This is a genomic window from Hymenobacter swuensis DY53 (genome assembly GCF_000576555.1).
GTDB classification, from domain to species: domain Bacteria; phylum Bacteroidota; class Bacteroidia; order Cytophagales; family Hymenobacteraceae; genus Hymenobacter; species Hymenobacter swuensis.
On record NZ_CP007145.1, the window covers coordinates 1,431,597 to 1,892,969 of the forward strand.

The 461,373-nt window shown below is 60.0% G+C and carries 370 protein-coding genes, 4 tRNA genes, 2 other RNA genes, 1 pseudogene and 2 riboswitches (2 of these 379 running past the window's edge); of the genes and pseudogenes, 205 read left to right on the top strand and 172 right to left on the bottom strand.

Features of this window, described 5'->3' with window-relative positions; genetic code table 11:
• From HSW_RS07635 to HSW_RS07705, 15 genes are all read left to right on the top strand, one after another.
• Positions 1-666, top strand: the 3' portion of a protein-coding gene (locus HSW_RS07635) for a hypothetical protein (RefSeq protein WP_044001452.1). It extends 138 nt beyond the left edge of the window; the window shows 666 of its 804 coding nt (coding positions 139-804); its start codon lies beyond the left edge, outside the window; it ends in the stop codon at positions 664-666.
• Positions 667-902: 236 nt separating this feature from the next.
• A complete protein-coding gene (locus tag HSW_RS07640; protein ID WP_197031964.1) occupies positions 903-1,385 on the top strand; it encodes a DUF2306 domain-containing protein in 483 nt (160 codons plus the stop codon).
• Between the two features lie 41 nt (positions 1,386-1,426).
• Positions 1,427-3,352, top strand: coding sequence for a RecQ family ATP-dependent DNA helicase (locus tag HSW_RS07645; protein ID WP_044001453.1), 1,926 nt, complete (start codon positions 1,427-1,429; stop codon positions 3,350-3,352).
• A 194-nt stretch (positions 3,353-3,546) separates the two neighbouring features.
• Positions 3,547-4,383: a glutamate racemase gene (murI, locus tag HSW_RS07650; protein WP_044001454.1), complete on the top strand. Its 837-nt coding sequence runs from the start codon at positions 3,547-3,549 to the stop codon at positions 4,381-4,383.
• Between the two features lie 44 nt (positions 4,384-4,427).
• Positions 4,428-5,117, top strand: coding sequence for a hypothetical protein (locus HSW_RS07655; RefSeq protein WP_052346226.1), 690 nt, complete (start codon positions 4,428-4,430; stop codon positions 5,115-5,117).
• A 72-nt stretch (positions 5,118-5,189) separates the two neighbouring features.
• Positions 5,190-6,380: a glutathionylspermidine synthase family protein gene (locus HSW_RS07660; protein ID WP_052346227.1), complete on the top strand. Its 1,191-nt coding sequence runs from the start codon at positions 5,190-5,192 to the stop codon at positions 6,378-6,380.
• A 293-nt stretch (positions 6,381-6,673) separates the two neighbouring features.
• Positions 6,674-7,303: a CsgE family curli-type amyloid fiber assembly protein gene (locus HSW_RS07665; protein WP_044001455.1), complete on the top strand. Its 630-nt coding sequence runs from the start codon at positions 6,674-6,676 to the stop codon at positions 7,301-7,303.
• Between the two features lie 44 nt (positions 7,304-7,347).
• Positions 7,348-7,770 carry a curli production assembly/transport component CsgF gene (locus HSW_RS07670; protein ID WP_044001456.1) on the top strand — a complete coding sequence of 141 codons (423 nt, stop codon included), beginning with the start codon at positions 7,348-7,350 and terminating at the stop codon, positions 7,768-7,770.
• 126 nt (positions 7,771-7,896) lie between these two features.
• Positions 7,897-9,222 (top strand): CsgG/HfaB family protein, encoded by a 1,326-nt coding sequence (locus HSW_RS07675; RefSeq protein WP_231501367.1) that lies wholly within the window; start codon positions 7,897-7,899, stop codon positions 9,220-9,222.
• Positions 9,223-9,459: 237 nt separating this feature from the next.
• A complete protein-coding gene (locus tag HSW_RS07680) occupies positions 9,460-10,332 on the top strand; it encodes a hypothetical protein (RefSeq protein WP_044001458.1) in 873 nt (290 codons plus the stop codon).
• 89 nt (positions 10,333-10,421) lie between these two features.
• A complete protein-coding gene (locus HSW_RS07685) occupies positions 10,422-11,003 on the top strand; it encodes a hypothetical protein (RefSeq protein WP_044001459.1) in 582 nt (193 codons plus the stop codon).
• Between the two features lie 18 nt (positions 11,004-11,021).
• Positions 11,022-11,543, top strand: a complete 522-nt coding sequence (csgH, locus tag HSW_RS07690; protein ID WP_155832876.1) for a curli-like amyloid fiber formation chaperone CsgH — start codon at positions 11,022-11,024, stop codon at positions 11,541-11,543.
• A 47-nt stretch (positions 11,544-11,590) separates the two neighbouring features.
• On the top strand, positions 11,591-13,117 hold the full coding sequence (locus HSW_RS07695) for a carboxypeptidase-like regulatory domain-containing protein (protein ID WP_044001461.1): 1,527 nt from the start codon (positions 11,591-11,593) through the stop codon (positions 13,115-13,117).
• Positions 13,118-13,658: 541 nt separating this feature from the next.
• A complete protein-coding gene (locus HSW_RS22645) occupies positions 13,659-17,000 on the top strand; it encodes a T9SS type A sorting domain-containing protein (protein WP_052346228.1) in 3,342 nt (1,113 codons plus the stop codon).
• 168 nt (positions 17,001-17,168) lie between these two features.
• Positions 17,169-21,485 (top strand): choice-of-anchor D domain-containing protein, encoded by a 4,317-nt coding sequence (locus HSW_RS07705; protein WP_071883081.1) that lies wholly within the window; start codon positions 17,169-17,171, stop codon positions 21,483-21,485.
• A gap of 81 nt (positions 21,486-21,566) precedes the next feature.
• Here the strand turns inward: HSW_RS07705 and HSW_RS07710 are convergent, their stop codons facing one another.
• From HSW_RS07710 to HSW_RS07725, 4 genes are all read right to left on the bottom strand, one after another.
• On the bottom strand, positions 21,567-21,893 hold the full coding sequence (locus HSW_RS07710) for a HesB/IscA family protein (RefSeq protein WP_044001463.1): 327 nt from the start codon (positions 21,891-21,893) through the stop codon (positions 21,567-21,569).
• Positions 21,894-21,985: 92 nt separating this feature from the next.
• Positions 21,986-22,396, bottom strand: coding sequence for a hypothetical protein (locus HSW_RS07715; RefSeq protein WP_044001464.1), 411 nt, complete (start codon positions 22,394-22,396; stop codon positions 21,986-21,988).
• Positions 22,397-22,506: 110 nt separating this feature from the next.
• Positions 22,507-22,923 (bottom strand): Fe-S cluster assembly scaffold IscU, encoded by a 417-nt coding sequence (gene iscU / locus HSW_RS07720; RefSeq protein WP_044001465.1) that lies wholly within the window; start codon positions 22,921-22,923, stop codon positions 22,507-22,509.
• Positions 22,924-23,027: 104 nt separating this feature from the next.
• Positions 23,028-24,242: an IscS subfamily cysteine desulfurase gene (locus tag HSW_RS07725; protein WP_044001466.1), complete on the bottom strand. Its 1,215-nt coding sequence runs from the start codon at positions 24,240-24,242 to the stop codon at positions 23,028-23,030.
• 158 nt (positions 24,243-24,400) lie between these two features.
• On the opposite strand from HSW_RS07725, the gene mce reads away from it, so the two are divergent.
• The 4 genes from mce (at position 24,401) to HSW_RS07745 (ending at position 27,289) form a co-directional block, all read left to right on the top strand.
• Positions 24,401-24,802: a methylmalonyl-CoA epimerase gene (gene mce / locus HSW_RS07730; protein ID WP_044001467.1), complete on the top strand. Its 402-nt coding sequence runs from the start codon at positions 24,401-24,403 to the stop codon at positions 24,800-24,802.
• A 6-nt stretch (positions 24,803-24,808) separates the two neighbouring features.
• Entirely contained in the window at positions 24,809-25,390 is a 582-nt protein-coding gene (locus HSW_RS07735; RefSeq protein WP_052346229.1) for an L-threonylcarbamoyladenylate synthase, read from the top strand.
• Between the two features lie 79 nt (positions 25,391-25,469).
• Complete coding sequence (locus HSW_RS07740) at positions 25,470-25,751, top strand: hypothetical protein (protein ID WP_044001468.1); 282 nt, start codon at positions 25,470-25,472, stop codon at positions 25,749-25,751.
• 119 nt (positions 25,752-25,870) lie between these two features.
• Positions 25,871-27,289, top strand: coding sequence for a CCA tRNA nucleotidyltransferase (locus HSW_RS07745; protein ID WP_044001469.1), 1,419 nt, complete (start codon positions 25,871-25,873; stop codon positions 27,287-27,289).
• 379 nt (positions 27,290-27,668) lie between these two features.
• Here the strand turns inward: HSW_RS07745 and HSW_RS07750 are convergent, their stop codons facing one another.
• Positions 27,669-30,290 carry a PspC domain-containing protein gene (locus HSW_RS07750; protein ID WP_044001470.1) on the bottom strand — a complete coding sequence of 874 codons (2,622 nt, stop codon included), beginning with the start codon at positions 30,288-30,290 and terminating at the stop codon, positions 27,669-27,671.
• A 44-nt stretch (positions 30,291-30,334) separates the two neighbouring features.
• Positions 30,335-30,742, bottom strand: a complete 408-nt coding sequence (locus HSW_RS07755) for a PadR family transcriptional regulator (RefSeq protein ID WP_044001471.1) — start codon at positions 30,740-30,742, stop codon at positions 30,335-30,337.
• Between the two features lie 281 nt (positions 30,743-31,023).
• Here HSW_RS07755 and HSW_RS07760 point away from each other — a divergent pair, with 281 nt between their 5' ends.
• A complete protein-coding gene (locus tag HSW_RS07760; protein ID WP_044001472.1) occupies positions 31,024-32,121 on the top strand; it encodes a putative type IX sorting system protein PorV2 in 1,098 nt (365 codons plus the stop codon).
• A 60-nt stretch (positions 32,122-32,181) separates the two neighbouring features.
• The gene (gene porU2, locus HSW_RS07765; RefSeq protein ID WP_044001473.1) at positions 32,182-36,762 is read left to right on the top strand and encodes a putative type IX secretion system sortase PorU2; all 4,581 of its coding nucleotides are present in this window, start codon (positions 32,182-32,184) and stop codon (positions 36,760-36,762) included.
• A 94-nt stretch (positions 36,763-36,856) separates the two neighbouring features.
• Here the strand turns inward: porU2 and HSW_RS07770 are convergent, their stop codons facing one another.
• The 3 genes from HSW_RS07770 to HSW_RS07780 all read right to left on the bottom strand — a co-directional run bounded on the left by HSW_RS07770 (position 36,857) and on the right by HSW_RS07780 (position 39,711).
• Positions 36,857-37,342: a dihydrofolate reductase gene (locus HSW_RS07770; RefSeq protein WP_044001474.1), complete on the bottom strand. Its 486-nt coding sequence runs from the start codon at positions 37,340-37,342 to the stop codon at positions 36,857-36,859.
• A 152-nt stretch (positions 37,343-37,494) separates the two neighbouring features.
• On the bottom strand, positions 37,495-38,439 hold the full coding sequence (fmt, locus tag HSW_RS07775; protein ID WP_044001475.1) for a methionyl-tRNA formyltransferase: 945 nt from the start codon (positions 38,437-38,439) through the stop codon (positions 37,495-37,497).
• A gap of 21 nt (positions 38,440-38,460) precedes the next feature.
• Complete coding sequence (locus tag HSW_RS07780) at positions 38,461-39,711, bottom strand: exo-beta-N-acetylmuramidase NamZ family protein (protein ID WP_044001476.1); 1,251 nt, start codon at positions 39,709-39,711, stop codon at positions 38,461-38,463.
• Positions 39,712-39,828: 117 nt separating this feature from the next.
• Between HSW_RS07780 and HSW_RS07785 the strand changes: the two genes are divergently transcribed.
• On the top strand, positions 39,829-40,977 hold the full coding sequence (locus HSW_RS07785; protein WP_231501368.1) for an ABC transporter permease: 1,149 nt from the start codon (positions 39,829-39,831) through the stop codon (positions 40,975-40,977).
• Between the two features lie 112 nt (positions 40,978-41,089).
• Here HSW_RS07785 and HSW_RS07790 read toward each other — a convergent pair whose 3' ends face one another.
• Entirely contained in the window at positions 41,090-41,776 is a 687-nt protein-coding gene (locus tag HSW_RS07790) for a peptidoglycan DD-metalloendopeptidase family protein (RefSeq protein WP_044001478.1), read from the bottom strand.
• 213 nt (positions 41,777-41,989) lie between these two features.
• On the opposite strand from HSW_RS07790, the gene HSW_RS07795 reads away from it, so the two are divergent.
• From HSW_RS07795 to HSW_RS07840, 10 genes are all read left to right on the top strand, one after another.
• A complete protein-coding gene (locus tag HSW_RS07795; protein ID WP_044001479.1) occupies positions 41,990-43,099 on the top strand; it encodes a ferredoxin--NADP reductase in 1,110 nt (369 codons plus the stop codon).
• A 267-nt stretch (positions 43,100-43,366) separates the two neighbouring features.
• On the top strand, positions 43,367-45,106 hold the full coding sequence (locus HSW_RS07800) for a M3 family oligoendopeptidase (RefSeq protein WP_052346230.1): 1,740 nt from the start codon (positions 43,367-43,369) through the stop codon (positions 45,104-45,106).
• Between the two features lie 355 nt (positions 45,107-45,461).
• Positions 45,462-45,537: transfer RNA gene (locus HSW_RS07805), tRNA-Lys, on the top strand.
• A gap of 180 nt (positions 45,538-45,717) precedes the next feature.
• Positions 45,718-46,536, top strand: a complete 819-nt coding sequence (locus tag HSW_RS07810) for an SDR family oxidoreductase (RefSeq protein ID WP_044001480.1) — start codon at positions 45,718-45,720, stop codon at positions 46,534-46,536.
• A 122-nt stretch (positions 46,537-46,658) separates the two neighbouring features.
• Positions 46,659-49,304 (top strand): MGH1-like glycoside hydrolase domain-containing protein, encoded by a 2,646-nt coding sequence (locus tag HSW_RS07815; protein ID WP_044001481.1) that lies wholly within the window; start codon positions 46,659-46,661, stop codon positions 49,302-49,304.
• Positions 49,305-49,380: 76 nt separating this feature from the next.
• Entirely contained in the window at positions 49,381-50,001 is a 621-nt protein-coding gene (locus HSW_RS07820) for a cyclase family protein (RefSeq protein WP_044001482.1), read from the top strand.
• Positions 49,929-51,074, top strand: coding sequence for an NADP(+)-dependent, decarboxylating phosphogluconate dehydrogenase (locus HSW_RS07825; protein WP_262489409.1), 1,146 nt, complete (start codon positions 49,929-49,931; stop codon positions 51,072-51,074). Before HSW_RS07820 ends, HSW_RS07825 begins: the two co-directional genes overlap by 73 nt.
• Positions 51,075-51,307: 233 nt before the next feature.
• Positions 51,308-52,021: a PD-(D/E)XK nuclease-like domain-containing protein gene (locus HSW_RS22650; protein ID WP_052346232.1), complete on the top strand. Its 714-nt coding sequence runs from the start codon at positions 51,308-51,310 to the stop codon at positions 52,019-52,021.
• Positions 52,022-52,450: 429 nt separating this feature from the next.
• Entirely contained in the window at positions 52,451-53,500 is a 1,050-nt protein-coding gene (asnA, locus tag HSW_RS07835) for an aspartate--ammonia ligase (RefSeq protein WP_316931415.1), read from the top strand.
• Positions 53,501-53,782: 282 nt separating this feature from the next.
• Complete coding sequence (locus tag HSW_RS07840) at positions 53,783-53,971, top strand: hypothetical protein (RefSeq protein WP_044001484.1); 189 nt, start codon at positions 53,783-53,785, stop codon at positions 53,969-53,971.
• 267 nt (positions 53,972-54,238) lie between these two features.
• Here HSW_RS07840 and HSW_RS07845 read toward each other — a convergent pair whose 3' ends face one another.
• Positions 54,239-55,534, bottom strand: coding sequence for a flavin monoamine oxidase family protein (locus HSW_RS07845; RefSeq protein WP_044001485.1), 1,296 nt, complete (start codon positions 55,532-55,534; stop codon positions 54,239-54,241).
• Between the two features lie 172 nt (positions 55,535-55,706).
• Here HSW_RS07845 and HSW_RS07850 point away from each other — a divergent pair, with 172 nt between their 5' ends.
• On the top strand, positions 55,707-56,057 hold the full coding sequence (locus tag HSW_RS07850; RefSeq protein WP_044001486.1) for a DUF3140 domain-containing protein: 351 nt from the start codon (positions 55,707-55,709) through the stop codon (positions 56,055-56,057).
• A gap of 7 nt (positions 56,058-56,064) precedes the next feature.
• Here the strand turns inward: HSW_RS07850 and HSW_RS07855 are convergent, their stop codons facing one another.
• The gene (locus HSW_RS07855) at positions 56,065-57,078 is read right to left on the bottom strand and encodes an SMP-30/gluconolactonase/LRE family protein (RefSeq protein WP_044001487.1); all 1,014 of its coding nucleotides are present in this window, start codon (positions 57,076-57,078) and stop codon (positions 56,065-56,067) included.
• Positions 57,079-57,220: 142 nt separating this feature from the next.
• Between HSW_RS07855 and HSW_RS07860 the strand changes: the two genes are divergently transcribed.
• The 5 genes from HSW_RS07860 (at position 57,221) to HSW_RS07880 (ending at position 62,573) form a co-directional block, all read left to right on the top strand.
• A complete protein-coding gene (locus HSW_RS07860; RefSeq protein ID WP_044001488.1) occupies positions 57,221-58,312 on the top strand; it encodes an SMP-30/gluconolactonase/LRE family protein in 1,092 nt (363 codons plus the stop codon).
• 108 nt (positions 58,313-58,420) lie between these two features.
• On the top strand, positions 58,421-60,220 hold the full coding sequence (locus tag HSW_RS07865) for a M61 family metallopeptidase (RefSeq protein ID WP_081768320.1): 1,800 nt from the start codon (positions 58,421-58,423) through the stop codon (positions 60,218-60,220).
• A gap of 229 nt (positions 60,221-60,449) precedes the next feature.
• The gene (locus HSW_RS07870; RefSeq protein ID WP_044001489.1) at positions 60,450-60,911 is read left to right on the top strand and encodes a hypothetical protein; all 462 of its coding nucleotides are present in this window, start codon (positions 60,450-60,452) and stop codon (positions 60,909-60,911) included.
• Positions 60,912-60,929: 18 nt separating this feature from the next.
• Entirely contained in the window at positions 60,930-61,337 is a 408-nt protein-coding gene (locus tag HSW_RS07875) for a helix-turn-helix domain-containing protein (RefSeq protein ID WP_044001490.1), read from the top strand.
• A gap of 474 nt (positions 61,338-61,811) precedes the next feature.
• Complete coding sequence (locus HSW_RS07880) at positions 61,812-62,573, top strand: SDR family NAD(P)-dependent oxidoreductase (protein ID WP_044001491.1); 762 nt, start codon at positions 61,812-61,814, stop codon at positions 62,571-62,573.
• A gap of 94 nt (positions 62,574-62,667) precedes the next feature.
• On the opposite strand, the gene HSW_RS07885 is transcribed toward HSW_RS07880, so the two are convergent.
• The 4 genes from HSW_RS07885 to HSW_RS24945 form a co-directional block, all read right to left on the bottom strand.
• Positions 62,668-63,138, bottom strand: a complete 471-nt coding sequence (locus tag HSW_RS07885) for a hypothetical protein (RefSeq protein WP_044001492.1) — start codon at positions 63,136-63,138, stop codon at positions 62,668-62,670.
• A 145-nt stretch (positions 63,139-63,283) separates the two neighbouring features.
• Positions 63,284-63,745, bottom strand: a complete 462-nt coding sequence (locus HSW_RS07890; protein WP_044001493.1) for a hypothetical protein — start codon at positions 63,743-63,745, stop codon at positions 63,284-63,286.
• A 95-nt stretch (positions 63,746-63,840) separates the two neighbouring features.
• Complete coding sequence (locus HSW_RS07895) at positions 63,841-64,419, bottom strand: 2'-5' RNA ligase family protein (RefSeq protein WP_052346234.1); 579 nt, start codon at positions 64,417-64,419, stop codon at positions 63,841-63,843.
• A 27-nt stretch (positions 64,420-64,446) separates the two neighbouring features.
• Positions 64,447-64,581, bottom strand: coding sequence for a hypothetical protein (locus HSW_RS24945; RefSeq protein ID WP_262489410.1), 135 nt, complete (start codon positions 64,579-64,581; stop codon positions 64,447-64,449).
• Positions 64,582-64,733: 152 nt separating this feature from the next.
• Between HSW_RS24945 and HSW_RS07900 the strand changes: the two genes are divergently transcribed.
• Positions 64,734-66,884 (top strand): hypothetical protein, encoded by a 2,151-nt coding sequence (locus tag HSW_RS07900; protein WP_155832877.1) that lies wholly within the window; start codon positions 64,734-64,736, stop codon positions 66,882-66,884.
• Between the two features lie 68 nt (positions 66,885-66,952).
• Here HSW_RS07900 and HSW_RS07905 read toward each other — a convergent pair whose 3' ends face one another.
• Both HSW_RS07905 and HSW_RS07910 read right to left on the bottom strand, forming a co-directional pair.
• Positions 66,953-67,960, bottom strand: coding sequence for an SMP-30/gluconolactonase/LRE family protein (locus HSW_RS07905; RefSeq protein WP_197031965.1), 1,008 nt, complete (start codon positions 67,958-67,960; stop codon positions 66,953-66,955).
• Between the two features lie 64 nt (positions 67,961-68,024).
• The gene (locus HSW_RS07910) at positions 68,025-68,444 is read right to left on the bottom strand and encodes a hypothetical protein (RefSeq protein WP_044001495.1); all 420 of its coding nucleotides are present in this window, start codon (positions 68,442-68,444) and stop codon (positions 68,025-68,027) included.
• A 238-nt stretch (positions 68,445-68,682) separates the two neighbouring features.
• On the opposite strand from HSW_RS07910, the gene HSW_RS07915 reads away from it, so the two are divergent.
• The 4 genes from HSW_RS07915 to HSW_RS24525 all read left to right on the top strand — a co-directional run bounded on the left by HSW_RS07915 (position 68,683) and on the right by HSW_RS24525 (position 76,853).
• Complete coding sequence (locus tag HSW_RS07915) at positions 68,683-70,314, top strand: amidase (RefSeq protein WP_044004304.1); 1,632 nt, start codon at positions 68,683-68,685, stop codon at positions 70,312-70,314.
• Positions 70,315-70,794: 480 nt separating this feature from the next.
• Positions 70,795-73,230, top strand: a complete 2,436-nt coding sequence (locus HSW_RS22655; RefSeq protein ID WP_052346236.1) for a carbohydrate-binding protein — start codon at positions 70,795-70,797, stop codon at positions 73,228-73,230.
• A 59-nt stretch (positions 73,231-73,289) separates the two neighbouring features.
• Complete coding sequence (locus tag HSW_RS07930) at positions 73,290-74,825, top strand: glycosyl hydrolase (RefSeq protein ID WP_071883082.1); 1,536 nt, start codon at positions 73,290-73,292, stop codon at positions 74,823-74,825.
• A 42-nt stretch (positions 74,826-74,867) separates the two neighbouring features.
• Positions 74,868-76,853: a carbohydrate-binding protein gene (locus HSW_RS24525; RefSeq protein ID WP_052346237.1), complete on the top strand. Its 1,986-nt coding sequence runs from the start codon at positions 74,868-74,870 to the stop codon at positions 76,851-76,853.
• Positions 76,854-76,946: 93 nt separating this feature from the next.
• On the opposite strand, the gene HSW_RS07940 is transcribed toward HSW_RS24525, so the two are convergent.
• Entirely contained in the window at positions 76,947-77,489 is a 543-nt protein-coding gene (locus HSW_RS07940; RefSeq protein ID WP_044001496.1) for a hypothetical protein, read from the bottom strand.
• Positions 77,490-77,664: 175 nt separating this feature from the next.
• Entirely contained in the window at positions 77,665-78,228 is a 564-nt protein-coding gene (locus tag HSW_RS07945) for a hypothetical protein (protein WP_044001497.1), read from the bottom strand.
• 122 nt (positions 78,229-78,350) lie between these two features.
• On the opposite strand from HSW_RS07945, the gene HSW_RS07950 reads away from it, so the two are divergent.
• Both HSW_RS07950 and katG read left to right on the top strand, forming a co-directional pair.
• The gene (locus HSW_RS07950; RefSeq protein ID WP_044001498.1) at positions 78,351-80,261 is read left to right on the top strand and encodes an ABC-F family ATP-binding cassette domain-containing protein; all 1,911 of its coding nucleotides are present in this window, start codon (positions 78,351-78,353) and stop codon (positions 80,259-80,261) included.
• Positions 80,262-80,704: 443 nt separating this feature from the next.
• Positions 80,705-82,915, top strand: a complete 2,211-nt coding sequence (gene katG / locus HSW_RS07955; RefSeq protein WP_044004310.1) for a catalase/peroxidase HPI — start codon at positions 80,705-80,707, stop codon at positions 82,913-82,915.
• 112 nt (positions 82,916-83,027) lie between these two features.
• On the opposite strand, the gene HSW_RS24185 is transcribed toward katG, so the two are convergent.
• A complete protein-coding gene (locus tag HSW_RS24185) occupies positions 83,028-83,621 on the bottom strand; it encodes a hypothetical protein (RefSeq protein WP_197031966.1) in 594 nt (197 codons plus the stop codon).
• Between the two features lie 323 nt (positions 83,622-83,944).
• On the opposite strand from HSW_RS24185, the gene HSW_RS07960 reads away from it, so the two are divergent.
• The 3 genes from HSW_RS07960 (at position 83,945) to HSW_RS07970 (ending at position 88,224) form a co-directional block, all read left to right on the top strand.
• On the top strand, positions 83,945-85,285 hold the full coding sequence (locus HSW_RS07960; protein WP_081768323.1) for a type IX secretion system plug protein: 1,341 nt from the start codon (positions 83,945-83,947) through the stop codon (positions 85,283-85,285).
• A gap of 68 nt (positions 85,286-85,353) precedes the next feature.
• Positions 85,354-86,643, top strand: coding sequence for a cation:proton antiporter (locus HSW_RS07965; protein ID WP_044001499.1), 1,290 nt, complete (start codon positions 85,354-85,356; stop codon positions 86,641-86,643).
• A 114-nt stretch (positions 86,644-86,757) separates the two neighbouring features.
• A complete protein-coding gene (locus tag HSW_RS07970; RefSeq protein WP_044001500.1) occupies positions 86,758-88,224 on the top strand; it encodes a M48 family metalloprotease in 1,467 nt (488 codons plus the stop codon).
• Between the two features lie 29 nt (positions 88,225-88,253).
• Here HSW_RS07970 and HSW_RS07975 read toward each other — a convergent pair whose 3' ends face one another.
• The 5 genes from HSW_RS07975 to HSW_RS07995 form a co-directional block, all read right to left on the bottom strand.
• Positions 88,254-88,775, bottom strand: coding sequence for a hypothetical protein (locus tag HSW_RS07975; RefSeq protein ID WP_044001501.1), 522 nt, complete (start codon positions 88,773-88,775; stop codon positions 88,254-88,256).
• 87 nt (positions 88,776-88,862) lie between these two features.
• Positions 88,863-89,072: a zinc ribbon domain-containing protein YjdM gene (locus HSW_RS07980; RefSeq protein WP_044001502.1), complete on the bottom strand. Its 210-nt coding sequence runs from the start codon at positions 89,070-89,072 to the stop codon at positions 88,863-88,865.
• 133 nt (positions 89,073-89,205) lie between these two features.
• Complete coding sequence (gene ychF, locus HSW_RS07985; RefSeq protein WP_044001503.1) at positions 89,206-90,303, bottom strand: redox-regulated ATPase YchF; 1,098 nt, start codon at positions 90,301-90,303, stop codon at positions 89,206-89,208.
• Between the two features lie 347 nt (positions 90,304-90,650).
• The gene (locus HSW_RS07990; RefSeq protein WP_044001504.1) at positions 90,651-91,883 is read right to left on the bottom strand and encodes an isocitrate dehydrogenase (NADP(+)); all 1,233 of its coding nucleotides are present in this window, start codon (positions 91,881-91,883) and stop codon (positions 90,651-90,653) included.
• 296 nt (positions 91,884-92,179) lie between these two features.
• On the bottom strand, positions 92,180-92,527 hold the full coding sequence (locus HSW_RS07995) for a DUF3276 family protein (protein ID WP_052346239.1): 348 nt from the start codon (positions 92,525-92,527) through the stop codon (positions 92,180-92,182).
• A gap of 341 nt (positions 92,528-92,868) precedes the next feature.
• Between HSW_RS07995 and HSW_RS08000 the strand changes: the two genes are divergently transcribed.
• The 4 genes from HSW_RS08000 to HSW_RS08020 all read left to right on the top strand — a co-directional run bounded on the left by HSW_RS08000 (position 92,869) and on the right by HSW_RS08020 (position 95,285).
• Positions 92,869-93,792, top strand: a complete 924-nt coding sequence (locus HSW_RS08000; protein ID WP_044001505.1) for a DUF58 domain-containing protein — start codon at positions 92,869-92,871, stop codon at positions 93,790-93,792.
• A gap of 169 nt (positions 93,793-93,961) precedes the next feature.
• The gene (locus HSW_RS08005) at positions 93,962-94,219 is read left to right on the top strand and encodes a hypothetical protein (protein WP_044001506.1); all 258 of its coding nucleotides are present in this window, start codon (positions 93,962-93,964) and stop codon (positions 94,217-94,219) included.
• A gap of 11 nt (positions 94,220-94,230) precedes the next feature.
• Positions 94,231-94,416 carry a hypothetical protein gene (locus HSW_RS08010; protein ID WP_044001507.1) on the top strand — a complete coding sequence of 62 codons (186 nt, stop codon included), beginning with the start codon at positions 94,231-94,233 and terminating at the stop codon, positions 94,414-94,416.
• Positions 94,417-94,928: 512 nt separating this feature from the next.
• Complete coding sequence (locus tag HSW_RS08020; RefSeq protein WP_044001509.1) at positions 94,929-95,285, top strand: hypothetical protein; 357 nt, start codon at positions 94,929-94,931, stop codon at positions 95,283-95,285.
• Between the two features lie 13 nt (positions 95,286-95,298).
• On the opposite strand, the gene HSW_RS08025 is transcribed toward HSW_RS08020, so the two are convergent.
• Positions 95,299-96,144, bottom strand: a complete 846-nt coding sequence (locus HSW_RS08025) for a universal stress protein (protein ID WP_044001510.1) — start codon at positions 96,142-96,144, stop codon at positions 95,299-95,301.
• Positions 96,145-96,436: 292 nt separating this feature from the next.
• On the opposite strand from HSW_RS08025, the gene HSW_RS08030 reads away from it, so the two are divergent.
• Both HSW_RS08030 and HSW_RS08035 read left to right on the top strand, forming a co-directional pair.
• Positions 96,437-98,170 (top strand): alkaline phosphatase D family protein, encoded by a 1,734-nt coding sequence (locus HSW_RS08030; RefSeq protein ID WP_044001511.1) that lies wholly within the window; start codon positions 96,437-96,439, stop codon positions 98,168-98,170.
• 242 nt (positions 98,171-98,412) lie between these two features.
• Positions 98,413-100,020 (top strand): protein adenylyltransferase SelO, encoded by a 1,608-nt coding sequence (locus HSW_RS08035; RefSeq protein WP_044001512.1) that lies wholly within the window; start codon positions 98,413-98,415, stop codon positions 100,018-100,020.
• Between the two features lie 110 nt (positions 100,021-100,130).
• Here the strand turns inward: HSW_RS08035 and HSW_RS08040 are convergent, their stop codons facing one another.
• Positions 100,131-100,523, bottom strand: coding sequence for a SpoIIAA family protein (locus HSW_RS08040; protein WP_044001513.1), 393 nt, complete (start codon positions 100,521-100,523; stop codon positions 100,131-100,133).
• Between the two features lie 87 nt (positions 100,524-100,610).
• Here HSW_RS08040 and msrB point away from each other — a divergent pair, with 87 nt between their 5' ends.
• The 4 genes from msrB to HSW_RS08060 all read left to right on the top strand — a co-directional run bounded on the left by msrB (position 100,611) and on the right by HSW_RS08060 (position 106,063).
• A complete protein-coding gene (gene msrB, locus HSW_RS08045) occupies positions 100,611-101,066 on the top strand; it encodes a peptide-methionine (R)-S-oxide reductase MsrB (RefSeq protein WP_044001514.1) in 456 nt (151 codons plus the stop codon).
• Between the two features lie 52 nt (positions 101,067-101,118).
• The gene (locus HSW_RS08050) at positions 101,119-102,597 is read left to right on the top strand and encodes an NCS1 family nucleobase:cation symporter-1 (RefSeq protein ID WP_052346241.1); all 1,479 of its coding nucleotides are present in this window, start codon (positions 101,119-101,121) and stop codon (positions 102,595-102,597) included.
• Between the two features lie 61 nt (positions 102,598-102,658).
• A complete protein-coding gene (locus HSW_RS08055) occupies positions 102,659-103,399 on the top strand; it encodes a hypothetical protein (RefSeq protein ID WP_044001515.1) in 741 nt (246 codons plus the stop codon).
• A 129-nt stretch (positions 103,400-103,528) separates the two neighbouring features.
• Positions 103,529-106,063 carry an excinuclease ABC subunit UvrA gene (locus tag HSW_RS08060; RefSeq protein WP_044001516.1) on the top strand — a complete coding sequence of 845 codons (2,535 nt, stop codon included), beginning with the start codon at positions 103,529-103,531 and terminating at the stop codon, positions 106,061-106,063.
• Between the two features lie 87 nt (positions 106,064-106,150).
• Here HSW_RS08060 and HSW_RS08065 read toward each other — a convergent pair whose 3' ends face one another.
• Complete coding sequence (locus HSW_RS08065; protein ID WP_044001517.1) at positions 106,151-107,686, bottom strand: SulP family inorganic anion transporter; 1,536 nt, start codon at positions 107,684-107,686, stop codon at positions 106,151-106,153.
• Between the two features lie 382 nt (positions 107,687-108,068).
• On the opposite strand from HSW_RS08065, the gene HSW_RS08070 reads away from it, so the two are divergent.
• The 3 genes from HSW_RS08070 to HSW_RS08080 are packed head-to-tail and all read left to right on the top strand — an operon-like array spanning position 108,069 to position 109,028.
• Positions 108,069-108,335: a hypothetical protein gene (locus HSW_RS08070; protein WP_044001518.1), complete on the top strand. Its 267-nt coding sequence runs from the start codon at positions 108,069-108,071 to the stop codon at positions 108,333-108,335.
• A gap of 35 nt (positions 108,336-108,370) precedes the next feature.
• A complete protein-coding gene (locus HSW_RS08075; RefSeq protein WP_044001519.1) occupies positions 108,371-108,712 on the top strand; it encodes a hypothetical protein in 342 nt (113 codons plus the stop codon).
• A 40-nt stretch (positions 108,713-108,752) separates the two neighbouring features.
• Entirely contained in the window at positions 108,753-109,028 is a 276-nt protein-coding gene (locus tag HSW_RS08080; protein ID WP_044001520.1) for a hypothetical protein, read from the top strand.
• Between the two features lie 85 nt (positions 109,029-109,113).
• Here the strand turns inward: HSW_RS08080 and HSW_RS22665 are convergent, their stop codons facing one another.
• The 5 genes from HSW_RS22665 to HSW_RS08100 all read right to left on the bottom strand — a co-directional run bounded on the left by HSW_RS22665 (position 109,114) and on the right by HSW_RS08100 (position 115,830).
• Entirely contained in the window at positions 109,114-111,663 is a 2,550-nt protein-coding gene (locus HSW_RS22665; RefSeq protein ID WP_052346242.1) for an alpha-amylase family glycosyl hydrolase, read from the bottom strand.
• Between the two features lie 359 nt (positions 111,664-112,022).
• Positions 112,023-112,856 carry a formyltetrahydrofolate deformylase gene (gene purU, locus HSW_RS08090; protein WP_044001521.1) on the bottom strand — a complete coding sequence of 278 codons (834 nt, stop codon included), beginning with the start codon at positions 112,854-112,856 and terminating at the stop codon, positions 112,023-112,025.
• 192 nt (positions 112,857-113,048) lie between these two features.
• A complete protein-coding gene (locus tag HSW_RS24530) occupies positions 113,049-113,339 on the bottom strand; it encodes a DinB family protein (RefSeq protein ID WP_197031967.1) in 291 nt (96 codons plus the stop codon).
• A gap of 39 nt (positions 113,340-113,378) precedes the next feature.
• On the bottom strand, positions 113,379-113,528 hold the full coding sequence (locus HSW_RS24535) for a hypothetical protein (protein WP_197031968.1): 150 nt from the start codon (positions 113,526-113,528) through the stop codon (positions 113,379-113,381).
• A gap of 76 nt (positions 113,529-113,604) precedes the next feature.
• Entirely contained in the window at positions 113,605-115,830 is a 2,226-nt protein-coding gene (locus HSW_RS08100; RefSeq protein ID WP_081768324.1) for a T9SS type B sorting domain-containing protein, read from the bottom strand.
• A 143-nt stretch (positions 115,831-115,973) separates the two neighbouring features.
• Between HSW_RS08100 and HSW_RS08105 the strand changes: the two genes are divergently transcribed.
• From HSW_RS08105 to phbB, 4 genes are all read left to right on the top strand, one after another.
• A complete protein-coding gene (locus tag HSW_RS08105; RefSeq protein WP_044004317.1) occupies positions 115,974-116,510 on the top strand; it encodes a YfiT family bacillithiol transferase in 537 nt (178 codons plus the stop codon).
• 115 nt (positions 116,511-116,625) lie between these two features.
• Positions 116,626-116,799 carry a chryseobasin-related MNIO class RiPP peptide gene (locus tag HSW_RS24190; protein WP_155832880.1) on the top strand — a complete coding sequence of 58 codons (174 nt, stop codon included), beginning with the start codon at positions 116,626-116,628 and terminating at the stop codon, positions 116,797-116,799.
• A 157-nt stretch (positions 116,800-116,956) separates the two neighbouring features.
• Positions 116,957-118,117, top strand: a complete 1,161-nt coding sequence (locus HSW_RS08110) for a multinuclear nonheme iron-dependent oxidase (RefSeq protein WP_052346243.1) — start codon at positions 116,957-116,959, stop codon at positions 118,115-118,117.
• A 359-nt stretch (positions 118,118-118,476) separates the two neighbouring features.
• Positions 118,477-119,223 (top strand): acetoacetyl-CoA reductase, encoded by a 747-nt coding sequence (gene phbB, locus HSW_RS08115; protein ID WP_044001523.1) that lies wholly within the window; start codon positions 118,477-118,479, stop codon positions 119,221-119,223.
• Positions 119,224-119,344: 121 nt separating this feature from the next.
• Here the strand turns inward: phbB and HSW_RS08120 are convergent.
• Positions 119,345-120,223 (bottom strand): annotated as a pseudogene (locus HSW_RS08120) (SDR family oxidoreductase).
• An 873-nt stretch (positions 120,224-121,096) separates the two neighbouring features.
• Between HSW_RS08120 and HSW_RS08125 the strand changes: the two are divergent.
• Entirely contained in the window at positions 121,097-121,306 is a 210-nt protein-coding gene (locus tag HSW_RS08125) for a hypothetical protein (RefSeq protein WP_044001524.1), read from the top strand.
• 298 nt (positions 121,307-121,604) lie between these two features.
• Here HSW_RS08125 and HSW_RS25180 read toward each other — a convergent pair whose 3' ends face one another.
• The 3 genes from HSW_RS25180 to HSW_RS08140 form a co-directional block, all read right to left on the bottom strand.
• The gene (locus HSW_RS25180; RefSeq protein ID WP_044001525.1) at positions 121,605-121,979 is read right to left on the bottom strand and encodes a DUF3592 domain-containing protein; all 375 of its coding nucleotides are present in this window, start codon (positions 121,977-121,979) and stop codon (positions 121,605-121,607) included.
• A gap of 19 nt (positions 121,980-121,998) precedes the next feature.
• Complete coding sequence (locus tag HSW_RS08135; RefSeq protein WP_044001526.1) at positions 121,999-122,427, bottom strand: DUF3592 domain-containing protein; 429 nt, start codon at positions 122,425-122,427, stop codon at positions 121,999-122,001.
• Between the two features lie 114 nt (positions 122,428-122,541).
• Complete coding sequence (locus HSW_RS08140) at positions 122,542-123,078, bottom strand: pyridoxamine 5'-phosphate oxidase family protein (RefSeq protein WP_044001527.1); 537 nt, start codon at positions 123,076-123,078, stop codon at positions 122,542-122,544.
• Positions 123,079-123,276: 198 nt separating this feature from the next.
• On the opposite strand from HSW_RS08140, the gene HSW_RS08145 reads away from it, so the two are divergent.
• The gene (locus tag HSW_RS08145) at positions 123,277-124,413 is read left to right on the top strand and encodes a PAS domain-containing sensor histidine kinase (RefSeq protein ID WP_044001528.1); all 1,137 of its coding nucleotides are present in this window, start codon (positions 123,277-123,279) and stop codon (positions 124,411-124,413) included.
• Between the two features lie 56 nt (positions 124,414-124,469).
• On the opposite strand, the gene HSW_RS08150 is transcribed toward HSW_RS08145, so the two are convergent.
• From HSW_RS08150 to HSW_RS08195, 9 genes are all read right to left on the bottom strand, one after another.
• On the bottom strand, positions 124,470-124,874 hold the full coding sequence (locus HSW_RS08150) for a DUF3592 domain-containing protein (RefSeq protein ID WP_044001529.1): 405 nt from the start codon (positions 124,872-124,874) through the stop codon (positions 124,470-124,472).
• 607 nt (positions 124,875-125,481) lie between these two features.
• Complete coding sequence (locus HSW_RS08160) at positions 125,482-125,901, bottom strand: DUF3592 domain-containing protein (protein ID WP_044001531.1); 420 nt, start codon at positions 125,899-125,901, stop codon at positions 125,482-125,484.
• Between the two features lie 8 nt (positions 125,902-125,909).
• Positions 125,910-130,946 carry a DNA repair ATPase gene (locus HSW_RS08165; RefSeq protein WP_044001532.1) on the bottom strand — a complete coding sequence of 1,679 codons (5,037 nt, stop codon included), beginning with the start codon at positions 130,944-130,946 and terminating at the stop codon, positions 125,910-125,912.
• Between the two features lie 44 nt (positions 130,947-130,990).
• Positions 130,991-131,365 (bottom strand): DUF3592 domain-containing protein, encoded by a 375-nt coding sequence (locus HSW_RS08170; RefSeq protein ID WP_155832881.1) that lies wholly within the window; start codon positions 131,363-131,365, stop codon positions 130,991-130,993.
• Between the two features lie 170 nt (positions 131,366-131,535).
• A complete protein-coding gene (locus tag HSW_RS08175) occupies positions 131,536-133,704 on the bottom strand; it encodes a hypothetical protein (protein WP_044001534.1) in 2,169 nt (722 codons plus the stop codon).
• A gap of 224 nt (positions 133,705-133,928) precedes the next feature.
• Positions 133,929-134,588: an OB-fold-containig protein gene (locus HSW_RS08180; protein WP_044001535.1), complete on the bottom strand. Its 660-nt coding sequence runs from the start codon at positions 134,586-134,588 to the stop codon at positions 133,929-133,931.
• A gap of 38 nt (positions 134,589-134,626) precedes the next feature.
• Positions 134,627-134,830, bottom strand: coding sequence for a hypothetical protein (locus HSW_RS08185; RefSeq protein ID WP_044001536.1), 204 nt, complete (start codon positions 134,828-134,830; stop codon positions 134,627-134,629).
• A gap of 55 nt (positions 134,831-134,885) precedes the next feature.
• Complete coding sequence (locus tag HSW_RS08190; RefSeq protein WP_044001537.1) at positions 134,886-135,590, bottom strand: PspA/IM30 family protein; 705 nt, start codon at positions 135,588-135,590, stop codon at positions 134,886-134,888.
• A 132-nt stretch (positions 135,591-135,722) separates the two neighbouring features.
• Positions 135,723-136,136, bottom strand: coding sequence for a type III secretion system chaperone family protein (locus HSW_RS08195; protein ID WP_044001538.1), 414 nt, complete (start codon positions 136,134-136,136; stop codon positions 135,723-135,725).
• Positions 136,137-136,348: 212 nt separating this feature from the next.
• On the opposite strand from HSW_RS08195, the gene HSW_RS22670 reads away from it, so the two are divergent.
• From HSW_RS22670 to HSW_RS08220, 5 genes are all read left to right on the top strand, one after another.
• A complete protein-coding gene (locus HSW_RS22670) occupies positions 136,349-137,134 on the top strand; it encodes an XRE family transcriptional regulator (protein ID WP_052346244.1) in 786 nt (261 codons plus the stop codon).
• Positions 137,135-137,941: 807 nt separating this feature from the next.
• On the top strand, positions 137,942-139,705 hold the full coding sequence (hutU, locus tag HSW_RS08205) for a urocanate hydratase (protein WP_197031970.1): 1,764 nt from the start codon (positions 137,942-137,944) through the stop codon (positions 139,703-139,705).
• 42 nt (positions 139,706-139,747) lie between these two features.
• The gene (locus HSW_RS08210; protein WP_071883083.1) at positions 139,748-140,941 is read left to right on the top strand and encodes a DUF1624 domain-containing protein; all 1,194 of its coding nucleotides are present in this window, start codon (positions 139,748-139,750) and stop codon (positions 140,939-140,941) included.
• 68 nt (positions 140,942-141,009) lie between these two features.
• Positions 141,010-141,828 (top strand): NADPH-dependent F420 reductase, encoded by an 819-nt coding sequence (locus HSW_RS08215; RefSeq protein ID WP_081768578.1) that lies wholly within the window; start codon positions 141,010-141,012, stop codon positions 141,826-141,828.
• Positions 141,829-142,064: 236 nt separating this feature from the next.
• Entirely contained in the window at positions 142,065-142,499 is a 435-nt protein-coding gene (locus tag HSW_RS08220; protein ID WP_155832882.1) for a hypothetical protein, read from the top strand.
• A 383-nt stretch (positions 142,500-142,882) separates the two neighbouring features.
• Here the strand turns inward: HSW_RS08220 and HSW_RS08225 are convergent, their stop codons facing one another.
• The 3 genes from HSW_RS08225 to HSW_RS08235 form a co-directional block, all read right to left on the bottom strand.
• Positions 142,883-143,896 (bottom strand): glycoside hydrolase family 43 protein, encoded by a 1,014-nt coding sequence (locus HSW_RS08225; RefSeq protein WP_044004324.1) that lies wholly within the window; start codon positions 143,894-143,896, stop codon positions 142,883-142,885.
• 148 nt (positions 143,897-144,044) lie between these two features.
• Entirely contained in the window at positions 144,045-144,989 is a 945-nt protein-coding gene (locus HSW_RS08230; protein WP_081768579.1) for an NmrA family NAD(P)-binding protein, read from the bottom strand.
• A gap of 240 nt (positions 144,990-145,229) precedes the next feature.
• On the bottom strand, positions 145,230-146,459 hold the full coding sequence (locus tag HSW_RS08235; RefSeq protein ID WP_052346245.1) for a glycosyltransferase family 4 protein: 1,230 nt from the start codon (positions 146,457-146,459) through the stop codon (positions 145,230-145,232).
• 915 nt (positions 146,460-147,374) lie between these two features.
• Here HSW_RS08235 and HSW_RS08240 point away from each other — a divergent pair.
• Together HSW_RS08240 and ctlX are read left to right on the top strand one after the other, a co-directional pair.
• Entirely contained in the window at positions 147,375-147,566 is a 192-nt protein-coding gene (locus tag HSW_RS08240) for a cold-shock protein (protein WP_019949498.1), read from the top strand.
• Positions 147,567-147,754: 188 nt separating this feature from the next.
• Positions 147,755-148,720, top strand: coding sequence for a citrulline utilization hydrolase CtlX (ctlX, locus tag HSW_RS08245; RefSeq protein WP_231501369.1), 966 nt, complete (start codon positions 147,755-147,757; stop codon positions 148,718-148,720).
• Positions 148,721-148,804: 84 nt separating this feature from the next.
• Here the strand turns inward: ctlX and HSW_RS08250 are convergent, their stop codons facing one another.
• The 3 genes from HSW_RS08250 to HSW_RS08260 all read right to left on the bottom strand — a co-directional run bounded on the left by HSW_RS08250 (position 148,805) and on the right by HSW_RS08260 (position 154,374).
• Positions 148,805-150,325, bottom strand: coding sequence for a malate:quinone oxidoreductase (locus HSW_RS08250; RefSeq protein ID WP_044001542.1), 1,521 nt, complete (start codon positions 150,323-150,325; stop codon positions 148,805-148,807).
• Positions 150,326-150,477: 152 nt separating this feature from the next.
• Positions 150,478-151,035: a GNAT family N-acetyltransferase gene (locus HSW_RS08255; protein WP_197031971.1), complete on the bottom strand. Its 558-nt coding sequence runs from the start codon at positions 151,033-151,035 to the stop codon at positions 150,478-150,480.
• Positions 151,036-151,353: 318 nt separating this feature from the next.
• Positions 151,354-154,374, bottom strand: coding sequence for an SBBP repeat-containing protein (locus HSW_RS08260; protein ID WP_081768326.1), 3,021 nt, complete (start codon positions 154,372-154,374; stop codon positions 151,354-151,356).
• A 277-nt stretch (positions 154,375-154,651) separates the two neighbouring features.
• Between HSW_RS08260 and HSW_RS08265 the strand changes: the two genes are divergently transcribed.
• The 10 genes from HSW_RS08265 (at position 154,652) to HSW_RS08310 (ending at position 167,086) form a co-directional block, all read left to right on the top strand.
• Positions 154,652-157,540, top strand: a complete 2,889-nt coding sequence (locus HSW_RS08265; protein WP_052346246.1) for a hybrid sensor histidine kinase/response regulator transcription factor — start codon at positions 154,652-154,654, stop codon at positions 157,538-157,540.
• A 203-nt stretch (positions 157,541-157,743) separates the two neighbouring features.
• Positions 157,744-158,628, top strand: coding sequence for a sugar phosphate isomerase/epimerase family protein (locus tag HSW_RS08270; RefSeq protein WP_044001545.1), 885 nt, complete (start codon positions 157,744-157,746; stop codon positions 158,626-158,628).
• Between the two features lie 42 nt (positions 158,629-158,670).
• Complete coding sequence (locus tag HSW_RS08275) at positions 158,671-160,347, top strand: GMC oxidoreductase (protein ID WP_044001546.1); 1,677 nt, start codon at positions 158,671-158,673, stop codon at positions 160,345-160,347.
• Positions 160,348-160,359: 12 nt separating this feature from the next.
• Complete coding sequence (locus HSW_RS08280) at positions 160,360-160,974, top strand: gluconate 2-dehydrogenase subunit 3 family protein (protein ID WP_231501370.1); 615 nt, start codon at positions 160,360-160,362, stop codon at positions 160,972-160,974.
• 210 nt (positions 160,975-161,184) lie between these two features.
• A complete protein-coding gene (locus HSW_RS08285) occupies positions 161,185-162,336 on the top strand; it encodes a Gfo/Idh/MocA family protein (protein WP_197031972.1) in 1,152 nt (383 codons plus the stop codon).
• 6 nt (positions 162,337-162,342) lie between these two features.
• A complete protein-coding gene (locus HSW_RS08290) occupies positions 162,343-163,395 on the top strand; it encodes a sugar phosphate isomerase/epimerase family protein (protein ID WP_044001548.1) in 1,053 nt (350 codons plus the stop codon).
• Positions 163,396-163,414: 19 nt separating this feature from the next.
• Positions 163,415-163,885 carry a c-type cytochrome gene (locus HSW_RS08295; RefSeq protein WP_081768327.1) on the top strand — a complete coding sequence of 157 codons (471 nt, stop codon included), beginning with the start codon at positions 163,415-163,417 and terminating at the stop codon, positions 163,883-163,885.
• Between the two features lie 153 nt (positions 163,886-164,038).
• Entirely contained in the window at positions 164,039-165,295 is a 1,257-nt protein-coding gene (locus HSW_RS08300; protein ID WP_052346247.1) for a nucleoside permease, read from the top strand.
• 3 nt (positions 165,296-165,298) lie between these two features.
• On the top strand, positions 165,299-166,189 hold the full coding sequence (locus HSW_RS08305; RefSeq protein ID WP_044001549.1) for a hydroxypyruvate isomerase family protein: 891 nt from the start codon (positions 165,299-165,301) through the stop codon (positions 166,187-166,189).
• A 126-nt stretch (positions 166,190-166,315) separates the two neighbouring features.
• Entirely contained in the window at positions 166,316-167,086 is a 771-nt protein-coding gene (locus HSW_RS08310; RefSeq protein WP_044001550.1) for a 3-keto-disaccharide hydrolase, read from the top strand.
• Between the two features lie 82 nt (positions 167,087-167,168).
• On the opposite strand, the gene HSW_RS08315 is transcribed toward HSW_RS08310, so the two are convergent.
• On the bottom strand, positions 167,169-168,272 hold the full coding sequence (locus HSW_RS08315) for a mechanosensitive ion channel family protein (RefSeq protein ID WP_044004337.1): 1,104 nt from the start codon (positions 168,270-168,272) through the stop codon (positions 167,169-167,171).
• A 153-nt stretch (positions 168,273-168,425) separates the two neighbouring features.
• Between HSW_RS08315 and HSW_RS24730 the strand changes: the two genes are divergently transcribed.
• Both HSW_RS24730 and HSW_RS08320 read left to right on the top strand, forming a co-directional pair.
• Complete coding sequence (locus HSW_RS24730; RefSeq protein WP_231501371.1) at positions 168,426-168,671, top strand: hypothetical protein; 246 nt, start codon at positions 168,426-168,428, stop codon at positions 168,669-168,671.
• The gene (locus tag HSW_RS08320) at positions 168,631-169,233 is read left to right on the top strand and encodes a class I SAM-dependent methyltransferase (protein ID WP_231501372.1); all 603 of its coding nucleotides are present in this window, start codon (positions 168,631-168,633) and stop codon (positions 169,231-169,233) included. The genes HSW_RS24730 and HSW_RS08320 overlap by 41 nt, the downstream gene beginning before the upstream one ends.
• 11 nt (positions 169,234-169,244) lie before the next feature.
• On the opposite strand, the gene pncA is transcribed toward HSW_RS08320, so the two are convergent.
• On the bottom strand, positions 169,245-169,850 hold the full coding sequence (gene pncA / locus HSW_RS08325; RefSeq protein WP_044001551.1) for a bifunctional nicotinamidase/pyrazinamidase: 606 nt from the start codon (positions 169,848-169,850) through the stop codon (positions 169,245-169,247).
• A gap of 140 nt (positions 169,851-169,990) precedes the next feature.
• Between pncA and HSW_RS08330 the strand changes: the two genes are divergently transcribed.
• Both HSW_RS08330 and HSW_RS08335 read left to right on the top strand, forming a co-directional pair.
• Complete coding sequence (locus HSW_RS08330; protein WP_052346248.1) at positions 169,991-170,419, top strand: BLUF domain-containing protein; 429 nt, start codon at positions 169,991-169,993, stop codon at positions 170,417-170,419.
• Between the two features lie 96 nt (positions 170,420-170,515).
• Complete coding sequence (locus HSW_RS08335) at positions 170,516-171,442, top strand: hypothetical protein (RefSeq protein ID WP_155832883.1); 927 nt, start codon at positions 170,516-170,518, stop codon at positions 171,440-171,442.
• Positions 171,443-171,445: 3 nt separating this feature from the next.
• Here the strand turns inward: HSW_RS08335 and HSW_RS08340 are convergent, their stop codons facing one another.
• Both HSW_RS08340 and HSW_RS22675 read right to left on the bottom strand, forming a co-directional pair.
• Positions 171,446-171,973 carry a 2'-5' RNA ligase family protein gene (locus HSW_RS08340; protein ID WP_044001553.1) on the bottom strand — a complete coding sequence of 176 codons (528 nt, stop codon included), beginning with the start codon at positions 171,971-171,973 and terminating at the stop codon, positions 171,446-171,448.
• Positions 171,974-172,048: 75 nt separating this feature from the next.
• Positions 172,049-173,623, bottom strand: coding sequence for a T9SS type A sorting domain-containing protein (locus tag HSW_RS22675; RefSeq protein WP_052346249.1), 1,575 nt, complete (start codon positions 173,621-173,623; stop codon positions 172,049-172,051).
• 257 nt (positions 173,624-173,880) lie between these two features.
• Here HSW_RS22675 and hutI point away from each other — a divergent pair, with 257 nt between their 5' ends.
• Positions 173,881-175,140, top strand: coding sequence for an imidazolonepropionase (gene hutI, locus HSW_RS08350; RefSeq protein WP_044001554.1), 1,260 nt, complete (start codon positions 173,881-173,883; stop codon positions 175,138-175,140).
• Between the two features lie 73 nt (positions 175,141-175,213).
• Here hutI and HSW_RS08355 read toward each other — a convergent pair whose 3' ends face one another.
• The 3 genes from HSW_RS08355 to HSW_RS08365 are packed head-to-tail and all read right to left on the bottom strand — an operon-like array spanning position 175,214 to position 178,322.
• Positions 175,214-176,194, bottom strand: coding sequence for a hypothetical protein (locus tag HSW_RS08355; RefSeq protein WP_044001555.1), 981 nt, complete (start codon positions 176,192-176,194; stop codon positions 175,214-175,216).
• Between the two features lie 42 nt (positions 176,195-176,236).
• Positions 176,237-177,775 (bottom strand): outer membrane beta-barrel protein, encoded by a 1,539-nt coding sequence (locus HSW_RS08360; RefSeq protein WP_044001556.1) that lies wholly within the window; start codon positions 177,773-177,775, stop codon positions 176,237-176,239.
• The gene (locus HSW_RS08365) at positions 177,768-178,322 is read right to left on the bottom strand and encodes an RNA polymerase sigma factor (protein ID WP_044001557.1); all 555 of its coding nucleotides are present in this window, start codon (positions 178,320-178,322) and stop codon (positions 177,768-177,770) included. Before HSW_RS08365 ends, HSW_RS08360 begins: the two co-directional genes overlap by 8 nt.
• Positions 178,323-178,538: 216 nt before the next feature.
• On the opposite strand from HSW_RS08365, the gene HSW_RS08370 reads away from it, so the two are divergent.
• The 8 genes from HSW_RS08370 (at position 178,539) to HSW_RS08405 (ending at position 189,061) form a co-directional block, all read left to right on the top strand.
• Positions 178,539-179,336 (top strand): PhzF family phenazine biosynthesis protein, encoded by a 798-nt coding sequence (locus tag HSW_RS08370; protein ID WP_044001558.1) that lies wholly within the window; start codon positions 178,539-178,541, stop codon positions 179,334-179,336.
• Entirely contained in the window at positions 179,336-179,728 is a 393-nt protein-coding gene (locus HSW_RS08375; protein ID WP_052346250.1) for a DoxX-like family protein, read from the top strand. The genes HSW_RS08370 and HSW_RS08375 overlap by 1 nt, the downstream gene beginning before the upstream one ends.
• A 10-nt stretch (positions 179,729-179,738) precedes the next feature.
• On the top strand, positions 179,739-180,476 hold the full coding sequence (locus HSW_RS08380; protein ID WP_044001559.1) for a DUF2071 domain-containing protein: 738 nt from the start codon (positions 179,739-179,741) through the stop codon (positions 180,474-180,476).
• Between the two features lie 29 nt (positions 180,477-180,505).
• The gene (locus HSW_RS08385; RefSeq protein ID WP_231501374.1) at positions 180,506-181,240 is read left to right on the top strand and encodes a class I SAM-dependent methyltransferase; all 735 of its coding nucleotides are present in this window, start codon (positions 180,506-180,508) and stop codon (positions 181,238-181,240) included.
• The gene (locus HSW_RS08390; RefSeq protein WP_044001561.1) at positions 181,224-181,619 is read left to right on the top strand and encodes a hypothetical protein; all 396 of its coding nucleotides are present in this window, start codon (positions 181,224-181,226) and stop codon (positions 181,617-181,619) included. The genes HSW_RS08385 and HSW_RS08390 overlap by 17 nt, the downstream gene beginning before the upstream one ends.
• A 131-nt stretch (positions 181,620-181,750) precedes the next feature.
• Entirely contained in the window at positions 181,751-182,821 is a 1,071-nt protein-coding gene (locus HSW_RS08395) for a tetratricopeptide repeat protein (protein WP_044001562.1), read from the top strand.
• Between the two features lie 252 nt (positions 182,822-183,073).
• Positions 183,074-187,933, top strand: a complete 4,860-nt coding sequence (locus tag HSW_RS08400) for a T9SS type B sorting domain-containing protein (protein ID WP_081768328.1) — start codon at positions 183,074-183,076, stop codon at positions 187,931-187,933.
• Between the two features lie 159 nt (positions 187,934-188,092).
• Positions 188,093-189,061, top strand: coding sequence for a PorP/SprF family type IX secretion system membrane protein (locus tag HSW_RS08405; RefSeq protein WP_044001564.1), 969 nt, complete (start codon positions 188,093-188,095; stop codon positions 189,059-189,061).
• Positions 189,062-189,064: 3 nt separating this feature from the next.
• On the opposite strand, the gene HSW_RS08410 is transcribed toward HSW_RS08405, so the two are convergent.
• From HSW_RS08410 to ruvC, 3 genes are read right to left on the bottom strand one after another with little or no spacing between them, the layout of a single operon-like run.
• The gene (locus HSW_RS08410) at positions 189,065-189,280 is read right to left on the bottom strand and encodes a KTSC domain-containing protein (protein ID WP_044001565.1); all 216 of its coding nucleotides are present in this window, start codon (positions 189,278-189,280) and stop codon (positions 189,065-189,067) included.
• Positions 189,281-189,329: 49 nt separating this feature from the next.
• Positions 189,330-190,067 (bottom strand): hypothetical protein, encoded by a 738-nt coding sequence (locus HSW_RS24195; protein WP_155832884.1) that lies wholly within the window; start codon positions 190,065-190,067, stop codon positions 189,330-189,332.
• A gap of 33 nt (positions 190,068-190,100) precedes the next feature.
• A complete protein-coding gene (gene ruvC / locus HSW_RS08415; RefSeq protein ID WP_044001566.1) occupies positions 190,101-190,739 on the bottom strand; it encodes a crossover junction endodeoxyribonuclease RuvC in 639 nt (212 codons plus the stop codon).
• Between the two features lie 166 nt (positions 190,740-190,905).
• Here ruvC and HSW_RS08420 point away from each other — a divergent pair, with 166 nt between their 5' ends.
• The 6 genes from HSW_RS08420 (at position 190,906) to HSW_RS08445 (ending at position 196,662) form a co-directional block, all read left to right on the top strand.
• Positions 190,906-191,952 (top strand): lysylphosphatidylglycerol synthase transmembrane domain-containing protein, encoded by a 1,047-nt coding sequence (locus HSW_RS08420; RefSeq protein ID WP_231501375.1) that lies wholly within the window; start codon positions 190,906-190,908, stop codon positions 191,950-191,952.
• A gap of 110 nt (positions 191,953-192,062) precedes the next feature.
• Positions 192,063-193,130 (top strand): glycosyltransferase, encoded by a 1,068-nt coding sequence (locus tag HSW_RS08425; protein ID WP_197031974.1) that lies wholly within the window; start codon positions 192,063-192,065, stop codon positions 193,128-193,130.
• An 82-nt stretch (positions 193,131-193,212) separates the two neighbouring features.
• Positions 193,213-193,791: a c-type cytochrome gene (locus HSW_RS22680; protein ID WP_052346252.1), complete on the top strand. Its 579-nt coding sequence runs from the start codon at positions 193,213-193,215 to the stop codon at positions 193,789-193,791.
• Positions 193,792-193,894: 103 nt separating this feature from the next.
• A complete protein-coding gene (locus HSW_RS08435; RefSeq protein WP_044001567.1) occupies positions 193,895-194,152 on the top strand; it encodes a helix-turn-helix domain-containing protein in 258 nt (85 codons plus the stop codon).
• A complete protein-coding gene (locus HSW_RS08440) occupies positions 194,152-195,327 on the top strand; it encodes an ABC transporter permease (protein WP_052346253.1) in 1,176 nt (391 codons plus the stop codon). The genes HSW_RS08435 and HSW_RS08440 overlap by 1 nt, the downstream gene beginning before the upstream one ends.
• A gap of 102 nt (positions 195,328-195,429) precedes the next feature.
• The gene (locus HSW_RS08445; RefSeq protein ID WP_044001568.1) at positions 195,430-196,662 is read left to right on the top strand and encodes a PP2C family protein-serine/threonine phosphatase; all 1,233 of its coding nucleotides are present in this window, start codon (positions 195,430-195,432) and stop codon (positions 196,660-196,662) included.
• Between the two features lie 75 nt (positions 196,663-196,737).
• Here the strand turns inward: HSW_RS08445 and HSW_RS08450 are convergent, their stop codons facing one another.
• Together HSW_RS08450 and HSW_RS08455 are read right to left on the bottom strand one after the other, a co-directional pair.
• Positions 196,738-198,192 (bottom strand): O-antigen ligase family protein, encoded by a 1,455-nt coding sequence (locus HSW_RS08450; RefSeq protein WP_155832885.1) that lies wholly within the window; start codon positions 198,190-198,192, stop codon positions 196,738-196,740.
• Positions 198,189-199,274, bottom strand: coding sequence for a GumC domain-containing protein (locus tag HSW_RS08455; protein WP_044001570.1), 1,086 nt, complete (start codon positions 199,272-199,274; stop codon positions 198,189-198,191). Before HSW_RS08455 ends, HSW_RS08450 begins: the two co-directional genes overlap by 4 nt.
• A 236-nt stretch (positions 199,275-199,510) precedes the next feature.
• On the opposite strand from HSW_RS08455, the gene HSW_RS08460 reads away from it, so the two are divergent.
• The 9 genes from HSW_RS08460 to HSW_RS08500 all read left to right on the top strand — a co-directional run bounded on the left by HSW_RS08460 (position 199,511) and on the right by HSW_RS08500 (position 209,882).
• Positions 199,511-200,908 (top strand): oligosaccharide flippase family protein, encoded by a 1,398-nt coding sequence (locus HSW_RS08460; RefSeq protein WP_155832886.1) that lies wholly within the window; start codon positions 199,511-199,513, stop codon positions 200,906-200,908.
• A gap of 128 nt (positions 200,909-201,036) precedes the next feature.
• On the top strand, positions 201,037-202,173 hold the full coding sequence (locus HSW_RS08465; protein ID WP_044001572.1) for a glycosyltransferase family 4 protein: 1,137 nt from the start codon (positions 201,037-201,039) through the stop codon (positions 202,171-202,173).
• Between the two features lie 116 nt (positions 202,174-202,289).
• Complete coding sequence (locus HSW_RS08470; RefSeq protein WP_044004349.1) at positions 202,290-202,919, top strand: polysaccharide deacetylase family protein; 630 nt, start codon at positions 202,290-202,292, stop codon at positions 202,917-202,919.
• 56 nt (positions 202,920-202,975) lie between these two features.
• Positions 202,976-204,073, top strand: a complete 1,098-nt coding sequence (locus HSW_RS08475; protein WP_052346255.1) for a glycosyltransferase — start codon at positions 202,976-202,978, stop codon at positions 204,071-204,073.
• A gap of 297 nt (positions 204,074-204,370) precedes the next feature.
• Positions 204,371-206,650, top strand: a complete 2,280-nt coding sequence (locus HSW_RS08480; protein ID WP_081768331.1) for a glycoside hydrolase family 3 C-terminal domain-containing protein — start codon at positions 204,371-204,373, stop codon at positions 206,648-206,650.
• Between the two features lie 297 nt (positions 206,651-206,947).
• Entirely contained in the window at positions 206,948-207,730 is a 783-nt protein-coding gene (locus tag HSW_RS08485; protein ID WP_044001573.1) for a TatD family hydrolase, read from the top strand.
• 87 nt (positions 207,731-207,817) lie between these two features.
• On the top strand, positions 207,818-208,867 hold the full coding sequence (locus HSW_RS08490) for an asparaginase (protein ID WP_044001575.1): 1,050 nt from the start codon (positions 207,818-207,820) through the stop codon (positions 208,865-208,867).
• 80 nt (positions 208,868-208,947) lie between these two features.
• Positions 208,948-209,035, top strand: a tRNA-Ser gene (locus tag HSW_RS08495).
• Positions 209,036-209,177: 142 nt separating this feature from the next.
• Positions 209,178-209,882: a RibD family protein gene (locus HSW_RS08500; protein ID WP_044001576.1), complete on the top strand. Its 705-nt coding sequence runs from the start codon at positions 209,178-209,180 to the stop codon at positions 209,880-209,882.
• Positions 209,883-209,971: 89 nt separating this feature from the next.
• Here HSW_RS08500 and HSW_RS08505 read toward each other — a convergent pair whose 3' ends face one another.
• The 12 genes from HSW_RS08505 to HSW_RS08560 form a co-directional block, all read right to left on the bottom strand.
• Entirely contained in the window at positions 209,972-210,733 is a 762-nt protein-coding gene (locus HSW_RS08505) for an enoyl-CoA hydratase/isomerase family protein (protein ID WP_044001577.1), read from the bottom strand.
• 65 nt (positions 210,734-210,798) lie between these two features.
• The gene (paaZ, locus tag HSW_RS08510; protein ID WP_044004353.1) at positions 210,799-212,850 is read right to left on the bottom strand and encodes a phenylacetic acid degradation bifunctional protein PaaZ; all 2,052 of its coding nucleotides are present in this window, start codon (positions 212,848-212,850) and stop codon (positions 210,799-210,801) included.
• A 174-nt stretch (positions 212,851-213,024) separates the two neighbouring features.
• A complete protein-coding gene (gene pcaF / locus HSW_RS08515; protein ID WP_044001578.1) occupies positions 213,025-214,230 on the bottom strand; it encodes a 3-oxoadipyl-CoA thiolase in 1,206 nt (401 codons plus the stop codon).
• Positions 214,231-214,295: 65 nt separating this feature from the next.
• The gene (gene paaI, locus HSW_RS08520; protein WP_044001579.1) at positions 214,296-214,736 is read right to left on the bottom strand and encodes a hydroxyphenylacetyl-CoA thioesterase PaaI; all 441 of its coding nucleotides are present in this window, start codon (positions 214,734-214,736) and stop codon (positions 214,296-214,298) included.
• Positions 214,714-215,895, bottom strand: a complete 1,182-nt coding sequence (locus HSW_RS08525; RefSeq protein WP_231501376.1) for a 3-hydroxyacyl-CoA dehydrogenase NAD-binding domain-containing protein — start codon at positions 215,893-215,895, stop codon at positions 214,714-214,716. The genes paaI and HSW_RS08525 overlap by 23 nt, the downstream gene beginning before the upstream one ends.
• Positions 215,896-216,008: 113 nt before the next feature.
• Entirely contained in the window at positions 216,009-216,794 is a 786-nt protein-coding gene (locus HSW_RS08530) for an enoyl-CoA hydratase-related protein (protein ID WP_044001580.1), read from the bottom strand.
• A 75-nt stretch (positions 216,795-216,869) separates the two neighbouring features.
• Complete coding sequence (gene paaD / locus HSW_RS08535) at positions 216,870-217,385, bottom strand: 1,2-phenylacetyl-CoA epoxidase subunit PaaD (RefSeq protein WP_197031976.1); 516 nt, start codon at positions 217,383-217,385, stop codon at positions 216,870-216,872.
• Positions 217,386-217,507: 122 nt separating this feature from the next.
• Positions 217,508-218,311, bottom strand: a complete 804-nt coding sequence (gene paaC, locus HSW_RS08540; protein ID WP_197031977.1) for a 1,2-phenylacetyl-CoA epoxidase subunit PaaC — start codon at positions 218,309-218,311, stop codon at positions 217,508-217,510.
• The gene (paaB, locus tag HSW_RS08545) at positions 218,311-218,601 is read right to left on the bottom strand and encodes a 1,2-phenylacetyl-CoA epoxidase subunit PaaB (protein ID WP_394332387.1); all 291 of its coding nucleotides are present in this window, start codon (positions 218,599-218,601) and stop codon (positions 218,311-218,313) included. Before paaB ends, paaC begins: the two co-directional genes overlap by 1 nt.
• 150 nt (positions 218,602-218,751) lie before the next feature.
• Positions 218,752-219,708 carry a 1,2-phenylacetyl-CoA epoxidase subunit PaaA gene (gene paaA / locus HSW_RS08550; protein ID WP_044001582.1) on the bottom strand — a complete coding sequence of 319 codons (957 nt, stop codon included), beginning with the start codon at positions 219,706-219,708 and terminating at the stop codon, positions 218,752-218,754.
• Between the two features lie 223 nt (positions 219,709-219,931).
• Positions 219,932-221,011, bottom strand: coding sequence for a 1,2-phenylacetyl-CoA epoxidase subunit PaaE (gene paaE, locus HSW_RS08555; RefSeq protein WP_044001583.1), 1,080 nt, complete (start codon positions 221,009-221,011; stop codon positions 219,932-219,934).
• Between the two features lie 2 nt (positions 221,012-221,013).
• Positions 221,014-221,598 (bottom strand): TetR/AcrR family transcriptional regulator, encoded by a 585-nt coding sequence (locus HSW_RS08560; protein ID WP_044001584.1) that lies wholly within the window; start codon positions 221,596-221,598, stop codon positions 221,014-221,016.
• A 459-nt stretch (positions 221,599-222,057) separates the two neighbouring features.
• Here HSW_RS08560 and HSW_RS08565 point away from each other — a divergent pair, with 459 nt between their 5' ends.
• The 3 genes from HSW_RS08565 (at position 222,058) to HSW_RS08575 (ending at position 226,257) form a co-directional block, all read left to right on the top strand.
• Positions 222,058-222,690 (top strand): (2Fe-2S)-binding protein, encoded by a 633-nt coding sequence (locus tag HSW_RS08565; protein ID WP_052346259.1) that lies wholly within the window; start codon positions 222,058-222,060, stop codon positions 222,688-222,690.
• Between the two features lie 105 nt (positions 222,691-222,795).
• Complete coding sequence (locus HSW_RS08570) at positions 222,796-223,779, top strand: FAD binding domain-containing protein (RefSeq protein ID WP_044001586.1); 984 nt, start codon at positions 222,796-222,798, stop codon at positions 223,777-223,779.
• Positions 223,780-223,914: 135 nt separating this feature from the next.
• Positions 223,915-226,257: a xanthine dehydrogenase family protein molybdopterin-binding subunit gene (locus tag HSW_RS08575; RefSeq protein ID WP_052346260.1), complete on the top strand. Its 2,343-nt coding sequence runs from the start codon at positions 223,915-223,917 to the stop codon at positions 226,255-226,257.
• Positions 226,258-226,390: 133 nt separating this feature from the next.
• Here the strand turns inward: HSW_RS08575 and HSW_RS08580 are convergent, their stop codons facing one another.
• Together HSW_RS08580 and HSW_RS08585 are read right to left on the bottom strand one after the other, a co-directional pair.
• Positions 226,391-227,272 carry an SDR family oxidoreductase gene (locus tag HSW_RS08580; protein ID WP_044001587.1) on the bottom strand — a complete coding sequence of 294 codons (882 nt, stop codon included), beginning with the start codon at positions 227,270-227,272 and terminating at the stop codon, positions 226,391-226,393.
• A 109-nt stretch (positions 227,273-227,381) separates the two neighbouring features.
• On the bottom strand, positions 227,382-228,311 hold the full coding sequence (locus tag HSW_RS08585; RefSeq protein ID WP_044001588.1) for a helix-turn-helix domain-containing protein: 930 nt from the start codon (positions 228,309-228,311) through the stop codon (positions 227,382-227,384).
• A gap of 292 nt (positions 228,312-228,603) precedes the next feature.
• On the opposite strand from HSW_RS08585, the gene HSW_RS08590 reads away from it, so the two are divergent.
• The 5 genes from HSW_RS08590 (at position 228,604) to HSW_RS08610 (ending at position 234,094) form a co-directional block, all read left to right on the top strand.
• A complete protein-coding gene (locus HSW_RS08590) occupies positions 228,604-229,800 on the top strand; it encodes an XdhC family protein (protein WP_052346261.1) in 1,197 nt (398 codons plus the stop codon).
• Between the two features lie 7 nt (positions 229,801-229,807).
• Complete coding sequence (locus tag HSW_RS08595; protein WP_052346262.1) at positions 229,808-230,398, top strand: nucleotidyltransferase family protein; 591 nt, start codon at positions 229,808-229,810, stop codon at positions 230,396-230,398.
• A gap of 135 nt (positions 230,399-230,533) precedes the next feature.
• Positions 230,534-231,940 carry an MFS transporter gene (locus HSW_RS08600; RefSeq protein ID WP_052346263.1) on the top strand — a complete coding sequence of 469 codons (1,407 nt, stop codon included), beginning with the start codon at positions 230,534-230,536 and terminating at the stop codon, positions 231,938-231,940.
• A gap of 111 nt (positions 231,941-232,051) precedes the next feature.
• Positions 232,052-232,573 (top strand): DinB family protein, encoded by a 522-nt coding sequence (locus HSW_RS08605; RefSeq protein ID WP_044001590.1) that lies wholly within the window; start codon positions 232,052-232,054, stop codon positions 232,571-232,573.
• Between the two features lie 78 nt (positions 232,574-232,651).
• Complete coding sequence (locus tag HSW_RS08610) at positions 232,652-234,094, top strand: T9SS type A sorting domain-containing protein (RefSeq protein WP_044001591.1); 1,443 nt, start codon at positions 232,652-232,654, stop codon at positions 234,092-234,094.
• A gap of 83 nt (positions 234,095-234,177) precedes the next feature.
• On the opposite strand, the gene HSW_RS08615 is transcribed toward HSW_RS08610, so the two are convergent.
• From HSW_RS08615 to HSW_RS08625, 3 genes are all read right to left on the bottom strand, one after another.
• Entirely contained in the window at positions 234,178-235,839 is a 1,662-nt protein-coding gene (locus HSW_RS08615; protein WP_052346264.1) for an amidohydrolase, read from the bottom strand.
• Between the two features lie 59 nt (positions 235,840-235,898).
• The gene (locus HSW_RS08620; RefSeq protein ID WP_044001594.1) at positions 235,899-236,354 is read right to left on the bottom strand and encodes a hypothetical protein; all 456 of its coding nucleotides are present in this window, start codon (positions 236,352-236,354) and stop codon (positions 235,899-235,901) included.
• A 147-nt stretch (positions 236,355-236,501) separates the two neighbouring features.
• Complete coding sequence (locus HSW_RS08625) at positions 236,502-237,275, bottom strand: AMP nucleosidase (protein ID WP_044001595.1); 774 nt, start codon at positions 237,273-237,275, stop codon at positions 236,502-236,504.
• 245 nt (positions 237,276-237,520) lie between these two features.
• On the opposite strand from HSW_RS08625, the gene HSW_RS08630 reads away from it, so the two are divergent.
• The 3 genes from HSW_RS08630 to HSW_RS08640 all read left to right on the top strand — a co-directional run bounded on the left by HSW_RS08630 (position 237,521) and on the right by HSW_RS08640 (position 240,345).
• On the top strand, positions 237,521-237,922 hold the full coding sequence (locus HSW_RS08630) for a type I restriction enzyme HsdR N-terminal domain-containing protein (RefSeq protein WP_231501377.1): 402 nt from the start codon (positions 237,521-237,523) through the stop codon (positions 237,920-237,922).
• A 142-nt stretch (positions 237,923-238,064) separates the two neighbouring features.
• The gene (locus HSW_RS08635) at positions 238,065-239,906 is read left to right on the top strand and encodes a PAS domain-containing sensor histidine kinase (RefSeq protein ID WP_044001597.1); all 1,842 of its coding nucleotides are present in this window, start codon (positions 238,065-238,067) and stop codon (positions 239,904-239,906) included.
• 22 nt (positions 239,907-239,928) lie between these two features.
• Positions 239,929-240,345, top strand: coding sequence for a response regulator (locus HSW_RS08640; protein ID WP_052346265.1), 417 nt, complete (start codon positions 239,929-239,931; stop codon positions 240,343-240,345).
• Here HSW_RS08640 and HSW_RS08645 read toward each other — a convergent pair.
• From HSW_RS08645 to HSW_RS08660, 4 genes are all read right to left on the bottom strand, one after another.
• Positions 240,342-242,240 (bottom strand): LTA synthase family protein, encoded by a 1,899-nt coding sequence (locus HSW_RS08645; protein ID WP_071883086.1) that lies wholly within the window; start codon positions 242,238-242,240, stop codon positions 240,342-240,344. The two genes, HSW_RS08640 and HSW_RS08645, sit on opposite strands and share 4 nt — an antisense overlap.
• Before the next feature lie 82 nt (positions 242,241-242,322).
• Positions 242,323-242,922: an SMI1/KNR4 family protein gene (locus tag HSW_RS08650; protein WP_155832887.1), complete on the bottom strand. Its 600-nt coding sequence runs from the start codon at positions 242,920-242,922 to the stop codon at positions 242,323-242,325.
• A 166-nt stretch (positions 242,923-243,088) separates the two neighbouring features.
• On the bottom strand, positions 243,089-244,216 hold the full coding sequence (gene ald / locus HSW_RS08655) for an alanine dehydrogenase (protein WP_044001599.1): 1,128 nt from the start codon (positions 244,214-244,216) through the stop codon (positions 243,089-243,091).
• Positions 244,217-244,464: 248 nt separating this feature from the next.
• Entirely contained in the window at positions 244,465-245,238 is a 774-nt protein-coding gene (locus tag HSW_RS08660) for a DUF1573 domain-containing protein (RefSeq protein ID WP_044001600.1), read from the bottom strand.
• 264 nt (positions 245,239-245,502) lie between these two features.
• On the opposite strand from HSW_RS08660, the gene HSW_RS08665 reads away from it, so the two are divergent.
• Positions 245,503-247,926 (top strand): alpha-ketoacid dehydrogenase subunit alpha/beta, encoded by a 2,424-nt coding sequence (locus tag HSW_RS08665; RefSeq protein WP_044001601.1) that lies wholly within the window; start codon positions 245,503-245,505, stop codon positions 247,924-247,926.
• 96 nt (positions 247,927-248,022) lie between these two features.
• Here HSW_RS08665 and HSW_RS08670 read toward each other — a convergent pair whose 3' ends face one another.
• A complete protein-coding gene (locus HSW_RS08670) occupies positions 248,023-248,583 on the bottom strand; it encodes a hypothetical protein (RefSeq protein ID WP_044001602.1) in 561 nt (186 codons plus the stop codon).
• A gap of 117 nt (positions 248,584-248,700) precedes the next feature.
• On the opposite strand from HSW_RS08670, the gene HSW_RS08675 reads away from it, so the two are divergent.
• Positions 248,701-249,702 carry an acyl-CoA synthetase family protein gene (locus tag HSW_RS08675; protein ID WP_044001603.1) on the top strand — a complete coding sequence of 334 codons (1,002 nt, stop codon included), beginning with the start codon at positions 248,701-248,703 and terminating at the stop codon, positions 249,700-249,702.
• A gap of 6 nt (positions 249,703-249,708) precedes the next feature.
• Here HSW_RS08675 and HSW_RS08680 read toward each other — a convergent pair whose 3' ends face one another.
• The 8 genes from HSW_RS08680 to HSW_RS08710 all read right to left on the bottom strand — a co-directional run bounded on the left by HSW_RS08680 (position 249,709) and on the right by HSW_RS08710 (position 259,938).
• Positions 249,709-250,212 (bottom strand): DUF421 domain-containing protein, encoded by a 504-nt coding sequence (locus HSW_RS08680; protein WP_052346267.1) that lies wholly within the window; start codon positions 250,210-250,212, stop codon positions 249,709-249,711.
• A 69-nt stretch (positions 250,213-250,281) separates the two neighbouring features.
• Positions 250,282-251,460, bottom strand: a complete 1,179-nt coding sequence (locus HSW_RS08685) for a sigma-54-dependent transcriptional regulator (RefSeq protein WP_044001604.1) — start codon at positions 251,458-251,460, stop codon at positions 250,282-250,284.
• Between the two features lie 275 nt (positions 251,461-251,735).
• Entirely contained in the window at positions 251,736-254,372 is a 2,637-nt protein-coding gene (locus tag HSW_RS08690) for a cellulase family glycosylhydrolase (RefSeq protein ID WP_052346268.1), read from the bottom strand.
• Positions 254,373-254,455: 83 nt separating this feature from the next.
• Positions 254,456-254,903: RNase P RNA component class A (rnpB, locus tag HSW_RS23450), an RNA gene on the bottom strand.
• Between the two features lie 49 nt (positions 254,904-254,952).
• A complete protein-coding gene (locus tag HSW_RS08695; protein ID WP_155832888.1) occupies positions 254,953-255,351 on the bottom strand; it encodes a hypothetical protein in 399 nt (132 codons plus the stop codon).
• A 15-nt stretch (positions 255,352-255,366) separates the two neighbouring features.
• Positions 255,367-257,229 carry a M1 family metallopeptidase gene (locus HSW_RS08700; protein WP_044001606.1) on the bottom strand — a complete coding sequence of 621 codons (1,863 nt, stop codon included), beginning with the start codon at positions 257,227-257,229 and terminating at the stop codon, positions 255,367-255,369.
• 593 nt (positions 257,230-257,822) lie between these two features.
• On the bottom strand, positions 257,823-258,938 hold the full coding sequence (locus HSW_RS08705; protein WP_044001607.1) for a Smr/MutS family protein: 1,116 nt from the start codon (positions 258,936-258,938) through the stop codon (positions 257,823-257,825).
• Between the two features lie 100 nt (positions 258,939-259,038).
• Complete coding sequence (locus HSW_RS08710; RefSeq protein ID WP_231501378.1) at positions 259,039-259,938, bottom strand: DUF2279 domain-containing protein; 900 nt, start codon at positions 259,936-259,938, stop codon at positions 259,039-259,041.
• 252 nt (positions 259,939-260,190) lie between these two features.
• Between HSW_RS08710 and HSW_RS08715 the strand changes: the two genes are divergently transcribed.
• Positions 260,191-263,016 carry a DUF4961 domain-containing protein gene (locus HSW_RS08715; protein WP_044001608.1) on the top strand — a complete coding sequence of 942 codons (2,826 nt, stop codon included), beginning with the start codon at positions 260,191-260,193 and terminating at the stop codon, positions 263,014-263,016.
• A gap of 91 nt (positions 263,017-263,107) precedes the next feature.
• On the opposite strand, the gene HSW_RS08720 is transcribed toward HSW_RS08715, so the two are convergent.
• On the bottom strand, positions 263,108-263,956 hold the full coding sequence (locus HSW_RS08720) for an N-acetylglucosamine kinase (protein ID WP_044001609.1): 849 nt from the start codon (positions 263,954-263,956) through the stop codon (positions 263,108-263,110).
• Between the two features lie 257 nt (positions 263,957-264,213).
• Here HSW_RS08720 and HSW_RS08725 point away from each other — a divergent pair, with 257 nt between their 5' ends.
• A complete protein-coding gene (locus tag HSW_RS08725) occupies positions 264,214-265,350 on the top strand; it encodes a T9SS type A sorting domain-containing protein (RefSeq protein ID WP_155832889.1) in 1,137 nt (378 codons plus the stop codon).
• A 286-nt stretch (positions 265,351-265,636) separates the two neighbouring features.
• On the opposite strand, the gene HSW_RS23455 is transcribed toward HSW_RS08725, so the two are convergent.
• The 3 genes from HSW_RS23455 to HSW_RS08735 all read right to left on the bottom strand — a co-directional run bounded on the left by HSW_RS23455 (position 265,637) and on the right by HSW_RS08735 (position 271,236).
• Positions 265,637-266,440, bottom strand: a complete 804-nt coding sequence (locus HSW_RS23455; RefSeq protein ID WP_071883087.1) for a SusE domain-containing protein — start codon at positions 266,438-266,440, stop codon at positions 265,637-265,639.
• Between the two features lie 111 nt (positions 266,441-266,551).
• Positions 266,552-268,168 carry a RagB/SusD family nutrient uptake outer membrane protein gene (locus tag HSW_RS08730; protein ID WP_052346270.1) on the bottom strand — a complete coding sequence of 539 codons (1,617 nt, stop codon included), beginning with the start codon at positions 268,166-268,168 and terminating at the stop codon, positions 266,552-266,554.
• A 20-nt stretch (positions 268,169-268,188) separates the two neighbouring features.
• Positions 268,189-271,236: a SusC/RagA family TonB-linked outer membrane protein gene (locus tag HSW_RS08735; RefSeq protein ID WP_044001611.1), complete on the bottom strand. Its 3,048-nt coding sequence runs from the start codon at positions 271,234-271,236 to the stop codon at positions 268,189-268,191.
• A gap of 972 nt (positions 271,237-272,208) precedes the next feature.
• Between HSW_RS08735 and HSW_RS08740 the strand changes: the two genes are divergently transcribed.
• From HSW_RS08740 to phhA, 15 genes are all read left to right on the top strand, one after another.
• Positions 272,209-273,606 (top strand): alpha/beta hydrolase-fold protein, encoded by a 1,398-nt coding sequence (locus tag HSW_RS08740; RefSeq protein WP_052346271.1) that lies wholly within the window; start codon positions 272,209-272,211, stop codon positions 273,604-273,606.
• A 335-nt stretch (positions 273,607-273,941) separates the two neighbouring features.
• Complete coding sequence (locus tag HSW_RS08745; protein WP_044001612.1) at positions 273,942-275,357, top strand: anthranilate synthase component I family protein; 1,416 nt, start codon at positions 273,942-273,944, stop codon at positions 275,355-275,357.
• A gap of 132 nt (positions 275,358-275,489) precedes the next feature.
• The gene (locus HSW_RS08750; RefSeq protein WP_044001613.1) at positions 275,490-276,056 is read left to right on the top strand and encodes an anthranilate synthase component II; all 567 of its coding nucleotides are present in this window, start codon (positions 275,490-275,492) and stop codon (positions 276,054-276,056) included.
• A gap of 164 nt (positions 276,057-276,220) precedes the next feature.
• Entirely contained in the window at positions 276,221-277,213 is a 993-nt protein-coding gene (trpD, locus tag HSW_RS08755; protein ID WP_044001614.1) for an anthranilate phosphoribosyltransferase, read from the top strand.
• A 173-nt stretch (positions 277,214-277,386) separates the two neighbouring features.
• Positions 277,387-278,199: an indole-3-glycerol phosphate synthase TrpC gene (trpC, locus tag HSW_RS08760; protein WP_044001615.1), complete on the top strand. Its 813-nt coding sequence runs from the start codon at positions 277,387-277,389 to the stop codon at positions 278,197-278,199.
• A gap of 161 nt (positions 278,200-278,360) precedes the next feature.
• Positions 278,361-279,011 carry a phosphoribosylanthranilate isomerase gene (locus tag HSW_RS08765; protein WP_044001616.1) on the top strand — a complete coding sequence of 217 codons (651 nt, stop codon included), beginning with the start codon at positions 278,361-278,363 and terminating at the stop codon, positions 279,009-279,011.
• A 50-nt stretch (positions 279,012-279,061) separates the two neighbouring features.
• A complete protein-coding gene (locus tag HSW_RS08770) occupies positions 279,062-279,970 on the top strand; it encodes an ABC transporter substrate-binding protein (RefSeq protein ID WP_044001617.1) in 909 nt (302 codons plus the stop codon).
• Positions 279,971-280,054: 84 nt separating this feature from the next.
• Positions 280,055-281,251, top strand: coding sequence for a tryptophan synthase subunit beta (trpB, locus tag HSW_RS08775; RefSeq protein ID WP_044001618.1), 1,197 nt, complete (start codon positions 280,055-280,057; stop codon positions 281,249-281,251).
• 133 nt (positions 281,252-281,384) lie between these two features.
• Positions 281,385-282,167, top strand: coding sequence for a tryptophan synthase subunit alpha (gene trpA / locus HSW_RS08780; RefSeq protein ID WP_044001619.1), 783 nt, complete (start codon positions 281,385-281,387; stop codon positions 282,165-282,167).
• A 203-nt stretch (positions 282,168-282,370) separates the two neighbouring features.
• A complete protein-coding gene (gene aroF / locus HSW_RS08785; protein WP_044001621.1) occupies positions 282,371-283,384 on the top strand; it encodes a 3-deoxy-7-phosphoheptulonate synthase in 1,014 nt (337 codons plus the stop codon).
• Between the two features lie 194 nt (positions 283,385-283,578).
• Positions 283,579-284,940: a helix-turn-helix domain-containing protein gene (locus HSW_RS08790; RefSeq protein ID WP_044001622.1), complete on the top strand. Its 1,362-nt coding sequence runs from the start codon at positions 283,579-283,581 to the stop codon at positions 284,938-284,940.
• Positions 284,941-285,207: 267 nt separating this feature from the next.
• Positions 285,208-285,594 carry a hypothetical protein gene (locus HSW_RS08795; RefSeq protein ID WP_044001623.1) on the top strand — a complete coding sequence of 129 codons (387 nt, stop codon included), beginning with the start codon at positions 285,208-285,210 and terminating at the stop codon, positions 285,592-285,594.
• Between the two features lie 30 nt (positions 285,595-285,624).
• Entirely contained in the window at positions 285,625-286,158 is a 534-nt protein-coding gene (locus tag HSW_RS08800) for a hypothetical protein (protein ID WP_044001625.1), read from the top strand.
• Between the two features lie 368 nt (positions 286,159-286,526).
• A complete protein-coding gene (locus HSW_RS08805; protein ID WP_044001626.1) occupies positions 286,527-287,261 on the top strand; it encodes a phenylalanine 4-monooxygenase in 735 nt (244 codons plus the stop codon).
• 321 nt (positions 287,262-287,582) lie between these two features.
• Positions 287,583-288,341 (top strand): phenylalanine 4-monooxygenase, encoded by a 759-nt coding sequence (phhA, locus tag HSW_RS08810; protein WP_052346272.1) that lies wholly within the window; start codon positions 287,583-287,585, stop codon positions 288,339-288,341.
• Between the two features lie 191 nt (positions 288,342-288,532).
• Here the strand turns inward: phhA and HSW_RS08815 are convergent, their stop codons facing one another.
• From HSW_RS08815 to HSW_RS08840, 6 genes are all read right to left on the bottom strand, one after another.
• A complete protein-coding gene (locus HSW_RS08815; protein WP_044001627.1) occupies positions 288,533-289,018 on the bottom strand; it encodes an Mpo1 family 2-hydroxy fatty acid dioxygenase in 486 nt (161 codons plus the stop codon).
• Positions 289,019-289,335: 317 nt separating this feature from the next.
• Positions 289,336-290,199: a dienelactone hydrolase family protein gene (locus HSW_RS08820; RefSeq protein ID WP_044001628.1), complete on the bottom strand. Its 864-nt coding sequence runs from the start codon at positions 290,197-290,199 to the stop codon at positions 289,336-289,338.
• Between the two features lie 120 nt (positions 290,200-290,319).
• Positions 290,320-291,636 carry an ABC1 kinase family protein gene (locus HSW_RS08825; protein WP_044001629.1) on the bottom strand — a complete coding sequence of 439 codons (1,317 nt, stop codon included), beginning with the start codon at positions 291,634-291,636 and terminating at the stop codon, positions 290,320-290,322.
• 139 nt (positions 291,637-291,775) lie between these two features.
• On the bottom strand, positions 291,776-292,444 hold the full coding sequence (locus HSW_RS08830; protein WP_052346273.1) for a TetR family transcriptional regulator C-terminal domain-containing protein: 669 nt from the start codon (positions 292,442-292,444) through the stop codon (positions 291,776-291,778).
• A gap of 57 nt (positions 292,445-292,501) precedes the next feature.
• Positions 292,502-293,809 carry a cryptochrome/photolyase family protein gene (locus tag HSW_RS08835; protein ID WP_044001631.1) on the bottom strand — a complete coding sequence of 436 codons (1,308 nt, stop codon included), beginning with the start codon at positions 293,807-293,809 and terminating at the stop codon, positions 292,502-292,504.
• A 113-nt stretch (positions 293,810-293,922) separates the two neighbouring features.
• Positions 293,923-294,636, bottom strand: a complete 714-nt coding sequence (locus tag HSW_RS08840) for an SDR family NAD(P)-dependent oxidoreductase (protein WP_044001632.1) — start codon at positions 294,634-294,636, stop codon at positions 293,923-293,925.
• A 161-nt stretch (positions 294,637-294,797) separates the two neighbouring features.
• Between HSW_RS08840 and rhuM the strand changes: the two genes are divergently transcribed.
• The 3 genes from rhuM (at position 294,798) to HSW_RS22685 (ending at position 300,333) form a co-directional block, all read left to right on the top strand.
• A complete protein-coding gene (gene rhuM / locus HSW_RS08845; RefSeq protein ID WP_044001633.1) occupies positions 294,798-295,850 on the top strand; it encodes a virulence protein RhuM/Fic/DOC family protein in 1,053 nt (350 codons plus the stop codon).
• A gap of 247 nt (positions 295,851-296,097) precedes the next feature.
• Positions 296,098-299,547: a pyruvate carboxylase gene (locus tag HSW_RS08850; protein ID WP_044001634.1), complete on the top strand. Its 3,450-nt coding sequence runs from the start codon at positions 296,098-296,100 to the stop codon at positions 299,545-299,547.
• A gap of 54 nt (positions 299,548-299,601) precedes the next feature.
• Entirely contained in the window at positions 299,602-300,333 is a 732-nt protein-coding gene (locus HSW_RS22685; RefSeq protein ID WP_052346274.1) for a hypothetical protein, read from the top strand.
• A 76-nt stretch (positions 300,334-300,409) separates the two neighbouring features.
• On the opposite strand, the gene HSW_RS08860 is transcribed toward HSW_RS22685, so the two are convergent.
• A complete protein-coding gene (locus tag HSW_RS08860) occupies positions 300,410-300,853 on the bottom strand; it encodes an META domain-containing protein (protein ID WP_044001635.1) in 444 nt (147 codons plus the stop codon).
• A gap of 99 nt (positions 300,854-300,952) precedes the next feature.
• Here HSW_RS08860 and HSW_RS08865 point away from each other — a divergent pair, with 99 nt between their 5' ends.
• The 7 genes from HSW_RS08865 to HSW_RS08900 all read left to right on the top strand — a co-directional run bounded on the left by HSW_RS08865 (position 300,953) and on the right by HSW_RS08900 (position 316,971).
• Positions 300,953-302,293 carry a M20/M25/M40 family metallo-hydrolase gene (locus HSW_RS08865; protein WP_044001636.1) on the top strand — a complete coding sequence of 447 codons (1,341 nt, stop codon included), beginning with the start codon at positions 300,953-300,955 and terminating at the stop codon, positions 302,291-302,293.
• Between the two features lie 558 nt (positions 302,294-302,851).
• Positions 302,852-305,395, top strand: a complete 2,544-nt coding sequence (locus HSW_RS08875; RefSeq protein ID WP_044001639.1) for a type IA DNA topoisomerase — start codon at positions 302,852-302,854, stop codon at positions 305,393-305,395.
• A gap of 495 nt (positions 305,396-305,890) precedes the next feature.
• Complete coding sequence (locus HSW_RS08880; protein WP_044001640.1) at positions 305,891-308,857, top strand: SusC/RagA family TonB-linked outer membrane protein; 2,967 nt, start codon at positions 305,891-305,893, stop codon at positions 308,855-308,857.
• Positions 308,858-308,890: 33 nt separating this feature from the next.
• A complete protein-coding gene (locus HSW_RS08885; protein WP_044004379.1) occupies positions 308,891-310,546 on the top strand; it encodes a RagB/SusD family nutrient uptake outer membrane protein in 1,656 nt (551 codons plus the stop codon).
• A 61-nt stretch (positions 310,547-310,607) separates the two neighbouring features.
• A complete protein-coding gene (locus tag HSW_RS08890; protein ID WP_044001641.1) occupies positions 310,608-312,944 on the top strand; it encodes a glycosyl hydrolase family 28 protein in 2,337 nt (778 codons plus the stop codon).
• A 183-nt stretch (positions 312,945-313,127) separates the two neighbouring features.
• A complete protein-coding gene (locus HSW_RS08895; protein ID WP_044001643.1) occupies positions 313,128-315,056 on the top strand; it encodes a glycoside hydrolase family 88/105 protein in 1,929 nt (642 codons plus the stop codon).
• A gap of 292 nt (positions 315,057-315,348) precedes the next feature.
• Entirely contained in the window at positions 315,349-316,971 is a 1,623-nt protein-coding gene (locus tag HSW_RS08900; protein WP_044001644.1) for a glycoside hydrolase family 43 protein, read from the top strand.
• Positions 316,972-317,204: 233 nt separating this feature from the next.
• Here the strand turns inward: HSW_RS08900 and HSW_RS08905 are convergent, their stop codons facing one another.
• Positions 317,205-318,233 (bottom strand): LacI family DNA-binding transcriptional regulator, encoded by a 1,029-nt coding sequence (locus tag HSW_RS08905; protein ID WP_044001645.1) that lies wholly within the window; start codon positions 318,231-318,233, stop codon positions 317,205-317,207.
• Between the two features lie 317 nt (positions 318,234-318,550).
• Between HSW_RS08905 and kduD the strand changes: the two genes are divergently transcribed.
• The 15 genes from kduD to HSW_RS08985 all read left to right on the top strand — a co-directional run bounded on the left by kduD (position 318,551) and on the right by HSW_RS08985 (position 340,028).
• Complete coding sequence (gene kduD / locus HSW_RS08910) at positions 318,551-319,321, top strand: 2-dehydro-3-deoxy-D-gluconate 5-dehydrogenase KduD (protein ID WP_044001646.1); 771 nt, start codon at positions 318,551-318,553, stop codon at positions 319,319-319,321.
• A gap of 133 nt (positions 319,322-319,454) precedes the next feature.
• Positions 319,455-320,285 carry a 5-dehydro-4-deoxy-D-glucuronate isomerase gene (gene kduI / locus HSW_RS08915; RefSeq protein ID WP_044001647.1) on the top strand — a complete coding sequence of 277 codons (831 nt, stop codon included), beginning with the start codon at positions 319,455-319,457 and terminating at the stop codon, positions 320,283-320,285.
• Positions 320,286-320,339: 54 nt separating this feature from the next.
• A complete protein-coding gene (locus HSW_RS08920) occupies positions 320,340-323,591 on the top strand; it encodes a SusC/RagA family TonB-linked outer membrane protein (RefSeq protein WP_044001648.1) in 3,252 nt (1,083 codons plus the stop codon).
• A 28-nt stretch (positions 323,592-323,619) separates the two neighbouring features.
• Positions 323,620-325,461, top strand: coding sequence for a RagB/SusD family nutrient uptake outer membrane protein (locus tag HSW_RS08925; protein ID WP_044001649.1), 1,842 nt, complete (start codon positions 323,620-323,622; stop codon positions 325,459-325,461).
• A 174-nt stretch (positions 325,462-325,635) separates the two neighbouring features.
• Positions 325,636-325,944, top strand: coding sequence for a cupin domain-containing protein (locus tag HSW_RS08930; RefSeq protein ID WP_044001650.1), 309 nt, complete (start codon positions 325,636-325,638; stop codon positions 325,942-325,944).
• A 25-nt stretch (positions 325,945-325,969) separates the two neighbouring features.
• A complete protein-coding gene (gene pelA, locus HSW_RS24735) occupies positions 325,970-328,138 on the top strand; it encodes a pectate lyase (protein ID WP_231501379.1) in 2,169 nt (722 codons plus the stop codon).
• Between the two features lie 10 nt (positions 328,139-328,148).
• A complete protein-coding gene (locus tag HSW_RS08945) occupies positions 328,149-329,672 on the top strand; it encodes a tagaturonate reductase (RefSeq protein WP_044001651.1) in 1,524 nt (507 codons plus the stop codon).
• Positions 329,673-329,827: 155 nt separating this feature from the next.
• Complete coding sequence (locus HSW_RS08950; protein WP_044001652.1) at positions 329,828-331,483, top strand: UxaA family hydrolase; 1,656 nt, start codon at positions 329,828-329,830, stop codon at positions 331,481-331,483.
• A gap of 222 nt (positions 331,484-331,705) precedes the next feature.
• Entirely contained in the window at positions 331,706-333,136 is a 1,431-nt protein-coding gene (uxaC, locus tag HSW_RS08955; RefSeq protein WP_044001653.1) for a glucuronate isomerase, read from the top strand.
• A 168-nt stretch (positions 333,137-333,304) separates the two neighbouring features.
• Positions 333,305-334,315, top strand: coding sequence for a sugar kinase (locus HSW_RS08960; RefSeq protein WP_044001654.1), 1,011 nt, complete (start codon positions 333,305-333,307; stop codon positions 334,313-334,315).
• Positions 334,316-334,486: 171 nt separating this feature from the next.
• A complete protein-coding gene (locus HSW_RS08965; RefSeq protein ID WP_044001655.1) occupies positions 334,487-335,146 on the top strand; it encodes a beta/alpha barrel domain-containing protein in 660 nt (219 codons plus the stop codon).
• A gap of 190 nt (positions 335,147-335,336) precedes the next feature.
• Entirely contained in the window at positions 335,337-336,695 is a 1,359-nt protein-coding gene (locus tag HSW_RS08970) for an MFS transporter (RefSeq protein WP_052346801.1), read from the top strand.
• A 21-nt stretch (positions 336,696-336,716) separates the two neighbouring features.
• Entirely contained in the window at positions 336,717-337,193 is a 477-nt protein-coding gene (locus tag HSW_RS08975; RefSeq protein ID WP_044001656.1) for a nuclear transport factor 2 family protein, read from the top strand.
• A 150-nt stretch (positions 337,194-337,343) separates the two neighbouring features.
• Positions 337,344-338,363, top strand: coding sequence for a class 1 fructose-bisphosphatase (gene fbp / locus HSW_RS08980; protein ID WP_044001657.1), 1,020 nt, complete (start codon positions 337,344-337,346; stop codon positions 338,361-338,363).
• A 123-nt stretch (positions 338,364-338,486) separates the two neighbouring features.
• Positions 338,487-340,028, top strand: coding sequence for an aldehyde dehydrogenase family protein (locus tag HSW_RS08985; RefSeq protein ID WP_044001658.1), 1,542 nt, complete (start codon positions 338,487-338,489; stop codon positions 340,026-340,028).
• 114 nt (positions 340,029-340,142) lie between these two features.
• Here HSW_RS08985 and HSW_RS08990 read toward each other — a convergent pair whose 3' ends face one another.
• From HSW_RS08990 to HSW_RS22690, 3 genes are all read right to left on the bottom strand, one after another.
• A complete protein-coding gene (locus HSW_RS08990) occupies positions 340,143-342,008 on the bottom strand; it encodes a prolipoprotein diacylglyceryl transferase family protein (RefSeq protein WP_044001659.1) in 1,866 nt (621 codons plus the stop codon).
• A gap of 429 nt (positions 342,009-342,437) precedes the next feature.
• A complete protein-coding gene (locus HSW_RS08995) occupies positions 342,438-343,952 on the bottom strand; it encodes an SDR family oxidoreductase (RefSeq protein WP_052346275.1) in 1,515 nt (504 codons plus the stop codon).
• A gap of 202 nt (positions 343,953-344,154) precedes the next feature.
• Entirely contained in the window at positions 344,155-344,754 is a 600-nt protein-coding gene (locus HSW_RS22690; RefSeq protein ID WP_052346276.1) for a sce7726 family protein, read from the bottom strand.
• Positions 344,755-345,097: 343 nt separating this feature from the next.
• Between HSW_RS22690 and HSW_RS09010 the strand changes: the two genes are divergently transcribed.
• The 5 genes from HSW_RS09010 to HSW_RS22700 all read left to right on the top strand — a co-directional run bounded on the left by HSW_RS09010 (position 345,098) and on the right by HSW_RS22700 (position 354,539).
• On the top strand, positions 345,098-346,750 hold the full coding sequence (locus HSW_RS09010; protein ID WP_044001661.1) for an ArnT family glycosyltransferase: 1,653 nt from the start codon (positions 345,098-345,100) through the stop codon (positions 346,748-346,750).
• Positions 346,751-346,881: 131 nt separating this feature from the next.
• A complete protein-coding gene (locus HSW_RS09015; RefSeq protein WP_197031978.1) occupies positions 346,882-348,690 on the top strand; it encodes a 7TM-DISM domain-containing protein in 1,809 nt (602 codons plus the stop codon).
• Positions 348,691-349,407: 717 nt separating this feature from the next.
• Positions 349,408-351,159: a tail fiber domain-containing protein gene (locus HSW_RS22695; protein ID WP_052346277.1), complete on the top strand. Its 1,752-nt coding sequence runs from the start codon at positions 349,408-349,410 to the stop codon at positions 351,157-351,159.
• Positions 351,160-351,386: 227 nt separating this feature from the next.
• Positions 351,387-353,051 carry a tail fiber domain-containing protein gene (locus HSW_RS09025; protein WP_044001663.1) on the top strand — a complete coding sequence of 555 codons (1,665 nt, stop codon included), beginning with the start codon at positions 351,387-351,389 and terminating at the stop codon, positions 353,049-353,051.
• Between the two features lie 45 nt (positions 353,052-353,096).
• Positions 353,097-354,539 carry a T9SS type A sorting domain-containing protein gene (locus tag HSW_RS22700; RefSeq protein WP_155832890.1) on the top strand — a complete coding sequence of 481 codons (1,443 nt, stop codon included), beginning with the start codon at positions 353,097-353,099 and terminating at the stop codon, positions 354,537-354,539.
• Positions 354,540-354,884: 345 nt separating this feature from the next.
• Here the strand turns inward: HSW_RS22700 and lysA are convergent, their stop codons facing one another.
• The 17 genes from lysA to yiaA all read right to left on the bottom strand — a co-directional run bounded on the left by lysA (position 354,885) and on the right by yiaA (position 370,538).
• Positions 354,885-356,027: a diaminopimelate decarboxylase gene (gene lysA / locus HSW_RS09035; RefSeq protein ID WP_044001664.1), complete on the bottom strand. Its 1,143-nt coding sequence runs from the start codon at positions 356,025-356,027 to the stop codon at positions 354,885-354,887.
• 16 nt (positions 356,028-356,043) lie between these two features.
• Entirely contained in the window at positions 356,044-357,369 is a 1,326-nt protein-coding gene (locus HSW_RS09040) for an aspartate kinase (RefSeq protein WP_044001665.1), read from the bottom strand.
• 148 nt (positions 357,370-357,517) lie between these two features.
• Positions 357,518-357,676 carry a hypothetical protein gene (locus HSW_RS24200; protein WP_155832891.1) on the bottom strand — a complete coding sequence of 53 codons (159 nt, stop codon included), beginning with the start codon at positions 357,674-357,676 and terminating at the stop codon, positions 357,518-357,520.
• A 109-nt stretch (positions 357,677-357,785) separates the two neighbouring features.
• Positions 357,786-358,295, bottom strand: coding sequence for a hypothetical protein (locus HSW_RS09045; RefSeq protein WP_155832892.1), 510 nt, complete (start codon positions 358,293-358,295; stop codon positions 357,786-357,788).
• Between the two features lie 149 nt (positions 358,296-358,444).
• The gene (locus HSW_RS09050) at positions 358,445-359,164 is read right to left on the bottom strand and encodes a slipin family protein (RefSeq protein ID WP_197031979.1); all 720 of its coding nucleotides are present in this window, start codon (positions 359,162-359,164) and stop codon (positions 358,445-358,447) included.
• Positions 359,165-359,416: 252 nt separating this feature from the next.
• Positions 359,417-360,427: a M20/M25/M40 family metallo-hydrolase gene (locus tag HSW_RS09055; RefSeq protein ID WP_316931417.1), complete on the bottom strand. Its 1,011-nt coding sequence runs from the start codon at positions 360,425-360,427 to the stop codon at positions 359,417-359,419.
• Between the two features lie 63 nt (positions 360,428-360,490).
• On the bottom strand, positions 360,491-360,775 hold the full coding sequence (locus HSW_RS25075) for a YdgH/BhsA/McbA family protein (protein ID WP_316931418.1): 285 nt from the start codon (positions 360,773-360,775) through the stop codon (positions 360,491-360,493).
• Between the two features lie 172 nt (positions 360,776-360,947).
• Positions 360,948-362,201, bottom strand: a complete 1,254-nt coding sequence (locus tag HSW_RS09060; RefSeq protein ID WP_052346279.1) for a beta-ketoacyl synthase N-terminal-like domain-containing protein — start codon at positions 362,199-362,201, stop codon at positions 360,948-360,950.
• Positions 362,194-363,525 (bottom strand): adenosylmethionine--8-amino-7-oxononanoate transaminase, encoded by a 1,332-nt coding sequence (gene bioA, locus HSW_RS09065; protein WP_052346280.1) that lies wholly within the window; start codon positions 363,523-363,525, stop codon positions 362,194-362,196. Before bioA ends, HSW_RS09060 begins: the two co-directional genes overlap by 8 nt.
• A gap of 229 nt (positions 363,526-363,754) precedes the next feature.
• Positions 363,755-364,375, bottom strand: a complete 621-nt coding sequence (bioD, locus tag HSW_RS09070) for a dethiobiotin synthase (protein ID WP_044001668.1) — start codon at positions 364,373-364,375, stop codon at positions 363,755-363,757.
• Between the two features lie 578 nt (positions 364,376-364,953).
• Positions 364,954-365,742, bottom strand: a complete 789-nt coding sequence (locus tag HSW_RS09080; protein WP_044001670.1) for a class I SAM-dependent methyltransferase — start codon at positions 365,740-365,742, stop codon at positions 364,954-364,956.
• A gap of 316 nt (positions 365,743-366,058) precedes the next feature.
• Complete coding sequence (locus tag HSW_RS09085) at positions 366,059-367,198, bottom strand: aminotransferase class I/II-fold pyridoxal phosphate-dependent enzyme (protein WP_044001671.1); 1,140 nt, start codon at positions 367,196-367,198, stop codon at positions 366,059-366,061.
• A 149-nt stretch (positions 367,199-367,347) separates the two neighbouring features.
• Positions 367,348-367,611 carry a hypothetical protein gene (locus tag HSW_RS09090; RefSeq protein ID WP_044001672.1) on the bottom strand — a complete coding sequence of 88 codons (264 nt, stop codon included), beginning with the start codon at positions 367,609-367,611 and terminating at the stop codon, positions 367,348-367,350.
• Positions 367,612-367,655: 44 nt separating this feature from the next.
• A complete protein-coding gene (bioB, locus tag HSW_RS09095) occupies positions 367,656-368,663 on the bottom strand; it encodes a biotin synthase BioB (RefSeq protein WP_044001674.1) in 1,008 nt (335 codons plus the stop codon).
• Between the two features lie 119 nt (positions 368,664-368,782).
• Complete coding sequence (locus HSW_RS09100; RefSeq protein ID WP_044001675.1) at positions 368,783-369,520, bottom strand: hypothetical protein; 738 nt, start codon at positions 369,518-369,520, stop codon at positions 368,783-368,785.
• 2 nt (positions 369,521-369,522) lie between these two features.
• Positions 369,523-370,068 (bottom strand): sugar O-acetyltransferase, encoded by a 546-nt coding sequence (locus HSW_RS09105; protein ID WP_044001676.1) that lies wholly within the window; start codon positions 370,066-370,068, stop codon positions 369,523-369,525.
• A gap of 47 nt (positions 370,069-370,115) precedes the next feature.
• Positions 370,116-370,538, bottom strand: coding sequence for an inner membrane protein YiaA (gene yiaA / locus HSW_RS09110; RefSeq protein WP_044001677.1), 423 nt, complete (start codon positions 370,536-370,538; stop codon positions 370,116-370,118).
• Between the two features lie 241 nt (positions 370,539-370,779).
• On the opposite strand from yiaA, the gene HSW_RS24205 reads away from it, so the two are divergent.
• On the top strand, positions 370,780-370,941 hold the full coding sequence (locus tag HSW_RS24205) for a hypothetical protein (RefSeq protein ID WP_155832893.1): 162 nt from the start codon (positions 370,780-370,782) through the stop codon (positions 370,939-370,941).
• On the opposite strand, the gene rluF is transcribed toward HSW_RS24205, so the two are convergent.
• The 5 genes from rluF to HSW_RS09135 form a co-directional block, all read right to left on the bottom strand.
• Positions 370,938-372,062, bottom strand: a complete 1,125-nt coding sequence (gene rluF, locus HSW_RS09115; protein WP_044001679.1) for a 23S rRNA pseudouridine(2604) synthase RluF — start codon at positions 372,060-372,062, stop codon at positions 370,938-370,940. The genes HSW_RS24205 and rluF overlap by 4 nt on opposite strands.
• A 141-nt stretch (positions 372,063-372,203) precedes the next feature.
• A complete protein-coding gene (locus HSW_RS09120; protein WP_044001680.1) occupies positions 372,204-372,542 on the bottom strand; it encodes a hypothetical protein in 339 nt (112 codons plus the stop codon).
• Positions 372,539-373,186 carry a hypothetical protein gene (locus HSW_RS09125; protein WP_155832894.1) on the bottom strand — a complete coding sequence of 216 codons (648 nt, stop codon included), beginning with the start codon at positions 373,184-373,186 and terminating at the stop codon, positions 372,539-372,541. The genes HSW_RS09120 and HSW_RS09125 overlap by 4 nt, the downstream gene beginning before the upstream one ends.
• A 7-nt stretch (positions 373,187-373,193) precedes the next feature.
• Entirely contained in the window at positions 373,194-374,258 is a 1,065-nt protein-coding gene (locus tag HSW_RS09130) for a proline iminopeptidase-family hydrolase (protein ID WP_044001684.1), read from the bottom strand.
• A 57-nt stretch (positions 374,259-374,315) separates the two neighbouring features.
• Complete coding sequence (locus HSW_RS09135) at positions 374,316-374,885, bottom strand: DinB family protein (RefSeq protein WP_044001686.1); 570 nt, start codon at positions 374,883-374,885, stop codon at positions 374,316-374,318.
• 216 nt (positions 374,886-375,101) lie between these two features.
• Here HSW_RS09135 and HSW_RS09140 point away from each other — a divergent pair, with 216 nt between their 5' ends.
• Positions 375,102-375,974 (top strand): methyltransferase domain-containing protein, encoded by an 873-nt coding sequence (locus HSW_RS09140; RefSeq protein WP_044001687.1) that lies wholly within the window; start codon positions 375,102-375,104, stop codon positions 375,972-375,974.
• Between the two features lie 28 nt (positions 375,975-376,002).
• Here the strand turns inward: HSW_RS09140 and HSW_RS22705 are convergent, their stop codons facing one another.
• Complete coding sequence (locus HSW_RS22705; protein ID WP_155832895.1) at positions 376,003-377,247, bottom strand: ABC transporter ATP-binding protein; 1,245 nt, start codon at positions 377,245-377,247, stop codon at positions 376,003-376,005.
• A 38-nt stretch (positions 377,248-377,285) separates the two neighbouring features.
• Positions 377,286-378,116: an ABC transporter permease gene (locus tag HSW_RS09150; protein WP_044001688.1), complete on the bottom strand. Its 831-nt coding sequence runs from the start codon at positions 378,114-378,116 to the stop codon at positions 377,286-377,288.
• Positions 378,117-378,289: 173 nt separating this feature from the next.
• Here HSW_RS09150 and HSW_RS09155 point away from each other — a divergent pair, with 173 nt between their 5' ends.
• Positions 378,290-379,243 (top strand): UbiA family prenyltransferase, encoded by a 954-nt coding sequence (locus tag HSW_RS09155; RefSeq protein WP_044001690.1) that lies wholly within the window; start codon positions 378,290-378,292, stop codon positions 379,241-379,243.
• A gap of 146 nt (positions 379,244-379,389) precedes the next feature.
• Here HSW_RS09155 and HSW_RS09160 read toward each other — a convergent pair whose 3' ends face one another.
• The 3 genes from HSW_RS09160 to HSW_RS09170 form a co-directional block, all read right to left on the bottom strand.
• The gene (locus tag HSW_RS09160) at positions 379,390-380,124 is read right to left on the bottom strand and encodes a YebC/PmpR family DNA-binding transcriptional regulator (RefSeq protein ID WP_044001692.1); all 735 of its coding nucleotides are present in this window, start codon (positions 380,122-380,124) and stop codon (positions 379,390-379,392) included.
• Between the two features lie 111 nt (positions 380,125-380,235).
• Positions 380,236-380,682, bottom strand: coding sequence for a hypothetical protein (locus HSW_RS09165; RefSeq protein WP_197031980.1), 447 nt, complete (start codon positions 380,680-380,682; stop codon positions 380,236-380,238).
• A gap of 219 nt (positions 380,683-380,901) precedes the next feature.
• A complete protein-coding gene (locus HSW_RS09170) occupies positions 380,902-381,327 on the bottom strand; it encodes a SpoIIAA family protein (RefSeq protein WP_044001694.1) in 426 nt (141 codons plus the stop codon).
• A gap of 151 nt (positions 381,328-381,478) precedes the next feature.
• On the opposite strand from HSW_RS09170, the gene HSW_RS09175 reads away from it, so the two are divergent.
• Both HSW_RS09175 and HSW_RS09180 read left to right on the top strand, forming a co-directional pair.
• On the top strand, positions 381,479-382,390 hold the full coding sequence (locus tag HSW_RS09175) for an arginase family protein (protein ID WP_044001695.1): 912 nt from the start codon (positions 381,479-381,481) through the stop codon (positions 382,388-382,390).
• 29 nt (positions 382,391-382,419) lie between these two features.
• Positions 382,420-383,304 carry a DUF4097 family beta strand repeat-containing protein gene (locus HSW_RS09180; protein ID WP_044001697.1) on the top strand — a complete coding sequence of 295 codons (885 nt, stop codon included), beginning with the start codon at positions 382,420-382,422 and terminating at the stop codon, positions 383,302-383,304.
• A gap of 177 nt (positions 383,305-383,481) precedes the next feature.
• On the opposite strand, the gene HSW_RS09185 is transcribed toward HSW_RS09180, so the two are convergent.
• Positions 383,482-384,471 (bottom strand): MBL fold metallo-hydrolase, encoded by a 990-nt coding sequence (locus tag HSW_RS09185; RefSeq protein ID WP_052346282.1) that lies wholly within the window; start codon positions 384,469-384,471, stop codon positions 383,482-383,484.
• 195 nt (positions 384,472-384,666) lie between these two features.
• On the opposite strand from HSW_RS09185, the gene HSW_RS09190 reads away from it, so the two are divergent.
• Positions 384,667-385,173, top strand: a complete 507-nt coding sequence (locus HSW_RS09190; RefSeq protein ID WP_044001698.1) for a cupin domain-containing protein — start codon at positions 384,667-384,669, stop codon at positions 385,171-385,173.
• Positions 385,174-385,285: 112 nt separating this feature from the next.
• Here HSW_RS09190 and HSW_RS09195 read toward each other — a convergent pair whose 3' ends face one another.
• Positions 385,286-387,016: a hypothetical protein gene (locus HSW_RS09195; RefSeq protein ID WP_052346283.1), complete on the bottom strand. Its 1,731-nt coding sequence runs from the start codon at positions 387,014-387,016 to the stop codon at positions 385,286-385,288.
• 417 nt (positions 387,017-387,433) lie between these two features.
• Between HSW_RS09195 and HSW_RS09205 the strand changes: the two genes are divergently transcribed.
• Positions 387,434-388,312, top strand: coding sequence for an alpha/beta hydrolase (locus HSW_RS09205; RefSeq protein ID WP_044001701.1), 879 nt, complete (start codon positions 387,434-387,436; stop codon positions 388,310-388,312).
• 149 nt (positions 388,313-388,461) lie between these two features.
• Positions 388,462-388,830 (top strand): DoxX family protein, encoded by a 369-nt coding sequence (locus HSW_RS09210; protein ID WP_044001702.1) that lies wholly within the window; start codon positions 388,462-388,464, stop codon positions 388,828-388,830.
• A gap of 36 nt (positions 388,831-388,866) precedes the next feature.
• On the opposite strand, the gene HSW_RS09215 is transcribed toward HSW_RS09210, so the two are convergent.
• Entirely contained in the window at positions 388,867-389,886 is a 1,020-nt protein-coding gene (locus HSW_RS09215; RefSeq protein WP_044001703.1) for a J domain-containing protein, read from the bottom strand.
• A 219-nt stretch (positions 389,887-390,105) separates the two neighbouring features.
• On the opposite strand from HSW_RS09215, the gene HSW_RS09220 reads away from it, so the two are divergent.
• Genes HSW_RS09220 through HSW_RS09230 form a run of 3 tightly spaced genes read left to right on the top strand, consistent with a single transcriptional unit; the run spans position 390,106 to position 394,743 of the window.
• Complete coding sequence (locus HSW_RS09220) at positions 390,106-391,392, top strand: hypothetical protein (protein ID WP_044001704.1); 1,287 nt, start codon at positions 390,106-390,108, stop codon at positions 391,390-391,392.
• Positions 391,389-393,839: a hypothetical protein gene (locus HSW_RS09225; protein WP_155832896.1), complete on the top strand. Its 2,451-nt coding sequence runs from the start codon at positions 391,389-391,391 to the stop codon at positions 393,837-393,839. The genes HSW_RS09220 and HSW_RS09225 overlap by 4 nt, the downstream gene beginning before the upstream one ends.
• Before the next feature lie 4 nt (positions 393,840-393,843).
• On the top strand, positions 393,844-394,743 hold the full coding sequence (locus HSW_RS09230; protein ID WP_044001706.1) for a hypothetical protein: 900 nt from the start codon (positions 393,844-393,846) through the stop codon (positions 394,741-394,743).
• 157 nt (positions 394,744-394,900) lie between these two features.
• Here the strand turns inward: HSW_RS09230 and HSW_RS09235 are convergent, their stop codons facing one another.
• Complete coding sequence (locus tag HSW_RS09235) at positions 394,901-395,803, bottom strand: histone deacetylase family protein (RefSeq protein WP_044001707.1); 903 nt, start codon at positions 395,801-395,803, stop codon at positions 394,901-394,903.
• Between the two features lie 249 nt (positions 395,804-396,052).
• Between HSW_RS09235 and HSW_RS09240 the strand changes: the two genes are divergently transcribed.
• The 4 genes from HSW_RS09240 (at position 396,053) to HSW_RS09255 (ending at position 401,910) form a co-directional block, all read left to right on the top strand.
• Positions 396,053-397,060: a Kelch repeat-containing protein gene (locus tag HSW_RS09240; RefSeq protein WP_044001708.1), complete on the top strand. Its 1,008-nt coding sequence runs from the start codon at positions 396,053-396,055 to the stop codon at positions 397,058-397,060.
• 52 nt (positions 397,061-397,112) lie between these two features.
• Entirely contained in the window at positions 397,113-398,381 is a 1,269-nt protein-coding gene (locus HSW_RS09245) for a DUF4270 family protein (RefSeq protein ID WP_044001709.1), read from the top strand.
• A gap of 100 nt (positions 398,382-398,481) precedes the next feature.
• A complete protein-coding gene (locus HSW_RS22710) occupies positions 398,482-401,472 on the top strand; it encodes a PAS domain-containing protein (RefSeq protein ID WP_052346284.1) in 2,991 nt (996 codons plus the stop codon).
• A gap of 27 nt (positions 401,473-401,499) precedes the next feature.
• The gene (locus HSW_RS09255; protein ID WP_044001710.1) at positions 401,500-401,910 is read left to right on the top strand and encodes a response regulator; all 411 of its coding nucleotides are present in this window, start codon (positions 401,500-401,502) and stop codon (positions 401,908-401,910) included.
• Positions 401,911-401,987: 77 nt separating this feature from the next.
• Here HSW_RS09255 and HSW_RS09260 read toward each other — a convergent pair whose 3' ends face one another.
• The 3 genes from HSW_RS09260 to HSW_RS22720 form a co-directional block, all read right to left on the bottom strand.
• Entirely contained in the window at positions 401,988-402,719 is a 732-nt protein-coding gene (locus HSW_RS09260; RefSeq protein WP_044001711.1) for a LytR/AlgR family response regulator transcription factor, read from the bottom strand.
• Entirely contained in the window at positions 402,694-403,764 is a 1,071-nt protein-coding gene (locus tag HSW_RS22715; RefSeq protein WP_197031981.1) for a sensor histidine kinase, read from the bottom strand. The genes HSW_RS09260 and HSW_RS22715 overlap by 26 nt, the downstream gene beginning before the upstream one ends.
• A 105-nt stretch (positions 403,765-403,869) precedes the next feature.
• Positions 403,870-404,322: a hypothetical protein gene (locus tag HSW_RS22720; RefSeq protein ID WP_052346286.1), complete on the bottom strand. Its 453-nt coding sequence runs from the start codon at positions 404,320-404,322 to the stop codon at positions 403,870-403,872.
• Between the two features lie 1,162 nt (positions 404,323-405,484).
• Between HSW_RS22720 and HSW_RS09275 the strand changes: the two genes are divergently transcribed.
• The 3 genes from HSW_RS09275 to HSW_RS09280 all read left to right on the top strand — a co-directional run bounded on the left by HSW_RS09275 (position 405,485) and on the right by HSW_RS09280 (position 409,656).
• Positions 405,485-407,041 (top strand): TROVE domain-containing protein, encoded by a 1,557-nt coding sequence (locus HSW_RS09275; protein ID WP_044001712.1) that lies wholly within the window; start codon positions 405,485-405,487, stop codon positions 407,039-407,041.
• 997 nt (positions 407,042-408,038) lie between these two features.
• Positions 408,039-408,108: transfer RNA gene (locus HSW_RS24210), tRNA-Ser, on the top strand.
• A gap of 144 nt (positions 408,109-408,252) precedes the next feature.
• On the top strand, positions 408,253-409,656 hold the full coding sequence (locus HSW_RS09280; protein ID WP_044001713.1) for an RtcB family protein: 1,404 nt from the start codon (positions 408,253-408,255) through the stop codon (positions 409,654-409,656).
• A gap of 85 nt (positions 409,657-409,741) precedes the next feature.
• On the opposite strand, the gene HSW_RS24215 is transcribed toward HSW_RS09280, so the two are convergent.
• The 5 genes from HSW_RS24215 to HSW_RS09300 all read right to left on the bottom strand — a co-directional run bounded on the left by HSW_RS24215 (position 409,742) and on the right by HSW_RS09300 (position 416,366).
• Positions 409,742-409,909 carry a hypothetical protein gene (locus HSW_RS24215; RefSeq protein WP_155832897.1) on the bottom strand — a complete coding sequence of 56 codons (168 nt, stop codon included), beginning with the start codon at positions 409,907-409,909 and terminating at the stop codon, positions 409,742-409,744.
• Positions 409,910-410,209: 300 nt separating this feature from the next.
• On the bottom strand, positions 410,210-410,419 hold the full coding sequence (locus HSW_RS09285) for a PID-CTERM protein-sorting domain-containing protein (RefSeq protein WP_044001714.1): 210 nt from the start codon (positions 410,417-410,419) through the stop codon (positions 410,210-410,212).
• 79 nt (positions 410,420-410,498) lie between these two features.
• Positions 410,499-414,833 (bottom strand): DUF4394 domain-containing protein, encoded by a 4,335-nt coding sequence (locus HSW_RS22725; RefSeq protein ID WP_052346287.1) that lies wholly within the window; start codon positions 414,831-414,833, stop codon positions 410,499-410,501.
• A 222-nt stretch (positions 414,834-415,055) separates the two neighbouring features.
• Positions 415,056-415,616 carry an MOSC domain-containing protein gene (locus HSW_RS09295; protein WP_044001715.1) on the bottom strand — a complete coding sequence of 187 codons (561 nt, stop codon included), beginning with the start codon at positions 415,614-415,616 and terminating at the stop codon, positions 415,056-415,058.
• A 45-nt stretch (positions 415,617-415,661) separates the two neighbouring features.
• Positions 415,662-416,366 (bottom strand): VIT1/CCC1 transporter family protein, encoded by a 705-nt coding sequence (locus tag HSW_RS09300; protein ID WP_044001716.1) that lies wholly within the window; start codon positions 416,364-416,366, stop codon positions 415,662-415,664.
• A gap of 115 nt (positions 416,367-416,481) precedes the next feature.
• On the opposite strand from HSW_RS09300, the gene HSW_RS09305 reads away from it, so the two are divergent.
• Positions 416,482-417,147, top strand: a complete 666-nt coding sequence (locus tag HSW_RS09305; protein WP_081768337.1) for a Dps family protein — start codon at positions 416,482-416,484, stop codon at positions 417,145-417,147.
• 66 nt (positions 417,148-417,213) lie between these two features.
• Here HSW_RS09305 and HSW_RS09310 read toward each other — a convergent pair whose 3' ends face one another.
• A complete protein-coding gene (locus HSW_RS09310; protein WP_044001717.1) occupies positions 417,214-417,678 on the bottom strand; it encodes a low affinity iron permease family protein in 465 nt (154 codons plus the stop codon).
• 258 nt (positions 417,679-417,936) lie between these two features.
• Here HSW_RS09310 and HSW_RS09315 point away from each other — a divergent pair.
• Together HSW_RS09315 and HSW_RS22730 are read left to right on the top strand one after the other, a co-directional pair.
• A tRNA-Leu gene (locus HSW_RS09315) sits at positions 417,937-418,018 on the top strand.
• A gap of 153 nt (positions 418,019-418,171) precedes the next feature.
• Positions 418,172-419,947 (top strand): DUF4153 domain-containing protein, encoded by a 1,776-nt coding sequence (locus HSW_RS22730; RefSeq protein WP_052346288.1) that lies wholly within the window; start codon positions 418,172-418,174, stop codon positions 419,945-419,947.
• 161 nt (positions 419,948-420,108) lie between these two features.
• On the opposite strand, the gene guaA is transcribed toward HSW_RS22730, so the two are convergent.
• Complete coding sequence (guaA, locus tag HSW_RS09325) at positions 420,109-421,641, bottom strand: glutamine-hydrolyzing GMP synthase (RefSeq protein ID WP_044001718.1); 1,533 nt, start codon at positions 421,639-421,641, stop codon at positions 420,109-420,111.
• Between the two features lie 329 nt (positions 421,642-421,970).
• Here guaA and HSW_RS09330 point away from each other — a divergent pair, with 329 nt between their 5' ends.
• From HSW_RS09330 to HSW_RS09350, 6 genes are all read left to right on the top strand, one after another.
• Positions 421,971-422,444: a carboxypeptidase-like regulatory domain-containing protein gene (locus tag HSW_RS09330; RefSeq protein WP_197031982.1), complete on the top strand. Its 474-nt coding sequence runs from the start codon at positions 421,971-421,973 to the stop codon at positions 422,442-422,444.
• A 126-nt stretch (positions 422,445-422,570) separates the two neighbouring features.
• An RNA gene (gene ffs, locus HSW_RS23465) (signal recognition particle sRNA small type) lies at positions 422,571-422,667 on the top strand.
• Positions 422,668-422,891: 224 nt separating this feature from the next.
• Positions 422,892-423,548, top strand: coding sequence for a fructose-6-phosphate aldolase (gene fsa, locus HSW_RS09335; RefSeq protein ID WP_044001720.1), 657 nt, complete (start codon positions 422,892-422,894; stop codon positions 423,546-423,548).
• A 95-nt stretch (positions 423,549-423,643) separates the two neighbouring features.
• The gene (locus HSW_RS09340; protein ID WP_044001721.1) at positions 423,644-423,847 is read left to right on the top strand and encodes a hypothetical protein; all 204 of its coding nucleotides are present in this window, start codon (positions 423,644-423,646) and stop codon (positions 423,845-423,847) included.
• Positions 423,848-423,909: 62 nt separating this feature from the next.
• Positions 423,910-424,599, top strand: a complete 690-nt coding sequence (locus HSW_RS09345) for a cell division ATP-binding protein FtsE (protein ID WP_044001722.1) — start codon at positions 423,910-423,912, stop codon at positions 424,597-424,599.
• Positions 424,600-424,734: 135 nt separating this feature from the next.
• Entirely contained in the window at positions 424,735-425,625 is an 891-nt protein-coding gene (locus tag HSW_RS09350; protein WP_044001723.1) for a glycosyltransferase family 2 protein, read from the top strand.
• A gap of 64 nt (positions 425,626-425,689) precedes the next feature.
• On the opposite strand, the gene HSW_RS09355 is transcribed toward HSW_RS09350, so the two are convergent.
• Positions 425,690-426,568, bottom strand: coding sequence for a DUF6565 domain-containing protein (locus HSW_RS09355; protein ID WP_044001724.1), 879 nt, complete (start codon positions 426,566-426,568; stop codon positions 425,690-425,692).
• A gap of 148 nt (positions 426,569-426,716) precedes the next feature.
• On the opposite strand from HSW_RS09355, the gene HSW_RS09360 reads away from it, so the two are divergent.
• Positions 426,717-427,892, top strand: a complete 1,176-nt coding sequence (locus HSW_RS09360; RefSeq protein ID WP_044001725.1) for a DegT/DnrJ/EryC1/StrS family aminotransferase — start codon at positions 426,717-426,719, stop codon at positions 427,890-427,892.
• A gap of 89 nt (positions 427,893-427,981) precedes the next feature.
• On the top strand, positions 427,982-428,791 hold the full coding sequence (locus tag HSW_RS09365; protein WP_044001726.1) for a M48 family metalloprotease: 810 nt from the start codon (positions 427,982-427,984) through the stop codon (positions 428,789-428,791).
• Positions 428,792-428,887: 96 nt separating this feature from the next.
• On the opposite strand, the gene HSW_RS09370 is transcribed toward HSW_RS09365, so the two are convergent.
• A complete protein-coding gene (locus HSW_RS09370) occupies positions 428,888-429,604 on the bottom strand; it encodes a M48 family metallopeptidase (protein WP_044001727.1) in 717 nt (238 codons plus the stop codon).
• A gap of 219 nt (positions 429,605-429,823) precedes the next feature.
• Here HSW_RS09370 and HSW_RS09375 point away from each other — a divergent pair, with 219 nt between their 5' ends.
• On the top strand, positions 429,824-430,891 hold the full coding sequence (locus HSW_RS09375) for a Gfo/Idh/MocA family protein (RefSeq protein WP_052346802.1): 1,068 nt from the start codon (positions 429,824-429,826) through the stop codon (positions 430,889-430,891).
• Positions 430,892-431,414: 523 nt separating this feature from the next.
• Positions 431,415-432,155, top strand: a complete 741-nt coding sequence (locus HSW_RS09380) for an EcsC family protein (protein ID WP_044001728.1) — start codon at positions 431,415-431,417, stop codon at positions 432,153-432,155.
• A 148-nt stretch (positions 432,156-432,303) separates the two neighbouring features.
• On the opposite strand, the gene HSW_RS09385 is transcribed toward HSW_RS09380, so the two are convergent.
• A complete protein-coding gene (locus HSW_RS09385; protein ID WP_044001729.1) occupies positions 432,304-432,771 on the bottom strand; it encodes a guided entry of tail-anchored proteins factor 1 in 468 nt (155 codons plus the stop codon).
• 305 nt (positions 432,772-433,076) lie between these two features.
• A riboswitch (SAM riboswitch) is annotated at positions 433,077-433,169 on the top strand.
• 301 nt (positions 433,170-433,470) lie between these two features.
• Here HSW_RS09385 and HSW_RS09390 point away from each other — a divergent pair.
• Complete coding sequence (locus HSW_RS09390; RefSeq protein WP_044001730.1) at positions 433,471-434,928, top strand: amino acid permease; 1,458 nt, start codon at positions 433,471-433,473, stop codon at positions 434,926-434,928.
• A gap of 83 nt (positions 434,929-435,011) precedes the next feature.
• Here the strand turns inward: HSW_RS09390 and HSW_RS25080 are convergent, their stop codons facing one another.
• The 18 genes from HSW_RS25080 to pseC all read right to left on the bottom strand — a co-directional run bounded on the left by HSW_RS25080 (position 435,012) and on the right by pseC (position 459,843).
• Positions 435,012-436,523: a TSUP family transporter gene (locus tag HSW_RS25080; protein WP_052346289.1), complete on the bottom strand. Its 1,512-nt coding sequence runs from the start codon at positions 436,521-436,523 to the stop codon at positions 435,012-435,014.
• Positions 436,524-436,724: 201 nt separating this feature from the next.
• Positions 436,725-438,440 carry an NADPH-dependent assimilatory sulfite reductase hemoprotein subunit gene (locus HSW_RS09400; protein ID WP_044001731.1) on the bottom strand — a complete coding sequence of 572 codons (1,716 nt, stop codon included), beginning with the start codon at positions 438,438-438,440 and terminating at the stop codon, positions 436,725-436,727.
• A gap of 5 nt (positions 438,441-438,445) precedes the next feature.
• Positions 438,446-439,186, bottom strand: a complete 741-nt coding sequence (locus tag HSW_RS09405) for a DUF2490 domain-containing protein (RefSeq protein WP_197031983.1) — start codon at positions 439,184-439,186, stop codon at positions 438,446-438,448.
• Positions 439,187-439,218: 32 nt separating this feature from the next.
• A complete protein-coding gene (locus HSW_RS09410) occupies positions 439,219-442,122 on the bottom strand; it encodes a TonB-dependent receptor (protein ID WP_081768341.1) in 2,904 nt (967 codons plus the stop codon).
• Positions 442,123-442,411: 289 nt separating this feature from the next.
• Positions 442,412-444,259: an assimilatory sulfite reductase (NADPH) flavoprotein subunit gene (locus HSW_RS09420; protein WP_052346290.1), complete on the bottom strand. Its 1,848-nt coding sequence runs from the start codon at positions 444,257-444,259 to the stop codon at positions 442,412-442,414.
• 209 nt (positions 444,260-444,468) lie between these two features.
• Entirely contained in the window at positions 444,469-445,272 is an 804-nt protein-coding gene (gene cobA, locus HSW_RS09425) for a uroporphyrinogen-III C-methyltransferase (protein ID WP_231501380.1), read from the bottom strand.
• Positions 445,273-445,449: 177 nt separating this feature from the next.
• Positions 445,450-446,739: a sulfate adenylyltransferase subunit 1 gene (locus HSW_RS09430; protein ID WP_052346291.1), complete on the bottom strand. Its 1,290-nt coding sequence runs from the start codon at positions 446,737-446,739 to the stop codon at positions 445,450-445,452.
• Between the two features lie 96 nt (positions 446,740-446,835).
• Positions 446,836-447,744, bottom strand: coding sequence for a sulfate adenylyltransferase subunit CysD (gene cysD, locus HSW_RS09435; RefSeq protein ID WP_044001734.1), 909 nt, complete (start codon positions 447,742-447,744; stop codon positions 446,836-446,838).
• A gap of 192 nt (positions 447,745-447,936) precedes the next feature.
• The gene (locus tag HSW_RS09440; protein ID WP_081768342.1) at positions 447,937-448,716 is read right to left on the bottom strand and encodes a phosphoadenylyl-sulfate reductase; all 780 of its coding nucleotides are present in this window, start codon (positions 448,714-448,716) and stop codon (positions 447,937-447,939) included.
• Positions 448,717-449,030: 314 nt separating this feature from the next.
• A riboswitch (SAM riboswitch) is annotated at positions 449,031-449,122 on the bottom strand.
• Between the two features lie 181 nt (positions 449,123-449,303).
• Positions 449,304-450,782: a lipopolysaccharide biosynthesis protein gene (locus tag HSW_RS09445; RefSeq protein WP_052346292.1), complete on the bottom strand. Its 1,479-nt coding sequence runs from the start codon at positions 450,780-450,782 to the stop codon at positions 449,304-449,306.
• A gap of 171 nt (positions 450,783-450,953) precedes the next feature.
• Positions 450,954-452,330 carry a DUF7033 domain-containing protein gene (locus HSW_RS09450; protein ID WP_044001735.1) on the bottom strand — a complete coding sequence of 459 codons (1,377 nt, stop codon included), beginning with the start codon at positions 452,328-452,330 and terminating at the stop codon, positions 450,954-450,956.
• Between the two features lie 52 nt (positions 452,331-452,382).
• On the bottom strand, positions 452,383-453,681 hold the full coding sequence (locus HSW_RS09455; protein ID WP_044001736.1) for a glycosyltransferase family protein: 1,299 nt from the start codon (positions 453,679-453,681) through the stop codon (positions 452,383-452,385).
• Between the two features lie 15 nt (positions 453,682-453,696).
• Positions 453,697-454,401 carry a PIG-L deacetylase family protein gene (locus tag HSW_RS09460; RefSeq protein WP_044001737.1) on the bottom strand — a complete coding sequence of 235 codons (705 nt, stop codon included), beginning with the start codon at positions 454,399-454,401 and terminating at the stop codon, positions 453,697-453,699.
• Positions 454,388-455,335 carry a hypothetical protein gene (locus HSW_RS22735; protein ID WP_052346293.1) on the bottom strand — a complete coding sequence of 316 codons (948 nt, stop codon included), beginning with the start codon at positions 455,333-455,335 and terminating at the stop codon, positions 454,388-454,390. The genes HSW_RS09460 and HSW_RS22735 overlap by 14 nt, the downstream gene beginning before the upstream one ends.
• Positions 455,336-455,365: 30 nt before the next feature.
• Entirely contained in the window at positions 455,366-456,415 is a 1,050-nt protein-coding gene (pseI, locus tag HSW_RS09470; RefSeq protein ID WP_044001738.1) for a pseudaminic acid synthase, read from the bottom strand.
• Positions 456,416-456,431: 16 nt separating this feature from the next.
• Positions 456,432-457,940: a UDP-2,4-diacetamido-2,4,6-trideoxy-beta-L-altropyranose hydrolase gene (gene pseG / locus HSW_RS09475; protein ID WP_081768343.1), complete on the bottom strand. Its 1,509-nt coding sequence runs from the start codon at positions 457,938-457,940 to the stop codon at positions 456,432-456,434.
• Positions 457,912-458,637, bottom strand: a complete 726-nt coding sequence (locus HSW_RS09480) for a cytidylyltransferase domain-containing protein (protein WP_044001740.1) — start codon at positions 458,635-458,637, stop codon at positions 457,912-457,914. Before HSW_RS09480 ends, pseG begins: the two co-directional genes overlap by 29 nt.
• Positions 458,638-458,691: 54 nt before the next feature.
• Positions 458,692-459,843, bottom strand: coding sequence for a UDP-4-amino-4,6-dideoxy-N-acetyl-beta-L-altrosamine transaminase (pseC, locus tag HSW_RS09485; RefSeq protein WP_044001741.1), 1,152 nt, complete (start codon positions 459,841-459,843; stop codon positions 458,692-458,694).
• Between the two features lie 146 nt (positions 459,844-459,989).
• On the opposite strand from pseC, the gene HSW_RS23790 reads away from it, so the two are divergent.
• A protein-coding gene (locus HSW_RS23790) for a T9SS type A sorting domain-containing protein (protein WP_081768344.1) crosses the window boundary here: on the top strand, positions 459,990-461,373 show its 5' portion. It continues 71 nt past the right edge of the window; 1,384 of the gene's 1,455 nt are visible here — the first part of the coding sequence; the start codon lies at positions 459,990-459,992; its stop codon lies beyond the right edge, outside the window.

Below are 461,373 nucleotides of genomic sequence, written 5' to 3' on the forward strand. Positions count from 1 at the left end.
ACGGTGCAGGGCAAGGAGTTTGTGAACGTGGAGGGCTGGCAGTACGCCGGCTCCCGCTTGGGCATCGTGCCCATCGTGGACCACGTCATCAACGTTTCGAACGAGCAGGAAATTAAGTACCAGGCCAAAGTGACGCTGTTTGACATGCGCAGCGGCCACACGGTAGGGGCGGGCTTCGCCATCTGCTCGAATAAGGAGCAGGGCAAGAAGTTCTACCAGGAGTTTGCCATCATGAGCATGGCCCAGACGCGAGCCATTGGTAAAGCTTACCGCAATATTCTGGCTTGGATTATCCGCGCCGCCGGCTACGAGCCCACGCCGGCCGAGGAAATGGACTACGGCGGCAATACGCCCACCGTGGCCCAACCCGCCATGACGGCCGTACCCACGACCACGCCTGCCCCGGTAGCTGCCGCCGCCCCGGCCTCCATGAAAGCCGTGCCTGCCGAAGCCCCTGCCCCGGAAGTGTCGGCCCCGGCCTACGCCACGGCCTCGCAGAAGGAGGAAATCATCCGGCTGCTGAACCATCCGGTTATCTCGCGCCCCGAGAAAACCAAGATGCTGCTCAACATCAACCGCTTGGATGAGGAGCGCGCCACCCAGGCCATTGCCAAGCTCAAGAAGGCCATCGACGACCGGGAAAACGGTCAGGCCGCTGCCGCTTAGCAGTCAGCTTACTGTTAACTGCAAAAGCCCGTTGCCGCATGGTAACGGGCTTTTTATATGCAGCCGAATCGGGGAGTGAAGGTGGCTCAAGGGCCACTTGGTCATCCGACTGCTGGCCGCTTTGGCGGCTGTTTCTGCTGTTTCGGGCTGAGCAAATGACGCTTGAGAAACCGGTAGTTGCAGCGAAGCCGTGTAGCGCGGACTTTAGCCGCCGAACTGTTTTCTGCATGGCTGCTATGTTTCACTCCACTATTGGTCTTATTCATTTGCTGAGCGCCCTGCTGGCTATGGCAGCCGGGGCCGTTGTGCTGCTCAACCGTAAAGGCGGCCTGCTGCACAAGCGGATTGGGTATCTGTACACGCTGCTGATGCTGGTGGTGAATGCCACGGCGTTCTTCATTTTCCGGGTTACGGGCAATTTTGGCGCGTTCCATTGGCTGGCACTGGTGAGCCTGACGGCACTGCTGGGCGGAATGGGGCCGGTGCTGGCCCGCAAGCGCATCAGCAGCTGGATTTACTGGCATTACTACTTCATGAGCTGGTCGGTGGTGGGGCTATACGCGGCATTCTGGGCCGAAACTCTTACCCGGCTGCTGCCCATGAGCCGGTTCTGGCCGGCCGTGGTGGTTGCTACGGCCGCTACCATGCTGGTCGGTTCCTTCCTGATCCGGCGTAATGCGGCGCATCTGCTGCCGGCCCGGCCCGCAGAATCGGCCTGAAATCGTAGTGCCGACGCGGGGTGGTCCGCTACCTTTGTAGTATGCCTGACCACGCTACCGACGACCTGCTGCACGTACTCCGCCAGACCTGGGGCCATGCGCAGTTTCGGCCGTTGCAGGAAGATATTATCCGCTCGGTGCTGGCCGGGCAGGATACGCTGGCGCTGCTGCCCACCGGCGGGGGTAAGAGCATCTGCTTCCAGGTGCCGGCGCTGGCCCGGCCGGGGCTGTGCCTGGTGGTGTCGCCGCTGATTGCCTTGATGAAGGACCAAGTGGAAAACCTGCGCAAGCGCGGCATCAAGGCCGAGGCGGTGTACGCCGGCATGAGCCACCAGGAAATCGACCAGACGCTGGACAACTGCGTGTACGGCCCGGTGAAGTTCCTGTACGTGTCGCCCGAGCGGCTGCTGACGGATATGTTCCGGGCCCGCGTCGGGAAGATGAAGGTGAGTTTGCTGGCCATTGACGAGGCGCACTGCCTTTCGCAGTGGGGTTACGATTTCCGCCCTCCTTACCTCCGGATTCAGGAGCTGCGGGAACTGCTGCCCGGCGTGCCGTGCATGGCCCTCACGGCCACCGCCACCGAGCAGGTGCGCCAGGATATTGTGGAGAAGCTGCATTTCGGGGCCTCGCACCGGGTGTTTCAGCAAAGCTTCGCCCGGCCCAACCTGTCGTACTCGGTGCTGAGTACCGAGGACAAGTTGCGACGGCTGCTGGAAGTAGTGCGCGGGGTGGGGAAGGACAAAACCAGCATTGTGTACGCCCGCACCCGCCGCCAGACCGAGGATACGGCCGCCTACCTGCAACAGCAGGGCGTGGCCGCCGCGCCCTACCACGCCGGCCTGCCGGCCGAGCAGCGCACCCGCACCCAGCAGGACTGGATGCAGAACCGCACGCGCTGCATCGTGGCCACCAACGCCTTCGGTATGGGCATCGACAAGCCCGATGTGCGGCTGGTGGTGCACTTGGAGGCCCCCGATAACCTGGAAGCCTACTACCAGGAGGCTGGCCGCGCCGGCCGCGACGAGAAGTACGCCTTTGCCGTGCTGTTGCAGGGCCCCAACGACGCTGATGAGCTGCGCCGCCGCACCCAGCAGAGCTTCCCGCCCCTCGATACCGTGCGCCGGGTATACCAGGCCCTGGCCAACTTCTCGCGCACGGCCGTGGGTGGCGGCGAGCTGGTGGCCTTCGACTTCGATTTGCAGCAGTTTGCCGAAACCTACCGCATCCGGGCCCTCGACGCGCACAATAGCCTGCGCACGCTGGAGCGGGAGGGGTTTGTGCAGGTGAACGAGGCCGTGAACAATCCCGCCCGGGTGCATATCCCCATCGACCACACCGACCTGTACTGTTTCCAGGTTGCCAATGCCCAACACGATAAGCTCATCAAAAGTCTGCTGCGCTTTCACGGGGGCGAACTGTTCAGTGGATTCCAGCGGATTTCGGAGAACAGTCTGGCCCAGCACCTGCGCCTGAGCGCCGTGGAGCTGCGCAAGATGCTGGTGTTTCTGCACCGCTCGGGCATTATCCAGTTCCAGCCCCGCCACGAGTCGCCCCAAGCCCTGTTCACCACCCCGCGCTACGATGCCGACAAGCTACCCCTCGACCAGAAGCACCTGCTCCAGTCGCGCGACTTGGCCCTGCACAAAACCGACGCGGTAATCCGATACGCCGCTGGCAGCCGCTGCCGGCAACAACTGCTGCTGGAGTACTTCGGGGAGCTGGACGCGCCGGCCTGCGGCGTCTGCGACGTGTGCCTGGCCCGCAAGAAGGCCCAGCAGGCGGCCGCCCCGACCCCGGAACTGCGGGCGCAGCTGCTGGCGCTGGTGCAGGCCACCCCCCAGACGCCCCGGCAGGTGCTGGCCCACTTCACGTCCGCCCAGGCCACCCCGGTAACGGAGCTGCTGCGGGAGTTGGTGGAACTGGGCGAACTGCGCTACGCACCCGACGGCCGGCTGGTAGGGTAGGAGTCCGGTTGGTGGAGAGAACCGTCCGGATTTTGGAGTTGCATTAGGTGTCCGTAGCACACTGCGAGACCCTGCGTATTCCTCCGCGAAACACTGCGGGAAATAAAACCGGCTGAAATTCTCTAGGGCTTCGCTCAGCGCGACGGACGCCCAACGGTGCACCAAGCCGCCGGAGCTTGTACCTTCGGGCCGTCATGGCTCCAACTTCTTCTGCATCCGACCCGGCTACCCGGCCCATTGGCGTTTTCGATAGTGGCATTGGCGGCCTCACCGTGGCCCGCGCCGTGAGCCGCGTGCTACCCCACGAGCGGCTGGTGTACTTCGGCGACACGGCCCACCTACCCTACGGCGACAAAAGCACGGCCGCCATTCAGGCCTACAGCGTCAAAATCTGCGACCTGCTGCTCAAGCAGCAGTGCAAGGTGATACTCATTGCCTGCAACTCGGCCTCGGCGGCGGCCTACGAGCTGGTGCGCGAGTACGTGGGCTCCAAAGCCCGGGTGCTCAACGTCATTGACCCCATTGTGGCTCATGTAGGGCAGCAGTACGCGGGCCGTACAGTGGGCCTCATCGGTACCAAGCAGACGGTGAACAGCAACGTGTACCGCAAGAAAATCGACGACCTCGACGCCGGGGTGGAGCTGCGCAGCCTTGCCACCCCGCTGCTGGCCCCCATGATTGAGGAAGGCTTCTTCGACAACAGCATCTCCGGCAACGTAATCGAAACCTACCTGAGCAATCCGGTGTTGGACGATATTGAGGCCCTGGTGCTGGCCTGCACCCATTACCCTCTCATCAAGCGGCAGATTGCCGAGTTCTACCAGGGCCGCACCGAGGTGTTGGACGCCTCCGATGTGGTAGCCCACCACGTGCGCCAGTATCTGGCCGGTCAGCAGCTGCTGGCTCCGGAAACGGCTACCCCACCCCGGCACCACTTCTACGTGTCCGACTTCACCCGCTCCTTTGAGGAAAGTACCCGTATTTTCTTTGAGCAGGAAGTGCATCTGGAGCACTACCCGTTGTGGGAGTAACCGTTATATTCAGCCGCAATATCCGCCCTTCACTTTCCTTTCCGATGGCTAAATCCTACTACCGCCTGGGCGACTGGCGTCGCAACGTCCTCCTGATAACTGCCGCTGCCAGCCTCGGGCTGGGTCTGCCAGCCTGCTCGGATAACTCGCGTTCCTCGGAATCCTCAGACGGGGAATGGTCGGCAGATGATTCCTATTCCGAAGGTGTCATCACCGAAATGACCGAGGTAAAGCCGGATGACTGGAAAATTACGGCAGAACGGCCCGCCGGGAAGGAAGAAGTAGCCGCTATTCTGCACCATTTGGATGGCCGGGTGGATACGTTACAGGGCCAGGCTTTACAACGCCAAATGCAGGATTATTCGCGCCAGTATCCGGAAAACCGCGTCCGGAGTACCGGTATGATGGATGTGCTGATGTGGAGCGGTATCGGGTACATGGCCGGCCGTTTCCTGACGCCGCAGCCCGGCTATTATGCTAACCCCGGCTTGATGCAGCAAAATATGGGCTGGCGCAACCGGGTGGAGAACGAACGGCGGCGCGGCTCCAGCTTCTTCGGCCGGGGCTTTACCGGCAACCGGCAGTCCCCGGCATCCACCGGCATCCGGCCTAGTCCCACCGTCACGCGCAGCACCGGCTACGGCCGCAGCAGTATCCGTAGCAGTGCGCCCGGTTCCGGCCGTAGCTCGGGTTTCGGGAGCCGAGGATATGGCGGCCGGGGCTTCGGGGGGTAAGCACAGCGTATTGAGGTGCTCCGACGGACCTTTTTGCCATAGCATAGATACCCGGTTATCCTTACTAACTATATGAAGCAGACGCCAACAATTGAGCTGGTGCCTTTAGCCGGTAATGTAGAACCCGCAATTCGGGAGCTGGGCTGGGACTGGGCCGTGGAAGATGCCTGCGAAAACTACGTGGCCCGGGAAGCGGTGCGCTTGCCCGAAGCCACCGCCGACGAGTTGCTGGAAGCCGCCGACACGCTGTATGAGTTACTCCTACAAAGTATTCCGGACCCCATTCCCGATACGCTGCTGCAGGAGCTAGCCATTCCGGAGCTGTTGTGGGAGGCGGTGCGCCACTCCTGGAACGATGACCGGCACTGGCACCTTTACGGCCGCTTTGATCTGGCCTCTACTCCCGAAGGCCCCAAACTGATTGAGTTTAATGCCGATACCGCCACCAGCATCCCCGAAACGGCCGTAATTCAGTGGGCCAGCCTGATGGCCGCTGGTCTGGCCGACGATGACCGGCAGGCTAATGGCTTGTTTGAAGGCGTGCAGGCGCAGTTTGCCAAGTGGCGGGACATGAACTCTGACTTGGAACCCTGCCTCCTGCTCATCCATCTGCCCGACAGCTCAGAAGATGCCACCAACTGCGCCGTATTGGCTGAAGCCGCCCGTGAAGCGGGGTTTCAGCAGGTTCACGTCTGCTCCGCTGATGCCATGCAGGTGGCACTGGCGGGTGACGAGCGGGGCGTGTGGGCGCAAACCGGCCCTGAGCAGTGGCAGCGTTTCAGCTTCCTGTGTAAGCTGGTGCCCTGGGAATTGTTGGCTGAGGAAGAACCCGACCTCACCCGCGACCTGACGGAGTTGCTTCGCAGCCGTGACCTGATTATTGCTAACCCGGCTTATACGCTGCTGTTCCAGAGCAAAGTTATTCTGGCTTGGCTCTGGCAGTGCTTTCCGCACCATCCGCTGCTGCTGGAAGCCAGTCTGGGAGAACTGCCGGGGCATCAGGTGCGCAAACCCGTGCTGGGTCGCGAGGGGCAGGACGTGACTGAACTGGGAGCCGGTTCACCCGTTGCCCCCGCAGCAGCAGGGGACTACGCCGGGCAACGCATGGTATACCAACGCTTTGCCGAATTGCCCACCGATGTCCGGCAGCGGCAGTACCAGGCGGGAGTGTTCTGGGCAGGCTCGTCCTGCGCTATTGGTTTTCGGCGCGAGCAGGGCATCATCACCAACCTGTCGGAATTTGTGCCTCATCTCTTAGCGTAAGGCCAACTGTAGCCAGAAAGTCGGACCCCGTATCTGCGTTAGTCAGATGCGGGGTCCGACTTTCGTTTTCTCTGTCAGTTACTCCTGCACCATTTTGAGTGCTTTTTATGAGTATTGTCTAGTTAAAGCGTATTTAGTTTCAATTTTTTCTGATTATTACTTGTATTATTTTTCTAAATATTTACATTTATACCGCTAAACTGTTCGCCTCTTTCGGAGTCAGTCTACTTCCTACTCTTTCTTCTTTGTTCACTACCTGCCGTTTTTCGGTGGGCTATCCTGCTATTGCCCCTATGCAACCCTCCCGAAAACCCGTTTCGAGTACCAAGCCGGAAATCATTGTACTGTGGTGGCGGCCCTGGATGTGGGGCCTGAGTTGCCTGCTGCTGTGTCTGCTCTGTAGCCAGCCGGGTTTTGCCCAGGCGGAGCGCAAACGTCCGGCGCGCGCCGACGCGGCCCCTAAGGCTACAGATCAGGCTCCGGTGAGAGAGTCGGAAAACGGCGGCATTCCGGCCCGGAAGCTCGAAGAAGCCCTGCAACTGCTTCTGCGGGCCGATTCTCTGCAGTCGGTGCGGCGCAAGGCCGTAACGACCACCGAAATTGCCAGCTTGGTGCTCGACCAGACCATTACGAAGCCTGGCCACGATTTCTACGACCTGTTCTACAACACCTGGGAAGCACCCGCCGGCATTGAGGAATTTACCATCACCATTGGCGAAAAGCCTGGCCGGGCCAACAGTACCCTGGTTACCCTGCGCGTGAATGAAGAGGATTTGCTGGAAATGCCGCTGCAGCCCAACCCGGAGCTGATTGAGGAGGCTGTGGCAGATGCTACCGCCATTGCCGCCGATTACCTCCAGCAACAGCGTAACCTTAGCCGCCAGCTCGAAAAAGAGGATCTGGGTGGCTCGGGCATCTACTGACTTCTTCCCACCTCAATTTCCTCCCACCTCTTTTCCCGCTATATATGAAATACTTCTTCCTTCTCTTCCTGGGTCTGCTGCTCGGAGCTGGCCGGGCACACGCCCAGGATTTCGTGTACGAGCCCAAAAACCCCTCGTTCGGAGGGGGCAATACCTTCAATTACTCCTGGCTGCTCAGCTCAGCCCAGTCGCAGAACAAGATTGAGGACCCCAGCGCCAGCCGCAACAACCAGAATACCGACCCTCTTTCGGAATTTCAGAACAACCTCAACCGGCAGATTCTGAGTTTGCTGACTACCCGTTTCGTGAATTCTCAGTTTGGCAATGGCGGTGAGATTCGGGAGGGCTCCTATAATATAGGAAGCTACCAGATTCAGGTAACCCCGTCCGGCTCAGGCGTGAGTATTCTCATTACCGACACTACCACGGGTGGGCAGACGACCGTCACGATACCCAACACTCCCTGATGGTAGCCCGCACCCTCGGTTCCTGTATCTCTCCCGCCCAACCTGTTCCCACCCATGTTTATCCGTCGATCCGTGCTTGGCGCGTGCGCATTGCTCACCGGCTGTGCCCCTTATTTCCATCAGCCTATGCGTACGGAAAGTGCCCGTTTGGGCGCGGAGGTCGTCCGCCTGTCGGATCTGCAGCGTCTGCCGGTAGCCAAAGAGCCGGTAGTGGCGGCTGTGTACAAATTCCGCGACCAGACGGGCCAGTACAAGCCCACCGCCAACGGTTCCAGTTTTTCCACGGCCATTTCGCAGGGCACCACTACCATTCTGATGCGGGCCCTGGAAGAGTCACGCTGGTTTAAGCCAATTGAGCGCGAAAACCTGGGCAACCTGCTCAACGAGCGGAAAATCATTCGCTCTACCCGTGCCGAATACGGGGAGCAAACTGGCCAGAAGCAGCCGATGCTGCCGCCACTACTGTTTGCGGGTATCATCCTGGAAGGCGGCGTTATTTCCTACGATGCCAACATGCTGACCGGTGGGGCCGGGGTGCGGTACTTCGGTATGGGTGCCTCCGGGCAGTACCGGCAGGATCGGGTGACGGTGTATCTGCGGGCCATCAGTACCAGTTCCGGGCAGGTCCTAAAAACGGTGTACACCTCCAAAACCATTTTGTCGCAGCAGGTAGATGCCAGTCTGTTCCAGTTCGTGAGCTTCAAGCGGCTGCTGGAAACCGAAACCGGCTTTACGTATAACGAGCCTTCGGAAATGGCCTTGAAAGAAGCCATTGAGAAGGCCGTGGAAGCTCTAGTGCTGGAAGGTGTACAAAGCGGCCTCTGGGAAACCCGCGACCCGGCTGAGCGCAACGGGCCTCAGGTGCAGGCGTATCTGCGCGAAAAAGAGGATAACCGCCACATAGATGCTGTGGGCCGGCCGTTGCGGGAGCGGCGCGCTGCCTTGGGAGTAAGCGTGCTGGGCGGTGCAGAAAAGTACGCCGGCGACTTCAGCGGGGCAGAGTGGCGGCCCGGCGCCGATATTCGTTTTTCCTATGAAAAGGCTGCCGGGAGCCGCTGGGCAGGTTTTGTTGGCATAGGCCGTTCAGAGTTAGCCGCCGGGCGTAGCTTCAGTCAGCAATACAGCTACGCGGAGCTGGGCGCTCAGTGGCGGCTATTCCCATTAGAACGGTTCACGCCTTACCTGACGGCCGGTGCCGGCATTACCACCCGGGAAACCAGCGTCCAGCGGGCTAATCTGTATCCACACGCAGTGGGCGCAGTGGGAGGCGAATACCTGCTGACTGACCGGTTGGGACTGAGTGTGCAGCTTAGCCAGCGGTGGTATTTCTCCGACAAGGTTGACCGCTTCGACCAAGGGAAATACAACGACTATTACTGGTCGGGGAGGGTAGGAGTTACCTGTTACCTAGGTAAGCGGAGCAGCAAGCCGACCAGTGTAACAGACCGTTGAACCGGAGAAACTGCGGCTGCCGATACAGCCAGCTAGTGGTAACCCCCTGTTTATCAGATATAGAAAGGCTTTAGTGTGGATTATTATACTTTGCAAATAAAAAATTTGACAAAAATAATTTCACAGCTATTGACATGTAATGATTCTAACATATATTTGTACTGTTCCTCCGGAGGGAACTTCTTCATTCCCCATTATTCCCCCAAAATCCTTCTCTAACCCATCATTTCATTCCCCATGAAAAAGCTCTCTTTCCTTGTAGGTGCGCTGCTGCTTGCCGGTGCTGCTAATGCCCAGATTTCTTCCCGTGCCCAGGGTGACAACGCCTCTTCCGTAATGCAGTCGGGCGGTAATAGCAACCAGGCTACCGTAACGCAGCGCGGTGCTGACAACGATGCTGATATTGAGCAGGTTGGTAGCCGCAACAGAGCCACGCAAACCCAGCTGGAAACCTTCTCGGGTGGTGCCGCCGACGGAGTGGCCTCGCGTAACTCGGCCCGGGCCGAGCAGCGCGGCAACGATAACACTTCTACCCAGAGCACCAATGGTGATGATAACAGCGCCACGGCGTTCCAGCGCGGCAACCGCAATACGGCCACGCAAACCCAGAAAAACGAGCAGATTGCTCCCGCCTGGTTCAATGATGCCCGCATCCGGCAGATAGGGGACGACAACACGGCTACGCAACTGCAGAACGGTGACGGTAACCTGGCTGTTTCGGAACAGAGCGGCAACCGCAACATGTCGGATCAGAAGCAGAAGTCGGTGGCCGTTGCTGGCAGCCGGGCCTATACGTATCAGACCGGTGACGATAACAAAGCCTATCAGACCCAGGATGGGGTAGGCCATACAGCTACTATCACGCAGGATGGCAACAAAAACACGGCTGTCCAAACCCAGGATATGGGTGTCAGCAACACCGCGCTGATTGACCAGGATACCAACGAAAACTGGGCCCGTCAGTCGCAGCATGGCAGTGGCAACTCCGCCGAAACCTATCAGGGCCAGAGCGGCTACGGTGGAACTGGGGCGCAGGCAGGCCGCCAGTGGAGCGACATTTCGCAAACGGGTAACCTGAACTCAGTTGTTGTTCGTCAGGACCACCCATAGTTTTTCTCCCCGCAGGCACGGAGCGCTACTTGTTGAGTGGCGCTCCGTACTCGTTTATACAGTAGGCCTCCTCAACGAGCACAACTGATATGAAAAAACTTCTGAACAGTGCAGCACTGCTGGTAGCACTTTTGCTGTTACTGCAGCCTGCCCGGGCACAACAGGCCTCCGATGACGATGAACTAGGTGGGGCCAGTGCCCTCGTACGGCGTGTAGGCAGCCTAGATGAAGTCCGGCAACTGCTGGCTACCCCCGGTACTCGCAACCAGGCAATGCTGGTGCAACAAGGTAACGCCAACCGGCTCACCGTCGACCAGCAGGCCCTCACCGGCTCCGCCAGCAATCTGGTCCAACTTGAGCAGATAGGCGACTACAACCTCCTGAACGTCCAGCAGCAGGGTAGTGGCCTGGAGCAGCGAGTTGTGCAGCAGGGAAACGGCAACGAAGTAGCCAGCCGTATGCGAGGCTCTGAGGTAGAGTCGGTTATCAGCCAGTCGGGCAATGCCAACAGGGTGCAGCAGGACCTGAATGTAAACCAGCGCACGTACGTAATTGAGCAGACCGGGGGCCGCAACGAGCTGATTCAGCGCGAAAATAGCCAGGGTACCCCGGTTGGCTACGAAGTACGGATGACAGGCAACATGCGCGTGGTAATTGAGCACGGACCTTAGAGCAATAGAACTATTCTTTTGAAGCAGGGAAAAGAGAAGCCACACAAGGTAATGTGTGGCTTCTCTTTTTTTTGTGCTTATTTTCATATATTATTTTGTTTTAATTATATAAATTGTTTCCTTTCTGCAATTATTCAAACCTCTCATCTTATGTGTTCATTCATCTTGACTTCTTGGTTCTTCATCTTTGCAGGCAGCATGCAGATGCCTCTTGGCAATGGGTGGGCCGGCAGCGAATACCAAGCTAAGCTTGAGGCCCGGCAGCAGAACGGGCAGTTGCTTATTCTTGCTCACGGTGTCAATAATGGCAATATGGAAGCCCAACTCCGGTACGAAATGCAAGCCGAGCGGACCGGAGCAGCAGGCACCTCACGCAACACCCAAAGCGGCCGTTGCCGGCTTGGAGCGGGCCGGGATGTAGTTGTCTCGCAACTGACTTTTTCAGTTTCCCCTGCCGATGCTTACACCATCAGCCTGCGCCTGCTTGATACGCAGGGCAACGAAGTAGCTGCGGACTCTCTACAGTATACCGGCCAATAGTACTTTTTCCTGCTCCTCCCAATTCCACCCTCTCTCTCTCTGGTTTTATGCTGCTCTCTGTTGCCCGCTCCCGGGCTATCTGGCTGTGGTTGATGCTGTGCTGCGTGCTATTCGTTTCTTGCGAAGAAAATACGGTTGATCCTACCCGATATGGGCGGCTGGAAGGCCAGGTATTGGATGCCCGCACGAATCTGCCGTTGGCTAATGCGTCCGTAGCCACCACTCCTGCTACCAGTTCCTACGTTACGGATGCGCAGGGTCGCTTCTCCATTGATCAGGCCCCAGAAGGCAAGCTGGCAGTCACGGTAAAGCGTGCTGACTACCGGCAGGAGGTACTGAACGTAACTATTGCGGAAGCGCAGACGGTTACTGTTGCGGTGCTGCTGGAAAAATCCAGCGCGGTAACCGCACCGGCGGCCCCCAATCGGCCAACCCCCACCGATAAAGCCATCAACCAGCCAACAACGGTACAACTGGCGTGGCATCCGGTGAACCCGGTGCGCGGCGACACACTACGCTACGACGTTATTCTGTATGAAAGTAACTCCACTGACCGCCGGCAGATACTGACTAACTCGAAAGACTCTACAGCTACGGTATCGGGGCTGAAATACAACACCACGTATTATTGGCAGGTAACGGTGCGCAACACCTCAGGTGGCACTGCCCGGGCCGATATCTGGAGCTTCCAGACTAGAGTGCAACCCGATAACCGGTTCCTGTTTGCCCGGACGGAAAACGGCAATACCGACGTGTACTCTTCTGATGAAACCGGAGCTAATTTGCTCCGGCTCACCACTTCGGCCTTCATCGAAACCGCCCCCCAGCTGAGTCCTAATCGTGACAGGGTAGCATTTACCTCCAATGCAACGGGGCAATTCCAGATTTACACCATGAACCGAGACGGCTCGGATATACGGCAAGTGACATTACAGCCGATAGATGGCTATTTCAACCAGGGTGTCGGCTACCGCTGGTCGCCGGATGGAGCCCAACTGATTTACAGCAGCTACAACAAGCTTTACCGCATCAACCGCGACGGGACCGGCCTGACCCTGCTGGCCACTGCACCGGCTGACCGGCATTTCCGGGAGTGCGACTGGACTGCCTTAGGCAATAAGATTGTAGTGCAGACAGTAGGCGTAAGTATTTATGATGCGGAAATTTACCTGCTCAATGCCGATGGCAGCAACCTGGCTCAGCTTGTTGGTAACCTGCCGGGGCGGCTGGACTCGCCTTCCTTCAGCATAGATGGTCGTCGGCTGATGTACACGCGCGACTTGGATGGCTTCGATAACGGAACTGGCCGCCAACTGAATGCACACGTATTTACCCAAAACCTGGATGGTACCGGCCTAGTGGATGTCTCGTCTGGGCCGGGCGGTACCGCCGGTGGCGGTAAGCCGATAGGATACAACGACGTGGTACCGCGCTACGCTCCGGACGGATCCAAAATCATCTTCGTGCAGGTAAATAATGTTACTCAGTCGGTTCCCGACATCTATATCATGGAATTAGACGGCCGCAGCCGAGTCCGGCTATTTCAGAACGCGACATTGCCGGACTGGAAATAATCTCATTCTACGTTTGCGCACGGACCCGGCCCCATTTTGCTTGATGCGAAATGGGGCCGGGTCCGTTAGGACTTTGTTACCGAGTGAGATATATAAAACGTTAAATATTAAACAATAAAAAAATAGGAATATGGTAAGACCTCAGCTTGGTGCCACTGTAGGATTCAGCCACAGCTAGCGGATAATTCAGGACTTAATAAATTAAGAACGAAGAAGTATCAAGTTTGTAGAGTATTTTTGCGTGGATAATAACGCCGCAAAATCAGATGTAGTAAACCATGAATAATTTGAATATATATAGAATGGAATTTTTTGATAATATGTTGTTTGCTGATAAGTGGTATTTTTGGCACGAATTGTGAAAATGGTGCGTTCCGGTAAAAGATAATGCAGTATTATATTTGAATAATGCATGCAGGTATTGAAAATATCCTCATCCATTGCTGATCCTTTTGCGTAAACTCCGCTGATCAACGTCTGAGCACAAAGTCAACTTCGGTCCATTTTTCTTCTTCTGAAACTTTCTTCTTTTTGCATAATTATGAAAAAATCTTACTTGAGTACGGTACCCTTAATCAGCCGACCTTGGCTTTGGGTAGTGCTACTGATGGGCTTGTTCGCTCCGCTTGTTATGCAGGCCCAGAGCATGAGCTATCAGGAAACTTTTAACGGTTTGCAGGCACGTGAAGCCATTTCCTCGGCACAGACAGCCGGAGAGTTTGACGAAGACCAGCTGGTGTATAGCGGTACTGCTATTGCTTCGCCGGGTGCCAATCCTAACAACAACAACCCCAGCAACTACACTGGGGCCAGTGGTGGACGTAGCATTGTGTTTGCAGAACCTAACCCCTCAACGCAGGGAGTACAGGTAACCCCAAACACTGACTACACCCTGATTATTGATGGGTTGAACACGACAACTGCCGGCACGGGTGCTAACCCACGCTTGGAGTTTGGTTTGTTTCGCAGTGCTGGTTCGCAGACGGCTGCTACCAATGAGTTCATTGCTGAGTATAGCTTGGATGGTGGAGCCAACTACACCAACATCGGTTTTACCCGTCCCGCTGCTAGCGGAAGCTGGGAATTCGTAGCTGTAAACACTACTATTCCGGCTGCCACCAACGTACGTGTTCGTTTCACGCGGGTAGGCAATGCTAGCACCCGTCAGTACCGTCTGGACGACTTCAGGCTACGTGCGTTGGCTCCTGCGCTGTTCATTTCACCAGCCAGCCTGATCTTCCCTAACACTACGGTTGGTACTCAGTCGGCTGCTCAGCAGGTCACTGTCACGGGTACCGACCTGACTAACGCCGTAATCGTAACAGCTCCGAGTGGTTTCTTGGTGCGCACAGGCTCCGATGCTTATGCTTCCACGGTTACTTTGACACAGGATGTAAATGGCGGTGTCAACCAACAGGTTGATGTGGTGTTCGTACCTACTGTAACCGGTTCGTACTTCTCACAGATATCGGCTGCTAGCACAGGCGCTACCACTGTTACCACCAATGTGGCAGGTAATGCTACTGCGCCGCCGCCATCTTTGACGGTAAGCCCGATTGCGCTGCCGGACTTCGGCTCGGTGCAGGTAGGTCAGGTTTCTGCTGCCCAGACGTTCAACGTACAAGGTTCCAACCTGACGAACAACGTAGTGGTTACTCCTCCAGCCGGTTTCCAGATTCGTCTACCTAACGGTACGTTCAGTTCTGCTGCCATTACCTTGGTACCTTCTGCCGGTTCCGTGAATCAGAACGTTGAAGTTCGTTTCCAGCCTACTGTTGACGGTAACTACAATGCCCAGGTTACAGTGACTTCAACCGGCGCTCCAGCTTCGGGGGTAGGGGTCAGCGGCACCGCCACTCCGGCTCCTACGGGTCCTTTCATCGTAGCCAATCCTACAGCTATTGACTTCGGAACCGTTTCAGCCAGTGGTTCAGCCCAAACGCTGACCTTCTCGATCAATGCAGGCAATCTGACGGCTCCTCTGGTGCTGACCGGCTCGAATAACAACATCGTATTCCGTGATGCTACTGCTGGCGGTAGCTTTGTGAACGGTCCGATTACCATCAACCCGGCCGCCGATGGCTCAGTTTCAATCCGCAACATTGAGGTACAACTGACTGGTCCAATTGCTTCGGGTCCGTTCAGCGGCAGCATCACTGCCTCGAGCACTGGCGCTACCAGCGTAGTAGTAAGCATTACCGCAAACAGCACGGGTAATAACTCAGTTATTAACGCTTCCGGTAACCTGAGCCTGTTCTCGACGGTGCCTGGTGTTGCTTCTTCGGTACAGTCCTATACGCTGTCGGGTTCAAACCTGCTCCAGGACATTACGGTAGCTGCCCCCCAGTATTTCCAAGTGTCTCTCGATGCTACGTTTGCTGGCGTGACTACCACCGGTAACACGATTGTAGTTCCTCGCAACTCTGGCTCAGACGTAACAGCTACCACGGTATATGTTCGTTTCCTGCCGCCTTCTGCTCTAAGCTCTTCTTCGCTGATTCTGAACTCCAGCAGCCCCGCAGTTTCGCAGGGTATTCCAGTGGCCGGTACCAGTGAGCCGACTATCCAGATTGCGAATGGATTCCAGGAAGTTCGCAACGTAGTTATCAACACTACTTCTGCATCGCAGGCATTGACCATCAATGCACAGCGCGTACTCCAGCCTGTTACGATTTCAAAAAATCTGTCGTCTAACCCGCTGAACCCCGGCAATGTGGCGCAGTTTGAATTGTCGCTGGACAACGTGACGTTCACAAACTCTGTGACGCTAACGCCGAATACTACTACGTACAGCATCAACCAGCCCATTTATGTGCGCTACAAGCCTACGTACTTAGGTTCGGCTCAGTCGACGCTGCAATTCCAGAGCAATGACTTCGCTAACAAATCAGTACAGGCCTTCGGTGCCAACGACCTGTTGTCGGCTCGTTCGATTGACGTAGAGCCTACTCTGCGTAGCACTGCTACGGTAACCCGGAACAATACTACTGCTACGGTAACCTTCAATCTGCCCGCTAACTACGCTGCATTAGGCTATGGTGAAGGTCGACTGATTGTAGCCAGCACTAACTCGGAACTACCAGCTACCAGTCAGCCTGCAGATGGTAACTCGTACCAGACCGGCAACCAGACCTATGGCCAAGGCCCGCAGATTGCTCCAGGTTTCTTCGCGGTGTATTCCGGTTCAAACCAGACAGTAGTAGTAGATGGCCTTGATTTGGCAACAACCTATTATTTCTACACTTTCGAATACAATAACATTGATAACAACTTCAATGTGAGCGTAATCGGGGCTGAGAACTATCTGTCGCCGCCGGTGCCAAACACCATTCCCGGTATCATTGCTCCTTCGCCGCTGCCCGTTACGCTGGTGTCTTTCTCGGCCAAAGTGAAAGGTAACCAAGTTGCGCTGAACTGGGTAACTGCTTCGGAACTGAACAACAAAGGGTTTGAGGTACAGCGTAGCCGTGACGGCCGTTCGTTTGAAACTATCCTGACCCGTGAGGGTAAAGGCACCACGAGCGCCACTACTACTTATAATGAGGTTGATAAGAAGCCACTTAACGGCCTTTCTTACTACCGCCTGAAGCAGGTAGATCTGGACGGCTCGTCGAGCTTCAGCTCGCTAGTGACCGTTAACTACCTGAACTCGGGCGAGGTGACGATGTACCCGAACCCTGTGCAGGATCAGCTCACGATTGACGTAGCTGGTTCGGCTGAAGGTGTAACTGCTGTTATTACCGATATGACTGGCCGCCTCATCAGCACCCGTAAGCTGGGCGCTGATAGCAAGCTGGACATGACGAATCTGCAGGCCGGTACTTACTTAGTAACGGTTGGTGAGGGTGACGCAAAAGTGACCCGTCGTATTGTGAAGAAGTAAGGCAGCTACTGTCAGAAACTTTTCAAAAAAAGGCCTTCCCATTTGGGAAGGCCTTTTTTTGTTTTTAGTCTTAACCATTTCATAATACTTTATAATATGACAACAGAAAGTATAAATTGTACTTTTGTAATTGCTTGAAAAAAGGCGCTCACTGTTTCCTAACGGCCTATGTTGCACTTACGTACTCGCTCATTCTTCTTTCAGGGAGGCCAGATTACATTACATATACTGACAGCACTGCTGTTACTGATCTGTCCGTCCTTAGTTAAAGGTCAGGTTGTCATCAGCCAGATTTATGGGAGCGGCAATGCGGGTGGAGCTACTTACCGCAACGACTTCATAGAGTTGTTTAATCGGGGTACAACTCAGGTTACTATGACCAACTGGTCAGTGCAGTATGCGTCTAGCAGTGGGATATTCACTGGGAAAACCACTATAAGCGGAACCATAGGGGCCGGCAAATACTACTTAGTGCAAATGTCTGGTGGCACAACAAATGGCGTTGCGTTACCTGCTCCTGATGCTATGGGTGGTATTGATATGAGTGGTTCTGCGGGGAAAGTCGCGCTGGCCAATACTACTGCCACTGTCACCTTCAATGCTCCTAGCAACTTTTCCGGCAACGTGGTGGACTTTGTGGGCTACGGTAGTGCCGCCAATGCCTACGAGGGCAATGGTCGGGCTCCTGCCCCAAGTACTACCACCAGTGTAACACGCCTCAGTGGCGGCTGCACGGATAGCAACAACAACAATACTGACTTCGAGCCGGTGGCCGTTGCACCCCGCAACTCGGCTACGGCGGCGGCCTTATGTAGCACGGCCCCGATTATTACCGGTTTCACGCCACAGACGGGGACGGTCGGAACAGTGGTAACCATCAGTGGTACTAATCTGGCGACTATTACAGGCGTCACCTTTGCCGGTATTAGTGCCACTAACGTTTCGGCTACTGCCAGCAGCGTAACCGCTACTGTGGCGGCCGGAACGCCCATTGGTGCGGCGGCAGTGGTGCTGAGCGACGGAACCACCGCGTACAGCGCTACAAGTACTTTCGACGTAACGGCTCCTACTCCAACGCCGGCCATTACAGGCTTTACGCCCGACCGTGGCCCAGTCGGTACGGTGGTTACTATCAGCGGAACAGATCTTACCGGGGCTACTGTTGTACGCTTCAATGGGACAGCGGCTAGTAGTTACACCGTTACGAATGCTACCACCATAACGGTAACGGTTCCAACTGGGGCGACAACCGGCTCTATTACGGTCACTATGGCCGGCGGTACAGCCACCTCCGGCACCAGCTTCAGCGTAGAAAATGCGGTGCCAACGCTTACCGGCCTTGATCCGGGTACACAGGTTGCAGGTGCAGCTAGCTTTACGCTAACGGCCACCGGGACTAATTTTCTGCCTTCCTCCGTTCTGGACTTTAATGGTTCGGCCCTTAGTACTACCTACCTTTCTGATACGCAGCTAAGCGCCACGGTACCGGCAACTGCCATTGCAATGGCCGGATCCTATCCGGTGACGGTTATTTCCCCGGCACCCGGGGGCGGTACGTCTGGGGCAGTAGCGTTTATCGTTTCGGTGCCGTTTGCGGGGCTAGTGGAGCCGTTTGAGCAGGGTAGCAAAAGTTCGTACGCTACCGGAAACGTGACATTTGCCTCGGGTTTCTGGGAACTGAACAACGCCTTGGTAGGCACTTCCGCCAACGATGCTAAAAACGGTACTAAATCGGTACGGATTCAGAGTACCGGCTTGCTGACGATGCTGTTCGACAAAGCTGGCGGCGCGGCTGATATAACGCTTAAAGCAGCCAACTACGCCGGTGACACGGGTGGTACTTTTGTAGTAGAAGTATCGGTTGACCAAGGCGGCACCTGGAGTCAGGCGGGTAACACCGTCAACCTAACTTCCACTGCACTGGCTACGTTCAGCTTTACCGTCAATACCGCAGGTAATGTGCGGCTGCGCGTGCGTAAAATCGGGGGTAGCCGCATCAACATCGATGATGTGACTATTGCGGATTACGTACCCACTAACGGCCCGGAAATAGATCTGGTGCAGAATGCCAGTTCAATTCCCTCTAATGGAACCTATGATTTTGGCTTCGTAACTGTAGACAATACTGCCTCCAGCACGTTCACCATCCGCAATCTGGGTACTTCTGATCTGACGCTGGGTAACCCGGCCGTGCAACTCACCGGCTCTGCCAATTTCACGCTGACGGCGCAACCAACTGCCACGGTTCTGGGCAGCGGTAGCAGCACAACCTTTACTGTCACGTTCGCGCCCACTGCTACCACTCCGCAAACCGCCACGCTGCGCATTGCCAGCGACGATGCCGACGAAAGCCCGTATATCCTGAATCTCACTGGGGCCGTGCCGCCTACTTATACCTGGAACGGTACCGGTACCAACTGGGCCGCCGCCGGTAGCTGGACGCCCAGTCGCTCCACCCCAAGTAGCAGCGACGTGGTAGTGTTTGATGGAGCTATTACGCCAACTGCCACTGTAACAGCTGATTTTAGTTCAGTACAAACTATCGGGCAATTACTTATTCGTAATGCGGCCACCGTACTTTTCAACAACACTGGCAACCGGACGCTCACTATCAGCAACGGCAGTGCTACGGGTTCCGACCTGACGGTTACAGCCGGTTCCAGCCTGACGGTCATGAACCCCGGGAGTACCGAAACCGGCCTCACGCTGCAGCTGGGCACTGGTGCCACTGCCGCTATTACCGGAGCGGTAGCATTCGAAGCCGCAAGCTCCAACACCGGAGCCCACCGGTTACTGGGGAATGGGACCAACAGCATTGAGTTTCTGAGTGGTGGTTCGTTCAGGAGCGGGTTGAACGTGGCCGGAAACCCATTTGGAGCCCTAACAGCCTATACCGGCAGCGTAATTTTTCGCAACGGCTCCCGGCTGGAGCAGGCCGGTGGTCTGCAGCCTTTCGCCGTTACCGCGCCGGGTTCGGTTATTACGCTGGAGCCTACCAGCCGATACGTGTATAGTATCCCGGATAATAACTCGGTGCCGCCACTCAGTAGTCGTACGTTTGGCCACCTGGAGTTCAACGTGGGTACTGGCGTAAACACCTCCTCCGGGGCGAACGGTACGCTTACCATCTTAGGCAACCTGACGGTAACCAGCGGCAATGTGGGTCTGAATCTGGACAATACTATTTTCATTGGCGGCAACATTCAGGTTGATGCCGGTAGCACGCTTTCCTTTGCTCCGGATGCCGGAGGAATTGAAACAGTGGCCTTGAATGGACTGGCCCCACAAACCATAAGTGGTGCGGGCACGCTTACTTTCGGAAGTACTTCGCGCCTGCAGCTGGATAATGCCGCCGGCGTAGCGCTGGCTCGGCCGCTCACCCTCACGCGGCTACAGCTGAGTGCCGGCACGCTCACTACCACTGCCAGTAATCTGCTGACCTTAACCGCTAATGCCGTGTTGAGTGGCGGGAGCAGCAGCAGCTACATAGTCGGTCCGCTGGCTCGCCAGACTGGCGTAGTAACGACAACTCCTACCGATGTTGTGTTTCCCATCGGCAAGGGCGGACATTACCGGCCCATCAGTCTGCGCATAAATACCCAGGCTACCGCCGCCACGTATGTAACCGATCTGCAGAACACCTCCGCCCGTTCCACACCGGTGCAGGCACCACTCTCCCGCGTGTCCGGCATCCGGTTCGTAACCATTACGCCGACGGTGTCCCCCGCTGGTTTCAGCGGTACCGTTACCCTGAACTTTGATACCGATGACCAAGTAACGGACCCGGCAGCAGCGTCCCTGGTCGTAGCCAAACGTGGTAACGGCGGGGCGTGGGAATCCATTGGGCGCTTGGCCAGTTCAGGCGGAGGAACGACTGGACCCTTTGTGGCCGGTTCGCTCACATCCGACGTTTTTACCTCATTTAGCGACTTCGCCCTAGCCAGCACTGACCCCAGCTACGCCCTCAACCCGTTGCCTGTAGAGCTGGTAGCCTTCACGGCGCGCCGCCAGGAAGACCAAGTGCGCCTAGCGTGGCAAACGGCCGCCGAGCATAATAGCCACTACTTCGAGGTACAGCGCAGCACCGATGCCCGAAGTTTTCAGAAGATGACCACCATAAAAGCCAAAGGCACCGCCGCCAGCTATGAGGCATACGATCCGCAGCCCATTCGCCAAAGCGTGGCGTACTACCGGTTGCGCCAAGTGGATAGGGATGGAAAAGAAGCTTTTTCAGCGGTGCAGGTAATCAATGACCAACTGCAACTCAACGTGTATCCCAACCCAGCCCACGCCGAGTTGCGGGTGGAATTGCCGGTTGCAGAAGTAGCCCGTTACCGGATCCTAAACTCTACCGGAAACACGGTGGCTACCGGTAGCTTGAGCGGGGCCGCTACGCTACTTATAGCCGGCCTGCCGATTGGGTTGTACCAGTTGGAAGTGACTACCGCCGTCAGCCGTACCACGCACCGTTTTGTGAAACAGTAAGTAGCAAGGTGTCAACAAAAAGAGCCCGTTTCCAACTGGAAACGGGCTCTTTTTTTTGGGAGCGAATCAGATGAACTACCGCTACACCGAAAAACTTTCGCCGCAGCCGCAGGTGCGGGACGCATTGGGATTATCAAAGTAGAAGCCTTTCCCGTTAAGGCCATCCGAGAAATCCAGCTCCGTACCGGCCAGATACAGGAAGCTCTTCATATCGACTACCACCCGCACACCTTTGTCTTCAAACTCCTGGTCCATTGGTTTTACTTCGTTGTCGAAGTCAAGCTTATAGCTCAGGCCCGAGCAGCCACCGCCAGCCACCGAGGCCCGCAGACGGTACGTAGCATCCAGCTCTGCGTCGTGCATGAGCTTTTCAACTTTCTCTTTGGCTTTATCAGAAACGGTAATCATGAGGCAGCAAGCTAATTTCGGCGGCCCGGCAGGCCGATGAAGGATATTTCAGAAGCAGAACATCAAAGATACGCTGCTTGTTCAGAAACATTCTAAGAACTTGGGTTCAATACCACGCTGAATACGGTAATCGTGCTCAGGTCACGGCCGTAGTACAGCTTATCCAGCGCCTCGTACACGTTGTGGGCCCGGAAATAGGAAGTCTGCAACTCCCGGTCGCCGCGCGTGCGCCACTGGATAGTATAGGAACTTTCCTCGTCGCGGTAGTGCTGCACGTAAGTCAGCATCTTGCGCAGTACTTCCAATTTATCGTACCCGGTTTCGTAGCGAAACAGGAAGCTCTGGTGGTGGCGCGGATTTACCGTTATCAGGTCAAGCCGCGTGAGGCCGTCCAGTTGCCGGAACTCAAACAGCAGGTTACCCGGCCCCAGGGCCAGATAGTCTTCAATCTGCCGCTGAATCCGGGCACTCTCAACATGTATATCGGTAGGGGAGAGGTCCATGTTTGGAGGAGCTAAGGAGTCAGATGTATAAAAAAGAGCTAGAAGATAAAATGACCAACCACAAGGGAAGGCACACTTTATCTTCTAGCTCCTTTCTTCTGGCTCCTTGACTAGTGGTGCGACTTGGCCATTTCCAGCTCCGGCAGACCGTTTTTCACGCGGTAGTCGTTGATGGCGGATTTGATGGCGTCCTCGGCCAGTACCGAGCAGTGGATTTTTACGGGCGGCAGGGCCAGTTCCTCCACAATCTCCATGTTGTCGATGGCCAACGCCTCGTCAACCGTTTTACCCTTCAGCCACTCCGTCGCCAGCGACGAGGAAGCAATGGCCGAACCGCAACCAAACGTCTTGAATTTGGCGTCGGTGATGGTGTTGGTCGTCTCGTCTACCTCAATCTGCAGACGCATTACGTCTCCGCACTCAGGCGCGCCTACCAAGCCGGTACCTACGTTCTTTTTGCTTTTGTCCAGCGTACCTACGTTGCGAGGATTGCTGTAATGGTCGATTACTTTATCTGAGTAAGCCATGGCTTTTGATGAATTTAAATGTCAGATTTTAGAACTCAGAACCTAGAATAAGAACCAAAAGAACCAGTGCGAAGCCCTTGGCCCTTAGTTCTAAGCGCTAAAAATTAATGCTCAGCCCACTCGATAGAGTTCAAGTCGATACCTTCTTTGAACATCTCCCACAGGGGCGACATTTCCCGCAGCTTCGTGACGGCCTCTTTTACGTGGTTGATGGCGTAATCGATCTGCTCGTCAGTGGTGAAGCGGCTCAGGCCGAAACGCAGGGAGCTGTGGGCGAGGTCGTCGCTCAGGCCCAGTGCTTTGAGTACGTAAGATGGCTCCAAAGAGGCAGAAGTACAAGCCGAGCCGGACGAAACGGCAAGGTCTTTCACGCCCATCATCAGGCCTTCGCCTTCTACGTACTTAAAGCTGATGTTGGCCACATGCGGCAGGCGGTGCTCGCGCGAACCGTTAACGTAGCTTTCCTCCAGTGTCAGGAGCTCTCTTTCCAGCCGGTCGCGCATGGCGCTCAGGCGGGCCGTATCGGCGGCCATTTCCAGCTTGGCCAGCTCGCAGGCTTTACCCAGGCCCACAATACCGGGAACGTTGAGGGTACCGGAGCGCATGCCCCGCTCGTGGCCGCCACCATCCATCTGGGCGGTAACTTTCACGCGTGGGTTTTTGCGACGTACATACAAGGCACCAACACCTTTGGGACCATACATTTTGTGGGCGGTGAAGGCCATTAGATCGATGCCATCGGCAATGACGTCCACCGGAATTTTGCCGACTGCCTGGGTACCGTCCGTCATGAACAGCGCGCCGTGCTTGTGGGCAATGGCGGCAATTTCACGGATGGGCTGGATGGTGCCGGTTTCGTTGTTGCCGTACATGATGGCCACCAGAATGGTTTCCGGGGTCATGGCGGCTTCCAGCTCGCTTAGGCTAATAAGGCCTTCAGAATCTACGGGCAAATAGGTGACCCGGCCCCCGAGCTTCTCAATGTGCTTGCAGGTGTCAAGCACAGCTTTGTGCTCGGTGGTCGTCGTGATGATGTGGTTACCCTTCTGGGCGTACATCTCAAACACACCTTTGATGGCGAGATTGTCGGATTCCGTGGCTCCCGAGGTAAAGATAATTTCCTTGGGGTCGCAGTTAATCAGGCTCGAAATCTGCTCCCGGGCATAATCCACGCCTTCTTCGGCGGCCCAGCCAAAGGGGTGGTTGCGCGAGGCGGCATTGCCGAACACCTCGGTCAGATACGGCATCATAGCCTCCAGAACCCGGGGGTCGAGCGGCGTGGTTGCGTTGTTGTCGAGGTAAATAGGTAGCTTGAGCATGGCTCGGTCGTCAGTCAGGTTTCAGCGGAGAATCATTCGCAGGTAGAACACAAAAAACCGCGTACGGGTTTTACTTTCTTCCCACATTTGCAACTACAAAAGTAGAACAAATACAAAGAAGCCGCGCTATGGCCTGGCTTCCCTTTTTCGATCAGCGTATGCTCACCAATCTTGAACACCTGGGGCTTGCCGTAAAAGACCTGGAAGCGGCCACCGCGCTTTACACCACGCTGCTCGGGCAGGAGCCCTATAAGCGGGAGCATGTGGCCTCCGAGGCCGTGGATACGGTGTTTTTTCAGGTGGGCGGCTCCAAAATTGAGCTGCTGGCCGGCACGTCGCCCAATAGCGCCATCACCAAGTACTTGGATAAAAAGCCCGAAGGCATTCACCACATAGCTTTCGAGGTGGACGATATCCGGGCGGAAATGGCGCGGCTGCGGGCGGCCGGGTTCACCATCCTCAACGACGAGCCCAAGCGCGGAGCCGATAACAAGCTGGTGTGCTTTATTCATCCAAAATCCGCTAATGGCGTATTGGTGGAGCTTTGCCAGTCGATTTAACTTGCTATGAACCTCCGATTTTTACGAGACGAAGCCGACGCGGCCGTGGACGTGCTGTTGTTGCAGCAGGTCATATTATACCCGACCGATACGGTGTGGGGCCTGGGCTGCGACGCTGAATCGTCGAAGGCCGTGGACCAGATCTATAAGCTCAAGCAGCGGCCCGCCGATAAGGCCTGCATTGTGCTGGTGGCTGATGAGCAGATGTTTGCCCGCTACGCTGAGGTGGTACCGCCTAACTTGCCCGAACTGCTGGCGGCCCAGACGCGGCCCACCACCTACGTGGTGCCCGGCAGCCGGCTGCTGGCTCCTAACCTACTGGCTCCCGATGGTACGGTGGGACTGCGCGTGGTGCAGCAGGATGAATTCTGCCGGTTAGTGCTACGCCGGCTGGGCCACGGGCTGGTATCGACTTCGGCTAACCGTAGCGGCGAGCCAACCCCGGCCATCTTCAGCGAAGTAGATCCGAAGCTGGTGCGCGAGGTGGAGTACGTGGTGAACTGGCGACAGGATGATGAAACCCGCTCCCAGCCTTCCCGGGTGGTGCGGGTGCTGGCCGATGGCGGGCTGGAGGTGCTACGGGATTAACCGGCAACCGGGCGGGTTACTTTTCCCGTTTGCTGGTATCAAGCCTGAATTCACTTCACTTTCTAAATCATCGTTTGCTATGAAATTCTCCTTCAAATCTCTGCTCGTGCTAGCCGCTTTCGCTCCTTTCGCTTTGGCTTCGTGCTCGGAGAAAACCCAGGAAAACGCAGAAGCTACCGCCGAAAGCGCCGCCAACGATGCCGCTGCTACTACTGAAGCCGCCGGCGACGCCGTTGAAAATGCTACCGATAAGGCGGCGTCCGAAGTAAAAGAAGAAACTGTCCCCACCGCCGGCGACACGGCCGTTGTGCGCAACCAGCCTGCCAACGGCGTGGTGGAGGAAACGCCGGTAAAGAAGTAGTTTTGCTTCGTGGCTAGTCCGCTAAAAGCTCCTTCGGCCCGCGCCGGAGGAGCTTTTTTTACTGTCCAACCCGCCTTGCTCTGCCTGTGCCGTAGGCCGGCACCTGCTACCTTTGCCTCATGAAACAGCCCCAACTGCCTGATTTGCCCTTGTTCCGTACCATTGCTGATGCCGCCGGCGCGCTGGGCTACCCAGCCTACGTGATTGGGGGCTTCGTGCGTGACTTGGTACTGGAACGGGGCAGCAAAGACGTGGACGTGGTGTGTGTGGGGGACGGTATTGCGCTGGCCCAGGAGGTTGGGCGCCGCCTGCCTGGCCGGCCCCGCGTGACGGTGTTCAAGAACTTCGGGACGGCCATGCTGCCCACGCCCGAAATCGAAGTGGAATTTGTAGGAGCTCGCAAGGAAAGCTACCGCGCCGAAAGTCGCAAGCCCGAGGTGGAAGCCGGTACCTTGGAAGACGACCTGGCCCGCCGCGACTTCACCATCAATGCCCTGGGCCTGAGTTTGAACCCAGAGAACTTCGGGGAACTGGTGGACCGCTACGACGGCATGGGCGACCTGCAGCGCAAGCTCATCCGCACGCCGCTCGACCCCGACATTACCTTTTCCGACGACCCATTGCGCATGCTGCGGGCCATCCGGTTTGCCACTCAGCTTAACTTCGATATCGAACCCGATACGTTTGACGCGCTGGCCCGCAACAAGGAGCGCATCAAGATCATCTCGCAGGAGCGGATTACCACCGAGCTGAACAAGATTATTATGGCTCCGAAGCCGAGCTACGGCTTCAAGCTGCTGTTTAGCTGCGGGCTGCTACAGCTCATCTTCCCGAAGATGGCGCAGTTGCAGGGCGTGGAAAAAGTGGGTCAGCACGCGCACAAGGATAACTTTTACCACACGCTGCAGGTGCTCGATAATGTGGTGGCGGCTGGTGGCGACCTGTGGCTGCGCTGGGCCGCCATCCTGCACGACATTGCCAAACCCGCCACCAAACGCTACGACAAGCGCGTGGGCTGGACCTTCCACGGCCACGAGGACAAGGGTGCGCGCTGGGTGCCCGGCATCTTTACCGACCTGAAGTTGCCGTTGGGCGAGGAAATGCGTCAGGTGCAAAAGCTGGTGCGGCTGCATTTGCGGCCCATTGCGCTGGTCAAGGAAATCGTGACGGACTCGGCCGTGCGCCGCCTGCTGTTTGAGGCCGGCGACGACGTGGACCGCCTGATGCTGTTGTGCCGGGCCGATATTACCAGCAAGGACCACCAGCGCGTGGCTCGCTACCTGCGCAATTTTGATGTGGTGGAGGAGAAGTTGAAAGAGGTGGAGGAAAAAGACCACCTGCGCAACTTTAAGCCCGTCATCACCGGCGAAATTATCATGGAAACCTTTGGGCTGCGGCCCAGCCGGGAGGTGGGCGAGTTGAAGGAGGCGCTACTGGAAGCCATCCTGGAAGGCAAAGTGCGCAACGAGTACGACGAGGCCTTTGCACTGTTGCTAGAACTGGGAAAGCAGAAAGGGCTGAGCGCCGTACCGAAGTAGCCTGACCAATATTCATTAAAAAAAGCCGCCGCCTTCCGGAATAATCCAGAAGGCGGCGGCTTTTTAGCGCAGAGCAAGCCTAAGCAATGAAGGCAGCTCCGGCCGTCCTGTTGCAGCAGGAGGGTAGGCCGGGGCTGCCTTCGGGTCTCACCTTTTCACTCACAAATGGACCCAGTATGGTTGATGCTTGCTCTGCGCGTTAAGTAGTCAGATGCTGAGACGACCACAGTGGTTGCCTGGGCAAGAACTGTTCCAGTAATATTCAGCATCTGACATGTAGAACGAACGAACGGTTAAAGGGTTACGCCGCTGCCTATGGTAAGGCGTTGAGTAGCAGTTGGTGCCGGAAAGAGGGAATATAGGTCCTGGGTTGACTGCATTACTCCACGGAGCGGACGGCCGCCGCGCCTACTGCCTCGCGGCGTACCTGGCTGGGTTTTCCGCTGTACTCAATCACGCTGGCCCCGATAGCCTCGGCCTTCAGCTCCTCCGTCACCCGGATGCGCACCTTGGTGGCGCCCACGGCTTCAATATCGGCGCGGCGGGCGGTGAAGTCGGCGGCGGCTACGTCGCAGGCACCGGCCCCTTCGATGGTGAGTTGCTCGGCTCCGCCTTGCAGAGCTACCTGGCAGCCGCCGGCCAGCTCCAACTGCAGCTTCTGCAAGTTGGCTTTCAACTTGAGCTGACTGCCGCCGGCCTGCGTTATGCTCAGGTCGCCGGAGTTGAAGCCGCTGACCTCGGCGTGGGTGCCGCCCACCAGTTCCAGGTTGTTGAGTTCCGGCGTTTCGATGATGAGCAGCACATCTTCATGGTCGCCGCTGCGGGAGTCGAACAGGTCGCGGTTGCGGGGACTAATGGTCAGCTCCTTGCCGTCGCGGGTTACTTTCAGGTCACGCAGGGCGCGGCCGTCGCCGGCGGCGCGCACGGTGTAGGTGCTGCCCTGCCGGATGATGACCCGGTAGCCGCCCACAATGCTCACCTGATCGAAGTCGGTTTCATCGAAGGTCTGACGCTCGGAGCCGTAGGAGTTTTCATCCGTATTAATGGGCTCTACGCTTTCGAAGCTCAGTTTCAGGTCAGAGTCGTCGCGGCCTTCTTCGTAGTCGGCGCTGTTCTCGTCGTCGTTGTCGGTATCCCGGCCGCGCAGGTCGCCTTCCGCGCAGCTGATGCACTCCACTTTGTTGCCCGTCATGCGGAACACGCCGTTTTCGGGGTGGTAGGGAGCCTGGCCATTCATGTAGTCGTCGTCGTTGAGCCAGTTGGCAAACGTCTCCGTCATGCGGAAGGTACGACCCCGGGGCATGAGCAGGCGCAAACGCATTTCCTGGTCGCGGTACCGGGCGCTGGGCTGGTAGGTGAAGTGGTCATCTACGCTCAGCGTCGAGTCGTTGAGGATGCGCAGGTTGTGGCTGGTGGAAGTAGCGGCCGTGCGGCGGGCCAGCGAGTCGGTAGCACCTTTGGCCGAGATGATGCGCTCCAGCCGCGGGGCCTGGGCACTGTCGATGCCCACGATGTCGAGGTCCACCCATTTATCGTTATTGAGCTGGCGGCGCTCCAGTACCAGGCGGGGGCTGGTCAGGCCGCCCAGCGTGGTGGTTTGAGTAATTTCCTCTTCCCGCTGAAACTCGCGCCCTACCCGCACGCCGGCCACCGAGCTGCCCACGATACCCAGCAGCCACAAACCCAGCAGCGTGAGGGAAGCCGTCCGGCTCAGGATGGTGCGGCGCAGCAGCAGACCCACACCCATCAGCAGCAAGGCCAGGGCTGGAATAGCAGTGAGCAGGAAGAACGACAGCACTGCCCAGGACGAAATGTCATTGAAGAGCAGGAAAGGCTGCAACGGGCCAAATTCCAGGTTATCCGACGAGGCAATCAGGCCCAGGCCTACCCCCAGCGCAATGAGGATGGAAAGCAGAAACCCAAATCCAGTCAGGGTCAAAATCCCACCCGCTACCACCCGGATCAGCGAACCGATGCCATTGATGAGGGGGCGCACGTTGCTGAACGAGTCCTCCAGAAACGTGCCTACGGGACGGTTATTCACCGGTCCGGCCTCGGAGCCGGCGGCGTAGGGGTTGTTGCGCAGGTTCTCATCCAGGGCCGAGAGCGTGACGGCATCGCCGCGCATGCGGAGCTTGTCGGAGGCGGTTTTCGCCTCCGGCAAGAGAATCCACAGGATAACGTAGAGCCAGAAGCCCAGGCTGCCGGCAATGAGCAGCAGCAGGAAGGCAATGCGCACTACCACCACATCTACCCGCAGGTACGCCGCCAGGCCGGCCGAAACGCCTCCGACTTTACCATTGTCGGTGTCGCGGTAGAGCTTCTTGAACGCCGGGTCGGTATCGGGGTCGGTCGTGTCGTAGCGTTTGGGCAGCACCACCCACAGGATGATGTAGGCCAGGACCGTGATGCCCGCTACCCGCTCGCCAAAGTTGTTCAACGGCGTATTATCGAACACCGCAGGTATGGCTAGCAACAATACCAGCAAGCCTATCCGAATCCAGAGGGGGTTGGTGTTGAAATACTGCGCCAGACCAGCCGCTACTCCGGCTACCTTGCGGTGGGCCATGTCGCGGTACATCTGCTTGGGCGCGGCTTCCGTGGTATCGGCATCGGCAGCTTCGGGGCCGGACTTAGCGCGGCGCCCCGCGCCGTAAGTGCTGCTGGCATAGGTGCCCTGGGCCGAGCCATTGGCCACGGCTTCGGCCAGCAGTTCCTCTTCGTCCTCGGCTTCATCGGCCGACTGGAAGTCGCGCACCCGGCCCATTTTGGCGGTCATGGCTTCCACATCCTCCAGCGTGATGACCTGCTTGAGGCCGGAGAGGCGGGCGGCGAAGAGCTCGGCAATGCGGCTCTCGATGTCGGCCACAATTTCCTCGTGGCCGCGGTAGCCGCTGAAGTGGGCTTTCACTTCCGCCAGGTAGCGGCTAAGCACTTCGTAGCCATCTTCCTCAATGTGGAAGATCATGCCCTGAAGGTTGATGCTGATGTTCTTTTTCATCTCAGTGCTGCAACTAGTCAAGAATAACTGGTAGGGGGCGGTGCTTACAGCAGCGCGTCAGGGGGAGAGGGCGCATCCGGCGGGGCTACCGTGAGCGGGGCCGGCGTGGCGGCGGCCGGGGCGTGGGGTTTCTGGCGGATGATGCGGATGGAGTCCTGGACTTCTTCCCAGGTCAGGCGCAGCTGGTGCAGAAACTCCAGACCGTCGGGGGTGAGGGTGTAGTACTTGCGGGGCGGGCCGGAGGTGGATTCCTTCCAGGTGTAGTCCAGCAGGCCCGCGTTCTTGAGGCGCGTCAGCAGCGGGTAGAGCGTGCCTTCCACCACAATCATGCGGGCGGAGGTGAGCTCTTCGAGCATATCAGACGCATACACCTCCCCGCGGGCAATGATTTCCAGAATGCAGAACTCCAGGATGCCCTTCCGCATCTGCACTTGGGTGTTCTCGACTTTCATGGGCTGAGGCAGATATCGGTGAAGAATGAGACAAATATAACGGAAGGTACTATGCAACGCAAGGTACTAGTAGAATTTATTTTCAGGAAGTTGAATATTTGTCTGCCTGATGCGGCGGAAGGAAAAATGCACCGACCTGGAAAATGACAGAAAACCTACTTTTCACCGCTCAGAATGCGGTTTGGCCGAGAACTTGAAACCGGCCCGCACTATTAATGAGTATCTTGCGTTGCTGCCGCGCTGCTTCTTCTTTTTCGAGATACTATCTGGCTTTACTTTCTATGCCTCACTTTTCCCGTACTACCGCCCTGTTGCTGGGGGCTGGTCTGACTTTACTGGCGGCAGTGCCCGCACTGGCTCAGGACAAAACGCCCAAGTACAGCAATGAATTTCTCAACATTGGGGTAGGGGGCCGGGCTCTCGGCATGGGAAAAGTGCAGGCCAGTCTGGCCGATGACGCCACGGCCGGCTACTGGAACCCCGCCGGCCTCGTGAATCAGAAAACTAAGTACGACGGCGTGCTCATGCACTCCGAACTGTTCTCGGGCATCGTGAAAAACGACTACGCCAGCTTCGGCATGAAGCTGGATGACAAGAGCGCACTGGGGGTGAGCTTTTTCCGGTTGGGGGTGGATGACATTGCGGACACCCGCAACCTGGTAAACGAGTACGGCTACATTGATTACAATAACATCCGCTACTTCTCGGTGGCTGATTACGCCGCGTTGCTGTCCTACGCTCGCCAGATTGGCAATATCGAGGGCCTGCAGGTGGGAGCCAGCGCCAAAGTCATCTACCGCAACATCGGCTCCTTTGCCAACGCCTGGGGCTTCGGGGTGGATGCTGGCGTGCAGTACCAGCGCAACGACTGGCGGCTGGGGCTAATGGCCCGCGACATCACCACCACCTACAATGCCTGGACGGTGAACCCCGAGGAGTTCGAAGGCTCGGCCAACGCGCTAGATGAGTTGCCCAAGAGCAGCACCGAAATCACGCTGCCCACCTTCGTGCTGGGGGCCAGCCGCCTGTTCAAGCTGCCCGGCGAGTTCACCGCGCTGCCCGCCCTGGACCTGGAAATTACCACCGACGGCCAGCGCAATACCTTGGTTTCCACGAGTGCCGTGAGCCTGGACCCGCGGGCCGGTCTGGAAATCGGCTACAAGCAGCTGGTGTACCTGCGCGGCGGCGTGGGCAATCTGCAGCAAGTGCAGGCTTTCACGGGTAAAGAGGAGTGGAAAGTGCAGCCCAGCCTGGGCGTGGGCCTAGCCTTGAGCGGCCTGCGGCTAGATATGGCTCTTTCTCGCCTGGCCGTGGAAAAACTGGGCCAACGCTCCCAGCCCACTTCCATCATTGTATCCCTCGGCTACGGTATTAAATAAGTGGCCCTTCCCGGTTATCCGCGCAGGCACTCAAACAGACGTTTACTTCATCATTCTTATATGAAACAGGCTTACCAGAAGCTATGGTTACTGGCACTGCTGCTCCTGACGCTGTGGGCTCCGGCCGCGCAGGCGCAGTCGGGCCCCTACGGCAATGAGTGGATTGTGCCGGGGCAGCAGTACTACAAGATTAAAGTAGCCCGCGACGGCCTGTACCGGCTGAACTACCAGTACCTGCAACAGGCTGGCATCAGCGGCGTGAACCCGCAGCGGCTGCAACTGTGGCGACGGGGTAAGGAAGTCGCTATCCACGTGGGCGGCAACACCACCGCGCTGGACAACAGTACGTTCATCGAGTTCTTCGGCCAGCGGAACGATGCGGCTCTGGACCGTGCCCTCTACAAGAACGCGGCTGACCAGACTCACACGCTTTACAGTCTCTACACCGATACGGCGAGCTACTTTCTCACTTGGTCAGCCACGACCAATGGTAGGCGCATGGAGCAGCCAGCCCCAGTTGCGGGCAGTGCGATACACACACATTGGCTGAAGCCGGCGCTAACGGTGTACCGCAATGCCTACAGTGATGTAGATAAGCAGGTATATAGCTACTCACCGTGGCTGGATGCAGGTGAAGGCTTCCTGAGCCGTCCGGTAGGCAGCGGTAGCGACCCATTTGGCGGTGTACCGGTGACCCAAACATTTTCCAGCCCAACTACCCGGGAAGTAGCTACGCAGGGAAACTTAATGGTAGAGATGGTGCTAGTGGGCACTACTCGCTTCAATCATGCCGGAACTATATACGTAGTGGGGGCCGCTGGTGAGAGGCAACTCGGTACCTACCAACTCACGGCATATAACAAAGTGGTGCTGCGCTACCCTCTGCAGCGCACTGATATTGCTGCCAACGGCCGCGTGCAGATCCGCCTGCTGGCCGATGTATCAAATAGCACCACCAATACCCCAACGCACGTACGCGTAGGCTACATTCGAGTAACGTATCCTCAAATAGCCCAATGGACCGCTGGCCAGGATTCTGTTTCCCTGCGTAACGATTCAACCCTGACCGGGCCGGCGTACTACCAACTCAGTGGCGCGCCCACTTCCGTTATGGGTTATGATGTAACCGATCCGTACAACGTGCAGCGAATTGTTGGCACGGCCGGAACGCAACGTAGTTATGTGTTTCCCGCTGCCAACAACCGCACCCGTTCCTTGATGCTTGCTGATGCCGCCCAGTTACCCGAACCTGCCCAACCACTCAAGCGTGTGCAGTTTCGGGCAATATCAGCGGCAGCTCATAACTTCATTATTATTACCAGCCGCGTGCTGATGAAGCCTGCCGGTACCGGTACTGGAGCCGTGACAGATGCAGTACGTGCGTATGCTACTTACCGGGCCTCCACCATAGGTGGCGGTTGGGATACGCTGGTAGTTACCTCCGAGCAGCTTTACGACCAGTTTTATTACGGCGACAAATCAGTTTTGGCTCTCCGACAGTTTTCCCTATGGATGCTCAACGGCAGTACCCGGCCCAAGTCGTTACTATTGTTAGGGAAAGGTTTAGGGGCCGGTGAGTACGACTGTGGCGCTTATCACCGGCAAGTGCCAGACCAATATGGCAGCTGCCGGCCCGGTAATCCGGCCGTGGTGCGCAACTTGGTACCCATCAATGCCCGTGGGCTGTCTGATAACCTGTTAACGGCAGATTGGCAGAACAATCAATACACTGCACGCATGACTACCGGACGCATCTCTGCGCAAAATGCCCAGGATGTCCTGAATTACCTCAATAAGTTGCGCGAGCATGAAGCGTTGAGCTATGAGCCATGGCGGCGTAACGTAATTCAATTGAATGGTCCGAGGGAACCCTACCAAATTCCTTTGTTTGACAGCTTCCTCGCAACGTATGCGACTTTCATGCGCAAGCCGCCATTCGCGGCAAATATTGTTAAGACGTATCGGCGGGCTGATTACCCGGGCACTATTCCGGGCGAAACGGCTCCACTGAACTTGGCTCAGGATTTCAATAATGGGGTGAGTTTGGTTTCGTACTTCGGACACGGCGACGCGACGCGACTGGCATGGAATATTGCTAATATTAATGACGCCGCGAATGGATTCGCTAATAAGGGCAAGTATCCTGTGTGGTACGTGAGCGGCTGCTCAGCCGGTAATTCGTTTCGCGGTATCCGCTCGTTCGGCGGGGATGATTATCTGTTAGCTGCTGATAAAGGCATTATTGGCTTCTTATGCGAATCGGACTTGGGGCTAGAAACCGATTTGCACCTTATGCACACCGAAATGGTGAAGCTCCTGTTCTCCGATAATACTTGGTATGGGCGGCCAATTGCGGAGGTGCAGCAAGAGGTTTCTCGCCGGTTGCAGCCCGCCGCCAATTCTACTGGCCAAGACAATTTGATCAGTATGCTGATGAACACCATCTGGCAGGGCGACCCGGCCCTGAAGCTGTTCTCGCCCTTGCAGCCCGATTTCCAGACGTCCGATGCGCGCCTTCAGATTTCGCTTCCAGCGCCAGCCACGGCCAATGCCAGCTTTGAGTTGAAGCTGGGCGTGAGCAACCCGGGCCGGATTACAACCGGGCTGCTGACCATCCGCGTGACGCGTACGGTGGGCAGTGGAACGCCGGTGGTCGTCAATTTCAGGGTGCCCCAGGCCCGGCAGGATACCACCTACACGCTGGCCCTCACCAACCCGGCCACCGGCAGCGTAGCGGGCCAGAATACTTTCCAGGTTGATCTTGACCCTGATAATCTCATTGCGGAATCGGACGAAACCAACAACCGCGCAACGCTCAACTACACCTTCCTGACCGGCGGCGTCACTACGCTCAGCCCACCGGAGTTTGCCATTGTGGGTAACCGGGCCGTGCGGCTGGTGGCCCAGAGCAACGTGCCCACCATCACGGCCCGCGACTACGACTTGGAACTGGACACGGTGCAGACCTTCACCAGTGCTCTGGTGCAGCGCACGAAAGTAAATGCCATCATGGTGCCGGAATGGCAGCCTACGCTGCCCACACTGGCTGGGCAGGACAGCGTGGTGTGGTACTGGCGGGTACGCCTGAATGCGCCGCAGGGTGATGAAAGCGCCAACTGGGCCACCAGCTCCTTCCGCGTTATCAATGGGCGCACGCAGGGCGGCTGGTCACAGAGCCACCCCGGCCAGTTCCGCCGCGACGAGCGGGCCGGCGTGGAAGTAGCCGTGCCCGGCGGGCAGTGGACCTTTAACGGCGCTACCCAGGAAGCTACCATTACGTCTAACCGCATCGGGCCGGCGCGGCAGTGGGAAACGCTTTACCATACCATCCGCACCAGTGCCACCGGCGACTACACGCTCCGGCTGCTGGGTACCGATACGCTGGGCGCTACCACTGTGCTCAACGCCAATGTAACGGACCGTGCGTTTGCACTCAGCGGCGTATCGGCCAAGCTGTACCCATATCTGCAGTTGCAGGCAGTGTTGCGTGAATCTACGGCGGGCGTAACGCCACAGTTGGAGCAATGGCTGGTAACCTACCAGGGCGTGCCGGAAGGCGTGGTACGGCCCTCGGCCACTCCGCTTACGGCGGCGGCCCTCACCCAGCAGGCCCAGCGCACGGGCACCCTCACTATTCCGGTAACTTTCCAGAACGTGGCTGATTACACTTTCACGGCTCCGCTGGTGGGCTACGTGGTGGTGCGCTCCAGCAATGCTGGTGCCCCGCGTGAACGGTACTATCCGCTGGCTGGCGCAGCCCTTACTGCCCATTCCCAGCGCGAATACTCCGTGAGGCTAGACGTGCGCGGCCTGTTTGGGACGCTTTCGGGCCAAGTGGTACTGAATCCGCGCCGCCAGCCTGAACAGCATTACTTCAACAACGAGCTGACGCTGCCGCCCTTCGAGGTAACCAACAACGATACGCCACCGGTGCTGGATGTGGCCTTTGACGGCCGCCACCTGCTCAACGGCGAAATTGTGTCGCCTCAGCCTATTATCAGCATTCAATTGCGCGATATTGACAAGCTACGGCCCATCCGTGACCGGTCAAACTTCATTGTGGTGCTGACGCCTAAGAAAACCGGCGTGCCCATGACGGTGGATATGAACTCATCGGGCATCGTGTTCGTAGCCGACTCGGCGCAGGGTACGGCGCGGCTGGAGTATCAGCCGGGTAAAACCAAGGGCCTAGAGGCCGGGGTGTACACACTGGAAGTGCAGGGCCGCGACGGCTCAGGCAACCTGGCCGGCACCGAGCCCTACCGCATCACGTTTGAGGTCATTACCGAATCGACCATCACCAATGTCTTCCCGTACCCGAACCCGGTGACCAGCAAAACGAAATTCGTGTTTACGCTCACTGGCTCCACGCTGCCGCGCAACATGAAAATTCAGATTGTGAGCCTCACCGGCCGGGTGGTAAAGGAAATCATGATGGCCGACCTGGGGCCGCTGCGCATCGGCAATAACATCACGGAGTACGCCTGGGACGGCACCGATGACTACGGCGACCGGCTGGCCAACGGCACTTACCTCTACCGCGTGGTGCTCGATGACCCCAGCGGCGAGTTCAAGCAGCGCGCCACCGGCGGCGACCGGGCCTTCAAAAAGGATTGGGGCAAGTTGGTGTTACTACGGTAGCAAAAGCAGGTACATGCCGTAAAAAGAGTCGATCCGATATAGCACCAAATGGGCTATGTCGGATCGACTCTTTTTACGGCATGTACTTTGGTGTTCACCTACGCCGGAGCGTGACGAAGCTGAAGGCATAGGCGTGCTTGTCGTCGGGCTCATGCCGTTCCCTTGTTTCCTCGCGCCATTCGCTGGCGGTGAGGTTAGGGAAAGTTACGTCACCTTCAAAAGCATGGTGTACCTCTGTCAGATACACTACATCAGCGGCAGGCAGGGCCTGACGGTAAATTTCCCCACCCCCAATTACGAATACCTGCTCATCGGTGGTGCGGGCCAGCTCCAGTGCCTGAGGTACTGAAGCGGCCATTTCGCAGCCCTCAGCCTGCCAGGTGGCTTGGCGGGTTATGACGATGTTGCGGCGGTTGGGCAGCGGCCGGCCGATACTCTCGTAAGTCTTTCGGCCCATAATGATGGGGTGATCCTGGGTGAGCTGCTTAAAGTGCTTCAGATCCAGCGGCAGGTGCCAAAGCAGGCGGTTTTCGCCCCCGATAACGCCGTTATCGGCCACGGCTACAACGAGTGCGGTCATGTGGTGAAATGGTGAAGTGGTGAGTTTGCGTTCAGCAACGAACGATTTATTCCTGTCATCCTGAGCAGCGCGAAGGACCTTAGCACGTCTGCACAAATCTGCCGTTTGTCGTTCAAACGCAACAGGGTCCTTCGCACAGCTCACGACGACAGTCAGGCCAATGCCTTCACATCAAAGCCGCGCAGGAAATCGGTTACGGGCATGCGCTTTTTGCCTTCCAACTGCACGTCGAGCAGGTCGAGTAGGCCGTTGGCGGTTTGCACGCGCAGATAAGTGCGGCCGTCGGTGAGCCAACGGCCAACGCCGCCTTGGTCGGGGCCGCTGGCTTCCTCATCGTCGAGGGGCTGCGCTTTGAATACTTTGAGCGTGCGGCCGTCGGGTAGTTGAGTGAAGGCCGTGGGGATGGGGGAGAGGCCCCGCACCCGGTTGGCCAGCGCCGGCGCCGATTCTGTGAAATCGAGGCGGCCGGTTTCCTTGCTGAGCTTGGGCGCGGGCCGCAGTTCCAGCAGATTCTGTTGCGGAATGCTGGGGGACGCCCCGGCCGCAATGGCCTGCACCGAGCGCAGGGCCAGCGCCGCGCCGGCTGCTTTCAGCTTCTCGTACAACGTGCCGAAATCATCCTCCGGGGCAATATCCACGGCATCCTGGTAAATCAGGTTACCGGTATCTATTTCGTGCTGCAAAAAGAAGCTGGTCACGCCCGTTTGGGTGTCGCCGTGGATGAGGGACCAGTTGATGGGAGCCGCCCCGCGGTACTGCGGCAGCAGGGAGGCGTGGATGTTGATGGAGCCCAGCGGCGGCATATTCCATACCGCCTCGGGCAGCATCCGGAAAGCTACCACCACTTGCAAATCAGCCGCGTAGCCTTTCAGCTCGGCCTGGAAAGCGGGGTCCTTCAGATTGGTAGGCTGCAGCACCGGCAGGCTGTGGGCCTCAGCGGCCTGCTTCACGGCCGAGCCTTGCAGCTGCCTGCCCCGGCCCGCGGGCTTATCCGGGGCGGTAAGGACGGCCACCACCCGGCACCCGTTCCAGCCCAGCAAAGCTTCCAGCGTTGGCACCGCAAACTCCGGGGTGCCCATGAAGATGATGTTCAGCATGTCGTTCTTGAGTTGGTAGCCCTATTGAAAATCCGGATACAGCAAATACTTCTTGCGTATGGCTTTGTACGCCGTCAGCCCTGGCTCCCACCCGGCCCGGATTTCGGCTTCCGACTTGCCGGCTATGATTTGCTGGCGCACGATGGCGTTGCCCATCAGCCGGTCGAAGCCCCGGTCGGAGAGGAAGAATTTCTCCTTGTTGGTGCTTTGCTGGTAGTAGTCCAGCAGGTAGCGCAGGGTAAAGCCAATATCGCCCGCCTGGCGCAGGTCTTGGCCGTAGCAAAGCTTGCCATTCTGGGGCGGGGAAGTGGAGCCGGGGTTGGGGCTGGGCGTGAAGCGGTAGGGGCGGGTGCTGGGCTGGGTGGGCGCGCCAATCACCTCAAACGGTAGGGCCGTACCCCGGCCCACGCTTACGTCGGTGCCCTCGAACAGACACAGGGCCGGATATAGCGCCACCGAGTGGGCCGTGGGCAGGTTGGGGGAGGGACGCTCGGGCAAATCGTATCGGGTGCTGTGGGTGTAGCCGGCCACCGGAATAACTGTGAGCTGGCATTGCTTGCCCCCGGCCAGCCACTTTTCGCCGTTGATCATGCGGGCCAGCTCGCCCACCGTGAGGCCGTGCACCACCGGAATGGGGTGCATGCCTACGAAGGTTTTGAAGGCCGGCTCCAGCACCGGCCCGTCCACGTACCAGCCGTTGGGGTTGGGTCTATCGAGTATGATGACCTGCTTGCCCTGCTCGGCGGCAGCCTCCATCACGTAGTGCATGGTGCTGATGAAAGTGTAGAAGCGCGCCCCCACGTCCTGAATGTCGAACACCAGCACATCAATATCCCGCAGCATTTCAGGCGTCGGTTTTTTGGTAGCGCCGTATAAGCTCAGCGCGGGCAGGCCGCTTCGGGCGTCTTTGCCATCCTTGATGGTGGCTCCGTCGGCCGCTTCGCCCCGAAAACCGTGTTCCGGCCCAAAAATTACCTTAACTCCTACGCCTTTGGCCAACAGTGTATCCACCAGAAACGAGCGGCCCACGCGGGCCGTCTGGTTTACTACTACGCCCACGCGCTTGTCTTTGAGCAGGGGCAGGTACTTGTCAAATTGTTCGGCCCCGGTGCGTAGCGGCTCGGCGGCGGGTAGTAGCACCTGCGGGGGCGAGGCTACCGTCTGGCTGAGCGTGGTATCGGGCACAGTGGCCGTGGTTTGCTGCGGCGGGCGGGCGCAATCGGAGAGCAGGACCGAGAGGCTCAACAGGCCTGAAGAAAGGAATGAAGACATAGGCGGGCGGGGGAACTGGAAAACTACCGGGATTCATCTAGCTTTACGCCAGTGAACGTCTCGCAGTACATATCTAATAAGATTGACGGAGCCGATGCAGGTTCATTTACCTCGTCGGTGACAAAGATAGCCATCATCAGCATTGCCATGGGTTTGGCGGTGATGGTGGTGTCGTTTGCCATTCTGGAGGGGTTCCGCAATGAAATCCAGAACAAGATCTTCTCCTTCGGCTCGCACCTGCAGATCAGCAAGTACGATACCAATAACTCGCTGGAGGTAGAACCCATTGGCGGCCCCCGGCTGGTGCAGGACCTGCGCGGCAATCCGCAGGTGAAGTCGATGCAGCCATTTGCCCGCAAAACGGCCATCATCAAAACCAAGGAAGAAGTGCTGGGCGTGGTACTGAAGGGCATTGATGAAAAAGCAGGCCAGTCGCCGATGCGCCAGAACCTGGTGGCCGGTAAGTTCATTACCTTCTCCGATACGGCTGCCAGCAACGACATCCTGCTCTCGCGCAAGGTGGCCGATAAGCTACGCCTCAAGCCCGGCGACAAAGCCCTGTTCTACTTTATTCAGACGCCTCCCCGGGTGCGGCAGTTTACCGTCAGCGGTATCTACCAGACCGGCCTCGATGAGTTCGATGAAGCCTACGTCATCGGCGACATTGGCCAGATCCGCCAGCTCAACGCCTGGCCCGATTCGCTGGTGGGCGGCATGGAAGTCACGCTCAGAGACTTCAACCGCCTAGACCCCGTAGCCGACAACCTGTATGAAAACCTGCGCTACGACCTCAAGCTGGATAAAATCACGGACCAGTACGCCCAGCTGTTCGACTGGCTGCAGCTGCTGAACCGCAACGTGGTGATTTTCCTGATCCTGATCATCTTCGTGGCCACGTTTAATATGGTGGCCACCATCTTCATCATGATTCTGGAGCGCACCAACATGATTGGAGTACTCAAGGCCATTGGGGCCACCGATAACCAGATCCGGAGCATGTTCTTCTTCCGGGGGCTGAGCCTCACGGTGCGAGGTATGTTCTACGGCAACCTCATCGGGCTGGGATTCTGCGCCATCCAGTACTTTTTTCACCCCATTCCCCTCGACCCCGAGAACTACTACATGGACCGGGTGCCGATTCACTGGGATCCTACGATCATCATCGTCCTGAACGCGGCCACGTTCCTTACCTCCCTGCTGGCCGTCCTGATTCCGACCTACCTGATTTCGCGGATCAAGCCCGTAGTGGCCATCAAGTTCGATTAACTCAAACGACTGTAGCCCGCAGAGGGGGGAGTGTTTAGCGCAGAAGGCGCAGAGTCGTTCAACAACTCTGCGCCTTCTGCGCTAAACACTCCCCCCTCTGCGGGCTAAAACGCTACAGCCACTGGCTCTGCAGAATCAGATTTGGGTCGGGGCATAGGGCGGCCCACTTCTCACGCTCTGCTACCAGTCCCACGCCGGGGAAGTCGCCGGAGCGGCCTTCCAGGTCGGCTATGACCTGGAAATGCAGGTGGGGCGGCCAGTCGCCGTTTTCGGGGGCGGGCCCTACTTCCGTGAAGGTGTCACCTTTGCTAATGGTCATGCCGGGGCGTAGCAGCAGGGTTTCGCGGCGGCTGAGGTGGCCGTAGAGGGTGTAAAAAGTGGTGGATTCGAGCTGATGCTGGAGGATGATGGTGGGGCCATAGTCGCCGAAGTTAGCATTGTCCTGCACGCTGTGCACCAAGGCGTCCAACGGGGCCAGCACGGGCGTACCGGCGCGCAGCCACACATCCACGCCTAAATGCAACGAGCGGGCGGGCACGGCCGGGTCGCCGAACAGGCCGGGACTGCGGCGGTAAATCACCCGGTTTTCCAGGTAGCCACCCACCCCGATGTGTGCGTTTTGGGCTTCCAGCAGCCGGGCTACCAGCTCTTCAAATGCGGGCGTATCGCGTAAATCGGCTTGTTGCAGCAGCGGGTTAGCAGCGGTGAAATCAAGGCGGGCCACGTCGGGAGCGTTCAGGTCAACGGGCAGCACGGGGCCAAATTCGTGCTGATGGCGTTCAAGCAGGTCGGCAAGCATGATGGATGGTCGGAGGTGGAGGATTCGTGTAAAAAGGGGCCGGATAAGGTCGGAGCCGAAACAGAACGGACTGCCTGTTGCTTACAGGACCGTGCAGTTTCGCTCAGTCCCAAAAATCTATACGCGGGGCAAGCTACTGCCTACGCCACATTATCCCGTATTTTTGCGGCCTGATTTGCTTTCTGACATTCCTCCCGGATATTTTCCCGCCCTATGAGTAGCCCCTACCTGACGCTGAACGTGGTTGAGCTGACCCAGGAAACGCCTGACGCCGTTACCATTCACTTCGAACGGCCAGACCGCCAGCCGGTAGCCAGCCAGCCCGGCCAGTTCCTGACCCTGATTCTGCCCTGCGGCCCCGGCGGCAAAAAGGAGCGCCGCGCCTACTCGCTCAGCAGCACCCCCTCGGAGGCTCCGCGCCTGGCTGTCACGGTAAAGCGCGTTTCCGGTGGTCTGGTCAGCAACTATCTGCTGGATACCGTGCGCGTGGGCCAGCAGCTGGAAGTAATGGCCCCGCTGGGCAATTTTACGCTCACGCCCCAGCCAAGCGCGGCCCGCTCCCTGGTGCTGGTGGGTGCCGGTTCGGGTATTACGCCGCTGATGAGCATGCTTAAGGCCGTGCTGCGCGACGAACCCCGGAGCTACGTGCTGCTGGTGTACGGTAACCGCAACGAGGACTCTGTGATTTTTGCCCGCCAGCTACAACAGCTGGAGCAGCAGTACGCCGGCCGCTTCCAGGTAGAGCACGTTTTCAGCCAGCCCGTGCGGCCTTCCGCCGAGCACAAGCACACCGGCCGCCTCAACCGCACCACGCTGCTGCGTATTCTGGAGCAGCGCCACCAGTTTCCGGCCCCGCAGGCCGAGTACTTCCTCTGCGGACCCGATGGCATGATGGTGGAAGCCCAGTCTGCCTTGGAACTGCTGGGCGTGCCGGCCAGCCGCATCCGCCGCGAGAGTTTCGTGGCTGCCGCTGAATCGGCCGAAGCGGCCGCCGCCCAGCCTAACGGCCATGGCGATGTGTCGGCCGCCGACGATGAGGGGCAGTCCGTTACGCGCACCGTGACCATTCAGTATGAGGGCTCGGAGTATCAGTTTGCCGTAGAGCCCAGCCAGACCATCCTGGAAGCTGCCCTTGACCAGGATATTGATCTGCCCTATAGCTGCCAGGCTGGCCTGTGCACGGCCTGCCGGGGCAAGTGTCTGTCCGGCAAAGTCCACTTGGATGAAAGCGAAGGACTATCTGATTCCGAAATGAAGCAGGGCTACGTGCTGACTTGCGTGGGCCATCCGCTCACCAATGACGTGGTGATTGAAATTGGTTAGGCTGGCGGACATAGTTATCTGACATTTTACTTAGCTGCCTGAGAAAAAAGGTCACCGGAATAGTAGGTTCCGGTGGCCTTTCTGCTTTTTGCACTGGCAAATCTGCTCCGGACTCTGCCAACAAAGAAAATTGCGGCGGCTGGCACGGTTCTGGTCGGCCGTCAGGCAAATGGTGCATAACTTCTGCTTTCAGCCTAACCTGATGGGGGTGTTTGCGGTACTATTCTTTCAGGCCACCCGCTGGCTATTTCCTCCTTTGATCTACTCATGACCAACTCTGCTCCCACGGCCGACCTGGCGACTGATACGCTGCGTCCGCCCCGACATTTTCTGCCCGAATCCTTCACTGTGACTGATTGGGCTGCCATTGAGCCGTACTTTCAGGAGCTGCGGGACCGGTCCATCCACTCGGCCAATGAGCTGGAGCAGTGGCTGCTCAACCGCTCAGAGTTGGAATCGGTACTGAGTGAGGACTTGGCCTGGCGTTACATCCGCATGACCTGCGACACGCAGGACCAGGGGCGGAGCGAGGCTTTTCAGTATTTCGTGAGCGAAATAGAACCCAACGTAGCTCCGTACGACCACGCCCTCAACGAAAAGATGATGGCCTCGGAGTTTCTCCCCGGCCTCGATCCGGCCCGTTACCGCATATTTATTCGTTCGGTGAAGCAGGCGCTGGATATCTACCGGGCCGAGAACATTCCGCTGAAAACCGAAATCAGCACCCAGCAGCAGCAATACGCCGCCATTGCCGGGGCTATGACGGTGACGCTGGATGGCGAGGAAATAACGTTGCCCCGCGCCGCCGACCGCCTCAAAAGTCCCGACCGCGCGGTGCGGGAAGAGGCTTGGCGGGCCATCCAGGCGCGGCGTCTGCAGGATGCCAAACCGCTGGATGAGCTGTTCACCAGCCTCATTGGCCTGCGCCACCAAGTGGCCGTAAATGCCGGCTTCGCCAATTTCCGCGACTATATGTTCGCGGCCTTGGGCCGGTTCGATTATACGCCTCAGGATACGCTGGAATTTCACCGCGCCATCCGCGAAACCGTGGTGCCCCTCATCGATGACCTCGATTTGGAGCGTCGTCAGGATCTGGAGTTAGCCGAGCTGCGTCCCTGGGACCTGGATGTGGACCCCTCCGGCCAGCCGCCGTTGCGACCCTTCGAAACGGGGGAGGAGCTGCTGGAGAAAACCGTCACGGTATTCGACCGCCTAGACCCCTTTCTGGGGCAGTGCCTGCGCACCATGCGCCAGATGGGCAACCTCGACCTGGAAAGCCGAAAGGGAAAAGCCCCCGGCGGCTATAACTACCCGCTCGATGAAACCGGCGTGCCGTTCATCTTTATGAATGCCACTAGCTCCCTGCGCGACGTGGTGACGATGTTGCACGAAGGCGGCCACGCGGTGCATAGCTTCCTTACGCGCCGTCTGCCGCTCAGTGCCGATAAGCATCCGCCCTCCGAAGTAGCCGAACTGGCTTCCATGAGCATGGAGCTGATCAGCATGGACCATTGGGACGTGTTTTTTACGGACAGTGAGGAGCTGCGCCGCGCCAAAAAGACTCACTTAGAGAGCGTGCTGGAAACCTTCCCGTGGGTAGCTACTATCGACAAGTTTCAGCACTGGATCTACGAAAACCCACAGCACACCGAGCAGGAGCGCCACCAGCACTGGACGCAGCTGTTCGATGAGTTCAACCAGCGTACCGTAAGCTGGCAGAGTCTGGAGCAGGTAAAGCCCTACCTCTGGCAGAAGCAACTGCATCTCTACGAAGTGCCGTTTTACTACATCGAATATGCTATGGCGCAGTTGGGTGCTATTGCTGTGTGGCGCAACTTCCGCCAGAACCCGCAGGTGGCCTTGGCCGGCTACCAACGCGCCCTGGCCCTGGGTTATACCGCCCCCATTGGCGATATTTACGCCGCCGCTGGCATCCGCTTCGATTTTAGTACGGAGTATCTGCGCACCCTCGCCGATTTTGTGCGCGACGAAATGGCGAAGCTCTGAATGGGCTGAGTTATGTGAGAAAAGCAAAAAACGGCCAGCCGGATATACTCCCGCTGGCCGTTTCTAGTATAGCACAAGCATAAATACCTACGAATCACCTGAAGGGAAACACGGGAATAGGGCAGTTGGTAGTCGTATGATCTGAAACACTGACCATGGGTTGCATCAGCCTAAAAAAATACCTGTGCCAAATGAAACCGGTGAAAGGTAGTAGAAATGAAAAATATTGTATTTGGTAATCAGGGTATTATGCATGGCATGTCGAATAAATGAGTGCTGGCATTGCACAGGTGAAATGTGATGTCTACTTTTGCACTCCCTTCTAAAAAGCAATTGGCTCAACGAAGTGGGAACTGATTCTGTAGCTCAGCTGGTAGAGCAATACACTTTTAATGTATGGGTCCTGGGTTCGAATCCCAGCGGGATCACCAAAAGCCTTGTCGGATACGACAGGGCTTTTTTCGTTTTAGAGTTTCCGCGGGTGTCGGCAAGATGGCAATAAGTAAATTATTTATCAGGTAAGTTATTGATAATCAGTTCTTCATTATAAATTCATGTAACTAAAGCCGACGCTTGGGAGTCTAGTAGGGAAACCTTTCATCCTGAGCTATATGGCAACTCCCGCAATTCCGCAACGACTGACAAACCAAATTGCCCTGGTAACGGGCGGCAGCTCCGGTATCGGGGCAGGCGTGGCGCTGGCCTTAGCTGCGGAAGGTGCCACCGTTTTTGTGAACTACTCGCATAGTGCCGACGGCGCGGCAGCAGTAGTAAAGGAAATTGAGCAGGCGGGCGGCAAGGCGTTTGCTGTGCAAGCCGATGTCAGCAAAGAGCAGCAGGTACTGGCCATGTTCGAGCAGATCCGGAAGCAGTGCGGCACGTTGCACATTCTGGTGAATAACTCCGGTATTCAGGACGATGCCCCGTTTCTGGAGATGACGCTGGAACAGTGGGAAAATGTGATGGGAGTGAACCTGACGGGGCAGTTTCTGTGTGCCCGGGAAGCTGCCCGCGAGTTTGTGCGCCGGGGCCCGCAGCCGGAAATCTCGCGGGCGACGGGCAAGATTATCTGCATGAGCTCGGTGCATGAGGTGATTCCGTGGGCGGGCCACGTCAACTACGCTGTAAGCAAAGGCGGGATTATGCAGCTTATGAAGAGTATGGCGCAGGAGCTGGCTCCGCAACGCATCCGCGTGAACAGCATCGGACCGGGAGCCATTGCCACGCCCATCAACCGAGAGGCGCGCGACACGCCGGAAGAAGAGAAAAGCCTGCTTACTCTCATTCCCTACGGCCGGATCGGGGAGCCCGCCGATATTGGCAAAGTGGCCGTATGGTTGGCTTCCGACGAGTCAGACTACGTGACGGGAACCACCCTGTTCGCCGATGGCGGCATGACGCTGTACCCGGGCTTCGCCGATAACGGTTGAGGCGTCAGTTATGGGTTGCCGATTACTGGTTGTGAGTTCCCGGCAGAACAGCTCCAATGTGCAACCCCTGACAGGCAACTGGTAACCCCCAACTCATACACGCAATTGGTAACTGAGCAAGGATGACGGAAGAACAGCAGCGGCAGCAGGAAGCCCGGGACGGACAAGCCGCATGGCACCGGTTCGGGCCATATGTGTCGGAACGGCAGTGGGGAACGGTGCGGGAAGACTACTCCGCCGACGAACAGCCCTGGACGTACACCACCCACGATATGGCCCGCAGCTATGCGTATCGGTGGGGGGAAGAGGCCATTGGGGGCATCTGCGACGAGAAGCAGTTCCTGTGTCTGGCTCCTGCGTTCTGGAACGGGCAGGATGCCATTCTTAAGGAGCGGCTGTTCGGGCTGAGCGGACCGGAAGGCAACCACGGCGAAGACGTGAAGGAGCACTATTACTACCTCGATAACACTCCTACGCACAGCTACATGCGGATGCTGTACAAGTATCCGCAGCACGCGTTTCCGTACGACTGGCTGGTACAGGAAAACGCCCGCCGGGGCCGCCAGAAACCGGAGTTTGAGCTGGCGGATACCTGCATTTTCAAGGAGGACCGGTATTTCGATATCTTTCTGGAGTACGCCAAAGCGGGTCCTGAAGACCTGTTGCTGCAGATTACGGTACATAACCGGGGCGCGCAGGAAGCACCGCTGCATGTGTTGCCGCAGCTCTGGTTTCGCAACACCTGGGCCTGGGGATACGCTGCTTATCGGCCTCAGCTGGATGGTACCAACGCGGGGGCCGTACACCTGGACCATAGCAGCCTGCCGCCGCTGGCCCTGTACTACGACCAGCCCGATAAGCAGCCGGCCACTCTGCTATTCTGCGACAACGAAACCAATGCCCAACGGCTGTACGGAGCCCCCAACGCGGCAGATTTCTCCAAAGATGGTATCAACGACTACCTGCTACACGGACACCAGGAGGCGGTAAACCCGGCGCAGCAGGGCACCAAAGTAGCGGTGCATTACCAGTTGAGCATACCGGCCGGCGAAAGCCGCACGGTGCGGGTGCGGTTGGCGGCTCCGGGCCTGCAGGAGCCGTTTGCGGAGTTTACTGCTATTCTTGGTCAGCGTAAAGCGGAAGCCGATGCGTATTATCTGGCGCTGCAAACCGGCATCGACAACCCCGATGCCCGCAACGTGCAGCGGCAGGCCCTGGCCGGCATGCTCTGGAGCAAGCAGTTTTATTACTACGATGTGGCGGAGTGGCTGAAGGGTGACCCTGCTTTTCCTAAGCCTCCCGCTAACCGTCGGCAGGGCCGCAACCATACCTGGCCTCACCTTAATAACGCCGACATTATTTCCATGCCCGATAAGTGGGAGTATCCGTGGTATGCGGCCTGGGATTTGGCCTTCCATTGCATTCCGCTGGCCATGGTGGATGTCGATTTTGCCAAGAACCAGCTCCGGCTGTTGTGCCAAGATTGGTACATGCACCCCAATGGCCAGCTGCCGGCCTACGAGTGGAAGCTGGAAGACGTGAACCCGCCGGTGCATGCCTGGGCCACCTGGCGGGTATACAAGATGGATCAGAAGCAGCGCGGACAGCGCGACACGGCTTTTCTGGAAAGCATGTTTCACCGGTTGCTACTCAACTTTACGTGGTGGGTGAACCGCAAAGACCGGCACAACCACAACGTATTTGAGGGCGGCTTTCTGGGCTTGGATAACATCGGCGTGTTCGATAGGAGTGCCCCGCTACCTACCGGCGGCTATATGGAGCAGGCCGACGGCACCGCCTGGATGGCCATGTTTGCCCTCAATATGATGCGCATTGCCTTGGAACTGGCCCGCACCAACCCAGTGTATCAGGACATGGCCAGCAAGTTCTTCGAGCATTTCCTCTACATCGCCCACGCCATGGGCAACATGGCCGATCAGCAGATTGACATGTGGGATGACGAAGACGGGTTCTACTACGATGTGCTGAATACGCCCGAAAACGGCCGGTTTCCGTTGCGCCTTCGCTCCATGGTGGGTCTGATTCCGCTGTTTGCCGTGGAGGTGCTGGACACCGATGCCCTGCAGGATATGCCGCGCTTCGTGCGCCGGCTCAACTGGTTTCTGGACAACCGGCCCGAGTTGGCGGCCCTGGTGAGCCGCTGGCAGGAGCCGGGCAAGGGTCAGCGGCATTTGCTGAGCCTACTGCGCGGCCACCGCATGAAGCTGCTGCTGCGCCGGATGCTGGACGAGGCTGAATTCCTCTCGGAACATGGCGTACGGGCGTTGTCGCGCTACCACCTGGAGCATCCGTTCGTGTTTCAGCGAGATGGTGGGCTGAATGCCGTCGTCAGCTATGAGCCGGCGGAATCGGGCACTTCCCTGTTTGGCGGCAACAGCAACTGGCGCGGCCCCGTCTGGATGCCGATGAACTTCCTGCTCATTGAGTCGCTGCAACGGTTCTATCACTACTACGGCCCCGAGTTCAAGGTGGAATACCCGACCGGGACAGGCCGCTACTGCACATTGCAGGAAATTGCTCAGGCCCTTACCGAGCGGCTTACCGGCCTGTTTCTGCGCAACGCGGAAGGGCAGCGGCCCTGCTTCGGTCAGGATAAGCAGCAGCAGAACGATCCCCACTTCCGGGATTACCTGTTGTTTCACGAGTACTTCCATGGAGATACCGGGGCGGGCCTCGGGGCCAGTCATCAGACCGGTTGGACGGGGCTCATTGCCAAGCTGCTGCATCCTCGGCCTCTGGAAGAATAAACGGGCAATGGCCTCTGAGTAATAGTGTCATCTACTACTCAGAAGCCATTGCCCAACCACCCAAAACCAACCTCCTATGTCCTGGCTTGATCTTACGACTACCATCTCCGACGGCATGGCCTACTGGCCCGATAATGCGCCGGTTCACATCAAAAAGACGCTGAGTATTGCCGCCGGCGACGCTGCCAACGTAACGGAAATGAGCCTGAGCGTTCATACGGCCACCCACGTAGATGCGCCGCTGCACTTCCTGGCCGATGGCGACGACATTACCCGTCTCGATCTGCAGACGCTGATAGGGCCGGCACTGGTGGTGGAAATTCAGCATGAGCAGTTTATCACCAAAGCCGAAATCGAGCACTTGCAACTGGAGTCCGGCAGCCGCGTCCTGTTCAAAACCCGCAACTCCCGCCGTGAGTGGGCCACCCAGCCCTTCGACCCCGATTTCGTGCGAGTACGGGCCGATGCCGCCACCTGGCTGCGCGACCGGGGCGTGGTGTGTGTGGGCGTCGATTACCTTTCTGTGGGGCCGGCCGACACCCACCATATTCTACTGGAAGCAGGCATTAGTATTATCGAAGGCCTGGCCCTGCAACAGCTGGAACCGGGTGAATACGACATGATTTGCCTGCCCCTGAAAATTGCCGGGGCCGATGGGGCTCCCGCCCGCGTCATTGCCCGAAAACTGCCGGCCTAAGGCTGAAGTTATCTTTCCGTTCTATCCTGCCCAATCCCACCCGCTCAATCTTACATCGTACAATTTCCCTCAACAACATGAGCAAAACGCAAATTGGAGTTATTGGTCTGGGCAAAATGGGAGCCGGTCTGGCCCGCCAGGCCGCTGAGAAAGGATACCCGGTGATGGGCCTCGATATTCATCCGCGCCCGGACCTGGAAACGGAAAATCTGCACGTAGTGGCCAGTATTGAAGAGTTGGTGAAGCAGCTGCAGCGGCCGCGCAAGGTGTTTCTTTACATTCCGGCCGGGGCTGCCGTGGATGGGCTCATTGCACAGCTGCAGCCGCATCTGGAAGAAGGCGACATTATTGTGGATGGCGGCAACTCGTACTGGGGTGACTCCATTCGGCGGGCGGCGCGCTTGCGGGAGCAGGGCCTGTACTTCATTGACTGCGGTACCAGTGGCGGCCCTGGCGGGGCCCGTACCGGCGCCTGCTATATGGTGGGCGGCGAGGATGCGGCGGTCGGTCAGCTCAAAGATTTTTTCGTGGAAACCTCCGTGCCCGATGGTTTTTTGCACACCGGCCCCGCCGGCACCGGCCACTACGTAAAGCTGGTGCACAACGGCATCGAGTTCGGGATGCTGCAGGCTATTGGCGAGGGAATGGGTCTGCTCACACACTTCCGCGAAAAGCTGGATATCAGTGCCATTCTGGGCCTGTGGAACAATGGCTCGGTGGTGCGCAGCTGGCTGGTGGAGTTGATGAAGAAGATGTATGACGAAGAAGGTGGCTTCAACGTGCCCAGCTACATTGAGGACACTGGCGAGGTAAACTGGCTGGTGGCCGATGCCCTGCACATGGAAGTGCCCATTCCGGTCATCACGCAGTCGGTTATGCAACTGTTCACTTCCCGCGACAAAGAGCCTACCTGGGCGAAATCCATTGCCATGATGCGTCACGGGTTCGGCGGCCACCCCTACGGCGAGGACAAGGGCCTGCAGCGCGAACGGCAATACGGCCGCGTGGGCGAGTACGAAATGCCGCCGGAAACCGGCGAACGGGCCAACCAGGAGCCCGGCAGCCATCAATAGACAGCCATAGCGTATAATTTGCCACGAAGCGCCAGCTCCGCGTACAAGCAAAGCCAGCAACCACAACCGTATCTATGGCAAGGGCGCGGGGGAATTCGCTGGGCCGGTATGCGGAGCCGACGCAGTGCATGGCCCGCTGCCCGGGTTTTCAAAAAAAAGCCGTATACTCCCTTACGAAAACGACTTGCCCTTTCTTTCCGGAGCCTTTTTCAGGGCTCCGTTGTTCTTTTTACGTGACTGAAGCAACTACTACCCCTGCCCGCCCCGACCTGCTGCGCATCCCCTACGATGATTACCGCGCCCTGCCGGCTATTGCCAATTCCGATTTGTCGCGCCTGCGTGATGCTCTGAATGGCCGGCCCCCCCGGCCCCATACTAGTGTTGGCGGAGCCCTCGGGCTCGGCACGGCCTTCCATACGGCGCTGCTGGAGCCCGACCTGTACCAGCCCGGAGAGCCGGGGATTAATGACACGCTGGTGTGGTGGATGGTGGAAGGCGTGAAGCTGAACCCGGAAGTAAATGCCCTGCTGGAAAACGGTATTCCGGAGCCCAGCTGCATTTTCACCGAACCCGTGACCAACACACTCTGCAAGCTCCGCGCCGACTTGGTGGTAAACCAGCCCGGCCAGCCCTACACCGTGGTAGACTTCAAGACTACCATGGCCCGTGACCATAACCACTTTGTGGAGCAGTGTTCTGGCTATGATTACGACCGGCAGGCCGCCTTCTACGCCGACGCCCTGCAGGCTGACCGGTTTTTGCTGGTAGGCGTGCAGAAAGTGGAGCCGTTCAAGGTGTTTGTGTACGAGGTACCGCCGCTGCTGCGTAATGAAGGCCGCGCCAAATACCTGCGGCTGCTCCATCTGCTGCAGCCGGAGGCACCGGTGCCGCTTTCGGTAGTACAGGCCGTGCGCGAGGTGCGGGCCGCCCTGACGGGAGAGGAGTAAACGTTTTCCTTCGAACAGCCGTATAGACTGCACAAGGCAACAAAATTGCGCAATTACTGCTCCGGTAATTAATTACTGTATGAAAAATAAATGCCATTGATTTTGGTTGTTTAAATTTCATCTGCTATACTTGCAGTACATCTGACGAAAAACTGACTTCGACCATGCGTCATTTCCGCAATAATCTCCAGAATAATAACTCGAATAATAATCTTATTCGGGCCTGGAAGGCTATTGCTCCTTTGGAGAAACGGTAAATCAATAACTGATTGCCTTTTAAAGCCTTCCACATTCGGAAGGCTTTTTTTTGTGCCTGCGGTACCGGTTTAGCTTTCGATGCCACCGGATGAGTAGCCTAATTCCTATGCGCAGATAATTTTCGAATTTTTGAAAAACTCCCATCGGGGAGCAGGAAACCCGTGTGCCTTTTTGAAAATAAAAACCTTTCTGAAAACCATAAAAAACAATCACATGACCGCGCAGGAATTATTAAAAACGGAAGTAGCTATTGGCTTTGTAAAGGATGTTTTCGCCCGCGAATTAAGCGCGCAGCTGCACCTCAGCAAAGTGTCGTCGCCAATTGCGGTACTGGATGGCACTGGCATCAACGACGACCTGAACGGTGTTGAGCGGCCCGTTGGGTTTCCCATCAAAGCCCTGGATGAGCGCCGGGCAGTGGTGGTGCACTCCCTAGCCAAATGGAAACGGGTGCGTCTGCAGGAGTTGGGCATTGAGGCCGGTAAAGGTTTACTGACCGATATGCGCGCGCTGCGTCCGGATGAGGAGTATTCACCCATTCATTCCATTTACGTGGATCAGTGGGATTGGGAAAAGCACATCACCCCCAAACAGCGTACGTCGGAGTTTCTGAAGGCCACCGTGGAGCGGATTTATGAGGCATTGAAAACGACAGAAACCCGCGTAACGGCCGAGTACCCGGAAATTACGCCCGTGCTGCCCGGCAAAATCACCTTCCTGCACGCCGAGGATCTGCTGAAGCAATATCCCGCGCTTACCCCCAAGGAGCGGGAACACGAGGCCGTGAAGCAGTACGGTGCCGTATTCCTGATGGGTATTGGGGGTGAGCTAAGCCACGGTGAGCCCCACGACGGCCGCGCCCCCGACTACGACGACTGGAGCACCGAAACGGAAAGCGGCTACTATGGCCTCAACGGCGATATTCTGCTGTGGCATCCGGTACTGCAAACTGCGTTTGAGGTATCATCAATGGGTATTCGGGTGGATAAGCACGCGCTGGTGCGCCAGCTGGCCCTGCGCGGCTGCGAAGACCGGCAGGAACTGTCGTTCCACGCACGGCTGCTGAAGGATGAACTGCCCCAGAGCATCGGTGGGGGTATTGGACAGAGCCGGGTATGCATGTTTATGCTGCGCAAAGGCCACATTGGTGAAGTGCAGGTAAGCATCTGGTCGGATTCGGTGCGTGCCGAGCTGGCTGAGGCCGGGATAGGGCTGCTGTAGGCACGGCCGAAATTGCTGCCTTCGGCAGCAGGGCGGGGAAGCAGGTTTGGCGGCCGTAGCTTCTCCGCCCTTTTTTGTGACCGGTTTGCATTTCGGAAGGATGATTAGCGGGAACTAGCGGAAGAAATCAGGGGATTGGTAGAATAAACAGCGGCTTGCGGAGTATCTGACCAGATTCGGCACCGGGCTTGCAAGATGGTTTGGCAAGCGCTTGAATTTGCAAAAAGCCCAATCCTGATTCGGAAACGGCTATTTTCTTCCACCTTCTTTCTTCAACAGACCATGAAAACTTCCCTGCTTTCAATTGCCAGTGCCTTTGTTCTTCTGTTCAGTGCCAGCAACCTGGCTACGGCCGCTCCGGTAGCTGGCAAGGCGATAGTAGCGTTGCACGATGATGATGAACGTCGCAACGACCACAACGACGGATACGATAAGGACCGTCGCCTCTCCAATGCTGAAAAAGCTCGCTAGAAGCCCTACGCCGCAAAAACGACCGGCGCGACGATGACCGGCGCGACAACAGCCGTCGGGACAATGACCGCCAAGACTACCGGAATGATCGGAGTACCAACTATGGTTACGACAAAAACCACCGGGTAACGGCTGCTGAAAAAGCCCGCTGGGAAGCCCAGCACCGCAACGACCGGCACTAATTCTAAGCCATGATTTAACACTCAACGGCCCCTTTCTGCCAGCAGAAAGGGGCCGTTGAGTGTTACTGTGAAGTAGCTGCTAAGCTTACGCTAGGCGTGCAGCAGCCTCGGCTCCGCTGACGAGGGCTGCTTCTACGGTACCGATATACGGGCCGTCGTACACGCCTTCCCCGGCAATAAACAGGGTGTCGGCCACACTGGTAGCCAGGGCCGCGCGGGCCTCCGCCGCTCCAATGGTAGAGTAGGCATAAGCACCCAGGGCCAGCGGATCGGCTGCCCAGTTGACGATGTGGTGGGCCCGCAGGTGCTGACGCAGGAAGTCGGGGGTGGTGCGCAGCAGATAGGCCAACGAGGTGAGAGCTTCCGCTAATAGGTTGTCAGCGGTAAGATGGCGGCGCTGAGAGGCCGCCGGGCCGGCCAGCCAGCCGGTGAGCAAGGGCCGGGAGCTGGGGTACTGACTCCACCAGGTAGGTACGGCGGCATCGGAGAACAGAAAACCAAGGTCAGGGAGCGGTTGCGTAGGGCCATGAAGCGCGGATTCCCACAGCGGCTCATCGAACTCAAGCAGGAATTTAATGACGGCTCCAAAGCCCAGTTCCTGCGCCGCCGCCCGGTGAGTAGGTAGCTCGGGTTGTAGCAGCAGGTGGCCCGGTTGCCCGCTTTTAGCCTGCCAGATGCCCAGTGGTACCGCAATAAGCAGCTGTGGGGCCTGAAACCGGCGCCCATCCGTACACTGCACCGTAACCTGTCCGGGCTGCCACACAATGCGTTCAGCCTGCGTAGCCAGCAGTAATTGGCCACCAGCGGCTTGCAGGTCGCGCACCAGTCCGGCTATCAGCCCAGCGTACCCGCCCACGGGCCGGGGCGAATCTTCGGCCCCGGTGCCGCTCCACTCGTCGCGGAGGGCGAAGGCGCTGGCCCGATGGGCGTCGGCAGCATCATAGCCCTCAGCAAAGCGAATGACCTGCTCGCGTAGTATCTGGTGGTCGTTGCCGGGGAAATACTGCGCCAGAAACTCCGTAAGCGGCATATCGTGCGGCAGACTGTGAAGCTTTGACAGCAGCAGGGGCATGTCATCCAGAAACGACTCGGCGGGGCGGGCCTGACCATCAGTTACCTCGTAGGTGGTACCGGCGGTAGCAAGCCAGGTGATGCCGTATTCCTGAAGGAGCTGTCGGGTCAGCGGCACGTCGCCGTGCAGAAACTCGGCCCCGGCTTCGGTGGGCGCAGAAAAACCGGCTTCCGCAGCAAGCGTGTGAATGCGGCCGCCAGGGCGGGAACGGGCCTCCAGCACCGTGACGCGCCGGCCGGCCCGGGCCAGGTTGCGGGCCGCCAGAAGGCCGGCCGCGCCGGCCCCCAGAATCAGAATATCGGAAATCATAGTGGACAAAGCTACGCACCCGCGCAGCATGAGAGTAGCCGCCAGAGTTGGGCAAACTGTAGTAACAGGATTTGGGGAAATACAGCTCGGCTGACAACGGCTCGGCAACTGGTTTCGTTGAAAAAACGCTTTATCAAGCACCAAATTCATCCATTACCCTTGCATTCTGACTATGGCAACCAAAGCAAACGACCCATCAGCCGACATCTACGCCGACTTCAAAAAAGAGGTAAATATGACGGCTGCCGAGCTGGAGAAATGGCTGAAAACCGAGGAATCGAAATCCGTGGGACAGGATAGCGGTGACGGAACCAGCATCGGCCACCACTCGGGCGAGAAGATCATCCGGATCTTGCACAAGAAAAAGGCCGACCTCACGGCCGGTGACGAAGCCCATATGCACAAGGTGCACAGCTACATCAGCCGCCACCTAGCCCAGGGTCCGCACGATAAAAAAGACGTGGAAACCTCACATTGGCGCTATTCGCTGATGAACTGGGGCCACGACCCGCTGAAAAAGTAGTTGCCACTCAGCGTCCGCCGGTAGTGCCCTGCACTAGGGTTTTGACGCGGCATACGAAGGAGCCCGCCGTGAAATACAGGGTACTGCCGTCGTCGCCCCAGGCACAGTTGGAAATGACTTCGCCCACCTCAATAGTGCCCAGATGCTGACCCTGTGGCGAAATGACGACCAAGCCCCCGTGCCCGGTGGCCCACACGTTGCCGGCGCGGTCCAGTTTCAGGCCATCGGGTACTTCTTTGGGCTGGCGGGGCAGCGGCTGCATGTCGAAAAACACCCGGCCGGCTCCCAACTTGCCGTTACCGCGCACCGGGTACATCATCAACACAGGCCGTAGCGAATCGGACTGCGAAACGAACAGGTTGCGGCCGTCGGCGGTCAGGGCCAGGCCGTTGGGCAGGGTCAGGTCGGTTATTTCGTGGGTGACGGTGCCCTTGGCGCTACGGCGGTACACATAGCTGCCGGGCTGCTCACGCAGGGTGCTCTGGGCTTGCTGGGGCAGGCCGTAGGGTGGGTCGGTGAAGTAGATTGAACCGTTGGGGTGGGCTACCACATCGTTCGGGCTGTTGTAGCGGCGACCCTCAAAGGCATCGGTGAGGGTGCGTTTGCCACCGGGCTGTCCTAGCGGCAACACGGCCACGCGCCGGTCGCCGTGCTCGGCCAGCAGCAGGTTGCCCTGCACGTCCAGCGCGAGGCCGTTGGTGCCGGGCTCTTTGCCGTAGGGCATACGGCCGGTGTAGCCGCTGCCGGCCAGAAACGTACTCTTGCCCTGCGCAGCCGACCACCGATAAATGATGCGGGTGGGCGCGTCGGAAAACAGCAGCATGGTACTGTCGGGTACCCACACTGGGCCTTCCGAGTGGCTCAGGCCCGAGGCCACAATTTCGATGGGCGTACCGGGAGCTATGAGCCGGTCGAAGGCGGGTGTCTGGGCCACTACGCGGCCGATGGTCGTGAAGCGCGGGGCTTGCGCCGATGCCAGCAAAGGCAGCAGGAAAGCGGCAGCGAGAAAGGAAAAACGCATAAGCAGGGCGGAGGATAAAAGTCGGGGCCTGCGTTGCTGTACCGGCAGTTACGCCCTGGGGTTGTGGCGGCGGTTGCCAACTTCCGTTGCGAGGCCGCGTAGGAACGGGCTCCCGTCTGCCGCCAAACCCGCGCTGTTCGCCATGAAACCAATCCGAGTACTGTTGCTTACTGCCAACCTGCTTATGCTTGCTTCCGCCGCTTCCGCTCAATCCGTTCAGCCGCTTGCCACCCTGGAACCGGTGGCCGAGTTTGGCCGCCACCAGCCCATTGGGGTGACCGTGTCGCAGCAGAACCGCATTTTCGTGACCTTCCCCAAGAAGCAGAAAGACTATGATTTCGGGCTGGCGGAGCTGGTGAACGGGCAGCGGCGGCCCTTCCCCGATGCCACCTGGAACCAGTGGGACTCAACGAAAGCTGCCAGCCGCTGGGTGAATGTGCAGGCCTTGTTCGTGGACCGCAACGACCACCTCTGGGTGCTCGACCCCGCCAACCCCGACGACGAAGCCCCCCTGAAAGAAGGCGTGAAGCTGGTGCACCTCAACCTAGCCACCAACAAGGTAGAGCGCATTTACCGGTTCGAGGATTTGCCCCGGGAACGGTCGGGCCTCAACGACGTGCGCGTAGATACCGAGCAGCAGGTGGCGTATCTGTCGGACCCCAAGCTGGCCGCGCTGGTGGTGCTGGATTTGCGCACCGGCCGTAGCCGTCTGGTGCTGCAGGGCCATAAGTCGGTGCTGGCCGCCCCGGGCTTCGTGCTGCGGATTGATGGCAAGGAAGTGAAGGACAAGAACGGCAAGGCGTTCAGCAGCAACGTGAATGGCATTGCCCTGACCCACGACTTTCGCTACCTCTACTACCGCGCAATCAACCAGACCAAGCTCTACCGCATTACCACCGAGGCCCTGCGCGACGCCAGCCTCAGCCCGGCCCAGGTGGCCGCGCAGGTGGAGGAACTAGGGGAGGTGGGCATCTCGCACGGCATACTGGCCGATGCCGCCGGCAACGTGTACCTCACCGACTCGCCGGGCCACGCCGTGCGCCGCGTGACGCCGGCCGGCCGTCTGGAAACCGTAGTGCGCGATGCGCGTCTACTCTGGCCCGATTCGTTTGGCCTCGGCCCCGACGGCTACCTCTACCTCACCGCCGCCCAGATTGAGCGCACGCCCAAGTGGAACAACGGCCAGGACCGGGTGGAATACCCGTTCCGCCTGTTCCGAATGAAGCTGCCGTAACCGCTTCCCGATTTTGGGTAATCTTTGCGGCTCGCGCGGCCCGGCTCCAACGCAACGGTTGGGGCTGGGCCGCGTCTGTTAGCCCTCTTTTCATCCCATCTTCCCTGCATGAACCCGATTTTCCGTTCGGCTACCCTGGCCGCTTTGCTGGGCCTGGCCGCGCCGGCCCTGGCCAAAGGCCCTAAGGAGCTGACCTACACTGTGAGCATGGACCCTGCCACCAACAGCAATGCCTTTCAGGTAAAACTGGAGCTGCCCAAGCTCAAAAAGGACCAAGCCATCTACCAGTTTGCGGCCACCGCGCCCGGCACCTACCAGGTGATGGATATGGGCCGCTTTGTGAGCAACTTCCAAGCCTTCGACGAAAAAGGCAAGCCGCTGGAAGTAAAGCAGCTCAACACCAATCAGTACCAGCTCAGCCAGCCCGACAAAACGCGCGAAATCCGCTACACCATTGCCGAAACCTGGGACACCCCGGTGAAGGAGCACAACATCTACCGCATGTGCGGCTCCTCGCTGGAAATCGACCACGCCCTGCTCAACGGCCAGACGCTGCTGGGCTACCCTCAGGGTATGCAGGCCGCCCCGCTGCGCCTGAAGCTGCAATACCCCAGTGGCTGGAAGGCCGGCTCGGTGCTGCAGGCCGATAAGGACGGCTACTACCACTTGCAGGACTACGACCACGCCGTGGATTCGCCCATTCTGCTGGGTCGCCTCACCGAAGCCAACACCAAGCTGGGTAACGCCGACGTGGCGCTCTACTGCTACTCGGCCACCGATAAGGTGCAGGCCGAGCCACTGCTGGGCTACATGCAGAAGATGCTGACCGCCGCCCAGAGCTTCTTCGGGGGCCAGCTGCCGGTGCAGCGCTACGCCTTCCTCTACCACTTCGCCGACCGCTCGGCCGGGGCCTGGGAACATTCCTACAGCTCCGAGTACGTGCTGCCCGAGCAACCCCTCACGCCCGAGTCGGCGCAGGGCGTGGTAGATATTGCGGCCCACGAGTTCTTCCACGTGATGACGCCGCTCAACATTCATTCCGAGGTGATTGAGCAGTTCAACTTCGTGCAGCCCACCGGCTCCGAGCACTTGTGGCTCTACGAAGGCACCACCGAGTGGGCCTCGCACATGATGCAGCTACGCGGCGGCCTGGTGCCCCTGGACGACTACCTGAGCACCCTGCACGACAAAGTGCAGTATGACCGGACCCGCACCGATACTACCTACAGCCTAAGCCGCCTGGGCCTGAATTCCTTCTCCGACGAAGGCCAGCGCCAGTACGGCAACATCTACCAGCGCGGGGCCCTCACGGCTGGTCTGCTTGATTTGCGCCTGCTGGAGCTGAGTGGCGGCAAGCGCGGCCTCCGCGACGTGCTGCTGCAGCTGGCCAAGCAGTACGGCCCCAACAAGCCCTTCAGCGAAAAAACCTTCTTCGAAGACTTCACCAAGCTGACGTACCCTGAAATCGGCGACTTCTTTAAGCGCTACGTGCAGAATGCCGAGCCGCTGCCTTTGGCCGAATACTACGCTAAAGTGGGCGTAAACTATCAGCCTATTGTGCATACCGGTAAGCAAGTAGCCACGGTGGGCGCTATTGGGCTGGCTCCGCGCGAAGCCAATGTGTACTTCACCCGCGTAACCGGTCCGGTGGCTGCCGCCGGCGTGCAGGTAGGCGACCAGCTGGTGGCCGTGGATGGCGTGCGCAACGACTTTACGGGCCTGCGCCGGGCCGGTAGCCGCGCCCCCGGGTCCGAGCTGCCGCTCACCATCAGCCGCAGCGGCCAGGAGCAAACCGTACGCGTGAAGCTGGGCAGTACCGAAGAAGTGAAGCGCTACGTGTTCACCCAGAATCCTACTGCCACCGCCGCCCAGCTGGCCCTGCGGGAAGCATGGCTGAAGAACCTGTAACTGGCAGATAGAAGAATATAAAAAGGCTTCCGGACAGTACGTTTGGAGGCCTTTTTGCGTAAAAACGAGAAGGGTAGCCTGTGCTGTGTGTGGCGCTATTCCTTCTGCAGTTAATCTAAAACCGTCATTTCGGGCTTATTAAGAAACCTCGCATGCTGACATGGTACTGGTATCACCGTTACTTTGTGGGATATAGTATACACCGTTCCCCAAACTGCTAAACTGCCGCATGAAGATCCGGGAGTTCTTGTTCGGAAAGCTTGTCTATGTGCAGGACAAAGTAGTTGGTCAGCTGCAGTGGATAGCTACTGACCGCAAAAGTGCCGGCTATTTTAAAGGAGCCTGCACATTCGGGCCCACCGGGCATACACTCGATATAAGCTTCGATGCGCCACGCACTGGCCCCACAGCGGCACAAAAGGTTTTTTATCATGCTATTGAGACACATTACCCTCAACTGGCCGACCTCGCCCAGGTGCTTATTGTGGCTGAATTTCGCAACTGGGAACCCGGCTTCACGGTGCATGATTTTCAGGCCGAATTCTGGCCGGTTGGGTTGCATATTCCATTACTGACAGAAAACCAGCCAGTAGGATGGGAGCTTTTCTTTGAAACGCACCACGACCCGAACCATACGGTTACCGTCCTCTGGCGCAATTTCGACCCGTACTTTGTTCGGATAGACGGCTAACCTACCTCTCCTCAACCTATGCCAACCACTGCCATCCCCAAGAAGATCCTGGCCCGCCAGTACGAAATAACTGCCGACTTCACCCGGCTGGTACATGCCCACGTTGATGATCTGGTGGCCGGGCGGGCCACGGAGGCACTGGAAATCCGGGATTTTGCTGGCCAGCTGTGCATTCATCCTACCCACCTCAGCAACACGCTCAAGCTCACGACCGGCGAAGCGCCCTGCGCTATTTATGAGCGCAAACTGGTGGCGGAATCCAAAGCACTGCTGCTCGACCCGCGCCTGTCAGTGGCGGAAGTGGCCGCCCGGTTGACCTACGACCCGTCTAACTTCACCAAGTTCTTCAAGCATTTCGTGGGCACCACACCCCGGCAGTACCGCGAGGAACTGTGGGCCGTGCAACGGGAGTCCAGCGCGGCGTGATCTGCTTATCCTGTTCAAGAGGTTTTAGGATGCTTATCAGTTTGATGCATGAAGAAATTGCTGGGTTCCCTTCTGTTTGCACTGCTGGTTTTGCTGGTTTACTAGCTGGTTTCTACGTTGTTCGGCCGGGGGGATTATGTGTACGAACGACTTCCTCAGGTCAAAGTCGGGATGAATCAATCAGAAGTAATTGCGCTGTTAGGCAAGCCGGATACAGCATATGTCTGGCCTGGTGAGCCAGCTGCGCAAGTGCTGGAATATGCTATGGGCTTTGGCGCGCCAGATGCTGCCCGTGTCTTTCTAGAGCATGATACGGTAACTGGCGTGACGTATAACCAATGAGCCAACGCCTACTGCCTGACGGTATGATAAGATGTAAAAACGGAAACTGTCACCAGTTAAACTGAACTACTCACCAGAGCGCGGCGGCTCCCGAGCCCGACCTTTGCCGTATCACTTAACCCAAGAACGCGCATGAGCACCAGCAAAATAGCCCTCGTAACCGGCGGTAGCCGTGGCCTCGGTAAGAACATGGCCCTGAGCCTAGCCGGCAAAGGCATTGATGTCATTCTGACCTATCACAGCAAAAAAGACGAAGCTGATGCCGTAGTAGCCGAAATTGAGGCGCAGGGCCGTAAAGCTGCCGCCCTGCAGCTCGACGCTTCCGACACTACGTCCTTCGACGGTTTCTTTGATCAGGTGAAGGCCGCGCTACAGGCCACCTTCAGCACCGATACGTTCGATTTCCTCATCAACAACGCGGGTACGGCCCTATATGCCATGTTCGCCGATACCACGGAGGCGCAGTTTGATGAGATGGTTAATGTCCACCTAAAAGGGCCGTTTTTCCTCACCCAGAAGGCCCTGCCGCTGCTCAATGACAGTGGGCGGATCATCAATATCTCGTCGGGACTGGCACGGTTTTCCAATCCCGGGTCTTCGGCCTATGCCAGCATGAAGGGCGCTATTGAAGTGCTGACCCGCTACCAGGCCAAGGAGTTGGGTACCCGCGGTATTGCCGTAAATACGGTAGCCCCCGGGGCCATTGAAACCGACTTCGGCGGTGGCATGGTGCGCGACAACAAGCAGATCAACGACCACCTGGCCGGGGCCACGGCCCTTGGTCGGGTGGGGCTGCCCGATGATATCGGTCCGGTGGTGGCTTTCCTCTGCACTGAGGACGCTAAATGGGTGAATGCGCAACGCCTGGAAGCTTCCGGCGGCATGTTCATCTAACCAAACGCCGGCAACGCGCCAAGCGGCGAAACGCACAGTGGCCCGTATCCAGCCTCCCCGGCCGGGTACGGGCCACTGTCGTTAGGGTAGTCGGTTAGAAGATCTGTACGTTGAAATGCACGCCGCCGTACTCGCCCATGCGCGTATCAATGGGGTAGGCCCCGCGCTTGATTTTGATGGCGTGTGCACCCAGCGCATCGGTTTCGGGCTGGGCCACGAAGAACTCCTCCGTGGGCCGGATGGTTAGCACTTTCACTTCCGGGTCGAAGGGCGTGAGGAACTGCACATCAAGGCGCTGCTGCCGTAGCGTGAGACGCACGCGCGGCGTGCGCAGGGAGGGGCCGCCGGTGCGCTCCGTCATGTCGGGCGTGGAGGCGACGCCACAGGCTCCCTGGCCCCACAGACATTGCTCATACTGAGCATAACCCCGCATGTAGGAGTCGGTGGAGGTGGTGCGGGCCACGGTGCTGTTGGCTGCCGACGTTTGGCTAATTGTCTGGCTGGGGGTGATTTCCTGTTCGCAGCCGCAAAGCAGGAGCAGGCTGAGAGGAAGAAGTTTGGTCACGTGTGTAGAATGGTTAGGTGGGAAAAGAACGGGGGCAAGATAGAAATTTGCCGTAGAGCGTATCACGGAATAACAAAAAAAGACCAACCGGCTGGTTGGTCTTTTCAGGAGTGTTAATTTCGTTTAAAACGTGTTTCTGGGTACTTTAAACGTGAAAAAGCGGGCGGGCTGGATTCCAGATACCCCAGGGTATCATAAGAAGAACAAGCAGTAGTGCAATTAAAAACCAGGTAAATGCCTTCCTGTGCTTCAGCACGGGGTCGGTGGATTTTTTGGATAAGGTCCGGCCTACCTGAGCGGCTATTACCGCCAGCAACATACCCACTAGGTGCTCCACGGCGAAGAACCGGCTGGTAGGGTCCTTCATTACGGCACTGCCCGCCGTTTCAAAAGCCTTAACGCCCACCGGGCTGATGAAATACAGAATAATCCCCAGCAGCAGCTGCAGGTGCATGGAGCCTACAAAGGCTGCGCCCATGCCGTTATCGGCCCCCACGTAGGGCTTACGCCCCTGCCATCCAGAGAAAGCGCGGAAAATGGCAATCAGGCCAAAAATGAGAACGAGCCAGCGCGTCCAGGAGTGGAGGAGAAGTACAGGTTGGTACATGAACAGAAAAGGTCAGAAGGTGAAGTGGAGGCGGTAAAGGTCGGGGCTAGCGGCGAAATTGCTACAGCTTGGAGCATAAATTCTGGCTTCCGACTCTATTTAGAGGCTTCAAAAAGAGAAGGAGCCGGCTCGTGCTTATGGCCTTCGAATGAAAAAATCTTCTCCGGCACAAACTGCTCGCCCTCTTCCCGCAGAATAGCCAGATTAGTGACGGCCAGCTTTAAGTTAAATGTCTGATGGTTAAGGTATTGCATTACGGGGCCCAGCAGCTCGGGCGTGGTATCATGCAAAGCCAGGGAAATATGGGGCAGCCAGCAGTCGGGGCCGCTGAATTTATCGGTGCGCAGGCACAGCGGCGCCGTGGCCCGCAGCACCCGCCGGTGCAGATGGTTGAGCGCATCGGAGCGCAGTACTGGGATATAGATGACCGGATTGGGCCCCGGGAAAACACCCAGGCCGGTAGTATGGGCCACGAATGGCTGCGTATGGCGGGCCACGTCGCGCAGTACCTGCTTCAGGGCGGAGAGCTTACGGACGCCGGCCAGCTGGTAGGTGATGTGCGGATCGGGGGTGGCCTGCACGTCATCAAGCCCGAATTCCGACTCCAGGCTCTTAATCAGGCGGTTGATCCGATCCGCGTTCTGGGCGTTCAACAGGGAGGTTATAGCAAGCATCGGTCTTTTAACTGGAAGCACGTACGATTAGTTGGCTGGCTGGCGAATCCGGCCACCGGAAAGCTGGGCCTGGGCTACTACCGATAGCACATTACCGCTTCGGCGTATGGGCCGGAGTTGCGCCGGTAGCAGCGACGTAAGGTCGTCGGGAACCGAGAGCATACAAAGTGGGACAGCAGGAAAACAGGTGGTAGCTCGGTAAAGCGAAGGTAAGATTTCCAGGCTGATTAGGCCGTTGGCTGGATGCAACCAGACTAGGACAAAAGATGTACATACCGCTAATAGTCCCTGACTGCCCTTCCGCAAGTCCTGCCGTGCCTACCCAACCTGTCTTACCTTCCGTTGCTGTTCCTGCTTCTCGCCGCCGTTGGGGCCATTGGCTGCTGGTAGTGGTAGGGTTATTGGCCGTAGGAATATGGGCCGGACTCACGTTCTGGCTCGACCCCTGGTTGCGCCGCGCGCTGCAGGAGAAAGTACAGACCGCCAGCCATGGCCGCTACCAGTTGCGCATCGGTGAGCTGCACACCAGCCTCTGGCACCGCCGCGCCGAACTGCGCGCCCTGCACCTGCGCACCGTCGGGCGTACGGCTGATTCGGCGCGGCTGCCGCAGGTGGAAGCTACGTTGGGTACGCTACAAATAGCGGGCGTTGGCCTATGGCAGCTGCTCCGGCGCAGCGAAGTTCCGCTGGATAGTGTGACGCTTAATGCTGTGACCGTGCAGCTGAGTGGCTGGCCCCAAAGCGCGTCCGCGTTGCCCCTGCACCGGCAGTTGCCAATAGAAGGGCTGCTGATTGGCAAAGTAGTCGTGCGGCACGCCCAGGGTTTGTACGGTGCGGCAAATACACCTGCCGTACGAATAGGGGATGCGACTTTGTTACTCTGGGATGTGCGATTCAGTGCGGCCGGCGCGGCCGATTCCAGCCGTATCGGGTACGCGGCGGCCGTGGCAGTGGAGGTCCGCAACCTGATGGCCCAGGTGCCCGGCCACCAGCTGCGCCTGCGCCGCCTGATGGCAGCCTCCGGGTCGCGGCGGCTGGAAGCCGATTCCATGACCATTCATCCGTTGCAAAGCATCACCTCCCGGCGAAGCCGCAATGTGCGGGTGAGTCTGGCCTTGCCTCGGCTGGTACTGACCGGGGTAGATGCCGCAGGCCTTACGCGCCGGCAGTTTCAGGCCGATTCGTTGTGGGTTGCCTCCCCCCGGATGGCCCTGACGCTGCCCGCCCGCAAACCACCCGCGCTGCACGAAGCACTGGCCCCGTATCTGCGCCAGTGCCAGTTGAAAACTTTAGTAGTTACCAATGGGCAGGTGCGAATAGCCGGTACAGAGCTGGCCCCGGCCGTGGCCGATGTGCATATCACCGGTTCCCGGGTGCAGGTGTTGCCGTATGCTGGCCGGCCGGTGGGCATGTACTACGCGCAGGCCTGGCGGGTACAAACCGGCCGCGCCACGGCCACGCTCAACGCGCCGTACTACCACCTGGCTTGGCAGCGGCTGCGTGCCGATACACGAGCGGGCCGGCTACAGCTGACGAACATAGCGTTAATGCCCACGATGTCGGTGGTGGAGCTGGCGCAGAGCAAGGGCCATCAGGCGGCCCACGTAACGGCTCGTATCTCTGAGCTGGCACTTACCGGGCTCGATTTCCCGGCGGCCCTGAACCAGGCGCAGCTGCGGGCTGCTACTCTTACAGTGCGTGCTCCCCGCGTCACTACCCGGAGCGACGGGCGCTTTCCGATCAATCCGGCCATTTCCCGCGTGACGCCCGAGGCTCTGGGGCGGGTGCCGTTCCGCTTTGCTCTGCAGCTGCTACAGGTCAGGCAGGCCACTATCACCATGCTGTACCGGTCCCCACGCAGCCCACAGCCCGGCTCCCTACAGATAACCCGGTTTGCGGGTACGCTGCGCAACCTCAGCAACGACCCGCGCCGCATGAATGCCACGCACCCTCTTACCGGGGAGGCCAGCGGCCGGCTCCAGAATCAGTGCCTGGCCCGCCTGACGCTGCGGGCAAATCTGCTGGACCCGGCCGGGCGGCATACCGTTACGGGTGTGTTCGGGGCAGCTCCTTTAGCCATCCTCAACGCCATGACGGTGCCAACCCGGGGCCTGGGTTTCAAGAGCGGCCAGATAAACAGGATTCGCTTTCAGATGGAGCTAAGCCAAGCTGCCGCCGAGGGGACCATGTGGGGGCACTACACCGACCTGAAACTGCAGCTGCTTAACCGCCAGAACAAGCCGGGGTTGCTGCACCGCGCCGGGACTTCCCTGGTCAACGGCATTTTTATTCGGGACAACAACCCCCGACGGCCCGGGCAGCCGCTGCAGTCGGGGCGGATGAGTTCGGGTCGGGAGCGGCGTTTTTCGGTGTTTTCGCTGTGGCGGCAGGGGCTGGTGAGCGGCTTGCTGAACAGTGCCGGAGTACCCTCGGGGCTGGCCAAAAAACTCAGTGAAGGAGAATAGCCCGTTACGCTGCCGGGGCAAAAGCCGGGGGAGCATAACGGGCTATCAGGCAATGATGTGAGCAGGCTCTAGAACTTCACCCGGGCAATGGTGAATACCGATACGGGCGGGTTCTGGCTGGCCTGCAAAGCGTTGAGGTTGGAGTACAGCACGTAGCTGTCGGCACCCTCACGGCGGGCCAGGGTAGTAGGGTACTGCGGCGGCGTGCTGAACGTACCCGATACCGTCGCCGTGGCCCAGGCATCGGCCGAGGTGAGTCGGTACACTTTAGCCTGGGCGTTGGTTACCACCTGCAGCGTATTGTTATCCTGCAGCAGCAGGCCATCGGCACCCATCAGATTTTGGGCACTGGCTACCTTGGTGAAAGCCGTGGGGTTGGTCAGCGGGACCTTGAACAGCACGCCTTCGTTGGATTTAGCCACCAGCAGGTACCCATCCGGATGGTACACAATACCATTGAGGCCAAAAGCTCCGGCCGGCGCGGCCAACTGCGCATTTTCCAGAAAAATGGTAGCCACACCCTGCACATCCACTTTGTAGATGATAGGAGAAAAACTGTCGGTGACGTACGCGTTGCCCTGGGCATCCACGGCAATATCATTGGCAAAATGGTTCTGCCCGGGGCGCAGGGCCCCCAAGTCGGTGTAGCTGAGGCGCTGGCCGTTGGCCCGGTTGAAGCTGGCCAGACCGGCTAGCTTGCGCTGGGTAGCGGTAGAAGTACGCGCCGTGTTATAGCCCGGGTCAGACACGGCCACCAGCAGCCGGTTACGGCCCTCATCCAGACGCATCCCGATGGTGGAAATCAGCACGGCATCGTCGGCAAACTGCGTATAGGTGCCGTCGTCCTTCACCTGCCCGATGGCCCCGCGCGTTTGGGAACTCACGAAAAAGCGGTTGTCGGTGGCATCGTACTGCACGCCTTCGGGGTAGAGGCCCGCCTGCGTAAAAGCCACCGCGTCGGGCACGCCGGGGGAGGTGGTTTCATCGTCGTCATCGGAACAGGCAGGTGCCAGTAGGGCCGTAAGCAACAAGGCGGCCAGGGTGCGGACCGGAAAAACAGGAAGAGAAACAGGCATAACGCGGAATTGGATGTTGGTACATCCGTGCTTACGGCGTGCGTACGGCTTCGCCCGTGTAGAATTATGCCGACATAGGCGGCCCCGACACCTGTTGCTGCCGGAGCCAGTAGTAAGCCGTAGCCAGATCATCAAAGGATGCCACCGTGGGGTTGGCCAGGTACTGCACAATGGCTTCCGAGGCCCGGCGCTGCGGAAAAGTGGGAGCGTATACCCAGGCCATGTAGTGCAGGCCCGCGGTATGCATCGTCCGCAGCCAGCTAATACCCCATTCCGTTACCTGAAAAGATGGGTGCGTGATGTTGGTATTGTCGTTCAGGATTTTGGCGACGGGCCGCTGGCGTATCACCTCCAAAATCAGCAGGCAGCCCTGCCGCGTCGAGTCTTGGTTATGTACGCCCTGCCAGTTCACGTATAGCCACTGGTTGTCGTGGTCGTAGCTGATGGTTAGTTGTGGTAGTTCCAGAATAAGTTCGAGTTGCATAGAGGCAGGTAGAGCAGCAAGGGTGGGATACGGTAGTAGAACAAGCGGATAGCAGCTGGAAAAACGATAATCCGGCAGACCTTGTTGCCTGAAATACGGCCAGCTGCAACAAGTTTGGGGCTGATTATGTGTAGGAACACGAAATAATGCGCTAGGGGGAATAAATACGCGGCCTGTCTCCGATTAGATGTGTTTCCCTGCTACCTTGGAAAACCAAACCTGCCTCTTCCTGCACCGTATGAACCGCCGAATTTTCCTGCGTAACGGCTCCCTCGCCGGCCTCGCTCTCTCCACCGTTTCCCTTGCCGCCTGTTCCTCTGGCTCCGATAAGCCTGCCACGCCTGCTACTGATGCTGCTGCCAGTCCCGTCGCCGGTTTCGAGTTGCACGAAGCCACCGTGGCCGATTTGCAGGAGAAGATGAAAAGCGGTCAGCTTACGGCCCGCCGCATCACGGAACTGTACTTAGAGCGCATTAAACAGCTCGACAAAGCCGGCCCGAAACTCCATGCCGTGCTGGAAACCAACCCTGACGCCCTCAAGCTTGCCGATCAGCTGGATGAGGAGCGCAAAAGCGGCAAGCTGCGTGGCCCGCTGCACGGGATTCCGGTGCTCATCAAGGACAACATCAACACCGCCGATCAGCAGCAGACTACCGCCGGCTCCCTGGCCCTGGCCGGCCACAAGGCGCAACAGGATGCCTTTATTATCAAAAAGCTACGCGAAGCCGGGGCTATTGTGCTGGGCAAAACCAACCTGAGCGAATGGGCCAACTTCCGCTCCACGCGCAGCACCAGCGGCTGGAGCAGCCGGGGCGGTCAGACCAAAAACCCGTACATCCTCGACCGCACGCCCAGTGGTTCCAGCTCCGGCTCGGGCGTGGCGGCGGCGGCTAACTTCTGCGCTTTGGCCATCGGCACCGAAACAGATGGTTCCATTGTGTCGCCGGCCTCCTGCTGCGGGCTGGTGGGCTTCAAGCCGACGGTGGGCCTGTGGAGCCGCGCGGGCATCATCCCTATTTCCGCCACCCAGGACACGGCCGGCCCCATGACCCGCACCGTCCGCGACGCGGCTATTCTGCTGGGGGCGTTGGCCGGTGAGGACGCCGATGATGCCGTGACCAAGGAAAGCACCGGCAAAATTCAGTCCGATTACACGAAATTTCTGACGCCGAACGGCCTCAAAGGCAAACGCCTCGGGGTGGAGAAAGGCCACCTGAAAGGCTCCTCCGATGCCATTGCCCTGCTGCAAGCAGCCTTGGAAGTGCTGAAGGCCCAGGGTGCGACCATTGTGGAGGTAGAGGTGGAAAAGCAAACTGACCCGTTGGGGGAGGCTGAGTACGACGTGCTGCTCTACGAGTTCAAGGACGGCGTGAACAAGTACCTGGCCACGGCCGGCGCGGGCGTGAAAACCCTCTCGGATGTCATCCGCTTCAACACCGAAAACAAGCCCAAAGCCATGCCCTTCTTCCAGCAGGAAATTCTGGAAGCCTCCGAGAAGCTGGACGGCCTCAGCAGCCCCAAGTACCAGGCAGCGCTACGCAAGTCGCACCAGGGAGCCCGCGCTGCTCTAGATGGCGTGCTGCGCGAAAACAAGCTCGACGGCATCGTGGCCATTACCAACGCTCCCGCCCGTTGCATCGACCTGATTAACGGCGACGGAGGCGGCGGCCCGGGGTTTTCGTCGCCGGCGGCTATGGCGGGTTATCCGCACATTACGGTGCCCATGGGCCAGGCGCACGGCTTGCCGGTAGGCCTCTCCTTCGTGGGCGGCGCGTACCAGGAAGGCCCCTTGCTGACGTTGGCTTATGCGTACGAGCAGGCCTCGAAAAAGCGGGTTGCTCCGGAATTCAAGGCTCCGTTTGTGGGGTAGACGCACCCCGACAGCTGTAAGCGCAATACTCCGGGCCGGCGGCGCCTCGGGGCGGTAGTCCGACTACTGCCCCGAGGCGCCGCCGGCTGTGTTGGGTAGACTAACAAGGCGACGGAAAGAGCAGGTTTTTACTTGTTTTTTAAGTGTGCGGTATCAGCATCATGCTACTTGCTCAGGTGGGAGAAAGGAAGGAGAAGGGCGTTTCCCCGGGTGTGTCGTAGGTGTTTCGCTCACCGTAGCAGACAGGAAGGCCAGGAGTATCGGCCTTGGAAGTTTCGCTGGAAGCTGGCTTATTTGAGCCGTATATCCCTGACGTAAAGCTGCCTGTGGTAGCCTGTTTAGGGTTGTTTCTCCGCATTGATGCAGGATATAGCTGGCCCGATGGTACCTGCTTCCTGTTACCGCTGTCGGCCGGGCAGGCAGGCAGGCAGTTCTGACCCGCTCTTTCGAACACCCTACCACCACAACCTTTCTACACCCATGAAAAAACTCTATTCCTACGGGGTAGGTGCGGCCCTGCTGTTGGGCGGGCTGCCCACCCAGGCTCAGAACCGGCCCGCCGGCCCGGCGTATTCTCTTGGTACCACCCAGGCCCTGGTGCAGCAGCTCGAAACCCAGGTTGCCGCCGATGCCGCCCGCCGCCAGAGCCCCACGGTGGGATTGCAAGTATCGGCCACCAAAACCTTTACCGGCAAAGTCAACTTCCGTCAGAACCTCAGCAAAACCGGGGAATACGTGGTGGGGGAAATCCAGGATGTACCCAATTCCTCCTTCTTTCTGCGGATTGAAGGCGCAACCGTGGAAGGCAATATCCTGCTGAAAAACACGAAGCAGGCCTACCGATATTCGGCTGATAAGGAGGGCAGGGTGATAGTGCAGGAGGTGGATATCGACAAGGTTATCTGCATTGACTACAACAAGCCCGTGGGCTACCGTGACCCAGTGCCCACGCCCGCTACGGCCAACCGGGCGGCAGTAGTTTCGCTGCAGAGCTACCCCGGTGCCCGGGGCTGCATCATGCTCGACTTTGATGGGTATTACGTGCCGGCCGGTGGCCGCTGGAACAACGGCAACCCCATTAACGCGGCCGGCTCCGGCATGAGCGACGCCGCCATTCAGGAGTTCTGGGAGGTAGTCAGTGAAGATTACCGGCCCTTCAGCATGAACGTCACGACCGACGAGAATGTGTTTAATTCCTACCCCAAGAACATGCGCATGCGGTGCGTGGTAACGCCCACCAACACGGCCGCCCCGGGCGCAGGCGGCGTGGCCTACATCGGGGCCTTCAGCCAGAATACCGACGAGCCGTGCTGGGTGTTTGTGCTGGCGGGCAAATCGGGCGGCGACGCGGCTTCCCACGAGGTGGGCCACACCATGGGCCTGGGCCATGACGGCCGTAACAACCCCGCCGAAGGCTACTATACCGGCCAGGATAATTCGGGCCCCTGGGCCCCCATTATGGGTGCTGGCTATTACAAGCCGGTGGCGCAGTGGAGCCGGGGCGAGTACAACCGGGCCAACAACCAGCAAGACGACCTGGCAATTCTGGCCAGCACTACCTGGAACGTAGGCTACCGCAACGACGACCACAGCAACGGCCTGGCCGGGGCCACGGCGCTGGCCCGTAGCGGCAACAGTCTGTCCGGCTCGGGCATCATTGAGCGGACCGTCGACCAGGATTATTTCTCCTTTTCCACCAGCGGCGGCGCGGTTAGCCTGAACCTGAGCACGGTAGGCCGGCACGGCAACCTGGATATCGTGGGCCGCCTATTCAACAGCAGCGGCGGCCTAGTGGGCACCTACGATACCCAGGGCAGTCTTAGCACCACGCTTAGTGCCAACCTGGGCGCGGGCACGTACTATCTCCAGATTGACGGTACCAGCTTCGGCAACCCCGCTACCGATGGCTATTCCGATTACGCCTCGCTGGGCACGTTCAGCATCTCGGGTACGGCTCCGGCCGCTGTCAGTGGCGTGGCTACCGTCTTCAAGGACTGCAACTACACCGGCACGGCGGTTAGCCTGGCCGTGGGCGACTACAACCTGGCCGCTATGCAGGCCCGGGGTATTCTCAATGACGATATTTCGTCCCTGACCGTAACCGGCGGCTACCAAGTGGTACTGTACGAAAACGACAATTTCACTGGTACGTCGCTCACCATTACGGGGGGCAATACCTGTCTGGTTGGCAACGCGCTGGGTACGGGTAACTGGAACGACAAAGCCACCTCGCTACGGGTGCAGCCGGCCAGCAGCGCATTCAGTATAACCTTGCAGGCCGAAGCTGCCAGCGTAAACAACGGCATGATGGTAGAAGCTTGCTCGGAAGGCGGCCAGAACGTGGGCTACGTGGACGCGGGCGACTATTTGGTGTGGAACGGCATCAATTTCCCCACCTCGGGCACCTATACCATCGAGTACCGCGTAGCCAGTCCTTCGGGCGGCACTATTTCGGCAGACCTGAACGCGGGCGGTATTCAGTTCGGTAACTCAGCCATTCCCGGCACCGGCGGCTGGCAAACATGGACCACCGTGGCCAAAACTGTGACTATCAACGCCGGAACCTACAATTTCGGCATCTACGCGCAAACCGGCGGCTGGAACCTCAACTGGGTGCGAATTACCAAGGCAGGCGTGGCTCGCACGGCATCCGTAGCCACCTCCGGCACCAGCCTGGGTGATGCGGCCGAGGTGCTGGAACTCTACCCGAATCCGGTAACCGACCGGCTGCTGCTGCGTGCGGCGCAGGACCTGACTGGCAGTCAGTACCAGATTCTGGACAGCTGGGGCCGGCCGGTTCTTAGTGGGACCGGGGGTACAGGTAGCATCGATGTATCGGGCCTGAAACCGGGAATGTACGTGCTGCGGCTGCTTTCCGCCGATAAAGAGCCGGTGACGCGCCGCTTCCAGAAATAGGTGTCATCAACTTCAGCGGGTAAGGTCAGGCGGCCTTACCCGCTGTTTTTTATCAACCCATGAAACCGAACAGCGGCTTTCAGCGCGGTAGCAGGCAACTGGTGGGCGGAATGCTGCTGGTCCTGCTGATAGGGGCCGGCCCGGCCGCCGCCCAAACCAAAAGTCCGAAGCGGGGCCTGGCCTATGGCTACCACTCCGCCGCCGATATGCAGGTGCTGGCTCCCGGCATCAGTTGGTGGTACAACTGGGCCTCCCAGCCCGACGCCGGTGTGGCCGGCGTGTACCCCGGCCTGGGCGTAGAGTACGTGCCGATGCAGTGGGGACGCAACCTGGGCAGCGGCACCGTAACGGCCAATCAGCTGGCAGCTACTATTCCCAACAGCTCCCGCTACCTGCTGGGCTTCAATGAGCCGAATTTCCTGAGTCAGGCCAACCTCACGCCCTCCCAGGCGGCGGCCCTGTGGCCGGTACTGGAGGAGGTGGCCCGCCGCAAAAACCTGGCTCTGGTGTCGCCGGCCGTGAACTACTGCGGCAGCTGCGTTTCAGAAAACGGGGTGACGTACTATTCGCCCACGCAGTACCTGGATGCCTTTTTTGCCGCCTGCCCCAGCTGCCGCGTCGATTATATTGCGGTGCATACCTACGTGTGCGAGGAGCGGTGGCTGCGGGAGAAGATTGCCGAGCTGAAGCGGTATAACAAGCCCATCTGGCTGACGGAGTTTGCCTGCGGCGACCTGCCCGCCAGTCAGATTACGCTGCCCGCGCAGCAGAAGTATCTGCTGGATGCCGTGAATTACCTGGAGAAGGAGCCAGCCATCTTCCGCTACGCCTGGTTTTCGGGCCGCAACAACGAAATTCCCAATATCAATCTACTGGGTAATTCCGGCCAGCTGACCGCTTTGGGCCAACAGTACGTGAGCCTGCCGGCAGGGTGGGAGCCGGGCCGCATCCGGCCCGTGAGCATAACGGCTTCCTCCCAGGAAAGTACTTCCACCAACGCGGCCAACGCCACCGATGAAAATATTAACACCCGCTGGGGTAGCACGTTTGCCGATCCGCAGTACCTGACCCTGGACTTCGGCAGCCTGCAGCAGATCAGCCGCGTGCAGTTCAGCTGGGAAGCCGCCTACGCCAAAGACTACCAGTTGCAAACCTCCCCGGACGGCCTTACCTGGACGACTATCCAGACGGTACTGAACGGCGACGGGGGCGTGGATAACCTGACCGGCCTGAACGCCCGGGGCCGTTATCTGCGCCTCTACGGCACCCGCCGCGCCACTGCCTACGGGTATTCGCTCTGGGAAATTGAAGTATTCGGGGGCTCCGTAAACGCGCCTTTGGCTACGCGCGGCCGGCAGAACGCGGAAGCCCTGCACCTCTACCCAAACCCCGCCGATACGGAGCTGCACCTGGTTCTGCCCGGAAACACCCGCCTCCGCCGCCTGACGGTGACGGATGCCCTGGGCCGCCTTGTCCTGACAAGCACTGCCCCCGGTGATGCCCTGAATATTGCCGCACTGCCCGCCGGCCTCTACGTGCTGCGTGCCACTACCACCGACCACCGGCAGCTCACGCAGCGTTTCATGAAGCGCTGATTTTGGTACCTCGTCCTCTTTCAACCACCACATCCTACCCGTATGAAAACAACTACTTTTCTTAAGCAAGCCCTGGCGGCGCTGGTGCTGCTGCTGGCTTCGGTGCCGGTATTTGCCCAGTTCCGGGTTATCGGCTATGTGCCTTCCTGGGCCGGTGATGTGAGCTCCGTGCAATATGGTAAGCTCACGCACATCAACTACGCCTTCCTGCTGCCAACCGCTACCGGCGGCCTGCAGCCCATCGAAAACCCCGCGAAGCTGCAAAACCTGGTGGCTACGGCCCACGCCAACGGCGTGAAGGTGCTCATTTCGGTGGGCGGCTGGAACAATGGGGATGACAGCGCCTTCGAAACTATCGGGGCCAATGCTAGCTACCGTAATGCCTTCGTGACCAATCTGGTGAACTTCGCCAATCAATATAACCTCGATGGGGTAGACATCGACTGGGAATACCCGGATGCCGGGGCCTTGGCCAATAATTACGCGGTCCTCATGCAGCAGCTTGCCACCGAAATGCACAACCGCGGCAAGCTGCTCACGGCGGCCGTGGTAGCTACTGGCGGCGCGGGAGTGCTCAACAGCGTGTTCGGCTACGTGGATTTCCTGAACCTGATGGCCTACGACGCCAACAACTTCGACCACTCCACCTACGACTACGCGGTGCAGTCTATCAACTATTGGAAGGGCCGGGGTCTGGCAACCAGCAAAACCGTATTGGGCGTACCCTTTTACGGCCGGCCCAGCTGGGAATCCTACGCCCAACTGCTAACACGGGGGGCCAGTCCCAACGCCGATGTGTTCAACGGCGTGGGTTACAACGGTATTCCCACCATCAAGAGCAAAACCAACCTCGCCTTCGATCAGGCCAGTGGTATTATGATCTGGGAACTGTCGCAGGATGCCATTGGGGCCAATTCCCTGCTCACGGCCATTAACCAGGTGGTGGTGCAGCGTGGCGGCAACACAGCGCCTGCCCAAGCTATTCCGGGTAAGCTGGAGGCCGAAGGCTTCACCGCTCAGCAAGGCACCGACAAGGAGCCCACCACTGACACCGGCGGGGGCCAGAATGTAGACTACTTCGAAACCGGCGACTGGCTCGACTACACCGTGAACGTAGCTTCGGCCGGCACCTACGCGGTAGGCTTCCGGGTAGCCTCGGCCAACGGTGGAGCCACGCTGCAGCTGCGCAACGGCAACGGTGCAGTGCTGGGGAGCATTAACGTGGGCAATACCGGCGGCTGGCAGAGCTGGCAGACCATCAGCACCACCGTAACGCTGCCGGTGGGCCGGCAGGTGCTGCGCCTGTACGCCTCGGCCTCCACCGGCTGCAACGTCAACTGGCTCAATTTCACCGGGGCTACTTCCTCGTTCAGCACCACTTTCCAGGCCGAAAGCTACAGCTCCATGAACGGCGTACAGGTAGAAAGTTGCTCCGATGCCGGCGGCGGCCAGAACGTGGGCTATATCGACGCTGGCGACTGGCTGGCCTACAGCAACCTTACCATCCCGACCACCGGCAGCTACCTCATTGAGTACCGCGTGGCCAGCCTTGGTGGGGGAACCGTATCATCGGACCTGAATGCAGGCTCTGTTCAACTGGGTAGCACGGTTATTCCGGCCACCGGCGGCTGGCAGAGCTGGACCACGGTTTCGCGCACCGTTACGCTCAATGCCGGTACTTACAGCTTTGGGGTGTATGCCCAAACCGGCGGCTGGAACCTCAACTGGGTGCGCATCAGTAAAGCCGGCGTGGCCCGCGTCAGTAGTGCGGCCGAGCCCACGCCGACTGCGCTGAACACAACGCCAATCAGCTTGTTCCCCAACCCGGCAACTGACCGCATAACCGTGCAAGGAACGGAGCTGCTTGGTAGCTCTTACCAGGTGCTGGACGCTTACGGCAAGGTAAAAAGCAGCGGTATTGTCAGCAGCAAACAAGTAGATCTGTCGGGACTGCCAAGCGGTGTATATACACTGCGGATTGTGACGCCCCAGCACCAGAAAATAACACGTCAGCTTATCAAGCAGTAACGTTACCGCCAGACGGAAAAATAAACAGCCCCCCCAAAAGCTCAATCTGGCTTTCAGGGGCGCTGTTTATTGGCACAGAAAAACCGCCAGGCTTTACGGGACGAATTGCTCTGTGAGGCGCACCACCTCGCCCTGCCGGGTTTCCACCACAAACGGCGCGTAGGTGAGCGAGGCTGGCGGCGAGGCCAGTACCTGGGCCGGAGCCAGCGGCCGTTGGGCCAGGCCGTTGCCGCCGTTCTGCCAGAACCGGAACGTAGCTCCGGCCTGCAGCGGCAGGGTACGCTCTTTCTTGTTCTCGTTAACGATATAGTAGTCGTTGGGCACAGAGTAGATGGTGTCACCATTCTGCACCTCCACCATGGCGTCGCCACGTCGCTGGGCGGCGGCCACGGCGTCGGGGCCCTTCAGAAACTGCACATAGTCCACTACGGCGTAATACCGGCCTTTCTGCTCGTAGAAACGCCGCACATAGGCGTGGCCCCGGCCCGTGTTGCCCACTTTCTCAGTGGTCGACTGCTCGCCTTCCAGCTCGGCCGGCACTACGTCGCGGGATTCGGCCACGTCGGTTTCCTGTTCCGCAGAGCGGCAAGCGGCAACAGTCAAAAGCAAAGCAATGGGGAGCAAGCGGCGGTTCATGCGGCAGGAGTAGGGGAGAAGTTCAGCCTGCAAGATACAGGGTGAACCGGCCGTTACCAGCTATGCGGCGAGTTCTGCACGCCCGGCCTGGTTCCGGTCGTCACGTTGCCGGAGCGGCAGATGGGGCAGAGTGGGGTGAGAGAAGGAGCTATGTTACCTGGAACGAAACGTCAGGCTACCGGCCTGCTTCGAGCTTATACCACCGAAGCTGAGCCACCGTGTCACGGAAGCTTATTCGACTGTACTTTTTTATGCCCTCCAATCGGGTGACGTACGTGATTTTGTAGTCCTTTCCGACTTGTTCCAGCTTCGTGATACCAATGCTGGTATCGGTGATAGTGCTGTCCTTAAACGCGCGGATCTCAGTGAAAAAATCGACGTTTTCGTTTCTGTACAGACCAATAAAATCAATGTTTTTCCGGGGGTTGATGACGACCGCACTGGCCACAAACGTTGTGGCCTCATCACCGAACGGATACGTTTTCTCTTTGAATGTATAGACGCGTTTGATATCTCCGTCCACATAGCTGGATAGGATAGATTCTAGTTGTTGAGTGATATCACGGGGTAAATAGTCACTAACTGAATCCAATGGGCTGGCTAATGTATCGACGGCTTCACCAGACGTATACAATTCCCTGCTTGCGGGTAATCGAATAGCAGTTCTTTTGTACTTGCTGACCTCAGATTCGCAACTGCAAAATAGATACACGCTTAGGGCGAGTAGAATATACTTCATAGAAGGGCCTCGTGAATTAAGTGAGGTAATGAGGTAGTAAGTAGCGGGAAGGAGGTGAATGTAGAGTGCCGACCTCTGTGGGTAAACCCGTACCTTTGCGGCTTCAAGCCCCGCAAAGTAGGATGATTTCCATTACCGACCTCGACTTCCATTTCGGCTCCCGTACCCTCTACGACAAGGCCAGCCTCCACATCAAACCCAAGGATAAGATTGGCCTGATCGGGCTGAACGGCCGGGGCAAATCCACGCTGCTGCGCATTCTGGTAGGCGAATACAAGCCCGACGGCGGCAGTATCTCGATGAGCAAGGACGTGAGCCTAGGCTTCCTCAACCAGGATTTGCTGAGCTACGACTCCCACGAATCCATCCTGATTGTGGCCATGCAGGCCTTTGGTGAGGCGCTGGATATCCAGAAGAAGATTGACGAGGTGCTGCTGGAATTCGAAACCAACTACACCGACGATTTGGTGGAGAAGCTGGCCGATCTGCAGGAACGCTTCGAGGCGCTGGGCGGCTACACCATGCAGGCCCGCACCGAAGAGATTCTGGAGGGTCTGGGCTTTACCACCGAGGAGCTGCAGCGGCCCCTGAAGCTGTTTTCGGGCGGCTGGCGCATGCGCGTGATGCTGGCCAAAATCCTACTCCAGCAGCCTTCTCTGCTGCTACTCGATGAACCGACCAACCACCTGGACTTACCGAGTATCAAGTGGATTGAGAACTATCTGGCCGGCTACGAAGGCGCCGTTATCATCGTGAGCCACGACCGGGAATTCCTGGACCGTACCACCAACACCACCGTGGAAGTGACGGGCGGCAAGCTGGTACCCTACGCCGGCAACTACTCGTTCTACCTCGAAGAAAAAGAAGAGCGCAATGCCATTCAGAAGGGTGCGTTCGAGAACCAGCAGGCCCAGATCAAGCAGGCCGAGCGGTTTATTGAGCGGTTCAAGGCCAAGGCCAGCAAAGCCAAGCAGGCCCAGAGCCGCGTGAAAGCCCTGGATAAGTTGGAGCGCATTGAGGACGTGGCCGCCGACGACGCCAAGGTGAACATCAAGTTTAACTTCACCGTGACGCCCGGCCGCCATATCCTGCGTATGGAGCACGTAGGCAAGAAATACGGCGAGAAAATCATCTTCCGCGACACACACGTGCACATCGAGCGGGGCGACAAAATTGCCCTCATCGGGGCCAACGGCAAGGGCAAATCTACGCTGATGCGTCTGGTGGCCGGCTCCGAGGCGCCTACCAACGGCAACCACCAGCTGGGTCACAACGTCATCATGTCGTTCTACGCCCAGCACCAGCTGGAAAGCCTGCGCATCGAAAACGAGATTCTGCAGGAAATGGTGGAGGCCGGCTCGCGGCGCTCCGAGATGGAGCTTCGCTCTGTTTTGGGTTCGTTCCTGTTCACCGGCGACGAGGTGTACAAGAAAATTAAGGTGCTTTCGGGCGGCGAAAAAAGCCGCGTGGCCTTGGCCAAAACCCTGATTTCGGAAGCTAACTTTCTGCTGCTCGACGAACCGACCAACCACCTGGATATGCAGTCGGTGAACATCCTGATTCAGGCGCTCGACCAGTATCAGGGCACCTATATCGTGATTAGTCACGACCGGTTCTTCGTGGAGAACGTGGCCAACAAGATCTGGTACATTGAGGATTACCAGCTGAAGGAATACCCCGGCACCTACGCCGAGTATGAGCAATGGCAGGAGGACCGGGAAAAGGCCGCCAAGAAGGCCGGTCTGCCCTCGCCTTCGGCTCCCAAGCCGCTGCCCAAGGAAGAAAAGAAAGTGGAAGCCGCGCCCGCCAAAACGCCCTCACCCGACCAGAAAAAAGCCCTCAAAGAGCTGGCCGAGGTAGAAAAGAAGATTGACGAGCGGGAAAAGGAGCTGGCCCAATACGAGGCCCAGCTGGCCGACCCCCAGATTTACCAGAACGCCGCCCAGCTGAAGGATGCCACCCTCAAGTTCGAGCAGGTGAAGAAAGAGCTGGCCCAGCTCAACGACCGTTGGGAAATGCTGGCTGAAATGTAGCCTGCTGACTTTACCAGTTGAAACGCCCCGCCGGAAGCTACGAGCTTCCAGCGGGGCGTTTCGCGTTTTTCGGTCCCCGGTCCGGCGGCTGTTGAAGCTGTCGGGCCGTTCGTCGCGTGCTGACACCTGATCTACGACGGAACAGCATCAGCTGGCTTCAACCGGTCCGACAGCTTGCAGCTGCCGGGCCGGGCCCGCTACCAACTATATTTTGTCTTTCTAGATAAGAATGATTCTTATCTGGGTGTCGTTTGCTACTTTTGAGCTCGACAACAAACAGCCCTGGTTGGGGCTTGTAATGGAGTCGTATCAGTTGCCGTCAGCGTACGGAAAACTGGTCAGCAAGCGTCTTACTCAGCGTTACGTTCAAAACCATCCCAAACAACCTTATGGCGCACGAACAAAAGGGGCATGCCCCCGAAAACAACACCACAGAATACTTCATGAACGACACCTCCATAGCCAAGTGCCCGGTTATGGGAGGACAGTTGAAGCAGACGGCCGGTAGTGGCACCCGCAACCGCGACTGGTGGCCCAACCAGCTACGGCTCAATATTCTGCGGCAGCACTCCACGCTGTCGAACCCGATGGATCCGGGTTTCAACTACGTGGAGGAATTTAAGAAGCTCGACCTGAACGCGGTAAAGCAGGACCTGTTCGAGCTGATGACCACTTCCCAGGACTGGTGGCCCGCCGACTACGGCCATTATGGCCCGTTCTTTATCCGGATGGCCTGGCACAGTGCTGGTACCTACCGCATTGCCGATGGTCGCGGCGGTGCTGGTTCGGGCATGCAGCGCTTCGCTCCGCTCAACAGCTGGCCCGATAACGCCAACCTCGACAAGGCCCGCCTGTTGCTGTGGCCCGTGAAGCAGAAGTACGGCCGCCAGATTTCCTGGGCCGATTTGATGATTCTGGCCGGTAACTGCGCCTTGGAGTCAATGGGCCTGAAGCCGTTCGGCTACTCGGGTGGCCGCGCCGACGTGTGGGAGCCGCTGGACGAAATCTACTGGGGCTCCGAGAAGGAGTGGCTCGGCGGCGACCTGCGCTACACCGGCGACCGGCAGCTGGAAAAGCCGCTGGCCGCCGTGCAGATGGGCCTCATCTACGTGAACCCAGAAGGTCCTAACGGCAACCCCGACCCCATGGCCTCGGCCCGCGACATTCGCGAAACGTTCGGCCGCATGGCTATGAACGACGAGGAAACCGTAGCCCTGATTGCCGGCGGCCACACCTTCGGCAAAACCCATGGTGCCGCCGACCCCGCCAAGTATATCAAACACGAGCCCGCCGCCGCTGGCATTGCTGAGCAAAGCCTGGGCTGGCAGAACTCCTACGGCACCGGCAACGGCGCCGACACCATCACCAGCGGCCTGGAAGGCGCCTGGACTTCCACGCCTGCTCAGTGGGGCCATGACTACTTCAAGTTCCTGTTCGAGTTTGAGTGGGAGCTGACCAAGAGCCCCGCCGGGGCGCATCAGTGGAAGCCCAAGAACAACGCCGGCGAAGGCCTGATTCCGGACGCCCACGACCCCGAGAAGAAGCACGCGCCGTTCATGCTCACGACCGACCTCGCCCTGCGCGTGGACCCGATTTACGAGAAAATTTCCCGCCGTTTCCTCGAAAACCCTGAAGAGTTTGCCGACGCCTTCAGCCGTGCCTGGTTCAAGCTCACGCACCGCGACATGGGCCCGATTTCCCGCTACGTAGGCCCCGAGGTGCCCGCCGAGGAGCTGATCTGGCAGGACCCGGTGCCCGCCGCCACATATGCGCAGATTGACGAGGCCGACGTGTCTGCGTTGAAAGAAAAGCTGCTGAATTCGGGCCTGACGGTGGGCCAGCTGGTGCGCACGGCTTGGGCTTCGGCCTCCACGTTCCGTGGCTCCGACAAGCGCGGCGGTGCCAACGGGGCCCGCATCCGGTTGGTACCTCAGAAATACTGGACCGCCAACAACCCCGCCGAGCTGGACAAAGTGCTGGATCAAATGATAGCCATTCAGCAGGAGTTCAACGCGGCCCAGACGGGCGGCAAGCAGGTTTCCCTGGCCGACCTCATTATACTGGGCGGCAGCGCCGGCATCGAGCAGGCGGCCCGCGCGGCCGGCCACGAGGTACAGGTGCCCTTCAGCCCTGGCCGCACCGATGCTTCGCAGGAGCAAACCGACGTGCAATCCTTCGAGGCCCTGGAGCCTAGCGCCGATGGTTTCCGCAACTACTTGGCTACCTACCACGAGGCCGTGGCCGAAGCCATGTTCATCGACCGCGCCCAGTTGCTGACCCTGACGGCTCCCGAAATGACGGTGCTGGTGGGTGGTCTGCGCGTGCTCGACGCCAACTACGACGGTTCGCAGCACGGCGTGTTCACCAACCGTCCCGGCCAGCTCACCAACGACTATTTCGTGAACCTGCTGGACATGGGCACTACTTGGAAAGCTACTTCGGAAGCCGATGAGCTCTTCGAGGGCCGTGACCGGAAGACCCGGGAAGTGAAGTGGACCGGCACCCGCGTGGACCTGATCTTTGGCTCGAACTCGGAGCTGCGCGCCATTGCCGAAGTATACGGCACCAACGACGCCCAGCCCAAGTTCCTGCGCGACTTCGTGGCCGCCTGGACCAAGGTGATGAACCTGGACCGCTTCGACTTGCACCGCTAACCGAAGCCCTCGGTTACCCAGCCGAATAGTAAACCGCCCCGCTCGTAGCTGCATGCTATGGGCGGGGCTTGGTGCTTTGATAAAACGGGGAGCAGCCCAGTAAAGGTGCTACTTAAAACGTCTGGATTTTAGTTAATTTCAAAGTGCCTTCGCGTCTGCCTTGCCAATAACGCTCGTACATAATCAATCCTTCATCCGCGTTCCAATACGACTTGTCACCGTTTTCGTACCGCATGATATAGGTTTTAAACGTGCCTTTGGGTACGGTCACCGTGGTGTCTATATTGATTATATGGTTTTTTGTTAATGGTTTTCTGCTACACCCATATTCTATAATTTCTTGATGTAGCTGGGGTTCATTGGGGGTATATAGAAATTCGAAGGGTGTATTGTTATTAATGATCCCCCATCCGCAATTTTCTACGGATTGGCCGTATAACCCGCCTTTTTTGACAACAATATTGGATGAAAGTAAATTAAAATATAAATATCCAGGCTCGTTAGGCGTTGAGCTTAAGATTTGCTCTTCAAATCGTTCATTAATAGAAAGCCGGCGTGAATCTTTAATAACGTTCGTTGGGGTATGATAATCGTAATACAATTTGTTGCCTTTTTTTGCCCAACTAAATTTTGTCTTTTTATTCTCGTCTTTTGAACAGGAAGATAGTGACACAAACGCAAGAAAATAATACAAAGAAATTTTCATTCCATTAAAATTTAAAGTTGGTACACTTGTGTGAGGGTGAGAATAGATGTAGTGTCAATGTATATATTTCGGTTGAGAATCTTCTTGTATAGTGTTGAAAAGAGCACAAGAGACTTATTGTGGCACCTATAGTCGATTTTGGAACAGTGTCCTGATCCGAAATTCACTATAAGACCGCAGTGAATAGCGGGGAGCAGCATACCGTCTGTGTCGGTTACGCTGCTTGTTTTCCAACGGCGTATGTACTACCGAAAGTATACTTGTACCCACGCTTCTCGTTCAAGTACGCAGCCAAGCCAACGCTTCGCGCTACATTCGCCCTTATGCCTCGTTTCTCTCCGCTTCTGCTGTTGCTGGCTACGGCCTGCGTGCCACTGGGTACGCCCATCACCGACCCCAACGCCACCCGCCCGCCCGCCACGCCCGGCCAGCGCCCCACCGAGTACTACGCCGACAAAACGCTGCGCTACGAGGACGCCATCTACGACCCCAACGTGCAGACGGTGCAGTGCTACGTGCCTACCGGCCAAGCCAATGAGGTGTTCAGCCCGCCCGTTATTTCTCTGAACCAGGGCCAGTCGCCGGTGCTGGAGTTTGATATGCTGGGCGGGCAGGGGCAGCGCCTCACGGCTAAACTCATTCACTGCGACCTGAACTGGCAGCCCTCGGTGCTTACCGATATGCAGTTTCTGAGCGAAATCAACGAGCAGAATATCACCAACTATCGGGCCTCCATTGGTACCAAGGTGCCCTATTATCACTACCAGGTACAGATGCCCCGGGTGAAGCTCTCGGGCAACTACCTGTGGGTGGTGCAGGGAGCGGGCGGTATGCCGCTGCTCAGCCGGCGGGTGCTGGTGTACGAGGAAGGCGCGGTGCAGATTGCCCTGAAACAGGGTATTCCGGTGGCCGGGCAGGAGCGCTACACCTTGCAGCAGGTAGATTTCGGCATCCGCTATAATCTGAACGTGGTGAACCCGGCCCAGGAAATAAAGGTGGTGCTGCGCCAGAACTTCCGCTGGGACAACGCCAAGTACAACCTGCGCCCCACCTTCGTACGCGACGCCGACCGGCAGCTGGATTACCAGTATTTCAACTTCGAAAACGCCTTCCCCGCCCTGAGCGAATTCCGCTTTTTCGACCTGCGTACGTTCCGCTCCTTGGGTATTGGGGTGGCGAAGCTGGACGCCGAGGCTTCACCGCGTACGGCCCTGCTGCAGCCCGAAACAACCCGTAACGGCCAGCGCTACACCCAGTACGACGACATCAACGGTCAGCGTGTAATCGAGAGCCGCGAATACGGTAACGGCGACACCAACGGCGAGTACCTCGATGTGACGTTTCAACTCCGCAGCGAGCAGACAGCTCCTGGCCCCGTGTATGTGCTGGGCGCCCTCACCGACTGGCAGCTCAAAGACGAGTTCAAGCTCACCTACGACGCCGCCAGCCAGCTATACACCGGCCATACGCTGCTTAAGCAAGGCTACTACAATTACATCTATGCCACCCAGACGGCCCAGGGCCCCAGCAGCGTGGCCTGGGAAGGGAGCTACCAGGAAACCGAAAATCAGTATGACCTGCTGGTGTATTACCGGCCGCCCGGCACCCGCACCGATTTGCTGATCGGGTACCAGCAGCTCCGGGTGAATAGCCGGCAGCCCTAGCGCCCGATGTCGGCGGTTGGGAGCGGGGCTGCGTACATACGGGTTCTGTCTGCCTCCAACTGCTTTCTATGTCGCACTATAACCTGATTCTAGTGGTGCTGGGCGTGGCCATCCTGGCCGTCGCCTGGCTGCCATCTCTGCTGAAGAAGTTTCCGCTGTCTTACCCCATTTTGTTTGTGGGGCTGGGGATGCTGGTGTTCTGGCTGCCCCTGGGCTTGCCCAACCCCGACCCGAACGAGCACTCCACCTTCACCATGCACCTCACTGAAATCTGCGTGACGGTGGCCCTCACGGGTACGGGGCTCAAAATTGACCGCAAGTTTTCCCTCTGGCGCTGGCGGGCTCCGTTGCAGCTGGTGATGGTGCTGATGGGTATTACCATTGCCGTGTTTACAGTGGTGGCCTGGAAACTGGGTGGGCTGCTGCCGGCGTCGGCCCTACTGCTGGCCGCCACGCTGGCTCCCACCGACCCCGTGCTGGCCGGCGACGTGCAGGTGGGCAACCCCGGTGAGGGCCGCGAAGATAACGTGCGCTTCGCCCTGACCGGCGAGGCCGGCCTCAACGACGGGCTGGCTTTCCCCTTCGTGCATCTGGCCCTGGTGGTGCTGGCAGCCTCTTCGCTGCACCTGGGGCAGGAGCTGCTGCACTGGGCCTGGATGGATGTGCTGTACCGCACCGGCATGGGCGTGCTGGCTGGCTGGTTGGCTGGTCGGGTGCTGTCGTTTCTGATTTTCGACTTGCCTCGTCGTGTTCAAATCAACCCCGAGGCCTACGGGTTCGTGGCGTTGGCCGTCACGCTTACGGCGTATGGCGTTACGGAGCTGCTGCACGGCTACGGCTTTCTGGCTGTCTTTGTGGCGGCCGTCACACTGCGGGCCCACGAGCGGAGCCACGAGTACCATACCGAAATGCACGAATTCACCGACCAGCTGGAACGCCTGCTCATCGTGGTGATTCTGCTGCTGTTTGGGGGCGCCATTGTACGCGGGCTGCTGGCCCCGCTTACTTGGACCGGCGCGGCCTTGGGCTTATTCCTGCTCCTTATTCTGCGGCCGATGGGTGGGATTCTCACCCTGGGCCGCAGCCGCGTAACGTGGCCCGAGCGACTGGTTATTTCCTTTTTCGGCATCCGGGGCATCGGCTCCTTTTTCTACCTGGCCTTTGCCTTGCACGAAGCAAAATTCGCCGATGGCCGGGCGCTGTGGGCCATTACCGGCTTCACGGTGCTCACCTCCATCATTCTGCACGGCACGTTGGCCACGCCCGTTATGGACTGGCTTGATAGGCGGCACGGCCGGCCCACGGCTGGGGAGTTGGAGGAACAGCAGCACCAGGAAGCAGCCCCGCCGGCTAGCTAAAGCGGCACGGAATTGGTCTGGTCCAGGCTGCCTCTGTAACCTTCCGGCCGTTGAGCTTCGTTGCAGGCGTATCTTACGCTTACTCTCCCGTTCCCACGCTCATTCTCTTTGCTCATGCCTACTCCCTCTTCTTTCCTGTACGCTGGTGCGGCGCTGGCCTTGCTGCCGGCCGTTGGTGCACGTTTTCTGACTTCCGCCCCGGCCCCGCAGCCGGCGGCTACCACAGCAGCCGTTTCCCGCCCCGTGCAGGGTGCCCAGCCCGACCCCCAGGTAATTGCCCAGTTCGGCCTGCTTGGTAATGCCAAGCTCCAGACCTATATCGACCAAAAGGGTATGCAGATGGGCCGTGTTTCCGACCGCCCGGCTGATGTGAAAGGCTTCACGGTGGTCGATTCGCCCATTATCAACGCCTTTGCCACGCCCGATGGCCATGTGTATTTCACCCGTGGGATTCTGGCTTACTTCAACAATGAGGCCCAGTTCAGCGGGGTGCTCGGCCACGAAATTGGGCACATCACGGCCCGACACGGCCAGAAGCAGCAGACGCGCTCCACCATCGCCAACGGGGCCCTGATTCTGGGCTCCATCCTGTCGAAGCGGGTGGCCTCGCTGGCCCAGCCGGCCTCACAGGTGGTGGGGTTGGGTTTGCTGAAATACGGCCGCGACGACGAAACCGAATCCGACCAGCTAGGGGTGAAGTACTCCAGCAAAATCGGCTACGACCCGGCTTCTATGGCCGATTTCTTCCTGACTCTTTCGCGCACCGAGCAAAGTAGCGGCGCGGCTACGGTGCCCACGTTCCTGTCGTCGCACCCCAACTCCGCCGACCGCTACACCAACGTAAAAAAGCTGGCCGCCCAGGCCGAGCAGCAGGCCGGCCGTCAGCTGGCCGTGAACCGCGACCAATACCTGCGCCTGATTGAGGGCCTGCCTTATGGCGACAACCCGCGTGAAGGCTACGTGGAAAATAGCGTGTTCTATCACCCCGATCTTAAATTCCAGTTTCCGGTGCCGCAGGGCTGGAAGTCGCAGAACTCGCCGAGCCAGTTCCAGATGGCCGAGCCCAACGGCAAGGCCGTACAGATTCTGCTGCCCGCCGGCAACAAAGGCCTCGATGAAACCGCCCAGGCTTTGGCCGAGCAGTTGAAGCTCCAGAACGCCCAGGCCCAGAAAACCACCGTCAACAACTTCCCCGCCATTGTTATCCAGGGCGACCAGGTAGGGCAGGACCAGCAAACCGGCCAGCAGGGCATCACGGCCAGCACCCTCACCTACCTCATCCAGGACGGTCAGACGATTTACGCCTTGGTAGGCCTCTGCGGCCCCGGCACCCTCGGCACCTACGGCAGCACCTTCCAGCGCACCGCCCAAGGTTTCAAGCGCCTCACCGACGCCAGCAAAATCAACCGCCAGCCCGAGCGCATCCGCATCAAAACCGCCAAAGCCGGCCAGACGCTGGCCTCGGCCCTCGCCGCCAACGGCATTTCCAGCAAGCGCTACGAGGAAATGGCCATCCTCAACGGCATGAAAACCACTGATAAATTAACGGCCGGGATGCTGTTTAAAGTGGTGGGGAAGTAAGCTATAGCTCGTTAAGCCTCTTGCAAAAGCTAGACTTCAAGTTTTTTGAGGTCTAGCTTTTTTATGTATTGCTGAATGCTTGTCGAAGTTGAAAGAACCCAAACATCGTCTCCTGATGGATCTTTGGGGATGAAATCGAATTCTAAGTAACAGTTCGCTATTGCAACCTTCATCCCTTCAAAATGAAGTAGCAACAGGTGAGGTCGAGTATCAGGAAATCCGAATACATCAAAGCCAATAAGTTGCTTGCCTGAAAGATGCTGCCAAAAGTTATTGTTGGCAATGAACCTTTCACTGGTCACACAGAAGGTGTCTGCTGAGGCACTTAAAGTATAGCTGGGCCATCCCTTAACTCTATTCCATCCAACAAAAACAGACTGCTCATCCTCAAACACAAGCTCTACTTGCTGTGCGATGATATCAATGCCCTGCTCATTCGTTGTGAGATCTTCTATTCCAACAACATCGTGGTAAAAGCAAGCGGCTAGTCTCTGCGAGACAACATTGTTTAGAGGTTGAAAAATGTGCTCGATGAGTAATTGACGGCTCATTTCTTCCCGATGATGAACATAAAAACGCCCCAGCCGACTCGTTCGGCTGGGGCGCTTAAGTTACTGGCTGCCGCTGAAGAAACGGCGTTAGGCCTTCTTCAGGAACTCGGTTTTGAGCACCATTGTGCTGCCGCCGGCCCGGCCTTCAATTTCGGCGGGCGAGTTGGTGAGGCGGATGTTCTTGACTACCGTGCCGCGCTTGAGCGTGAGCGATGAGCCTTTCACTTTCAGATCCTTGATGAGCGTAACCGCGTCGCCTTCCGCGAGCAGGTTACCGTTGCTGTCTTTTACGTCCATGAGGTTGGGGAGGGGAGAGGTAGAACGTCATGCTGAGCTTGCCAAAGCATCTCTACCGCTGGCTAACTCAATCGTGAGAACGAAGCAGTAGAGATGCTTCGGCAAGCTCAGCATGACGGGCAGGTATGTTCAATTACACGTTGAAGCGGAAATGCATGATGTCGCCATCCTGCACCACATACTCCTTACCTTCCACGGCCATCTTGCCTGCTTCCTTGATTTTCACTTCAGTTTTGTACTCCTGGTAGTCGGCCAGCTTGATAACCTCGGCCCGGATGAAGCCTTTCTCGAAGTCGGAGTGGATGACGCCGGCAGCGGCGGGGGCTTTGTCGCCGCGGTGCACCGTCCAGGCGCGTACTTCCTGCACGCCGGCCGTGAAGTAGGTAATCAGGTTGAGCAGGGTGTAGGAAGCGCGGATCAGGCGGTTCAAACCCGACTCGGTGAGGCCGTACTCGCCCAGGAACATCTCCTTTTCCTCGGGGTCTTCCATCTCCGCAATCTGCGACTCGATGGCGGCCGATACCAGCACCACTTCGGCGCCTTCCTGGGCCACGTGAGCCTGCAAAGCCGCCGTGTGGGCGTTGCCGCTGATGGCGCTGGCCTCATCCACGTTGGCCACATAAATCACGGGCTTGATGGTGAGCAGCTGCAGATCGGCCACGGCCTCCAGCTCCTCGGCCGAAACCGTGAGGGCGCGGGCGTTCTGGCCGGCTTCCAAAGCGTCCTTGAAGCGCTGCAGCGCGGCCACTTCCTTCTTGGCCTGCGCGTCGCCGTTCTTGGCCGAGCGCTCCGACTTGGCCAGCTTCTTATCGATGCTCTCCAGGTCCTTGATCTGCAGCTCGGTGTCGATAACGTCCTTATCGAATACGGGGTCGACGCCGCCGGCTACGTGCACGATGTTGGGGTCGTCGAAGCAGCGGATAACGTGGATGATGGCGTCCACCTCGCGGATGTTGGCCAAGAACTTGTTGCCGAGTCCTTCGCCCTTGCTGGCACCCTTCACGAGGCCGGCAATGTCCACGAACTCAATGATGGTGGGCAGCACGCGCTTGGGGTTCACCAGCTTTTCCAGAATCTGCAGCCGCTCATCGGGCACGGTAATCACGCCCACGTTCGGCTCGATGGTGCAGAACGGATAGTTGGCCGACTCGGCCTTGGCGTTGGAAAGGGCGTTGAAAAGCGTGGATTTGCCGACGTTCGGCAGGCCGACGATACCGCAGCGGAGACCCATATGGTGGAGTTGTGAAGTTGTAAAATGGCGAGTTGGCGTTCTGGACGCGCACTTCGTGGCGCAAAGGTACGGGGCTTTTTCGGGGAAAGCACCCCCGGGTTACCGGTGTGGCCCGGAAACGGCTCGCGCGTTGAACTCCGCGCCTCTCGTGCGGCGTTCAGCCTATATGTGTGAACATCATAAGCCCGCCCAAAAACTACAGCGTCTGGGTTTCTACCTGGCCGCCGGTGTGCTGGTGCTGCTCAGCCAGTACTACAGCCTGTAAGTCGCCCGAAAAACCGTTCTGAAGTCCATAGAAAAAGCCCATCCGGCAACCGGATAGGCTTTTCTAACGGTAAAATGCTGACTTATTTAGCCAGTTTGGCTTTCAGATTCTCGTCCAGAGCGGCCAGGAACTCCTCGGTGTAGAGGTAGTCCTTGCCGTGCTCCACTTTGTTGCCGTGGATGCAGACGGCCAAGTCCTTGGTCATCTTGCCGCTTTCCACGGTTTCGATGCACACCTGCTCCAGCGCGTGGCAGAAGTCGATCAGCTCCTGGTTGTTATCCAGCTTGCCGCGGAACTCCAGGCCGCGCGTCCAGGCGAAGATGCTGGCAATGGGGTTGGTAGAGGTGGGCTTGCCTTTCTGATGGTCGCGGTAGTGGCGCGTCACGGTGCCGTGGGCCGCTTCCGCTTCCATGGTGCCGCCGTCGGGCGTAACCAGCACGGAGGTCATCAGGCCGAGCGAGCCGAAGCCCTGGGCTACGGTGTCGCTCTGCACGTCGCCGTCGTAGTTTTTGCAGGCCCACACGAAGTTGCCGTTCCACTTCAGCGCCGAGGCCACCATATCGTCAATCAGCCGGTGCTCGTAAGTGATGCCGGCTTCCTTGAACTTGGCCAGATAATCAGCTTCGTAAATCTCCTGGAAGATGTCCTTGAAGCGGCCATCATACTTCTTCAGGATGGTGTTCTTGGTGCTCAAATACAGCGGCCAGCCCTTGCTCAGGGCCTGGTTGAAGCAGGCGTGGGCAAAGCCCCGGATGCTTTCGTCGGTGTTGTACATGGCCAACGCTACGCCGTCGCCTTTGAAGTTGTACACCTCAAACGATTGTGCTTCACCACCGTCCTCGGGCTGGAAGGTCACGGTCAGCTTGCCTTTGCCTTTGGTCACGAAGTCGGTGGCGCGGTACTGGTCGCCAAAGGCGTGGCGGCCGATGCAGATCGGGGCCGTCCAGTTAGGCACGAGGCGGGGCACGTTGCTCATCACAATCGGCTCGCGGAATACGGTGCCGTCCAAGATGTTGCGGATGGTGCCGTTCGGCGACTTCCACATCTGCTTCAGGCCAAACTCCTGCACGCGCTCCTCGTCTGGGGTGATGGTGGCGCACTTGATGCCCACGCCGTACTGCTTGATGGCGTTGGCCGCGTCGATGGTTACCTGGTCGTTGGTCTGGTCGCGGTACTCAATGCCCAGGTCGTAGTACTTGATATCGAGCTCCAGGTAGGGCGTAATCAGCTTATCCTTGATAAACTTCCAGATGATGCGCGTCATTTCGTCGCCATCCAATTCTACTACCGGGTTGGCTACTTTGATTTTCGTCATTGTTGCGTGCTTAAGTGGGCTGTGTGGGTTACGACTTGCGAAGGAAGGCATCGGCGGGCATCCGGCCAACTAAAACCGGAAAAGTGTACGGCTACCCTCCGCGCAAGACGGCAAAGCTACATGGTGTCAGTTAAACCCGACGGGTGCTTTGAACAGGCGCGCCGGGGAATAGTTCGGGCCACCCGCAACGCACGACGGCGCGCCAGGGCCGAAGCCGGGCGCGCCGTGCGGTGGGAAGCGGACAAAAGCTGAAGAAGTAAAAGGTGTTTCGCTAGACTTCCGAAAAAAGGAGTGACTTAATAATTATCGTCGGTGCGGTTGGGGTTGAAACCTCCTTCGCGTTCCTCGTAGGCGGGGCGGGGACGGTCCAGTTCGGCCACTTCCTCGGCCGTCAGCAACTCCTCGCGCACGTAGTCCACGGCATCCTGCAAGGCATCCACAAACTTGAGGAAGTCCTCTTTGTAGAGGAAAATCTTGTGTTTCTCGTAAGAGAACGTATCATCGTCGCGCAGGCGGCGTTTGCTCTCCGTGATGGTCAGATAATAATCCTGTCCGCGGGTGGCTTTCACGTCAAAGAAATACGTGCGCTTGCCGGCCTTAATGCGTTGGGAATAAATTTCTTCCTGGTCGTGACGGTCTTCCACTGGCCTTCTGAGTAAAGTTTTGCTATTCCAAGATGATTGAAGTTCAGCGCAACATACGTTGTTTCCAGTAGATATAAAAATTTTAAGGGTCGTATTTTCCTATTCCGGGATAAATACTGGCAAAACGCTATGTAAACGGCTGTATATCCTCAAATGCCATAATTGGCAGGTAATGAAACGGCTGGTATAAAAGAAAGATTATATATTCTGGATAATGGATGGAAAGCGGACTGCAATGGTCGGAGCTGCTGCCCGTTTTGCGTCGTAGCTACGGAGTAACCCCGTCTGTCCTTCATGCCCCAATCCTGTCGTATCTTGCTCCTCCCGCATCTGTTTTTGCTATGGCCCAACCGCTCGATCTTGCCGCCGTTCGTTCTTTCTCCAACTTGGAGTTTCTGGCCCGCCAGTTGGTGGAAGGCTTCATTACGGGCCTGCACCAGTCGCCCTACCACGGGTTTTCGGTGGAGTTTTCTGAGCACCGCCTCTACAACCCCGGCGAAAGCACCCGCCACCTCGACTGGAAGGTATTTGCCCGCACCGATAAGCTGTTTGTGAAGCGCTACGAGGAAGAAACCAACCTGCGCTGCCACCTGCTGCTCGACGTGAGCCCCAGCATGTACTACCCGGCCCCGGGCCACGATAAGCTGCGGTTTTCGGTGCTGTGCGCAGCGGCCCTCACCACCCTACTGCAAAAGCAGCGCGACGCCGTGGGTCTGGTTACCTTCGCCAATGAGGTGGAACTGCAGACGCCGGTGCGCTCCACCAGCACTCACCGCCACACCCTACTGCTCACCTTGCAACAGCTGCTGGAGCGGGCCTCCGCACCCGGCCGAGCCCATACCAACGTAGCCGGCGTCATCCACACCATTGCCCAGCAAATCCCGAAACGCTCGTTGGTAGTGCTGTTTTCCGACATGCTGGGTCGTGCCCCCGAGGAACAGACCGAAACCCTGGCCGCGCTGCAGCACCTGCGCCACCAGCACCATGAAGTGCTGCTGTTTCATGTGATGGACCGCGCCACCGAGGCCGATTTCAACTTTCAGGACCGGCCCTACCTGTTCGAGGACCTGGAAACCGGCCAGACCATCAAGCTGCAGCCCAACCAAGTGCGCGAGCAGTACCAGGCAACCATGCGGCAGTATGAGCAGGAATTGGCTTTGCGCTGTGGCCAGTACAAAATTGACTTCGTGCCGGTGGATATCCGGAAGCCGTTCGATAAAGTGTTGCACGCCTACCTGATAAAACGCGGCAAGGTGCGCGGCTAAGCCGCTGCACACCTGCCGTGTAGAGACGCAATATTTTGCGTCTCGTCGTTGCTGATGTTGTTTCATTGAACGGCCCGGCACCAGTCGTTCACCGATGAGACGTAAGATGTTGCGTCTCTACACCTTGTTGGTACTTATACCCAGGTCCGAAAGCCTGATTTTCTGAACGATGACGCTTTGGTTTTGCCGCGTGTGCGGCTTGGATTACGACGAGTCGCCCTGGGGTCCTGATGGCCGGCAGCCGGATTTCAGCAGTTGCGGCTGTTGTGGCGTTACCTTTGGCTTCGACGACGCGACGCCCGCTGCGGCCCGGCAGTTCCGGTCGCAGTGGCTGGCCGCCGGGGCCGCCTGGTTTTACCCGCGCCAGCGGCCAGTTGGCTGGGAGCCCGCCCCGCAACTAGCCCAACTCGACCCGCTTTACCGCTAACCTCTGCCCGAATGGATTTTTCCGACCTGCTGTTTTTGTTGATTATGGTCTGCCCGTTGTCGGCGCTGATGACGGTGTACATTGCCCACATGTACGGCCGGCGGTTTTGGCCGTGGCTGCTGTTCGGGTTCTGCGTGCCGCTGGTGTCCACATTCGTGGCTATTGCGCTGGGTATTCGGGATGCGCGCCGTAAGTAAGCGGAAGAGGCGTCTGATAGGTAACAGGCCGCCAATGGTTTTGCCGGTGATGCTGGTCAGGGCCGGATGCAGGCTCAACAGGTCGGACAGTCTTTGGGTTTGCTGCCGAACCAGATGTGTCCGCTGCTGCTGAGGCTGCTGTACAGGGGCTGATAAATTATAATACAGCAATTTTCATCGACCGGTTCAGGCTATTGACGTGGATGGCCAGCCGGTCGGCAAACTCCTGGGTATTTTCAGCAGCGGCTCATGATACTTCCTAACCGTGGGAAACTGAATTTCCAGCAGGCCCATGAACAGGTTGGTGAAGCGCTGTGCTGCGTTGGTGGCCACGGCGTAAAAAGGGCTGGCCCTGTGGGAAGCGTCGCTGAAGAACTTGTAACCGCCGGGCGTAGCCGACAGTCGCACCGCCTCCCTCGTTGCCCCCGTAGCAGTGGGGGAGGCGTGCTCATAGGCAAAAGTGGGTATGTTTGCCGACTCGTTAGCCGCTATCCACCTGTATTTTTATGCGTATGTGCATCTTCACGCTCGATGCAATCCAACGTATTCAGGGTTTTCAGTTTCTCACCGACTCCTCAGGCTACGTGCCGCTGCCCGCCCGGCAGCTGCTGCGTTTTGCGCAGGGCCGCTGGAAGCCCTACGAGCTACCCCAGGCCCAGAGCTTCGGGCAGGTGGCCTTCGTGGCGGGCACCGGGAAAGGCTGCCTGCTGACCGAAACCGGCCAAGTGCTGGCTACTACCAACAACGGTACCACTTGGCAACCAACAATGCTGCGGGATATCTGCCGGCTGAAGCCCTGGCAACGGGCCATAACGCTCCAGCAGAGAGCCAATCAGCTCCTCGTCTTGCCGGATAATACGCCCCGGTAAAACCGGTCCTGGTTCAGGCATGCACCGTCATGACGGGCTGGGGGGCGTGCAGGGCCACGGCTTCGGAGGTGCTGCTTTGGAAAAGGTGACTCAGCGTGGAGCGGCCGTGGGTGAGCATCACTACTAAATCGGCGTGGGCCAGCTCGGCGAAGCGCGGAATACCGGTGCTCACGCGGGGCGCGTCGAACACCTCTGCCTCGTAGTGAGTGAGCTGGTGGCGTCGGGCAAAATCCTCAATGTCGTGCAGGGCTGCCCCGTGCCGGTCGGCGGAGGGCACCACGTCCAGCAGGTGCAACGTGGCTTCCGGGAACAGCGCCTGTAACTGTTTCAGGCCGGGTACGGCGCGGTCGGCTTCGGCAGTGAAGTCAGAGGCGAAAACCAAGTGCTGCACCTGAAAATCGGGGGCCGGCTGCTTGATGGTGAGTACCGGGCAGGGAGCTGCCCGCATTACCCGCTCGGTGTGCGAATCCAGGAAAAACCGCGTCCAGGAAGTGTGCTCATGCACGCCCATCACTACCAGCTCGATGTGGTGCTCCCGGATTATTTCCAGCACAGCGGGCTCAAACTCGGCCGTAACTACTAGGTCGCGCACCGGCACGTCAGGCATCACGCTGCGGGCCTCCGCCATCCACTCGTGCATGCGGCGCTTAGTGGCCTGCAGCAGCTTGAGCATGTACACATTGTTGAGGCCGTCGCCAGCCATCATACCGCCGGAAGTGGCAATGCCGGCGGCCGGCGGCGCGTCCACTACATGTAGCAGCGTAACGTGGCCACCACTGCGGTGGGCCAACTGTAAAGCCGCCTCAAAAGCGTAGTGTGCTTCCGGGGAAAAATCGGTGGGAACAAGCAGGTTTTTCATGGTGACGGAAGTAAGAGTCGGGCCCTTGGCGGCTTGGTGGACTTAGGACCTGATAGTGGGCGTAAGCGCAGATAAGATATATAAATTAACAGGATAATACAAGGTGAGATGAATCGAAAAAACAGGGGCGCCGCAAAGCAATGCGTTGATAGATTGAGGGTTTGCGTAATGATTTAATAAAGAAGACCACCAAGCCAGTAGGTGGCGTAGCGTCGAGATTCAATAATGTCGGGGTAACGCTTGACTAACACTGCGCGGATAGCTTGCGAGGCCTTTCAATCAGCCTCTCGTTATGTCAAAATCCGCTACCCGCTCTGGCCTTAATCGCCGCGATTTTCTTAAGAATACGGCCTTGCTCTCGAGCGGCCTGGCCTTGCTACCCGGCATGTTGACCAGCTGCGACGATGACGACGAGGCCCTGCAATATACCGGTGACTTTGGCTTCCGAGAGGGTGTGGCCAGCTTCGACCCCAGCCAGAGCAGCATCCTGCTATGGACCCGCTATACGCCCGCCACCAATGAGCCCGCCTCGGCGGATATTCGGTGGGAGCTGGCCGAGGAAGCTGGTTTCGGTACGCTCAAAGCCAGTGGTACGTTAACCGCTACCGCCGCCACCGACTACACCATCTGGACCGAAGCTACCGGCCTGGCCAGTTACAAGACCTACTACTACCGCTTCCGCAACGAGCGAACCGGTGCTACCTCAGTAGTAGGCGAAACCCGCACGCTGCCCGCCGCCGGCCAGACCACCCGCGCCCGGCTGGCGGTGGTATCGTGTGCCAACTACCAGGCTGGGCTGTTCAACGTGTACGGGGCCGTAGCGGAGTCGCAGGCCGATGCGGTAGTGCATCTGGGCGACTACATCTACGAATACGGGGCCGGCGGCTACGGCACCAACTCCAACACGGCCAGTCTGAACCGCTCTCATTTGCCGGCCGGTGAAATCCTGACCCTCGACGACTACCGCACCCGCTACCGCCAGTACCGCAGCGACAAGCAGCTGCAGCTGGCGCACCAGCGCAAAGCCTTCATCTGCGTATGGGACGACCATGAGCTGGCAAACGACGCCTACCTCACTGGGGCCGAAAACCACCAGCCCACCGAAGGCAGCTTCGAGAGCCGCAAGCAGGCTGCCATTCAGGCCTGGCACGAATACCTGCCCGCCCGTGTAACCGACAAAACCCGTATCTACCGGCGCTTCGAGTTCGGGAGTCTGGTTAACTTGCTCATGCTGGATACGCGGCTGGTCGGGCGCGATAAGCAGCTCAGCTTCAGTGACTACATCGGGAGTGCCGGCGCGTTCAATACGCAGGCATTTGGGGCGGCCTGGCTCAACCCCGGCCGGAGCCTGCTGGGGGCCGAACAGCGCAGTTGGCTCACGGGGCAACTAGCCGGCAACTCGGCGCGCTGGCAGGTGCTGGGCTCCCAGGTGCTGATGGGGAAAATGTATATTCCGGCCGAGCTGCTGACGCTGGTAGCCCAGCTGGCCGCCGGCCCCACGCCGGCCCTGCTGGCCCAGTACAGCACAATAGCCGGGCAGCTGGCTGTCATTAAAACTCGCATTCTGGCCGGCGACCCCACGGTAACGGCCACCGAGCGGGCCCGCGTGGAAACGGTGCTGCCCTACAACCTCGATGCCTGGGACGGCTACCCCGTGGAGCGGGAGGCTGTGCTGGCCGCCGCTGGCGGCAAAGGGCTCATTTCGCTGGCCGGCGACACGCACAATGCCTGGCACAGCGACCTGATGGTGAACAGTGGCCGCAAAGTAGGCGCTGAATTTGCCACGTCCTCGGTTTCCTCCCCGGGGTTTGAGGCACTGCTGGCCGGCAGCGCGGCGGCTATTCAGGGGTTCGAGCAATCAAATCAGCTGCTCATTAATGATTTGCAGTACCTGGATGCTTCCCGGCGGGGTTTCCTGGAGGTAGAATTCACCAGCAGCCAGGCCACCGCGCAGTGGAAGTACGTGGCCACGCTCACCACCGAGAGTACCGCTACCACCCTGGGCCGCACCGCTACGGAAGTATAGGGGTCGGGTGGGGCATGAGTATCGACTAACGCAGCTAATGCGTCCTTCGGATTTCGTTTCTGAGGGACGCATTGTTTTGAGCAGAGATTCGGTAGCCATAACAGACGAACCCAAAAAGGCCGGAAATTGGTTGAGAAGAAGCTGACTGCCCAGGTGGGCATCAGTACCGTACTTTGTGCCGGTATTCAGTTCGGGCAATTCAGCCTGGGCATTAGTGCCTTTCTTCTCTTCGATTTTCCTGCATGGCCTCCGCTCCTCAACCCCTCGACCACGCTACGTTTACCAACTCGTTTGTCACGGAACTGCTCGGCGACCCTTCCCGCGAGAACGTGCCGCGTCAGGTACCGGGCTACCACTACTCGCCGGTACAGCCCACCGCCGTGGCCGATCCGCACCTGCTGGCTTGGTCTGAGGACCTGGCCGCTACGTTGGGCCTCCCGCGCCCGCCGGAGCGGGGACCGGCCGTGGAGCTGCTGGCCGGCAACCGCGTGGCCCCTACCATGCAGCCCTACGCCGCCCGCTACGGCGGCCACCAGTTCGGTAACTGGGCCGGTCAGCTCGGCGACGGGCGGGCTATTTCTTTGGGCGAAATGCGGGCCGTGGATGGCTCGCGTTGGGAGCTGCAGCTGAAAGGAGCCGGCCCCACGCCGTACTCCCGCCGCGCCGATGGGCGGGCCGTGTTGCGCTCCTCCATCCGGGAGTTTCTGTGCTCTGAGGCTATGCACCACCTGGGCGTACCCACCACCCGAGCCCTGAGTCTGGCAGGCACCGGCGACGAGGTAGTGCGCGACATGTTCTACAACGGCAACGCCCGTCCCGAGCCGGGGGCCGTGGTGTGCCGCGTGGCGCCGTCGTTCGTGCGGTTTGGCAACTTCCAGATTCTGCTGGCCCATCAGGAACTGGATAACCTGCGCCAGCTGGCCGATTATGTGCTTCGCCACCACTTTCCGGAGCTGGGCGAGCCGTCGGAGGCGGTGTACACGCAGTGGTTTGCCGAAATCTGTCGGCGCACGGCCGTGATGGTGGCGCACTGGATGACGGTGGGCTTCGTGCACGGGGTGATGAATACCGACAACATGAGCATTCTGGGGCTGACCATCGACTACGGCCCCTACGGCTGGCTGGAGCCCTACGAGCCGGGCTGGACGCCCAACACTACCGACTTCAGCACCTACCGGTACGCTTTCGGGCAGCAGCCTCGGGTGGCGCTCTGGAACCTGATGCAGCTGGCCCAGGCCCTCTCGCCGCTGGTAACGGACGCCACCGCCGCCCTGCGCCCCGCCCTCGACCTCTACGCCGCCACCTTCAACCAGACGCGCCAGGCTATGCTCCTGCGTAAGCTCGGCCTCACGCCCCATCCCGATGGTCAGCCCGATTATGCCCTGACCGAGGCCCTGCACGCCGCCCTGGAAACTTCGGAAGCCGACATGACGCTGTTTTTCCGGCGGTTGTCGCACCTGGTGCCGGCGCTGCTGGCGGAGCCCGAAGGGAATGCGGCGGCTTTTCAGTCGCTCATTGAAGAAGTCAGCTATAACCCGCAGGGTGCCGTGCACACGCCGTTGCTGGAATGGCTGGAGCGCTACATGCAGCGGCTGCGGCAGGAAACAGCGGAGCCGGAAGCCATCCGGGCGGGTATGCTAGCGGCTAACCCCAAGTATGTGCTGCGTAACTACTTGGCCCAGCAGGCCATTGAAGCCGCCGAGGCCGGCGACCTGACCGACCTGGAACGCTTGTATCACGTCCTGAAAACGCCTTTCGACGAGCACCCGGCCTACGAGGACTTAGCCGCTAAACGCCCCGAGTGGGCCCGCGAAAAACCGGGCAGTGCCACGCTTTCGTGTAGCTCGTGATGAGTTGCCAGTTGTCGGTCGTGAGTTGCCGGTTGTTAATGGACGAGCTTCTGCTAACTGCTAACTGCTAATAACTAATAACGGGCAACTGACAACCGGCAACTCACAACTCATACCTGCCGCAGCAGCCAAGCGTAGGCGGCGGCTACATCATCGAAGAGTAACACGGTGGGCTGCGTGACGAACCACATGGCCATTTCCATGGACTTGCGGGCTGGCCAGTGGGCAGGGCACACCCATGCCACGCTGCGCATGCCCTGCTGTGCCAGGAGGCGGTAATATTCGGTGCCCACCCAACGCGCCCCTTTTTCCCATTCGCTGGAAACCTGGCTGTTGTCGTTCAGCATTTTGTAGCAGGGCCGCTGCCGCAGATACTCCAGCACCAGCTCCCCACCCGTTCGAGCTGATTCTGCGTCGTGCTGGCCTTTCCACTCCACGTACAGCCACTGATGATCGGGGTCGTAGGAGATGGAAAGGGGAGGCGTATCGTACAGGTACTCCATATCCAAGAACGGCAAAAAGGAATAGTCGGCACCGCTGCTGCCAGCTACCGGAAGATAGGGTATTCAACGCAACAACTACGCAGAAAAATGCTCCGCTGGATCGACATTCTCACGTTTGCCCGCTACGGCAACCCCGAGCCGCCGCAGCGACTGGAGCGGCCGGATGCCGAATGGCAGCAGCAGCTGACGCCGGCGCAATATCAGGTAATGCGCCGAAAAGCCACCGAGCCGCCTTACCGCAACGCCTACTGCCGTAGCTATGAGCCTGGCCGCTACCACTGCGTCGGCTGCGGTAGCCTGCTGTTCGACGCTGCCACCAAGTACCACGCCATATCCGGCTGGCCAAGCTTCACGCAGCCCGCCGCCCGCAACGCCATCCGCTACCACTTCGACGACAGCCACCACATGCAGCGCATGGAAGCCATGTGCAACTGCTGCGCGGCGCACCTCGGCCACGTTTTTCCGGACGGCCCGGCCCCGGCCGGCTTGCGCTACTGTATGAACTCGGTGAGCATGGAGCGGCGCGCTACGGGCTCATTGTGAAATGCTTGGGTAATCTGCTTTCTTTAGGAAGAACCTAACCGGCCTTCCTGCCATGACCCAGACTACCACCGTGGCCGATGCGCCCGTAAGCGCCGGCCTGACCAGTGCCGACCTGGCTCCCGTACCCGCCGCCGCCCGCACCTGGACGACGGCCAACTACGCGGCCCTCTGGATCAGCATGAGCCTGTGCATTCCTACCTACATGCTGGCCAGTTCGCTCATCGGGGGCGGCATGAATTGGTGGCAGGCACTGCTGACTATCTTTCTGGGGAATACGGTGGTGCTGGTGCCCATGCTGCTCAACGGCCATGCCGGGGCGAAGTATGGTATTCCGTTTCCGGTGTTTGCGCGGGCCAGTTTTGGGGTGCGCGGGGCCAACGTGCCGGCCTTGCTGCGCGCCATCATTGCCTGCGGATGGTTTGGGATTCAGACCTGGATTGGGGGCTATGCGTTGTACCAGATGGCGGTGCTGTGGGTGCCTGCCCTGGGGCAGTTGCCGCCGGTATTCCCGCCGAGTTGGGGGCTGGCCACCGGGCCGGCGCTGGTGTTCGTGCTGTTCTGGGCCCTGAATATGTACGTGGTGTACCTGGGCGTAGATAGTATCAAGAAGCTGCTGGTGTTCAAAGCGTTTTTTCTGCCGGTGGCGGCGGGGGCGCTGCTGTGGTGGGCCATTGCGGCCGGTAATGGGCTGGGGCCCATTCTGAGCCAGCCGGCCAAATTTGCCTCGTCGGCGGAGTTCTGGGCCTATTTCTTCCCGGCCCTGACGGGGATGGTGGGTTTCTGGGCCACGCTCTCCTTAAACATTCCCGATTTCACTCGCTACGCCGTGAGCCAGCGGGCTCAGGTGCTGGGGCAGGCGTTGGCGCTGCCCTCGTCCATGACGCTGTTCTCGTTTGTGGGTGTAGTCGTCACGTCGGCGACGCTGGTCATTTACGGGCAGACCATCTGGGACCCGGTGGTGCTGGCTGCCAAGTTTGAAAGCCGGGTGCTGGTGAGCGTGGCCATGCTGGCCGTGGCCTTGAGCACCCTGGCTACCAACATTGCCGCTAACATCGTCAGCCCCGCCAACGACTTCGCCAACCTGAATCCGCAGCGCATCAGCTTCAAAACCGGCGGCTACATCACCGGCGTTATCGGCCTGCTTATCTTCCCTTGGAAGCTTATTGCCGACCCCTCAGGCTACATTTTCACTTGGCTGGTGGGCTACTCGGCGCTGCTGGGCCCCATCGGCGGTATCATGATAGCCGACTACTACCTGCTCCGCCACCAGCAGCTAGATGTTCCTGACCTCTACCGCTATGAGGGTCGCTACACCTACCAGAACGGCGTGAACCGCCGGGCCGTGCTGGCCCTGTTCGTCGGGATTCTGCCCAACGTGCCCGGCTTTCTGCAGGCCGTGGGCGCGGTGCCGGCCGGCCTAGTGTGGTCCTGGCTGGCGGGCCTGTATAGCTACGCCTGGTTCGTGGGATTCTTCCTCTCGGCCGGCCTGTACGTGCTGCTAATGCGGCGGCCGATGCGGGTAGTAGAGTAGCAACTAGAGGTAGTATAACCGTATTTTGCGTGGCCCTATACTCTTCACTTGTAGATCTTAGATGAGCAATCTGCTTTCGGTATTTCCACGCATTGTCCTGTTGGCTGCCGTAGTGTTCAGCCTACCGCATACCTTGGCCAGAGCAGCCGGCAGAACAAATTCCGAAAAGCCAACGGTCAATACCAGTGCACTGGCCGAGTTGCGGCAAGCAGTAGGCGCGGTAGCAACCGTAGCACCGGCGAAAGGCGCGGCGGCGTTTCAGCAAGCGTCTTTCAGGAAAAGACCATTACCTGAAGTCTCTTTCGGGAGTAGTGGTGTTACTGTAGTCTGGCCAAATAAGCGGCGTGTTGTATTTCATAATGTCCACCCACACACAGTAGATGACGAGTCCAAGGTGATAACTCATCGTTACGGGGGCACGGAGCCTCTCACAGGTCTGTTATGGATTACCAAAGACCGATACGAGCATACGGAGCAGTTACTCACCAGTCAGGCTAATGAGAAGGTAACTGAAGTGGCGAATGAGCCGCAGATAAACCGCAGTGGCACGCTACTATTCGCCAAGCAGAATGACTGTTTCGTTGTATCCGAAGACTGCCACCCGGGCTTCCAGTTGTGGCGCATCACCAAGGGCACGTTAAAGCTTCTCAAAGATGTCCAGTTACAAAACTGCTTTGTGGTGAGCGGGGGCTGGATTTCGGCCACTACCGTGCGGATAGAAACAGCCAGTTTGCAGGACATGATGAGTGGAAAGAGAGTAGCGGATATGAAACGGCAGTTTTTCGATGTGACCGTGCGGTAAGGATAAAATAGTGGCTGCATAAGTCTTGGCAGGTAAGCTCACTACGGGGAGGCAAGACCTGGCTGCTGTAGTTGGTGGGATACTTTTCGGCCGCTGCCGTATACAGAGCCGCTAACCTGCTCTGCTGCTATGCCCGATTCCCCTCAACCAACAACCAACTTCAACGGCTTCGTGCGGGTGCGCGGGGCGCGGGAACACAACCTCAAAAACGTGGACGTGGACATTCCGCGCGATGCGCTGGTGGTGTTTACGGGCGTCTCGGGCTCGGGCAAAAGCAGCCTAGCCTTTGGTACCTTATACGCCGAGGCCCAGCGCCGCTACCTGGAATCGGTGTCGCCATACGCGCGGCGGCTGTTTCATCAGATGTCGGTGCCGCAGGTGCAGTCCATTGAGGGGCTGCCGCCAGCCGTAGCCCTGCAGCAGCAGCGCGGCACACCCACCACGCGCTCCTCGGTGGGCTCGGTCACTACGCTTTCCAACCTAGTGCGCATGCTCTATTCCCGGGCCGGCGACTACCCGGCGGGGCAGGGCATCGTCTACGCCGAAGCCTTTTCCTCGAACACCCCGGAGGGCGCCTGCCCCACCTGCCACGGCCTGGGCCGCGTGTACGAGGTAACCGAGCAGAGCATGGTGCCCGACCCCTCGCTCACCATCCGGGAGCGGGCCATTGCTGCTTGGCCCCAGGCCTGGGGTGGACAGAACCAGCGCGACATCCTCGTAACCCTGGGCTATAACGTAGATATTCCGTGGCAGGACCTGCCCCAGCAGCAGCGCGACTGGATTCTGTTCACCGAGGAGCAGCCCGTGGTGCCGGTCTACCCCGGCTACTCGCCCGAGCAAACCCAGCGGGCCGTGAAGCGCCGGGAGCCACCGAACTACATGGGTACCTTCAGCAGCGCCCGCCGACACGTGCTGCACACCTTCGCCACCACCCAGAGCCCACTCATGAAGAAGCGGGCGTTGCAGTATATGCTCAGCCAAGCTTGTCCCACCTGCCACGGCAAGCGGCTGCGGCCCGAGTCGCTGAGCGTAACGTTTGCCGGACTGGATATTGCCGATTTTTCGGCGTTGCCGCTCAAGCGCGTGGAAGCCCTCATCCGGCCCTTTGCTGAGGGCAAGGCCCGGCCCCAGGCCCACGACCAGGACCACCCCGAGCAGGCCGAAGTAGCCCGCCGCATCACGCAGGATCTGTGCGCCCGCCTCATGGTGCTGCTCGATCTGGGCCTGGGCTACCTGTCTTTGGAGCGGAGCACGCCCACGTTGTCGCCGGGGGAATTGCAGCGGCTACGGCTGGCCACGCAGCTCTACTCCAATCTGTTTGGGGTGGTGTATGTGCTCGATGAGCCCTCCGCCGGCCTGCACCCCTCGGATACCCAGGCGTTGCTGAAAGCGTTGGCCGGACTGCGGCAGGCCGGCAACTCGCTGTTTGTGGTGGAGCACAACCTCGACGTTATCCGGCAGGCTGATTGGCTGGTGGATGTGGGGCCAGCCGCCGGGGAGCTGGGCGGCGAAATCCTCTACAGCGGCCCACCGTCCGGCCTGGAGGCGGTGGATGCCTCGCACACCCGTCGCTTCCTGTACCCGGTGCACGGGGCGGCCCAGGCCCGCACCGTGCGGGAACCAGCCGGCTGGTTGCGACTGGAAGGCGTGCATCGTAACAACCTCAACGGCCTGTATGCGCAGTTTCCATTAGGCGTGCTCACTACCGTCACGGGCGTGTCGGGCTCCGGCAAATCCAGCTTGGTAAGTCAGGTACTGGTGGAGCTGGTGGCTGCGCAGTTAGGACAAGCAGTAGAAGCGGAGGAGGAAGCCGAAACCGACCCGCTGGAACGCGCCGCTACGACCGAAACCGGCGGGCAAATCGTATCAGGGCTGGAAACCATCAAGCGGCTGGTGCGCGTGGACCAGAAACCTATCGGCCGCACACCGCGCTCCAATATGGCTACCTATACCGGCCTGTTCGACCATGTGCGCAAGCTGTTTGCCGCTACCCCCGAGGCCCGCAAGCGCCGCTACGATGCCGGCCGGTTTAGCTTCAACGTAGCCAAGGGCCGCTGCGAAAACTGCCAGGGTGAGGGGTTTGTGATGGTGGAGCTGCTGTTTCTGCCCAGCGTGTACGCACCCTGTTCGGTGTGCCACGGTACCCGCTACAACGCCAAAACCCTCGAAATTCAGTACCAGGGGAAGAATGTTGCCGAGGTGCTGCACCTGACGGTGGATGTGGCCTGGGAGTTTTTCCGGGACGAGGCCCCCGTACACCGGGCCCTCACGGTGCTGCGCGAAGTGGGCCTGGGCTATTTGCGCCTCGGTCAGCCGGCCACCGAGCTGAGCGGGGGCGAGGCCCAGCGCATCAAGCTAGCCACCGAGTTGCAGCGCACCGGCCGCGGCAACTCCCTCTACGTGCTCGACGAGCCCACCACCGGCCTGCACCCCGCCGACGTGGAGCGTCTGCTAGTGCAGCTCCAACGCCTCACCGACGCGGGCAACACGGTTATCGTGGTAGAGCACGATATGCGCGTGGTAGCCGCCTCCGACTGGGTGCTGGACATGGGCCCCGGGGCTGGCGACGAAGGCGGCCAGGTAGTAGCCCAGGGCCCGCCCGCCACGGTAGCCACCGCCAAAAACAGCAAAACCGCCTCATTTCTGAAGCGGTTTATGCAGTAGCGCGAACTTTGCAGTCCGCGCCTCCGCGCCGTTTGTGTGGTTAGAGCGGCGCGGGACGCGAACCGCAAAGTTCGCGCCTCTGCCGCTTTACTCGGCCGTTACCACGCGGTAGTCGGGGTCTTCCTGAATGTTGACTTCGATGAGGGCGCCGGCATTGCGAAGCAGCTGACGGCAGTCGGGACTGAGGTGGCGCAGGTGCAGGGTTTTGCCCAGGCGGTGGTAGCGTTCTGTGAGCTTGTGCAGCGCATCAATGCCCGACATATCGGCCACCCGGCTTTCGCGGAAGTCGATGACCACCTGAGCGGGGTCCTGCTGCACGTCGAACTTATCGGTGAAAGCCTGGGCTGAGCCGAAAAAGAGCGGGCCGTAGATTTCGTAGTGGCGGGTACCGGCAGCGTCGGTGTGCTTACGGGCCCGGATGCGCTTGGCGTTTTCCCAGGCAAATACCAGCGCCGAAATCACCACGCCCAGCAGTACGGCCAGCGCCAGGTTCTGTGACACGGCCGTGACCAGCGTCACGAGCAGCATCACCAGCACGTCGGCACGGGGCATGCGGCGCAGGATGCGCAGGCTGGCCCACTCGAAGGTGCCAATCACCACCATAAACATCACGCCCACCAGCGCGGCCAGCGGCAGCTGCTCGATGAGGGAGGAGCCCGCCACCACGAACAGCGCCAACGCCAACGCCGCCACCACGCCCGACAGCCGCCCGCGCCCCCGGGATTCCAGATTCACCATCGTCTGTCCGATCATGGCGCAGCCGCCCATGCCGCCGGTTAGGCCCGAAGCCACGTTGGCCAAGCCCTGGGCCACGCAGTCCTGGTTGCCGTGGCCGCGTGTGTCGGTCATTTCGTCCACCACGGTCAGCGTCAGCAGACTTTCAGTGAGGCCCACCAGCGCCATAATAACAGAGTAGGGCAGCACCAGCGCCAGCGTAGCCCAGTTCAGCGGCACCTGCGGCCAGTGCAGCGTGGGCAGCCCGCCCTTGATGGAGGCAATATCGCCTACCGACTTGGTGTCAAGGCCACCTCCAATCACCAGCGCTGACACTGCAATAATGGCTACTAAAGAGGCCGGCACGGCCTTCGTGAGCTTGGGCAGCAGGTACACGATGGCCATGGTGAGGGCCACCAGCCCCAGCATCAGTAGGAGCTGGGTGCCTTGCAGCCATTGCTCCTCGCCGCCCGCGCCGGGGACTTTAAACTGTTCCAGCTGGGCCATGAAGATGATGACGGCCAGCCCATTCACGAAGCCGTACACCACCGGCTGCGGCACCAGCCGGATAAATTTGCCGAAGCGCAGCAGCCCCACGGCAATCTGGATAACGCCCATCAGGGCCACGGCCAGGAACAGGTATTCCACGCCGTGCTGGGCCACCAGGGCCACAATAACGACAGCCACCGAGCCGGCCGCGCCCGATATCATGCCCGGCCGGCCGCCGAAGACGCTCGTGAGCAGGCAGATGACGAAGGCCGAGCCGATGCCCACCAGCGGGCTGATGTGGGCCAGCAACGCAAAGGCCACTACCTCCGGCACCAGGGCCAGCGCGGTAGTCAGGCCGGCGAGAATTTCGTTTTTAACGTTGATTTTATATTGAGCCAGATACGGCAGAACCTGAAACATAAACAGCTGAGAAGTGACGGGGTTGGGCAAAACAAAAGCCGCCCACTTCCGGGCAGGAAGCGGCGGCGCAGGGTAAGCAGGCCAGTCCTCAGGGTGGGGTGAGCTTGAAAATACGGTAGAGAGTAAGACACATAAGCAGGCACAAAGGTATGGCCGACCCCGACCCCGGTCCAAAAAAATGGTGCGGTATTGCCCGACCGTGCCCTATGCCACCGCCGCGCCAGGATAATAAAGCGTACCTTGGAGGAAAGGCTCCGCCCCGACGGCCGCCCCCCATCTTCCCCGAAGCGGCAATGTGCCGCCCGACTGCCTGGCTTCCGGCCGCCGCAGTGTCTTCGGCCCCGCTTTTCGGTGGGCCTCTCCCTTTTACGGGCTACCTCTCATGCCGTCTTTTTATCAGCCTTCCGCCGAGCTGCTGCAGGCGTTTGGCTTTACGCGGTTCAGCTCCCCGGCGGGCCAGACGCGCTACAGCCGCCCCAGTGAGTGCGGTCAGGAAACCGTGGTGCTCTATCCCGATGAGGAACTGGCCTTGCTGGAAGCCGTGAACGGGCAGCTGCTCTACTGCTTTCAGGGCCGGGTAGCCTCAGAGGCTGAGTTCCGGGTGCTGCTGCGGCAGGTGAACTGGCCGGCCGAGGTGCAGTCGGCCTAAAACATTCTGCTTCCCGTTTTCTTACCCTATCACTGATGACCGATTCTTACCTGCGGAGCCTGGGCTTTGCCGACACCGATGATTCCCGCAGTGCCGCCCGTCCCGCTTTCGGGCAGGCGTGGCGCTACCTCCACGAAGCCCCGGCTCAGGATGGGGCCCGCCTGTTCATTGAGCACCCGCTGGGCATTGCCGGCTGCCGGCTCAGTATGCTCCCGGCCCCGCTGGCTGCCTCCGATATAGCCGCCACCGTGGGTTTGCACGACCGGCCCGCGCTGGAAGCGGCCATTACGGCGTTTTATGCGGCGCACGGTGGCCAAGCCGCCGTGCCTGCTGCCGCTGTGCCGCACACGTTTCTGCCGTATCGGCGGCAGCGGTAGGCTTACGCGTCCCCGAAACTTTTTGTATCAATACTTCTTCATGGATACCGATTTACAACTCAGCCTGGCGAACAACGCCAAGGAATGGCTAGCCCTTTCCCTCTCCATTTCCTCCGCCGAGAAAGTGGCCTTTACTAAAGTCCACGACGGCTTTTTTACCACCTACGGGGCTACGTTCATGGCCCACGTCTACCGCATGACGTTCGAGCACGCTTTGCAAAGCATGCCGGAACAGGAGCGCAGCCGCCTGCTTATCACTTTCCGTGAGGAAATGGATAAAGCTATTGACGACCACTACCTCTCCGGGGGAAAATAACCTAGCTGAACGTACAAGAGGCCCTGAATGTCAACATAGTCGGCATTCAGGGCCTCTTGTGCGTTTAGGCGGGCAGCACCGTGCGCTAGTGGGCTACTACCAGCCGCTGCACCGATACAGCCGCGCCACTCTGGATGCGCAGTAGATAGGTGCCATTGGCCCAAGTGCCGGTATCGAGGGTATGGCGGCGGCCGGTGAGGGAAATAGTACGCAATAATTGCCCCTGCACACTATACACCAGCAGTTGGGCAGGAACGGCCGTGGGGAGTTCCAGCGTTACCTGCTGCGTGGCCGGATTTGGGTACAGGTTCGTGGTGAAGGCGGCGCGGCTGGCGGTAGCCGTAATCTGGGTGGGCGAAAGGTGCAGCAGCCACGACTGATTAGGGCCCAGCGTCGTCAGAGACGAGGACCAGTTCGTGAAGCCGCCCTGCGCGTCCAGCGTGACGGTGCCAGCGGCTTGGCCCGTCAGCAATTCGGTCACCCGGTACACGCCGGCCGGTAGCGTAGACAAGGCCAGGGAAAGCGCCGGATTAGCTGAGCTGCCCATATTGGCCACCGTCAGTACGGCCTGCTGCTGATGCACGCGGGCATAGCTGAGCACGCTGTTTGTTGGGGAAGTGAGCGGCAGCAGATAACCTTTGCGCAGGGCCTCGTGGGTGTTGCGTAGCCGGATGAGCTGCTTATAGTGGTTGAGCAGGGAGTTCGGGTCAGCCTGCTGGGTGGCTACGTTGAACTGGGCGTAATTGCCGTTGAGGCCGCGCCAGGGCGAGCCGGTGGTGAAGCCCGCCTGGGTGCCGGCCGTCCATTGCATGGGCTTGCGCTTGTCTTCATCCACGCCGGCCCCGAGCATTCCCACTTCCTCCCCATAGTACAGAAACGGTACGCCAGGCATGGTAAGATAGAGGGCCGCCGCCTGCTTCATGCGGGCCAGATTACCGCCCAGCTGGTCCAGTACACGGTTCTGGTCGTGGTTGGTGAGGAAGGTGGCGTACTGCAGCTTGGGGTAAGAGCGGTCCACCACGCCCAGCTGGGTACGCAGGGCGGCCGGGTTGCCGGCATTCAGGCTGCTGATAATGGCAGCGGCTAGGTCAAACTCAAAGCAGGCGTCGAGGCGCTGGTTAAGGACGTAGGGTACTACGGCTGGCGTATTCGACCAGGCTTCGCCCACGGTGAAAGCGGCGGGGTTCACGGCCCGCACCGAATCATGAAATTCCTCCAGGATGCCCAGCGTTTCGGGGGTATTTTCGATGGTGTTGCCGTTTTCCACTAGGTACTTCACGGCGTCGAGGCGGTAGCCATCCACGCCCTTGCGCAGCCAGAACCGCGAGGCATCCCACATGGCCGCTTTCAGCTGTGGATTACGCCAGTTCAGGTCGGGCATGCCGCTCCAGAACACGCCGTAGTAGTAATTGCCGTTGCGCGGGTGCCATACCGTACCGTTGCCCGGCCCCGTTCCCGGCACCGTCGCCGACCAGCGGAACCAGTCGCGGTAGGTGTTGGTGGGGCTGCTGGCCGCCTGCTGAAACCAGGGGTGCTGCTCCGAGGCGTGGTTGAGTACCAAGTCAATAATTACTTTAAGGCCCCGGGCGTGAGCAGCGGCCAGAAATGCCTCGAATTCCGCCATCGTGCCGTAGTCAGACTCAGTGGCTTTGTAGTCGGTTACGTCGTAGCCGTGGTAGCTCGGCGAAGCCATCATGGGCATCAGCCAGAGGCCGGTAACGCCCAGGTCGGTGGTGGTGGCGGGGTTGCCGTCGTTGAGGTAATCGAGCTTCTGGGTGAGACCCGCGAAGTCGCCCTTGCCGTCGCCGTTGCTGTCGTAGAAGCTGCGCACGAACACTTCGTAGAATACCGCGTCGTTCCACCAGTGGGTGGTGTAGTCAGTGAGCGTAGGCGTACATGTCTGGCAGGTGCCGAAGCACACGGCGGGCATGGGGTTGGTGGCCGCCATGGCCTCGAACACGCGGGTGAGGGTGCCGCTGGCATCGGGTGTACCGCAGGCGGCGGGTACGTTTTCCGCGTCGGCTGGGGTGCTGCCGTTCACGAAGCGGTACTGAAACCGGATGGGCGCGGGCAGGGCAATCTGCACCTCATAAATTCCGTCGCCGTTGTCGTCGGTGAGGGGCAGGGCGTTGGCGTCACCTTCCGGGCCATAGCCGGCCAGCGGCTGAAAGTTGCCGATAACGTGCATCCCGGCCCGCGACACGGTCTGGCCGCGCATGTTCACCGCAAACCGCACCTGCGTATTGCAGCCGCCAAGCAGCAGAGTGGGGAGCCGTACGGCACTACCGCCCACCACCACTTCCCGGTTCACATTGCCGCTTCCGTCGGTGACGCCGCAGGTTGCGGGAGGCAGTTCGGCCCCGCCCCAGGCGTTGCCGTTCACGAACTTGTAGAGGTAGGTGCCGGCCGGCACGTTCACCGTCACCTCGTACACCCGGTCGTTATCGGGGTCGGTGAGCAGGGTGGTGGAGGGGTTCCAGTCGGCCGGAAAACCGGCGGCGGCCTGGAAGTTGCCGGCTACGTGCAGTCCGGTGGCGGCCACCGTTTGCTGCCGCATATCCACCCGAAAAGTAAGCGGCACGGCCCAGGTGCTGAAGCTGCTGAGCAGCAGGACAAGAAGTACAAGGTGTTTCATCGGCAGAAGCGGCGAGGATCAGCAAAAAGAGCCTTAAAGTTACGGCTATTTCAGGCTGTTTCGGCCGGCGGCGGGGCTGCTCGACTGAAAAGAAATGCCATTGTAAGTGAGAGCGGTAGAACGTTGTTCCGGGCGAGAATATTCGACCGTCATTCCGAGCGGAGTCGAGGAATCTCGCTCGTTAGCAATCTAATTACTATTGCAACGTCAGCATGCGAGATTCCTCGGCTTCGCTCGGAATGACGTTCTGGGGTGTGGTTACCACGCCAACGTCAGCACGCGAGATTCCTCGGCTGCGCTCGGAATGACGTGCTGCTTACAATGACGTGTGGCTCCTGTCAGAACTGCCCTACTGGCTGCTACTCGAAGACGATGGTGCGGTTGCGGTGGACGGCTACCTGCTCGCGGAAGACTAGGGTGAGGGCACGGGCCAGGGTTAGCTTTTCCACGTCGCGGCCGGCCTGGGCCATGTCGCGGGCACTCTGGGTGTGGTCGGTGGGGATGACGCTCTGGGCGATGATGGGACCCTGGTCGAGCTGATCGGTGACGAAGTGGGCGGTGGCCCCGATGCTTTTCACGCCGCGCTCATAGGCTTGGGCGTAGGGGCTGGCCCCGATAAAGGCCGGCAGAAAGCTGTGGTGAATGTTGATGAGTCGCTCGGGAAAGTGCGCCACGAACTCCGAGGACAGAATGCGCATGTAGCGGGCCAGCACTACAAACTCGGGCTGGTAGTACTCAATCTGGGTGAGCAGGGCGGCTTCGTGGGCTTCGCGGGAAAGACCCTCGGCGCTGAGGTGGTGGTAGGGCACGCCCAGCTTCTCGGTGATGGCGCGCAGGGTATCGTGGTTGCTGACGACGGCCAGGATTTCGGCGTGGAGCTGGCCGAAGAAGTGGCGCACCAGCAACTCGGAGAGGCAGTGGTGCTCTTTGGTGGCCAGCAGTACAATGCGGCGGGGCTGGTCGTTGCGCAGGCGCACGCGGGCGGTGGGAGGCAGGGCGGCGCGCAGCTCTTGCAGCAGCGTTTTCGGCTCGCAGGGGCCGTCGAACTCGGTGCGCATGAAGAAGTGCTGGTCGTGGCGGTCCACGAACTCGCCGTTGCGTAGCACGTTAAGGCCGTAGCGGTAGAGCACCTCCGTAACGCGGTACACCAAGCCCGGCTCGTCGGGGCAGTCAATCAGCAAAAAATGAATCATACGCAGCGCGGAAAAAAATACAGGCTGCAAGGATAGGCATTGCCCGCCAGACTCCCCTTTCCGTCCGCCAACATCTGCCGGATTCCGCGGTGGCCCTGCTGCCTCGGCCGCGCCGGCTACAGGCGCGGTAAGCTCCGAAACTTTCCGCCCGGGGTGGGCGGCCCCAATCCGGAGTGCTTTGCGATGAAGCACCTACTCCCAAGCTCCCAGCAGCTGGCGCACGAGTACAATCTGGCCCACGTGGTAGGCATTGTGGTCGGCAATAACCAGGGCTTCGCGCAGCAGGCTCTGGCCGGTGCCGTGCGGGAAGGGCGCAAACAGGTCGGGGGCGCGGTGCAGATGCGCCAGAAACCGGGTGCGGTCATCGGCTAGGGCCTGCAGGGTAGCGTGCCACTGCGCCGCGCTAGCCGGTGGGGTGGGGGCGAGCCAGTAGCCGCTCGGAAACTCGGGCGAGACGTGGGCCGGGTTCAGGCAGAACTGCACAATGTCCCACTGGGCGATGCGCAGGTGCTCAGCCAGCTGTCAGATGGTGTGCGGCAGCCCCGGCACGGGCGCGTTGATGAGGGCGGGTATGAGGTCCTGGCAGGCCTCCTCCAGCGAAACGTGGGCGTCGCCTTTGCCGAGCAAAAATTCCAGCTCATCGAGTAGCTGCGGATGGGTAGTGGCGTTCATGGGGCAGGCAGGAGGGGAAATACTGACGCATCATGCGTGATAAATAACGGCTGCAGATGGCGTACAGACCCTGATGCTACCGCGTTACCTGGAGCCAGCCCTTATAAGTGAGGCCAGTGGTAGTTTGCCGTAAGGTATAGTAGTACGCCCCCGGAGCTGCGCCCGGGCCCCAATTATTTCGATAAGCGCTGGAAGCATAAACCCGTTGTCCCCAGCGGGAATAGATAGCCAATTCCCAGTCATTGCCGGTTAGCCCTTGAATGACGAACTGCTCATTGACCCGGTCGCCGTTGGGAGTGATAATGTTGGGAATAGTCAGGCATGGAGCCACGCTCACCCGGCGGCGCATACTCACCGACTCGCAAAGGGTGGTGATCTGCACGGAATAGTCGCCGGGTTCTTTTACGAGCAGGGTGGAGGCCGTTGAACCATCGAACCAGCGGTAGGTAGCCCCGGCAACAGGTGGGGCCTGCAACAGCAGCGTTTGGCTCTGGCAGATGGTCGTGTCGGGCCCCAATGTGAAAGCCGGTAGGAGTAGTGCGGCGCGCACCGTTTGGGTAGTGGTGGCGGTGCATCCTCCGCTATAGGTAGCCGTAACAGAGTAAGTGCCCGACTGGGTAACCGTCAGGGTGCTGGTGGTGGCGCCCGTGCTCCAGCGGTACGCCACCGCCGCCGCATCCTGGGCCTGCAGGGTCAGGGGCAAACCGCCGCACAGGACCGAGTCGCCGGTGATGCGCAGGGCTGGCGCGAAGGGCAGCACCTGGCGTTGGGCGGTAGCCGTTTTTCCGCCGGGGAAGCTAACTGTGACGGAGTACGTGCCGGGCTGCGACACGAGAAGGGTAGGAGTGGTAGCGCCCGTGCTCCATTGATAGGTGAGCGGGGAGGTAATTGATTTCACAAGTGGCGTCAGGGTTACCTGCTGGCCGGCGCATACAGCGGCCACGGCCGGCAGGCTGACTTCGGGTGGGGCCACTCCCAGCTTGAGCACCCATATGTTGGGGAACCCGAGCCTGCGGTTGGGCTGCGTTTTATCCCCGGAAACATCCGAAGTTGAACTGCCCCCCAGTGCGTAGCCCCCGTCCGAAGTGGGAAAAGCATCCTTGAGGACCTCTAACCCGGAGCCGCCGAAACGCTGGTCCCAGAGCGGCTGGCCTGCTGCGTTAATCTTCACCAGCCAGAAGTCGGCCTGCCCCAGGGAATGCTGGCTCTTCTCCCCCGAAACGCCCGATTCGGAGTACCCGCCGACCAGGTACCCGCCGTCGGGGTCCGGGTAGAGGGACGTCAGGTCGTCTTTGCCCGCCCCCCCGAGCGTTCGTTCCCACTGCAGGGTGCCCAGCGCATCGAGCTTCACCAGCCAATAATCGCCCTGGCCGCGCTGGCCCTGAGACTTAGTGCCCGAGGCGCCGGAGTAGGAGATGCCCCCCAACACATAACCGCCATCGGGCGTAGCGCACAGGGCATGCAGCAAGTCGTCATCCGATCCGCCCACCGACAGCTCCCATTGAGGTTGGCCCGCAGCGCTTAACTTGATGACCCAAAAATCCAAGTTGCCGGTGGGGGAAGTATTCGCTATCCTCCCGCCGAGCAAGTAGCCGCTATCGGTAGTGGGGAGGAGGGCCACCAGCCCTCCCGTTTTAATCCCGGGCAGCGTTCGATCCCACACTTTCTGACCACTGGCGTCAAGTTTCACCAACCAGGGCCCTCCAACAGGGGCCGACTTATCGCCCGAAACCGGGGAGGAAGAATCACCCCCCACCAGATAACCGCCATCAGATGTCTGAGTGATGGTCGTCAGGTAATCATTACTGCTGCCGCCCAGCGTTTTTTCCCACTGCGTACGGCCCTGGGCATCGAGCTTCACCACCCAGTAGTCAATTCCGCCCCGGCTGGGCTGGGTCTTGTCGCCGGAAGCGCCCGACCGTGACCAGCCCCCGACGATGTAGCCGCCGTCGGCGGTCTGGGTAATATCGATTACGTATTCATCACTGCTGCCGCCCAGTACCCGGTCCCATTGCTTGCTGCCCTGGGCATCGAGCTTGATAACCCAGTAATCGATAACGCCGTGGTGGGGCTGGCTAACGTCGGGGCTGGGCGTGGGGTCAACCTGGCCGCCCAGAATGTAGCCTCCATCCGCGGTTGGCCGCATGCGGTTGAGGGTATTCATGCCGGCGTTGCCAAGGGTGCGGTCCCACTGCCGCGGCAGCACCTGTGCCCTGGCCTGCGGGGCCCGCCAGCAGCTGTAGATGAGCAGTAAAAAAACCGTGCAGACCAGCACGCGAAGGGGATGTAAGGGTAAAGGCATAGCAATAAAAATGAGCTTTCCGGCCGCTGGAAAAGGGAGGGCTGGCACTGGCGTCTTCCCGTGTGGGCCTGACTTTGCCGCAAGTAAGTTAAACGAGGGGTATGTTGACGGTAAACCAGTTCAAGCCTATTCAGTTGACTGCTATGGAAACTCCCCTCATCGACCGGCAATACCCCATCGGCAAGCCCGAACTGCCCACCCAACCCCTCACACCTGCCGAGCGGGCCGACTACATAGAGCAGCTAGCAGCCCTGCCGGCCCAGCTCACGGCCGCCGCCCGGCAGGCCGGGGGCGCGGGCCTAGAACAATCTTACCGTCCCGGGGGCTGGAGCGGCCGGCAGGTGATTCATCACGTGGCCGATGTGCACCTGAACTTCTACCTGCGCTACCGCCTAGCCCTCACCGAGGACAACCCCACCATCCGGGCCTTCGACATGAACGCCTGGGCCGCCCTGCCCGACAATGATGCGGTGCCCGTCACGGTGTCGTTGGCGCTGCTGGAGGCGCTGCACTCGCGCTGGGTTACGCTGCTCTGGCACCTGACCGAAACCGAGTGGCAGCGCACCTTCTACCACCCGCTCTACGACCGCACTTACACCCTCGATCAGGCCCTGGTGCAGTACAGCTGGCACGGCCGCCACCACCTGGCCCACCTCGGGCTACTGGGTGAGGAAGGTTAGTAACACTAAGTAAGGCCGATGAATCGTTTTGCCCAGTGCATGCAACCGTAGACGTTCTACTTGGCTCTACCATTGGATAAACTTAAATTTCTCGTTCACCATTATTTCACGCACTATGAAAATTCCGCAAGCGGTACTTGGCGCCGTGTTGGTTGGCTTGGCCGTGCAAACGACGGGCTGTAGCTCCAAAAACGATCCGAAGCCAAAGCAAACGAGCGAGCAGGAAGCCAAAAAAAGTGGCGAGGCCTCGAAAGAACCCATTAACTGCCCGGCCTGCGGCCTGGGGTAAGATGCCCCGCGCTTCGGCCGGTAGCGCCGCACGGCGTGGCTGGTTGTACCGGAAATGCCGTGCGGTTGACCGGCTGTTCAGGTCGTCCGGCGCAGCAGGTCGCCGCCTGCCGGGCCGGACGACCTTTTTAGTTTTACTCTGAATTATGCCTTAAGCTATGCCTACGCCGACTTTCCCGCTCCCGGTAGAGCATCCTCCGGTGCTTGCCACCTTGGCCTGCAACCTCGACGCGGATATTCTGGCGGCGGCCTTTCCGCTACTGGAAGCCGGGCGGGTGGCGGCCCTTGAATGGTCTTTCGACACCCTGTTTGCGGTTGAGCAGGTGCCCGAGTGGTTCATGGCCCTGCTCAGGAGCTACAGCACCCAGGGCCGGCTGATTGGCCACGGCGTGTACTTCTCCCTGTTATCGGGGCGGTGGACGGCGGAGCAGCAGCAGTGGCTGGAGCAGCTCCGGCAGCTATCCGCGCAGGTGGCCTTCGACCACGTGACGGAGCATTTTGGCTTTTTTACGGGGGAGAACTTTCACTCCGGGGCCCCGCTGCCCATTCCGTACACCAGTTCCACTCTCCGCCTCGGCCAGGACCGGCTCCGGCGAGTACAGGCCGCCTGCGGCTGCCCGGTAGGCCTGGAAAATCTGGCCTTCGCCTACTCGCTGGCGGAAGTGCAGCGGCACGGGGAGTTCCTGGCAAAGCTGGTGGCGCCGGTCAATGGCTTTCTGATTCTGGATCTGCACAACGTGTACTGTCAGTTGCACAATTTCTCCCTGTCGACTGAGAGTTTACTCAGCGCATTTCCGCTGGAGCTGGTGCGGGAAATTCATATATCGGGGGGCAGCTGGCAGCCGTCGGGGCAGGTGCCCGGCCGGCAGATCCGGCGGGATACCCACGATGAGGCCGTGCCGGAAGAGGTGTTTCAGCTGCTGGAATACGCCCTGCCGCTTTGCCCCAACCTGAAGTTTGTGGTGCTGGAGCAGCTGGGCAACGCCCTGCACACCGAAGCCAGCCGCACCCGGTTCCGGGCCGATTTTAGCCGCATGGAAACCTTGGTGCAGCAGCGCCCCCAACGGCCGCAGAACCCGATCTACCAGTCGTTTCTGCCCGGGCCGGCCGGGCCCCTGACAGCGGCCGCGGCAGAAGACGAACAGCTGCATACGCAACAGCGTCACCTCGCGCACATTCTGGAAACGGCTACTTCCTTTGCCGAGGCCCGGCACCAGCTCCGTGCTTCCCCGCTGGCCCACACCGCCTGGAAAATTGAGGACTGGGAACCCCACATGCTGGAAACGGCTATCAGCATCGCCCAGAAATGGAAGCAGTAACCGGGGCCGGATGAATACATAACCCGGGCGTTGCCTCTTACACTCCAGCCGGAACAACCAAGACCGGCGGCGCCATGGACGCCCGCTTACAGATAGTCTGCTTGGGGAAATGCAATGGAAAACGAGTAAACATCCTGGTATTTATTCTGACCGTCAATATGTTATGATGATATTGGTGTTTCCACCGTACCCTGCGGGGTGAGCCGGTAGTTGGGCTTATTTTAGTCTTTCGCATGAAAGTTGCGGTATCCCTTCGTTCTTTTGAGTCGGGGATTTGCCGGTTTCTGGCCGTGGTAGTTACGTACTGCCGACGGAAACCGGAAAATCGACCTGAGAACTGAACTGATCCAACAGACAGCATGAAGCAGAACAACGAGCGTATTGCATTAATTACAGGGAGCACCGGGGGTATTGGCACGGCTTTGTGCCGCAAGCTCAGTGAAGACGGCTACCGGGTGGTGGGCAACTTCCGCAACGAGGAAAAATCGGTGCAGCTGCAGCAGGAGCTAGACAAAACCGGCCACCATATTGAGCTGGTACACGGCGACGTGAGCGACTTCGACTCGGTGGGTGCGATGGTGCAGCACATCGAGACGAACATCGGCCCCATTGATATTCTGATCAACAACGCGGGCATCACGCGCGACACGTCGTTCGTGAAGATGACCAAGGGGCAGTGGGACGAGGTGCTGAACACCAACCTCAACAGCGTGTTCAACTGCACCCGCCACGTGATTCAGGGCATGGTGGAGCGCCGCTTCGGCCGCATCATCAACATTTCGTCCATCAACGCCCAGAAGGGCCAGTACGGCCAGACGAACTACTCCACCGCCAAGGCCGGCATGCACGGCTTCACGAAGTCGCTGGCACTGGAAGTGGCTAAGTATGGCATTACGGTTAACACGATTTCGCCCGGCTACATTGAAACCGAAATGGTGATGGCCGTGCCGGAAAACATTCGGGAGAAGATTATTGCCCAGATTCCGGTAGGCCGCCTGGGTGGCCCCACGGAAATTGCCGAAGCCGTATCGTTCCTGATTTCGGCGAAAAGCGGCTTTATCACCGGCTCCAACTTCGCCATCAACGGCGGTCAGCACATGGCGTAACCGGCCCTTGTAGGTACATAATTTCTTCGCGTATTTACTACACGCAAAAAGGCCCTTGATAATATATCAAGGGCCTTTTTGCGTGTTGGCGTCGGACTGGGAACTGCCGGCACGGGGCGGGTTAGCTGGTTTTGGGCATGCCGCCGGTTACTTCCAGCAGGCTGCCGGTGGAGTAGCTGCCATCCTGGGAAGCGAAGTAGACGTAGGACGGGGCCAGCTCCTCGGGCTGGCCGGGGCGGCCAAGCATGGTGGCGTCGCCGAACTGCTGGAGGTCTTCCTTGAGCATGGTGCCGGGAATGAGAGGCGTCCAGATGGGGCCGGGCAGGACGGCGTTTACCCGGATTTTCTTTTCGCCGAGGTAGGCGGCTAGGCTCTTGGTGAAGGTGTGAATAGCGCCCTTGGTGCTGGCGTAGTCAATCTGGTGGGGGTGGCCCACTAGGCCCACAATGCTACCGGTGTTGATGATGGCGTCGCCTTCCTTGAGGAACGGAATGGCGGCCTGGGCCATGAAGATGTAGCCCTTGATGTTGGTATCGAAGGTTTAGTGAATGTTTTCCTCGGGGATGGTTTCGAAGTGTTCGTAGCCCATCTGGTAGGCGGCATTGTTGACGAGAATGTTGAAGCCACCCAGTTCGTGGTAGGTCTGGCGGACGGCCTCGCGGCAGGCGGTGGCCGAGCGGACATCGCACTGAATGGCCAGAAACTTGCGGCCCTGGGCCTCCACGGCGCGGCCCACCACGGCGGCGTCCTCTGCGTTGGTGTGGTAGATGACGGCTACATCTGCACCTTCCATAGCGAAGGCCAGGGCCACGGCGCGGCCGATGCCAGAGTCGCCGCCGGTGATGAGGGCGACTTTGCCCCGGAGCTTGCCGGCGGGGCGGTAGTTCGACATATCCCAATCGGGCTTGACGTCCATGCTTTCCTCGGAGGTCGGGTAGCCGATGGGCTTGGGGTTGATTTCGCTGTTGGTGGGGCGCGGTTCGTTGTGTTCGGTATTCATCGGGAAAGAAATAGCGGGGTTGAGGGATATGGACAGCTATGGGATACGGGCGCTACCGGCGCGAGTTCAGGCGAAGCCGTACCGCGGGCCAATTCGGGTGGCGGGGGCTTCCCTGTCGGATTGAGTAGGACTGCGGCGGCGGATGTGGTTCCGGCTTGCCGCGGCGCGGCCAGGAAGGTGCTGCCTTTACTGCGGGTAGCTGACAACTGGCAAGCGGTAGGTGCTGTCCGGCAGGCAGTAGCTGATAACTGACAGGCAGTAGGTGCTATCTGGCGGGTGGTAGATGCCAGCTGGTAGCTGACAACTGACGAGCAGTAGGTGCTGTCTGGCGGCTGGTAGGTGATGACTGACCGGCGGTAGGAGCTAGCTGGCAGGTGGTAGCTGGCAAGTGGTAGGTGCTGCCTGATGAATGCGGGTTGTTGACGAGAGGCCCCACCTGGAACGTCCTACTGAGCTTGTCGAAGCATCTCGCGTGCTGACGTTGGATTAGTAATCAGAAGTCAGCACGCGAGATGCTTCGACAAGCTCAGTAGGACGTTCTTTCGCTGTTTTTTTTTCGAATGCGGCTGGCCATACCGCCGGGGGAGGCGGTAGCTGTCAGCTGGCGAGCGGGGGGAAGTGGGGAGATAGTAAAAAAAAGTGGTGGCAGTGGAAGTATAGGTATTTTGGTATATGAAAAAATAGTAGTTTTTGCCGCTGGCTCTGACCGGCCGAAAATCCTTTATTAATCACTCTTACGCGTATTTATGACTACCAAACAACAAAATCAGGTGACGATGTATGGGGCGGTGCTGCGCTTCTTGGCGGAGGCGGGCGCGCCGCTGGTGGCGATTAATTAAAATTGCACAGGGCCGCGACGAGCTGGCGGCACTGGTGGCCCGCATTGAGGCGGTGGCGGCGGCCCAGGACCACTACACGGCGTCGACCCTCACGGCGCTGCCGGAAGCGGGGCCGGGGCTGGCGGTGAAAAACAAGGCGGAGGTGCATCTGCCGGATTACAGCAAGCTGGGGCCGGCCGATGCGCCCTACCTGCTGGTGGTGCAGAAGCAGCTGGATGGTGAAGGGCGCTGGGTGGTGCGGTAGGCGACCTCCCCCCCCGGCCCCCTCTCCCGTGGAGAGGGGGAGCCTGACGATTATTGGGCATGAGAAAGGCCCCGGCGCGGTTGCGGCGGGGCCTTTTGTATATTGAAATAGTATAGGTTTGCTGCTGAGGCAGCAGTGGAGGTATAACTTCCACATTATGGCTGTATCATAACCTACTCCCCGCTTCAATGCCTCCCGAATTCCGCTCAATCCCCCGGCAATGTTCTCCGGCTTTTCCAGCATCTGTAGGAGCTAGGTGGGGCTGGAGTGGCGGAGGTGGTTGGGGTGTGGGAGGACGTTATCCGCCTTTGAAAAGGATGCTGCTCATCAGAAAGACCGCACCCATACCCATAAATAGCCAAGGCAAAAACTTGTGCTCTGTGGTGTCAAGCACAACTTCCTGCGGATTGTCAGGATTGTAGTATAGCCCAACAGAAGCTCCGTTTAGGTGACGCCGCCTTGACGGACTGGCGGAGGGCTTTGCGGTTATGGGTTGTTGATCCTGAGTGTGAAACTGGATGATAGGGCCGTCGTCGTGGCCCACAATCGTGCCCAGGACAAATTGGCCCGTGCGCACAAGTCGCTGCCGTTGTCGCCAAAGCCACAAACCCCATAAAAACAGGCTGGCACCAGCGAGAAGGGGAAGTATAGTCTCCATTATAAGCGCTGGCATGGTGGGTTATTGATAGACTCTATTCAGGCTGCCGAGTACGCCGATCGGGTTTGCCTTTCGGGTTGGCGCGCCGCTCCTGGCCTTTCTTAAGCCGATAAGGGCCCTTCGCTACTTCGGTTTCTGACTTGACCAGGGCGTCAAGGCCCGAAACGATTACGAATTGATCTAGTGCCGCTGGCAGGTAGCAAACCTCGACTTGCTGGCCCTTTCTAAACTCAGAGATGTGCGTCTTATCTGAAGCAGTGAGCGTCAGGAGTTGCCCCGAACTCGTCCTGAAGCGAACCACCGGAAAACGGTGAAACAGATCAAAAAACTCCAGGTCTACTATTTCGCCTGGAACCCGCTTGCCACGCCTGAGAATATGTAGGCGGCTGTGTGAATTTTTATATAGGGCAAACGCCATTCCCACAACAATGACTGCGAATAGCAGGAAGAAGAGCTTATCCATTGGGAAATGCAGGAGCTGGGCAGGGCCGGAGTGGCGGATGTGGCTGGGGTAGGGTTGTTTGATTGGCTGTTAGCGGGCGGCGCACTGGTTGCGTGCCCACGCCGCTGGCTTGGTTCAGATGCCGGTGGGCTTGCCGTCGAGGCTGCGGGTGTTGCGGGTGTGCCAGTACTGCGCCACCTGCTCGGGGCCGCGCTTTTCCATGCTGTCGTTTAGCTCGTCGCGCTCGGCGCGAAAGTCGAGGAAGGGGACGGCCATGCCGCAGGAGGTTTGCACCAGGTCGACGTCGACGACCAGAATCTGGCGGGCACCGGGGAGGGGCGGGAACAGCGGGAGCAGGGTGGTCCACTCGGCGTCGCGGGGGTGGTAGGTGGTGGCGGTACCGTAGAGGCGGAGGATGTTGGGGCGGCCCTCGAAGGCGCACCACATGAGCGTGATGCGGTTGAGGGCCAGCAGGTGGGCGGCGGTTTCGTTGCCGCTGCCGGTCAGGTTGAGCCAGGCCACGCGGTTGGCGTCGAGTACGCGCAGGGTATCCTGGCCCTTGGGGGAGATGTTGACGCGCCCATCGGCGGCGGCGGTGCCCACGAAGAACACGTGCTGCTGCTCGATAAAGACCTGAATGTCGGCGCTGATGGCGGGGTAGTGCTTGCCCATGCGGAAGAGGAGTTGGCGGGGCGGCAAGGTAGGGCGATTGGGGGCCAGTGGCAAGGGTGGGGCCGGTAATGGGGGGGGCAGCGTTGGGAGTAAACTGCTCAATTGGGCCAGTAAGGCGCATCCGGCCGTTGGGTTCAGTTGTTTATGGTCGGTTGCCGTTCTACCAGATAATAGTTGTGTTTTCCTATATCCTGTGTCATGCTTGATTTTTCCGCCCTTTTCATGGCCCGGGTGCAGGCCAGCACCCAGGTGCAGTTCGTCTACGACATAGCCGCCGGGCAGGTGGTTTTCGTGAATGCGGCCTACGGGCCGGTACTGCTGGGCACCTGTGCCGGCGTCAACGCCGAACTCCCCGCTTTGCTGGCCCGCATTCACCCCGACGACCAGGCCTACCTGGCCGAGCACTGGGCGCGGTGGATGCGGGGGGAGCAGCTAGGTGAAATCGAGGTCCGGTTGCAGCGCGTGGGCGAGTTGGCGCAGTGGTTTGCGGCCATTCCCTACTACCATGTGGGCGAAGCCGGTGGCCCGCTACTGGTTTGCACCCTGCACGATATCAGTGCGGCCAAGCACCACCAAGCTAATTCGGACTTATTCAACAGCCGTAAGAACGTGACGCTGGAGGTGCTTTCGCACGACGCGAGCGGGGCCTTTATCATGGTGGAACAGCTGGCGCAATACCTGCGCGACGAGCTGCCGGAGGCGGTCCGGCCCCAGGTCGCTCAGATGCTTGATATGCTGGAGAACACCAGCCGGGAGAGTGTAAAGATGATTCGCGACCTGATCAACATTGAATTCACGGCGGCTGTGGCCACCAACCTGAAGATGGATCGGGTGGACCTGGGCGACATCATGCGCGGCCCGTTGGCGCAGCTGCAACTCGGCTACAAGCTGCTGGGGCACCATTTCACGTACTCGCTGCCGGCGGAGGCGGTGTACGTGAACCTGGACGTGAGCAAGTTCACGCAGGTGGTTATCAACCTGGTGAGCAACGCCATGAAGTTCACCCGCGACGAAGGCCACGTGTGGGTGACCGTGACGGGGCTGCCGGACCGGGCGCGGGTGCAGGTAGCCGACGACGGTATCGGGATTCCGGCGGCCATGCTGCCGCACGTGTTCGAGCGGTTTACCAGGGCCCGGCGGCTGGGCCTGCGGGGCGAGGAAACCATCGGCCTGGGCCTTTCGCTCTGCAAAACCATCGTGGAGTGGCACGACGGCACGCTGTCGGTGAGCAGCGTGGAGGGCAAAGGCAGCGTGTTTACCGTGGACATTCCGCTGGCTGAAGGGGCGCTGAGCCGCCTACCCGACGAATTGGTAGACGCCGTTGTGTTTCAGTAGGCGCTACGCTGTTGCGCGGGTTGGTAGGCAGTCCGCTGATGCGGGTATAGAGGGCGCTAGCTCATATACGCCAGCACGCTGATCAGCACCGTAGCTGCCCCCAGCAGTATGCCCGTAAACAGCCAGTCTTCATTGGAATCCCAGTGGGCCGGAAGCAGAAATTGCTGCGGATCGGCGGCGAGGTAACGGACGGTGAACTGTTGGCCTACCTGCCAGTCAGTGAATGTAGCGCGGGTATACTGTAGCGCGATGGGGGCTCCGGTGGATGGCTGGAACTGGATAATAGGGTCGTAGCTGCAGTGGTTTACATCATTGGAATATTCAGGGTCATAGATGGGAATCAGGGCAACTACTGTTCCCTGAGTTGTTTCGCCGTGCTGCTGGATCAGGCGCTGCTCATGGTAGCGGCCCAAAAAATAGTAGAAGAGGTACGCTCCGAAGGCGCATCCCAGTGCCAGCATTATTTCGGATTCACCAATAGGTAGATTGGACAACATCAGTGCGCTGTGCTTCGCCAAGCATAATAGCGTGAATTGGTGGTGTGTTTCTGCGTCAGCGCCACTTAGGTCTGCCTGGGGCAGTGCGACGTTCTTGGCCTTTCGCAAGCCGGTAGGGGCTGCTTGGTACTTCAGTTTTTGAGTTGACCAAGACGTCAAGACCCGAGATGATTATGAACTGATCAGGTGCCGCTGGCAGGTAGCACACCTCGACCTGCTGGCCTTTCCTGCACTCAGTGATGTGCTTTCTGTCTGAAGCAGTGAGCATCAGAAGCTGTCCTGTACTTGTCCTGAAGCGAACCACCGGAAAACGGTGAAACAGGTCAAAAAACTCCAGGTCTACTATTTCTCCTGGAACCCGCTTTCCATACCTGAGAATATGTAAGCGGCTGTGTGAATTTTTATCGGAGCGGTACAGGGCAAACGCTATTCCTACAACAAACGCTGCGAATAGCAGGAAGAAGAAGGTGTTCATTGGGAAATGCGGGAGCTGATGAGGCTGAAGTGGAAGCAGTTGATCCTGTTTCAGCGCCTCTAGGATGCTGAGATTTTAACTCAGATGCTAACCACATTAAAATTGCCAAACCAACCATGCGGAGTAACTTATAAATCCCAGGCCAATGAGCATGAACACGGTAGGTCCCAGGATACTAGCAGATGAACTAATAATAAATTCTTCTGGATCAGTGGGGTTGTATATAACGTCTACGATGTCGCCTTCACGGTAGCGACTTTGAAAACCGTCAGTCAAATTGGTGTAACTCTTGGAAATCCAGCGCTTATCAGCAGTGACAAAACGTATTGAATGCTGATAAAGTCCTTGGTCGCCAAAAACCTTCAGCCAGGAATCATCGATGACGCTAGTGACAGTGCCGGTGGTCATTTGGCCCTCTCGGGCTAATCGTTGGTGTTTGTGGCGTAAGGTATTGCCTGATAGAAGGCAAGCGGCACCCATAGCAAGCCACAGGAATATTTGAAGTTCTGAACCCATACCGAAAACTACTCCCGCTTTAGCGCCTCCCGAATCCCGCTCAATCCGCCGGCTATGTTTTCCAGTTTCTCCAGCATCTGCAGGAGCTGGGCGGGGCCGGAGTGGCGGAGGTTGTCGAGGTAGGTTTGCTTGATTTGTTGCCAGCGGGCGGTTTGTTCGGGGGTGAGCCAGCCGAGTAGTTCGCGCAGCTTGAGCAAGTTGGCTTCGGTGGCGCTGGTCAGGGTCTGTGCCTCGCTTTCATAGTGGGCGGCCAGCAGGTCGGTGATTTCCTGGTCGTTCATCACGGGGCGGACTTTCTCGGCCAGCTTGTTCATGTTGCGGTAGGAGCCTTGCAGCTTGAACGGCGGCTCGGTGCGGTAGGCGTCGGCCTGGGCAGCGCTGGCAATGTAGGCGGCATTTACCTTGGCCACCACATCGCGCAGGCGCAGCAGCTGGCCGAGCACGGCCACGTACTCGTTGAGCTCCTCGGGCGAGTGGTTGCCCTCGAAGCTGAGGCCGTCCTGCTGCCCGGTTTCGGCGAGGCGGATGAGGGCGGGCACGTCCTGGGGGCTTTGGGTGGCGAGGCGGGCCAGGGCCGTGTTGCTGGTGAGGGCATTTTCGAGGTAGGAGAGGCGGAATGCCTCTTCGGAGCCCGCCGTGAGGATGTCGCCGAGGTTGTAGATGTCGGCGCGGTTGGCCAGCATGTCGGGCAGCTGGAATACGTCGCCACTTTCGGTATAAGGGTTGCCGGCCATCACCACGGCCACTTTGCGGCCCCGGAAGTCGTAGGTGCGGGGGCGGCCCTGGTACACGCCCTCAATCTTGCGCTGGGCGTCGCAGAGCGAGATAAACTTCTGCAGAAACTCGGGGTTGCAGTGCTGAATGTCGTCGACGTAGATCATCACGTTGTCGCCCATCTCGAAGGCTAGGTTCAGCTTCTCCAGCTCCTGCCGGGCCCCGGCGTTGGGGGCCTGGGCGGGGTCCACGCTCGTCACGGCGTGGCCGATGGCCGGGCCGTTGATTTTCATGAAGATGAGACCCAGGCGGTTGGCCACGTACTCCATGAGGGTGGTTTTGCCGTAACCGGGCGGCGAAATCAGCAGGAGCAGCCCCATCAGGTCGGTGCGCTTACCCTCGCCGGCCGTCCCGATCTGCTTGGCCAGGTTGGCCCCGATGAGCGGCAGGTACACCTGGTCGATGAGGCGGTTGCGCACGAAGGACGTGAGCACACGGGGCCGGAAGTCTTCCAGGCGCATATCCTCGGCGGCCCGGGCCAGCAGCTGCTTCTTCGTCTCCTGAAACTGCTCGTACTGGGCCACAGTGGCGCGGTCGTAGTGCAGCAGGCGGCGGCGGAACTCGGGGAAGTTGAGGTGGTAGTTGTTAGTTGTTAGTTGTCCGTTGTTAGTGGAAACGATGCGCGGGTGGGTGCCCTGGAAGCCGTCGAGGTTTTCAGTGGTGGGCGTGTGGACGACGCGGGCGGGGTCGAAGGTTTGGGTGAGCAGCAGGACGGCTACCTCACCCCCCGACCCCGCATCTGCTTTATGCGCAGAGTCCTTAGGGATAGGGGGAGCCTGACGATTATCATTTGACGTAGTTTGTTGTGATACGCCAGCGCCGTTTTCTGACGCGAGGCTTCCCCTATCCCGGAGGGGAGGGGGCTGGGGGGTGGGGTTCGCCGCCTGCACCCACTGGCGCACCAGCTGGAACTGCGCTACGGGCTGGTCCTGGAGCTGGTCGATGGACTGCTGGAAGAGGTCGGTGGCGTGGCGCTCCTGCAGCTGCTTCTGGAACTGCTGGTGCAGGTCGGCGGCTTCCTGGGAGATGATGAAGGAACCGGTGTGGGTCAGCTCGTGGAACAGGTAGTCGCCGGCTTCCTGCACCTGGGCGGGGGTGAACAGGCCGGTTTGCGTGGCGAAGGTTTCGATGGCGGTTTGCAGCTCGGCTTTGAGGGCGTCGAACTCCTGCGAATCGGGGAAGACCTGGAGCAGCACGCCGATGCCCTGCAGCTGCCGCTCCCAGTGGGCGCGCTGGTCGGGGTCAGCGAAGCGCAGCCAGTAGAGGGCGGCGGCGGCGCGGGTGTCGGCGGGGTAGCGGAGCAGGTCGGCGGTACGGGTGAGGCGCACCAGGGCCGTGAGCAGCAGGGCGGCGTCGTGGTCGTGCACGCCTTTGAGGTAGCCTTCCTGGTAGCGCGCGGCCATGAACTGCTGCACGTAGCTCAGCAGCTCGGCGGCGCTCAGGTGGCCCAGCTCGGGCACCGACAGCACGGCGGGGTGGCCGGCCTCGGGGTTGGCGGGGGCGGGGTGCTGGGCCGCCTGCAGAATGCGCCAGGCCAGGAATTCGGCCCGGTACACATCCTGGTTTTCCGACACCACGGTTTGCTCCCACACGGGCCGGGAGGCCAGCAGGGCCGGGTCGGTTATCTTCTGGAAGAAGTTGGTGCCGGTGAGGTGGTAGTGCAGGTCGCCGTCGCGCAGCACTACGGTCAGCTCCAGGGGCTGGGTGTTCACCGTGAAGGCGTGGGTGCCGAAGCGCAGGGTCTGGCCGCCGTCGGCGAACAGGTCGGCCCGGTCGCGGAGCTGGCGCACGGCGTTTTCGCGCAGGGTTTTCAGGCGGCTCTGCACGTCGTCGGCCTTCACCGAGTCGCCGAGGCTGAGCAGGTCCTGGGCGGTCTGGCGCACCTTTTCCACCATCACGTCGGCGGCAAAGTACCCGTTGATGTCGGCCACCGATTCCAGCCGGCTTACGCGGCTTTGCACCGCCTTCAGTAGCCGCTCGGCGCTTTGCAGCAGGGCCGAGGCGCGCTGGTTGCGGGCGGCCACCAGGGCGGTTTTCTTCGACTCGAAGGCCTCCACCACCTGCTCGCGGCGGGTGGTGAGCTGCTCAATGAACTGGTCGAAGTCGGGAAACTTGCCCTCCAGCTCTTCGAGTTGCACCATGAGCTTGGTGAGGTACTCGTCGCACTTGGCGGGCGTGTCGGCCAGGTCGAGGTAGTTGGTGAGGGCCTGCTCCAGCAGCTTGAGCTGAGCGGTAAACTCGGCCTGGGCCTCGGTGCCGGCCAGCGCCTGCCGCCGCCGCTTCAGGGCCGCCCGAATCTGGTTGAAGCGGGCGTACACCGTCGAGATGTTGTCGATGATGGCCGTGGTCTGGGTGGGGTCGGGGATGGGCAGGTTGCTGACCACCTCAATCAGCAGCTCCAGCTCCTGGGCTACGGCGGCGGTTTCCTGCTCGCGCTGGTCGGCTTCGATGGTTTTCTGGACCTGCTCTACGCCGTCGGCAATGGCCTGCACGCGCTGGGAATAGGGCAGGAGGGCATCGGGCCGGAGCAGGAAGTCCACGGTTTGCAGCGCAACTTCCTTGCTCAGGCTTTCGAGGTCCTGGGCGTGCTTTTCCACGGCCGGTAGCTCTACGTAGCGCAACTCCTTCAGCGAAATTACCTCGCCACGCACCCCGCGCAACTCGCCCAGCAGCTGCACAAACTCCGTGACGGTATCGGGCGCCGAGCGGCGGATGCGGCCGGTCAGCTCGTCGGCTTTCTGAAACACGACGGCCGTTTGCTGGGCCGTGTTTTTGCGGATGCTTTGCACCTTCTCAAACTCCTCCACGGCCGCCGTGGCCGTCTGGCGGATTTCGGCCAGGGGCTCGGCCAACGCCTGGGCCGCCGGCTCGCGCAGCCAGTGGTAGGCGTCGGTGAGGGCGGTGGTCTGGCGGATCAGGTCGAGGTAGAGGCCGGCGTAGCTGTCGTCCTTGCCGGCGAGGGTCAGCACTTCCTGCACCTCGCTCATGGCCCGCACGATTTCCTTGTTGCCCAGCTTGTAGAGGTAGGAATCGGAGGTGACGGGCAGCTGGAAATCGGGGGCGGTGTAGGGCGTCTGCCAGATCTGCACGGCGTGGTGCTTCTTGGGCTCGTCGTCGGCCCGGAAGTAGCACAGCTCGCCGTTCTCAAACAAAGCGTAGCCGTGGCACACGATGGGGTTGTCCACGCGCTGGGCAATGCGGTTGTAGCTCAGCAGCAGGTAGGTGCCGTGGTCCTTGTTGAAGAACACGTACAGAAAATCCTCCCCGTTCGGCGACACCACGCGCTTCTCAAACAGCATCTCGCGCAGGCCGTTGTCGAATAGCTTGTTGTCGCCGGTTTGCAGGTAGAAGCCGTGGGGGAAGATCAGGCCCTGGCCATCGGGCAGCAGCACGCAGGCATCGGCCAGGGCATCGAGGCGCTGGGCGGTTTTGAGCTTGTGGTTGAAGATGAAGTAACGATACGTCTGCTCCTGGTAGGGCCGGATCTTGAGCAGAATCAGGTTGCCGACCACCGCAAAGTAGATTTCCGAGTCGTCGAGGGTCTGATCCTTATCATCGACCGGCTCGCTCAGAATGCCGTGGCCGGTGCTGGTGTTGTCCTCGATTTTGATGGTCAGGTCGCCGCCCACGGTTTCCACGAACACCTTGTCCTCGATGCTGATGTGGGGATGCTTGCCGCCGCGCTGCATGTCGCGGGTGGCGCGCTTCCACTGGAACTCGTGCTGGGGCGGGAAGGTGTACTCGTGGTCGGAGCGGTTGTCGAGGTAGGTCAGTGTATCACCTTGCACCAGCCACTTAAACGTCTTCACATCCGACGCACTCTTACCCACCCGAAACACCATGAACAGGTGCACGCCAATGACGGCGAACTTCACGAACTGGGTGTTTTTGTAGTAGCGGTAGAGGTTGCGGAACTCCTCCAGAAACTGCGGGTGCTGCAGCAGCTCCAGCCCCAGCGGCCGGAAATCGTGCCCGGCGTACTCGTACACCCCAAACACGTCGGCCAGATCTGGCTCTGCCTTCAGCCCCAGCACCACATTATAGCCGAAGATGAACCGCTGGCCCACCGGCACCATGTCCCAGGCCACGCAGTTATTTTCGGTGCTGATGCGGCCGGTGCCCAACAGGCGCGTATCCACGGCCCCGAACACCTGCTTGCGCTCCGTGTTGAGCTGGTCGAGGCGCTGGCGCAGGTCGGTGCTGCTCTTGAGCAGGCGGTTGCGCAGGATTTCGTAGGTGCCGGTTTCGAGTTGGGTAGCTTGAGCTTCCATAGGAGGGCAAGGCACAGACCCTTGCAGGGAGAAAAAACGGCTAATTAGTATCGTGACGACCGTAACCGGGCCTTCAGGATAGCATTGGCTGGATCTGATTTAGCGTAGATGACGGCGGTAGTGTCGCCTTTGGCGTGGGTGCGCAAAAAGTTTCTGGACACCCGCGTCCGAAGGAAATGCTCCACGCCGCCCACGGTATACCGCACGGATATGCGCCGGCCCTTGTACCTTCTGACTCGGGTAATAATGCCCGTGGCGTACCCCGGATTTTTCAGAATCAACGCCCGCTTTTCGGCCCTATCCGCTTTAACGAAGTAGATAAGGCCGGCAAAAAGGGCAATGCAGAAAGCCAGGCCAAGGATGATGCCCACGGTTTGCCGGCGGGTCATTTGGGGAGTGGTAGAATCGGGAGCTTGCATGAGCAGGTAGCCAGCGTTAGAATCTAGTCGCCTCACCCCAACCCCTCTCCGAAAAAGGAGAGGGGCTCTAGTTGTAGATTTTAGAGGTAGAGACGAGCCAGTACTAGCCTTTAAAGGGTAGAAGCCAGTTTCCCCTCTCCGAAAAGGAGAGGGGTTGAGGTGGAACGCTCTTACTTTAGCTCCAGCATCCGCGCCGGCTTATCTCCGATGCCCAGCGCCACAGCCGTGCCGGCCAGCTGCGTGATGGTGGCACGGGTGGCGTCGTCGCCGGCCTGGTTCATCATCTTCAGCAGCAGGGCCGAGACGCTCAGGTTCTTCATGTCCTCTGAGCTTAGGCCGAACTGGTCCACGAAGCGGCGCAGGTTGGCTTTGAAGTCGCCGCTGCCGTCGGGGCTGAAGAAGGCGTCCTTCACGGTGCCCAGCACTTCGGAGTTATGCACCGTGCGGTCAATCATCTTGCCCTTGGTGATGGAGCCGATGATCTGGTCGAAGAACATCGTTTCGCCGCCCACGATGTCGATTTTGGCGGCTTTGAGGGCCTCGCCGATAACGCCGGCCTGCGAGGCGGCAATGTCCTTCTGGATGTTGATCTGAGCCAGCTCCACCGACTTGTCCTTGTCGAGGCGCAGCTTGAATTCCTCGTGGTCTTTGCCCACGCCGTCGAGCTTCTTCATGGCGTCGGCCTTGGCTTCGATGCCCTTGGCTTCCACCGCGAATTTCTGCTCCGATACGGCCGCTTCGGCCAGCCCCTTCTTCTGGTCGGCGTCGGCGCGGAACTGGATGATGTCGGCATCGGCCTGGCCTTTCTCGCGGTTTACTTTGGCGGCTACCAGGCCCAGCTTCTCGTCGGCTTCGGCCTGAGCGCCGGCTTTGGCCTGGATGGCCTGGGCCTCGGCGGCGGCGGTGAGCTGGAGCACGGCGGCCTCGGTTTCGCCTTCCTTCTGGCGGGCGGTGGCTTTGGCCTGCATCACCTGGGCTTCGGCCAGGCCTACGGCCGTGGCCTTGCTGGCTTCGGCTTCGGCCAGCGTGCGGATGGCCTGGCCCTTGAACTCGGCGGCGGCCTTCTCGGCTTCGGCATCAATGAGGGCCTGCTTGGCGCGGAACTCGGCGGCCTGGCGCTCCATGTCGGCGTTGCCCACCAGCGTGACTGTCGCGGCTTCGGCCTGCTGCTTGGCGGCCGTCAGGGCCACCAGCTTTTCGCGCTCGGCCAGGGCCTGGGCGCGGGTGTCCTTGATTTTTTCTTCTTCCTGCACCGTGGCCTTTTCCACCGTGATTCGCTCCCGGATAATGGTCTGGATGTTCTTTTTCTCTTCTTCCAGGGCCTTCTCCTTTTCAATCTGGGCGAGGGCCACAATCCGCTCCCGCTCGTTTATTTCCAGGGCTTTGGCCTGGGCTACGCGCTCCGTTTCCACGGCGTCGGTGCGCTGCTTGTTGCGCTCGGCCACCAGCACCTGCCGGTCGCGGTTCTGCTCGGCAATGCCCACTTCTTCCTCGGTGGCGATGCGTGCCTTCTCCGATTTCAGGGTTTCTTCCTGCTGCACCTTGGCCGCCTCGGCGTTTTCGCGGGCCTTGATGTTGGCAATTTCCCGCTTCTGCTTTTCCTGGTTTTCAATCAGCTGCTTTTCCAGCTGCAGAATGGTTTCCTGGGCCTCTACGTCCTGCTTCTTGATGGTTTTCTGCTGCTCGCGCTGGATGGAGTTGGCCTGGATTTTCTGCTCCGAGGTCAGGGCAATAATCTTCTTGATACCCTCGGCGTCGAGAATGTTGTCCTGATTCAGGGCCGTGAGCGGGGTTTGCTCCAGGTAGTCGATGGCGCAGTCGTCGAGCACGTAGCCGTTGAGGTCGGTGCCGATGATGCGCAGGATTTCCTGCTTGAACTGCTCGCGGGAGTTGTACAGCTCAATGAAATCGAAGTGCTTGCCCACGGTTTTGAGGGCTTCCGAGAACTTGGCGTCGAAGAGGTTTTCCAGCGCGGCCGGGTCGGAGGCGCGGTGCGCGCCGATGCTCTGGGCCACGTTCAGCACGTCGTCGTGGGTTTTGTTGACGCGCACGAAGAAGTTCACCTTCACGTCGGCCCGCAGGTTGTCTTTGCACACCAGCCCCTCGGAGCCGGCCCGCTGGATGATGATGGTTTTGAGCTTGATGTCCATCACCTCCAGCTTGTGCAGCACCGGCACAATAAAGATGCCGCTGAACGATACCTTGGTTTCGCCCATGCCCGTGCGTACCAGGGCCTCGCCCTGCACAGCCTTTTTATACATGCGGGCCACAATGGCAATAAAGCCCAGAATAAGAACGGCGACGATGACCAGCACCGCAAGAGAGAGTTGTTCCAGCATGGAAGTAAGGAGTAGGAGTAGAGGCAAATCGGGAGAAAAAAAGAGAAAAATATGGGTAGCTGCCGCGCAGGAGCAGGATGTTAAGAGCCTGTATTGACCGATGTAGAGACGCGACACTTCGCGTCTCGTCGTTGCTGACGTTGGCTAATGGCGTAGTTTCGGGCCGTTCAATGACGAGACGCGAAGTGTCGCGTCTCTACACCGGATACCGCCCTGAGCAGCGTTCAGGGCGCGTCATAGGGCTCCACAAGGTAGCAGCGGCGGGCGGCATCGTAATCGATTATCAGGGCCGTGTCGCCTTTTTTTAGCTCGCTGGCGGCTGAGGCGGCCCGCACGTTGAGCACCAGCGGCGCGCCGGCACGCTGCGGCACGCTGGCCTGGCCCAGTTGCTCCTGGCTGGCGGGCAGCAGCAACGTGCAGACTTTGCCCAGCGGCTGCGCGCCGCTGTCGTGGTTGTGCTCCATGGCCGCAAACAGCCGCACAAACGGCGTGGTCAGCACCTTGCCTACCAGCAGGCTACCCAGCAGCAGCGGCATCAGCAGTGCCAGCCCCAGCAGCCCCGACGTGTTGCCCAGGTAGTAATTCAGCAGGATGCTGCCCACCCACCACGGCAGCGCCACCAGGCTCACGAACACCATCAGCGGCACCCGGCCCAGGTTGAAAAACGCCAGCGCGTGGTTCAGCCAGCTCACGCCCGCATGGGCCGTATCGGGCGCGGCGTGGCCATCGGTGCCCAGGTGCCCGGCGTGGTCGGTATCCACGTCGATGGTTTTGAAGTCGAGCACCCCCAGCAGCACCGTCAGCCAGTAGAGCAGCACAAACACCAGCAGGCCAGTCGGCAGCAGGTTGGGCGGCGAAACAGCAGCGTGTAGAAGTTCGGTCATAGAGCAGGGAACCGCCGGATACTAAGAATGAAATGTGGTTAGGCCGTCGGCAGCTGGCGGCGTAGCTCCTCGTTTTCGGCTTGCAGACGCTTGGCGTAGCCAACGTAGGTGGTCAGGCTAATCATGAGGCCAAAAACCATCAGCGTCCGGCCATTGCCGAAGTCAGTGAAGTGAAATATCTGAAAAGCCACGCCGGCCAAGAGCATCAAGACGCCCAGCACCCGCTGGGTTTTTTCTTTCATGTTCAAAGAAGTGCAGTAAGTATAACAGAGAGCTAGAAATGGGAGGAAGGGCCGTTTACCCCAGCCCCAGCTTCGCCTTCAGGGCCTGCAAATCGGCCGAGGCCTGTCCGCTGCTGTCTTTGCCCAGCGCCTTATCGATTTCCTGGTCAATGGACTTGCTTTCCTGCGCAATCTGCCCGTACGATTCGGCCAGGGCTTCCTCGGTGGCCACCTTGTCCTTCATGCGCTCCAGTAGCGCCACCGTGCCTGACGAATCCAGCTGGGCCAGCTGCTGGTTGATGGTTTTGGTGGCCGTGCTCACCGTCACGCGGGCTTTCAGCGTTTTCAACTCGTTGTCCCACTGCGAGATGGTGCTTTTGAGCTGCTGCACGTTCTGGTCGAGCTGCTGGGCCGAGGCCTCGAACTTCTGCTGCTCCTGGGTGGCGCGGGCGGCCTGGGCTTCGTGCTGGGTTTTCTTGAGCAGGGCTTCCGTGGCGAGGCGGTCGGCTTCGGGGGCCTCCAGCTCCTGGCGGTGAGCCTTTTGCAGCAGCAGCACGGCCTTGTTTTCGTAGTCGAGGGCGCGGCTGCGCTCCGTCTCAGCATCGTTGCGGCTGCGAATGACCAGGGCCTTCACCTCCGCCAGTGCATGCAGGGCCTTATCAAGGTCTTCGCGCAGATCGCGCAAACCCTGCTCGGTCAGCTTGATCGGGTCCTCGAACTGATTGACTGCCGAATGCGCTTCGGCCTGCCCAATTTTGAAGATGCGGTTGAAGAGGTTCATGGCTATTGGAAGTTTGGGGTGTTGAGGAAGTTTGGCTCGTCATGCTGAGCGAAGCTGAAGCATCTCTACCGCTTCGTCTGATTACTACTGCAACGAAGCGGTAGAGATGCTTCGACAGGCTCAGCATGACGGTCAGGCGTCCTCAGAACCCGATTTTGAAAACGCAATCAACTCGTCGCTGAACTCGCTGAGCAGCAAGCCCAGCGAGTTGAAAACGGCCTCCAGCTCGGGCCGGTCGAGGTGCTCCAGCTGCAGCGTGTCGCGGAAGATGACCTTGCGGCCCGTTTCGTCCAGCACAAAGGCCCCGTGAATGATGTCGCGGTTTTTCTGTAGCAGCCGCTGGTAGATGTCGCAACTGGGGGTGGGCAGCTCCAGCAGGTACTGCTCCAGAATCAGCAGCGGCTCGCCGCAGCCCAGCACCAAGTGCTCGATGCCCAGCTCCGGCTTGCTCACCACCAGCAGGTTGTTGGTCTCATCCTGGTGCTGAATGTCGAAGTCAAGCTCCAGTAGGTAGTTCTGAATCTTATAGAAGTAAGAGTTGGCCATAGAGTAAGCGGTAGGGGAAGTAGAAAACCGGCCAGAAGGTAAGCAGTATCGAGAAGCAGTTTGCCGCGTGGTGCAGGATGACTGCTATTCTAATGGCTCAAAAAAATAGCGGACTGAAAAACGGTCATCGGGAATATGTGCTAGCTTTACGATGCAAGTGTACTCAAAGTTTGAGATAAGCTCAAACTTTGAGCGAAAATAATTTCCGCCGCATGTCGTACGTAGGGAAGAACATCCGCAAGATAAGAACTGTCAAGAAGCTGAGTCAGGCCGCTTTTGCCGAGCTGTTTGGCCTGGCCCGGCCCAGCGTGGGGGCTTACGAAGAGGGTCGATCTGAGCCAAAAATGGAGACGCTGATCCAGATTGCTCATCATTTTGGCTTGTCCGTAGATCTGCTACTTACGAAAGAGCTAACCGTAAACGAGCTTTACCATTTCGATATTTTCCGGCAGGAAGCGACCCCCGAAGCACCCGCCACGCCAGTTGCTGCCACGGCCGACCGGCTGGCCCGACTCACGCCCTTCGTGCCCGCCGACCGCCTGCTTGAGTACATTGTGCAGCACCACAACACCGCCTTCATCGACGCGCTGCCGCCGCTCACGTTTCCGCACCAGCTGGGGCCGGCCACCCGGGCCTTTGAGATTGTTGGGGCCGAAATGCAGCACCAGCAGCAGGGCCTGCGCCATCAGGACGTGGTGCTGTGCTGCCGCGTAGATAAGGCCACAGCCACCCTGCGGCCGGGCCGCATTTATGCTTTCGTTACGCAAAACAGCTTGCTGGTGCGCCGCCTATCCGAGCGCCTGCCCGCTAACGTGCTCCGGCTCCGTGCCGACAATCCCGACTACGGCGCCCAAGAATTCTCGCTTGATCAGGCACTGGAAATCTGGGAAGTGAAGGCCGTGTTTACCACTCATCTGCGTCCGCCGTCCCGCATCGAGGACCGGGTGACGCGGCTGGAGCGGCAGGTGGAGGAGCTACTGGCGCGTCTGGACGGGTAGGCGGCGTTTGGGCAATAAGCCAATGGGCCTTCCGGTCATTTCTCGCTTCGGAGAGCTGGTCAGGAAGAAAACCAGTCGCTCAGCCAAGCGAATAAATCGGCGAGCAGACCATCCAGCAGGAGGTCGCCCAGCCAGCGCAGCCCGTCTTTCAGATACTGGAACAACTCAGCCATATCAGGTGATAGAAATATACCCCGGCAATATGCAAAGAAAATCGCCTATCAGACAAGTGCATAACCCGGTTCCTATACAGCTTATTCCGTTCCCTTCACTATCAAAACCTGTGGGTAACTGCTAAAAACCACTATCAATAAACTAATAGCCTGCTCCCTGTTACCAAACAAAAACGCGAAGCCAGGCTTCGCGTCGCGGAGAAAATAGGAAGGTAAATAACCGGGCCCATAGGCCAGGCAGCGGTTAGCCGTTGAAAGGCGTCACGCTGCGTAAAAGGGCCGAAATAGCATCGGAAAGGGGAGCGGGCTGGGGCTGCGGACGGTTGGCGGCTCCTAAGATCAGCAACACGAAAAGAACCAGAAAGCGCAAGAGAGTGGAAAAACGCTGCATAGAGTAAGGGTCAGGTAATCAGAAAGCTACCTCCTTGCCCGGAGGTGTTGCCGACTCATACGACAAAACTACGGCGAGGTATATTAATCCCAGGTTATTATTAGACGAACCAGGCTTCTTTGCCCGTCAGCCAGTGAATCTGGGACGAAGAGCCGGCAAAAAAGCTGCTCTATTTCCGGCTGTGGCTTCCGGCCGGCCGGCAAAAGCAATAACTTCCAGCTCCCAACTCCCACCCAATCCACTATGCCCCATTCCGCCCTCGATACGCCCGAGCTGAACCTGGAAGCCACCAGCCAATCGGCCGCGCCGGCCGCGTCCGCCACCCGGCCCATGTACTACGAGTACAAGCCCGCAGAAACCGTGCGCGCCCAGCACGGCATCACACTGCGCTGCAAAACCTGGGAAGCCGAAGCGGCCCTGCGGATGCTGGAAAACAACCTCGACCCGGCCGTGAGCCTCGTGTACGACGAGCTGATTGTGTACGGCGGGGCCGGCCGCGCCGCCCGCAACTGGAAAGAGTATCAGACCATTGTGCGCACCCTCAAAAACCTGGAGCCCGACGAAACCATGCTGGTGCAGAGCGGCAAGGCGGTGGGCGTGCTGCGTACCTGGGCCCACGCTCCGCGCGTACTCATTGCCAACTCCAACCTCGTGCCCGCCTGGAGTACCCAGGAGTATTTCGATGAGCTGGACCGGCTGGGGCTGATGATGTACGGGCAGATGACGGCCGGCTCTTGGATTTACATTGCCACCCAGGGCATTTTGCAGGGCACCTACGAAACCTTCGCCGCCGTGGCCGACAAGCACTTTGCAGGCACACTGGCTGGAACCGTTACCGTCACGGCCGGGCTGGGCGGCATGAGCGGCGCGCAGCCGCTGGCCGTGACCATGAACGACGGCGTGTGCCTGGTCATCGAGCCGATTGACGAGCGGGTGAAGCAGAAGGTGCGGGAAGGTTACCTCGACGAGCAGGCCCGCGACCTGCCGCACGCCCTAGCCCTGTGCGAGCAGTACAAAGCCGCCCGCACCGGCTGGAGCATCGGCCTCACCGGCAACGCCGCCACCGTGCTGCCCCAGCTGCTGACCCAGGGCTACAAAGTGGACATCGTAACGGACCAGACCTCAGCCCACGACCTGCTCGACTACATTCCTGAAGGCGACATTGACGCCGTGTTGCAGCTGCGCAAGGATGACCCCGCCGAGTTCCGGCGGCAGGCGCTGCAGTCCATCATGAAGCACTGCCAAGCCATTATTGACATGCAAACGGCCGGCGCGGTGGCCCTCGACTACGGCAACAACCTGCGCGGCCAGGCTGAGAAAGGCGGCCTCAAGGTACGCGACGACAACGGTCAGTTTCTCTACCCCGGCTTCGTGCCCGGCTACATCCGGCCGCTGTTCTGCGAGGGCAAAGGCCCTTTTCGCTGGGCCGCCCTCAGCGGCGACCCCCAGGATATTCTGCGCATCGACCGTGCTTTGCTGGAAACCTTCCCCGATAATAAGATGCTGGCCCGCTGGATTGAGAAGGCCCAGGCCAAGGTGCCGTTCATCGGCTTGCCGGCCCGGGTGTGCTGGCTGGGTTACGGCGAGCGGGAGAAGTTCGGCTTGGTCATCAACGACTTGGTGGCGCGGGGCGAAGTATCGGCCCCTATCGTCATCGGCCGCGACCACCTCGACTGCGGCTCTGTGGCCTCGCCCAACCGCGAAACCGAAGGCATGCTCGACGGCTCCGACGCCGTAGCCGACTGGCCCCTGCTCAACGCCCTGGCCAACTGCGCCAGCGGCGCCGACTGGGTGTCGCTGCACAACGGCGGCGGCGTGGGCATCGGCAACTCCACCCACTCCGGCATGGTGATAGTGGCCACCGGCACCCCCGAAAAAGCCGAGCGCCTGAGCCGCGTGCTCACCACCGACCCCGGCATGGGCGTCTTCCGCCACGCCGACGCCGGCTATGAGTTGGCCCGGCAGGTGGCTGAGGAGCGTGGGGTGCAGATTCCGGGGTGGGAGTAGCGTGTTTTCTGCAGGTAACGTTTCACGTTTCATCAACGCCGTATGTATCCATCACCTGAAACACCAGCAGTTCCTGCCCTCGGTGGCGTAGTTCCCATGCGGGTGCAGGCCATTGATGTCGTGCGTGGTTTGGTGATGGTTGTGATGGCCCTCGACCATGTTCGGGACTTCTGGAGTCCCACTGCATTCAGGCCCAAAGACTTGTCGCAAACGAGTGAACTGCTGTTTTTCACGCGTTGGATTACCCACTTCTGCGCTCCGACATTTGTGTTCCTTTCAGGCGTGAGTATCTGGCTGCAGCAGCAAAAGCTCAAAAGCCAGAGTGCTACCAGTCGGTTTTTGCTTAAGCGGGGGCTGTGGCTGGTACTGATGGAGGTGGGAGTTATTTCCTTTCTGCTGCAGTGGAGCTACAGCATGATTCTGTTACAAGTAATATGGGTTATTGGGTGCGGAATGGTACTGTTAGCGGCTCTGCTCTGGTTACCTCGCCTAGCCCTGATGCTGCTGGCAGCATTCATTCTGGTAGGCCATAATGCGTTGCCATCCGTTCAGCCTATAACTGCTGCTACTACTGGGTGGGCCTTGCTGCATAACGGCCCCTTTCTGCTGTCGGTCGGGCTACTACCGCCATTGTTGGTTGCGTATTCCGTTGGTCCCTGGTTGGGCGTAATGCTGGCTGGTTACCTGCTAGGGCCTTGGTTTGTGCGGCCGATGTCTGAGAGGAAGAAACTGCTACGTATGACTGGCGCAGGCATGCTGGCGGTCTTCTTCAGCCTGCGCTTTACAAACTGGTACGGCGACCCAACACCCTGGAGCGTGCAGCCCAAAGGAGGGCTATATACTGCCCTGTCTTTTCTGAATGTAAGCAAGTATCCGCCCTCTTTGCTGTTCGTATGCCTGACACTGGGGGTATCCCTGTTACTTTTGAGTCGATTGGAAGCGGTAGATAACCGCTTAACTCGCTGGCTGCGTACCTTTGGGCAGGTACCATTTTTTTACTTCCTGCTACACTTACTTGTAATCAGCGCAGGAGCCTGCCTCTGGACTCACTGGGCATTTGGGCAAGCCATTAATTTGGCATTTGCGAATCCCACAGCCTGGCCGAAGAATTATGAACCCAGCTTGTTGCGCGCCTATGTTGTGTGGGCCGTGGTAGTGCTGGCCCTGTACTGGCCCTGCAGTTGGTACCGCCGCTTCAAGCAAAGGAATAGCTACTGGTGGTTGGCATATTTGTAGAGAAGTGCAACTAGTAAACAGTTTCCTAACGCCGCCCGAACCTCGCTCGGGCGGCGTTGTTCGTTCTGATGAGTCCAGGAAAAAGCAAAACGCCCGTCTCCTTTGTTTACCTCCCTGCGGCCGCACCTAACGGCCATTCAAACCAAACCACACGAACTATGAACATCGGAATCATTGGCGCCGGCCACATTGGCAGCGCCCTGGCCGTGCGGCTCACCAGCCTCGGCCATAACGTATATATCGCCAACTCCCGCGGCCCCGAGACGCTCAAGGACGTGGCGCAGAAAACCGGCGCTACGCCCGTTACGGCCGAGGAAGCGGCCCGCCACGGCAGCGACATCATCGTGGTAACCATCCCGCTGAAAAATATTCCCGACCTGCCCAAAGACCTGTTCGCCAGCGTGCCGGCCGAGGTACCCGTCATCGACACCAGCAACTACTACCCCCACCTGCGCGACGGCCAGATTGCGGAGCTAGAAACCGGCTCGCTGACCGAAAGTGAATGGGTGCAGCAGCACCTGGGCCGCCCCGTGGTGAAGGTGTTCAACAACATCTACGCCGACCACCTGCAAAACAAGGGGCAAGCTGCCGGCACGCCCGGCCGCATTTCGTTGCCCGTTGCCGGCGACGATGCCGCCGCCAAGCAGAAGGTAATGGCCCTAGTTGACGAGCTGGGCTTCGACGCCGTGGACGACGGCACTCTGCACCAATCGTGGCGCCAGCAGCCCGGCACCCCATCCTACGGTGCCGACCTGCCCGCCGACAAGCTGCGCGAGCATTTCGAGAGCCTCGGCACCGAGCGCACCGAGGCCCAGCACGCCGAGTACCTGGCCAACCATGCCAAGACGGAGCAGGCCATGGAAGCTCAGGGCATCAAGTTGAAGTAGCAGAAGACCGGATAAACAACTGAAAAGGCTTTTACGGTTATCTGAAAATTATAAAAGATGCCGTTGTATTATCAACGGCAAACCACTACTGCGCCGTCCCGGGAAACTGGGGCGGCGTTGTTTGTTTACACTCATTCACTCCCAAAGTGCCAGCGGCAAACTGCTTCTGCCGTAGCCGTAGCGCGTCAGCTGCAGGCCGTTTCAACCCTGTCCCAAGTCCCCGCGTATTCCTGCGTATGCATCCTGTCGTGCCTTGGCTCCCGCTACTGTTCCTGCCCGTCTTCGGGGCCTTCTGGTGTTTGGTGGTGTTCATGATTTCCCGGATGGGTTGGAGTCGTTTGGCCGGTGCGTACGCCGTGGCCGACGTACCCGCCACGGTAAACCGGCAGTTGCTGAGCTACCTGCGCATCGGGCCGGTGAAATACAATAATGCCGTGCGGGCCGGCATTACTCCGCAGGGCGTATGGCTGACTACCTGGAAAATCTTTTACATTGGGCACCCGCCACTGTTCATTCCCTGGGCGGCTTTTGGGCCCGTGCAGGTTGAAACCTTTCTCTGGGCTACTACTTACGCTAGCCACATTGACTGTCAAGGAGAATCGGTCAGCTTCCGGTTCACCAGCAAGCAGCTGCTGGAGGCTTTGCCCGCTTCAATACGAGGAGCGGAATGATTGCCACCCCCAAAAGTGCTTCTTAGCAGGCAGGGGCGCTGGCAATGACTCCCATGCGGGAGGCTTCGCTCGGGCGCCGGGCGCAACATGCTTGGTAGAGGAGTTGACAGATAGGTTGGCTGCTATCCCTTCGTAAGCAAGCTGCCGATCAGGAAATAGTCGACCGGTGTACAAGAGGAGCAGGCAATAGGGGAACATTGGCCCGCTCATGCTCGATAAGAATACAACACTGGAGTATGTCCGCCGCCTTTACCCGGTTTCAGCCAAATAGAATGATGAACCCTCTGTCAGTCGCCCGGGAGAGGCAACGGATGCTGCGTTGCTATTGCTGTTCCGGAAAGGCCGCCTGCAGACGGTGGATTTCTGAATTCCGTGCTGATGGGCTAAAAGCCCTGTTTTGCTACACCTTCCTTGGTAATCTTCACCGGCAGGATGCGGCCCTGCGTATCGAAATACATCCGGTCGATGCAGGTGATGCGGTGGTTTTGGTCGGTTTCGGTAAGAGGCCGGCGGTGATACACGATGTACCACGTATCCTTACCCGGCCCCTGCACCACTGAGTGGTGCCCGGCCCCGGTGGCTACGGCCGGATCCTGCTGCAGAATCCTGCCTGCCCGCTGCCAGGGTCCCAGCGGCGAATCGGCTACGGCGTAGGCCACCGAGTAGTCAGGCCCCGTCCAACCACCTTCCGACCACATGAAGTAGTATTTGCCGTCGCGCCGAAACATAAATGGCCCTTCCACATAGTTCTGTGGCGTAATTTCTCTGAACGTGCTGCCGTCGGGGAAAGGCAGAAAGCCGGTGAAATCGGGCTTGAGGCGCGCAATGTTGCAGTGCGACCAGCCGCCGTACAGCATATAGTACTGCCCATCCGTGTCCTGAAACACAAACTGGTCGATGGGTTGGGCACCGTTGTGAATGTTGCCGATGAGCGGCTTGCCCAGATAGTCTTTGAACGGGCCTTGCGGCCGGTCGGCCACAGCCACCCCGATGCCGCCCGTTTCGCCTTCGTGCACATCGTTGGCCCCGAAGAACAGGAAGTATTTGCCACCGTTCCGGATTACTGACGGTGCCCACATAGCGCGCCGGGCCCATGTAACGCGGGCAGTATCTATAATGCGCGGATGCTTGGTCCAGTGCACCAGATCGGGCGACGAAAAGGCATCCAGAAATACCTGCTCATCAAACGGCGCGGAGTAGGTAGGGTACACCCAGTACGTTTTACCGAAAACAACGGCCTCGGGGTCGGCGTACCAGCCGGGAAAAATGGGGTTGCCGGACCAAGTGGTCGTGGTGACGGTTTTCGGCTTGGCGGAGGCCGGTTTGGTGGTTTGGGCCAGCGCGGTTTGAGTGAGCAACAGGCTAGGCAGCGTAAGCAAGAGCAGGCGTCTCTTCATGACGGCATACATACGGAGAAAATTCCAAGCCTGCTACTCAGTATGCAATGGAACAGCAGCAGAACCGCACCCCTGCGTATCCTGGTGTCCAGCGGCTGGAGCCGCACAATTTGAACAACGCCAGCAACGCCAGGACGCGCACGGGGCTTTACCTCGCCAGTAGCTCTCGTACCTGCGTGTAGCGGATATCCGGATAGCGGGCATTATCCAGCGTTGGCAGCTTGGCCTGGCCGCTAAGCATATTGTGCAGGTACTGCATCCCCTGCCAGGGCGGAAATACCTCGTCGTTGGCCGGCATCAGAGTGCGTGTCACCTTAATCATGCTTTGCAGTACTCCCAGACTTCCCACCCGAAATAGCTTAAACGGGTGCCCTGCGGCCGCGCTGGCCGCTGCCTGCAGCCCCCGAATAGTAGCCACTTCGCCGGCCACGCGCAAAAAGCGTGGCGTGGTAGGGTCAAGAGCGGCCGCCGCCGTGAAATTAGCGGTGTCCACCATGGTAGTAAAGTCCAGCGGCTGGTCGGCATCACCCCAGTATACTACCCGGCGTGGTCCTGGTAGTACTACTGGCGCCTGGCCTTTCAGCAAGTCCATAAACATGCCGTTGAGAATAGATGTGGCCTGAATAGGGGCCTTTTCGAGCCGGCGCTGAAACTCCCGGCGTAAATCGAAGTTCCGGTTAGAACCCTCGGGAAGCGTGGTAAAATCGGCTGAGAAGTCAGAAGGAATGAATCGCGGGGCACCCGCTGCCACGGCCGCATCGAGCAGGCGTGTCTGCGTGTCCACAATACTATCGCGCAGCCCCGAAAGGGCTGATACCACGCAGGCCGCGCCGGTGCAGGCGCGGGTAAGGTCGGCTACGCTGTTGAAGTTCGTCTCCACTACTTCTACTCCCTGCAGCCGCAACGATTCCGCCTCGGCTTTGCGGCTGGATTCCGGCCGAACCAGGGCCCGAACGGTGGCACCTCGCCGGCGCAGATGATGGGCAATCAGCAAGCCCAGACCACCAGTGGCACCCGCCAGCACAATGGGAGCGGCAGTAGAAGTGAGGGTAGAAGCCGAGGGCAACACTTGTTCAGGAACGGTAGGCAGCATGGTAATCGGGTTAGTCGTAATATCCATACGTCTACCCGGCCCGCCAGTTCAAATAAAACGGTTGCTGCACGGGCTTTGGCAGGCCGTCAGGCCCGTTATGCTGAGCGAAGCGCAATCGAAGCCTCTCTACCGCTTCATCTGCACGATTGAATTAGGCAGAGGTAGAGAGCCAGACAAAGCATAACATGCCTGTGTCTGGCTCAATCGGTTTTTCAGCTTTCCGCACCGTCTGCTCGACCGCTAAAAATTCTGGTTACCTGCAAGCTGATGGGTACGGGACCAGCGGGGCGCGAAGGAGGCAGTAGCGGGCATAAACCGACTTTCCAATACACGCTTCACGCTGTAGCCCCAGGCGTCCCAGTTCAGGCGCTGCTCAAAGAGTTGGCGCGAGGAAGCACACAGCCGGGCGTACTGCGCCGGATCTTCGAAGACGGGTTTGATGGCGGCAGCAAACTCCCGGCCTCGGGCCGCCAGACTGAGCCGGTAACCGTTCACGCCCTCCTCCACAAATTCAGCTATGCCACCGGTATCAGTCGTGAAGGAAGGCAGCCCGAAGGCGCTGGCCTCGCAGAAGACAATGGCGGCACACTCCGCCCGGGTTGGCAGTAGGAAAAAATCAGCGGCCAGATACAGGCCATCCAACTGCTCCCGCTGATGCGGGTCATTCTTATCCAGAAACGGAACAACCGTCAGATTCTCATGCTCGAAACCAGTTGGTGGCACACAGCCGCAAATGGTCAGGTGGGCGTCAATGCCTAGCTGGCGCAGTTCCAGCAACGTTTCAAAGGCTATTTCGCCGCCCTTGCGCCCCCATTCTACCCCCACAAAAAGCAGATGGCAAGTGGAAGTGCGCTTAGGCTGCAACACGGTGTCGCGGGGCAATACCTGCGCCATATTGGCTCCAAAAGGCTGCACCAGCACGTTGCGCCGAGCTGCCCCGAAGTCCTGCACGGCCGACTGCGCCGCCCAACGCGAGGAAAACAGCAATAAGCTAGCCTTCTTGATGGCCCGCTGCTCAATGTACGTCAGCTCACGCTTGGACACAGGCAGCAGGTTGGAGAGGCCTGCGTAGTAGTCAATCAACTGCGAGATGGTAGAGTCGCCGCAGTATACAATCGGAATATTGGTGCGCAGATAGGCTAGCTCAGTGTACGCAGCCGGCGCAAAAATCACATCGAAGCGGCGGCCCCGGAGTCGGGCCCCGAAAATGAGCCCATAGATTCTGGAGACCAGCAAGCTGACGCTATAATGGTAGCGCTTGCCGCCCGTCAGCCACCCAATAACCTTATTCAGCCGGTTGCCCAGCGCAAACAGGTAGCGGAGCGAAACCGGCCCCAGGTATTCTACATCGCCCACATGCTTTTCCAGGGTCTGGCCCAGCATGTAGTGCAGCCCCGACCAAGAGCGTCGGTCGTGCGGGTCGTTGGCAGTAAGAAAGGCAATGCGCAGGCGTCGGGGTTGTGGCGTCATACAACAGGAGCAGTAAAGAGGTAAACTAAAAGCGTTGGTGGGAGCCGGAAACTGATTTTCTCAGGTGAAAACCTAACCCAATTGCCACACCAGACCGCCCTGGCAATTGCCGGACGCGGCCGCACTAAAGCGTACTGCACTACCCAAATGCTTATTCCCAACAACAGAACCCGGTTATCCGGGCCTGCTGCCGTAACGTAAGCACGCAGGGTTACTTTGTTCTTGCGTAGAGCTTTTTATCCATTCCACTTCTGGGGTTTCTGATGTCTTGCTCTCGCTATTGCAAGCACACCCAATGGTTCTTCCTCGTCTACTGCCTGCCACGCGTTTTGGGGTGACGCGGGTGAGCAAATCCTGGCGTATGTGGGACTACGCGCACAGCTATTTCCGGGGGCAATTTACAGGCTGCCGCGAAAAAACAAGCGTTTTTGGCCCGTTGGTGCCATCAGACCGTTGCTACGCCTGAGCTTGGCAACGGTCTGATGGCAAGTTGAGTTGTTGTTCTCACACTATAGCACATAGCGGATAAAACCACGATAAACGTTGCAAAACCCCCGAAACGCACAAGTATCCTACCTGATGTGGTGTTGTCCTAAAATGGGAAATTTAGGAGTGTGGACGACGAGAAAAAGAAAAAAATATTTTTTGTTATAGCCTCAAAAGGCCAGATTTTTAGTTGGGTGAGCAGTCAGAAATTAGGCTACATCTGTTTCTATATCCTTGCCAATGGAATGCCTATACATGGAAGTATACCGGGTTAATCAGAAGCGTTACGGGTCAGAGTCGAAAATAAAGCCTACCTTTACATCGTTAAAGGCAAATCGTCTCGTTTCACTATCTTAATTCAGCTTATTGAATTAATTATAGGATTCCGCTGCAGCTTGCTTCATCATCCATCACCTCCTTTTAAGCATCATGCAGACGGGAACCGTAAAATTTTTCAATGAAACCAAAGGGTTTGGTTTCATCAACAACGCCGAAACCGGCGAAGACATCTTCGTACACGTAACCGGCCTCATTGACGAAATTCGCGACAATGACAAGGTAGAATTCGAAGTGGAGCAGGGCCGTAAGGGCCTGAACGCTGTAAAAGTGCGTCGCGCTTAGTCCAGCCCGCTTTGTAGCTAGAAAGAGGCTTCTCCGAAGGGAGAAGCCTCTTTTTTTGTGTCAATGTGCCAACGGCTCAAGCCTTGGGGGTGGGGCAGTACTGCTGCCAGCCGGGCAGTCGTGCCGGTTCGGATAAAGGCAAATGCGCTGTGAGTGATTGGAAAAGCTGAGGTTCCGGGTGTTTATTTGTGCACCCAACTTCTCCCACCCAACTCCACATGCAAGCCACTACTTCCGTTTTCATGGTGCGGCCTACGCGGTTCACCTTCAATGCCGAAACGGCTCATTCCAACCATTTTCAGGGATTTGTGGCCGGCCTCGATGATAGTGCTATTCAGGCGCGTGCTTTTGAGGAGTTTGACGCTATGGTAGCCCGGCTGCGGGCCCACGGCGTGCAGGTACTGGTGTTTGAGGATACTGCGGAGCCCCACACACCCGACGCGGTGTTTCCTAACAACTGGGGTACTTTTCACCCCGATGGCCGCGCTTTACTTTACCCAATGTGCGCCCTGAACCGCCGCGCCGAACGACGTCCCGATATTCTGGAGGCGCTGGGACAACAGTTTACACTGCGGGAAATAGTGGATTTGTCGGGCCATGAGCAGCAGGGGCGGTTTCTGGAAGGAACCGGCAGCATTATTTTCGACCACCTCCACCATGTGGCGTATGCCTGTCTCTCGGCGCGTACGGAGCAGGCGTTGTTTGCGGAAGTTTGCATTCGTCTTGGGTATCGGCCCGTAGCTTTTCACGCTTACGATGCGCTACGGCAGGAAATCTACCATACCAACGTGATGATGTGCGTAGGGACAGAGTTTGCGGTGATTTGCCTGGAAAGTATTACAGATGCGGCCGAGCGAACCGCAGTGGTAGCCTCACTCACGGGCACGGGCCACGAAATCATTGCCATCAGCTTGGAGCAGGTGGCCTGCTTCGCCGGGAATATGCTGGAGCTGCGCTCAGCGGCTGGAACGCCGCTGTTGGCCATGTCGCAGAGTGCGCATAATGCTCTGACGCCCGCGCAACGCCACGCCCTCAGCCAGTACGCCGAGCTATTGCCGTTAGCTATTCCAACCATTGAAACCATTGGCGGCGGCAGTGCCCGCTGTATGCTGGCAGAAGTATTTCTACCGGCCGCTGAGAAGGCAGGAATATAGACAACGGATTCGATCCTGTAAAATGGCCACGTTGAACCGAGTTCAGCGTGGCCCTTATGCCATTACCCGGCTGGTACCTGATGGCTACTGTTGCGCGGGGGTATTTTCGTTTAGCCCCAAAACGGCACTAGTGTGGGCGCGGAGCTGCGCTACCAATTGTGGCTCATCGTTCAGGTTTTTGCCGAAAGAAGGAATCATTTCGCGCATTTTGGCCTGCCAGGCCGGCGTGCGGGCACTTTCGGCAAAACACCGCTGCACCAGTCCCACCATAATGCTCACGGCCGTGGAAGCCCCCGGCGAAGCGCCCAGCAGGGCTGCAATGGAACCATCGGCGGCGGCTACCACCTCGGTGCCGAATTCCAGCACACCGCCTTCCTTCGCGTCCTTCTTGATAACCTGCACGCGCTGGCCAGCCGTTTCCAGCTGCCAGTCTTCGCCCCGCGCTTCGGGCAGGTATTCGCGCAGGGCCGCCAGCCGGTCTTCCGGCGACTGTCTGACTTGGTTGATCAGGTACTTGGTGAGGGGCATATTCTTGAGGCCCGCAATAATCATGGGCCGCATATTGCTGAGCTTCACCGACAGTGGCAAATCAAGGTAAGAGCCCTGCTTGAGAAACTTGGTGCTGAAGCCGGCGTACGGGCCAAAAAGCAATTCCTGTTTCCCATTGATGACGCGGGTATCCAAGTGTGGTACCGACATAGGAGGGGAGCCCACGGATGCCTTGCCGTACACTTTGGTATGGTGACGGGCAATGACTTCGGGGTTGATACACTTGAGCCATTGGCCGCTCACGGGGAAGCCACCGAACCCCTGACCTTCCGGAATTTCCGATTTGATGAGCAGCGGCAGTGAGCCGCCTCCGGCCCCAATGAACACAAACGGTGCCCGGATTTTTACTTTTTCGCTGGTGGTCAGGTCGCGGGCTTTTACACGCCAGCTCCCGTCTTCCCGGCGTTTGAGGCCTTCCACATCATGGTGGAAGTAAAACGAAACGCCAGGCTTTTCCTGCAACAGCGTGAACATGCCCCGGGTGAGGGAGCCGAAGTTAACATCGGTGCCCAAGTCCATGCGGGTGGCGGCTACGGGCTGCTGCGGTTCGCGGCCGTCCATGACCAGCGGCATCCAGCGGGCCATTTCGGCGCGGTCCTGGCTAAACTGCATGCCGGCAAACAGGGGGGACTGCACGAGGGCCGCGTGGCGCTTGCGCAGGAACTCCACGTTCTTATCGCCCCACACAAAGCTCAGGTGCGGAATGTGGTTGATGAAGCGTGTTACGCCCGTGACCTGGTACTTCTCCACTAGATAGGCCCAGAACTGCTTCGACTGTTCAAACTGCTCGGCAATTTTGATGGCCTTGCTGATGTCGATGCTGCCGTCGGGTTGTTCAGGCGTATAGTTCAGCTCACAAAAGGCTGAGTGGCCAGTGCCAGCGTTGTTCCAGGCATCGGAGCTTTCGGCAGCAGCCACGTCGAGCCGCTCAAAAACGGCTATGGTAAGGTCGGGTTGCAACTCCTTGAGCATCAGGCCCAGGGTTGCACTCATGATTCCAGCTCCAATCAGCACCACATCGGCGGTGAGAGGAGCAGTGCTGTCGGTCGTGCTCATGCGTAGTTCGGAATAGGACTTACGAAGTACGGCAGAAAGCGGAAAAGGTGGCCTGGGGTTTTAAAGAAATCTATGGCAGCGGCCCAGAAGCCGTGAAAACCAACCGATCTGGTTTCTAACTGCGGTGCTTCACCGGCCGGTTTCAGCAGTGTTCAGCCCTGCGGGTGCAGCGTGCGCCACTCGTGGTCCAGCATGCTCATCTCAATCAGGCTCCAGTATTCCCCTTCGTAGCGCAGAATATCACGCGAGCAGCCTTCCTGCTGCATGCCCGCCCGGGTGTAGGCCCGGATGGCCGCCTCGTTGAAATCGTACACGCCCAGATCAATGCGGTGCAGCTTGAGCTGCTCGAAACCGAAGCGCAGGGCTTCCGTCAGCATCCGGCGGGCCAAGCCCCGGCCGCGCTGTTCCGGTGCAATGAATACCCGGCTGATGCGGGCCGCACTGTTTTTCTGGCTGAGGCTGCCCAGGGAAATATGGCCGACAACGGTTTCGGTGGTCGTATCCACTGCTTTGAAAATGAACACATCAGACTCACCCAGCTGGTTGGTGTCCTGCAGATACCACTCCAGCTTATCGGGAGTGAGGGGGAAGTTGAACATCGGCCCCGACCAGTTCATGAGCAGGTGGGGCGAGTCGATCCAGGCAATAAGTTGGGAGAAGTCAGCAGGGGTGAAATAGTCCAGACGGATCATGCGGGCAACAACGGGCAAACCGGCCGGAAATCACGCAATAGGCAGATTTCGGGTGGCCTCAGAACTAGCGAAGATACGCACCGTTCAGCTGGTAAACAGCAGCAGGCACTACTTAATTGAAGGTGAGGATAGAGGGAGGTTGCCTGGCGGCCAGACAAGGAAGAACAGGGCTGGTTCGGAGAGAGCGAGGCAGTACGGACGGGCTGTAACGAGCGGATGCCCCTTGCCCTGTTCGCGGTAAGGAAGCGGAAGCGTCATGCGGGCAAAGTCAGGAACAGCACATCAACCAGCCGAAACCCTGGTTGATGTGCTGCTCTGAAGCCACTGGCAGAGCACTTACTGCCGCACGACTTTCAGTACCTGTTGCCGGTCGCCTTGGCGAATAGTGAGCAGGTATACACCCGACGGCCAACTGGCAGCATCAGGTAGAGCTAGCTGCTGACCGGCCTGAGCCCGCACTTGCTTGCGCAGGCGCACCCGCCCCAGTACGTCGTGCGCCGTAACCTCTATCGGGCCACTCCAGGGCAGCTGTAGCGTTAGCAAGGAAGTGTACGGATTCGGGTAGGCCTGCACCGGCGCGGCATCTGAGGCCGGCTGTGCGGTCTTCAGCACGTTACCACCAATCTGCAATAGCACACCAGTAGTGTAAGGCCCATTAGGTAAGATGATAGTACCGAAGGCAACGTTCTGTCCGCGGAAGTTGCCACTGGCGCGCACCGTGCCGCTAGCATCCACTGCAAGGTCTATGGGGTCGTTACGGTCCTGGCTGCTGGCGCTTAGGGCCCAGCGCCACTGGCCGCCGGAACTTAGTTTCGCCACGTACACATCCAGGGCGCGGTTACCCGCTGAAGGGCTGGTACCAACCAGCGTTGTGCTGCCAAACATAGCCGCCGCCGACTGGAGGTTTCCTAGTACATATACATCACCTCTGGAGTCCACCGCTAAGCGGCTACCGTAGTCAGTGCCTACGCAGGTAGGACTGACGGCCCATTGCCACTGGCCGTTGGCGTCTGCTTTGGCCACAAATGTGTCTGGCGTACCGAAGAAATTGGGTGGGTCGCCGCTGTAGCTTAGCGTGGTATTTCCAAACGTCATGGCGGAGGCAAATTGTCCTGTCAGATATACTGAGCCCGCCGCATCCACCACAATATCGTGCGTGAACTCATTAGAGGCACCACCGGCCGTATTGGCCCAAAGCCATTGTCCGTTGGCTGTCAGCTTGGCCATGAAGATGTCTCGCCCGCTCGTGGCAGTAAGCGTCGTGGGGCCGAAAGCCACGCTACGGAGATAATTGCCTGTTAGGTACGAGTTGCCGCTGGCGTCGGTAGCAATAGCCGTGCTGGATGCGCCAGGCCCCGCAATGGCCCACTGCCACTGCCCATTTGCTCCGAGCTTGGCCACGTACAATTCCTGAGCAGCACTTGGTGTAAGCGTGGTGGTGCCAAATGTGCTGCTATTTTGCAGGGTGCCGGTCAGATACACGTTGCCCTGTGCATCCAGACTGTGGTCCGTAGAAAAATTTCCGGCGGTGCCAATGGCCCACTGCCACTGACCATCGGCGCTAAGCTTGGCCACAAAGCTGCCAATACGACTACTACCGGTCGGGGTAGCCAGCGTAGTGCTGCCCAGCACCAAAGAAGCGCGGTAAACGCCACTGATCAGTACGTTGCCGGCAGCGTCTAAGCTGATGGTTTGCACGGTATTGTTACGGGAATCTAGGCCGGTGATAGGAACAGCCCATTGCCACTGGCCGCTGGTACTCCGCTTGGCTACATACCCGGCGGTGGTGGGACTGGTCAGCACTTGGTTACCCAACTGTATCCGGCCCTTGAAGTAGCCGAGTACGTACGCATTGCCCGCTGCGTCCCAGGTGCTTGAACCCAATACTTGGTCGCCGCCGCCCGCTTCCCGCACGGCCCACTGCCACTGCCCGCCGCTGATTTTGGCCACGAACAGGTCGGCGTAGGAACTGGAGTTGTTCTGCAATATTTGGGTAGAAGGTAGCTGGATGGTGCCCAGCGTAATATCGTCCTCAGCCTGGCCCGTAGTGTAGGCGTTACCGGCGGCATCAACAGCCACGCCTTCAACGATACCGGCTCTACTGGCAACCGCGCTGGCCCATAACCACTGGCCGCTGGCATCAAGCTTGGCTACAAACCCGTCGGTCGCCTGGGTACTCGTGTTGCTGAGCTGGCTGCTGCCAAAGGCGGCCGGCCGGCTCTTGAACCCACCGGTCACGTACACGCTGCCCGTACCATCAATGGCAATGCTCCGGCCTTGCTCTGTATCACTGCCCCCGGCCCGGGTGGCCCAGAGCCACTGGCCGCCTGTATTCAGCTTTGCTACGTAGATATCATGATGGCCGGCGCTGGTAAGTGTGGTGCTGCCCAGGGTGATAACGGAGGTGAAGGGAGCCATAATACACACATTGCCGGCTGCATCCGCCGCTATGGCATGGCCATAGTTGGCAAACTGGCTATCGTTGACGGTCATGCTGGCTACCTTCTCAACCCATTGCCACTGTCCGCTTGGGTTCAGCTTGGCCACAAACCCGCCGGTGGTGTTGCTAGACGTGTTGATGGTACCAAAAGTGATGCTGCCGGAGTGGGCGTAGCCGATAATGTAGGCATTGCCCGCCGCATCCGTTGCAATGCCGTTGGCATAGTCGTCGGCCGGGCCGCCGCCCTGCACGGCCCACAGCCACTGGCCACTCGGACTGAGCTTGGCCACGAAGGCATTGACGCCGCCGCTAGTGAAAAGCGCAATGCTGCCAAACGCCGCGCCCCCGAATGTGCCCGCTATCAGGACGTTGCCTGCCGCATCCAGGGCTAGGCCACTGCTATGGTCGGTTACTGGCCCCGCAGCACTGGTGGCCCACAGCCACTGGCCGCTGGCACTGAGCTTTGCCACGTAAGGGTCCGTGGCGCCACCGTTCGTGAGGGTACTGGAACCGAAAACGGCACTACTCCCGCTGAAATCACCCGTCAGGTACACGTTTCCGGTGGCATCCAGGGCCAGCCCGGTGTTGCTGTCGTCCGCGGCCGAACCGCCTGCGGCGGCCCACTGCCACTGGCCTGCACTATTGAGCTTGGCCACGAAGATATCGGTCTGGCCAGTGCTGGTAAGCGTGGTGTTACCCAGCGTGATAGTGCCCCTGAAAGTCCCCGAGACATACACGTTGCCCGCCGCATCTACGGCTGTGCGCGCCCCGCTGGCCACCCCGTTCACGGTTCTGACGTCCAGGGGGGCCACCTGGTTCCAGGACTGGGCTAGGGCTGAAAAGCTGCTCGTAACTAGGCCGCACAACAGCAGCCATAGCCGCAACACGCGGTACATGGTAGGTAGTGGATGGGTCATAGAGAGAAAGTTGGCTCCACTGCTGGGAATGTGGTTCTATGAGAATTGGTAGGAATATTTTGTTAATCAGTAGTCAAGGTAAGCAAAGCCTACTATACTAATATAGTAAGCCGTAACCACTGCTCTTTTGGTGCCGAAACCGAAGCAGTGAAATGGCTACTGTCAGCCCCTTCTTCCCGGTATCGTTAGCGCACAGCCGGCCTATCGTCCCGTTCGGCCATTAGCTGCCGGAATGGCCTCGGGCAGCCAATGGCCGAACGGCGGTAATTGAAGCGGGATGTGTAACTTAGCCACCACCACTTCCCGCCTGCTGCACTTGTCTCGCTTCTCTTTTTCGCGGCTGTGGCTGCTGCTGCTGGCCGCCCTGCTGGGGGCGGCGCTGGCCGCCTGTACATCCGCTACGCCTCCCCGCCCCATCTACCGCATTGGCTTTTCGCAGAGCGTGAGCTCCGGCGACTGGCGGCAGGCCATGCTGGCGGGCATGGAGCGGGAGCTGGCGTTCCACCCGGAAATTCAGTTTCTGATGCGCGATGCGCAAAGCAGCAGCCAGCGCCAGCAGCAGCAGATCCATGACTTGCTGCAGGCCGGGGCCGATGTGCTGATTGTGGCCCCCAACGAGGAACAGGCGTTGTCGCCGGCCATTGAGGAAGCCTATCGGCGCGGCGTGCCCGTGATACTGCTGGACCGCCACACAACCTCTCCGCACTATGCGGCCTACGTAGGCGGCGACAATACCGGGGTAGGGGCCGCCGCCGCGCGCTACGCGGCTCAGCTGCTCCTACAGCGCGGCCAAGTAGTGGAAATTACCGGCTCGTCTTCTTCCGTTACCAAAGAGCGGCACAATGGGTTTGTGCAGACGTTGCGGGCATACCCGCAGATGCGCGTGGTGGGCGCAGTAGCCGGCGACTGGGGTACCACCGCGCTACAGCCGGCTCTCACAGAGCTGCTCCGGAAGTATCCGGAAACCCGGCTGATTTTCGCCCATAGCGACCTGATGGCCCAGGGTGCCTACGAGGTATGCCAGAAGCTGGGCCGGAAGGATATCCGTATTATCGGGGTAGATGGGCTGGCGGGGGCGGACAACGGGCTGGAAATGGTGCAGCAGGGTAGGAGCACGGCTTCCCTGTTCTACTCGCCGGGTGGGGAGGAAGCCATCCGCGTGGCCCTCCGGATTCTGCACCACCAAGCCTACGAGCGGGAGAACATTCTGGGCACCATCGTCATCGACTCCACCAACGCCCTGACGCTGCAGCAGCAGGCCGCTAAGCTCACCAGCCAGCAGGAAGGTATTGAGCAACAGCAAATCCTGCTGCGCACCTTGCAGGCCACGTACGCCAGTCAGCGCACGGTGTTGTATGGGTTGGTGATTTCGCTGCTGGCGGCGGTAGTGCTGGGAGCCAGCGCCTGGCGGGCGGCCCGCAACAACCGCCGCATCAACCAGGAGCTAGCCCGGCAAAACGAAGCCAATAACGCCATCAACCAGGAGTTGGTGCGGCAGAATGAGGCTAACGACGTCATCAACCGCCAGCTCAGCACTCAGAACGAGGAAATCAGAGCCCAGCGCAACCAGATTGCGGAGCTGGCTGAGCAGGCCCGCCGCGAAACCGAGGCCAAGCTGCGCTTCTTCACCAACTTCTCCCACGAGCTGCGCACCCCGCTCACCCTCATTATGGGCCCGGTGGAGGAGATGCTAACCGGCCGCAGTAGCGCAGCCCTGCAGCCTACCCAGCGCCACGACCTGGGCCTGATTCGGCGCAATACCCAGCGCCTGCTCCAGTTGGTCAATCAGTTGCTGGATTTCCGCAAGATTGAGGTGGGTAAGATGGCCGTGCAGGCGCACGAGGAAGACGTGGTAGCCTTTGTGCGGGAGCTGGTGGAAACATTTGAGCCAGCCGCCCGGGTGCAGCAGGTGGCCCTGACGTTCGTGCCGACGGAGCCGGTATTACCGGCCTGGTTTGACCGCAACGTGCTGGATAAAGTATTCTTCAATCTGCTCAGCAACGCGCTCAAATATACTCCGCGCGGCGGGCATATTACGGTGCGCGTGCAGCCCACCGATGACGGCCGCAGCCTGCAGGTGCAGGTAACTGATACCGGCCGTGGCATCCGCCCCCAGGACAGTCCGCACATTTTCGAGTGGTTTTACCAGGGCGAGCAGCCGACTACGGGCAAAGGCTCGGGCATGGGGCTGGCCCTGGCGCAGGGGCTGGTACGGCTGCATCAGGGGCAGCTCACGGTGAGCAGTCAGTTGGGCCAGGGCAGCACCTTCACCGTGACCCTGCCCCGGGAGCTGCCGGCGGAACTGCGGAGCCTCGACTCGGCCGAGCCCCTGGATTTCTCCATGGATGAGCCGCTGGCCTTGCCAAGTGCTGAGGCCGAAGTGCCGGCTGCCGAAGCGGAGGCGTTGGTGCTGGTTATCGAGGACAATGCCGACGTGAATGAGTTTGTGGCCCGCAAGCTGCGCCCCCATTTTCGGGTGCAGTCGGCCGCCGATGGCAAGGCGGGGCTACAGCTGGCCACCGACCTGATTCCGGACCTAATCGTGTGCGACGTGATGATGCCCGGCCTGAGCGGGCTGGAAGTGGTGGCCCGGCTCCGCGCCGACTGGCGTACCTCGCACATTCCCGTCATTCTGCTCACCGCCCGCAATGCCCCCGAGCAGCAGCTTGAAGGCGTGCAGGCTGGGGCTGACGTGTACCTAACCAAGCCCTTCAACCCGGCCTTCCTCCTGGAGAGCGTCCGGACGCTGCTGGCCAACCGCGCCCGGCAGCGGGAGCACCTTAGCCGGGAGCTCACTGCCACCCTGGAAACGCCCACCCCCCCCAATCCCGACCAGGAATTTGTTCAGGCCCTCACGGCCCAGGTAGAGGCCGACCTCACCCGCACCGACCTTACGGTGGAAGAGCTGGCCCACACTTTGGGTTTCTCGCGCATGCAGCTCTACCGCAAGGTGAAAGCCGTGCTCGGCACCAGCATCACCGATTTCATCCAGAGCGTGCGGCTGCAGAAGGCCTGCGAGTTGCTGCAGAGCGAAACTATGAGCGTGACGGCCGTGGCCTATGAGGTAGGATATGCCTCGCACTCTTACTTCTCCAACAGCTTCAAGGCGCGCTATGGCCTAGCTCCCTCCGAGTTCCGGGCCCGCCATCAGGCCGGAGTCAGTTGAAGTAATTGTTCACTCACCTCTTGAAATGCGAGTAAAAAGTTAAGGGCATTCAGTTGTTTATGTTGTGTAAATATCTGTATGACAACAATTTGAATATTTATTTCATATTGAACACAACCTGCACGATTTGAGCATAAGCGGGGAAGCTGGACACTGAATCTTTACGGAGTCATCCCATCCACCTTCCCACCTTTACTGCTCCTATGACCTCCCGTCGTGCCTTTGTGAAGTCCGCCGCCCTGCTTTCGGCAGGCGTACTGGCGGCCCCAGCCTTGTTGGCAAAATCACCCTCCACTATTGGGTTGCAGTTGTATACCCTGCGCGACGCCATGCAGCAGGACCCGGCCGGCACGCTGGTGCGGCTGGCCAAACTCGGCTATAACTCCGTGGAAGGTGCCACTTACACTGGCAACCAGAAATTCTACGGCATGGAGCCCGCCGCTTTTGCCAAGGTGTTGAAGCAGAACGGCCTCATCATGCCCAGCAGCCACTACCTGTTGGGCGAGCAGGAGAACAACGGGCAGGCCACCCAGGGCACCATCCTGCACGGCTGGGACAAGGCCGTGGACGATGCGGCGCAGGTAGGCATCAAGTACATGGTGTGCGCTTGGCTAACCGAGTCGGAGCGGGGTGACCTGGACCACTACAAGCTGCTGGCCGAGCGCCTGAACAAGGCCGGGGAGCGGTGCAAAAAGGCGGGCATTCAGATGGCCTACCACAACCACGACTTCGAGTTTGCGGCCCAGAACGGGAAGCTGCCCTACGATGTGCTGCTAAAGGAAACCGATAAAAACCTGGTGCAGATGGAGCTGGACCTGTACTGGGCCACCAAAGCCGGCCACGACCCGGTGGAGCTGTTCAAAAAGAACCCCGGCCGCTTCCCGCTCTGGCACGTGAAGGACATGGACAAAACGCCCCAGCGCAACTTCACGGAGGTGGGCAACGGCAGCATCGACTTCAAGCGCATTTTTGCCCAGGCCAAAGTGGCGGGCATGAAGTACTTCTTCGTGGAGCAGGACCAGACCCCCGGCTCGCCCTTCGACAGCATTCAGCAAAGCATTACCCACATCAAGCGCAACCTGGTTTAGCCGGCTGCGAACCTGCCTTCCCACACTTCCCACCCATTTCTTATGGAAAAGAACACCTATGACGCCATCGTCATCGGGTCCGGCATTTCGGGCGGCATGGCTGCCAAAGAGCTGACCGAAAAAGGCCTGAAAACCATCATGCTGGAGCGGGGCCGCAACGTAGAGCACATCAAAGACTACGTGAATGCCAACAAAAATCCGTGGGAATTTGCCCACCGGGGCGGCCGCACCGAGCAGATGATCAAGGACTACCCGGTGCTGAGCCGGGACTATACCCTCAACGAGAGCAACCTGGATTTCTGGGTGAAGGAAAAGGAAAGCCCCTATGTGGAGGTAAAGCCCTTCGATTGGTTCCGGGGCTACCAGGTGGGCGGCCGCTCCCTGATGTGGGGCCGCCAGAGCTACCGCTGGAGTGAGTATGATTTCGAGGCCAACGCCAAGGACGGCATTGCCGTGGACTGGCCCATCCGCTACAAAGACCTGGCACCCTGGTACAGCCGCGTCGAGAAGTTTGCGGGCATCAGCGGCAACCGGGACGGCCTGCCGCAGCTGCCGGACGGCGACTTTATGCCACCCATGGAAATGAACTGCGTGGAGAAGGACGTGGCCGCCCGCATCCGCAAAAACTTCAAGGACCGCCATATGGTGATTGGGCGCACGGCCAACATCACCAAACCCCACAACAACCGCGTAAACTGCCAGTACCGCAACAAATGCTGGCTGGGCTGCCCGTTCGGGGCCTATTACAGCACGCAGTCGGCCTCCCTGCCGGCCGCCGTGGCCACCGGAAACCTCACGCTACGGCCGTTTTCCATCGTCACCAAAATCCTCTACGACAAGGACACCAAGCGGGCCAAAGGCGTGGAAGTGCTGGACGCGGAAACCAACCAGACCTACGAGTACTTCGCCAAAATCATCTTCCTGAACGCCTCCACGCTGAACTCGGCCTGGGTGTTGATGAACTCAGCCACCGATGTGTGGCCCGAGGGCCTGGGCAGCAGCAGCGGGGAACTGGGCCACAACCTGATGGACCATCACTTCCGGGCGGGGGCCCACGGGGAGATGCCCGGCTACGAAGACAAATACACCTACGGCCGCCGCGCCAATGGCATTTACGTGCCGCGCTACCGCAACCTGTTCGGCGACAAACGCGACTACATCCGGGGCTTCGGCTACCAGGGCGGAGCCGGCCGGGAAGGCTGGGGCCGCGACGTGGCGGAACTCAGCATTGGCGGCGACTTCAAGGACGCGCTTACCGAGCCCGGCAACTGGACAATGGGCCTCACGGGCTTCGGCGAAACCCTGCCCTACCACGACAACCGCGCCTTCCTCGACAAAACCAAGAAGGACAAGTGGGGCCTGCCGGTACTGGCCATCGACGCCACTATTCGGGACAACGAGCAGAAAATGCGCATCGATATGATGCAGGACGCCCAGGAAATGCTGGAAAAAGCGGGCCTCAAGAACGTGAGCACCTACAACGGCGGCTACAACCTGGGCGGCGGCATCCACGAAATGGGAACCGCCCGCATGGGCCGCGACCCAAAAACCTCCGTGCTCAACCAGCACAACCAGGTGTGGGATGCCCCCAACGTGTACGTAACCGACGGAGCTTGTATGACCTCCGCGGCCTGCCAGAACCCCTCGCTCACGTACATGGCTCTCACGGCCCGCGCCGTGGATCATGCCGTGAGCGAACTGAAAAAACAGAACGTTTAATCCCCTTTGACGATGATGAACCGACGTGATGCCCTGGCCCGCGTAGCTCTGCTGATGGGCGGAGCCGTTATCGGGGGCGACTATTTTCTGAGCAGCTGCTCTTCCCCCAGCGAGGAAAAAACTAAAACGAAAGCCCCCACGGCCGCCGCGCCCAAAGAGCTGCCGGCCGTGCTAAACGCCGAGCAGGTGGCGTATCTGAACGAAGTAGGCGAAACCATTCTGCCAACCACCAAATCACCGGGAGCCAAAGCCGCCGACGTGGGGGGCTTTATGGCCGTGATGGTGCGCGACTGTTACAAGCCCGCCGACCAGCAGATTTTCAAGCAGGGCCTGACGAAGCTGGAAGCCACCGCCAACCAGCAGTATAAAAAAGGGTTTCTGGCCCTGGATGCCACCCAGCGCACCAACCTCCTCACGTCCCTGGATGCGGAACAGAAAAACTACGCCAAAACCAAAACCCCGGAAGCACCTAACCACTACTTCCGTATGATCAAGGAACTGACGTTGCTGGGGTATTTTACCTCCGAAGTAGGTGCCACCAAAGCCCTGCGCTATCTGCCCGTTCCTGGCAAGTATGACGGTTGTGTGCCCTACAAAAAAGGCGACCGGGCCTGGGCTACTACTTGAGTTGTCAACTCCGTTAACCGTCAGGCTTCATCTGGCCTCCACTTGTCGTAGCATCTCTACTGTTTCGTTGAATTTGCGCAGACGAAACAGTAGAGATGCTACGACAAGTGGAGGCCAGATGAAGCCTGACAGCTACCACTACAACGTCAGCACAGGAGCTTCATCGGCAAGCTCGGAATGACGTTCTTTTAAAAATAAACCAGCAACCGAATGAAACTACGATTGGGCATGATTGGCGGAGGCCAAGGCGCGTTTATCGGGGCGGTGCACCGCATGGCGGCCGCCCTGGATGGCCTGTATGAGCTGACCGCCGGTGCCTTCAGCAGCAACCCCGACACGTCCAAAGCCACCGGGCAGGAACTGGGTCTGGCTCCTGATCGGGTGTATGGCTCATACCAGGAATTACTGGCGCAGGAAGCCCAACGTCCGGCTGATGAGCGGGTGCAGGTCATCAGCATCGTGACGCCCAATCACCTCCACTTCGCACCGGCCAAGCTGGCATTGGAAAGCGGGTTTGATGTGGTGCTGGACAAGCCGATGACGTTTTCATTGGCGGAAGCCAAGGAGCTGCAAGCTGTAGTAGCAGCCACCGGCTGCAAGCTCTGCCTTACGCACACGTACACCGGCTACCCCATGCTCAAGGAAGCCCGGCAGTTGGTGGCCTCCGGAAAGCTGGGTGCCATTCGGAAGGTGTATGTGGAGTATCCGCAGGGCTGGCTAAGCGCCTTCGAGGAAGGCGGCGACAACAAGCAGGCTGCCTGGCGCACCGACCCCGCCCGCAGCGGCTTGGCTGGCGCCATGGGCGACATCGGTACTCACGCCTTCAACCTCCTGGAGTACGTAAGCGGCCTGCAGACCACCCAGCTCTGCGCTGATATCAATACCGTAGTGCCCGGCCGCCAGCTCGATGATGACGGAGCCGTGCTGCTGCGGCTTAGCGGCGGTGCCAGCGGCGTGCTGGTAGCTACGCAGGTGGCAGCCGGCGAGGAAAATAATGTGCGCCTGCGCATTTACGGGGAGAAAGGCGGCCTTGACTGGCAGCAGGCCGATGCCAACACGCTGCTGGTAAAGTGGCTGGACCGGCCCACCGAAATCCGGCGGACTGGCGCGAGTTACCTCAGCGCCGCTGCCCGCCACAATAGTCGCATTCCGGCCGGTCACCCCGAGGGCTACCTTGAAGCCTTTGCCAACCTCTACCGCAACTTCGCCCTGACATTGCTGGCCGAGCAAACCGGCCAAGCCGCTCCGCCCGAAGCCCAGGACTACCCCGGCATTGAGGACGGGGTGCGGGGTATGGCTTTTATCGAAAACGTCATTGCCTCGGGCCGCTCCGCGCAGAAGTGGACCGAGTTTACTGTGTAGCCGCTCATGAAAACCATAAAAGGACCCGGCATCTTCCTCGCCCAGTTTATTGGCGACCAGGCCCCCTTCAACAGCCTCGCCAGCATCTGCGAATGGGCGGCGGGCCTGGGCTATAAAGGCGTGCAGCTCCCGACTTTGGACAGCCGCTTCATTGATCTGAAGCTGGCCGCCGAAAGCCAGACTTATGCCGACGAGCTGCGCGGCACAGTGCAGGCCGCCGGTCTGGAAATCACCGAGCTTTCTACCCACTTGCAGGGCCAGCTGGTAGCTGTAAACCCCGTGTATGACCAGCTGTTTGACGGCTTCGCGCCCGAGGCGGTGCGCGGCAACCCCGCCGCCCGGCAGCAGTGGGCGGTGCAGCAGCTGGAGTATGCGGCCCAGGCTTCGCAGCGGCTCGGGCTGACGGCCCACGCCACGTTCAGTGGGGCGCTGCTGTGGCCCTATGTATACCCCTGGCCCCAGCGCCCGGCCGGCCTCGTGGAAACCGGCTTTGACGAGTTGGCGCGGCGGTGGCGGCCCATTTTGGATGTGTTTGACGAGTGCGGCGTGGATGTGTGCTACGAAATTCACCCCGGCGAGGACCTGCACGATGGGGTGAGCTACGAGCAGTTTCTGGCCAAAGTAAACCACCATCCGCGCGCCTGCCTGCTCTACGACCCCTCTCACTTTGTGCTGCAGTGCCTGGATTACCTGGCGTACATCGACATTTACCACGAGCGGATTCGGGCCTTCCACGTCAAGGACGCGGAGTTCAATCCCACCGGCCGTCAGGGCGTGTACGGGGGGTACCAGAACTGGGTAGACCGCGCCGGCCGCTTCCGCTCTTTGGGCGATGGGCAGGTGGATTTCAAAGCCATTTTCAGCAAACTCACCCAATACGACTACCCTGGCTGGGCTGTGCTGGAGTGGGAATGCGCCCTCAAGCACCCCGAAGATGGAGCCCGTGAAGGCGCCGATTTTATCCAGAACCAGATCATCCGCGTTACCGACAAAGCCTTCGACGATTTCGCCTCTTCCGGCATCGACGCGGCTCGCAACAATACCCTGCTCGGCCTCTAAACCATTCCGAACTTCCTCTATGAAAAACGCCCTTCTGCTCCTGACCCTGTGCGCCAGCCTGGCCGCCTGCGGCTCCGAATCCGACAAGTCCGCCGCCAAGGAATCCTACACCCTGGCCGATGAAGCCGCGCCGGCCCAGGACAGCACCACCGGTGCCAACATCAGCGCCGTGGCCCGCCAACCCCAGGTAGATACCAACGCCACCAAAATCGGGACGGCCCCCACGGGCGGCGCGGTGGCCAGCGGAGCCAAGCTGATGCAGGCATCCGACTGCGCCAGCTGCCACCGGGAAGGCGAAAAGCTACTAGGACCCGGCTACAAAGAAATTGCCGCCAAATACCCCGCCACCGCCTCCAACGTGAGCATGCTGGCCAAGAAAATCATAACGGGCGGCAGCGGCAACTGGGGTACCGTACCCATGACGCCCCACCCCGGCCTCTCCCAGAAAGACGCGGAGGAAATGACCCGCTATATTCTGAGTCTGAGGTAAGAACTGCATCTGCACGAATCCTGCACATCATGCTTCGACAAGCTCGGCATGACGGTTGGTTTGGCAATGTCAGCACGCGAGATTCCTCGGCTTCGCTCGGAATGACGTTCTACTTAACACGACCCTACTCCCAAAAACCATTCCCACCTGCTCATGACTTCTACAATCCGGGTAAAACTGTCCCTCATGATGTTCCTGGAGTTCTTTATCTGGGGCGCGTGGTTTGTCACGCTGGGTACGTATCTGCTGCGCAACCTGGGGGCCTCGGGCACGCAGGTGGGCGTGGCGTTCCTCACGCAGTCCATCGGGGCCATTGTGGCGCCGTTTATCGTAGGGCTCATTGCCGACCGGTTTTTCTCTGCCCAAAAGATTCTGGGCGTGCTGCACCTGGCGGGCGCAGTGCTGTTGTGGCGGGCCAGTCAGGCCCCGGATTTCAGCAGCTTTTACCCCAGCATCCTCACTTACATGATTCTGTACATGCCCACGCTGGCGCTGGTGAACTCCATTGCTTTTCGGCAGATGCAGAACCCGCAGAAGGAGTTTGCGCCTATCCGGGTGCTGGGCACGCTGGGCTGGATTGTGGCCGGCCTGACCATCGGCTGGCTGAACTGGGAGCAGACCAACAGCCTGCAATCCACCTTCCTGATGGCGGCCGGGGCCTCGGCCCTGCTGGGCGTGTTCAGCTTCATGCTACCGGCCACGCCACCAGTGAAGAAGGGGCAGTCCAGCTCACTGGGCAGCTTGCTGGGGCTCGATGCTATTGGCATGCTGAAAAACCGCTCCTACCTCACGTTTTTCCTGGCCTCCATTGCCATCTGCATTCCGCTGGCCTTCTATTACGGCTTCACCAATCCGTTTCTCAACGAAGTAGGCATGAAGGCGGCAGCTGGCGTGCAAAGCCTGGGTCAGGTATCGGAACTGCTGTTTATGCTGGCTATTCCTTTGTTTTTCAGTAAGCTGGGCGTGAAGAAGATGCTGGCCATTGGCATGGCGGCCTGGGTGTTGCGCTACGTGTGCTTTGCGTATGGCAACGGGGAAGGCGGTTACTGGCTGCTGATTGCGGGCATCGTGCTGCACGGTATCTGCTATGATTTCTTCTTCGTGACAGGCCAGATTTACACCGATAACTTGGCCGGCGAGCAGTTCAAAAGCTCCGCCCAGGGCTTCATCACGCTGGCTACTTACGGCGTGGGCATGCTGATTGGTACCCTGCTTTCGGGCCGCATCTTCGACAGCTACCAGCTTACGGCCGGCGCCCACGACTGGCGCATGATCTGGCTGATTCCGGCCGGTATTGCCGCCGCCGTGCTGGTGCTGTTCCTGCTGCTGTTTAAGGAGCGCAACGCCGCCGCCGCTTCCACCGAAACGGCTGGCGCTGATGCAGCTCCGCGCTTAGCCGAAGCGCACTAACCGATGGCTGCTATCTGGAACCGTCGCGCGGCCCTGAAAGGCTTGCTTACGGGTACTGCCGCCGTGGGCACTATAGGTTTGGCCGGAGCTGGCGCGCCCAACGAAAAACGCACCGCTATGCCTGCTGCCCTAAAAGAAACTATCCGCCAATCAGTATGCCGCTGGTGCTTCGCCGATTTGCCCCTGGAGCAGCTTTGCGCCGCCGCCAAGGATATGGGCATCCGGGGTATTGACTTGGTCGGACCCCAGGACTGGCCCACGCTGAAGAAATACGGCTTAGACTCACCCATGTGCAACGGCGCGGAAATCAACCTCACCGACGGCTTCAACGACCCGCAGTTTCATGCCCGCCTGCAAAAGCAGTACGCCGCTATGATTCCGCAGGTGGCAAAAGCTGGCTACCGTAACCTGATCTGTTTCAGCGGCAGCCGCCGGGGTAAATCGGATGAGCAGGGCTGGGCGAACTGCGTAACGGGTCTGAAGCCGCTGCTGAAGCTGGCCGAGCAGCACAACGTGGTGCTGGTGATGGAGCTGCTCAACAGCAAAATCGACCACAAAGACTACCAGTGCGACCGGACGGCCTGGGGCGTGGAGCTAGCCAAACGGCTGGGCTCCGAGCACTTCAAGCTGCTCTACGACATCTACCACATGCAAATCAACGAGGGCGACGTCATCCGGACCCTCACCGAGTATCACCCTTATATTGCTCACTACCACACCGCCGGCGTGCCCGGCCGCCACGAGCTCAATGACGCGCAGGAGCTGAACTATCCGGCCATTATGCGGGCCATCCGGGCCACCGGCTTCAAAGGCTACGTGGCCCAGGAATTTATCCCCCAACAGTCCGATAAGCTCGCCTCCCTCCGCCAGGCCGTCCAGCTCTGCGACGTTTGAACGATGTAGAGGCCACCGTCATGCTGACGCTGTAGTGCTAAATTGATTACTGCTGCACGCGACATGCTTCCTGTCGTCAGCATGACGTTCAAAAGAGCCCTTTTCCAACTCCTGTCCTCACTTCCGATGAAACTCCCACTCCTGACGGCCGCACTGTTCAGTTTTTCAATGGCTGCCCACGCCCAGCAAACCGGCAAACCCGAGGATACCGAAGTATGGAAGCCCGTACCGAAAATCGTGCGCGGTAAGCTGAAAACCACCCCGCCGCCTAGCGGTGCCATTGTGCTGTTCGATGGGAAGAACCTGAATGAGTGGGTATCGGCGGATGACCGTACCCAGCCGGCCCAGTGGACGGTAGCCGACGGCCTGCTGACGGTGGACAAGCCGAAGGGTAACATCGAAACCAAACGCACCTTCATCAATTACCGCCTGCACCTGGAGTGGCGCGTACCCGCCGACATCATTGGTCAGGGCCAGGTACGTGGCAACAGCGGCGTGTTCCTGGCTTCCTTGGGCAAAGGCGACTTAGGCTACGAACTGCAGATCCTCGACCCCTACCAGAATCCGACCTATGTAAACGGCATGGCCGGGAGCATTTACAAGCAGCGCATCCCACTGGCCAACCCTGGCCGCCAGCCCGGCGAGTGGCAGTCATATGATGTAGTGTGGATAGCGCCCACCTTTAAGCCCGACGGCTCGGTGCTGACGCCCGCCCGCGTGACGGTGCAGTTCAACGGCGTGACGGTGCAGAAAAACGTAGCCCTGGCCGGCCCCACGCGCTACATTGGCCCGCCGCAATACGAGGCCCACGGTGCCGCACCCATTAAGCTTCAGTCCCACGGCGACCCAAGCGCGCCCATCAGCTTCCGCAACATCTGGGTGCAGGAGCTGAAGTAGGAGCGGGCCAGATGGTATCCTTTCGTTGGCCGAGGTCTTTGCTGCAGTAGTCTGGTGCCGCTGGTTGCTAGGTTAGGAGGCTTTACTCCATACCGTCGGGCAGGGGCGTGAAAGGTCGGTCGGTGGGCTCAGATAAGGAGCGGGTTTTGGGCAGGCTTTCAGGGTGCTGTTCCTGAATAAAGCGCACCAGCTGTTCACGTACCTCACAGCGCAAATCGAAGGCCCGACTGGAGTTGCTGGCACTCACCAGGCAGCGCAGCTCCAAGGTGCGTTCCTTCGAGTCCGTGACCTGCAACACGCACACTCGCTGGTCCCAGAGCGGGTTGGCGGCTACCACGCGTTTCAACTCAGTCCGCACCGCTTCTACCGGAATAGTGTAGTCGGTGTAGAGAAACACGGTACCCAGTAGCTGAGAAGTGCTACGGGTCCAGTTCTGGAAGGGCTTTTCGATGAAGTAGTTGAGGGGCAGTACCAGCCGCCGCTCATCCCAGATGCGCAGCACCACATACGTAAAGGTTATTTCTTCCACCCGGCCCCATTCGCCCTCCACCACCAGCACATCGTCCAACCGGATAGGTTGGGTGAAGGCAATCTGAAAGCCGGCCAGCAGGTTGCTGATGGACCGTTGGGCCGCGAAGCCCACAATCACCGAGGCAATACCCGCCGAAGTCAGCAACCCCGTCCCAATTTTGCGCACCGTGGCAAAGCTCATCAGCACCAGGGCCACGGCCACAAACACAATCAACGATACCACCAGCTTCTTCACAAACTGCAGCTGTGTGAACAGCTTGCGCACCCGCAGGTTGTCGCCGTCCGTGAGTTGATAATGCCGCTGTACTAGGTCCTGCACCACATCCACGGCCTTCACCAGGCACCAGGCGAAGGTGGTAAGCAGCGCCGTTTCTACCAGCCGCCGCGCAACCTCCAGGGGGCGGTCATCGAGCAGGGTGAGTGGCAGGGTGAACGACACTACTAGCACCGGCAGAAACCAAGCGGCGGGCGTGCTCAGGTGCCGCAGCACCGACTGCGCTAAAAAGGCGTCTTCGCGACGGGCGTAGCGTTTCAGCAGGCCGAATAAGAACAGGCTCAGTAACCAGCCCACTGCCAGGCTGCCGGCAATAATGCCAGCGGCGCGAAGCACTAGCTGCAGCGGATCAGGAACGAGGTCGGCAGGAAGTTGCAGCATGGACAAGGTAAGCGGGCTTCATCAGGCGTAGCTTACCCGCAACGCGGGGTAAAGGTTACTGGGATACTTGCAGGAGCAGAAAAGGTAGAAAATGCTCACCTTGCTTTCCCTGCCTCTGTGCTTCCCGAACCCTGGAATTTACTGTCGTCCAGCATGCCTTCCGTACCTGCCAACTACCTAGAGCTGAACCGCCGCCTCTGGAATGCCAAAACGGCTCATCACGTTGCCTCCGACTTCTATAACGTGCCGGGCTTTCTGGCCGGGCAGTCTTCTCTGAACGAGGTGGAGCTCGGGCTGCTGGGGGAAGTAACCCGGCCAGCAGATTCTGCATCTGCAGTGTCACTTCGGGCAGGATTCCTTGTCGCTGAGCCGGTTGGGGGCGCGGGTAACGGGCGTTGATCTGGCCGAAACGGCCATTACCACGGCCTGGGAGCTGGCGGCCCAACTGCATACGGATACGCAGTTCATCTGTGCCGATGTGTATGAGCTGCCCCGGTACCTGGAGCAGCAGTTTGATGTAGTATTCACCACCTACGGAGTGCTGGGTTGGTTGCCCGATATGGAGAAGTGGGCCAGCGTGGTGGCGCATTTTCTGAAGCCCGGCGGCCGTCTGGTGCTGGTCGAATTTCATCCGGTGCTATGGATGTTCAACCCCGATTTCACGCGGGTGGAATACGCCTATTTCAACCGGGAAACCATCACGGAGGTAGAAACCGGAACCTACGCCGACCGTCAGGCGCCCATCGAGGAAACCGCCGTTTCCTGGAATCATAGTCTGGGCGAAGTGCTTGGGGCCCTGCTACGCCAGGGCCTCGAAATTCAGCATTTTGCGGAGTACGACTATTCTCCCTACGACTGCTTTGCGGGGTTAGAGCAGATAGCCGAGCTCCGCTATCAGCTAAGCGCCCTGCCCGGTAAGCTACCCATGCTGTATTCCGTGGTAGCCCGCAAAGCCCGTTAGCGCGGCAGTGACTATAGGTCTGCGAGAAGTTGGAAAGTTGCTCCCCGTTGGGCCAGCACGCGGCGGGCTTCCTGGTAGCCTTCCACTGAAATAGCGCGGGTGGCTTCTGCCAGAAAAGCAACCCGGAAGCTTTCCTGCAGCGCATCCAGCGCCGAAAAATACACGCAGTAATCGGCCGCCAGTCCGCACAGGTGTACTTCCTGCACCCCCCGGCCCCGCAGGTAATCGGCCAGGCCGGTGCTCTTGCGGTGGCCATTGTCGAAAAACCCGCTATAGGAATCTATTTCCGGGTTCATGCCCTTGCGGAAAATGGCCTCAATCCGGTGCTGATCAAGCTGGGTGCTGAATTCAGCCCCCGGCGTACCCTGCACGCAGTGGTCGGGCCACAGGGTTTGCGGGAGACCGTGCAAGTCAATCGATGAAAACAGCGCGTGGCCGGGGTGCTGGCTGGCAAAGCTCTGGTGAGCAGCCGGATGCCAGTCCTGGGTAGCTACTACCAGCTCATAGTGGGGCTGTAGGCGATTCACCAATGGTAGTATTTCGTGGCCGGCGGGCACGGCCAATGAGCCACCGGGTAAGAAGTCGTTTTGAATGTCAATGAGCAGGAGAGCGGTCATACAGCGAAAAAATGGCAGACTGGCGGTTCAGATTGGGAAATAAAAACTTCAAAATAGAGCACTATGTTTACATACTTGCACTCTGTTTAGTCGTATTTTTTAGTGTTTGATTTATACTTGTTGTTCTAAGGTATTCTGTCATGGATTCACTACACCATATCATCTACCAGAGCACGGCTGTCATGGCACTATCCGGGCCGGAACTGGAGCGGCTCCTGAACCAATCCAGAGTGCATAACCAACTGGCCGGGGTATCCGGCATGCTATTATACGACGGCAACCGGTTTCTGCAGGTATTGGAAGGTCCGGAGGTGGCCGTTACCCATATTTTCAGCCGTATTGTGCCCGACTGCCGCCACACCGACGTGCAGGTGCTGGCCAACGGCCCATTGGCGCAGCGACAGTTCAGTGCCTGGTCGATGGGATTGGTGAACTACGGCATCTGTTCCAAAGCTGACTTTGAGGACCCGCTACCGGCCATGCTCAGCGTTACCGACGCGGCCTTGTGGATGCTGCTCCATGATTTTCAGCTGAATGCCAGTCGTATGCAGCGGTATATGGCGTCTTAATTCCACTGCCTGCGCTTGTGCGCTGCAATTCGTCGTTACCTTGCGCCACACCGGGCCTCCCAGGTAGTGGGCTCCGGATTCTGGTACAACAAGGCAATGACAGGTCGTTTTTTTACGGAAATCAGTATAATAGTGGGGGCGGTGCTGCCAATGGCGGCGGCGGCTCAGGCCACGGAAGCCCGCGCCATACCGGGCACGCAGGTGTGGCTGGTACCGCCTCCCGGCTTCGGGTCGGCTACCGGCTTCGCGGGGCTCCGGCGGGGCGAAGCCGTGTTGCAGGTGTTTGATCTGAAGGGAAGCAACTATTACCGGCAGGCCGCCGGGTTCAGCTCGGCCCGGTTTGAGGCGCGCGGAGGCAAAGTTTTGGATTTTAGGGAAGTAACTGGTGCGGCTTATCCGGCCCGGCTGGTGCGGGTGCGCCTGTCGCCCACGCAGGAATCGTCGCAGCTGCTGTTCGGCGACTCCACATTTGCCGTGCTGCTGGATGCCCGCTACCCCGCAGCCGATACGGCCCTGGCCACAGCGGTGCGCCGCAGCCTGCTCAGCGCCACGTACCGGAAGGCCAATGAAACCGGCAGCCCCTCCACCATCGGCATGGTCTTCAGCTTTGATGAAAAAAAGTCTCCGTTTGCGCTGGCTGACCTACGGGCCGGCCGGTACGTGTATGCCCTGGGCGGACAGCGCAAAGCCGATTACGGAACCGAGCCTCTGGTGACGGTAACCACCCACGCGTACAATCCGTCCATCACGGCCGCTGATATCAGTCAGCAGGTGCTGGGGCAGCAAACCGGCCTGATGGGCTATACGGCCCGCAAAATGGCTTCGGGCAAGATAAACGACCTGGTAACCTACGAAACAGAAGGCTTCGCGCAGCTGCTGGGGCAGCGGGTGCTGGTGTATCAGCAGGTGACGGTAATAGGCAGCACTGCCGTAGCCATGCAGGCCGTTGCCCGTCAGGATTTTGAGGCGACGCTCACGCAGTTCAAAAGCCTGACGCACACCATAACCGCCCGCAAGAAGTAACTGCTACACCGCCGCTGCTTGAAACGGAAACCGTGCCAGCTCCTGCCACGGCCCGCCCTGATAAGCCCATAGGGTAAAACCCGTGCCCACGGCCTCCAACGGCGTAAAACTGGCGGTTAACTCTTCGTACAGAGTCCGAGCAACGGTGGGCAGGACTTTGTTTTGCACCGTAACGTGCAGCCGGAGGGGCTGCTGGTCCTGGGGCGTGAGCCAGTCCGCCCAGGTTTTCTGCAGTTCCCGGTGGAGCTGCTGTACCTGCGGGTTCTCAATCGAATACGCCACGCCCTGCCCCAGAAACCGCAAGCCGCTGACATGTAGCGGGAGGGGAGGCACGGAGGCGGTTACGGCCTGCAGGTGCTGCTCAATGGTGGCCTGCTCTGCGCCGGGCAAGTGGTGAAAAAGGGTAACGTGAGCTTCTAGGTAGTTGCGTTCCGGCGGGAAATGCTGTTGTCGTAGCCGGTTGAAGTACTGGTGTGAAGCTGCATCCAGCGTCAGCGTCAGAATGATGGGAGCCACAGGAGAATCGGTCATAAAAAAGGGCAAAGCCAGCTGTACGTGAAATCCACGCCCGGCGGCTTTGCCCCATTGATTTTACTTATGCCGGATTTACGGTGCCACAATCACCAGGCGGGAGGTTTTGCTGTAGCCGGCCTGGCTTACCCGCAGAAAGTAAACGCCGCCCGGTAGCCCGGCTGTACGCAGCTGTGCCGTGTTGCTCCCTACATCGGTGCGCAGCTGTCGAACCAGTTGGCCTCGGGTGTTGCGCAACTCCAGCGTAGCTGATAGTTCGGCGGTGGGCAACAGCACCTGTACCTGCTCCCGGGCCGGGTTAGGATACACCTGAAGCACAAAGTCGCCGGCCCTGTTGACGGGCTGAACCGAGGAATACGCCACGCGGCCGTCCTCATCGTGCATCGCCAGCCGGTAATACGACTGTCCGGCCAGGGGGGGAGCGTCCAGCACTGAGTACGACTGCCCACCGGGCCGGTTTCCGGCAACCACCCGCCCTACGGGCTGCCAGCTGGTACCGGTAGCACTGCGCTCAACCTCAAAATAGCCCACCTGCTGCTCGCTGGCAGTCAACCAGTCGAGCCGGACGCCTGCGGTGGTAGCAGTAGCGCCAAACCGCACGAGCGTGACGGGCAGCGGCAGCGCGTCGCGGAAGCTGACGGCGTCGCCCCGGGTGCAGCCCAGAGCCGCCCCGTAGGCCCGCCCGGTGTAGTTGCCCGTCTGGCCATCAATCCGGAAAATCTCCCCGGTGGCCGCCCGCACCGTGTATACATTGTCGAACCGGTCAGAGAACATGGCACCCACGTTCCTGTCGCCGGATGGGGTAGCGGGAATTGGGGTGGTTACGGCAGTTGTAACGGCCACCGGGGCGGTGGCCGGGTTGCTGATGGTCAGGTATTGGTCGGTGAGGCCCAGGTAGCTCACCAGGTTTCCGGTTGCTTTATCGTACACCCAGTCCTGAATACCGCCCTCGGGCGTAGGCCCAGAGCCACTGGAGCGGATGTAGGCCTCCGCCTGACTGCGGAATGACTCTACCACGGCAGCAGTAGCAGGGTCGGAGGTGTTGAGGCGCTGCCAGGTGGGCGCGGCAATACTGGTCAGGTCTACGGTGCCTACATACAGACGGGCGTCAGATACGCGGGCCGTATTGGGCAGCGGAAACCCGAAAAATGTATCGAAAATAATGCGGAATGTGGCTCCCCCGATGTAATACTGACCATTGGGGCCGCTATCAGCCACGAAGTTGAGTGTCTGCCGCACGTCCGTAGTAGTCTGAGAGCCGGTAGGTTGCGTCAGCTCACTGGCGGGCGGCGTTTCCGGAGCCGTCATGGGCCGAACGGAATCGGCCAGGGCAGTGCTCAGGTTAATGCGGTAAAGCTGAGGTGTAAACGTCGTGAAGTTGGCCAGGCTCTGCTGCTCCACCCGCATACCGTACAATACCGACTGATCGGCTTGGTCATAGCCGAGGCCATTGATGATCAGATTATTGCCACCGTTGATGCGCACGGTGCCAACTGTCTGCATGGAGCCATCCTGCAGTACCTGGTACAGCTGGGAAGGGTTCCGGGCCGAAGCCGGACACGCCGACGATACGGCAAAGCTGCTGGTAGGCAGTTGAGCCCACGCACAATGACTACTGAGCAGGAGTAGGAAGAGTATAGGGTTTTTCATTTTGGGAAGTAAGGCAGAGGCCCGAAAAAGTCCATATCCGCTTGTGAAAGCCACATTTAACGGTAGGTAAAAGGTACGAAACCTGGCCTATAAACTCCTCTTTCCCGAAAATGGATACGCTTTGGTAGGTGTATTTTTATTTGGTTATATAGCTGTAAACCACTCGTTGAGGGTGAAATACGGCCTTCACATTGCCGGTTCGGACAAAAGCCACCGAAAATTTTCTTCGCACTTTTACTACTCCACCCTACGTCCCGATGGCCTACTCACTTCTGATCCGCAACTGCGGCCAATTGCTTACGCTGGCCGGCTCCTCCACTGCCCGGCCCCTCACCGGCTCCGCGCTTACGGACTGGCGCAGCATTTCGGGGGGCTACGTGGCCTGTGAAAACGACCGGATAGTAGCCGTTGGCCCGATGGCGGAGCTGGATGAAACCCAAGTCACGGCGGCTACCATGGTGCTGGATGCGGCGGGGCGGGTAGTGCTGCCAGGCTTGGTAGAGTGCCATACCCACCTGGTTTTCGGGGGCAACCGGGCCCATGAGTTTCAGCGCAAGCTCAAGGGCGAAGCCTACCTCGATATTCTGGCCAGCGGCGGCGGTATTCTGAGTACGGTGCAGGCCACGCGGACCGCCTCGCAGGAGCAGCTACTGGCCAATGCACTGCACCACCTGGCGGGTTTTCAGCGTTACGGCATTACCACACTGGAAGCCAAAAGTGGGTACGGGCTTGATGCGGAAACGGAACTGCGGCTTGTGGAGGTTGCCCGGGAGGCCGGCCGACGGCAGCCGGTGCGGGTAGTGCCTGCTTTCCTGGGAGCCCACGTTCCCGGGCCTGAATACCGGGGCCGCCCGGCCGAGTATCTGGCCATGCTGGTGCGCGACGTGCTGCCGTACCTGAATCCGCAGGAAGTACCGTTCGTGGATATCTTCTGCGAGGAAGGCGCGTTTTCCGTGGCCGACTCGCGGCAGTACCTGGCGCAGGCGCAGGAGCTGGGGTTCGGCTTGAAAATCCATGCCGAGCAGCTGCACGACCTGGGCGGCTGCGAAATGGCCGCGCAGCTGGGAGCCATCAGCATCGACCACGCCGACTATCTGGCTCCGGCCGCCGCCGCGCGCATTGCCCGCCAGAGCCAGGGCCGCACCGTAGCGGTATTGCTGCCGCTGGTGCCGTTGTTTCTGCGGCAGGACCGGTACGCACCCGGGCGCGCCTTCATTGAGGCCGGACTGCCGGTGGCGCTCAGCACCGACTTCAACCCGGGTTCCTGCCCCAGCAAAAACCTGTGGTTGGCGGTGTCGGTGGCCTGTCTGAAAATGGGCCTGACGCCTCGTGAGGCCATAGCGGCTGTAACTATCAACGCAGCCTGGGCCATCGGGCAGCAGCAGGAGTGTGGCAGCCTGGAACCCGGCAAACGGGCCGATATTCTGGTGCTGGACGTGCCTGCGCTGGAGGAAATTCCGTACTGGCTGGGCGAAAACCCGGTGCAGCAGGTGATTATCGGTGGGAAATTGGTGTAGCACCTGACCAACAGAAAAGCCCGGCCGTCAGACCTGACGACCGGGCTTTTCAGTGCCTGTAGAGTGCGCTGAATTATAGAGTGTTTAAGCTGGCTATCAGGTCACCGGGGGTGGTTTCCTGCAAAACGGGTGCAAAAGGAACCCCAACCTGCACGGTGCCATCCTGGCGGCCGTAGTACAGCTTGTTGTCCACCGTCCGGATAACGACGATGCTGACTGCCGCCCCTAGTGGTACCCCACCGCTCCGGAAGATATTGGGTGCGGTAAAATCACACACGCTCAGGGTTCCGTTGAAGGCGCGGAACACGGCAAATACCATCGTGTTTTTCTGCGGGTCGATGTTGGTGCCGGCTACGTTGACGGTAATCGTCTGCGGGTTCGGGGTGGAGTAAAACCGGTCACAGTTAAACCAGCCAATGCCCTGGTTGTACAGCACACTGCTCACCGTTATCAGATTGCCGGTAGGAGTAGGGCTGAGGGTGGAGCCGGGGTCCGTATTCAGCGTCCAGTTAAAGCAGCTGCTGGCAGAGCCGGAACCGCTGCCGGAACTGCCCGGCGCGACAAACAGCCGCATGGTATCCTGCGGCGACACGTTGGGCGGGTTCATCGTCTGGAGCCGGATGGTGGCTCCCGGGGCCATGCGAAGGGTGGTATCCTGCGCGGGCTGCAGGTACACTTCCCCGGCCGACTGCAACACCCGCCCGTTGGATACCGTGGGCATGTTGCTGAGCACCATATCGGCCCGGCTGAAAATCTCCCGGAAAGCCAGTTGAACCGGTGCGGTTACCACCTGACCGTTCTTCACGAAGGCATTGGCCGGAATCGTCACGATGGTGCCTTTTGAGCCGGTGAAGGTATTGGCGCGGGTGGGGTCGTAGGTAAAAGTCTGCACGGCAGCTCCCAGCTGCGTCTGCAGGGCTTTCACGGTGCTGGGCACGGGGAGGGTAGGGCCGGGCGTAGTGCCGTCTTCACACACCACGGTGCCCGCATCAAACTGACAGGCCGGAAGCAAAAAAGGCAGGGTAAGCAGGCTGGCAAACAGTAGTCGTTTCATTGGGTTTTCAGAGGTAAGTCGGATAGAAGAAATAAGCGGCACTTAGTGTTTGCGCGGGTCTAGGTCCCAGCTGTAGCCAATCTGCACGCCGGTACTCCAGGGGCGGCGGGGCGCGCGGGTGCTGTCAGGGACCGTGAGCGAATTAAGAAATACTTGCCCCTGGGGCCGGATGGTAAGCCACTGCCCCGGTGCAAACTGGTAGCTGGCAAATACGCCCCCGGTAAGAGCCAGATTGAGGCGACGGAAGGGCAGATTCACCGCGTCGGTAGTCCATTGGCGCTGGCCGCAGTTGCAGGCCGAGCCTTCGGTGGTGCGGGCTCCGGTAAGAAAAGCCACGTTGCCGCCGCCCAGCACTCCGTAGCGCCAGCGGTGGTTGCCCTGCAGCGTCAGCTGGGCCTGCACCGGAATAGTCAGGAAGCGATACACGTCGCGGAAGTCCTTCTGCAGCAGATTTTCCTGGGAGGTTTTCTTCAGCTGGTAGTTCAGCGAATTGGCAAACTCGGCGTAGCCCAGACCAGCCGCTACTGTCAGTTGCCGCGAAAAGGCGTAGGCGGCCGTTGCCTGGCCCGAGAAGCCCAGATTCGGCCGCTCCAACCGTTCCAGCTGGGTAGGTGAGCCCCCCAGGAAGCGGTAGGTGAGGCTTGGGCCAAGCACCAGCTGGGCGCTCCAGTTGCGCAGCCGCAACTCCTGTTTGGTGGGGCGCTTACGGGCACGACGTTTGGCATGCACTTCCGGCTCGGCCGGCTCCAGCGGTTTGGGCCTGATGGCCAGTAGCGCCAACGGCTCGTTGCTGATTTTCTGCGTCTGTTTCCGGCTCCGTCGGGTAGCTGTGGCATTTGCGGTGGCGTCTCCGGCGGCAGGGTTTTCGGCGGCAGGGTTTTCGGCAGCTTCCCCGATAGTACGGTTCAGGTCGGTTCGGCTGCGACGGGCGGCACCGGGCCGCTGCAAGGCGCGGCGGCTCCCTTCGCTTTCCAGGCTCTGGTAGGAAGTACGAGTGGGTTTGGTGGTGCCTGTCAGCAGCCCGGCGGCCCAGCGTGGGTTGCGCCGCTTGCTGCGCGCCGCGCCGTCGGGGCCGTTTGCCACTCCCGCTACAGCGCCATTCCAGGTGCGCCGCTCCCGTTTGGTGCGGGCGGTTACAGCTGGGAGCATCGGTGCGCCGGACTTTCCTGCAACAGTTCCGGCTGGTCCCGCAATCGGGCTGACTGTTGAAGTAGTTGCGCGGGTAATAGCATTGGGTTCAGCAGAGGCCGCAGCAACGGCCGGATTAACCGTGGCGTAGGCTGGCGGTAGTTGCTGCCGGTTGGTTGCACGGCCAGCTTCGGGCTGGTTTGTGGGATGCTGGGCTGCCTGGCTGCCAGTTTTATGGCTTGCAAACGGGTGCCAATAGTCATTGCCGATTTTTACGGTGCCAACCACGAAGGCCAGCAGCAACAGCAGTAACAAGAGCCGCCAGTTGCGCGACTGTTTGGCGGGGACCTGTTCGCGGATAGCGGCCCACACCGCTTCGGGCGGGGCACTGCCGTAGCCTTCCAATTTGCGGTTCAGGTCCTGGTAAAATTGTTCCGATTCGTGCTCAGTCATGGTAGTGAGGGATGTGAGCCTGCTGGTGCAGGCGTTCTTCCAGTAGGCGGCGGGCCCGGGAAAGCTGCGACTTGCTGGTGCCTTCCGAAATGCCCAGCAGCTCCCCGATTTCGGCGTGCGAGTAGCCTTCGACGGCGTACAGGTTTAGGACGGTGCGGTAGCCGGGCGGCAGTGTGTTCATCAGCTGCACCACATCGGCAGCGGAAAGCTGATCGAAGGGCGTGCCGTCCGGATGGGGAATGTCGGCGGCTTCCTCCGTGTCCAGATGCGGCCCCCGCTGCTGGTGCTGGTGCCAGAGATTGAGGGAAGTCGTGACGGCAATGCGGCGCGCCCAAGCCTCGAAAGGCCCCTGATTACGGAACTGGTCGAGCCGCGTGAAAATCTTCACGAAGGTCAGCTGGAGGGCGTCTTCGGCTTCGGCCCGGGAGGGACAGTAGCGCAGGCACACGCCCATCAGCTGGTAGCCCAGTCGCTCATAGAGGGCCCGTTGCGCGGCCGGCTGTCCGCGCCGGCAGCCTTCCACGAGGTGGTCAATTGATTCGGCCATAGGCGGGAGGCAGATAAGCAGGTAGAAATAACATACGCTAGCGTTGTGCCTCCATGACCGGTCGACCCCGCTCCGGGGTTGCGTGGCCGGCAGGAATATTTTCGCCCGACGATAAAAGCTTGTACATACCGCACAATATCACCCGAAACCGTAGTTTCGCCGCATCGTCGGGCCTCTTTGGCCGACTAATTTCTTCGCCTTTGTTCCCGCCCCGCTATGCTGCTGCCCATTTATCAGGTGGATGCCTTCACCGACCGGCCTTTTGCCGGCAACCCCGCTGCCGTATGTCCGCTGACCGAGTGGCTGCCCACCGACACCATGCAGGCCATTGCCGCCGAAAATAACCTGGCGGAAACGGCCTTTTTCGTGCCAGGGAGCGGGAATGAGTACGAAATCCGCTGGTTCACGCCGGCCGTGGAGGTGGAGCTGTGCGGGCACGCTACGCTGGCCTCGGCGCATGTGCTGTACCGTCACCTCCGGTTTCAGGGCGCGGAAATCGTATTTCACTCGAAAAGCGGCCCGCTGCGGGTAAGTCAGGCTGAAGCCGGGATGCTGACCCTCGACTTCCCGGCCCGGCCCCCGCACCTCATCACCGAGCACCCCGATGGCCTGCTCGACGGCCTGCGGGCCACCCCGCTCCAGCTGCTGGCCGGCCCCGATCTGGTGTGCGTATTCGCTACCGAAGCCGAAGTGCGCGCTCTGCACCCCGACATGGCTCACCTCATTAAGGTGGAATACCGGGCCGTTATTGCTACCGCTCCAGGTTCTGAGGGCGTAGATTTCGTGTCGCGCTTTTTCGGCCCCCGGGTGGGTGTGCCCGAAGATCCGGTAACCGGCTCGGCCCATACTACCCTGGTGCCGTATTGGGCCGCACGGCTGGGCAAGACCCACCTGCACGCCCGCCAGGTTTCAGCCCGTAGTGGCGACCTGTGGTGCGAGCTGCGCGGCGAACGGGTGCTCATGAGCGGCCACGCCGTTACGTATCTACAGGGCGAGATTGAGGTACCAGCGTAATGCGGCGTGCGGCCTTGGGTCCGTGGGTGCTGCGTTGCGGCATTGCGGCTGTGTGGCTAATCAATGGGCTGATGTGCAAGGTGCTGCACCTAGTGCCGCGCCACGAAGCTATTGTGGCCCGCATGCTGGGGCCCGCGTATGCCAGCCCGCTCACAAAGCTTATCGGGCTGGCGGAAATAGGCATGGCCCTCTGGGTACTGAGCGGACGCTACCTGCGGCTGAGTGTGGCTGTGCAAATAGCTCTGGTGCTGACGATGAACGTGCTGGGATTCCTGTTGGCTCCCGATTTATTGCTCTGGCATCACTATAACCTGCTGTTTGCTGGCCTATTTACGCTGGTGCTATATTATTATGGCTTTCGGCTGACGCCCAGGCCTTCCTCTCTATTTTAATATCAGCCGTATGGCGCTTACCCATCACCCGTTTGGCGTAGAGGCGCTGCTGAGCCGTACCACGGTGCTGACGTACGCCGTGCCGGCCGCCGAGCTGCAAAAGTTGCTGCCGCCCTGCCTGACGCTCGACACCCTTGATGATACCTGGGGCTTCGTGGCCGTGGCGCTGGTGCAAACCCGGCAGCTGCGGCCTCAGGGGCTGCCGGCCTGGCTCGGTAATGATTTTTTTCTGATTGGCTACCGCCTGTTCGTGCGTTACACCACGGCCACTGGTAAGCGGCTGCGGGGGCTGTACATTCTGCAATCGGCCACCGATAAGCGCATGATGCAGTGGCTGGGCAACCTGTTCACAGGCTACCAATACCGCACCATCGACATTCGCCACGCAGCCACGGCGGCCGGCCTCACGTTTCACTCGGAGCAGGCGGGGCTGGCTATTGAGGTGGCCTATGGCACCGCGCAGGAGCCGGAACTGCCGGCCGGGTCGCCGTTTGCGAGCTGGGGGCAGGCGCGGCGCTTTGCCGGGCCGCTGCCGTTTACCTTTTCCTACCGGCCCCGCACGCGGGAGGTGGTGATAGTGGAGGGCATCCGGGCGGAGTGGCGGCCCCGGCCGGTACAGGTCCGCACGGCGCAGGTACCCTTCGTGGAGGCGCTGGGCATGAGCGAAATCCGGCTGGCCAGCGCCTTCACCATGACCGATATACCCTACCGCTGGCAGAAGGGCCGCACTGAACGGTGGGCCGGATGAGAAAGCGCGCGGAAGGAGTCAGGAATATCGTGCGCTTCAACTGGCACTTTTACGCTGGCGCGGGTGGAACTGCGCTGCTGCTGGTAGCCGGCCTGGTGCTGGCGGATGGCTATCCGACCGGGCAACTGGTGCTGGCCCTGGCGTTGCTGGCCGTGCTGCTGCCTACGGTAGTGTCGTTGGGCGTGTCGTGGTACGTGTATGATGCCTCGGGGCTCTACGATTTCGCCTGGCTGTTGCCGGCCGGGGCCACGCCGCCCACGCGGCTGGTAAACATCCACGCCGGCTTCGATGAAACCAGTGCGCTGCTGCGGCAGCAGTTTCCGGCCGCCGGGTTACGGGTGCTCGACTTCTATAATCCCGCTCTGCACACTGAGGTTTCCATCCGGCGGGCGCGGGCGGCGGCGGTGCCGTATCCGGGCACTGAGTCCGTAAGTCCGCACGCGCTACCGCTGCCCACCGCTGGCACCGACTACGTGCTGGTGATGCTGGCGGCCCATGAAATCCGGGACCCGGCGCAGCGGGCGGCGTTTCTGCGCGAAATCCGGCGGGTGCTGGCCCCCGGTGGGCGGGCCGTGGTGGTGGAGCACCTGCGCGACCCGGCTAACTTTCTGGCTTATACCATCGGCTTTCTGCATTTCTATTCCCGCACCACCTGGCGGGCGGCGTTTCGGGCCGGCGGCCTGCGCGTGGGGCAGGAGCAGAAGCTCACGCCCTTTCTTTCAGCCTTTATGCTTTATCCTGATACTGATGGAAGTACATTTTAAGGTTATCGGGACCCTGCTCACGCTGCTGGCCTTTCTGCACGCCGGCTTCCCACGCTATTTCAACTGGGCCACCGAGTTTGCGCCACTGAGCCTGATCAACCGGCAGATGATGTACGTGCACACCCTGTTTATTGCGCTGCTGGTGCTACTGAGCGGTTTGCTGTGCCTGGGCTACGCCCCCGATCTGGTTCATACGCCCCTGGGCCGGGTCGTATGCCTGGGCATGGGTATCTTCTGGCTGCTGCGGCTGGTGGTGCAGTTTGTGGGCTACTCGCCGCAGCTGTGGCGGGGCAAGCGGTTTGAAACCATGGTACACGTGCTGTTTTCCCTGTTCTGGCTGTACCTGACGGTGGTATTTCTGCGGGTGTACTGGCAGTGAAAACAGACGCTTTGCCTCGGCTCCGGCCAAAATACGTTTCTGCGTGATACTGTCGGTGCCGCACGTGCTGCCAGTATATCCGGGGAGTTTCGGTTACTTCGCTTCCCTCTCTTCAATTGTCCTTACCCGATATGCGCGCACAAAGAATACTTCTTATACTAACCCTGGGGCTCGGCCTTTCCACCCAGGCCACTGCCCAAACCACCGGCAGCCAGGAGCTGGTGCAGCAGGGCGTGGCCCTCTACGACCAAGGCAAGCCTGATGAGGCCGTGCTACGTTACAAAGAAGCCCTGAAACAGGACCCCACCAATACTACTGCCCGCTACGAGCTGGCTTTGACCTACAACGCCCTGGGCCGTAACGAGGAAGCTGTGGCCCTGAGCAAACAACTCCTGAAACAGGAGGCCGAGCCCGGACCCTCCATCTACAGCACCTACGGCAACGCACTGGATGGGCTGAAAAAGCCCAAGGAAGCCGCCAAAGTGTATCAGGAAGGCCTGAAACGCTACCCCAACGACGGCGCACTGCACTTTAACCTGGGTGTAACGCAGGCCACGGCGCTTGGGCAGCCGGCCGAGGCTATTGGCAGCATGCAGCAGTCGGTGCGGTGCCGGCCGGGGCACGCCAACTCGCTGAACGCGCTGGCCCTGCTGCAGCAGCAGGAGGGCAACCGGGTGCCGGCGCTGCTGGCCATACTGCGCCTGTTGCAGGTGGAGCCCACCGGGCAGCGCGCCGAGGCCGTGCTGGCCCGCTTCGATAAGCTGCTGGGCCGAGGCGTGGAGAAAACCAGCGAAAAAGCCGTCACTATTAATATCTCCCCGGAAACCCTGAAAAACGCCGGCAAAAAAGGCGGCCTCGACAACTTCGGCCCCGCCGACATGCTGCTGAGCATGAGCGGCGCCATGGATTACAGCGAGGAAAACAAAGACAAAACGCCCACCGAGCAGCTCATCCGTAAGCTGGACGCGTTGATCAGCGTGCTGGATGAGCTGCACCCGGAAAAGCAGAACGGATTTACCTGGCAGTATATGGTGCCGTACTTCGTGGAGCTGAAGAAGCAGGGCTACCTGCCGGCCCTGGCGTACTCCGTGCAGGAGTCGAGAGCTGCCCGCACGCCTGAGGTGCAGACCTGGCTGGCCAACCACACGGCCACTGTGGAGGAGTTCCGCAGCTGGTCGGCGGCATACGCGTGGCCGAAGTAGGAGCGGGGCCGCTACCCACGCGGCAGGGCACGAAAGAGCAGGGCCAGGAGCCCGGTGCACCACCATCGGGCAGGTAGTTGGCTGGCCAGGGCGTTGAAAGAGGGGCGCGTTCTGCGCTACGCCCGTAGCGCCGCCCCACGCGGACGGCTAACTGGCTGTGGAGAAAGGGAATGATGAAAGTAGAGCGACGGTGTACGGCACTTTTTATGCGGCATTTTCGCTTACCTTATCAGCCCACTCATCCGCCGTCCTATGCTGGCAACGCCCTACGTTACCGCTACTTACTTCCCACCTGTTCGCAACCCCCATGCCCTAGCCGCCCATTGCCCGGAGAGGTGGCGGCTGGGCGGGTTGCTCCTGTTACTTCTTCTGTTGCTGCTGCTGGGTGGGGCAGCCACCCCGGCCCAGGCTCAGGGCACGCCGCCCCCCGAGTGCGCGGCCGATGAGAAATTTGCCAATACCTGGTACTTCGGCTTCAAGGCGGGGCTGGATTTCAACCAGGCCTCGGCCGACTCTCTGCCAAAGGTGCTGACGGACGGTCAGATGGACGCCCCCGCCGGCTCCGGGGTAATGTCGGATGGAAATGGCCGAATCCTGTTCTACAGCAACGGCGAAACCGTGTGGAATGGCGACGGCACCGTAATGACCAATGGTACGGGGCTGGCCGGCAACCGCTTCACTACCGACGGCCCTTTGCCCATCCGGCTGCCGGGCGTCGTTGCGGCCGGTCAGCCGACGCGCTACCTGCTCTTCACCCTCAATAGCACCGTAGGGCTGAGCTACTCGGAAATTGTGATTCCGGCGGGTGGGGGGCCGGGCACAGTGGTAGCCGCCACCAAAAACACGCCGCTGGCTCGCGGTACGGCCGAAAAGATAACGGGCGTATTCCATAAAAACGGCTGCGACATCTGGATTATCACGCACGGCTGGGGTGATGCCAAAACCGGCAACGACAACCGGGGCGACGCCTTTCTGGCGTACCGCGTTACCACGGCTGGGGTGCAGCCTGTGCCTATCATTTCAACCGTTGGCAGTCTGCATGCCCCGACCGTGGCGGCCCTGGGCTACAAAGGCCAGATGAAGGTGACGCCCAACGGCCAGCAGCTGGCCCTGGCCCGCTACAGCGAGGTAACTACTGACAGCAGCAGCACCGTCGAGCTGTTTGGGTTTGATACCAGCACGGGCCAGGTGAGCGTCAACCCGCGGGTGCCGTATATCGTGGATAGCAAAGAAGGAAAATATTACGGGGTGGGGTTTTCGCCCGGCGGCTACCTCTACGCCACGGTGCGCAACCCGCCCAAACTGCTGCAATTCAATGTCAGCGGCAACGGGCCGTTGAACCGGCAGGTGATTCCGCTCAACCAGAAAATGCCCGCCGACCTGGGCTCGTTGCAGGCCGCCCCCGATGGTAAGCTGTACGTGGCCCGCGACAACCAGCCCGCGTTGGGCCTTATCGTCTACCCCGATTCGCTGGGGGCCAAAGCCCGCTACGCCGACGACAGCCTGCAGCTGGGTAGCGGCCGCAGTGGTCTGGGCCTCGTGAACTTCAACCAAAGCTCCCTGCTCCGCGTGGGGCCCAGTTTCCGAATTACGGGTTGTCGGCAGATTGCCTTTACCGCCCCGCCCATCGATTTCGATGGGAAAACTTACGCCTGGGATTTTGGCGACGGTACTACCTCAACGCTGGAAAACCCAGTGCACGTGTACGCCACGCCCGGCGACTACACCGTCACGCTGCGTATCACAACCGAGTGCTTTTGCCGTGAAAGCCGAGGCCTGCTCCGGGTGCCGGACCTGCCGGTACCGGGCAGCATTGCCGCGGCGCAGACGCTGTGCGCTGGAACACAGCCAGCGGCCCTGACCAGCAGTGCCGATGCTTCCGGCGACGCTGGCCTGCCCTTGGTGTACCAGTGGGAATCTTCACCAGATAACGTCACGTTTACGGCTATTAGTGGGGCCACCGGGGCCAGCTACACGCCTCCCAATTCGTTGCCGGTTGGCATTACGTATTTCCGGCGGCGCGCCCAACTGCTGCTGCCTGACCAATCAGGCCCGTACTGTGATTCCCGCTCGACTGCCTCAGTAGCCATTACGGTGCTACCGGCCCTCACGCCCGGTAGCATCGCCGCCGACCAGACCTTGTGCGCGGGCAGCCCCGCTGCGCCCCTCACCAGCACCGCGCCGGCTGTGGGCGGCACCGGCACGTTTGGGTACCAGTGGGAAGCCTCGCTGGACAACATCACCTGGAGCGACGTGCCGGGCGCTACGGCGGCCGACTACGCCCCCGGTACGCTCCCAGCCACCACCTATTTCCGCCGCCGCGTAACCTCCGGAGCCTGCGGGCCGCTGGTGTCGAATGTGGTAACAGTGCGGGTATTGCCGGCCCTGACGGCCGGTAGTGTGGCTGCCGACCAAGCTCTGTGCGCCGGGGCAACTCCCGCCGCCCTCACCAGTACCGCTCCAGCTGCGGGCGGTACTGGTTCGGTGGCCTACCAGTGGGAATCTTCCGTGGATAACGTGAACTGGGCACCCGTCAGTGGAGCCACCGGGGCTACGTACGCGCCCGGTCCGCTCACGGTAACCACCTATTTCCGTCGCCAGGCCAGCTCGGGAAGCTGCGCTTCGGCTCTGTCCAACGTCGTAACCATCACGGTGCTACCGGCCCTCACGGCGGGCAGCATCGGGGCCGACCAGACGCTTTGCCCCGGCGCTACGCCGGCCCCGCTTACGAGCACCACGCCGGCCAGCGGGGGCACGGGCACATTTGCTTATCAGTGGGAATCTTCTCCAGATAACGTGACCTGGACGGGCATAGCTGGCGCTACCAATCCTACCTACGCGCCCGGCCCGCTCTTGGCTACCACCTATTTCCGTCGCCGCGTAACCTCCGGGGCTTGCGGGCCGGAGGTTTCGCCGGCGGTAGTCCTGACGGTGCTGCCGGCCCTGACGGCCGGCAGTATTGCCGCCGACCAGACGCTGTGTGCGGGGGCTACGCCGGCTCCGCTCACCAGCACGGCGGGGGCCGGGGGCGGCACGGGCACCTACAGCTACCAGTGGGAATCCTCGCCCGACAATAGTAACTGGACGCCCATTGCCGGGGCTACCGGGGCCACGTACGCGCCGGGTGCACTCAATACCACCACCTACTTCCGGCGGCGCGTAACGTCGGGAGCCTGCGGGCCGGAAACGTCGGCCGTCGTTACCATCACGGTGCTGCCCGCCCTCACGGCTGGCAGTGTAGCCGCCGACCAGACCCTGTGCGCCGGCGTTGCGGCCGCGCCGTTGACCAGCACGGCCCCGGCCAGCGGAGCCACCGGCGCATTTGCCTACCAGTGGGAATCCTCACCCGATAACACAACCTGGACCGACGTACCGGGCGCTACGGCGGCCACGTACGCTCCCGGCACGCTCCCGACCACTACGTATTTCCGTCGTCGGGTTACGTCGGGAGGCTGTGGGCCGCTGGTGTCGAATGTGGTGACGGTGCGGGTATTGCCGGCCCTCACGGCGGGTAGCATCGGAGCCGACCAAACGCTCTGCCCCGGCGCTACGCCGGCCCCGCTTACCAGCACCACGCCGGCCAGCGGGGGCACAGGTACGTTTATTTACCAATGGGAATCCTCGCCGAATAACACGACCTGGACAGTCATTTCGGGGGCTACCGGGCCTGTTTTCGCGCCCGGCCCGCTGCCGGCCACTACCTACTTCCGGCGGCGCGTCACGGCGGGAAGCTGCGGGCCGGAGGTGACGGCTGCAGTGGTGCTGCGGGTGCTGCCCGAGTTGCTGGCCGGTAGCATTGCCGCCGACCAGGACATTTGCGCGGGTACGTCGCCCAACGCCCTGAGCAGCGGGAGCGGGGCCAGCGGGGGCACGGGCACGTTTGCTTATCAGTGGGAGTCGTCCCTGGATAACACTACCTGGACGGCCATTCCGGGGGCTACCAACCCTGCTTATGCGCCCGGCCCGCTCACGGCTACCACCTACTTCCGCCGCCGCGTTACGTCGGGTACCGGAACCTGCGCTACGTCTGTTTCCAACGTGGTGACGGTGCGGGTGCAGCCTTTGGTTACGCCTACCGTAAGCCTGGCTACGCCCCCGGTGCAGTGCCCCGGTACAGCTCTGACTTTTGCGGCCGTGGTTACCAATGCGGGACCCAGCCCCACGTTTCAGTGGTTTGTGAACAACGTAGCCGTGGCCAGCGGCCCCACGTTCAGCAGCAGCACCCTGGTTACCGGCGACCAGGTGCGGGTGCAGGTGACGCCCACGGCGGGCCTGTGCAGCACGGGGCCGGCCTCGGCCACCGTAACGGTTACGCGCACCCCCACGCCGGCCCCGACCCTGACCATTGCGGTGCAGCCGGGCGGACCGGTTTGCCTGGGCGCTCCGCTCACGTTCAGTATCGCCTCGGTGACTGGCGCCGGCCCGGCTCCCGGCTACCAGTGGCAGGTAAACGGGGCCGATGTGGCCGGGGCTACCGGCCCGGTGTTTACCAGCACCACCCTGCGCGCGGGCCAGACCGTGACGCTGCGCCTTATCACAGTCAATGTCTGCGCCCAGCCCGTTACGGCCGTATCCAACGCGGTGGCCGTGCGCATTCAGCCACCGGTTGACGTGGACGCCGGCCCCGATAAGGAAATTCTGGCCGGGGGCTCCGCAACGCTGGAGGGCCGCGCCGATGGCCGGTACCCGGTACGCTGGACGCCCGCGACCGGGCTGCGGTTTGTCTCGGCCGACTCGTTGCAGGTTGTGGTTTCGCCCACCGTTACCACCACGTACACGCTCTCGGCCGGGGCCGGCGGCTGCGCCGACTCCGACCAGGTAACCGTAACCGTGCGCCCGCCCATCCGGATTCCCAATGCCTTCACGCCCAACGGCGACGGCCGCGACGATACCTGGCAGATTGAGTTCATCGAGCAGTTCCCCGACAACACGGTAACCGTGTTCAACCGCTGGGGCAATAAGATCTTCTCCATGAACAACTACAGCCGGGCTAACGAGTGGCGGGGCGACATCAACGGGCAGCCCGCCCCGGTAGGTACCTACTACTACGTGGTGGTGACGAAAGGTCCTTTGGGCCGGTCCTACAGCGGGTCCATTACGATTCTCTACTAGCTCACGCGCCGCCGGCGGCCACGCATGCCGGGCCGCCGGATGGTGCTGCCCGATGCTGCGTCGCTTCATTTCTGTCTGTCTCTTCAAAGTACCCCGCCAGACCCTTGGCCGCGGCCCACGCACTGGCGGCGGCCAAGGGTCCTAAAGCCCCAATCCGCTATGAAAAACGTGTTACTTCTGGTGCTGCCGGCGCTGGTACTACTGGCTGCCCCGGCCCGGGCTCAGCAGCAGCCGCAGTACAGCCAATACATGAACAACAACTACATCCTCAACCCGGGCGCTACCGGCGTGGAGGACTACATCGACATCAAAGCCAGCTACCGCACCCAATGGGCCGGTCTGGAGGGAGCCCCCAAAACCTACTACCTCAGCGCCAGCTCGTCGCTGGGGAAGTGGCGCACCACCAGCAAGCGCACCCTGCGCGACCGGCGCCGGCCGTTTCATGCGCTGGGCGGCATGGCGTACAACGATGTAACCGGCCCCACCAGCCGCAAAGGGCTCTACCTTTCTTATGCCTACAACCTGGTGCTGCGGCCCAACCTGCGGGCGGCGCTGGGTGTATCGGCGGGAATGCAGCAGTTTGCCGTGGATGGCCAGCAGCTGCGCTTCTTCGACCCGACCACTGTGGCCGTCAGCGACGCTGCCCGGGTGCCCGATGCGTCGGTGGGCCTGTGGGTGTACAGCTCCGATTTTTACGTGGGCGTATCGGGCGCGCAGCTGCTGGCTAATAAGCTCAACTTCTCCTACGATCCTACTTCCCTGAGCCCCGGCACGGGCAACACCCTGCGGCGGCACTACTTTGCCACGGCAGGGGTGCGGGTACCGCTCAACGACGACTGGACGCTGGTGCCCTCGGTGCTGGTGAAGGCCGTAAGTCCGGCCCCGCTTTCTTTCGACGTCAATGCCAAGCTCAAGTACCAGGATTTGCTCTGGGCCGGGGTGTCGTGGCGGGCCACCGATGCGCTGGTGGCCCTGGTAGGTCTGAACTACGAGCAGTTTACGCTGGGCTACTCCTACGATGCCGGCGTATCGGGGCTGAACAGCTACCACCGCGGCAGCCACGAGGTGCTGCTGGGGCTGCGGCTAAAAAAGAAGCGGCAAGTAGTGTGCACCAACCGATTCTGGTAGCTTTCAGCCGCGCACCTGTTCCCGCTCGTAGCCCCGCTCCAGCACTTGCTCCACGAACAAGGCCTTATTGGGCAGCTGCAGCAACGCCGCGTGAATAGCGGCCGGCACGCCCGCGTACCGCACCAGCCCGCCGTGGCGGTACTCAATTTCCAGCGTCTGCGTGGCGGCCTCGTAGCCCACGGCTTTCAGAGAAGTAGAACGAACGGGGCGGCGCTGCATGGATTGGATATGGGGTGGTTTAATAGCGTGCGAAATGTTTTGACAACCTTTATTTCTGTTCAGTGAGTGAGACGTTATCTATAAAGTAGTAAGCAAGTAGTATTTGCTTACGGAGAAATTTTCCTCGTTGTAGCCCATTTTCAATTATAGAATGGTACTTCTTGCGAGTCAATGCCTTTCGTGGCAATCCAATGTAACAGTAAATAAATGGTTCAGTAGCAGTAATGTCGAGTTCAAATAACTCCCATTGATGTTGATTAGGTATCTTGATACCTTTATAAAAATCAGGTTCAATTAATTGATAATATTTATTGAATACAGTTTTGGTGGAGAAAGAAACATAAATAGAGTCACTTTTAATAAAGGATGAGTCTGCTAAAGAAAGATAAAAGCGTACATGATAGACAGTGCCTACGGTCAGTGGCTGACTGAGTTTGCTATATATCAGTTCGTGGGAAGCATAATTATAATTTTCTTTCTGATCCGAACTGTAGCGTAGTAGATATAAGCCTGCATATCCCTTTCCTTCATATGCTTTACGGTATCCTACAAAATTGCCGAGGATGTCCATAGAATCACGGTGCTGTTCTGAGCAGGTGTGTAAAAAATCCGGGGTGCCTTCATTGCCCTGCCAACCTGTTGCCAGAATAATTTCACCAGGTTCAACGGGACAAGAACTCAGTGTTTCAAAACCACCATTAATGATATATTCCTGCGCTTGACCTTTGACTTCCGAAACTGACAGGATACAAGAAAATAGAGTGCACAATAAGTAATATCGCTGCATATTAGATAAAAATCAGAGTGAAAGAGTGCCCACTCACGCTGCTGGCTTCTTCCGCGTGGCGGGGACTTTTTTGCCGGCGACGGGAGCGGCCAGCTTGCCGGGATTATCGGCCAGGAACTTGCCCCAGCTTTTGCCGCCGGCTTTCACGTTGTTGCCCTTCTGGTAGTGGTGGCACATGGCCACAGCCAAGGCATCGGTGGCGTCGAGGAACTTAGGAGCTTCTTCGATGGGGGGTAGCTTGAGCGTCTGGCGCAGCATGTGGGCCACCTGCTCCTTGCTGGCGTTGCCCGCGCCGGTTACGCTCTGTTTTACCTTGGTGGGAGCGTACTCCACGTACGGAATCTGGCGGGCCAGGCAGGCGGCAATGGCTACGCCCTGGGCCCGGCCCAGCTTGAGCATACTCTGCACATTCACCCCAAAAAACGGCGCTTCAATGGCCAGTTCATCGGGCAGGTGCTGGTCGATTAATTCCGTCATGCGCTCAAAAATGCGCTTGAGCTTGAGGGCGTGGTTGGTGCCCAGCTTGCGCATATCAATGACGTCGTACTCCAACATGCGCACCTGCTGGCCCTGCACCTCAATTACGGCGTAGCCCATCAGGTTGGTGCCCGGGTCTACGCCCATAATTACTTTAGGCAGTAGCTCGGAAGAAGAGGCGAGGGGCAGAATCATAGTAGACAGCGGCCGGCAGTAAGCCGTCCGCTCGAAAAAGTACATGGCAAACAGCCGGTGAGCGTAGAGCGGGTGGCCACCAACGAAAGTAGCTGGCCGCAGGTGGGGGAGCCGCTGACAGCGCGCAACCCGCTAACTTGCCGAAGTTACGCAACTACCCGTCGTTTTGCCCCTGCCCAAGCCTCAAAGCTACGTCCAAACCCCCGAACAACCCGCGCCCACCCGGCGGCGCGGCTGGGTGGTGGCCGGCAAAGTAGGCATCACACTGCTCACACTGGGCCTGCTCTGGCACTCGGTAGTGGCCGATGCTGCTACGGCCGCCGCCTGGCGGGGGCTACTTGCCCGCGCCCTCAGCGGCGCGGGGCGCGGCCCGGTGCTGCTGGCCCTGTTGCTGATGCCACTCAACTGGGGACTGGAAGCCTGGAAGTGGTGGCGGTTGGCCCGGCACCTGGAGCCCGTATCGTTTCGGCGCAGCTTCCGGGCAGTGCTAGTGGGCCTCACGCTGGGCTTCGTGACGCCTAACCGGGTGGGCGACTACGCCGGCCGCATCATGGAGCTGAAAAGTCGCCGCCTGGATGCGCTGGGGGCTGTGTTTCTGGGGCGCTACTGTCAACTTGTGGCCACGGTGGCGGCCGGCACGCTGGGCTTGCTGTACTTTCTGCTGCGGTTTTACCTGCCCGCTTACCCGGCGGCTAAGTTGGGCCTGGTCGGACTCACCCTGCTCATCAACACGCTGGTGCTGCTGCCGCTGTATCACTCCGAGCTGCTGGTGGCGGCGGTGGAGGCAGTGCGGCCATTGCGCCGCTTCAGCCGGTTTCTGGCTGTCATGCCAACCTACCCGGCCCGCATCCTGACCGATGTGCTGTTGATTTCCAGTCTGCGCTACGCCGTATTCTGTGCTCAGTTTGGGCTGCTGCTGCTGGCATATGGGGTACAGGCTCCCGCGGGGCATGCTCTGGCGGCTATTGCGGGCACGTTCCTGCTCAAGTCTTTGGTGCCCTCGCTCAATGCGCTGGCCGATGTGGGGGTACGGGAGTTGTCGGCCACGCATTTGTTCGGGCTGCTGGGCGAGCCGGTCCTGCCGGTGCTCAGCGCGAGCCTGAGTCTGTGGGTGCTGAATATTGCCGTTCCCAGTGCCATCGGGCTGGTATTTGTGCTTCGGCTGAACGTGCTGCGCAAGCGTAAAACGCCGGCTTCGGCCCCATCTGTATGAATGTAGCCGGGTGGTTGTGGTCGGTGGGGCTTTGGGGAACGGCGGGCATGTACCTGGGCCGGATGCTGCAGTACCGGCGGGCGTGGAAACGGCTGGTGGCAACTCCATCAATGCCCCACCTTCCGCAAGACCTGACAGAAACTGCTCCAGGAAAGTCAACGCCAGCCTTTTCCATCCTGATTGCCGCCCGCAATGAGGCCGGAAATCTGCCTTGCCTGCTGCGCGACCTAGCTGATCAACTTCTGGTATCGGGTGGCTTTGAAGTGATTATCGTAGATGATCATTCCACCGATGCCACGGCGGAGGTGGTGCAGGAGGCCGCGCAGCGGCTGCCGTTTCCGGTGCGGCTGCTGCCGCTGGCTGGCCAGCCCGGTGCCCCCACGGGCAAGAAAGCGGCTGTGCAGGCGGCTATTGCCGTAGCGCGTGCGCCCTGGCTATTGCTTACCGATGCTGACTGCCGGGTACCGGTCGGGTGGGTACAGGCCTACGCCCGCCTGGTTGCCACCAATGCCACTGCCCGCTTCATTAGCGGCCCGGTGCTGCTTACCGGCGCGGGCTGGTTGGCCACGTTGCAGGGGCTAGAGTTGGCCGGGTTGGTCGGGGTAGGGGCTGCCTCCATCGGCCGGAGCGCGCCCACCATGTGCAACGGGGCCAACCTGGCCTACCGCCGCCAGGATTTCTACGCCGTGCAGGGCTTCCGGGGCAACGAGGCCGTGGCCAGTGGCGACGACGAATTTCTGCTGCACAAGCTCCACGCGGCCTTTCCCGGCAGCATCCGGTTTTTGGCTGATCCGCAGGCCGTGGTGCAAACGGCCGCGCAGCCGACCCTGCGGCTACTGCTGCGGCAGCGGGTGCGCTGGGCCAGTAAGTGGCGGCATTACCAGACGCGCACTCCGCAACGGCTGGCCGTGCTGGTGCTGCTGGCTAACCTCACGTTTCCGGTAGGAGCGGGACTGTGGGCAGCGGGGCTGGTGCCGGGCGAAATTGTCGGCCTGAGCTGGGCCCTCAAGCTTCTCGCCGACGCGCTACTGCTAGGGCCGGTGCTGGGGTTTCTGGGCCGCCGCCGGTGGCTGTGGTGGGTGCCGGTATTGCAGCTCGCCTACGCGCCCTACGCGTTGCTCACCGGCCTGGCGGGCCTGCGCGGCAGCTACCAGTGGAAAGGCCGGCAACTGCGGTAGGGCGCTTAAAGCCGACGGTTTTGCTTGTTATTGCGGCCGTTGCGGGCGTACTTCAATGGGTAATTCATTAGCCCGTATCCGCATGAAAAATCTGTTGGAAATCATCATGCCCGCCAGCCTGACGGCCGTGGCCGGAGCCATTGCCGTGTGCCTGTTTACCCTGGGTGACTATTTATCAGCTTCCCCTAACTTATCAGAAAATGTCACCGCGGCCGCTGATTCTGTCGTTGCTACTCCCTATGGAATGATGCGCATCACGGCTACTGGAATAGAAAGGCTACCTGATTCGCTGGCAATTAAGTATATGTCCCCTGCTGATTCAGCTCAGTTCTTTGCTCGCCAAGACCCGGCCGCCGTGGCCGCTGGCGACGCGCTGTTCAAGAGCAACTGCGCCCAGTGCCACGCCGTGAATGAGGTGGTAGTAGGCCCGGCCCTAGCCGGTATCCGCAAGCGGCGGCCCGAAACCTGGATTCGGGCCTGGGTAAAGAATTCGGGCAAGTTGGTGGCTCGCGGCGACGAGTACGCGGTGAAAGTCTTCAACCAGTACCAACAGCAGCAGATGCCCAGCTTCCAGCTGTCTGATCAGGAAATCAGCCAGATTCTGGACTATATCGAAACTCACCAGGGCCAGGGAGTGGCCTACGCGCCGGCCCGGCCCTGAAGGCGAGGTAACCAAACGGCTCGGTAGCGGGTTGAATTCGGACAATCTGCCTTCGAGAACAACCCGCCCGGAATACTACCTTTGCCTTAAACCCCTGCTTTCTGTGACTGACGCTGAATTTGATATCCTCGACGAGCTGTACTTCGTCACTTCCTTTGCCGATCTGAGTCGCAAAACCAGCCTGCCACCTGCCGCGCTGGAGTCCGCGCTGCGCACCCTGCTGGAGCAGGGCCTTGTGCGCAGCTACTGGCCCGACCCCGATACAGAACTGGCCTATGAGGAAAGCTCCTATGGGGCCATCGTGCGCGACAGTTTCTTTCTGGCCTCGAAAGAAGGTCTGCTCCAACATAACACGCGCTAATGGTTGGGGCCTCTGCCGTTGCTGCGGTGACCGAGGCGGCTGCCCGGCCGCCCGGTTACTATGTGCGCCAGCGGCTGCTGCGTAATACGCCGGCTATGCTGGGCCTGGGGTTCATTATACTCTGCACCTTGGTGGCACTGCTGGGCTACTGGGTGCTGCCGGATAACTCGCCCTCGGCCAATAACGGCGTGGTGCAGCTGCAAAAGGAAGCCCCCGGCTTTCAGGCCACCCTGCTGCGCCTGCCGCTACGGGATTCCGCGCGGGCCGACAACCCGCTGCTTACTTGGTGGCAAGGCCGCGCTCCGCGTTACCAGGAGGTGCCTATTGCCAGCTACCGTATTCAGGGCGATTCGCTGCTGACCCAGCCCTACCAGAACCATTCGGCCTTGGCCGACCAGCCGCAGGCCTACGCCCTGACAGCCGTAGCGGGCCGCTCCGGGCTAGCCGCCGACCTGGCCCGCACGGTGGAACAGGAGCACATTGTGCGGCGCACCTACTGGCTGGGTACCGATAAAGCCGGCCGCGACGAGCTGAGCCGGCTGCTGCTGGGCACCCGTGTGAGCCTGGGTATCGGGCTGGTGGCGGTGCTGATTTCGGTGTTGCTGGGCATGCTCATCGGGGCGGTAGCCGGCTACGTGGGCGGCTGGCTCGATTCGCTGCTGTTGGGCCTGATGACGGTGGTCTGGAGTATTCCGGGCATCATGTTGGTCATTGCCATTTCTCTCGCCCTCGACAGCAAGGGCGTCTGGACCTCCTTTGTGGCCGTGGGCCTGACCATGTGGGTGGACGTGGCCCGGGTGGTGCGCGGACAGATGCTGAGTCTGCGCGAAAAAACCTTTGTGGAGGCCGGCCGCGTGTTGGGCCTGCCCCAGAGCCGGCTCATCTGGCGGCACCTGCTGCCCAATATGACCGGTCCGCTGATTGTGCTGGCAACCAGTAATTTCGCGGCGGCTATTCTGCTGGAAGCCGGCCTGAGCTTTCTGGGCCTGGGCGTGCAACCGCCCGCGCCGTCCTGGGGGCTGATGGTCAACGAAGGCTTTCAGCTGCTAGGCACCGAGGCCGGCCTGTGGCTCACGCTGCTGCCGGGCCTGGCCATCAGCCTGCTGGTGCTCAGCTTCAACCTGCTCGGCAACGGCCTGCGCGACGCTTACGACCCCAAAACACCACTTTCCTGAATGATGAGTTACGAGTGTTGAATGATGAATTTGGCACAGGCAAGCCTATCGGCCACGAGGAAACTCATCATTCAACGCTCAACACTCATAACTTAACTCCCGATGCCCAATACTACCCCCGAAAAGCGCTTGTTTCTGAAGGAGCGGGAGCTGGGTGCTCTGCTGGAAATTACGCAGGCCATCAACCTCGACTCCACGGAAGCGGCCCTATACAAAATCTTTCAGTTTACCCTGCTGGGGCAGCTCAACATCCGACGGTTGGTGCTTTACGTGAAGGAGGAGCAGGAATGGGTGTGCGTTGTCTCGTTCGGGGCTGGCCTGAGTGACTTCCGCAAGCTGGAGTTGCCGGCCGCCATCCTGGACGGCTGCACTGGCCAACCCTGCCCGCTGAGCAATTTCGGACCGCTGCCGGCCGAGTGGCAATTGCTGGAAACCAGCATTCCGGTGGTGCAAAACGGCAACGTGCTGGCGTACGTATTCATCGGTAACGTGCATGATGACTACGCGGGCGAGGAAGCCACCAAGTTTCTGCAGACGCTGAGCAACATCCTCATCGGAGCCATCCAAAACCGCCGCCTGGCCCGCCAGCGGGTGGCCGACGCGGCTATGCGCAAGGAAATTGAAATTGCCCAGGAGGTGCAGACGATGCTCTTCCCGCGCAAGCTGCCCAACGATGCTCATGTGGCCGTGCAGGCCAGCTACGTGCCCCATACCGCCGTGGGCGGCGACTATTATGATGTGGTAGACCTCGATGCCGACCGGTTTCTGTTCTGCGTGGCCGACGTGTCGGGGAAGGGCGTGGCCGCTTCGTTGCTGATGTCGAACTTCCAGGCCGGCCTCCGGACACTGCTCCGCCAGAAAGTGGACTTGGCTACCGTGGCCCAGGAACTCAACAACCTCATCTTCCGCAATGCCGGCGGCGACAAGTTCATTACGGTTTTTTTCGGCCTGTATGACCGACGTACGCGCCTGCTGGAATACGTGAATGCCGGCCACAACGACCCGTTGCTGGTGCCCGATTCCGGCCCGGTGCTTCTGCTGAAGGACGGTACTATTATGCTGGGCGTGATGGATGAATTACCCATGCTGAAGGTTGGCAGCATCGTAGTGCCCCCCCATGCGCTGCTGCTCACCTACACCGACGGCCTCACTGAAGTATTTGATGCCGACCACGAGGAGTTTGGTGAGGAAGGCGTACTGCGGGTGCTGCGCCACAACCGCTACGCCCCGCTGGCCACCGTACACCGCGAGCTACTGCGCGAAATAGAGGTTTTCAACACCAACGGCAACCGCTTCGCCGACGACGTAACCATCCTGAGCTGCCGGTTTAAGTAAAGGTGAAATTGTGAAGTGGTGAACTTGTGAAGTTGACGTTCCGCTTGCACTATCTGCGCGGGTTGAACGTCAACTTCACAAGTTCACCACTTCACTTTTAGTCCAGCTGCCTACCCGGATAAGCATGAACAGGTTGATGAAGAAGAAGGAGCCGATTTTATCGACTTCTACCAACTCGTTCAGTAGCAGATGGAATACAATGATAACGAAGCTCATGCCGCAGGCCAGCAGCACGTAGCGGGGCTGAGTACCTGGATGGGTGCGGTGATACAGCGTTTCGATGGTAATAAGCGCGGCCCCCAGCAGCGTGATGAACAGGACCACACCCGGAAAACCCTGCTCGGCCAGTACCAGCAGAAAGTAGTTGTGGGTGGTTGATTTTTCGGGGTTTTCGCTCACGTAGGTGCGAAAGCTGCGCACCGTGTAGCGTTTGTATTCGGGGTAAAATGTGCTGGGGCCGCTTCCCACGAGTGGCTTATCGGCAGCCATGCGGCCGGCAGCCACCCAGCGGTATACCCGCTCCATGCCCGACACGTCCTGCAGCTTGTAAGTAGCTTCCAAGTGCTTCTCAAAGTTCTGGCCGTTAAAAACGGTTTTCTCGAAGTTAGGCGCGAACAGCATGTAGTTGTTCTGGCTCAGAAAGTAAGTGGCCCCGCTGAGCACAGCCACCAGCACGGCCACTAGCAGCAGGCGCGTCTGCCGCAGCCGGATTACGCCGTAGAACAGCCCGGCCACCGGCAACGACAGCACCGAAGCGCGGGTGTAAGAGGTCAGAAGCCCGAACACCAGAACGACCAATGCCACCCACCAAGCCATTTTTTCCTTGCCGTGTGTACTCCGGATGCTGTACAGCGCAAACGGTAGCAGCAACGCCAGCACGGTGGCATAAATTACGTGGTTGCGGTACAGCGGCTGCACGGCTTCGTTAATGGACTCGAAGCTGAAGCCGTGGGCCGCGTGTTTGGCAGCCGTGACTAGCACCGTAAGCGTGGCGCTAATGACGTACAGCCCGGCCAGCCGCCATACGTCGGTGGGGCGGCGCACCAGCAGCAGGGTGCCCAGCCCGAACGGCACGAGGTACCAGACCTTCGCCAGCAGGTATTTAACGGACTTGGTGGTATCGACTGAAAAGATGGTGGATACTACCGACCAGAGCAGCATCAGGAGCAGAATAATTACCAGCGGATGCCGCAATTCCTGCCCCGGAATGGCTGTCCGACGCATGAGTACCGTGGCCAGCACGCAGCCTGTGAGCACCAATAGCAGCGGCTCAGAAGGCACATCCATGCTCAGGCCTCCGGGTAGCGGGAGTTCCCGGGAAAAAGCCAGCGTCAGGAACAGCAGGTAGTAGAGCAGCCGCCACTCCGTGAACACCACCAGCAGGCCCACGCCCAGTACCAACGGGAGCAGGGCAAGCGGGGTATCAAGCAGCAGGGCTGTGGCACCGCCACCCAGCAAAATCACCACAAACCCCACGAAGATTCGCTGGGCCGGGTCGGAGGGCAGGAGCGAGGCGAACCGCTGACTCACAGGGCTGGCCGGCTGGTGGGGCGCCTGGTGGTACGCCGCCACAATTCCAGCAGGGTAATTACCACAATGGATAGGGCCAGCGTCAGGAATACCGAGCCGGCCACAATCAGCCAGCGGATGGGCTTGCTCTTTTTGGTGGCCGGATACGCTTTCTGCACCAGATACAGCGAGGAAAGCTTGCCTTTCAGCGCTACATCGGCCGTTTCATAGTCGCCGCGAGCTTTTACCAGGCGGCCCTGCAGGTCCGTCATGCGGGCCGTGAACAGGTTCAGCGAGTCGACGCCGCGCGTGTAGTCCTCCAGGTTCAGCACGTTGCCCTGCTCCGAGCGGGTGAGGCCCCGCAGCGCGCGGCGCAGGCCGGCAATTTTGCGGCTGTCGTCGCCTTCGCCTTCCGCTTTACGCAGGTCGGTTTCCACTTCAATGATTTCCCGGGCCAGGTAGCGTGATTGTTGTTCCAGCCCATAAATGCCGTAGCGGCGGCGGGCCTGGATGAGCTTCTGGCGGGAGGTTTCAAACTCCTTGTTCAGGAACTGAAAGCGTTGCTGATACAGGCCCAGCACGTTGCGGCGGTTTTCCAGCGTGAGCTGTTGGTTCACGGAGTCAATCACCTGCACCAGGGTATTGGCAATGCGGGCGGCCAGCTGCTTGTCTTCATCGAAAAACGTTAGCTCAATGGCGTCCCGCTCGTTGTGCACAATGTCGAGGTTAGAGCTGAACTTGCGCAGGGCTGCGTCGTCGGCAGCATCGTCGCCGGCCGCGCCGGTTTCGTAGTGCTCATGCAGCCCGAAACGTTTGATCATCAGCTCAGCTATCGGCTGCGACTCACCAATGGTGATGATGCGGTCCAGGTCTTCGGTCCGGCCGCCCAACTCCAACTTGCTACCTTCGGTGGCAATGCGGTCAGGGTCGGTGGTTTGTGGGTTAGTGGGAAAGAAAACGGCGGTGGACTTATACACATTAGGCATCAGCAGCGCCACGGCTACGCTCAGCACCAACGCCAGCACCAGGGCGGTGCCTACAAGTTTCTTCCAACGGTTGATAATAGGCCACAGGCCCAGGAGGGAATAAGACGGCTCCGACATGCTGCAAATAAGGCCGCGCGACCGGAAAGTGGAAAGGTCAGACGTCGGCGGCAGGCAAATATAGAGGAAAAAACGCCCGTGCCCGGCCCCTATTTGCGGCTTTAACCCCGGCGGCTTTTGTGTAGTTTTGCGCTTTCCTGCTGGTAGTGGTTGGCTTTTGCAGCCACGCAGTGGGGCCGTTTTTTTGTTCTCCTAGCCTCTCATCCATCAAACGATTCCTCGGAAATATCAGCTTCGTGGTGTTGCTCAACCTGCTGGTAAAGCCGGGTTGGGTAGTGCTGGAAAATGTGGTGCAGGACCGCATCGGGCATGAGTTGTTCGGCACATTCACGGCTCTGCTCACGCTGGCTACCATTGTGGCGGCCGTTTCCGATCTGGGCACCACGCAGCTCACCACCAAGCGGTTGGCCGCTTCCCCCAGCTTCTTCACCGACTTCTTCCCGACCTTGCTGCCCTTGCGAGCCGGGCTGGGGGTGGGGTTTCTGGCCCTCACGGTAGGGCTGGGCTGGGTGCTGGGCTACCGGGGGCACTGGCTGCTGCTGCTGGCTATTACCGCCGCCGGCCTGCTGCTGACGCAGTACACGCTGTTCCTGCGCGGGGTGCTGCAGGCACATCAGCGGTTTAATACTGACGCGGTGCTATCAGTGCTGGAGCGGCTGCTGCTGCTGGGGCTGGTGTTGGCACTATTGCCGATGGGCCTCACGCTGGACCGGTTTGTGGGCGTGCGCACCGTGGCGGTGCTTTTCACGTTCCTGCTGCTGGTGGGCCTGATCCGGCGGCTGTACGGGCGGGTGGCCCTGCGGCCCCGCTGGGCCCAGGCGCGGCAGGTGCTGCTGGAAAGTCTGCCGCTGGCCTTCATTACGCTGGTGTACGGCCTGAATGAGCGGATTGATATGCTGATGCTGGAGCGGCTGGTATCGGCCCGCGAGGCCAGTTACTACGCGGCGGCCTACCGCTGGGTAGATGCCGTGATGATGTACCTCTGGACGGTGCTGCCACTGTTTTTTGCCCGCTTCGCCCATGCTACCGGCCGCCCCGAAGAGCAGCAGAAGCTGCTGTGGTTCGGGCAGCGCATCGTAACGGTGCCGCTGCTGCTGGTGGTGGGTTTCGGGCTGTTTCGGGGGGAGTTGCTGTTCTTTCAGTTTAAGCACAGCACCCCGGCCGAGCTGCTGCGCATGACGCAGTGCCTACAGATTCTGTTTCTGAACGTGCTGGTGCATGCCTTCTTCGCCATCTATAGCACTTTACTCACCAGCACCGACCATGAAAAACCGGTTTCCTGGCTCGTAACGGGTAGTATCGTGCTCAACACCGGCCTCAACTTTCTGCTGCTGCCGCGCTACGGCGCGCTGGCCGGAGCTGCCAACACGCTGCTATGCGCGGTGGTGGTATCCGTTGGCTACGTATGGCTGGTACCGCGCCGGACCGGCGTACAACTGCCGCTGGCAGTGCTGTGGCGGCTGGCCCTGGCGTTTGGCGGTTTGTGCGCGGGTTGGTACGCGCTGCGCACCTACGCCGGCCTACCCTGGTGGCTGGAAACCGGCGTAGCGGGTATCTGGTTACTGGTGCTGATATTTGCTCTGGGCATCGTCAGCATGTCGGAGCTGCGGCAACTGCGGAAAAAGAATGAATAGCTGGATGTGGGAAGTGGTGAAGGGTTGGATTGTTGAACGGATGAAAACAATTCACCCATTCAACCCTTCGCCACTGCCCCCATCCAGCCGTTTACCAGTTCAGCCATCCACCCGTTCAGCCATCCAACTTGCACATAGCCGTTAACGTCCGCTTTTTATTGCCCGGCGACAAGCTGGAGGGCATCGGGCGTTTCACGCTGGAAACGCTGCGCCATATGGTAGCGCAGCAGCCGGACCACACGTTTCATTTCCTGTTCGACCGGGCTTTTGATGAGCGGTATCTGCTGGGCCCGAACGTAGTACCGCACGTATTGCAGCCGCCCGCCCGGCACCCGTTGTTGTGGGCGGCCTGGTTTGAAGGAGCCGTAGCCCACTGGCTGCGGCGCAACCGCCCGGCCGTTTTTCTTAGCCCCGACGGCTTCACCACCCTGCGCACCCGCGTACCCCGCGTAACGGTGCTACATGACTTAGCCTTCGAGCACTTCCCGGCCGATGTGGACCGCCTGGTGCTGCGCTACTACCAATATTTCACTCCCCGGTTTGCCCGCGCTTCCGCGCGGCTGGTAGCGGTATCGGAAGCCACGAAGCAGGATATTGTAAGCACCTACGGTACCGAGCCGGCCAAAATCAGCGTGGTGTACAACGCGGCCGATGCGCACTTCCAACCTCAGCCGGCCGCCGTGCAGCAGGCCACCCGGGAGCGGTTTGCCGCGGGTAAACCATATTTTCTGTTTGTGGGCGCATTGCAGCCGCGCAAGAATCTGGTCAACCTGCTGCGTGCCTTTGATGCGTTTAAAGCAGCCACCGCGTCGCCCATGAAGCTGCTGGTGGTGGGCCGCACTGCCTGGAAGGCCGGTCCCATCTTCGATGTGTATCAGCAGCTACAGCACCGCCACGATGTACACCTGACCGGCCGCGTCACCGATACCGAGCTGGTAGAACTGTACGCCGCTGCGCTGGCTACCTGTTACGTGCCGTACTTCGAAGGCTTCGGCATTCCCATCATCGAAGCGCAGGCCTGCCACTCGCCCGTCATTACTTCCAACTGCAGCTCTTTACCCGAAGTAGCCGGCGACGCCGCCTGTTTGGTCGACCCGTTCTCGGTGGTTTCCATTACCCAGGGCCTGACTCAGGTATATGCCTCCGCCGACTACCGTCAGAAGCTGATTCTACGCGGGCAGCGCAACATCCAGCGGTTTTCCTGGGCAGAAAGTGCCCGGCGGCTGTGGGCGGAAGTGGAGCGCGCTGCCTCAGATGGCAGTTAGTAGATTTTGGTTGCTGGCCGTTCGTTTGTTGAGATTTGACCGGCGTGAAAAGCAGCAACTACCGGGCAACTGAGAACGAACAGCCAAAAAACCGCACCCAAAAACCAAGAACCAACATGCACCTACACCGAATGCCCGGCCTGGTGCAGCGGCTGTTTCCCGACTGCCTCTGGACGATGCCGCCCACCACGCCGCCCACCCTATACCTGACGTTTGATGACGGTCCTATCCCGGAAGAAACGCCGTTTGTAGTGGAGCAGTTGGCTCGTTTCGGGGCCAGTGGCACGTTCTTCTGCGTGGGCGACAATCTGGCCAAGCACCCGGATGTGGCCCGGCAGGTGCTGGCAGGTGGCCACCGCCTGGCTAACCACACCTACCATCACCTCAGCGGCTGGAGCCATTCCCGCCCCGAATACCTGGCCGACGTAGCCCGGTGCCATACGTTGCTGCAGCAGCTGCAGCCCGAAGCCCGGCCCCTGCTGCGTCCGCCCTACGGCCGTATTACTCCTGCGCTGGCCCAAAAGCTGAACCAGACCCACCAGGTAGTGATGTGGGACGTGCTGACCTGTGATTATGACCGGGATTTTGCCCCAGAGGAATGCCTGGCTACTGCTATTCGCCTGACCCGGCCCGGTTCCATCGTCGTCTTCCATGACAGCCTGAAAGCCAGTGCCAATTTGCGCTATGTGCTTCCCCGTTACCTCACGCATTTTGCCGCGCTGGGCTATACGTTTGCCCATCTGTAAGCACCGCGTTGCCCGGTGCTGGTCAGGATGCTGAACTGCCTGTATTACTTCTCCTGATGCTTCTCCTTGTCTTCTATTTTGCCAGCTGGTTTGCTTTGCTGCTCACGGCCACGGTGTTTTTTGGGCGGCGCGGCAGCCAGCCGGTGTCGCCGCCCGCCGCACTGCCCCGGATCAGTATATTGATAGCCGCCCGCAACGAGGAAGCCACCATTGGCCGCTGCCTGCAGGCTATTCGCATGCTGGACTACCCACCGGAGCTGCTGGAAGTGCTGCTCGGCAACGACGGCTCAGTGGATCAGACCGACGCCGTGGCCCGGGCCGCCATGCAGGGCTACGCGGGTAGTTTCCGCCTGATTTTCATTACCGATAATCTGGGCACGGCACGGGGTAAAGCCAATGTGCTGGCCCACCTGGCCCACACTGCCACCACCGATATTTTCTGCATTACCGATGCCGATATTGCCGTGCCTGCTACCTGGCTGACCGGCCTATTGGCTCACCTGCACCCCGGCGTGGGCAGCGTGACCGGCCTCACGCTGGTAACCGGCCCCCGCCTGTTTCACCGCCTTCAGGGCCTCGACTGGCTGTTATCGTTGGGTCTGGTGCAGGTAGTTACCGACCTGGGCCGGCCCGTGACGGCTATGGGCAACAATATGCTGGTTACCCGGACCGCCTACGAGGCTACCGGCGGCTATGAGAACCTGCCGTTTTCCGTCACCGAGGATTTTGAGTTGTTCAAAGCTCTGCTGCGGCAGGGCTACGGCTACCGGAATCTGTTCCGGCCGGAAGTGCTGGCCGAGTCACTGCCCATGTACACCTGGCGGGAGCTGCTGCACCAGCGGCGACGCTGGTTGCGTGGAGTCGAGCAACTGCCCGGCTGGCTACAGATCTGCCTGTTGCTATATGGCTCGTTTTATCCCGCTCTGCTGGCTATGGCACTGGCTGCCGGGCCCGGTGTGGCATTGGGGCTATGGGCCGCCAAAATGGGGGTGCAGGGGCTGTTGGCGGCTAAGTGCTTCCGCGCAGTAGGCCGCCGGCCACCTTTAGAGCTGTTGCCTATATTCGAGCTCTACACCCTTGCCATGACAACCGGTTTGCTTCTGTTTCGCCTGTTGCCGCTGCAGTTTGAGTGGAAAGGCAGACGCTACCAGTAAAAAAGTGCGTTGTTTTTTATCTGGCGGGCTTTCCGCAGCAGAACGGGCTTAGTGGAGAAAGCAAAGCCAAGTTACGTGTGCAGTAAGTGTTTGCTAAGGGCATGCACAATCCATTGTGTGGCTATTAGGACGGTTTTTACGGTGGATTTCCGTGTTTTCGAAGGCTACATTTGGCAGTAACCCACTACTACTAGGCCGGGTTCTGGCATCCAGATCGGTTTTATCAGGTAGGGAGTTGCCCGTTGTATTCACACTAACCCGCTCTCTCATTTTCCCACTGCGCTTTGCGCTGTCTGTATGCCTCTATTCTGCTCCCGTGCCGCGTTGCTGGCGGCCTTGCTGTACGCCACTGCTCCGGCGGCCTTCGCCCAGACCAAACCTGCCACCACTCAGCCCAAGTCAACCGCTGCCAGCTCTGCCAACCGCCAGCAACTGCTACTGGCCAACGAGGCCAAAATTGACCAGCTGCTGAAGAAACTCACGCTGGAAGAAAAAATTGCCATGATCCATGCCAATTCCTCCTTCACTTCGGGTGGAGTAAAGCGGTTGGGTATCCCGGAAATAACCACCTCCGATGGCCCCCACGGCGTGCGTCCTGAGCACGGCCGTGACTGGACCCTCGATGAGGGAGTGAATGACTCCGGCACCTACCTGCCCACGGGCAATACGCTGGCCGCTACCTGGAATCCGACGCTGGGATACGCTTTTGGCACAGTGCTGGGCTCGGAAGCCAATTTCCGGGGCAAGGATATCATTCTGGGCCCCGGCATCAACATCATCCGCACGCCCCTGAACGGCCGCAACTTCGAATATCTGAGCGAGGATCCGTACCTGATTTCGAAAATGGTGGTCGGCTACATTCGCGGGGTGCAGGACCAGGGTGTATCGGCCTGCGTGAAGCATTACGCAGCCAACAACCAGGAACTGCACCGCAACGATATTGACGTGAACATGAGCGAGCGGGCTCTGCGGGAGCTGTACCTGCCGGGCTTTCAGGCCGCCGTGCAGGAAGGAGGTGTACACACGCTCATGGGTTCTTACAACAAGTTTCGGGGCCAGTACGCCACCCACAACGCCTACCTGATGAACGACATCCTGAAAGGGGAGTGGGGCTTCAAAGGGCTTGTGATAAGCGACTGGGGCTCGGTGCACGACACCCAGCAGGGCTTGCGTAACGGCACCGATCTGGAAATGGGTACCGACCTCTCCCTGATGTACAGCAGCGTCGACCAGACCGCCAGTGCCGGGATGCCGGCTCTCACCCCGGCCCTCTACGACCGGTTTTTCTTCGGTACTGCCGCCCTGGAAGCCGTAAAGAAGGATAAGTCGCTGGAGCCCCTGCTCGACGACAAAGTGCGCCGGATTCTGCGGGTGATGTACAAAACCAACATGCTGGACGGGGCTAAACGCGCCAAGGGGGAGTACAGCACGCCGGCCCACCAGGCCACGGCCCTGAAGGTAGCCGAGGAAGGCATGGTGCTGCTTAAGAATGAAGGCAACGTGCTGCCCTTGCGCAAAACCGCCAAAACTTACGCCGTTATTGGGGCCAACGCTACCCGGGAGAATGCGCTGGGCGGCGGTAGCTCGCAGGTGAAGGCCAAGTATGAGATTACGCCGCTGGCCGGTCTACAGAAAGCCCTCGGGCCTAACGCGAAAATTACTTACGCGCCCGGCTACAAAATTGCCCGCGACCAGTCTGCCGATCCGCAGCTGATTGCCCAGGCTGTAGCCGCCGCCAAAGCCGCCGAGGTAGTCATTATCGTGGGCGGTGCTACCCACGGCTATGACTATAAGGTGTGGAGCGACAATGCCTACGATGCCGAGGGCTACGACAAGCCCGATATGAAAATGCCCTTCGGCCAAGACGAGCTGATTAAGGCTGTATTGGCGGTCAACCCCAACACGGTGGTGGTACTCATGAACGGCGGCCCTATCGATGTATCGGCGTGGGCGGGACAGGCCAAAGGTATTGTGGAGGCTTGGTACCCCGGTATGGAAGGCGGTACTGCGCTGGCGCGTGTGCTGTTTGGCGACGTAAACCCCTCCGGTAAGCTGCCCATGACCTTCCCCGTGAAGCTTGAAGATTCGCCGGCCCACAAGCTGGGCGAATACCCCAGCACCCCCGGCGACCCATTGAAGCAGACGTACAAGGAGGATGTTTTTGTAGGCTACCGTTATTTCGACACGTACAACGTAGCTCCGCAGTTTGCCTTCGGCCACGGCCTGAGCTACACCTCGTTTGAATACGGCAGGCTGGCAGTCAAACCCACCAGCCAGGGCGCCACTGCCACGCTCACCGTGCGCAACACCGGCAAAGTAGCCGGGGCCGAAGTAGTGCAACTCTACGTGCATGACGACCAGGCCAGTGTGAATCGCCCCGAGAAGGAGCTCAAAGCCTTCGAAAAGGTTTTCCTCAAGCCCGGCGAAACCAAAACCGTTACACTTACTCTCGGCTCCGACGCCTTCCGCTTCTACGACGAAGCCAAAAAGCAATGGGTCTTGGAACCCGGCCAGTTCACCCTGCAAGTTGGCAGCTCCTCCCGCGACATCCGCCAGACCGGAACGGTGAAGCTGTGAGATGGTGAAATTGGGAAGGGTGAAGTTGTGAGAGGGGATGGGGAACCCGTCATTGCGAGGCGGAGCCGAAGCTAATCCGTCCTTCTTGAAGCTCCCATCGTTGACCCATTCCAAAGCCCCTGACGCCCACCCGGACGTTAGGGGCTTTTCTGTATGACAAGGCTTCGCGCGCTGAAAAGGATGGGTTAGCTTCGCTGTCCTTCGGGTGCTTCGGCTCCGCCTCGCAATGACGTTTCACCACTTCACAATTTCACCTTTCACCACTTCACAACTTCGCCGCCGGCTTACCTTTGCGGCATGCAGTTTTCCGATTCGCACGCCCACGTTTACTCCGAGCAGTTCAAGCCTGACCAGGATGAGATGCTGCTTCGCGCCTTTGAGGCCGGGGTAGAAACTATCTTCATGCCCAATATCGACCACGACAGCATCGACGCTATGCTGGAGGTGGAGGCCCGCTACCCCAACCAGTGTTTCGCTCAGATGGGCCTGCACCCCTGCCACGTCACCCGCAACTTCGAGCGGGAGCTGTATGAGGTAGAAACCTGGCTCAACCAGCGGCCCTTCGCGGCGGTAGGGGAGTGCGGCATTGATTTGTACTGGGATAAAACCCTGCTCACGGAGCAACAGGAAGCCCTGCGTATTCAGGTGGCCCTGGCCAAAAAGCATAACCTGCCGCTGGTACTGCACACCCGTGACGCCTTCCGCGAAGCCGCCGACATCATCACGGCCGCTCAGGATGGCACGCTGCGGGGCGTGTTTCACTGCTTCTCGGGCACGCGCGAGGAGGCGGAAGAAGTTATCCGGCTGGGCTTCCGGTTAGGCATTGGCGGGGTGTCTACCTTCAAGAATGGGGGCCTTGATAAAGTGCTGCCCGGCCTGGGCTTGGAGCACCTACTGCTGGAAACCGATGCTCCTTACCTTGCTCCTGTGCCGCACCGGGGCAAACGCAACGAGCCCGCTTACATTCCGCTGGTAGCCTACCGCGTAGCCGAAATCTTAGGCGTAACCGGCGCCGAAGTAGCCGCTGCCACTACCCGCAACACCCTGGAACTGTTCGGGGAAGCCGGGCGACTGAAGTAGCAGGTCCATAGAACGTCATTCTTGACTTAGCTCGGAACAGCGTTCTGTTTCGGTTGCTAACTTGCCGCTCCACCCAATCTGCCACCCGTGTCTGCACCCGATAACCGCCCGCAAACGTCTATTCTGATAATTTACACCGGCGGCACCGTCGGAATGGCCTATAACAAACGGGGCGAGCTGGTGCCCATGAATTTCGAGCAGATCCGGAAACGGATGCCTGAGCTGCGCCAGCTCAACATGCAGGTAGACGTTACCAACCTCGGCGACCCAATTGATTCCAGCAACGTAACAGCGCAGGACTGGCTGCGGCTGGCGGCGCTTATCCAGGAAAACTACGCCCGCTACGATGGTTTCGTGGTGTTGCATGGTACCGACACTATGGCCTACTCGGCGGCGGCGCTCAGCTTTCTGCTGGAGAGCCTGGGTAAAACGGTGGTATTTACCGGCGCGCAGGTGCCCGTGGGCCGCATCCGCACCGACGCCCGCCGTAATCTGGTTACGGCCCTGGAAATGGCCGCCGCCCGTCACCCCATGGCTGACACCGTACGCGTGCCCGAGGTGTGCCTGTTCTTCAACGACCAGCTCATTCGGGGCAACCGGGCCAAGAAGGTGGAGAGCCAGCAGTACAACGCCTTCCGCTCCGAGAATTATCCGTCCCTTGCGGAGGCTGGTATCGAGCTGGTTTTCAAAGATGAACAGATTCGGCGGTTGCCTGATACGCCTCTGCGGGTGCATCAGCAGCTGGAAGAAAATGTCACCATTCTGCATCTGTTTCCTGGTCTTACAGAGCGGATGGTGCGCGCCCAGCTCGAAGCCCCTTACTTGCGCGGCGCAGTGCTGCTCACGTATGGCTCCGGTAATGCACCCACGGCTCCCTGGTTTCTGCAGGCCCTGCGCGACGCAACGGACCAGGGGCTGTTGCTGCTCAACGTGAGCCAGTGCGAAGAAGGCCGGGTGCTCCAGGGGCGCTACGAAACCAGCGCCCATTTCACCGATCTGGGCGTTATCGGGGGCGATGATATTACGGTGGAAGCAGCTATTACCAAGCTGATGTTTGTGCTGGGCCTCAATGAGAAACCAACCCGGACGCGCCACCTGCTCACCCAGGACCTACGCGGTGAAATCACAATAATGTAGCGGAAGGCGCGGCCGGGGCTTGCGTATCCCGAAAATCGGGTGTTATTTTGCGCCACCTAACCGCATCCCCGATGCATCCTAGAGAGGTGTCCGAGTGGTTGAAGGAGCACGCCTGGAAAGTGTGTATGGGTCTAAAGCTCATCGTGGGTTCGAATCCCATCCTCTCTGCTGAAAGTCCGTTTGCAAGCTGCAAACGGACTTTTTTTGTTTTCCACAATCTTCAATGATAAAACGCGGCTGCCCGTCTCGGCAAGGCAGCCGGATACAGAGTAGTAGACCGTGAGGGCGGAATTACCGTTGAAGGCCGACTATGAAACGACCCTATGTAATCTGCCACATGATGTCCTCCGTGGACGGAAAGATTCTGAGTGCAAACTGGAAGGATAAGGAACTGACCAACACCTTCTCCGGTTACTTTGAGCAGTACCACGACACGTTCACCAGCGAGGCCTGGATGTGCGGGCGCGTGACGATGGAGCGCGACTTCTCGGGCGGCGTGCAGCCCGATCTGCAGCCGGCCCCGCATCCGATAGCACGCGAGCCGTTCATTGGGGATGCGCAGGCTACGTCCTTTGCCATAGCCGTGGACGCGCACGGTAAGCTGGGTTGGGACAGCAACGCCACCGGCGGCGACCATCTGATAGAAATCCTTACCGAACAGGTCAGCGACGAGTACCTGTACTACTTGCAGCGGCAGCGGATTTCCTACCTGTTCGCCGGGAAAGAGGAAATTGACTTTGCCTCGGCCCTGGAGCAACTGGCAACCTTGTTCCCCATTCAGACGCTGATGCTGGAAGGCGGTGGCCACCTGAATGGCTCCCTGCTCAACGCCGGCCTGATTGACGAGTTGAGCCTGCTGCTACTACCCATTGCCGACGGCACGGCCCAGTCGCCCACCACCTTCGAGGTGAGCGACTACCTCAAAAAAGGTGCTGCTACCCGCCTACATCTGGTCCAGGTGCAACAGTTGGATAACGACGTAGTGTGGCTGAAATACCGCTTTAGAGCGGTATAAACGCACTTGCTGTTTTGGAAGTGGATTAAAATGAAACGGCCTGCTTCCAGCATTGGAAGCAGGCCGTTCAACAGTACAGCGGTGCGCATTTACCGGCTCTTGAACTGCTGAATAGCGTCGCGGGTGAAGTCCGACAGCACCAGCCGTCCGCTGATGGCGGCGCGCTCGGGTAGTAGCTGGTCCCAGTGCCCGGTGCCCTGCCAGATAACCTGTTTCAGGTCCGTCAGGGCCTCCGGATTGTAGGCCGCTAACTTGGTGGCAAAGGCCAGTACGGCCGCATCCAGCGCCTCAATGGAATCGACTACCTCAGCGTACAGCCCTTTTTCCCGCGCCCAATCGGCGCTCCGGAATTCTGCCGCGTCCAGGGCCAGTTGGGCAAAGGCGGCGGTGCCGATCTTGCGCTCCACAGCCGGTCCTACCACAAACGGCCCGATTCCGACCACCAGCTCGCTCAGCTTTACCGAAGCTTGGCTGGTAGCGAAACAGTAGTCGGTAGCGGCTGCCACGCCCACACCGCCGCCAATGGCCTTGCCCTGCACCCGCCCGATGATGATTTTGGACGAGGTGCGGCAGGCATTAATCACCTTCGCGAAGCCGGAGAAAAATGCCAGGCCCTGGGTTTCGTCCTCAATGGCAATCAACTCATCGAAGCTGGCCCCGGCGCAGAAGGTTTTTTCGCCTTCACTTTTCAGGATGATAACCTTAGTTTCCGCCGCCTGACTTACGGTGCTGATGGTTTCGGCGAGTTGGGTGAGCAGCGCGCCGGGCAAAGAGTTGTGGCTGGGATGGAAAAAGCTGATAGTGCTGATGCCTTCCGAAGTGGTAGTGGCGGTAACGGTTCCTGTTTGCATGTGGGGAAATAGTAGGTAAACAGCCGGTCATGTTTCGGCAAGCGCAGCATGACGGGCTGAATGGTTTACGCTTGATCTTTCTTTTTCACCATCGTCAGGATGGTGGCTACGGCTACGGTTTCGCCGGTTTCGTCGGACACGTCTACCAACCAGCGTACGATGCCTTTGGCTACGTCCTCGGCGTCGCGCTTTTCCTGGCCTATTTTCTCCTTCACAGTCAGCTTCACGCCGATGGTCATGCCGGGGTACACGGGCTTGGTAAAGCGGCACTCATCGAGGCCGTAGTTGAGCAGCACGGGCCCTTTGCGCGGGTCCACGAACATGCCGGCGGCTTTGCTCAGAACGTAGTAGCCATGCGCCACGCGTCCCGTAAACAGCGTGCCATCCAGGGAAGTAGCATCGACGTGGGCGTAGAAATTGTCGCCGGACACCTGCGCGAAGTTGGTGATATCGGCTTCCGTGACGGTGTGACGATGCGTAGTGTAGGTCTGCCCGATTTCCAGCTCCTCGAAGTAGTGCTGGAAAGGGTGCTTGTCCTTCTCAATCTGCTTGGCCTTCGGCTGATATACTTCCGTAATGGCTGTAATCATGCTCGGGGAGCCCTGAATGGCAACGCGCTGCATGAAGTGCTCCACGCCGCGCATGCCGCCCATTTCCTGTCCGCCGCCGGCCCGGCCGGGGCCGCCGTGGACCAGCAGCGGCAGCGGCGAGCCGTGGCCGGTGCTTTCCTTGGCTACCTCGCCGTTGAGCACCAGGATGCGGCCATGGTGCGTGGCTGCGCCCAGCACAAAGTCCTGCGCCACGCTGGGGTCGTTGGTGGCCACGGAGCACACTAAAGAGCCTTTGCCCAGGTTCGACAAGGCAATGGCTTCATCCACATCATTGTAGGGCATCAGCGTGGCCACCGGGCCGAATGCTTCTATTTCGTGGGTGTCGGTGAATTTGAACGGCTCGGAGTTCAGCAGCACAATCGGCGACATGAACGCGCCCACCTTACAATCGCCTCCAATTACCTGCACGTTGTCCAAGTCGCCATACACAATGGGCGTGTTTTTGGCGAGCTGCTGCACCTGCTGGCGTACTTTCTTCACTTGGTCCAGGCCGGCCAGCGCGCCCATGCGCACGCCCTCGGCCTGCGGGTGCCCGATGGTGGTCTGGGCCAGGGCTTTGCCTAGTGCAATCTGCACGTCTTCCACTAGGTTCTGGGGCACGATGATGCGGCGGATAGCAGTGCATTTCTGCCCGGCTTTGGCCGTCATTTCCTTGCGCACCTCCTTGATGAACAGGTCGAACTCAGGCGTGCCCGGCACGGCATCCGGACCCAGCACGGCGGAGTTCAGCGAGTCGGCCTCCAGGTTGAAGGGCACGGCTTCGGCAATAACGCGCGAGTGGGCCTTCAGCTTGCGGCCGGTTTCGGCCGAGCCGGTGAAGGTTACCACATCCTGATACGTAACATGGTCGAGGATGCCGTGGCCGGTACCGCACACGAGTTGCAGCGCGCCTTCGGGTAGAATCCTAGACTTGATGATTTCACGCACAACCGCTTCCGTGAGGTAGGCCGAGGGGAGGGCCGGCTTCACAATGGCGGGCATGCCAGCCAGCAGGTTCACCGCAATTTTTTCCAGCATCCCCCAGATGGGGAAGTTGTAGGCGTTGATGTGCACCGCCACGCCTTCCTTGGGCACCAGAATGTGGTGGCCGATGAAGTTGCCGGCCTTTGACAGCGCAATCGGGTCCGACTCCACGTAGAACGGCTTGTCGGGGAATTTGCGGCGCAGGGAGGCGTTGGCGAACAGGTTGCCAATACCGCCTTCAATGTCAATCCAGGAGTCGGCGCGGGTGGCGCCGCTTCGGTAGCTCAGGGTGTAGAAATCCTCCTTCTTGTTGTCGAGGTGCAGGGCCAGGGCCTTAATCATACGGCCCCGCTCGTGGAAGGTCATTTTGCGCAGGGCTTTGTTGCCCACACGACGGCCGTAATCCAGCATCGCCTCAAAGTCAAGACCCTCACCGTTGGCAATGGCCACGACTTCGCCGGTGCTGGCGTCGTAGAGTTCCTGCTGGTCGCCGGTGCCGGCCATCCAGCGGCCCAGGGCGTAGTTTTCGAGTAGTTCAGGCATGGTGGTTTTTTGCGTGGACCTCATCCCCTAGCCCCCTCTCCTCAGGGATAGAGGAAACTAGCTGCTAGCTTCCTAGCTGACAAGCTGGATCAAAGAGAATGAGGTAGAGTGAATTTGTCTAGACCTAAAAACTAGTCTCCCTCTCCCTTTGGAGAGAGTGCTAGGGGGGGAGGTTTACACCCGCTCAATTACCGCCGCGTAGCCCTGGCCTACACCGATACACATCGTGATAAGGGCGTAGCGTTTTTGCTGGCGGTGCAGCTCGCGGGCGGCGGCATTGAGGATGCGGGCCCCGCTCATGCCTAGCGGGTGGCCCAGAGCAATAGCGCCACCGTTGGGATTCACGCGCGGGTCGTTGTCGGCCAGTTCGAGGGCGCGTAGGCAGGCCAGGCTCTGGGCGGCAAAGGCTTCGTTCAGCTCGATGACGTCGATGTCGTTGAGCGTGAGGCCAGCTTTTTGCAGGGCCTGCTGCGAAGCCGGCACCGGACCGATGCCCATGATGCGCGGCTCCACACCAGCCACACCCATGCTCACGATACGGGCCAGTGGGGTCAGGCTATGTTGCTTAATACCGTCTTCCGAGGCCAGCAACAGCGCCGCCGCGCCATCGTTGAGGCCGGATGCGTTGCCGGCCGTGACGGTACCGGTTTTGCGGAACGCCGGCCGCAGTTTGGCGAGGCCTTCCCGCGAAGTATCCGGCTTCAGAAACTCGTCTTCGGCAAACAGCAGCGGCTCGCCCTTGCGCTGGGGTATAGGCACGGCCACAATTTCCTCAGCCAAACGGCCTTCCCGCTGCGCTTTGGTAGCTTTCTGCTGCGACGCCAGGGCAAACTGGTCTTGGTCGTCACGGCTGATGTGGTATTGGTCCACCAGGTTTTCGGCGGTTTCACCCATGGCGTCGGTACCGTAGAGGTCCTGCATCTTCGGGTTGATGAAGCGCCAGCCGAAGCTGGAATCATACAGTTGCGAATCGGTGCCGAAGCCTTTGCTGGGCTTGGACACCACCAGCGGGGCACGGGTCATGTTTTCCACCCCGCCCGCCACAAACAGGTCCCCATCGCCGCTCCGGATGGCGCGGGCGGCGGCAATGCTGGCCGAGAGGCCGGAGGCGCAGAGGCGGTTCACGGTTTCACCAGGCACGGTAGTGGGCAGGCCCGCCAGCAGCAGCGCCATGCGGGCTACGTTACGGTTGTCCTCGCCGGCTTGGTTGGCACAGCCCAGGATTACATCAGCTACGGCCGCCGGATCGACGGATGAATTACGGAGCAGCAACTCCCGGATGGTAAGGGCCGCCAGGTCGTCGGGGCGCACGGCACTCAGGGTGCCGCCGAAGCTGCCGATGGGCGTGCGGATGCCGTCGATGATATAGGCTTGATTCATAGAGGCGGATGGTCTTTAGGTCAGAAAAGAACGTCATGCTGGGCATGTGGCGTTCTTAGGTCTATTTACAGTATCTCATTGCTGGTGCGGTAGGCAGTGCCTTTGAACAGGGCTATTAGCACGCCGTGCTGGTTGGTGAGCTGGATCTGGTAGACGCCGATTTTGTGCTTCAGGCCTTCCTCTTGGGCTTCCACCGTGATGACGTCGCCGAGCTTGCCAGCTTCCAGGTAGTCGATGGTGACGGTGAGGCCCACGCTCTGGCGGCCGTGGCTGTTGCAGGCCAAGGCAAAGGCTGAATCGGCGGCCGAAAACGTGACGCCGCCGTGCAGTGCCCGGAAACCGTTGAGCATATCGGGGCGCACGGTGAAGTGCAGGCGGCAGTAGCCGGGACCAACTTCCTCGACCTCCAGGCCCAGCCACTGGCTGAACGAATCGTGCTGGAGCATCAGGTTTTTCACGGCCTCGGCGCGCAGCACGGCGGCATTAGCGGTTTCCGGCTGGCTCATGTGAAAGGAAAGTTTGGCCGTTTTTCGCTAGGCGGCGCAGTAACGGGCTGGCGCGGTACCGGTCCTCGTGATATTCATCGTAGAGCCCGTCGAGGGTAGCTAGCACGGTGGCGGGACCCAGCTCGTCGGCCCAGGCCAGCAGGCCTTTTGGGTAGTTCACGCCCTTGGTCATGGCCAGCTCCAGGTCTTCTTTCGAAGCCACGTTCAGGGCCAGAGCATCGACAGCTTCGTTGATGAGCATGGCCAGAACGCGCGTCAGAATCAGGCGGCCCAGAACTTCGTCGTGCATCGGCTCGGGCGGGGTGGTGCCTTCGCGGTAATCGTAGAAGCCGCGGCCCGATTTGCGGCCGTAGTAGCCGGCCTCAAACAGGCGCTTTTGAGTAAAACTGGGCTTGTAGCGCGGGTCGTAGAAGAACGAGGTAAACACCGACTCCGTGACGCGGTAATTGACATCGTGGCCAATGAAATCCATTAGCTGAAACGGCCCCATGCGGAAGCCGCCCAGCTCGGTCAGGGCCCAGTCGATGGTAGCGGCGTCGGCCACGCCTTCTTCCAGCAGCCGGATGGCCTCGCCGTAGTACGGCCGCGCCACGCGGTTGACAATGAAGCCCGGCGTGTCTTTCGCCAGCACCGGCAGCTTGCCCCAGCTTTGCACCAGCTCCCGGATTTCCCCGGCCAGTCCGGCGCGCGTCTGTACCGCCGGAATGATTTCCACCAGCTGCATCAGCGGGGCCGGATTGAAGAAGTGGATGCCGATAAACCGCTCCGGCCGCTGGCAGGTGCTGGCAATGGAAGCAATGGACAACGACGACGTATTGGAAGCCAGCACGCAGCCGGCCGACACTACTGCTTCTACGTCGCGGAACACTGCCTGCTTCACGGCCAGGTCCTCCACAATTGCCTCAATTACCAGCCCGCAACCCTTGAACGAGTCCATATCGGTGCAGGTGCGCACGCGGCCGATAGCCGCCTCTGCGTCTTCCGAGCTGAGCTTGCCCTTCTCAACCAGTTTGCGCAGACTGGCCGCAATGCCGGTGCTGGCGCGCTGCAGGGCGGCGTGGTTCTGGTCGTGCAGGCACACAGGGTGGCCGGCCTGGGCCACTACCTGCGCAATGCCCGCGCCCATAGCCCCGCTGCCGATGATACCAATGGTTATCATGATGAGTGATGGTTGCTGGTTCTGAACGTCATGCTTCATCTGGCGTGCTGACGTTGAATTACTACTCCAACATCAGCACGCCAGATGAAGCATGACGTGCTTTTTATTGCTGCTTACTGCCCCGTAAACGTGGGCTGGCGCTTTTCCAAGAAGGCTGAAACGCCTTCTTTGTAGTCGGTGGTGCTGCCGGCGCGGAGCTGGTAGTCGGCCTCGGCGCGGAGTTGCTGGGTGAGGTTGTTGCCGAAGGTACCGTTGAGCAGCTGCTTGGTATAGGCGAGGCCCTTGGTGGGCATAGCAGCCAGCTTCTGCACCAGTTTTGCTACTTCGCTATCAAACACCTCATCGGAAAATGCCTTATAAATCATACCCATCTGCACGGCTTCGGTAGCCGATACTTTGTCGCCGGTGAGCATGAGGGCCGAGGCGCGCTGCATACCAATGAGGCGCGGTAAAAAGTAGGTGCCGCCGCTGTCCGGAATCAGTCCGATTTTGCTGAACGCCTGAATAAACGAGGCCGATTCCTTGGCCACCACCACGTCGCAGGCCAGGGCCAGATTGGCTCCCGCGCCGGCCGCCACGCCATTCACCGCTGCCACCACTGGCTTATCCAAGGCCCGGATCAGCTCCACAATGGGGTTGTAGTGCTTTTCCACGATTTCCGCTACTTCCGGACTGTCCGGACCGGTAATTTCCGCCAGATCCTGACCCGCGCAAAAGGCCTTGCCGGTGCCCGTGAGCAATACAGCGCGTACCTCCGGATTCTGCTGGCACTCGCGCAAGTGCTGCTGTAACGCCAGCGCTACGTCCTTGTTGACGCTGTTGAAGACCTGGGGTCGGTTGAAGCGGATCGTGGCAACGCCGGCTTCGATGGAAAAGTGCAGGGAAGGAGTTTCGGACATGCGGAATGGGGTAGGAGAACAAATAAGACCGTCATGCTTCGGCAAACTCAGCATGACGGGCAATGTATAAGGGGCTTAGGCGTGGCATTTAAAGTAATCGAACGGCTCCAGGCAGTCGTCGCACTGATAGTGCGCTTTGCAGGCGGTGGAGCCGAACTGGCTGACCAGGTGAGTGTGGGTGGACTTGCAGAGCGGGCAGCGCACGGCCGTATCGGCCCCGAACAGGTTGAGGACGTGGCCGGTGGCGGTGCCGTCTACAGGCGGAGCAATGCCGTAGTCTTCCAGCTTCTGGCGGCCGGCCTGGCTCATCCAGTCGGTGGTCCAGGCAGGACTGAGCTGGTTGTGGATGTGCACCTGCGTAATGCCTTCAGCCAGCAGCCGGAGCCGGATTTCAGTGGCAATGACATTCATGGCTGGGCAGCCGGAGTAGGTGGGCGTGATGGTAACGTGCACCTGCTCGCCTTCCAGCCGCACCCCGCGCACGATGCCCAGGTCTAGAATGCTGAGCACCGGCACCTCAGGGTCGGAAACCTCTTCCAGCAGCTGCCAGATCTGTGCTTCAGTGGGCATTACGTGGGGTTGGTGGGGCATATGGAATGAAGTCAGAACGTCATGCTGGGCTTGCCGAAGTATCTCTACTACTTCGTCCTCACGACTGAGTTAGCCAGCGGTAGAGAGGCTTCGACAAGCTCAGCATGACGGGCTAATTTAGCCTACCACTGCAGGCCGGGGTAGGTGCGTTGCAGGTACTGTAACTCGGCCAGCAGGTAGCCCAGATGTTCTGAGTGGCGACCGTCTTTGCCACCTTGCTGCATGAACACGCCTTCTGGCACAGGCAGAGTGGCTTCCTCGAACACGCGCGCGACGTGCGCCTCCATCTGCTGGCGCAGGGCGGTATAGTTGGGCACGAGGCCAGCGGCCTGCAGGGCTTGCTCGGTAGAGGTGGACGTGGTCAACTCGCCACCGAAGCGCCACAGGTTGCGAATGGCCTTCTCAATGCGCTGCCGACTTTCGTCGGTGCCGTCACCCAGCCGAATTACCCATTCTGAGCTCCACTTGATGTGGTAAGCCGCCTCCTTCACTGATTTCTCCGCAATGGCTGCCAGCTGCGCATCAGGGCCCTGCTGGAGCTGGAGAAGCAAATGGTAGTGAAAGGCGTCGTAGATAAACTGCCGCACGATGGTGTGGGCAAAGTCGCCGTTGGGCTGCTCCACCAGCAGCGGGTTGCGGTACTCCACGGCCGGGCGTAGGTAAGCCAGGTCGTCCTCGGTGCGGCCCTTGCCTTCCAGTTCGGCGGCGTACTGGTAGTAGCTGCGCGCCTCGCCCAGCAAATCCAGGGCAATGTTGGCCATGGCCAGGTCCTGTTCCAGAATGGGGCCGTGGCCGCACCACTCCGAAAGGCGGTGGGCCAGAATCAGGCTGGTGTCGGCCAGCTGCAGCACGAAGGGCAGCAGCTGAGCCTGAGTTTCGGGCGTGGCGGCAGGGGCGTGCGCGGGCATGGTGGAGTCCGTCATCATTACATGTGCTTGATGGAATCCGGCACTTGGTAAAAGGTCGGATGGCGGTAGATTTTGTCGTTGGCCGGCTCGTAGAAAGCCGCCGCATCGTCGGGGTTGGAGGCGTGCACGTGCGTGCTTTCCACCACCCAGATGCTCACGCCTTCGAGGCGGCGCGTGTACACGTCGCGGGCGTTCTGGATGGCCATCGTGGCGTCGGCGGCGTGGAGGCTGCCCACGTGCTTATGGTCGAGGCCCTGCTTACTGCGGATGAAAACTTCCCACAGCGGCCATTCTTGTTGCGTCATCATTTTGTGCTTAGTGCTTGGTGCCTTGTGCCTAGTCAGAGTAGAACGTCATGCTGAGCTTGCCGAAGCATCTCTACCGCTTCGTCCTCACGACTGAGGTGGTCAGCGGTAGAGATGCTTCGGCAAGCTCAGCATGACGTTCTGTGCCAGAACTTACGCGGCCGACTTGGCCAACTCGCGGCCGGCGCGTTTGGCGGCGTGGGCCAGGGCGGCTTCGCGCACCCAGGCGCCTTCTTCCCAGGCGTCTACGCGGGCCTGTAGGCGTTCCTGGTTGCAGAGGCCGTTGCCTTTCACCACGTTCCAGAACTCCTCCCAGTTCACCTCGCCGAAGTCGTAGGCCTGGCGCTCCTCGTTCCAGCGCACCTTCTCATCGGGCACGGTGAGGCCCAGGAACTCGGCCTGGGGCACCATCATGTCCACGAATTTCTGGCGCAGCTCGTCGTTGGTGAAGCGCTTGATGCGCCACTTCATGCTCTGCTCGGTGTTAGGCGAATCGGCGTCGGCAGGGCCGAACATCATCAGCGTGGGCCACCACCAGCGGTTGAGGGCTTCCTGGGCCATGGCTTTCTGCTCGGGCGCGCCTTCGCACAGCGTCTGCATAATCTCGAAGCCTTGGCGCTGGTGGAAGCTTTCCTCCTTGCACACGCGCACCATGGCGCGGGCGTAGGGGCCGTAGCTGGTGCGGCACAGCGGCACCTGGTTCAGAATGGCGGCGCCATCTACCAGCCAGCCCACGCAGCCCATATCGGCCCAGCTCAGGGTGGGGTAGTTGAAGATGCTGCTGTATTTGGCCTTGCCAGAGTGCAGGTCGGCCAGCATCTGGTCGCGGGTGGTGCCCAGGGTTTCGGCGGCCGAGTAGAGGTAGAGGCCGTGGCCGGCTTCGTCCTGCACCTTGGCCAGCAAGATGGATTTACGCTTCAGCGAAGGGGCACGAGTAATCCAGTTGCCTTCGGGCAGCATGCCCACCAGCTCGGAGTGCGCGTGCTGCGAAATCTGCCGGATCAGCGTCTTGCGGTACGCCTCGGGCATCCAGTCCTTGGGCTCGATGCGCACATCGGCATCAATGCGGGCCTGAAACTGTTCTTCCTGGGTGAGTTCTAGGGTTTCCATGCGCCTTCAACAAAGGTTAACTAACAATCGTTAGTTAAATGTAAGGAAAAATTTGGGCTGCTGGCTTGCAGTATATTAAAAGAACGTCATGCTGAGCGAAGCCGGAGGCGAAGTCGAAGCATCTCTACCGCTTCGTATTGATTACTAGTGCAACGAAGCGGTAGAGATGCTTCGGCAAGCGGACGCCAGATGGAGCATGACGTTCTATTTACGAGGCCATCGATTACTGGTCGAAATCCACAACTACCCGCTCCGAGGTGGGGCGGGCTTGGCAGCTGAGGACGTAGCCCTGGGCCACTTCCTTTTCGGAAAGCGAGTAGTTCACGTCCATTTCCACGGTGCCTTCCGTCACGCGGCAGCGGCAGGTGCTGCACATGCCGTTTTTGCACGAATACGGCGCGTCGGCTCCGGTTTCGAGCACCGCGTCCAGAATCGTGTCGCCGTAGTACGACATTTCCAGCACGCGCTTCGTGCCTTCCAGTTGCACCGTGACTTGGCTGTGCTTATCGTCCTGGCCGGCGGGGCGCTGGGCCTGGCGGGCGGCGGCTTTCTGGACACCGGCGGCCGAGGCAAACAGCTCGAAATGCACCTTCTCGGGCGCAACGCCGGCTTCCAGCAGCACGCTCTTCACTTCCAGAATCATTTCCTCAGGCCCGCACAGAAAGGCCTCGTCGATTTTTTGGGCCGGAATGATCTTGTCGAGGAACACGCGTGCTTTGGCCCCGTCGATGCGGCCGAACAGCAGGTCGGTGTCGCCCTGCTCGCGGCTGAGTACGTGGTACACGCTCAGGCGCTGCAGGAAGCGGTTTTTCAGGCCCTCAATTTCCTCCTTGAAGATGATAGAGTTGCGGCCTCGGTTGCCGTAGATGAGCGTCACGCGGCTGTCTGGCTCGGTGAGCAGCACCGTTTTCAGGATAGACAGCACCGGCGTGATGCCCGAGCCGGCTGCGAACAGCACGTACTGTTTGGCCTGGCCGACGTGCAACTCAGTGGTGAAATGGCCCATCGGCGGCATCACCTCCAACTCCTCGCCCACACGCAGCTGGTCCACGGCGTGCGACGAAAACCGACCTTCCGGCACCTTCTTGATGGCCACGCGCCACTCGCCCTCCAGGGGGCTGCTACAGATGGAGTAGCTGCGGCGCAGTTCCTCGCCCTCGTGCTGCCGCCGAAACGTGAGGTATTGGCCCGGCGTGAACCGGAACGTTTCGCGCAGGTCGGCGGGCACATCCAGGGCCACGCTCACGCAGTCCGGCGTTTCGCGGGTGATGCTCTTGATTTTGACTTTGTGAAAACGACTCATAGCTACTTTTTCTCCAGCCCGGTGAGGAGCATGGTAATAATGTTGGCTTCCAACTCTTCCGCCGACAACTCGCGGCCGGGGCGGTACCAGAGTTCTACCCAGCGCACTGCCGAGAGGATGGTAAACAGTGCCACCGACACATTCACGGGCTGAAACTCGCCAGCCGCAATGCCTTTTTCAATCAGGGCGGCGAAGCCTTTCTCGTATTGCTTGCGGGCCTGCTTGAACTCCGTCAGGGCCGGCTCGCGCAGGTATTTCCAGTCGTGGTTGCCCACCGAAACGGCCGCGCCATCTTCAATCATCAACCGAATATGCAGCCGGATCAGGGCCTTGATTTTCTCGACATAGGAGGCGTCGGTGGCTTCAATTTCGGCCAGCTGGGAAATGTAGGTGCTCGACACGCGGAAGCAGATCAACTCCAGAATCTCGTCCTTGGACTTGATGTGGTTATACATGCTGGCAGCTTCTATGCCAACCTCACCGGCCAGATCCCGCATGGAAGTGCCGCCGAAGCCTTTCTGCTTGAACAGTTTGGCCGCTTCTTCCAAGATGAGTTGCCGCTTGTTGGTTTTTCGGATCGGGAGCATGGGTGGGAAGGACGCTGGCAGTTCAGGAGCTAATGTACTACTCTTTACCGCTATGCAAACTAATGTTTGTTAGTTTTCATTCAGCATTGCTTACGTTCCGAAATTAGGAAACGCTTTATACGGCCGATTACTTCTACAATTTCCCCACAATACTTTTCTACGACTTAGAGAAGATTTTTGTGTAGTCAGCGGGCGATGCATACCGCCCTGAATCTCTATTTGCTGACTGTAGTGGGGACATTGAGCATTGGGCGGCTAGGGCATATATCCACAAAGCCTAGGTATAAACTATGTACCTACCTCAACCAAGCCTGCGCCTAAACGTAAAAGCAGCGCATACGCTGCTGGGTCCCGGCATGCCAATATGTTGTAGCTGACCTAGGGAAACCCCATCCGGTCTCGCACAGTTGTATTGGCCCAGGGCCGTACGTGGTGCGGGCTTTTTACTATCTGCTTTGTATGTCGACGTTTTCTTCTCCTGATACTCCGGAAGGCCAGCCAATGCGCCCCGAAGACGGCACGCGCCGTTCGTTCATGAAACAGGCCGGGGGCCTGCTGGGGCTGGCCCTGGCTCCGCCCTTCGTGGGGCCCGCCGAGCGGCTGGCAGCCTACTCTAAAACGGTGGAGGGCGTCACGTCGCTCCAACTCAAAATCAACGGTACCGTGCGCACCATTCAGGCCGAACCCCGCGTGACGTTGCTGGACGCTCTGCGCGAATACCTGGATCTGACCGGCACCAAGAAAGGCTGCGACCATGGCCAGTGCGGCGCCTGCACTGTGCACGTTGATGGCAAGCGTATCAATTCCTGCCTTACGCTGGCCGTGATGCAGCAGGGCAAGGAAATTACTACCATCGAGGGCCTGGCTCAGGGTGACAATCTGCACCCAATGCAGGAGGCATTCATCAAGCACGACGGTTTTCAGTGCGGCTACTGCACCCCCGGCCAGATTATGAGCGGGGTGGCGTGCGTGAAAGAAGGCCACGCGGGCTCTGACGACCAAACCCGCGAGTGGATGAGTGGCAACCTCTGCCGCTGCGGCGCTTACCCCAACATTGTGGCCGCCGTGCGGGAAGTAGCTGGTAAGAGTTGAGTTATGAATGAAGAGTTATGAATTATGAATTGTCCTCCCGGGTAACAAGTGATTCAGCATAGCTCTACTCATAATTCATAATTCAGAACTCATAATTCAACGAAAGTGAACAACTTTAGCTACACACAGGCCAATTCGGCCAAGGAGGCCACCGGGCTTCTGAAAGACAAGCCCCAAGCGGCCTACATTGCCGGCGGCACCACGCTGCTGGATATGATGAAGGCCAACCTAGTGGAGCACCCGCAACTGGTGGACATCAATACGCTGCCGTTCAAAGGCATCGAGCAGACCGCCGACGGCCTGCGCATCGGAGCCATGGAGCGTATGAGCGACGTGGGGGAGAATAAGCTGGTATTGGAGCAATATCCGGCCATTTCCGAGTCGTTGTTGTTGGCAGCCTCACCGCAGCTGCGCAACATGGCCAGCATCGGGGGCAACATTTTGCAGCGCACCCGTTGCGGCTACTTCCGCGACCCGGCGTTTCCGTGCAACAAGCGCGTGCCCGGCTCGGGCTGCCCCGCTTTGGAAGGCGACAACCACAACCTAGCCGTGCTGGGTACCTCCGACAGCTGCATTGCCACCGCTTACCCCGGCGACCTAAGCGTGGCGCTGGCCGCGCTGGACGCCGTGCTGACGCTGGAAAACCAGAAGGGCAAGCAGCGCCGCGTGCCCGTGACGGAGTTTTACCTGCTGCCCGGCAAAACGCCGCAGAAGGAAAATGTGCTGGAGCCCGGCGAGCTGATTGTGGCCGTAACTATTCCGGCCGCCGCGCATGCCCGTCGCTCTACTTACTTCAAAGTGCGGGAGCGGGCCTCCTATGCCTATGCGCTGGCCTCGGCTGCCGTGGGGCTGGATGTGCAGGGTGGCACCATCCGCTCGGCCCGCGTGGCGCTGGGCGGCGTAGGCACCAAGCCTTGGCGCAGCCTCGAAGCCGAGAAACTGCTCGTGGGTAAACCTGCTACCGAGGCCACGTTCCGGGCCGCTGCTGCCGCCGCTTTGCGTGGCGCCCAGCCGCGCAAAGAAAACGCTTTCAAGGTAGAGCTGGCGCAGAACACGCTGGTGCAGGCCTTGATGAAAGTAGCCGGCTAAGCACGGGGTAGAGACGCGACACTTGGCGTCTCCACGTTGAAGCACTTGTCTTAAAAAAGACCGGTAAAACAACGTCAGCAACGATTGAGACGCGAAGTGTCGCGTCTCTACAGCCAACTTACGGAACTCATCCCAATGGATACCGCAGAACCAACTTTCTTTGATACTAACCCCAAAGCGGGCGTCGTAGGGCAGCCGCTGGACCGGATCGACGGCCGGGCCAAGGTGATGGGCACGGCCAAATACTCGGCCGAGTTTAACCAGCTGCCGGGCTTGGTGCACGCTGTGCTCAAAACCAGCGACGTGGCCAAGGGCCGCATCACCGGTTTTGATACTTCGGCGGCCCTCAAGCAGCCGGGCGTGGTGGCCATCCTGACCCACCAGAACGTGCCCAAGCTGGCCAAAACCCCCAACGACGCCGAGGGCAAAAAGGCTACTGGCGCGCCCATGGGTTTCCTGCCGCTGACCTCCGACCAGATTCACTACGCCGGCCAGCCGGTAGCCATTGTGGTGGCCGATACGCTGGAACGCGCCCAGTATGCTGCCGCGCTGTTGCGCGTACAGGTGGCTGCCGAGAAGCCCACGGCCTCTTACGAAGACCCCAAAGCCGAGCTGTTCGACCCCGAGAAGATTCAGGACGGTAAGGCCAAGGGCCACACGGTGCGAGGCAATCCGCAGGCGGCTTTTGCGGCAGCTCCGGTGCAGCTCACTCACAAGTACACCCACGCCATCAACCACCACAACCCCATGGAGCCCGGTGCTACTACCGCCCATTGGGAAGCCGCCGACCGCCTGACGGTGTACGAATCCACGCAGGGCGTGTCGCGCACACAGAAGTACTTGAGCGCCATGTTTGGCCTCTCGGCCGAGCAGGTACGGGTGGTGACCAAATATCTGGGTGGCGGGTTTGGTTGCAAGGGCGCTACTTGGCCCCACACGGCCCTGGCAGTGCAGGCCGCTAAAGCCGTGGGCCGGCCCGTGAAGCTGGCCCTCACGCGCCCCCAGATGTTCACCAGCATGGGCCACCGCGAAGACCAGACTCAAACGCTGAAAGTGGGTGCCACCCGCGACGGGAAACTCACGGCCCTCATCCACGAGAAGACCTCGACCACCTCGCCGTGGGACAACTATGCCGAGTCGAACAGCAAGATCATCAATATGCTGTACGAGTGCCAAAACTTTGAGGCCTCGTACCAGCTGGCTCGCGCCAATGTGATGACCTCCACGTTTATGCGCGCCCCCGGCGAAGCCCCCGGCTCGTTTGCGCTGGAGTGTTCCCTCGATGATCTGGCCTACCAGTTAAATATTGATCCGCTGGAAATCAGGCTGCGCAACTATGCCGAGAAGGACCCCAGCACCGGCCAGGCCTGGAGCAGCAAAAGCCTGAAGCAATGCTACGCCCGCGGGGCCGAGCTGTTCGGCTGGAGCAAGCGGAACCCCAAAGCCGGCGCCACCCGCGACGGCCGCCTGCTGGTGGGCTGGGGCATGGCCACGGCCAGCTACCCCGTCCACAACTCGCAGGGCACGGCCCGCGCCCGCCTCTACGCCGACGGCCACGCCGTGGTGCAGTCGGGCGCAACCGACCTGGGCACCGGCACCTACACCGTGATGACGCAGGTAGCGGCCGATGCGCTGTTTCTGCCCGTGGACAAGGTGCGCTTCGAACTGGGCGATACCAAGCTGCCTACTGCACCCAACTCGGGCGGCTCGGTGGCGGCTGGAACGGTGTCCTCGTCGGTGTACATGGCCGCGCAGGATGTGTGGCAGAAGCTGATCAAGGTTGCGGTGATGGATAAGAAGTCGCCGCTGTACCGCGCCAAATCGGCTGATGTGGAGGTGAAGCAGGGCCGTTTGCAGCTCAAGAACAACCCGCAGAAAGGGGAGGACTTTGCCGCCATCATGAAGCGCGCCGAAATGGCCGACATTGAGGGCAACGGTCAGGGCCGCTACGGCAGCGGCTACGAAGATGCTCAGGCCGCCGCCAACGCCGACCCCAGCAAGAAGGACGAGGCCGGCGACCATTCCATGCACTCTTTCGGGGCGCACTTCTGTGAAGTGAAGGTGGACCCCGAACTGGGCACCGTGCGCGTCACGCGCTGGGTGAGCGTGCACGGGGCTGGCCGCATCCTGAACGCCAAAACTGCCCGCTCCCAGATCATTGGGGGCAGCATCTTCGGCATTGGTTCGGCCCTAATGGAAACTACCGTGCGCGACCAGAACTACTCGCGCTACACCAACGCCTCTCTGGCCGACTACCACATCCCCGTCAACGCCGACATTCCGGAAATGACGGTGGAATTCATTGATGAAAAAGACCCGTATATCAACGCCATGGGCGTGAAAGGTATCGGCGAAATTTCGATGGTAGGCGTCGCTGCTGCTGTGGGTAACGCCGTATTCCACGCCACCGGCAAGCGGGTGCGCAGCCTGCCCATTACGCCCGATAAAATTCTGGCCACGAAGTCGGTGCAGGCATAACGCTCTTAGGTTTCTCCGATTTTCGCTAATACAAAGCGGCCCGTCTCCAAATGAGAGACGGGCCGTTTTGCGTTGAAATCAGACGTAACGGTACTGCTTGTGGCGTATGTAGCGGCACTATTCTGTGGGCTTTTTACTGCACAAAATAATGGCCCTGTTCAAGATCGGCCAGAAGGCCCGGGCGGGTAGGCTGCCAGTCCAGCTGCTGTTGAGTGAGGACGCTGGACGCCGGCATATCCATGCCCACGAAGCGGGCCATCCAGCCAAAATGTTCAGCAGCTTCTTCAACAGGTTTGGAAGCCGCCGGCAGATTCAGGTGCCGCCCGATAACGGTGGCTATTTCCCGCATTGGAATGCCCTCATCGGCCACGCCGTGGTAGCAGGTGCCGGTAGTACCCTGCTCCAGGGCCAGCCGGAAAAGCCGGGCCGCATCGAGCCGGTGCACGGCAGGCCAGCGGTTCATCCCTTCGCCTAGGTACGCCACCACACCTTTCTGGCGGGCTATACTGATCAGAGTCGGCACGAAGCCACAATCGCCTTGGTCGTGCACTGAGGGGGGCAGGCGGATCACCGAGGCGCGTACACCCTGTGTCGCTAAAGCAAGGGCCGCGTTTTCCGACATGCGCGGCGAAGGGCCGGGCGTATCATCTTCTGTGCCCAAACGGTCAGTGGTCAAACCGGCCAACCCAGCCGTAACGATGAGCGGCCGCGCCGAGCCGACCAATGCATTGCCAAGGGCTGCAATGGCAATCTGGTCTGTTTCGCCGGCTGCTTCGTACTCAACGAAGTTGTGATTATAGGCAGTATGGATAACGCCATCTGAAGCCGCCGCTCCGCTCTGCAGGCTGTTGGGGTCGTCGAGAGAGCCATGGTGCACTGCCGCACCAGCAGCGCGTATAGCCTGGGCGGCCGCTTCGGAACGGGCCAGGCCGAGTACCTGATGACCCGCGCCAAGTAATTCCTGAACTATGGCGGAGCCGATAAAGCCCGTAGCGCCGGTTACAAAAACACGCATATGCTGGTTCTTTGGAAGTGAGGTTTTTTTATGTTCCAAAGGTCTGGCGCCTGGACAGGACCAGCATTGCGCGAACCAAACTGTCTGCTGAATAATTCAAACAACTGACCTACCCCCGATAGTCGCCTGGGGTCATAGTAGTCTGACGCTTGAAGAAGTTGCAGAAATGTGCCACATCGGCAAAGCCTAAGCTGTCGGCAATTTCCGAGATGGTCCAGTTGGTTTGTTTCAACAGCATCCGGGCCTCCTGCGCTACCCGGCTGCCGATAAGAGCGGTGGTGGTTTGGCCGGAGGTTTCCTTCAGTACCCGGTTCAGGTGGTTTACGTGTACGGCCAGCTGGTTGGCATAGTCGGCGGCCGTGCGCAGGCGCAGGCGTTGCTGCGGCGACTCCAGCGGGAACTGTCGGGCCAGCAGATCGGCAAACCGCGCCGCCAGTCGCTCTGCAGCAGAATGGGCCGGAGCCAGGGCCGAGGCAGGCTGAAACTTCTGTACATAATGAATCAGCTCCAGCAGGTAAGCCCGCAGTAGGTCGTACTTATAGGCGTAGTCAGACGCAATTTCCAGCGTCATCTTCTGAAAAATAGCTTCCATAGCCGTGTATTCCACCTCAGATACCTGCACTACCGGGTAAGCACCCGGCTGAAAAGCCGGCAGTTCCTCTACCGCCATCCGCCCTTGGGTGGGTAGCAGGAATTCAGCGGTGAAAACACAGAAGTGCCCGGTTTGGTCTGCCTGCTGCGGCAGCCAGCGGTAAGGCACCCGCGAGGAGGCAAACCACAGCGCACTTTGGTTAACGTCCACTACCTGGTCGGCATACTCAATGCGGCTGCGCCCACGAATCAGACTGATTTTATAAAAAGCCCGCCGGTCAAATGTCATGGGGGGCCTTTCCCGGTTGGCCAGCATTAGGTCGGCTACATTGAAGACGTTGAAATGACCGACTTCCCGCTGCTGGTCTGACATCAGCAACGTACGGTCAGGTGCTCCGGTCTCCGGAAGTAGTTTGGTATACAGTTCTTCGAGCTGGCCGGATTTCATAGCAAATGGTTGTAAGAATCAAAGATAAACAGTTCCTGAGCATACAGCTGCTTTCACAGTATGGTATCAGGCGTATTCAATACTCAACCAGTAACAGGGACCATGTAGTCTGCTTACCGGAAGCGTATATGCTCTGACAAGTTGTTATGGAGGCCGTCACTATTTTTCGAATACGTGCCTGCGAATGGCATGCAACGCCATTCCTGAGCTGAAACCTTGGCCTTGGGCGGGGCTGTTCTTACAACCCCGCCCCGTCGCCCGGCGTACTGTCTAAGCTAATTCTCTTTGCATCATGACCGAATTACAACGTCTGTTAAACGCTTATGACGAGCACCGGGCCGCTGGCCGCGCCTGCGCGCTGGCCTCCGTGGTGGATGTAGCCGGCTCGGCGTATCGTCGGCCGGGTGCCCGTATGCTGGTGACGGATGAAGGCCAACTGACCGGGGCCATCAGCGGCGGCTGCTTGGAGGGGGATGCCCGGCAGCGCGCCCGCCGCGTGATTCAGCAGGGCCGCCCCACCGTTGTTACGTATGACTCCACCGACCCCGACGATGACCTACAGTTCGGGGCCGCATTGGGCTGTCAGGGTATCGTGCAGATTTTGCTGGAGCCGCTTGATTTTCAGGCTGTCGATAACCCGGTAGAGCTGTTACGCCGCTGGGCCGATGGGGTAGAGGAGCCCGCCGTTATTGCCACCGTGTTCAGTACCGCTGGTGCCGCCTCGGAAATAGCCGTAGGTCAGCGCCTGTTATTGACCAGCAATAACGTCGCCCAGGGTACTCTGCCTGGGCAGGCCATTCTATATGCACAAATTCTGGCCGATGCCCGCACTGCGCTAATGGCCGGACAACCTGCTACCTGCCACTATGCAACCGGCCCTGGCACCGTGCGCGTGAGCCTGGAAATTCTGCGGCCCCCAGTGCGACTCACCGTGTATGGCGCCGGCAACGACGTACAGCCGCTGGTGCGGCTGGCGGCCGGCCTTGGCTGGCGCGTGCGGGTGGTAGATGGCCGTCCGGCCCAGGCCCAACTCAGCCGTTTTCCCGAAGCGGATGAGGTTCGGGTGCTGCCCTTGGCGCAGGTAGGAGCAGAGCCGCACGACGGAAGCTTCGCGCTGCTGATGACCCACAACTACTACTATGATCTGGCCGTGCTGCAGCATCTGCTGCCCGCTGCTTCGGCTCGGTACATTGGCTTGCTGGGGCCGCGCAAGAAGTACGAGCGGCTACTGGACGACCTGCGCAAGGATACTCCTGATGCCGCCGAAAAGCTCCAGGGCCGCATTCATAGTCCCATAGGCCTGAACTTAGGTGCTGAAACGCCGGAGGAAATAGCCTTGTCTGTGGTGGCCGAAATTCAGGCCGTGCTTACCGGCCGACTGGCTGGTTTCCTGCGCGACTCGCCGCACCCCATTCATCCGCCCTTGCGCGCCAACGCGCCGCTGGCTCCGGAAGGAGTAGTAGATGCTGCCTGCGCCATTGGTGAGTAGTCTGCTCATGTCTTCTCCCATTATTCTCTTGGCTGCCGGTTCTTCTTCGCGCCTCGGGCAGCCTAAGCAACTGCTGCCCTACCAGGGCCAAACGCTGTTGCGCCGCGCCGCCGAAACGGCCATAGCTGCCGCCGCTGGTGCAGCCGTGGTAGTAGTGACGGGCGCGCTGCACCAGAAGCTGCTGCCGGAGCTGGAAGGGCTGCCGGTACACGTTGTGCGTAATCCGCACTGGGCGGATGGAATGGGAAGCTCCCTCAAAGCCGGATTGGCCTGCCTTGATGCGTTGCCTCAGCCGCTCACCTCCGTTACCATCATGCTTTGCGACCAGCCTTTTGTGACATCCGCGCTGTTGGAGGAGCTATTAGTAACTCATACCCGCACCGGCCGGCCCATTGTGGCCTCTGCTTACCAGGAAGCAAGCGGCGTCCCCGTCTTTTTTGCCCGCGAGGCATTGTCGCTACTGCGTAACCTGCTGGCCACTGCCGGGGCAGCCCAGCTTATTCGTCAGCATGCGGAGTTGGTGGCTACCATTTCCTTCCCCAAGGGCGCAATAGATGTGGATACCCCAGAACAGTACGCGGCCCTACTAGCCGAATGAGACTTCCTGAGTGGTAGATTCGTCACGTTAACTTTCCGCTACGGCTTGTACCGCAGCGTTAAGAACCCCGGCAACGGCAACGGCCACGCCGAATTCCCGTTATCTTGCCCTAACCTACCTCAACCCCCTCTTTGTATGAGCGACGCTACCGCCGCCGTAACCACGCCCGAAGTGGGCTTCGAGAACATTCCCAAGGACGATAAGCGCATCACCCGCGGCTGGACTTTCTACGACTGGGCCAACTCGGTGTACCCGCTGGTGATTACCTCTAGTATCTTCCCCATTTACTGGGGTGCCATGGTGAAGCAGGTGACGGGTACCGACAGCGGTAAAAGCCCCGTTGATTTCCTGGGTTTTCAGGTGCCGGGCTCCTCACTGCTGACCTATGCCATTTCGGCGGCGTTCCTCTTCATTGCCATTATCAGTCCGTTTCTGACCTCTCTGGCCGACTTCTCGGGACGTAAGAAGCTATTCATGCAGGTGTTCTGCTACATCGGGGCGTTTTCCTGCGCCGCTTTGTTCTTTTTCACCCCCGATACGCTCACGCTCAGCACCTTCGTGTTCGTACTGGCCACCATCGGCTTTTCGGGTTCCATTGTGTTCTACAACTCCTACCTGCCGCTGATTTCCAGCGAGGAGAAGTACGATTCGCTGTCGGCCCGCGGGTTTTCCATGGGCTACATCGGCTCGGTGCTGCTGCTGCTGATTTGCCTGGGGCTGATTATGGGCCACGACAAAATCGGGTTGGAAGAGGGCTTTGCTACCCGGCTGGCGTTCCTGCTCACGGGGCTGTGGTGGGCCGGTTTCGCTCAGATTGCCTTTTTTGCGTTGCCCGCCGACCCTGGTCGGCCTGCCGGCGCGGCCGATGAGGCGGGCTGGCTGCTCAACGGCTTCCGGGAGCTGGGCAAGGTGTGGAACCAGCTCAAGCAACTCCCCAACCTCAAGCGCTTCCTGCTGGCTTACTTCACCTACAACATGGGTGTGCAAACGGTGATGTACGTGGCCACCATTTTCGGCGACGAGGAGCTTAAGCTCGAAAGCTCAGCTCTGATTATGACCATCCTACTGCTCCAGATTGTGGGGATTTTGGGGGCGTATCTGTTCTCGAAACTCTCGGAGCGTATCGGCAACACCCGGGCTCTGAGCTGGTCGGTGTTTATCTGGATGTGCATCTGTGTGGCGGGCTACTTCGTGCAGGCCGGCTGGTCGTTCTACGCGCTGGCTGCCGTCATCGGCCTCACGATGGGCGCGGTGCAAAGCCTTTCCCGCAGCACCTACTCCAAGATTATTCCGGAGAATACACCCAATACAGCGGCTTTCTTCAGCTTTTTCGACGTGACCGAGAAACTTAGCATCGTGATAGGTACCGCCGTATTCGGCATCATTGCTCAGGTGACGGGTTCCATGCGCAACAGTATTCTGTCGCTCATTGTGTTCTTCGTGCTGGGCTTGATCTTTCTGCTCACGCTCCGCGGCAAGAAGCTCCGCGACGATGTACACGGAGCCGATCCGAAGCTGGCGGAAGGCCTCAGCGGCAACTAATGGCCGGGAGGTTTCCGGCCGCCGAATCCCGGTAAAATTCAGTACTTGCCAACGAGCACCGGTCGCCCCGGTGCTCGTTGCCGTTTTTATCCAACCAAACCGCAGTTCCTTATGCACACGTCCTCTCTCCAACAGAACATCCTCGCCGAGCTCGACCACGAGTTGGCCACCACCCGTAAGCTGCTGGAGCGCGTGCCCTACGAGCAGGCTGATTTCACGCCCCACCCGAAGAGCATGAAGCTGTGGCAGCTGGCCACGCACGTCGTGAACCTGCTGGCGTTCAACCAGCTGTTCGTGCAGCACGCTTCCCGCGACTTCCTCGACCCCAATGGCCCCAAGCCCGGCCCCACGCCCACCAGCTCCGAGGAACTGCTGCAACGCTTCGACCAGTACGGCGCTAGCCTGCGCCAAGCCCTGCAAGACTCCGACGATGAGAAGCTGACCGACAGCTTCCGCCTGCACCGGGGCGAGCAAACCCTGATGGAGCGCCCCAAAGGTGCTGCTATCCGTATCATGGGCCTCAACCACAGCATCCATCACCGCGGCCAGCTCTCGGTGTACCTGCGCCTGTTGGATATTCCGCTGCCTGGCATGTACGGTCCCAGTGCCGATGATCCGAGCTGGGGAATGTAAGACAGGAGGGATTGTTGAAGCCCTAGATAATAGTATATTTCAATCAATTAACATTGAAATTACTTTACTCCTTCGCATATGCCAGCAAGCCGTACGTTACCTGTCCTGCGTTTCGCTCTTGGAATCTGGGTGCTGTTACTGGCACCGTATGTCAGAGCACAGACCTCGTTTACTGACCCTGCCTTCCCCGCTGTTAAGGCTACTTTTACGCGGAACAGCGTTGCCCAGCCAGCTATTATCTACGATGTAGTACGTCAGGCAGACGGTAAGTACATTATTGGAGGCAACTTCACGGCTATCAATGGTATAGCCGCATCGAGACTGGCTCGTCTGGAGCCCGATGGAACGCTTGATGCGGCCTATACTGCTGTTTGCCGAGCGAATGGTACGGTTACTTCCCTCGCCCTACAACCCGATGGCCGCCTGCTGGTAGGAGGGGTGTTTACTGAGTTAGGTGGAACTGAAAGAGCATATCTGGGGCGGTTGGAGACTTCAGGGGTACCGGATGCCAGTTTCACTCCATATACCGCTCCCCCAAATACAGGTGGTGAGGGAGTAAATAAACTATTAGTGCAACCCGACGGGCAGGTGCTGGTGTGCGGGCGGTTAAACTTACGCGGTGCCGGTTTCCCGGAGCAGTATCTGACCCGGCTGAACGGTAAGGATGGCCATTACGACCCGAGCTTCCAGTTTACGCTTCCAACTCCTGATACTTCACCGAAAACCATAGCTCTGCAGCCCGACGGGCGTGTACTGGTGGGAGGCTACGGGCCTTCCTACCGGCAGGCCATACTGCTCATGCGCCTGCACCCGAATGGTACTGCCGATAATACTTTCGCGCTGGTTAAGAGTAGTTTTACTTCGGAACTAAATGCTTTGGCGGTGGATGGAGCAGGCAGGATTTATGCGGGCGGAATGTTCAATTCTAATGGCCCTGGTAACACCTTCCTCCGCCGGTATCTACCCGATGGTACCCTGGATACTTCTTTTTCCTACCCGATTGGGGGGCAAACTAGTGTTATCTATGTGCAAACCCTGGCAGTACAACCCAACGGACGGCTCTTGGTGGGCCATATGGTAGCTGAGCGGTTGATGGCCAACGGTAGCTTAGATACCAGCTTTTTGAGCGGTATTAATGGGGCTATCCAACGGTATTTGGTACAGCCTGACGGAGCTATCATGGTAGCTGGCTCCTTCCGGGCAGGGCCTGGGGCTACGGATGCCGTCAGCTTGGTGCGTGTACTTGATACCAATGTACTGCGGGTTCATACTTCCGTTGCTGATGCCCGTACCACCGCCTGGCCAGTACCCACCCATGATGTTCTCCACCTCCAACTGGATGCGGCCAGTGGGCCCCAGCGGGTGCAGTTGTTGGATATGCTGGGAAAAGCAATACGAACAATAGAACAGCCGACGGCTGCGCTTTCGCTGCCGGTGGTGGGTCTGGCGTCTGGTACGTACCAGCTGCAGATAAAATATGCCAAAGCAGGTCAAGTGTCGCGGCGCATTGTACTGGAGTAAGGTCAATAAGATAGAAAGCCCGAGAGCCAGCCGTTTTCAAACGACTAGCTCTCGGGCTTTCTGGTTTTAAGCAGACGCTATAGTTATGGGTTTATAGAAAACACCCGCTCCCCAGCAATCCAGGTTTGCTGGACTTTGGCAGTGCGGAGCTGTTCTTTGGGGGCTTCCAGCAGATCGGTTTTCAGGATCACGAAGTCGGCGGCCATACCGGGCCGGATGCTGCCTTTCTGCTTGTCCTCGAAGGCGGCGTGGGCGGCCCAGGTGGTCATGCCGCGCAAAGCATCGGGGCGGCTGAGAGCGTTTTCCATCTGGAAGCCGCCAGCCGGGTAGTTCTTGGCGTCCTGCCGGGCCACGGCCGAGTGGAAGCCGTAGAGCGGGTTGATGTCTTCCACCGGAAAATCGGAACCCAGGGCCACTTGACCGTACTGCTTGCGCAGGTCGTTGAAGGCGTAGGCAGTTTTGAGGCGGTCGGCGCCCAGCCGCTCGCCGGCCCAGTACATATCGGAGGTGGCGTGGGTGGGCTGCACCGAAGGCACGATGCCATACTGTCCGAACTTGGCCACGTCGGCGCGGCTGACCACCTGGGCGTGCTCGATGCGCCAGCGCCGGTCTTTCTGGCCCTTCAGCGCCTCACCGTAGATATCCAGCAGCAGGCGGTTGCTAGAGTCGCCAATGGCGTGGGTGTTCATCTGGAATTTGCTGGCGGCCAGCTCTTTCGCCAGGCTACGGAAGTCCGCCACCGACGACAGCAGGAAGCCGGTTTCCTTCGGGCGGTCAGCATACGGATGGATCAGGCAGGCACCGCGGGAACCCAGAGCACCGTCGGCGTACACCTTGAACGAGCACACCGTGAGACGGTCCTTGAATACTGGGCCATTTTTGAGGTAGAACTCCTTGTTCTCTTTAGTGGGGGCCAGCATGGCGTAGAGGCGTACTTTCAGCTTGCCCTGCTGCTGTAAGACATCGAGCCGGTCCACGTTGGTTTTTTCCAAGCCGGCGTCGGCCATGCTGGTGAGGCCCACGGCCACGCACCGCTTTTGGGCTTCCAGCAAAGCTGTTTCGGCTTCGGCGGCGGTGGGCTCCGGGATTTTGGCGGCCACCAGCTTCACGGCGTTATCCACCAGCAGCCCGGTGAGCTGTCCGGCGGCGTTTTTGGTGATGGTGCCGCCGCTGATGGGCGTGCGGGCCGTGACGCCCGCTAAGTCCAGCGCCTTTTGGTTCACGAGGGCCGCGTGGCCATCCACCCGAATGATGAAGACGGGCGTATTCGGAAACAGCGCGTCGAGGGTGTCTTTGGTGGGGAACTGCTTGCCGTCCCAGTCATTCTGGTCCCAGCCGCGGCCGGTGAGCCAGGCGGCCTGCGGATACTGCTGGCGTTGCTGCTGGAGCTTCTCTATCACTTCCTTCCAGGAGCCCGTGCCTACTAGGTCGGCATCACGCAACCCCAGGGCGTAGCGGTAGAAGTGGCAGTGTGCGTCATAGAAACCGGGGTAGATGAACTGGCCCTGGGCGTCCACTTCCTGCTTGCCCTGGTACTTGGCCCGAATTGCCTCTGCCGTACCCACACCCACAAACTTGCCATCCTGCACGGCAAAGGCCTGCGCCTTGCTGAACGCCGAATCGACGGTGTACACGGTGGCATTATACACGATAAGGTCGGCGGGCTGGCGGGTGCCGGAGTTGCAGGAAGCCAGAGCGACGGCCGTAACGGCCATCAGCCAGGAGGAGCGTAGGAGTGAGGTCATGGCAGCGAAGGTACGCCCCGTTGCGGAATTGAATTGGCTCAGTGAAAAGCCCGGTAGCGCTACTGCGGTGCGGTTTTGCGGCGGCGTGCCCGGGCATCCTGCTGCCGGCAGTGCTGTAGCCATTCCAGCGCGTCTGCTTGCGTCGTGAACCGCTCAATGCGGTAAGGCCGCCCATCAAAATAGGTGAGGGCCGGAATACCGGGGTTGGCCAGCACACCCGCGAGTTGGTGCGGTGCCATTAGGTAGGCCAGGTACGCCGGCCGCTTTAGGCGCGCGGGTAGCTGCGGGAAAAAGTCGCTGAGCATCCACTGCACGTCGGCGGCATCGACGCCACCAGCCCGAGTGCTCAGGTCTACCAGCCAGAAGCGGCAGCGCCGCGATACGGCCGCATTGAGCAGGGCAGCGTAGCCGCGGTGTAATTCAAATGGCATTACGCTGCGCCACCAGCGGCCCACCAGTATGCGTGGTTCCGCCAGATAATCGATGGTGAGATAAGGGGAGGAGAAGTGATTCATAGCGGAGCGGTTGGGGAGTGAGTGGGAGCGGAAACCGGAAGCAAAGGCCCGTGCAGCAACGAAAAAATCCCCAGAACTGCAGCAGATCTGGGGATTTAGGTGCTGCACGCAGTGGTGCAAGCTAAAAAATAAACAGAGAGGTTAAGCCTACTCGAAACGCATGTGTTTCACCGATTCGCCGGAGTTCTTTAGCTCCAGCAGGGAATCAATGCCGATTTGCAGGTGTGAGGTTACGAAGTCGGCGGTTACCTTTTTGTCGCTCTCCGACGTTTTCACGCCCTCTGGCGTCATCGGGTTGTCGCTCACCAGCAGCAGCGCGCCGTGCGGAATCTCATTCACGAAGCCCACCGTGAAGATGGTAGCCGTTTCCATATCCACGGCCATAGCCCGGATCTGGCGCAGGTACTCCTTGAAATTCTCGTCGTGCTCCCACACGCGACGGTTAGTTGTGTACACGGTACCGGTCCAGTAGTCCTTCTCGTGCTTCTTGATCATGCTGCTCACGGCGCGCTGCAACCGGAACGACGGCAAAGCCGGGATTTCGGCGGGCAAGTAGTCATCGGACGTACCCTCGCCCCGGATGGCAGCAATAGGCAGAATCAGGTCACCGAGCTTGGTTTTATTTTTCAGGCCGCCGCACTTGCCCAGGAACAGGGCTGCTTTGGGTTTCACGGCCGAAATCAGATCCATTACCGTAGCCGCCATTGGCGAGCCCATGCCGAAGTTGATAATCGTAATGCCGTTGGCCGTGGCCGTCTGCATCGGTTTGTCGAGGCCGCGTACTTCCACGCCAAACTGCCCGGCAAACATGTGCACGTAATTGATAAAGTTGGTGAGCAGGATATACTGTCCAAACTCATTCAGCGGCACGCCCGTGTAGCGGGGCAGCCAGTTCTCGACGATGTCGGCTTTGGTTTTCATAAGGTAAAAAAAGTAAGTGTTGCGTGAAAAAAGGCTACGACTCCGCCGGTTGCTGCGCCGGGCGGCAACCAGCTGCGTTCAGCCGGAAAGGGGAGGTACAAAAAAACCGTCGGAACCCACGGGGAGGGGTGCGACGGTACGGGGCGAAAAGCGGGAGTTGACTACCCAGGGCCGTACCTTTGGAGGTGATGCAAGAGCTGAACCTGCCGCCTTTCGAATACAAAGTTACACAATCCAGCGAAAATTTGCTAATCTGGGACGTTCTGCGCCGCCGCAACGTGGTACTCACGCCCGAAGAATGGGTGCGCCAGCACGTGGTACATTACCTGATTACGCACCGGGGTTACCCCAAAGGCCTGCTCAGCCTGGAGCGCGGCCACCGCTATAACCAGCGCCAGAAGCGCACCGACCTGGTAGCGCTGGATGCCGCCGGCCGGCCGCTGCTGCTGGTGGAGTGCAAGCGGCCTACGGTGCCCATTACGGCGGCCACAGCCATGCAGGCGGCTACGTATAACCAAACCATCGGGGCGCCGTTGCTGCTACTGACCAATGGCCTCCAGCACTTTTGCTGGCGCGTAAACTCCACGGAGCGCACCAACGAGCGGCTTACTGAAGTGCCCTTGTACGCGAGCCTGACGAGAGAATAAACTGCTGATAAAAGGGTTTTCAGTGGGCTATTTGCGGCAATTTGCTTTCTTTAGGTCGTGGCCGCCATATGGTTGCCCCTATTCCCAACCAAGTGCAACGGTAGGTTGCTTCGAAGCCGATACTGCTTTTTCAGCGTAGAGTATGCAGGATTCCGGTGCATCAGTGGCCCATGAGCAGTTTGAGCAAAGCGCGGAAGCGGCTTTCCGGTTAAACGCGGCCGGCGAGCTGCAGCAGGTGACGGCCGGTTTCGCGAATCTGCTGCAGCAGGCTGCTACCGCCCTGGTTGGGTGCCGGCTGGAAGAGTTACTCCTAGCTGCCGCGCCGGAAACGGTGCCCCAACAACTAGGCCGTGCCAGCGCCGGAGCAGTAGTGAGCTTCGAGGCCGTGGTGCGGAGCGTGAGCCCACCCGAGCAGTACAATTTCACGCTGTTACCGCTATTCGGCGGGCAAGGCCTCGCGGGCGTGGCAAAGCGGTTGGTGCCGGTATCAGCCGCCGATGCGCTGCTGCTGGAGCGGGAGCGGCAACTGTCCATCATTTTCGACAACATTGCGGATGTGACCTTTGTACTGCGGGTGGAAGCGGGCGGCTGGTTCCGGTTTGTATTCGTCAATAAGGCGTTTGAGCAAACGACCGGGCTACCGGCCGCGCAGGTAATGGGCCGGCTGGCGTCAGAAATTATTCCGGAGCCAGCCCTTAGTGACGTGCTCGAATACTACCGGACCGCTTTGCGCACCCGGCAACCTGTGGCCTGGCAGGAAACCTCTGACTATCCCAGCGGCCGCAAAACCGGCGAAGTCCGGGTGACGCCGGTGCTGGAAGCCGACGGAACCTGCTGCCAGTTGGTGGGCATTGTGCATGATCTTACGCCGCAGAAGGAAGCGGAAACACGGCTTCAGGTCAGCAACGAGCGGTTTCACTACGCCCTGAAAGCTACCACCGATGCTATTTATGACTGGAATATTGCTGCCGATACGTTGTACTGGGGCGAGGGATTTGAGGAGTTGTTTGGGCATAAGCTGAAGGAAAATCCGACGCCATTTGATATCTGGGCCAACTACGTGGAGCCCACTGAACACGACAGAGTAGTGGCGGGCCTGCGTTACACCGCCTTCGAAACAACCAGCCTGTTCTGGCAGCAGGAATACCGCTTCAGCCGGGCCGATGGCTCCTGGGCCGTGGTATTTGACCGGGGCTACATTCTGCGCGATAAAGAGGGCCGGGCCATCCGTATGATCGGGGCCATGCAGGACATTACCGCCCGCAAGGAGGCCGAGGACCAGCAGCGCCTGCTGGCCGATAAGCTGGGCCGGCAGAACGCCGATCTGCAGCAGTTCACTTACATCGTGTCGCACAACCTGCGGGCTCCGCTGGCCAATGCCCTGGGCTACGCCGACCTGCTTTCCCGAGTGAAAAAAACATCCCCGGTATTCGACGAATCCCTGCGCAACTTGCGTACCAGCCTGCAGCTGCTGGATGGCGTGCTGACGGACATCAACGGGATTCTATCCATCCGGGACCAGCAGGGCAGCTACCGGCCCGAGCTGGTGGCTCTGGCTGAGGTGTGCCGGCAGGCAGTACACAGCCTGGCCCGCCAGCTGCAGGAATGCGGAGGGGAACTGCGGTGCATTATTCCTGAAGAGCTACGGGTACCGGGGAGCCGTGCGTACTTCCATAGTATTTTTCATAACCTGGTTTCCAATGCCATCAAGTACCGTTCGGACACGCGTGCTTTGCAGATTGTCATTGAAGCCATCGGTAGTTCCGGCGGGCCAGTCCGGATTGTCGTAGAAGACAATGGGTCAGGCTTCGACCAGGAGAAGGCGGGCGGGGATATATTCCAGCTGTACCGCCGCTTCCACCCTGATAAGCCCGGCCGGGGTATCGGCCTGTTTCTGGTGAAATCCCACGTTGAATCCATGCATGGGCGTATCAGCGTGCAAAGCCAGCTCGGTGTCGGCACTCAATTCACTCTCCTCTTTTAACGCTCGTTCCAGCGCCCCGCGCATGAAAACCTACCTTATCGACGACGATACACTTAGTACTTACTTAACGGAGCAACTATTGCGGGCCGAAGGGTTTTCAAATACCATTAATACGTTTGACTCGGCGCAGCAGGCGTTGCAGCAACTGGTAGAGGATAAAGACAAAGCCGCGCCTCAGGTCGTATTTCTGGACCTGAACATGCCTGCCATGAATGGCTGGGAGTTTCTTGATGCCCTCGCCCCCTACGAAGGTGAACTGCTGGGGCACTGCCACATCTACATCCTCACCTCCTCGCTGGCCCTCGCCGACCTGGAAAAATCAAAGAGCTACGACTTGGTTTCCGGCCTCATTCATAAGCCCATTGATATAGAAGAAATCCGGGCTATTCAGTCGCAGTTGGAAGAGGAGGATACCTCTTCCAACTGCGTGCAGGGCTAGCGGTATAGGCTGTTATCAAGCAAGCCATCGGTATAGAGCTGGGCGGCGGCTTTCACCTCATTGCCGTACTGTTGCGCTTTAACCGGGTCCGGCTGCGCCAGCGGTTTCGTAGGGAGTTGGTGGGTCTGGTAAGGATATAACCGGATTTTATCATCTGCCGTCAGTTCCGTCACAAAGTCGTGGTGGACCAGGAATAAAGAGCTACCGCTCAGGAAAAAGGCCCGTCCGGTAGTGCTGGCATCAAAAACGGAATAGCCGAAAGGCAGTAATTGCCGGTTGGTAGGCAGGCCTAGCACGTCTACCACGGTAGCTGGCACATCGGCCTGCTGCGTGATGCGGTGTACATCGGCCGGCGGCAGCCGACGGCCCGGGTGGAAAAGGAGCAGTGGCGTCTTGTAGTTGCCCAGGATATTCTGGTAGTCGGGCCTATCTGATTGGGAGGTGTGGTCCGCCAGCAGAATGAACAGGGTGTGCTCGTACCAGGGCTGGCGACTGGCCGTTTTGAAGAACTGCCGCAGGGCAAAATCCGTGTAGCCGATGACCCCATGAATCGGCAGCGTGCCACCGGGAAAGCGCCCCTCGTACGGCTTGGGCACCACAAACGGCTCGTGTGAGGTGAGGGTAAAGAGCGTGGAGAAAAACGGCTGCGGCTGCTGGCTCAGCTGCCGCGCAAAATACTGCAGGTACGGCTCATCCGAAATGCCCCAGTGTCCATCGAAATCGGGGCTTTTTCCGCCGCCTGGATACTCGTTCAGCCCGTAGTATTGCTGCACGCCGGCAATACCGCTGAACGTGTTGAACCCCATCGTGCCATTCTGCGCCCCGTGAAAAACCGATGTTGCGTAACCCTCACGGCTCAGGATTTCGCCGAGGCCATGTAGCTCATCGGTCTGGAAATTGGAGGTGATAAACGGACTTTCGAGCAGGGAAGGCAGGCCCGTCAGCACCGCCGGCAGGGCTTCAATAGAGCGGCGGCCGTTGGCATAATGCTCCCGAAAAAATAGCCCTTTAGTGGCCAGGGAATCGAAAAAAGGCGTGTAGCCCTGGCCGTCATTTTCAATGCCGGTGTACTCGGAGGCAAAACTCTCCAACAGCAACACCACTACGTTGTCGCGAGGTGCGCCGGGGCGGGGGGCGGGCGTGCTGCTACCCAGAGCTTGGCGGGCCAGCAGCGCGCTGGAAAAGAACGCGCGCCGCTCTAGCGTCTGGTAGCCCAGGCTTTTGAGAAAAGTAAACGTACTGTTGAGGGCAACGTGGCCCAAAACGGGCGGACTCTGCATAAAGGCGTGACCCGTGCGCAACGGTTTTAGCTGCAGCCCCCCCCGAATACCCAGCACAAGTAAGCCGCCCAGTAACAGCACTTGCCCGGCATACACCAGCACCGCGCGCTTGCGTGGTCGGGAAGAAGCAGGAGCAACGGCAGCCCCGGCCTTGGGCAGCGGATACAGCAACCATAGCCCCACCAGCAACACCCCGAATGGCAGCAGCAGAAACCAGTAGCTGAGAAGCAATTGTCCGGCCTGTCGGCGCACATCGTCGCCGATGGTGAGCAGCTCGTTGCTGGTGCGTCGCCCGATAAAACGGAAGTACTCCACGTCAATCAGGTTGAGCGCAAAGCCCAGGCTATTGAGCAGCAGCCACACCACGCGCACCAGCCGCTGCCAGGCCCGCGCCCTGCTCGGCACCAGTGACAGTACAATAAACGGCAGGTTCAGCAGCAGCAGCGCCGAAATATCGAATCGGAAGCCATGCCAGAACGCCAGGGCTATCTGCGCTACGGAGGCATCCTGAAACGTGGTATAGTTGAAGGCAAAGAACCCCGCGCGCAACAGCAGGTAAACGCCCAGCAGCAACGAAAAACGACGAACAAGTAAACGCAGAAACTCAGCAGGCATATGCAGTGGACCCAGGCAGTACGTCGGCCCGATGCGGACGGAATCAGGTAAAAGCGGCGTGGTAGCGCGTAGTAGCAGGCCCTTACAGCGGCTTGAGCGTTACTGGCTGGCCGTCGGGGAGGTTTTTGATCTGCTCGTGGAAATCGGCCAGCCACCGCAGCCGCTCCGTTACCGATACGGCTTTTGCCCCAGCTTCGGATTGGTTCTTGGTGGCAATGCATACTGGTGGGTACAGGCTCAGTAGCTGGCCCGGGTGCAGCACCCCGCCCGCCTGCTGAAACGCCCGTAGCGGCTGCATGCCCAGGGCATCCAGCGGAAACTTCTCAGCCCCGAACAGGAAGTGCTTGAAATCCACTTCCAGGTCGGCCAGCTCGCCGGTTTCGGTATCCAACCACAGCACCGCGTCGCCGCGCAGCAGGAACTGATTGCCGGCACAATCCTGAGCAAAGGGAATATCCGCTTTCTGCACTTCGGCGTAGGTACGCCACAAAGCCCGTTCGCCCTGCCATACGCCGGCCAGCGCGTGCCAGCCGGGAGCCGCCACGCAACCCCGGATGTGCAACCCGCCGAAGTAGGCTACCACGCCGTTTTGCTCGCGCAGAAAAGCCTGCAGATAGGAGGGAAGCCGGGCAAACGTTACAAGGTCCGTCAGCTCGCCACCGGTGTAAATAATGCCTTTCATTTTCAATTAGAAATTGAGACTTGAAAACTGAGAATTGGAAAAACGCCCTGCATAATCCATTCAGGATGATGTGAGGTGGTTCGTCGCAGAAAGTAAAAATTGAGCGTCCTAACGCCCAAAGGTCGCCAGAACGCTCAATTTTTACTTTTTAACGCTCAGTTTTTACTTACGCCACAGCGGCTTCCATTACGGCATCAACCGACTCCAGAGGTAGGCCCCAGGCATCGGCTACGCCTTTGTACACCACTTTGCCGTGTACCACATTCAGACCGAGGCGCAGAGCCTCGTCGCGGCGGCAGGCTTCCTGCCAGCCCAGGTTGGCCAGCTTCACGGCGTAGGGCAGCGTGGCGTTGGTCAGGGCCAGGGTAGAGGTATAGGGCACGGCACCCGGCATGTTGGCCACGCAGTAGTGCACGATGTCGTCGATGATGAAGGTCGGGTTTTCGTGGGTGGTGGGCTCGCAGGTTTCGATGCAGCCGCCCTGGTCCACAGCTACGTCGACCAGTACGGTGCCGGCCCGCATGGTCTTGAGCATGTCGCGGGTGATGAGGTGCGGGGCTTTGGCACCCGGAATCAGCACCGCGCCGATGATGAGGTCGGCGGTTTTGATGGCTTCGCGGATGTTGTACTCGTTGGAATACTGCGTTACCACATTTTTGGGCATGAAGTCGTCCAGCTCGCGCAGGCGGTTCAGGCTAATGTCCATCACGGTAACTTTCGCGCCCAGGCCGGCGGCAATTTTAGCGGCCTGCGTGCCCACGATGCCGGCACCCAGTACCAGTACTTCAGCAGGCTTTACACCGGGTACGCCGCCCAGCAGAATGCCACGGCCTTTCAGCGGCTTCTCCAAGTACTTGGCACCTTCCTGCGGGGCCATGCGGCCGGCTACCTCACTCATCGGGATGAGCAGGGGCAGGGCGCGCGAAGGCAGCTCAACAGTTTCGTAGGCCAAGCACACGGCTTTGCGCTCAATCATGGCGTGGGTCAGTTCCTCGCCCGAGGCAAAGTGGAAGTAGGTGAACAGCAGCTGGTTTTCCTTGATGAGCGGATATTCCGAGGCAATCGGTTCCTTCACCTTCACAATCATCTCCGCCTTGGCGTACACCTCCTCAATGGTAGCCAGCACGGTAGCGCCAGCCTGCTCGTATTCGGCATCGGAGAAGCCGCTGCCGTTACCGGCAGTAGCCTGCACGTACACCGAGTGGCCGTGCTTGCGGAATTCAGCTACACCGGCGGGCGTCAGGCCCACGCGGTTCTCGTTGTTCTTGATTTCTTTCGGTACGCCGATCAGCATGAGATAATGCGGGTGGTGAAACGTAGGTGGATGAAAATGCCCGGAGAGCAAGGCAAAGATAAGACAAGCCGTTGGCATTATGCGGGGGTACGCCATTGCGGGTAAGGGGCGGCACCAGTTTGCCCGCAATGGTGCCCAAAGCCCTGAAAAATAAAAAGCCCCGATGCCGGCAGGACATCAGGGCTTGGGCCTGGTTATGAGCTTGAAAAGTAAAGCCGGATAGTATGCTTTCGTGCAATCCAGTGGGCTTACTTGAACGGAACCGAAGCGCCGCTTTCCTTCACCATGCTGCTGCCATTCAGGTCCTGCACCACGTTGGCCTTCAGGGTCAGTTTAGCGTCGCCGGTAATGTCGTTGCTGGTAATAACCACGGGTTCAGCCTGTTCGCCTAGTTTGCGCTGGCTGTATACCAGCTCTACCACGCTGCTCTGGCCGGGTTTGATGGGGCCGGGTACGTTTTTGTAGCCCACGCAGTAGCATTGTGAAGTAATGGCGCCCAGCACCAAATCCTGCTTCCCGGTATTCTTCACCGTGAATTTGGCCGTCAGGGACTGGCCGGCTTCCATTTTGCCGAAATTATGCACGGCGCGGTCCAGCGTCAGGCGGGGCGACTGCGCAATTTGCTGGGGCGTGAGCGAGGATTTCATCTGCTCCTTGTTCAGCACATTGCCCTTGATAGTCAGCACCGAGCTGGGCGTGGTAGCGTTGCTGGTCACCGTGACGGTTTTGTTGAAGACGCCGGGGCGGCCGGCACTGCTATACACGGCTTTCACGATGCCGGTTTTACCGGGTAGTACAGGCGTTTTGGTCCAGTCGGGGGTGGTGCAGCCGCAGCTGGCCTGTACGTTGGCAATGATGATGGGCTGGTTGCCAGTATTCTTGAAGCGAAACTCGTGGGTGGCCATGGTGCCTTCCGGCACGCTGCCAAAATCATGCAGCTCTTTGTCAAAGGTGAGCACGCCCTGGGCCTGGGCGGCACCGGCCAGCAGCACAGCCAGCAGGAACGAGAAGAGGTGTTTCATTTTCGATGGGGTTAGAAAAAAATGAACGTCATGCTGAGCTTGTGAAGAAGCGCGCAGGATGAGGCTGATTATTTACTCAGGTAGCAGCCGAGCGAGCTGCTTCGGCTGCGCCTCAGTATAACGAGCCTTTATTACTCTACTCCAAAGATAACCACAAAACTGCCTGTCACCGCATCAACGGCAAAGTCCGTACTTTTGGGGGCCTGTTTCCCGCCGGGCGTTTTCCACCCACCCACTTTTTGCCCCAACACCCGCCTTTCATTTATGTCTACTGCCGAAACCGCCGCCGACGTGCTATCCTCAGTTGCCACTCTCAGCAAAGAAGACCTGCTCCGGGACTACCGCCTGGGCTGGGAAAGTCGCCACGCTTCCCTGGCTGGCCGTAAGGAAGTGTTCATGGGCAAGGCCAAGTTCGGTATCTTCGGCGACGGCAAGGAAGTGCCCCAGCTGGCCATGGCCCGCGCCTTCCGGGCCGGCGACTGGCGCGCCGGCTATTACCGCGACCAGACGTTTATGCTGGCCATTGGGGAGCTGACGCTGCAACAGTATTTCGCCCAGCTTTACGCCCACGCCGACGTTGAGGCCGAGCCCAGCACTGCCGGTCGCGCCATGAATGGTCACTTCGGCACCCGCCACCTCGATGAGAACGGTAACTTTAAAAACCTGGCGGAGAGCAAAAACTCCTCGGCCGATATTTCGCCTACCGGTGGCCAGATGCCCCGGCTCGTGGGCCTGGCTTACGCCTCCAAGCTCTTCCGCCAGAACCCCGATCTGCACCAGTTTTCGCAGTTTTCGGTGAACGGCAACGAGGTGGCGTTCGGCACCATCGGCAACGCCAGCACCTCCGAGGGTATGTTCTTCGAGGCCATAAATGCCGCCGGCGTGCTGCAGATTCCAATGCTGGTGAGCGTGTGGGATGACCATTACGGCATTTCGGTACCTGCCGAGTACCAGACGACTAAGCAGAACATCAGCGAAATCCTGAAAGGCTTCCAGCGCGAAGGCGAGGGCCAGGACGGCTTCGAGATTTTCCGGGTGCGCGGTTGGGACTATGCTGCCCTCATCGACACCTATCAGCGCGCCGCCGAGGTGTGCCGCACCCAGCACGTACCCGTGCTGATTCACGTGCAGGAAGTGACCCAACCCCAGGGCCACAGCACCAGCGGCTCGCACGAGCGATACAAGAGCAAGGACCGCCTGAGCTGGGAAGAGGAGCACGACTGCCTGCGCAAAATGCGCGAATGGCTGCTGCAGGAAGGCCACGCCTCCGAAGACGAATTGACGCAGATTGAGAATGAGGCCAAGGAAACCGTGAAAGTGGCCCGCACGGCCGCCTGGAGCGAGTTCTTTAACCCCATCAAGGCAGAGGCCGTTGAGGTAGTGGCTTTGCTGAACCGCTTGGTGAAGGAAACCGGCACCGAAAACAAGCTGCACGAGCTGGTGGAGCCGCTGGAGCATAATCCGGCCCCCATCCGCGCCGATCTGGTGCGTACCGTGCGCCGTGCGTTGCGCGCCGTGCGCGGCACCCGCAGCGCCGCCCGCCGCGACCTGCAGAACTGGCTGGAGCAAGCCCTGGCCGAAAACTCGGACCGCTACAACTCCTACCTGTTCAGCCAGAGCGAGGAAGCCATTGGCAACATTGAAGAAGTAAAAGCCGAGTTTGCCGCCGACGCCCACCAAGTGGATGGTCGGGAGGTGTTGCAGGCCTGCTTCGACGCCAACTTCCAGCGCGACCCGCGCATCTTCGCCATCGGGGAGGACGTGGGCCGCATCGGCGACGTGAACCAGGCGTTTGCCGGTTTGCAGGAGAAATTCGGGGAACTGCGCGTGACGGATACCGGCATTCGGGAGTGCACCATTGTGGGGCAGGGCATCGGGGCAGCCATGCGCGGCCTGCGGCCCATCACCGAAATCCAGTACCTCGATTACCTGCTCTACGCCATCCAGATTCTGAGCGACGACGTGGCCTGCCTGCAGTACCGCACCAAGGGTGGCCAGAAAGCCCCGCTCATTGTGCGTACCCGGGGCCACCGCTTGGAAGGCATCTGGCACAGCGGCTCACCTATCCAGATGATTCTGGGCGCTATCCGGGGCATGCACCTGTGCGTGCCGCGCAACATGACGCAGGCTGCCGGTTTCTACAACACACTGCTGCGCAGTGATGAGCCGGCTATTGTCATTGAGTGCCTCAACGGCTACCGCCTCAAGGAGCAGATTCCGTCCAACGTGGGCGAGTTCACGCTGCCCCTGGGCCGGCCTGAAACCCTGAAAAAGGGCGACGACCTGACCATCGTCACCTACGGCTCGATGTGCCGCATTGTACTGGATGCCGCCAAGCAGCTGGCCGAAGTAGGCATTTCGGTAGAGGTAATTGATGTGCAGACACTGCTGCCCTTCGACGTGGACCACATTATTGCCGACTCCCTGCAGCGTACTAACCGCGTCCTGTTTGCCGATGAGGACGTGCCCGGTGGCGGCACCGCCTACATGATGCAGCAGGTGCTCGACGAGCAGCAGGCTTACCGCTTTCTCGACTCGCAGCCGCGCTGCCTCGCGGCCCAGGCCCACCGCCCACCCTACGGTTCCGACGGCGACTACTTCAGCAAACCCAACGCCGAGGACGTATTCGACACGGTGTACGAGATGCTGCAGGAAGCTGACCCCAAGCGGTTCCCGACCATTTATTAGCGGCAAAGGCTACTAACGAACTATGGGCCGCAGATTATGGGGTATTGCACCCGTAACCTGCGGCCCATAGTTGCCTTTTTGCTCTGGTTTTACCAGCTATTGCAACGTGATGGGGTCGGTAATGACTTCGTTGCTGACGCGTAAGGCCCGGTCTTTTATCTTCACTTTGAAGCGTAGCACGGTTCCGGTGCGGAGCACCGAGTTCTTAAAGATTTGCAGGTTATAGTCGATTTCGCCCTTCAGCGGGGCTTTCCGGTCGCCTTGCTCATCTGGGGTGAGGCGGGGGTAGCGGCCATCGTAGCCGGGGTCGTTGGGGGAGAAAACGATGTCCTGGAAGACGGCGTTGGCATCCCGCACCTGCAGCCGGCAGATGTAGTTGTAGCCGTCGGGGTTGAGCGTGTTATCCGGCTTGGTGACGTTGAACGGCGGGTCGGTGTCCGTGTCGCGCAGGCCCAGGTCACCGTCGCCATCCTGATAGCTCACCGTCACGACTACCTTATCGTAGGTGCCGGTGGCATCGGAAATACGCTCCTTGGTGATGCGCCTGAACTCGATTTCCGGCGTTTCGGGGTAATCTGGCGGGCTGATGCAGGAAGTAATCATCAGGCCCGAGAGTGCCAGCAGGGAAGCAGAGCGGAGCGTACGAAATATGGCCATACAAAGCAGAATAGGCAGTCGGGGGAAGCGGCCCCCGCCGGGCAGGAAGGTACAACATCTCAACGAACGAAGTACCGCCCGCATTGTTCTCTGTTCCGCTAACCCCAACGTACCCGAATGAGTTTCCGCGCCGAATACCTCCGCCAGCTTCCCCTCCTGACCGATACCACCGCCCCCGCTGCCGCCCTGGAGCTGTTCCGGTACCAGGCTCAGCACTGCGCCCCATATGCCGCGTATCTGGCGGCTTTGGGCTACCAGCCAGCGCGGGTGCAACGGCTGGAGTCCATTCCGTTTCTACCCATTGAGTTCTTCAAAACCCAGGACGTACGCACGGATGCCGTTGACTGGCAGCCGGAGGAAACGTTCCTAAGCAGCGGCACCACCCGGCAGAGCCGCAGCCAGCACTTTGTGCGCGAGCCGCTGCTCTACCGCCAGCACGCGGCCCGCATCTTCGAGCAGTTCTACGGTCCGCTCACCGGCTGGACTTTTCTGGCACTGCTACCCTCGTATCTGGAGCAGGGCAACTCCTCATTGGTGGCGATGGTGGAGTACTTCGGCCAGCAGTCGGGGCAGCTGCAGCCGGCCTTCTTTCTGCACGACCACGAGGCTTTGTTGACTGCACTGGCGCAGGCTAAGCAGCAACCCAGCCGGAAAGTGCTATTGCTGGGCGTAAGCTATGCGCTGCTTGATTTTGCGGCTACCTACGCCGGCCGTCCGGAGCTACACGGTGTTACGGTGCTGGAAACCGGTGGCATGAAGGGCCGCCGCCGCGAGATGATCCGGGAAGAGCTGCACGCGGAGTTGCAACAAGCCTTCGGGCCGGCCGGCATCCATTCCGAGTACGGCATGACAGAACTGTTAGGCCAGGCTTACAGCTTCGGCGACGGCCGGTTCCACGCGCCGCCCCAACTGCGGGTGCTGCTGCGCGACCCATCTGACCCGTTCTCCGTATCGGCTACCCGCGCCGCCGGGGCTATCAACGTTATTGACCTAGCCAACGTGGACAGCTGCGCCTTCATCGAAACCAAAGACTTGGCCCGTCTGCACCCCGATGGCTCGTTTGAAGTGCTGGGCCGCCTGGATAACTCCGATGTGCGCGGTTGCAACCAGATGGTGTAAAGCCTATTACTCCGCTTTCTTCACTACCGTGATAACGCCGTCGTGCTCCAGGCGTACTGTCTCCAGGGTGCTCAAATCGTCGGTGTTGGCGGCGGCCCGGATGCCGGCGTGCAGCTCCGGTTCGCTCACGCTGGCTCGGCGCAGCTCGTGCTGATGAATGGTAGAACCCTCGGCCAGTACGGAATCGGAGCCTTTGACCAGCCGGCGCAGGGTGGGCGAGAAGTAGAGTGCGTAGGCCAGCGCCCGGTGCACGAACACCAGCGCGGCGGCAGCCGTGAAGGTGATGCCCATCGGGGCATCGGCAATGATGACGCGGCTCAGCAAAGCTCCGAACATAAACTTCACCACCATATCCAGGGCGCTGTTGCCGCCAAACGTGCGCCGGCCTGAGAGCCGCAGCAGCACTAAGGCCACCAGAAAAACCAGCACGGCCCGCGCGCAGGTCTGGGCCACCGTGATGGTTTCGGCCGTAGCCTGCATGCCCAGCAGTTGATTAAAAAAAGCTTCCATAAACACACAAAATGCCGGCCCAGGCGGGTCGGCATTTTGCTTACGCAGTTAGGTTAAATTTGGTCTGGACTACTTGCCAGCAAAGGCTTTCGCGTCGGTTTCCGTGATGGTGTCGTCGCTCATGATGACGAGGCGCTCTACCACGTTGCGTAACTCCCGGATGTTGCCGCGCCAGTCGAGGCTCTGGAGGTATTTGAGGGCAGAAGGGTCCACTTTTTTGGGCTTGTTGCCATAGTCCTGGGCAATGTCCTTGAGGAATTTCTCGATGAGGGCCGGGATGTCGTCGCGCCGGTCGTTGAGGGCGGGTACCTGAATCAGGATGACGGACAGGCGGTGGTAGAGGTCCTCGCGGAAGTTTTTGTCGGCAATTTCATGGAGCAGGTTCTTGTTGGTGGCGGCCAGCACGCGCACGTTCACCGAAATTTCCTTTTCGCCGCCCACGCGGGTAATCTTGCTTTCCTGTAGAGCCCGCAGCACTTTGGCCTGGGCCGACAGGCTCATATCGCCGATTTCGTCCAGAAACAGCGTGCCGCCATCGGCCTGCTCGAACTTGCCGATGCGCTGCTTCACGGCCGACGTGAACGAGCCCTTCTCGTGGCCGAACAGCTCCGACTCAATCAGCTCGGAGGGAATGGCGGCGCAGTTGACTTCTACCAGCGGGCCGCCGGCGCGGTTGCTGAGCTCGTGCAGCTGGCGGGCCACCATTTCCTTGCCTGCGCCGTTGGGCCCAGTGATGAGCACGCGGGCATCGGTGGGGGCCACCTTCTCGATGGCCTTTCGCACGGCAGACAGCGCCTCGGAGTCGCCAATCATTTCCGAATTTTTGGCCAGCTTTTTCTTGAGCGTCTTGTTCTCGGTGCTGAGCTTGGTGGTTTCGGTGCTGAGCTTGCTGTGGTCGAGGGCGTTACGCACCGTTAGGAGCAGGCGGTTCAGGTCCGGTGGCTTCTGCAGGAAATCGTAGGCACCTTTCTTGGTGGCATCCACGGCCATTTCCACGTTGCCGTGGGCCGATACCATGATGAACGTGGCACCAGGAGCCAGAATGCGGGCCCGCTCCAGCACTTCAATGCCGTCCATCTTGGGCATCTTCACGTCGCAGAGCACCACGTCGTACTTGTCGCGGATGAGCATGTCGAGGCCGGTCGGGCCGTCTTCGGCCTGATCTACCTGGTAGCTTTCGTATTCGAGAATTTCCTTCAGCGTGTGCCGAATGGCCTTTTCGTCGTCGATAATGAGAATGCGGGGCATAAAACAAGGAAGGTGTAGGCCGCGAAAGGTACAAAACGCGCCGCCGAGTTGCGGGGTTGGGTGAGCCAGGATGGTAGGTCGATAAAAATCAGCCCGTCATGCTGAGCATTCTGCGCATAAAGCAGAGGCGTAGCCGCAGTCGAAGCATCGCTACCGCTTCGTTGTGATAGTGATTAGTTAGCCAGAGGTAGCGATGCTTCGACTACGCTCCGTCTCTGCTTTATGCGCAGAATGCTCAGCATGACACAGACCTTTCGGTTTCGCACCTGACTCGCCTACCGCAACTCCACCGACTCAATATCCAGAAACGGCCGCTCCGTAGAACCGGAAGCCGCAGCCGGGCTCAACAGAATCTGCAGGATTTCGGCCTGGGCCAGCGGCAGGGCGGGGCCGGCATTGCTTGGAGAGTTCATCGGCAAAAAGCTGGGGTAGGGGCGCGGCAGCAGCACTTGCTGCGCCGGCCGGAATGCCGCCAGCGGCATCCGGATTTCCTGCATGTCGGCTCCCACTTCTACTTCCGTTGCGTAGGCTGCCGCATCACGAGTGGTGAGCACCAGACGGACCGGGCCGGCCGCGCCGCCGCGCCGGGCGCGCAGCACCAGCTCCCGGAAGTTGCCCGCTTCACTGGCCCGCGCCGCCAGCCGGTCACCGAAATACGCTCGCAGAAACGCTACCGGCGCGGTCGGGTCGAAGAAGGCCGGCGGGCTGGCGGGCGTGGGGGCCTGGAGCAGCCGCAGGGCCAGGTGGCCGGTGCTGGTCGTCACGTAATCGGTCCAGCCGGAGCCGTTGACGCCGCCGGCTTCCACCCGCTGCTGGTCGTGGGCCGCCTGGAACAAGGGGAGCGGTGCCCCGGCTGGTACGATAGGCGTTTCCCAGCGGTCCTGGGGCGCGTAGTCCCAGTCGCGGGGGCTGCCGGCGAAGCCGCCGGGGAAGGTGGTGGTTTGCTGGTTATACTTCACGGCCACCCAGTAGCGTAGCAGGCCGGGGTAGAGCAGCTCGGCGGGTACGGTGGCTTCGGCGGTGGTAAGCGTAGGGCGACGCATAGGGATAGTGCGCGTCTGGCCATAGAAATGCTGGGCAATGAGCAGCACCGAATCGGCCGGCTCGGCCCCGGCAATGGTAGCGCGCAGCACCGCCGGCTGCCCGGCCGGCAGTTGGGCCGGAGCCGCGTGCATCACTTGAACCGGACCCGGAGTGGCCGCCGGAGCCACAAACTCGCCCAGCTTGAGGGCACCCAACTGGGTTTGCGCCGTGTAAGCGGTGGTACTTTTGCCCCGGGCTGCCACCACGTACACACCCGGCCGCAGCACCACCGTGCTATTGCTGGCCTGGGTTTGGAAAGCATTGCCCTCGTTCAGGCCGCGCACCGTGAAATCAGCGCCCAGGCCGGGCAGCGTGAGACGCAGGGGCTGGGTGTTCCACGCAATGCGCGTGACGGTCTGGCGCAAAGACGTCTTAGCGAATGGGTCGCGCACCTGGATGGCATCGGGCATTACCTCCAGCCGCCAGATGCTGGGGGCCAGCTGGTCGAGGAAGTAGGCGCCGGTGCCTTGGTACTGCACCACGGGCGAGGAGCCGGTGCCGGCTACGCGGCGCAGAGCGGCGGGCTTGCGCGGGGCGGTAGTGGTGGTGCTGGTGTAGTAGAACTCCTCGGGCGTGTTCAGCTCGCTCAGGCCGTTGCGGTAGCTCACCCGGAAGTTGCCGAAAGTGGAATCCTGGGGGTAGGCCGCAAATTGCTGGTTGCGCTTCACCTGCCGGAATACCTGGCCCGCAATCAGTAAGCTGATGGCTTTGGCGGGCGTGTAAGCCAAGTTGAGGTAGTGCGTTTGGTATTCGGTGTTGGCGTAGGCCAAGGCCAGCGGGTCGTAGGCAAACTGGGTAGCCCACTGCATCCCGGCCGCCCGGAAGCTGCGGGCCATCAGCGGGTACATCACCGGTTGCAGAATATCAGCCGACTCAAACTCGTATACCAGCCGGGGCTTGCTGACGAAGCGTGGGTCCTGGGCGTAGGGAATCGGGTATTTTTCCACCAGCGGTAGCAGGTTGCCGCGCAGCGTGTGGCCGTTCACCAGCGCCGAGGGGTACCACTGAAACGTGAAGCCCTGCACCGGGCTGCTCAGAATGGCATTGGCCACGGCTGGGCTTTCGGCTAGGTTGTAGAAGATGGGCTTTTTGTACCCCGTGGCCCGCATGGCGGCTACCATGCGCTGCACAAACTCGCTCACTTCGGCCTCGGGCTGGCGGTAGTGGGGCTCGTTGCAGACCTCGTAGGCAATGATGTCAGGGTCTTCGCGGTTGAGCAGGCCGGTGTACTGGTTGCGGTGGTTGAGGAACTGCCGGAGGTAGTTTTCCTGGGCCCGAATGGCGCGCGGGTTATTGTAGGCCTGGCCTTTGGGGTAGATGGCCGAGAAGCCGGTCTGGGCCGTGTCGGGCTCGGGGTAGCCGTTGCCCCAGTAGGCAATGGGCGTCAGCACCGTTTTGATGCCGCGCTGCTTGAGCCGCTGCAGCAGGTAGTCGAGCAGGCGCAGGTGCTCGTTTTCCAGCACGTTGCCCAGCGTATCCGTGATTTCCACGTCCCAGACGTGCACCCGGAATGCATCAATGCCCAGCCGGGAGAGGTGGTACACGTCTTGGTCAATGCCCTGCTCGGGCGTGATGCCCAGGCGGCGGTGGGCCCGGTAAGAGTGGGCGAAGGGTGTGGTGTAGTTCACCCCGAACAGGGCTACTTCCTGCTTCGAGCCCTGCCAGCGCAGCACCCCGGCCGCATCCACGTACACGTCGGCCGTTTTGGGTGGGGCTTTCTGGGCGAAGGCAGGAAGGGAAATCAGCAGCGCCAGCAGCCAGCCGCAGCCAGCCAGCACCACCGGCCAGCGGCGGGAGACGCTGGGTACTACACGTATCAAATTAGACATTATGCAAACGTTTGTGTATGCTAAATAACACTATTTAGCAACAAAAACGGCCGCCGCACCCGAAGATGCGGCGGCCGTTTGATGACGGTGATGAGTCTGTAAGCCGGGTTTTGTCCGCCTGCCCGAAAGCAAGCGGCCCCACCATTTATCTAGGCCCGAACTTGCGCGCGGGCTCCATCAACCTACCCGCCAGCGCCGGACGAGCCGCCCGGTGCAGCCCCGAAGGGCCACGTACTGGCTTATTTGGTCTTTCAACCCCTGAGGTTTACCCAGCCGGACTAGTCACCCAGCCGCTGGTGCGCTCTTACCGCACCTTTTCACCCTTACCAAAGGTGAAATTGAGAAGTGGTGAGATTGTGAAATTCACAACTTCACCTTTCACAACTTCACCGCCTGGCGGTACTTTTCTGTGGCACTGGCTGTCCTGAGAAGCTTTACGCCGCCCAGTCCTTCCCGTTAGGAAGCAGGGTGCTCTGCGTTGCCCGGACTTTCCTCGTCGCCTTGCAGCGCCGCGGTGGGGCGACCCATCACTGCGGGCAAAGGTAGGTAAAGATGAACAGTGAAGCATACCAACTGTGTATTAATAGGACGGTTTGATGCTTAGAATCTTAGGTACGCTCCAACGCTCGGGTACCAGAAAGAAGTAGCCGCAGACGAACGGAAAAATGAGACTTACGGCCGTAAGGAGCGAATTAGCCACTAGCAGACCGTGGCCATGCTCCCAAAACCAGGTGATGAGCAGCCCTATTCCGCCCGGCACAATTACGCACGAGTTGAGGTACACGAAAGGAGGCTCCAAAGCGTGGAGTTTACCAGCAATTTTCCACCGGATAAGCGGTCCAATCAAGCCCAGGAGCGCCAGCAGAATACCAGCCGCAACTTCAATGGAATCCAGTGGCCAGCCACCAGCAACAATGTAAGCTGCCAACCCCCAAACCAGCAGGCCCGGAATGAACACGAATAGAAGTAAAAGTCCCACAGTGGTAACGGCTACCTACTTCCCCTCCCACACATTATCCTTTGGGTAGCTGTCGGGCACGAGGGTGGCGCCTAGCTTCACTTGCTTCACGGCTTTGGTGGTGGTCAGGGGTACGGTTACGGTTTTGGCACCCTGTTCCCACACGCCGATGGTGCGGTGCAGCTTCTCGGTGGAGTTGTCCTGGTAGGTTACGGTGAGGTCCACAGGGACGGGCTTGGTACCTTTGGCCTCTACCACCACATCGTAGCCAGCCGACGTTTTGGTAACCTGCCGGATGGCCAAGTCGGGGTAGCCGCCGTCGAAGAACCAGCGCTGCCAGAACCAGTTGAGGTTGCGGCCGGCCCCGGCGTTCATCGAGTTGAAGAAGTCGTAGGGCATGGGGTGCTTGCCGTTCCACTGGCGGATGTAGGTGTGCAGGGCCTTGGTGAACAGCTCGTCGCCCAGCAAATCCTTCACGTAGAGGTAGCCCAGGCCCGGCTTGGGGTAGGAGTTGAGGAAGAAGGGCGTGCCCGTCTGCTGGGTGCTGAGCGTGACGATGGGTAGATCGGCCTCGGTATCGGCGGCGGCGGCGTAGGGGGCAATGCCGTAGTCGTCATCGAGCTTGGGGTCGATGATGCCCGAAATCAGCCACTCGCCGATGGTGGCCCAGCCCTCATCCATCCAGCCGTACTTGGTTTCGTTGATGCCCATGTAGAACGGGAACATCGTGTGGAAAATCTCGTGGTCGGTGAGGGTAATGGCGTCCTCGCGGGTGCTGGTGGGGTTGTCGTTCACCATCATCGGGTACTCCATCTGGTCCAGCCCGTCGAAGATGGTTTCGTGGGCGTAGGGGAAGGGCCACTTGGGGAAGGTATAGCTCATGGCCTCCACCGTCTGGCGGGCGAAGTGCACCACCTCCTCGTAATCCTTGTGGGCGGGGTTGTACACGGCATCCACGCGGGTGCGGCGCTTGGTGGCAGGGTCCACTACCAGGCTGCTGGCCTGCCATACGTAATGGTCGGTGGTGGCAAAGGCGAAGTCGGTCACGTTTTTGGCCTCGAAGTGCCAGGTATTCTGGGCGGCGGGGGCCGTCAGGTCTTTGGCCTTAAGGTCGGCGGCGGTGATGATGGGGGTGATGCCGTCCTTGGTTTCGGCCTCGCGCAGGCGCTGAGCGTACTTTTTGCCCAGCACTTTGTCGGCGTTGGTCAGGTCGCCGGTGGCCCACACTACGAAGTTGCGGGGCACGGTGATATCGGCCGAGAAGTTGGCGAAGTCGTTGTAGAACTCCTGGCTGCCGAGGTAGGGGTTGCGGTTCCAGCCGTCGATGTCGTCGTACACGGCCACGCGGGGGAAGAAGTAGGCTACGAAATCGGCTCCCGGCTCCACCTCGCCGGTGCGCATGTGAGAGCCTTTGTTGAGGGTGTAGGAGTAATTGACAGAAATCTGGACAGTCTGCTTGGCCCCGATGGCCCGGCGCAGCGGTACCGTCAGGTTGGTGAAATCAGCTTTCAGTTTGGCTACGTCCATCGTCTGGCCGTTGATGGTCAGCTTCTCCAGCTTCATGCCTTCGCCCACGTCCTCCGGGCTCATGCCGCCGGCGCGGGGCGCGCCTTTCTTATACAGGTTGGAGTAGAGCTTAAACCACAGCTGCCGCAGCGAATCGGGGCTTTGGTTGTGGTAGGCAATATCGGCCGTGCCCTTCACCAGCCGCGTGGTAGGGTCGAAGTTCACCTTCAGCTGGTAGTCGGCCGAGTTCTGCCAGTAGTTAGGGCCGGGCTGGCCGGTTACCGAGCGGGTGCCTTTGGTGTAGGTGGCCTGGAGGTTGCGCGGCACGGGCAGCTGCTGGGCCGCTAGGGATAAGGGGAGGAGAGAAGCGGCGAGAAGCGCAGGGAATTTCATGCGGAAAGTTATTGCCAAAGATGTTGAAGTTTATGCCGGATGCGTTGCTGAAGACTATCTGGCATTTCACGCGCGTGACGTCGCAAAGCGGCTTCAACTACTTGATATATTCTGTGCTTTTCAGCCGTAGTGTCAATAGATAGAACATAATCTGCTGGGCCGCACCTTACCAATTTTAAGTCAAGCGGAGTAATACGGTGTTTGCCGTTTATGAAATACACAAAGGAACTATGAGAGCTGTTCTGTTGATCAATGGAAATTAGTCCTATACAAGTAGCAGATGTGGCTTCTGGAGAGAACCTGTAGGCTTTTATAGAATTATGCCGTTTGTCATAGTGGCATCTATCACTATTCTGCTGCCCTACAAACCGTTTAAGTCGCCAAAGTTGAATCTGATTAAGCCCAAGCTGTCTTGGAGAAAATGTGGAACGGTGGTACCCGTTCGTACATCCGGAGAGAGTGTAACTTAACAATGCAAGAGATGTCAAGACACATACAAAACGAATAGACATGAGAGAGTGTGTAATTAATAAGTCTGCCCCGGAAAGCTACTAGTCAATAGCTTTCCGGGGCAGACTTAGTTTCAGTCAAATCTACTTTAGCCGCACCAGTGTGGCACCGTAGCCGAACTTCTCCTTCTTTGAATCCTCGAAGAACTTAATGTCGCGGTTGCGGCTGAGCAGCTTATGTAGCTCCTTGCGCAGGGTGCCGTTGCCGGAACCGTGGATGAACACGATTTCGTGCATGTTGGTGGCCAGGGCACGGCTTAGGGTGTCCTCGAAGGCTTCGAGCTGGAGCTTGAGGATGGCGGTGTTGCTCATGCCTTCGGCCCCTTCCGGCAGTAAGGCTTCCAGGTGCAGATCCACCTCATGGGATGGAGCTACGATGGCCTTGGCAGGCTCGGGGGCCGGGGCTACGGCGGCGGGTTTGGCGGGAGCGTTGCCGGTCAGCTGGGCTTTCAGGGTTTCGGCCAGTTTCTCGGGGGCAATAACAACCGGGGCGGCGGGCTTCTCATCCAACTGGAAGAGGTAGGCTTCGCGCTGCAGCACTGGCACGTTGGGCTGGCGGCTGGTGTAGAAACTGGCGGCCTTGAACTGCAGCCGCTTGGTGAGCAGCTCGAAGGCCTCAGTACCATTGAACTTGTAGGGCAAGAGCTGCACCACGGCGGCCGGCCATTGGTCGAAATCCTTGAGGTGCCAGTGGCCCAGGGCCGGGCTGGCGGCCTTGGCTTCCAGCTTTTCGGCCCGGAGGGCGCGGTACTTGCCCTGACGGTCCTCGCCGAAAGTGTAGAGCACGTCCCGCTCGGTGTGGTTGACCAAGTATAACGCCAGCAGCTCCGGCGACTGGTGGGTGAGGGCCAGATACAGGCCTTTCTGCACCGGCGGGGCCATCGTTTTATCGGCTTTCACCGGGGCGGGGCCTTCCGATTTGGCCGGTTGCGGTGCGCTTGTGGAGTTACCCGAGGCCTTGGCAGCGCGGGCCGCGTGGGCGGCTCCGGTGGCGGCGGCTTTCTTCTCGGAGGCAATGGCGGCGGCGCTCTGGCCGAAAGCTTTGGTTTCCTCAGCGGCTACCACTACTACTTCGCGGCGTAGCACCGGAATGGTGAAATCGTTATCAATGGCTACCTCAACCAGCTCGTCGCTGAGCAGGCGGGTGACAATACCTTCTTCGCGCCCGGTGAGCAGGCGTACACGGTCTCCAACGTTCATATCAAGGGAAAGAAAAGTGCGGGTGGAATAGCAAACAGCAAAGGTAGGTGCAAATTGGCCCCCTACTGGTACTGGTTTACGCAGTAGGCCAGCAGTCGGATCAATAGTACAGGCTGTGCGCTACGAAACCGCGCCGCTGGTTCCATTCCAGGGCGGGGGCGGGCAGGTGGAAGATGCTGGCCACGTAGAACACGCGCTTCAGCAGCTTGCTGCGGGTCGGAATCTGGCGCAGATCCACGTCTAGGCTCAGGTAGTATTGCCGGTAAGGGCGCAGGCCCAGGGCCGCGTTGGCGGCCGGGTCGTTGAATACCATCTGCTGGGCCCCGTAGCCCAGAGCCGGCTGCAGCCAGCGAGGCCAGAGCGACGTAGCCGGGAGCCAGGCCCCTACATCGGCGCAGAGCCAGTAGGTCTGGCCGTTATAGTCCTTCAGATGCTTTTCGGCTAGACTGCGGCCCAGCACGTTGGGGCGCATGGCGGAGTAGCGGGTGGTGTGGAACGAGTATTTGGGCATGAGGCGCACCTCGCCCCAAGCCAACTGCTGCCCGATGAGGCCGGCCGAGCCCAGGAAATTGGCGGCCAGATCGGTAGCCGACGCGCCGTACTGCGGGTCGCGGCCATCGAGCAGTTCAATGGGGCTTTGCAGCAGAAACCCCACAAAGCCTCCGTACCAGGTGGCGCGGCGGTCGGGCACACCGGCCCAGCGCAACATATCCACGGCGCCCCGGCTTTCGTGAAACGCCCCCCAGAAGTGTCCTACTTTGTCCATCTGCTTCCACTCGTGCGAATCATCAAACCAGTGAAAGCGGCTCCGCTCACCCGTGTACCAGCCTTGGCTGAGCAAGTACATCGTGGCCGAGTACGACACCACCAGCCCACCGGCCAGCACTGGCAGCCGCTGGTTGAGGCGGCCGGCCGGCGCGGCTACACTGTCGGTAGCCGCTGGCACGGCTGCCAAGGGCGCCTGGGCTACGGCCGGCTGAAGACAGAAGCTGAAGGCCACGAATAGAACCGCTCGGCTGGCCGCTTGTACTACTGACGAAAAAGAGGCGGACGATTGATGCACAAGCAGAGAAGAAGAGAATTAAAAAGGGCTTAAAGCTACAAGAAAAGCCGCTGTTGACTTGGTGGTGTGTGAGTGGTTACCTTATCTTTAATGCCCTCTTGCGCCTGTTTGTTTGCTTAGGCAGCAAGTTAGGTTAATATAGGATTGGTTTTTACGTCAACTTTCCAAAATTCCCAACCCCTTTCTTACATGAAAACACTTCGACTTTTACTGAGTCTGGTGGCAATGCTGAGCGCTATGCCGGTTTTGCGGGCACAGGTGGTCACCACCCAACCTACCTTCTTCCGCGACACCGACGCAGTGACCCTGACCTTCGATGCCACCCAGGGCAATGGAGCACTAGCCAACTTCACCGGCGACGTGTACGCGCACACCGGCGTTGTCACCAACCTGAGTACCACCAACTCCGACTGGAAGCATGTCAAGTTCACGAACTTTAACGCTCCCGATCCTTCGGTAAAGCTCACGCGCAGCACCACGAACCCCAACATATATACGCTGGCCATCACGCCCAGCGTGCGTGCCTGGTACAACGTTCCGGCTACCGAGCAGATTCAGAAAATAGCTATCCTGTTCCGCAACGGCACCGGCACTATCGTCGGCCGGGCGGCCAATGGCGGTGATATTTTCCTGGATGTGGCGCAGGGTGCCCTCACGGCGCGCATCACGGCTCCTTCGGTAACGGGCGCGCAGTTTGTTGCCCCGGGCACGCAGGTGAGCCTCACGGGTGAGGCCTCTACTTCTGCCGCCCTGAAGTTTGCGCTGAACGGTACTACCCTGGCTCAGCAGACGGGTACTACCCTTAGCACTACGGCCACTATCTCGCAGGCCGGCCGCAACGTGGTGCGTTTCTCCGCTACCAGTGGTGCCACCACCGTTACTGACTCCGTAGTGTATGTAGTGCGCCCCGCAGTGACGGTAGCCGCGCTGCCGGCCGGTGCCAAGGACGGTGTGACGTACCTGAACGGCGGTACCTCGGTACTTCTGAACCTGACGGCTCCCGGCAAGCAGTTCGTGTACGCCATTGGCGAATTCAACAACTGGCAGCCCGAAACCGGAGCCTTCCTGAACAAAACGCCTGACGGCAAGAACTGGTGGGTGCAGATCAATGGCCTCACGCCCGGCCGCGAGTATGCCTACCAGTATCTGGTAGACGGCAGCCTGCGCGTAGCCGACCCTTACGCAGAAAAGGTGCTTGACCCTAATAACGACGACTTCATTCCGGCCGTTACGTATCCCAATCTGAAAGCCTACCCGACCGGCAAAACCACCGGTATCGTTTCGGTGCTGCAAACCAACCAGACTCCGTATGCCTGGCAGGTAACCAACTTCGCCAAGCCAAAGCGCACTGATCTGGTGATTTATGAGCTGCACCTGCGCGACTTCATTGCCCGCCACGACTACCAAACCCTACGCGACACGCTGGGCTACCTGCAGCGGCTGGGCGTGAACTGCATCGAGCTGATGCCCGTGAACGAGTTCGAGGGCAACGAAAGCTGGGGCTACAACCCGTCCTTCCACTTCGCGGCCGACAAGTACTACGGCCCCAAAGATGAGTTCAAGCGCTTCATTGATGAGGCCCACCGCCGGGGTATGGCCATAGTGCTGGACGTGGTGCTGAACCACGCCTTCGGCCAGAGCCCGATGGTACAGATGTACTTCGATGCCGCCACTGGCAAACCCACAGCCAACTCGCCTTGGTTTAATGCCGACGCAACGCACCCCTTCAACGTTGGTTACGATTTCAACCACGAAAGTGCCGATACCCGCTACTATTCCAAGCGCGTGATGGAGTACTGGCTGAAGGAGTATCACGTAGATGGCTACCGCTTTGACCTGAGCAAAGGCTTTACCCAGCGCAACAACGCCAACGATGTAAACGCCTGGGGCCAATTCGACCAGTCGCGCATCAACATCTGGCAGGACTATTACAATACCATGGTGGCCGTGGACCCCACGCTGTACCCGATTCTGGAGCATTTTGCCGCCAACAACGAAGAAATTGCGCTGTCAAACATGGGCTTTATGCTGTGGGGCAATATGAACCACGACTATAATGAGGCCACCATGGGCTACCTGCCTAACTCCAACTTCAGCGGCGGCTACTACGGTGCCCGGGGCTGGTCGCAGCCGAATCTGGTGACCTATATGGAAAGCCATGATGAGGAGCGTCTGATGTTCAAGAACCTCACGTACGGCAACCAGTCGGGCAGCTATTCTACCAAGGACCTCACGACGGCTCTGGCGCGGCAGGAGCAGGCAGCCGCTTTCTTCTTCACGGTGCCCGGTCCCAAAATGGTGTGGCAGTTCGGTGAGCTGGGGTACGATATCAGCATCGACCAGAACGGCCGCGTGGGCAACAAGCCCATCCTGTGGAACTACCAGCAGGTGGCCGCCCGCCGTAAGCTCTATGACACGTACCGCTACCTGATTGCTCTGAAAAAGGCTGACCCGGTGTTTGAAAACCCCACCAGCTACACCCAGAGCCTGGCCGGCGCCGGTAAAACCATTCACCTGACCAGCGCCACCCAGAACGTAACCATCATCGGTAACTTCGACGTGACGGCTACCAGCGTGAACCCCGAGTTCCAGCGCACCGGCAAGTGGTACAACTATCTCTCCGGCGACTCTATTACTGTAACGAGCACCACCAGCCCAATTTCGCTTCAGCCCGGCGAATACGCTGTGTATACCACCACCCGCCTGAAAAAGAAGCAGTTGGTTCTCGGCACGAAACAGCAGTTGCGTGATGCAGCCGCTCTGCAACTCACGGCCTGGCCAAACCCCGCTGGTTCAGCAGCTCAGCTGCGCTATGAGCTGCCCCAGGCCAGCACGGTGCAGGTAACCGTACTGAACCTGCTGGGAGCCGCCGTACAAACGCTGCCCGCTACCCGCCAGTCGGCCGGCCCGAAAGTGGTGGAGCTGCCCCTGCAGAACTTGTCCAACGGCGTGTACATTGTGCGCCTGAGCACTGGTCAGCAGCAGCAAACTATCCGGTTGGTAGTGCAGCACTAGGCTGTTGCTACCGAATGCAAAAAAAAAGCGGCCGCTTTTTTTTTGCGTTATGGGCTATCGAAGATGTCTCCTTGAAGTTGACTTGTGGTACTTACTTTAGATTTTCTTCGTGGTAAGCCACCAGGTCATCAATAGGGGAACGGATGATCTTGCCCACTTCCATGCTGTGGCTACGTGCTACCTGGGTGAGGGCGTCGCGGAAGTTGTAGCCCACTGAGCCCACGCAGTTGAATGTGTATTCCTGGTAGCTGGGGTAGTGCCGCACCAGGTTGTCAAAGAACGTTTCGAAGCCCTGTACCACAATGTCGCGGCAGTAGCTGATGTTGTTGTGGTCGTATGTGAATTTAGCGAAGCTGGCCAGAAACCGGTTAGGCAGCGGCTGGTTGTAGAGCCGGTCCAGAATTTCGTCGCGCGTGAGCTTGAACTCTTCCTGAAATATTTCCTGCAACCCATCGGGCAGCAAGCCGCGCAGGTAGTCTCGTAGCAGCCGCTTGCCAATAAATGAGCCCGAGCCTTCGTCGCCTAGGAAATACCCCAGCGAATCTACGTTGTAGGTGATTTTCTCGCCGTCGTAGAGACAGGAGTTGGTGCCCGTGCCCAGAATGGCCGCGAAGCCCGGCTTGTTGCCCAACAGCGCGTGGGCGGCCGCCAGCAGATCCTCAGCCACGTAGGCGTTGGCATTGGGAAAGGTTTCGCGCATGGCAGCCGCCACCCGCTCTGCTTTCTCCGCGTTGTGTACGCCCGCGCCGTAGTAATACACCTTCGTCACTTCCTGCCGGGGCAGGTTGTCGGGTAGGTTTTTGTCAAGCGAAGCCGCGATAGCCGCGGTGCTCATGAAATCGGGGTTGTATCCTTCGGTGTTGAAGTACACGCGGTTGCCCGTGTTATCAAGCTGGCACCAGTTGCTCTTGGTCGAGCCGCCGTCGGCAATAAGAATCATATTAGGTCGGAAAAGTGAAGAAAAGAAAGTGTCCGGTTACTACCACGCACGGTGATACGCAACGCAAGTTCCACAGTTATTGGAAAGGAAACCAAAAAAATCCGACGCTAAGAAATAGTGCTGGCCGCAGAGGTATACAATAAAAGTTAGCCAGAATGAATCTAGTGAGTAAAAAAAGTGAGTAAGTGCTCAATATATTACTAACCAATGAGGCTTCAGCAACGTACATTTTGTACTTTTAATCCTCTGCCACACCCGTGGGTAACGCGCAGTATTTTTCACTTCTTCATTTTTCAAATACCATGAAAAAATCCTTTACTCTGGCTGCCCTTGGGCTTTTAACTGCTACGTCGTTTTCGGCTAGTGCCCAGATTGTACTTGACGGCAAAGTAGCAGCTACCGAAATCGGAACTGGTACTAACCGATACCAATTGGCTGGTACTTATGCCGGGACACATTCAGTAACCGGCAAAGGTTTACAGTCGTTGTACGTTGGTGCGAGCAGCACGAAGCTCTACGTAATGCTGGTGGGCTCTGCTGAAACAGCTACCGATTATCCCGGCTACGTGGTATACCTGAATGTGCCCGGTAAAGCGGGCGTAGCGGCAGGTACTCAACTCAAAGGCGGCTCAGCTGGTGACAGCCCGCTGAAGCATACACCCACGATGGACATGGAAACGGATTATGGGGTGCGCGCCACCTTATCTCCTTCCAATATGACTGATGTGTACTACAGCTTTGTCGATTACACCAGCGGTAATACGGCTCCGGTCGCGGACAGCTACCAGGGTGCCGGCAAAAAGGACGGCACGGCTTTGACTTTCTCCGCAACGACGGGCCCTTTCACTGGCACACGAGTGGCACTGGTGAAATCGGCCGACCTGACGGCGGCAACAACCGCTGGCACTGGGCTGGAAATGGAGTTCGATCTGGCCGCTATGGGCCTGACCGCTAGCAGCCAGATTAATCTGATGGTAGGTTACGTGAAAGACGGTGGTGCTTTCACTTCTGATGTGTTACCTCAGGTAGTAGGTCAGACAACTGACTTAGGTTCGTCTCCTAATTTTTCGACCTTGGCTGGCCGCCAAAATGTTACGTACAACTTGAGCACCGGGATTCTGGCTAACCGTAATGCCATTGCTTCCGCGCTGAAATTTAATGTTTATCCAAACCCTAGTGCTGGTACGGCACAGGTTAGTTATCAAGTGCCAAACGGCCAGCAAGATGTGCAAATGGAAGTGTTCAATTGCCTAGGACAGCGGGTACAGCAACTTAGCTTGGGACGGCGTAGCGGTACCCAGGTGCAGCCGCTAGAGGCACTTCAGGCCGGCTCCTACTTCGTGAAACTGCGGGTAGGTGACCAGACTACGGCCCAGCAATTGTCTGTGCTGTAATAAGCATGCTTTACCGAAGAGTGCCGGATGCGCATCACGCGTGTCCGGCACCCTTCGGTAAAACTATTTCAATAATTATGCAGCAAAGGTATTTTGGCCATAAGTATTTTCAATTGTGCAAGGAGTACAGGTAAACAAGCGGTATTAATTTTTTTGGGTATACACTATAATTTGGCGTATTATGCCCTCTTATTTCGGTACACAATAAAAATTATTGTGTACCGAATACAATAAAAAGAGCCACTGGTATACCAGTGGCTCTTTTTATTGTATTCGGTAAGTAGGGCTAGGGAGTAATAGTTACTTTACCAGTTGCTGCACCAGCAGCATCGGTACCAACTTCTAATTTAACAGTATACGTACCAGGGGTTGTAATCACCAAGTCCGAACCATTCTGAGTTAAGGCAATTCCTTTGGTAAAATCACCCGATGGGCCGCCAAGATTGGTGCCCCAGTCTTGATTACGCCGGAATTTAAAAGGACCTGCATTGAGTGCCATACGGGCCACATAAGCGCGTACCCGGCAGTCATAAGGTAAATTACGGTCAGTAGCAGTAGCACCAGGCCAGCCATCACCAGCTGGGCCTACTAAGCCCCACCGGTCAGTAGGAGCTATGAAGTCAGGATAAGGAGATGCTACCAGCGTTTGTACCGGAGAAATTACAGCAGGCACTGCATCCCCAATTGTCGCTCTCACCCGTACCTCCAGTGGAAAAGGCGTAGGGGTCGCAGGGAGACTACAGTCCACAGCATTATATAGGTCGTTCAACTCTTTTACGGTGAATGACTTGCTAAGATTGCTGCCGGCGTTAAAATCCTGAGTGGCTGCGAAATTGGTTCCTTGCTTGGCAAATTGCAATGTGTATACCACTGCAGCATCGTAGCCGTAGTCAACCTTATTCCAAGAATAAGTTACTGCTTGAGCGCTAGAATTCGACGTAGTTATGGTAGCAGACGTAGCAGAAGCCGTTAGAGTAGCAGAGGCTTCTGGGTTGATAACTACTTTGTCTTCATCTTTTTCGCAAGATGCCAAAGTAACAGTTGCCAAGGCAAATACACCGGCAACAGTTCGAGTAATCCAAGTTTTCATGAAAAGTCGATAATGAGTGGGAAATTCAGCAAGATTTCTCTGGTTTTTGGAATTGATTTTTAACCCTTTTGATAAGAAATCAATTCCAAAAACCAGAGAAATACCCTGGGATTAGTAACCAGGATTCTGACGACCTGCCAGATTGGGATTGGCTACAATATCTGTGTTAGGGATGGGGAACAGTACACGCGTGGGCTCCACATCGCGGCCGGCACGTACGCCTCCTTTGAAGGGCCAGTTGTTACCCGATGTATACCGTCCAAAACGGATCAGATCGGTACGACGGTGGCCTTCCCAAAACAGTTCCCGAGCCCGCTCATCTAAGATATTGTTGAGAGTGAGACTGGCCACAGTAGGAGCCTGAGAACGAGTGCGGAGTTCGTTCACATACGCTACGGCTTGAGCAGTGCTTCCACCAGAACCACCACGAAGTACGGCTTCAGCATACATGAGCTGCACATCAGCCAAACGGAACATTGGATAGTCGGTATCAGCAAAGTTACCTTCACCGCCTTGTTGCTGCGAGTCAGAACCACCTCTGCCCGTAGAAGTTACATTACGCCACTTGGTAACTAAAGGCCCGCTGCTAAACTGATCGAGAGAATCAACGTTTGGGTTTTGGCCCCGGGTAAAGAGCATAGCCCGTCGCGTGTCATCGGCATTAGAGCCATTGAAGATTTGCGTCAGGTTCTGCTTGGCCCGCAGCCCCGCCCAGCCATTGTTGATGCCTGCGCTGGTTGGCGATACGCCGCGACCAACGGGAGCATGCACCAAAAACGTCATGCCACCAAAGGTTTTGGTACGCAAGCCGTCAAACGTAATAGGAAAGATAATCTCGTTTTTTGCGCTAGAGGTATTGTTGTCAGCTAGGAACAGATTAGCGTATACGGGGCTAAGTGTGTAACCGGCTGCCAGTACTTTTTTTGCATAAGTAATGGCTTCCGTGTTCTGAGCCGTGCCCGTATACACCTGAGCATTCAAATACAACTTGGTCAATAACGTCCAGCATACAGCCTGATCAGCACGGCCATATACAGCACGGGGTGCTAGCAGTTCATTACCAGCATCTAAGGCTAACAATTCCGTTTCTACGAAACGGTATAACTCGGCCCGATTGCGATAAGGTGGGTTCGTTCCGATTGCGGCTTCTTCAGTAGCGAATGGACCACCGCCGAACAAGTCAACTGCATGCCAGTAGCAAAGCGCACGTAGGAGACGGGCCTCAGCCCGGTACGTACGTACTGTAGCAGCAGCGTCACCATTGATACCACGCTCACTAAGCCGTGCGTCTGTGGTCTGGCGAATAAACTCGTTACACAGACCAATTTCGTAATAAATACGGTCATACGTGGCACGTACAAACTCATTGTCGGCATTCCACTGCAAAGTGTTTACAGAAGGCAGGTTACCGTCATTCCAGCCCAGCACGGCCTCATCAGTAGTAATTTCCTGCAGCTGCCAATACTGACGAATATAGTTTGAGAACCCTTCGTCAATACCCGTAATATCAGGCGAGCCAGCCGGACCGCTCTGGCCACTCACGGCGAAGGTCGCATATAGTCGCGCCAATACCTGTTCAATCTGAGCTGGATCGCGGTACACTACTTCGGAGTTAGCAGAGTAGTCCGGAATTTGATCCAAGTCGTTAATGCAAGAAGTAGTCAGGGAAGAGAGTCCGGCCGTTAGCGCCAGCATTCCCAACATGCGGGTGAATTTGTTGTGTGTCATAAGGCGAATGATGGGAAGAATTAGATACCGAGATTCAGACCGACAGTGAACGTACGAGGACGCGGGTAAATCGTATTGTCGATGCCGCCAATTACCTCTGGGTCAAGTCCCTTGTACTTGGTAAGGAGGAATACATTTTGAACCGCGAAGGACAGGCTTAAGTTCGTGCCTTTGCGCACCATTTCGCCAAAATTGTAGCCGAGTGTAACGTTCTCCATCCGCAGAAAGGAACCATTCTCCACAAAGTAATCGGAGAAGTACTGAGCACTGGAGAAGCCTGAGTTCAGTACCTCTCGATTCCGGTTAGGAACAAAGCCGCTGGTACTCAAATCGTAGAAGCTACTCGCGCGGTTATTATTGTACACGTAATTGCCAAGGTTGGAGCGCAGCGTGAAGGCTAGGTTAGCCCCACCGTAAGAAATGTTGGCGCCGCCACCCAGCACGTAATCCGGACGAGCCGACTTGTAACGGTACCGGTCAGAACTGGTAATGGTGCCGCTACCGTCACGGTCTACATACACACCTTCCAAAGGCTTCCCATTCTGTCCATACACCTGCTGATTTACATAGAACGTTTGGGTAGAATAGCCCACTGTATTTACCTGAATGGTATTACCAACGCCGCCGCTGATACCACCCGTCAACTGACCAATGTCATTAGGCGAATCAGAGCCAGTGAGTTTGGTGAGGCGGTTGCGGTTGTACGTTGCATTGGCATTCACCGTAATGTTCAGCCGGTCACCTTTCACTACATCTACGTTGGCAATCAATTCCACGCCCTTGTTGGTGAGGGAGCCAGTGTTGAAAGTGCCACCGTTGGAGAGGCCAGCCAGAGCTGCTACTGGCCGGAAGTTTAACAAATCCTCCGTGTCACGCTTGTAGAAATCCACCGAACCAAAGAAACGACCACCGAAGAAGCCATAGTCAAGACCGGCGTTGTACGTGGTAGTGGTTTCCCAAGTAATATCACCGTTGTACTGGTCAGGGCGTAGGGTACGTAGGAAGCGCGGGGTGCCATCGGCATTGTAGCCCACTTGATATTGCGCCGTGAGGTTGCTGAGCGAGAGGTTAGCCAGGAAGGGGTAGAAATTGCCGCCTAAGTCCTGCTGCCCGGTCTGGCCGTAGCCTAAGCGTATTTTCAGATCGGAAATGGCAGTGGCATCCTTCAGAAAATCCTCGCCTTTGATCCGCCACGCGAAGGCACCGGAGGGGAAGAACCCGAAATGGTCAGGATTAAAACGCGACGTCCCATCCGCTCGGAATGTACCAGTGAACAGGTACTTATCAGATATATTGTAGTTCAGACGACCAAAAAAGCCGAGTAATACGTTGGTATTCAGATAAGTGTCCTCTCCCGAGTAGCTCAGAGATACCGGCGCGAAGATGCTGCCATCGGCTCGGAAATCATTGAATACGTAGCTGCGGTTGTCAAACTTCTGGTAGGAGTAACCAGCTAACAATTCAGCCCGACCCGGTCCAATGGTACGCTCATATTTAGCGTAAGCTTCGAGCAAGGTATTATCTAAGTCCTGCGAGTAGTTGTTGTTAACACCCTGACGGTTGAAATCGGAACCAGCAGTGGCGGGCACGAATGTGGTACCTCGGCCGCGCTGGATATCGTAGCCCAGATTCAGGTTTGCACTCAGCCCCGTCAGAAATGGGAGTTTGTAATCTAACTGGATGTTTCCAATGCTACGCTTCACCGTGCTCCGGTCGCGACGCTGGTTAATCAAGCCCAGCGGGTTGCGGGGCGAGAGAGTATTCAGCGAAACGACGCCGTTTTCGTCTCTGTTGTTGAATTCCGTGTAGCCGCCATAAGCCCCCAACTGAGCAGGAGTGAGACCGAAAGGGTTGCCTTCCGTACCATTTACCTGAATAGGCTGCGTGGGGTCAAAAGTTACGGCATTGCCTACGGCACCTTGGTTAGAGAAGTTATTGTCAATCCATGAGCCTTTTACGTTCACGGAAACGCGCAAGTTGCCATTGAGTAATACGGGCGTGAGGCTCAACGCGCCGCTGAAACGCTTGAGGTCATTGGCCTTCAGCAAACCCTCCTGCGAGAGGAAACCACCCGAAACCCGATAAGGCACTTTGCCAGCATTGCCGCTGATGCTTACATTGTTATCAGACGTATAGGCTGAGCGGTAAATTTCGCGCTGCCAATCGGTGCTGGCCGTGCCTAAAGTGGCCTTCTGGCCAGCCGTGCCCCGGGTGTTCACCAGTTCCCGGAATTCATCGGCAGAAAGTATGTCGGAATATTTAACAACGTTAGCTATAGACTGCTGAGTGGACACGTTCACATGAAACGCCTCTCCTTGCACCCCTTTTTTGGTAGTTACCAGAATTACACCGTTCGAAGCCCGTACCCCATAAATAGCTGTGGAGGAGGCATCTTTCAAAACCGTAATGCTTTCGATGTCATTAGGGTTGATCAACGACAGTGGGTTAGTCGCGCCAGCTAACCCATTATTATCGACAGGCACACCATCAATGATAATCAACGGAGAGTTGGAGGCCGATAAAGAAGAACCACCCCGAATCAAAATCTGAGAGCTTGTACCTGGTGCGCCACCGCCTGTCGTAATTTGTACGCCGGCTACTTTACCCTGCACCAACTGCTCGGGATTAGTTACTTGGCCTTTCACAAACTGCTTCTCTGAAATCTGCTCCACAGCACCAGTCAGATCCTGTCTACGTTGCGTACCGTAGCCTATTACCACGGCCTCGTTAAGCAGCGTGGTGTTCTCCGAAAGCGTCAGGCTGCTGACGGCCGTGTTCTGGCCGGCCGTTACGCTGATGCTCTGGCGCTGTGTGGTGTAACCCACGAACGACATGATGAGGGTATGCGGGCCGGAAGGTACATTCTGTATTGAGAAAGAACCGTCAGAATTGGTGGAGCCACCCAGATTGGTGCCTTCAATGATTACAGTGACGCCGGGCATGCCTTCGCCTTTCTCGTCCAGTACACGGCCGCTCACCGTCCCGATTCCCTGAGCGTATGCGCTGCTCACGCTTGCACCTGCGAGCAGGATTGGCAGCGCCAGTTTCGCTAGATAGGGGTGTTTCATTGAAAAAGAATTAGGGGTTGAAATGGATTTTTCCGGTCAGACCGGAGTGGGAATTTAGTGGTCCTTCTCAGCGGAAAGTGAGTACGGTACCGGGTGAGTGACCCATTCTGTACCGACTACTTTATTCCGCGTTCAACATCACCAAATCGTTAAGAAACACCGCAAGTTAAAGGGTTCGACCAGATAAAAACAATGCCCCCTAGGTAGTAAGTAGGTTTCTTTATAATTGGATTTTGCAGCGGTAGGCCGGTTGGGTGCCCCAGAAGGACGGTTTCCCCTCGCGCTGGGTAGGGCATCTGCGTATGGGCAAAGCCAGTGTCAATACACCATAAAAGCCCTGTGGTTTCCCGATTCGCCAATAAAGAGTGTCAATGGTAGGTAGTTTTGAATTGATAATATATGATGTTGTATTGACTAATATGTGCTTTGGATGTTGGCTTGCCGGAAGCGTTTTATGCTAATTATGTTTTCATGATAAGATCCTGGATTGATAGTGTGTTGACCTATTGTAGACGGTAATGGGAATGATTGTGGTGTTTATGGAGGGGTTTGCTAGTGAATATTCTGAATATTTGAATTCACTGGCCTGAAAATAGAGGCTTAGCCGGTGTCAACAAAGAACTGGTTATTTGGTAGGAAATGGTTTTGTCGACGCAGGTCTTTTTTGTATATATTCTAGGGCGGTAAGGATGCCTGGAATAAGGTGGGAAAAGCAGGGCTTTGCCAGACGTGTGCAATAGCTAACGGCTGTTGTTTCGTAAGGGCTTACTTACCAGTCGCGGTCAAAATAACCGAAGAGTTGATATGGCACTTTCCCGGAAAAGTACAGGTTGAATTTGGCCAGTATTTTGACTTTATCAGCCCCACTGGCAGAAAACATTGCCAACACTGCCGCGTCCGGCCTCAAATGGTGGTAGCTTGCTTTTTGTTTCCATTCATTTTGTTTCTATGAATCGTTTTTTATTGAGCGGTATGCTTGCCCTGTCTGTGGGCAATGTGGTGGCTCAGACTACCTTTCGCCTGACAACGGTGCCGGCATCTACCCCCGCCGGGGCTACTGTGTATATGGCGGGTACCGTCAATAACTGGAGTCCAGCCAGTGCCGCTCACGCCTTTAGCCGCAACCCCGACGGCACCTACCAACTGACGTTGCCAGCTACCGTGACGGGTACCATCGAGTTTAAGTTTACGCGCGGTTCCTGGGCCACTGTGGAGTCGGATGCTCAGAATAACGATATAAGCAACCGGCAATACACGGTAGGCAGCGGCCCCGCTACCATAGAGTTGCAGGTGGTGAACTGGAAAGATATGGGCACTACCGGTGGGAGTTGCCAGAGCACAGCCCTGCAGCCCAACGTACGGGTGCTGAGTACCGGTTTTCAGATACCGCAGTTGGGCCGCACCCGCCGCGTGTGGGTGTACCTGCCCAACGACTACGCCACGGCCCCCGCCAAGCGCTACCCCGTACTGTACCTGCACGACGGTCAGAACGTGTTCGATGCCTGCACCAGCTTCTCGGGCGAGTGGGGCGTAGATGAAACCCTGAGCCAGCTGCAGCAGCAGGGCCTCGACGCCACCGGCTCCATTGTGGTGGCCGTAGACAACGGCGGGGCCGACCGGCTAAACGAAATGTCGCCGTGGAACAACCCGCAGTACGGCGGCCAAGGCGACCAGTACGTGGATTTCATGGTGCAGACGCTCAAGCCTGCCATCGACCAGCAGTACCGTACCCTCACCGGCCGCGAGTACACGGGTATTGCGGGCAGCAGCATGGGCGGGCTGATTTCGACCTATGCCGCGCTGAAATACCCGCAGGTGTACGGCCGGGTGGGCGTGTTCTCGCCTGCCTTCTGGTTTGCGCAGGCGCCCCTGTTTCAGTACCTACGCCAGCACCCGGCCAATCCGGCCACGCGGTTCTACTTCGTGAGCGGCACACAGGAAAGCCAGACGATGGTGCCACTCATGCAGGCTATGCGGGATTCGCTGTCCCGCGGCGGCGTGCCGGCTGCTAACCTGAGCTTCAATGTCAAAGCCGATGGGCAGCACGCCGAATGGTTCTGGAAACGGGAGTTTTCGGCGGCGTACCAATGGCTGATGCAGCCGGCCGTGGTAACCGGCACCCACGCCGGCCGGCTGGCCCTAGCATTCAGTGCTTATCCCAACCCTGCCAAAGACCGCCTGACGCTGCAACTGCCCGCTTCCCTGCGCGAAGCCAGGGTGGAAGTGCTGGATATGAGTGGCCGGGTAGTGCTCCGCGACAAGGTAAAGGCCGGGGGCGTGCTCGATGTGAGCCGGCTGGCCAAAGGCCAGTACCAACTGCGCGTCACGGCCGGCCGCGAACAGGGTACGCAGGCGCTGGCGAAGGAGTAAGGCTACTGCTCTTGTCATTTCTCGCTCCGTCCTCAATAGCGTAGTTATCTGAGACGCGCGGCCCAGATAAAAAATTCGGGCCTATTGTTGCGCAAATCCGAACCCGGTGTACATTTGCACAGTTCAACGCTCCAAATTCAACTTTCGGCAATGACCCTTTCGATGAACCTGCAAGCATGGTGGTGGCCCTACGGAGAATCCGGACGGGACAGCCTGTGCGTGCGTTAAGGTATCGAACTACTTTTTTCGCATCAGCTCAAAAGCCCGGCCGCCAAGCCGGGCTTTTTTTATTGTCCGGCGCTGGCCAACCTCTACCAACACAACCAGCCCCGCTCATGCAAACCTACCAGCTCACTACCCGCCACCTGCGCGTTCTGGCCGATACCGTAACGCCCGTTGGCCTCTACCTGCGCCTCCGTGACCGGTACGACAACTGCCTGCTGCTGGAAAGCTCCGACTACCACGGCCAGCAGAACGCCTTCAGCTACCTGGCCTTCGACCCGTTGGCCCGCTTTGAACTGCGCGGCCGGGAACTGACCCTCACGCTGCCCGACGATACCACCGAAACCGAGACGCTCGACTCGCCGCGCACGGCTCTGGCGCGCCTGCAGGCCTTCGCAGCCAGCTTCCAGACCGAGGATACCGGCCACGACTTCATCACGGGCGGGCTGTTCGGGTACCTGGGCTACGAGGCGGTGCAGGCCTTTGAGGACCTCACGCTGAACCCCGACAAGCAGCCCGCCGGCCAGATTCCGGATATCCTGTACGGCACCTACCGCTACGTCATTGCCATCAACCACTTCCGCAACGAGTTGTACGTGTTCGAGCACACGCTGCAGGGCCAGGAAGTGGACGAGGATGGGCTGACGAAGCTAGTGAACCTGATCCGCAACCCCTCGTTGCCCGATTTCAAGTTCCGGACGGAAGGGGAGGAGCAGACCAACCAGACCGACGAGGAGTTTCTCAAGGTGCTGGCCCAGGGCCAGCAGCACTGCCTGCGGGGCGACGTGTTTCAAATTGTGCTGTCGCGCCGCTTCCAGCAAGGGTTTTCCGGCGACGAGTTCAACGTGTACCGGGCACTGCGCTCCATCAACCCCTCGCCCTACCTGTTCTACTTCGATTACGGCTCCTTCAAGATTTTCGGGTCGTCGCCGGAGGCGCAGGTGCGTATTCAGGGGCGCGAGGCCAGTTTGTTCCCGATTGCGGGCACCTTCCGCCGCACCGGCCACGATGCTGAGGACGCCGCCCTGGCCCAGCAGCTGGCCGACGACCCCAAGGAAAACGCTGAGCATGTGATGCTGGTGGACCTGGCCCGCAACGACCTGGCCCGCCACGGCGACAACGTGCGGGTGAAAACATTCCGCGAAATCCAGTTCTACTCGCACGTGATTCACCTGGTAAGCGAGGTGAATGCCACCCTGGCTGCCGGCACCAACTCCCTGCAGGTGGTGGCCGATACCTTCCCGGCCGGCACGCTCTCGGGCGCCCCCAAGCACCGCGCCATGCAGCTCATTGATGGCCTGGAGCCCACCGCCCGCGGCTACTACGGCGGCGCCATCGGCCACCTGGGCTTCAACGGCGACTTCAACCACGCCATCATGATTCGCTCGTTCCTGAGCACCGCCGGCCAACTTTATTTCCAGGCCGGCGCTGGCGTGGTAGCCGCCTCCGATATCAACTCCGAACTCAACGAAGTGCACCACAAGCTGGCCGCCCTGCGCAAGGCGCTGCAGGCCGCGGAAGCCATTTAAGTAGTGAGTAGTGGGTATTGAGTAGTGAGACAGGTATGTAGAATCCAGCTTGATAGATGGGTTTCCGCTCTGCTTCCCTCAATACTCCACCAATAATCTAACTACTCACTACTTAGTTCTCTCTACTGAACCATGAACATTCTCGTTCTCGACAACTACGACTCCTTTACCTACAACCTCGTGCAGGTGCTGCGGGAGCTGGGGCATACGGACAACGTAACCGTGATTCGCAACGACAAGCTGGCCGTGGACGATGTGGCCGCATACGATGCGGTGCTGCTGTCGCCCGGCCCCGGCGTGCCTTCGGAAGCGGGCCTGATGCCCGAAATCATCCGCCGCTACGCGAGTTCCAAGCGCATTCTGGGCGTGTGCCTGGGCCATCAGGGCCTGGCCGAGAGCTTCGGCGGGGAGCTGTACAACCTGCCCCAGGTGCTCCACGGCTTTGCCACCGACGCCCACCTCACTGCACCCGACAAGCTGTTCGAAGGCCTGCCCGATACCTTTAAAGTGGGCCGCTACCACAGCTGGAGCGTGCGCCCCGAGAGCGTGCCCGCCGAGCTGGAAGTCACCGCCCTCGACGCCGACGGTCAGGTGTTGGCATTCCGCCATCGGGAGTATGATGTGCGCGGCGTGCAGTTTCACCCCGAGTCCATCCTCACCGAGCACGGCCACCAGATGCTGCGCAACTGGCTGAGCTGAACAGGCTGAATGTAGAGACGCAATACTTTGCGTCTCGTCGTCGAACGATAATAGTAGCGCGGAGCTAACAACATCAGCACGCGGGGAGGCGCAAAATATTGCGTCTCTACCTCCTACAATTACCCACCCAATTACCCCAAACCCGCCTTCGTGGCGGTCTGATTGTGAAACAGATCCTCAATAAACTATTCGACCAGCAGCTGCTGACTCACCCCGAGGCGCTGGAAGCCATGCTGCGCATTGGGCAGGGCGAGGCCAACGCGGCGGAAATGACGGCCTTTATGAGTGTGTACCGGATGCGGCCCATTTCGGTGCCGGAGCTGGCGGGCTTCCGCGAGGCCTTGCTGAGCCTCAGCCGCGACCCGGAGCTGGGCACCCGCGACACGGTGGACATTGTGGGCACCGGCGGCGACGGCAAAGACACGCTCAACATCAGCACACTGGCCTGCTTTGTGGTGGCCGGGGCCGGCTACAAGGTTACCAAGCACGGCAACATCGGCGTGTCGTCGGTGTGTGGGTCGTCGGATGTGCTGCAGCAGCTGGGCGTGGAGTTTGGGGTGGGCAATGACGTGTTGCAGCGGCAGCTGGAACGGGCCGGCATCTGCTTTCTGCACGCTCCGGCCTTCCACCCGGCCATGCGCCACGCCGGGCCGGTGCGCCGGGAGCTGGGCGTGCGTACGTTCTTCAACATCCTAGGCCCGCTGGTGAACCCCGCGCGGCCGAAGTTTCAGGTGGCGGGTACCTTCAGCCTGGAGCTGCTGCGCCTCTACCACTACCTGCTGCAGCAAACCGACACCCGCTACGCCGTGGTGCACGCCCTGGATGGCTACGATGAACTCTCGCTGACGGCCGCCGCCAAGCTGGCTACGCCCGAGGGCGAGCGGGTGGTATCAGCCGCCGACCTGGGCCTGACCCTGAACCAGCCCGAGGAGCTGGCCGGCGGCCGTACCGCCGCCGAATCGGCCGCCATCTTTGTGGATGTGCTGGAAGGCCGCGCAACCCGCGCCCAGCGCGACGTAGTAACGGCCAACGCAGCCCTGGCCATCGGTTGCCTGGAACCCGCCTTCAGCTTCGCCGACAGCCTGGCCGCCGCCCGCGAGTCGCTGGATTCCGGCCGCGCCCGCCAGGCGCTGCGGGAGCTGGTGGCGGCTATCTGACCCCAATAAACAGGTCCTGTCATCCTGAGCGGAGCGAAGGACCTTATCAAACCAGAACGACTGTTGTTGTTACGCTTCGTGCGAATGGCACAAGGTTCTTCGCTCCGCTCAGGATGACACACGATTTTCGAAACAGCTATCAGTCAACAGCTAATAGCTAACAGCTCAAAAAAATGACCATTCTCGATACCATCATTGCCCATAAGCGCCAGGAAGTTGCCACCCGCCAGAGCCTGGTGCCGGTGAAGCTGCTGGAGCAAAGCTTCTATATGCCGGCCCAGCCGCTGAGTTTGCGCCGCTACCTGCTGCGTGACGATTTGAGCGGCATCATTGCCGAGTTCAAGCGCAAGTCGCCCAGCAAAGGCATCATCAACGCCCACGCGCCGGTGGAGCGCACCACCTTGGGCTACATGCAGGCCGGGGCTTCGGCGCTGTCGGTGCTGACGGATACGGAGTTTTTCGGCGGCAAGAACGAGGACCTGACCACGGCCCGGCGCTTTAATTTCTGCCCCATCCTACGCAAGGATTTCGTGGTAGACGAGTACCAGATCATCGAAGCCAAAAGCCTCGGGGCCGATGCCGTGCTGCTGATTGCGGCCGTGCTCAGCGGCGAGGAAGTGCTGCGACTGGGCCGCCTGGCCAAAAGCCTGGGCCTGGAAGTGCTGCTCGAAATCCACAACGCCGAGGAGCTGGACAAAACCCTGCACCCCGACGCTGTGAGCCTAGTGGGCGTGAACAACCGCAACCTCCACGACTTCTCCGTGAGCCTCGACACGTCCGGCGAGCTGGCCCAGCGCATCCCCGACGAGTACGTGAAGGTGACCGAAAGCGGCCTGAGCACCGCCGCCGACATCGAAGCCCTGCGCGCCGTAGGCTACCGCGGCTTCCTGATGGGCGAAACCTTCATGCGCCACTCGCGCCCCGAAAAGGCCTGCGCCGCCCTGGTGCAGCAGCTCCGGGCTACCGAAGCGGTGACGTTGTTGTAAGGGCCAGAAAGCTAGAGCTAGCTCCCCTCCTTGGAAAGGAGGGGCTGGGGGTGGTTGACCATCGTCAGAACAACAGCTAGCTCTAGCTTCTAACTCTAAAAATCAACCACCCCCAGCCCCTCCTTTCCAAGGAGGGGAGCTAGTTTTAGCTTATCATCCACATGCCCACTAACACCCACCACACGCCTCACCTCAAAGTCTGCGGGATGGCTGATGCCGACAGCTTGCGGGCAGTGGCGGCGCTGCAGCCCGATTTTCTGGGGTTCATCTTCTACCCGAAGTCGAAGCGGTACGTGGGGGAGCGGCTGCCGGCGGCGGCGGTGCGGGCCTTGCCGGTCGCCATCCGCAAGGTGGGCGTGTTCGTGGACGACGACGCGGCTACGGTGCTGGCGCGGGTGCGGGAGTTTGATTTGCAGCTGGCCCAGCTCCACGGCCACGAAACGCCCGAAACCTGCGCCGCGGTGCGGACCGGGGGCGTGCCGGTGGTGAAGGCGTTTGCGGTAGGTGAGGGGTTCGACTTCGCCCAGCTCCAGCCCTACGTGGGCTGCGTGGAGTATTTTCTCTTCGACACGGCCGGTCCCCAGCCCGGCGGCAACGGCACCGCCTTCGACTGGACGCTGCTGCAGGACTATAACCTGCCGGTGCCGTACTTTCTGGCCGGCGGCATCGGGCCGGAGCACGCGGCGACGCTGCGCAACCTTCGGCTGCCCGGCCTGTTTGCCCTGGACCTGAACAGCCGCTTCGAAACCGCCCCGGGCACCAAGGATGCCGGCCGGCTGGAGGCTTTTTTTCAGGAATTGAAAGCAGAATAAGCCAGCATCATACACAGGCAGATTGCGCCAAAGACGGATATACGAAAGCTATGAGCGAAATAAAGATTGCGCTGGACTGGACGGTAAACACCAACCACACGGGCTTTGTAGTGGCCCAGGAGCTGGGCTGGTACGCACAGCACGGGCTGGAAGTGGAGCTGCTGACCCCGGAAGCCGACAACTACGCCCTGACTCCGGCCAAGAAAATAGAGCTGGGTCAGGCCGATTTTGCGCTTTGCCCGCTGGAAAGCATCATCAGCTACCGCACCAAGGCCCGGCCGTTCGATGCCATAGCCGTGGCCGCCCTGCTGACAGAAGATCTGAGCAGCATCGTCACGCTCAAGCGCCCGGATATTCAGTCGCCCAAAGATTTGGCCGGCAAAATCTACGCCTCGTACCAGGCCCGCTACGAGGACCAGATAGTGGCGAAGATGCTGGAAAACGACAGTGCTACCGGCCCGCTGACCATCACCTACCCGGACAAGCTGGGCATCTGGAACACGCTGCTGCAACAGCAGGCCGACGCGACCTGGATTTTCGATAACTGGGAAGGCGTGCAGGCCCGACAGCAGGGCGTGGAGCTGACCAGCTTCCGCTTGGCCGAGTATGGCATTCCGTACGGCTATTCGCCCGTCATCATGGCGTCGGAAAAGCGGGTGCTGGAAAACGGGGAGGCCTACCGGAAGTTTCTGCGGGTGTCCGGGCAGGGCTTCCTGCACGCCAAAGACCACCCGGAGGAGGCGGTGGCGCTGCTGCAGAAGCTGGTGCCGGCCGCCGACCGCAACCCCGGTTTCCTGCTCGAAAGCCAGCAGTACACGGCCGAACACTACGGCAGCGGCCCCAACTGGGGCCACATGAGCCCTGCCAGGGTGCAGCGCTACCTGGACTGGCTGGCCGAGCATAGCCTGGAAACCCGGAAGCTTCCGTTGTCGGAAGTCATGACCAACGACCTGTTATAAGAACCCTTTTTTGCGTCTGATTTCGCGGGGTAATCCACTGCGAGATCCTGCGCCACCCATCCCGAGACCCTGCGAGAAACTATCATGAAACCAACCTACCAACAACCCACGGAGCGCGGCTACTACGGCCAGTTTGGGGGCGCGTTCATTCCCGAAATGCTCTACCCCAACGTGGAGGAGCTGCGCCAGCAATACCTGAGCATTATGGCCGAGCCGGAGTTCCAGCAGGAATACCAGCAGTTGCTGCGCGACTACGTGGGCCGGCCCACGCCGCTGTTCGAGGCCAAGCGTCTGTCGGCTAAGTACAACACCCGCATCTACCTCAAGCGCGAGGACCTCTGCCACACCGGCGCCCACAAGGTGAACAACACCGTGGGGCAGATTCTGCTGGCCAAGCGCCTGGGCAAAACGCGCATCATTGCCGAAACCGGGGCTGGTCAGCACGGCGTGGCCACCGCCACCGTGTGCGCCCTGATGGGCATGGAGTGCATCGTGTACATGGGCGAAATCGACATGGAGCGGCAGAAGCCCAACGTGTACCGCATGCGCCTGCTGGGGGCCGAGGTGCGGGCAGCTATGAGCGGCAGCCGCACCCTCAAGGACGCCACCAACGAGGCCATCCGCGACTGGATCAGCAACCCAGTAGACACGCATTACATCATCGGCTCGGTGGTAGGCCCGCACCCGTACCCCGATCTGGTGGCGCGCCTGCAGGCCGTTATCAGCGAGGAAATGCGCAAGCAGCTGCTGGAAAAAACCGGTTCCGAGCTGCCTAACTACGTTGTAGCTTGTGTGGGCGGCGGCTCCAACGCGGCCGGCGCGTTCTACCATTTCCTGGAAGAACCCTCGGTGCAGCTGGTGGCCGTGGAAGCCGCCGGGCACGGCGTGCACTCGGGCCACTCGGCCGCTACGTCGGTGCTGGGTACGCCGGGCGTCATCCACGGTAGCCGCACGCTGCTGATGCAGGACGAGGACGGCCAGATTACCGAGCCTTACTCCATTTCCGCCGGCCTTGATTACCCCGGCATCGGACCGCTGCACGCGTTTCTGGCCGATTCCAAGCGCGCCCGCTTCATCAGCATCGAAGATGAGCAGGCCCTGAAAGCCGTGGCCGAATGCAGCCGCCTCGAAGGCATCATCCCGGCTCTGGAAACCGCCCACGCCCTGGCCGCCCTCGACCAGCTCGGTGCCGGCCCCGACGACGTGGTGGTCATCAATCTCTCCGGCCGCGGCGACAAGGACCTGGAAACCTACATCAAGTACGCTGACGCTATTATGTAAGGCAATGGCATCGTCATGCTGAGCTTGTCGAAGCATCTCTACCTCTGGCTAATTTCTACTTGTAGACCAAGCGGTAGAGATGCTTCGACTGCGGCTCCGCCTTCGCTCAGCATGACAGACAATATCACGTGACATGACCAACCGAATCAAAGACGCCTTCGAAAAAAAGCAGAAGAACCTGCTCAACATCTACTTCACCGCCGGCTACCCGCGCCTGCACGACACCGTACCGCTGATCAAAGCTTTGAGTGAAGCCGGGGCCGACCTCATCGAAATCGGGATGCCGTTTTCGGATCCGCTGGCAGATGGGCCGGTGATTCAGGCCAGCAGCACCGTGGCCCTGGCCAACGGCATGAACCTGCGGGTGCTGTTTGAACAGCTGAAAGGCATTCGGGAGAGCGTGCCCGAAACGCCGATTCTGCTGATGGGCTACCTCAACCCGGTGATGCAGTTCGGGGTGGACAACTTCTGCCGCGAAGCCGCCGCCGCCGGGGCCGACGGCATCATCCTGCCCGACCTGCCCCTCGACGATTACGTGGCCGAGTACCAGGACATCTTCCGCCGCCACAACCTGCGGCCGGTGTTCCTCATCACCCCGCAAACCGCCCCGGAGCGCATCCGCCGCATCGACGAGCTGACCGATTCGTTCCTGTACCTCGTGTCGGGTCCCGGCACTACGGGCGGAGCCAACACCCAGGCCGAGGGCGTGCAGGAAGCCTATTTCCAGCGCATCGAGGCCATGAACCTGCGCAACCCTCGCCTCATCGGCTTCGGCATCGGCGACAAAGCCTCCTTCCAGAATGCCTGCCAGTACGCCGAGGGCGCCATCATCGGCTCCGCGCTGATTCGCGCCCTGGAAGGCGTGGATGACGCCCCGGCCGCGGCCAAGCGGTTCGTTTCTTCGGTGCTGGCTTAAGCAACATAAAAAAGAACGTCATGCTGAGCTTGCCGAAGCATCTCTACCGCGAGCTAACGCATTTTGCCCAAACGATAACCGCTCGCTAGCCCAGGGTTTAAACCCTGGGCTACGGAGAACGGCCAACGAAGCGGCAGAGATGCTTCGACTACGGCTACGCCTTCGCTCAGCATGACGTGCTGATATTTTTCTCTCTCCCGAACATGATCATCCAACTCGACCCCCATATCACCGCCGCCAACAAAGCCGCTATTGAAGCCCGCATTCAGGAGCTGAAATACAAGGCCACGGAGGTGAAAACCCAGCGCGCCCACTACCTAGTGGCCATCGGCAAGGCCGATGTGGATCTGCGCGCCATCGGCCAACTGCCCGGCATCCTCGACATCCACCGCGTCTCGGACGACTATAAGCTGGTGAGCCGCAAGTGGCGCGTGCGCCCCACGGTGCTCGACCTCGGCGACGGGGTGCGCATCGGGGAAGGCTCGCTCACGCTGGCCGCCGGCCCGTGCAGCATCGAGAGCGAAAAGCAGATGGAACTGATCATGCAGCACCTCGTGGACAACGACGTGCGCATCATGCGCGGGGGCGTGTTCAAGCCCCGCTCGTCGCCGTACGCGTTCCGCGGGCTGGGCATGGAAGGCCTGAAGGATTTCCACCGCATGGCCCGGGAACGGGGCATCAAGATTGTGACGGAGGTCATGCAGGTGTCGCAGGTGGAGGAGATGCACGACTACGTGGACGTGTTCCAGGTGGGCGCCCGCAACACCCAGAACTTCAACCTGCTGGATGCCCTGGGCGGCGTGGATAAGCCCGTAATGATCAAGCGCGGTATTTCCGGCACCATCGAGGAACTGCTGTCGTCGGCCGAATACGTGTTTTCGGGCGGCAACGAGAAGCTGATTCTCTGCGAGCGGGGCATCCGTACGTTTGAAACCGCCTCGCGCAACACCCTCGACTTGAACGCGGTGCCTATCCTGAAGGAGAAAACCCACCTGCCCGTCATCGTGGACCCCTCGCACGGCATCGGCATCCGCGAGTACGTGCCCACGATGGCCCTGGCTGGCGTCATGGCCGGTGCCGATGGCATCATCTACGAAGCCCACGAGAAGCCCGAAGAAGCCGCCTCCGACGGTGCCCAGACCCTGAATTTCGCCGAGTCGGAGCGCCTGATCCGCAACCTGCGCAAAGTGTACGCCCTGCGCCAGGAGCTGGAGTAGAAGGTAAACTAAAAGCTAGTTCCCCTCCTTGGAAAGGAGGGGCTAGGGGTGGTTGATGAACGTCAGAACGATGCTAGAGCTAGTTCTAAAAACCGTTCTAATGCAAGGTCAACCACCTCTAGCCCCTCCTTTCCAAGGAGGGGAACTAGCTTTTTGAACATAGTAGAAGTCCGATCTACTGTTACCTTGCCGGTATGTTCTTCGGCTTCAACCTCTACAGCGGCTTGCTGCTGCCGTTTTTCCTGCAAGGCGTAATCGTGGCGGCGGTGCTGTGGGCGCGGCGGCGGCGCGAGGATACGGCGGCCGATGGCTGGCTGGCCCTGCTGCTGCTGCTGTTTGCTGTGCGGCTGGCCCAGTGGATGCTGGGCTTTGCCGGCTGGTACGACTCGCACGACGCCCGCACGACATTCATGTTCTATTGGCCGTTCAGCAACTGGCTGGCGGTGGGGCCGGCGCTATACTTCTACTTCCGCAGCCTCACCAACCAGGAGTTCCGGCTGCAGCGGCAACACTGGTGGCACTTCGCACCCGCGCTGGCCTTCGGGGCGTGGCTACTGGTGGTGTTCGGCTACGATATTGGCTGGTGGCACGGGCTGCAGGGTCAGCCGCTGCCCGCCCATTTCGGCACCAAAGGCCCCCTGGCCAGCTGGGCCGATTACCAACCCATCGGGCTGCTGGCCGATACGCTGGGCTACCTCTCGGTGCTGGCCTACGCGGTGCACACCCTGCGGGCCTACCGCGCCTACGCCCGCTACCTCAACGACAATTTCTCCGATACCGAGCAACTCCGGTTTCGGTGGCTGCGCAACGTGCTGGTGGCCGTGGTGGTGGGCACTGGCGTCACGCTGGTGTTCGGCGCGGTCAACCTCTTCATCACGCCCCTCAACTACGTGCAGAGCTGGTACGACTACCTGTTCACCGGCCTGCTGATCTACTACCTCAGTATCTCGGGCCTGCTGACAGGTTACCGCCTGGCCGCCCTGCGCTTCCAGCTGCCAGTTGCCGTGACTCCGTCGGCAACCTCGTTACCAACGATAGAAGCTGCCGACGAAACGTCTGGCATCGTTGTACCGGCGGTAGACAAAAGAACTGTTGCCGATGCGGTACTCGATCTGCCTGAAATACCTGTTTCGGCTGCTACTGCGGCTGCCAGCGTACCGTTGGTAGCTGATGCCACCGTTGAAGAGCCAACTGAAACGGCCGCCGAACCCGACGCGGAGCTGGCCCGCTGGACGACCCGGCTGCTGGCCCATATGCAGGCGGCCCGGCCCTACCTGGAGCCCGAGCTGACGCTAGGCGAGCTGGCTACCCAGCTGCGCACCAACACATCCTGGCTCTCCAAGGTCATCAACTCCGGCTGCGGTCAGAACTTCAACGACTTTATCAATGAGTACCGAGTGAGCGAGGCCGAGCGCCGCCTCCGCGACCCGCAGTTCCGGCACTATACGCTACTGGCCGTAGCCCTGGAGGCCGGCTTCAACTCCAAGTCCACGTTCAACCGCGTCTTCAAAAAGCTCCGCGGCCAGACTCCCAGCGAAGCCGCCCGGCAGCTGTAGAGACGCATACTTGCGTCTCCTCACTGAACGACTAATCCTGCGCCAACAACACGGTGTAAAGACGCGACCCTTCGCGTCTCGTCGTTGAACGACCCGGAACTGCGCTAATCAAACAACTTCAGCAACGGCGAGACGCGAAGTGTCGCGTCTCCACGCCTGCCCAGTGTCAAACTATAAGTTGAGGCATCCCAGGCTGTAAACTGGGGCGTTTGGGGGCGGCGGGGGCAGTTCCTTTGGGACATTGTTTCACTTCACCCCCCCATTGCCATGCGTACTTTCCTGCCTTCCCGTTCGGCCACTGTTGCCACTTTCGCAGCCTTGTTGCTGCTTGTTACAGCCTGCTGGGCGGGCATCACTTCCAATCTGCTCATTGAGCCGGGCAAGCAGTTTGTGCTGGGCGGTGGCCAGCTGGGCGGCTTCAAAGTAGAGGCCCACAACGTGGGCAAAGTACCCGTCGAGTTCAAGGAGCGGCCCCGCGGCGGCGGCATCTTCGGCAAGACGACGCTGGCCCCCGGCGAGCGGGGCACGTTGCGGTTCATGGCTGGCTCCACGGCTTTATTACTCAACCCCTCGGCCCAGCAAGCCAAAGTAGACCTCAAAATCACCGGCGACACCCGACTGAGCATGACCTACGAGCCCAACGGCAAGCTGTAGGCGGCATCATCACAACCAGAAGGCTTCGTCATGAAAAAGCAAATTCTCAGGTTCGCGCTGGCCTTGGCCAGCTTGGTTACGCTGGTAGTGGAGCGCGGCAATGCTCAGGCTGATGCTCCCCGCCTAACCATGCAGGAGCTACAGCTCCTGACGCAGCAGTGGGAGCAAGGCCAGCTCACGTATGCCAATGAGGCTTCGGCCCGACCCGTTGCCATTCGCAGTGGCCTGAACGGCATGAGCCCCGGCCCTAACGCCTTTGTCCTCGATTATATCTACCAGCAGCCCGAGGGCGGTATGGTAAAGGAGTTCGACAAGCTCTGGCTGGCCCGCGACGGTCGTTCCGTCCGTTGGGACGATGCGCAATTGCAACTCCGGTCCAAAACCCGCCTGCCCGATGGCCGCCTTCAGGCAGTGTTTGAGGGGTCGGGCCGGGAGATGGGTCAGCCGTGCGAGCTGCGCCGCGTACTTACGCTGGGCTCCCAGAAGCTGGAAATCAGCAAAGAAGTGCGTCGGGCTAATACAACCACCTTCGTCGCCCTAGCCCGTTACGAGTTTACACGATGAAAATGGCTTGTTTGAGAAATAAGACCATTCAATTATAGGGTAGTTAATCATAAATAGTATAAAATTTTTGCTGGTGACCCCTTGTACAAGGGTGGTTATATGGGATACATGTGCCTGTTTATGTATTAGGCACTCTAAAATAAAGCGTTCTGAAATCTTGCTTATTCCGGAAGTCTTCTATATTTGCATCATCATGCTGAACCTATCCGCGAAATGCTTTATGACCATTAATCGTCCTGTCCAGGACGAGGTCGGGCGCTTTTGCGGGTACGAAAGGTAGAACACGGCATGCTTCTCCTTCTCTGAAATCCACTTAAGAGCCCGACTCCTCCCCAGGAGCCGGGCTTTTTTTCTGCCCTGTACGCGCTATGATACAGCAACACTACGACCAGTATACCACGCAGGATCAGCTGGTTTGGAAGGTATTATTCGACCGCCAGACGGCTTTGCTGCACAAGCGCGCCTGCTCGGCCTTTGGCCGGGGGCTGGAGGCCGTGGGCTTCCACCGTAACGCCATTCCCGATTTTCAGGAAGTAAGCCAGCGCCTGCACAAGGCCACCGGCTGGCAGCTGGAACCGGTGCAGGGCATGCTCAATGATGCCGAGTTCTTCGGGTTGCTGGCCCAGCGCAAGTTCCCGGCCACCGTCTGGATCCGGAGCATGGCGCAGTTCGACTTCATTGAGGAACCCGACTTGTTCCACGGCGTATTCGGCCACGTGCCGCTGCTCATGGACCAGGCCTTCGCCGACTTCCTGCACTTCCTGGGACAGGTAGCCGCCCAGCACCTCGACGATGCCGTGGCCCTGGCCCGCCTCGAGCGGCTTTACGGTTTCACGGTGCAGTTCGGGCTGGTGGAAGAACACGGCCAGACGCGCATGTACGGAGCCGGTCTGCTGTCGTCGTCGGGTGAAATCCACCACTGCATCGGCGACGTTTCGCGCCGCTTCCCCTTCGACCTGGCCACCGTGCTGCACACGCCCTACAGCGAAGCCCACCTCCAAGACCAGTACTTCGTGCTCACCAGCTGGGACCAGCTCACCGAAAGCGTAGCCGAGCTGGCCGCACTGCTGTCCTCGGGCTGGGAGCTGCAGCCGGTGGAGTAGCCAAGCTGTCATCCTGAGCGGAGCGAAGGACCTTATCACGTCTGAACGAGTCGTTGGGCGTGATAAGGTCCTTCGCTCCGCTCAGGATGACAGAGTGAAATCTACTTAATCCAAAATCTCTCGTACATTTGCTGCACATGCTGCTGTTCACGTCCCGCTATTATTACGCTGCCACCTATTACGCTCCCCTCCGGAGCGGAGCGGCCGCGGCGTACGAGAGGAACTGAAACTAGCACTTCACCCTCCCCAACGTCATTTCAAGCCTGCCTCCGCTCCCTGCGGAGGCAGGCTTTTTCTTTTTCCACCTTCCCCGTTTTCGTTATGCAGTCTGTTTCTGCCGCTCCCGTTGCTTCTGTTGCCCTGCCGCTACTCACCCAAGTATATGCCGATTACACCGCCGCCGACCAGCACGTGTGGCAGCTGCTCTTCGACCGCCAGATGGCCCTGCTGCCCGGCCGCGCCGCTGAGGCGTTTCTGGAAGGCGTGCGGCGGGTGGGCTTCACCCGCGACGCCATTCCCGATTTCCGGGAGGTGAACCCGCGCCTGCAGGAGTTGACCGGCTGGGAGCTGGTGGTTGTGCCCGGCATTGTGGACGCCGCCGTGTTTTTCCAACTGCTGGCTGACCGCAAGTTTCCCGCCACCACTTGGCTGCGCACCCTCGAGCAGCTCGACTACCTCGAGGAGCCCGACATGTTCCACGACGTATTCGGCCACGTGCCGCTGCTGACGGATGCCGGCTTTGCTGATTTCCTGCAGAAACTGGGCGCGGCCGCCGTGCACCACGGCCAGCGCTGGCCCGGCACGCTGGAGCAGTTCACGCGCCTGTACTGGTTCACGGCCGAGTTTGGCCTGATTCAGCAGCCCGATGGCCTGCGCATCTACGGGGCCGGGCTGCTGTCGTCGCACGGCGAGGTGAAGTTCAGCCTCAGCGACGCGCCCACCCGCCTGCCCTTCACCCTCGACGGTGTGCTAGATACGCCCTTCGAGAAGGACAAATTCCAGGACCTCTACTTCGTGCTCACTGACATGCAGCAGCTCCCTGAGAGCCTAGCCCCGCTCCAGGCACGGCTGTTGGAATAAGCTGCGGTTGATAAACAGCGCTGAACGTCATGCAGAGGCACAGCCGAAGCATCTCGCGTGCTGACGTTGCTTCACTAGCCCAGGGTTTAGGCCCTGGGCTACGGAGCGGTTATCGTTTGACGATTGGATAACATCAGCACGCGAGATTCCTCGCAGGCTCGGAATGACGTTCTATTTTGTCCAGCACCTTATCAATACCGCCAGCCCAGCCGGCGGTAGATAAAATGGAGCAGCCACAGCGGGCCGATGAGCAGAAACTGTAGGTCTTTGAGGAAGCTGGGCTTCTTGCCTTCTACCTTGTGGCCCCAGAACTGCCCAACCCAGGCCAGCACGAAAATAATCAGGCATACGGCCCACAGGGGCAGGGCCGCCCCGCCATCTATCACGCGCAGTCCCAGTGCCATAGCCGCCCACACCAGCACCATCCCTACCGCCAGCCGCCCCGAGAGGCGCAGGTAATACCCTACGGCCAGCACCATTACCACAGTAGCCCAGTTCAGCCAGGGGCAGATGTTCCGCACCGCCGCCGGCACCGGCAACGACCACAGCAACCCCAGAATGGCGAACATAATCAGCGGTACGCACACCCAGTGCACCAGCTTGTTGGTAGGGTTCTGGTGGCTTTCGGCGTACTCGTTCAGCAGCCGCTGAACCGGAGAAACGAGGGCAGTAGACATGGCGCAGGGCGTTGGTGGGAGCTAAAAGGTAGCAGATTCCCCGCAGTCTGGAAAGCTCTACATGGCTGTAGAGACGCGACACTTCGCGTCTCGGCGCGTGCTGACGTTGTTCAGGGAGTGCGGTGTCGGTTGTTCCGGCGGGAGACGCTACAACCGTGCAGGCTGAAACAAAAAAAGGCTGCCCAAGCGGGCAGCCTCTTTTTTCTGGGGCGGTCAGTAGCGCGAACTTTGTAGTTCGCGCTCCAGAACGACAAGGATTCTAACGGCGCAGGGACGCGAACTACAAAGTTCGCGCTACTGACCGATACTGCGGAAAGCTATTTTACCTTCAGGTTCTTCTTCAAGTAGGCGACTGAGGCGGCGTGGGCGTCGGCAGCCATGTCCTTGCTGTATTTGGGATTGGATGGGTTGGCGAAGGCGTGGTCGGCGTCGTAGGTTTTCACCGTGAGGCCTTTTTTGGCGGCGGCCATGTCCTTGCGGAACTGGTCTACCACTTCTTGGTTGATCCACTTATCCTGCTTGGCGAAGACAAACAGCACATCGGTGTTCAGCGTCTTGAGCTTGGCTACGTCCTTCTCGGGCATGCCGTAGTAGGCCACGCAGGCTTTGGCTTTAGGTCCGGCCAGCAGGGCCGTCTGGATGCTCCAGCCGCCACCGAAGCACCAGCCGATGCTGCTGATCTGGGCTTTGGGGCCAGCGTAAGCCAGGGCACCGTTGATGATGGCCTGGGCACGCTCGGTTTTCACGCCCTGCATCAGCTTACCGGCTTGGTCGGCGTCGGTAGCAATCTGGCCGTCGTAGAGGTCAAGGGCAATGACGTTGACGCCGGGCAGTTCCTCGGCGAAACGGCCGGCTTCCTGCTTGATGTAATCATTCAGGCCCCACCACTCGTGAATCACGAACAGATACTTGTCGGACTTGGTCTTGCTCTTGATTTCGAAAGCTTTGCCGGTTTGGCCATCGGTGGTTTTGAACTCAATCATGCCGCCTTCGCCGGCGTAGGTGAAGGGCAGGGGGGCATCGTGGCCGCCGGAGAAGTCCTCGTTAGAGGCCAGCATGGCGAATACCTCGGTGGCAGCCTGACCAGCGGCGGGCTTGGTGCAGCAGCTCATCGTCGATTGGGCCGAGGCCACCGATACCACGCTCAGCAGCGCGGCGCAAAGGGTCCAGAGTTTTTTCATGGAAAAAGGGAGGTGAAGATGGGGAGAGAAAAAAAGCATCCCGGAGTAATTCGTGTAAGTACACGAGTTGCTCCGGGATGCTTAAACTAGGCTATGCCGGTTTAGTTTATAAACCCTCGATTATTCGGCGGGATTGGTGCGGATGGAGGCGCGTAACTCCGTGAGCAACGCGTAGAGACCCACGTAGGTGCGATTGAGGTAGATGAAATGCTCGGAGCCGCGGGGCTCGCGCTGCTGGCGCAGTTCGGGCTCCTGCATCAGGTCGTCGCCGAGGGCGTAGAGGCTTTGCATGTAGGCTGGGTCGCCAAAATCGAAGGTGGGCTGGCGGAACGGGCGGCCCACCAGCTCCAGTGACGACTGCATGGTGCGCACGTAGAAGTCGCGGCGGGCGGCTGGGTCGTCGGCGCGAAGCACGCCGCCTTCGGTCAGCAGCGCCGCTAGTTGGGCGGGGTCGGCGAGGGTTTCGGGCGTGAGCAGGGCCGTGAACAGGCGGTGCACATCGGCCGGAACTTCCTTTACACAGCCAAAATCCAGCACGCCCACGGTGCCGCCGTCGGTATCCGTGAGCAGGAAGTTGCCAGGGTGCGGGTCGGCGTGCACCTGGCGCAGCTCGTTGAGCTGGAACATGTAGAAGTCCCAGAGAGCCTGGCCGAGCTGGTTGCGAACTTCCTGGCTGGGGTTGGTGGCCAGAAACTCCTTCATGTGCTGGCCGGGCAGCCAGTCCATGGTCAGAATGCGCGCGGCCGACAACTCGGGGTAATATTGGGCGAACTGCAAATGCGCCAGACCGGCTGAAGCGGCGGCAATCTGCTGGCCGCGGCGCAGCTCCAGGGCGTAGTCGGTTTCTTCGAGCAGGCGGGTTTCCACTTCCTGCATGTAGGGCCGCACGGTGGCTTCATCAAGGCCCAGCACGCGCAGCGCAATGGGCTTCACCAGCCGGATATCGGAGCGGATGCTGTCGGCCACGCCGGGGTACTGCACTTTCACGGCCAACTCCCGGCCATCCTTGCGCGCCGCGTGCACCTGCCCGATGCTGGCCGCCTGCCGGGCCTCAATGTCGAACTCGTCGAACACCTCGAACGGCGACTTGCCGAATGCCTCCCGAAACGTCTTCACCACCAGCGGGCCCGAGAGGGGTGGGGTCTGGTACTGAGCCTGGGCAAACTGGTCGGCGTAGGCGGTGGGCAGCAGGTTTTTTTCCATGGCCAGCATCTGGGCCACTTTCAGCACCGAGCCTTTCATTTCGCTGAGCGTGCCGTACAGCTCGGCCGCGTTGGCCGCGTGCAGGTCCTCGGTGGGGCTGTCGGCGCCCACGGCCCGCTTGGCGTAGTGCTTCACGTAGTTGGCCCCCACGTTGAGGCCGGTTTTGGCGAAACGCGCCGCCCGGGCCACTTTGGTGGTGGGCAGGGAAGTAAGCGACTTGGGGGTATCGTCCATGAGGATGTATTATAAACCGAAAACGGTCATGCTGAGCTTGCCGAAGCATCTCTACCGCACTGTTGCCTTACTACAACAACGAAGCGGCAGAGATGCTTCGGCAAGCTCAGCATGACCGTTCTGATACAACTGAAAAACCTTACCGGCGCACCAGGAACCGCACAAAATCGGCAGCGGAGTCCAAGGTGTTGCGGCCTACCAGATCGAAGCTCAGCGTTACGGCCTTTTCGATGGCGGCGTCGGTGCGCTCGAAGTTTACGGTGTCGTCTTTGGCGAAGAAGCCGAGCACGAACAGCTGCTGTTGCCAGAAGAAGCGCGGGTAGCCGTGCTGCACCAGCTGGCGGCTGGCCACTTCCTCGGTACGGCGGCCCTCGCGTAGCAAGTCCTCCACGAAGGCTTCAAAATCCTGCCGGAAATCGTTGAGCACGCGGGGCGTGATGCCGGGCATTTTGGAGAGCGAGCGGCGCAGGCTTTGCAGGGCATAGCTGCGGTTGTGCTTGAGAATCTCGATGAGCGTGTAGTAGTAGCCCAGCAGCTTTTCGCGGGCACCGTATTGCTCCCACACCGGCTCACGGGCGGCCGTGGCGCGGGCCTCTCGGCCAAAGTCAGCCCAGATTTCCCGGTCGATGGCGTCGAAATTGGCGTAGCTGGCGTAGAATTCCTGCTCGGGCAAGCCCAGCTTCTGGGTCAGCTTGAACACCGAAATCGGCGGCTTGCCTTTGCGCAGCACGTAGTCGAGGTAGGCTTGCTTGATCCGTTCTTTGGGCGAGAAAGCCGCTTCGGGAGCGGGCGTGGGTTGCTGTTTCATAGTAGCAGGATAACCGCTTCGGCGGCTGAAAGTTGTGAGAAACCCGGCCGGATTTGGCTAGGCGTGCAGGTCGCGGGAGGCGCGGTAGGCGGCCAAGGCCCGGTCGCGGGTGGCGGGGTGCTCCACCATGGGTTTGGGGTAGCGCGGCGTGCCAAACTCGGGCACCCACTGTTTCACGTAGGCGTGCTGCTTATCGAACTTGGCCAGCTGCGAATCGGGGCTGAATATGCGGAACCAGGGCTGCGAGTCGGCGCCGGTGCCGGCTACCCACTGCCAGTTGCCCACGTTGGAGGCCATTTCGTAGTCGAGCAGCTTCTCGGCAAAGTAGGCCTCGCCCCATTTCCAATCGATGAGCAGGTTTTTGATGAGGAAGCTGGCCGTGGCCATCCGCACGCGGTTGTGCATGAAGCCGGTGGCGTTGAGCTGGCGCATGCCCGCGTCGATGAGCGGGTAGCCGGTGCGGCCCTCGCACCACGCCCGAAACTCGTCCTCGTTGTTGCGCCACTTAATGTCGCGCAGCTTGGGGGCGTAGCTTTCGTGGGCGGTATGGGGGAAGTGCCAGAGCAGTTGCATGAAGAAATCGCGCCAGATCAGCTCACTCAGCCAGATTTCGGCCTTAGCCTCCAAGGCCCGCTGCACCAGATGCCGAATGCTCACGGTGCCGAAGCGCAGGTGCAACCCCATGCGGCTGGTAGAGTCGCGGGCGGGCAAGTCGCGGGTGTCGGCGTACTGCTCCAGTGTGCGGGTAACCAGCCGCCGGCCCGGAATGTGTTCGGGGCTGCGCTCAAAGCCCATATCGGCCAGGGTGGGGCGGGAGCCGGCCGGCACGCGGGCCAGCTTATCGAGGTGGTCGGCGGAAGGGTGGGGGCGGTAGTCGGCCTCGGTGAGGCGGGCCAGCCAGGCGCGCTTGTAGGGGCCGTAAATCTTGTAGGGCTGGCCGGTTTTGGTCTGCACCTCGTCCTTCTCGAAGACGACCTGATCCTTATAGGTGTGCAGCGTTACGTTGTGCTTATTCAGCAACTCGGTCACGGCTGCGTCGCGGGTTTTGGCGTAGGGCTCGTAGTCGTGGTTGGTGTGCACGGCGGCTACGTCCAGCTCCTTGAGCAGCTCGGCAAATACCTTTTCCGGCTTTCCGTAGCGCACCAGCATGGTGCCGCCGGCCGCCTCGGCTTCCGCCACTAGCCGCTGCACCTCGTCAAAGATGAACATGACGCGGGTATCCTGGCGGTTTTCCAGCTTGTCGAGGATTTTAGGGTCGAAGATGAACAGCGGCACCACCGGCTGCTCGCCCTGCAGCGCGGCGGCCAGCCCGGCATTATCCTGAAAACGCAAGTCGCGCCGGTGCCAGAACAGGGATACTTTCATAGGAGAGAAGTGAGATAATGAGAGCTGAGAAGTGAGACTACGTTGAGCTCCCCATTGTGGAGGTTGAACATCGTCTCATTTCTCAGTTCTCACCGTCTAAGGTCTGAAAAAGGCTACTTCAACCGGCTCATGCCGCCGTCTACGGGCAGTACCTGGCCGGTGATGAAGGAGCCGTGGTCGGAGAGGAGGAAGGAGGCCATGTAAGCCAGATCCTCGGGCTCGCCGATGCGCTGCAGCGGGTGGCGCTTGGCGCTGGCTTCGGCTTTTTCGGGCGTGTTGAGGAGGGCGGCGGCCAGCGGGGTGTTGGTGAGCGACGGGGCCACGGCGTTTACCCGCACGCCGCTGGCGGCGTATTCGGCGGCCAGCGCGCGGGTGAGGCCCTCTACGGCGGCTTTGGAGGTGGCAATGCTGGCGTGGAACGCCATGCCCGTATCGGCGGCAACGGTGCTGAACAGCACCACCGAGGCTCCGCCGGCTTTCTTCAGCCGCTTCATGCTGGCCTGCAGCACCTGCACCGCGCCCAGCACGTTCAACTCAAAATCCCCGCGGAAATCCTCCACCGGAATCCGCTCGAAGGGCCGCAGCTTGATGCTGCCGGGGCAGTACACCACGCCGTGCAGCACTTCCGGCAGGCTATCCAGCGCCGTGCCGATGGGTTTGGTCACGTCCAGCTCCAGGAAGGTGGTGCCCAACTCGGCCAGCTCGGCCGACTGGTGGCGGGAGGCGGTGTAGAGGTTGGCGCCCAGGCCGTGCAGCAGCCGCGCCGTAGCGAGGCCAATACCTGAGGAAGCCCCTACGATGAGGATGTTTTTGTCGGCAAATTCCATGTGTGCGAAGTCAGGAGTGAGGGAGTGGGTTCAGAACTGACCGATTACGGGAAAGTTTTGGGCGTTGGCCATTGGAGCGGGGTGTCAATCGGGCTTGGCGGCCCGTTGCTGATTCTGCATATTGCTGATTGGACACGTGTTTCGCCTTTTTATCCCGCTATATGGAGCCAACCCAGGATATTCTGCTCTACCAATCGGCCGATGGCCGTGCCCAACTCGAAGTACAGCTCCAGAACGAAACCCTCTGGCTCACCCAGGCCCAGATGGTGGCGTTGTTTGGTCGCGACCAAAGCGTTATTAGCCGCCACTTGCGCACTGTTTTTCAGACAGGTGAACTAGTCGAATCCGACTGTGTGAGAAGCGCGACTGACTTTCCCGTTTTCACGGCTGAAAAGTCGGAAACGACTTCTATGCAAAAAATGCATAGAAGTTCAGAAGGAGCAAAAAAGAGGGACGGCCGCCCGGCCGACTACTATAACCTCGACGTCATCATCTCCGTCGGGTACCGGGTGAACTCCCGGCAGGGCACGCAGTTCCGGCAGTGGGCCACGCAGGTGCTGCGGCAGTATCTGGTGCAGGGTTTTGCGCTGAACGAGAAGCGGTTGCGCGAGGACGCCCGTAAGCTTACGGAGCTGAAACGGCTGTTGCAGCTGCAGGGCGAGCTGCTGGAAAACCAGGAGCTGACGCCCGACCAAACCACGGCCCTGCTGCGCGTGCTCAGCGACTATGCCCGGGCCCTCGACGTGCTTGACCAATACGACCACCAGCGCCTGCGCATCACCGGCACCACGCCCGATACGCCCTTCGAGCTGACCTACGAGGCCGCTTTGCAGGCTGTGGACGGCCTGCGCCAGCAGTTCGGGGGCAGCGTGCTGTTCGGGCGGGAGAAGGATGAGTCGTTCCAAAGCTCAGTTCGCACGATTTACCAGAGTTTTGACGGCGTAGAGCTGTACCCCAGCGCGGAAGAAAAAGCAGCCCACCTGCTCTACTTCGTGGTGAAAAACCATTCCTTTTTCGATGGCAATAAGCGCATTGCGGCCTTCCTATTCGTGTGGTTCATGGATAAGAACCACTGCCTCTACAAACCCGACGGCTCCCGCCGCCTCGCCGACAATGCCCTGGTGGCCCTTACCCTGCTAATTGCCGAAAGCAAGCCGGAGGACAAGGATGTCATGGTGAAGCTGGTGGTCAACCTGATCAACCAGGAAAACTGATGCTTTGCTATAGAGACGCAGTAGGTTGCGTCTCTTCTTTGAACAGTACGGTAACGCACGTTTTAAACAACCTCAGTAACGACGAGATGCAACCTATTACGTCTCTACCCTCGCCTAAGCCTGACCATCCCACACCACTGTTTTCTGCGAAAAATAATCGTTTAGCAAAAATTCGCTGACGAATCCCGCCCCGTTGCGTAGCTTGCACCGCTTCCCTGTTCCACCTTTCAACTTCTCCTGAAAACCGATGAACATCCGCAAACTGCTGGTCGCCAACCGGGGCGAAATTGCCATTCGCGTGCTGCGCGCTGCTACCGAGCTGGGCATCCAGACCGTTGCCATCTACACCTACGAGGACCGCTACTCCCTGCACCGCTACAAGGCCGACGAAGCCTACCAAGTGGGCCGCGACGACGAGCCGCTGAAGCCTTACCTCGATATTGAGGGCATCATCCGCACCGCCAAGGCCAATGGGGTTGATGCTATTCACCCCGGCTACGGCTTCCTGAGCGAAAACGCCACCCTGGCCCGCCGTTGCGGCGAGGAAGGCATCATCTTCGTGGGGCCGCGCCCGGAGGTAATGGATGCCCTCGGCGACAAAGTGGCTGCCAAGCGGGTGGCCGTGGCGTGCCAGGTGCCCATCATCGAAAGCAGTGAGCGGGACCTGACCGACCTCGACGTGGCCCTGGAAGAAGCCCACCGCATCGGCTACCCGCTGATGCTGAAAGCGGCCAGCGGCGGTGGCGGGCGGGGTATGCGCGTGATTCGGGACGATGAGCAGCTGGAGCGCGGCTTCTTCGAGGCCCGCAACGAGGCCCTCAAGGCCTTCGGCGATGATACCGTGTTCCTGGAGAAGTTTGTGGAGCAGCCCAAGCACATTGAGGTGCAGCTGGTAGCCGACAACCACGGCGGCCTCACCCACCTCTACGAGCGAGACTGCTCGGTGCAGCGCCGCTACCAGAAGGTGGTGGAAGTAGCACCTTCACTCAATTTGCCCGACCACCTGCGCCATCTGCTATACGAGTATGCGCTGCGCCTGGGCCGGGCCGTGAACTACAACAACGTGGGCACCGTGGAATTCCTGGTGAACCCCGAGCAGGACCGCATCTACTTCATCGAGGTGAACCCGCGCATTCAGGTAGAGCACACCGTGACGGAGATGATTACAGGCATCGACCTGATCAAAACCCAGCTCCACATTGCCGACGGCCGCCGCCTCCAGGACCCCGAAATCGGGCTGGGGCCGGACGTGACGCCGCTCAAAATCGGGGTGGCCATCCAGTGCCGCATCACTACTGAAGACCCGGAACAGGATTTCAAGCCCGACTACGGCACCATCACGGCCTACCGCTCGGCGGGTGGCTTCGGCATCCGTCTCGATCAGGGCTCGGTGTACACCGGCGTGAAAGTGTCGCCGTTCTTCGATTCCCTGTTGGTGAAAGTCTCGACGCACGCCCCTTCGCTGGCCGAGGCCGCCACTAAGATGGCCCGCACCCTCGATGAGTTCCGGTTGCGCGGGGTGAGCACCAACATCCAGTTTCTGCAGAATATTATTGCCCACCCGGTATTCATGGCCGGCGAGGCCAACGTCGACTTCATCAAGGACCACCCGGAGCTGTTCCGGTTTAAGCGGCGGCAGGACCGCGCCACCCGCGTACTCAGTTTCCTGGGCGACGTGATTGTGAACGGCAACCCCGACGTGCGCGGCCTGCTCGACCCCAAGCGCGAACTGCGCAAGGCCCGTCTGCCTGAGGCTGACCTGGCCGCCGCGCCGCCCGCCGGCACCAAGCAGAAGCTCACTGAGCTGGGCCCTGACTGCTTTGCCCAGTGGCTGCGGGCCGAAAAACAGGTGCATTACACCGACACCACCCTACGCGACGCCCACCAGAGCCTGCTGGCCACCCGCATGCGCACCTTCGATATGCTGAAGGTGGCCGAGCGCTACGCCCGTCAGCATCCGCAAACCTTCTCGTTGGAATGCTGGGGCGGGGCTACGTTCGATGTGGCCTTGCGCTTTCTGCACGAAGACCCCTGGGAACGACTGGCCAAGCTGCGCGCCGCCGTGCCCAATATCTTGCTCCAGATGCTGATCCGCGGGGCCAATGGCGTGGGCTACAAGGCCTATCCTGATAACCTCACGGAGCAGTTTGTGCAGCAGGCCGCCGAAACCGGCATCGACGTATTCCGCATCTTCGATTCGCTGAACTGGATGCCGGGCATGGAGGCCTGCATCGGGTTCGTGCGGAATAAAACCGACCGGCTGGCCGAGGCCAGCATCTGCTACACCGGCGACATTCTGGACCCTAAACGCAACCAGAAGTACAACCTCGACTACTACCTGCGCCTGGCCCGCCAGATTGAAGACGCCGGCGCGCACATCCTCTGCATCAAGGATATGGCCGGGCTGTTGAAGCCCTACGCCGCCACCGAGCTGATTTCGGCCCTGCGCGCCACCGTCAGCCTCCCCATCCATTTGCACACCCACGACACCAGCAGCCTGCAGGCTGCCACCTACCTGAAGGCCGTGGAAGCGGGCGTAGATGTGCTCGACGTGGCTCTGGGCAGCCTTTCGGGCCTTACCTCGCAGCCCAACTTCAACTCGGTGGTGGAGATGCTGCGCGGGCAGGAGCGCCACCGTGAGTTCGACCAGAAGTCGCTCAACGAATTCTCGAACTACTGGGAAACCGTGCGCGAGTATTACTACCCGTTCGAGTCGGGCCTGAAGGCGGGTACCTCGGAAGTATTCCAGCACGAAATTCCGGGCGGGCAGTACTCTAACCTGCGGCCCCAAGCCGCCTCGCTGGGCCTGCTGGATAAGTTCGAAACCGTGAAAACGACCTTCGCCGACGTCAACCTGCTGTTTGGGGACATTGTGAAGGTAACGCCCAGTTCCAAAGTGGTGGGCGACATGGCCCTGTTCCTGGTCAGTAACAACCTCACCACCCACGACGTGCTGGAGAAAGGGGCGGGCCTGAACTTTCCCGAATCGGTGCGGGAGCTATTCCGCGGCGACATCGGGCAGCCCGAAGGCGGCTGGCCGGCGGAACTGCAAAAGCTCATCCTCAAAGACGAGCAGCCCTTTACCGACCGCCCCAACGAGCACCTGGCCCCCATTGATTTTGCGGCCGAGGAGCAGCGGTTCGAGGAGAAATTCGGGCGGGCCGGCAAGTTCACCGATGTGCTGTCGTGGCTGCTGTATCCGAAAGTATTCGAGCAGTACTGGCAGTTCCGCGAAGACCACGGCGACGTGGCCGTGGTGCCGACCCCGGTCTTCTACTACGGCCTGCAGCCTGGCGAGGAAACCATCATTGACATTGCCCGGGGCAAGAGCATCATTGTGGGCCTACAAAGCATTGGGCCGGTGAACGAGGACGGCTGCCGCACCATCTTCTTCAACCTAAATGGCCAAACCCGCAACCTTGAAATCCGAGATACGAGCGTAGAAGTCAAGTGCATCTTCAACCTCAAGGCCGACAAAGGCAACCCGCGCCAGTTGGGGGCCCCGCTCCAGGGCATGCTCAGCCGCGTGCTGGTGGAAAGCGGCCAGCAGGTGCGCAAAAACGAGCCGCTGTTTATCATCGAGGCCATGAAGATGGAAACCACCATCACCGCCCCCGACGATACCACTATTCAGGCCGTGAGCCTAACGGAAGGCAGCATGGTAAACGCCGACGACCTAGTACTGACGCTGGGGTAAGTCCCGGAATCAGCCGCAAAAGCGTACATTAGGGCTTGCCTCCTTATCCTAAAAATGATGCGTATTTATTTTGCTTCCGTATTTCTGCTGGCCGTTTGCGCTACGTCCGGCCAGGCGCAGCAGTCCATCAGTCAGGCGGGTACTGCTGCGCAGGCAAACATCGATGCCTTAGCAAACGGTGCGGCAGCCGTGTTACCTAAAGGTGAGTCTTACGGTCTGATTGGTTCACCTTATGTGGAAAACAGCTGGCTGCCGGCGCGGCTGAAGATGACTACCGGTGTACCTTTGGCACCGGTGCCGGTGAAGTACGATGTTCTGAACCACCGGCTGCTGATGCTGCCGCTCCACCGCAAGGACTCTTTGGTGCTCGATGACCGGAAGCTGGCCAGCTTTGAGCTGGATGTACCAGCCCGTGGTCTGCAGCCGGCGCGGGTGCGCAGGTTCCGACGCTTTACCGAGGCTCCGGTGCTCAGCCAGCGTGCGGAGTACGTGGAAGTGCTGCACGAAGGCAAGTACGCGTTTCTGAAACGTTATGCCAAAACCCTGCGCAAAGCCAATTACCAGGGCCCGTACAGCACAGGGGAACGGTATGACGAGGTCGAAGACAAAATCACCTATTACCTGTTGCGGCCCGATGGACAGCTACTGCCGGTAAAGCTCGGGCTGAAACCCCTGCAGGCGGCTGCCCCCGCGCTGGCCGCCGCGCTAAAGGCAACTCCCGAAGCTGCCACTGCCAAAACCGATGCCGATTGGGGCGCGGTACTGGCCAAAGTAGACACGCAGTAAAGCAACCACCGGTTTGTAAAAAGCCCGGCCGTCCGAATTGTCGGGCGGCCGGGCTTTTTACAAACCGGTGGTTACCCTATTGACCTTTGTGCAACTCCGCCAGAGGTAGCCCTGCAGGTTCCCCGTATAGCCGCAGTGTGTCACGGCTGATGCGGTAGGTGCGGGCGGCGTTCAGCGCACTCATAAACCCGGTTTCGATGGTTAGATCAGGGCAGGCCATTTTGGTAGCCATCAACGGTCCAAAGCGTAGCTGACCGGTGGCGGGCAACTCAATATTACCCCGAAAACGGTTGCACCCCGCCTGTCCTTCTGCCTGTAGCTCGGTGGTATTGAGTTGCAGATACACCTCCTTGCCAGCCGTAGGGGTAGTTGGTTGTTTGTCGAGAGCGTGCAGAAGCCAGCGGGTGCCCCGTAGCTCGGCGGGTGGAGTAGCTGGAGCAGCAGAAGTGGTAGTTTCCGTTGTAGGAGCTGTTGTCTGACAGGCCCCCAGCAGCAGGAGCAGAGGCAAGGAAAGGCGCATGCTATAAGGAAGGTGAAGTGAGAAAATAAACCAGCAGAAACCGGCTGGTTACGGCACACAAATTGTACCGGCTAAAGAACAAAATGGTTATTTTGCGGTATGCGAAAATTCCCCCCCTTCGTTCTGTTCCTCGCTCTGTTCAGTGCCAACGTTTATGCTCAGAAAAAACCAGCCATTGCCCCACTGACAGCCGGTGTTTCGGCCGCTACGGTAGAACGGATAGTGCGTACCCTAGCCGCTGATGATATGCAGGGCCGCGCCACCGGCAAGCCTGGCAGCCTGAAAGCCGCCGAGTTTCTGGCCGCTGAATTCCAGCGCATCGGTCTGGAGCCGCTGCCGGGTCTGACGTCTTTCGCCCAGACATTTCCGGCCTATGAGGCCCGTACGGCGGCCGCCTTCGTGTCCATCAACGGTAGCAATGTAAGCCCGGATAAGCTGCTGCTGATTTCCGGCCAGCCGCACCTGAACTGGACGGAGGCCGATGAACCCGCTGCCCGCGTTGTCACCATTGGTCCCAAAGACAACCTGATGAAGGACGTGCGGGCACTGCTCGACCCTAAGGAAAACACTATTGTGTTTGTGGACCCCACGCAGGCGGCCGCGTTTGCCAGAGTGGCTGGCTACGTGAAACGCGGCGGCCTGCGGGCCGATAAGCCGGCTCCGTTCACCACCTTGCTTATTCTGGCGCCTCCGGCCCCTACGCCCCTTAAGTTTCAAGTGGCCGCTACCACCACCATCCGCACGGTGGAGTTGCGTAATGTGGTGGGCGTGCTGCCTGGCAAAGATGCCGCCCGCGCCACCGAGCAGGTGGTGTTCAGCGGCCACTACGACCACCTGGGCTTCCTACCCGCCGTGGTCGGTGACTCCATTGCCAACGGGGCCGACGATGACGCCAGCGGCACTACTGCTGTGGTAGCCTTGGCCGAATATTTCAAGAAGAAGAACGATAACGCCCGCCCGCTGGTGTTCGTGGCCTTCACGGCCGAGGAAATTGGCGGTTTCGGAGCCCGGCATTTCTCGAAGCAACTCAATCCCCAGCAGGTGGTGGCCATGTTCAACATCGAAATGATTGGCAAGCAGGCCAAATTTGGACCCAACACCGCCTTCATTACCGGTTTTGATCGGTCGGATTTTGGCAAGATGCTGCAGGATAACGCCAAAGGCACTGTGTTCCGCTTCGAGCCCGACCCGTACCCCGAGCAAAACCTATTCTTCCGCTCCGACAACGCCACCTTGGCCCGCTTGGGTGTACCCGCCCACACCATCAGCACCGACCAGATTCCGACCGACAAGAAGTATCATTCCGTGGACGATGAAGTCGAAAGCTTGGATCTGCCCAACATGACGGCCGTTATTACGGCCATTGGCCGGGCTGCCGTCGGCATCGTCAGCGGCCAGCAGACCCCCACCCGCATTGCGCCTGAAACGGTAAAGCAATAGCTGCCGGTAGCTTGTCAGCCCGTCAGATTGAGTTTTGGACTTAACCTGACGGGCTGCTTTTTTATTTTCTGTAAACGGTTCTCAGCTTACACTAAACTATCTATGATACTATTACCCGAGTATCGTAGGCTACTGGTTATCAATGGAGGTCTGCTGATTTTGGGTATACTTCTGTATGGATTTACCTACATAGCAGGTTTGCCAGACCGTAGGTTAGATGAGAGTGTGTTTACAGTACTCTTGCTTCTACTCGTGTTCCTTTTTGCTACTGTGTTGATTAATAGCTGGTACGCTGTGAAAATGCTGTTCAAAAAGAAATTCAAACTAACTCTATGCTACACGTTGGCTGCTTTGGTATGGTGGCCTCTATTCTATTTTTTGCTTGATGGCATTGGGCACTTGGGTGACAAGATTGGGGGCTGAATAGCAGGTCGCCAGCTAGAATATTTGACAGCTCAAAAACGGGGAGAAGAGTCCAGTGCACCGGACTTTTCTCCCCGTTATCTTTGTTGATTCCCTGCTGGCCCCGGCTGGCGTACTTCATCCAATCCGCTACGAGTGAAAGTTTGCATTGCCGAAAAGCCCAGCGTGGCCCGCGAAATTGCCCAGGTGCTGGGTGCCAACCGCAAAATGGACGGCTACTTCGAGGGCAACGGCTACCAAGTTACCTGGACGTTCGGCCACTTCTGCCAGCTGCGCGAGCCCGAGGACTACCGCCCCGAGTGGAAGCGCTGGAGCATTCATGATTTGCCCATGTTGCCCGAGCAGTTTGGCATCAAGCTCATGCGCCGCGACGACGGCGTGGTGCGGCAGTTCAACGTGATTAAGAACCTGCTGGCCTCCGCCGAGGAAGTTATCAACTGCGGCGACGCCGGGCAGGAAGGGGAGGTGATTCAGCGCTGGGTGCTGCTGGAGGCCAAGTACCGCAAGCCCACCAAGCGCCTCTGGATTTCCTCGCTCACCGAAGAAGCCATCCGCCAGGGCTTCCAAAACCTGCGCGAGGGCTCGGAGTTCGACTCGCTGTACCAGGCCGGTAAGAGCCGCGCCGTGGGCGACTGGCTGCTGGGCCTGAACGCTACCCGGCTGTTCACGCTCAAGTACGCGCCCGGGCAGCGGCAGGTGCTCAGCATCGGGCGAGTGCAGACGCCCACGCTGGCATTGCTGGTAGACCGGCACCACGAAATTCAGAACTTCCGGCCCGAGCCCTACTGGGTGCTGCGTACCGAGTACCGGGGCACCATGTTCAGCCACGTGGCCGTGGTGAAAAAGGGCAAGGACGACGACGAGCCCGACGAAAAGGCCCGCCTGAAGGCCCGCGGCTACTTCGTGACCCAGGAGGAGGCCGATGCAGCCCTGGCCCAGGTAACCGGCCAGCCCCTCACGGTGACCAACGTGGAAATCAAAAAGGCGCTGGAGAGTCCGCCCGCGCTGTTCGACCTGACCTCCCTGCAGGTGCAGTGCAACAACCAGTTGGGCCTATCGGCCGAGGATACGCTCAAGACGGTGCAGGGCCTCTACGAGAAGAAAGTGGTGAGCTACCCCCGCGTGGATACCACCTACCTGCCCGACGACCAATACCCCAAAATTCCCGGCATCCTGCGCGGGCTGGGCGGGGCGCACGCGGCGCTGGCGGCCCCGCTGCTGGCGGGCGGCAAAATCCGCAAGAGCACCAAGGTGTTCAACAACCAGAAGGTAACGGACCACCACGCCATCATCCCCACCGGAGCCAGTGCGGGCAGTCTGCACGGCACCGAGCAGCAGGTGTACGACATCATCACGCGCCGCTTCCTGGCCGCGTTTTACCCCGATTGTGAAGTCTCGAACACTACCGTGACGGCCGACGTGGCCGGGCGCACCTTCCGGGTACGGGGCCGGCAGATTCTGAGCCCCGGCTGGCGCGAAGTATACGGCGACCCGGAGAAGCAGCAGGCCCCCTCGGCCCCCAAAGCGGCCGGCGAAGGCGACGACGACGTGGTGAGCACCGTGCTGCCCAGCTTTCAAAAGGACGAAACCGGCCCCCACAAGCCCCGCCTCGACGCCAAGCAAACCCAGCCCCCGCGCGAATACACGGAGGCCATGCTGCTGCGGGGCATGGAAACCGCCGGCCGCAACGTGGACGACGACGAGCTGCGCCAGGCTATGAAGGAAAACGGCATCGGCCGCCCTTCTACCCGCGCCGCCATTATCGAAACCCTGTTCAAGCGCGGCTACATCCGCCGCGACCGGAAGAAAATTGTGCCCACGCCCACCGGCGTGGAGCTCATCGGCCTCATCCGCAACCCCACGCTGAAGTCAGCGGAGCTGACGGGCCAGTGGGAGCGGAAGCTGCGCCAGATTGAAGGCGGCCAGCTCGACCAGGAGCAGTTTCTGGGCGAGCTGAAACAGCTGGTGCGCGAAATGGTGCACGAGGTGAAGCATGACGGCTCCGGCCGCGCCGTCACGGTAGCCAACGCCGCGCAAGCCGCGCCGGCAGCTGGTAAACCTGCGGCTACTCGTCCGACTCCGGCAGCCGCCACGCCGGCCGTGCCGGGGGCATTGGGCCCATGCCCAGCCTGCGGCAGCGGCCACATCCTGCGGGGCAAGTCAGCGTTTGGTTGTTCGCGCTGGAAGGAGGGTTGCCAGTTCCGGCTGCCGGTGGAATTCGAGGGCAAGAAATTCACCGATAAGCAGGTGGGCGACCTGCTCAAAAAAGGCCGCACTCAGGTGATGCAGGGCTTCCTGGACGAGGTCGGTAATAAGTTCGGGGCCGCCATCCGCCTCACGCCCGCCCGCACCCTGGAACTGGTGCGCGCCGCCGAAAGCAAGCCTACCACCCCGCAGGACCCCGGCCAGATACCCTGCCCGGTGTGCCGCTTGGGCCAGATGCTGAAGGGCAAGAGCGCCTGGGGCTGCTCCCGCTTCCGCGAGGACTGCCAGTTCCGGGCCCCATTCGAGTGGGGTGGCAAAACCCTCACCGATGCCCAGATGAACCAGCTTCTGCGCAAAGGCAAAACCGGCGTCATCCGCGGCTTCATTTCCTCGAAATCTGGCGCGCGGTACGAAGCCGCTTTGCAGGTCGGGGCCGATGGGCGCATTGAGCCGGTGTTTGATAACAAGGGGTAATGCAAAGGTGGTGGCGTCCTGAACCCGCGAATAGAACTGCGCGCGTCTGAACAGCTGCGCAAACGTCTGTGCCCTCTGCGGGAACCGATGGTAGGACGGCTCTGCACCAGTGACACAAACTTCTCAATCCGATAAAATGCCGCTGGCTTCCGGGCTGCTGGTGAGCATGCTGCTGAGCGCACTTCTGTGGCTGGGTGGCGATTGGTAGAATAGCGAAAGGCAGAATATGATCGGCCTGAATATGCGCTAAATACAATTTATAGGCAGGGTGTCCGAAACTGCTTTTAAGCTGACGGAGGTGGTGTGGCATTACTATATGCCGGGCAGGGGCGGATAAAAAGCGCGTAATTCGGCTACTGGCAACGTTCCCGACAACGATTGCGCAAATAATCAGCGGGTTGAAAGGCAGGAACTCCCGGAGATAGACCTAACATTAGTGAGGGCTTACTTCTTCAGGCTCTCAGCTCTTTCTTCGACCAGTCAAAATTCCCCGCTATGAAAAAAAGCCTACTGTTGAGCTCATTGGTGCTGCTGACGGCGGGAACGGCGCTGGCCCAGCAGACCCGCCCGGTGCAGGGCCGGGTGCTGGATGCAGCTACCGGCGAAGCCCTGCCCGGCGTCACGGTCATTATCAAAAACACCACCATCGGGGCCACAACCGATAACGACGGCAGCTTCTCGCTGAGCGTGCCCGCCGGCACGGAAGCGGTGCTCACCTTCAGCTACATCGGCTACGTGCCCCAAACGGTACCGGCCGGCAACCTCGACAAGCTCAAAGTGTCACTCAAGCCCGATCAGAAGGCGCTGGATGAGGTGGTAGTTATTGGCTACGGGCAGGTGAAGAAGAGCGACGTAACCGGGGCCATCGTCTCGGTGAAGGAGGAGGATTTGAAGAAGGTGCCCTCGGCCAACGTGATGGAAACCCTCCAGGGCCGCCTGCCGGGCGTAGATATTACCCGCAGCAGCGGCTCGGCCGGCTCGGGCGTGAACATTGCCGTGCGCGGCAACCGCTCCATCACGGCTCAGAACGGCCCGCTGTTTATCGTAGATGGCGTGCAGTACAACTCCATTCAGGACATCAACCCCAACGACATCCAGAGCATGGAAGTGCTCAAGGACGCCGCGTCCACGGCCATTTACGGCTCGCGGGGAGCCAATGGGGTAATTATCGTCACGACCAAAAAAGGCACCTCGGGGCAGCCGCGCGTAACGGTGAACTCCTACTACGGCATCACCGATGCCGTGTACTACCCGCGCGTGAACGATGCGGCGGCCTACGTGGCCCAGAAGCGCGAAGCCAACCGCACCACCGGCACCTGGACGGATGTCTCCAACGACAGCAAGATCTTCACGCCGCTCGAAATTCAGAATATCAACAACGGCGTGAGCACCAACTGGATGGATATGCTGCTGCGCCAAGGCGTGCAGCAGGAACACCAGATTGGCCTGGCCGGCGGCTCCGACAAAACCAAGTTCTACACCTCGTTCGACTACTTCAACGAGCAGGGCCTGTTCCGGATGGACGACCTCAACCGCTACTCCATCCGTTTCAACCTCGACCAGAAAATCAACGCCAAGGTGAAGGTGGGGCTGCAAAGTCAGCTCACCTACTTCAACCTCGACCGGCGGCGCGACCCCACCAACCAGGCCAACAAAATCAACCCGCTGCTTACGCCCTACGAGGAGAACGGTAACCTGGCCATTTTTCCCAACGCGGGCAACTTCATCAACCCGCTTATTGATGAGCAGCCGGGCAACTACCAGAACAACCAGCGCACCACCCGCACCTTCACCACGGCCTACGCCAGCTACCAGATTCTGCCCAGCCTGAGCCTGCGCTCCAACCTGGGCCTCACGCTGTCTAACGCCCGCACCGGCATCTACCAGGGTTCCAACACCCTGGACCGCAACGGCTCGGTGGCGCAGTCGGCCTACGGGACGGAGTTCGTGACCAACTGGAGCTGGGAGAACATTCTCAACTTCAACAAAACCTTCGGCGACCATACCGTTACGGCCACCGGCATCACCTCCCTGCTCACGTTCAACAACGAAAGCTCCAATGCCCAGGGCCGCAACCAGCTGCTCGATTACCAGGGCTACTACGCCCTGGCCAATGCCAACCAGCAGGTGGGCATCAACAGCGGCTACGTGAACAGCAAGCTGATTTCCTTCACGGGCCGGGTGCAGTACAACTTTAAGAGCCGCTACCTGCTCACGCTCACCGGCCGCTCCGATGGTTCCTCGGTGCTGGCCCCCGGCAACAAGTGGGCATTTTTCCCCTCGGTGGCAGCCGCCTGGCGCATTATTGAGGAAGATTTCATGAAAGGCGTCACGCCCGTTACGGATCTGAAGCTGCGGGTGAGTTACGGCCGTGCCGGCAACTACGATATTCCGGCCTACTCCACCCAGTCGTTGCTGGTGCGGATTCCGTTTGGCTTCGGCGAAACGTCCTCGCCAGCTTACACTTTCGCCAACCGTATCGGGAATAAGGCGCTGGGCTGGGAGCTGTCGAACACGCTCAACTTCGGCCTCGATTTCGGGCTGCTGCAAAACCGTCTGACCGGCACCGTGGACGTGTACGACACGCGCACCAGCAACTTGCTGCTCAACCGTGTGCTGCCGGCCACTTCGGGCTACTCGGTAGTCACGGAAAACGCTGGCAAAACCCGCAACCGGGGCATTGAGGTGGGCCTGAACGCGCTGGTGATGGAAAAGGAAAGCTTCCGCTGGAACGCCGGACTCACCTGGTTCAAGAACAAGGAGGAAATTACGGCTCTCACCATTTCGGGCAACGACGTGAGCAACCGGTGGTTTATCGGCTCGCCGGTGAATGTGTTCTACGACTACGAAAAGCTGGGTATCTGGCAGACCTCGGAAGCCGACGAAGCCAGATCCTTCGGCCAGAAGCCCGGCCAGATCAAGGTGCGTGACCTGAACGGCGACGGCCGCATCACGGCCACCGATGACCGCAAGGTGCTGGGCACTACGGTGCCCAAGTGGAGCGGCTCCTTCAACACCGATTTCAGCTACAAGGGCTTCGATTTGTCGGTGCAGCTGTTCGCCCGTATCGGCCAGATGCTCAACTACGAGTACAACGGCTTCTTCGATCCGCAGGGCATTGAGAACAGCTCGCGCCAAAACTACTGGACGCCCGAAAACCCCTCCAACGACTTCCCGCGCCCCGACGCCAGCCTCTCGAAAACCACGCTGCAGAACGCCCTCTACGGCACTACGCTGCTGTACGAGGATGGCTCCTATGCCAAGCTGCGGGCAGCTACTTTCGGCTACACATTCCCGGCAGGGCTGGCCTCGCGCCTGCACATGTCGTCGTTGCGGGTGTATGTGCAGGGCAAGAACCTCTACACCTGGAGCCACATCGACAACTACGACCCCGAGCGGGGCGGGGCCATCAACACGCCTATTCCCCGGGTGCTCACGGCGGGTCTCAATCTGGGTTTTTAAGAAGTCAGGGCTAGTTTAATGCTGCATACGAAGATGAAATTCCCGACTCACCGTCCGCTCAGACTGCTACTGGCCGCCGGAGCCCTCACGCTCACACTGCCGGCCTGCGAGAAGCAGCTGGAAGAATACAACCCCTCGGGCCTGACGGCCGAGGCCGTGTACAAAACGCCGGCCGGCTTCGAGACGCTGGTGAATGCCGCCTACTCGTACAACCGCTGGTGGTACGGCAAAGAAAACGGCTACAGCGCCTCCGAAATGGGTACCGACCTCTGGCAGCGCGGGGCCGGCGACGTAAACCCCGACCTGACGGAGTACACCACGCTGCAGGGCAGCTCCACGGCCCTCACCGAGCTCTGGAACAAGCTCTACGCCGGCGTGAACGTGTGCAACGCCGGCATCGGCCGCATCGGCAGCTCGGGCATGACCGACGCGCTGAAGAAAACCCGGGAAGGCGAGCTACGCTTTTTGCGGGCCTTCTACTACTGGCAGATTGTGGAAACCTGGGGCGGCGTGCATTTCACCACCGAGGAAGCCACCAGTGTGCAGAACACCGCCAACCGTACCCCGGTGGATACCTTCTACAAGCAGATTTTCGACGACCTGACCGTGGCCGTGGCTAACCTGCCTGCTACCACCACCGATTACGGCCGCGTGACCAAGCCCGCCGCCGAGGCCTTTCTGGCTAAGATGTACCTCACCCGTGGCCAGAACCGGCAGGCTGCCGACTTGGCCCAGAAGGTTATCAGCAGCTACGGCTACGCCCTGCAGCCCCGCTTTGCTGATCTGTGGTCGATGACCAATCTGGAAAACAAGGAAATTGTGTGGGCCGTGAACTACTCCCGCGACCTAAGCCTGAACGACCGAGTAGATGCCACGCTGTATCCCGATGGCCATCCGCGCGGGGCCAACAATGGCCACCTGTTGTTCCTGATGAAGTACGACGACCAGCCCGGCGTCATTCGGGACATTCCTTACGGCCGGCCGTTCAACCGCTTCATGCCCTCGCTCTTCTACTTGAACCTGTTCAACGAGAAGGTCGATTCCCGCTACGCCGCTACCTTCCAGACGGTGTGGTTTGCCAACCGCGCCGTCACCAACATTGCCGTGGGCGATACGGCCATTGTGGCCAGCAAGTACATCATTCCGGCCGCTACTAAGGCCAAGAGGAAATACCGCATCTGGGACCAGAGCGCCGTGTACAGCCCCACCGGGGCCGTAACCGGGGACCGGATCCATTACATGACCATGAAGAAATTCCTGGACCCCACGCGCCCCACCATTGCCGAGGAGCAGAGCGCCCGCGACGCCTACGTGATTCGGCTGGCCGACGTGTATCTGACGGCGGCTGAGGCCGAGTTTAAAGCCGGCAACGCTACTAAGGCTGCCGAGCTGATTAACGTGGTGCGCCGCCGGGCCGCCATTCTGGGCAGGGAAGCCGATATGCTCATCACCCCCGCCGACGTGACCCTGGATTTCATTCTGGATGAGCGGGGCCGGGAACTGGGCGGCGAGCAGCTGCGCTGGTTTGACCTCAAACGCACCGGCAAGTTGCTGGAGCGGGTGAAGAAGTACAACCCCGACGCGGCCAACACTATTCAGGAGTTTCATTTGGTGCGACCCATTCCGCAGCGCCAGCTCGATGCTGTGTCCAACAAAGGCGAATTCACCCAGAACGCGGGCTACAGATAACCTTTTGCACCCGGTTCAGTCCGGCCCCTGGGCCAGGCTGAACCGGCTCTTTTTTTCTTCTATGAAACAACTTGCCATCCTGTTTTTCGCCGTTTTACTGTGGGCCTTCCGGCCGGCGGACGACAAGAAACCTACTATTTTCCTCGTCGGTGATTCGACTATGTCGGATAAGCCGCTGGACAAGGCCGAGCGGGGCTGGGGCATGTACTTCCGCCAGTATTTTAATGCGAGCGTAACGCTACAGAATCACGCCATGAACGGCCGCAGTACCCGCAACTTCCGCCACGAAGGCCGCTGGGCCAAGGTGCTGGAACAACTCAAGCCCGGCGACTGGGTATTCATCCAGTTCGGCCACAACGACAGCAAGCAGGAGGACACCGCCCGCTACGCCGCCCCCCAGACCGCCTACCGCCAGAACCTAACCCGCTACGTGCAGGAAGCCCGCGCCAAAGGCGCCAACCCGGTGCTGCTGACGCCCGTCGGCCGCCGCTACTTTGATGAAGCCGGCAAGCGCAAGGACGACCACGGCGAATACCCCGGCGTGGTGCGCGAGGTAGCCAAAGCCCAGAAAGTGCCCCTGATTGACGCCCACGAAGCCACCTGGGCCATGTACACCCAGCTCGGCGACGCGGGCACCAAGCCGTTGTTCTGGAGCTACCAGAACGGGGCCAACAACACCAAACTCGACAACACGCACTTCTCGGCCTACGGCGCTGAGCGGGTGGCGCAACTGGTGGCGCAGGAAGTGAAAAAGCAGAACCTGGGAATTGCCACCCACCTCAAGCCGCTGGCCTTTGCTGGCAAATACGCCTACGAGTTGCCCATCGTGTTGCAGCCCACTTTCCGCAAGGATACCTTCGACATCACCAAGTACGGCGCCGTGGCCGATGGGCAAACGCTCAACACCGAGGCGTTTCGCAAGGCAATTGACGCCTGCAGCCAGCAGGGTGGCGTGGTGTTGGTGCCGCGCGGCCTCTGGCTAACTGGCCCCATTCAACTGAAAAGTAACGTGAACCTGCACGTGGCCAAAGGTGCGCTGGTGCAGTTCAGCAACCGGCTTTCTGATTTTCAGCTGGTGAAAACCAACTGGGAAGGGGAGGACGCCGTGCGCAACCAGTCGCCCATTTCCGGCTTCGACCTCGAAAACATTGCCATTACCGGTCCGGGCACCTTCGACGGCGCCGGCGACGCCTGGCGCATGGTGAAAAAGGAAAAGCTCAACGCCGGCCAGTGGCAGCGCCTCGTGAAATCGGGCGGCGTGGTGGATGAGAAGGGCACCACCTGGTACCCCTCGGCCGGCTCGCTCAAAGGCTCCACCCTCAACAAGCCCTGGACGCTGACCGCCGGCCAGGAGCCCGACTTCAGCAAGTACGCCGAGTTCAAGGATTTCCTGCGGCCCAATATGCTCAGCCTGCAGCGCTGCAAGCAGATCCTGCTCGAAGACTTCACCATCCAGAACTCTCCGGCCTGGACCATCCACCCGCTGCTCTGCGACAACATCACCCTGCGCAACGTGACGGCCCGCAACCCCTGGTACGGCCAGAACACCGATGCCCTGGACCTGGAATCCTGCCGCAATGGCTTGGTGGAAGGCTGCACGTTTGACGTGGGTGACGACGGCATCTGCATCAAATCGGGCCGCGACGCGGAGGGCCGCCGGCGCGGCGTGCCGACCGAGAACTTCATCATCCGCGACACGAAAGTGTACCACGCCCACGGCGGCTTCGTGATTGGCTCGGAAATGTCGGGCGGCGCGCGCAACCTGTACGTGAGCAACTGCACCTTCATGGGCACCGATGTGGGCCTGCGCTTCAAGACGGCCCGGGGCCGGGGCGGCGTGGTGGAGAACATCTTCGTGGACGGCGTGGACATGACCGACATTGCCGGCGAGGCCATCCTGTTCGATATGTACTACGCCGCCAAAGACCCCGTGCAGGTGAACGGCGAGGCCTACGGCATTCCCGAAATCAAGGCCGAGCCGATGAACGAGGGCACCCCGCAGTTCCGCAACTTCCGCATCACCAACGTGACCTGCAAGGGCGCCAACACCGGCATCCTGGTGCGCGGTCTGCCCGAAATGGCGGTGCAGAACATCGAAATCGAAAACACGGTGCTGGAGTGCAACAAAGGCTTGGTGTGCCAGGAAGCCGACGGCATCCGGCTCAAAAATGTGACCCTGCTTTCCCAGGAAACCAAGCCCGTACTGGAAGTCCAGAACAGCCGCAACATCAGCTTCGACAACCTGCGCTACACGCCCGGCGCCGAGCTGTTGCTGCGTGTGACGGGTGCCCGCAGCAAAGCCGTCACCCTGCGCAACACCGACACCAAACCTGCCAAGAAAGGTGTGGAAATGGGGGAGAAGGTGGCGAAGAAAACGGTGACGGTAAGCAAGCTGTAATGAATGAAGCTCCCCTCCTTGGAAAGGAGGGGACGCGGCGGCGCAGCCGACGCTGGGGTGGTTGACCCGCGTGCTGATGTTGTTTACCGGAACATGCCGGGCTGAGTCGTCCAACGAATCAACCACCCCTAGCCCCTCCTTTCCAAGGAGGGGAACTAGTTTTCTTGCTCTAGCTTCCTACCCATGTCCTTCCGCTCTTTCCTGTTTGCCGGCCTATTCACGGCCTCGCTTTCCACCCAGGCCCAGACCGCACCCGCGGCGCGGCCGATGTCGCAGCGCATGGCCGATGCGTTTATCAGCTGGCACCCCGATTCCATCCTCATCGGCAACCGCAAAACGGCCCGCTGGGACTACGAGCAGGGACTGATGCTGAAGGCGCTGGAACGGGTGTGGCAGCGCACCGGCGACGCCCGCTACTTCACCTACATCCAGAAGGACCTCGACCAGTTTGTGCGCCCCGACGGCAGCATCCGCACTTACAAGCTGGAGGACTACAACCTCGACAACCTGACCACCGGCCACGCCTTGCTCACGCTGGGCCAGATGTCGGTGCCCCAGGCCGAGAAGTACCGGCTGGCGGCTCAGCAGTTGCGTAAGCAGCTGGAGGGGCAGCCGCGCACCAAGGCCGGCGGCTTCTGGCACAAGAAAGTGTACCCCAACCAGATGTGGCTGGATGGCCTGTACATGGCCGAGCCCTTCTACGCCGAGTACAGCCAGGCCTTCAACCAGCCCGCCGGCTTCGACGATGTGGCTAAGCAGTTTGCGCTGATTGAAAAGAACCTCACCGACCCCAAAACCGGCCTGATGTACCACGGCTACGATGAAAGTCGGGAGCAGCAGTGGGCCAATAAAACCACCGGCCAGTCGGCCAATTTCTGGGACCGGGGCCTGGGCTGGTACGCTATGGCGCTGGTGGATGTTCTGGATTATTTCCCCCAGCACCACCCGCAGCGCCAGCAGCTCATCCAAAATGTGCAGCGCCTCGCGCCGGTGCTGGTGAAGTACCAGGATGCCACCGCTGGCACCTGGGCGCTGGTGATGGACCAGGCCGCCCGCAAGGGCAATTACCAGGAGGCTTCTGGCAGCAGCATGTTCGTGTATTTCCTGCAGAAGGGTGTGCGCATGGGCTACCTCGATAAGAAATACGCCGCCGCCGCCCGCCGCGGCTACGACGGCCTGCTGAAGCAGTTTGTGGCCGAGGAAAACGGCACGCTGGCCTTCAACGGCACCGTGAGCGTGGGCGGCCTCGGTGGCAAGCCCTACCGCGACGGCAGCTTCGAGTATTACCTCACCGAGCCGCTGCGCAAGAACGACCTGAAAGGCGTGGGCCCGTTCATTCTGGCCAGCGTGGAGATGGAAACCGCTGCCAGCACCGTGGGAACCGGCAAAACCGTGGCCGTGGACAACTACTTCAACCACGAGCTGCGCAAAAACGCCCTGACCGGCCAGCCCGAAACCTGGCACTACACCTGGGATGACCGCACCCACGGCGGCTTCTACTTCTGGGGCCAGCAATTCCGCGACCTGGGCGCGAAAACCGCCACCATCAGCACCGCGCCCACGGCCGCCGCACTCAAAGGCGTGGACGTGTTCATCATCGTGGACCCCGACACCCGGAAGGAAACCCCGCAGCCCAACTTCGTGCAGCCCGCCGATGTGCAGGTGTTCACCAAGTGGGTGAAGGACGGCGGCACACTGGTGCTCATGGCCAACGACACCAGCAACTGCGAAATCCCGCGCTTCAACACCCTAGCTCGGGCCTTCGGGATGGAGTTCTTACCCCTGAACCTGAACATGGTGAAAGGCAGCGAATTCGAGCAGGGCCGAGTGACTATTCCGGCCGGCAACGCCGTCTTCAAAACCGCTAAATCGGCCTACATCAAGGAGCTGGCCCCGCTGAAAGTGCAGGCTTCGGCCACGCCGCTCGTGAAGATGGGCGAACATACCGTCATTGCTACCGCCAAAGTGGGCAAGGGCACCGTGCTGGCCGTCGGCGACCCGTGGCTGTACAACGAGTACGTGGACGGCCGCAAGATTCCGGCCTCATTCGAGAACTACAACGCCGCCCACGACCTGGCGACCTGGCTGCTGCAACAGTCCGGCCGCAAATAGCGGCGCACACCCGGGCCGGCCGTTTAGTGAGTGTGCCGCTGGCCCAGGTGCTGCCGCCCGTCATTCCGACCAACGGGAGGAGTCTGAGGTTCGGCCCAGCCGGATTCCGCAGAAGCCACCGGTTGGTCGAAATGATGGTTTTTGGTCTTACCTGCAACAACCCAACTCCATCTGTCATCCTGAGCGGAGCGAAGGATCTTCAGTTGAACGACAATCGTGAAAACGACTCGTGCTGATGTGTTAAGGTCCTTCGCTCCGCTCAGGATGACAGGAGGTTTTAAACCGTCTCCGTATGAAGTTTCGTCTGTTTCTGCTGGCTTTTCTGCTGCCGCTGGCCACCCGTGCTCAATCGACTATCTCGCAGGTGTGGGTGGCGGATCTGGGCAACGGCAGCTACAAAAACCCTGTTCTCTACGCCGACTACTCCGACCCCGATGTGGTGCGCGTGGGCCCGGATTATTACCTCACGTCGTCCAGCTTCAACAGCGCACCCGGCCTGCAAATTCTGCACTCCCGCGACCTGGTGAACTGGACAATTATCGGGGCCGCGTTCAGTCAGCAACTGCCTTTGGCGCGCTACAACCAGGCCCAGCACGGCAACGGCGTGTGGGCCCCGGCCATCCGCTACCACAAAAAGGAGTTCTACATTTATTATCCTGATCCAGACTTAGGCCTGTTCGTAACCAAGGCTAAAAACCCGGCCGGGCCCTGGAGTACGCCTATCTGCATAAAGGAAGCCCGGGGCTGGATTGACCCCTGCCCGCTCTGGGACGAGGACGGCCAAGCTTACTTGGTGCACGGCTTTGCCGGCTCGCGGGCGGGTTTTAAGAGCGTGCTGGCCGTGAGCCGGATGAGCCCCGACGGCCTGCGCTTGCTGGGCGACGAGGTGCTGGTATTCGACGGCCACGACCAGCACCCCACCATCGAGGGCCCCAAGTTCTACAAGCGCCACGGCTACTACTACATTTTCGCGCCGGGTGGGGGCGTGAGCACCGGCTGGCAGGTGGTGCTACGGTCCAAAAACGTGTTCGGCCCTTACGAAGACCGTATTGTGATGAACCAGGGCAAAACGCCCATCAACGGCCCGCACCAGGGTGCCTGGGTAGATACGCCCGATGGTAAGCAGGATTGGTTTCTGCACTTCCAAGATCAGGGCCCCTATGGTCGCGTGGTGCACCTGCAGCCGATGCAGTGGCGCAACGACTGGCCCATCATCGGCGAAGACCCAGACGGTGACGGCATGGGCCAGCCCGTTCTCACGCATCGCAAACCCGCCGTACGCGGCCCGCAGCCCCTGGCCACGCCCGCCACGTCCGACGAGTTCAGCAGCGCCGCGTTGGGGCTGCAGTGGCAGTGGCACGCCAATCCGCAGCCGGGCTGGGCGTTTCTGAACCAGAGCACGGGCACGTTGCGCGTGTACTCGGTGCCGCTGCCGGAAGGCACCAGGAACCTGTGGCCGGTGCCCAATCTGCTGCTGCAGAAGCTGCCTGCCGAGCAGTTCACAGCCACCGCCAAGCTCACCGTCACGCCCCGCATCGAAGGTGAAAAGGTCGGCCTCGTGATGATGGGCCTCGACTACGCCACGCTCACCCTGACCAACACCGGCGGCCAGCTGCAGCTAAGTCAGACGGTGTGCAAAGAGGCCGACAAACTTAGCCCGGAAGTGGCTGGTGCGCCCGTTTCCGTACCCGTGCGCCAGCCCGTGTACCTGCGTGTAGCTATGCAGCCCGGCGCGAAATGCCAGTTTAGCTATAGCCTCGACGGTCGGGCTTTCACGCCACTAGGCACCGTGTTTCAGGCCCGGGAAGGCAAGTGGATTGGCGCGAAAATGGGCCTGTTCTACACCCGTCCAAGCCAGACCAACGACGCCGGTACCGCCGACGTGGACTGGTTTCGGGTGGAGGCAGTGAAATGAGAAACCGGGGTAGAGACGCAAAATATTGCGTCTCATCGTTGCTGACGTTGTTCGAACCGTGCCTTGCCGCATCGTTCAACGACGAGACGCAAAATATTGCGTCTCTACAGCCGCGTAGAACAGCGCCGCCGTGGTTACGGTCTGGCGGCTAAATGAGCCTCCAGACTGGAGCACCTATACTACCTGCGTCAACGTGATAAGGTCCTTCGCAAGCTCAGGATGACAGTGTTTGTTTACAGCTTCACCGCTTCCAGGCGCGTTGAACTGCGCACGATCAGCTCGGTGGCAATCTGCACGGTTTCGATGGGGAGGGCGCGAAGCTTGCGCTCAATCTGGTCGATGAGGCGCTCGGCGGCTACTTGACCGATTTCCTGGGCGGGCTGCACTACGGTACTCAGTGGCGGGTCCAGCAGGTCGGCCACGTTGAGGTTGGTGAAGCCGATCAGTGACACGTCGTCGGGAATGTGCAGGTTACGCTGGCGTAGGGCCTGCAGGCAGCCCACGGCCAGGCGGTCGGAGGCCGTGAAGAAGGCGTCGGGCGGCGACTCCAGGTGCATCAACTCGTCTACCATCGGGCCCACCTCATCGGGACCGAAAGTGCCATAGCGAATCAGGGTTTCGTCGAATTCTAAGCCGTTTTGCTCCAGCGCGGCGCGGTAGCCCGCCAAGCGCTCCTGTGTGATGCTGAGCCAGGGTTGAATGGTGAGGTGGGCAATGCGGCGGCGCCCGCTTCGGATCAGGTGCTCAGTGGCGGCAAAGGCTCCACCGAAGTTATCGGCCACTACCTTAGTCACGTTCAGCTCGCTGGAAACCCGGTCGAACAGCACCAGCGGCACGTTTTTATCCAGCACGTCCTGCAGGTGCGTCACGTCGGAGGTTTCACTTGACAGCGACATAAGTAGCCCGTCCACCTTGCGCGACATGGCCTGCTGCACGTTGGCCATTTCCCGTTCGTAGCTTTCCTGGCTCTGGAAGATGATAACGTGGTAGCCGCGGTTGTAGGCAATGGCCTCGATGCCGTTGATGGCCTGCGAGAAAAAGTAGTTGGCCACCTGGGGCAGAATCACGCCGATGGCGCGGCTGGCGCTGCCCTTCAGGCTGAGCGCAATAGGGTTGGGGCGGTAGTTGAGCCGCTCGGCGCACTCCATCACCAGCCGCTTGGTTTCGGGGTTGATTTCGTAGCTGCCCCGCAGCGCCCGTGATACCGTGGAAGTGGAGATGCCCAGCTCGCGGGCAATGTCTTTGATGGTGTAAACTTCCACGGGTAAAAGCGGACTGAAGGTGAGACGAAAGGAGCAGAGCGAGTGGGTACTTACTAAAGTACAAGAACGAAGCTAGTGATTACCCACCGGCTCCGGGCCGGAAAAGTAGCGATACCGGGTGAATTTATGGAAATCAGCCTCGCAAAAACCGTTCTGGCGGTACGTTGGCAACGTTCCCGACATCGTTTGCGCAAATTATTAAGATGATATTCTTCCGAATGGAAAAGGCTTCCTGTAACCTTAATCATGTCGATTGACCACCGGCGGTTTTAAAACTACACCGGTCTTCTTCGAAAAGTTTACAACGCCTTCTGCTCATGTCGCTTGCCGCCTCCTTTGATTTAACAGGTAAAGTCGCCCTGGTAACCGGCTGCAACCGGGGTATCGGGCAGGCTATGGCGCTGGGGCTGGCCGAAGCCGGCGCCGACATCATCGGTGTATCGGCCACGCTGGCCCTGGAAGGCTCCGACACGGCGCAGCAGGTGCAGGCTTTGGGCCGGCAGTTTCACGCCTACCAGGCCGACTTCAGCCGCCGCGCCGCCGTGGATGCCTTCCTGGAACAGGTGCAGCAGGATTTCCCCCGCATCGATATTCTGATCAACAACGCCGGCACCATCCGGCGCGCCCCCGCCGCCGAGCACGCCGACGCCGACTGGGACAACGTACTAGCCATCAACCTCGACGCCCCGTTCCGGCTGGCCCGGGCTATTGGGGGCCGGATGCTGGCGCAGGGCTCGGGCAAAATCATTTTCACGGCCTCGCTGCTTACGTTTCAGGGCGGCATCAACGTGCCGGGCTACGCGGCCAGTAAGGGCGCCATCGGCTCCTTGGTGAAGGCGCTGGCTAACGAGTGGGCGGGCCGGGGCGTGAACGTGAATGCCATTGCCCCCGGCTACATCGCCACCGACAACACTGAAGCTTTGCGCCAGGACCTTGAGCGCAGCAGCAGCATCCTGGGCCGCATCCCGGCCGGCCGCTGGGGCCAGCCCGACGACTTCAAAGGCCCGACGGTCTTCCTCGCTTCCGAAGCCGCCAGCTACGTCCACGGCACCATCCTCACCGTGGATGGCGGCTGGATGGGACGGTAGAGTAACTGAGTAAGCGGAGTAACTGAGTTAACCGTTCTGACATCAGCACATACAACTACTCAGTTACTCCACTTACTCAGTTACTCTGCCCTTACTCAGCTACTCAGCTACTCACTTACTCAGTTACTCAAACATGCGTCAGTATTACGCCATCGGCCCGCGCGAAACAGCGGCAATGAACACTGCCGAGCTGCGGGAGAATTTCCTGCTCGAAAACCTGTTTGTGGCCGGTGATATTCAATTGGTGTACACGCACTACGACCGGATGATGGTGGGTGGCGTGGTGCCCACGGCCGCGCCCATTGCGTTGCCAAACCCCGCTAATCTGAAAGCCGACTTCTTTTTGCAGCGCCGGGAGCTGGGCATCCTCAATATTGGGGCGGCTGGTACCGTGACGGTGGACGGCACCGCCTACGAGCTGGGCCGCCAGGACTGCCTGTACGTGGGTCGCGGTGCCCGAGAAGTGGTTTTTGCCAGCCTTGAATCCGCCACGCCAGCTAAGTTCTACCTGCTTTCCACGCCGGCTCACGCCAGCTGCCCCACCACCCGCCTCACGCAGGCCGAGGCCACGCCCGTGACCATGGGCGCGCTGGAAACCGCCAATCAGCGCACCATCTACAAGTACATCTACTCCGAAGGCATCCAAAGCTGCCAGCTGGTGATGGGCCTCACGCAGCTGCACGCCGGCAGCGTCTGGAATACCATGCCCGCCCACACCCACGACCGGCGCATGGAAGCCTACCTCTACTTCGATTTGCCCGAGGGCCAGCGCGTGCTGCACCTCATGGGCCAGCCCCAGGAAACCCGCCATTTGTGGGTAGGTGAGGGGCAGGCCATTCTTTCCCCGCCGTGGTCCATTCACTCGGGCTGCGGCACGGCCGGCTACACCTTCATCTGGGGGATGGGCGGCGAAAACCAGGAGTACACCGACATGGACCCCGCGCCTATTGCGGAACTGCGCTAGCTCCCCAGGCCCGCGCAGCACCAGTTCCCACACCAATTCCCACACCAGTTCGTCATGAAAAAAAATCTACTGTTGCTGGCTCCCTTGTTGGCGGCCGTCGCAGCTCCCGCCTGGGCCCAGGAACGTCGCGTTCAAGGGGTTGTTAAGTCGGATAAGGGCGAGGCCTTGCCCGGCGTGACGGTGGTGGTGAAAGGCACCACTGCCGGCGCCAGCACCGACGGCGAAGGCCGCTTCAGCTTGGCCGTGCCTGCCAACGCCACCCTGCGCTTCAGCTACATCGGCTTCCTGCCGTTCGAGGTAGCAGTAGGCGACCGAACCGACTTCAGCGTAGCGCTGAAGGAGGACAGTAAGACGCTCGACGACGTGGTGGTCATCGGCTACCAGGCCGTGCAGCGCCGCGACGTGACGGGCTCGGTATCGTCGGTGAGTGCCCAGCAGATCAAGGATATTCCGGTAAACTCCGCCGCCGAGGCCCTGACCGGCCGGCTGGCGGGCGTGCAGCTGACCTCATCGGAAGGCACGCCCGGCAACCAGGACGTGCGGGTGCGGGTGCGGGGCGGGGGCTCTATTACCCAGGACAACTCGCCGCTCTATATCGTGGACGGCATCCAAATTGAAAACGCGCTGAGCGTGATTGCGCCCCAGGATATTGCCTCTGTGGACGTGCTCAAGGATGCTTCGGCCACGGCCATTTATGGGGCGCGCGGGGCCAACGGCGTCGTGATTATCACCACCAAAAAGGGCATCGAGGGCAAAACCGTCATCAGCTACAACGGCTTTGCCGGCTTCCGTCGCATCAGCAAGAAGCTAGGTGTACTCAAGCCCGATGATTACCTCAACTACCAGTTTGAGCGCGCCCAGCAAGCCGGCGCGGCCGGGCAGGGCGGCCTGAGCACGTTCGCCAAGCTGTTTGGCTCGCGCAATTATATGAGCGACACGCTCACCCGCGCCCGCCAAGCCCCGTTTATTGACTGGCAGGATGAGATTTTCGGGCGCGACGCTTTCCAGCAGACGCATAACCTGTCGGTAGCCGGCGGGGTGAAGGGTACCACCTACTCGCTGAGCCTGACCCACAACGACGAGGACGGCATCCAGCGCGGCTCCGACTACACCCGCAACCTGGTCAACTTCCGCTTCGATACCAAAGCCACCGAGAAGCTGCGTGTAGGCCTGAATTTGCGCTTCAACGACCAGATTACCAACGGTGCCGGCACCTCTACCTCGGGTTCCAGCGTGACCTCCCGCCTGCGCAACACGGTGCAGTACATGCCGCTTTCGGTGCCCAACTCCTCGGGCGTGGTGGTGGACCCCAACACCTTCGACGACGACTTCTTCACCAACTCCTCGCTGGTCAACCCGCTCATCACCATCGACAGCGAGTACCGCCGTGACAAGCGCCGCACCTTCAACATCGGGGGCAACGTGGGCCTGGAGCTGATGAAGGGCCTTACCTTCCGCTCTACGGCCGGTATCGACATCACCAATTTCGACCTGAGCACGTTCAACGGCCGGTTTTCGCCCACCATCCGGCAGGCGGCCGGCGGCTACCTGAACCTGCCGTTTGCCACCATCACCACGGCCAACCAGCTCACGTTCAATAACAGCAACGTGCTGGATTACTCGCTGGCCACCGGCAAGCACCAGATTGGCGTGCTGCTGGGCGAGGAAACCTACCAGCAGCAAACCAAGCAGCAATACATCCAGACCAACTACCTGCCGCTGGATATTACCGCTGAGCGGGCCTTGGCCAACATCAACCAGGGTGTGCTGCCGGCCGGCGTAACGGCCCAGCCCGTGCTGCCCAATACCAGTATCCCGAATGACTACCGCCTACTCTCGGGCTTCGGCCGGCTGACGTACTCATTTGATGATAAATACCTGTTCACGGGCACGTTCCGGGCCGATGGCTCGTCGAAGTTCCGCGACGGGAACCGCTGGGGCTACTTCCCGGGCGCATCGGTGGCCTGGCGCATTTCCAAGGAGGAGTTCTTCAAGGGCGTACCGGCCGTGTCGGACCTGAAATTCCGCCTCAGCTACGGGCAGGCCGGCAACAACCGCATCAACGACTTCCTGTACGACCAGCTGTTCGGGGCCGGCAACGCGCCGTACTACCTCAACCACCTGCAGGTGCTGGGCTCCTCGGCCACCACGCTGCCCAACCCCGACCTGAAGTGGGAAGTAACCACCTCCCGCGACTTCGGAGTGGACCTGGCGCTGTGGGACAACCGGGTGCAGTTTACCGGCGACATCTACTACAACACCACGACCGATCTGCTCATCAACCGGCCCATTCCGCCGTTCCTGGGCTACACCAGCCAGCTCCAGAACATCGGCAAAACCTCCAACAAGGGCATCGAGCTGCAGTTGACGGGTAACATCGTCAGCAAGCCCAACTTCACCTGGACGGCCACGGCCAACGCCTCCCTGAACCGGGGCAAGATTGAAAGCCTGGGCTCGGGGCTGGAGGAAATTCCGGGTATTGCCTCGGGTTGGGCTGGCACTGCCCTCAACCGCGACTACGTGGCCCGCGTGGGCCAGCCGGTGGGGCAGATGTTCGGGTACGTGACGGACGGCTACCTGACCGCCGACGACTTTGAAACCTACAACACCACTACCCAGACCTGGACGCCCAAGGCCGGCTTGGTGAACAACCTGGGTCTGATCGGCGAAACGGCCTTCCGTCCCGGCCTCATCAAGCTCAAGGACCTGAACGGGGACGGCCTGATCAACGACCAGGACCAGACGGTTATCGGCGACGCCAACCCCAAGGTGGCCGGCGGCCTGAACCAGCAGTTCACGTTCCATAACTTCGACGCCAGCGTATTCCTCAACTTCGTGCTGGGCAACGACATCTACAACGCCAACAAGCTGGAGTTCACCTCCAACACGGCCAATACCGTGTTCAGCAACGTGCTGGATGTGATGGAGGACCGCTACCGCACCATCAACGCCGACGGCACGCCCATTACCGATCTGGCTACGTTGCGCCAGGTAAACCAGAACGCCAGCATCTGGACGCCCACCCGCAACTACTTCCTGCACTCCTGGGCCGTGGAGGATGGTTCCTTCCTGCGCATCAACAACGTGACGCTGGGCTACACCCTGCCCAAGGCCCTGACCACCCGGGCCAAGGTGCAGCAGCTGCGCTTCTACGTGACGCTTAACAACCTATATACCTTCACCAAATACACCGGCTACGACCCGGAGGTGAACACCCGCCGCTCGTCGCCGCTCACGCCCGGCGTTGATTACGCGGCCTACCCGCGCAGCCGTGCCTTCCTGTTCGGCCTGAACCTGTCCCTGTAATTCCCACCCGCTTTTTGCTCACCGCACTATGAAATCCTTTGTTTCCGTTCGGGCCGCACTGGCCGGGCTGGCCCTGGCGGGCAGCGCCGGGGTAATCACCTCCTGCAAAGACTTCCTCGACGTGGAGGCGCTGGCCCTGAACACCACGGCCTCCACCTTCAGCACCGTGGCCGGGGCCACGGCCGCCGTCATCGGGGCCTACGACCCGCTCTCGGGCGACCCGGGCTACGGCCAGCGCATCAGCACCTATTTCCCGTATGATTCCGACGAGATGATCGGGTCGTCGGGGGCCGCTGACGGGGCGCGGCGCAGCATTGCCCGCTACCGGTCGCTGGCTACCAACACCGAAATCACGAACCCCTGGAATACGCTGTACCAGGGCGTGGAGCGCAGCAATATCTGCATTCAGCAGATTCCGCAGATGGCCCTCTACAATGGCGGTACCGCCGCCGATACAGCCGCCCTGCACCGCCTGCACGGGGAGGTGCTCACGCTGCGGGCTCAGTACTACTTTGAGCTGATCCGCAACTGGGGCGACGTGCCCGCGCAGTTCACGCCCTCGGTTTCGGGCCAGGATTTCAACCTGCCCAACGCCGACCGCAACGCCACGCTTACCCGTCTGATTGCCGATTTGCTGGAAGCAGAAAAGCTGGTGCCCTGGCGCACCCGCGCCGGTGCCGCCAGTGAGCGAATCACGAAAGGGGCAGTGAAGGCCCTGCGCGCCCGCCTGGCTTTGTACCGGGGCGGCTACTCGCTGCAGGGCAACCAGATGACGCGCCCCGCCGACTACCTCGACTACTACCGCATTGCCCGCGACGAGTGCGCCGGCCTGCTGGCCAACCGGGGGGAGCACACGCTCAACGCCAGTTTCCTGGAGCTGTTCAGGAGCATCAATGAGCAGCGTCCTGAAGCTGCCAACGAAATTATGTTCCAGGTGGGCATGGGCGGCTCCACGGCCGCGTCGGACAGCAAGCTGGGCTACTACAACGGCCCGCGCCTGAACGCCTCGCCCATCTATGGCTCCACGCAGGGCGCCGTGACGGTGGTGCCGACGTACTTTTACGCCTTCGACTCGCTGGACGCCCGCCGCGACGTGACCATCACCACGTACAGCATTCCGGCCACCAACTTCCAGACCGGGGTGGCCCTGGGCGCTATTACCGACGGCAAGTTCCGGCGCGACTGGCACTCGCCCGCCATTCCGGGCACCGGCAACTACCTGGGCTACAACTGGCCGCTCATCCGCTTTGCCGATGTGCTGCTGATGTTTGCCGAAACCGAAAACGAGCTGAACGGCCCCACCGCCGCTGCTCAGAACGCTTTGCTGGAAGTACGCACCCGCGGCTTCGGCGGCAACCGCACCCGCGCCCTGGCCGGCCTGGATCTGAGTTCGAAAGCCAGTTTCTTCAACGCTCTGGTGAACGAGCGGTACCTGGAGTTCGGCAGTGAAGGCATCCGCAAGTACGATTTGCTTCGCTGGAACCTGTTCGAAACCAAGCTGGCCGAAACCAAGGCCAACCTGCTGAAGCTGGCCCTCAACCAAGCCCCGTATCAGAACGTGCCCCAGTACATGTACTACCGCACGCCGGCCGCCGGCAACGTGCAGTGGGCGCGCTCCTTCTACCGTCCGGCCCCCGCAACGGCGCCCACTGGCACCGTGCGCGTGAACTGGCGCCAGGCCATTGACGCGGCCTACATTGCCAATACCCGGCCCACCGGTACCACCGCCACCGTCGGCACAGCCACGGCCACCAGCATCGGCTCCGGTCTCGCCGCCGAGTACGTGCCCGGCCAGGGCAAGGAACTGCTGCCCATCCCGCAGAGCACCCTCGCCGCCGACCCAGCCCTGAAGCAGAATTTCGGCTACTAATTCAGCTGCTAGCTGCTGGCTGTTGGCCAATGGGCCGTCATGCTGAGCGTAGCCGGAGGCGGAGTCGAAGCATCTCTACCGCTTCGTTGTGGTAGTAATCCAACGAAGCGGTAGAGATGCTTCGGCAAGCTCAGCATGACGGTCTAATACTCCTCCATCTCATCCTAACTCACCATGAACAACGAAACCTGGCTGACCGTGGCCGACGGCGTACAGCGGCGGGTACTGACCCACGGGCCTGACCTGATGCTGGTGAAAGTGCGGTTTGAAACCGGCGGCATCGGGGCGCGGCATCAGCACGTGCACAGCCAGATTACCTACGTGGAAAGCGGGGTGTTCCGGTGCGTGGTGGGGGAGGAGGAAATGGTGCTGCGCGCCGGCGAAACGTTCTATGCCGCGCCCAACGTGTGGCACGGCGTGGAGTGTCTGGAAGCCGGCGTGCTGCTCGATTCGTTCAGCCCCATGCGGGAAGATTTTGTGTAAACGCGGCGGCTGACGCCTACTGTCTATGAAACGAGTATTGACCTTGCTGTTCCTGCTGGTGGGGGTTGGGGAAATGGGAATCTTTACGGCCCGAGCCCAGCAGGTAACGGTGGCAGCGGATGGTTCGGGGCAGTTCCGGACCATCCAGGCTGCGCTCAACAGCTTGCCCAACGAGGCCACCAAGCCGCGCACGGTGTACATCAAAAACGGCACCTACTGCGAGAAAGTGCTGCTCGATGGCAAGCAGAACATCATCCTCAGAGGCCAGAGCGAAAAGGGCGTGGTGCTGACCTACAGTCAGGCCCGTGACGCCTGGCGCTGCGACCCGGCCGGTGGGCCCGACGACTTCGGGGCCGCCACCCTCAATCTGCGCAACTCGCCCGACATCACGCTGGAAAACCTCACGGTGCTGAACCCTTATGGCTTCGAGGCCGCCGGCGACGTGCTCATTCCCTGCCCCCAGGAGCCCAGCGGCCAGCGTAAAGTGGGCAAAACCGGCCACCAGATGGCCCTGCGCACCATGCCCGGTACCACCCGCCTCATCGTGAAGCACTGCACCTTCCGGGCCCTGGGCGGCGACACTGTGAGCCCCTGGGACGTGGACGCCGGCCTGTACTACTTTCAGGACTGCACGATGGAAGGCGGCGTGGATTTCTACTGCCCCCGGGGCTGGGCTTACGCCGAAAACTGCCGGTTCATCTGCCACAATCCCAACGCCGCCATCTGGCACGATGGCTCGGGGGAGGAAGACCAGAAAACGGTGCTGAAAAACTGCCGCTTTGAGGGCGACCCAAACTTCAAGCTCGGCCGCTTCCACCGGGAGGCGCAGTTCTACCTCATCAACTGCCGCTTCGCCAAGGAAATGGCCGATGCCGATATCTACTGGGCCGAATCGGGGCCCGGGGCCAAGCAGTGGGGCCGCCGCGTGTACTACGCCGGCTGCCACCGCGAAGGCGGCGACTACGCCTGGTTCCAGGACAACCTGAGCGCGGCCAAAGGCAGCCCCAAAGCCCGCCAGGTTTCGGCCGACTGGACCTTCGGGGGCCGTTGGTATCCTAAATCGAAACGGCCGGCTACGGTGCCGCTGAAGGCTGCCGCGCCCGGCCCCGATAAGTACGCCGGCCTGCCCCGCCAGACGCTGGTAGCCGCCGAAACCGGCGCGGCCGCGCTGCCCAACGCCACGGCCGCCGCGCTGGCCGCCCCCCTGCGTGACTCGGTGGCCGACCGGATGCTGGTGTACCAGCGCGCCGTGGGCGGCTGGCCCAAGGCGGTGAACGAGGTGAAGGTGAAATACGACCACCCGCTGACGGCCGCCGAGCGCGCCGCTGCCCGTGCCATCACCAGCAAGCCCGACGCCACCATCGACAACGAGGCTACCACCCGCGAAATCCGCTACCTGGCCGGGGCTTTTGCCACCACCCGCAACCCCGTTTACCGGGCTGCCGCCGAGAAAGGGGTGCGCTACCTGCTGCAGATGCAGTACCCCAACGGCGGCTTTCCGCAGTACTACCCCGACCTGAGCAGCTACCGCCACCAGATTACCTACAACGACGACGCCATGATTCGGGCCCTGCAGGTGCTGCGCGACGTGAGCCGCCGCGCCAACGGCCTGGAAGTGCTGGACGCCGCGCTGACGGAGCCCGCCCAGCAGGCCGTGAACCGCGGCATCGAGTGCATCCTGAAAACCCAGTATGTGCAAAACGGCACGCTGACGGCCTGGTGCGCTCAGCACGACGAGAAAACCCTACTGCCGGCCAAGGCCCGCGCCTTTGAGCTGGCCGCGCTCAGCGGCATGGAAACCGTGAACATCGTGCGCTTTCTGATGGACACGGAGAACCCCACGCCCGCCATCAGAAAATCGGTGGAGGCCGCCGTGGCCTGGCTGGAGGCGGTGAAGCTGCAGGGCTTCGCCGTGAAAGACCAGCCCGACCCCAAGCAGCCGAAAGGCTTCGACCGGGTGCTGGTGCCCGAGGCCGGCTCCGTTATCTGGGCCCGCTTCTACGATCTGAAAACCAACCAGCCCATCTACGTGGGGCGCGACTCGCAGCCCCGTGCGGCCCTCGCCGACATCGAGTACGAGCGCCGCACCGGCTACGCCTACGCCGGCGTGTGGCCCGCCAAGCTGCTGAGCCGCGACTACCCGCGCTGGCAGCAAAAATGGAACAGCAACGCCCCGCAGGGCCGCAACAACTAACGGTTTTATCATGCCGCAACTTTCCCGTCAACTTCTCTCGCCGGCCGCCGCCGGCCCCGTGGCCCTGCCGTCGGCTGACCTGCTGAACCTGCCCGAAAAAGTGCTGCAATTCGGCACCGGCGTGCTGCTGCGCGGCCTGCCCGATTACCTCATCGACAAAGCCAACCGCCAGGGCATCTTCAACGGCCGCATTGTGGTGGTGAAAAGCACCGACGGCGGCGACATCGACGCCTTCCGCCGCCAGGACGGCCTCTACACCCTCGGCATCCGGGGCATTGAGGACGGCCGGGAAATTTCCGAAAACGTGGTGTGCGGGGCCATTAGCCGGGTGCTGTCGGCCAAAAGCCAGTGGGCCGATATCCTGGCCTGCGCCGCCAACCCCGAGCTGACGGTTGTCATTTCCAACACCACCGAAGTCGGCATCCAGCTCGTTTCCGACGACATCACCCAGAGCCCGCCCCAGTCGTTTCCGGGCAAGCTGCTGGCGTTTCTGCTGGCCCGCTACCACGCGTTTCAGGGCGACAAAACCCGCGGCCTGGTGATTGTGCCCACCGAGCTGATTCCGGAAAACGGCAGCAAGCTGGAAAGCATTTTGCTGGAGCAGGCCCACCGCAATAACCTCGACGCCGAGTTCATCGACTGGCTGGAAACGGCCAATCAGGTGTGCAACTCGCTGGTGGACCGCATCGTGCCCGGCCGCCCCGACGCGGCCACCCAAACGGCCCTGGAAACCGAGCTGGGCTACCACGACGAGCTACTGACCATGTCGGAGGTGTACACGCTCTGGGCCATTGAGGGCGACGCCCGGGTGAAGCAGGTGCTCAGCTTCGAGCAGGCCGACGCCGGCGTGGTGGTACAGCCCGATATCAACTTGTTCCGGGAGCTGAAGCTGCGCCTGCTCAACGGCACGCACACACTCAGCTGCGGCCTGGCCTTCCTGGCCGGTCTGCCCACCGTGCGCGAGGCTATGGAAGACGCCGACCTGGCCGGCTTCATTCACAACCTGATGCTGGGGGATCTGCTGCCCGGCATCCCGTACGCCGTGGATGAGAAAGTGGGCCAGCGCTTCGGTATGCAGGTCCTCGACCGGTTCCGCAACCCCGCCATCGAGCACCGCTGGCTCTCGATTTCGATGAACTACACGGCTAAGCTGCAGATGCGCTGCGTGCCCACGCTGCTGCATTACCACCGCAAGCTGCAGGCCGTGCCGCATTACATAGCCCTGGGCTTTGCCGCCTACCTGCGCTTCATGCGCGCCACCCGGCAGGAGGGAGGCGTGTGGTACGGCGAAGCCAACGGCCAGCCCTACCCGATTCAGGACGAAAAGGCCAGCTACTTCGCCGACCTCTGGCAGCGCCTGGAGCCCGCCGAGCTGACCCGCACCGTGCTGCACAACCAAACCCTCTGGGGCCACGACCTGCTGCTGCTCCCCGGCTTCGCCGACTGCGTGACCCGCTACCTGGAGCAGCTGTTGGAGCTGGGTGCCCCCGCCACCGTCGCCCACGCCCTCAACCGCAAGCCGGTGGCAGTGTAAAGACGCGACCCCAAAAGAACGTCATGCTGAGCGAAGCCGAAGCATCTCTACCGCTTCGTTCTCACGATTGAGTTAGCCAGCGGTAGAGATGCTTCGACTACGCCTCCGGCTTCGCTCAGCATGACGGTTTATCAGCTTAACTGCTCCAATAAAAAATGAAACACCTGGTAGCCAAAATTCACCCCGACGATAACGTGCTGGTGGCCCTGCAGGACCTGCCGGTGGGCACGCCCGTGACGTGGGACGGCACCACCGTAACCACCACCGAAAAGATACCCGCCAAGCACAAGCTGGCCCTGCAGTTCCTGGCTCCCGGCGACCCGGTGCACATGTACGGCGTGCTGGTGGGCAAAGCGGCCCAGGCCATCGGCGTGGGTGGCCTGCTCACCACCAGTAACATGCGCCACGCTACCGACAGCTACGACGAGCACCGCCAACACCGCCCGGAGTGGCCCGCCCCCGAAGTAAGCCAGTGGCAGGAACGCACCTTCCAGGGCTTTCACCGCCCCGATGGTCGCGTGGGTACCGCCAACTACTGGCTGGTAATTCCGCTGGTGTTCTGCGAAAACCGCAACATTCAGGTGTTGGAAGAAGCCCTGATAAACGACTTAGGCTACGCCCGCCGCAAAAGCTACCAGCCCCAGACGCAGGAGTTGATTTCCCTGCTGCGGGCCGGCAAAACCGTGGAGGAAATCCTGGCCACCGATCTGCACTCGGCCGAGGACGGTCAGGCCCGGCCCCGCCTGTTTCCGAACGTGGACGGCGTGCGGTTCCTGACCCACGAGGGCGGCTGCGGCGGCATCCGGCAAGATGCCCAGACGCTGTGCGGCCTGCTGGCCGGCTACATCACCCACCCCAACGTGGCGGGCGCTACTGTGCTCAGTCTGGGCTGCCAGAACGCGCAGGTGAGCATGCTGCAGGCCGAAATTGACCGGCGCAGTCCCGGCGGGCTGCAGAAGCCGCTGTATATTTTGGAACAGCAGAAAATCGGGACCGAGGAGGCGCTTATCAGCACGGCTCTGCGCCAGACGTTTGCCGGCCTCATGCTGGCCAACCAAGCTACCCGCCAGCCCGCCCCGCTCAGCAAGCTCTGCATCGGGCTGGAGTGCGGCGGCTCCGACGGCTTCTCTGGCATCTCAGCCAACCCCGCCGTGGGCCACGTCTCCGATCTGCTGGTGGCCTTGGGCGGCTCCGTGATTCTGGCCGAATTCCCCGAGCTGTGCGGTGTGGAACAGGAGTTGGTGGACCGCTCCGTGGATACGGCCACGGCCGAGCGGTTCAGCTCCCTGATGAAGGCCTACGGCGACTCGGCCGTGGCCGTGGGCTCGGGCTTCGACATGAACCCCTCGCCCGGCAACATCCGCGACGGGCTGATTACCGACGCCATGAAATCGGCTGGGGCGGCCCGCAAGGGCGGCTCCTCGCCGGTAGTGGCCGTGCTCGACTATCCCGAGCTGGTGACGCAGCCCGGCCTGAACCTGCTCTGCACTCCCGGCAACGACGTGGAATCGACGACGGCGGAGGTGGGTTCGGGGGCCACGGTGGTGCTGTTCACCACCGGCCTGGGCACGCCCACCGGCAACCCCATTGCCCCGGTCGTCAAGATCAGCAGCAACACGGCCCTGGCCCGCCGCATGCCCGATATCATCGACCTGAACACTGGCACCGTCATCGACGGGGAAGAAACCATCGAACAGGCCGGCGCCCGCATCCTCGACTACGTGGTGCGCGTGGCCAGCGGCGAGGAAGTAGCCGCCGTCCGCCACGACCAGACAGATTTCATCCCTTGGAAACGCGGGGTGAGTCTGTAGGTTGGTTTTTGGTCGTTGGTGGACGATTGTTAGTGCTCTGAATGACGGGCTAACAACCGAAGGCCACTCACCAACAACGAAGTCCCCGGCTACCGGGAACGTTTGCGTAGATAAATATGCGTTTCGACGCCGGAAACGGCACTTATCGGGGAGGGAACCCGGTATCTTTAACCGACCCATCCTTCCCACCCACCAGGAACCACCCGCTAGTTTTTGCCGCTTATGAAGCCCTTTCTCAACGAGGATTTCCTGCTCCGGACCGCTACGGCCCGCACGCTCTACCACGAGTATGCCCAGCAGATGCCCATCATTGATTACCACAACCACCTGCTGCCCGACCAGATTGCCGAGGACCGGCAGTTCGACACCATTACGCAGGTGTGGCTCTACGGTGACCATTACAAGTGGCGGGCTATGCGCACCAACGGCGTGCCCGAACGCTACATCACCGGCGACGCCTCCGACTGGGAGAAGTTCGAAAAATGGGCCGAAACCGTGCCCCAGACTGTGCGCAACCCGCTCTACCACTGGACGCACCTGGAGCTGCAGCGCTACTTCGGCATCACGGAGCTGCTGAGCCCGGCCTCGGCCCGCCGCATCTACGACCAGTGCAACGCCCTGCTGCAAACCCCCGAGTACTCGGTGCGCAACCTGCTGCGCAAGATGAACGTGGAGGCCCTCTGCACCACCGACGACCCTTCTGACTCCCTGGAGCACCACCGCGCCCTGCAAAGCAGCGGCTTCGAAATTCAGGTGCTGCCCACGTTCCGCCCCGATAAGGTTATGGCCGTGGAGGACGCCGCCAGCTACAATGCCTACCTCGACAAGCTGGGCCAGTCGGCGGCCGTGGACATCCACACCTACCACGACCTGCAAACGGCTCTGCGCCTGCGCCACGACTACTTCGCGGCCCTGGGCTGCCGCCTTTCCGACCACGGCTTGGAGCAGCTCTACGCCGCCGACTACACTGACGCAGAAATTAACGACATCTTCCTGAAGATTCGGGGAGGAAAAGAACTGATCCCGGCCGAGGTAGTGCAGTTCAAATCGGCCCTGCTGATTCTGTTGGCCGAAATGGACTGGGAAAAGGGCTGGACCCAGCAGTTCCACCTGGGCGCGCTGCGCAACAACAACGCCCGCATGCTGCGCCAGCTCGGCCCCGATACTGGCTGGGACTCCATCGGCGACTTCTCGCAGGGCCGCGCGCTATCCACCTTCCTCGACCGCCTCGACGGGCAGGACAAGCTGGCCAAAACCATCCTCTACAACCTCAACCCCGCCGACAACGAGCTGATGGCCACGATGGTGGGCAACTTCAACGACGGCTCGGTGGCGGGCAAGGTGCAGTTCGGCTCTGGCTGGTGGTTCCTGGACCAGAAGGATGGCATGGAAAAGCAGCTCAACGCCCTGAGCAACATGGGCCTGCTGAGCCGCTTCGTGGGTATGCTCACCGATTCGCGCAGCTTCCTTTCATACCCGCGCCACGAGTATTTCCGCCGCGTGCTCTGCAACCTGCTGGGCCAGGACGTGGAAAACGGCGAGCTGCCCCACGACCTGGAACTGCTCGGGAGCATCGTGCAGAACATCTGCTACCACAACGCCAAAGCCTACTTCGGCTTCGAGAAAGTACCCGCCGAAACGGCCGCGGTGTAAGAACGTCAACTCCCTTCCTTGGAAAGGAGGGGTTGGGGGTGGTTGACAATCGTTGAACAGCCCTTGAAGCACTAGCTCTAGTAATCGTTCTTCCCTCTTCAACCACCCCCAGCCCCTCCTTTCCAAGGAGGGGAGCTAGCTCTAGCTTTGTTCCCCAGCATCCCTCACATGAAGCAAGTCGTCACCTTTGGTGAAATCATGATGCGGTTGTCGCCGCCGTTGCAGAACCGCTTGTCGCAGGCCAGTTCGCTGGATATCACCTACGGCGGCGGCGACGCCAACGTGGCTGCCGGGCTGGCCTACCTGGGCGTGCCGGCCGCCCACGCCGGCTGCTTCCCTGATAACGCCGTGGGCCAGGCCGCCGCCCAGCATTTCCGGGGCCACGGCGTGGACATGCAGCACTGCGTGTTTCGGGGGCAGCGGCTGGGGCTATACTTCTTGGAAGTAGGCGCTTCATTGCGGGCCAGCCGCATCGTGTACGACCGCTACGATTCGGCCTTTGCCAACCTGCAGCCCGAGTGGTTTAACTGGGACGAGGTATTCCGGAATGCCCAGTGGCTGCACTGGACGGGCATCACGCCCGCCATTTCGGCCACGGCGGCCCAGGCCACCCGCGAGGCCATTGCCGCCGCCCGCCGCCTCGGCCTCACCATATCGGCCGACGTGAACTACCGCCGCAACCTGTGGCAGTACGGCCAGCGCGCCCAGGACGTGATGCCCGAACTGGTAGCCGGCTGCGACCTAATAGTCTGCACCGAAGGCGACGCCGAGGACCTGTTCGGCATCCGGGCCGTCCCCGATACCGACAACAGCTTTGTGTCGATGAGCGAGCAGCTGATAGCCCGGTTTCCGCAGATCCGGACGGTCATTGCCACCCGCCGTGACACCCGCAGCGCCTCGCATGAGCGCATCCAAGGCCTGGCCTTCAGCGGCGGCGACTACTACGAAACCGAGTTCTTCGACATCAACCCCGTGGTGGACCGCATCGGGGGCGGCGACTCCTTCATTTCCGGCTTCATCTACGGCCAGCTAACCTACCCCACGGTGCAGCAGGCCCTCACGTTTGCCGTGGCCGCCTCCGCCCTCAAGCACACCATCCCCGGCGACATCAACCTGGTAACCGCCGCCGAAGTCGAGCACATCGTGGCCGGCAACACCACCGGCCGCCTGCTGCGGTAAGGGTGGCGGCGATGAACGTCATGCTGAGCGCAGCCGAAGTATCTCTACCGCTTCGTCTGATTAGCCTTACAACGAAGCGGTAGAGATGCTTTAACTGCGGCTGCGCACCCTGGCTTGATTCGCCACATGCTCAGCATGACAAGAAAACAGCAACTAATAGCTCAACAACACATGCCCCGCTTCTCCCCCGAGTATATCCTCGAAACCGTGCTGCGCTACCCGGTGGTGCCGGTGTTCTACCACGCCGACGCGGCATTTGCCCAGCGGATTCTGGCTGCCTGCTACGCGGGCGGACTGCGCGTGTTTGAGTTTACCAACCGGGGCAGCAATGCCTTTGATGTATTTGAGCAGCTGGTGGCCTACGTGTACGACCACTGCCCGGATATGCTGCTGGGCATCGGGACCATTTACACGGCGGAGGAGGCCAACCGCTTCATCCGGGCCGGAGCCGACTTCGTGGTGCAGCCCTGCCTTACGGCCGACGTGGCCGATGCCTGCCGCCGCAGCGGTACGCCCTGGCTGCCCGGCACCATGACGGTTTCGGAAGTATTCCAGGCCACCCGCCTGGGCGCGGCTCTCGTGAAAATCTTCCCCGGCAACGTGCTCGGGCCGGGCTTTATCAAAAGCCTGCGCGGGCCGATGCCTACGGTGCCGCTGATGGTAACCGGCGGCGTGGAGCCCACTGAAGCCAGCCTGCGCGAGTGGTTTGGGGCCGGCGTGAACGTGGTAGGCATGGGCTCCCAACTCTTCAAGAACCCCGATGATACCGAGGCGCTAAGCCGGCAGATTGCCGATCTGTTAGCCTTCGCCCAAACCGCCGTGTCATCCTGAGCGGAGCGAAGGACCTTCTCACGCCTGAACGAGCCGTGTTAACGGGATAAGGTCTTTCGCTCCGCTCAGGATGACAGCGCCGATTATGCCGACAGCGCCAGATACCCTGTCCAGTGCCAGCCGGTTGCCCCAACGGCCGGCTGCTACAAATTCCCTTTCCAGTATCAGCCCCCGAATTCCCATGAGCGCCATGATACAGACTTCCGCCGCCGCGCCCCCGGCCGCGCCGCCAACTACCGGCCTCGGCCGGTACCGCTGGACGATTTGCGGGCTGGTGTTTTTCGCCACTACCGTCAACTACCTCGACCGGGCCGTTATTTCCCTGCTTAAGCCTTACCTCGAAACCGAGTTCAAGTGGAACGCGGGCGACTACGCTAACATAGAAATTGCCTTCAAGCTGGCGTATTCGCTGGGCATGTTGGGCGTGGGGCGGGTTATTGATAAGCTCGGGACCAAAATCGGCTACGCGCTGTCTACTTTTCTGTGGAGTCTGGCGGCCATTGGACACGCGTTTGTGAGCAGCACCATCGGTTTTTCGGTGGCGCGGGCGTTTCTGGGGGTTACGGAGGCCGGTAACTTTCCGGCCGCTATCAAAACCACGGCCGAGTGGTTTCCGCAGAAGGAGCGGGCCCTGGCTACCGGCATCTTCAACTCGGGCTCCAATGTGGGGGCCATTATTGCTCCGCTCACGGTGCCGCTCATTGCCGAAACCATCGGCTGGAAATGGGCCTTCGTGATTACCGGGGCGCTGGGTTTCGTGTGGCTGGCCTTATGGTTCTGGCTCTACGAAGTGCCCGCCCGCCAAGCCCGCCTCACCCAGGCCGAGTTCGACTACATCCACAGCGACGTGGACGACCAGGCCGCCGCGGCCATTACTACCGAGCCCAAGGTGTCGTGGTTTAAGCTGCTCACCTTCCGCCAGACCTGGGCTTTCGTGCTGGGCAAATTCCTCACCGACCCGGTGTGGTGGTTTTACCTGTTCTGGCTCCCCGATTTCCTCAGCAAGCAGTACGGCCTCAAGGGCACTGATATTGCTTTGCCCGTGGCCATGGTGTACATGCTCTCGAGCGTGGGCAGCGTGGGCGGCGGCTGGATTCCGCTCAACTTCATTAAGCGCGGCTGGGCCCCGTTCCGGGCCCGCAAAACCAGCATGTTGCTCATTGCCTTGTGCGTGTTCCCGATTGTGTTTGCCCAGCAACTGGGGCAGGTAAATATGTGGCTGGCGGTGTTGGTGATTGGTATTGCGGCGGCGGCTCACCAGGCCTGGAGCGCCAATATCTTCACCACCGTCTCGGATATGTTTCCCAAGAAAGCCGTGGCCTCGGTGACGGGCATTGGGGGCATGGCCGGGGGCTTCGGCGGTATCGTGCTGTCGGCGCTGGTACAGAAGCGCATGTTCGTGTACTACGAAAGCATCGGGCAGCTCGATAAGGCCTATTTCATCATGTTCTGGATTTGCGGCGCGGCCTACCTGCTGGCCTGGGTGCTGATGCACTTCCTGGCCCCCCGCATGAAGCGTATCGACCTCGACGCGGCCCCCGCGGCCTAACCTTTTCTTCTTTCCCAAGCTATGAAAAAACTACTGCTGTTGCTGGCCCTGCTGGGGCTGGCCGGGCCGTTCTATGCCTTCGCCCAGGCCACCAAAAAAGACCAGGCCGCTGCCAAAGAAGTGGAGCTGCTGGAGCGCCAGCGTTTCGAGGCCCAGGTGAAAAAGGATTACGCCGTGCTGGAACGGGTGTTTGCCGACGACCTGGTGTACACGCACTCCAACGGCAAGCAGAACAACAAGCAGGAATACCTCCAGAGCATCCGTGACGGCAAAAGCCAGTACGACAAGATTGAGGTGGAAGCCCTGAACGTGCGCGCCTACCAAGACGGCCACACCGCCGTGGTCAACGGCACCATTACTATCACCCTGCCCAATAAGCCCGACGGCACGCCCAACCTAGCTCACCTCAAGTACGTGGTGGTGCAAATCAAAGACCCCAAAAAAGGCTGGCAGGTAGTGCTCTGGCAAAGCCAGAAACAGCCCGACGCCAAGAGCTGACAAGTTGCCCGGTCCGGCGGCTGCAAGCCGTCGGGCCGGTTGCCGCTAGCTGATGTTGCCACGGCCTCGTGCCGATGGCCCGAACGACGACCGGCCCGACGGCTTGCAGCCGCCGGACCGGGGCCGCCTTTTTTGCATTCCCTATTCTGCATGAATCTTACAACCGAAAACACCATTGCCCAGCCGGTAGGTACCACGCTGGAGCGCTACATCATGCGCAAGCAGGCCGAGTTTCAGTTTGCTACCGGCGAGCTGAGCCAGTTGCTGCGCGACATTGCATTGGCCGGGAAAATCGTGAACCGGGAGGTGAACCGTGCCGGCCTCACCAGCATCATCGGGAGCATGGGCCAGCAGAATGTGCAGGGCGAAGCCCAGCAGCGCCTCGATGTGGAAGCCAACATCCGCTTCATCCGGGCCCTGACCAACGGGGGCGAGGCCTGCGCCGTGCTCAGTGAGGAGGAGGACGACATCATCCATACCGGCAACTGCCAGGGCAAGTACGTGGTGGCCATCGACCCGCTCGACGGCTCCAGCAATATCGACGTCAACATCAGCATCGGCACCATTTTCAGCATCTACCGCCGCGTGTCGGCGGTGGGGCAGCCGGCCGGGCCCGAGGACTTTTTGCAGGGCGGGCGCACCCAGGTGGCGGCGGGCTACATCCTGTACGGCTCCAGCACCATGCTCGTGTACACCACCGGGCATGGCGTGGCGGGCTTCACCTACGAAAACTCCTTGGGCGAATTCTTCCTCTCGCACCCCGATATCCGGATTCCGGCCACCGGCACCGTGTTCAGCTGCAACGAGGGCTACTGGTTCGATTACCCCGAGTACGTGCGCTCCTATCTGACGGAGTGCAAGCGCCAGGGCCAGAGTGGGCGGTATGTGGGCTCGTTGGTGGCCGACTACCACCGCAACCTGCTCACGGGCGGCATCTACCTGTACCCGCCCACCCGTAAGAACCCCGAGGGTAAGCTACGCCTGCTCTATGAGGGCTTCCCGCTGGCCTACCTGATTGAGCAGGCCGGCGGCCGGGCCGAAACCGGCACCGGGCCGGTGCTCGACGTGGAGCCCACCGACTTTCACCAGCGCAGTCCATTATTTGTGGGTTCTCCCGAGCTGGTAGCCAGACTGTTGGCCGGCGCGGCCGAAGCGGAGGTAAACCCGTAGAAACTCCAGATAGTTTATGCTTGTGGTTTAGGCGATTTGCTCGAACCGTGTACCTTGACGCGCAACGTGCCGGCCGGACCTCCCGCCGCCGGGGCGCACTGCAACCCTACACCTTTCCCCCTCATGGCAAAACTGATTTCTCCGCAGGTTGAGTTTAACTTCCTGCTGCAACAGACCAAAAGTGTAACCCCCGAAATCTTCGCCCCCGACGGCCACGGGTTCCTCAACCTGATGGAAGGCCGCTGGCAGGAGCCCGGCAAACCCCGCGAGTTCATCTCGCCCATTGATGGCACCCAGCTCGGCTGGTTGCCCATGCTCGACCACGCCACCGCCCTGCGTGCCGTGACGGCCGCCAAAAAAGAAGCCGCCGACTGGGCCCGCGTGGACCTGGACGAGCGCAAGCGCCGCGTGCAGGACTGCCTCAACCAGCTCCGCGACAACGTGGACCTAGTAGGCAAGCTGCTGATGTGGGAAATCGGCAAAACCTACAAGCTGGGCTTCACCGATATCGACCGCGCCATTGAGGGCGTGCAGTGGTACGTGGACAACATCGAAAGCATGCTGGGCACGCGCAAGCCGCTGGGTTTGGTGAGCAACATCGCCTCCTGGAACTACCCGATGTCGGTGCTGCTGCACGCGGTGCTGGTGCAGGCGCTGTGCGGCAACGCTGTCATTGCCAAAACGCCCACCGACGGCGGCTTTATTTCCCTGAGCCTGACCTTCGCCATTGCCCGCCGCTGCGGTTTGCCCGTCACGCTGGTGAGCGGCTCGGGCGGGGAGCTGAGCGACGTGCTGGTGAAAAACGACGCCGTGGACTGCCTCTCGTTCGTGGGTGGCCGCTACAACGGCCGTAACATTGCTGATGCCCTCAGCTCGGAGCACAAGCGCTACATGCTGGAAATGGAAGGCGTGAACACCTACGGCATCTGGAACTTCTCGGACTGGGACGGCCTTTCCGACCAGCTCAAGAAGGGCTACGACTACGGCAAGCAGCGCTGCACGGCCTACGTGCGCTTCGTGGTGGAGCGCCGCCTGTTCCCGCAGTTCGTGGAAACTTACTGGAACACCATCAAAGGCCTGAAAGTAGGCAACCCCACGCTGGTCGATTCGGCCGACGACAAGCTGCCCGATCTGGCCTTCGGTCCCGTCATCAACCGGGCCCAGGCCGAGGACCTGGACCGCCTCTACGCCGACGCGCTGAAAACCGGGGCCACGCCCATCTACGAAGGCAAGCTCGATGACAGCCTGTTCCTGCCCGGCCAAGACAGGAGCGCCTACCGTGCCCCGCGCGCCCTCGTGAACCTGCCGCGCCAGAGCGAGCTGTACTTCAAGGAGCCTTTCGGCCCCATCGACAGCATTGTGCTGGTTGACCGCGTGGAGGAGCTGGTGGGCGAAATGAACATCAGCAACGGGGCCCTGGTGGGCGCGTTGGCTTCCGACGACGAGAAATGGGCCGCCCGCACGGCCAAGGAAGTGCGCGCCTTCAAAATGGGCATCAACAAGCTCCGCAGCCGCGGCGACCGGGAAGAAGTATTCGGCGGCCTCGGTGAGAGCTGGAAAGGAGCTTTCGTGGGCGGCGCGCTGCTGGTAGAAGCCGTAACGGAAGGCGAAAAGCCAATTCTGGGCAATTTCAACGAATCCACGCTGCTGCCGGAGAAAATCTAGGCGTAGCGTTCCGCACGTAAAGGCGACAAACACGAAGTGAGACTTTCGTTCCTGAGGCATGATGCCGGAACGAAAGTCTCACTTCGCGTTTATAGCCTGCTTACCGTCGGCTTATCAGCGGCGGGTGGAGTTTTTCGGCAACCGGTAGCCGAACCGCAAACCGATCTGCTGCTGGTTGGGATTGCCCAGCGTAACAAAACTGCTGGCCTGCCACTGCGGCGTGAGGTTGCCCCGTGCTTCCAGAAACCCTGACCACCGGCTCTGGCCTTCGGCAATATCGTAGTCCCTGGCCCGGGCTGCGCCGCCTACCACCTGCCAGCGCGTACCGCCGAAGCCGGTGCCCAGTCCCAGCCGGTGTTGGGGGTTGGCCGATCCGTAGCCCAGAAAGTTGTAGTCGGCAATGGCAAACAACTGGGGCCGGGGCCCTACCCGCAACGACGCCTGGCCATCCAGCATGCTTGGCTCGTCGCCATAGTAAATCCGGTGAAACCCTAAGTTGCCAGCCATCACGCCCACGCCCACGCCCAACCATTTGCGGTCCAGCTGCGCATAGGGGTTAAAGGAGATGAGTAAGTTGTCCGGCCGGTAGTCAAGTTGATAGATAAGGCTGTCGGAAGTTGGCTGCTGATGATCGACGCCGGCATGCAGCCGAATGCCCCAGGTGACCTCGGCCTTGTGGACGCGGCCATTTACGTCGGTGCCCGGGAGACGGGTGTGGGTGTAGTCGAGTGTGCCGGTGGTGTAGCGGTGGCGGTACTCCTGCAACTGCGAGGCTCCCCCGCAGCCCCCGCCGGTATTTTGCTGCCGCTGAAACGAGCCCGTGCTAAACCCGGCGCTGATGGTGCTGTACGACTCGGCCGCGCCCACTGAATCAACCGGTACCTGGCTGGTTAACACCACTACGCCCGCAACCAGGCAAAATGGCAGGGCCACCCGGGCCGGCTGAAACTGCCGGGCGGAGCCCCGAAGCGCGGTCCCGGCTTCTAGCACCAGTACGGTAAACAGCAGGGCTTTCATCACCAAGATTTCGGGAAGGCTGAGGGCCGAGCTGCCCAACCAGCCCGTAACCAGCAGCAGGCCGGCCACGGCCAGCAGGTTTAGGGCCGGCCGGGCTGTCGGGAGCTTCTCGTAGTGCGGATACACGGTAGCCGACTTACGGCGCAGCTGCCACGCCCACAGGCCCAACAGCACGGGCACCAGTACCAGTAGTGCCCATTGCAACTCGTTCATTGTCAGGCCGCCGTGCTTATGCAACGTTGCGCCTACCGGCTCACCGGCTGCGTCCCGCCAGAACTCAATCAGCCAGCGGCCAGCCAGCAGCAGGCCCAGGTGCAGCAGGTTGCGGCTGCCGCCCGGCCAGGGCTTATGCCGCGTGCATATCAGCAGCGCCCCCACACCCGCGCACAGCAATAAGGTGTAGAGCTGCGTCGGATGCACCGGTAGAGAATGGGCCGCGCCTGCCGGAATGGCACCTTGCACAACCTGGGCCACGTAGGGCCAAGTGCCGGGCGCGTACGTGAGGCCCCAGCCCCCGGCCGTGGCCTCCCCGAAACAGCAGCCGGTAAGCACGCAGCCCACGCACTGAATGGTCAGGGCCACGCACATGGGCAGGGCAAAGGCGTCGAACATATGCCAGCTGAACCCGAGCGGGCGGCGCAGCAATAGCAGCAGTAGCGTGCCGCTCACGGCGCCGCCCAGCACCGAGCGGGCTCCGGACACGGGCCAGTGGCCGGTCGTCAGCAGCAACTGCCACTCAGGGCCCGAAAAAGCCAGCAGCTTGGTGCCCAGAATGAAGGCGAGGGAGGAGCAGGCCAGCACCACCAGCCAGGAGCGCATGGGGTAGCCGCGCCGCCAGCCTTCCCGCAGTAGCAGTAGCAGGTTCAGGCCAAACGCCAGCACGTAGAAAGAGGTATAATAGTCGTAGCCTGCATCGGCCGGCACGGCCCACGAAAGCGGCACGGTAAGTAACGGGTAGCTCATACGCACGAGAGTAAAAAACCAGTTCCTGCCGGGCCGAGGGCACTAAAAAGGCCGCCTCTGCTTCCTCAAAACAAGGGGACAGAAGGCGGCCGAATGCGCCAATAAAAAACCAGTCAGCTAATGGAGGGCGGTGTGACCCGACACGGAGGAATAGGAGGATGAATAACTGCTGGAAAAGTAGCTTGCTCCCGCGACCTGCCCTTAACCAGTTTATCTGACTATCAGACTTTGTGCACAAGAATAAACAGTATAAATTATCTGAAATTCAATAGGTTGTATTGTAGTATAAGGGATTTTGTGGTTTTGTATTATGGCACTGAATGTTTGCCTTAACCACCAGCGGAAGTATGTTTTATAAGCAAAACGTTATTGCCGCGAGTAAGAACGTTCTGCAGTATGCCGAACCCGGAAGCGTGGGGTGCCGGACGGCTACTTTGGGGCCACCGCTTGTTTGGTGGGGAGCGGGGAGCTAGCAGAAGCCGGCAGCGGCACGGTTTCGCCGTACTGCACGATGTTCTCAATCATGCCCTTGAAAATGATGAAGTGGAAGGGCACCAGCGAGTACCAGTACAGGCGGCCCAACAGGCCGTGGGGCCGGAAAGCGGCCAGTTGTTCCAGCGTATGAGAGCCGTCGTCGTGGGGCAGAATGCGGAACTGCAGCCAGGCCTCGCCCGGGAGCTTCATTTCGGCGTAGAGCAGCAGGCGGCGGCCGGCGCGGTCGGCTACCAGTACGCGCCAGAAGTCGAGCGGGTCGCCGGCGCGCAGGTCGGTGGGGGAGCGGCGGCCCCGGCGCAGGCCCACGCCACCCACCAGCTTATCGAGCAGCCCCCGGATGCGCCACAGCCAATCGACCTTGTACCAGCCCCGCTCGCCCCCGATACTCCACACATTCTGGAGTACTTCGCGGGGCGGGCGGGTGAAACGCAGCGTCTGGCGGTCAGTGAGTAAGCCGTGCTGCGGAATCTGGATGTGGTCCATATAGTTGCGGGGCATCACGCCGCTGCTCAGGGCGTCGCTCCAACTGCTGACCACCTCGTTCTGCTCGATGCGCTGGAAGGCCAGTTCCACGGCGGCACGGTAGGGCATGCAGATATGCGGTACGGCCTCGCCAATGCTGCGGCGTGGGTCGGCCACGGTATCGTTGCGCAGGCTTTCCACCAAGCTCTGGGCCAGGGAGAAGGTAGTGCTGGTAACCAGATACAGCCACCACGACGACAGTCGGGGCGTGAGCACCGGCACTGTCACGATGTAGCGCTTGAGCCCGCGTGCGGCCGCTAGCTCCAGCAGCATTTCGCGGTAGGTCAGCACATCGGGCCCGCCAATATCAAACGACTGGCCCAGGCAGGCCGGGTTATTGAGCACCGTGGTGAGGTAGTGCATCACGTCCCGAATGCCAATGGGCTGGCAGCGCGAGTTCAGCCAGCGCGGCGTCACCATCACGGGCAGCTTCTCCACCAAATCCCGGATAATCTCAAAGGAAGCTGACCCCGACCCGATGATAATACTGGCCCGCAGCACCGTCAGCTGGGCTTTCGAGGTTTTGCGCAATACTTTCTCTACGGCCTTGCGGGAGCGGAGGTGCACGCTCAGGGCTCGGTCGTTGGCAATGCCGGAAAGATAGATGACTTGCCGGCAGCGGGTACGGTTGAGGTAATGCGCAAAGTGCTGCGCCGACTCCTGCTCCAGCCGGAAAAAGTCCTTATCGTGGCCGCTCATGGAATGCACCAGGTAGTAGGCCACGTCAACATCCAGGGGGAGGTCGGTCAGGGAGTCGGGCTTGAGCAGGTCACCTTCCGCTACCACAATACGGTTGCGTAAGCCGGCCGGGAGCTCGAAGCGGCGGGCGTCGCGCACGAGGCAGGTAACGTGGTGGCCGGCCTCCACCAGCAGCGGTAGCAGGCGCTGGCCAATGTAGCCCGTGGCTCCGGTGAGCAGAATGTTCATGGCAGCAGCGTTAGAAGGATTGCTTCTTATCTAACTGCTTTGCGGAAGGGAAGTTGCCGGGCGGTGTTTGGGCAGCGTGAATGATTAGTGCAAACGGGTAACACCGACAAAGCCATCATGCTTCGACTATGCCTCCGGGACTATGCCTCCGGGACTATGCCTCCGGCTTCGCTCAGCATGACGGGCTAGCTGCGCTACTGGTCTACCGTCTCGGGCGTTTGCGGCGGATGCGGGCCAGCCGCTCCCGCTCCGCCTTGCGCTCCGCCCGCATGAGCAGGCGCTCCTCTAGGCGACCCATGAGCTGGCGGCGCACAAAATGGGCCAGGTCGGAGAGAGGCACAAGCTTGGTGGTGCGCAGAAAGCTGAGGATGTCGCGACGGCGCAGGGTGCTCACGCCGGGCAGGCCCCGGGCCAGCAGGTACTGCTTGATTTCCGTCACCCGCAGCAGGCCGGCCACGGCGGGCCGCTCCACGGTAGCATTGTAACGGGCCGGACGGTGCAGCGTCAGGCCGGCCTCGGAGGCCACCAGCACGCCCACCCACTCAGGCAACTGGGGCAGGAGTTTGGGGAGGTGCTTCTCCGTAATGACGAAGGTGACAAAGTCATACGCCTGGCTGTAGCAGGGCAGCTGCCGGGCCACCCGCTGCAGCGTGTCCTGGTCGCCCTTCAGCTCATAGCCGTGCATGAACTGCTCCGTGATGTGCACCACATCGGCGCGGGTGGTGCCAGTGGGCAGCTCGTCCACGTACACGCCGCCCAGCAGCAGCGGATAGAGCAGGACGCGGATGTCGGGGTCGTTCATGAAAATGGGTTACCGCAGCGGCAGCAGCAAAGTTCGCCAGAACCGGGCAACAACGCTACCCATTCAGTACATTCAGGAATGAACAACAGGATTGGTCGTTATCAGCTGGCGCCTATTTTCTATGCAGGCCTCGTGTGGGTGTGTATTGGGTTATTTGGCAAGCACCAAACTGCCTTTCTCATCCTCGGGCTGTTGTTTATGGTCATGGGCCTGAAGCGGGTAGAAGCGGCCGCACCGGAGCCAGAGCCGTCCGATGGCCCTGAGAGTAAACCGGAAAGCGACTAGCGGGGCTTTGTGGCTACCTTCGCGGCAGATTTTTTCTTTGCCGCTGATTTCTGCCCCTATGCCGTTTCCCATGACCTCCCGCCGCTGGCTCTGGATTTTTGTACTGGTACTAGGGGCCGCGTTTCTGGTGCAGCTGGGCAGCTGGGGGCCGCTGGAAAGCAGCGAGGCCCGCTACGCCGAAATCGGACGGGAAATGCTGACGGGTCAGGACTGGCTGCACCCGCAGCTGCTGGGCATCTACCATTTTCACAAGCCCCCGCTCACCTACTGGCTCACGGCCGCCGGCCTGGGTTTGTTTGGCGAGAATACGCTGGGCGTGCGCCTGCTGCCGGTGCTGGCCGTGCTGCTGCAGGTGGTGCTGGTGTATGGGCTGGGGCTGCTGTTGTTCCGCCAGGACCGGGCCCGGGCGCTAGCGGCCGCCGTCATTTACGGCACGCTGCCGGTGGTGCTCATTTCGGCCCTCAACGTCACCACCGACGCCTATTTGGCCACGCTGGAGCTGGCGGCGGCCTACGGCATTCTGCGCTATTACCACCAGGGCGGGACACGCTGGCTGTACCTGTTCTGGGTGGGACTGGGGTTGGCCTTTCTCACCAAAGGCCCTGTGGGCTTCATCCTGCCGCTGATGGTGGTGATTGGGCACTACTTCCGGCAGGGGCAGGCCAAGCGGCCGTTCACGGTGCACCACGCGCTGGGCTTCGGGCTGTTTGTGGTGGTAGGGCTGAGCTGGTATCTGTACCTGATGGCGGAAAATCCGGCTTTCGTGCGCTATTTTCTGGTGGAGCACACTGTGGAGCGGTTTGCCAACGCGGCCACTTTTAATCGGGCCAAGCCGTGGTGGTTTTACCTAGTGCTGGCCCCGGCTACCAGCCTGCCCTGGGCGGTGGCGCTGGTGGTGCGGGCCGTGCGCACGCCCTGGAACTCGGTACCGCGCGAGTGGCGCAACGTGCTTATCTTTTGGGTACTGCTGCCGCTGCTGTTCTTCTCCTTGTCCAAATCCAAACTGCTGCTCTACGTGCTGCCCATCTTCCCCGGCGTGGTGCTGCTGACGGTGTACTACCTGGGCCGCTGTACAGAGGCTATGCTGTTGCGCTGGTACGTGGGCATCGTGGCGTTTTTCGGGCTGTTGCTGGGGAGCCTATGCCTGTTGCCCATTCTGAGCACGGTGCTGCCGCTGGGCTTGGAGGTGAAGCCGCTTACGGCTGCGTGGCCGGCGGCGGGCGTGGTGGCGCTGGTGCTCACCCTCACCCTCTGGAACCAGGTGCGCATTGCGCCCCGCCTGCTGGTAGCTACCACGCTGTTCACGGTGTTTCTGCTGCTCGCGGCCAAGCCCATCATGCAGCAGAATGAGCTGAATTTCAACGGGAGCCGCCCACTGGCCGGGTTCATCCGGGAGCAGCAGCTCACGGGTCGGCCGCTGCTTGTGTATAACGAGCTGTTGCCGTCCCTGGCCTTCGAGTTGGGGCAGATTCCGGTGTCCTTGTTCGATGGCAATGCCAGCCTCCAGCGCGAAACCCAGTTCCAGACCAATGACGCCTGGCGGCGGCAGTTGCTCAACCTCCAGGACCCTCAGCAAGAACCAGCCTTGGGCGCGCTGCTGCTCCAGCGGCCCGTACTGCTCACCAAAGGCGAACTGCTCCCTGAGCGCCGATGGATGTTGCGCTATTTCACCCACGCCCAGCAGCTAGGCAAGTGGACAGTGCGCTGGTAGGCTCCGCGCCTGGAAAGCAAACCCGGTAGATAAACGGGATATTTGCGGGGCATGCATACCGCTACCTTGCTGCGGCCAGACCACCCACACCTATGCGCCTGCTTCTCGTTCTTGCCGCTCTACTTTCTCTGTTGACTTTGCCGGTCCATGGCGCAGCGCAACCAATAGCAGCTGAAGTAGTAGCCGTGGACGTGTTGCCCGACCGCAACTACTCCTGGCCGCAGATCCGCACTGACACTGCCCTGACGTTCCGGCCCGCCGACTCGCTACGGACGGCGCAGGCCCGCCGCTTCTGGCTGCGGCTGACGATGCGCAACCCCAGCCGCTACACCGCCGCCACCCGGCTCACGGTACTCCCCAACCTTGCCAACACCCTCTTCTACTTCGACGAGGACGCCCGCGCCTGGCAGGTCCGGCCCATGAGCGTGACCCTGGTGAACTGGTGGCCGCTGCGGCTGCGTGGGGGCGCTACCACTACCTGCTACGTGCGGTTAGATCTGCCGGCGGGGGCCGCGCTGCCCCGTACCATCGGGCTGCGGGTGCTCCTGGAACCGGCCGAAGCAGTGCAGGCCACCGACCGGCTGCACAGCGCGGTCTGGGCTGCGTCGTTGGCGGTGCTGCTGTTGCTGTTGCTGGCTAGTCTGCACGCGTATGGCCGCTGGCGCGACCGGGCCACTTGGTACTACCTGTGGGCGCAGGTGGGAGCAGCACTGTACATCACGGCCCTTCAGGGCTGGCTCCGGGAGCTGTTGCCGGCCCCCTTGTTCAGTATGCTGGTGCGACCCAACGGCGTCGGCTACGCCTACACCCTGAACAACGTGGCCATGCACCTGAGCGTGGTGCTGCTGCTGGTGGGCATCGGGCAGATGACCCGCGCCTATTTCAGCACGCCCCGGCGGCTGCCCCGCCTGGATGCGGCTTTGCGCTACGCGCTGGGGGGTTACTGCGCGTTTACGGTGGTGGTCGTGCTGGTTAACTGCGGCGGCTTTTACCTGGAGTATTACAGCCTGCCGTTCCACAACCTGCTGGCGCTGGGGGTAGTGGGGCTGCTGCTGGCCATTGCCCTGGTAGCCACCCGCCGCCGCCTGCCCTCGGCCCGGATTTACCTGCTGGCCAACGCGCTGCCGCTGCTGGTCATCCTGCTGGTGGCGGTGTATAACGTGGTGTTCAGCTTCGACTCCGATACCGATAACCTGCTGCTGCTGCCCAACCTGGCGGTGGTGGCCCACGCACTGTGCTTTGCCGCCGCCCTCAGCATCCGGCTGCAACAGTTGCAGCGCACCTTGCTGATTACCGAGCGGGAGGCCCAGTCGCTGGCCCTGGATATTCAGCAGAAGGAACTGCGAAACCGGGAAATCGTGCTCAAGAACAGCCACATCCAGACGGCCCTGCTGGAGATGCGGCGGCGGCAGCAGGCCCGCGACGAGCAGGCCCACCAACTGCACGCCGACCACCAGCAGCAGCAGGCCACCAACCAGGAGCTGCAGGAGCAGCTGGAAGCCAACCAGCGCGAGCTGGCCTCTACCTCCCTCTATGTGCAGCAGAAAAATGCCTTGCTGGCCGAACTGAAGCAGCAGATCCGGGAGCTGAATGCCCAGAGCCCCGCCACGCAAAGCGAGCTGTCGGGTATTAAATCCATTCTGCAGACCAACCTGTACCTGGATGAGGACTGGGGCCGGTTCAAGCTCCACTTCGAGCAGGTGCATCCGCGCTTCTTCGAGGACTTGCAGGTCCGCTACCCGGCCCTCACCAAGCACGAGCAGCGGCTGTATTGTTATTTCCACATCAACCTTTCCACCAAGGAAATTGCCGCCCTGCTCAACATCGACCCGGCCAGTGTGCGGCGGGCCAAAACCCGGCTCTACAAAAAAATGGCCGCCGCCAACCACGGCCAAGAGCCCTTGGCAACGGAAGCCCCGGAGCCGCCCGCCGGGGAATAGCCCTCAGTCTGGCCTCTGACCGGACGGAACGAGGAAAAACCCGCCGGGAAAACCGGGTGCGGCCGGGGATGTCTACACTTTGTCTACACCCCGGGTTAGGTAAACTACGTGGCCCCGGTGGACTTTTGTGCCGTGGGAATGAACCGGGCTTGCCAGGGCCGTTGCCGCCGCCAGCTGCCCCGCGCGGCCGGCGCTACTGGCACCCCGTAGTCTGAGGTCGGCCCTCGGCTGCGGGGTGGCTACCGGGGTGCCGCCGCCCCGGCCGTTGCTCATTCCTCCTTCGCAGTCAGTATGCGTTACCTGCTTCCTATGGCCCAACCGGCGGCCCGGCTTGTTCCCCGGCTTCCCAAAAGAAGTGTTACTCAGTTTGATGTGCCGCCCCTGGCCTGCTGCTACTCCCCATGCTGCCCCTGCAGGCCCGTCGCGCGGCAGTAAGTACTAGTTCATAAGTAGCCGTATGAACTTCATGCTTCCTCCGGCGTCCGCTTATCGAAGCATGACCGTTTTGGCGTTTTCAGATGCCGCCTGGCATGCTCCGGCGCGGGCCGGGTGCCGGGAAGGGATGGGGTGAAAGTCAGCTAGTTCTGAAAGCTGTCTACACTTTGTCTACGCGCCCTGTTAGGCGGCCGGGCCGGGCGGGGGGTACTTTTGTGGGGGTACTGCTCCGGCCGGTGCCCCGTGTGCCCCGCTCTTTTCTGCTCCTTCCTGTTGCCGCCTATGCTCCACCGCTACCTCCTGGCCGCCGCGCTTTTGCTGGCCGCCGCCCCCTTCACCGCCCTTGCCCAGACCACCGGCTCCGTCGGCATCGGCACCACCGCCCCGGATGCCTCGGCGGCCTTGGATATTGTAAGTAGCAGCAAGGGGCTGCTGCTGCCCCGGGTGGCCGCTGCCACCAGCATTACCAGTCCCGCCCCCGGCCTGCTGGTGTACCAGACCGGCGCACCGGCCGGCTTCTACTACAACGCCGGCGCCGCCGCCACCCCTAGCTGGCAGCAGCTGGCTACTACCGGCAGCATCACCGGCGGGGATAACCTCGGCGACCACACCGCCAGCCAGAACCTGAACCTGGCCGGCCAGAAGCTGGTAGGCGGCACTACCGCCCGCGCCGTGCGCGGGGGCCTGGGCCTCGACGGCAACGGCCTGCTGACGGTGGGGGCCGCCCGCCCCGGTACCGACTCCATTACCACCTTTGGCGCGCGTCTGCTCAGCTTCGACCAGGATTTTGTGCTTACGTCGAAAGGCTTTTTCGTGCCCGGCCTAACCAAAACTCTTCCCGTGACGGGGGTGGGCGACCGGGTGATGTGGCTCGCCTATTACAGCGCGTTCCGGGCCGGCGGGGTGTCGGGTAACGGCACTATTAACATCGGCAGCCAGCCCACGAGCAATCAGTGGGACAATCCCAACATCGGCCAGTATTCGGCGGCCTTCGGCCTCGACAACCTGGCCCGGGACCGATACAGCGCGGCCTTCGGCAACAACAACGTCATCCGGGCCGGGGAGGGCACCTTCGCTACGGGCTACAGCAACAAAGCCGTGCAGACCTTCCAGGGCGTGATGATGGGCAGCGAAAACCAGATGAAGGGCCGCAACGGCCTGGTGGGCGGCTACCAGAGCAAGACGCAGACCAACCTCACCCAGGAAGCCCCCTCGCTGGCCTTCGGCTACCGCGCCCAGGCCCGCAGCAGCCAGGCGAGTTGCTACGCGCTGGGCTACTACGCCCGCACCGGCGGCTGGGAGGGGTGCTTCACGCTGGCCGACTACTCGCCCTTCCGGACGGATTATGTCAACGACTCGTTGGTAAGCACGACCCGCAACCAGTTCTCGGCCCGCTTTGCCGGGGGCTACCGGCTCTTCACCACCACGGCCACCAACGGCAACAATAACGGCCAGGTGCAGACGCCCATTTGGGCCGAGCTTTCCCCCGGCAGCAACTCCTGGTCGATGATGTCGGACTCCACCCTGAAGGAGCTGCGTCGGCCGGCCGACGGCAACCTGTTTCTGGCCCGCATCAACCGGATGCGCCTAGGCTCCTGGAACTACCGGGGCCAGAGCCCCGACACCATGCGCCACTACGGCCCCATGGCCCAGGATTTCTACCAGGCCTTCGGCCACGACGGCGTGGGCCGCAGCGGCAACAAGACCACCATCAACCAGGCCGACTTTGATGGGGTGAACCTGATTGCCATTCAGGCCCTGTACCGCCGCGTGCTGCTGCTGGAAGCCGAAAACGCCCGGCAGCAGCAGCTACTCCGTCAGCTCCAGGTAACCACTACCGCGCCCGCCCGGTTGCCGGTGACGGAAGTAGAGGAGCTGCGCCGCCAAAACGCCGCGCTGCAAGCCCGGGCCGCCGCCGCCGAAACCACGGCCGCCCGGGCTACGGCCACGCTGGATGCCTTCGAGGCCCGGCTGCGGCGGCTGGAAGCGGCTACCGGCGGCGCGCCCGCACCGGCCGCGCAGGCCCGCAGGTAGCCCCTGCGGGTGGGCCTGCGCCGTCGCAAGGGGATACATTCCTGTTAGACTGCCGATGGGCGGAAGATTGGCAGGAATTTGCCCTTTGGTCGGGGGGGCGGCCTGCCCTTACGCCGGCACCCGGCGCGGCCCGCGCCGGGTGCCATGTTTCTTTTCTCAGTGCGGCCCGTTTGCGCTGGCCGGCTCATTCGCGCCGTGTACCTTCGTTGTTTCCTTTCTTCTTTCCTATGCATCAGACGCTTACCCCAATTGCCCGCCCCACCCACCGCCTGCGTGGGGCGCTGGCCGCCGCCGCCCTGCTACTGCCGGGTGCCTACCAGGCCCAGGCCCAGACTGGCTCGGTGGGCATCGGCACCACCACTCCCGCTGCCTCTGCGGCCTTGGAAGTGCGCAGTACCACCCAGGGGCTGCTGCTGCCCCGCCTCACCCTGGCCCAGCGCAACGCTCTCACGGCCAGTACCACGGCCCCGCCGGTGCCGGGTCTACTCATCTACCTCACCGACAGCACCCCCGGCCTGTATGCCTACGACGGCACCACCTGGGTGCGCCTGGGGGCCGACAACCTGGGCAACCACACCGCTACTCAAACCCTGGACCTGAACGCACAGCGCCTGCTGGGTACCCTCGGCACCTCCCTGGGCGACTCCACGGCCCAGGTAGAGCTGACCGCCAGCGTGGGCACGCAGAGCGCCGCCCTGATGACGCGCAGCAACTTCGGGGCCCGCTACTCGCGCGTTATCCTCTCCGGCTACGGCAAGCTGCCCGAGGGCACCTCCACGGCCAACGACTTCGGCATCTGGGCCACGGCTTACCGGGGCGGCGGCTGGGCCGGCTTCTTTACGGCGGCGGGCTACGGCGCCAATAGAGAGCCTCTGCGCTGGGTGGGCATCTGCCAGAACCCGGGCTACAACGGCACTGGCTCGGCTATCCGCATCGTGGATGGCACGCAGGGGGCGGGCAAGGTGCTGACCTCGGATGGCATCGGCTATGGCCGGTGGCAGGCCATTACGGCGGCCGGGGGCGACTTCAACCTGGGCTCTTACTCCCTGGTGGGCAATGGCGGCACCACGGGCATTGACATTACCAGCGCGGGCCGGGTGGGCATCAATACCGCCACGCCCTACTCGCAGCTGGCCAATACCGCCACCAACATCATCGGCAGCGAAGGTACCGGGGGCAACCCCGGCTCCCTGGCCTGGGCCGCCAACCAGTCGGGCTACGCCGGTATGTTTTACAATGCCAACACGGCCACCAACGCCACCGGCCTAGCCGTCAAGATAGCCGCCACGGGTACCACCGCCGCTTTCGACGTAAGCCAGGGCACCACCCAGGACGCGCCGGGCACCACCCTGTTGCGGGTGCAGGGCAACGGCAACGTGGGCATCGGCGTCGCCACGGCGAACTACAAGCTGGACGTAGCTGGTCAGATACGGGCCAACAACGTAGCCGTCACCTCTGACCAGCGCTTCAAGACCAACATCCAGCCACTTCGTAGCGCCCTGGCCTCGGTGCTGGCCCTGCGCGGGGTACGCTATGAGTGGAACGCGTTGGGCATACGCCACGGCGGCACGACCGGCGCCCGGCAGGTAGGCCTGCTGGCCCAGGAGGTAGAGAAAATCTACCCCGAGCTGGTGAGCACCGATGCCGAAGGCTATAAAGCCGTGAACTACGCCCAGCTGACGCCCGTGCTTATTGAAGCCCTCAAAGAGCAGCAGGCGCAGATTGTGGCCCTGCAAGCCCGCGCCGCCACAGCGGAGGCCGCTGCTGCCCGGGCTACCAGCGCCGCCGGCTCGGCCCAGGCCCAGGCCGCTCAGGCCACGGCTACACTCGAAACCTTCGAGGCCCGGCTGCGGCGGCTGGAGGCCGCCACCAGCGTTCAGGCGCAGCGCTAGCTCGCTCACCTGCCTTACCTCCTTCGGAGCTTACGCTCTTCGCTTATGAAACACGCTTTACCTCTTGCCTTGCTGCTGACGCTGCCCGCAGCTGCCGCCCAGGCCCAAGATCTGACCAATAACGGCGCGACCATCAGCCTCACCAACGGGGCCGTGCTGTGGGTGGGCGGTACGCTGCAAAACGCCAGCGGCACCCTGGACCTGAGCAGCGGCAGCAACCAGCTGTACGTGGGCGGCAGCCTGACCAACGCGGCCGGGGCCACCCTGCAAGCCGGTACCGCCAGCACCGTGACCCTGAACGGCGCGGCCACCCAGCAGCTGGACCTGGCCGGGGCCCGCCTCTACAACCTGACGGTGAGCAACACCGGCGGCGGCGTAACCCTACCCGCCGCCAGCAACGCCGATGTGGCCGGCCGCCTCACGCTCAGCAGCGGGATGGTGGCGGTGAGCCCCGGCTCCGTGCTGCGCCTGGTGGAGGGGGCTACCTTGGCGGGGGAGCAGAGCGGCCGGTACGTGTGGGGCAACCTGGCGGCCGTGCTGGCCTCGGTGCCGGCCGGTAGTGCCACCAGCTTTGCCAACGGCTTCGTGCTCACGCCCGCCGCCGGCCTCAGCAACCTGACCGTCACCCGCCGGGCCGGCCTGGGCGCGGCCCAGGTCAGCTACGGCACCAGCGCCAGCGGGGCGTACAAGGGTATCGACCGGATCTGGGCTACTTCCATGGCCGTGAGCGGCACGGTGCAGCTAAGCTGGCTATCCGACAACGACAACGGCCTGACCGATTTCCGCCAGAGCCAAGCCTGGGCCCGCGCCGCCGCGCCCGTAGCCGGCTCCGACTGGTCGCGCATCAGCCCGAGCCAGGATGCTACCGCCACCCGCACGGTCACGGGCACCATCCCATCGAATACCAGCTTCTCCTTTTTCACGGTTAGCACCGCCGATTCGCCGCTGGGCAGCGCCCCGCTACCCGTAACGCTGACGAACTTCACCGCCGCCGTCCAGGGGCCTGACGTGCTGCTGCGCTGGACCACGGCTTCGGAAGTCAATAACGACCGGTTTGAGGTGGAAGTCAGCCCCGACGGGCGCACCTTCCGGCGCATCGGGCAGGTAGCGGGCCTGGGCAGTAGCAACCAGCCCCACGCGTACCAGCTGCTGGACCCGGCCGTGGCCCGCTACGCCATCAGCCTCGTGTACTACCGCCTCCGCCAGGTTGACCGGGACGGGACGGCCGCCTACTCGGCCGTGCGCACGGTAGCCGTCAGCGCCCAGCCTGGCCTGGCCTTGTTCCCGAACCCTACTACCCAAGCCGCCACCCTCACGGGTGCGCAGCCCGGCACCGTGGTAACCGTATTTGATGCCGTGGGCCGGCAGGTGCTGCGCGCCACGGCCGATGCCGCCGGAACGGCCGCGCTGGTGCTGCCGGCCGGGCGCGCCACCGGGGTGTACGTGGTGCGGGTGGGCGCCACAGCTTTGCGCCTGACGGTGGAGTAACGGGATAGTGGTAGCGCGTGAACGGCCACCCTTCCCGGTAGTAGTAAGGCCGTTTACTGTACTGACTACTCAGTCGGACTACTATGGATAAAAAGAAAAGCCGCTGCCAAAGGCAGCGGCTTTTTCCTGACGGGGCTATGATCGGCCATTCCTATATCCACCCTACGTACCGACCATAACACTCCGCTGCGAGAGGTGCTCCTTTCCATACACCTCACCAGCGCCGCTTAGTATTGAAACAAAGATAGAGGCCGGCCCGGCGGGTGCAGGGAAAGTTTTGATCAACAAGGATTTCTGCCAAGCCAACGCCCGGTTTTGGCCGGTAAAGAACAGGTGGGGCACAACCTACCGGTACACGGCCGGGGCCTTCTCGCGCAGGTTGTAGCCTGAGGCCATGACCTCGCCGTAGGCACCGGCCGAGCGGATGGCCACCAGGTCGCCGCGCTGTGTTTCGGGCAGCAGCACGCCCTTAGCAAACGTATCCGATGACTCGCAAATGGGGCCTACCACGTCATAGGGTAGGAAAGGACCCTGGCTGCTTAGGTTCTGAATGTGGTGGTGACTACCGTACAAGGCCGGCCGGATCAGCTCGGTCATGCCCGCATCCAGAATGGCGAAGCGCACCTGCTGGCTTTCCTTCACGTACAGCACCCGGCTTACCAGCGTGCCGCACTGCGCCACCACAGCCCGGCCCAGTTCCACGTGTACCTGCTGGCCCGGCCGCCGCTGCAAGTGCTGCTCAAACATACCGAAGTACGCCGCAAAATCCGGAATCAGGTGTTCGTCGGGCGCGTGGTAGTCGATGCCCAGGCCGCCGCCTACGTTGAGGTGGGGCAGCCGGTGGCCCCGGCCTTCCAGCCAGGTTTGCAGCTCGTTGAGCTTGCGGCTGAGTTCGGCAAATACCGTCAGGTTCGTAATCTGGGAGCCGATGTGGGCGTGCAGGCCAATCAGCTCTACGTGCGGCAGGCTATCGAGGCTGTCGATTACGCCCGCCAGATCCTGCAGGCTGATACCGAACTTGTTGGCTTCCAGGCCGGTAGTAATGTAGGCGTGGGTGTGGGCGTCCACGTTGGGATTGATACGCAGCGCCACCCGGGCCGTGCGGCCCTGGGCGGCGGCCAGCTCGTTGAGCACCTGTAGCTCCGGCACTGATTCGGCATTGAAGCAGAAGATATCGGCGGCCAGGGCGCGGTTGATTTCAGCATCCGACTTGCCCACGCCGGCAAACACCACGTGGTCGGGGGCGAAGCCGGCCTCCAGGGCCCGCTGCACCTCACCGCCGCTCACGCAGTCGGCCCCCAAGCCGGCGGCCCGGATGCGCTGCAGCAGCGGTAGGTTGAAGTTGGCCTTGAGGGCGTAATGCACCTGAAAATTGCCGGGCCGGGCGGCGGCCGTCAGGGCCGCCAGCGTCTGGTCCAGCAGCGCGAGGTCGTAATAATAGAAGGGCGTAGGCTGCTGGGCAAGCTCCGCCGGGAGGTGAAAAGGCATCGGAGAAAAAAGAAAATTACCGCTGGAACAAGCCCGCATTCAGCGCCTGTAAAGCACGGGTTTTGTCGTGGGTACTGACGAGGATGCTGATGTTGTTGGGCGAGCCGCCGTAGCTGATCATGCGCACCGGAATGTCCTTGAGGGCCGCAAAGGCGCGGTTGGCCGAGCCGTGCGCGTCCTGCTCCAGGTTGCCCACCAGGCAGATGATGCTTTGGTTTTCATCTACCACCACGGACCCAAACCGGCGCAGCTCCTCCAGAATTTGGGGCAGGCGGGTGGCGTCGTCGATGGTCAGCGACACGGCCACCTCGGAGGTCGTAATCATGTCGATTGAGGTGCGGTACCGCTCAAAAATCTCGAATAGGCTACGTAGGAAACCGTGGGCCAGCAGCATCCGGCTCGATTTCACGTTAATGGCCGTGATGCCGTCCTTGGCGGCCACGGCCTTGATGGCTTCGGCCCCGGTCTGGCTGGAAATGATGGTGCCGGGGGCTTCGGGCTGCATAGTGTTCAGCAGGCGCACCGGAATGCCGTGCTTGGCCGCCGGCAGTATGGAACTGGGGTGCAGAATCTTCGCCCCGAAGTAGGCCAGCTCCGCCGCCTCATCAAACGACAGCTCCCGGATAGGGTAGGTGCCCTGCACCACGCGCGGGTCGTTGTTGTGCAGCCCGTCGATGTCGGTCCAGATCTGGATTTCCTCGGCCCCCACGGCCGCCCCGATCAAGGAAGCAGAGTAGTCGGAGCCGCCGCGCTTGAGGTTGTCGACGGAGCCCTGGGCGCTGCGGCAGATGTAGCCCTGGGTGATAAATAGCTCCTGCGCGGCGTGCGGGGCCAGTGTGGCAGCCAGCAGCTCCCGGATGGCGGGCGCGTCGGGCTCCTCGTCCACGTCGAGGCGCATGAAGTCGAGGGCGGGTAGCAGCACGGCCGGGCGGCCCAGCACCTGCGTCACGTAACGATGCACCAGCAACGTGCTCAGCAGCTCGCCCTGGGCCAGAATCACTCGTTCGCCGTCGGCGGAAAGCGGTGCGGCCGTAAGGCCCAGCAGGGTATCGAAATGTTGGTCGAGGTTCTGGATGGCTTGCCCGGCTACGGCTGCGTCGGGCAGCAACTCGCGGGCTACCTCGTGGTAGCGCTGGCGCAGGGCCTCAATGCGGGCCGTGGCGGTGGTGGCATCACCGGCGTAGAGCAGCTGCCCGATTTCGACCAAGGCGTTGGTGGTGCCGCTCATGGCCGACAGCACCACGATGCGCCGTTGCAAATGGGATGCGTGAATCAGCTCCGCCACTTCACGCATCCGCTGCGCCGACCCGACGGACGTGCCGCCAAACTTCAGAATTTTCATAATGCAGGAAACCGAATCGGAGAGTCGGGAAATGCGCCCGCCAGGTTGCGGGCAAGGTGAAACATCAGGCCAAAAAAAGCGCCGGCCCTTGGCAGGACCGGCGCTGGAAAGTTCAGTGGTAGGGAGGTACGACGAACGGTTGCGACGGTCAGGTCGGGTTACGTTTCTTCGATTTCTTGACCATCATGAGGCCCACGGCCAGGCCGTCGGCTACCCGTTTGCCACGCTTCAGCATTGTACACGCCACGCACGCACCAGCAGAAGCCGGTGGGGTGGAGGAAGCGTACGAAACAGCAGAAAGCAGCATGCCAGAAGGTCAGAAGCAGGGTCATACAGCGGGCCCCGCGTCGTTTAGTGGCCGCAAGTACGGCTACAGGTTCGATAACTTCCAAATCGGGGGCTTAAAAAAACGCGGCTTAGCCCGCCAGCTGCTTTTTCACCCAGTCAGCCAATGTGCCGTTGGAATCCATTTTCGTCAGCTCTTCCAGCTGCTTGTTCTTTCGGAAGCCACCCGCCTTGTACGCCCGCAGCATTGTCCGGATACCTTCCGTATTGAGCTGCACGGTGTCCTTCGCTTCCGGGTGCTGAAGCTGGTAGCGAGCCCAGCCGCCCATAAACAGCATCAACAGCTCCGAGTCCTGCCCGGCGAGGTCGGCCACGTATTTCTGTAGCTGCACCGACACCGCCGCGCTGCCGCTGATCCACTGGAACAGGAACTGGTCGGTTTCCTTACGTAGCGCAGGCTGCTGGCTAAGCGGGGTTTTCTCCAGCCAGTTTACTGCCGCAATAACCTGCGGCTCATATTGTGCATAGTCATCGGGCGTCTGGAAGGCGTAGCCGGTAGGTGGTTTATAAGAAGTCTGTGCCAGTGTCGGCAGAGCCGCCAACAGCATTCCAAAGACAAGTAAGAGGGTAAATTTTCTCATGGTAATTACGGAAATAACGTAAGCGAATCACGCCACTAAACCTATCAAAAAAACGGGCTGGTTGTTAGCCGGAATCCGTATAAAAAGTACCGGTCCGGCGCAGAGCCGGACCGGTACTTTTATGCCAGCAGTGAAGAAATAATGGCCGTTTACGAAACCGTGGTGCCCGACTGGTTTTGCGCAAAGCTCCGGGCCAGGTTGGTGAACTCGGAGGGGATGAGCACCACGGTGGTCGTGTTGTTGTCGATGCCGATTTCCGAGAGCATCTGCATGCGGCGCAGTTCCAGGGCCATGGGGCTGCTTTCCATCTGCTTGGCGCCCTGGGTGAGTTTCAGCGAAGCCTCCAATTCGGCTTCGGCCTTGATGATGCGGGCCCGCTTCTCGCGGATGGCCTCGGCCTCCCGGGCCATGGCGCGCTGCATGGATTCGGGAATCTCCACGTCTTTGATTTCCACCATCTCAATCTGCACGCCCCAGGGCTCGGTGGCAGCATCCACCAGCTGCTGCAGCGTAGCGTTAATTTCCTGGCGCGACTTCAGCACCTCATCCAGCTGGTGTTGCCCGATAACGTTGCGCAACGCCGTAACGGAAAGCTGGTACACCGCCTCGTTGAAATTAGCCACCTTGATAATGGCCTTTTCTGGGCTCAGTACCCGGAACCAGAGCACGGCGTTCACCTTGATGGTCACGCTGTCTTTGGTGATGGTTTCCTGCTGCTCCAGCTCCACGGTTTTGGTGCGCATATCTACCGTAATGCGGCGCTCAATGAACGGGATAATCCAGTATAAGCCCGGGCCACGCTGGCCCGCGTACCGGCCCAGACGGAATACAATGGCCCGCTCGTATTCCTGAGCAATGCACAGGCCCATGAAGAGCAATATTAGCCCTAGTATAAGAAAAACGTACAGCGTAATCATGTTCAGGAGTGGCCCAGGGCCGCAAAAGTGGATACTATTACAGCAGCCGGTACACGCGCTATGCCAAGTAGGGCAACAAGCACAAAAAAGCCTGTTATCAGGTTGATAACAGGCTTTTGTTACGATTAAAAATCAGGGGGAGCGTACGACAGTACCCCGTTTTGGTAGGGGGAGCCAATCGAAATGGCAGGGAGGAAAGGTCAGCTACCGCACTGGCTTCGGCAGCACCGGCAGGCTCTCGTGGCCCTCGGCATCCACGCTTACCACTCCGAAGATGAAGTTGTCCTTGCTGTGGGGTAGGTCGGCTTTGGTATCGGTTACGAAGAATTTCTGCTGCCACTCGGGGGCGCTGGTTTCGCGCATGAGCACGTAATAGCCGGCCGGTTTTTTGCCGGCGGCGGGAGCGGTCCACTTCAGCTCAGTACGGTTGGTGAGGTTGGCCGTAAGCACGCCCACGTTTTCGGGGGCGGCGGGGGCCAAAGCCAGGGAGGCCAGGGTAGCCAGATTTACGCCGGTGTTTTTGCGCAGGTAGGCGAAGTCCATGAACTTGGCGTGGTCACCGTATTCCTCGCCGTTTTCGGTGCGCAGATCCTGGTGCTGGTGGCGGAAATCCTCGTTCACTTCCGAGAAGCGTACCGCCGTGAAGCCCTGCTGGTTGAAGGGCGTGTGGTCGCCACCCCGCAGGAACCGGTCGGGGCGGTACTCCAGAATTACCTCGTGGCCGGGCACATACTGCTTGGTGGCCGTGCGGGTGTAGCGGGCCAGGTTGCGGCTGGGCGAGTCGTTTTCGCTGCTCAGCGTGCGGCGCACTTTGGCTTCGTCGGGCGTTTCGGTGGCGGGCACGCCTTCGCTGAACACGCGCAGCTGGGTGGTGTTCTTGATTTCGGGGTCGTGGCCAGTGGAGTTGCCCATGATGTCGTTATTGAGCATCGCCACCAGGTTCCAGCCTTCTTTCTTGGCGCGCTTGGCCAGGTAGGTGGAACCGTAGAGGCCTTGTTCCTCGCCCTGCACCGCCACGAAGATGATGGTAGCCGGGAACTGCTGCTTGCTCATCACGCGGGCTAGCTCCATCACGGCCACCGTGCCCGAGCCGTCGTCGTTGGCGCCGGGCGCGTCGGCAGTGGCGTTCATCACGTCCGACACCCGCGAGTCGATGTGGCCGCTCACGATGAACACGCGCTTGTCGGTGGGGTCGGTGCCGGGCAGTGTGGCCATGACGTTAGCCATCAGCACGGGCCGGTCGATGCGGCGGCCGTCGGGCTTGATGGTGAACGTGTCCTACTCGACTTTGAGCCGGCCGCCGCTGGCCTTGCTGTACTTGCGGAACTCGCCTTCCACCCAGTTGCGGGAAGCCCCAATGCCGCGCTTTTTGCTTTTGGTGTCACTCAGGGTGTGCCGCGTGCCGAAGCTCACGAGCTTGTCGATGTCGTCGCGCAGGTTTTTTTCGGAGATTTCCTCCACCATCTTCAGGATAAGCGGATTGGGCGTGGTGGCCGGTTTGGTTTGGGCCAGGGCCGGCACGGAAAGGCCGAGGGCCAGCAGCAAAGGGGAGAAACGACGCATAAGTTGGTTGTGGTGTGGAAGGCTATAGACGCAGGATTGCCGCTAGCGTTGCGGGAAGAGGCAGTAGCGCAGTAGCGCGAACTTTGCAGTTCGCGTCCCCGCGCCGATTGGTCCGGTTGTGGTTTCGTTTGAACGGCGCGGGGACGCGAACTACAAAGTTCGCGCTACTGCGCTACTGCCGCTCCACCACCACGCTGGCCGCGTTGCCGCCGAAGCCGGCGGCATTTACCAGAATGCGCCGAATGGGTTTGTCAGCTGCAGAAGCCAGATCGGTCGTAAACGGAGGCGCGGGCCACTGCTGGGTTTCCAGCACGTGGCAGGCGAAATCCAGGCTCAGCGCCGCCGAAGCGCCCAGCGTGTGGCCGAGCAGCCACTTATTGGACAGCAGCAGCGGCAGCTCCGCCCCGAAGATGGCGCGCAGGGCGGCCCGCTCGGCTGCGTCGCCGGCGGGCGTGCCGGGGCTGTGCAGCACCACGGCGTCGATGTCGGCGGGGGTGAGGGCAGCCTGGGTGAGGGCCTGGCGAATGGCTTGCTGGAAATGCCGGCCCTCGGGCGAGAGGCCGGTTTTGCTACCGATGGCCTCGAAGCCAAAGCCCACGCCGGCCAGCACCAGCAGCGGCCGGGTTTCGGCGGTTGCCTGAGCGGCGGAAAGCTGCTCTAGCGCAAACACGGCGGACCCTTCGCCCAGCACAAAGGTAGAGGGGCGGCCCGCGCCGGGCCGGCAGGGCCAGTCGGCGGCGGCTAAGGGCGAGTAGATACCGATGGCGCGCATCTGAGCCAGGGTGAAATCGGTGAGCGGAGCCTCGGTGCCGCCGGCCAGAAACCGCGTGGCCATGCCGGCTTTCAGCCAGGCCAATGCGTTGCCCAACGCCTGGAATGCGCTGCTGCAGGTGCTTGAATGACTCAGGGTTGCCCCGCCGGTCTGGCCCGCGTCGTAGGCCACCCAGCTGGCCACATTACCCAGCGTGGTGAGGGGTGAAGCGGCCACCGGCACGCTGCCCTCGGCCAGAAAGCCAGCGTGAAACTCCTCCAGCCGCCCCGTGGCGCCCCGGCTGCTGCCAATGCTCACCGCAAGCGGTGGAATGGTGAGTTGGTAAGTTGGTGAATCGGTAAGGTGGCGTTCTTGTCCATCATTCATCATTTCACCATTCCCCCACCCGGCCTGGGCGGTAGCCTGGCGGGCGGCCAGTAGGGCCAGCAGCACGGTGCGGTCGAGCTGGCGGTAAGCGGGGTGGCGACGACGCAGCTCAGTTACGGCCGTTTCGGCGGCGGCGGGCAGGGCGGCCACGGGTACGCCGGTGGGGTGGGTGGTGAAGGGGGGAACGGGGGCGTCGCCAGAGGTTGGCAACGCCACGCCCAGCGCCGATACCCGGCCCCGGCCCCGGATAACGGTAACGGCTGCGGACCCGGTGAGGAAGTTAGTCATGCAGGATTTCGGGCAGGTTGGGGGCGGGGGTGAAGTCGAGCACCAGATGGCGCATGCGGCGCAGCACGTCGTAGAGCAGGTCTAGCTCCTCGTTGGTAGTGCAGTAGGGCGGCAGCAGATATACCACATTACCGAGCGGGCGCAGGACTACGTGGTGGTCGAGGGCAAGTTGGTAGAAGGCGTCGCGGAGGCGGCTGAAGTAGCTGGTGCCCTCGCCGGGGTCGTACTCCACGGCCAAAACGGTGCCCCGGTGCCGCACCGCCCGCACGCCCGGCTGGCCTTTGATTTCCTGCCTAAACGCGGCATGGGCGGCCTCAATGCGCTGGCGCTGCCGGGTGCATTCCTCGGCCCGCGTCAACTCCAGACTCGCCAGGGCGGCGGCGCAGGCCACCGGGTTGGCCGTGTAGGAGTGGCCGTGGAACAGGGCCCGCATCTTGTCGTGGCTCAGAAACGCCTCGTACACCTGCGCGGCGCAGGTGGTCAGGCCCATGGCCAGGGTGCCGCCGGTGAGGCCCTTAGAAAAGCACATGATGTCGGGTTGCTCAGTGAGCAACTCGGAGGCAAACAGCGGCCCGGTGCGGCCGAAACCGGTCATCACCTCATCCGAGATGCAGAGCACCCCGGCCTGGTAGCAACGGCGCAGCATCTCGCTCAGCACCTCAGGCTCGTACATCACCATGCCGGCCGTGCCCAGCACTAGCGGCTCGAAGATGAAGCCGGCCACGTCGGGGCGGAGCAGCAGGGCGTCGAGCTGAGCCAGGGTTTCGGCTTCGTGGCCCGGCACCGGCACGTCCAAGAATTCCACGTCGAACAGCAGCGGCCAGAAGGGTTCCGTGAAGGCTCCGCGGCCACTCACGGCCATGGCTCCAAAGGTGTCGCCGTGGTAGGAATTCTGGAAGCAGAGGAACGTGCGGCGCGCGGGCTGGCCCTGGTTGTGGAAGTATTGCAGCACCATCTTCAGGGCCACTTCCACGGCCGTCGAGCCGTTATCAGAGTAGAACACGCGGGCCTGGTTGGCGGGCAGCAGGGCCAGCAGCTGCTCGGCCAGCTCCACGGCGGCGGGGTGGGTGAAGCCGGCAAACAGCACGTGCTCCAGGGTGCGCAGCTGCTCGCTCACGCGGGCGGCAATGGCGGGGTGACTGTGCCCGTGCAGGTTCACCCACCACGAGGAAATGGCGTCGAGGTAGCGGGTACCATCTTCGGCAATCAGCCAGCTGCCTTCACCCCGCACAATGGGGATGGGCAGCGGGGCGGTCTGCATCTGGGTATAGGGGTGCCACAAAACGGCGTGGTCGCGCTGGGCAAGGGAAGTAGGATGGGGCATTGCGGATGGGGCCAGAGGTAGCGGCCGCTGCAAAGCTACAACCGCCCGCGCAGGTGGTGGTTTCGCGGGAGATTTTCGGGTGGCGGTGTAGAGACGCGAAGTGTCGCGTCTCTATAAGCGCTGGTGTTGCTGCTGGTTTGTCATCCTGAGCAGAGCGAAGGACCTTGCCACTGCAATACGACATGCGTTTCGATGTAGTAAGGTTCCTCGTAAGCTCAGGACGACACATTTACAGCCCAAACCATGCCCGGAACTCGGCGGCGTAGCGGCTGACTACGGCAGGTGCTACCTCAGGCTCGGGGAGGATGCGGGGCATGAGGGGGACACCCGTGTACTCGGCAATGAAGGTTTCGGTAGCGGGCGTTGGCTCGCCGTTGAACACGAGGCCGCGCACGCGCAGGCCGCGGGCCTGAAGGGCTTCCAGCGTGAGCAGCGTGTGATTGATGCTGCCTAGGTAGTTGCGCGATACCACCACCACATCGAGGTCAAATTGCCGGGCCAGATCGGCCAGCAGGAAACCGGGGGCCAAAGGCACCAGCAGGCCGCCCGCGCCTTCTACCAGCAGGTGGTTGTCGGTTTGGGGCAGCTGAAAGTCCTCGGGGCGCAGCGTGAGCCCCTCGGCTGCGGCAGCAGCGTGGGGTGAGGCCGGCAGTTGCAGCCGGTACCGCTCTGGCCAGAAGTGGCTGATGGGGTTCTGCACGAGGCCGCGCACGGTGGCCGCGTCGGTGGTGGGGGTGAGGCCGGCCTGCACGGGTTTCCAGTAGTCGGCCTGCAGGGCTTCGGTGAGAATGGCCGAGACGAAGGTTTTGCCTACGTCGGTGCCGATGCCGGTGATGAAGAGTCGTTCCAAAGGGGGGAGATAAGGTTGAAAGTAGCCGCCAATGCGTTGCGCTACCGTGTAGGGGATGAAGTGGGAAGTGAAGTGGTGTGAGCTGTTTGCATGCTCAGGAATGCACCTGACAGAATAGCCGCTGCAGAATAGGCAGACATGAGGGCAACACCTAAACTGCCACCAAGTAGCTGCATAGTAAGAACAACGCCACCGACGGTGAGGCCAATTAAAGTCAATCTGGCAATGCGTTGATGAACTCGTTTTTTAAGTAAGACAAAGAACACAAGGTAGCATAGCAGTAAGGTTGGCAATGAGAGAATGAATGAGAGTACTAGTACCACAGGAAGGAGCTCTAGGTAACTCATAACCTGTCCTTTTAATTTGCCAAACATCCATTCGTAGCCCACCAACAAGCAAGGCGCAAGGAGCAACGTGACTAACCAATACCTGAAAACGAAGCAGAATCTCATATATCCTTGTTAAGGATTTTGTGTCTGGAAAATGCCATTAGCACGAAGCATAGACGCAGATGGTCGTCTTGCCGGCCGCACATCAAGGCTTGATTTCGCTTGACGGGAAAACGCAACTACACGCCTCTACAGCGGCTTGCGGCAGCGGAAATGCAGGAAGTAGGGCACCACCCGGGCTTTGCGCAGAAACGGGTGCCGGGCCATTTGCTCCTCGGTGGGGCAGGGTTCCTGTAGGGCTTCCAGCGTGAAGCCGGCCGCTACAATGGCATTCACCCACTGGCTCATTGTTAGGTTGAACACCGGCACCTGGAAGGGCGCGTGGCGGGCCTGCTCCTGGGCCGGGGCGGCGTGAAACATCCACTCCTCGGGCTGGCCGTGCTGGTACTCGAAGTAGCCGCCCACCTCCACGGCGTAGGGCTGGCCCTGGGCGTCGCGCAGGTTGCGGCGGTGGGGCGTGGTGAAGCATGGGTGGCTGATGGAAAATTGCAGAAACCCGCCCGGCCGCAGTACCCGAAATGCCTCCTGCAACGCCAGCGGCGGGTTGGGCACGTCCATCAGGCACATAAACGAAGTGGCGAAGTCAAACGCTGCCGCCTCGAACGGCAAGGCGGCGGCGCTGCCCATTTGGTACTGGATGCCCAGCGGCTCGGCGGCCTCAGCCTGCTGGGCCGCTTCCACAAACGCCGGGGCAATGTCGAGGGCCTTGACGTGGGCACCCTGCTGGGCCAGCAGGCGCGTGTTGTAGCCTTCGCCGCAGCCGATGTCGAGGCCCACGAGGCCGGCCACGGGGGGCAGCAACTCAAAGAAGGCGGGCGTGTTCAGGTGGTTGCGGTACACGTCGTAGCCGGCGCGGGCCAGGGTGGTCCAGGCTGGGGCGTTACGGTTCCAGTATTCGCCTACTTCCTGGTCGTTCATAAGCAGTTAGGGTTGGTGGTGAACGGGTCGTTGAACGGTTGAGAATGGGTCGTTTACTGTAGAACGTCATGCTGAACTTGCCGCAGCATTTCTATCGCTTCGTTCGGTCCACTAGCTCAGGGTTCAAACCCGGGGCTACGGAGCGGTGGTCGTTGCAATGCCAGTTGATTAGCCAGAGGTAGAGATGCTTCGGCTGCGCTCAATATGACGTGCGGTAGTAGCTTATACAAACGTCAGCACGCGAGATGCTTCGACTACACTCCGCTCTGTTCTGCGTGACGTGTTATTAAATAACGACGAGACGCACTATGCGCCTTTACACCGTTTCGGCGGTCAGCACCCGCGCTAATTCGTCAATTTCGGCCTCTGTATTATACGAATGAATGATGAGGCGGAGGCGCTCGGTGCCCAGTGGCACGGTGGGCGAGACGATGGCGCGCACGTCGAAGCCGGCGGCTTGGGCGGCGGTGGCTACGGCGCGGACGTGTGCCGGGCCTGGGCTGGTGGTGAAGAACACCGGGTGGATAACGTGGCTTTCGGCCGGGACGTGCAGGCCCGGCACCGCGTTCAGCCGGGCTTTCAGGTAGTCAGACAGCGCAAACAGCCGGGCGCGCTTCGGGTTGAGGTAGGGCAGCACCGCGTAGGCGGCCGTGAGGGCGGCCACCGTGAGCGGGGACAAAGCGGTGGTGTAGATAAAGGGCCGGCTGAAGCTCAGCAGGTAGTCGCGCAGCACGGCCGAACCGGCCACGGCGGCACCCTGGCTGCCCAGGGCCTTGCCGAAGGTGAGGATGCGAGCGAATACGGCATCTTCCAGGCCCATCTCCACGACTAAACCTTCGCCCTGGGGGCCATAGAGGCCGTTCGCGTGGGCCTCATCCACTACCAGATACAGCCCTTCGGCCTGACATACTGCTGCCAGTTCTAGAAGCGGGGCCACGTCGCCATCCATTGAATACAACGCCTCTACGGCCACGAATACGCTGCCGGTGGCGCGGGCTAGTTTGCGGCGCAGGTCGGCCACGTCGTTATGACGGAAGCTCCAAGCGGTGGCGAAGGAGCCGCGGATGCCGTCCTTCACGGAGGCGTGGGAGGCCTCGTCGTAGAGAATCGTGTCACCGCGCTTGGGCACAGCCGCGAAGAAACCCAGGTTGGCCGCGTAGCCCGAGTTGAACAGCAGCGCCGCCTCGGCGTGGTGAAAACTAGCCAAGTGGGTTTCCAGGGCTTCGGCGGCGGCGGAGTTGCCCGTGAGCAGACGCGAGCCGGTGCTACCAGCAGGCAGTTGTGCGGCGGCCTGCACGGCCGCCCGCACCTGCGGGTGTCGGCTCAGCCCCAGATAGTCATTGGAACTGAAGTCGACGAGGCCAGGGGCGGGCAGGGCAGGCAGGCGGCGGCGCGTGCCTGCGGCCTCGCGTTTGGCCAGTTCTGCGGCAAGTCGTTCGTGAAGGGAGGAGGACATTGGAAACCGGTAAAAACAGCGTCATCCTGCGCCAGCGCCGAATGCATCACCGGGAAACCCTGACGCGCCAGACGCCAACGGTTCACGTGCAACAACATTCTGCGCCAGTGCAGGATGACTGAAAAGAGCAGTGCGGAAAAGGCCCGGAGCTATACCTCGAAGCGCTTCACCGAAAGCCAGACATTGCCACTCTGCCCGAAGGTGCGGGCGTTGATGACCATCCATTCCGAATCCACTTCCACCCGGTCGCCGATGCCGGGCAGCACGCTGTGCCGCTGCATGATGAGACTAATAGCGGCCCCAACTTTGTCTTCCAGCTCGGAAATCAACTCGTGCGCCTCGCGGGATTCGTATTGCTGGCGGAAAGTTTCGGCGTAAGCGTGGTCAAGGTTGAGGTCGAAAGCAATATCCATTGTGAGCGGTTCTGAGTCAGGGAGAAAATAACCAGCCGTGGGCATTACGCCTCCACCGTCGCCGTGCGGCCCAGCACCGTGGCACCCTCGGGCACGTCCTTGAACGATTTGCGGGGCTTGAGGCCGAGCAGGGCGAACATCTGCTTGTCGGCGTCGAAATCGGGGTTAGGCGTGGTCAGCAGCTTCTCACCCGAGAAGATGGAGTTGGCCCCTGCCAGGAAGCACAGGGCCTGCTCCGTTACGGGCATTTCCTGGCGGCCGGCCGAGAGGCGCACCATGGTGTGAGGCATCAGGATGCGGGCCGTGGCAATCATGCGCAGCATTTCCCACACGCTCACGCGCGGCTGGTCGGCCAGAGGCGTGCCGGCTACGGGCACCAGTGCGTTTACCGGCACCGACTCGGGGTGAGCGGGCAGGGTGGCCAGCGTATGCAGCATGGCAATGCGGTCCTCGTCGGTTTCGCCGAGGCCGATGATACCGCCCGAGCACACCGAAATACCGGCTTTGCGCACGTGCTCCAGCGTATTCAGCCGGTCGTCGTAGGTACGGGTCGTGATGATATCATCGTACTTCTCGCGGCTGGTGTCGAGGTTATGGTTGTAGGCGTAGAGGCCGGCCTGCTTAAGGCGCTCGGCCTGATACTCGTTCAGCATACCCAGGGTGCAGCACACTTCTAGGCCCAGGCCGTTCACCTGCTCCACCATGCCCAGCACCCGGTCAAAGTCGCGGTTGTCGCGAATTTCGCGCCAAGCGGCGCCCATGCAGAAGCGGGTGGAGCCCGAGTCTTTGGCGCGCTGGGCCGAGGCCAGCACTTCGGCGTCGGGCAGCAGCTTGTGGGCCTGCACGCCGGTGTGGTAGCGGGCCGCCTGGGGGCAGTAAGCGCAGTCTTCGGGGCAGCCGCCGGTTTTCACGCTCAGCAGGGTGCACACCTGCACTTCGCCGGTGGCCTGCGTCTGGGCGTGGATGGCGGCGGCCTGGGTGACCAGTTCCAGCACGGGCTGGTTGTAAATAGCGTGTACTTCGTCGAGGGTCCAGTCGGTACGGAGCGTCATGGGTGGGATGCGTTTCGGTGGTTGATAGACGTCTGGCAACGGGGCCAAACGGGGCGGGCTGCCGGAGCCAAAGCTGCCAGCGGCCCGCAAGATACAGGAGAAGCGGATTTGTCGGGCAGTTATAGTAGTGTTCCGGTGGTAGGAAGGACCGCAACCAAGGTATGAGCCAGAGAAATTGCCTGAGCAAATTCCTCATTGCGAGTTTCTTCCTGAAAAAAGCCGGCCTCCAGAATCGGGAGTTGCTGCCCCAGCCACTGCCGTAACGCAGCAATATGACGGGACGCATCCTCCGGATTACGTGTGCGAATATGCTGCTCCAGATCGCTGAGGACTGGTACAGTGCGCACTAGATTCTCAAAGGCCCAATCGGTTTCAGCCGGCTGCCACGCTTGCAGTAAGGGTTGTATTGAGCCGGTCAGTCGAATCAGCCAGCCCAGTAACTCTTCCTCAAAAAAGCACTCCTGCTGAATGTGATGCGCCCACCAGGCCCGCAGGACTTGCCGTACGGCTGCCTGCTCCGCCGGCCCCCAGGAAGTCCAGCCGGCCAGTTCCAGCTTGCTGAAGACGGTTTCTTTTTCAATAGCTGCATCTAGCCGCAACGACAGTTCCAAGAGCCGGGGCAGGAAGTAGCGGAAATCGGCGGCGTTTCCCCAGGTCGTCATGGCTTTGAACGCGTAGCGTTGCAGCTGCGCTTCTGTCTGATCGGCCAGCGGCACCGTAAACAAAACCCAGCTCTCAGCGGCCGTAATACAGCAGGGGCAGGCTTCCGGCAGCTTCCGCAACTGCTGATGCGAAAATGTGGCGTACAGCGCCGCCAGTGCTTCCGGCAACGACAGACTGGCAGCAGTTGAAGCCATGCTCACAGCGTCCGAACTACCCGGCAGGGGTTGCCCACTGCCACCACGCCGGCCGGAATATCGCGCGTAACCACGCTACCGGCCCCGATGGTAGTGCCCGCCCCTATGGTCACGCCCGGTAGCACCAGCACGCCCGCGCCCAGCCACACATTATCACCAATGGTAATGGGCCGGGCAAACTCCCAGCCGGCAATGCGCGACTCCACCTCCACCGGGTGGCCAGCCGTACTCAGCACCACATTGGGCGCCACAAACACGTTGTCGCCGATGACGACCGGGGCGCAGTCGAGTACCGTGAAGTTGTAATTGGCGTAGAAATTCCGGCCCAGCTGAATGTTGTAGCCGTAGTCGCAGCGAAAGGGTGCTTCGATGTGGGCGTCGGTTTCCCGGCCCAGCAAATCGTTCAACACCTGCCGGTTGAGGTGCACGGGCTCCTGGTTGTAACGGTGGCAGAGCTTCTTAGCGTGCAGGCGTTCGGCTACCAGTTCTGGGTCGTTAGCGAAGTACGGCTCGCCGGCCAGCATCTGTTGTTTCGGGGTCAGGTTCATAGCCTAAAAGTAGCGCGAACTGTGTAGTTCACGCTACTTTTAGGCTGCTAGTTATGGAACGTCGATTCCGCCTCCGGAGCGGCGGTAGTTTTGGCGTCACGGGTGTTTTTCTGCACGGCAATGGCCCCGAACAAACTCAGCAGAAAGGCCATGGCATAGAAGCCTTTCTCACTCAGCAGCAGCGTGGCGTTCCACAAGCCCACCGTGAGCAGCGCAATGGCCAGAATGGTGGAAAACCAGCTCAGCCCGTAATAAATGCCCGTGACAGGAATGCCCTCCAGCTGGTCGCGCACCGATTTCTGCAGTGAAATCCCCGAAAACAGCCCGTACATGAGCACCGTGAAGTAGTAGCCTTTCTCGTTGAGGGCCATCTGGGCGTTCCAGAGGCCGATGATGAAGGCGGCCATCCCGGCCAGCAGGGCAAACCAAGAAGCAGCAATAAAGGCGTTGGAGGGTTTGGCGGTGTTCATGGCACAGAAAAATACAGCAGTGAAAAAACAACCCGGACGTTTCCTCGTCCGACCCTTCAAACATAGCAGGGAAACCATGCTGCTCCGTACACCACCATTTCCACAAGTCAGACTTTTGGTGTGTGGCCAGAAAATCCTGAAAGCCACATTGTCTTAGCAGCTTTTGGTCAAGTAAAGCCCTTTTTCAATAGTATGAAAGTGGTTTCGCTGTCAAAGCAGGCAGGCATGACAACCTGTGTGTTTGTCGGATATCAGATATTACAAAAGGCCTGAATACCGCAATAAAAAGCTCTGGGCCGCCTCAGTGGAGGAGGCCCAGAGCATCAAAAAACTAAGCTGGGCCAAGCCGCAGCACGTGGTGAGCGGCACAACGAAGCGCACCGACTGGCTCCGTGCTGCCTAGCGCTTGCCGGGGCGGCTGGCTCCGCGCGAGCCGCGGGTGCTGGGTTTGCCCTTGGGTGGCGCGGCCGGAGTTTTGGCGGGGCCGGTGCTGCGCGAACGAGGGCCAGCCGGCCGGCTAGCTTTTCCGAAGCCGGGGCCGTCGGGGCGGATCATGCCGCCGGCCGCCCGGCCGGGACCGGTGGGCCACTGCGGCGGCTCGGTGGGGCTGGGTGCGGTTTTGGTGGCGGGCTTGGCGGCGCGCGCGGCGGCCACTTTCTTGCGAGTGGGCTTTTCTACCCAGGCCCCAGCGGGGCGGCTCTGGTCGGGGCTGGCCTCGGGGGCTTTGGAAGTGCCCTGGCGGGCGGGGCGGTCGGTCCAGAAGGCGGCGGTGGAAGGGCGCTTACGGCGGCGCGAACCGGAGCCGTCGTCGGTGCCGCTGGAGTCTTTGATCATCTCAAACAGCACCTTCAGCTCTTTTTCGCGCAGTTCGCGCCACTCGCCCACGCCCAAGCCCTTCACGTTGATGTTCATCACCCGGATGCGCTCCAACTGCACTACCTCGTAGCCGAAATACTCACACATGCGGCGGATCTGGCGGTTGAGGCCCTGCACCAGCGTGATGCGGAAGATGTAGGGCGTTTCCTTCGACACCTTACAGGGCTTGGTCATCACGCCGCCCAGCGGTACGCCGTTGGCCATCGACTCAATGAACTGCTCGTTGATGGGCTTGTCGAGCATCACGATGTACTCTTTCTCGTGCTGGTTGCCAGCGCGCAGGATTTTGTTGACGATGTCACCGTTGCTGGTCAGCAGGATCAGGCCCTGCGACTCCTTATCCAAGCGGCCGATAGGGAAGATGCGCACCGAGTGCTTGATGGCCCGCACAATGTTGTCCTTGATGCCGGTATCGGTGGTAGCAATGATTCCAGGAGGCTTGTTGTAGGCAATGTACACAGCATCTTCCTCGGCCCGGGGCTCGATGAGGTTGCCGTTCACCACCACGCGGTCCTTGCGCGTCACCTGGTCGCCGATGTTGCCCCGCTTGCCGTTCACGAACACGTTGCCCTGCTCGATGTGGCGGTCGGCTTCCCGGCGGGAGCAGATGCCACTTTCGCTGATGTATTTATTGAGTCGGGTTGCCATGGGTTGAGTGCTTAGGGCCTGACGCTTGGTGCTGAGGCACTTGGGCAGGCGGGTAAAAAACAGGCTGCCGGCCCCCTGAAGGGTCGGCAGCCTGCAAAGATACGGCATAAGCGGCGGCCGGCCGTACGGCCGGCCCGGGGTTTAGGCAAAAAACGCAAACAGCGCCGTTTCCAGCGCGGCGGGCAGCGTGGGCGGCGTAATGGTACGCAGCGTCAGGGCCGGGTCGCCCTCGGCAGGCGTGAAGGTGGCGTCGGTGGCGTTGAATCGTAGCTGGCCTTGGCTGAATTCGCGCAGGTGCTCCCCGGCCTCCGTGCTCATCGACTCAAAATCCAGCTGGCTGAGCCGGCCGCTGGCATGGTCGAAATACAGCCAGAAGTACAGGTGGCCGGGGTTGGTACTCTGGATATCCAGGCGCTTGATTTCAAAAATGGTGGCCGTGTCGGCTTCAAACAGAAACAGCGGGCGGTAGGGAAAGGTCATGGGGCAAAGGTCGGCAATTCTGTATTTCGATAGAGTAAGAGATTCGCTATGTCACCCACTGGCAGGCATACTTCGTCGGCAATGGAGCGTAGTCGATGCGCTACTAGCGCCAGTTCCTGTACGGCGGTGTCGTAGGCGGCTGAGAGGGGAATTTTCGGAACTGATACCTCAATTGGAGCAGCAGGGCGGAACTCCTCATATTCATCCCGGCAGTTAAAGACGACGTAATCATCGGTAAAGTAAATCTCAGGATATGGATGGCCATGATAATATACAGCGCGGCCGTACTTGGCTATATTCTTCCAATAGATGATGTCCGAAGGTTCGCCGCAACACTGTGGGAATAATGTGTCGTGTCCGGCAATTCGCAGAATATAGCCTCCAAAGAAAGTGCATTGCTCATCAAGCGTCCATTCACCATCCAAGTAGCCTTGTATATGTATTTTAGACAGAATCTTTAACGATTCTGTAGACAAATCACTGGCGCGATACAAGAAAGTTTTCGGGGAAAGAGGAACTACCGATGCCAATGATTCTACCAAATCTTGGTACCGTGTATTGACTTCAATAACTGGGATTAGCTCTACTTCCATGTCGTGCGCATAAGGTCCTTTGTAAGCAGACGCCAGATGAAGAGATGACAAGATAAAATTACAATTCCACCGTTTTCTCGCCTCGGTCCACGGCGTGCAGCCACTTGGTGAGGCCGCGCATGTAGGTGGGCTGGTCGTCGTAGAAGCTCATGTGCGAGCCATTGGGGCAGATCAGGGCCGTGCCGTGCTGCACCTTGCGGGCTACCATGCGCATGTGCTCGGGGTCCATGGTATCATACTTGCCGCCGATGCTGAGTACCGGCACGCGGAGCTTCGGTAGGTCGGGCACACGGTTCCAGTTCAATAGCTTGCCCGACACGCCAAACTCGCTGGGCCCCTGCATGGTGACATACAGCGACTGGTTCATCTTGGCGAAGGAGCGGTTCACCGGCTCGGGCCACTCGGCGGGCGGGCGGCGCAGGATGTGCTCGGCGTAGAAGTTGGGCAGCAGCAGCTCCATGTAGCGCGGGTTCTGGAAGTCCTTACGCGCCTCAATAGCCCGGATTTCCTTCAGCACTTCGGGCTTGAACTGTGGGGCCAATACTTCCTCGGCGTACTTGCCGTAGTCGGGGATGCTCATCATCATGTTGCTGATGATAAGGCCCTTGAGGTGCTGCTGGTACTTGAGGGCGTACTCGGCGGCCAAAATGCCGCCCCAGCTGTGGCCCAGCAGCACGAAGTTGCTGCTGTCAAGGCGCAGAGCCTGGCGCACTTGCTCTACTTCCTCCACATAGCGCGGCAGGCTCCACATGCTGGTGTCTTTGGGGTTGTCGGAGTTGCCGCAGCCGAGCTGGTCGTAGTAGATAATTTCCACGCCTTCGCGGGGCAGGAAGCTTTCCATGCACTCGAAGTACTCGTGCGTGGCGCCCGGTCCGCCGTTGAGCAGCAGCAGCTTCAGGCGCGGGTTATGGCCGATGCGCTTGGTCCAGACATTTAACCTTCCCTTGGGTGTGTTGATGGGCACCATTTGCACGCCGCCGGTCTGCAGCTGCGTGGTATCGGGGGCGGGGAAGTAACTGGTGAGGTCCGGCGCTTCGGTTGTTGCGGGTGGTGTGGGTTGGGAGCAGGCGGCGGCGAGGAGGCTGATAAGCAGTAAGGCAGCGGCGAGGAGCTTGTGTGACATAGTAGGTTAAACCTAGCTATATTTTACTCCTTCTCCATGCGCAACGAAGCCCTGCTTTTATTTGATGACTGAATGAAACGCCATTTCATTCTTCTCCATTTGCGTGATGTGTCTTCTGCCGTGCTGCGCCAGGAAGTAGATGTACTCATACACGTTGAGCTTGCCCAGGCCATTTACGCTCATCGTAGTCTTGTACAGCACACCTTCCCCGCCACTAAGCCTGTGGAGTGTATGTAAGCACTGCTGTACCTGGGTCTTCAGCTGCTGACGAACTTCCGTCGAGGCATTAATACCCTTCGGTTCCATGTGCTCAGGGCGAATCCAAGTAAACGACTGGTGTTGCCCTATGGTAGCTAACTTTTCGTGCTGAAAAGTATGATTGGCCAGCTCATTTGCCAAGTCTGCCTGCTGGATATTTGCTACTGCTTTAGTAGCTGCCTTCTCGATGAGAATAAGCAGGTAGTGGTTGGTTAGCCCGATGTGCTCCAGAATCTCATCAATCGTCCAGCCGTTGTGTACTGGGCGGTAAGCACGCAGGTTGCCGTCCTTCTCAAACCACGTATCGATAGTGGAAAACGTGTCAATAAGCGTATTACTGACATCGGTAATAACAGCCGCTATAGTCATGGCTTAACGCTTTGTTTAGATAAGATAAGTTGCAAAATGCAGCTATTAGCTGAAAACCATAGCGGGCTGCCTTAACCAGAGCTGTTCATTATGAAGTAAATCACCCATAAAATCCCGAAAAACCTGCCGGAAGTCTGTCGCCTTGGTGACACGGTTTTTGGCTCTGTCAGGCCGGAGTATAGCTGGGGGTGGTAGTTTTATTCTAAACTTGCGGCTATGAAGACCACCGACGTTCTGCAGGTGTACGATGCTGGCTATGCGGCTGACTACGATAACCGTTTCTTGCTGCTGCCCGATATTCGGAGTAATACCGAAGCCGATCTGACGGTGTTGCGGGGGGTGCTGGGTCCCGATGCCCGGTGGCTGGACATTGGGTGCGGAACCGGGTACTTCCTGAGTAAGTTTCCGGGCGTAGCCCGCGCCGGGTACGATTTGTCGGCGGCTATGCTGGCCCAGGCGCAGACCGCCAGCCCAGATGCCCTGTTTTTTCGCGAAGGCGACTTCCGGGACCCGGTGCCGGAGTGGCGGGCGCAGTGGTCGTTGGTAACGTGCATGTGGTCGGCGTATTCCTACTGTGAAACCGTGAAGGAGGTAGAGCAGGTGGTGGCCAACATGGTGGAATGGACGCGTCCCGGCGGCGCCATCTTCATTCCGGTGCTTGACCTGGAGGAAATGCGCGGTACCTCCGTACTGTACCACACCGACTCCGCTGGCATCTATCCTGGCGACTTCTGGATAACGGGCATCACCTGGTCGTGGGCGGAGAGTGAAACGGGCAAAACCCACCATCACCTCATCGCACCGCATCTGGAGCACTTTATCAGGCTGCTGGCACCACACTTCGAGCGGGTAGAAGTAGTAAGCCACCCGCCGGTGACGCCCGGTGGCCCGGCCCGCCGGGCCGTGCTGGCTACAGGGCGGCACGCCGGACCTGAGGTTGCTCGGCCCGCCGTGGTTGCGTGGCCTGCGCCTGCACCCAGTGTTTCGCTGGCCGCTACGCTGCCTTTGGCAGTATTGCTGGAGGAAGTGGCCGCCCGCTTGCGGCCGGGGCACATATGGCGGGCTGTGCGCCACCGGCTAAGCCGCTGATTTACCGATAAGTGGCTGCCGCCCAAAGTTAATTGTGCCAGTCAATGGGAAGCGTGACCAACTGCTGAATCATTGACTGGAAGCTTTTTTCGAGACTGAGTTCCCCTTGTACCACCAGCGGTACCGGGGCGTCCTCCCAGCCAAGTAAGGCTAAGGGCTGCTGCGACTGTAGCTCGAAAATGGCGACTTTCACCAGATACTGCCCAACTGTAAGGGGCAGCCGCGCTACCGTGCAACTTAACTCATGCCGGCCCGAAATCAAGTGGCTCGGCGTCAGGTTTACGCCCCCGGTAACGCAGGTAAGGCCATCATTGGTCCAGATGTAAAATGCCCAGGCAACGTTAGTTTGTGGCGTTTGGGCTCGGTATGTAAGCCGCACGCGCACAGCGCCGTCGGTGATGATGGTGGGAGCCGCAATGCTTTCAAAAACCAGATCTTCAATAACCACGGGGGCGCTGCCCCCAGACTGGGCGTTACGTTCCGTCAACTGTTGCTGTTGCAGCGCGTAATACCGGTCGAGGGTTTCCAGGCCGGTGCCCGTAAACGTCAGCCGTCCTCGTTCCAACAGTACGCCCCGCTGACACACGGCCTGCACATGGTATGGATTGTGCGAAACGAGTACCACCGAGCCACCCGTTGCCAGGTAGGCCAGCATATGATTGACGCACTTGCGCTGGAATTCCATATCGCCGACGGCCAATACCTCATCCACCAGCAGAATATCGGGCCGCAGGTGAACGGCAACGGCGTAAGCCAGGCGGGCTACCATCCCCGAGCTGTAGAACTGTACGGGCATGTCGAGGGCCGTACCCAAGCCGGCAAATTCTTCGATCTGGGCAAATAGCGGCAACACTTGCGCCCGGGAAAACCCCAACAGCGCGGCCCGGATAAACACGTTTTCCCGGCCGCTGAGTACCGGGTCGAGTCCCACACCCAACTCAATAAGCGCACCTACCTTTCCGCGGATGTGAATACTACCGCCATCGGGCTTAATCAGGCCATTGAGCAGCTTGAGCAAAGTGCTCTTGCCGGCTCCGTTAGCGCCTACAATGGCCAGGGCCTCGCCCGGGCGTAACTCAAAGGATATGTCCTGCACCCCCCAGAACTCGTGCGCCCGCAGCCGCGCGGCGCGCGCCCGGTACCCGGGCCAGGCTTCGCCCAGTATGTCGCGCAGGGCATACCACATAGAGAGGCGCAGCCGGGTGCAGAACTTTTTGGCGAGGTGGCGTACCTCCAGTAGGGGAGAATCGGAGGCGGGGCTAACGGGATGCAAAGGGTCGGGTAAACGAATGAAAGTAAGCAGACTATGACTTAGAGGCGGGCTATCAGGTGCGGCTGGGCCAGGCGGTAGGCCAGCCAGCCCAGCAGCACGCTGGCCCCGGCCAGTCCTACTACCGGCCAGAAACCGGGCGTGGGCTGAAGCTGACCGGTTAGCAGCCAGTTGCGAGTAGTCGTGAGCAGGGGCGTTACTGGGTTCAGGCTGAGCACGGACGCGTAGCGCGTGGGCACAACGTACACGACTGGCGTTATCAGAAACCACATGTTGATCAGCAGGCCCAGGGCGTTGGCTACGTCGCTGTACAGCAGCCCGAGCAGGGCAATGACCCAACCCAGGCCCAGGCCCAGGCCCAGCAGGCCCGCCAAACCCAGTGGGACCCACAGCAACGTCAGGTGCCAGCCAACATCATACCACCACATAACGACCCCCAATACCAGCAGGCGTACCAGCAGGTTAAATACTACCACGCCCATCCCCGCCACTACAAATGCCTCGTGGGGTACCCGCACCTTAGCTAAGGTAGCGCGCACGGCGGTAAGCTGCTGCAGCGGGCTATTGAGCATTTCCACAAACCCCTGCCAGAGGAAAATACCCGTCAAGACAAACAGGGGCAAAGGAACCGTAGGCTGCTTGCCCTGGAGCAGGTTGGCTTTGCTCAGCAGGGTCCAGGTCAGGGCCAAGAACAGGGGCGGGGCCAGCAGCCAGAGGTAGCCCAGCACACTTTGCCGGTACTGCACCCGCAGGTTGCGCACGAATAATTGGCGGCCGACCCGCAGCACTGCCCGCACATCGTCCCCAATGGCTTGCCCAAAAGCGTGCGGATCAGCCAGCGGGGATGATGAATTATAGATTATTTCCCTCATTTTTGTTCGCAAAATACAAGTCTTCCTTCACAGTCGAGGCTGTTTTCCAGGCCATATCGACCGGGGATGCAGCTCATCGGCCTTATTTTCAGATGACCGCATCTTTATTTATTCGTCGATTGGCCACTGTTGCCCGTGTTACAGAGTGGTGGGGATACAAATTTGCACCAATTATGGCTATTTGTTTTGCCTCCGTGCTGCTGACAAATAGCTCAATTTGGCTGGTAAGTAGTCAACTGCTGCTGTTGCTGCTGGCGCTTACGGTGGCAGCCACCTACGTGAGCTTGCTCAACGACTGGACCGACCGCGCCGATGATGCCCGGGCAGGAAAGGCTAACGGCTTAGCCCATACTTCGGGTGGGCGCGTTGCGCTGCTACTTGGGGTATGCCTGCTGGCCGGCGCTGGGTTTGGCTGGTATTTTTGGCGTATCAGCCCGGTGGTGACGGGACTCTACCTGGGTACCTGGGTCGTATTCACGGCTTACTCGCTGCCGCCCGTGCGGCTGAAAGGCCGGGCCTTGGCCGGTGTATTGGCCGATGCCGCCGGCGCGCACTTCTTTCCACAGCTCACAGGTGTTACACTAATGGCCGCCAGCCTGCACCAGCACCTGCCGCTCCTGTGGCTGGGGGGCGTGGGCGTGTGGGCATTGGCCTGCGGTATGCGGAACATTATCTGGCACCAACTCAGCGACGCCACCAACGACGCGGAAGCCGGCATGAACACCTTTGTAACGCGTTTTGGGGCCTCAACTGTCCGGCGCGTGGTAGAGTGGGTGGTATTTCCGGTAGAAGTGGCGGCGCTGCTGGTACTGTTGAGCGTGAGTGGCCGCGTAGCTCCCCTGGTGGGCCTGGTGCTCTACGTGGGGCTGACCTTAATTCGGTACTACCGCTGGAAAATGACCCTAACGGTAGTACAACCCCAATTTCATTCTCACGTGCTGCTCAACGAGTATTACGAAGTATTCCTGCCGCTTTCCTTGCTGCTAGCGGCCTGGTGGCACCAGCCTGCCGATGCCTTAGTCCTGCTAGGGTTTGGGGTGCTGTTTGGGCCTACCCTTTGGCGCACTGTGCGCCTGTTTGGCCGGGCTGCTTGGTGGCTCACCGGGCAGCGGTGGCCTACCGGGTAGTTTATCGGCACAACGGGTAGGCAAGACGTGATAACGCTGGATTCACCACCAAACGAAAAGCGGGCTGCCCCAACCGGAGCAGCCCGCTTTTACATACATCGGCTACAGAATTCGACTAACCGGGCGAATCCGGTTGACTCCGTGAGTTAGCCCAGCGTGTGGTACACGGCCTGCACGTCGTCGTCCTCTTCAAACTTCTCGATGAGGTTCATTACTTCGTCCAGCTGGTCGCCTTCGAGGTGCACTGTGGTGTTGGCCACGCGTTGCAGCTGGGCCGATACCACGTTCAGGCCTTTCTCCTCCAGGGCTTTCTGCATCTGGCCGAAGTCGGTAAATGCCGTTTCTACCACGATGTAATCTTTCACGCTGCCGTGCTCGTCCTCTTCCTGGTCGGCGTACACGTCCTCGGCGCCGGCGTCAATGAGTTCCAACTCCAAATCGTCGAGGTCGAGGCCTTCAGCAGCCAGCTTGAACACGCCCTTGCGCGTAAAAGTGTAGTCAGAGGAGCCGGCGGTGCCCAGGGCGCCGTTGCCCCGGTTGAAGTACATGCGCACGTTGGCCACGGTGCGGGTGGGATTGTCAGTGGCGGTTTCGATGACGATGGCCACGCCGTGGGGCGCGTAACCCTCATACACCACTTCGGTATAGTCTTTCTCCTCCTTGCTGCTGGCGCGCTTGATGGCGGCTTCCACCCGGTCTTTGGGCATGTTCACGCCCTTGGCATTCTGCATGGCGGTGCGCAGGCGGGAGTTGGTATCGGGGTTGGCCCCCGATTCCTTCACGGCCATTACAATTTCCCGGCCGATGCGGGTAAAGTCTTTGGACATCCGGTCCCAGCGCTTCATTTTGCGGCCTTTACGGAATTCAAACGCGCGTCCCATCTATCAGTGAATTGGTGAAGTGGTGAATTTGTGAGTGGCCCAGGCGGCGCGGGTGGGGCCGAAAGGGGCCGCAAGTTAGCAGAAAGGCCGGCGGGGCGCAATGCACCCTGGTTATTGCGCCCGCAACGTGTAGATACTCTGGTTGCCGGCCGGATACCCCTCCAGCGTGATAGTGAGCAGCTTGCCGGTGAGGCGGAAGGTGCCCGCATCGGTGCGGTTAGTACCACTCGGGTCGGGGTGGGTAAAGGTGATGCGACCGGGGGTAAGGCTGAACCGGCCCTCCTGGTCGAAGTGCTGGGTGGTGCCGTTGGCGGCCAGTAGCAAGCTTTTTTGGTAGGTGCCGTCGGGGCGGAGCGTGAGGGTACCGCCCACTCCTTTAGCCGATAACGGCTTAGGACTGGTGCCTTTATCAAGAATGGAATAAGTCAGGTAAGTATAGGTGGTAAAGAACGGGGCCGCCGGCCTGGCGTTGGCCGGCCGGGCCTGGGCGTGGCATTGGGGCTGGGTCAGTACCAGTAGCACCACGAGCAGCGGAACCGGAAAGAGTAGTTTCATCATGAAAGGTAAGCCGCCCGCTGCAAAAAGCCGGCGGCTGCGGTCGACCGGGCTGTGTGGCTGGTAAGCGAAAAGCCTCTTGTGTCGACTACCGCGGAGCATCTCGCATACTAAACGTGCCATGCCGTCGATTACTAGTGCATGCCGGGCCTATGTGCTGCCGACACAGCACATAGGCCTTAGCTGAAGCATCAGGTTTCACTGTCTAAGTGCCTCCAGCAGCTACGCGGCAGCCGGAGGCGTTTGGGAAAGCAGCCAAGCATAAGCAGCGTCCTGCTCGTCGAAGTCAAAAATCCAGACTTCCAGACCTTGCACGTGCGGTAGGGTGGAGGCAACCGAGTGGCGGGAGGGCCAGTCCATTGCGTTGATCCAGGCAACGGCCCGAATACCCCGCTTTCCTAACTCGAAGGCAAAAACCTGCCCTACCCATTCGCCGGCTTTCCACCAGTCGCCGTACACTTCGCTGCTGTCATTGAGCATCAGGGAGCAGCGCGTGTGGCAGATGTGAGCCAGAATATGCTCGCAGCCGGTCCGTGCCGATTTGGCGTCGTATTGGCCCCGCCAGGTTACCCGTAGCAGTTGCAGCCGAGGTTCGTGCAGAATCAGGAGCGTGGGCGTGTCAAGTAGTACTGTTTCAAGAATCGGCATAGCAGCGGGCGAATAGAAACGGTAGTGTAATACTTACTGTCTGCGGTGTATAAAGTTGCCAAAGCTTGGTAGTAACCAACTGCCGAAGAATGAAAACTGCGCCAACAGATATAGGTAGTCTGGTACGTCGGATTTCGTCCTACATTTGGGCATGCCCACCTTTGTTCGTGACCTGATTCGCCCGGCCGGGCAGCTTCCCGAAGCCGATGTGTGCTTGGTTGGTCTGCCCCTGGATTTTGGCACCGTGCTGGAAGGCGGCCGGGCCGGGGCTGCTAATGCTCCCGAGGCCATCCGGCGGGAGCTGCGCCGCTACCACAAAACCTATAATCTGGAGCACAACGTGCGTCTCGACGGCCTGCGCATTGCCGATGCCGGTAACCTGGACCTGCGCCACCCCGACCACGCCACCAACCACCAGATCATCCGGAGCGAGCTGACGCGCCTGCTCAACCAGTACCCGCGCGTGGTAGTATTGGGCGGCTCCCACGATGGCACTTACAGCACTGTGCGCGGCCTGCGCGACGCCACCGGCAGCCAGTCGGTGGGCGGTATCAACCTGGATGCCCACGCCGACGTGAAGGACCGTCCGCTTATCAGCAGCGGAACGTCGTTTGGACGGCTGCTGCGCGAAGGGGTGCTGGCCGGGGAGCGGTTCACCGAAATCGGTCTGCACTCCAACCTCAACACCTGGGAGGATATCGACTTTCTGCACCAACAACAGGCCCGACTGGTGCCGCTGGCCCATGTGCAACAGGATGGCATGCCCGAGTATATGACGCGCGCCCTGCGGCACGCCACCGCCGCCGGCCCGGCCTTTGTGAGCTTCGACATGGATAGCTGTGCCGAGGCGTACGCGCCCGCCGTGAGTGCGCCCAGCGCCGATGGCCTGACGCCGCGCCAAGCTGCCCAGGCCGCGTTTATGGCCGGCAAAGAGCCCGAAGTGCTGCTGTTTGAGCTGATGGAGCTGAATCCGCTGTTTGATCGGGACAACCAAACGGCCCGGCTTGCGGCCACCATCCTTACAGCCTACCTCACCGGTGTGGCCGCTTCCCTCGATACCTGATTACCCGCGCCTGTTTTTAATCTTCTGCCATGAAAACCCGCTTGCTTTTCCTGCTGCTGCTGCTGACCACCTGGCCGGCTGCCGCCCAGAAAATGCCCGCTCGTCCTGCCCCGGCCAAAGTACCGGCCGGCCCGGCTTTTACCATTACCTGCGCCGATCAGAAATCGGCCAGTGCGCTGCAGAAACTCTACTGCGAAACCCGGGACCTGACGCTGCCCGCGCCGCCCACCGGTACAGCCCTCACGGTGGATGCGCGCGTAAACGGCGGCCTCACGGTGCGTGGCTATGGCGGCAGTACCGTACGCGTGCGGGCCCGGGTAACGGGCCGGGCGGCCACGCCGGAATCTGCCAAAGCCCTGGCCGCCGCCGTACGTATAACGTCAGAGAACAACACTGTGCGGGCCGGCCGGGCCAATGAGTCGCTGGATGGATGGGCGGTAGACTACGAGGTATTTGTGCCCTCCCGGACCGATCTGGTGCTGAAGGCGGTGAATGGCGGCATCACGCTGGAAAACGTGGAAGGCAGGCTGCGTTTCGATACTACCAACGGCGGGCTGGTACTCACCGGCATCAACGGCGACGCGCGTGGCCAGACCGTCAACGGCAGCGTAACCATTGCCCTGACTGGCCCGGTCTGGGTCGGCCCAGGGCTCGATGTAAATACTACCAACGGCAGCGTAAACTGGGAACTGCCTGCTACCTATGCTGCTACGGTGCTGGCCCGCACTACCCACGGCAAAGTAACGGCCAGGCTGAACACCAAGCGCAAAAGCGTTATGCCACATAACTTGGTGGCCACGCTGGGCAAAGGTGGAGCCCAGCTGAAAGCCAGCACCGTACACGGTAGCGTGGAGGTAAAGCAGCCAGCCGAAACCGTCCCTGTCGTGCCCGGCGACTCTATAGATACAGAATAAGTTAGCTGGTAATGGCGCGAGCTTTACAGGTCGCGTCTCCGTGCTGACACCACTGCTTAGCGGTATCAATTGCAAAGCCTTCGTTACCGCTGGCTGATCTGAAAAAGTCCTGAATACATGCAAAAAGCCTCCCAGCTAGTAACTGAGAGGCTTTTTGCTGAATACGGTTGCACAGATTTACCGCACTACTTCTTCGGTCCGTTCCCGCTTGGGCTCGGCGGCCACGGGACGCGGGTATTCGTTCTGCTTGCGCTTCTGGTACCGCTTCACCAGCAGGGCGGCTCCTACCAGTGCCCCGAGGCCGGCCGCGGTTATGGCAAACTTGGCGCGGATGGGGTCGTGTGGCGCCGGGGGCAGGTAGGCCACGCCGTTTTCATCGGTGCGGGCAGGGTGCTGCACGTAACGGCCGCGCACGGGAATTTTAAACTCGTCGGCCAGCTTCTGCAGGCCCTCGGCCGCCTGCGGGCCGCTGATAACCGGGCCGTGGCCGCAGCCAATGGCCTCGGGCCGCAACGCCGCCAGTGTCCGGATGGATTCGCCCACCTGCTGCCAGTTGTAGTTGAATGGTGCGCCCGCCACGCTGATTTTCGGAAGTTGCAGCAGCAGTTCCGGTACCGATTCGTGGTTGGCGGTGGCAAAAGCATCGGCCCCCAGCAGTGTCCGGTCCTTCTCGCGGAACAGGGCTACCTGGCCGGGCGCGTGGCCGGGTACGTGCAGCCACTGCCAGTCAGGTAGGAAGGGCGGGTCGGTGTCATTGGCCGGTAAATGCTGCACGTAGTCGCTGAGTTGAAACGACTGGGGCGGGAAGAACCGGGCCACAAAAGCCAACGAGCCGCCTCCGGCTACCGTGGGGTCGGCGGGCGGATACACGGCTTTGGCGGTAAGGAACGGCAATTCCAGCGGGTGCGCCAGCACTGGTACCTTCCAGTGCTCGGCCAGGGCCTGGGCCGAGCCCGAGTGGTCCATGTGGCCGTGGGTCAGGATGATGGCCTCTGGGTGGGTGCCGGGGTAGAACAGCTTATCGGCGGCGGCAATAATGGACTTCTCCGAACCGGGCAGGCCGGTATCCACCAGTACCCACTCGCCGGGCGTTCCGGTTTCTACGAAATAGACATTGACAAAACGCTGAATAGAGAGCTGGTGGACCCCAGCGGCTACTTTTTCCATGGGTTCGGGGATAGATGAAAAGGATACGGGTAGTACGCGGACCGGGCCAATAAGATATGCCCGGCTTATGAGTGTGTTCCGCAAAATTGTCGGTTTGAAGTAGATCAGAAAAGCACGCCAATTGCTACATTGAGCCGACGTAGCGGCCCGCCGTGGTTACGCGTATCTGTCACTTGCCTTCCGAATTTCTCTTGTATGGTATCTACTCCCGAATCCAAAACGGCCTTATTCGAGCAGACCGAACGTCATTTGCTGCAACAGGGATTCCGCATTGAGCGCAAAGACGAAGCCCGGCCCTGGGGCGGCTTTTTCGTGCTCGATGAAACCCAGGCTCAGCAGTTTGCCAACAACTACTTCGACGGGCTGGCAGTAGAAGACCTGCGGATTTCGGGCAAGCTCAGCCCCAAGATTCTGCTGGTAGCTCCGCACCAGCGCCTAAGCTGGCAGTACCACCACCGTCGCGCCGAAATCTGGCGCGTGGTGAGCGGCACCGTAGGCGTCATTACCAGCTCCACCGACGAGGAAGGCCCCTTGAAAACCTATGGCCCCGGCGAGCAAATCATACTGCAGCAGGGCGAGCGGCACCGCCTCATCGGCCTCGACGGCTGGGGCCAGATTGCCGAAATCTGGCAGCACACCGACGCCGCCTACCCCTCCGACGAAGACGACATTGTGCGTGTGCAGGACGACTTCGGCCGCTAGCATCAAGGATTCGCACGGATTGTATGGACGGTACTGTGCTGCTTCCGTTGGTTATACCGAAACGAAAAGAGGCTTGAAGCCTCTTTTCGTTTCGGTAAGTGGAGAACCGGTGCTACTCCGCTACCAAGGCCGTGCGCAGATCCTGCAGCAGTTGGGCTACGCCGGCTTCTTCGCCTGCGGAGCCAAGGTGGACGCGTAGGGTGCGGCGGTTGTAGTTGTGCAGGGCCTCCAGGTCGCCGGCGGCCTGGGCGTTCTGGAACGTGCCGAAAGTGTAGGGGCGGCCGGGCAGGGGCAGGTCCTGGGCGTGGTCGGTGGTGAGCTGCAGGAACAGGCCGGTATCGGGGCCACCTTTGTGGTACTGGCCAGTGGAGTGCAGGAAGCGGGGGCCGTAGCCGGAAGCCGTGGCAATGTGTAGGCGCTGCTGCACCAAGGCACGCAACTCGTTCAACTCGGTGTTAAGAGCCGGCGTTTCCATCAGGTAGGCCTGAATGCAGAGGAAGTTATCGGCACCAGCCTGCTGGAAGAAGGCTTTGAGCACATCGGCTGCGTTGGAGCCGGTTACGCTGGTGTAGTAGCTGAGGCCGTTTTCTTCCAACGCGGGCGTGCTGGTCTGGGGCAGCGCGCCGCGTTCCACCACCACTTTCATGAGCTGGTCGGTGGCGGTTTTGGCGGCCTGTACGTTGGGCTGGTCGAAGGGGTTGATCCGGAGTACGGCGCTGGCTACGGCCGTGGCCACTTCCCAACGGAAAAACTCGGCCCCCAGGTCCAGCGCATCGCGCAGCAGGATGGTAATAACCGGGTGGCCGGCGGCCTCCAGAGCAGCTACTTTGCGGCGGTTTTCTTCGTCAGGCTGGTTTTCGAAGCCTACGTACACGAACACGCGGTCCGAGCCGTACACCTCGGGGCCGCTGAGCGGGTCGCCGGCTACGGGCAGGATGCCTTTGCCTTCCTTGCCAGTGCTTTCGGCAATGAGCTGCTCCAGCCACAGGCCCAAGTCGGTGAGGTTCTCGGGCACTACCAGCGTCAGCTTGTCGCGGCCCTGCTCAGCCAGCACGCCCAGCGCCACGCCCAACTCCAGGCCGGGGTTGTGGGCTACGTCGCCTGCCGAGCCGGTGGCGCGCATCATCTCAATGGCGCGTTCCAGCAGGGTGTTGATGTCGATGCCGTAAAGGGCAGCGGGCACTAGGCCGAAGTAGGAGAGGGCCGAGAACCGGCCACCTACCTCGGCGAAGTTCAGGAAGATGCGGCGGTAGCCCTCGGCCGTAGCCTGGGTCACGAACTTGGAGCCCGGGTCGGTAATGGCCACGAAGTTCTCGCCGGCTTTGTCGCCCTTCAGTTCCTTGAGGCGGGCGTAAAAGTAGTCGCCGAACGCCAGTGGCTCGGCCGTAGTACCCGATTTGCTGGCCACCACAAACAGCGTTTCGGGCAGGGAAACGGCCTCCTCAATCTCGCGCACTGAGCCGGGGTTGGTGGTGTCGAGCACCAGCAGGGGCAGGCCATCGGCACTTTTCTCAAAGGCCTGCTTGAACACGATGGGCGTCATCGTGCTGCCGCCCATGCCCATTACCACCACATGCGTAAAGCCGGCGGCGCGCACTTCCCGGGCAAACTGCTGAATTTCTTCCACGTGGGGCAACATGGTTTCGGCCACGCGCAGCCAGCCCATAAAGCTGCGTACGCTCTGCTGGGCCTCGGCGTCTTGTACCCACAGGTCGGCCTGTTTCTGCCAGAAACCAGCGGTGAAGTTGCGGGCGTTGAAATCGGCAAGTCTGGCCGATACGGCAGCCTGGTACTGGCCCAACTGCACGGTCATGGCGGGGATGGAGAAGGAAGAGGTATCCATACTATTCGGGTTCACAAAATGACGGTTGAAAAGGCGACTGGTAGCGCAACGTCCTGCAGGAAAGTTTTGCTATACGCCGCGCTGCGCCTGCGCCGACCGGAGCCGGGCGGTCGGGCAAAGGTAGAGAAGTCGGTACATACGTGCCCTATGCTGTGTATTGTTCGTTTTCAGCCGAAACGGCGAGCTGAAAACCCGATTTCCCGGTCAGCCATTCAGTGGCGGAGGATATTCCGCCCGCAGCTGCCACTCCGGCGGCCGGGTGCGCCCCACGCATCCGCCAGGCAAGGGCCCCGGCAGCGTTGCTGAAAAACGGAGTTCCGTAGTGCAGGAACTGGCAGCCGAATTGCTTCACCAATTGAAAAGCCTAATTCGGGCCGGGATGACGGTCTTTCGCGCGTAGCAGCGGATATTTGCGGCATGCCTACTATTTCTCCGTCCCCGGTTGTCAGTCTGCCTCCGGCCATTAAGCTGCTGCGACTGAAGTTTCGGGTGCTGGCGGCGGTTTCCACGGAATGGGCCTTCGGGGAGGCTTGGAAGCTGTTCACCACGCCCCGGCGGCTCCCCGAAAAGCACTGGGAAGCGGCGGCGCTGGCTGCGGCCCGGCCGTTCACGGTAGCTACCAAAACCGGTTCGGTAACCGCCTATGAGTGGAACCCGGCCGGTGAGCGCACGGTGCTGCTGGTGCACGGCTGGGAGCACCGGGCCAGTTTCTGGGGCGTGTTGGCCCGGGAACTGGTGGCGGCGGGCTTCCGGGTGGTGGCTCTGGATGGGCCGGCACACGGGACGTCGGAGGGCCGCCGCACTACGCTGCCCAACTTTGCCCGCGCCGTGCAGGCCGTAGCCGATGCGCTGGACGACGTGTACGCTGTGGTGGCTCACTCGCTAGGCGGGGCGGCCACGGTGGGCGTGCCGGTGCAGTTCAACCAGGCCCGAACCGGCCGGCTGCCACGCCTGGTGCTGCTGGCGGTGCCGGGCAGCACGGCGGCTGTGGCGCAGCGTTTTGCCGGGCTATTGCAGCTGCCGCCGGCCGTGGTGGCCCGCATCAACCGGTACGTGCAGGAGCAGCACGGCCGCGACGCCGAGAGCTTCAGCCTGATTCAGGTGGGCCGCCAGTTCCCGGCCGACCGCGCCCTGCTGCTCCACGACCATAACGACGCCAGTATTCCCTTCGCGGAAGCTGAGGAAATTGCCGCCAACTGGCCCGGCCTCGATTTTCGGGCCACCGCCGGCCTGGGCCACAACCAGATTATGCGCGACCCGGCGGTATTGCGGCAGGTGGTGGCCTTCATGGAATAGGCAGTGGGGAAGCAGATGAGCAGCGCCGTGGGCCGTAGCGGTAATCCGTCCGGATTGAGCCACACAGTGGTGCGTTGCATATAGTTGATAAGCTCTATATTTCAGGGATTTGTATAGGCACCCCGTCACTACACCCAACTCCCTTCCTCATGACTACTTCTACCCGCAACGTCGTTGCCTGGATTTTGCAAGGGCTGCTGGCCCTGGCATTCATTGCTTCCGGAGGCAACAAATTCCTGAATCTGGCGGCCACCGTTGAGTCGTTCGGGAAGCTGGGCTTGCCCGGTGTGCTGGCATACGTGGTAGCCGCCGCCGAAGTGCTGGGTGGTATCGGGCTGTTGATACCGCGCTTTGTGCGTCCGGCGGCCCTAGGCCTGATGTTGATTATGGTAGGCGCGGTGGTGATGCACGCCACTAGGATTCCGGGTGGTTTGGCTGGTGGGATGCCAGCCCTGGCTCTGCTGGTGTTACTGGGCGTGGTGTTCTGGTTGCGCCAGCTAGCTCCAGCAGCGCGCTAACGGCACCTAGTTGGCCGAAATGCGGCCGTGGCATGCTTATACCGTGGTGTGCCCTTCGGCAGCCAGCTCCCGTAGCAACTGCCGCAATCCAGCCGGCTCCTGCACCACCTGCGTAACGTGCTGAAGGTACTCGGCCTCGGCGCGCAGGTGGCGCTTGAGCTGGCGGATTTCCTGCTCACGCTTCTTGCCGGTGCTGCCGCTGAAGCCATTTTCGCCGTATTTCAGCTCGTTGAGCTGCTGCTTTAGTTCCTGCTGTTGCTGCTGTAGCGCCTGGGTGTAGCGGCCGAGCACAGTATCGTCGGCGGCCGACGCGGGGGCAGTTTCGGAGAGCAGTTGGAGCAGCGTGTACAGGTCATTGGTTTCGTAGGCCTCCGTGATGCGCTGCATCAGCTGGGTGCGGTGCTGCTGCGCGGCTTCGTCCTGCACCAGGTCGGGGTGATGGGCGCGGGCCAGCTGGCGGTAGAGGGTTTTGGTGTTGGAAAGCAACTGCTGCTCCTGGTCGCGGGCGGCCTGGGTGGCAGCTTCCTCGGCTTTCTGCTGCTTGGTTTTGCGCCGGGTGCGGGCCGCCTGGGCCGCCTGCTCGTGGGGCGGCAGGGTTGGGTCGAGAGCCTCAGCGGTGGGTTCGGCAACTTTCACCGCAGGCTGTTCGTCGTCATCGTCCACCCGGCGGCGGGGCGCGTATTTGCGCAGCACCTCGGCCGCATCTTCCCCGAAGCGGTTCTGCAGGGAATGGGCGTTGCCCACGATGAGGGCGGTAATCTGCTGCTCTTCCAGCCGGCTGAAATAACCCAGCAGCAAGGCCTCTTCCAAAGGCACAAACAGCGTCTGTCGAGCTTTTACCACGGTTTCGGCGGCGGGGCCAACCTGCTGCCAGTAGCGGCGGCGTGCCTCGGCTTGCTCCTGTTGCAGCTCCCGCAGCCGGTGGCGCAGTCCTTCTACCTGCGCCACCGCCTCCCGAAACGCCCGCTGTGTCGGGGTGCCCGGGGCTTCTGCCGGGGCCGGCGTGGGGAGTTGGTTAGCGGCGGGCAAATCGGTGAGCGGGTTGTGCAGATTCATAGGTGCAAAGGTAAGGAAGAGGGAAAGAGGAGAAGGCTACTTTGTCCCGCAAGACTACTCGGTGCTGCTGGTCAGCTGGCCAGAGTGTACTGCTGCCTACAATGCTTGGTTAACGGTAATTTTTACTATTCCGGGAAATAAAAGCAGCCTGTAGGGTTTGGGTTATTCTCTACCTTACCGCTTCCTTTTCCATCATTCACCACACTACTTCCTATCCTCATGTCGTCGATTACCTCTGCCACGCAACAGCTGCCGTTGGGCGATGCTGCATTTTCCCTCGTGCCACCCGATGGTATTATTGTTCCGCTGCAGCCCTTATCTACCGAGCTGCGGGCCCTTATTAAAAGTCATGATCTGGTTATCAGTGAGGAAGGACTGTTAAAGGCGAATGATGAGCCTAGGCCAACCTCAAAATTTGTCATCTTCTCCTCTGATTTCATCAACCTGCAGCTGGCCACCGTTACCGCGCTGGCGTTGCCTATTGCGCTGGCCGATTTCGACACCCAGTATGGAAGTTTCACCAGCAGAGACAAAGTGGTGGGCTGCGTTCAGGCGCTGAAAGACCTGAACGCCCACTGCGCCAAATTCGGGAACCCAGCCAAGCTGGCCGCCGAAATTACCAAGCTGGCCACGGGCGACAAACCCGCCACGCTCTACGGGCAGATTGTGTGGCTCTCGCAACGCATTGCCAACGCGGCGGAAACCTTCACCTTCACCTACAAGGAACTGCAGGAGGCGCTCAAAGAAACGGACGATGAGGAGGAGCGCTATGATATGCTGAAATCATTGCTGCTGGGCAGCGGCAAACGCGGCCTGATAAAAACGGCCGAAACCATAGGCAAGGAAACTGTTGCGCTGCGCGCTGCTTTGCTGAAGTACAATGAAGAGATGGCCGTAGTAAAAGCCCCCATTGATACGTACTTCAGCAAGCAGTCCGATATCTACAAAGAAGCGGAAAAGGCCAACAAGGATATTGCCGAAAAGCTGACCCAAAAACAGGCGCTGCTGGAAAGCACACGCTCCGCTTATGTTGATTTGGTAGCGGCGGCTACAGCCAGTTCCGTGGGGCTGTTTATTATCAGTGGCGGAATGCTCTGGCCGCTGTCGGCCGTGGCCGGCGGGGTACTCGGCGACCTAGCCGAGAAAGCCCGGAAGCGAGCCAATGAGATAGAGGCCGAAATTGGCAGCCTGAGCGCGGAAACCCGGAAAAAGGCGCGCCTCGTTACCGATATCGGCTCTCTGAACCAAGCCCTGACGCCGCTGGATAAGTACCTCAAAGCCGTCTGCAAGAGCCTGGAAGACATTGCCGGCGTCTGGAACGATGTCACGTTCCGGCTGCATAAAATAGTGGAGGAAACTTCGCCGGAAGCTCTCAAAGACCTGGATACATACGAGCAGCGGACTAATATTCGGGTGGCCCAGGAGAAGTGGAAGAAAACGGCCGAGAAAACCTACGACTTCACTTCCAAGGCCTTCATCACCGTGCAAAGCAACTCCCAGGTATGAGCGCTACTTCCTCATTAACAACGGTGGGCACCGAACTGCTCACCAGTCCGAGTGGCTTCGATTTCGTGCAGTGTATCCCCGATCAGGCCATTATCATTGCCCGCCTGCACATCCGGGCCAGCGAAGTAAGCGCGCTCATCCGGCAACTGGACCCCCAGGAGCTTACCAAAGCGTCGCCGCTCTACATTTTCGTCGATACGTTTGTGCCCGACGTGCAGCTCTACGACGCGCCGCTTACCAACATTGTGGCGCGGGTAATAGATGTGGGCACCCCAATGAAGCCACTCATCATGCCCGCAAAATCCAGCATCGGTGAGGCTACGCTGCTAATCCTCACGCAGGAAATTCGTGGTAGCGGCGACCAGCCATCCATCAAGGCAAGTCCCAGCGGTGGTACCTACGCGTTGCCGATGTCGTTCAACACGGTAAAAACGCCCCAGCTGATTTCGAGCGTGGTGGATGGGAAAGAGTTTACCGTCACGGTAACTACCGAGCCGATGCGCATCAAGGCCATTGCGCGTAAACCCCACGTCTGGAACATGCTAAAGGCCCAGTTTGCCCGGGCTGCTGAGCTGCTGGAGGTGCCGGCCCAGCGGGCCGAAGGGGTATCCATCCTGAAATGGGTGGTGGGCTGCACCCACACGCTGGGCACGGCCGGCGGCGCATTGGGTCCCGAAGCCACGCAGCTCAACTACCAGGCAACGGCCCTGGTACTGCTGGCCAGTGGCGACGGAGCGGCCCGCTCGGTGCCGGTCTGGAGCGAAGCTTATCTCCAAACCCGCATTACCGACTTGCTGTCGGTGCTGCAGGGTTATGAAAACAAGATCCAGAGCCTGGAAATCCGCTCGGATGTGCAGCAAACTGTGGAGTCGTTGGCGGCGGCGCTGCGCGACGTGGCCGGGGCCGATGAGCAGGCACTGGCCACGGCCGCCCGGCTCAATCAGGAGGAAATTGACGCCGCCTGGAAGCAGTACGGCGAGCTAAGCTGGGCCTATGAGCTGCAGGAGCACACCGTACGGCTGGCTTTTCTGCAGTTTAAAGCCGGCCTGGATATGGCCTCTACCATGCGCACGCTAACGACCGTGCTGGAAATTGTGGGCGTGGCCGTGCAGTTGGGTGCCGCCTACTTCGGAGCTGGCGTGCCCGACCCGAACGCGGCGGCGGCCTCGGCGGCCAAAGCGGAATCGAAGGCCGTTGACCTAGCCCGTTCGTCGGCCTCGGCCATCGAGAAAATGGCCTTGGATATCGTGAAAAAAAACCTGGTAGAGCAGGTGATGAAGTTGAAAACCGCCCTGGAGCACTCGGCCAAGATTGGCAAGGCGGCGGCGGAAGCAGGCAAGAAAGCCTTGGATATCTCGAAGGCCCAGACGCTGGAAGAACGCAACACCATTGCGCTGCCGGATTTGGCCGAAATTGGCGCCATCGACCCGGAGCTGGACTGGAACATCTTTATCACTCGCACCGAGCTGACGCTGCACGATAGCATGCACGGCGGCAGCGGCAAGGACGGGGCCGCGCCCGTTGCCGGAGCCAAAGAGTACTACATGAGCCTGTACACGCTCACAGAGTATGGCAAAGCCCTGAGCCTGAAATCAGTGGCTTTGGCGCGTCTGCAGGCCCGGAGCCTGGAAATAGCGGCCCAGCGCAACGCCGCCCGGTTTGCCATGGCCCGCTGGGACAAGCTGCAGCGGGAAGCCAAAACCCTGGAAGAGAAGATTAGCCTCTGCAAGTCGTTGCTGCTGGAAGCGGCCATCAACACGAAACGCTCCCTGCTGGTTATAGCGGAAGGCTACCGCGCCGCTTACGCCTACAATTACCTGGTGGAGCCGCCCATGAAGCTCCGGCTAAGCATGGACTATAATGCCCTCAATGAGGAGTTCAAGTCCATCAAGCGCGACATTGAGCAGCTTTTCGCTAAGCCCCGCCTGGATCAGGAGGTGGAAACGGGCTTCTTCGAAATTCCGGTGGTGCGGGCTTCTTCCTTAGTGCCCGATACCGGCAATTACGCCCAGCTTTCGGTGCTGCCGGGGCAAAAGCCCCGCCTCAGCTGGTCAACGCCGCTTAACGCCCCACCTTTTGATACCTGGCTAAGCGAAGGACAACGGTCGGCGTATTTTATTACGGAAGCTTGGTTTTACCTGAAGGGTGCCCAGCCCAGCTCGAAAGGAGTTATCAGCCTGCGGGTGGCTACAACCGGCCGCTATGAAAACGGCTACGGCGGCTCGCCTTCGGCCCACTTCATCTCGCAAGGCATGGGCCTTAACTTCGGATATGAAGCCAACGAAAAGCCGTTTACGCGCTGGCGGCCCATCGGCGTGAGCAAGGATAACTACATGATGCCAAGCCCCTTCACTAACTGGCTGGCCACCATTGAGCAAGCCGGCGACCTGTCGGGCCTCACGGCCATCCGGATGAAGCTGTTGCTCACGCGCCGGGACCTGGACTAGCGGCATGATGGTATTTACTCCCAATCCGGAGCTTGATCTGCTGCCGCCCGTTGAGCAGATACAAGCCGCCCTAGCGGCCTGGCATCCGCGCGCTAAAGCCGTGGCGGCGTACGTGAACGACCTGCAGGCCCTGGCCACGGGCGCGTACGACGTGACGCTGGAGGGCATGACCGTGCATCTGCCCGACCCGTTCGAGCAATTCCCGGCCACGCGCGCGGCCCTGCAACGTGCCCAAAGCCGGGCCGGCACGTACTGGGCCGGCAATACCCTGCTGATGCGTTGGGCCACGGAATTCCTGCAGTTCAACTCCTCCTTCTCGGGCATTAGCACCCGCATTCTGGCCATTTACGGGCAGCTGGGGAAGGCGCCCCCAACGGTCGGGCAGCGGCAGGAAATCCTCGCTCTGTTCACCCAGCTCATCACGGAGCTGGACAAGAATCAGCAGCTGCTCGTGGCGGCGGCCCAGGCCTACGGGGCGGCTCTGCCGTTGCTGGCCGAGGACAAGGATAGCCTTGGGGCCGAAGTGGCCGGTATAACAGCGGCCACCGACTCATTCGAAAAAAAACTGTTGGACCTGATTCTCAAATACACTTTGTCGCCGCTGGGGCCGGGGCTGGCCCGCATTGCCGGGCAGGCCGGGCACCTTCAACTCGACCAGCTGCGGCGGACGGGGGCGGCGCTGCGGCAGGTAGTAGCAGAATGCACGCAGGCCCACCAAGCCGTAGCCCAGCTGACCGGCGAGCTGGCCACCACCCTGGGCCGGTTCCGGGGCCTGGCCGACGCGCTGGAAACCGCCCAAGAAGCCGAGTTTACGCATCGGCTGCAACAGATGCAGTTCAACATTGCCCAGCGCCAGTGGCAAAGCGTGTATGATGCCGTATTCAAGCTGCTGACTTCTCCGTAAGAGGGCGTGACTGTCGCACAAAAAAGCCCTGACGCATTGCGTTAGGGCTTTTTTGTGGGAAAGCAGGTTGGAATGCAAGGCCGAGTATATGGCGCATCAAGCCAGAACGAAGCATCCCGCGAGAGGCTTCCTGGCATCAGCCTGATGTTCCGGTAACTCACCCAAACAGCTCATATGCCACCCGAAACGTGTTGCAGTGCGCATCCACGATGTCGCGGAGCTGCTCGGAGTAGCCGCCGCCCATGCTCACGGCCACGGGTAGGCCGGCTGTGCGGCATAGGTTCAGCACGTATTCGTCGCGCTGCCGACAGCCGGCTTGGGTGAGGGCCAGTTTGCCCAGCTTGTCGGTAGCTAGTACGTCCACGCCGGCCTGGTAGAAGATGAAATCAGGTTGCACTTCCGCCAGAAGCCGGGGTAGCGTATCGCGTAGAATGCGCAGATACGTTGCGTCGTCGGTGCCCAGCTCCAGCGCAATATCCAGGTCTGACTGCTCCTTGCGCAACGGGTAGTTGGCCCCGGCGTGCATGCTGAAGGTGAACACGCGTGGCTCCTGTCGGAAAATGCTGGCCGTGCCGTCGCCCTGGTGTACGTCGAGGTCCACCACCAGCACCTGGCGGGCCAACTGATGATGAAGCAGATGAGCGGCAGCCACGGCAATGTCGTTGAGCACGCAAAATCCCTCGCCCCGGTCCCGGAACGCGTGGTGGGTGCCGCCAGCCAGGCTCAGTCCGATACCGTCCTGCAACGCCCGCCGGGCCGATTCTACGGTGCCGGCCACGCTGCTTAAGGAGCGGCGCACCAGCTCGGGGCTTTGGGGCAAACCCAGGCGGCGCACTTCGGCAGCGGAGAGCTGCAGGTCACGCACCCGCTGCCAGTACTCAGCAGAATGTACGCGTAAAACGTCCTCTTCCGCCGCAAAGCCGGGGTCATAAAAATCGGAGGGAGCGGCAATGCCCTGCCACAGCAGTTGCTCCTGAATGAGGGCGTACTTGGCAATGGGGAAGCGGTGGCCGTTGGGCAGGCTGATGCTGTAGCGGGCGGAGGAGGCGAGACAGGGCATAGAACAGGGGCAGAACGCAGGGCCTGGGCCGGAAGTTTTTTCATTTTTTCAGCCCTCTGCGAAAAAAATGCGCGGGCAAACTGCCGATAAAAAGCCGGAAGTGGTCTGTGATATCAGGCCGTTGGTAGAGTACAGGTCGGGCCCGGGAGTAGGTAAAACCAACTCTGCCGGGCTTGCGGGCCATTTCTGGGTGCAACCTACTGCCGTCGGCGCGGGCTCTCCCCAGCAAAACCAACCTATTCTTTCCCCATGAAACACCCTCGGGTACTACTCTGGCTGCTCCTGCTACTCACCTGGAATTTCGCCCTGACTTCCTGCTCCAACGACGACGACGACACGACGGAGGAAGTGCTGGGCGACTGGACCACCCGTTCCCAGTTCGAAGGGCTGGCTCGAAACGCGGCTGTCAGCTTCACGCTCAACGGCAAAGCCTATGTGGGCCTCGGCACCGATGGCGTGGACCGGTTCAAAGACTTCTGGGAATACACGCCCGCCACTAACACCTGGCGGCAGCTGGCCGATTTCCCCGGCGTGGGACGCATTCAGGCCGTGGCGTTTGCGGCCGGCGGTAAAGGCTACGTGGGTACCGGCTACGATGGCGTGAACAAGCTGCGTGACTTCTGGCAGTACGACCCCACTACCAACACCTGGACCCGAAAGGCCGATTTTGGCGGGACGGCCCGCTACGGCGCGGTGGCCCTCAGCTTGGAGGATAAAGGCTACGTGGGTACTGGCTACGATGGTAACTTCAAGAAGGACTTCTGGCAGTACGACCCCACGGCCGACCAATGGACGCAGAAGCCCAGCTTCGGGGGCAACAAGCGGGTAGGGGCCGTGGCCTTTACGCTGCACGAAAGCGGCTACATTCTGGCTGGCACCGACAATGACCTCATGCTGACGGATATGTGGTCATACAGCCCCGCCACCGAGCAATGGACGGAGCGCCGTGCCCTCGTCAGCAATACCGACGAGGACTACGATTACAGCAACGTGCCGCGCAGCGCGGCCTCGGCTTTTGTGGTGAACAACCGGGGCTTTGTGGCCTTAGGCACCAACGGCGGCTACCTGACTTCGTGCTGGGAATACAACCCCGACGAGGATACCTGGAAAGTAAAAACGGCGTTTGAGGGCTCGGCCCGCATTCAGGCCGTGGGCTTCGGGCTGGGCGACTATGGCTACCTGGGCCTGGGCACCACTGGCACTACCCGTCTGGATGATTTCTGGCAGCTGGCTCCCGACGCGGAAGATGCAGACTAAGTGGCCATACTCATTAGGCAGGCGGCTCCGGGGAGCTGCCTGCCGGCTAGCCTTGCTCATCGGGCTGCCTGTGTTGCTCAGCAGCTGTGAGCTGAGCGAAGACGTAGTGGGCGACGTTCCCGCCGCAGCCGTAACAGGCACGATATATATTGATACGCTCACGGTACGCATGTCCACGGTACTGGTCGATTCGGTGCCGACTTCGACCAGCAGCTACCTGATGGTGGGCCAGTACCAGGATGCACGCCTGGGCACCATCACGGCCCGCAGCTACCTGCGCCTGGGCCTGGCCGGCGGGTTCACGCCGGAAGCCGGCGCGCAGTTCGATTCGCTGGTGCTGGTGCTGCCCACCGACAGCTACCGCTACGGCGACACCACGCAGGTGCAGCACTTGCAAGTTCATCGGCTTACGGAGGCGTTGCGGCCCGCCAATACCTACTATGCTTTCAACTCCCGGGCCTATGAGGCTGCGCCGCTGGCAACGCGTCCGTTCCGGGCCCGTCCCAACCTCAGCTCCATCCGGGTCCGGCTCGCCGATGCGCTGGGTCGGGAGCTGCTGCAGGCCGGTTTGAGTCGGCAGTTGTCTTCCACGGATGAGCTGGCTGAGCGGCTGCCGGGGCTGGCTCTCATGCCCTCCGCCGCCGACAACGGCGCTCTGCTCCGGCTGGCGGCCACCTCCGAAAGCATGGTGCTGCAGCTGTTTTATCACTATTCCTCGGCCCCCGACAACGGACAGGTATTCGACTTTACGGCCGTGGCCGGTAGCCGGCATTTTTACCAGGTGCAGGCCGACCGGCGGAGTACGCTGCTCAGCACCCTCGCCACTACCCGGCACGCCATTTCCAGCACCCATACCGCCGCCGAAACCTACATTGAGGGAGTCCTGGGCCTGCAGACCAAGCTTGAAATTCCGTATCTGCTCAACCTGAATGAGCTGGGTGGTACCTGGGTGCTGAACGCGGCCACGCTCACGCTGGAAACGGTAGCGGGCAGCGAAAACCGGTTCCTGCCGCCTCCGGCCACCCTCACGGCCCAGGCCACTAACCGGGGCAACCAATCTGGGGAATTTCTGGCCTCCACGGCTGGCACGCAACTGCTGGGTACCTACCAGACCGGCGTATCCGCGCACACCAACCTGGAACAGGGGAGCTACACGTTCCTGCTGCAGCAGTATTGTGAAGCAGTGCTGAAACATACTATGTCTAACACGGGCATGTTGCTGGCTCCTGCTACCCTCGATACCCCGGAGCGCGTAGTGCTGGGGGCGCCTAGCAGTACCAATCCGCCCCGGCTGGGCGTCTATCTGACGCGGGTGCAGTAGCCGGCCGCTCCCTCAATGGCTTTAGCGGATTCCGGTCGGGTTGCGTAAGGCGGAAAGCAAAGTGCATACCTTCGCTTTCCGCCTTACTTCCTGTGCCCGCATGACTTCTTCGGTTTCCTCACTCGCGCCTACGCTGGCGGCCAGTCATGATCTGTTACAGAAGCTGCTGGACGTATCGTTGACGGGGGTTATTCTGTTTCAGCCGGTATACGCGCCAGCTACCTCTGCGCTTGTTGACTTTGCTTACCTGGAACTGAATCCGGCGGCCCAACGGATGCTGAGCCTACCGGCACACCCCACCGAAACGTTCCTGACGTATTATCCGCACGCCCAGGAGGCTGGCATTTTTGCCTTTTACCACGACGCGTTTCTGGCTGATCAGCTCCGTCGGGAGCAGTTCTATTATCAACAAGACGGACTGGATAATTACTTTGACCTCTCCGCTCAACGCAGCGGAGACTTGTTGATAGTAAGCTTTACAGACAACGCCAGCCAGGACCGCAGTGCCGTGGAGCAGGTTCTGCGCGAAAGCCGAGCCCGCGAGCAGGCCGCCCGCGCCGAGGCAGAGCGGGAGCGGCAGTTGCTGCAGGCCCTGCTCACGCAAGCTCCAGTAGCCATTGGCCTGTTTCAGGGGGATGAGCTGCGTATCACTACAATCAACGAGAAGCTGGCTCAGCAGCTGGGCCGACCACTTGAGCAACTGCTGGGCCAGCCGTTGCTCACGGCCCTGCCGGAGTTGCAAGGTCAGGGCTTCGATGACTTGCTGCGGCAGGTGCTCACTACCCGGGTTCCGGTAACCGGTACCGAAACCCCGGCCACTATGCTGCGCGATGGGCAGCTGCAGACTTCTTACTACAACTTTGTTTATCAGCCCCTCTACGATGTGCAGGGTAAGGTGCTGGGAGTAATTGATGTAGCCGTGGAAGTGACCGAACAGGTGCGGGCCCGCCGCGAGGTAGAAGAGCTGAACCAGCAGCTGGAAAGCCGCGTACAAGAGCGTACCCGCCAGCTCCAACAGCAGCAGCAGCTTCTCAGCCAGATTCTGGGCCAGGTGCCGGCGGCCGTTGCCACGCTCACTGGCCCCGAGCATCGGTTTTCCTTCGTCAACGACTTGTACCAAGGGCTGATCGGGAAGCGGGCCGTGCTGGGCCAGACGGTGGCCGAATCATTACCGGAAGTGGTGGCCCAGGGCATTATTGAGCTGCTGGATGAGGTGTACGTTACGGGCCAGCCGTTTATTGGTCGGGAAATTGCCCTGCAGCTCTATGATGACACGCTGGGTGAGCTGCGGCAGCGGTACGTGAATTTCGTGTACCAGCCTTTGCACAGGACACCGGCCGGCGATACGAACATGCTGGTATTTGCCGTGGATGTAACTGACCAAGTGGTGGCCCGCCAGCAGGTGCAGCAACTCAATGAGGAGCTGGAAGCCCGGGTACAGGAGCGCACTCGTGAAGCCCAGGCTGCTCGTACCGAGGCCGAGCGGCAGCGTGGCGAGCTGCAACGCGTCTTCGAGCAGGCTCCCACCGCCATTGCCGTGTACCGGGGGCCTAACTACATCATCGAGTTGGCTAATCCCACCGTGTGCCGGCTGTGGGGCCGCACCCAGGAGCAGATTGTGGGCCGGGGCCTATTTGAGGCATTACCCGAAGTGGCCGGTATGGGCTACGAGGAACTGCTGGACGGCGTAATGGCTACCGGCGTGCCTTACGTGGCCCACGCCATGGAGGCCGTGCACGAGCGGGAAGGCCGCCGCGACACCGTGTATTGGGACTTTGTGTATGTACCCATGTACGAAGCCGATGGCAGCATTTACGGGGCTATGGTGGTGGCTACTGAGGTAACCGAGCAGGTGCGGGCGCGCCAGGAAGTAGAGCAGCTGAACCAGCAGCTGGAAACCCGCGTGCAGGAACGCACCCAGCAGTTGGAGCTACAGCAGGGGCTGTTGCGCCAGATTCTGGGCCAGGTGCCGGCCTGCATTGCCACGCTCACCGGCCCCGCTCACCGGTACACCTTTTTCAATGAGCCCTATCAGCAGTTTACCGGTAACCGGACTGTGATGGGGGCGGCCGTGGCCGAAGTGTTGCCGGAGCTGGTGGATCAAGGTTTCGTGGGCCTACTCGATGAGGTGTACGCCACCGGCCGGCCTTTCATCGGTTCCGACAGGGCCGTGCGGCTGCTGGATCCGCAGACTGGGCAACGGCAGGAGCGGTACGTGGATTTCGTGTACCAGCCGTTGTTTGATAAGGCAGATCAGCCCCAGGGTATTCTGGCCTTTATTGTCGATGTGACCGATAAGGTCGGGGCCCGCCGGCAGGTGCAGAACCTCAACGAGGAGCTGGCCGCCATCAACGCGGAAATGCAGGCTACTAACGAAGAGCTGAATGCCACCAACGCCCGCCTTATCCGCACCAATACTGACTTGGATACGTTCGTGTACACAGCCTCACACGACCTGAAAGCACCCATTGCCAACATTGAAGGCCTGCTGGATACCCTGCGCGACTATCTGCCCGCCATCGGCTCCGAGCCTATGATACCGCGCCTGTTGGATATGATGCAGGGAGCCGTGGCCCGCTTTCAGCAAACCGTGGGGCATCTGACCGACGTATCGCGCCTACAGTATGGCAACACGCAGCCCATCGAAGCCGTGGACTTGAGGGCTATGGTAGAGGATGTGCGCCTGGATCTGGCTCCATTAGTAGCCGCCACCCGCGCCCGGGTGTTACTTGATCTTGATGCCTGTCCAATCGTTTACTTTACCCCGAAGGATCTGCGCAGCATCGTGTACAACCTGCTCAGTAATGCGCTCAAATACCACGCTCCTGAGCGGGAGCCTATTGTGCAGGTACGGGCCCACTGCTCGGCCAGCCAGGTGTTCCTGGAAGTGGCTGACAACGGTCTGGGCCTGGATGAGCAGCAGCAACGCAAGCTGTTTGTGCTGTTCCGGCGGCTGCATAACCACGTCGAGGGCTCGGGCGTAGGCCTGTACATGGTGAAACGCATTGTGGAAAATGCCGGTGGCACTATCACGGTGCAAAGTCAGGCCGGCACGGGTTCCCGCTTTCTGGTAACGCTGCCCCGCTCGTAATTCCCTTCATCCTTTATTTTTCAGTACATGGAAAAGCTTCCCCATATCCTGCTGGTTGACGACGACGACACGACCAACTTTCTCAACGAGCATATGCTCCGCAAACTCAACGTGACCGATCAGGTGCAGATAGCCCACGACGGCCGCGAGGCGCTGGCTCTGCTTACCCAGCCGCCCCCGTACATGCCCACCTTGATGCTGCTGGACGTGAGCATGCCCGGCATGGATGGCATTGAGTTTCTGGAAGCCTATATGCGCCTGCCTCAGGCCCAGCAGGATGCTACCATCATCGTGATGCTCACTACCTCCATGGACTCCTCCGACTTGGCCCGCATTGACGAGCTGCCCATCAAGGGGCTGGTCAGTAAGCCCCTTAGCCGGGAAAAGATAGACATGCTGCTTCAACTGCACTTCCAGCGCCAGCTGCCCGGCGAGTAATCTGGAAAAGAATGAAAACCGAAAACGCCCTCCGCATGCAGCGGAGGGCGTTTCTTGTAATACAGCAGCGCCGGCGGCTAGTGCATGTTGCGCCCTTCAATCAGCTTGAAAAATGCTTCTGCGTAGGACTCACCGATGGGAATGATATCGGGGCCCATGTAAATGCGGTTTTTACGAATGGAATCAACGTGGGCCAGGGCCACGATGTAAGAGCGGTGTACGCGCACAAAGTCGGGGCTGGGGAGGCGGTCCTCAAAGGCCTTGAGCGAGTTCAGGGTAAGAATCGGCTTGGCCCCGGCGTAAATCTTGATGTAGTCTTTCAGGCCCTCCAGGTAGCGGATGTCCCGTAGGTTGAGGCGTTGGGTATGGTAATCGGCCTTCACGAAGATGTAGTCGTCGGTGGGGCTAGCGGGCGGGGGGAGCACTGGCACAGGGGCCGGCTCTGGTGGACGCGGGGCTAGGCGGTCCTGGGCCTTCTGGGCCGCCTGCACAAACCGCTCGAAAGCAATAGGCTTCACCAGATAATCCACGGCATTCAGGTTGAAGCCTTCTAGCGCGTACGCCTCGTAGGCGGTAGTGAAAATCACCAGAGCCTGGGGCTGCATACTACGCACAAATTCTACCCCCGTAAGGTCCGGCATTTGCACATCCAGGAACAGCACATCCACGGCTTCCCGCTGGAGCACCGTCATGGCTTCCAGGGCGCTCCGGCAGGTGCCCACCAGTTCCAGAAAGGGTACGCGTTCCACGTACGAGGTGAGCAGGCGCAGAGCCAGGGGTTCATCATCCACGAGCAGGCAACGGAGCATGGGCAAGGGTCAGGGTTAGTTCCACAATAAATTCGTCGCTGGTTTCTTCTAGCAGCAGCAGGTGGCGGCCGTTGGGATACAGCAGGCTGAGGCGCTGGCGCACGTTGGGCAGCCCGATGCCCGAGTTCGGGTCGTGGCCACCCACGGCCGGAAAGCGCGAGTTCTGTACCGTAAACAACAGCTGGTCCTGCCGCATAATCAGGTCTACGGCAATCCGGGAAGAATGCCGGGCGCTGACGCCATGCTTAAACGCATTTTCCACGAACGGAATCAGCAGCATGGGCTCAATTAGAGCCCCGTCCAGCGACCCGTCCACCGTAAAGCGAATATCTACCTGCTCCGGGTCAAGGCGCAGCCGCTGCAGATCCATGTAGTTGCGCAGATACTCCACCTCCCGGCCCAGGGGCACCCGCGCCGCCTCCGATTCATACAGCATGTAGCGCATGAGCTGGGACAGTTTGAGAATGGCCTCCGGTGTGTCGTCGGATTTCAGGTGGGCCAGGGAGTAGATATTATTGAGCGTATTGAACAGAAAATGCGGGCTCACCTGCGACTTCAGAAACGCCAGCTCGGCCGTAAGTTGCTTGTTGGCCAAGTCCTGCCGGGCCCGCTCCGTGTCAAACCACTCGCCCGTGATGCGCATGCCGCTACTGATAATCCAGGCTAGTATCCCAATCAGCCACAGGCCCTGGGGGGGGCGGGAGTAGTGGATAGCACCCGGCGGCAACGGATAATGTGGGTGCGGCGGGTGGTGCGGCAGCATTCCCGTGATGCGCAGCAGCATGGGTAGATATACCAGCGCCAGCAGGCCGGCGGCCAGCAGGAAGTATAGGGCAAACTTTTTCCGGGCAAAAAGCCGTGGAATTAGTACGTAATAGTTCAGATAGAAATACCCCGCCAGCGTCAGAGGCAGCAGCAAGTTTCCCGGCCGAAACGGTGGCGGATTTTCCGAGAGCAGGCGCGGAAGAGTGGCCACGGCCACCCACGCGGCTACGTGCACAATCACGCGCAATACTTGCTGACGGGATACTCGGGGCAGTTGCATGGGCATAAAGCGGGAAGCGGATGGAAAAGCAGTACGAGGAACCCGGGCGCTCAGCCAGGGAGAGCCCAGATTCCTCGCACCGCAAAGAAAGTCTGTTCGGTGCCGTTAGCGGTTGGTGCCCGACGGTGGCCCCTGCCGCTTCATGCGTTCCTGTTTCTTAGCCTGGTATTTCTGGTATTGCTCTGGTGTGAGCACGCCTTTGAGTTTAGCATCGGTGCTTTCTTCCTGCGCCCGCATCTGCTGCATCCGAGCCGTCCGGTCCTCGGTGCCGCCGGTACCGCGCTGCGCCTGCATCTGCTGCATTTGCTCCTGCTGAATGGCCGCTACTCTGGTTTGCTGGTCGGCGGTGAGGTTGAGGTCTTTGGTCATTTCGGCCAGACGGTTCCCCTGTCCACGGCCTCCACGCCCTTCGCCGGGCTTTTCGTCGCCTTCGGTTTTCGTTTTGAGCTTATCCTTTTTGGCTTTCACCTTGGTAGGTGCGGTTTGGGCCTGGGCCGAGGGAACAGTGGCGCCGGCCAACAGGCCCAGCAGGAGGGAAGCTACCAGTAGCTTTTTCATAGGAAGTAGTTGAGAGGAAAGAGGTGTAGCCGCTTTACACGTTCAAAACAGCTCCCAAACTTAGCCACGTGCTTTCCGGCGCACGAAAAACATCTGCCAATCTCCCGTTTCCCTCGACGCTTCCGCTAATTAGGTACGCCAGCCGCCTTTGGTGTCATTCAGCCTGTAGCACCACGTGCCCTGCCATAACCCGGCTGCATAGAAATTGCGTTGCTCGGATTGGTTGTTTTTTAGGTTGCACTCGACAGTGTACGTTGATTAATTGTATACAAGTGCTGATTGAATTTTTCTGCCGAAAATAAACGTTTGATAAATTTTGAAAAAATACTTTTGTCAAGTATTGACATTGAGAAAATAAATACTCTACCTTTGTCACGTTCAAAAGCAGTAGCCTGCTCAACGCCTTTATCCTTCACTGCCATGCGTCGCCACTTTATCAACTATCAGCCAATGCTCAATGGCCTGGATCGGAAGATTCAGCCGGGGTTCGGCGCGCAAGCTCGCAGATGAGGTTCTACTCCTGACATCATCTTACCGCAAACGCCCGAATCCAGCCAGATTCGGGCGTTTCCCTTTTGTGTCCATCCGTTAACTATCCTCTTGCTAAATGCTGCGCTTTTCCTTCCCTGTCCCCGCCAACCGACTGTTACTGCCAGTTAACCAGTGGCCAACTACTTACCGCATACTGCCCGGCACTATCTCACAAGACCCGGAATAACAACTGTATCAGCCGAGTTTGCCCGGGCAAAAGTCCGACTAGGAGTGTGTTTAAGAATTGCCACGCCTTGCCAAGCGGATGCCAGATAATGACTGAAGCAAACGACGTTTGGGTAGAATTTCAAGCACTAATTAAGTAGCCAGGTAATTGCTGTTTTATTGATTTTTGTCCGTTGAGAAATACGGATTAGGGAAGATATTGCCTGTTTTTTTATTGTCTGATATCATTTTAATTAAGATCTATTAGTGTAGATAAATGAGGTAATAAAAGTCTGTATCAATGCATGAAAACGATGAAAAATCCGCGTAAAGACCGATTGTCATCTTCCGATATCCAGCGTTTTGTCAACTTTCTGCTGGCAGTTTTCAGTCCGGTATCTCCCGTAACAAAGTAAGGGGTAACTACTCCTTTGGCCCCTTTCCTTTGCCTTTATTTCTTACTTCTATGCGTTTCAATACCTCTACTAACCCCATCCGTAACCATGCCGGTGCGCCGGCCTACGCCCTTACGCCCGCGCTGGAGCTGTATGCCGCAGTAGCTACTGCCGGTCTGAGCAACCAGTTCTACGAAAAAGCCGATACGCGCCTGGCTCGTTTGCGCCAACTGGTAGCTCAGAATGACCCGCTGTTCGTGGCCCGGCTGGCAGTATATGCCCGCGAGAATCTGCACTTGCGTTCCGTGCCGTTGGTACTGGCCGTAGAACTGGCCCGCCGACACCACGGTACCAATCTGGTGAGCCGCCTAGTGGCCCGGGTAGTGCAGCGCCCCGACGAAATTACGGAGCTGCTGGCCTGCTACGCCGCTGCCAACGGCCGAACCGGGCCTAAAACGCTGGGCCGCCTCTCCAAGCAGGTGCAGAAAGGACTTGCTTTGGCTTTCCACAAGTTTGATGGCTACCAACTGGCCAAATACGACCGGGCGGGGACTATCCGGCTGCGCGATGCGCTGTTTCTGGTGCATCCCCGTCCCCAGGATGAAGCGCATCAGGCCCTGTTTAATCAGCTGGTGGCTGGTACGCTGCCAACGCCCTACACCTGGGAAACCGAGTTGTCGGCACTGGGACAGGAGTCGTTTGCTACGGCCGATGAGCGGGTTGCCGCCTTTCGCCGCAAGTGGACGGAGCTGATTGGGAGTGGCAAACTGGGGTACATGGCGTTGCTGCGTAACCTGCGCAATATGCTGGAGGCCGGTGTGCCCACCGAGGCCTTGAGCCAGGTGTGCGCCACGCTGGCCGATGCCCGGCAGGTGGCCCGCAGCAAGCAGCTGCCCTTTCGCTTTCTGGCAGCGTACCGCGAGGTGAAAGAGCTGGAAGGCGGTGTGGTACGCAGCACGCTGGTGGCTTTAGGCCTACGCCAAAATCCTGTAGCGCAGGTGTTGGAGGCACTAGAAACTGCCATCGGCCATAGCGCTGCCAACCTGCCCGGCTTCGGCTCCGGAACCCGGGTGGTAGTGGCCTGCGACGTGTCGGGTTCCATGCAGCAGCCGGTATCGGCACGTAGCAAAGTGCTGCTCTATGATGTGGGCCTGGTGCTGGGAATGTTACTGCGGAACCGCTGCCAGAACGTGGTAACGGGCATATTTGGCGACACCTGGAAGCGTATTACGCTGCCCGGTGCCCAGGTGCTGCGCAATGTGCAGGAACTCTACAAGCGCGAAGGTGAAGTTGGCTACAGCACCAATGGCCATCTGGTGATTGAGGACCTGCGTCGTCGCCGGGAGGTGGTGGACAAAGTGATGCTGTTCACCGACTGCCAGCTCTGGAACTCGCGTTTCAATGGGGCCAGCATCGCCACGGAGTGGGCCGAATACCGTCGCACGGTGGCTCCTGAGGCTCGCCTCTACCTCTTCGACCTAGCTGGCCACGGCACTACGCCCGTGCAGCTGCAGCCGGAGCAGGGTGCCTTTTTGCTGGCCGGCTGGTCGGATAAACTGTTCGACGTGCTGACGGCGCTGGAAAACGGCGGCTCAGCTCTTACAGAAATCGAGAAAATAGAGCTGTAATATTCTGTTAAAAATCTGATTTTCAACTATATGTATCCTGTTGATTCGTGCTCTATTCCTAGCAGTAATATTCCTCTAGTTACCTGCGGCCCCGGGAGTAGCTTATACTTATACTGCTACGCTGTGCTACTCCCGGGTTGCGAATCAGGTATTCGCTCTTTAACTACTCATGAACCCATGTTCCTTCTGACTAAAGCATAAATGCATTGGGAAGGCGGCTGACCCTGTAGGGCTGCCGCCAGCCGGAACGGTGCGGGCCGCTACTTTAGGCGGCCCCCTGTTCCAACCCGACTGATTCTCCCTTCCTGTGGGTGTCGTAGGCAGGCGTTCCTTCGTCTGGTTGAAGCCAGTCCTTCGGGTCTGGTTTGGGTTCGAATCCCGACTGCAGCTTTGGCTGCAGTGCACACGCCAGCCGCCAGTTACCCCGCAGCGGGAGTTCAGTTGAGGCGTCACCGGCCGGGTGCCGTAGGACCGCGTTACTTCGGGTCGCACGTTCGAATCGTGCCGCCGCTTCGGGGGCGTAGCTCAGTCTGGTAGAGCAGAACGGCCTTCGGGCTGGTCATTTCGCTGTCCGCTTGTTGCCCCGGCTTGTTGCCGCCATTTCTACTTTCTGTGTTTCCTTTTTACCCTTTCATTACCCTCCTTTTCCGTTAAGTGGGTGCCGTAGCCGAGGCTTACTTCGCACGCACAACGCCCAGGTCGCGGGTTCGAGTCCCGCCGGTTGCTTCCTTGCACGAAGCGGCCGTAGCTCAGTTGGTTAGAGCAGGACTAGCCCGGCGCTTATTGCCCCAGTTGGCGGAATATTTCTGAAAAAGGTGGCCTGCAACAGCCCTGCTTCGTGCTGATACCAGCAAGGGGGGCTGTTCCTAGTTCATCCGTTTCACCTTCACTCGCCGGATGCCGTAGGCCCGCGCTACTCCGACCTGTCCCGTCGGGCCCGTCAGGGCCCGTTGCGCGGGCCGTCTGTTGCTCCGGTTTTGTACTTACAATCAAATGGGCCGGTGCCGTAGCGGTGCCTTACTTCGCTTAGGACGATGAAATGCCGGTTCGAATCCGGCCCGTTGGCTTCGGCTGGCGGTGGCGTAACTGGTAGCGCGCATAATGGCAGGCACTGCGCCCTGTTGCCCGGCCCGTTTGTACTGTTTTTCTGTATTCACTTCTCACGAGCAGGAGCCGGAAACCGGCCCACGCATCGTGTAACAACCATTAGTATGGCCTCTCAATTACGTGGCAACGACCTTCGCCAACTGGGTTTCCCGGAAGGTCGGGCCATTGGGCTGGCGCTGGCCCAACTGCAGCGCAAACACCTCAAAAAACTCTCTCAAACCGACCAGCTGACTTTATTGCAGGAGTTACTGGCTAACCCGCAAACCTACCTCACCCACCTCGACTGGAGCCACACAGCGGCCGCGCTGTTGCCACCGCCCAGTCGCCACATTGCCCTGGCTGAGCGTAAGGAGTACGTCGTTTTCGGAGCCGAACACATCGAGCAGGGAGCCATTCATCAGATGGAAACCGCCATGAAACTGCCCGTGACTGTTGCCGGTGCCCTCATGCCCGATGCTCACCACGGCTACGGACTGCCCATTGGCGGGGTGCTGGCTACCGATAACGCCGTAATCCCCTACGCTGTGGGGGTAGATATTGGCTGCCGGATGGCCCTATCGGTATTTGCACTGCCGCCCAAGCACTTGGAGCAACGGGTGCAGGAGTTGCGCAAGTTGCTGCTGGAGCACACCAAGTTCGGTGGCCGTGACGTATTCCGTCACGGTCAGCACCTAGACCACGCGGTGCTGAGCCGGGATGAGTTCCGGGACATTCCGTTCCTGCGCAATAAGCTGGATACGGCAGCTTCGCAAATCGGCTCTTCGGGCGGCGGCAACCACTTTGTAGAGTGGGGCGTAGTGGATATCACCGACCCCACCAACGAGTTGGGCGTGCCGGTTGGGCAATACCTGGGCCTGCTTTCACACTCCGGCTCCCGGGGCCTGGGAGCCAGCGTGGCAAACCACTACACCAAACTGGCGCAGGATACCTGCCAGTTGCCCGCCGAAGCCCGCCACCTGGCGTGGCTGGGCCTCGAAACAGAAGCGGGGCAGGAGTACTGGGCCGCTATGAACTTGGCTGGCGACTACGCCTCAGCCTGCCACCACCAGATCCATCATCGTCTGGCTAAGGCTCTTGGTGAGCGGCCGCTGGGGAAAGTGGAAAACCACCACAATTTCGCCTGGAAGGAGCGGCTGGTAACGGGGCAGGAAGTGGTAGTGCACCGCAAAGGAGCTACCCCGGCCGGGGCCGGCGTACTGGGCATTATCCCAGGCTCCATGACGGCTCCCGGTTTCATTGTGCGGGGGCGGGGCGAGGCTAGCGCCCTAAGTTCGGCTTCGCACGGCGCAGGCCGGCAAATGTCGCGTACCCGGGCCAAGCAGGAGCTGGGCGAAGCTGAAATGCGCCGCTACCTGCAACAGCACGGCGTAGAGCTTATCGGTGGTGGGCTGGACGAAGCCCCGCAGGCTTACAAAGACATCCGCCAGGTGATGCAGAGCCAGACAGAGCTGGTAGACGTGCTGGGGTCCTTCACCCCGCGTATTGTGCGGATGGAAGGCGGCGTATAGCAGACAGCCATCCATGAAAAAACCGCAACCCCGTCCCACGAATGCAGTGGGGCGGGGTTGCGGTGTTTATGGGCAAAGCAACTGGTTACGGCCGGTGCCGCCGGTGGCGGCAGGGAGCCGCCGCTGAAACAGATTGGTGGTTGTGCCGGAAAACGCTTCCGTTATCAATGGGGTAGGTGGGGAGCAGGTCAGCTAAGAGCAACAGGGCCAAAGCAGTTGCCGCCAAGTTGGGAGTGGAGACGGAGGTATCCATGGTGAGCAGAATAAGACATACACGAGGAACTGTTCAGGGCCTGCAACCGGTGTGTGGGTGCGAGGCAATAAGATAGAGGCGGGGCAGTACTGTCGTTGTTGCAAAAAAGAAATACCCGGACAGCGGCAGGTTGGTGGTATTTACGGCTGCAAAGATAGAGGCGGATTTGCCGTTGGAAACTTTTTCTAGGTAAATGGTAGGCTGCAGGGCGATGAATAGGGCATTGGACTCGTTGAAAACAGAAACAGCCCACCCCGAATAATGTCGGAGTAGGCTGTTTTACAAGAAGGCAGAATAGGATTATGCCCGGCGCCGGTCCCGCAGCTTTTTCAGGCCCAGGCCTACTCCTGCCGCCAGCAGCAGAGAAGCGCCCCCGTCAATCGGCACGGCCGTAGGATCAGGGGTAGGGCCACCGGAGCCCTGTGCCCGAACGGAGGAGAAGGTACCGGTAAGTAATAACAGGCTTCCGGCCGCAAAAGCCAGCCGGTACGCAGTAGCGAGGTTTTTCATATGAAGAAATTGCAAAAGCTGGGAGGAAAATCGGTCTGCTCCCGCCAACGCGGGCTGGGGAGCAGACCGAACAATCAGGCTATTCAATAACAAGGCGCTTGTTGATGATGCCCTGGCTGGTTTGCAGGCGCACCATATACACACCCGGTGTCACGCCATTGAGCGGCAGTGTCCGCACCTCGGCCCCGGCGGGCAGTACTGCGCGGCGCACCACCTGCCCCAAGGAGTTTACCACCGATGCCTCCACAGCCTGCCGGTTGAAAGCTGCCGTGAGGCTCACGGAAACTACGTCGCGGGCTGGGTTGGGGAATATATCCACCTGCCGGCTGAGGGCGGCCGGGGCGTTAGCTAGTACCCGCTGCTGCGTGAAGAGCAGGCTGAAACGGCCCATACCCGCGCCCGGGGTCAGCGTGAACGAATAGCTGGGCTGGGCGGCCAGATCCACTACCGCGCCGGTCTGCGCATCGCGCAGATACACCAGCGTGCCAGCGGGCAGATTCAGCAACTGTTTGGCCTGCAGCGTATAGCTACCCGCCTGCGGAGCCGATACCAGCAGCGGCACGGTTACATCAGATGTAGTCAGCACGGGCAGGCCGTTGATAGCCAGCTGTTCCGAGCCTGCCTGCGAGGCCAGTGTAGGAGTAGCAGTTTGCCGCTTGGCCGCGTCGAAGGCGACATCGAAGGCAGCAGTAGCACCGGTTTCAAAATACACCGTGGTCTGGTCGCCCGGGCCGCCGGTAGCGGCGCGTAGCTCCAGCTGCGCCAGCGGCCGGGTTTCCTGGGTGCGCTGGAATACAGGGCTTTCTACTGTCAGCACACGAGCGGCGTTGGTAAAGCTCACTTGCCCGTTGGTAGAGCCGGGTGTAGTTACCCGCGTAAAGAAGCCCTGGCCCAGCCCGATAACGTTGGTGCCGCCATTGTTGCCCACGCCATTCACATAGCTGGAGTAGGAGCCGCTGTACTGTCCGTTGGAGCGGAACACGTACACGGCGTTATCCACGTTGGTGCGCCCTACTTGGTCCCAGTCAATAGGTGAAGGGTAAGGGTTGCCCAGCAGCTGCCAGCCCGATTCGACCTGGGTGCCGCGACTCAGTCCTCCTACGTTAATGGTGCCGTTGTTGAGAATGCCCACGAAATCAGTAGTCAGGCCGGCCGGAATGTTCACGGTGTAACCGCGGCCCGGCGTCATGGCGTCGCTCAACGCGGCAGGTGAGAAGAATCCTTTGTCGAAATCCTGCGGGGCCGGGTTGCCGCTCGTCGTCACGCGGCTTTGGTCATAGCCGAATACCGTGGGGAAGGGCGTTACCGCCCCCGGGTTCGGGGCCGAGTTATAAGCCGGGTTCACCACCGGAGTGTAATTGGCGGTAGTCAGATCAGCCACGGTGGTGTTGTTCACAGGGGCCGAGAAGTGGCGGTAACCCGCGCCGGCGTTCATGCTCGGGTCGATGTAGCGCTGCACCGTCACGTTGCCGAAGATGGTGTTGCTGCCCGTGTTGAGCACCTGCGCCGTGCGGTCGGCGGTGGAGAGCAGCGTCAGGTTGCCATTCGACACCACGGCCCCCGTCACGTTAAGGCTGCGCTGCACCTGCACAGGACCATCCAGCTGCAGCGTGCTGACGTTGGTGGTTAGAATGTTGAAGACGGAGGTAGTGCCACTGACGCGCTGCGTGACTGAGTTGTTGACAAAGCGGATTTCGCCAAATCCGGTGCCGCTGGTGGTGCCGCCGTTGTTGGTAAAGTCGCCGCTGATCTGCAAGATGGCACCGGGACCAAAGGTGAGTTGGGCCCCGCTCAGCAGCGTAACGTTGTTTGCAAAGCTGAATCCTACGGACGGGTCATTGGCTACGTTCGGAATGGTCACGTTGTCGGTGGCGGTGGGTACCTGCGCGGGATTCCAGTTGCCGGCGGTATTCCAGTCGGTACTCACGGCTCCGGTCCAGGTGAGGCCGGCGGCAATAACGGGTGCGGGCGTCAGGAAGGCGGCCAGGCCGGTCAGGTTCGAGCCGTTGCCAATGCGGCCGACCGAGGTGGCGCTGCCGCTAGTCAGGTCAACGGTGTACAGGTTATCAGCCGTCGAGCCCGTGGGCGACGCCACCAGGAACGCCGAGTTAGCCGGGGCCGAGGGGTTGCTCACGTCCGAAAACACGTCGAAATCAACTCCTGGGTTCACCGTCAGGCCCGTGCTGCCTTGGTCCACGTAGGTGCCGGCATTGGCGTTGGTGGAGCGTAGCAGCACATTGCGGACCTGGTCGTAGCCGTAGAGTGTGGTGCCGGTGTTGGCGTTGTTGTCGTTGTTGGTGTAGGCTGCGGCCGACATAGCCGGCGTACCGCTGGGGTTGGTCAGAGCCGTGTCGGTGATGTACGTGCCATCGGCCGGATTCATGCGCAGGTTGGCCTGGTTGGTGGCTGAGGTGATGCGAATCCGGTCCACGGTAGGGTTAAAATCAAACCCAATGGCCGACGCCGTCGTGCCCAGTGGCATGCTGCCCGCGCTACCCACGGCCGTGAGGGCCCCGGTGCTCAGGCTTAGGGTATAGAGCTGGCCCTGCTGATTGGTGGCATCGTAGCCCAAGGCAAACAGCTCCCCGGTAGCCGGGCGGAAATCGGTGCCCACCAGCACCTGCGTAGCCGCCAGTCCGGTGATGTTCACGGCCGTACGGATAACGCCTGGGTTGCCTGAATCAAAGGAAACCAGGTTGCCACCGGCCACGCCGTAGAGCAGCTGCCCTGTAAGCGCCGCTGAAGCGTTGGCCCCGTTGAGCACCGCCGCCACGTCGCGCACTGGAATGCCCAGCCCGATGCGGCCCACGGCCGTCGTGGTGCCGGCACTCACATCCAGCGAGTACAGAGAGCTAAAGCTGGCCGTAGTGGTGTTGTTTTCGGCATTTGATACCAGGTACCCCCGGTTCAACTGGGCGGCGGCATCGTAAAAGAAATCCAGGTCGCTGACGCCCCCGGTGCCGGGTAGTAACGTGGTGCCGCTGGCTGAGGTGAGCTGGCCCGCGTTGGGGTTGCTCTGGATGAAGAGCTGGTTGCGCTGGTCATCCACGTCGTAGAGCGTGGTGCTGGTGCTGCCGGGGAAGGAGTTGGTGTATGCTACAGACCCAATGGTGGGCGTACCTGTAGCCCCACTCACGAAGTTGAGGTTGCCGTCGGGAGCCGCAATGGCCCCGTTGTTGGGGTTGAGGCGGAAGTTGCGCGCGTTCAGGCCCGTCACCCGGATCCGGTCCACGGTCGGGTTGAAATCAAAGCCAATGCCGTTCACCGCCTCCGCCGAATTGCCCAGGTCCAGGGTTACCGGGCCGGAGCCTACGGGCGTGGCCACGGCCGTGCTCAGATTGATGATGTAAAGCCGCGTTTCGCCGTTGGCGGGGTTATAACCCATGCCGAATAGCTCCCCGGTGTTAGGCCGGAAATCGGTGCCTACCAGCGTTTGGCCGGCTGTGAGGCCGGTAATGGCCACTGCCGAGTTGATAAAGCCTGGCGTCCCCGAATAGAAGGAAAGCAGGTTGGCGTTGGTGCTCACCGCGTACAGCAGCTGGCCGCTCATGGCGGGCGCGGTGCGGTCGATGCCAAACGTAATATCCGAAATCAGTACCCCCGGCGTACCATTCAACAGCAGCGAAGCGTTGCCAGTGGTCAAATCAAGGCTGTAGAAGGTGGTGCTGACGCCGGAAATGACCGACAGTATCGCCTGCTGCGTACCGCTGGCGGGGTCGGTATAGATGTCGAGGTCCGTGACTTCGGTGCCGGTCAGCAAGGGCAGGCTGTTGCGGGTAATCGGGACCGGGGAGCCCAGCACGCCGCCATTGGGGTTGGTCTGGATATAAAGCCGGGAGTTGGCCACGTCCACGTCGTAGAGCACCGTAGCGGCGGCCCCAATGAAGCTGTTGGTGTACGCCACGGCATCAATTACCGCGCCTGGTGCGCCGTTCAGGTTGGTATCGGTGCCGGCCAGGGCCCCGTTGTTGGGGTTGAGGCGGATGTTGGCGAGGTTGCTGCTCGTCACCCGAATGCGGTCCACGGTCGGGTTGAAATCAAACCCGATACGCTCCGTGCTGGCGCCCAGGGCCAGCGCAACAGTGCTGCCCACGGCCGTGGCCGCGCCAGTGGTTTTATCGATGGTGTACAGCTGGGCCGTGCCCGAGCCGTTATAGCCCAGCGCAAACAGCTGCCCGGTAGCAGGCCTTGAATCGAGCCCAACCAACGTCTGGCCGCTGGCAATGCCCGAAATCGGGAGCAAGGTTGGGGTGCCCGTGCCGTTGGAAGGCAGGGCAACGAGAGTGGTGCCGCCCTGCGCGAGGCCATACACCGTGGTGGTTTGGGCAAAGGCTGCCGGCGCGGCCAGCAGCGAAATACCCAGCGTAAGCCCCAGCAAACGACGGTTGAAAGTGGGCAGTATGGGTGTCTTCATGCGGATAGAAAGGGGGGTAAGGATGGAAAATACACGTCCGCCAACCTCAGCTTTCTATTGCACTATAGCTACCTCGCGCTGAGCTTTGACTGGAAAGCTTACGCCGGAAGGAACTAATATGGATTGTTGATTTTCATTAAAAATTCATTAAAAATAGTTGATGTATATAATTGTGCTCCAGTGCAAACAATCCGACTAATACTGTCGTTTCAGCCGTCCTGATCAGTTGGATTCTCCCGCCGCCGGGGCCGGAGCTGGTTTCTTTTCCAATTCTAGTACCCGCACCACGTCGCCCACGGCAATATGGCCGCCTTGCACAATGCGGGCCGTGAGGCCACCGTGGCCGCGCATAGCATTGTAGCCGCCTGGTCCCAGCTCTTCCTCCATGCGGGAGCAGGGATGGCACTCGCCGGTAATTTCCAGCACCACCTCGGAGCCGATGCCGATGCGCCGGTTTTTTAGGGCTAGCAGGTTCAGGCCGCTCACCACCAGGTTGCGGCGCAGCCGCTCCGGGGCTACCGGCTCCGGCATCCCCAGAAACCCGGCCACGGCGCCCAAATGCTCGTGCTGAATAAGGGTAATCTGGCGCTTGCCGCCGGCTTTGGGCCGGGCGTGGTCACCCAGCAGATGCCGGTCGGTTTCGGCCTCAGCTTCGGGCACGCTCAGTAACGGCTGGCGGCGGGCTGGGCGCAACCCAATCCACTCTACCCGGCCCTGTTGGGGCAAGGTGCTGAGTAGGCGGGCAATGGTTGATTTATCGTCGCCGAAAAAGGGGAAGGGCATACTGGTACGTTCAGGGTGAAGTGGTGGAAAGGTTGTGTACGGCCGCTACTGCCTCTCGAACTGCCGCGCGACCAGAAAAGCCGCACCAGCTGCTAGGGCTCCGGTACCGGCCATCTTGAGGGCTCCCCACACCGGTGGCTGGCCGGTCATGCGGCTCTTGAGGTAGCCGAAAATCAACAGGCACACCAGCGTCATCACGGCAGACAGCACCAGACCCTCGGTGGGCGTAGCCGTCAGGAAGTAGGCGCTGAGCGGAATGAGGCCGCCTACTGCATAGGCCGTGCTGATGGTAAAGGCACTCTTGGGGGCCTGGCGTGGGTCGGGTTTTTCGAGGCCCAGCTCGTATTTCATCATGAAGCGCACCCATTGGTCGGGGTCGGCGGTAAGCTCGCGCACGGCCTGCGCCCGGGTGGCTGCCGAGAGGCCCATTTCCTGGAGTAGCTCGTCTACCTCGGCCCGTTCGACGTGGGGGACTTCCGCAATTTCCTGGTATTCACGCTGTAGTTCGGCCGCGTAATGCTCTACCTCGGTACGCCCGGCCAAGTAGCCGCCTAGGCCCATGGCAATGGAACCGGCCACCACCTCGGCCAGCCCGGCCGTAATCACCAGCCCTGAGGATTGCACCGCCCCACTCAGACCAGCCGCCAGCGCAAACGGCACCGTCAGCCCATCCGAGAGGCCGATTACAATGTCCTGTAGCATGGCCGAGCTGGTCAGGTGGTTTTCGGGGTGCGGATGTTGGTGCTGCATAGTAGGTAAATGTAGGCGTATTGTTAACCTGATAGGTTTTTACGCGTATGCAGGCCAGACGGTAGCCGATTCGGCTGCTTTCCTTCCAACCGATATTCTTTTTCCCTTACGTACCATGGCCAAAACCACCGCCAAACCAGCTGCCGCCCCCAAGGCTGCTCCTAAAGCCTCGGCTGCTAAAAAAGCTGCTCCTGCCTCTAATGGCCAGACCGCCAGCGTGCAGCCCATTTTGAACCAGCAGTTCAACGCCCCCGCGCCGCTCCAGAAGTACGGTACCGTGTCGCAGCGCTTACCCATCGGGCTCGACGAGAAAACCCGTCAGCAGAGCGTAACCAATCTCAACCAACTGCTGGCCGACACCATCACGCTGCGCGACCTGTACAAAAAACACCATTGGCAGGTAGTAGGCCCTACTTTTTATCAACTGCATCTGCTCTACGATAAGCACTACGAAGAGCAAAGCACCCTGGTAGATACCATTGCTGAGCGCATTCAGATTCTGGGTGGTGTGGCCGTGGCCATGGCCCACGATGTGGCCGAGCTGACCAGTATTCCGCGCCCGCCCCGTGACCGGGAGGAGGCCCCGATTCAGGTAGGCCGTCTGCTGGAAGCCCACCAGATCATCCTCAAAAACTGCCACGACTTCGCTAAGCAGGCCGATGAGGCCGGCGACGACGGGACCAACGACTTGGCTGTGAGTGACGTCATGCGTCTCAACGAATTGCAGGTATGGTTCGTGTCGGAGCACGTAGTAGATACGCCTTTGGCCCGCGCTGAGTAACAGCGGCTACCGGCTTTTTTGCCAGCAAACGGCTTCCTTCCCACGCGGAGGGAAGCCGCTTGTGTTTTAGCGATGCGCCTTTTGCTTTTCTTGGTGATTTTCTTCCGCTTCCTCCACTGAGTGCATGCGGCCCAGGTCGTGGTCCTGCCGGGCCTTCTCAGCCAGTAGGCTGAAGTAACCGTGTAGCAGGTTGATTTCCTGCTCCGAGAAGTCCTGAGCGTTGATGAGGCGGTTACTGGCTCCTTTGTGGGCGGCAATCAGCTCATTCAGCTTCAGGTGTAGCACCAGAGAATCCTTGTTCTGGGCCCGCTGAATCAGAAACACCATCAGAAAGGTCACAATAGTGGTACCGGTATTAATGACCAGCTGCCAGGTTTCGGAGTAGTGAAACAACGGCCCCGTACCGGCCCATGCCAGTACTATGCCCAGGGCCAGACAAAACGCTTGGGTAGTACCCGACCAAGCAGTAACTGCCCCGGCAAAGCGGGCAAAGAAGTTGGACCGGGCAGTAGAAGTGAAATCAACAGCCATAGACAGTGAGGGAAAGTAGGCCAGAGCAGCCCGGGCAGGTAGATAAAGTGAAAATTACGGCGGGGAGATGAGGCGCAGCTGAAATTTTTCGGGCTGACACTGAGCAGGAAACCGTAGCGCAACGTAAAATCTACGGTAAAAAACGGGACTGGCCTTGCACCCTTGCCGGCAACCCTCTACTTTTGTCATCGATTCGCCGCCTCAGTGAATCCGGAAGCAACAGCTTCTGCTAGAGTAACAGGAGTGCCATCAGCATCTGCGCACGTGGTGAAACTGGTAGACACGCCATCTTGAGGGGGTGGTGCCTTCGGGTGTGGGAGTTCGAATCTCCCCGCGCGCACTCTTGAAAAAAGCCGCTTTGGTCTGCCGAAGCGGCTTTTTTTGTGCCCGGCTCCCACTGCAAACCGGCAGCAAAAACGCAGGTGCCTATCCGGCCGAAGTATAGCGAAGCTGCTATGCTTTTCGTTTCTTGAAGGCCGATTCTCGTGTTTTCATGAAACTACCCTCTCTGCAGCAACTGGCTGCCGAAGCGGCCCGCGTGGTGCGGCGCTTTCCTTTCACGTTGCTATGCGCCGTTGTGTTGTGCGGAACTGGCATCTATACCAACCACCTCAACTATCAGCAGCGGCAGCACCTAGAGTGGCTGTTTCCGTTGCTGTCGGCGGCGGGGTTAGGCTTATCGGGCACGTTGGCGGTGGCTCTCACGGCCGAGCGATATTACTGGCGGCCGGCGCTGCGTTGGGGCGCGTTGGCGGCGGTGCTGGGGCTGCTGGCAGTCTGGTACGCCGTGGCTCCCACCGAACCCACTTCGGAGTGGGGCGCGCGGCTGGCCTTGCTGCTGTTGGGTACGCACTTGACCGTAGCCGCCGGCCCCTACCTCTCCGAGCTGCGCCGCCAAGCCGATACGCCGGGTTTCTGGCGCTACAACGAAACTCTGTTCCTGCGCATCCTTACGGCCGGGCTGTATTCCGGGGTACTGTTTGCGGGCTGCGCGTTGGCCTTGGTAGCCGTCGAAAACCTGTTTTTCGTGGATATCAAGCCGCGGGTTTATGCCGATTTGTTTGTGGTGCTCGGCTCCGTCTTCAACACTTGGTTTTTCCTAGCCGGGGTGCCGCACGACTTCGCGGCGCTGGAGCAGGAAACCAGCTACCCCAAGGGCCTAAAGGTATTTACCCAATTCGTGCTGTTGCCGCTGGTGGTGCTGTACCTAGGCATTCTGTACGCCTACCTAGGCCGGATTCTGCTGCTCCAGGCGCTGCCGCAGGGCTGGGTATCGATGCTGGTGCTGGCCTTGGCTATGGCCGGTATCTTTGCGCTGCTGCTGATTCATCCTATCCGCCACGCCGCCGAAAACACCTGGATTCGCACCTTCGGGCGGTGGTTTTACCTGGCGCTATTTCCGTTGCTAGGGTTGCTGGCCGTGGCCATAAGCACCCGCATCCGGGCCTACGGCATCACCGAGGAGCGGTATTTCGTGCTGGTGCTGGCCGCCTGGCTATTCGGCATTGCCCTCTACTTTCTGGCGCGGCGCGGGCAGGGTATCATTTGGATTCCGGCTTCCCTGGCGGTGGTGGCGTTGCTAGCGGCCGGTGGGCCGTGGGGAGCGTTTGCCGTGGCCCAGCGCAGCCAACTCAACCAACTACGTGAAATCAGCATGCAGTACAAGTTGCTGAAAGATGGGAAGCTGGATGGAGCGGGGAAGCGGGTGCCTAATTTGCCCAAAGAAGCCCGCAAGCGCATTAATTCGGTGTTTGACTTCTTCGCAGATCGGGAAGATGTGGAAAAGCTGCAACCGCTGTTTGCCACAAAGCTTGTCTTGCCCGGTTCACTTCAAAACAAGCCCAGATGGTTGCATACGTATCACCGAACCAAACAACTCCACACTATCAGCGGGTTGCCAGAGTGGAATGAGTACGGAGCAGATGCCATAGATAACACGCACTTTTCTTTTACTACTGAGCACTTGGATGCTCAGCCACTGGGCCAGGGCCGGTGTTGGCTGCGCACATTGGACTTATCAACGTACCAAAGGCTGAAGGATGTAAACCAAGCAGAATTTACACTCCGTGAGGGCACCTTTCAGCTAGTAAAAACTCCTCAAGGCCAGTATCTGGAGTTGAGGAAGCAGACGGATTTGAACAGTTGGAAGCCTGTTCTAAAAATGAATATGGCGGCATTTTGTGATTCATTGATAGAATATAGCGGTGACTCTGATTTTACTTCAGTCCCCCTTACCAGCGCAGCGACTTACCCTGCATATTCGCAATAAGCAGGTGGTGTTGCATCTGTATCTGAGTGATATAGATAGAATGAAGACTGAGGCAACTGGCAGTCAAGAGTACACCTACGGTGGAGATGCACTACTGGAAGTAAAATAGAGAAGGCCCGGAGTGTGCAATACACTCCGGGCCTTCTCTATTTTACAGTGAATTATTCCCACTCAATTGTGGCTGGTGGCTTCGAAGAAATATCGTACACCACGCGGTTGATGCCGCGCACCTGGTTGATGATTTTGTTGCTCACCTCAGCCAGGAACTCGTAGGGCAGGTGGGCCCAGTCGGCCGTCATGCCGTCTACGCTGGTAACAGCGCGCAGGGCCACTACCCGCTCATAGGTCCGCTCGTCGCCCATTACGCCTACGCTTTGCACCGGCAGCAGCATTACGCCGGCCTGCCATACTTTTTCGTAGAGGCCGTGCTCTTTCAGGCCGTTGATGAAGATGGCGTCGGCACGTTGGAGCAAATCCACTTTCTCGGGCGTGATGTCGCCGAGGATGCGGATGCCCAGACCGGGGCCAGGGAAGGGGTGGCGGTGCAGAATGTGCGCGGGCAGCTCCAGGGTGTGGCCTACTTCGCGCACCTCATCCTTGAACAAGGCCCGCAGCGGCTCCACAATTTGCAGGTTCATCTTCTCGGGCAAACCACCCACGTTGTGGTGGCTCTTGATGGTCACGGAAGAGCCGTGCACCGACACCGACTCGATTACGTCGGGGTAGATGGTACCCTGGGCCAGCCAGCGCGCGCCTTCCACTTTCTGCGCTTCCCGGTCGAACACCTCAATGAAGGTGCGGCCGATGGCTTTGCGCTTCTGCTCGGGGTCAGTCAGGCCTGCCAACGCGTCGTAGAACTCCTGGGAGGCATCCACGCCCTGCACGTTCAGCCCCAGGCCCTGGTAGGAGTGGAGCACCTGCTCATATTCATCCTTACGCAGCAGCCCGTTATTTACGAAAATGCCGTGCAGGCGTTTACCAATGGCCTTGTGCAGCAGCAGCGCCGCCACACTGGAATCCACGCCGCCGGAAAGGCCTAGAATTACCTGATCCTGCTCGCCGATGGTACGCTGCAGGGTTTCCACCATGCTGTCCACGAAGTGCTCGGGGGTCCAGCTCTGGTCGAGCCCGCAGATGTTCACCACGAAGTTCTGGAGCAGCGTTTTGCCGTCCGTCGAGTGCGTGACTTCGGGGTGGAACTGGATGCCGTAGGTTTCCTGGCCCTGAATTTTGAAGGCAGCTACGGCCACTTCCGGGGTGCTGGCTACAATATCAAAGCCTTGGGGCAGCGTCTTAATCGTGTCGCCGTGCGACATCCAGACCTGCGACTCGGTGGGCACGCCGTGCAGCAGCGGGCTTTCGTGGTGCACGCGGCTGAGGCGGGCGCGGCCGTACTCGCGGATGGTGGCCGGTAGCACTTCGCCGCCCTGCTGGTGGGCCAGCAGCTGCGCGCCGTAGCACACGCCCAGCACCGGCACTTGGCCCAGGTAGGCGCTCAGGTCGGGGCTAGGTGAGTCGGCGTCGCGCACGGAGCACGGGGAGCCCGAAAGCACAACGCCCCGGATATCCTCAGTGAGGGCCGGGGCGTGGTTATACGGATGAATTTCGCAGTAAACGTTCAGCTCCCGGATGCGCCGGGCAATGAGCTGGGTGTACTGCGACCCAAAATCGAGAATCAGAATTTGTTGTGGCATGGGCAAAAGTAGCGCGCAGATTTCAGACCTGCCGCACCCAACTGGTTTTTTCTGCGCGGTGTGTCTGGCCGCGGGCTCATCTTCGTCAGCTACCAGTTGGGGATAAAACAGGCTCGTTCCAAAGTCACAGAGCAGGTCTTCTGAGGTAGTGCCGGTGTTATTTGAATACGGCTATATAAAGCGTAGTAGCGGATTGTACAGGCAGTATCCTATTGATTTCTGAGGTCAGTACTAGTCACAAATGGCCACCAGATTGCCTTGACTACCGCCCGCCAATGCCTGACCTTTGGAATGGTCAGTGTTTCCAACCCTTCCCTCACTTCTTTCCCATGCGTTCATCTCTACCGCTACTCGCGTTATCGTCGCTGGGAGCATTGGCGCTATCGATGCCGGCCCAGGCCCAACAGACTGTCGCTACCCCGGAGTCAGCCGTTCCGGCCACCAAAGCCACAGAGTTGCTGGCCGAGGCGGTACCTGCACCCTTGCCCGTTGAGACTCCCAAGCCCGTCAAAAAAACGCTGGCCGGCAATGTGGTGGACGAATGGGGTAACCCGCTGATGGGAGCCACCGTGATGGTGCTCGGCGACCAGCTGCATTCCGTCAGCACCAACTCGGCCGGCGACTACCTGCTGCCGACTACCGGAGCCGCGCCGGTAGTACGCGTGAGTTTTGCCGGCTACCAGGACGCGGAGCGCGTGGCCCGTGGCCCGGCCGACCTGCTGTTTAAGCTGGAGCCCATTGAAGACTATAAGCGCAACCTCAAAAAGCGTAGTAAAGCCGCCACCAAAGCCTGGAAACGGTAGCCGAAACGCGGTAAAACGAGGCTGTGTGAAAAAAAAGCCGCTGATACTCTTGTTGATACCCGCGTCACCGGAAAAAAGATTGGGCGCAGCGCACCAAACGGGTTCAAGGCGTGCGTATCTTTGCACTCGGCGAGTCAGAACGACCAGCTCCTGTTGAACTCCCCCAGGACCGGAAGGTAGCAAGGGTAGACGGTTGAGCGGTGCGATTTTGGCTCGCTTTTTTTTGCTCAAATTTTGCAAATAAAGGCGGATTTCGCGGAGTTTGCAGACCTCATATACCCCCTGTTAAAAACCAAGGAAGCGGCTCATAGGGCCGCTTCCTTGGTTTTGATGCTTTATGCCTGCTGCTGTACGATAAATTAGGCCACCACGCAATCTGCCTGATCTGCCTGATCTGCAAAATCTGTGATTAGCTTTGCGCGCATTATTGTTTCCCAACCTTCCCGCATGAAATTTTTCATTGACACCGCCAACCTGAAGGAAATTCAGGAAGCCGTAGAGCTTGGTGTGCTCGACGGCGTGACTACCAATCCTTCGCTGATGGCCAAAGAAGGCATCAAAGGCACCGATGCCGTGCTGTCGCACTACCGCCAGATCTGCGAAATCGTGGACGGCGATGTGTCGGCGGAGGTTATTGCCACCGATTTTGAGGGCATGATCCGGGAAGGGGAGGCGCTGGCCGATCTGCACCCCAATATTGTGGTGAAGGTGCCCATGATCCGAGACGGGGTGAAAGCCATCCGTTACTTCTCCGATAAAGGTATCAAAACCAACTGCACGCTGATTTTCTCGGCCGGTCAGGCGCTGCTGGCTGCCAAAGCCGGCGCTACCTACGTGTCGCCCTTCGTGGGCCGCCTCGATGATATCGGGCACGACGGCCTGCAACTGGTGCAGCAGATCGTGGACATCTTCTCGAACTACGGCTACCCCACCCAGGTGCTGGCCGCCTCGGTGCGCCATGTACCCCACCTGATTCAGTGCGCCGAGCTGGGCGCCGACGTGGTGACCTGCCCGCTGAACGTCATCACCGGCCTGCTCAACCACCCCCTCACTGACAAAGGCTTAGCCACCTTCCTGGCCGACCACAAGAAGGTAAACGGGTAACTTTTCGTAATGTGTGAAATGTGAAAGATGTGTTGAATGTGCTGAAAGGACATTTTCACATTTTTCACATTTTCACATTTCCCACATTATCGCCGATGTACATCATCAAAGTAAAAGGCAAGGCCAAGATTCCGGACTACATCCAACTTCGGGACGAGCAGTTCGTACTCATTGCCTACTTCCGCGCCGACCGGCCCCTGAAGGATCTGCACCGCTACGGGCTGGAAGGCAAGGAAGAACCCCTGGCAGCCGTTATTGCCAGTCTGGCATTCGGCAAGCTGCAGAAACTGGAGGTATAGGTTTTGTCTGACGGCCTTGCGGCGCGCCCGTTTTTTTGCTGTTTTCCCAAGTTCCCTGAGCCATGACCGTATTAGAGCTGCATGACGCATACATTATGCAGGACGTGAATACAGTACTGCAAAAGGTCACGTTTGCGCTGGAAAAAGGGGAATTTGCTTACCTGGTGGGCCGCACGGGCTCGGGAAAAAGCTCGTTGCTCAAAACCCTGTATGCCGATCTGCCCCTGCCTGCCGGCACCGGCGCCGTAGCCGGCTTTGCGCTGCCCAAAAAGGGCGTGACCGACAAAGTGCCTTTTCTGCGCCGGAAGCTGGGCATCATTTTCCAAGATTTCCAGTTGCTCTTCGATCGGTCGGTGGCTGATAACCTGCTGTTTGTACTGAATGCTACCGGCTGGAAGGGTAAGGCCCGCAAGCAGCAGCGTATTTCGGAGGTGCTCATGCGCGTGGGATTGGCCAACGTGGCCAGCAAGATGCCCCACCAGCTTTCCGGCGGCGAGCAGCAGCGCGTAGTTATTGCTCGGGCGCTGCTCAACGAGCCGCTGCTGCTGCTGGCCGACGAGCCCACCGGCAACCTTGACCCCGACGTGGCTGACAGCATCATGCGCCTGTTCGTGGAAATCAACAACGCTGGCACGGCCGTGCTCATGGCCACTCACAACTACCAACTGATTCAGCAGTATCCGCGCCGGGTGCTCAAGTGTGAACAGGGCCAGTTAATTGATTCCGCCGTGACGCCCTTTACGCTGGGGTAACCCGACGCATTCTTCAGGCAGCCAACTTATAGGCACTAAAAATTCTGGCTCCTGACAACCTTCCGGCCGGTATCGGACTCCTGGCTAAAAGCCAGGCCAATAATAACCGGCGGCAAAATCCTTTCTTACTTGTGCATGACGGGGCTTTCGGTACTGATTCCAGTGTTTAATTGTGACGTGCGGCCGTTGGTGCGCACCTTGCTGGCACAGGCGCAGGACTGGCACGGCCCCGTAGAAATTTGGTGTCTGGATGACGGCTCCCGCGAGGAATTCCGGCTGCGTAACCAGGAACTGGGCCAGTTGCCAAACGTAATGTACCAGGAGCTAAGGCAGAATGTTGGGCGGGCCGCTATCCGGAACCAGCTGGCCGCTGCCGCCCAACACGAATGGCTGCTGCTGCTGGATAACGACAGCCTACTGCCCGACGACCAGTTTCTGGCCCGGTACGCAGCGGCCCGCCATAAGGCTCCGGTACTATCGGGCGGCACTGCGTATGAGTCGGCGCCACCGAGGGAGGCCGATTTGCGGCTGCGGTGGTTATATGGCCGGCACCGGGAGGCCCGCCCTGCCGCCGTGCGCCAGCAGAGTCCTCACGGTCAGCTCACGCTCAATAATCTGCTGATCAGGGCAGACTTGTTCCGGCAGCTGGGACTGGATGAAAAGCTGACACGCTACGGCCACGAGGATACCAAGTTTGGCTGGCTGCTACGCCGCTCCGGTATTAACGTTTTTCATCTGGACAACCCGGTGCTGCATGATGGGCTGGAGCCGGCCCCGGTATTCCTGCAAAAAACCCACGACGCCGTGCGCAACCTAGTGCAGCTCTACCGCGCCGAAGGTCTGGGTGCCGATACCAAACTGCTGCAAGCGGCTCTGCGACTAAAGCGTTGGGGCCTGAGCGAAGCGGTCCGTACGGCCTTTGGGCTGCGCCGGGAGCAGGTGCGGCGCAACCTGCTTTCCAATCGGCCTAGTTTGCGCCAGCTGGATGCCCTGAAGTTATATTGGCTGCTGGACGAGTTGCGGTAGAAGTCGCCCAAAATAAAAAAAGCGGATGCCGACAGGGCACCCGCTTTTCATTGATGGCAAAGGCCTAGTCGTTATCGGTATTCTTGACTTCTGACTTTGCTTCTTTAAAAGCACCTTTTACGGCACCGCCTACTTTCTTGCCGGCATCTTTTACGTCGGAAGCAGTATTGCTGGCCGCGCGGCCCACGGCAGAACGCTCATCCTGCGTTTCAGCAGCTACGTTTTCTGCGCCGCGCTCCGTAGCATCGGCCCCCTGAGCGGCGCGGGCTTCGGCTTTGTCGTAGGATTTGAAGGCGGCGTATTTCAGCTTCTCCTTCTGGATTTCAGCCAAATCACGCGCCGGAATGTCCTTTTTTACCTGGTCGTAGGCCTCATCCAGTGCGCGCCACTCCGCGTTGATATTGCGCCAGTCGTTGATGTCGTACTTATCCTCGTTGGCTTTGATGTCGTTCACAAACGCTTCGTAGGTCTGGCGGGCATTGGCGGCAGTAACGCGGCTGGCCGGCGACGTAGGCTTGTAGTACTTGCCCATCGTCATGGCACCGGCCGAAGCTGTCCCCGTCATGGCAGCGGTAGCACCCGGACGGTTTTTCCAGGTCATTTCGCGCTTGTCGTAGGCCGTGGTGTAGCGGGTGCGCAGTAGCTCAATTTCCTGCCGCCGGGCCTCGTCGTACTGGTCGGCATATTTATCCACGGAAGCTACTTTGGCATCAAAATCCGACTTTAGCTGGGCGGTTTCCCGGTCATAATCGGCCTCAGCTTCGTTGGCTACGGCATCCACCTTGGCTTCGGTATCCGAAACGAACGTCTTAAAGTCGTTGTACGCCTGGTCGCTATCAGCAGATACTTCCTGCTTTTGGGCTTGGTTGCAACTGGTGAAGGTAGTGCCGCCCAGCAGCATGGCCGCGGCAAGTGCCTGGAGGGTGAGAGTTTTGCGGATCATAGTAGCAGGGGTAGGATGGGAGAGAGAGAAATGGAGCCCGCACGCAGGAGCCGGCTTTTGTTCCGGGTAACGCAACTGTCGCGTGTGTGGTTGCGGCGGGCCGGCCGGGTATGACCGGTTGATGCGGGCTCCTATCTTTGGGCTATCCATGTCTGATTTTGCCTTCGTGCCCGCTTCCGTTCCGCCTTCGCTCATTCAGTTACTTGATCTGACTGCCCAGCACGCGCCCATCCGAACCGACCTGGACGCGGCCCTAAGGGCTACGCTGGAGCAAGGCACGTTTATTCAGGGGCCAGCCGTGGGGGAATTTGCGCAGGAGCTGAGTCGGTTTATGGGCGGGCCGCATGTCATCCCCTGTGCCAACGGTACCGACGCGCTGCAACTGGCCCTGATGAGCCTGAAGTTGCCGGCCGGCACGGAAGTAATTGTCCCGGCCTTCACGTATGTGGCCACGCTGGAAGCGGCGGCCGTGCTGGGACTGGTGCCGGTGCCGGTGGATGTGCGGCCTGATACCTTCAACCTCGATGCTGCCGCTGTGGCGGCTGCCATTACGCCCCGTACTGGTGCCGTTATAGCGGTACATCTGTTCGGGCAGTGTGCTGATCTGGAAGTGTTGCGCCACTTAACCAGCCGCCACGGCGTGGCGCTGATTGAGGACAATGCGCAGGCCATTGGCGCTACGTTTACCACCAGTTCCGGCGAAGTCTGGATGGCCGGTACGGTGGGGGAGGCCGGTACTACCTCGTTTTTTCCCAGTAAGAACTTAGGCGGTTTCGGCGACGGTGGCGCACTATTTACGCAGGATGCGGAACGTGCCGCCTATCTGCGTCAACTGGCCAACCACGGCCAGAGCCGCAAATACCACCACCAGCACATCGGCCTCAACTCGCGCCTCGATACCCTGCAAGCCGCCTTGCTCCGCGTGAAGCTGCCGCACCTTCCCGGTTGGACAGCAGCCCGCCAGCGCGTGGCCGCTCACTACAATGCGCTGCTGACGGATGTACCCGGCGTGCAGGTTCCGGCGCGCGACCCGCGCAGCACGCACGTTTTCCACCAATACACCCTCACAGTAGCCGATGCGCCCGGTCGCCGCGACGCGCTGCAGCAACACCTGGAGCGTCATGGTGTACCTAGCGCGGTGTATTATCCGCTGCCCAACCATCGGCAGCCGGCTTACGCGTATTTAGGGTACCGGGAGGGGCAGTTTCCGGTGGCGGAGCGGTTGTGTCGTACGGTGCTGTCGTTGCCCATGCACCCAACGCTTACGGAGGCACAGGTAGCGTATATCGGTGCTGTTGTTCGGGGCTGGGCCGAGGGGCAGTAAGCCGCTTGGCCCGGCATCGGGGCCTGAGTTGGCACCGTTTTTTCTTTTGCCCGTATGAGTACTTCATTTTGACCTTAGCTTCCTCCCGCATGCGCCGTTCTTTTCTGCCGCTCCTACTGCCGCTGGCCGGCGTAGCTGCCCTTACCACCGCCGCCATCAACAAGCCGGCTCAGGGCTTCAGCCTGTTTTCCATCGACCAGGATATTGCCTTAGGGGCACAGGTAGCGCGCCAAACCGATTCTCTGTACCAAGCCAAGGGCCAACTCATGACCCGCGCTGGTAATGCCCGCGCTTACCAGTTGCTGGATGGTGTGGTGAAGCGCGTGCTGGACAACGGCAACGTGAAGTACCGCACCCAATTTCCGTGGGACGTGAAGCTCATCAAGGATGACGCTACTCAAAATGCCTTTGCTACGCCCGGTGGCCACATTTACGTATTTACGGGCCTGGTGAAGTTCCTGGATAATGAAAGCCAGCTGGCCGGTATTCTGGGCCACGAAATTGCCCACGCCGACCGTCGGCACAGCACCCAGATGCTGCAGAAGCAGTATGGTACCAGCCTGTTGTTAGGGCTGCTGTTGGGCAACCGCTCCTCGGGCCAGCTGGTGCAGATTGCCGCCGGCCTGGGGCAGCTCAAGTTCAGCCGTGCCTATGAGGTAGAGGCCGATAAGTATTCCACCATTTACCTCAACGGCACCCGCTACTACGCCTGCGACGGGGCGGCGGGCTTCTTCATCAAGGCCGAAAAGCAGGGCAGCGGCGGTACGCCGGAGTTCCTGAGTACCCACCCCAACCCCGGCTCCCGTATCAGCAGCATCCAGAAAAGCGCGCAGCAGCTGGGCTGCACCAACCGCAACGTCAGCAACACCAACTTCACCGAGCTGAAGCGAATACTCTAATTGCTGGCATTGTTTGTCATTCCGAGCGGAGCGAGGAATCTGGGGAGTCGCCTAACGGTTGTCCCGGATTCCTCATTCCGCTCGGAATGACCGTTTTCAGTCGGCATCCGATGGGGTGCCGGGAGCCAGATGCACGCGGTTCAGCTCGGCCTTGTGCGTGCGCCAGTCGGGCATGAATTGGTCCATAAGGCCCCAGAAACGGGCGTTGTGCAGCCGCTCATGCAGGTGCGTCAGCTCGTGTACCACCACGTATTCCAGACAAAGTAGCGGGCGTTTCATTAGCTCCAGGTTCAGCCAGATGCGCCGCGCCCCGATGTTACAGGTGCCCCAACGGGTGCGCATCTGCTTCACGCCCCAGCTGGCGGCCGGCCGGCCCACTACCGGTTCCCATTTTAGGAGTAATTCCGGCACCAGCTGCTTCAGCTGCTGTCGATAAAAGGCCACTAATACCGCTTCCCGCTGTGCTGCGCTGCTGTCGGCGGGCACGCGTAGGCGGAGCTGGCCAGCGGTTTCGTCCAGTGTCACGTGGGCGCGGCCGGTTTCCACTACCAGTTCGTAAGCGCGGCCCTGGTACGGGTATTGCTCGCCGGAGGTATAGTGCAGGCTGGGCCGGGGTTCCCGGGTGGAAAACTGCTGCTGGTGTTTCTCAATCCAGGCGCGGCGGGCGGTTATAAACTGCTCCACTGCCGCCACCGACGTGTGCAAGGGCACAGCTACCCGAATTCGCCCGCCGGCGTATACCGTTAGGCGCAGGCTGCGCATGCGTTTGCGCACAAGGTCTATTTCGAAGCCGGCAATAGTGGTAAGGGACATAGAGACACCAAAGATACGGCTACCAGTTCGAGTGAAAGGTCGACCTGTCAGTCTGAGCAGTGTGAAGGACCTTACTATGGTTGAACAAGTTGCTAGCATGCTTATCGTTTTGCTGTCAGTAGGTCCTTCGCGCTGCTGCGGATGACGACTTACCCCCACTTTTCGCAGAACCGACCGTTTTTTCGCAGTTTGCGGGCTGTATTATCCAACTCGTGTCCAGTGCCCGTTTCTGCTGCTGTTTCTCCGGTTCGTTTTGTTATCTGCGGTGTGGGCCACATCGGCCGCCGCCACGCCGCGCTGGTGGCCCGGCACCCGGAGGCGCATTTAGCGGCCTTGGTGGACGCGCGGCCGGAGCTGGCCGCCGAGTTGGCCCAGGAGTTTCCGGGCGTGCCGTTTTATGCTTCCCTCCATGACTACCTCGCCCACGGCCCCGCCGCCGAGGTGCTGACGGTGGCCACGCCCAACGGCCTGCACGCGTCCCAGGCTCAACAGGGCTTGCGGGCGGGTTTACACGTTGTCATCGAAAAACCCATGGCCTTGCGCACCACCGATGCCCAAGCGGTGGTAGAAGTAGCCCGGCAAACCGGCCGGCTGGTGTTTGGGGTGATGCAGAACCGCTATTCGCCGCCGGCTGCCTGGCTGAAGCAGGTGATGGACGAAGGCCGCCTCGGGCAGGTACACATAGTGCAGCTCAACTGCTTCTGGAACCGCGACGAGCGGTACTATACGCCCGGCAGCTGGCACGGCACCCAGGCCCTCGACGGCGGCACGCTGTTCACGCAGTTCAGCCATTTCGTGGATTTGCTGTTCTGGGTGTTCGGCGACATCACCAACCTCGCGGCCCGCTTCCGCAACTTCAACCACGCCGGCCTCACCGAATTCGAGGACAGCGGCCTTATCACGTTTGATCTGGTACGCGGTGGCTCTGGTACCCTGCAATACAGCACCGCCGTCTGGGACCGAAACCTGGAAAGCTCCCTCACGGTGGTGGCTGAGCACGGCAGTCTGCGCCTCGGTGGTCAGTACATGGACAAAGTAGACTACTGCCACCTGCGCGACTACACCATGCCCGAACTTGCGCCCACCAACCCCGCCAACCAGTATGGCCCTTACCAGGGCTCGGCCGCCAACCACGTCCACGTTATCGACAACGTAGTGGATACTCTCCGCCAGCGCGGCCAGGCCACCACTAATGCGCTGGAGGGCCTAAAAGTGGTGGAAATGATTGAGCGGATATATGCTGTAAAAAGCCCTGAACGATTCTCTCAGATACAAGAAGCGGGTTGATAGCGCAGCCGCTGCGCTGGCATGAGTGGCTGATACTGGGTGCCTACGCCTCGCTTGTGGCTTGGCCGGCAGTTCCGGTCAGGCTGCTGGCTAAATCCTCGACGCTTACACCCGGCGCTCAGGAAGCAATGGGGTTGTTCCTGGCAGGATTTACGGTAAGGTTAGCCATGCTGACATTCTCACCGGGCACACGGTATCGGAACATCTATTTTTCGGTGGCTTGGTTGGGGTTGAGCATTTGGTTGATGATAAAAAGCCACGGAATTGCCATCGAACCAGTAGCGCTGTTGCTGTTGTATCACGCGGTTCGTGGGTATTTCTGGTGGAATCATCAGCGCGAATTTGTTCCGGCCAGTGTTGGTCGGAATAAGTATTATCGGAAGTATTATCAGTTGGAAAAGCGACACGGCTCATTGGAGGATACCCGATACACTAAGTTCTGGTTCCGGGTGGGAATGGTGGTACTTTTCGCTTCGTGGCTGCTACCGCTACATTTCGTTTCAGATCCAACCTGTACACCGCCATGTCTCTACCGACCGACCAGCAAGCCCTGACTGAACTACGCGCCTGGCAGCGGCAGATGCAGCAGAAGCCCACGCTGCTGAACCGCGTTACGCGCCGGGTGCAGGCGCGGCTGAATGCGCTGTTGCCGGAAAAAGTGCACGTCGCCATTACTGCGGCCATTCAGAAAATGGTGCAGGGCGTGCTCTTCGGCTCCACGCACACTACCCAGCGGCCGGTGTTGGAAGGCACGCTGCAGGAGCGGGAAGAGCGGGTGCGGGCCCGTATCCGGGCGTACCGTAACACGGCGGCCCTGGAAGGTGGTGTGACCGGAGCCGGCGGCTTCCTGCTGGGCCTCGCCGATTTTCCGCTGCTGCTGGGCATCAAGCTCAAGCTGCTATTCGATATTGCGGCCCTCTATGGCCACGACGTACGCAGTTTTCCCGAGCGGCTCTACCTGCTGCACATCTTTCAGCTGGCCTTCAGCAGCCAGCACACCCGCCGCGAAACCTACCAACAGCTAGCAGCATGGCCCGAAACGCAGCAAACCGTCACGGCCGAAACCTTCGACTGGCGCACCTTCCAGCAGGAGTACCGCGACTATATCGACCTGGCTAAGCTGGCCCAACTGGTGCCGGTGATTGGGGCAGCAGTGGGGGCCGTGGCCAACTATCGGCTGCTGGCGCAGCTCGGCGAAACAGCCATCATGTGCTACCGGCTGCGGTGGTTTGCCGAGGAGAATCTCTTGTCGGAAAAACCGTAGAAGCACGGCTCTTAGCATCAAGGTTTGCGAATGGTATTTAGCCAGCAAAGGTTCAACCATTCAATTATACGACACGAAGCATCACGTTGCTACAACCAAAAAAGCCCCGACGGAAACGCCGGGGCTTTTTGCACGATGGGAGAGAGAGTTAGCTTTTACCTTGTTTTGCACCCGGCTTCATGCCTTGCCGGTGAGCTTTGTGCTTGGCCATTTTATCTGCCTGCAGCTGCGCGTACTTAGCATATTGGTCAGCGCTCAGGATTTGTTTGAGCTGGGCTTCGTACTGTGCTTTTTCAGCCTTCATGGCCTCGTGATGCTGCTTTTTGTCGGTGCCAGTGGAGGTTCCGGCCTGCGCCTTGTGGGCCTGCATCTGGCGGGCCCGGTCGAGGTGGAGCTGGCGAACCTGGGCCGTTTGGGCAGCTGAGAGGCCAAGCTGCTTGGTGAGGGCCTGAGCAGCGTGGTCGGCGCGCTGCTCAGGCGTTTTGGGGGCTTTGTCGCCGTGCATCTTACCTCCTTTCATGTGCTGGCCGTGGGCGGCTTTAACGGGCGTCGTCTGGGCCGAGGCAGCAGCGGCGGAAAGGGAGAAGGCAGCGAGAAGGATGAGGAGCTTTTTCATGAGGCTATGCGGAGGAAGTTGTATCGGTGAAAGCAGTGCGCCGTTGCCTGAACTGGCAAGCGGGCTGCTACAAGGGTAATTACAACTCCGGTGCCAGTTTTGACATAACTGGGCCAAAACTGGCCTTCGTGAAAATTTAAATTTTTTGATTAAACCTTCGTTTCCAGGCCGCGTCGCGGGATTTTTGACGGTGTGGAGAGGTGTATTATTGGGTGAGGCCAGCGTACCACCAGTTGCTTCCTGGTTGCGGGGGCAGCAATCTGGCTTTACCTTTGCCCCATCAATTCTTTCTAGCCAAAGGATTGTTTTTATACAGAGGCGCTGAGAGACAGGCTCGATGACGCGTCGGCAACCACCCGCAAGCTGCGGAACGGTGCCAATTCCTGACCATATAAAAACAAGTTGCCGTGCGCTTTCTGCCCTGCTTATCAGCCCGTGTTGCCGTTTCTGCCGCCGCTTTGCGCCCCTCGGGCATGGCCGCAGCCTGTTGTAGCCCGCGTTGTTGTAGCTAACCCCTAGTCCAAAGTGCGCGCGCCAGTTGGTGCCCGCCGTTTCCCGATACTGCTGCGCTGAAGTTGGTTCCGTTGCTGGTTTTCTGCCATCCGGGGCCGTGGTGGCTCCGGCAGATTCGGGCCGCTTTATCCGTTTGCTTCCCTCTTCTTTTACGACCTGTCGGGCCGATGTCCGACGCACCTAATTATGCTCAGAAAATCACTGGAACTGCTGCGGCAGGAGGCGGCCGAAACCGGCGCCGGAACGCTTAAACGAAGTCTGAACGGCTTCAACCTCATCACCATCGGCATCGGCGTGATTATCGGAGCAGGCTTGTTCTCGCTCACCGGTATTGCCGCCGCCAACAACGCCGGTCCGGCCGTGACGCTCTCGTTTGTGGTGGCGGCAGTGGGCTGCGCTTTTTCGGCGCTGTGCTACGCCGAGTTTGCCTCCATGGTGCCCGTGGCCGGCTCGGCCTACACCTATGCCTACGCTACCATGGGCGAACTGTTTGCCTGGATTATCGGCTGGGATTTGGTGCTCGAATACTCGGTGGGCGCGGCCACCGTGGCCATCAGCTGGTCGCAGTACCTGCTCAAATTCCTGAGCAAATACGGCATCATTGTGCCGCCGCAGCTGGTGATGTCGCCGTTTGAAACAGCTACGCTGGCCGACGGCAGTATTGTGCACGGCTTCGTCAACATTCCAGCTATGTTGATCGTGTTGGCCATCACCCTGATTATCATTCGCGGTACGTCGGGTTCGGCGTGGTTTAACGCGCTGGTGGTTACACTGAAGGTGTCGGTGGTGCTAGTGTTCATTGCGTTAGGCTGGCAGTACATCGACCCGGCCAATTACCAACCCTACATTCCGCAGAACACCGGCACCTTTGGCGAGTTCGGCTGGAGCGGGATTCTGCGCGGGGCGGGCGTGGTGTTCTTCGTGTTCATCGGCTTCGACATTGTGGCCACCATGGCCCAGGAAACCAAGAATCCGCAGCGTAACATGCCCATTGGCATCATTGGCTCGCTCGTTATCTGCACTATTCTGTTCGTGCTCTTCGGGCACGTGATGACCGGCTTGGCCAACTACACCGAGTTCAAGAACAGCGCCGCGCCGGTGGCTATTGCCATCGAGAAAACGCCCTACGCCTGGCTGTCGTCGGCCGTAATTCTGGCCATCATCATCGGCTACACTTCCGTGATTCTGGTGGACTTGCTGGGCCAGAGCCGGGTGTTTTTCAGCATGGCAAAAGACGGCCTGCTGCCCCCGGTTTTTGCGCGCATTCACGAGCGGTTCCGCACGCCGCTGCAGTCGAATCTGCTGCTGGGGCTGTTCATTGCGCTGTTTGCCGGCTTCGTGCCGATTTCGGTGGTAGGTGAGATGACAAGCATCGGCACACTGCTGGCCTTCGTGATGGTGTGCGTGGGCATCCTGATCATGCGCAAGCGGGAGCCGGATGCGCCGCGCGGTTTTCGTACGCCTTTCGTGCCGCTGGTACCCATCCTCGGCATCCTGACCTGCGTGGTGATGATGCTGGCGCTGCCTTGGGAAACGTGGTTGCGGCTGGCGGTGTGGCTGGCTATCGGCCTGGCCATCTACTTCGGCTACGGCCGCAAGCACAGCAAACTGGGGCAGAATAATGCGGCGCAACAAGCTGCGTAAGTATCATCTTCGTTGACACAAAAGAGACCTGCCACATACATATGTAGCAGGTCTCTTTTGTGTCAACGAAGTAAGCAGGATAGTTACATGAACAGCTTCCGCAGTGCCCAGAGGCTCCAGACGATGACCATCAGGCCCACGCCCACAAACATCCAGCGCACGGGCAGTCGGCCGGCGAGGCGGGCGGCCAGCGGGGAGGCCGCTACTCCGCCCAGAATCAGACCCAGGATAATCTGCCAGTGCGAGATGCCTAGGGTGGCGAAGAACGTGACGGCGCTGGCAAACGTGACGAAAAACTCCGTGACGCTCACCGAGCCGATAACGTACTGCGGCGTGCGGCCCCCGGCAATGAGTGTGCTGGTCACGAGCGGCCCCCAGCCGCCCCCACCGAACGAATCGAGGAAGCCGCCGGCCGCGGCCAGTAGCCCCAGCTTCTTGTGCTTCTTGCGCGGGCCAGGCTTGCTGAACGCCTTGCTGATGATGCGAATACCTAAGAGGAGCAGATAAGCCGCCAGCAACGGCTTCACGTAGCCGGCATACGTTTCCCCGAATTTCGACAGCAGATACGCACCCGCAATGGCCCCCAGCACGCCCGGAATCAGGAGGGCCTTGAACAGGCGCTTGTTCACGTTGCCGAAGCGGTAATGGTGGTAGCCGGAGGCCCCGCTGGCAAACATTTCGGCGGTGTGGATGCTGGCACTCACGGCGGCGGGCGCAATGTTCAGGCTCATCAGACTAATGGCTGTGACCACGCCGTAGCCCATGCCCAGCAGCCCGTCAATGAGCTGCGCGCCGAAGCCGATAGCCACGAACAGCCAGAAGGTTTCGGCGTGGGTGGCTGCGCCCCACACCTGCGGCCAGGTGAAGTAGTAGCTCAGAATATTGAACACCAGCATAGCCGCAAAGGCCAGCAGCGCCCCGGTAGCAATTTTGCGCCACCGAGCCGCGGCGGGTGATTCGTAGGCCGGGCCGCCGGTCAGCTCGGCCGTGACGGCGTTCAGGGATTTTACCTTGAGGGCGAAGTCGCCGCCTACCTTCTCCCGAATCTGCGACATGCGTTGGAGCACGTCGTGCAGCTCGTCGGGAAGGGTGTGAGTGAGCATTTCGCGCAGGCGTTTGGCAATGGTGGGCGACTTGCCGTTGGTGCTGATGGCGATTTTCAGGTCGCCCTTCTGCACAATGGAGCCCAGGTAGAAGTCGCAGGCAGCGGGCGTGTCGGCCACGTTGCAGAGCAGGCGCTGGCGCGTGGCGTCAGCCTTGATCTGCAGGTTGAGGGCTTTGTCGTCGGTGGCCACAATCACCAGGTCGTGGCCGACGAGGTGGGTGAGGTCGTAGGGCTGTTCGCGCAGCTGCACGGCGGGGTGGCGAGCCGCCAGGGCCCGCAACTCGGCCCCAAACCAGGTGGCCACCACCGTTACGGCAGCGTTGGGGCTGTTAGCCAGCATGGCCGAGAGCTTTTCATGGCCCACAGCCCCGCCGCCCACCAGTAGCACGTGCAGCTGTTCCAGTTTCAGAAATACTGGAAACAGCCGGTTGCCATCGGGCACCGCCGGCGGCGGCTCGGTCTGGGTTAGGGCGTTGGTGGAAAGGGACATGGTGGTTGGTGATGGTTGGGGTCAGATGGAAGGGAAGGCAGAACAGCACTAACAGAACGTCATTCCGAGCGAAGGCAGAGCGAAGTCGAGGAATCTCGCGCGCAATGGTAATCCTGTCGTTAGAATTAGTTGCTACAACGTCAGCACGCGAGATTCCTCGCGCTGCTCGGAATGACGTGCTAATGTTGTTCGTTCTATCGGTTACTCGTGAAACGTCAGGCCGCTTTCGGTGGACTGCACGTAGCCCTGGCGGATGATGAAATCACCAAACCGCTCCTGGGGCTGGCGGTTCTGGGCGTAGTCGGCGAGCAGGGGCGTGAGCTCCCGCACGATGCCGTCTTCATCCAGCATTTCCTTGTAGAGCTTGTTCATCCGCTCCCCGTTGAAAGCGGCACCGAGGTACAGGTTGTAGCGGCCCACGGCCCGGCCCACCAGCCCGATTTCGCCGAGGTAGGGGCGGGCGCAGCCGTTGGGGCAGCCCGTCATCCGCAGCAGAATATCGTCCTGAGCCAGACCCTGTTGGCGAATCACCCGGTCCAATCTATCCAATAATTCCGGAAGATACCGCTCGGCCTCCGCGAAGGCCAGCGTGCAGGTGGGCAGGGCTACGCAGGCCAGCGCCCCGCGCCGCAGGGCCGTGTATTCCTTGCCGGCCTCGATGGCCACGCCGTGCTGCTGCAACACCGCCTGCACGCTCAGCCGGTGCTCGGGGGCAATGTTGGCGACGATGAGGTTCTGGTTGCCGGTGAGGCGGAAGTCGCCGGTGTGGAAGGCGGCAATTTCGCGCAAAGCGGTTTTGAGCGCGTAGCCGTCCCGGTCGAGGATGCGGCCGCCTTCCACGAACAGCGTGAGGTGGGCCCGGCCATCGGACTGGAGCGACCAGCCGTAGGCGTCGCCGGAGCTGCGGAACTGGTAGGGGCGGGCGGGCTCCAGCGGGTAGCCCAGGCGCGCGTCCAGCTCGGCTCGGAATACATCGAGGCCCACCCGGTCGAGGGTGTATTTGAGGCGGGAGAACTTGCGGTTTTCGCGGTTGCCCCAGTCGCGCTGAATCGTCACGATTTTCTCGCAGGCATCTACCACTTTCTCGGCGGGCACGAAGCCGATGATGTCGGCAAGGCGGGGGTAGGTGTCGGGCATGCCGAAGGTCATGCCCATGCCGCCGCCCACGGCCACGTTGAAGCCCACCAGCTGGCCCCGCTCCTCAATGGCAATCAGGCCCAGGTCGTTGGCGAAGATGTCGGTGTCGTTGTAAGGCGGGATGGCCAGGGCAATTTTGAACTTGCGGGGCAGGTAGGTTTTGCCGTAAATGGGCTCGGCGTCCTCCTCGCCCTCGTTGGGGACGCTGGTGAACTGCGGTTCCCCGTTTAGCCACAAATCCCAGTAGGCCGAGGTACGGGGCGTGAGGTGGGCGCTGATCTGCTTCGACACCTCGTACACGGCCGCGTGCAGGGGGCTTTCGTGCGGGTTGGGGTTACACATCACGTTGCGGTTCACATCGCCGCAGCCCGCAATGCTGTCGAGCAAAGCCTCGTTGAAGCCCTGGATGGTTTTTTTCAGGTCGCGCTTGAGCACGCCGTGCAGCTGAAAGGCCTGGCGGGTGGTGAGCTTAAGCGTGTGGTTGCCGTACTCATCGGCCAGCTTATCCATGCGCCGCCACTGGGCCGGCGAGGCAATGCCGCCCGGCACCCGCACCCGAATCATGAGCGAGTACAGCGGTTCCAGCTTCTGGCGCTTGCGCTCCGAGTCCAGGTCCCGGTCGGTTTGCTGGTAGGAGCCGTGGAACTTGATCAGGTGGGTATCGTCGGGGTAGAGGGCGCCGGTGAGCGGGTTCACGAGGCTTTCGGCCAGGGTGCCGCGCAGGTAGTTGCTGGCCTGCTTGACGTGCTCTACTTCGGAAAGTTTGGGGGTATCGGCCATGAGAATCAGGGTGCTGGGTTTGGCACCGGCACGGCCGGGGCCGTGGGGCGCAAATCGAAGTTGTGGAAGTAGAAAACCCGGATGGTATGCTGGTTCCGGTAGGTGCTGCCGGCCGGTAATTGCTGAAACAGGTGCATGTAGCCGGCATGGAGCTGCGCGTGCTTGTTGAGCGGGTACACCACGCCGGCAAACAGCCGGTTCTGGTCGAAATAATTCAGCCGAATTTCCTTGCCGAAATTCATCATCACCTCGTTGTTGAGCAGAAACTGCCAGCCGCCGGGCTCAAAACCCCGCTTGGTAAGCGGCAGAAACAGGGCGGCGTTGTAGCGGGTGCGGTAGTTGAAATCGAAGTCGTCGGTGCGCTCATTCTGCCGGATAGTGCGCCGGAATCGTTCTTCCAGCCGCACCCACTGCATCAGGCGGGCCTTCGGGAACTTGGTGAACCACTGCACCTGCTGCCAGGGACGGTGCTCGGGCTGGCCCACAGTGCGGGTGCCGTCGGGGAAGTGATGCACGTAGGCGTAGCCGCCGGTGAGGCGCACGTCATCGGTGAGGTAGTAGGTGAGGCCCACGCGCGCTACCGTCTGGAATTTGGCTTGCACGAAATGGTCGTGCAGGCGCAGGTGCAGGTCGGTCCAGCTGCCCCAGTGCTGCGAAAACCGGGTCTGGTTGAACACGCCCAGCCACGTCTGCTGCTCGCGCACGTACTGTTTCTGCGCTAGCAAAGGCCGGGTCAGAAGCAGCAAGCCACAAAAGAGAAGGAGCCGTTTCATCACACTTACCGCAGCACGGTGTTATCAAAGGTCAACGCCACGTAGTACAGGCCCCCGATGGTGGGGCCGGCGGCGTACTGGTAGTAGCGGTTGTTGAACAGGTTGGCCCCGCCGGCTTTGATGGTGGTTTTGAGGGCGGGCACGCGCACGTTCACCTGGGCATCCACGGTTTGGTAGGCGGGTACGCGGCCGTTGGCCAGGGGGCTTTCCCAGTAGAAGGTGCTCTGGTGACGCCACACCAGGTTGAAGCCCACGTTGCGCACAATTTCGCGGTTGCCGAAGCTCACGTTGGTGACCCAGTGCGGGGTGTTGAAGCCGGTCACGAAGATGTCGGGGGCGTTGTTGGCCGACAGGGCGTTGTAATTCACGTTGCCGCCCAGGGTATACTTCTGGTAGAAGTTGTAGGTGACGCCCAGGGTGGAGCCGTAGCTGCGGTAGTTGTTGCGGGCGTTGGTGTACACCCGGTACCGGTCCTGGCGGGCGGCGCGGTTGCTGTTGAGGGCGGCTAGCACGGCATCATCGGAGCCTACCTGCACCTGCTGACCGGCGGCGTTTTTGGGCACGCTCACCTCCACCTGGCCCAGGAAGCCGGAGTACACGTTGTAGTACGCGTCGGCGTCGATGGAGAGGCGGTTATCCAGTAGCACGCTGCGGTAGCCCATCTCGTAGGCGTTGATCTGCTCGGGCTGCTCGGTGGGCAGGTTGCCCACCTGCAGCACGCCCCGGATTTCGGGGCGCAGGGCGGCCTGGCTGGCGGTGGTGCCGGCGTTGGCGGCCACGTAGGCATTCACGGCGGCGTTGAACTTCGAAATAGACGCCAGCGTGTAGGAGTTGTCGAGGTAGTTCAGGCCCTCATTCACGCGGGCCAGACCGCCTACCCGGCGCACATTGCCGTTGTTCACGAACGACAGCGCCTCAAACAACGACGGGAAACGCCAGCCGTTCTGGTACGAGGCCCGGAAGTTGTGCAGGCCGCCGGCCGTGTACACCGCCGCCACCCGCGGGTTCAGCTTGGGGTTGAACTCGGGGTTGTAATCCAGGCGCAGCGAGGCGGTGAGCTTCAGGCGGTCCTGCAACAGGCGCTTGGTGGCCTGCCCGAAGCCCCCGATTTTCTTGTAGTACTGGTTCTGGCCGCCGGGCTGGGTGCGCTCAGTGAGCGGGCGGCTGAAATCCACGAAGTTGTTGCCGTCCGGAATCACCTCATACAGGCGGGCATCGGCCCCCAGCAGCACATCGGCAAATTTCACCCGCGGGCCCAGGTTCCAGATGGCGTCGGAGTGGTAGGTGCGGCTGCGCTGGGTGAGGGCGGCCCCACCCGGAATGGGCGCGCCGGGCACGTTCACGCCGCTGTCCCAGTTGTTGGTTTTCACAATCTGGGCTTTCAGCGCATCGAAGGCGGGCGTACCGGGCACGGCGCGGCCGGCGTCGGCCACGGTGCGGGCCTGCTGCATGGCCTGGGCCAGGGTGGCCCCGCCGCTCAGCTGGCTTTGCAGCTCGGCCTTAAACTTGTTGCCCCAGGCGGCGTTGGAGCCGTTCTGCAGGTCCAGGTTCAGGGCCAGGGGGTTGAGGTTGTAGGAGTTGCCGGTGTTTTCGACCAGCATGTAGGCCCGGGCCGTGAAGTTCTCGCCCTTCAGCTCCACCTTGTGGTTTTGCACCGTCACGCCGTCGAGCTGAATCTTGTTGCCGCGCTGGAACACGCCGTCCATCAGCCCGAACCGGTAGCCGTAGCTCAGCTCCAGCTTATCGGTGAGCTTGTAGTGCAGGCTGGCGTCGGCCTTTATATTGCGCACGATGGGGTTGGTGAGGTCCCGCTCGTAGTAGCCGGTGCGGCGCACGTTGAAGGTTTCGTTGCGGCCGTTGTAGGGGATGGTGATGCTCACGTTGCCGGCGTTGTCGTCGCCGTAGCGGTTCCAGAGGTCGGCGGCGGGGTTGTTGGCCCCGCTCAGCTCGGGGAAGCGCGGGTTAGCCGAAGCCAGGTTTTGCGGGTTCTGGTCGTTCTGGGTGTTGGCAAGCCAGTCGGTGCCGCGCAGGAAGCTGCCGTTCACCTTGTAGGCCCAGCGGCCCGAAGCGCCCAGGCTCTGGGCCCAGCGCACGGCCGTTTCCGTCAGCACGCTTGGGTCCCGGTCTTTGCCATCCACGTGGTTTACGCCCACCTTCTGGTACACACTCAGGCCCTGGTAGTTGAAGGGGCTTTTGGTGGTAAGGTTGGCCATGCCGTTGATGGCGTTCATGCCGTAGAGGGCCGAGGCCGCGCCGGGCGTAATTTCCACCGAAGCTACGTCCAGCTCGGTGGGCCCGATGGCGTTGCCCAGCGGCACGCCCAACGTGGCCGCCTGCATATCTACCCCGTCCACCAGCTGCATAAAGCGGAAGTTGTTGGGGATGTTGAAGCCGCGGGTGTTGGGCACTTTGAACGTAAGCGAGCTGGTGGTCATCTGCACGCCCTTCACGTTTTCCAGCGCGTCATAAAAGCTGGGGGCCGGGGTTTCCTTGATGGCCCGGATGTCGAGCTTTTCAATGGCCACCGGCGAGGTCAGCCGGCTTTCCTCCACCCGCGACGCCGATACCACCACCTCGTTCATCGACACGGCCTTCGACTCCAGCTGCACGCTGATGGGCTGGCTGCCGCTGGCAATTTCCAGCTCCCGCGACTCGTAGCCCAGCGTGTTGAACACCAGCGTAAACGGAAACCGCAGCTTAGCCTTCAGGGCAAACTGGCCGTTGCCGTCGCTGAGCGTGCCGGTAGTGCCGCCCTTCACAATAACGCTCACGCCCGGCAGCGGCTCGCCGGTAGTTTTTTCGCGCACGGTGCCGCTCACCGAAATTAGGGCCTCCTGGGCGTGCAGGCCGGTGGCGCTGGCGGCAACCAGCGCCGGTACTAGAAAGGAAGAGGAGAGAAGATGTTTCATGTATGTTTTTACAAGGGGAGAAAGAACCCGGGGCGGGGCAGACGGCAGGCCGGCGCAGCCTCCGCGCCCGGGGCGCAGCGGCCGTTACCGGCTACAACATCGTCTTGGAAAAACAGCGGACATGGAACGGAAGAAGAGTTTTAGAGCTAGCTCCCCTCCTTGGAAAGGAGGGGTTGGGGGTGGTTGATTTTTAGGGCTAAAAACTAGAAGTCGTCGTTGTTCAGGAGCGGGTCAACCACCCCCAACCCCTCCTTTCCAAGGAGGGGAGCTAGTTTTCTAGCTCTAGTTTTTAATACACATCCTCCAGAAACCGGCGCGACTTCTTGAGCTGGCGCAGGTACTCGGCGGCGTAGTCGGCGTCGTGGCCGCTTTCCTGCTGGATGATCTGGCGCAGGGCCTGCTGCACGTCGTGGGCCATGCGGGATTTGTCGCCGCACACGTAGAAGTAGGCCCCGTTTTCGAGCTGCTCGTACACGCGGCGGCTCTGTTCCAGCAGGCGGTGCTGCACGTAGAGCTTCTGGGTTTGGTCGCGGGAGAAGGCCACGTCGAGGCGGTTGAGGGTGCCGCGCTTGAGGTGCTGCTGCCACTCGGTCTGGTAGAGGAAGTCGGTGGTGAAGTGGGGGTTGCCGAACAGCAGCCAGTTACGACCGGTGGCGCCGGTTTCGGCCCGTTCCTCCACGAAGGCCCGGAAGGGCGCTACCCCGGTGCCGGGGCCCACCATGATGATGTCGGTGGTGGCGTCCTGCGGCAGCTTGAAATACTCGTTACGGTCCACCCACACCCGGGCCGTGTCGCCGAGGTTGAGGTGGTCGGCCTGGTAGCCGGAGCAGGCCCCGTGCTTGGCGCGGCCGTGGGTTTCGTAGCGCACGGCCCCCACCGTCAGGTGTACCTCCTCGGGGTGGGCCAGCAATGAGGAGGCAATGGAGTAGGCCCGGGCCGGCAACGGCCGCAGCACCGCCGCCAGCTGCTGCCCCGACAGCTCCACCGGAAACTCGGTGAGCAAATCGGCCACGTCGCGGCCGTAGAGGTAGGTGCCCAGCCCGGCCGTATCAGCCAGAATTTCGCGGAGGCGCGGGTGCTGCGGGGCCACGGCGGCGTAGCGCTCCAGCACGTCGCGGGTGATAACCGACAGCTCCAGCCGCTCGGTGAGGGCGGTGGTCAGGTCCAGCTCCTCGGCTTCAAGGCGCACCGGGGCGGCTTCGGAGAGGCGGGCAGCCTGCAACACCTCCTGCACCAGCGCGGGGCGGTTGCGGGGCTGCACCATCAGGGCGTCGCCGGGCTCGTAGGTCAGGCCCGAATCAGCCAGGGAAAACTCCAGGTGGTAGGTTTCCTTGGTAGAGCCCCGGCCGTTGAGCTGAATCTTCTCCAGCAGCTCCGCCCCGAAGGGGTTGCGGGCGTTGTACTCCACGGCGGCAGGCAGCGGAGCCACTTCCGGCGCGTAGCTCCCACCCACTACCGCCACCACTGGCGCGGCCACAGCAACTCCGGCTGCTACTGGCGTGGGCTGTAGCTCGGCAATGCGGCTGAGCACCTGCTCGGCCCACTGGCGGGTTTCGTCCTCGAAGGTTATGTCGCAATCCAGCCGTTCAGCTAGGCGGCGGCCACCTAGCTCGGCCAGGCGCTGGTCGAACTCGAAGCCGGTCTGGCAGAATTGCAGGTAGCTTTTATCACCCAAAGCCAGCACGGCGTACTGCAGGTCGGGCAGCTTGGGGGCGCGGCTGCTGAGCAGGAACTGGTGCAGCTCCTCGGCCGCAATGGGCGGGTCGCCTTCCCCCTGGGTGCTCACCACCACCAACAGCAATTGCTCGGTTTTGAGGTCCTTGGTGGGGTAGTCGTTCATGTCGCGCACCTGCGGCTGCAGGCCCCGGCGGCGGGCCGCCTCGGCCACCAGGCCGGCGGCTTTTTTGCTGTTGCCGGTCTGGGAGCCGAACAGGATGGTTAGCCGACTAACTGCGGCTGCTTCCGCCACCGCCGGAGCCGGGGCCACGGCCGCAACGGGGGCCGTCGCGCCGGCGCGACCGTAGAGGTAGCCGCTTAGCCACACCAGTTGCTGGGAGGTGAGGCCCGCCGCCAGCTGCTGCAGCGCCTGGTCGTCGAGGCCAATGGGAAGCGTGGGGGAAGCTGAAAGAAGTGACATAGGACGTGGTGGTTGGGACTGCTCTAGTCGTAGTCGCCTCACCCCCAACCCCCTCTCCGAAAAGGAGAGGGGGCTCTAGCACTAGTTTTTAGATCTAGTGTTACTTCCTGTTCAGGAAGAAAGAGCGGGGTGGAGGGTATGGCCGAACAGTGCCTAAAGCTAGAATTAGAGCCCCCTCTCTGCCGGAGAGGGGGTTGGGGGTGAGGCAACTACGCCGCGTACAGCTCCGGCAGCAGCGCCAGCTTCTCCGGCGTGGCCAGGCGGGTGACTTCGCCAATGATGATGATTGCCGGCGCGCCGATTTCGGCGGCAGCGGCGCGGGCGGGCAGCTCGGCAACCGGGCCGGTTACCAGGCGGGCGTGGGGCAGGGTGCCGTTCTGGATGATGGCGGCCGGCGTATCGGCGTGGCCCTGCTCGCAGAAGGCCTGCACAATGCGCGGCAGCTCGCCCAGGCCCATCAGAATGACGGTGGTGCCGCGGGCGTCACGGGCGGCTTCCCGGATGCTGCCGGCCAGCTCGCCGGTGGCGGTGGTGGCCGTAATCACCCGGAAGCCTTCGCTGAAGCCCCGGTGCGTGACGGGAATACCCGCTGCCCCGGCCGCGGCCACCGCGCTGCTGATGCCGGGCACGTAGTCCGTCAGCAGGCCGTGGGCTTCGGCGTAGAGCATCTCCTCCCGGCCGCGCCCGAACACAAACGGGTCGCCGCCCTTGAGGCGCACCACGTGGCCGTAGCGGCGGGCGTGGTCCACAATCAGGGCGTTAATGTCGTCCTGCGAGTGGCTGCGCATGCCGCGTCGCTTGCCCACGGGCACCAGCACGGCCTCGGGGCGGGCGTGCCCGAGCAGGGCGCGGTTAGCCAGCGCGTCGTACAAAATCACATCGGCTTCCGACAGCACCCGCGCCCCTTTGAGCGTGAGCAGCTCCGGGTCGCCGGGTCCGGCACCCAGTACCGTAAGGCGGGGCGTTTGCATCGGTGAAATGGTGAAGTGGTGAATGAGTGAATTGTCGGTCATGCTGAGCTTGCCGAAGCATCTCTACCGCTTCGTTCAGGCGGTTCAGTAGCCCAGGGTTTAAACCCTGGGCTATGGAGCGGTTATCGGTGCTGCCATCTGATTAGCCAGCGGTAGAGATGCTTCGCACACTAGCTTGATGCGCCACATGCTCAGCATGACGTTCTGTTCGTCAGCAGCCTAAATCGAAAACGCTACTGGCGGCGCTACCGGGGCGGTGAAGTACTCGGCGTTGGCGGCTTCTACCAGGCCGGCGGCCAAGGTGTCGCCGGTCAGCTCGTCTACTAGGATGAAGGAGCCGGTGGCTCGGTTTTCCTGGTAGAGGTCGAGGGCTAGGGGCAGGGCGGTTTTGAGGCGCACCCGCACGATGTCGTTGAGCTGGGCTTGCTCGGTGTGGATGCGGCCGAACGTCTGCACATTCACTTTGTAGAGAATGGCCGGCACGGCTGCTTTGGCCAGGGCCGAGTGGTGCTGAATCAGCAGCTTGCGGCCGGGCCACAGGGGCTGCTCGCTCATCCAGCACAGAGTGGCTTCCAACTCGCGGGTGAGGGTAGGGGCCTCCGGGCCGGCGAGCACCAACGCATCGCCGCGGCTCACGTCCACGTCGTCGCGCAGGCGCATGACTACGGCCTGGGGGGCGGTGGCCGTTTCCACCTCCTGCTGATTCACCTCAATAGCCTCAATTTCCGATTCCAGGCCCGAGGGCAGCACCCGCACGCGCTGGCCGCGGTGGTAGCTGCCGCTCAAAATCTGGCCGGCATAGCCGCGGTAGTCGGGCAGCTCGGGCGTCTGGGGGCGAATGACGTACTGCACTTGAAAGCGCGGGGCAGCGGCGGTTTCTACGGCGCCGGGCACGGTTTCCAAGTGTTCGAGCAGGCTGGGACCGGTGTACCAGGGCAGGTGCTGGCTGGGCTTCACCACGTTGTCGCCTTGCAAAGCACTCAGCGGAATGGCCGTGGCGGCGGGCAGGTGGAAGTGGTTGGTGAGCTCGGCGTAGTCGGTGGCAATGCGGGCAAACACGGCCTCCTCGTAGTTCACTAGGTCCATCTTGTTCACAGCCAGCACAAAGTGCCGGATGCCCAGCAGCGCGGCAATGAGGGTGTGGCGGCGGGTTTGCTCAATCACGCCCTGGCGCGCATCCACCAGCACAATGGCCAGGTCGGCATTGCTGGCCCCAGTCACCATGTTGCGGGTGTATTGCACGTGGCCGGGCGCGTCGGTGATGATGAATTTGCGGCGCGGGGTGGTGAAGTACTTGTATGCCACGTCGATGGTGATGCCCTGTTCCCGTTCGGCGCGCAGCCCGTCGGTCAGCAACGCCAAGTCAACCACGCCGCCCGAGGCCTGCCGCTTCTCCAGCGCCGCCAGCACGTCCAGCGACACGGATTCGGAGTCGTACAGCAGCCGCCCGATCAGAGTGCTTTTACCGTCGTCCACGCTGCCGCAGGTAATAAATCGAAGTAAGTCCATGTTAGTGAAATTGTGAGGTTGTGAAATTGTGAATTGCTGTGCTGATGGGGTGAAGCGTGAGGATTTTCACGACTTCACCTATCACAACTTCACCACTTAAAAGTATCCGTTGCGCTTGCGGTCTTCCATGCCGGCTTCGGAGATGTTGTCGTCGAGGCGGGTGGCGCCCCGCTCGCTCACTTTGGCCAGCAGCAGGTCCTGGATGATGTCCTCCACGGTAGCCGCGTCGCTTTCCACGGCGGCGGTGCAGGTGGAGTCGCCCACAGTGCGGAAGCGCACCTGCCGGGTCACGATTTCGTCCTCTTCATCCAGCTGCAGGTGCTCCGAGAGGCCCAGCAGCTGGCCCGAGGGCAGCACCACGCAGGTACGCTCGTGGCCGAAGTAGATATCGGGCAGCGGAATGTTTTCGCGCTGGATGTAGCGCCACACGTCCAGCTCCGTCCAGTTGGAAATAGGGAACACGCGCACGTTTTCGCCCTTCTGAATGCGGCCGTTGTAGATGTTCCAGAGCTCGGGGCGCTGGCGCTTGGGGTCCCACTGGCCAAACTCGTCGCGCACCGAGAAGATGCGCTCCTTGGCCCGGGCCTTCTCCTCGTCGCGGCGGGCCCCGCCAATGCAGGCGTCGAACTCAAACTCCTCAATTACCTCCAACAGCGTGTAAGTCTGTAGTGGGTTGCGGCTGGGGTACTTCCCGCCTGGCTCGCGCAGGCGCTGCCGCTTAATGGTGTCTTCCACCTTGCGCACGATCAGCTTTTCGCCAAGTTGTGCAGCCAGCTGGTCGCGGTACTGCAGCACTTCGGGGAAGTTGTGGCCGGTATCCACGTGCACCAGCGGGAAAGGAAAGCGGCCGGGGCGGAAGGCTTTTTCGGCCAGGCGCGTCAGCACAATAGAGTCCTTGCCGCCCGAGAACAGCAGGGCCGGCCGCTCAAACTGCCCCGCTACCTCCCGCAGGATGTGGATGGCTTCGGCTTCCAGCCGGTCGAGGTAATCGAAAGTGGTACTCATATGAAGTCTGGATTTCAGTTCTGTTTTTGTCCGTCATGCTGAGCGCAGCCGAAGCATCTCTACCGCTTCGTGTGGTTCATTAGCCCAGGGTTTAAACCCTGGGCTACGGAGCGGTTGTCGTTGGAATCAAATTGGTAGCCAGCGGTAGAGATGCTTCGACTTCGCTCAGCATGGCGTTCTTTTTTTGCCGTTCTACCCGGCTGGTACCGGCTCCACCACCGGGTCCGGTCCGTCGTGTGGGGCGGCAGTGGTGTGCAGGCCGCACTCCTTGGCCGAAAGGTCTTCCCACCACCAGCGGCCGGCCCGGAAATCCTCGCCGGGACGAATGGCGCGGGTGCAGGGGGCGCAACCGATGCTCACGAAACCCTGTTGATGCAGCGGATTCACCGGAATGCCCTCCTGCTGCACAAAGGCCAGCGCCTGCTCCCAGGTCCAATCAAACAGCGGGTGGATTTTCACGAGGTTGTGCGCTGCGTCCCACTCCAGCGGGTCCATCGTCTGCCGATTCTGGGATTGTTCGGCCCGGATGCCGGTTACCCAGGCCCCGCGGCCGGCCAGAGCTCGGTTCAAAGGCTCTACCTTGCGGATGTGGCAGCACTCTTTGCGGTTGTCCACGCTCTCGTAGAAGGAGTTAGGGCCTTTGTGCAGCAGGAGGTTTTCGAGGGCTTCACGCTGCGGGACGTACACCGCAATGGGCTGCTGGTATCTGATCAGCGTCTTGTTCCAAGTGGCGTAGGTTTCCTGGAAGTTGCGACCGGTATCGAGGGTGAACACCTCAATAGGCAGGTCGTGGACGAAAATCAGGTGACTGATTATCTGGTCTTCCAGCCCGAAAGAGGTAGAAAAAACGGCCTGACCAGGAAAGGTTTCGGCTACCAGACGGAGGCGCTCCAGGGCGGAGGCGGCCACCAGGTGAGGGCGCAGACGGTCCAGCAAGGCGTGGGCGGCCGGCGCAGCATCAGCTACAGGCATAGCAGGAAGGGGGAGGAGGAAGCGCTTTGCCGAAAGGGGCAGAGCGTTCCGGCCAGCAGATGGCCTCGACAAAAACGGACTACGCAACGGCGCAGCGCGGTTTTCAACGAAACAGAAACGGGCGTGCGACTCCTCTGGCCGACGGCACAAACGCGCGGATCAGCTCAGGAATGGGCGGCGCACAAACCAGAAAAACGGGAGCGTGCCTAGCCCTGACAACAACACATACCCATCAACCCACAACATCCATGCTGTACGGCACAGAAGGTAGCAGAAGCGGCGGTGGCGTTGAACAAGGATTTCACGGCAACTTGTTTTTATATGGTCAGGACTTGGCACCGTTTCGGAAGTTCCGCTGGTTGCCGGCGTTTCGTCGAGCCTGTCTCTCCACGCCTCTGTATAAAAACAATCCTTTTTGGGGTAAAGAATTGGTACCCCAAATGTACGAGCCAGAATTTTATACTTCCAAATTTTTCTTTTCTAAGGAAGAAATTGTGGTGGTTGGTGGCCCGCCAAAGCTAACGCCCTGTTGCTGCGGGGAGCAAGCAACCCAAGTGCTAAGGGGACGGAAGGCTACCGGAAACAGGCTAAAAGCCGAGCCGCTTTTTTAGGCTCCTGAACAGTGTTATTACCTCGGGGGCGGTGCCAGTAACCAGAATCAGGCCGCTATATACAGCAGTTATTACCGTAGACCGGAGCAGCATGGTAAGCAGTGGCGAGTCAAGCGTTGGCACCAGCCATGCCAACCCACCCGCCACAGCCGTGATGAGCAGAATCAGCGGAATTCGCCACGTAAACGGCTGCATTTTAAAGGTGTACCATACAAACCAAGTGCGGGCCAGGTTGATGCTCATCTGGGCGGCCACCGCGGCCAGGGCTGCTCCTAGTATCCCGAGGCGCGGAATCAGCACCACGTTGAGGACGATGGTAAGTAGGGCCAGGGAACTGTTAAAAATCAGGTCGAAGCGGTAACGGGGGGAGGTAATCAGGATGAGGCCGTTGACGCCGGTGATGCCATCGAACAGACGGCTGCCCAGCAGCAAGAGCACCACCACGGTGCCCTGCGCGTAGTCGGCGCGCATGAAGGAGTAGATGAAGTCCAGATTCAGCCCAATGCCCAGTGCCAGAAAGCAGCCGATGAGGGTGTTGAGACGGGTGGTGCGCCGGTAGAAATCGGCCATGCCCGGTAAGTTCTGTTGCTTCCAGTAGTCGGCTAATAAGGGGAAGGCAATCTTGTTGAGGGAACGGGCCGGAATAGCCAGGGCCGTACTAATGTTGAAGGCAATACCGTAAATACCGGCCGCCGCCAGGTTCACCTGGGCCCCTACCATCAGGTTATCAATGTACATGATGATGCTGCCGGCCAGGGAGCTCAGGAGCGTAAAGGCACCCACGCTTAGCAATTCCTGCACCGGCCGAACCGCCAGCACCGCCCGCCGGGGCCGCCAGTGCAACTCCCCAATGTGTAGCAGATAACCAGTCAGCAAGAGTACCAGCACCCCATTCACGCTCACGTACCACAGCACGTATCCGTGAAACGATAAGATGCCTTGAGCGAACAGCAGAGCCCCACCCAGGATAAGCAGCCGCAGTAGAATATCCTGCAGAAACGAGGAAAATGCCGTGTGGTAAAGCGCCTTTAGGTAGGCATCGAGGAGAGAATAAAGTAGCGTGAACAGCGCAAATACGGCGGCCCAGAGGTAATAGGGGGCCAGCACAGTGGCCTCTTTCTCATACACCGCCATCAGCACCGGCCGGCCCAGCAGGTATAGGGCCAGCACTACCACAAACCCTACTAGCGGCACCCCCACCAGAAACGGCAGAAACCCATAGTGACCGTTTTCACGGTTACGGAAGTAGGGGAAAAACCGGATGCCCACGCTGGCAAATCCAAACGCGGCTACCTGCGCAAATAGCGTCGCCACCGACGACAAGGTGTTAGTCAGCCCCAACTGCTGCGGCTCCAAGAACCGGGGCAGCACCAGCGTGGTACTCATGAACCCCAGCGCCAGCCCCAGGTAGGAAATGATGGTGTTGCGCAGACCCTGCCGCTGAACGATGCCCAAAGGGTGAAATAGTGAGGTGGTGAGGTGGTGAGTTACCGTTTTGTCATCCTGAGCTGTGCGAAGGACCTTACGACAATAGGACGTTCCAGCGTAGGTTCCCGCAGAGGGTCGTAGAGGTTTTGCGCAGAGGAATGTAGAGTCGTTCAGACGTAAAAGATTCTTCGCGTCGGCTTAGGATGATGGTGGACTCATTTGCGCGCAAATATCCTGACCGTTGACGAAGGCCGGGTTACGGCTGCGAAGGTACTCCATGATAGCACGGAACTCGCGGGGGCCATTGCGGATGTTGGCCGGATCAAAGTTGTCGTTGTGCCATAGCACCGTGCACACGCCCCCAAACCGCTCAATTTCTTGGAACATCGGCGTGAGGGACGGCAGAATTTCCTCGGGGGCCAGCTGCAGGTAGCGTGGGTGGTGCAAGGTAGCGTCCATCACGTTGAGCGGGATTTCGAGAAAGTAGCAGGCTTTATTTTGTGCGAAATCATAGGGATAGAACGGCAGGCAGTAGCTGTTGCGGAAGCCGTAGTGCTCGGCGAAGCCTAAAGTGGAATCGTACTTATAAAGCAGCGCACCAAGAATAACTGGCGTAATACGCGGTTCCCATTGCAGATAATGGAAACGAACACCGTAGGCTTTTACGCCATTGCGTAGATGTTGCAGCCGATGTTCCTCACGCTTCAAATGTGCGTGATACGGCGCGCCGATACTAACATGTAGTCCTATTTCTGAGTTGCCAATGGTGGCGGCCAGTTTCGGCCATTCCCGCCGGATATTGTAATCCGCATTAGGCGTGCCGTTGGCGGCTTTTCGATTCTCGGGCAGGAAGAAAAATGTGCTTTTGGCACCGTATTCCGCCACGGTTTGCTGCACCAGTTCTAGGTTGTCCCAGGCATCTTTCTTGGTAAAATGCCGCCATAGCATTCGGCCGAATTCTAGTGCCTTACCTTGGCTTAAAGCTGCTCTAGTGGGCTCTTTCCAGGCGCTGTAGAGGTTGTCGATGTCGTGGGTGATAAAGGTTGCCCAGGTGGCCCCATCTGCCCAGCGGCGCGGCTGTAACGGCTGGCCGGTTACGTGCTCCACGGCCGTTTTCAGAACGTCGAAGTAGTAATTCACTACCGGCACGGCTACAAAACCATACCGGTGCTGTACGCTGGCCGTGTAAGGGAAGCGGCCGTGCTGGTCCCGCTCCTCGGAATAAAACTCCTGCCATCCGCTGAGTAGATAAAAAGCAGCAGAAATTACATCGGCGTTGATGCGTGCCCGACTGTTTGGCAGCAGCTCCAGCAGAGGCCGGGTGGGCTGGTCGTCGAAGAAGAACGGAAGCTGCTGACCCTGCCACTCGCGGTAGGTTGGCGCGGCTGGGTAAGGAGCAATACCGGTAAAAAAACCGTGGTCTACGGCTGCTATTTCCACCTGCGGCTGAACGCTGCGGTACCCTATGCTGACGCTTGGTACCGCCTCGTAGTCTTGCTGAAAATGCCGCAATACGTAGGCTAACCGGGTTTCGGCGGTGGTCAGAACAACAGCTGGCAGCGGAGGAGGAAGCATGCGCGCAAAGTACGTTGACTAGCGGGACTCTGTACACTAGTCTGCGGCAGGGTCAAGAGGCTGGGGTAGCTGTCTCATCCAGCCATTCACTCAGCCGCCGCACCGCCCGCTGCTGGCTATACCCCTCATCGGGAGTGCCAAGCGTATCATTATAATACGCAGCACGTTGGTACAGATGCAGCGGTTTGTGCTGCTGGTACTGCCGCAGCCATTCCCCAAGCTCCTGTAGCGAGGACGCCCGTTCTATAAGGCGATGAGTGACAAAGCCATAATAATCATCGGCAATAGTATGCGTGCCGAAACGATAGTACAGGCTCGCCAGGTTGAGCAGTGTAGCCTCCAGATGGGAGCTGGTATCGGCGGCAATCAGGGCATCATGCGCGGCCAAAAACTCGAAAATACCTTGCTGCCGGGCATCGGAAAATTGCAGAGCAGGGTGCAGTTGCCGCAGAAAGCGAAAGTCACGCGTGTCGCCGGGGTGGGGGCGGAGGGTAAACGTGAGGTGCGGAAATTCACGCAGCAGGTAGGCCAGCGTATCGGCAAGAACGGGCAGCTCATCCAGCGTATTACAGGCTATAGCCACCCGCTGCACCCTGGGCTGCCGATTGCGCTGTGTCAGAAACGCATCGGCCTTGGGCATGCCTACCAGTTCCACGCGGCCCCGTACCGGCCCGCACTGACGGTATTTGTCCAGCGCGTCCTGGCCTTCCAGCAGGCTTAGGTCGAAGCCCAGTGGTGGGAAGTTGGTGCTCACGCTGGCGTGTTGGATGTAGGCCGTGGGCACGCCTTCAGCTTGGCAGGCCAGCAGCAGTGCCCGGGCATCGTCGTTGTGGTCGTTGGCAAATACTACCGCCCGGGGACGATAGTGGCGCAGCGCCCGTCGGTACACTTCGTAGTAGCCGATGGCATTGAAAATCAGGTCGAAAAACCGCCAGGCCCGCAGCCCTTCCGTGCGGCGCAAGGTCCGATACACGCCCGGCAACTGACCATAGTACAGCAGCTTGCGGCGCAAGGAAAGCCGGTTTACCTGCCGGTTGTAACGGCCTATCTGCTTGCTCTGGCCCGCTACTAATACGGTATCGGAGCGGGCTTCGCGCAGAAAGTGGAGCGAGTCGTAGTTGTTCTGACTGACCACATACAGCCACACTTTGCCGTGTAGCTTCTCCGGATTACGCACCTTCCGGAACGTATTGCCCACCAACCGCAAAGCCGCGTAGCCCATTACCTTCAATAGACGTTCCCAGGGGCTGCGCGGCGAAATAGGCTCCAGGGTATGGGCTGGGAACGAGAGAAAATGGTCCGTAAAACGGACGTACAGAATATCGTAAAGGCGGGCGGCCTGCTCATTCATATGCTTTAGCAACCATTACCCAATGTGCCGGATCAGCATGAATGCTTCTGCTAGCGGCTGGCCAATAACAATACCCCAACGCTGGGCCAGAATCCGGAGAGCTTCCGGTGAGCGGGGATGAGGATATACGCGCTTCTCGAATTCATAGGCCTCCATACCCGCAATCTTCGCGGCTAGATCCTCCTCACCTACTGCTAGGAAGAAGTTGGGCAGAAAGGGGTTCGGATAGTTAGCCGCCTGCCATTCCGTGCTGGAAGGAGTTTCGCAGGCCAGGATAGTGCGCATCGGTTCTCCCGGAACCGGGCGCGTACCCGTTACTACAGCCTCAAAGGTGCGGCGGTGGTCGATGTTCGTATCGCCGCCGTGGTGGGTAAAAATGACGTCGGGCTGAAAGGACTCTTTTTCCTGCTCCACCACTTTTACCAAATCCAGTAAGTCCACAGAATCGAAGCGGTTATCGGCAAAATCGTAGACGCCGGTAGAGTGGTAGCCAATGGCTGCCGTGGCCCGGCCAATATTAGCCCGGTGTACGGCCAATTCGGTGGTCCATTGCTCGGGCTTACGCATGTCAGCGCGTGACGTCAGGCCTTCACCCAGAATAACGGCGCGGGCAGTGCAGCCCTGTTGGTGTACCAGCCGGTGAATAGTAGCACCCAGGCCCAGGAGTTCGTCGTCGGGGTGGGCTACTACCACCAATATGCGCTTGTTATGCAATTCCATCGGTGTCAGGAGATATGGCCAGTAGGCGCTGATATTCAGGAGGCAGCACAGAAGAAAAGGGCTGGCCGGTGTAAAACTTGATGCCACGGCGGCGCAGAAAGTCCCGGAAATCTTCTTCCGGAACAGAGAAGCTACCACTAGCCTGCATAGTGCTTAAATCAAATACTACACCGTTGCAGTGAATGCGCTGGGTTGTGGGATCGTACGATACGCGTACGTCCAACTCTTTATATGCAGCCAGCTTGTTATAATCGGTCAGGATAGCGAGTACAGCATCCTCATTGCGGCTGGCATCGGGACGAGGGTACATGTTCTCCCTGATGACACGCACAGGAATACCGCCGGCCAGGCAGCCATCGGGCAGATCCTTGTTAATTAATGAGTTGGTCCCGATTACTACATTGTTTCCGATGCGCCGGTTGGGCAGCACGGTGGATTTGGCGGGCAGCCACACTTTATTACCAATGTGTACCGGCCCAAAATCGGCCGGGAAGCCTTCCAGAATAGGCAGATAAGAGCCGTGGGTCCACACGGCTACATCTTCGCCAATGCCCACATACTCACCAATGGTAATGGCGTGGTTGACGTTTAGCGTGATGCGCGCACAAATCATGGAATAGGAGCCAACCACTAAATGGGCATCCTCGCTGAACTTGCCGCCGTGGCCCACCACTACGTTCGAATCCCAGTACACGTACCGGCCCACCCGCACCGTGCGGGCCGTGAGGTTGTTCTGGCTACCAAAGATGGTCAAGTCGCCGATAGTGAGTTGTTGCCCGATCAGAAAGGTATTGTTGGCCCCCAGCGTCACGTCGTCGCCAATCACACACTCGGTGGCCCGGATGGTCGTATTCGGGCCAATACGGAAGTTACGGCCGATGCTAAGGCGCTCAGCAATGATATAGCTGCCGTTGTCAAATTTCCGGATTTCCATTGCGCTAGAATCTTAGATACGAAGCGAAGGCTAGAGTACGTCCCAGGTAAGCGCCGTGCCACGTCGGAGAGCCTTGCGCACAGGCCGGCCCAGCAGTTCGGGCAGGTGGTGCGGAGCCAGGCCGTGACCAGGCCGAATTACTCGGATGTTGTCTCGGGTCAGCACTTCGCCAGCGGCAATATCCTGCACTACGTACAAAGAGCGGCGGAAGCCTAACGACTTCTGCTCGGCGGCGGTGGGCCCGTAAAACACGTTGCCCAAGGCCTGCTGGGCCTGTGTGCATTCTTCCACTAGGCGGCGCATCTCGTCAGGTTCCATTGAAAACGAGGAATCCGGTCCTCCATCGGCGCGCCGAATGGTCAGGTGCTTTTCGATGACGGCAGCTCCCAACACGGTGGCTGCTACGCTTACCCCCGTACCCATGGTGTGGTCAGAGAGTCCTACGTGGCAGCCCAGCATATCCCGCATATGCGGGATGGTGCGCAGGTTGGTATTAAGTGGTAAAGCCGGGTAAGTGCTGGTGCATTTAAGCAGTACGACTTGCTCGTTACCCTCTTCCCGCATAATCTGCACCATCCGCTCCAAGTCGGCCAAGTCAGCCATGCCGGTAGAAATAATGACAGGTTTACCCGTGCGGGCTGCCCGGCGAATCAGATCAGGCCAGTTGTTTTCGAAAGAGGCAATCTTATACGCCGGGCAGTTAAGGGTTTCCAAGAAGTCAATGGCCTCCACCGAAAACGGAGAGCTGAAACCAACCATCCCATGCGCAGCGGCCCGCTCAAAAATGGGCGCGTGCCACTCGAAGGGCGTGTGATTGGTGGTGTAAAGCTCATAAAGCGACTGGCCTTCCCAGTCAGAGTTGGCGCCTCGCACTACAAAATCCGGTTCCCGGCTGTTCAGCGTGAGCATATCGGGCGTGCTCGTCTGGATTTTCAGGCCTTGGCAGCCAGCGGCGGCGGCGGCGTCTACAATCTCCAGGGCTTTTTCCAGGGATTGGCCGTGGTTGCCCGACATTTCGGCAATGATAAAAGGGGCGTGGCCGGTACCAATGCGGTGGGTGCCCAGAAGTATGTCTTGCATGCTGTTGAAATAGAAGCTAGTTCGGCGGCAAAAAGGCCAGCTGAAACACATCAAAGGTGCTGTCGTGCAACTGCACGGCCGGTTGTGGCGCAAAACCCAACCGCTCAAACACCCGACGGGACGGCAAGTTACCGGCTTTTACCTGGGCTACCAGCGTCCAGGGCCCAGGCCGCTCATGACGCAGCTCCAGAATGGCTCGTCGCAATACTGCCAACCCCAGCCCCTGGCCCCGTGCCGTTGCCGCCACCGAATAGTCGATGAGTGCTTCTGAACCGGTAAACTCCAACCGCACTTGCCCTATGGGTTGGCCTTGCTGTTCAAAGTAGTACAGGTAAGTGTCGGCATCGTGCAGACGGCGAAAAAACCACTGCTGGTGTTGCTCCCACGCAATAGTTTCCTGCTGGATAGCATTGCTGCGCACAGCCGGATCATTGGCCCACAACAAATACTGCTCACTATCGGCAGCAGTAGCACGACGGGTTGTTAAGGCATACGTGAGGGCCAGATTGCGAAATACCTGATGCAGACGTTGCGCCGCCAGCCCATCGAAAACGGCGTGTTGACGCTCTTGCAAACGGTGAGCAGTAGCGGGCAACACCGCCGTCGGCAAAGCCGCCAGTTCTGAAACAGGCCAGGCCAGCCCATTTTCCGTCAGATAGGTAAATAGGCGCTGCTGGTTGTCGGCAATGGGGTGCAGCAGTACGAGGCCACCAACGGCGCAACATTCATAGGCAATACCGCTGGGTGGGCAGACATATATGCCGCAACGCTGCAACATAACAGCCATCTGCTCAGCCGTCAGGTTGTGGTGGAGCTGCACATTCGGCCAGTTTTGCGTGGCTGCCTGTAAGGTGGCTTGGTGCGGGTAGGCACTGCCAGTAACTACCTCAAACCGGTGCTGCGGTAACCACTGAAGTACCTGTTTCAGGACTACCAAGGTATTGTTTTCGGGGTCGGCGCCGCCCATATTCAGGAACACCCGGTTAATGTCGGGAGCATTACGGGGCAGGGTAGCAGATTCGCGAAAGGGCCGGCGAAGTAGAGCGTATTCAGGCCCCAGGCAAAGCTGCGTGCCAGGTTCGTGCCGATAACTGCTGGCTGAGATGCCGCCGGCCTGATTCAGGACCACATCGGCCCACATATACTGGCTAACTAGATCATCAAGATAGACTACGGCCTGGCAGTACTGCTTCAATTGCTGCTGGTAGTAGGGCGTGAAATGATAGCCATCTAGCACCAGTATGTCAGCGGCAGAAATTTGCGCGTGCAGCCAGCTTGGTTCATCAGCCAAGGTAAGCTTGAGAGGTACGTGTAAGACGGTAAAACCAGCCTGCTGCACCTGGGCTTCTACCGTAGCTGATGGTTCACGCAAAACAAACGTGCAGACAAAATCTGACGTCAGCATATCTGCCAGAGCTAGGCAGCGGGTCAGATGCCCTAAACCAATAAGAGAATTGCCATCCGTGCGAAATAAAATGCGGGAAGCTGTCATGCCACTAAACTTTTTTCTGCTCGATATGCGCATTAAGCGCTATCAGTTCTGGATGTGCGTCCAGCAGGGCAATAAGCTCGGTAGTTTTTAGCTGATGGGCATTATGCTCCTCAATGAGGGTACGAATAAGGAGGAAATCGTCAGCGGTATCTACTGTCAGTCGGTAGTGGCTACGGGCAGGCTGGCGACTGATGTGCTGGAACCGCACAGACCCGGAACGGTTCTGATGGATGTAGGGTGTCACATGCTCCAGATCAGAAGCTAACGTAGCATGTTGCATCGCCTCGGCCAGCAGTTGCCGGGAAAAAATTTCGAAGTCCAGACCTCGGGGAAAAGTACGTTCCAGTACATTGGAAAGGTATAGCCGATCATCATCTGCCCGCAGATACTCCCGCACGCTTTCTGCTATGAGTTCCCCATCCAGCAGTGGGCAATCAGACGTAACACGTACTATCACATCAAGCTCATTAGCTTCGGCGCAGAGCCAATAGCGACTCAGTACGTTGTCTTCGCTACCTCGTACGTAGGGTAGCGTGTGGGTTTGGGCAAAATCTGCCAGCACATCGTCGGCTTGGTTTGTAGTAATGGCCAGATATACAGGCAGGTGACTGGCCTGCAGACGCTGCATATGATAATGTAGCATGGGGCGGCCGGCAATAGGAAGCAAAACCTTACCCGGCAGGCGGGTACTTGTCATACGGGCCTGTGAAATAATGCCAACGTTTTTCAAGGTCGCAGTGGATTAGAGCGGAATCAGGGAAATCAGGAGTACAGCTGACTGAAGCTACGGTTTCACTATTTCCAGAATGCTTTCAATTACATACTGCTGCTCCTCATCAGTGAGGCTAGGGAACAGCGGAATGCTCAAACAGTGCGCATAATAAGCTTCCGCCAGCGGGAAGTCGCCGGGTTGCCAACCCAAACTCTGATAATACGGCATCGTATGTACTGGAATATAATGCACCTGCGCAAAAATATGCCTTTCACGGAGCGCATTGTAAAGTCCTTTGCGGTCAGGCACTTGGATAACGTAAAGGTGGTACGCATGGCCCGGTGCACCTGCCAGGGGGCGCACGGCGGCCACGTCAGCAAAGGCAGCATCATAGCGGGCGGCCAATACCCGCCGGCGCGTAAGGCCTTCATCGGCGCGCCGCAGTTGACTAATGCCGAGGGCACAAAGCATATCGGGCATGCGGTAGTTGTAGCCAAGCTCCTGCATCTCCATGTACCAGCCGCCGTCGTTGCGCTGCATCTGAGCAGGATCTTTGGTGATACCATGCGTACGCAACTTCAGGAGCCGCTCATACAGGTCATGACGATTAGTAGTAATCATGCCGCCTTCGCCGGTGGCAATATGCTTTACCGGGTGGAAGCTGAAGATTGCCAGATCCGCAAATTGCCCATTACCGCAACGTTGTTCCTGGCTCTGCGAATCGGCAAAAGATCCACCTGGCGCATGGCAGGCATCTTCAATAATCCAGAGGCCAAACTCATTAGCCAGCTTCCGGGCTTCCTCTAGGTCTACGGCCAAGCCGGCGAAGTCTACCGGAATCAGGCCGTGAAAGTGGCCTTTAGGGTGACTTTCCAGCAACCGGCGTACGGCTCTCAAATCAAGCAGAGCTGTAGCAGGATCTATATCAGCAAAATATACTTCGCCGCCACAGTAACGCACACAATTAGCCGAAGCCGCAAAAGTAATGGGCGTAGTAATGATGCGCTGCCCAGGCTGTACATGTAACGCTAACGCACACAGGTGCAAAGCCGCTGTGCCGTTGCTTACGGCCACGGCGTATTTCGCTCCTGTGTAAGCAGCAAAATGCTGCTCAAACTCGGCTACTTTGGGCCCTTGGGTCAGGTAATCAGAAAGTAAGGTTTCGGTAACGACCTGAATATCCTCGGAGGTGATATGCTGGCGTCCGTAAGGAATAGGCTCCATATGTGCTTGCTGAGTCAAAGAATACAAAGGTTGAAAATGATTGACGATGAACAAACATTGGGGAGGAAAGTAGTAGCTTCGTCTCTACATATTCAGGAACTTGATTCCTAATTGCTTCCTCCTTTTTCCCTTCTATCAATTTCTTTATGAAGAAATTTTTCAAATCAACATTGTTCTTCGCAGGACAATTCCTTTGCAGTGTTATGGCAATTACAGATGCCCAGGCCCAGAAGGAGTATAGTAACTGGTACTTCGGCAATCAGGCTGGCATTTCCTTTGCGGCTGGAAATCCGCAGGCTACTACAGGTAGTGCTATGACGACTTATGAGGGGTGCTCTTCCATATCTAACCCTCAAGGACAACTCTTGATGTACAGTAATGGGGAGAATGTATGGGATGTAAATCATCAGATAATGCCTAATGGTAGCTCGTTAGGCTCACATAATTCCGCCTCCCAAGGAGTCATAATTCTACGGGCTCCCGGTAGCAATACTATATATTATATTTTTACAGTTGATGCTATTGATAATAATTTAGCTGGAGGGTTGCGGTATTCAGTTGTAGATATGTCGTTGCGAGGCGGATTAGGTGATGTAACAGCTACCAAAGCAGTTCGGCTTCCCACACCTACTACTACTGGTAAGGTAACAGAAAAGCTTACAGCAGCATTGCATGCGAATGGCCGGGACTATTGGGTTATAGTGCACGGTTGGGAAAGCAATAATTTTTTCAGTTTTCTTCTAACGTCAACCGGGGTTAATTCTGCTCCGGTAGTTAGTGCTGTAGGCCCAGTTCATCAAGGTGGAGGAAGCTTCTTCGGGTCAGCAAATGCTGTTGGTTACATGAAAATATCCCCTAATGGCACTAAATTAGCATTAGCTCAGCGCGATAGTCAATTCGAACTTTACGACTATAATAACAATTCTGGGCAGGTGTCAAATTATATCAGTTTACGTGGAACAAGTAGCTTTCATTATGGGGTGGAGTTTTCTCCCGACAACTCTCGCTTGTACACAACTATGTACTCAGACGGCGGCTTTGATACCAATGTATATCAGTACAATATACAAGCAGGTTCTAGCACTGCTATACAAAATTCTCGGCAGATAGTAGCTAGTATTCCGGGTTTGTCAAGTGCAATACAAGCAGCTTCTGATGGTAAGTTGTATTTATCAGGCTTGAATAAACCCTACTTAAATTCTATTGAATATCCTAATAATTTAGGTAGTGCGTGTGGCTTTCAACAGAATTCTGTATCACTAGGGATTAAACTTGGGCAAAATGGCTTACCAAATCAGCCAAATGTTGTAAGTGTGATTATGAAAAATATGATGCCATCTACTATGAATCGTTTGAAAATTTATCCAAATCCTACTAAGGATTTTATAGTGCTATATTTGTCGGATAACATGATAAAAGATATGGATAAAATATCTGTTCTAGATTTGATGGGAAGAACGGTAGTAGAGTATAAAGTAGCAGACCTTAAGATAATAAAAGGTGAGCTTGTTATTCCTGTGAATGCAATAG

What these genes read in the sequence shown, in the direction of transcription:
- HSW_RS07640 (WP_197031964.1), top strand. Translation starts at nt 903, where the DNA reads ATGTTTCACTCCACTATTGGTCTTATTCATTTGCTGAGCGCCCTGCTG.
- HSW_RS07645 (WP_044001453.1), top strand. Translation starts at nt 1,427, where the DNA reads ATGCCTGACCACGCTACCGACGACCTGCTGCACGTACTCCGCCAGACC.
- murI (WP_044001454.1), top strand. Translation starts at nt 3,547, where the DNA reads ATGGCTCCAACTTCTTCTGCATCCGACCCGGCTACCCGGCCCATTGGC.
- HSW_RS07655 (WP_052346226.1), top strand. Translation starts at nt 4,428, where the DNA reads ATGGCTAAATCCTACTACCGCCTGGGCGACTGGCGTCGCAACGTCCTC.
- HSW_RS07660 (WP_052346227.1), top strand. Translation starts at nt 5,190, where the DNA reads ATGAAGCAGACGCCAACAATTGAGCTGGTGCCTTTAGCCGGTAATGTA.
- HSW_RS07665 (WP_044001455.1), top strand. Translation starts at nt 6,674, where the DNA reads ATGCAACCCTCCCGAAAACCCGTTTCGAGTACCAAGCCGGAAATCATT.
- HSW_RS07670 (WP_044001456.1), top strand. Translation starts at nt 7,348, where the DNA reads ATGAAATACTTCTTCCTTCTCTTCCTGGGTCTGCTGCTCGGAGCTGGC.
- HSW_RS07675 (WP_231501367.1), top strand. Translation starts at nt 7,897, where the DNA reads ATGCGTACGGAAAGTGCCCGTTTGGGCGCGGAGGTCGTCCGCCTGTCG.
- HSW_RS07680 (WP_044001458.1), top strand. Translation starts at nt 9,460, where the DNA reads ATGAAAAAGCTCTCTTTCCTTGTAGGTGCGCTGCTGCTTGCCGGTGCT.
- HSW_RS07685 (WP_044001459.1), top strand. Translation starts at nt 10,422, where the DNA reads ATGAAAAAACTTCTGAACAGTGCAGCACTGCTGGTAGCACTTTTGCTG.
- HSW_RS07695 (WP_044001461.1), top strand. Translation starts at nt 11,591, where the DNA reads ATGCTGCTCTCTGTTGCCCGCTCCCGGGCTATCTGGCTGTGGTTGATG.
- HSW_RS22645 (WP_052346228.1), top strand. Translation starts at nt 13,659, where the DNA reads ATGAAAAAATCTTACTTGAGTACGGTACCCTTAATCAGCCGACCTTGG.
- HSW_RS07705 (WP_071883081.1), top strand. Translation starts at nt 17,169, where the DNA reads ATGTTGCACTTACGTACTCGCTCATTCTTCTTTCAGGGAGGCCAGATT.
- HSW_RS07710 (WP_044001463.1), bottom strand. Translation starts at nt 21,893, where the DNA reads ATGATTACCGTTTCTGATAAAGCCAAAGAGAAAGTTGAAAAGCTCATG.
- HSW_RS07715 (WP_044001464.1), bottom strand. Translation starts at nt 22,396, where the DNA reads ATGGACCTCTCCCCTACCGATATACATGTTGAGAGTGCCCGGATTCAG.
- iscU (WP_044001465.1), bottom strand. Translation starts at nt 22,923, where the DNA reads ATGGCTTACTCAGATAAAGTAATCGACCATTACAGCAATCCTCGCAAC.
- HSW_RS07725 (WP_044001466.1), bottom strand. Translation starts at nt 24,242, where the DNA reads ATGCTCAAGCTACCTATTTACCTCGACAACAACGCAACCACGCCGCTC.
- mce (WP_044001467.1), top strand. Translation starts at nt 24,401, where the DNA reads ATGCTCACCAATCTTGAACACCTGGGGCTTGCCGTAAAAGACCTGGAA.
- HSW_RS07735 (WP_052346229.1), top strand. Translation starts at nt 24,809, where the DNA reads ATGAACCTCCGATTTTTACGAGACGAAGCCGACGCGGCCGTGGACGTG.
- HSW_RS07740 (WP_044001468.1), top strand. Translation starts at nt 25,470, where the DNA reads ATGAAATTCTCCTTCAAATCTCTGCTCGTGCTAGCCGCTTTCGCTCCT.
- HSW_RS07745 (WP_044001469.1), top strand. Translation starts at nt 25,871, where the DNA reads ATGAAACAGCCCCAACTGCCTGATTTGCCCTTGTTCCGTACCATTGCT.
- HSW_RS07750 (WP_044001470.1), bottom strand. Translation starts at nt 30,290, where the DNA reads ATGAAAAAGAACATCAGCATCAACCTTCAGGGCATGATCTTCCACATT.
- HSW_RS07755 (WP_044001471.1), bottom strand. Translation starts at nt 30,742, where the DNA reads ATGAAAGTCGAGAACACCCAAGTGCAGATGCGGAAGGGCATCCTGGAG.
- HSW_RS07760 (WP_044001472.1), top strand. Translation starts at nt 31,024, where the DNA reads ATGCCTCACTTTTCCCGTACTACCGCCCTGTTGCTGGGGGCTGGTCTG.
- porU2 (WP_044001473.1), top strand. Translation starts at nt 32,182, where the DNA reads ATGAAACAGGCTTACCAGAAGCTATGGTTACTGGCACTGCTGCTCCTG.
- HSW_RS07770 (WP_044001474.1), bottom strand. Translation starts at nt 37,342, where the DNA reads ATGACCGCACTCGTTGTAGCCGTGGCCGATAACGGCGTTATCGGGGGC.
- fmt (WP_044001475.1), bottom strand. Translation starts at nt 38,439, where the DNA reads ATGCTGAACATCATCTTCATGGGCACCCCGGAGTTTGCGGTGCCAACG.
- HSW_RS07780 (WP_044001476.1), bottom strand. Translation starts at nt 39,711, where the DNA reads ATGTCTTCATTCCTTTCTTCAGGCCTGTTGAGCCTCTCGGTCCTGCTC.
- HSW_RS07790 (WP_044001478.1), bottom strand. Translation starts at nt 41,776, where the DNA reads ATGCTTGCCGACCTGCTTGAACGCCATCAGCACGAATTTGGCCCCGTG.
- HSW_RS07795 (WP_044001479.1), top strand. Translation starts at nt 41,990, where the DNA reads ATGAGTAGCCCCTACCTGACGCTGAACGTGGTTGAGCTGACCCAGGAA.
- HSW_RS07800 (WP_052346230.1), top strand. Translation starts at nt 43,367, where the DNA reads ATGACCAACTCTGCTCCCACGGCCGACCTGGCGACTGATACGCTGCGT.
- HSW_RS07810 (WP_044001480.1), top strand. Translation starts at nt 45,718, where the DNA reads ATGGCAACTCCCGCAATTCCGCAACGACTGACAAACCAAATTGCCCTG.
- HSW_RS07815 (WP_044001481.1), top strand. Translation starts at nt 46,659, where the DNA reads ATGACGGAAGAACAGCAGCGGCAGCAGGAAGCCCGGGACGGACAAGCC.
- HSW_RS07820 (WP_044001482.1), top strand. Translation starts at nt 49,381, where the DNA reads ATGTCCTGGCTTGATCTTACGACTACCATCTCCGACGGCATGGCCTAC.
- HSW_RS07840 (WP_044001484.1), top strand. Translation starts at nt 53,783, where the DNA reads ATGAAAACTTCCCTGCTTTCAATTGCCAGTGCCTTTGTTCTTCTGTTC.
- HSW_RS07845 (WP_044001485.1), bottom strand. Translation starts at nt 55,534, where the DNA reads ATGATTTCCGATATTCTGATTCTGGGGGCCGGCGCGGCCGGCCTTCTG.
- HSW_RS07850 (WP_044001486.1), top strand. Translation starts at nt 55,707, where the DNA reads ATGGCAACCAAAGCAAACGACCCATCAGCCGACATCTACGCCGACTTC.
- HSW_RS07855 (WP_044001487.1), bottom strand. Translation starts at nt 57,078, where the DNA reads ATGCGTTTTTCCTTTCTCGCTGCCGCTTTCCTGCTGCCTTTGCTGGCA.
- HSW_RS07860 (WP_044001488.1), top strand. Translation starts at nt 57,221, where the DNA reads ATGAAACCAATCCGAGTACTGTTGCTTACTGCCAACCTGCTTATGCTT.
- HSW_RS07865 (WP_081768320.1), top strand. Translation starts at nt 58,421, where the DNA reads ATGAACCCGATTTTCCGTTCGGCTACCCTGGCCGCTTTGCTGGGCCTG.
- HSW_RS07870 (WP_044001489.1), top strand. Translation starts at nt 60,450, where the DNA reads ATGAAGATCCGGGAGTTCTTGTTCGGAAAGCTTGTCTATGTGCAGGAC.
- HSW_RS07875 (WP_044001490.1), top strand. Translation starts at nt 60,930, where the DNA reads ATGCCAACCACTGCCATCCCCAAGAAGATCCTGGCCCGCCAGTACGAA.
- HSW_RS07880 (WP_044001491.1), top strand. Translation starts at nt 61,812, where the DNA reads ATGAGCACCAGCAAAATAGCCCTCGTAACCGGCGGTAGCCGTGGCCTC.
- HSW_RS07890 (WP_044001493.1), bottom strand. Translation starts at nt 63,745, where the DNA reads ATGTACCAACCTGTACTTCTCCTCCACTCCTGGACGCGCTGGCTCGTT.
- HSW_RS07895 (WP_052346234.1), bottom strand. Translation starts at nt 64,419, where the DNA reads ATGCTTGCTATAACCTCCCTGTTGAACGCCCAGAACGCGGATCGGATC.
- HSW_RS24945 (WP_262489410.1), bottom strand. Translation starts at nt 64,581, where the DNA reads ATGCTCTCGGTTCCCGACGACCTTACGTCGCTGCTACCGGCGCAACTC.
- HSW_RS07905 (WP_197031965.1), bottom strand. Translation starts at nt 67,960, where the DNA reads ATGCCTGTTTCTCTTCCTGTTTTTCCGGTCCGCACCCTGGCCGCCTTG.
- HSW_RS07910 (WP_044001495.1), bottom strand. Translation starts at nt 68,444, where the DNA reads ATGCAACTCGAACTTATTCTGGAACTACCACAACTAACCATCAGCTAC.
- HSW_RS07915 (WP_044004304.1), top strand. Translation starts at nt 68,683, where the DNA reads ATGAACCGCCGAATTTTCCTGCGTAACGGCTCCCTCGCCGGCCTCGCT.
- HSW_RS22655 (WP_052346236.1), top strand. Translation starts at nt 70,795, where the DNA reads ATGAAAAAACTCTATTCCTACGGGGTAGGTGCGGCCCTGCTGTTGGGC.
- HSW_RS07930 (WP_071883082.1), top strand. Translation starts at nt 73,290, where the DNA reads ATGAAACCGAACAGCGGCTTTCAGCGCGGTAGCAGGCAACTGGTGGGC.
- HSW_RS24525 (WP_052346237.1), top strand. Translation starts at nt 74,868, where the DNA reads ATGAAAACAACTACTTTTCTTAAGCAAGCCCTGGCGGCGCTGGTGCTG.
- HSW_RS07940 (WP_044001496.1), bottom strand. Translation starts at nt 77,489, where the DNA reads ATGAACCGCCGCTTGCTCCCCATTGCTTTGCTTTTGACTGTTGCCGCT.
- HSW_RS07945 (WP_044001497.1), bottom strand. Translation starts at nt 78,228, where the DNA reads ATGAAGTATATTCTACTCGCCCTAAGCGTGTATCTATTTTGCAGTTGC.
- HSW_RS07950 (WP_044001498.1), top strand. Translation starts at nt 78,351, where the DNA reads ATGATTTCCATTACCGACCTCGACTTCCATTTCGGCTCCCGTACCCTC.
- katG (WP_044004310.1), top strand. Translation starts at nt 80,705, where the DNA reads ATGAACGACACCTCCATAGCCAAGTGCCCGGTTATGGGAGGACAGTTG.
- HSW_RS24185 (WP_197031966.1), bottom strand. Translation starts at nt 83,621, where the DNA reads ATGAAAATTTCTTTGTATTATTTTCTTGCGTTTGTGTCACTATCTTCC.
- HSW_RS07960 (WP_081768323.1), top strand. Translation starts at nt 83,945, where the DNA reads ATGCCTCGTTTCTCTCCGCTTCTGCTGTTGCTGGCTACGGCCTGCGTG.
- HSW_RS07965 (WP_044001499.1), top strand. Translation starts at nt 85,354, where the DNA reads ATGTCGCACTATAACCTGATTCTAGTGGTGCTGGGCGTGGCCATCCTG.
- HSW_RS07970 (WP_044001500.1), top strand. Translation starts at nt 86,758, where the DNA reads ATGCCTACTCCCTCTTCTTTCCTGTACGCTGGTGCGGCGCTGGCCTTG.
- HSW_RS07975 (WP_044001501.1), bottom strand. Translation starts at nt 88,775, where the DNA reads ATGAGCCGTCAATTACTCATCGAGCACATTTTTCAACCTCTAAACAAT.
- HSW_RS07980 (WP_044001502.1), bottom strand. Translation starts at nt 89,072, where the DNA reads ATGGACGTAAAAGACAGCAACGGTAACCTGCTCGCGGAAGGCGACGCG.
- ychF (WP_044001503.1), bottom strand. Translation starts at nt 90,303, where the DNA reads ATGGGTCTCCGCTGCGGTATCGTCGGCCTGCCGAACGTCGGCAAATCC.
- HSW_RS07990 (WP_044001504.1), bottom strand. Translation starts at nt 91,883, where the DNA reads ATGACGAAAATCAAAGTAGCCAACCCGGTAGTAGAATTGGATGGCGAC.
- HSW_RS08000 (WP_044001505.1), top strand. Translation starts at nt 92,869, where the DNA reads ATGGCCCAACCGCTCGATCTTGCCGCCGTTCGTTCTTTCTCCAACTTG.
- HSW_RS08005 (WP_044001506.1), top strand. Translation starts at nt 93,962, where the DNA reads ATGACGCTTTGGTTTTGCCGCGTGTGCGGCTTGGATTACGACGAGTCG.
- HSW_RS08010 (WP_044001507.1), top strand. Translation starts at nt 94,231, where the DNA reads ATGGATTTTTCCGACCTGCTGTTTTTGTTGATTATGGTCTGCCCGTTG.
- HSW_RS08020 (WP_044001509.1), top strand. Translation starts at nt 94,929, where the DNA reads ATGTGCATCTTCACGCTCGATGCAATCCAACGTATTCAGGGTTTTCAG.
- HSW_RS08025 (WP_044001510.1), bottom strand. Translation starts at nt 96,144, where the DNA reads ATGAAAAACCTGCTTGTTCCCACCGATTTTTCCCCGGAAGCACACTAC.
- HSW_RS08030 (WP_044001511.1), top strand. Translation starts at nt 96,437, where the DNA reads ATGTCAAAATCCGCTACCCGCTCTGGCCTTAATCGCCGCGATTTTCTT.
- HSW_RS08035 (WP_044001512.1), top strand. Translation starts at nt 98,413, where the DNA reads ATGGCCTCCGCTCCTCAACCCCTCGACCACGCTACGTTTACCAACTCG.
- HSW_RS08040 (WP_044001513.1), bottom strand. Translation starts at nt 100,523, where the DNA reads ATGGAGTACCTGTACGATACGCCTCCCCTTTCCATCTCCTACGACCCC.
- msrB (WP_044001514.1), top strand. Translation starts at nt 100,611, where the DNA reads ATGCTCCGCTGGATCGACATTCTCACGTTTGCCCGCTACGGCAACCCC.
- HSW_RS08050 (WP_052346241.1), top strand. Translation starts at nt 101,119, where the DNA reads ATGACCCAGACTACCACCGTGGCCGATGCGCCCGTAAGCGCCGGCCTG.
- HSW_RS08055 (WP_044001515.1), top strand. Translation starts at nt 102,659, where the DNA reads ATGAGCAATCTGCTTTCGGTATTTCCACGCATTGTCCTGTTGGCTGCC.
- HSW_RS08060 (WP_044001516.1), top strand. Translation starts at nt 103,529, where the DNA reads ATGCCCGATTCCCCTCAACCAACAACCAACTTCAACGGCTTCGTGCGG.
- HSW_RS08065 (WP_044001517.1), bottom strand. Translation starts at nt 107,686, where the DNA reads ATGTTTCAGGTTCTGCCGTATCTGGCTCAATATAAAATCAACGTTAAA.
- HSW_RS08070 (WP_044001518.1), top strand. Translation starts at nt 108,069, where the DNA reads ATGCCGTCTTTTTATCAGCCTTCCGCCGAGCTGCTGCAGGCGTTTGGC.
- HSW_RS08075 (WP_044001519.1), top strand. Translation starts at nt 108,371, where the DNA reads ATGACCGATTCTTACCTGCGGAGCCTGGGCTTTGCCGACACCGATGAT.
- HSW_RS08080 (WP_044001520.1), top strand. Translation starts at nt 108,753, where the DNA reads ATGGATACCGATTTACAACTCAGCCTGGCGAACAACGCCAAGGAATGG.
- HSW_RS22665 (WP_052346242.1), bottom strand. Translation starts at nt 111,663, where the DNA reads ATGAAACACCTTGTACTTCTTGTCCTGCTGCTCAGCAGCTTCAGCACC.
- purU (WP_044001521.1), bottom strand. Translation starts at nt 112,856, where the DNA reads ATGATTCATTTTTTGCTGATTGACTGCCCCGACGAGCCGGGCTTGGTG.
- HSW_RS24535 (WP_197031968.1), bottom strand. Translation starts at nt 113,528, where the DNA reads ATGAACGCCACTACCCATCCGCAGCTACTCGATGAGCTGGAATTTTTG.
- HSW_RS08100 (WP_081768324.1), bottom strand. Translation starts at nt 115,830, where the DNA reads ATGCCTTTACCCTTACATCCCCTTCGCGTGCTGGTCTGCACGGTTTTT.
- HSW_RS08105 (WP_044004317.1), top strand. Translation starts at nt 115,974, where the DNA reads ATGGAAACTCCCCTCATCGACCGGCAATACCCCATCGGCAAGCCCGAA.
- HSW_RS24190 (WP_155832880.1), top strand. Translation starts at nt 116,626, where the DNA reads ATGAAAATTCCGCAAGCGGTACTTGGCGCCGTGTTGGTTGGCTTGGCC.
- HSW_RS08110 (WP_052346243.1), top strand. Translation starts at nt 116,957, where the DNA reads ATGCCTACGCCGACTTTCCCGCTCCCGGTAGAGCATCCTCCGGTGCTT.
- phbB (WP_044001523.1), top strand. Translation starts at nt 118,477, where the DNA reads ATGAAGCAGAACAACGAGCGTATTGCATTAATTACAGGGAGCACCGGG.
- HSW_RS25180 (WP_044001525.1), bottom strand. Translation starts at nt 121,979, where the DNA reads ATGCCAGCGCTTATAATGGAGACTATACTTCCCCTTCTCGCTGGTGCC.
- HSW_RS08135 (WP_044001526.1), bottom strand. Translation starts at nt 122,427, where the DNA reads ATGGATAAGCTCTTCTTCCTGCTATTCGCAGTCATTGTTGTGGGAATG.
- HSW_RS08140 (WP_044001527.1), bottom strand. Translation starts at nt 123,078, where the DNA reads ATGGGCAAGCACTACCCCGCCATCAGCGCCGACATTCAGGTCTTTATC.
- HSW_RS08145 (WP_044001528.1), top strand. Translation starts at nt 123,277, where the DNA reads ATGCTTGATTTTTCCGCCCTTTTCATGGCCCGGGTGCAGGCCAGCACC.
- HSW_RS08150 (WP_044001529.1), bottom strand. Translation starts at nt 124,874, where the DNA reads ATGCTGGCACTGGGATGCGCCTTCGGAGCGTACCTCTTCTACTATTTT.
- HSW_RS08160 (WP_044001531.1), bottom strand. Translation starts at nt 125,901, where the DNA reads ATGGGTTCAGAACTTCAAATATTCCTGTGGCTTGCTATGGGTGCCGCT.
- HSW_RS08165 (WP_044001532.1), bottom strand. Translation starts at nt 130,946, where the DNA reads ATGGAAGCTCAAGCTACCCAACTCGAAACCGGCACCTACGAAATCCTG.
- HSW_RS08170 (WP_155832881.1), bottom strand. Translation starts at nt 131,365, where the DNA reads ATGCAAGCTCCCGATTCTACCACTCCCCAAATGACCCGCCGGCAAACC.
- HSW_RS08175 (WP_044001534.1), bottom strand. Translation starts at nt 133,704, where the DNA reads ATGCTGGAACAACTCTCTCTTGCGGTGCTGGTCATCGTCGCCGTTCTT.
- HSW_RS08180 (WP_044001535.1), bottom strand. Translation starts at nt 134,588, where the DNA reads ATGACCGAACTTCTACACGCTGCTGTTTCGCCGCCCAACCTGCTGCCG.
- HSW_RS08185 (WP_044001536.1), bottom strand. Translation starts at nt 134,830, where the DNA reads ATGAAAGAAAAAACCCAGCGGGTGCTGGGCGTCTTGATGCTCTTGGCC.
- HSW_RS08190 (WP_044001537.1), bottom strand. Translation starts at nt 135,590, where the DNA reads ATGAACCTCTTCAACCGCATCTTCAAAATTGGGCAGGCCGAAGCGCAT.
- HSW_RS08195 (WP_044001538.1), bottom strand. Translation starts at nt 136,136, where the DNA reads ATGGCCAACTCTTACTTCTATAAGATTCAGAACTACCTACTGGAGCTT.
- HSW_RS22670 (WP_052346244.1), top strand. Translation starts at nt 136,349, where the DNA reads ATGTCGTACGTAGGGAAGAACATCCGCAAGATAAGAACTGTCAAGAAG.
- hutU (WP_197031970.1), top strand. Translation starts at nt 137,942, where the DNA reads ATGCCCCATTCCGCCCTCGATACGCCCGAGCTGAACCTGGAAGCCACC.
- HSW_RS08210 (WP_071883083.1), top strand. Translation starts at nt 139,748, where the DNA reads ATGTATCCATCACCTGAAACACCAGCAGTTCCTGCCCTCGGTGGCGTA.
- HSW_RS08215 (WP_081768578.1), top strand. Translation starts at nt 141,010, where the DNA reads ATGAGTCCAGGAAAAAGCAAAACGCCCGTCTCCTTTGTTTACCTCCCT.
- HSW_RS08220 (WP_155832882.1), top strand. Translation starts at nt 142,065, where the DNA reads ATGCATCCTGTCGTGCCTTGGCTCCCGCTACTGTTCCTGCCCGTCTTC.
- HSW_RS08225 (WP_044004324.1), bottom strand. Translation starts at nt 143,896, where the DNA reads ATGAAGAGACGCCTGCTCTTGCTTACGCTGCCTAGCCTGTTGCTCACT.
- HSW_RS08230 (WP_081768579.1), bottom strand. Translation starts at nt 144,989, where the DNA reads ATGCTGCCTACCGTTCCTGAACAAGTGTTGCCCTCGGCTTCTACCCTC.
- HSW_RS08235 (WP_052346245.1), bottom strand. Translation starts at nt 146,459, where the DNA reads ATGACGCCACAACCCCGACGCCTGCGCATTGCCTTTCTTACTGCCAAC.
- HSW_RS08240 (WP_019949498.1), top strand. Translation starts at nt 147,375, where the DNA reads ATGCAGACGGGAACCGTAAAATTTTTCAATGAAACCAAAGGGTTTGGT.
- HSW_RS08250 (WP_044001542.1), bottom strand. Translation starts at nt 150,325, where the DNA reads ATGAGCACGACCGACAGCACTGCTCCTCTCACCGCCGATGTGGTGCTG.
- HSW_RS08260 (WP_081768326.1), bottom strand. Translation starts at nt 154,374, where the DNA reads ATGACCCATCCACTACCTACCATGTACCGCGTGTTGCGGCTATGGCTG.
- HSW_RS08265 (WP_052346246.1), top strand. Translation starts at nt 154,652, where the DNA reads ATGTGTAACTTAGCCACCACCACTTCCCGCCTGCTGCACTTGTCTCGC.
- HSW_RS08270 (WP_044001545.1), top strand. Translation starts at nt 157,744, where the DNA reads ATGACCTCCCGTCGTGCCTTTGTGAAGTCCGCCGCCCTGCTTTCGGCA.
- HSW_RS08275 (WP_044001546.1), top strand. Translation starts at nt 158,671, where the DNA reads ATGGAAAAGAACACCTATGACGCCATCGTCATCGGGTCCGGCATTTCG.
- HSW_RS08280 (WP_231501370.1), top strand. Translation starts at nt 160,360, where the DNA reads ATGATGAACCGACGTGATGCCCTGGCCCGCGTAGCTCTGCTGATGGGC.
- HSW_RS08285 (WP_197031972.1), top strand. Translation starts at nt 161,185, where the DNA reads ATGAAACTACGATTGGGCATGATTGGCGGAGGCCAAGGCGCGTTTATC.
- HSW_RS08290 (WP_044001548.1), top strand. Translation starts at nt 162,343, where the DNA reads ATGAAAACCATAAAAGGACCCGGCATCTTCCTCGCCCAGTTTATTGGC.
- HSW_RS08295 (WP_081768327.1), top strand. Translation starts at nt 163,415, where the DNA reads ATGAAAAACGCCCTTCTGCTCCTGACCCTGTGCGCCAGCCTGGCCGCC.
- HSW_RS08300 (WP_052346247.1), top strand. Translation starts at nt 164,039, where the DNA reads ATGACTTCTACAATCCGGGTAAAACTGTCCCTCATGATGTTCCTGGAG.
- HSW_RS08305 (WP_044001549.1), top strand. Translation starts at nt 165,299, where the DNA reads ATGGCTGCTATCTGGAACCGTCGCGCGGCCCTGAAAGGCTTGCTTACG.
- HSW_RS08310 (WP_044001550.1), top strand. Translation starts at nt 166,316, where the DNA reads ATGAAACTCCCACTCCTGACGGCCGCACTGTTCAGTTTTTCAATGGCT.
- HSW_RS08315 (WP_044004337.1), bottom strand. Translation starts at nt 168,272, where the DNA reads ATGCTGCAACTTCCTGCCGACCTCGTTCCTGATCCGCTGCAGCTAGTG.
- HSW_RS24730 (WP_231501371.1), top strand. Translation starts at nt 168,426, where the DNA reads ATGCCTTCCGTACCTGCCAACTACCTAGAGCTGAACCGCCGCCTCTGG.
- pncA (WP_044001551.1), bottom strand. Translation starts at nt 169,850, where the DNA reads ATGACCGCTCTCCTGCTCATTGACATTCAAAACGACTTCTTACCCGGT.
- HSW_RS08330 (WP_052346248.1), top strand. Translation starts at nt 169,991, where the DNA reads ATGGATTCACTACACCATATCATCTACCAGAGCACGGCTGTCATGGCA.
- HSW_RS08335 (WP_155832883.1), top strand. Translation starts at nt 170,516, where the DNA reads ATGACAGGTCGTTTTTTTACGGAAATCAGTATAATAGTGGGGGCGGTG.
- HSW_RS08340 (WP_044001553.1), bottom strand. Translation starts at nt 171,973, where the DNA reads ATGACCGATTCTCCTGTGGCTCCCATCATTCTGACGCTGACGCTGGAT.
- HSW_RS22675 (WP_052346249.1), bottom strand. Translation starts at nt 173,623, where the DNA reads ATGAAAAACCCTATACTCTTCCTACTCCTGCTCAGTAGTCATTGTGCG.
- hutI (WP_044001554.1), top strand. Translation starts at nt 173,881, where the DNA reads ATGGCCTACTCACTTCTGATCCGCAACTGCGGCCAATTGCTTACGCTG.
- HSW_RS08355 (WP_044001555.1), bottom strand. Translation starts at nt 176,194, where the DNA reads ATGAAACGACTACTGTTTGCCAGCCTGCTTACCCTGCCTTTTTTGCTT.
- HSW_RS08360 (WP_044001556.1), bottom strand. Translation starts at nt 177,775, where the DNA reads ATGACTGAGCACGAATCGGAACAATTTTACCAGGACCTGAACCGCAAA.
- HSW_RS08365 (WP_044001557.1), bottom strand. Translation starts at nt 178,322, where the DNA reads ATGGCCGAATCAATTGACCACCTCGTGGAAGGCTGCCGGCGCGGACAG.
- HSW_RS08370 (WP_044001558.1), top strand. Translation starts at nt 178,539, where the DNA reads ATGCTGCTGCCCATTTATCAGGTGGATGCCTTCACCGACCGGCCTTTT.
- HSW_RS08375 (WP_052346250.1), top strand. Translation starts at nt 179,336, where the DNA reads ATGCGGCGTGCGGCCTTGGGTCCGTGGGTGCTGCGTTGCGGCATTGCG.
- HSW_RS08380 (WP_044001559.1), top strand. Translation starts at nt 179,739, where the DNA reads ATGGCGCTTACCCATCACCCGTTTGGCGTAGAGGCGCTGCTGAGCCGT.
- HSW_RS08390 (WP_044001561.1), top strand. Translation starts at nt 181,224, where the DNA reads ATGGAAGTACATTTTAAGGTTATCGGGACCCTGCTCACGCTGCTGGCC.
- HSW_RS08395 (WP_044001562.1), top strand. Translation starts at nt 181,751, where the DNA reads ATGCGCGCACAAAGAATACTTCTTATACTAACCCTGGGGCTCGGCCTT.
- HSW_RS08400 (WP_081768328.1), top strand. Translation starts at nt 183,074, where the DNA reads ATGCTGGCAACGCCCTACGTTACCGCTACTTACTTCCCACCTGTTCGC.
- HSW_RS08405 (WP_044001564.1), top strand. Translation starts at nt 188,093, where the DNA reads ATGAAAAACGTGTTACTTCTGGTGCTGCCGGCGCTGGTACTACTGGCT.
- HSW_RS08410 (WP_044001565.1), bottom strand. Translation starts at nt 189,280, where the DNA reads ATGCAGCGCCGCCCCGTTCGTTCTACTTCTCTGAAAGCCGTGGGCTAC.
- HSW_RS24195 (WP_155832884.1), bottom strand. Translation starts at nt 190,067, where the DNA reads ATGCAGCGATATTACTTATTGTGCACTCTATTTTCTTGTATCCTGTCA.
- ruvC (WP_044001566.1), bottom strand. Translation starts at nt 190,739, where the DNA reads ATGATTCTGCCCCTCGCCTCTTCTTCCGAGCTACTGCCTAAAGTAATT.
- HSW_RS08425 (WP_197031974.1), top strand. Translation starts at nt 192,063, where the DNA reads ATGCCCCACCTTCCGCAAGACCTGACAGAAACTGCTCCAGGAAAGTCA.
- HSW_RS22680 (WP_052346252.1), top strand. Translation starts at nt 193,213, where the DNA reads ATGAAAAATCTGTTGGAAATCATCATGCCCGCCAGCCTGACGGCCGTG.
- HSW_RS08440 (WP_052346253.1), top strand. Translation starts at nt 194,152, where the DNA reads ATGGTTGGGGCCTCTGCCGTTGCTGCGGTGACCGAGGCGGCTGCCCGG.
- HSW_RS08445 (WP_044001568.1), top strand. Translation starts at nt 195,430, where the DNA reads ATGCCCAATACTACCCCCGAAAAGCGCTTGTTTCTGAAGGAGCGGGAG.
- HSW_RS08455 (WP_044001570.1), bottom strand. Translation starts at nt 199,274, where the DNA reads ATGTCGGAGCCGTCTTATTCCCTCCTGGGCCTGTGGCCTATTATCAAC.
- HSW_RS08470 (WP_044004349.1), top strand. Translation starts at nt 202,290, where the DNA reads ATGCACCTACACCGAATGCCCGGCCTGGTGCAGCGGCTGTTTCCCGAC.
- HSW_RS08475 (WP_052346255.1), top strand. Translation starts at nt 202,976, where the DNA reads ATGCTTCTCCTTGTCTTCTATTTTGCCAGCTGGTTTGCTTTGCTGCTC.
- HSW_RS08480 (WP_081768331.1), top strand. Translation starts at nt 204,371, where the DNA reads ATGCCTCTATTCTGCTCCCGTGCCGCGTTGCTGGCGGCCTTGCTGTAC.
- HSW_RS08485 (WP_044001573.1), top strand. Translation starts at nt 206,948, where the DNA reads ATGCAGTTTTCCGATTCGCACGCCCACGTTTACTCCGAGCAGTTCAAG.
- HSW_RS08500 (WP_044001576.1), top strand. Translation starts at nt 209,178, where the DNA reads ATGAAACGACCCTATGTAATCTGCCACATGATGTCCTCCGTGGACGGA.
- HSW_RS08505 (WP_044001577.1), bottom strand. Translation starts at nt 210,733, where the DNA reads ATGCAAACAGGAACCGTTACCGCCACTACCACTTCGGAAGGCATCAGC.
- paaZ (WP_044004353.1), bottom strand. Translation starts at nt 212,850, where the DNA reads ATGCCTGAACTACTCGAAAACTACGCCCTGGGCCGCTGGATGGCCGGC.
- pcaF (WP_044001578.1), bottom strand. Translation starts at nt 214,230, where the DNA reads ATGAATCAAGCCTATATCATCGACGGCATCCGCACGCCCATCGGCAGC.
- paaI (WP_044001579.1), bottom strand. Translation starts at nt 214,736, where the DNA reads ATGAGCCAGCCGGAAACCGCTAATGCCGCCGTGCTGCGCGCCGAGGCC.
- HSW_RS08525 (WP_231501376.1), bottom strand. Translation starts at nt 215,895, where the DNA reads ATGATAACCATTGGTATCATCGGCAGCGGGGCTATGGGCGCGGGCATT.
- HSW_RS08530 (WP_044001580.1), bottom strand. Translation starts at nt 216,794, where the DNA reads ATGTCCGAAACTCCTTCCCTGCACTTTTCCATCGAAGCCGGCGTTGCC.
- paaD (WP_197031976.1), bottom strand. Translation starts at nt 217,385, where the DNA reads ATGCCCCACCAACCCCACGTAATGCCCACTGAAGCACAGATCTGGCAG.
- paaC (WP_197031977.1), bottom strand. Translation starts at nt 218,311, where the DNA reads ATGATGACGGACTCCACCATGCCCGCGCACGCCCCTGCCGCCACGCCC.
- paaB (WP_394332387.1), bottom strand. Translation starts at nt 218,601, where the DNA reads ATGATGACGCAACAAGAATGGCCGCTGTGGGAAGTTTTCATCCGCAGT.
- paaA (WP_044001582.1), bottom strand. Translation starts at nt 219,708, where the DNA reads ATGGAAACCCTAGAACTCACCCAGGAAGAACAGTTTCAGGCCCGCATT.
- paaE (WP_044001583.1), bottom strand. Translation starts at nt 221,011, where the DNA reads ATGAGTCGTTTTCACAAAGTCAAAATCAAGAGCATCACCCGCGAAACG.
- HSW_RS08560 (WP_044001584.1), bottom strand. Translation starts at nt 221,598, where the DNA reads ATGCTCCCGATCCGAAAAACCAACAAGCGGCAACTCATCTTGGAAGAA.
- HSW_RS08565 (WP_052346259.1), top strand. Translation starts at nt 222,058, where the DNA reads ATGTCGACGTTTTCTTCTCCTGATACTCCGGAAGGCCAGCCAATGCGC.
- HSW_RS08575 (WP_052346260.1), top strand. Translation starts at nt 223,915, where the DNA reads ATGGATACCGCAGAACCAACTTTCTTTGATACTAACCCCAAAGCGGGC.
- HSW_RS08580 (WP_044001587.1), bottom strand. Translation starts at nt 227,272, where the DNA reads ATGCGTGTTTTTGTAACCGGCGCTACGGGCTTTATCGGCTCCGCCATA.
- HSW_RS08585 (WP_044001588.1), bottom strand. Translation starts at nt 228,311, where the DNA reads ATGAAATCCGGCCAGCTCGAAGAACTGTATACCAAACTACTTCCGGAG.
- HSW_RS08590 (WP_052346261.1), top strand. Translation starts at nt 228,604, where the DNA reads ATGACCGAATTACAACGTCTGTTAAACGCTTATGACGAGCACCGGGCC.
- HSW_RS08595 (WP_052346262.1), top strand. Translation starts at nt 229,808, where the DNA reads ATGTCTTCTCCCATTATTCTCTTGGCTGCCGGTTCTTCTTCGCGCCTC.
- HSW_RS08600 (WP_052346263.1), top strand. Translation starts at nt 230,534, where the DNA reads ATGAGCGACGCTACCGCCGCCGTAACCACGCCCGAAGTGGGCTTCGAG.
- HSW_RS08605 (WP_044001590.1), top strand. Translation starts at nt 232,052, where the DNA reads ATGCACACGTCCTCTCTCCAACAGAACATCCTCGCCGAGCTCGACCAC.
- HSW_RS08610 (WP_044001591.1), top strand. Translation starts at nt 232,652, where the DNA reads ATGCCAGCAAGCCGTACGTTACCTGTCCTGCGTTTCGCTCTTGGAATC.
- HSW_RS08615 (WP_052346264.1), bottom strand. Translation starts at nt 235,839, where the DNA reads ATGACCTCACTCCTACGCTCCTCCTGGCTGATGGCCGTTACGGCCGTC.
- HSW_RS08620 (WP_044001594.1), bottom strand. Translation starts at nt 236,354, where the DNA reads ATGAATCACTTCTCCTCCCCTTATCTCACCATCGATTATCTGGCGGAA.
- HSW_RS08625 (WP_044001595.1), bottom strand. Translation starts at nt 237,275, where the DNA reads ATGAAAACCAAAGCCGACATCGTCGAGAACTGGCTGCCCCGCTACACG.
- HSW_RS08635 (WP_044001597.1), top strand. Translation starts at nt 238,065, where the DNA reads ATGCAGGATTCCGGTGCATCAGTGGCCCATGAGCAGTTTGAGCAAAGC.
- HSW_RS08640 (WP_052346265.1), top strand. Translation starts at nt 239,929, where the DNA reads ATGAAAACCTACCTTATCGACGACGATACACTTAGTACTTACTTAACG.
- HSW_RS08645 (WP_071883086.1), bottom strand. Translation starts at nt 242,240, where the DNA reads ATGCCTGCTGAGTTTCTGCGTTTACTTGTTCGTCGTTTTTCGTTGCTG.
- HSW_RS08650 (WP_155832887.1), bottom strand. Translation starts at nt 242,922, where the DNA reads ATGAAAGGCATTATTTACACCGGTGGCGAGCTGACGGACCTTGTAACG.
- ald (WP_044001599.1), bottom strand. Translation starts at nt 244,216, where the DNA reads ATGCTGATCGGCGTACCGAAAGAAATCAAGAACAACGAGAACCGCGTG.
- HSW_RS08660 (WP_044001600.1), bottom strand. Translation starts at nt 245,238, where the DNA reads ATGAAACACCTCTTCTCGTTCCTGCTGGCTGTGCTGCTGGCCGGTGCC.
- HSW_RS08665 (WP_044001601.1), top strand. Translation starts at nt 245,503, where the DNA reads ATGTCTACTGCCGAAACCGCCGCCGACGTGCTATCCTCAGTTGCCACT.
- HSW_RS08670 (WP_044001602.1), bottom strand. Translation starts at nt 248,583, where the DNA reads ATGGCCATATTTCGTACGCTCCGCTCTGCTTCCCTGCTGGCACTCTCG.
- HSW_RS08675 (WP_044001603.1), top strand. Translation starts at nt 248,701, where the DNA reads ATGAGTTTCCGCGCCGAATACCTCCGCCAGCTTCCCCTCCTGACCGAT.
- HSW_RS08680 (WP_052346267.1), bottom strand. Translation starts at nt 250,212, where the DNA reads ATGGAAGCTTTTTTTAATCAACTGCTGGGCATGCAGGCTACGGCCGAA.
- HSW_RS08685 (WP_044001604.1), bottom strand. Translation starts at nt 251,460, where the DNA reads ATGCCCCGCATTCTCATTATCGACGACGAAAAGGCCATTCGGCACACG.
- HSW_RS08690 (WP_052346268.1), bottom strand. Translation starts at nt 254,372, where the DNA reads ATGTCTAATTTGATACGTGTAGTACCCAGCGTCTCCCGCCGCTGGCCG.
- HSW_RS08700 (WP_044001606.1), bottom strand. Translation starts at nt 257,229, where the DNA reads ATGAAATTCCCTGCGCTTCTCGCCGCTTCTCTCCTCCCCTTATCCCTA.
- HSW_RS08705 (WP_044001607.1), bottom strand. Translation starts at nt 258,938, where the DNA reads ATGAACGTTGGAGACCGTGTACGCCTGCTCACCGGGCGCGAAGAAGGT.
- HSW_RS08715 (WP_044001608.1), top strand. Translation starts at nt 260,191, where the DNA reads ATGAAAACACTTCGACTTTTACTGAGTCTGGTGGCAATGCTGAGCGCT.
- HSW_RS08720 (WP_044001609.1), bottom strand. Translation starts at nt 263,956, where the DNA reads ATGATTCTTATTGCCGACGGCGGCTCGACCAAGAGCAACTGGTGCCAG.
- HSW_RS23455 (WP_071883087.1), bottom strand. Translation starts at nt 266,440, where the DNA reads ATGAAAACTTGGATTACTCGAACTGTTGCCGGTGTATTTGCCTTGGCA.
- HSW_RS08730 (WP_052346270.1), bottom strand. Translation starts at nt 268,168, where the DNA reads ATGACACACAACAAATTCACCCGCATGTTGGGAATGCTGGCGCTAACG.
- HSW_RS08735 (WP_044001611.1), bottom strand. Translation starts at nt 271,236, where the DNA reads ATGAAACACCCCTATCTAGCGAAACTGGCGCTGCCAATCCTGCTCGCA.
- HSW_RS08740 (WP_052346271.1), top strand. Translation starts at nt 272,209, where the DNA reads ATGCTTGCCCTGTCTGTGGGCAATGTGGTGGCTCAGACTACCTTTCGC.
- HSW_RS08745 (WP_044001612.1), top strand. Translation starts at nt 273,942, where the DNA reads ATGCAAACCTACCAGCTCACTACCCGCCACCTGCGCGTTCTGGCCGAT.
- HSW_RS08750 (WP_044001613.1), top strand. Translation starts at nt 275,490, where the DNA reads ATGAACATTCTCGTTCTCGACAACTACGACTCCTTTACCTACAACCTC.
- trpC (WP_044001615.1), top strand. Translation starts at nt 277,387, where the DNA reads ATGACCATTCTCGATACCATCATTGCCCATAAGCGCCAGGAAGTTGCC.
- HSW_RS08765 (WP_044001616.1), top strand. Translation starts at nt 278,361, where the DNA reads ATGCCCACTAACACCCACCACACGCCTCACCTCAAAGTCTGCGGGATG.
- HSW_RS08770 (WP_044001617.1), top strand. Translation starts at nt 279,062, where the DNA reads ATGAGCGAAATAAAGATTGCGCTGGACTGGACGGTAAACACCAACCAC.
- trpB (WP_044001618.1), top strand. Translation starts at nt 280,055, where the DNA reads ATGAAACCAACCTACCAACAACCCACGGAGCGCGGCTACTACGGCCAG.
- trpA (WP_044001619.1), top strand. Translation starts at nt 281,385, where the DNA reads ATGACCAACCGAATCAAAGACGCCTTCGAAAAAAAGCAGAAGAACCTG.
- aroF (WP_044001621.1), top strand. Translation starts at nt 282,371, where the DNA reads ATGATCATCCAACTCGACCCCCATATCACCGCCGCCAACAAAGCCGCT.
- HSW_RS08790 (WP_044001622.1), top strand. Translation starts at nt 283,579, where the DNA reads ATGTTCTTCGGCTTCAACCTCTACAGCGGCTTGCTGCTGCCGTTTTTC.
- HSW_RS08795 (WP_044001623.1), top strand. Translation starts at nt 285,208, where the DNA reads ATGCGTACTTTCCTGCCTTCCCGTTCGGCCACTGTTGCCACTTTCGCA.
- HSW_RS08800 (WP_044001625.1), top strand. Translation starts at nt 285,625, where the DNA reads ATGAAAAAGCAAATTCTCAGGTTCGCGCTGGCCTTGGCCAGCTTGGTT.
- HSW_RS08805 (WP_044001626.1), top strand. Translation starts at nt 286,527, where the DNA reads ATGATACAGCAACACTACGACCAGTATACCACGCAGGATCAGCTGGTT.
- phhA (WP_052346272.1), top strand. Translation starts at nt 287,583, where the DNA reads ATGCAGTCTGTTTCTGCCGCTCCCGTTGCTTCTGTTGCCCTGCCGCTA.
- HSW_RS08815 (WP_044001627.1), bottom strand. Translation starts at nt 289,018, where the DNA reads ATGTCTACTGCCCTCGTTTCTCCGGTTCAGCGGCTGCTGAACGAGTAC.
- HSW_RS08820 (WP_044001628.1), bottom strand. Translation starts at nt 290,199, where the DNA reads ATGAAAAAACTCTGGACCCTTTGCGCCGCGCTGCTGAGCGTGGTATCG.
- HSW_RS08825 (WP_044001629.1), bottom strand. Translation starts at nt 291,636, where the DNA reads ATGGACGATACCCCCAAGTCGCTTACTTCCCTGCCCACCACCAAAGTG.
- HSW_RS08830 (WP_052346273.1), bottom strand. Translation starts at nt 292,444, where the DNA reads ATGAAACAGCAACCCACGCCCGCTCCCGAAGCGGCTTTCTCGCCCAAA.
- HSW_RS08835 (WP_044001631.1), bottom strand. Translation starts at nt 293,809, where the DNA reads ATGAAAGTATCCCTGTTCTGGCACCGGCGCGACTTGCGTTTTCAGGAT.
- HSW_RS08840 (WP_044001632.1), bottom strand. Translation starts at nt 294,636, where the DNA reads ATGGAATTTGCCGACAAAAACATCCTCATCGTAGGGGCTTCCTCAGGT.
- rhuM (WP_044001633.1), top strand. Translation starts at nt 294,798, where the DNA reads ATGGAGCCAACCCAGGATATTCTGCTCTACCAATCGGCCGATGGCCGT.
- HSW_RS08850 (WP_044001634.1), top strand. Translation starts at nt 296,098, where the DNA reads ATGAACATCCGCAAACTGCTGGTCGCCAACCGGGGCGAAATTGCCATT.
- HSW_RS22685 (WP_052346274.1), top strand. Translation starts at nt 299,602, where the DNA reads ATGATGCGTATTTATTTTGCTTCCGTATTTCTGCTGGCCGTTTGCGCT.
- HSW_RS08860 (WP_044001635.1), bottom strand. Translation starts at nt 300,853, where the DNA reads ATGCGCCTTTCCTTGCCTCTGCTCCTGCTGCTGGGGGCCTGTCAGACA.
- HSW_RS08865 (WP_044001636.1), top strand. Translation starts at nt 300,953, where the DNA reads ATGCGAAAATTCCCCCCCTTCGTTCTGTTCCTCGCTCTGTTCAGTGCC.
- HSW_RS08880 (WP_044001640.1), top strand. Translation starts at nt 305,891, where the DNA reads ATGAAAAAAAGCCTACTGTTGAGCTCATTGGTGCTGCTGACGGCGGGA.
- HSW_RS08885 (WP_044004379.1), top strand. Translation starts at nt 308,891, where the DNA reads ATGAAATTCCCGACTCACCGTCCGCTCAGACTGCTACTGGCCGCCGGA.
- HSW_RS08890 (WP_044001641.1), top strand. Translation starts at nt 310,608, where the DNA reads ATGAAACAACTTGCCATCCTGTTTTTCGCCGTTTTACTGTGGGCCTTC.
- HSW_RS08895 (WP_044001643.1), top strand. Translation starts at nt 313,128, where the DNA reads ATGTCCTTCCGCTCTTTCCTGTTTGCCGGCCTATTCACGGCCTCGCTT.
- HSW_RS08900 (WP_044001644.1), top strand. Translation starts at nt 315,349, where the DNA reads ATGAAGTTTCGTCTGTTTCTGCTGGCTTTTCTGCTGCCGCTGGCCACC.
- kduD (WP_044001646.1), top strand. Translation starts at nt 318,551, where the DNA reads ATGTCGCTTGCCGCCTCCTTTGATTTAACAGGTAAAGTCGCCCTGGTA.
- kduI (WP_044001647.1), top strand. Translation starts at nt 319,455, where the DNA reads ATGCGTCAGTATTACGCCATCGGCCCGCGCGAAACAGCGGCAATGAAC.
- HSW_RS08920 (WP_044001648.1), top strand. Translation starts at nt 320,340, where the DNA reads ATGAAAAAAAATCTACTGTTGCTGGCTCCCTTGTTGGCGGCCGTCGCA.
- HSW_RS08925 (WP_044001649.1), top strand. Translation starts at nt 323,620, where the DNA reads ATGAAATCCTTTGTTTCCGTTCGGGCCGCACTGGCCGGGCTGGCCCTG.
- HSW_RS08930 (WP_044001650.1), top strand. Translation starts at nt 325,636, where the DNA reads ATGAACAACGAAACCTGGCTGACCGTGGCCGACGGCGTACAGCGGCGG.
- pelA (WP_231501379.1), top strand. Translation starts at nt 325,970, where the DNA reads ATGAAACGAGTATTGACCTTGCTGTTCCTGCTGGTGGGGGTTGGGGAA.
- HSW_RS08945 (WP_044001651.1), top strand. Translation starts at nt 328,149, where the DNA reads ATGCCGCAACTTTCCCGTCAACTTCTCTCGCCGGCCGCCGCCGGCCCC.
- HSW_RS08950 (WP_044001652.1), top strand. Translation starts at nt 329,828, where the DNA reads ATGAAACACCTGGTAGCCAAAATTCACCCCGACGATAACGTGCTGGTG.
- uxaC (WP_044001653.1), top strand. Translation starts at nt 331,706, where the DNA reads ATGAAGCCCTTTCTCAACGAGGATTTCCTGCTCCGGACCGCTACGGCC.
- HSW_RS08960 (WP_044001654.1), top strand. Translation starts at nt 333,305, where the DNA reads ATGAAGCAAGTCGTCACCTTTGGTGAAATCATGATGCGGTTGTCGCCG.
- HSW_RS08965 (WP_044001655.1), top strand. Translation starts at nt 334,487, where the DNA reads ATGCCCCGCTTCTCCCCCGAGTATATCCTCGAAACCGTGCTGCGCTAC.
- HSW_RS08970 (WP_052346801.1), top strand. Translation starts at nt 335,337, where the DNA reads ATGATACAGACTTCCGCCGCCGCGCCCCCGGCCGCGCCGCCAACTACC.
- HSW_RS08975 (WP_044001656.1), top strand. Translation starts at nt 336,717, where the DNA reads ATGAAAAAACTACTGCTGTTGCTGGCCCTGCTGGGGCTGGCCGGGCCG.
- fbp (WP_044001657.1), top strand. Translation starts at nt 337,344, where the DNA reads ATGAATCTTACAACCGAAAACACCATTGCCCAGCCGGTAGGTACCACG.
- HSW_RS08985 (WP_044001658.1), top strand. Translation starts at nt 338,487, where the DNA reads ATGGCAAAACTGATTTCTCCGCAGGTTGAGTTTAACTTCCTGCTGCAA.
- HSW_RS08990 (WP_044001659.1), bottom strand. Translation starts at nt 342,008, where the DNA reads ATGAGCTACCCGTTACTTACCGTGCCGCTTTCGTGGGCCGTGCCGGCC.
- HSW_RS08995 (WP_052346275.1), bottom strand. Translation starts at nt 343,952, where the DNA reads ATGAACATTCTGCTCACCGGAGCCACGGGCTACATTGGCCAGCGCCTG.
- HSW_RS22690 (WP_052346276.1), bottom strand. Translation starts at nt 344,754, where the DNA reads ATGAACGACCCCGACATCCGCGTCCTGCTCTATCCGCTGCTGCTGGGC.
- HSW_RS09010 (WP_044001661.1), top strand. Translation starts at nt 345,098, where the DNA reads ATGCCGTTTCCCATGACCTCCCGCCGCTGGCTCTGGATTTTTGTACTG.
- HSW_RS22695 (WP_052346277.1), top strand. Translation starts at nt 349,408, where the DNA reads ATGCTCCACCGCTACCTCCTGGCCGCCGCGCTTTTGCTGGCCGCCGCC.
- HSW_RS09025 (WP_044001663.1), top strand. Translation starts at nt 351,387, where the DNA reads ATGCATCAGACGCTTACCCCAATTGCCCGCCCCACCCACCGCCTGCGT.
- HSW_RS22700 (WP_155832890.1), top strand. Translation starts at nt 353,097, where the DNA reads ATGAAACACGCTTTACCTCTTGCCTTGCTGCTGACGCTGCCCGCAGCT.
- lysA (WP_044001664.1), bottom strand. Translation starts at nt 356,027, where the DNA reads ATGCCTTTTCACCTCCCGGCGGAGCTTGCCCAGCAGCCTACGCCCTTC.
- HSW_RS09040 (WP_044001665.1), bottom strand. Translation starts at nt 357,369, where the DNA reads ATGAAAATTCTGAAGTTTGGCGGCACGTCCGTCGGGTCGGCGCAGCGG.
- HSW_RS24200 (WP_155832891.1), bottom strand. Translation starts at nt 357,676, where the DNA reads ATGCTGCTTTCTGCTGTTTCGTACGCTTCCTCCACCCCACCGGCTTCT.
- HSW_RS09045 (WP_155832892.1), bottom strand. Translation starts at nt 358,295, where the DNA reads ATGAGAAAATTTACCCTCTTACTTGTCTTTGGAATGCTGTTGGCGGCT.
- HSW_RS09050 (WP_197031979.1), bottom strand. Translation starts at nt 359,164, where the DNA reads ATGGGCCTGTGCATTGCTCAGGAATACGAGCGGGCCATTGTATTCCGT.
- HSW_RS09055 (WP_316931417.1), bottom strand. Translation starts at nt 360,427, where the DNA reads ATGGCCACACTGCCCGGCACCGACCCCACCGACAAGCGCGTGTTCATC.
- HSW_RS25075 (WP_316931418.1), bottom strand. Translation starts at nt 360,775, where the DNA reads ATGCGTCGTTTCTCCCCTTTGCTGCTGGCCCTCGGCCTTTCCGTGCCG.
- HSW_RS09060 (WP_052346279.1), bottom strand. Translation starts at nt 362,201, where the DNA reads ATGACTAACTTCCTCACCGGGTCCGCAGCCGTTACCGTTATCCGGGGC.
- bioA (WP_052346280.1), bottom strand. Translation starts at nt 363,525, where the DNA reads ATGCCCCATCCTACTTCCCTTGCCCAGCGCGACCACGCCGTTTTGTGG.
- HSW_RS09080 (WP_044001670.1), bottom strand. Translation starts at nt 365,742, where the DNA reads ATGAACGACCAGGAAGTAGGCGAATACTGGAACCGTAACGCCCCAGCC.
- HSW_RS09085 (WP_044001671.1), bottom strand. Translation starts at nt 367,198, where the DNA reads ATGTCCTCCTCCCTTCACGAACGACTTGCCGCAGAACTGGCCAAACGC.
- HSW_RS09090 (WP_044001672.1), bottom strand. Translation starts at nt 367,611, where the DNA reads ATGGATATTGCTTTCGACCTCAACCTTGACCACGCTTACGCCGAAACT.
- bioB (WP_044001674.1), bottom strand. Translation starts at nt 368,663, where the DNA reads ATGACGCTCCGTACCGACTGGACCCTCGACGAAGTACACGCTATTTAC.
- HSW_RS09100 (WP_044001675.1), bottom strand. Translation starts at nt 369,520, where the DNA reads ATGGCTTCAACTGCTGCCAGTCTGTCGTTGCCGGAAGCACTGGCGGCG.
- HSW_RS09105 (WP_044001676.1), bottom strand. Translation starts at nt 370,068, where the DNA reads ATGAACCTGACCCCGAAACAACAGATGCTGGCCGGCGAGCCGTACTTC.
- yiaA (WP_044001677.1), bottom strand. Translation starts at nt 370,538, where the DNA reads ATGAACACCGCCAAACCCTCCAACGCCTTTATTGCTGCTTCTTGGTTT.
- rluF (WP_044001679.1), bottom strand. Translation starts at nt 372,062, where the DNA reads ATGGCAACCCGACTCAATAAATACATCAGCGAAAGTGGCATCTGCTCC.
- HSW_RS09120 (WP_044001680.1), bottom strand. Translation starts at nt 372,542, where the DNA reads ATGACCTTTCCCTACCGCCCGCTGTTTCTGTTTGAAGCCGACACGGCC.
- HSW_RS09130 (WP_044001684.1), bottom strand. Translation starts at nt 374,258, where the DNA reads ATGTCACACAAGCTCCTCGCCGCTGCCTTACTGCTTATCAGCCTCCTC.
- HSW_RS09135 (WP_044001686.1), bottom strand. Translation starts at nt 374,885, where the DNA reads ATGACTATAGCGGCTGTTATTACCGATGTCAGTAATACGCTTATTGAC.
- HSW_RS09140 (WP_044001687.1), top strand. Translation starts at nt 375,102, where the DNA reads ATGAAGACCACCGACGTTCTGCAGGTGTACGATGCTGGCTATGCGGCT.
- HSW_RS09150 (WP_044001688.1), bottom strand. Translation starts at nt 378,116, where the DNA reads ATGAGGGAAATAATCTATAATTCATCATCCCCGCTGGCTGATCCGCAC.
- HSW_RS09155 (WP_044001690.1), top strand. Translation starts at nt 378,290, where the DNA reads ATGGCTATTTGTTTTGCCTCCGTGCTGCTGACAAATAGCTCAATTTGG.
- HSW_RS09160 (WP_044001692.1), bottom strand. Translation starts at nt 380,124, where the DNA reads ATGGGACGCGCGTTTGAATTCCGTAAAGGCCGCAAAATGAAGCGCTGG.
- HSW_RS09165 (WP_197031980.1), bottom strand. Translation starts at nt 380,682, where the DNA reads ATGATGAAACTACTCTTTCCGGTTCCGCTGCTCGTGGTGCTACTGGTA.
- HSW_RS09170 (WP_044001694.1), bottom strand. Translation starts at nt 381,327, where the DNA reads ATGCCGATTCTTGAAACAGTACTACTTGACACGCCCACGCTCCTGATT.
- HSW_RS09175 (WP_044001695.1), top strand. Translation starts at nt 381,479, where the DNA reads ATGCCCACCTTTGTTCGTGACCTGATTCGCCCGGCCGGGCAGCTTCCC.
- HSW_RS09180 (WP_044001697.1), top strand. Translation starts at nt 382,420, where the DNA reads ATGAAAACCCGCTTGCTTTTCCTGCTGCTGCTGCTGACCACCTGGCCG.
- HSW_RS09185 (WP_052346282.1), bottom strand. Translation starts at nt 384,471, where the DNA reads ATGGAAAAAGTAGCCGCTGGGGTCCACCAGCTCTCTATTCAGCGTTTT.
- HSW_RS09190 (WP_044001698.1), top strand. Translation starts at nt 384,667, where the DNA reads ATGGTATCTACTCCCGAATCCAAAACGGCCTTATTCGAGCAGACCGAA.
- HSW_RS09195 (WP_052346283.1), bottom strand. Translation starts at nt 387,016, where the DNA reads ATGGATACCTCTTCCTTCTCCATCCCCGCCATGACCGTGCAGTTGGGC.
- HSW_RS09205 (WP_044001701.1), top strand. Translation starts at nt 387,434, where the DNA reads ATGCCTACTATTTCTCCGTCCCCGGTTGTCAGTCTGCCTCCGGCCATT.
- HSW_RS09210 (WP_044001702.1), top strand. Translation starts at nt 388,462, where the DNA reads ATGACTACTTCTACCCGCAACGTCGTTGCCTGGATTTTGCAAGGGCTG.
- HSW_RS09215 (WP_044001703.1), bottom strand. Translation starts at nt 389,886, where the DNA reads ATGAATCTGCACAACCCGCTCACCGATTTGCCCGCCGCTAACCAACTC.
- HSW_RS09220 (WP_044001704.1), top strand. Translation starts at nt 390,106, where the DNA reads ATGTCGTCGATTACCTCTGCCACGCAACAGCTGCCGTTGGGCGATGCT.
- HSW_RS09225 (WP_155832896.1), top strand. Translation starts at nt 391,389, where the DNA reads ATGAGCGCTACTTCCTCATTAACAACGGTGGGCACCGAACTGCTCACC.
- HSW_RS09230 (WP_044001706.1), top strand. Translation starts at nt 393,844, where the DNA reads ATGATGGTATTTACTCCCAATCCGGAGCTTGATCTGCTGCCGCCCGTT.
- HSW_RS09235 (WP_044001707.1), bottom strand. Translation starts at nt 395,803, where the DNA reads ATGCCCTGTCTCGCCTCCTCCGCCCGCTACAGCATCAGCCTGCCCAAC.
- HSW_RS09240 (WP_044001708.1), top strand. Translation starts at nt 396,053, where the DNA reads ATGAAACACCCTCGGGTACTACTCTGGCTGCTCCTGCTACTCACCTGG.
- HSW_RS22710 (WP_052346284.1), top strand. Translation starts at nt 398,482, where the DNA reads ATGACTTCTTCGGTTTCCTCACTCGCGCCTACGCTGGCGGCCAGTCAT.
- HSW_RS09255 (WP_044001710.1), top strand. Translation starts at nt 401,500, where the DNA reads ATGGAAAAGCTTCCCCATATCCTGCTGGTTGACGACGACGACACGACC.
- HSW_RS09260 (WP_044001711.1), bottom strand. Translation starts at nt 402,719, where the DNA reads ATGCTCCGTTGCCTGCTCGTGGATGATGAACCCCTGGCTCTGCGCCTG.
- HSW_RS22715 (WP_197031981.1), bottom strand. Translation starts at nt 403,764, where the DNA reads ATGCAACTGCCCCGAGTATCCCGTCAGCAAGTATTGCGCGTGATTGTG.
- HSW_RS22720 (WP_052346286.1), bottom strand. Translation starts at nt 404,322, where the DNA reads ATGAAAAAGCTACTGGTAGCTTCCCTCCTGCTGGGCCTGTTGGCCGGC.
- HSW_RS09275 (WP_044001712.1), top strand. Translation starts at nt 405,485, where the DNA reads ATGCGTTTCAATACCTCTACTAACCCCATCCGTAACCATGCCGGTGCG.
- HSW_RS09280 (WP_044001713.1), top strand. Translation starts at nt 408,253, where the DNA reads ATGGCCTCTCAATTACGTGGCAACGACCTTCGCCAACTGGGTTTCCCG.
- HSW_RS24215 (WP_155832897.1), bottom strand. Translation starts at nt 409,909, where the DNA reads ATGGATACCTCCGTCTCCACTCCCAACTTGGCGGCAACTGCTTTGGCC.
- HSW_RS09285 (WP_044001714.1), bottom strand. Translation starts at nt 410,419, where the DNA reads ATGAAAAACCTCGCTACTGCGTACCGGCTGGCTTTTGCGGCCGGAAGC.
- HSW_RS22725 (WP_052346287.1), bottom strand. Translation starts at nt 414,833, where the DNA reads ATGAAGACACCCATACTGCCCACTTTCAACCGTCGTTTGCTGGGGCTT.
- HSW_RS09295 (WP_044001715.1), bottom strand. Translation starts at nt 415,616, where the DNA reads ATGCCCTTCCCCTTTTTCGGCGACGATAAATCAACCATTGCCCGCCTA.
- HSW_RS09300 (WP_044001716.1), bottom strand. Translation starts at nt 416,366, where the DNA reads ATGCAGCACCAACATCCGCACCCCGAAAACCACCTGACCAGCTCGGCC.
- HSW_RS09305 (WP_081768337.1), top strand. Translation starts at nt 416,482, where the DNA reads ATGGCCAAAACCACCGCCAAACCAGCTGCCGCCCCCAAGGCTGCTCCT.
- HSW_RS09310 (WP_044001717.1), bottom strand. Translation starts at nt 417,678, where the DNA reads ATGGCTGTTGATTTCACTTCTACTGCCCGGTCCAACTTCTTTGCCCGC.
- HSW_RS22730 (WP_052346288.1), top strand. Translation starts at nt 418,172, where the DNA reads ATGAAACTACCCTCTCTGCAGCAACTGGCTGCCGAAGCGGCCCGCGTG.
- guaA (WP_044001718.1), bottom strand. Translation starts at nt 421,641, where the DNA reads ATGCCACAACAAATTCTGATTCTCGATTTTGGGTCGCAGTACACCCAG.
- HSW_RS09330 (WP_197031982.1), top strand. Translation starts at nt 421,971, where the DNA reads ATGCGTTCATCTCTACCGCTACTCGCGTTATCGTCGCTGGGAGCATTG.
- fsa (WP_044001720.1), top strand. Translation starts at nt 422,892, where the DNA reads ATGAAATTTTTCATTGACACCGCCAACCTGAAGGAAATTCAGGAAGCC.
- HSW_RS09340 (WP_044001721.1), top strand. Translation starts at nt 423,644, where the DNA reads ATGTACATCATCAAAGTAAAAGGCAAGGCCAAGATTCCGGACTACATC.
- HSW_RS09345 (WP_044001722.1), top strand. Translation starts at nt 423,910, where the DNA reads ATGACCGTATTAGAGCTGCATGACGCATACATTATGCAGGACGTGAAT.
- HSW_RS09350 (WP_044001723.1), top strand. Translation starts at nt 424,735, where the DNA reads ATGACGGGGCTTTCGGTACTGATTCCAGTGTTTAATTGTGACGTGCGG.
- HSW_RS09355 (WP_044001724.1), bottom strand. Translation starts at nt 426,568, where the DNA reads ATGATCCGCAAAACTCTCACCCTCCAGGCACTTGCCGCGGCCATGCTG.
- HSW_RS09360 (WP_044001725.1), top strand. Translation starts at nt 426,717, where the DNA reads ATGTCTGATTTTGCCTTCGTGCCCGCTTCCGTTCCGCCTTCGCTCATT.
- HSW_RS09365 (WP_044001726.1), top strand. Translation starts at nt 427,982, where the DNA reads ATGCGCCGTTCTTTTCTGCCGCTCCTACTGCCGCTGGCCGGCGTAGCT.
- HSW_RS09370 (WP_044001727.1), bottom strand. Translation starts at nt 429,604, where the DNA reads ATGTCCCTTACCACTATTGCCGGCTTCGAAATAGACCTTGTGCGCAAA.
- HSW_RS09380 (WP_044001728.1), top strand. Translation starts at nt 431,415, where the DNA reads ATGTCTCTACCGACCGACCAGCAAGCCCTGACTGAACTACGCGCCTGG.
- HSW_RS09385 (WP_044001729.1), bottom strand. Translation starts at nt 432,771, where the DNA reads ATGAAAAAGCTCCTCATCCTTCTCGCTGCCTTCTCCCTTTCCGCCGCT.
- HSW_RS09390 (WP_044001730.1), top strand. Translation starts at nt 433,471, where the DNA reads ATGCTCAGAAAATCACTGGAACTGCTGCGGCAGGAGGCGGCCGAAACC.
- HSW_RS25080 (WP_052346289.1), bottom strand. Translation starts at nt 436,523, where the DNA reads ATGTCCCTTTCCACCAACGCCCTAACCCAGACCGAGCCGCCGCCGGCG.
- HSW_RS09400 (WP_044001731.1), bottom strand. Translation starts at nt 438,440, where the DNA reads ATGGCCGATACCCCCAAACTTTCCGAAGTAGAGCACGTCAAGCAGGCC.
- HSW_RS09410 (WP_081768341.1), bottom strand. Translation starts at nt 442,122, where the DNA reads ATGAAACATCTTCTCTCCTCTTCCTTTCTAGTACCGGCGCTGGTTGCC.
- HSW_RS09420 (WP_052346290.1), bottom strand. Translation starts at nt 444,259, where the DNA reads ATGTCACTTCTTTCAGCTTCCCCCACGCTTCCCATTGGCCTCGACGAC.
- cobA (WP_231501380.1), bottom strand. Translation starts at nt 445,272, where the DNA reads ATGACCGACAATTCACTCATTCACCACTTCACCATTTCACCGATGCAA.
- HSW_RS09430 (WP_052346291.1), bottom strand. Translation starts at nt 446,739, where the DNA reads ATGGACTTACTTCGATTTATTACCTGCGGCAGCGTGGACGACGGTAAA.
- cysD (WP_044001734.1), bottom strand. Translation starts at nt 447,744, where the DNA reads ATGAGTACCACTTTCGATTACCTCGACCGGCTGGAAGCCGAAGCCATC.
- HSW_RS09440 (WP_081768342.1), bottom strand. Translation starts at nt 448,716, where the DNA reads ATGCCTGTAGCTGATGCTGCGCCGGCCGCCCACGCCTTGCTGGACCGT.
- HSW_RS09450 (WP_044001735.1), bottom strand. Translation starts at nt 452,330, where the DNA reads ATGCTTCCTCCTCCGCTGCCAGCTGTTGTTCTGACCACCGCCGAAACC.
- HSW_RS09455 (WP_044001736.1), bottom strand. Translation starts at nt 453,681, where the DNA reads ATGAATGAGCAGGCCGCCCGCCTTTACGATATTCTGTACGTCCGTTTT.
- HSW_RS09460 (WP_044001737.1), bottom strand. Translation starts at nt 454,401, where the DNA reads ATGGAATTGCATAACAAGCGCATATTGGTGGTAGTAGCCCACCCCGAC.
- HSW_RS22735 (WP_052346293.1), bottom strand. Translation starts at nt 455,335, where the DNA reads ATGGAAATCCGGAAATTTGACAACGGCAGCTATATCATTGCTGAGCGC.
- pseI (WP_044001738.1), bottom strand. Translation starts at nt 456,415, where the DNA reads ATGCAAGACATACTTCTGGGCACCCACCGCATTGGTACCGGCCACGCC.
- pseG (WP_081768343.1), bottom strand. Translation starts at nt 457,940, where the DNA reads ATGCGCATATCGAGCAGAAAAAAGTTTAGTGGCATGACAGCTTCCCGC.
- pseC (WP_044001741.1), bottom strand. Translation starts at nt 459,843, where the DNA reads ATGGAGCCTATTCCTTACGGACGCCAGCATATCACCTCCGAGGATATT.